Raw genomic sequence first — 461,373 nt, forward strand, 5'->3', positions numbered from 1 at the left:
AGCCTGTCATTTTAAAGAACCTAATCCTGTTTATTGGGGGCTGCCAATGACAGATTACATGATACGTTGAAACCAATCCTGCTTTAGTTATGTCGAACTTGTTTCGGCATCTATGGATAGTATTGCTCAACAGACGCTGAAACAAAAACAGATCCCGGAACAAGTCCGGGGTGAGATCTTCAGAGTAACCCCTAGGAAGGATTGTCATCGCCTTATTGATTTTGTTTTTGCAAATGGAAAGCTTTGGATGACAGTGTTGTTTTAATCTAAATGGTATTATACTTCTTCGCAGCTATATTCCGGCCGATTTTTTGAAATACAGTCCGTATGATCTTTTAACCGATAATGTAAACTGCGTCATTCCGGCTGCATGTAAAAAAGAAAGGGCCCTCAGGCCCCTCCGGTATTGCGTTACCATTTTCTTCTGGCAGAACGGTCTTCCCGCTCCTTGGCAGCAGAGACGTTAATTCTCCTTCCGTCCACATCCTTGCCATCCAGCTCTCTTATAGCTAAAGAGGCATCCCCGGCGGAGGACATTTCCACAAAACCGAAACCACGGCTTTTACCGGTAAATCTGTCTGTAATCACCTTGGCAGAGGATACCTGCCCGAACGGTCTGAAAAGTTCGCGTAAATCTGCATCAGAGGCATGAAAGCCCAGATTAGAAACATACATGTTCATTGTAATAAATTTTTTTATTAAAAATAGAGGCCAAATGCAAGCAGCAAAAAAAGAAGAAGGAGAAAAATAAATGCTAATGTTGTGTAGTAGATATTGTAACTGGTCCTGCCTTGAAGTGATGGAGTATTTATGCCTGTCTGTATAAAGATAGGGCTTTTTATGCAAAAGGGAGGAAGTTTTTTCCTGACGCAGGCTTTATTCCTGCATTTTTCTGAAAAGGATCTTTCGGATGTCTGCAAATAATAGATTCAGGGAAACCCGCATTAAACGGGTAGGCTCATTTCTTTAATATTGGTAACAATATAACAAACGGCCCCGCTTCTCAGTTCCTTATACCAGTCCCAATCATCTAAATGTAAGCTCTTTCCGGTCGTTGCATAATTGTTCAGCAATGCAATGGCATCTCCGGTAAAACAGATATTGTTGGATATGATTTCTTTATCTGCCCCGAGGATTTTCAACATATGAAATGGATTTTTAGACATAAAAATTGTTTTAATTATACGCAAAGCGACCCGGAAAAAAGCGGAACCGGCTATTCTTATGGAATAGTTATCGAAAGAGAAACCATTATTTTGAGTAAGGAGAAAAGGAAGGATGAGCCTGACTCAGAAAATGTTTAGCTATATCCGTATAGCATTTAAAGATACACTTTATCAGCGGAACAAACAAATAATACTTTATGTGAAAATTATGTCTTGAATGCGCAGGCATCGGGGCGCAATAAATGATTGCTATGCCTGAACAGCTTTTTTTCAAAGCAACTGTTTTTTATGCGGCTCTTTCTCCATGATCCTTTGTGTACGTTGCTTCATCAGGAGAATGGCCTGTTCCCTGGTTTCAAACATATTATTGATATTAACCAGGTTACCGGCAAGCTTGTTATATTGCTTGGTCATTAAATAATAAAAAATATGCAGGTAGTGAATACCATCAAATACAATAGCCTTTTGACGGGCAAATTCATGCTGCCGTTTTAAAAATTCCTGTGGCATTTCTGTATAGTGCATACCCGGTCTTAAATGATGGATGATATGATAGCCGTCATTCCAGCAAATATGATTATAGGGAGTGTTAATACAGTTAATAGAATTGGTGTAAATATTTTCAGGGTCACTGCTATCTATGAATGAATGCTGTGTCCAGTTTCCCAGCATCATCACAAATCGTGCAAAAAGTAAGGGAAATACACATACTACTAACGTAGCTTTCAGGTTGACAAAACAAAGCAGCACACAAAATGCAATGTACGTCCACTCTCCGACCGTTAGGCGGGTATACAGTTTTTTCCGTTTTCGTGCATACAAATACTGGAAGGTTTGTACGACTCCTAAAAAGAGGAAATTAAAGAAATAAGATAAGAAGCTTTTAAAACTGTCCCGTTGGTAATGCATGGTGCTGCTGGAATCGTGCTCATTATTATTTTCAACATGATGCATGCCCATATGGTGGCTAAAGTAGCTTTCCGGCGTATGGCCAAAAAAGGGACAAATGATCCAACTGATGTATCCGTGGATCTTTTGCTGGTAAGCAGGTTTAAACGTTTTCCGGTGGCACAGGCAGTGAAACATCAGTCCAAACCGGCCCTTAAAATAAAACTGGGAAAAATAGAAATAAACAATCGCTACGGCCCACCATACCCATCCGTGTAAAAGCGGTGTAAATAATAACAGGGCAACGGGAATGATAAAAATATGGATCCGGGAAAGCAGGTATATAAAAGGCAGGTCTCTTTTGTCGTTCATAAAGCGCAGCCAGAATTTTTCATAGCCATTAAAACGGGTCTTGTGCGTATAGACAGGATCTGTCAACGCAGATAAAATTTTCATTCGTATATTTTTTGTTGGCCACTATTTATCCGAAAGATCCGGATGCATGTAAAGCGGACAGTTGTGATGGTCAAACGGAACTAAGTATGTATATAGTTTTTTGTGGAAGCTATTTATCATGTTTCGCTTCATGCAGACCTTAAAGTGCAATTATAATATTTTTGTAAGATACTCTTTTAAACGGATATGCCCGGAAGTTTGCCAGCCGGCAGTTGTTAAATATTAGCCATTGTTTATAATTAATGCCCGTAGCGGCCTTCATCTGGGTGGCAATGATCCTTGCAGACCCAATGCCGGAACACAGACCGGGCGTATATTTCCGGATTGCTTATATTCTGTGTCCTGCCTGTATAAACTATTTAACAGGAGCACTTCCGGGGTTGGGCGGGTAACGGTTTTATAAAAGCCATTCATTAAACAAGCCCTTATTGCTGGCCTGGGTGTCTCAGATTTAAACGACAGGATGATTTCCCGGCACCGGATTATTTTAATCAAATGATTAAAATATTTGGTTAAATCAGCGAATAACTCCTATATTTGCTTTAAAAACAGATAGAGGAACATGCCTAAGGCCAAGCATACACAAAAGCTGGATGTGACCACGGAGGAAAAAATAAAGGCTGCCGCCCGTGCCGTGTTTCATAAGAAAGGGTTTGCTGCTACACGTACAAGAGATATTGCCGAGGAAGCCGGGATCAACCTGGCCTTGCTCAACTATTACTTTAGAAGTAAGGAAAAACTGTTTAATATCATAATGACAGAAACTTTATCGGGGTTTGTGCTGAGTATGACCGGTGTGCTTAATGACGAAACAACTGAGTTGGATAAGAAAGTGGAACTGATCGCTTCCAGCTATATTGATCTTATTTCCAAAGAACCTGAAATTCCGGTCTTCATCGTAAGTGAGATTCGTAATAACCCCAACAGTTTACTGGAAAAATTGCCTGTACAGCCATTAGTGCATCACTCAGTTTTTGTGAAACAGCATCAGACAGCAGTGGCAGCAGGAAAGATCACAGAACCCAATCCTCTGCATTTTTTAATGAATTTAATGGGGCTGATCGTTTTTCCGTTTGTAGGTAAACCATTAATACAGGGCATTTTCGGATTAAAGAATGCGCAATTCAATCAATTGATGCAGGAACGAAAAAAGCGGATCCCGATCTGGATAAAAGCAATGATGAAAGCGAAATAATTTTTTTGACCGGCAACTAATCAATTGATTAAATCAATGTTTCAAATAATCAGCAGAAGAATGTATATAAAGACAACATTTGAAAAACCATTTAATTTATCAGGTTATGGTTATTAAAAGATCCAGGCATTTCATTGCATTTTTAGTGGTATGCTGTCTGGCGCACAGAAGCAGCGCACAGACAGATAAACTTACACTGGACGAATGTTACCGGCTGGCAAGAGCCAATTATCCGGCTATTAAGAAAATGAACTTAATTACCAGGGCCAGCGCGTATGACATTCAGAATGCCAATAAAAGGTTTCTTCCACAGGTAAATTTTTCAGGACAGGCGACCTACCAGTCGCAAACAGTGAATTTTTCGGATGCTGTGGGTACGTTGCCGGGCGTATCCTTTCCTTCTGTCAGCAAGGACCAGTATAGGGTCCAGGGAGAGGTCAGCCAGCTATTGTATGATGGTAACAACACCCGTTATCAGAAAGAACTTATAACCGCTGATAAAGATCTGCAGGAGCAAAACCTGGAAACCGGTCTGTATGCAATAAAAAACAGGATCAACAACATCTATTTCTCCGTGTTGCTGATGGAGGCACAGTTAAAACAAAATGAACTGAACAAGGCCAATCTGCAGACACAGGTGCAGAAAACAGAAGCCGCTCTTGAAAATGGCACTGCCTTCCGTAGCAGCCTGGATGAACTGAAAGCAGAGATCGTTAATATAGAAATGGCAGGCACAGAGTATCGGGCCAACAGAATTGCCTGTCTGAAAATGCTTTCCCTGTTTATTGGTAAAGAGCTTCAGGATTCCATACAATTAGAAATTCCTGAAACAACCAATATTCAAACATCTATCAACAGGCCGGAGCTAAAGCTGTATGACCTGCAGCGGTCTGTGTATGATGTGCAGAGAAAACAATTAAGATCCGGTTATCTTCCACAGGTGAGCGCCTTTTTGCAGGGGGCATATGGAAGGCCCACGCTGAATATTATTGACAATAAATTTGGCCCGTGGTATGTTGCCGGCTTAAAGTTCAACTGGTCGTTGGGCAGCCTGTACAGTTTGGCCAATAAGAAAAATATGCTGATCCTCAATCAAAGATCAGTAGATACGGACCGGGAAACCTTTCTGCTGAACACCCGGCTGGATCTGACCCAGCAAGACGAACAGGTAAAGAAGTTTACGGAGCTGATACAGCAGGATGAGGAGGCCATCGCCTTGCGGGCAGCCGTAACCCGGTCAGCAGAAGCCCAGCTAAACAACGGGGTCATTACGATACATGAGTATATACAAAAAGTAAATGCAGAACATCTTGCAAGGCAAAATGAGCTACTGCATAAAATACAATTATTACAGGCCAGGTACAATCAAAAATTTATTTCCGGCAATTAATTATAAAACGACCACAATGAAAAAGTTTATTGTTTTTATCTTCATGGCATTGGCACTGAACGCCTGCAAACGGGAAAAGGAGTATGATGCTTCCGGAAACTTTGAGGCAGATGAAGTAATTGTGTCTGCGCAGCAAAACGGTGCACTGCTTTCATACAAAGTTAATGAAGGGGACCAGCTGAATGCAGGCGCTATTGTCGGGCAGATTGATGTGAAACTGGCTGAGTTGCAGAAACAGCAAACGGAAGCGACCATTGCATCTCTAAATCAGAAAACAAGCAACCCCGGCAATCAGGCAGAACTGGTGCGTCGCCAGCTTGCCGTACAGAAGGCGCAATTAGCGCAACAATTGCGTGAACGCAACCGTACTGAAAACCTGGTAAAGGCAGATGCGGCTACCCGTAAACAACTGGATGATATTAATGCTTTGATTGACCAGCTAAGCAAACAAATCGCCGTAACACAGCAGCAGCTAAAGCTGAACACATATAATACCAACACGCAAAACAGGAGCATCCTCAGTGAGCAGGCTCCCCTGGAAAAAACAGCCGCGCAATACCAGGAACAGATCAATAAAGGCCGGATCATTAATCCGGCGAACGGAACGGTGCTGGTAAATTATGCGCTTCAGGGGGAAATGCAGGTTGTTGGCAAACCGCTGTATAAAATTGCCAATACTGATACATTGGATCTGAGGGCATATATAACCGGAACACAGCTGCCACAGATCAGGATCGGGCAGCAGGTAAAGGTAAGGATCGACCAGGGAAAAGATAACTATAAGGAGTACAACGGAACCATTGTCTGGATTTCCGACAAATCTGAATTTTCACCCAAAACCATCCAGACCCGGGATGAAAGAGCCAATCTTGTTTATGCCATTAAAGTAAGGGTGAAGAATGACGGGTATTTAAAAATAGGCATGTACGGTGAAGTACTTTGGTCAAAAGAATAAGATGATGTATTCAGTAAGCGTAAAAAATATTGTCAAGAACTATGGCAGCGTAAAGGCGGTTGATGCAGTTTCATTTGATGTGAACAAAGGGGAGCTGTTTGGTCTTATTGGTCCGGATGGCGCAGGCAAAACATCTGTCTTTCGTATTCTGACAACTTTATTGCTTGCTGATAGCGGAACGGCAACAGTAGAAGGTTTTGACGTGGTAAAAGATTACCGGGCTATTCGCAATAAGGTGGGTTATATGCCTGGCCGCTTTTCATTATACCAGGATCTGACAGTAGAGGAGAACCTGAATTTCTTTGCAACGGTGTTCGGTACGACCTTACAGGAGAATTATGTGCTCATTAAAGATATATATGAACAGATAAAACCGTTTAGCAGCCGCAGGGCCGGAAAACTTTCAGGCGGTATGAAACAGAAGCTGGCTTTATGCTGCGCGTTGATTCATAAACCGGATGTATTGTTCCTGGATGAACCAACCACTGGTGTGGACGTGGTTTCAAGAAAAGAGTTTTGGGACATGCTGGCAAGGCTGAAACAGCAGCAGATTACTATTGTAGTTTCCACACCCTATATGGATGAAGCCAACCTTTGTGACCGCATCGCGCTTATTCAGGCAGGCCGTATCATGTCCATTGACCAGCCGGGGCATATTGTACAAAGTTTCCCCAAACAATTGTTTGCCGCCAAAGCTGATAATATCTATAAGTTATTGCAGGATCTGCGTTCAGATACGGATATAGAGAGCTGTTATACTTTTGGCGAATATTTACATTTTACGCTTCATGCAGCTGATAGCAGCGAACAAGGGGTAGCAGAAATTGCCGGCAAATACCACCCGGAGGGCTTTGAAGTAAAAAAAGTGACCCCCAATATTGAAGACTGCTTTATCCGCCTGATGCAGGCGCAGCAGAACAAAGGCACATTAAAAATGACAGCCGATGAATAATAAAGTAATTATCTGTAAAGAGCTGACCAAGCAGTTTGGCGACTTTAAAGCTGTGAACGGGATTTCGTTTGATGTGGAACAGGGAGAAATATTCGGGTTTCTTGGAGCGAACGGGGCCGGGAAAACCACGGCAATGCGCATCCTTTGCGGGCTTTCTTACCCCACATCCGGCGAGGCGATGGTTGCCGGCTTTAATGTTTATAAACAACAGGAACAGATTAAACAGAATATTGGCTATATGAGTCAGAAATTCTCTTTATATGACAACCTGACCATACTGGAGAATATAACATTTTATGGTGGAGTATATGGTGTTCCCCGCCCTGAAATCAGGAGGCGCAGTAATGAACTGGTTGCTACATTAGGATTGGAGCAGGAGGCCAAAAAGCTGGTGGGGGCATTGCCGTTGGGCTGGAAGCAGAAGCTGGCTTTTTCGGTAGCCATTTTTCATCGTCCGCAAATTGTTTTTTTGGATGAACCAACGGGAGGCGTTGACCCCCTGACCCGGCGGCAGTTCTGGGATATGATTTATGAAGCGGCAAAAAACGGGATCACGGTTTTTGTAACCACGCACTATATGGATGAAGCAGAGTATTGCAACCGGATCAGCGTAATGGTGGACGGACGTGTGGAAGCGATGGACACCCCGGCCAATTTGAAAAAACAGTTTCAGGCGCACTCAATGGATGATGTTTTCTATAAACTGGCAAGAGGGGCAAAACGTAAGGGGGATTAATAAAGCGTGAAGCATAAAACGACCGGCTGCCGATAAAAAACAGGGAACGAAGTCTGTCCTTTTTTCCTGCATAAGAAGCGCATACAGCTCTAAGGGCCAAAATAAAATCCGTTTCGTATAAGAATATAACAGATGAAACAATTACTCGCCTTCATACAAAAAGAGTTTTACCACGTATTCAGGGATCGCAGAACGCTGCTCATTCTTTTTGGACTGCCTGTTGTGCAGATCGTTCTCTTTGGCTTTGCCCTGAGCAGCGAAGTAAAAAACATCAGCATAGCCATTCTGGATAATGCGCATGATGTGCGGTCAGAACAGATCATTTCAAAAATAAGTGCAAGTGCTTATTTTCACATAAAACGTCCCGCGCTTAATTACAGGGAAATTGAACAGCGTTTTAAGGAAGGTGATATCAAATGTGCCTTATTATTCCCGCCGGGTTTCGGCTCAGATGTTTACCATCCCGGTGGTGCTGAAGTACAGATTATTGCGGATGCATCTGATCCCAATACTGCCACCACTTTAACGAACTACCTTACATCTGTTATTAACGATTATCAGCAGCAACTGAACCCGGCGTCAAAACCGGTTTACCAGATCATTCCGGAAGTGAGGTTGTTGTATAATGAGGAGCAAAACGGTTCGCTCAATTTTATTCCGGGTGTGATCGCATTGATCTTTATGATTGTCAGTACAGCACTTACATCCGTTTCGGTAGTACGGGAAAAGGAAATGGGAACAATGGAAATTCTGCTGGTATCGCCCTTTAAGCCAATAATGGTGCTGATAGCAAAAGCAATTCCTTATCTCGTGCTGTCGCTTGTCAATTTTATCATTATCTTATTATTATCGGTATTCCTGCTCAATGTTGAAATAAAAGGCAGTATCGCGCTTATCTTTGCTGAAAGCATATTGTTTATCATTACCTGCCTTTCGTTAGGATTGCTTATTTCAAACATAACTGCTTCACAGCAAACAGCTATGCTGATATCTATGATGGGGATGATGTTGCCTACGATGCTGCTTACGGGGTTTATGTTCCCGCTGGAAAATATGCCCTGGATATTCCGTGCCCTTTCACATATCCTTCCCTCAAGATATTATTACAATATCATTAAAGCGGTTATGCTGAAGGGGCTTGGCTTTAGTTTCGTATGGAAGGAAACGCTCATTTTACTGGGAATGGCAACCGTGCTGTTAACCCTTGCGTTGAAAAACTTTAAAATAAGGCTGTCATGAAGGTTTTACGTTTTATATTACAGAAAGAGTTTCGCCAGATATTCAGGGATAAAACTATACTGGCGATGATGTTTGCAGCGCCCACTATCCAGCTTATCATATTGCCGTTAGCAGCCAATTTTGAAGTTAAGAATGTAAGTGTGGCATACGTTGATCATGATCATAGCACTTATTCTAAAAAACTGATCCATAAAATCGGCTCATCCGGCTACTTTCACATTACGGGAGACCCGCATTCTTATAAGGACGGTTTAAAACTGATTGAAGAGGGGGCCGCAGATCTGGTATTGGAAATTCCCCCGGGCTTTGAGCGTAACCTGGTGCGTGAAGGCAGTCAGAAGGTCAACCTTTCGGTTGATGCCATCAATGGTACCAAAGCCTCTATTGGCGGAGCTTACCTGGTTGCAGTGCTGTCGGATTTCAACAGCGGCCTTGATGTAAATATAAAAGCAGCCAATAGCACGGTGATGATGCCTTCTGCTAAAATTACAATTGCGAGCACTAACTGGTATAATCCACGGGCCGAATACAAGTACTATATGGTACCGGGCATTTTGGTTTTATTGCTTACGCTGATCGGCGGCTTTATTACAGCGCTCAATATTGTGCGGGAAAAAGAGATAGGCACTATTGAACAGATCAATGTAACGCCAATCAAAAAATGGCAGTTCATTTTGGGCAAGCTCATTCCGTTCTGGATAGTGGGAATGATTGTTTTTACCATCGGGCTGATGGTGATGTATGTTGTCTATGGTATTTTTACTGCAGGAAGTCTATTGGTCCTGTATCTTTTTGCCGGGGTCTACCTGGTGGCTTTATTGGGTTTGGGGTTACTGATTTCCACGTTTGCAGATACACAATTACAGGCCATGTTCATTGCATTTTTCTTTATGATGGTTTTTATGCTGATGAGCGGGTTCTTTACCAGCACTGATAGTATGCCTGACTGGGCAAAGACCATTTCAGATCTTACGCCGGTAACGCACTTTATTAAAGTGGTGCGCCTTATTGTTTTGAAAGGGAGCGGATTGCCTGAAATAAAAAATGAGTTGGGCTGTTTAGCCGTTTTTGCGGTTGTACTGAACGGGCTGGCAATTTTTAATTACCGGAAAACAAGTTAGATAATACTGCTGCCTCAGCTTACAAACCTGTATAATATGCACTGTGCCAATACGGTTGAGCCTGACGTTGGTCGACCTTACATGTTGTATGTACGGATTACCCTTCTTTTGTCGACAGGCTTTTGTGTTCCCCATTGTTTAAGATAGTTTAGCCCCGGGCATGACCATAAAGACAGACGCTTTTCACATCCGAAAACGATGAAAAGCGTTATCCGGAAAGTTTAAATTACAACATATATGGAAAAAACAATTATAAACCCGGTCATTAAAGACCAGGTAACATTTACGCAAACAGCCAGGGCAACAAATGGAAGAATTACCACATTACAGGTTACATTAATGCCGGGCGGTGGCACTCCGCTTCATTATCACAAAAACTTTTCAGAAACATTTATAGTAGTAACCGGTGAGCTGACAATTACTTTAAAAAACAAGGCGCTGCCTCTTTATGCAGGCCAGAAACTTACAGTTGAACCGGGACAATTGCACCGGTTTTCCAATACATCTTCCGGTCCGGTTGTTTTTACTACGGTCATCCTCCCGGGCTCTGAAGGATTTGAAAATGCTTTACGGATATTATACGGATTGGCAGGCGACCAGAAAACCGACAGGAAGGGAATTCCTAAAAGCCTGCTGGCATTGGCGGTTGTTTCAAAAATAAGCGATATGCGACCCGCCGGCACCGGAGCGCTGATGATCCCGTTTTTTGGATTGCTAAACTTTATTGCCGGAATCTCCGGATTCCATAAAAAACTGGTGAACCGGTATTGCAAAATGCCTGAAGTGCAAAAATGCTAAAGCGGCTCACGTTGGCCCCATAAAAACAACCCCGGGTTAACCCGGGGTTGTTAAAAGATAATAATGAAAGTGCTTATGAAGCGGAAGGTTTGAAATAAAGCTTCAGGGTGATGTCCACATCCGGCAGGATATACAGGTCAGCTTCGGGGTCGTTAAAGCTGCTCATGCCCCATTGCAGCCGGTTCAGCTTAAAGCTGCCTTCCACGGTGATTTTATTTTTTTCCGTTTTTATTACCGCCGGTATCTGGATGCTGTGCGTTTGCCCGATCATTGTAAAATCGCCGGTGATCATCGTATTGGCAGAGGAAGCCGGGTTATTGTAGGGCGCTGCCTTTGTAATATGGAAACGGGCTTCCGGATGCACTGCCATATTGAAAAAGTCCGGGCTTTTCAGGTGGTTCAGCAGTTGTTCCCGTTCTGCTGTATTGGTAAGATCGAAATTGCTGATGCTGGCAACCGGGATGGAGAAATCACCGCCGGTTATTTTACCCTTCCCGTCTGTTTGCAGGTTGCCGGATACTTTAAAAGCGCCTCTGTGAAAATGAGTGGGCGCACTGCCTTTCCATTCTACGGCGGAGCTGTCTTCATCTGCATTAAAATCAGTTAGGGATATGGTTCCTTTGTTGGAGCATGCGGTCAGCACAGATAGCGCCATAAATGCACAATAGATTTTTTGTTTCATTTTTGTTTGTCTGTTATGGAGTTATAAAAATTTTACATGGTATATATTGGTGATCACGTCCTGCATTGCTTTCCGTTTTTCTGCTGGAAGCATAGCAGGCGTTGCCACTGTAGCAGGTGGTTCCGGAAGTGGTTCGCTGAATTCAATAAAATAATTCCAGAGCACTCCGGGCGTGATCAGGTTCATGAGCGTTGCTTTTTCTGTAAGTATTTTAAAGAAATGCGGAATGTTCCGGGGTGCAAACAGGGCGTCTCCCCGTTTCAGTATCGTTGCCTTATCAGCAACAGTTACGCTTATTTCACCGTCCAGTACATAAAAGGCTTCATCTTCCTGTGTATGGATATGCGGTGGTGGTTCAGACCCTTTGGGCAGGGTCAGTTCCAGCAATGCCAGGGCGTTGCCGGTTTGTTCCGGTGCAATCAACGTCTGAAAATAGCCACCCTGGTAACTCCTGTACCGGGTTGTTGTTAATGGGTTCATTTGCGGTATTTATTTAATTTTTACAAAGCACGGTTCGGTGATGGTTTTAAAGGAAGAAATCTGGCAGGTTTTAATGCGCGGCAGCGCCGCAATACTGGCTGCGTCGCCTGCATGAACGGTATTGCCAGGATATTTAATCTTTTTACTATAGCTGGCTTTTGGGTTTTTAACCGGTAACCGGTCATTGCAATTTCAGGGAACTGTTTATCCTCTTTAGTATACAAGCGGATGACAGTATAGGGATTAGAACGCGGACCGGTTTCGGTTACCCGGTAGTTATTATGGTTTTCCGGTGCAACAGGCGTGGCGCTTAAGCCGGCTGTGAACAATAAAAGGGCGCAGGCGATAATGATCATTCTTTTCATATGCATATTTTTTGTTTTAAGAAGTGCATTTCATTTTTGCCGGGAAAATGCAAGATTGAAGCTATTTCGGTATCCCGGCAAATAACAGCGATGTACGTCCGCTTTCATCGTTATAAGACCGATTTTAATGACGAATGTTGTTGCCGAAAAAACATCCCCGGGGTGGGCCGGGAAAAAATGATTCTGATCCGGTTCCTTTTTTAAGCAATGCCTGTTCCCTGGTTTTTTAACGCGGTCACCATCGTGCCGTTCTTCGCCTGTTATGGCGTTAACCGGGCTTTCTGTCGTTGTAAACCTTTCCCTGTCGATAGCATTTGCAGGAGCCTTCTGTGATGTTTAGCATTGCATTTTTTAACTTAAAAAGACAAAATGAAACCGTTAAAAGAATGTTTTACAAACATCCCGATTTTATTATTACTGCTTGTTTTAAGCGTTACAGGCAAAGCCGAATCTCCTTTTATAACCCGCTGGAACCTTACTGCACCTGCTTTCGTATATCCCGGTATCGGGCAGCAATATACCATTGAGTGGGAGCTGGTAAATGACCCGCAGGTAAAGGGCGTTATTGAAGATGCCGGTTCGCAGCAGGAAATTCCAATCCCCGCAAATGGCGAATACCGCATCAAAGCGTATAACGGGAATGGCGTGTTATCGGGTTTTTTAATAGCCAGTAATAACTATACCCGGTTACTGGCTATTGAGCAATGGGGTACGATACAATGGACGAAGCTGGATCGTGCCTTCACTACCTCCATTAATATGGATGTAACCGCTACAGATGTTCCTGATCTTTCACAGGTTACCAGCCTTTCCGGCATATTTATGAATTGCCCTAAACTGGTAGGGAACGCCTCCTTTGCGCGATGGAATACAGCATCGGTAAGGGATATGTCATGGATGTTTTCCGGTGCGGTTCTTTTTGACCAGGATATCAGCAGCTGGAATACGGAAAATGTTACTACCATGAGGGGGATGTTCCAGGATGCAAAATCATTTAATCAACCCATTGGCGCCTGGAAAACGCAGAACGTAAATTCAATGGAAAATATGTTTTACAACGCAGAGCAGTTTAATAAGCCAATTGGTGATTGGAATACAGGAAGAGTGGTGTACATGAGCGCCATGTTTTGCAACGCTTTTTCATTTAACCAACCCATTGGTAGCTGGAATGTGGAAAGTGTCAGAACAATTGACAATATATTTTTAAATGCAAAAAAGTTTAACCAGAACATTAATGCCTGGCATACCATCAGCCTGCAAACAATGGCAAGCGCCTTCAAAGGCGACTCTGCATTTAATCAGCCCATAGGAAACTGGGTGCTTCAAAACCTGTACGATAAGCGCATTCTGAGCGTCTTTAACGGCACATCTATGGATTGTGAGAATTATGCGGCCACACTTGCCGGTTGGGCAGATAATCCATTAACCCCGGATGGGATAACCCTTGATGCATCAGGATTAAGTTATAATGCGGCGGCCATTCCCATCCGGGAAAAACTGGTCAGCGAAAAGGGCTGGACGATCAATAACGACCAGTATACCGAGGTATGCGGTGTGCTGCCGGTAACTTTTGGCCCTGTTACTGCCGTCCAAACCAACAACAGCATAATCGTTTCCTGGAAAACGTTTAGCGAGGCAGGCTGTGACCGGTTTATTATCCAGGCTTCTGTGGATGGCAAGAAATTTACCGATATGGGTACGGTAAAATCCAAAAGCAGGGATGGGAACAGCAGCGAAACGCTTTCATACGATTATGAGCTGCCGCTTTTGCCCATGACAGCCGCATTTAATATCGCCCTGCTGACGGGTTGCTTCTTTGTGCGCAAAAGAAGGCTATTGCTGGTTTTCTGTTCGCTCATAGCGCTTATATGGCTAAGCTGTGCGCGGAACAAAACAGAAATAGCGGCAAATTCAAAGCAGCACAAATTTATACGCATTGCGCAGATAGATAAAGATCGTTCTTACAGGTATTCTAAAGTTGTGAAGGTAACAGAGAAATAATTGCCTGGCATTGCGATACAGCGTATGCGGGGCGGACAGGCTTCGCATGCGCTATTTAATACCGGTTAGACTTTTAAATAGCACCAGGTGAAGGTATATCAGGTTCACCATGACATTTGCTTTTGGTAAAGTCCCGGCTTATTTGTCATTTCATAGAGCATAAATGCAACGCTTTTATAAGCAAGTGTTGTAAATAATTGAAAATGAGCGTAATATGAATGTCATTTCGTAAGCGAAGCGGAGGGGAGAACCATTTCACCGAAGCGCCATTCAGGGTGACGCTAAAAAAGTTGATCATTTTAAAGAACTTAATTTCTCTATTATTTGTGCCTCTGGGTAACAGTGTTCTTTTAATGTCGGAACAGTATAATATAGAAGTATGCTCCAGTTTCTGCAAGCAAGTATTGCCATTCTACCCTGGGGGGCAGGTTATACTGCAAAAATTAATACAATAAGGACGACGGCCTAAATTGAGGAGAGGCCGGAATGATGAAGATAAAGAAACGGATCTGCAATAAAGACTTCGGTAAGCCGGTATAAAATAGCTATCAGCAGTACAAGGAGAAATGTTTCCATGTATTTTCCCCTGAAATAATAACGGGCAATGCCCAGTAGCACATATGAACCGGCAGCTGGATCAGGATCACCCGTACTCCTACAATTATAGCTCCCGTATGCCGTACTGTAAATAAATACGAGTAAACTAAAGGCGATCAGCCAATAAAACAACTGTTTTAGTATCGGGTATTTTGCTGTCAATCAGCTCGTTTTTAGTAATTTAAGGATACGCCTGAAGACCGGAATTCGGGTTATTGGTAGATAAATGAATTGTTTTTTGTTGATGAACAGCAGGGTAAAACGCTTTTGGGCCTGTCTTTATTTTTTGAATTTAACAATTAAGGGCGCCCTGTATGAAAGGCCTACCGGTATGCTCGGGTTTCAGGCAGCAGCACAGTATCCAGCATTTTTAGGGTTGCCCGTTGAAGGAAGTTCCTGTCTGTAAGATGAATTTTCATATAATCGCCCGGCGCCTCGATATATAGTATTGTACTGTATTAATCTTTGCTCAGGGCAAACCGATTTATCACAGTCAGGGCTGTATATAACAAACACGAAGTGCATAAATATAAAAACCCGGAACATTTGTTGCTGCTCCGGGTCTTTGTGGTGTGGGCCGGCCCCGAAACTTCGGGGGAACCGGCGCACTACCTGATTTTAATGGAAAACTTTTCTTCAACAATTTCTTTGAACCGAGATAAAAAGTCCTCGTGAGAAACGAGCTTTTGTAAAAAAATCTTTGATTTCATTGATTTTATAAATTGTTCAACCTTTATAGCTTCTATACGATTGTTCAATTCTAAAATGAGTTCGATACTCCAGTCTGAGGTAAAGGCAGTGCTTGCAGCGGCATAAAATCCGGTGTTGTGCTGGATCAATCTTTGCTCAGGGCATAAGGTTTCCCCGATATAAAATTTATCGTAAGCGGTGCTGTATATAATATACACAAAGTGCATAAATATAAAAACCCGGAACATTTGTTGCTGCTCCGGGTCTTTGTGGTGTGGGCCGGGATCGAACCGGCGACACAAGGATTTTCAGTCCTTTGCTCTACCGACTGAGCTACCGCACCTTAACATCCGCCAAAGCGGGCTGCAAATATAGCGTATTTGTGAATATTTAAAGCAATTTACAGAAAAGATATTTTCAGTATCCCCTACATACCATATTCACTTAAAAACCGTATTCTCATTATTTTCAGTTGCTCCCAGTTAAAATCATATTCGGCCAGCTCTTCCTGGGCCAGTTGCAAAGAAGAGGTTTCGCAGCTTTTAAAGTATTCAATGATCTCATCCTGGTCTTCTTCGTCCAGCATTTCGTCAATGGCATACCCTAAGTTCAGTTTGGTGCCGCTTGCTGCAATAGTTTCCATTTCTTCCAGCAGCTCATCAATTTTCCAGCCTTTATTTTTTGCAATGGTTTCCAGGGGGATTTTTTTGTCGGTTTGCTGGATGATGTAGACCTTATTCCCGCTTTTGTTCACCACGCTCTTCATTACAAAATCATCCGGCTTCTGAATGTTATTGTCTTCGACATAACGCGCAATCAGGTCAACAAACGGCTTTCCATAGCGGATGGCCTTTCCCTTGCTCACTCCCTGGCATTTTTCCAGCTCTGCAATGGTTGTAGGATAAAGCGTGGCCATATCCATCAGCGAATTTTCCAGAAAAATTACAAAAGGAGGCAGGCTTTTTCTCCGGGCTTCCTTTTGCCGCAGTTCCTTCAGCATTTCAAATAGCTGCTGGTCCGTTGCTGCTCCACCCCCATCCTCAGCGGCTGGTGCTTCATCATCGTCCCAGGCTTCCTCAAATTTATTGTTCAGCACAATCGTGAAGGCTTTGGGTTTTTTCAAAAACGCGGTTCCTTCCGGCGTCAGCTTCAGTACGCCATATTCTTCAATATCTTTTTTCAGCAGGTTCTCCAGCAGCATCTGGCGGATCAAAGAATTCCAGAACAGGGAATCGTGATCTTTGCCTGCCCCAAAGCTGGAAAGGCCTTCATGCCGGAACATTTTTACCTGCGGAGTAAGTTTCCCTATCAGTATATTAACAGTATAGTCTGTTGCAAAACGCTCATCCAGTTCTTTAATGGTTTTTAAGACCAGCACCGCCTGTTCTTTTGCCTCCAGGCGTTCTTTGGGGTGCTTGCAGTTATCGCATTGTCCGCAGTTCTCCACATCATATTGTTCCCCAAAATAGCTGAGGATCACTTTACGCCGGCAAACGCCGCTTTCAGCATAGGCAACGGTTTCATTGATCAGCTGTGCCCCTACCTCCCGCTCGCTTAACGGCTTATCGCGCATCAGGTGCTCCAGCTTGCTCACATCCTTATGGGAATAATATAATAAGCATTTTCCTTCCAGCCCATCGCGCCCGGCGCGCCCGGTTTCCTGATAATAATTTTCTATTGATTTGGAGATATTGTAATGGATAACAAAACGGATATCCGGCTTATCAATACCCATTCCAAACGCAATGGTAGCCACAATTACCTGTACATCCTCATTCAAAAACTGGTCCTGGCGCTCTGCACGGAGCTTGCTGTCGAGGCCGGCATGGTAAGCAACCGCTTTAATGCCGTTGGCCATCAATATATCAGCCAGCTCCTCAGTGGTTTTCCTGTTTAAGGTGTATATAATGCCGCTTTTGTTTTTCATGCTTTTGATAAAGCGGACAATACTTTCATTGGTCTGCTTCTTACTGATCTTTGGCACGATCTCATAGTAAAGATTGTCCCGGTTAAAGGAAGATATGAAAATATTGGCATCCTTTAATCCCAGGTTCTTAATTATATCGCTCTGCACTTTGGGGGTAGCGGTGGCGGTTAAGGCAATAACGGCCGCGTTCGGGTTGATCTGATTCATCATTTCGCGCAGGCGACGGTATTCCGGCCGGAAATCATGCCCCCATTCTGAAATACAGTGTGCCTCATCCACGGCAAAGAAAGAAATATTCAGATCACTGAAAAAAGTCAGGTTTTCCTGTTTGGTCAGTGTTTCCGGTGCAACATATAATAATTTTGTTTTACCTGACAGCAGGTCATCATGCACTTCCTTTATTTCTTTTTTTGTTAATGTGGAATTTAAAAAGTGCGCTACCTCATCATTGCTGTTATAGCCCCTTACAAGGTCTACCTGGTTCTTCATCAACGCAATAAGGGGAGAAACGATGATGGCAACTCCTTCCATAATCACTGCCGGAAGTTGGTAGCAAAGGCTTTTACCACCTCCCGTAGGCATAATAACAAAAGTGTCTTTTCCTGATAAAAGTGATTCAATAATGGCTTCCTGTTTTCCTTTAAATTTCTGAAACCCAAAGTTTTTAAGCAGCTCTCCATGTAAATCGATCCCTCCTTTTGTTTTTTTCGTACTCTTTACTGCCGGTTGTTTTGTTTTGGTAGCTTTCTTTTCACTTTTCACTGCCATTTTAAAATATATAATTATGATGGAACATCGGTTTAAAAATATCTTTAAAAGTTACGCCGGATATTTTTAATAAAAAAATTAAAAAAAAATTCGGGGACGCGAATTTAATCAAGCTTTTTGGCGTTTTAAAATAATAATGGTTAAAGTTTTTATGAGGAATATGCAATATTTTTGCGCTTTATTCATGCAGGCGGATATATATAAATGAATGACAATATTTTACAACGCGCCAGGAAAACCTTTCAGTTAGAGGCCGATGCGCTTAATAATGTCCGGCAATTATTAAACAACGACTTTCAGCAGGCAGTTCTGCTGATTAAGGATTGTGCGGGCCGGGTTGTTTTCAGTGGCATCGGAAAAAGCGCGCTGGTAGCTCAAAAGATCGTGGCAACGTTTAACTCAACAGGAACGCCTTCGATTTTTATGCATGCGGCAGACGCATTGCATGGAGATCTGGGTATGGTGCAGGAATCGGATATTGTGGTCGTTCTCAGCAAAAGCGGTTTCAGCCCCGAAATAAAAGCGCTGCTGCCGCTGGTGAAGAATTTTGGCAATAAGATCATTGCTATTGTTGGCAATACTGATTCTTACCTGGCGCAGCAGGCAGATCTTGTTTTAAATACGACGGTTGACCAGGAAGCCTGTCCCAACAACCTGGCTCCTACATCCAGCACTACTGCACAAATGGTAATGGGTGATGCACTGGCTTCCTGCCTGATGGATCTGAAAGGGTTTAAAGATAATGACTTTGCAAAATTTCATCCGGGGGGAACACTCGGAAAAAAATTGTACCTCAGCGTAAGCGATGTGTTCCTGCAGAATGAAAAACCAAAAGTTTTGGAGCACCAGTCATTGAAAGAGGTTATTGTTGAGATCACCAAAAAAAGATTGGGAGTTACTGCTGTTGTAAATGAACAAAATGAACTGTTAGGCATTATAACAGATGGAGACCTCCGGCGTATGCTGGAAAAGAATACCGATATTGAACACACGGTTGCCGGAGATATTATGACAAAAAGACCAAAAACAATTGAACCGCGCGAACTGGCTGTTTCGGCATTAGACATGATGCGGAAAAACTCCATTACGCAGCTGGCTGTGACAGAAGGAAATGTATACCTTGGAATCATTCATATACACGATTTATTAAAAGAAGGGCTGATTTAAATAAAAAGACATGAATAGTAATTATGTTGTAATAATGGCCGGGGGTATTGGTAGCCGTTTCTGGCCAAAAAGCAGGACCAACTATCCAAAGCAGTTCTTAGATATTCTCAATACCGGCAGAACGCTGATCCAGTCTACGTTCTCAAGATATAACAAAATTGTACCGGTAGAAAACATATTTGTTGTTACATCAGAAGAATACGAAGAAATTGTAGCGCATCAGCTGCCCGACCTGCCTCCGGAAAATATCGTTACAGAGCCTTTCCGGAAAAATACGGCACCCTGCATCGCATACGTTGCCTTTAAGATTTTTAAAAAGAATCCTGATGCGGTGATGATCGCAGCTCCTTCTGACAATCTTATTTTAGAGGATGACGCGTTTGGAGAAACCGTACAGAACGCATCGCAGTTCGTTGAGTCTGTGAATGCCCTGGTTACCCTTGGTATTAAACCCCGAAACCCGAATACCGGTTATGGGTATATTCAGCGCGATGATGTGGAAGCGGCTCCGGGAATTTATAAGGTTAGAACATTTACGGAAAAACCGAACCTTGAACTGGCAAAAGTATTTGTAAAAAGCGGCGACTTTCTATGGAATGCGGGCATCTTTATATGGAAGGTAAAAAATATTATTGCCGCATTTGAGAAATTCCTTCCTGAAATACATGAAGTGTTTGCTGCAGAAATTGATAAATTCAATACCCCTTTAGAAAAGAAGATCATTGGTGAAATATATGCCCAGTGCCCCAGCATTTCCATAGATTTCGGCATTATGGAAAAGGCGCCCAATGTATATGTAATTCCGGCGTCTTTTACCTGGAGCGACCTTGGGACCTGGAACAGCGCCTATGAAAACATGGCAAAGGATTATTTTGAAAATGCCGTCGTGGGCGAAGACGTAATGGTATATGATACGCACAATTGCGTGGTGCATGTGCCGGATAATAAGCTGGTACTGTTACAGGGGCTCGAAGATTTTATTATAGTAGACACCCGGGATGTTTTGCTGATCTGTAAAAAAGATAAAGAACAGGAGATAAAAGATTATGTGGCAGATGTAAAAAGAAACAAAGATGAAAAATACCTTTAGTTATGCTGGAACAATACCCCGTTAGCTCCATACTCTTTTTAGACATAGAAACTGTTCCGCAATACGCATCCTTCAGTGAAGTTCCGGAATCATGGAAGCATTTGTGGGAAATAAAAGCCGGCGCCCTGTTAAAGAACCGGGAAGAAGAAACGGTTGAAAGCATTTATGAAAGAGCCGGTATTTACGCGGAATTCGGAAAGATCATCTGCATCAGTTGCGGTGTGGTACAGGGTGCGCCGGACCAGAGAAAGATTATTTTAAAATCGTTTTATGGCGATGATGAAAAAAAACTGCTACAGTCTTTTTCCGAAATGCTGCAGAAGTTTACCGCCAATGAACAACGGTATCTTTGCGCGCATAACGGAAAGGAGTTTGATTTTCCCTATATATGCCGCCGCCTGCTCATTAACCGGCTTCCGATACCTGTTATTTTAAACACGGCCGGCAGGAAACCGTGGGAAGTGAGCCACCTGGATACCATGGAGTTCTGGAAATTCGGCGATTTTAAAAGCTATACCACGCTGAACCTTCTGGCTCATTCCCTGGATGTGCCTACACCAAAAGATGATATTGACGGCAGTATGGTAGCGGGGGTCTTTTATAAAGAAAAGAATATTGAACGGATTGTTACCTATTGCCAGAAAGATGTGGTAACCGTTGCGCAGGTTTTTTTACGTATGAACGGCGAAGAGTTGATAACAGAAAGTAATATAGAATACAGGTAGGCAGTAGTAATTTATTTTTTTATATTAAAGGAATGTTTGAGATGCGGCAGCTTTTTTCATCAGGCGCGGTTTGGGAGCAGGAAGTGGGTTACAGCCGTGCTGTAAAAATAGGCAATACGATTGAAGTAAGCGGAACCGTGGCAGTGGATGCGCAAAATAATATTGTAGGAGAGGGCGATGCATATGCACAAACCATCTATATCCTGCAAAAGATACAAAAAGTGCTGGAAGAAGCCGGTGCCGCATTGAATGACGTGGTGCGTACAAGAATGTTTGTTACAGATATAAACCGGTGGCAGGAATACGGAAGAGCTCACGGCACATTCTTTGGAAATATAAAGCCCTGTGCTTCTATGGTGGAAGTAAGCCGTCTTATTCACCCGGGGTATCTTATAGAAATAGAAGCAACAGCAATTTTACAACCATGAACATTGAAGATATAAGGAACTATTGCCTGCAGCACAGCGCGGTTGAAGAGGGATTTCCTTTTGGGCCGGATACGCTTGTTTTTAAAGTAAAGGGGAAGATTTTTTTGCTGATGGGACTGGAAAATGACCCGCTGCAGTTTAATGTAAAATGTGATCCCGGAAAAGCCATCGAGCTGAGAGAGCAATATAATGCCGTGCAGCCGGGTTACCACATGAATAAAAAGCACTGGAACACGATCCTGGTAGATGGGTCTGTTTCCAGCAAGCTGTTAAAAGAATGGATCACGGATTCCTATAACCTGGTGGCAAAGGTCAGGAAATAACGCCTTGTTGCTTCTGGTTGTAAAGCAGCAGCAGGTCTTCAAGTATTTTTCTGTCATTGCTCAGCCGCGGCACCTTGTGCTGCCCGCCCAGTTTGCCTTTATGATGCAGCCACTCAACAAAAAAACCTTTGGGCAATGCATGTACAACAGGCATGCGCAATGCAATATCCTTATGGCGCTTTGCTTCGTAATCGCTATTAATGGATTTCAGGGACGCATCTAAAATGGTTGTAAAAGCTTCCAGGTTATAAGGCGGCTTTTCAAATTCAATCAGCCACTCGTGGCCGCCGTTCCCTTCATCAGAAAAGTAGATCGGCGCAGCGGTATAATCGTTTACGATCGCGCCGGTATCCATACAGGCCATACTGATGGCCTTGTCGGTATTATCAATGATCACTTCTTCACCAAAGGCATTGATAAAATGCCGGATCCTTCCGGAAACAATGATTTTAAACGGATCTTTGGAGATGAACTGGATAGTATCACCCAGTAAATAGCGCCACAATCCCCCGTTGGTGCTGATAACAGGGGCATAATTTGCATACAGCTCTACGTCTTTTAGCCCGATAGTTCTGGGATCAGCTTTGCCATATTCACTTACCGGCATAAACTCCATAAAAATGCCGTGGTCTGTAAATAAAAGCATTCCCTCATCGCCTGGTATTTGCTGTGCACCGAAAAAGCCTTCGCTGGCATTATAGGTTTCAAGATAATTGATGTGCTTTCCGATAATTTGCTGGAACTGCTCTTTATAAGGAGTAAAGGAAACCCCGCCATGCATATACAACTCCAGGCCCGGCCATACTTCCGCAATTGTTTTCCTGCCTGTCAGCTCCAGGATGCGTTTTAGTAAAACAAGTGTCCAGGTAGGCACCCCGCTGATCGAAGTAACATTTTCACTGATCGTTTGTGCCGCAATCTTTTCAAGTTTGGTCTCCCAATCGTCCATTAAAGCAATGCTTAGCTCCGGTGTTCTTAACCAGTGGCCCCAAAACGGGCTGTTCTGTAACAGCACTGCGCTTAAATCGCCAAACTGCGCCTCTTCGTTCACCGCATGGATATTATGGCTTCCTCCGAGCACCAGCCCTTTGCCTGTGAGCATCGTACTGTCCGGGTTGAACAGGTAATACATGGTCAGCACATCCTTTGCGGCTTTATAATGGCAATCTTCCAGGCTTTCTTCGCTGATGGGGATGAATTTACTCTTGTCGCCGCTGGTACCGCTGCTTTTGGCAAACCAGGCAATGGGCGAATTCCAAAGCAGGTTTTGCTCGCCATTCATACAACGTTCAATATAGGACTTCAGATCGTTATATTCATGAATGGGAACAGCCTTTTTAAAGTCCCGGATATTATAAAGCCTGTTAAAGCCGTATTTTCTTCCAAACTCTGTGTACTGGGCGGAGGAAACAAGATTCTGCAACACCTCACGCTGTGTGTCTAAGGGATGGCTGCGCCAGCCATCAATGCGCCATTGACGCATGCGGGCCAGGGACGATATTGCGGGGCTTAACAGTGGCATATGCAATCTGCAATATACTCACAATGTGGGAAAAAAGAACAGCGGGGTTACCGGATTTAAAAGAAAAGAAGCGTGCTGCTTTCAAAAGCCCTTCGTTCCGGCGAAAACGCAGTTTCAATGACGCGAAGCGCGGTACAGGCTGCGTGGTGTGCCCCTTCATACAGATATGCCACGCGTATATTTTATTCCTGCTGTAAATAAAATGCGGCTAAATTTACAGTCATGAAAAAGATATGTGTACTACTCCTTGTTTTTGTCATAATCCTTATTAAAAGTGGTGCTGCACAGGAAAACTTCCTGCAATATGTAAATCCGCTGATCGGCACAAAAAAAATGGGGCATACTTTTCCGGGAGCAACGGTCCCGTTTGGTGCTGTGCAATTAAGCCCCGATACAGATACGCTTCCGTATGAAATGGGTGGAAAATACAACCCGGATGTTTACAAATATTGCGCCGGCTACCAGTATGATGATCCAACCATTGTTGGCTTCAGCCATACCCATTTCAGCGGAACGGGCCATTCTGATCTGGGCGATTTTCTGATCATGCCAACAACAGGCAGGCTACAATTAAACCCCGGCACGGCCGATAAGCCTGAAACCGGATACAGGAGCCGCTTCCGCCATGCCAGTGAACGGGCAGAACCTGATTATTACAGCGTGCTGCTGGATGATGATCATATTCTGGCAGAGCTGACCACCACCACCCGTGTAGGCGTGCATCAGTACACATTTCCAAAATCAGAGGATGCGCATATTATCCTGGACCTGATGCATGGCATTTATAATTATAAAGATAAAAACGTCTGGACCTTTGTACGGGTAGAAAATGATACCCTGGTTACGGGTTACCGGCAAACCAATGGCTGGGCGCGCACCCGCACGGTTTATTTTGCCATGACCTTTTCAAAGCCTGTTACGTCTTACGGATTTGCCAGTTTTAAATCGTATCCCTATAAAGGTTTCTGGAGGCGGTTCGACCAGTCAGATAATTTCCCCGAAATGGCCGGGGAGCAGCTCCGGGCACATTTCGATTTTAAAACCGGCGATCAGGAAAAGATCCTCATCAAGTTTGCTTTATCTCCCGTAAGTACAAAGAACGCGCTGGAAAACCTGCAAACAGAAACTCCCGGCAATGATTTTGAGGCCATTAAAAAGCAGGGGCAGCAAAAATGGAACAAAGAGCTGGCAAAGATTAAAATAGAGGCGTTGAATAAAGAGGATATGACCAGTTTTTATACAGCTATGTACCATGCCTTTTTAAGCCCAACAGTATATATGGATCAGAATGGGGAATATAAAGGCCTTGATCAGAATGTGCATAAAGCAGAGGGTTTTACCAATTATACAACGTTTTCCCTGTGGGATACCTATCGCGCGCTGCACCCGTTCTTTAACCTGATTCAGCCCAAACGGAATAATGATATGATCAGAAGCATGCTGGCGCACCAGCAGCAGAGCGTGCATAAAATGTTACCTGTATGGAGCCACTATGCCAATGAAAACTGGTGTATGAGCGGGTATCACAGCGTAGCGGTCATTGCTGATGCCATTGTAAAAGGGAATGTTTCGTTTGATGCAAACCAGGCGCTGAATGCCTGTATACAAACGGCCAATGTACGTTATTACGATGGCCTGGGAACCTACATCCGGCGCGGTTATGTGCCGGAGGATGAGCGCCCTAACTCCGTTTCCACGACCCTGGAATATGCTTTTGACGACTGGAGCATTGCCCAGGCGGCCAGAAGGCTGAACCGCATGGATGTGTATGATACATTTATGAAACGTTCACAGAACTGGAAAAATGTTTATGACCCTTCTACTGGTTTTATGCGCCCGAGGTTAAGTAATGGCAGCTTCCGGAAAGATTTTGATGTGCTTTCTACAAACGGCCAGGGCTTTATTGAAGGCAATTCCTGGAACTACAGCCTTTTTGTGCCCCAGGACCCAAAGGGAATGATTGCGCTGATGGGGGGAGAGAAAAAATTTCTTCCGCACCTGGACTCTTTGTTCACCATGCACTTGCCGGATCATTTTTTTGAAGAGACTGAAGATATTACGCGTGATGGAATTATTGGCAATTATGTGCATGGGAACGAGCCCTCGCACCATGTGGCGTATTTATACAACTTTACTGCCCAACCCTGGAAAACACAGGAGCGCATCCGCATGATCCTGAAAATGCAGTACAAACCGTCTGTTGACGGGCTGGGAGGTAATGATGACTGCGGCCAGATGAGCGCCTGGTATATTTTCAGCACACTGGGCTTCTATCCTTTTGCACCGGGCTCAGAGGAATACCAGCTGGGAAGCCCCGCCATAAAAAAAGCAGTATTGCAACTGGAAAATGGCAAAACGTTTACCATTGATGTACAGAACCAGAGTGATAAAAATGTGTATGTTTCAAAAGTTTTGCTGAACGGGCAACCGGTTAAAGGAACAACGATCAGGCATAGTGATATTCTGAAGGGGGGCGTGCTGCAGTTTGTAATGGCTGCCAGGCACCGGTAACCGGCGTGAGCTGAAAGATCCGTATTATAAACTAAAAACATATGAAAGGATTTTTACTGTTTTTTACAGCTTTCCTTTTTCTGCATTGTTCTGCCCAGCAGTTGCAGAAAGTGCCTGAAAAATTTTGGGTGGTTTGCGGCGATGATAAAGCCATGATCATTGACCCATCTAAAACAGTAAATGGGGCGCCCGGCATCGTATGGCAATGGGAAAACAGCGAAGCAAAAATATTGCCGCCCATATATCAGAAGCTGTTAAGACCGCTGGATGACTGTAAGCCGGTGGATGATGGTAAAATGCTGTTGCTGACCTCATCCGGAGGCGCAACCCTGCTGGTGGACGTAGCAACAAAAGCGGTGCGTTTCTATGCCCGTACGCCGATGGCTCACTCGGCAGCATTGTTACCGGGGGGGTATATTGCAGTAGCCAATTCCACGCATCCAGGAGGAAACAGTATAGAAATATACCATAGGGATCATCCGGAAAAAGTGATCTGTAAAGATTCCCTGTATTCAGGGCATGGTGTTTTGTGGAACAAAAAGAGAAAGCTGCTTTATGTGCTGGGTTTTGATGAGCTGCGGGCATACAACTTACATATCAGGGGTGAGGATGCCCGTTTGGTAAAAGTAAAGACCTGGAAGCTTCCGGCTCCGGGCGGGCATGATCTTTCCGGGGTTGATGAAGACCAGCTGCTTGTTTCAGCCCATGGCCATGTATGGGATTTTAGGATCAACGAGGGACGGTTTACGCCGTTTCAGCTGCTTGCGGAAATACCTGATGTGAAGTCGGTAAATTATAACAGCACCACAAAACAACTCGTTTATACGAAGGCCGAGGAAAGCTGGTGGACTTTTAATATCTATTCCAGGAATCCGGATAAAAAACTGCATATTCCGGGCACGAAGCTCTATAAGGTACGGGTAGCGGGCTGGGGCAGGTGATCCGGATCTGGTATTTTGACGTTAGGGAGAAGTAATGCCTTTCAGATATTAAACCCCCGTTCAATAAGTAATGTCATAGTGAAGCAGCTATTAAAGCGTTTGCATTTAAGTTCATTTAAATAACAGATTCTTTCAACCCGTCATTCCGGGTTTTCCATTTACAAAAACAAAATCATCCGAAAGTTCGGATGAGGCGATGACAATCCTTCTTAGGGGTTACCCTGAAGATGTCATCCTGTACCTGTTCCGGAATCTGTTTTTGTTTCAGGGCCTGTTGAGCGATACTATAGATGCTGAAATACCCGTCCGACGGAGGGCATCCGGGCGGGCATGATTCATTTAAAAAATATTCCAATAGTTATCGGGACCGCCGGGACAGGGCGACAATACGTTTTTAAAGTCTAACCTGGTATAAAATAAACACGTTTACATGCAACAGTTAACAGAGAAGATTGGAATTAAGCAATTCTTAAAAAAAAGAATAACCGGTTTGTTGGCTGGAACAATTACAGGCCTGATGTGGTTTTTGTATGGCCTGTCGTTTCTTTCGGCACCTCTTAATTTCATGTTGCTTATTCCTGGCATAGGCATTGGGATCTTTTATTTTTCCAGGATATTGGTCGTCCGGAAAATGAGCAGAGCACTTCCTGATCCGGATAATTCACAAAAAGCATCTGCCCGAAAGAATAGATTGTTATTTCTGCTAAACCTGATTGTAGAAATTCTTCTCTTAAATCTTGTATATTTTTATCTGATTCAGTTATACGATAGTGAAATTCATTACAGGCCAATAAAAAAGGGTTGCATTTTTGCGGGAAACTTTTTGGTCTGATTAAAATGTCATTTCCGTATTACAGCATAAAGGGCTCCTGCAATCAGCACTGTTGGCTCTTTTTATGCGTGTTAAGCAGTTTTATATGTGTGCCGTCATAATGATTCTGTCCGGGATCGTGTTTTTGCTGGTTAAAGAAAATGCGGAAAGATCAGCCGTGTTCCAATCGGTTATAAACGCCTGTGCACTGTGGCTGACAGTTGGTTGGTTCATTAAAGAGCTTTTTGAAAATAAGTTTTTTATTCACCCATAAGAGGCAGGTTTGTTTTGTACTACATATAATTTTTTACCTTCCAGGGAGCTTACACTGACAGCACCGTTACTTCAAGTCCCTTTGCTTCTAATTCTGTAACAATATGCGGTGATACGCCGCTATCTGTAATGATCTGTTCTATGCCATCCAGGTCACAGATTTTTCCGAAAGCTCTTTTCCCAAATTTGCTGGAGTCTGCCAGGATGATGGTTTTACGGGCCGCTGCAATCATCTTGCGGTTAAGCTGCGCCTCCTGGATATTGGAAGTGGTCAGCCCAAATTCAAGATCAATGCCATCCACGCCCAAAAACAATTTGCTACAGGAGAAATCTTCCAGTATTTTTTCCGCATAAACCCCTGTTACAGAAGAAGAAGTCTTCCTCATGATACCACCTAACTGGATCACTTCAATACCCGGGTGATGGGCTATTTCAATGGCAACGTTTAGCGCGCTCGTTAGTACGGTTACGTTTCCTTTCGGTTGTATATTTTTCGCAAGGTAAAAGACGGTTGTTCCAGAAGCGATCAGAATACTATCGTTTGGCTCTATTAAACTGGCACCATATTGGCCGATCTTTTCTTTTTCTGCCGATTTTATTCCTACTTTTTCAATAACAGAGCGGTCTCCTATATAGGGGTTTGTTAAGGTTGCGCCTCCGTGTGTCCTGAACAGTTGATTTTTATCTTCCAGAAACTGCAGGTCCTTACGAATGGTTACGGATGAAACGTTTAATTCCTGGCAAAGGTCTACAACCTGTACACTTCCCTTTTTTTTAAGGGCTCCCAGTATATGTTGGTGACGTTCAACAAGCGTGCTCATGGGATCAAAAATAATCATTATCTGCCCAAAATAAGGAAACAAAAAAAAACTACGATTTCTTATGAAATAATTGTTAATCCTTACGTTTTTAAATATTTTTTATTATTATTGCTTTCAGATTGTTTTGCTTTTGATTGAAATCAATAATAAAAGACCTCATACCCAAACAAAAAACAAGGCAGAATCCAAAAAGAAAAGGGATGGAAGTCGGAAATAAGCGCAGGAACCAATGAGCAACGGAATATTTAACAGGGAGCAGTTATTACAGGCCGCAACGAAGCCGGGAAAATTATGGGATGTAGTTGTGATCGGTGGTGGTGCTTCGGGTTTGGGTATTGCCCTGGAGGCAGTAACCCGTGGCTACCAGACCTTGCTGGTAGAGCAGGACGACTTTGCAAAAGGAACCTCCAGCCGCAGCACCAAGCTGGTGCATGGAGGCGTGCGTTACCTGGCCCAGGGAAATATTGCTCTGGTGCGTGAAGCGAGCATTGAACGGGGGCTTTTGCAAAAGAATGCACCGCACCTGGTAAAAAACCAGACCTTTATTATCCCCGTTTATTCATTCTGGGACCGGATCAAATATACTATTGGTCTGAAGCTTTATGACTGGATCGCAGGAAGGCTCTCTTTAGGCCCTTCGGTGTTTATATCCAAAAAGAAAACGATGGAAGCGCTGCCGGATATAAAGCAGGAAGGTCTGGTAGGAGGCGTACAATATCATGACGGGCAGTTCGATGATTCAAGGCTGGCATTAAACCTTGCACAAACGATCATTGAGCAGGGTGGTGTAGCGCTGAATTATGTAAAGGTGACCGGTCTGATCAAAAATGAACGGGGACAGCCATCCGGGATCATTGCAGAAGACCAGGAAACGGCTGCTGTTTACAGGATACATGCAAAGGCGGTTGTAAATGCCACGGGTGTTTTTGTAGATGATATTTTGAAAATGGACAATCCTTCCGCACCCAAAAGCGTGGTGGCCAGCCAGGGCGTTCACCTGGTATTGGATAAAGAGTTCTTTTCTTCCCCCCACGCATTAATGATTCCCGAAACCAGTGATGGCCGTGTATTGTTTGCCGTGCCCTGGCATAGTGAAGTAGTAGTAGGTACCACGGATACCCCGGTTGGCGCACCTTCTGCAGAACCCAGGCCCCTGGAGAAGGAAATCGAATTTATATTAAACACCTCCGGCCAGTATCTTGTAAAGCAACCCACCCGCAAAGATGTGCTGAGCGTATTTGCAGGGCTGCGGCCGCTGGCAGCACCTAAAGAAGGAACAGAAAAAACAAAAGAAATTTCGCGCAGCCATAAGATCATTATTTCCCCTACCCGCCTGTTTACTATTATTGGTGGCAAATGGACCACTTACCGGAAAATGGGACAGGACATGGTGGATGCTGTTGAAAAGCGGATGGGATGGGCTGCCACCCAAACACAAACCCGGCATTTGCAGGTTCATGGCTTTGCTAAAGGAATGGACTGGAATGATCCCTTTTATTTTTATGGAAGTGATGCGGAAAAGATAAAAGCCGCAAGTAACGGGCACTGGCTCAGTGAAAAGCTAAAACTGAACAAAGCGCAATTGCAATGGGCCGTGCAACAGGAAATGGCACGCACTGTGGAAGATTTCCTGGCGCGCAGAACAAGAGCGTTATTTCTGGATGCAAAGGAAAGCATACGCATTGCAGGGGAAACGGCAACGCTTATGGCCGAAGAGCTGCATAAGGACAAAGCCTGGGCAGATGCGGAAACAGAACGATTTACAACACTTGCAAAACAATACATTTTATAATAAAAACAAAAGGAGGCGCCATATGAAACAGTTTCCTGAAAAAAAAGAACACGCGTTAGATTATGTTTTGGTTAACAATCAGGCCGCGTATTATTTACCTTCTGACGCATGGATATATTTGCGGCCTCATTGCGATCAATCTGTTCGCGATCAATCTGAAAAATTAATTAAGTAAAGAACCTGTTAGCCAGATTTTAATCGATAAAGCTATAGGCTATCTTTTTATTAATTCATTAAATCTGAAAAGAATTAAAATGCAGCAAATGAGAAAAAAGAAATCATTAATAAACGGCTGTCTGCTGTTTTATTTACTGCTACTGATTCCCGTCCTTGCTCAGGCACAACGTAAAACAGTCAGTGGCATGGTAACCTCCAAAGAAACAACGGAGCCGGTTGCCAATGTGACCATATTGGTCAAAGGCACTTCCCGGGGAACCACAACCGGTGCAGACGGACATTATGCAATACCCGTAGCAACTGGTGAAACGCTTGTTTTTTCTTCTATTGGCTATAAAGAGCAGGAACGGAAAGTAGAACAACAAACAACAATTAATATATTGCTTGAGAGCGAAGGAAAACAGGAAAACGAGGTGGTGGTAACGGCATTGGGAATTAAAAAGCAAGATAAAGCCCTGGGGTATGCCCTTACAAAAATTGACAGCACCCAGCTAACGGACGCAGTGTCCTCTAACTGGACAGATGCACTTTCCGGAAAGGTTGCCGGGTTGAATTTAATACGCTCCGGCTCCGGGCCGGCGGGTTCTAACAAGATCATCCTTCGTGGTGAGAACAACCTTACCGGCGACAATGAAGCCCTGATTGTTGTAGACGGTGTTGTTATTAATAACAGTAGCGGCAAGCGTTCTGCAAACGCTTCCGATAATGTATATGCAACGGGCAGTGATAACCTGCCTGCTGATTATGGAAGCTCAATGAATGATATTAATCCGCAGGATATTGAAAGTGTATCGGTGCTGAAAGGCCCTGCTGCTGCTGCGTTGTACGGGCAAAGAGGGGCTAATGGCGCCATTATTATTACAACAAAATCCGCTTCTGCAAAAAGGAAAGGCCGGATTAATGTCCGGTATTCGATAAACGGGTCTTTGGAATCAATAAACAGGTCGCCTGATTTGCAGTATGAATACGGGCTTGGGCTGGATGGTCAGAGCGACTATGAGTACGGCAAATCAGCAAATAGTTCATCCAGCTCGGCATACGGGCCAAAGTTTGACGGGCAGCTGTTTTATCAGTACGATCCGGTTACTCAAACAAGAGCTACTGTAGCAACGCCCTGGGTGCCATATGATAATATTAATGATTTCTGGGATGTGGGCAAAAACCTCACTAATAATTTAAGTTTGGATGGAAAAATAGGAACTACTTCGTTTCGTGTTTCAGGCGGTATCCAAAGTAATAAATGGATTGTTCCCAATACCGGTTTTCATCGTAACTCTGCAAGTTTGTCGACAAATACAGATATTACCAAAAAGCTGAAGTTCTCAACCAAAATTAATTATGGTTACAGAACAAGCGATAATCTTCCTGCAGCCGGTTATGGAAACCAGTCGCTGATGTACTGGTACATTTTCTGGCAGCCTAATGCAGATTTTAACTGGCTCAGAAACTACTGGAGCGTTACTGACCCCTATAAAAAGATCAGGTATCCTTATAGCAGTTATCCGGAAAACCCCTTTGCTATTGTAAACGAATTTTTAAATAAAACAAGAAGAAATAATGTAACCGGTTCCGCACAGTTCAACTACCAGCTTACAAAAGAGCTTAGCTTTATGCTGCGTGGCAACCTCGACTGGTCGAATGATAAACGGGAACAGGACCGCCCGTATGATGCCGGCGCAAGGCTTCCGTTCGGGTCTGTAAGAAAACAAAATATCTATGCACGGGAGCTCAGCTATGATTTTCTTGCCAGGTACAATAAGAATCTGTCAAATGATGTAAAGCTGGGGGTTTCTGTAGGGGGCAGCCAGCTGAAAAATATGTACGACAAATCGGATATCAGAGCAGACGGCTTAAAATTTCCGGACTCATTGACAGGCTCGCCTTACCCCGGAATATATAGTCTGGATAACAGCCTGTATGGATTGATTTATATACCCGATACCAGCCGGTACCAGATAAACAGTATTTACGGAATTATTAATGTTAGTTATAAAGATTATTTATTTGCCGAGCTGACCGGAAGACAGGACTGGAACAGCGTTCTGGCTACCGCAGACAGAACAGATAACGTTGGTTTTTTCTATCCGTCCTTAAACACCAGCTTTGTTTTGTCTGATTTTACGAAGCTTCCTTCTTTTATCAACTACGCCAAATTAAGGGCTTCAATAGCTCAGGTGGGAAGCGGAAGCACCACACCTTACAGAACCGCGTATACGTATATGCTTGCTAATAACGGTATATTCCCGGACAGTGCTTTAATGAACCCCAAGATTTTGCCCAATGAGAACTTAAAACCCCTGAAGACCACAACCTTTGAGCTGGGAACCGAGGTTCAATTATTTAAAAACCGCCTGGGGTTTGATGTGGCTGTTTATTGGGGAAACACAAAAAACCAGATCCTGACAAGAACACTGGACCGTTCTTCCGGCTATGATGCGGCAGTGATCAATGCAGGACGGGTGAATAACACCGGTGTTGAAGTATCGCTTAACGGAAAACCCGTCGTAAACAAAAATGGTTTTAACTGGGAGGTATTTGCAACATTTGCTGCTAATAAAAATAAAATTGTTTCTATGCCCGACAGCACTGTTTTGCTAAGGTCTGGTCAGATTGCAAGCGGCCAGATTGTAGCCACTATAGGCGGTAGTATGGGTGATCTATATGGCCTGGGTTATCAGCGCAGCCCTGACGGGCAGGTGATCTTTGACCCGGCAACCGGCTTTCCGAAGATTACAAGCAATATTATTTATTTAGGGAATACAACGCCTAAATATAAAGTAAGCCTGGGGAATACATTCAGGTATAAGCAACTGAGTTTAAAAGTTTTGTTTGATGCCCAGGCCGGTGCAGTAGCCTATTCCTTAACCCATTATAAAATGGTGGAGCAGGGAAAGCTTAAGGTAACCCTGCCGGGAAGGTATAACGGAATTATTGGGAACGGCGTTCTGGAAGTACTGAATGATAAAGGCGAAGTAACCGGGTACCGGAAAAATGATGTGGTAGCCTATGATGTAGATCAATACTATCAGAATAGTATGGGGTCTCTCAATGCAGAAGGAAGCACTTTCAGTACCGACTTTATCAAGTTCCGTGAAGCGTCATTAAATTATGCCTTTAAACCGAGGCTTTTGAAAAAAATAGGATTGAGCTCCGCGATGATTGGGATTTACGGGCGTGATCTTTTTATATGGTCGCCCTGGCCGATATTCGACCCGGAATTTGGTACCTTAAGCGGAACAGATATTGTTACCGGCTTTGAAGTAGGGCAGTTCCCTTCCACACGCACTGTAGGGTTTAATTTATCAATCGGATTTTAATTTCTTTAAAATGAAAAAGCAACTACTTATTGCAGGCATTGTTTTGTTGGTGGTACCAACACTATACTCATGTAAAAAAGGATTCGAGAAGTTGAATGTGGATCCTATTAACATACTGCACACCACTTCCGATAAACTACTGGCGCCGGCACTGGTAAACTCGCTTTGGCCCGGCATGAGCCGGAACAGAAGCTTTAACAATGAGCTGATGCAGGTTACAGTTAATATAAGTGACGGGGAAAACACGGTATTCCGGTATGCTTTCAGAGCTACCCAATCGGATTATTTATGGAACTCCTGGTTTGTTCAGCTGACGAATTTCAAGGATGTAGACAGCCTGGCAAGTATCGGCGATAGTATTAACACCTCCTACCAGGGAATTGCAAGGATTTGTAAGGCCTGGCTGTTTGCGAACCTGACCGACACATATGGGGATATTCCTTACACAGAGGCGCTTAAAGGCTGGACGGGCGGCTCACAGGGAAACGTACAGCCCGTATTTGACCGGCAAAAGGATATTTACCTGGATTTATTTAAAAAACTGGAAGAGGCAAATGATTTGTTAACCAATAATACGCCGGTTGTTGTATCCAGCGATCCGGTGTACAGGGGAGATATTTCCAAATGGAGAAAATTTGGAAATTCATTGTATCTGCGCTTATTATTGCGCATTTCCGGAAAAGCTGAAGTACAGGATCAGTGTATTCAGAAAATAAAAGAAATAGTTGAAAATCCGGATAAATACCCCATAATGCAAAACAACAGCGATTGTGCCAGGGTGCTCTGGACCGGGGAAACCAGCAGTACAGACCCATATACATCGCCTTACGTAAACGGTATACGTGTGCAGGATTTCAGAGCTCCCGCCATTTGCAGTTATTTTCTGGACAGTTTGGTTACGTGGACGGACCCGCGGCTTGTTTCAGCAAAGCCCTACGGGTCCGGCAGTATCGGCCGCCTGGGCATTGCCCAGGCCAGTGGAGGCGGATGGCGTGGAGTGGCAAGCGGGTACCTGCCTGGCAAGGCTGAGCCCAAAGGATGCTATTTTCAAAGCTATGACAACAAAACAACGGGAGGTGTCTGGTCGCTTCAGCAAAACCCGTGGACAGGCATCATCATGCAATATGCCGAAGTACAGTTTATCCTGGCAGAAGCAGCCGTAAAAGGCTGGATCAGCGGTGATGCAAAGACCTATTTTTACCAGGGTATTGCATCTGCCATCAATTATTGGGTGCCGAATTTTCCCGAAAGCATTACTTCTAAAGAATTTGCGGATCATCTTGGAAATTTGAGCGCCGGCAGTGTAATTTGGGATGATGCGCTCCCTGCACGCAGAAAAATGGAAATGATACACCTGCAGAAATACTACGCACTGTTTATGACTGATCTGCAGCAATGGTTTGAGTACAGGCGTACCGGATATCCTAATTTACATTTGGATAAACTACCAGGTTTGCAAAACGGGGGCGTAATGCCCGCCCGCCTGGTGTACCCTGTATATGTGCAGTCGGCCAATCCAACCAATTATAAGGCCGCGGTAGCTGCACAGGGCCCCGATCAGATAAATACCAACGTGTGGTGGCAAAAGCCTTAATCAGAAAAAATGATAAAGATGAAACGCTCCTGTAAAATTTTGGCAGACAAGGGAATGTTTATCAGGCATTCCATCCGACTATTGAAAACAACAAAAAATATACGGATGAAATATATAGCAAATCTTTTTGTAATCATAAGCATAGCGGCCGCCATAAACAGCTGCACTAAAGATACATACAAGTATTATCCGGGAGGAGTGCCCTATGATGTGATTTCTGTTTTGGATGTGCGCCCTCTTTATAAAGGGCAGGATGTAACCCTTACCAAAGAGAACCTGTATGGTGCAACCAAACTGGCTGCGGTAGTTGTATCTGATCATACAGAAGGGAACCTTCCTGAGGGCTTGCTGGTGGTACAGGATAGCCGCCGCCTCAATACCTTAAGAGGTATTTCTGTAGATCTTGGTGCCGCCGCCGCCAAATACCATCCCGGAGACTCGGTAATGATCGATATTGCGGGCAGTATGCTAACCCGTAAGAACGGTATCTTAACCATTACCGGAGTAACGGAATCTAAAGTTAGCACTATGGGCAAAGGAATCCTTTCTGTAAATGCCATAAATGTATCAGAGCTGCTGGCTAATCCTGACAATTATGAAAGCACGCTTTGCATCATTAATAAATCCAGTTTCCACCCTTCCCTTGGGCCGGGAGAAGGAATCGGGGGCGCTAAAACGATCAATGATGGTTTTGGTGACCTTACATTATACACAGATCCGGGGGTAAGTTACGCCGATAATGCACCTTATGCCCTGGCTGCCTATGTGGGAATTCCCTTTACTACTACTGACGGCTCTGTGCAGCTCAGAACCAGGGATGGAGATGATATAGTGGATATGGGATCATCGGCACAGGACCTTATTATCAGCGGGTTTATGGGTGACCCGAAAGGAGGAGATGGCGGCAATGAATACGTACAGATGATAGCTACCAAAGACATCGATTTTGCCGAAACGCCCTACAGCATTGTATTTTGTAATAACGCCGGCGCTTCCACCCCTGAGCTTGATGCCGGATGGGCTACCGGCGGAATGCGTACCATTAAATGGAATATTACATCAGGCAAAGCACTCAAAGGAGAATTCTTTTACTTTGGCTTCCAGAACAGAAAAATCAACGGCAATGCAGGTACCGTTTCTTTCCCTGCTGAAACCAACTGGTATCAAAAAACATACAATACCAAAGATGGTACTACAAACCCCGGCGATGGGGGGCTTGTCCATGCAAGTGTGTTTGGTACTTCCGGCCCCTGGGCCAACAGCGGGAACGCCTGCGGGGTAGCCCTGTTTAAAGATACGATCGTTACTGAAACATCTGTACCGGAAGATGTATTGTTTGTAGCTGCAGGCGGTACCATTTATGACCCGGGCAGAACGCCTGTATTGGGCTACCGGATCTGTAATAACGACTGGTATTCCATGTATTCGGTTGCTATAGATCCTGCTACTTATAAGCCTGTTGTAGTGCCTTATTTGTATTATCGTTCTACCGGTAATACGACCAATATGCCGTATGCTGTAAATGAGGCGCACCCTACTGCCTCCACAGATGCCGGCTTGTTCAATATGATGGGGGGGGTATATAATATTACCCTGGGCCGGTGGACCACTGCAAGGAAGCAGGTGGTGGTAGAACTATTTCAGAAAACGGAAGATGGACATACTGCTGCTACCATTGCAGATATAGAAAGTGGCCGTGGCGGCCCTAATGACGCATCTGTTACAAAGATTGAGGAGTAGTGACTACGCGAGGTTTATTAATTGTGTAATTCATCTTTAAACCTGAAAAAATGAAAAAGGAAAAATCTTCGGTAACTATAGTTTCACTGATGCTATTGCAGAAAACGGCGGCTGGGGCCTGATCGAGGCCTCTGGTTTTGATATGTAAAGGATGAAAAATATTTATAAGATGCAATTAAAGACAATTGGGGCTGCCTTGCTGATCGTTTCAGCAATGGTAACCCGGGCACAGGGAAAAATCCGGCTTCCTGAAAAGTACAAAAAACTGGATATGGAGGCCCACCGTGGCGGCAGGGGGCTGATGCCGGAGAATACTATACCGGCAATGCTGCATGCTATTGATATGGGTGTAACCACGCTTGAAATGGATATGCAGGTAACCAAAGACGGACAGATTGTAGTGTCGCATGATGCCAATTTCAATGCAGGCTTTACCACAACTCCGGAAGGTGATACGCTTACAAAAGCGGAGGCAAAGAAGCGGCTCCTGTACACCATGCCCTATGATTCCATAAAAAAATATGATGTAGGTAAAAAGTTCTATGCCGACTTTCCCAAACAGGAAAAGATAGCTGTAGTAAAACCATTGTTAAAAGACCTGCTCACAGCAACAGAGGCTTATGCAAAAAAGAAAGGCGTAGCTGTTCAATACAATATCGAAATCAAATCGAACCCTAAAGGAGAAGGTGTTTCCTGTCCGCCGGTAGAAACGTTCACTGATCTGGCCATGCAAACGATTTTACCCTTTCATATGGGTAAGCGTCTGATCATTCAGTGCTTTGATGAGCGGGCATTAAAAATAATGCATCAGAAATACCCGCAGGTGCAAACCTCTCTTTTAATTGGAGATAAGGAAAAGCGGAGCCTGGATGAGCAGCTGAAAAGCCTGGGTTATACGCCGGAATATTATAGCCCGCATTATGCGCTGGTAACACCGGAGCTGGTTAAAGACTGCCACCGGCGGAATATGAAAATAGTGCCGTGGACACCGGATGATTTTACCACGATAAAGCGCCTGGCGGATATGGGTGTAGACGGGATCATTACCGATTATCCAGATTTGTTTTCCCAGTTAAAATAATTTTTTATTTTCGACACAGGGGCAGATACTATATCTGGCCGGGAGTAGAATATTAAATGCCGCTAATACACGAATAAAAATGAAATTTTCTTTCAAAATAACACCAATAATGCGCTTTTGGCGCCTGTTCGCGTATCATTTTGAAGTAATTGCTGCTAATGCTGTTGATGGGTGTTGCAAGAGTTATCAGAATGGCAGATTTATGCGTTCGCCCTGCGGTAGGCAGGTAACGCAAGACCGGTATTATAATTATTAACGACCTTTCAGAAAACCGCTGTAAGAGGTTTTGAAAGGAAAAAATTTTTTGCATGCCAAAATATGTTTTATCCCTTGACCAGGGAACTACCAGTTCCCGCGCTATTGTGTTTGACAAAGCGGGAAACATTGTTGCTACAGCACAAAAAGAATTTACACAGATCTTTCCCAGGCCAGGCTGGGTAGAGCATGACGCCAATGAAATATGGTCGACCCAACTGGGCGTGGCCGCAGAAGCCGTTGTAAAAGCGGGCCTGAACACGGCCGATCTTGCGTCCATTGGTATTACCAACCAGCGGGAAACCACGGTGGTGTGGGATCGCAACACATCACAGCCCATATATAATGCTATTGTATGGCAGGACCGCCGTACCTCAGATTACTGCGATTCATTGAAGCGGGAAGGCCACTCAGAGAAGATAAAAGAAAAAACAGGGCTGGTAACAGATGCCTATTTTTCCGCAACAAAGATCCGCTGGATCCTTGAAAACGTAGACGGGGCAAAAGCCCGTTCGGAAAAAGGCGAGCTTTGTTTTGGAACAATAGATTCCTGGCTGCTTTGGAAGCTGACCAACGGGGCAGTGCATGCCACCGATGCAAGCAATGCTTCCCGTACCATGGCGTACAATATTCATACACTGGAATGGGACCAGGAATTACTCGATCTCTTTGGTATACCCATAAGCATGATGCCGGAAGTGCGCTCCAGCAGCGAAGTGTACGGTCATACCAACCAGGTGCTTACCAGCGCTAAAATTCCTGTAAGTGGCATAGCGGGTGATCAGCAATCTGCTTTGTTCGGGCAAATGTGCACCCAATCCGGTATGGTAAAAAACACTTACGGAACAGGGTGTTTTATGCTGATGAATACAGGTACAAGCCCTGTGCCCTCAAAAAATAATTTGCTCACTACCATTGCCTGGAAAATAAACGGGGAAGTGAACTATGCATTGGAAGGCAGTGTGTTTATTGCCGGTGCCGTAGTACAGTGGCTGCGCGATGGCTTAAAGCTGATCCAGAGATCCGGCGATATTGAAGCCCTGACCCAAACCGAAACAGACAATGGCGGCGTTTACATGGTACCCGCGTTTACGGGGTTGGGAGCTCCATACTGGAACCAGCACGCACGGGGCATTATCACCGGGCTTACAAGAGGAAGCTCTGATGGCCATATTGCACGGGCTGCAGTGGAAAGCATCGCCTACCAGACCATGGATGTATTAAAAGCGATGGAGGCAGATGCCGGGTTAACCATTACGGAAGTGCGGGTAGACGGCGGCGCTACCGTAAATAATTACTTAATGCAGTTCCAGTCCAACCTTTTAAATACAACCGTTATCCGACCGAAGATCACAGAAACCACCGCTTTAGGAGCTGCCTACCTCAGCGGGCTGGCGGTGGGCTTCTGGAAAGACATTAACGAGGTAAAACAGTACTGGCAGGTGGACCAGACTTTTGAACCCTATATGAAGGAAGAGGTGCGTGCCGGATTGCAAAAGGGTTGGAAGCGTGCGGTAAAAGCTGCACAGGCATGGGCAGAGGAAGATTAAGGGCCGGGCAACAGCAACCCGGCTTTCATAGGGGCAGCGTTATCTTAAAAACGAAGACAGGAGACCAATCAATTAAAGAAAAATCATGAATGATAGGAATATTAAAAAAGAGTATTCCTTACTTAAAATATGAAAACCTTTTTTTTACTGTTAGCATGTATACATTTATGTACCAGTGCCTATTCACAGAAGAGGAAACTAAGTACAAAACGTCTTATAGGAATATGGAAATATATAGAGATGCGTGATGACAAAGGCAAGAAAATAAAATCATATAGCAACGGTTACATGATGGTGAACGCAGGAGGGCCAACAATTATTTTTAACAGCGATGGAACATATAAAAAAATATTTACACCCCAAAATGCAGATACTGGTTTTTGGCGATTTGATAGTCTGAAAATGTATATTCATTATGATTTGTATATTGATTCTACAGATTGGGTGGGTAAAGACCTGATTAAAACGGGCGAAGCGGTAAAATATCCTAATGGCAACTATTATGAAAAGATTCAGGATAAAATCCTGCGATATGACGATCCGGAGTTAATTTTAGACGAACGGGGAAGTCAAATGGTTTTTAAAAAACAATAAATGCCTGGCTAGCCCTTTACTCTGAAACAAAAAATCTAAAACGATAAACAAGCACTATATGAATATTTTTACCGGTGAATTGGTAGGCACTTTTTTGTTGATCCTTTTGGGCAATGGCGTTGTGGCCAATGTATTGCTTAAAAAAACAAACGGAAACAACAGTGGATGGATTGTGATCACCTTTGGTTGGGGAATGGCCGTTTTTGTGGGGGTATTTGCGGCTTCAAAGGCAAGCGGAGCGCACCTGAACCCTGCCGTAACCATTGCCCTGGCCTGGTTGAAAAAAATACCGGCAGCTGCCATACCGCAATATATTGGCGGCCAGGTAGCGGGTGCGGCACTAGGCCAGTTGTTTGTATGGCTGGCGTACCGGCAACATTATCTGGCAACGGATGAAACGGATTTGAAAAGAGCCACTTTTTGCACGGCGCCTGCTATCCGCAGCGGGCTTAATAATGTAATTACAGAAGCCATTGGCACCTTTGTGCTCATTTTTGCCGTATTGTTCATCATTGCGCCTTCTAATAGTCTGGGTGCGCTGGATGCACTGCCGGTAGCCTTTATTGTGCTGGCCATTGGCCTGAGCCTGGGCGGGCCAACAGGCTACGCCATTAACCCCGTGCGCGATTTTGTGCCCCGGGTTATGCACGCCATCCTGCCCATTGGGAAAAAGGGCTCTAATGATTGGGCCTATGCCTGGGTACCCATTATCGGGCCGGTTATAGGGGCTTTGCTGGCTGCTATTATTTATCAGCAATTGAATTAACAAAACAGAAGTGAAGGAACCTGCAAAGCAGGTGGATGCTTAATATAACCCCCCTATGCAAATTGAGCTCCGCCCGTTTATTCACTGTTAAACTCCTTAAGCGTACCATTTATGTGCGCGGTTAATAAATGTGCGGTTTCCAATAGGTTTACCAGGTAATACTGTTTTGACATTAAAAGAACACTGTCCCCCGGAGGCACTCATAAAAACGTTGATTTTAAGCTTATTGGGCTGACAATTTTTTCAATCGTCATCCCGGGGCACAGCCCTCGATAGCGGGAGAAGCCGGGGATCTCTGTATTATCAGGGAGACGCCTCCGCTCATTCCGCTCCATTCGGAATGACGTTCCAACAGGAAGAGCGGATCTTATTGTTTTCTAATAGCCTCTTTTTCTAAAACTCAATATCATCCGCAATATTTCCTCCCTGCTCTGCGGCAAATTTTTGCTGGTGTTCCTTTTGTTTGCTGCTGATAGTCCATTATTGCTGAAGCTGCTGATCAGGGTTACGGTTTTTATGTAATACACACAAAGCTATTTTTAATAAGAAATGTGTTTTATTTTTGTAAAGGCTCAGAAGCTGCATTAATCCATAAATCGTTTTAAAACCTGCCTGCCATGTATTCAAGAAGAAAATTTATTACCAAGACTTCTTTAGCCGCCTTTGGGGGGCTGGCATTACAATCTTTCAACACAAAGAACTTTTCGAGGATGCAAAAGAGCGCTGCGGATCAGATCAATATCGGCGCCATCGGTATTAACGGGATGGGATGGAGCGATACGCTTTCTATGCTGAAAAATCCCGGGGTAAGCCTGGTAGCGCTTTGTGATGTGGACAGAAATGTGCTGGACAAACGCATGGCTGAGCTTTCAAAAATGAATATTGATACAGCTAAAATAAAAACGTACAATGATTACCGTGCTTTGCTGGACAGGAAGGATATCGATGCGGTGATCATTGGCACCCCCGATCACTGGCACGCCTTAATTATGATCCACGCAGTGCAGGCCGGCAAAGATGTATATGTTGAAAAACCCGTAGGCAATTCCATTGCCGAGTGCAGGGCCATGGTTGCCGCGCAGGAAAAATACAACAAAGTAGTACAAGCCGGGCAGTGGCAGCGCAGCCAGCAGCATTTTCGGGACGCGATCGATTTTGTGCATTCCGGCCAGCTGGGCAATATCAGGACCGTAAAGGTTTGCTGCTACCAGGGCTGGATGAAGCCCGGTCCCAAAGTGCCGGACAGCGCTCCTCCCGCAGGTGTGGATTATAAGCAATGGCTGGGCCCGGCAAAAACAAGGCCCTTTAACAGCAGCCGGTTTCATTTTAATTTCCGCTGGTTCTGGGATTATGCCGGCGGGCTGATGACCGATTGGGGTGTGCATCTGATTGATTATGCCATTTTTGGAATGAACGCGCCCGTTCCTGAAACCGTTGCTGCATTAGGCGGCGATTTTGCCTACCCTGATCTTTACCAGGAAACGCCGGATACCCTTACAGCTCTTTATGAATTTGACCACTTTAACCTGATCTGGGATCATGCCATGGGCATTGATAATGGCAATTTCGGAAGAGATCACAGCATCGCATTCATTGGCAACAACGGAACACTGGAATTAGACCGTGGCGGATGGGAAGTGACCGAAGAAAAGAAGAGTGATAAAAAGGTAAGCGTGGTGCGCAAAAGCCCTACCGATAATGGTTTGGACAGGCATACCGAAAACTTTATCCATGTAGTGCGCTCCCGGAAACCGGAGGACCTGAACTGTCCGATACAAACAGGCGCGCATATAGCCACGGTTTGCCAGATGGGCAATATTGCTTTCCGCAGCGGACAAAAAGTGGTATGGGATAAAATCAATAAACGATTTACGGATAGCGGCCTGAATGCAAAATATATGATGGCTGCTTATAATAACGGGTATCAATTGCCAAAGATTTGAGGCTGTATAAGTCTTTATACGATAACGAAATTTTGACCAGACTAAAAGTTAATGTCATGCTGAGGCACTCATAAAAGCGTTGCATTTATGCTTATTGGGCTGACAATTTCTTCAATCGTCATCCCGGGCGCAGCCCGCGATAGCGGGAAAAGCCGGTGGATCTCTGTATTACCAGAGAGATGCCTCCGCTCCATCCGGTCAGAATGACGTTCTTTATGTAGAGTCATTTCCAACAACCTGCAACACTTGTTAGTAACGGCTTGACGAACCATGATTCATTTTTAAAAAACATCCTTCGGCAATACCGATCCGGCAGCTACCGGTCAATACTACTACAGACAATATAATCACAGGATGCTTAATGTAATAAAATACATAAGCAGGCGGATTTTATTTTTTAGCATGTTCTTGGCCGTTCTGAAAAATAGGCGTTTCTTTATAGTGTATAATGCCGGCTGATGAATAAACCGATCTGTAGAATACTGATTTTTTTCCCGCTGCTTTTTTCTTTATCCCATGCTTCAGCAAGAGGCATCCGTGTGCGCATCGGCACCTATGAAGCAGTAACGCTGGCGGCAGATCTGCCAAATAAGGACGCATACCTGATCCCAAAGGAACCCGGCTGGACGGAGAACCATTATCTGGACCTTGCTACATTAACCGTTAACTATGGCCTTTGGCAAACGCTTCCGCTCTGGATTGAAGAAGAACCCCGGCTGGTAGGCTATGATCAGCAAACAGATCTGTATTATGATCTTCCTGCTGAAGCACTGAAAAGCATCATCAGCCAAAACAACCTTAACGAGAAAAAATTATTACACATCTCTTTTTTTAAGCGTTATGGCGGCAAAATTATTTTGCTGCTGCTTGCTGCATTGATCATTTACGGACTGATCCCCCGCAAAAAATGCAAAAAGCCTGTTACTCCACAACATGTGTAGTTCATCATTAATCCCTTCAATAAACTAAACCACTATGCCACAGTACATCTACATTATCGCTGGTTTTATTATTATTTATGCTGTTATTTTTATCCTTTACAAGAACCGTACAAGGAAAATGCAGGATACTTTTAATAACCTTGACCTGCTTGGTGAAGCGCGCAATGCCAGAACCTACCAGCTCAATTATCTCGACGGTGCCTATGCCTTTATTAAAGACCAGATGAAATCCGGGCCCATCGATGCTTTTACGGTTGCCAGGGCTCCCCATACAGCCGGAGACGAAGCTAAAGATGTTGTCAAAAACCTGCTGAAAGGTGCGGCAACCCTGGGTACTGTCCGGTTCAGAACAGTACATACCCCCAAGTACCTTGTATTAAGCGGGGATAACCTGCACCTGCTGGATACCGATAAAGAAGGAGCCATATCTGCTCATTTGATCTTTGACCGGCAACGCTTATTAAATTCTTCATTAACAGAAGTTGAGAAACCCGGCGCTGTAGTAAGATATCAGAAGTTTGGGAGGTATCCTTTACGTGCCTACAAACTGTCATTGAGCACGGATGAAAGGCCCATTGTTCTTGATCTGTATAATGCCTTTATGAATGTTGGAGAGCAGAATACGGCTACAGTTGCCTATAAAGTGCAGGATATGGTGGCTCAGTTTGTTGTGGGCAGCGATTTTTTAAACAAACTTGGCGACCGGTATCCCAATTTGAAAGTACCCACCGACCTGCCCAAAGTTTAAGGGGTTAAAAACCGATCCTGATAGAGCCCTGTTTCTGCCGGCCCTTACAGTGCGGTCACCGTACCTGAACCGGGGTCCCGGCTGCTTTATACAGATGTACAGCATTTTCAGCAGAATAGTATCTTTGCGGCTCATAAAAATAAGAAGCAGTTCATGAGCACACAAGCCTTTTCCGAACAGGAAAAAATAAGAAGAGAGAAGTTACAGAAATTAAGAGATGCAGGTATTGACCCTTATCCGGCCGCATTATTCCCGGTAAGCCATTACTCCGCCGACATAAAAAATAACTTTACTGAAGAAAAAAAGGACGATTTTGCCCATGTGTCCGTTGCCGGGCGTGTTATGAGCATTAATGACAAAGGCAAGGTCTTTTTTATAAAGATACAGGACAAACAGGGCCTGATCCAGCTATACATAAAACGCGATGAGCTTTGCCCTGGTGAAGACAAATCTTTTTGGGACAACGTGGTAAAGCACGGGCTGGACTTAGGCGATTTTATCGGCGTTACCGGTTATGTATTCATCACCAAAACCGGGGAAACCTCCATCCATACCCAAACGCTTACCCTGCTGGCAAAATCGCTGAAGCCGCTTCCAGTAGTAAAACGGGATGAGGAAGGGAATGTATTTGATGAAGTGACCGACCCGGAATTCAAATACCGCCAGCGTTATGTAGACCTGGTGATCAACCCGTCGGTAAAAGAAACGTTTATCAAGCGCACCAAACTGATCAATTCCATCCGTGAGTTTTTAAATGCACAGGGAGCATTAGAGGTAGATACCCCCGTTTTACAGGCTATTCCCGGTGGCGCGGCGGCCCGCCCTTTTGTTACCCACCATAACGCGCTGGATGTGCCTTTTTACCTGCGTATTGCCAATGAGCTGTATTTAAAACGCCTGATCGTGGGCGGTTTTGACTGGGTGTATGAGTTCAGCCGTAATTTCCGTAATGAAGGTATGGACCGCACTCATAACCCGGAATTTACCGTACTGGAATTTTACGTAGCCTACAAGGATTATTTCTGGATGATGGAAACCACGGAACAATTACTGGAAAAAGCCGCCCTGGATGTAAACGGAACTACAGATGCACAAATAGGTGATCAGACCATTTCCTTTAAAGCGCCCTATCCCCGCGTTTCCATTTATGATGCCATTAAAGAGCATACGGGTTTTGATGTAAGCGGTTTAACAGAAGAAGGCCTGCGCGATGTATGCGCCAAACTGGGCATTCATACGGATAAAACCATGGGTAAGGGAAAACTGATTGACGAGATCTTCAGCGAAAAATGTGAGCATCATTATATACAGCCTACATTCATTACTGACTACCCGGTAGAGATGAGCCCGTTGACCAAAAAGCACCGCGAAAAAGAAGGGCTGGTGGAGCGTTTTGAATTAATGGTAAACGGCAAAGAAATTGCCAACGCTTATTCAGAGCTGAATGATCCTGTTGAGCAACGTGTCCGCTTTGAAGAGCAGGCCAGGTTGCTGGAGCGCGGCGATGAGGAAGCCATGTATATCGACTATGATTTTCTGCGTGCGCTGGAGTATGGTATGCCACCTGCTTCCGGTATTGGCTTTGGTATTGACCGTTTGGTCATGTTACTGACCGGTCAGCCCTCCATACAGGATGTATTGTTCTTCCCACAAATGCGGCCGGAGAAGCAGGATTAAACAAACAAGACCTGTAAGGTTTTTAAACCTATAGCCTTTCGTCTTTTTTAAGCGCCGTTGCAGGCGCTTTTTTATACCATTCAGACTTTAAAAAGTGTTGCCATCCTGATTTTTTTATTTGCTGGCCAAACAAAAGAGCCGGTAAACCCCGGTTTAGAGAAATGCCTGTTGCTCCTCCCGGAAGCCGCCCTCTTCTTCCCAGGTATTATACGATAGTGAAATTTATTACAGGCAATAAAAAAGGGTAGCATTTTTGCGGGAAACTTTTTGGTCTGATTAAAATGTCATTTCCGTATTACAACCTAATTGGATACATCATTATTGCTGATACCGCGCTTATTTTTCTTTATGTCCCGCTTTAATTTTCCAAACCGGTAATTAATGCTGAATCCGGCTTTTCTGAAATATTCCTGGTTAAGGGTGGTTTCAGCAAAATCATAGGATGTAATTTCGGTACGGCTGTTTCTGAATTTCGTAAACGGGTTATTGATATATGCAGACAGGGACAATTTGTTTTCTATTAAATTTTTGCTCACACTAAAACCGGTTGCTGCATATCCGCTTACAGTTCCCTGTATCTGCGCCGGGGCCAGGTTTTTGCCATACAGATACACTGAAGCATTAACAATCCAGCCTTTGGTAAATGTATATTTGTTGGAAATGGTGGCCGTATATAACAGTTGCTGTGTTTTTACAATACGGAGATCAACAGCACTTTGGATCCAGAAATTGGCAATATTGCCGTTAATAACAGTTCGCAGGGCCTTTGTAATGGCCAGATTTAAATTATAATTGAGCATTAGGGCGGCAATTTTCCCGGAATTATCATAAGTGGTAAAAGTAACTTTTGAGGCTGTGTCGTAACGGGAGGTTTTCAGATCCAGATTGTTTGAAAACGCATAGCTGAGCCCGATGTTTATAGATTGTTTTTTATTGCTGCCATAGCCCAGGTCAAAATTGTGGATCAGTGAGGGTTTAAGGTCAGGATTTCCATAAGTGATAAAATTGGGGTCCGATAAGTTTACAAATGGATTCAGGCGGTTGATGCCCGGCCGTTTGAGGCGTTGGTTATACCCCAGACTGATATAGGTTCCGTTAGTATAGCTTTTGTTGATCACAACAGATGGAACCAGGCTAAAATAATTATTATTGACGGTTGTTTGAGTAGATGCGAAATCGATGTCATTGATGGTTTCCTCCAGCCGTGCGCCTGCTTTAAAGCCCCAGCTTTTTAAGGAAAAGGAGTAGGTATTATAAGCAGAAAGGATTGCCTGGTGGTTGGTAAACGCGTCCTGCTGCGCGGGATCATCCAGAAAGCGGTCGGTGGCAGAATCATATTCCATCGTATTAAATTGGCTTTTGTTGTCCCGGAAAATTGTTTTTATTCCCGCTTCCATTTTTACTTTTTTTATGTTCTGGATGTAATCTACCTGGCCGGTATGTTCCATTGTTGAAGTGTTATTGTATTGGTTAAAGTCGGTAACCGGGTAATTGATAGCCTTCAGAAAATCGTTATAGTCCGTGCTGCTGGTTTTGTACTGCATATACCGGTAAGAAACAGTTAACAGCCTGGATTTGTCATTCCGGAAACCCAGCTGGTAATTGAGGCCGCCATCAAACCCGTTATTACCGGCTATTGTCTTGCCTGCCATCGTAAACTGTTGCAGGGTTGTTGCTTCCTGTTGCAACACTGAAGAACGGTTGCGATTGTCTTTGCTGTTGAATTCATTCAGGTTGAGTTGTACCGTGAATAGTTGAAGCGAGTCCAGGTCATAGCTGAACTGTGTGCCTATATAGCGCCCGTTGTTACGGCTCTTATGATTTCCGGAAACGTTCAGGTGGGTAGGTTCGTCCCCGCTTGTTGTTCTGTTCGTAGTATTCGCTACCCGGGGGTTTGAGGAAAAACTGCCACCGCCATATAATTCAACGCCCAGCTTTTTATGTGTGGCTGTAAAAGAAAAGCCGCCGGAAGGGCCGCCGGAAGGAAAGCCTTCGCTGATGTTAGTGCTTCCTTTGTATCCTTCCCCAACTCTTTTTGTCGTTATGATATTAATAACCCCGCCCAATCCTTCAGCATCATACTTTGCCGGGGGTATGGTGTATACCTCAATACTTTGGATGGTGGATGCCGGTAATGTCTTTAAAAAATTCTTGGGATCATTATCCACTGCACCGGAGGGTTTTCCGTTGATCAGGATCCGGTAGCTGCTGTTGCCTTTTAACGTAAGGTTTTCCTGCCCGTCAACAGACAGGTAGGGTACTTTTTTCATAATATCCAGAACACTCCTGAATTTGCTTTCAGGGTCAGCCTCTGTATTGTATACCAGCTTGTCTGTTTCTTTTTTTATCAGCGGCCTTGCAGCTGTAACCGTTACATTTTGCAAATTCTTTCCGCTTTGCTGCAATGTTAACCTGCCGAGATCAAGCTTTCCGGATACCACCTGCCCCCAATGAATGGGTGTTGTAAAGGGCAGGTAAGCGGCACTGGTAATAGTTAATGACCCGCCCATTCCTCTTTTTATGGCAAATGAAAAGGCTCCGTGTTCATTAGTGGGGGTGGTAAAGATCACAGAATCGCCTTTTGCAAGTGTTATGGTAGCCCAGGCAACCGGTTGTTGTAATGAATCAGCGATCTGTCCTTTGATCAAAACCGAGTCTTTTGTTTGGGCAAAAAGAGGTGCTATACAGTGCCCTTGGATATAAAAAATAAAAGCAGTTTGCAGCAGATTTTTAAGGCTCATGATAAAAAAATTGCATGTAAACGTATTGCCGTATTATGGCTATACTGTGTAAAAAGTGATGAACAAAAAGTATTGTGATGTAGCCTCATTATTTTAAGGGATGAAATTTTTTTTAAAAGATATTTTTGTATACCTGCCTGCGATGTGTTGCGCCACAATTTTGGGCAATAAGCACCTTTTACAGGGTTTGCTGTATTTTTACAGAACCCTGTAAAAGGAATAGTGCAATAAATAAGTGCTGTTGTGCAGGCCGTATTGTTACTGCTCAGCTTTTTTCTTCAGCTCCTCCAGTTCTCTTTGTTTTTGTTCGATCTGCTTTCTGATAGCTTCTTTTGACGGGGATGCTGATTTTGTTGGTTCATTGTTGTAGTGGTAAATAACGCCGGGCGCGGCTGTTGCGGTATCTTTTGTGCTGTTATATCGGTAACTATTATTGCTGCTACCCGTAGTGTCGGCTGTTTTATTACTGCCCCCCCACCTGTAAGTGCTGTCGCCCTGGTTGGTACTACTTTCATTTACTACCGTTCCTGCGGCGCTTTCCAGGTCTCCGTTGCTGTTCATGGTATATTCTATATCCGCCTCGTAGTAGTTGTGGCTCCGTTGCCCGCGTATACGGCGGATGCCTTTCCCGTTTGTGTCAAAATCAATATCCAGCGGGTTTAATTTTTCCTGCACACTTTCATCCAGTTGTATTTTTTTTCCTGCCGGAACATAAACGGTTACCGTTATATGTTGAAAACGGTACTTGGCGCTTTTGTCAATAGCGTACCCGCTGGGCAGATCCAGTACGCTGTCTTTTGATGAAACGGTATACCGGATCTTATTCATTCTTGCCGCAGCATCTGCGTCAGTGCTGCCAAAGCTTCTTTTGGTAATGGAAACATGATAAAGCGAATCATCACTTTTCTCAAACTGCAATGCCACATCAGAGATCTTTAAAGTATCTTTCGTTAAGCTAAACCCGTCAATACGGTCGCTCCGGCTTTGCAGCCAGCTGAAATCTCCAACATATTCCAGCTCCGGTTCGGAAACGGTCAGGATCATCTTGCCGTTTTGGGGCTGGGTAATAGCCACCGGGGTTTCCGCCGCTTGTGTTCTTTTAAAATCTTTTGAAATGCTTGTTACAAATACCATCAGGAATACCCAGCCAAAAGCCCACAATCCGCCAAACAGGTAGTTCAGGTATTTGCCCGGTGTGGTTACGTTTAAGATGGTTCTTACCAGCCATACCACGCCCCCTACAATGGGAGCGCCAACAAAAAGCAACAGTGTGGCCCAGGCCAGGAACTGCTGGTTATCGCTGGTCCATAAGAAATTATTAAAGGGGGCAAAAGCATACCCGCTGAACAATAAAGCCATCAGGGCTACGAACAGGGAAATAATAATGGTGCCGAAAATGATCATGAAGATGATCTTTATGACCATTGCAATACCATACCCCAGGCCCCGCGCCCCCCTGCCAGCGGCACTTCCGAACTCACGTCCAAAGTTGCGCCCGTAAACCTTTCCTGTTTGCCCCAGGCGTGTGGCAGTGTCTGCCACTTCTTTACTCCAGTCCTTTACCCGGTCTTTTACATCATGCATAGAGTTCTGAACATTGTTCCGGATGCTGTTCAGGTCTACCGGCTGGCCATGCATTTCCATTTTTTCATAAGGGCTGATGGCCTCCGGCAGCACTATCCAAAGGACAATATAAATGGTAATAAAGGTTCCGGTTAATGAGCCGAACATCACGTTCGGGAAAAACCAGTCTCCGTCCTGTTTTAAGATCCCGTTCAGGATGCTTAGGAGGATCGGTGCGGCAAAGATCAGGCGGATCATGCGGGGCTCCTTGCCAAAATAGGCAGCAATACCGCTGCACACTCCCCCGATCTGTTTTTCATCAGGGTTACGGAATAACCGTTTTCCTTTGTAGCCTTCCATGTTCCGGGAAGGAAGGAAGATCCACAGTAATATATAAATAAATACCCCCGTGCCAAAGCCTCCCAAAGCAATAATGGCAAACAGCACCCGTACAATGGAGGGGTCTATATTCAGCCAGTGCGCAATACCGCTGCACACCCCTCCCAGCTTCTTATTGTTCTCATCCCTGTACAGCTTGCGGCTGCCATAAGAGGTGTTTGCATAATCATCTCCGGGGTACTGCTGCTGGTTTTCTGCTGTGGCAGCGCCTTCTTCCAGGTCTTCAGGGCGGCCCATGGTGGCGATCATCTCCTCCACATCAGCTTCGGTTATATGCGGGGCGCCCTTGCGCAGCTTGTCAGACATCAGCTCGGAAAACCGGCTTTCAATATCAGACAGGATCTCATCCTTTCCCGGCTCCTTTGCAAAATGGGCGCGCAGGCTGTCTAAGTACTGTTGTACTTTAGCTGCGGCCGTATCTTCAATGGTAATGCTGCGGCCTCCTAATTGTATATTGATGATCTGTTTCATTGTTTCTGTTTTGTAGTGGTTTTATTGCTTAAGGTATTTACTGCGTTTGAAAGTTCGTTCCAGGTTTGTTCCAGCTCCCTGTAAAAGCCTTCCCCTTTCTGAGTAAGGGAAAAATATTTCCTGGGCGGCCCGCTGCTGCTTTCTTCCCAGCGGTAGGTGAGCATTTCTGCGTTTTTTAGCCGGGTGAGCAAAGGGTAAAGCGTGCCTTCCAGGATCTGGAGCCCGGCGCTCCGCATTTCTTCAATAATGTCACTGGGGTACACTTCTCCTCTTTTTATAATCGATAAAATACAAAACTCAAGGATCCCTTTTCGCATCTGGCTCTGTGTATTCTCAATATTCATTGCTCATGGATTGTTTCCCAAAGATATTCAATGGATATAGTATTTGGCAATACATAGTACCTTGTTTGGTGCTTTTTATCGGTAAAGAAAAATAAAATGTCGGCGAATAGCGGTAGTTTCGTTGCTGATTTTTATTGGGCCGGCGGCAGTGCTGCTATCAGCATCCTTGTGTCACTCACTGGTGCATCGGTGCAGCGCCGGACAGGTTTGGTTCATGGCTCATGGTTGACCATCAGCGATGGACCATGGACTATCGACCCTACTTCACCTTTCAAAAACGACAAAGCATGAACGTATTTGTTACCAAACAGATCCCGGAAATCGGAATAAAGCTGTTAAAAGAGGCTGGCATAGCTGTAACTGTGGCGGATCAGTCATTAAACCAGGAGGCGCTAATCAGGGAAGTGCAGGGATATGACGCCTTATTAAGCGCGGGTTTTGTAAAGGCGGATGCGCATTTTTTAGAGGGTTGCAGGCATTTAAAAGTGCTTTCACTTTTTTCGGTAGGCTATGACAATGTGGATATTGATGCCGCAACGCGCCTGGGCATTCCCGTGGGCAATACACCCGGAGTGCTCAGCCGGGCCACTTCTGATATTGCTTTTTTATTAATGCTGGCGGTTGCCCGCAAGGCTTTTTATAATTACCGGAAAATTTTAGACAGTAAATGGAAAGAATTTGAGCCCATAGCAGACCTGGGGATAGAACTTTATGGAAAAACCCTGGGTGTTTTCGGTTTGGGGAAAATAGGACTGGAAATGGCAAAGAAATGCAGGGCGGCCTTTGATATGAAGGTCATTTACCACAACCGCAGGCCGCAGGAGGAGGCAGAAAAAGAGCTGGGCGCTCAATATGTTTCCTTTGATGAGCTGCTGACCCGGAGCGATGTGCTTTCTGTGCATGCCAACCTTTCACCGGAAACAAAAAATATTTTTAATAAGACAGCCTTCAGCAAAATGAAACCTAATGCTGTTTTTATAAATACGGCAAGGGGCGGTCTGCATAATGAAGCAGACCTGAAGGAAGCGCTGGACCATAAAATCATCTGGGGCGCAGGGCTGGATGTAACCAACCCGGAGCCGATGGCACCGGATAACCCGCTGTTAAAAATGCCTTCCGTTTGTGTGCTGCCGCACATTGGCTCTGCTACTGCAGAAACGCGGGACCAAATGGCCGTACTTGCCGCAAAAAATGTGATCGCCGGTTTAAATGGGGATCGGTTGCCTACTATTGTAAACCCGGAAGTGTATCAGCGGTAGAAGGACAATAATAACAGGATGCAACCCTGTCCCGATAGTCCCAATAAAAAAGCTGAATCTTTCGGGACCGGGATTATTTCAGCATCTATGTATATGATCGCCCAACAGACCCTGAAACAGGAATAGATCCCGGGACAAGCCCGGGATGACATCTTCAGGGTAACCCGTAAGAATAATTGTCATCCCCTCCTCCAAACGTTCGGATGTTTTTGCAGCGCAAATAAAAACTTGGCATGACCAGCTTTTTTGTCATCCGAATGATCGGATGCAAAGAACTTTGTGCCTTTATTGATACCTCACCACGCCATTTGTGAAAAAAAATTTTCACAGGGCTTTTTGTTCCGGGTTATATAAGCAGAAGCCTGGTTTCTGAAAATATAACTAACAAAACCGCAATGCTGTTAATGAACATCAAATCCATACAGCATTTATAGCAGACGCTTCTTTCTCAAAAAAAACTTGCGAACATTTGTTGTATGTTTGGGCGCTTGTTTAAAAACGGTAGTTCGTACTATTTTAAATTAAAAACACAAAGATCAAATGAAGAAAAGTTTTCTGTTGTTGCTGGTGATGATCACAGCAATGTTTCGCTCTTATGCTGATGAAGGCATGTGGCTCCCCCAGTTACTGGGCCGGCAGGTGTATAATGATATGGTGAAAAAAGGGCTAAAGCTGACCAAAGAACAATTGTATAGTGTGAACAAGAACTCGCTGAAAGATGCCATCATTATTTTTGGTGGCGGCTGCACCGGGGAAATCGTAAGCCCCGAAGGCCTCATCTTTACCAACCACCATTGCGGGTATGATGCTGTTGCTTCTGCCAGTACGGTGGATCATAACTACTTAAGAGATGGTTTTTATGCACGCAATAAAGGTGAAGAAATAAAAACCAACCTGAGTGTGCAGTTCCTGCTGCGCATTGAAGATGTGACCAAAGAGGTAATGGATGCCCTGGGTAATCTTAGCGGAACGGAGCGCGCCGATAAGCAATCTGAAGTATTAGCGGCGATCAATAAACGCATGAGCAATCCGGCTAATGCCATTGAAACCCGCGTGAGCCCTTTATTTAAAGGAAACCAGTACCTGGCATTTGTATACCAGCGCTATACAGACATCCGTTTAGTAGGCGTTCCGCCGGAAAGCGTTGGTAAGTTTGGAGGAGATACGGATAACTGGGAATGGCCGCGGCATACCGGCGATTATTCCATCTTTCGTGTATACACCAATAAACAGAACCAGCCGGCAGATTATGACCCCGCTAATGTTCCGTTGAAACCCAAATGGTTCCTGCCGGTTTCCCTGAAAGGAGTAAAGGAGGGCGACTTTACCATGATCTGGGGCTACCCGGGCGGCACCAACCGTTATGAATCTTCCTATGGGGTAAAGATGGCTACAGACATTAATAACCCAACATTGGTAGCATTGCGGGATGTGCGCCTGAAATACATGTTTGAGGATATGAAAAAAGATCCGGCTGTAAAATTAAAGCTGGCATCCAGTTACGCGGGCATCGCCAATTACTGGAAGTTTTTTGACGGAGAAACAAAACAGCTGCTGAAATATGACATTTACGGGCAGAAGAAAGCCGCAGAAGAAAAATTCAATGCATGGGCAAAAGGCAAACCGGAATATGAAAATATCTTTGCCGACTGGTCAAAGGCCTATGATGCCTGGAGGCCTTATGCAAAAAGCAGGGTTTACCTGTTAGAAGGCATCCTGGGGTCGCCTTTAGTAGCTTATGCTTCATCCCTGCTGCAACTGAACAATGCATTACAGAAAGGGGTATCCGGTGAGGAATTGACAAAACTGGTAAAAGCGGCCAGTGCAAAGCGCGATGAATTTCTGAAGGAGGAAGACAAACCTTCTGATCAAAAGATACTGGCAGCCGTGGCAAAACTATTTTATGAGCAGATCGATCCTGCACAGCATCCCCGGGAATTTTATGAAAAGGTGCAGCAAAGATACGGAGCGCTAAATGAAGAAGCTACTTACAAAAAATTTGCAGCAGCTGTATTTGACAGTACCCTGATCTTTGACGATGCAAAATGGAATGCATTTACTGCAAACCCGCAGGCCGCTGTATTGAGCGCAGACCCGGCCTTTGAGGTGGCCCAATCTTTTATTTCCAATTACCAGAAAAATATCGGTCCTAAATATGCAGAATTTATGGCAAAAAATAACGATTATGGCCGGTTATACATTAAAGGAGTGATGGCGATGGATCCTGTAAAAGCAAAAATGATGTACCCGGATGCTACGTTTACCATGCGTGTAAGCTATGGACAGGTAAAACCGTATCATCCCCGCGATGCGGTGTTTTATGATTATGTAACTACAGCAAAAGGCATTCTGGAAAAATACAAACCGGGCGATTATGAGTTTGATCTGCCAACAAAGCAGATTGAACTGTTAAAGAAAAAGGATTTCGGACAGTATGCGGATCCTGTTAGCAAGGACCTGGTGGTTGGGTTCATCTCCACCAATGATATTACAGGGGGTAACTCGGGCTCACCCGTCATTAACGGGAACGGGGAACTGGTTGGGCTGGCTTTTGACGGTAACTATGAAGCCATCAGCCATAAAATGGCTTACGATAAGGACCTGAACCGGACCATCAATGTGGATATCCGTTATGTGTTGTGGTGTATTGATAAATTAGGCGGAGCTACCCATATTATTAATGAGCTGAAGCTGGTTCGGTAAAAGAAGCGGCCCGGAATGCTTTGATGAATGAAGGGGTTGCCGGAACAGGGCAGCCCCTTTTTTATGATGAGTTGCAGAAAAAGATGCCGGTCTGTATAAAATTTCCTGATATCGAAAGTCGATTTCCGGATCTCGTAAATAAGGTTATCACTGTCGGTTTAGTTTCGCGCAAATTTTTATGGTGGAGCTAAGAATCAGATACGCAGCTGTGCTTATATTGTTTATTGTGCTATCCCAGCTCTCTTTTTCACAGGACGCAAGGCTGAAAGGCCGTATTATTACAGAAGATAAATCGGCACTCCCCTTTGCTACGATAGTACTGGACAGCACTGATTACGGCGCTACAGCAGATGAGAACGGCAATTATGCCATTACGAATATAAAACCGGGACATTACAGAGTCATTGTTACCGCTGTCAACTATCTGATATCAGAAAAAGAGGTGGATCTTACAAATGGTACACCCGCAACGATTGATTTTATTCTTGCTAAAAAAGGAACAGACCTGGAAGAAGTAAGAGTAACTTCCTACCATACGGCCCGGCAGGAAATAAAACAACAAACGATCAACACGCTGGCTTTCAAAGAGCAGCCTGCAACATTGGTAGAGTTAATGAACCGGAGCTCCGGTATAAGAATAAGACAGACAGGAGGATTAGGAAGCCAGAGCAACTTAATGCTGAATGGATTTCAGAACCGCTCTATAAAATTCTTTAAAGATGGAATTCCCCTGGACTACCTGGGTAGCGGATTTGATATTTCGCTGGTACCGGTCAATATGCTGGAAAGGGTGGAAGTTTTTAAAGGAGTGCTGCCTTTTTATTTGGGGGCCGATGCCCTGGGAGGGGCTGTAAATATGGTGAGCCGGAATAATATGCAGGATTTTTTAAATGCTTCCTATGAAATTGGCTCTTTTAATACGCACCGGGTTTCCTTAAACGCATTTCATATAAACAAAGCGGGTAAGCTGTTTGTAGGCGCAAATGCCTTTTACAATTATTCTGATAATGATTATAAGGCTGATGTGCAGACCCTGGATTCCGTTACAGGAACAAAGGAGGATTACAGGGCTAAGTTATTTCATAACAGGTTCTCCAATGTGTATGCAGAAGCCTATGCCGGCCTGAGAAATTTATCCTGGGCAGATGAGCTGAAACTGTCGGTAACCGCGTTTTTGATTAACAAACAACTGCAGTTTGGCAGTACCATGGATCAGCCGTTTGGTGCGGCAAAGGCGCGGCAAAAGGCCATAATTCCTACTTTAAATTATAAAAAGAATTTGTGGAACGACCGGTTTTCGGTCAATCAGTTCCTGGCATACAGTTCCCTTAATGCTGAAACTGTTGATACGGCCCATGGCAGCTATGACTGGACAGGTGCTTACACGTACAATCCATCCAGTGTTGGAGAAATTACATCCAGGGGAACATTGTCCGATATTGATTTCCAAAATTACATTTCAAGAACCAACCTGTCGTACAAATTCAATACAAAGCACCAGCTCCATTTTAATGCCGTTTATAATAAATACAGGAGGGTTGGGGAAGACCCCTATGGCAATAAATTTAAAAACGGGGTGGATGCGCTTGCGCGCCCGGCAAATTATGATAAACTGATTGTTGCCCTGGGCCTTTCTTCCGGGTTTTTAGACAACAGGCTGCAAAACAGCCTGGCTATAAAATGGTTTACCTATCAGACCCGGGCAACAGATGCCGATTTCCAGGGCAATGAAGTAACCACAAAAAATAATAAAGCAGCCTGGGGCATAGCAGAGGGCATCCGTTATACCCTGAGCAGGTATGCGTCACTTTACTTATCAGGAGAATCAGCTCTGAGGTTGCCGGAACTGGACGAATTGTTTGGAGATGGCAATTTAAAGCTCTCTAATTTTAACCTGAAACCGGAGCGGAGCCTGAACCTCAGCCTGAGCTATAAGGTTTCAGTGCCTGAAAAATATACAGCAGAGGTCAATACTTTTTACCGCCATACAAAGGATATGATCCTTTTAATGCCGTATAACGTTCTGTTCTCCCAGAGCCAGAACGTGCAAAACGTTCGTGGATACGGGTTAGATGCAGATGGGAGGTATTTCATCACGCACTGGTTAGATGTAAATGCCAATTTCACTTATCAGAACTTAAGAGCAGTGAACACCGGCTATGCGCTAACAGAAGGTGCACGCCTGCGGAATACACCTTATTTTTTTGCAAATGCCGGCGTCAATTCAAAATTTCAGGCGGTTGCATTAAAGGAAGATAAGCTGAATGTGTACTGTTATTATTCATTTGTGCGCGAATACTACCTGGATTATATACCCAAAGATTTTGAGCCGAAAGGCTTCCTGGGGCTGTTTGGCAGGGCCAGGTTAGATGCGCACAATATCATTCCCAATCAGCATCTGGTAACAGCAGGCGTTACTTATTTCCCTGAAAAAAACCGCTACTCTATTGGGTTCCAGGTAAAGAACCTGCTTGATGCCCGCATTTACGACAACTTTAAAATACAAAATCCCGGAAGAAGCTTTTCTGTTAAACTCAATTATTCATTATAAATTTTAATCAGTTCTTTTTATGAAAAAAATTATACATTACGGTTTTATTGCATTACTCCTAAGCTGGGTATTTATTTCCTGTAGTAAAAGTGATAACTCAGGTACTGATAATCCTGAGGACAAAGGAACATACAATTATGTATTGTTTACCAATACGCAGGATTTAGGGTCTCCAGGTTATATGACCGCCTATAATAAAATGCCGGAAGGAGATTTTAAAAGTACAGTCACTAATTCGCTTCATTTTCAAGTAGCCTTTGGGTTTACAAAATTCGGAAAATGGATCTTCAATCGCAGCAACACAGATGGTGAAGCCGGCATTCAAAAACTTACAGTAGATGATAAAGGAATAATAACGGATGCCGGGTTTCTTGCCAACGGCCAGATGTTTCATATAGTAGATGAAACGCACGGATATTACCTGGATCCTAAGAGAAGTAATATGAAGATCCAGATCTTTAACCCCACCTCTATGCAACGCACCGGTGAAATTGATCTGTCTTCCCTGGCGGTTGACCAGTCAGTTGCACCCTATCAGTCTGTCGGGCAGCACACCATTGCTTCTAAAGAAGGTAAATTGTATGTAGGCGTATCTTATACAACTGCACAGGGGGCCGGTTATAGCGGGCCTGTATTTAACTATGTTACATTAGCGGTAATAGATCTTGCCACTAATAAGCTGGAAAAAACAATCAAATACGATGGACTAAAATCATTGGGCTGGGGATCCAGCGCCAATAAGATGTGGACCCTGGGCGATGACGGGGCGCTTTATTTTTATGCATCGGGCCTGGCAGAAGGCGCTACCAATTCTGCCATTATAAGGATTAAAAAAGGGGAGACCGATTTTGATAAGAACTGGATATTCCGGGCTTCAACTATACAGGCAAAGAACTCCCTGGTTATGGCGCTGATAAAAAATGGCAAAATGTACATTCAGTCTCCTTCTGAGCCGATAACAGAGAACCTCAGCAACCTGGCTACCCCCATATGGGATTATTATGCAGTGGATATCAATACGCTGAAAGCAACCAGAATAACCGGTATGCCCAAAACAAGATATATTCATTCCAATGAACAGGGAATTGTAGAAATAGATGGGAAAATATACCTGTGGATGGCGAATGCCAATACCAAAGAAAACGGGTACTATGTGCTGGATGCAGCAACGAATACCGCTACCAGAGCATTTAATGTTACAGATGCGGGGCTGGTATCAGGCTTTTTAAAGCTGGACGATTAATCCATAAATAACAATGAAAGTAACCACAGCAAAAAAATGGTTTGGCTGGCATAAGTGGACCAGCCTTATCTGCACCCTGTTCTTATTGATCTGGTGCCTTACAGGGCTGCCGCTTATATTCCATCATGAAATAGACGAATGGCTGGAGCCGGAGCAGCATTCCTCCATCACTTCCGGAACCCCCCAAAGCCTGGACGCATTATTGCAGAAAGCGCAAAAAGACAATCCGGACAGGATACCGAGGTATGTTTTCTGGGATGAGGAGGCTCCGGAAAAACTGATGTTTGATTTTGCACCCAGCATGGATGCAGAATATACAAAAAGTAAATACGTCGCCTTTAATATATACACAGGTGAGTCCATGCCCTCCGTTAACCCGAACAGTATCATGACAAAGATACTGCGTATTCATGCCGACCTGTTCCTGGGAATCGGGGGTAAGCTGTTTTTGGGCCTGATAGGCCTTGTATTCATCATTGCCATTATAAGCGGCGTGGTGCTGTATGGCCGCATCATGAAAAAATTTGATTTTGGAATGGTGCGCAAATACAGATCAAAACGGTTGCGGTGGCTGGACACGCATAACCTTATTGGCATTATAACCCTTTGCTGGGCTTCGGTTGTGGGCTTTACGGGTATCATCAATTGTTTGTCTGACGTAATGCTGGCTTTATGGCAGCAGGGACAGCTAAAGGAAATGACAGCGCCTTACGCCCATCAAAAGCCCGTTGAAGGTAAACTGGCATCGCTTGATAGTGCCGTAGCGGTAGCACAGCGCGCCGCGCCTGATATGGAAACGCGGATCATTGCTTACCCGGGCAGCATCTTCTCAAGCAAACATCATTATGCCGTGTTTATGAAAGGAAAAACGCCTCTTACCTCCCGTTTGCTGAAACCGGCACTGATTGATGCCAAAACCGGAAAGCTAACCGATATAAGGGAAATGCCCTGGTATGTGAATACACTATTCATTTCAGAGCCGTTACATTTTGGTGATTATGGGGGAATGCCCCTCAAAGTGATCTGGGGTTTATTTGATATCGCCACCATTGTAGTGCTGGTAACGGGGCTGTATTTATGGATCAACAGGCGTAAAGCCGCCAGACAGCAGTGGACACTTATTGAAGAACGGGAAAGGATAACAGAAGAAGATGAAACAATATAAAAAAAATGTTTTTGTCAGATTGTGGGGAATGCCCGTAGTATTGTTTATACTCACACTTGCCGGGCTGATCCTTTGTTTGGTAAAGGAGGGCGTTTGGGACGTGCTTGCCTGGATAGCACTGGCCCTTCCAATGGTTCTTATCCTGAAATACCTGTACTGGCAAAAAAATAAGGAAAAATAAAGGTTACCGGTGTCGGAAAAGCTATGTGAGGTGTCTTTGCCGCACATGATTATAGTATCGCCTCCGGCGATTTTATGGGTACTCCGCTATCTTTTTCTGTTTGAGAAAACTATAGTAAACTAGCAGTACAGCCCGCGTAGGAAAATGCCGATTGAAAAACAAAAAATTGCCAAAGACGGTTGCTATGGATTTTCAAGATTTGCCTTGCTGTTAACTCAATTAATTTTTTATAAGATGAAAACACTTATAATCAGCGATGAAAGTGTAATGAATAAAATTTATACGTTAAGAGGGCAAAAGTTATGCTGGACAGGAATTTGGCGGAAATGTATGGAGTGGAAACCAGAAGACTAAATGAGCAGGTAAAACGTAATGCCGGCCGGTTTCCGGAAAGTTTTATGTTTAAACTTACAGACGCAGAGGTAGATTGAGGGGCGGCCAAAAAGTCTGTTTATAGTGGATTGTCGTTCTGAACTTGTTTCAGAATCTATTGACAATCAGACGCTACTTTAGATGCTGAAATAAATTCAGCATGACAAAAGGGACTTTTTGGTCACCCCTCCGGCTGGTTCTGGGGGGTTCATTACCCGGTGTGTTTACTGAACATGGAGTATTGATGCTGGCCAATGTTTTAAAAAGCAGTAAAGCTATAGAAGTAAGTATAAAAATTATAGACATTTTTGTCCGGCTGCGCGAAGCATTGCTTGGCAACAAAAAGGTATTACTAAAATTAGAGCAATTGGACAAAAAGCTTATTAGTATGGAGCATGATGTAAAAATGCATGATGGAGCAATTAAAACTATTTTTGAGTTGATCAAGGAAATTATGGATGAAAAGCTGCGTCCCCGGTCCCGTAACTCCATCGGGTTTAAAACAAAAGCCGCAGGCCAATAAGTTTTTCCAACAGCCTGTTTTGTCTTCCAGGTCGCCCTTGTGCCACCCCGGGTATTTATACGCCGCTACTCACCGTTTTTTTATAAACCTGAACAATTGTACTTTTAGTGCATGCAGGAGTTGACTATTACAAAAATTAATTGTTACAAATTATTTATTCCCTTAAAGGAACCCTTTGTTATTTCCCTGGGCCCGTTATACAATGCAGAAAGCGTTATTGTAAAAATTGAAACCGATGCGGACATAACAGGTTGGGGGGAGTGCAGCCCTTTTATGAGCATTAACGGGGAATCTGCCGGTACCGGCCTGGTAGTGGCAAAATATTTGGAAAAAGCACTGCTGGGAAAAAACCCGCTGAACATTGCGGCACGTATTGCAGATATGGATGCGGTCATTTACGCTAACAGGAGCATCAAAAGCGCTTTGGATATGGCTTTATATGACATTGCCGCCAAACATGCAGGGTTGCCATTGTACAAATTCCTGGGAGGAGAAAAGAATAAGGTCATTGCCACAGATTATACCGTTAGTGTGGGCGCGCCTGCTAAAATGGCGGCAGATGCCGTAAAGATAAAAGAACAGGGGTTCCCGGTCATAAAAGTAAAAATAGGAAAAAGCGGCCCGCAGGATGTGGAACGTATAAAAGCCATCCGTGATGCTGTAGGGTATGCTATTCCCCTGCGGGTAGATGCCAACCAGGGCTGGGCGGTGGATGAAGCCATTGAAACGTTAAAGGCATTGGAACCGTTCAATATTCAGCATTGTGAAGAGCCCGTTGCCCGCTGGAATTTTATGGAGCTGCCTAAAATAAAAGCTCAAAGCCCTATTCCCCTGATGTCTGATGAAAGCTGCTGCGATCAGCATGATGCAAAACGGCTGATTGATTTAAAAGCCTGTGACCGCATCAATATTAAGCTGGGTAAAAGCGGGGGTATTTATAATGCCCTGCAAATGATACAGCTTGCGGAAGCAGCGGGTATGGGAATACAGATCGGCGCGTTCCTCGAATCAAGACTGGCCATGACGGCCTTTGCTCACCTGGCGCTTTGCAGCCCTAATATCGTATATTTTGACTTTGATACAGCGCTGATGTTCAGCGAAGACCCGGTAGAGGGCGGAATGATCTATAAGGAGCATGGGATTATTGAGGTGCCGGACGCACCCGGGATTGGCGCAGTGGTGAAAGCGGCATTTTTGAAACAGGAATGATTTTACGGTTGCCAAAAGTAACAAAAGGATAAAGCAAAGCAACAGGCTTCGCTTAGCCGGGTAAACCGGCCGGCGATCCTTATAAAAACGCAGTGGTTGATGCAGGATACCTACTCCAGTAACAGGATCATTCTTCAAAAGCTTACGGTTGCAGATGCCCTCCCGTTCTATACTCTTTATACCTATAGAAAAGAGCGCACTGACTTTACGGAAAACCCTTTCCGTAAAGATGAGCGCCCGGCCGCGTTCACGGAAAGGATCATTGCGCTTTGCGAATGTATTTTTACGGTACGGATAAAGGAAAAACCGGAACAGATAATAGGCGATTGTGCCCTGCACGATTGGGATCCGGCAACCGGTGAAATTGAGATCGGAGGTTCCCTGTTTCCTGAGTTTTGGGGACTGGGACTGATGCATGCCGCTTTTGAATTGCTGATCGGAATTGCAAAAAATGAATTTTTGGCAAAGGCCATAATCGGCAAAACAAATGTGGACAACAGAAATGCGATCCGGCTGGTACAAAAAATGGGCTTTCAAAAAGACCGTGTTTCCGGGAACGGGATCATCATGCGCAAGCAGTTATGATAAATAACTCTCAATGGATTTATCCGGGATAAATGTATTTCAAAAAAAAGTATTTTTAATCAACAAACAGTTGTGCCATGAAAAAATTTATACTGCTTCCGGTTTTTATCACTTTTTTATGTTTGTCTGCTTTTTCTCAGGATATAAAGAATCAACTTACAGATAAACCCCGCCCCATTGATTCGATAGAAGTGGTATATAAAAAAACGATTCTGTTTTAGCAAAACCGTCGCCCGCATTTTATGTTAATGGCGTTCATATAATCAGCTTAAGCATATTAAATCCGAAGCGTATAGCATCAATGAGGGTAGAAAAAGGAATTTTTGAGGAAGAGGGTATAAAACACAATGGCAAAGTTTATATACAAACAAAAGATAGTTGCCTGCCACAGGTTCTTTCACTTTCTGCTCTGGCAAAAAAATATACAAATGTAGCAGACGCACCGGTGCTGTTCACCATAAAATGGGAACCAGGTTAATGAAAATTACGATAAGGCAATGATCATAGAGCAGGATGTGCTGAAAATAGTGGTTGATGATTTTATTGTAGAAAAACAAAAAGGGGTTAAGCTGATCAAGAAAATAGCCGGAAATCAAGGCAAATAATGATCCGGGGCAGCGAATCGGCCTTTTTGAATAATACCAAAAAGTAATGTCATGCTGAGTTCATTGAAATGACAAATTCTCTTCTCTTCAATCGTCATCCCGAGTAAACTATTGGTGGCCTAAATCAATGAGGCGATGACAAAAAAGTGCCGTCACCTTGGGCGCAGCCTGCCCGAATGGTACAGGCAGGCGTAGCGATCCCGAACGTTCGGGACGAAAGGTCTCAGAGTTGAAGAGATGCTTCGGCTACGCTCAGCATAACGAAAGTATAATTGGTTTTCAATGCATAATGCCCTCTGTCATTGGCAGCGCATCCCGCGTTAGCAGGAGAAGTCGAGAGATCTCTGTAATATCAGAGATTTACCTTCGGTGAATCCGATGACTATCAGATGGCGGAACTATTGTTGATCTCAAAACAATACAGTATTTGTCATTAACAGGCGCAAATAAAGGGCATTAAGTTCATTCGTATGACAAGTTTTTTTTAATCGTCATCCCGACCAAACCCGCTTTCAGCGGGTGCGCAGAGGGATCTCATCTGTTACAGAGATCTCTCCGCTCGTTCTCCGAACTCGGTCAAGACGACGATCTTGTATATTGTTGGCTTTCAATACAATAAGATACTTGTCATTAACAGCCCGCCCGGATGACCCAGTCGGACGGGCTTGACGAAAATGAACCCGTCTGTATTTCGTCAGGCCGGCTCAACGATCAGTGTGCCTTTCTGGTCAATAATAAAATAAAGGGGCGAAGCAGCGAGTCCGCCCATACAGCCTCATTATTGCTGGCTTTCCTTTGCCAGTTGCTGCTCCCATTTCCAGGCGGTATCCATCATGGCATCCAGTCCGTATTTTATTTCCCAGCCCAGCGTTTTTACGGCGTGGTCGTTATTGGCGTAGATGGCAATAACATCACCGGGGCGGCGGGGACCTATTTCATAATTCAGCTTTACGCCGCTCACTTTTTCAAAGGACCTGATGGCCTCTAAAACCGTAACACCGTTTCCCGTTCCCAGGTTAAAGATCTCGTAGTTGGATTTGTTTTTTACTTCCTCCAGGTATCTGATTGCTAATGTATGCGCGTGCGCAATATCGCTTACATGGATAAAATCGCGCACGCAGGATCCGTCGCGCGTATCATAATCATCACCAAAAACCGTCATCCTGGGCAGTTTGCCTATGGCGGTTTGGGTAATAGCCGGTATCAGGTTTTGCGGCCTGCCAATAGGCACTTCTCCTATTTCAATAGAAGGATGTGCGCCTACCGGGTTAAAATACCGGAGGGCGATCACATTGGTATCAAACACTTTTGCAAAATCAGTAAGGATCTGCTCGCCCATTTGCTTGGTAGCGCCATAGGGCGATTCTGCCGGCTTGGTGGGCGTGGTTTCTACAACCGGTATCTTATCCGGGTTGCCGTAAACGGTACAGGAAGATGAAAAAACAAAATAAGGCGTATGAAAATCGCGTGCGCACTTTAAAACATTCAGCAAAGAGTTCAGGTTGTTTTCATAGTACATCAGCGGCTTTTCAACCGACTCGCCTACGGCTTTATAGGCTGCAAAATGAATAATACCGGTAATATCCGGATTTTCCGTAAATATGGCATGGGTATCATCAAAATCGCACAGGTCTACCTTATAATTTTTTACTTTTTTGCCCGTAATCTTTTCCACCCGTTCTAAAATAAAAGGCTGGGAACGGCTGTTATTATCAACAGAGATCACCTCGTAACCATTTTCTATTAAATCAACAATGGTATGCGATCCTATATATCCGCTACCACCCGTCACTAAAATCTTACTCATATTTAAATTAATTGAGGAGCGAAGTTCCGAAAAAATCTTACTTTAAACACAATTAATATTGACTGTTGACCATACGTTTTGTTTTTGGGTCATTCTCTGCATAAATTTTTGAGCAACAGTAAGATTCCTGTGCACCCTGTCTGACTAAATATTGCCATTCAGTTGGTTGCATGCCGAACTCGCCTTATGTTTAAGGGCTTCCCAAAGGGTGAGGAGCGTCAAAAAACTGCCGGGGAAAAATAACGATTGCCTGTAGACAAGAGGATTGTAGACATTTTAAAAGTCTACAGGTACTTTGTCTACAACCGGTACTGTTATTATTGAGGTTTTCAGCAATGGATAAAGAGCTTAAAGGCAGGCACAGCAGATTATCGGCTGGCCTTTTCCTGTTGCCGGGTGCTGATAACAGATGCATTGAGCATTGCAAAATATTCCGCGTTTCGGTGCCGGGCGCCGGAAAAAAGAAAATATTCTGTAAAAAGTTCCTTTCAACAGGAACGGGTGCTAACGAAAAGAAGGGTAAAACGCCGGCTTTGGGCTTTTTAGACAAACAGCGTTACTATATAATAAATAATGGCTGCAACAACCGCGCTAACAGGTATGGTCAGGATCCAGGCAATGAGCAGGTTAATAGTAACGCCCCATCTTACAGCAGAGAGCCGCTTGGTGGCCCCAACGCCAATGATGGCGCCGGTTACCGTATGGGTGGTACTTACCGGTATGCCCATACCTTCAGTAAGGATCAGCGTGGAGGCGGCGGCTGTTTCAGCAGCCACTCCTTCCAGCGGGGTAACTTTGGTGATCCTGGTGCCCATTGTCTTTACAATTTTCCAGCCACCGCTCATGGTTCCCAACGCTATGGCGCTGTAACAGGCAATGGGGATCCAGTTATGGGAAAGCAGAATATCCTTGGGGTCCACATCAGGGCTCATAGTGCCTGCCTGCACCCCATGGTAAAGGATCACTACAGAAATCAGTCCCATTACTTTCTGGGCATCATTACCTCCATGCCCCAGGCTAAAGGCGGCCGATGATAACAATTGTAACCGCTTAAACCATTTTTCTGTTACATAAGGGTTCTTTTTCCGGCAGATCCAGTAAATGGCCAGTGTAATCATAAAAGCCAGCAGCATACCAATTAATGGGGAAAGAAAGATAAACACCACGGTTTTTATAAAATTGGCCATTACTATTACATCTATAGTATGTGCTTTTGCAATTGCAGCGCCTATTAAACCGCCTATTAAGGTATGTGAAGAGCTTGAAGGGATACCAAACCACCAGGTAAACAGGTTCCATACAATAGCGGCCATTATAGCCGCCAGTATCACTATCAGGTCAAAATCCAGGAATTCCGGCTTTACCGTTTTGGCAATCGTATCGGCCACTTTATGATCTTTAAAAACAAAATAGGCAACAAAATTCCAGAAGGCGGCCCACAGCACCGCCTGAAACGGCGTTAATACTTTTGTGGAAACGATGGTGGCGATTGAATTGGCCGCATCATGAAACCCATTGATATAATCAAAAATCAAAGCCAGCCCAACAATTACTATAAGAAGTGTTAACATATATCTGTAATGAGTTTGGAGAAAGAAGCGATTATAAAATCCATTATTATGCGTACTTGATAATAATGGATTCAATTACATTTCCGGCATCTTCGCATTTATCAGTTACGGTTTCCATTACCTGGTAAATGTCCCGCTTCTTAATGACTTCTTTGGCGTCCGGTTCCGTATCAAACAGCTTTTCAATGCTCAGGTCAAACACGTCATCTGCCTGGTTCTCTATACTGTTTATTTTAATTAAACCTTCGGTAATGTCCCTGATCTTCTTCATATCACGCAGTTCCATTACAACCACTTTTATCTGTTCAGTAGCTGCTTCAATCAATTCCACCATTTTCAGCAGCCCTGTTTCATTGGGATTGACGCGGTAGAGCTTGATCTTTTTCACTGCCGAATAAATATAATCAGCAATATCATCCAGCGATGTTGCCAGGGAATGAATGTCTTCCCGGTCAAAAGGCGTTATAAAATTTCGTCCCAGCTCAGTAAAAACATTATGGGTCAGCTCATCATTGTCATGTTCCAGGTCAATGATCTGCTGTACATAGGCGTTTCTTTTGTCCAGGTCAGGCTCGGATGCAAATTTTTTTAATATGGCACCCATCAGGGATACATTGTCGGAGATTTTTTCAAACAGCTCAAAAAAAATGGTATTCTTCGGAGTAAACAGTTTAATAAATGAATTTAATCCCATGGTCGAAATTTAATTGGTGGCAAAAATATTCTGTTCGGGCCTGTTATACCATAAAATTAAAGGAATTAATAATTCCTTAATATGCAAAAGAAAGCTTTCGTTTCTTTTTTCTTTAAGGATGCACATTTTTCCCTGCGTCATTCACCGGTTATAAACAAAAGGAACCAGCTGCTGAAAGGGCCTTAACATTATAGTAATCTTGCGGTGATGATTTGGTAACAGTGGCGTAACAATGAGGTAATACAGCGGTTTGACTTTTGCAGCAAACAAGAAACATGTACTTAAGGCTGCTTACAGCATTTATTCTTACTATCTGTTCCCAGATAGTTTATTCCCAGGTCCGGTTATCCGGAAAAGTGACCGATAATCAAACAGGCTTGCCGATTGCAGGAGCTTCCGTAACACTGTCTGGAGAACAGAAAGGGGTTGTTACAGATGTAGATGGAGGGTTTTATATACCCGTAAACAAAAATGCAAAATATAGCATAACGGTTTCCAGTGTAGGCTACCAGGCAAAAGAAGTAACGGATATTGAGGTTACTGATAAAGAGGTGCCTACTGTGAACGTGACATTGGAAAAAGCCAACCAGCAATTGCAGGAGGTGGTGGTAAAGAGCAGTGCAAAACGGGAATCGGTAGCTTCTTTATATAATACACAAAAACTAAGCGCGTCCATTTCTGATGGGATCTCCGCGGATGTAATTAAAAAATCGCCGGACAGGAATACCGGGGATGTATTAAAGCGGGTAAGCGGGGCGTCTATTCAGGACGATAAATTTGTGATTATACGGGGGCTTAATGAACGCTACAATACGGCGTTATTAAATAATTCAATTTTACCAAGCACAGAGCCTGATAAAAGGGCCTTTGCCTTTAATATTATCCCGGCGGCAGTAATTGATAATGTAGTTATTTTCAAATCTGCAACACCTGATTTGCCAGGTGATTTTGCCGGAGGGGCCATAAAAATCACGACCAAGCAATATCCGACAACCCGGTTAAGTGAACTATCGCTTTCTATAGGGTATAATTCTATAACAACATTTAAAGGATTTAAAACATCTGAACCCAATGGCAAATATGATTTTTTGGGGTTTTTTGATGATTCAAGGGATTTGCCACGTTCCTATTATAATTATAGAAGTAATTTTACATCATTACCTGCTGATTACAAGACTGCTGTAACAAAACTTTTACCCAATAATTATGGCTATAGTAATGGTTCAAATGCATTGCCAAATCTGAATTTAAATTATATTGGAGGCAATTCAAAACTAATAACCGGAGATAAAAAGTTTGGGTATATATATTCAATAGGATATGGAATATCTCAACAATATAAACCCTCAATGCTAACAGAATATGATAACTCTAAAAACGAGCTATACAATTATAATACAGATGCCTATATTCAAAAATATAATTTAAACGCCATACTGAACCTCAATTATTCTTATAATAGTAATAATACTATTTCGTGGAAAACCCTTTTTAATAATGATTTGTCAAAAACCACAGGTATTCGGGATGGTAAAAATATTTCAAACGGGAATGATGTACTATACTATAAAAGTATTTTAAATGAAGCCAGGCAGGACGGCTTATTTAATTCAGTATTTGATGGTAAACATAAAATAGGCGCGGGCGCTTTGGATTGGAATGCCTCTTATTCCTATACGTACAGGAACGAGCCCGATCAAAGAATCTTAAACTTTCAGTCAACAGATAATCAAAACTATTTTAGAACAATTAATAATGAATACTCTCCGGTTATTCAGGACGCCGGCAGAATTTGGTCAAAAACAAATGAAAATATTATTGGAGCCAATCTAAATTATCAATATCCATTTGACTGGCTGAGTTTTGAGCAAAAACTGAAAATAGGATATTCCGGATATTACAGATTAAAAAATGTAGACGTGAATGCATTGGGCTATGCATCACTAAATGCCGGAGGCGCAGTGCTCAGTGCCGCTCAGGGAGAGAATATGTTTGCTGTTTTTTCACAGGAAAATATTGACAGGTATGGTTTGGTAATCGCCAATATAGGGAATAATTCTACCAATTATCAGGGGAAAGGATTTTTGAATGGCGGATATATTATGTTGAATAACCGATTTACCAACAAACTGAAATTTGATTGGGGTGTTCGGGTTGAAAACTATAACCAACGTCTTATTCCTGTATCTGGCAGCCTCAAAGTTCAACGGCAAAACCTTGATTTTTTGCCTTCTGGTAATTTAACATACGAATTAACACCTAAAACCAATTTAAGATTAGCAGCTTCGCAATCTGTTAACCGGCCAGAATTTAGAGAAATTGCTTCTTACAGTTTATATGATTACAACACAGACTTTATTTATAAGGGAGATCCTGATTTAATAAGAAGTAAAAATATAAATACCGATTTAAGGTATGAATTTTTCCCGGCCGCGGGTGAAATTATATCAGCAACTGTTTTTTATAAAAACTTTAAAAACCCGATCGAACAAATAAATGCAGGGAATAACATATTATCTTATCAGAACGCTATTAAATCTGAAGTATACGGTGGTGAGTTAGAAATAAGAAAGAAGCTGGATTTTTTGAGCAGCGATTTTTTTAATAACCTGACCTTCTATACGAACCTTTCTTATATCCATGGGTCTATTCAACTTCAAAACTCAAATAGCAACAGTGGATTAATGCAGGGCCTGTCTCCATATATTATTAATGGCGGTCTGACATATGATAACAGAGATTTTGCAGTAAACGTTTTATTCAACAGGATCGGCCCACGATTGGCTTTTCGGGGACAGAATGACCAGGCACAGGATATTTATGAAAAACCAAGGAGCGTCTTAGACGCACAGGTTAGCAAGAAATTGATAAAAAATAAGCTGGAAGTCAAATTAACTGTTGGAGATATTTTAGCGCAACCATTTAAAATGTACTACCGTTTTGATAAGACATTAAAAAGTCCTGAATATGATGCATCTTCTGATAAGATTACAAGGCAATATAAAATGGGATCAACCGGAATACTTTCTTTAAAATATAATTTTTAATTCAGTAAAAAAACAAGTATGAAACATTTAAAAACAATGACCACAATCATGTTGGCTGCAATTGTGTTCGCCTCCTGCAGCAACAAAGATAGTGAATTACCACCGCCGGTAACGCCACCCGGAGAAAATGGCACCGTTGACATAAGGGGAAGCATCAGTGCTAACCAAACCTGGACAAAAGATAAAAAGTATCGTCTAAGGGGATATGTTTATGTAGAAAACGGAACTACATTAACGATAGAACCTGGCACGCAAATAATTTCAAATGCAGATTCTGCAGGAGTACTTGTTATTTATAAAGGGGCAAAAATTAATGCTGTCGGAACGGCAACAGATCCTATTGTTTTTACATCGGCTGAAGCCAATCCTGCTCCAGGTCAATTAGGTGGTGTTATACTGGTCGGAAATGCTACAGGAAATGGAAACCATTCTGTTTTAGAAGGAGGTGTTGATGCTGCGCATCAAAAATTTGGAGGTACAAACGATGCTGACAATAGCGGAACAATGCAATATGTGCGCATTGAATACGCTGGTAAAGCTGTAAATCCGAATGATGAAATTAATGGTCTGTCTTTGTATGCTGTAGGTTCCGGAACAACGATTGATCACATTCAGGTGGTTAATGGTTTGGATGATGCATTTGAATTTTTCGGAGGAGCCGTAAATTGCAAATATTTAATTGCATATAACTGTGCGGATGATGATTATGATATGGATGACGGATATCATGGAAAAATTCAATTTGCCGTTTCTGTAAAAGCTCCGGGCTGGACTGACAACAAAACCGGAGGAGACCTTTCCAACAATTTTGAAGTAGATAATACAAACGGAACTCTTCCATATACTACAACACCGGTTACGCATCCTATTTTGTCCAACTTCACAGCAATAGGACCTAATAATGCGGCAGGAACTTCTGCAGATTATGGGTATGGCATGCGGTTTAGAAGAGGAAGCAAGCCAGTACTTGCCAATTCGGTTATATTAGGTGGACAAAAGGCCGGCCTGGTTGCTGAGAATACGGAAACACAGGCCGCTTTTCAGGCAGGAGATGCTATGTTCTATAATAGCCTGCTAAGTGCTGTTACAACTCCGTTCCTTACCTTACCTACTGGTTCTGCATTAACCAATCAGCAATTACAGGATCTTATTACCGGTACTACTTATGGAACCAAATTACTGGCTAGTGCAGCTGACGCAGGATTAACAGATGCTATTAATCCGGCGAATCCAAACCTGCAACCAAAATCAGGTTCTCTTGCGCTTACTACTGCCGGTAAATTTGATAAATCCACATTATCGGATGCATTTTTTGTTAAAACCAATTATATTGGTGCATTTGATGGCACAAATGACTGGACAAAAGGATGGACTGTGTGGGGATCAAAGTACGTTTTGGTAAAACAACAATAATCAATAAGCAGTTATTTATAAAAAGCGCTTCCCGGAAGCGCTTTTTTATTTCCTTTTCATGTAAAAAGAATCAACAAAGAAGTTGAAAGATTAGAGATGGCAGGTGTCTGAAGGCTGAGCAAAAACATGCGGTCTACAACCAATTGTAAAATGGTTTTGATTGATGTTGTTTTTAAGGTTTGTAAACATACGCCACCTCATAAGACTCCTTTTTTAACTGTGGCAATAATTGCCCGATGCGGATATCTTCCTTTTGTGGCGTGGGCTCACAAACGGAATAGGCTTCACCGTTATAAATAACCGGAACGCCGATGGGTTTATGAAATTTTACGGCAATGGTCACATGCTGTGGATACACCATTACGATCATAGGCAGATTATAGATCTCTTTTACAAGATAATAAAAGAACAGGACGCGGTCTTCACAATCGCTGCCATCGTATAAAAGGGTTTGTTCCGGCGTTAATCGCTTTTCCTGGCCAAACTGGTAAGTGTCTTCTTCAAAAGGAAAAGCATAGCGGGTGAACCGCATTAAATAATCAACACCATTTCTTACAGATAGTCCTTTGAGCTCCTTTTTGAGCATTGTTATCAGAGAGGCCCTGGTTTCATTGCTCAGCGGTATAGAAAAATAGGTGTTATAATCAACTGTAGGATAATTGGCAAATAAGGTTTTTATTTTTGGGTTTACTTTTATTTTATAATCATAGGTCTGGTTATACATAGAAAATTTCAGCTCTTTGGTTACATAATCCGTTGCCGGGAAAACAGGCAGCCGGGTAACTTTATAGGAAAAGGAACGGTGGTGCTGTGGTGTGGCTAAAGCAATTTCAGCAAAAGGAAAACGGTCAAAATCAATATTACTGCCATAATCATGATAATTAAGGCAAACGTATTGCCTCCCATCTTTCATCCTGTAAGGAATGTTGTAAATATTTTCATCGCACTGAATATAGAACAGCAGCCTGTTTCCGTTAATGCTCAGCAACGGGTCATAACCGGATTGCAGCATAAAATACCATTTGTAAAGGGTATACCGCAGGTAATTTTTTTCTTTGGGACTTATTTGCTGGGCTATGGCCCGCACCAGCTGGTAATACAGCCAGTCATCAGGTTGTTTCTCTGTTTTATAATCGTTAAGCGCATTAAAAACCGCTGTATAATCCTTTTGCTTTATGGCTGCATAAAAGCGGTTTACAGATGCATCCGAAAGCGCCGCCTCATTAAAGTCTATAGACTGGCTTTTATCATACCGGAACCGGATGCTGTCCCCGTAAAAAGAGAACCGGACGATCCTCTGATCCTCATTTGCCCATAATACTGCTGCCGGCAGGATCAGGGCAAGGAATAATATGACCAGTCCTTTATTCATGAAGCTATCTAAGTTACAAAACTTAATAATTATTTAATATTAAGTTTTTGACCCTTATAGCTGGCTAATAATGAGCTTGTTTAGACTTTTTGAGTTAATAACAAACAGGCCGCTCCTGTGGAAGCTCTTATTTAAAGAGTTTTGTTTTTACCAGGATTTTGTCCCTGAACGGCGTTCGGCTGGCCGGGCTCCTATAAAATTAATTTGGTGTTGTCATAGAAATCAGGGCGATATTTATTTTCAATTATTTAAGCCGCTTGTCATTAACAGATAATGCCCTATGAATGACAAATAAGCCTGACATACCTTCACTCCTGGTGCAATTTAAAAGTTTGAAGTCTAACGGTATTAACAGGCTGCTAACCTAATAAACCGCCGGTTCGGATCTTGCATTAAACATTGACCCGTCATTGAACCGGATCCGGTATAACGCCCGTCTATAGTGCATTGAAAGCATAAAAAAACCGCTCTTTTTGAGCGGTTGTGTGCCCGGGACTCGAACCCGCGTTAATACAAAACCGGAGCTTCCCTGGCTGTGGAAGGCTCCGGCGATTTGATAACAGCTGGTTACCGGGTCAGCTCTTTGTATAGCCCGGGTTTTGCTCCAGTTTTGAGTTTTTATTCAGTTCATCCCGGCTAAACGGACGGTAGTACATCTTATTATCCCAGGTCCTGTTCTCGTGTGCATTATCCACAAAAGGCGTATAGGTATAGTTATAGATCGTCTCATCATGATGATAGGGTGCTGACATTGTTTTTCCTGACTTGAATTTTCCTGATATGGAAATAAAAGTAAGTTTTCTGCCAAGCGTTTGTGGCGCAATCAGCCATCTGCGGGCATCATGATACCGGTGCTCTTCATATGCCAGTTCAATCCTCCGTTCGTTTCTGTATTCTGCCAGCAACGCTGCTCCTGAAGATGTAATTGCAGGCATGCCCGCCCTGAAACGTATTTTGTTCAGCCAGGTTTTAGCGGTGGCCTCATCCCCGGTTTCTATACAGGCTTCTGCGTAATTGAGAACGGCTTCTGTATAACGAAAGAACGGCCAGGGAATAAACTGTTTGTCGCTGGCATCTTTGATCTTTGGGTTCGGATCAATAAACTTTCGCATATAATAACCGGTGCGGCTGCCATTCCAGTCCTCAATGGAACTGCTTCTGGTATCAAGCCCGGCAACGGTTATGGTTTTTCCGCCGGAAGCCAGGTCGTAAAACCCGGTTTGGATCTGGTTGGCGGGGTCTACATCTCCGGATACAAGGTTACGGGGTTTCCAGCCGGCACCGTCATACATGATGGTGGCATAGAACCGGGGATCGCGATTGGTATAAGGGTGGGCCTTTTGATCCGGATTGCTCCAGGAGAAAGGCGTTCCATCCTTCATCCGGTAATCGTCCACCAGTAAGCCAACCGGGGTATTCCCGGACCAGTTATGATAACCGTTGGGCCCATTGTATTTACCAATATATTCCCCGCTTTCATCTTTGTCCGCAATAAAATACCGTGCGAATAATAAGTCCGAAGCGGCTGATGCATCTACTCCCGGCGCGGTGCTTCCTCCACCCATGCTTATAGAAATATAATTTAGCGTTCCTATGGAGTCTGCAACCGGCGCTGTCAGGTCCAGCTTATAACCGCCGCCGCCTTCCTGGATCACCGCCAGGGCTGCCTGTTTGGCCAGTTCCCAACGATCCTTTTGTGACCCGCCGGAATAGACCAGCTGATCTGTTGCCCCCGCTGCCCATACTGCTGAAATTTTTGCCTTATCATGCAGATCGCTGGCCGCATACAGCAGGGTCCTCGACTTTAAGGCCAAAGCGGCAACGCGGGTGGCTCTTCCGTTGTCCATTGTCTGGCCTTTTAATAGCAGCGCCGCACTATCGCAATCGTTTACAATAAAATTAATACATTCCTCAAAGCTGTTCCGGGCTGCAGAATAGTCCTCGTCCAGGTCATACACTTTTGTGATCAGCGGCACACCGCCATAATAGCGCACCAGTTGATGATAAAAGTAGGCCCGTAAAAAATAAGCCTGCCCCATTAAAAGCGCCTTTGTATTGTTGTCAAGCATATTTTCTGGGTTAGACAATTCCTGCAGTGTAATATTACAGGCCCTGATGCGGTTATACATGGTGCCATATTTATAGGTGTCAGATTCCCAACCTACATTGGTGGCATTTAAGCTGCCCTCATTAATCGTATTGATATTACGGCCGGTATGCGTAAATACCGCTTCGTCTGATACTGAAGCCAGCATCTGTTCTTCAAATCCGCCCTGGCCCAGGCCATTATATATTTCGTTTACAAATGCGGTGGCCAGTGCGGGGTCTTTCCATACCTGGTCTTTAGGTACCCGGTCAACAGGAGTCTGATCCAGGAAACCCTTATTACAGGCAACCAGCAGGCTGCCGAAAAAAAGCGCAGAGAATAATGTTTTATAAAAATGTGTCATAGTACTAATTTTTTGATGGTGCATAAATGCGATAATTGTTTAAAAATTAACGCTGATGCCGGTATTGATTACCTTGGCTTGCGGATAATACTGGCCACTGCTGTTGGTGGATTCCGGATCCCATATTTTTATTTTATCCCATGTAACCAGGTTTAGCCCGTTTACAAACAACCGGACTGATTGAATACCTGCTCTCTTTAAGAATTCCGGCTGTGCCGTGTAGCCGATCTCAACATTTTTGAGACGCAGGTAATTATTATTTCTCAGCCAGTAGGTATTCCAGCCGGCTTTTGCCACATCGGTGTAGTAGGTGTTATTCCTGTTGGCCAGACGGGGATCCACGCTGTTCTGGTTGTCAACAGTCCACCGGTTGTCGTAGGCATATTTTGTAAAGTTGCCGATATCGCCGGATTCTGTAAGGCCAATCAGCTGCAATCCTCCTGTTGCGCCCTGGAACAGTATCGCAGCATCAAAACCCTTATAGGAAAACGCAATATTGACTCCGCCGGTAAAAGTAGGATCCTGCACCTTATCCAGCCGCACTTCATCATCACCGTTAATTTTACCATCGTTATTTACATCTTTAAATTTCATATCTCCCGGCCGTAAAGATCCGGTTAAGGCGCTATAATCAATTTTATTGGCATCAATTTCTGCCTGTGTGGCAAAAACACCATCATACTGGTAGGCAAGGGGTGCATTAATTGGCATACCTGTTGAACGCTGATAGGCAGGAGCGCCCGGAGTTTCGTCCCAGAAGTTCACTTTATTTTTTGCATAGCCGCCATTTACGCTGATGCTGTAATTGAAATCATGAACGGCTCCGTTATAGCCTACCTTGAACTCCCAGCCTTTGTTGGTAACCACACCCAGGTTTACCGGCGGCAGTTTATCCACGATGCCGGAGCTTGTTGGAATGGAGCCCCCGCGGTTGATTAGAATTTTTGTGCGCTTATTATAAAAATAATCAAAGTCAAAGCTGATATGATTGCTTAACAGGCTTCCTTCCAGGCCAATGTTGGAGTTATTAGCTACCTCCCAGGAAAAATCGGGGTTGGGCAGGTTGTTCTCAATTAAAGACTTGGCAACATCGCCACCCAGTATATAGCTTCCAAACCCAAGTGTGGCCAGGTATTGGAACTCTGCCAGGTTTCCGGCCGGATCATAGGCTTCTGCTCCCATTCGCCCCCAGGAACCACGTATTTTCAGGTTATTGAAAAAGGAAACATGGTTCTTGAAGAAAGGCTCTTCGGAAATACGCCATCCGGCGCTCACCCCGGGGAAAAAGCCAAACCGCATGGTGGGCGGAAAGATATAGGAACCGTCTGCCCGCCACAGGAATTCAGCCATATACTTTTCCTTGTAATTATAACCCAGCCGCCCGAAATAGCTTAAACGGGCCCTCAGGAACTGGCCGTAAGGGTTTCCGGTAGCTCCGTCATTGCCAATATTCTGTTCTTTGGTGCCCCCTACAGAAAGCTGGTCAATATAGGAGGAAATAAAATACCTCCTGTAAGCCCAGAAATCTTCATTGTTTACTTTTTCCCGGGTTACTCCGGCCAAAAAAGTTAAGGAGTGCACACCGTTAAATTTGCGGTCATAATTGATTAACCCTGTAAGGTTCACGGCCAGCTGGGAAGCGGCCGCCTGGGTTAAACGGGGATCCGTAAAGGGAGAGCGTACACTGCCGGTTAATACAGGCGTAACGCCGTCTGCTTCGTACGATTTTTTATCCCAGAAATATAAGGTCCACGGTGTTTCCCATTTTTTACGGCGGGCAGACATTTTATCAATGGATGCTGTTCCGGTAAGCTTTAAGCCCTCTATCCCGGGAATATCTATTTCTACTTTACCGTTTGACTGAAAATAATCTCTGATATCCTTGTCATACCCTGTAAGGCTGGTAGTAATTACGTATGGGTTTTGCCCGTATTCAATATCCGGTCCTGGCAGGCCATTGGGCCAAACTTCAATTTCGGTAGGTTTTCCGCGCATGATCATCCGGAAGATGTCTCCTGCGCCCAGTGTTGGGAAATGGCGGTCTTCTTCCCGCGCTACCACATTAACACTTGTCCGTATATGTTTGCTCACTTTTACATCCAGGTTCACCCTTAAATCATATTGGCTGTAGCCCGTTGCAGATTTCCTGTAGTAACCATCCTGGTCCAGATAGCCCAGGGAGGCCATATATCTTGCGTTTTCTGATCCGCCGGAGATCTGCAGGTTGTGCTTTTGCTGGGGCGACCAGGTTTTAAGGGTGGTTTTATACCAGTCGGTATTAGGATGCCCCAAGGGGTCGGACCCGTCCCGGTATTTCTGGATATCGTCAGCTGTAAAATCAGCAGCTACCGTTTTGCTGTTATCCTTTAAGGTATAGCTTCCGGTAGATGCAAACGCGGCTGCAGCCGCGGCCCATTCATCAGTGGGCACATTGTCATATATTTTCAACTCATTCCGGATGGTTGCATATTCTGCCGCATCGGACATCTGGGGCGTACGGGTAGGTCGTTGCCACCCGTAACTAAAATCATAGTTAACACGGGGCTTCCCGCTTTTTCCCTGCTTGGTGGTAATCAATATAACCCCGTTTCCTGCCCGAGATCCGTATATGGCAGCGGATGCATCCTTTAATACGGAAATGGATTCAATGTCTGCGGGGTTTAAACGCTCCAGCCCCCCGGCACGGTTCGGAACCCCGTCAATTACGATCAATGCATCACTGTTTCCTAAAGAGTTGGTGCCGCGTATCCGTATTTTAGAACCGTCATAACCCGGTTCCCCTGTAGTCTGCACCGCAGTAACACCGGGCAATCTCCCCGCCAGGGAATTGGATAGATTGGTGGCCGGCGACTTTTGCAGATCAGCCCCTCTTACTGAAGTTACGGCACCGGAAACCACAGCTTTCTTTTGCGTGCCATATCCTACAACAACCACATCTGCAAGCTGATCTGTAGCACTGGCAATAAGAGTAACGGTAATTTCCTGTTTTTCCCCAACTGCAACCTCCTGTTCCGCAAAACCTATATGGGAAAAAACAAGCGTTCCTCCCGTATCCGGAACCCGGATGGTAAAAACACCGGCATTGTTTGTAGTTACGCCTGTGCTGGTACCTTTTAACAGAACAGAAACCCCTGAAAGAGGCTGGCCGGCCTGATCAGTAACCGTTCCGGTAATGACTTTGTCATACAACGGGTGCGTTTTTGCAAGTACGCTGCTGCTGGTAACTGTAAACAGCAGGATCGCAATCAGTAGCAATGATTTTTGATAAAAGAGGGCATAGTAAGCACGCAGTGCGCACAATCGGCTGGGTTTAGACATAGCATTTCTGGTTTAGATATTAAACAAAGGATTGTTGATGGCAAAGCAAAGGGCAAATCAACCTTATCACGCCAAATGTAAAAAAAATTTATTTTTAAAAACGTATAAAAGAGAAAATAATTGTTATGATGACAAAAGTTTTTAAAATAAAAAAACGACAGCAATAGGGGTTGCTGCCTAACAAAAAATCTGCAGTTTTATACTGCAGATTTTTTAAAATTAAAACTATATTTGACGGACGCTATTTCTTCTTTTCAAACATTAAAGACTTTACTTTTTCCTTGTCTTCTTTTTCTTTTTTCAGATCAAACATGGTGCCGAACACATGATCCCAGATAGTGCTGCTTACACCGAATCCCTTATGCTCATCCTTATAATGATGCAGATGGTGGTTGCGCCACAAACCTTTCATCCATTTAAAAGGCGGGTTCCAGGCATGTATGGCATAGTGCATGGTTCCATACATCAGGTACCCCAGCATAAAGCCCGGAAAGAACATAAATGCCCTGGAGCCCATCAGCAGGTAGAAAATTCCCAGCAATACAGATGCAATGATAATGCTGGGCACCGGGGGCATAAATAACCGCTGCCGGTCCCTTGGGTAATGATGGTGGTTGCCATGCATTACATAAGCGATCTTCTGTGCGGTGGGGTTATCACTTACCCAGTGAAATACAAAACGATGGGCAATGTATTCAAAAAAACTCCACGAAAAGATGCCGATAAAAAACAGCAAAAGCACATAACTCCATGTATAACCATTAGAGGCATGGCTGTAATACAACATATATACAATTACAGGAATATACATGCCCCAGATAACCAAAGGGTGTGTTTTGGTAAGCATTTCCAGGTAATCATTTTTAAAAAGCCTGGCCTGCCCTTTATTGTGAATTTTATCAAACTGCATAACGGAACAAAATTACACCAAAATAAATTGATAAAAGATCGGTTTCATTCAATTGACAAAAAAGGGCGCTGATTTGTTGTATTCTGTTGCTGAAATGTTGTGCCGGATCAACAGGAATGACCATTTTTTTACTTTATTGCTACAAAAACAAAACAATTGTTTGTGTGCTTACCGGTATGTTTTTTTCCAGTTGCTGAGATCGGGAATGATGCTTCTTTTTTTGTTGAGCTCATAATTATAAATAATAGTGCCTATTTCCTTGAAGAAAGGGAACCCGATGGTTTCATAATCGTATTTATCATCATTCAGTATGCCATCGCTGTTTACATAAATGGTAGCGCTCAGCATAAATTCCACGTTATTTTTAAAATCCACCACATAACAATAATCCGTTAAATAACCATAGCTCCATCCTGCTTTATTAAATACCCGTATATAGCCGGGAATTTTTTCTTTGCCCGCCCTGAAAAAGAAAAACTTGGTATAGCTGTCAAAGAATTCTGTGGTATCATACCGGGGATAACGGCTTTCATACGGCAGCTCCGACAGATAGGTGTACAGCAGGTTGTATTGCTCTTTGGTGAGATGGAACCGGCTTTTTTCCGGCACGGATTGCGGGAACAGTACAGACCGGAGCAAAAGATTCCCATCTTCCAGTGGCAGGTTGTTATGCGTGGTAAAGTCCATGGGTTCATGAATCAAACTGTCGTTTTTATCCCAGTGGCCGGTGCCTACCAGTATTTTGTTTTTGGGAAAATGGAAAAGTACCCTGCTGTAGGCCGGGGGTTGTGTATATACCAGCTTTCCGTTGTTAAAAAAGCGGAGCTGGTTGGTATGCCGGTTTTCTTCTTCATTCATAGGTACAAAGCGCCGTGTAATACGGATATCCTTATACCCTTTTTCCCATAAGGATTCATTTAAATATTGCTGCCCTGTAAATTCGTACAACCGGTTATAGGCATCATTATCGCTTACGATAAAGATCTTTTTGATGTAATGCTCAATAGAAGGCAGCCCGTTAGCCGCTGTGCTATCGCTGGTTACAGCGCTTTGACCGCTGTAAGAGCTGTCTGTGATCATGGCCATTTGTGCATTGATCCGGCCTTTAAGCCCGTTCAGCTTTTCAAGAGCCGTAAATGCCACGGGCATCTTTACCGTGGAGGCAGGATTAAAATACCGGTTACGGTCTACATTCAGATAATGATTAATAAAGGAAGGCCGCTGGTGCGCGTCCCGTTTGATCTCTGTATAAATAACCTGGTATTGAAAACTATCCTTTTTATCCAGGACGTTCTTTAAGAATGATGATGCGTTTTTCCGGATCAGGGCTTCAAAAGAGCGATCTGTTTTTTCCTGAGCCTGTATGGAAGCGGCGGTAAACAGCAGCATTAAAAAAGAAAATCGATTCATGCGGAAAAGATACAAAATCCGTCAGCCAAACCGGTTATTTTTTGCGGGGAAGGAATGCCGCTGATTGCATGAATCCGCTTACTTTTGCCAACAATACATTTTTATATGAAGCAGACTCCTTTTACGCAAAAGCACATTGCCCTGGGTGCCAAAATGGCTGAATTTGCGGGGTACAATATGCCCATCAGCTATACCGGCATCAATGAAGAACATCAGACAGTAAGAAAAAATGCAGGTGTTTTTGATGTAAGCCATATGGGAGAGTTTATCTTAAAAGGGCCCGGGGCGCTGGATTTGATTCAGCGGGTAACAACCAATGATGCTTCCAAGCTGAAAAGCAACCATGCCCAGTACAGTTGTTTTACCAATGAGCAGGGCGGCATCATTGATGACCTGATCATTTATTGTATTGAGGAAAAGAACCTGCCTGCCGGACAGGCGGGTGTATACATGATTGTTGTGAACGCCGCAAATATTGATAAGGACTGGGAATGGCTGGTGGCGCACAATACAGAAGGTGTAGAAATGCATAATATTTCAGACAAGACCTGTTTGCTGGCCATACAGGGCCCTAATGCAACCGCTATTTTACAACCGCTGACCGATGTGGATATCCTGAACCTGAAATATTACACTTTTGAAAAAGGCACATTTGCCGGGGTAAAAAATGTGTTGATCAGCGCTACTGGTTATACCGGGGCAGGTGGGGTGGAGATCTATTTTGAAGATAAAGAAGGCGCTGCTGATAAAATATGGGATGCCATTTTTAAGGAAGGCGCGCCAAAAGGGCTGAAACCGATCGGCCTTGCTGCAAGAGATACGCTGCGGCTGGAAATGGGCTACTGCCTATATGGCAATGACCTCAATGATACCACCACTCCGCTGGAAGCAGGACTGGGATGGATTACAAAGTTTACCAAAACGTTTACGGCAAGCGATCTGCTGAAACAGCAGAAAGAAACAGGTGTGGAACGCAAACTGGTAGGCTTTGAGCTGAAAGATAAAGGCATTCCGCGTAACGGATATGAGATTTGTGATGAAGCCGGCAATACTATTGGTCACGTCACTTCCGGTACGCAGGCCCCCTCATTAGGCAAGGCCATTGGCATGGGGTATGTAAAAAAACAGTTTGCGGCATTTGATACGCCTGTATTCATTAAAGTGCGCGATAAATTATTAAAAGCAAAAGTGGTAAAGCTGCCCTTTGCATAAATCCGGTTGAGTTGTATATAACAGCATGAGTCAAAAACCCACTCTTTTTACCTCTTTGTCTCCGGCGTTACTGCATTTGTATGATCTGCAGAACGCAGTGGTTGTGATTATTGATGTTTTCAGGGCTACATCTACCATTGCATCAGCATTGTATAACGGGGCCCGGTATATAATACCTGTTGATGCGGTCTCAAAAGCAATTGAGATCAGCAAAAAAACCGGCGGCATCGCAGCCGGTGAACGGGATGGAAAACTGGCAGATGGCCTGAGCCACGGCAATTCGCCCCTGGAATATAAAAGAGCATTTATTGAAAATAAAGTGCTGGTGTTAACCACCACCAATGGTACCCGTTTACTGCAGATGGCGCTGGATCAGGGTGCAGACACTATTATTACCGGTTCTTTCCCGAACCTTTCATCGGTTTGCAGCTATTTATTGCAGCAAAATAAAAATGTGGTGCTGGCATGCGCGGGGTGGAAAGATAAATTTAACCTGGAAGATACTTTATTTGCTGGGGCTGTTATCAGCAGGGTACAGGAGCATTTCTCTATCCACTGCGATAGTTCCCTGATGGCTGCATATACCTACAACTGTAATAAAGCAGATCTGCTGGGTTTTGCAAAGAATTTCACGCATTATCACCGTTTGGTAGACCGCTTTGGTTATATTGATGATATTGCCTTTTGCTTACAGGAGGACCGTGCAGATGTGCTGCCCCTGTATAGAGAAGGGCGCCTTGTAAACGGAAAAAACACATAAAGATAAAACTTTTTTTTGGTAAAGCTGCCTAATAAATTTTCCCAAAATGTTCATTAAATAATAGGAAAAGCGGATCAAATTCTTTTATTTTTGCCGATTGTCCTTTTTGTAGCCCTGTCAGGATAAACAGGTGTTTGATGAATAATTTTTAAAATGGATTTGTTAATGCTAAAACAATATTGTTTTGAGCAAATGCCCGGCTTCCCGGAAAGGTGCAGGAAGGATAAGACTATTTTTAACTAAGCATAATTCATAATAGTTTGGCATTACCACATTTATTAAAGCACGTTTATACTTTTGGAACAGACGAGGTCATTCGCAGGGGAAAAAAAACATTTGCGCTGGGCTTTGTAGAGCTGATTGAGTATGATAAGCTGACCGGCAGTGTTTTTTTCCGGGTTAAAGACGATACCTATAGCACTTTTTACAAGGTACAGGTTCAAAAGTTTAACGATCCCAAAAACCTTACTTTAAAATGTAACTGCCCCTATAACCTTGGCGAGATCTGCAAGCATGAGGTGGCGGCTCTTTTTCAGCTACAGGAATTAATAGATAAAGGCCAGCTCGAAGATGAAGAAGTATATTATGACCAGCGGCATACAGTTGTAAAGATCCGTAACCTGGATGTGCGTTCCATCCGGCTGCTTTGCGCCCCCGAAACATTTAACGAGGCGGAGAAGTTCCTGCAGAAGAAAAAGGCAAAAATTGTATATGCACAGGATGAAACCGTAAAAGCCATTGTACCGCTCAACGGAACGGATTATAAAGTAGCCGTCAAAAAGAATGAAGAGCGCAATTTTGACACCAGCTGCGATTATGAGGATACGGACCACCCGCTTTGTTTACCCAAGGTGATCGTTTTTCTGCAATTGATCAAACAGCACGGATCGGATTATTTCGACACCATCAGGAACCGCGACGTGGAGAAAAACAAGCTCCTGGAAGCCTATGGCTATTCTTTAAATGACGATCTGAAAGGCAAATTTGAATTCGTATTTAAAGACGGAAAGCCATTCCTCCGGGTGCTGGATCCAAAGATCAAACGGATCAATACCCTGCCGGCTACCGGCCGGCCGGCTGCGGTTGTTACCAAACAACCTCAGCAGCTCATTGAAAAGGAAACAGCGGTGGCTGAAGAAGAACCACTGGCAAGGAAGCTGGCGATTGTGTTTGATTTTAATAAAAGCCTGTACCCTTATTTTAAGGTGCACCTGGTTACCGGGGAGATCAATGAAGCCGGCAATGGTTTTAACGGGAAAGCCACAGCGCTGGATGTTACGCATTTTATTGATACCAGCGATTATAATGAAGAAGATATTAATCTGCTGAATTCTGTAAGAAAATTACAGGATGTTGAAATAAATAAATATGTAGCAAGAAATACGCCTTTTAATACATCCTGGGACGAAGAGTTGCCCGCTGTTGAAGCAGGGAGTGAAACCCGGCAGCTGATCAATGAATACGTACTGCCCCGCTTGCGCAAGCTGCTTACAGATGCAGGAGACGATGCACTGGCATTTATTGTGCCCAGGGGAAAGGAATTTATTACCGCAAATATTGAACAGATTGATATTTTTACAGAGCCGGCCGTAACAGAATTCTATGTAGATCGTGAAGGAGCAGAGAACTTCAGTTGTGACTGCCTGGTTCGTTTAAGGGGTATGGTACATGGCGTAGAGCAGAATGAAAGCCCCAGCCCTTTATTGTTTTTATACAACCACCAGCTTTTTTTATTTACCAATTCGGAAAGCATCAGCCTTATTGAAAAATTCCTGCCGGATGGTAAAATGGTCATTCCTGCAGCGGAGTGGCCCCGGACATTGCATACCTTTATCCTGCCTCTGGCAAAGGAATATAAAGTGGATTTTGATGCATCCATGCTGCATGTAATGAAAAATATTGTTCCGGATGCCAGGCTGCTGCTGATTGAAAAAGGAGAATACCTCGTCTTTAAGCCGCAGTTTTCGTATAAAGGCTATGAAACAGACCTGTTAGGAAAAGAAGTGTTCCTGGTACCGGAGGGCGATAAGATCCTGGCCATACACCGCAATAAAGAAAAGGAAAAAGCATTTGTTGACCGGTTGAAAAACCTTCATTCCAACCTGATAATGAATGAAGAGAACGGAACACTGGCATTAAAGGGATCGGAGATCCTTAAAGACAACTGGTTCTTTTTATTTGTAGATGCCATGAAGGAAATGCAGGTGCCTGTATTTGGTTATGACGCGCTGCGCAATTTCCGTTTCAATACAGCAAAACCCCAGACCAAAATCTTCATCTCCAGCAATACAGATTGGTTCGATGCCAAAGTAGATATTGTATTTGGCGATCAGCAGGTATCTATAGCTGATGTAAAACGCGCGCTGGCCAATAAGCAGCTATACGTGCAGCTGGGCGATGGCACACTGGGAGTGCTTCCGGAAGAATGGCTGAAAAAATATGCCTTGCTGTTCCGTGTAGGAGAAGGAGCCAACCAGAACCTGAAACTTTCCAAATACCACAAAAGCGTGGTGGATGAATTGTTTGAATTAAAAAATGAGGAAGAACTGGTTTTTGAGCTGGAAGAAAAATATAACCGGCTGAGAGATTTTGAAAAGATCCATGACATAGAGCCTCCCGCTCATTTACAGCAGGTGCTGCGCCCTTACCAGATGGCCGGTTTTCAATGGATCAATTACCTCCGGAACGTAAACTGGGGCGGCATCCTGGCAGATGATATGGGGTTGGGTAAAACAGTGCAGGCTCTTTCCTACCTGGAACATTACAAGTCGGAGAATCCCGATGCGAGGATCCTGGTCATCTGCCCTACCACGCTGATCTATAACTGGGAGAATGAAATAAAAAAATTTACTCCTTCCCTCACGTATCGCATTCACCATGGCCCGTCCCGCACAAGGGCGGCAGATGATATTTTAAGACAGGATGTAACCATTACTACTTATGGCACTTTAAGAAGCGACATTAAGCTGTTTGTGGGCATACAGTTTGACTATGCGGTGCTGGATGAAAGCCAGGCCATCAAAAACCCTGCAAGCAAGGTTACAAAAGCGGCGTATCTGATCAATGCCAGGCACCGCCTTTGTATGAGCGGTACGCCGTTGCAGAACAATACCTTTGACGTTTATGCCCAGATGAATTTCCTGAACCCGGGTATGCTGGGCAGCATAGAATTCTTCCGCCAGGAGTTTGCCATTCCTATTGATAAGTTAGGCGAGGCAGACCGGAAGGAGCATTTACGGAAGCTGCTCTATCCCTTTATTTTGCGCAGAACCAAGGAGCAGGTGGCAAAAGACCTTCCGGAAAAACAGGAAATGATCCTGTGGTGCGAAATGGACGGCCCCCAGCGTTCTATTTATGATGCCTACCGCAATGATTACCGGGATAAGATCCTTGGAAATATTGAAACACAGGGCATCGGCCGCTCACAAATGACCATTTTACAGGGTTTGATGAAACTGCGCCAGATCTGCGATTCTCCCGCTATCCTGAATGAAGAAGAGACGTTTGAGAACCATTCCATTAAAATAGAGGAGCTGGTAAGAGAGATTTCTGAAAACATGGGCGATCATAAAGCGCTGATCTTTTCCCAGTTTCTCGGAATGCTGGGCCTGATCCGCCAGAAGCTGGAAGAATTGGGCATTAAATATGAATATTTTGATGGGAGCACTTCTGCGCCCGACAGGGAAAAAGCGATCCAAAGTTTTCAGAATAACGACGAGGTACGGGTATTCCTGATTTCATTAAAAGCCGGTGGTGTGGGTTTAAACCTTACAGCAGCAGATTATGTATACATTGTAGATCCGTGGTGGAATCCGGCAGTAGAGCAGCAGGCTATAGACCGTACACATCGTATCGGACAAACAAAAAACATTTTTGCCTATCGCATGATCTGTAAGGACACTATCGAAGACAAGATCCTGAAGCTGCAGGAAAAGAAAAAAGCACTGGCAAAAGATCTGATTTCAGATGAAACAGGTTTTGTGAAATCACTGACACGGGAAGATGTGGAATACTTGTTCAGTTAACGGAGGTTTGGCTGGGCCAGGCACCAGGCAAAAGCCGCTCAATAGCACTGTTTGAACCACAGCCGGCTTCATGGCAGAAATATATAAAGCTGTTAACAAACAGCAGGAGCAGCAATAAAACAGTTTCCGCAACGGTGTATAAATTGAGTATATGAAATTCAGAAGAGGCATTATTTTATTTATTATCGGTATCATCCTGGTGGCGTTCTTCACCAAGCCCGGCAAGGATGATTTTATAAGGCGGATACCACCAACGGTGAACCCCACACAGCTGCCCCCGGTGGTAGAGTATCAGGATCGCGTGATCTATGCCACCGTTACCGCTACTTATGTTGATGCTGCAAACCCGGTAAAAGAAGGCGACCATATGGTTGCCCCGGCCAGAAAGGAAGAATATATCGGGTTGTTCGGCCGTTACTGGAAGCTGGCCGGTGGCAGCCACTAAACCTCCTGCCCTGTTACAAACAATCTCCGGTCACTTTCAATCATCATCTGCAGGGTTTCGGATTGAAATACTTTGTTTCATTATAGCTATATTGCCGGCTAAAAAAACGTACGGAATAACGGGTTGCCTGTTGCAGCCGGATAAGATCGATTTTGAATAAACAATGCTGATCACAGGCTGTTTGTAGCAGGATCGGACACCTGCCTGTGATCCGTATTTTTTTATGTGATCAAAAAATGTAAATAATGCATTAAACAGGGAGAGCGCCCGACCGCTTATTTGCTGTATTGAATTAATGAAAACCAATTAAACAGGCTATATCATGATTTCTAACACAATGCTTAAAGGCCCGCTTCTGATGCGGCCGTTATTGCTGCTGTTGCTGCTGTGCTTTTCTGTGCTTTCATTTGCACAGAATAACCTGCAGACCATCAGGGGCACTATAACCTTAAGCCGGTCCTCCGATGAACCTGCCGGTACTTCTGTAAATATTAAGGGAAAGCTGGAGGCTACCGTCACTAATAACGAAGGCGCATTCTCTTTGTCCGCCAGGCTTCCCGTTACGCTGGTTATTTCAAGGGTGGGATATGGATCCCTTGAAGTAAGGGTGACCGATACAACCCTGGTAAAAGTGTTGCTTACAGAAGGGAACAATAACATGAACGAAGTAGTGGTGGTAAGTTATGGCACCCGGCTGGCCAAAGATATTACCAGTGCCGTGTCTACTTTTAACGCATCCCGGGCAAAAGAGATCCCCGCAGCAGAATTCGGACAAAAGCTGCAGGGACGCGTTGCCGGTGTGCAAATCAGCATGGCCAATGGCCGGCCGGGGCAGGGTATTGATATGCGCATACGCGGGGCAGCCACCCTGGGTGGAGGGTACCAGCCACTGATTGTGGTAGACGGGCAGATCTTATCGGGTGCCGATACCCGGAACGGCGATATGAACCTGATAAACCCGGATGATATTGAAACCTTCACGGTTTTAAAAGATGCGGCGGCGGCAGCGCTTTACGGATCAAGGGCCGGCAACGGGGTAATACTGATAACCACCAAGCAGGCAAAAGTAGGGCGCACAAACATCACTTTTGATACCTATTATGGCTGGCAGAAAGTACCTCAGAAGGGAAGACCGGATATAATGAATGCCCATGAGTTTGCCGCCTTTATGAAAGGGTATTATGAAGATAAAATAAAATATGAAGGATATACCAAAGGCATACCGGAGGATTATGCGACTCCGGATCAATATGGTGAAGGCACCAATTGGTATAACGCCCTGCTCCGGACGGCACCGATGCAGAATTATTCGCTGAACCTTTCTTCCGGTACTGAAAAACTTTCCTCCTCTTCTACCTTATCTTATTTTAACCAGGACGGCGTGCTGCTGAATACCAATCTGCAGCGTTTTTCCTTCAGATCTAATAATGAATACCGCCCGGGCGACCGGTTTAAGATAGGGCTGAACCTGGCACCTACCTACCAGGCAGAAAAAAATACAAGAAACTATACAGACGGAAACCGCCAGATCATTGCAAACGCAACAGCTGCATCGCCGTTAAAGCCTGTATACAATGCCGACGGAACGTTTAACACCAATGCAAGCTCCTATGGTATGCTGAACCTGAATAACCCGGTGCAGCAATTATTACTGGCAGATTCAAGGTATAAGACCCTGCGGTTATTAGGCAATGCCTATGCAGATATTGCCATTTTAAAAAACCTGCATTTTAAAACAACCATAAACGGAGACCTTGCTTCTGTTCAGCAGGATAGTTACCAGGGCACTATGTACGGCATCGGACTGGGCGCTTCTCCTTTGCCCCGGCCGCCTTCCAACTCTACCGCAGTACATGTTTCTTATGATTATGTGTCCTGGCTGAATGAAAATACATTGAATTATAACCTGAGCTTAAATGATCACCATCTGGATGTTATGGCCGGCTACAGTGCCCAGAAATGGAGCCGGGAATACCGCAATATTAACGGGTCCAACTTTGCCAATGATGAAATTTACTGGATCTCCGGAGCCGCCGTTACCAACGGTTCCACTAATAAAGAGGCGTGGACGATGGCTTCCTCCTTCGGGCGCCTGAATTATGACTACAAAGGCAAATATTTGTTAACCGCTACTTTCCGCAGGGACGGCTCCTCCCGTTTTGGCCCTACGGTTAAATATGCGGATTTTCCTTCTGTATCTGCCGGCTGGGTGATAAGCGATGAAGGTTTTTTTAAGAAAAATAATGTGGTTTCCTTTCTGAAGATCCGGGGCAGCTATGGGAAAACAGGAAATTTTAATATAGGCTATTATACGATGGTTACCAATATAAATGCATCCAACTATGTGTTTGGAGGAAACCTGACGCCGGGTTTTGTGCCAGGCCCTACATTGGGCAACCCACAGGTTACCTGGGAACCCTCTGCACAAACAGATATAGGAGCCGATATCAATTTTCTGAAAAACAGGATCATCTTCTCTTATGATTACTACAGCAAAACTACTACAGATATGCTTTACCCGGTAAACCTGCCGTATGAGTCGGGTTTCAGCAATATTCAGATGAATGTGGCAAAACTGCGCATGTGGGGGCATGATTTTTCCGTCAGCTCCAGAAACCTGACAGGCGCCTTTGAATGGACCACGGATGTAAATGTTTCGCTGATGCGGAATAAGCTGCTTTCGCTGCCCCCCAACACGGAGTTCATAGGTAATAATACTACTTATGCAGGCTATAACCGCTCTGTAGTGGGAAAATCCATCGGCCAGTTCTACGGATATGTATTTGACGGTATTTATATGAACCAGGCTGAGTTGGACAGCGCGCCTAAGCATACAACTTCTACAGTAGGCTCTGTGCGCATGAAAGATATTAATGAAGATGGTGTTATTAACGCTGATGACCGTACTCTGATAGGCGACCCCAACCCAAAATATAATTACGGTATTACCAATACCTTCCGGTACAGGAATTTTGATCTGGCCATTGTGTGTTACGGACAGGGAGGCAACAAGATCCTGAATACCAACCGGGCAGACTGGACCAACCTGGATGGGGTAATGAATGTTGCCTCAGATATGATGTATCGCTGGAGGTCTGAAGCTGACCCCGGCAATGGAAAAGTGCCCGGCACGCGCAGTGGTACAACAGAATTATACCGGCTGGCCAACTCAAGCTGGGTAGAAAACGGCAATTTCTTTACCATTAAGAACATTGCATTGGGATATACTTTCCGGGAAAACCTGGTAAAATATGTAAAGGCTGCAAGGATATATGCAAGCGTACAGCAGGTGGCTGTTTTTACACATTACTCAGGGATGAACCCGGAAGCCAATGCAACAAAAGACAACCTTACCGGAATTTACGGGCAGGACCTGAGTACCTTTCCCATACCCCGTACGTTTACGATTGGTGCCAATTTTAGTTTTTAATTTTTAAAACCTTTAATCAAAAAGATCATGCAAAAGCATACATATATATCCGCTGTTTGCCTGGCAGCTGTCATTTTTTCATCCTGCAAAAAAGAATTCCTGACGCTTTATCCTGAGGGGAACCTGAATGAAGGCGTTTTTTATAAATCTGATGCAGATTTTCAGCAGGCAATAGTAGGCGCTTACACCCCGCTGAGGGATATTGCCAACGATGCCTTCTGGATGGATGAAATGCGTTCAGATAACGCTACCTATGATTATTATGAAAAGGACCGGGGAAGCGCTGCCCGTGAAAATATTTCTACTTTCCTGGATGATGCAACAAATGGCGAAACACTGCTTCGGTACCGGTCCTGTTATACAGGTATTAACAGAGTGAACGCCATCCTGGATCATTTGTCTGTGAATACAACCATGTCAGATTCTTTAAAGAATTTAATTACAGGAGAGGCAAAAGCATTAAGAGGGCATTTTTATTTTGACCTGGTGCGCAATTTCGGAGGCGTGCCGCTTCATTTGCACGAAACCACTAATTATGACGAGGGCTTCCTTGCAAGGTCAACCGCAGAAGAAGTATATAACCAGATGATCAGCGATCTTAAAGATGCCAGAAACCTGCTGCCACCCCCCTCCTTTGCGGATGTACAAACAGGGCGCATCAACAAAGGGGTGGTAACAACCGAACTGGCCGCTGTTTATATGCAACGTAAAGATTATGCTGGCGCGGTACCGTTGCTTCAGGAAGTAACCAAAATGGGATATGCTCTTTTACCCGTCTTCAGGAATATTTTTGACCCCTCCAACAAAGGAGCCGGCAAAAACAGGGAACTGATCTTTGACGTGCAATACCAGTCCGGCACCACCGGTCAGTCCAGCGCATTTATATACCGGTTTATACCTAACATGCCTTCAACAAAACTCCTGCTGGGTGTGGATTTTAATGTGAGCGGCTATGGCGGCTGGGATGTGCCTACCGATGATTTAATGAGTGTTTTTGAAGCGGGTGACAGCCGTTTGGATGCATCAATAGGCGTTGTGGAAGGGCATATGGGCGATAACCAGGATTTTGTGGCAGATACCCTGGTAAGCATCGTTAATTATAAACCCAAAGCCGGGGTTATTGTAAAATATTTCAACAAAAAATATTATTACCCGCCTTATCCGGACCTGAATCAGAATACAGATCAGAACTGGCCTTTGTATCGTTATGGCGATGTATTGCTGATGCTGGCAGACTGCCTGAATGAAACCGGCGCCTCCGGGCAGGCCTTAACTTACCTCAACCAGATCCGCCAGCGTGCTTTTGGAAACGCCGGCCATGCAGTTACTACAACCGACCAGACACAATTGCGCGCCGCCATAGCACTGGAACGCAGGAGGGAGCTCGCATTTGAAAACAAAAGATGGCAGGACCTGATCCGCACAGGCCAGGCGATTCCTGTAATGACGGCCTATGGCGCCAAAGCAAAACAGAAATATCCCTATATGCTGCCCCAGTCCTTTACAGTAACACAAAACAGGCTCCTGTATCCTATTCCCCAGAATGAGATGAATTTAAACAAAAAACTGGTTCAGAACCCGGGGTACTAAGTGTCACGAACAAATAATGAATGTTCAGTTTAGTTCTTTGTATATTATTTGATGCTTTGCAAAAGATGAGAGTTGGGGTCTCTCGTAACCAACATGCAGGTGTTGGTTACAAACTACTTCTAAGCTGCTGCGGTTAAGTACGTGGAGAGAAGCGTTAGAAGAAAAGGCGCTGTTAAAAGTGTCAGGTAGGTTGTAGGAAGGCGAAGGCCGGTTCTTCCGGAATTCTGTTGAAAAAAGGGCTGGAAATAAAAAAGGTCCTTCTGTGGAAACAGACTGACCTCTAACGATTGCTTGCCATATGAAAAAAGTTAATAAATAACTTCTGTTATAAATATAGTCATATTTCGTGCCATTTTAAAATGCTGTTACTGTTATAGTTAAATTTCCGGATAACAACTTCTAAAATCCCGCAACACTGATAGGAATAATCAAATTTGCTTAACAATCAGCATTGAAAAAAAACTAACAAAACAATAGTTTTTTTTATTTTTAAAAAAAAATCATTGCTGGCTTAACATTTTAATAATAGAAATCCTATTTTAGTGTTAAAATAACCTTAGGAAAACAATTACTGATGACCTCTGCGAATTGACCTTGCCAAAAATGAACAGCGAATTTCCTAAGGAGTTCGCTTTTTTTATTCCTTTTTGTGCCAAATAAAAAAGGTCCTTCTGTAGAAACAGACTGACCTCTAACGATTGCTTGCCATATGAAAAAACTTAAAAAACTCTGCTCTTTTGCTGTTACCACTCTGCACTCTTTCTATCTCCTCAATTGCTACACAAAAATAATAAGCGTTCTTACGCACACAAACACAATATAGACGGCATTCTATTACTTTCAATGAGTAAAAAAACAGGTAAAATGCAGTCATAGCCTGGGTTTTAGGGCAAAAGATTAATTATATCCAACTGTATCTGAAGAAACAGATATTTTATTGAAAAATGTATAAATAAATCAGAAATCGATGGAGAATATCAAAAACTTTAAAAAAACTTTACAGAAAGTAAGATACTGTTAAAAAATACCGCTAATTTAGTTGCCTGAAATCAATTAACTTTTTATTAACCATATAAGTTATTGACTAAGAAAGTAACATTTGTTATTTGATGACCTCTAAGTTTGGTTTGCCTCTGACGGTTGCTTTTTTCCTCCCCCTAATCTAATGATAAGGCTAAAATCCGGAAACGAAATTTCCCCGGTTTAAACAGGACCGGCAGGGATTAAAATAAAAAAGGTCTTTCTGTAGAAACAGACTGACCTCTAACGATTGCTTGCCATATGAAAAACTTCAAAAATATCTTATCACAAACCCTGATTGCCTGTTGCACTTAATTCCTTATAGATCCTCACAATCAGGTTATTTTATGTTTAGTATGACGCTAAATTGGTAAAACATCTTCACCGAAAATGTTAAAAGATTACTAAAACAAAAAAAGGTCCTTCCGTAGAAACGGACTGACCTCTAACGATTGCTTGCCATATGAAAAAACTTAAAAATCTTGTTTGTGCTGCCTACGGCTTTTGTCTCACTTTATCATTCCCTTCAATCACAACACAAAGATACGGGCTTAATATATCCTGTTCCTAACCAACAATTGGGCTGCAGTAGCATGGCTAAGGTGTTATAAAAACAATAAAACCCGCTACAGCACTGTGTTTTGGGCTGTTTTATGTCAGATGCCCAAGGCTATTTTTAAGGATTCTGCTGTTTGTGTAGAGATAGCCGTTAAATTTGTGTATTATGCCAAGCAAGCCCGGAGATATACTTTTTCAGTTGATAAAATCCTTGGAGAAATCTGAAAAAAGGCATTTTAAGCTCTATATTACCCGTAGTTCCGGGAATGAGGATCTTAAAGTGATCAAATTGTTTGATGCGCTGGATAAAATGCCCCAGTATGATGAAAAAATGCTGCTGAAGAAGCTTAAGGATGTTACCAAGCCCCAGTTGTCTAATTTAAAATCACATTTATACCGGGAAATTCTGGCCGGACTGAGATTGCTGAAAAGTAGCGAAAGTCTTGATCTTCAACTAAATGAATTGTTTGATACGGCACATATCCTTTACAAAAAAGGTTTGTTTTACCAAAGCCTGCGGGTAATTGATAAGGCAAAGGAAATGGCCAGCCTGAACCAGAAATTCTTTTTCCTGCCCCAGATCCTTTCGCTTGAAAAGCGTATTGAAGCATTAAATGTTACAGACAGTTTTGTAAGCCGCATGGATGAGCTGGCGGATGAATCCAATGAGGCGAACACGAAGCTGAATATGATCACACGCCTTTCCAACCTTTCTTTGCAGATGTATGGTTTTTTTATTGCCAACGGCCATGCCCGTAATGAGGCAGAAGAGGAAAAGGTAAAAAAGTTTTTCAAACAGAACCTCCCCTCAGGTTCTGCCCAGCAGGAAGGGTTTTATGAACGGCTGTATTATTACCAGAGTTATACCTGGTACGCTTTTATACGGCAGGATTTTTTGCTCTACTACCGGTTTGTGCGGAAGTGGGTAGATCTTTTTTATGAAAAGCCCAATATGCAGCGTGCAGAAACGGGCCATTTTATAAAAGGGTATCACAACCTGCTGAATGCGCACTTTGACCTTAGGAACTACCAGCAGTTCAGTATTGACCTGCATAAGTTTGAGGAATTCAGTCATACCAAGCGGGTGCAGAGCAATGAAAATTTCAGGGTACAGTCTTTCGTTTATATTGCCAGTGCCAAGATCAATTATTTTACAATAACCGGGCAAACAGCGGCGGGGTTAAAAGAAGTGCCCTATATAGAGGATAAGCTGTCAGAATACGCTATATTCCTGGACCGTCACCGGGTGATGGTGATCAATTATAAGATAGCGATGCTGTATTTCCTGTCGGGGGACTATAGCACCAGTATTGATTATCTGCAAAAGATCATCAATGACTCATCGGAGTTAAGGACTGATCTTCAATGCTATGCGCGCCTGGTGCACCTGCTGGCCCATTATGAAATGGGTAATCTGGAGCTGATGGACTCGCTGACCCGTTCCGTTTTCCGCTATATGTCCAAAATGAAGAACCTTACTGTTATAGAGCAGGAGATCTTCCGGTTTTTCAGGGGCTCTTTCCGGTTTACAAAAAATGAGCTGAAACCGGAATTTGCTAAGTTCCTGAATAAGGTAAAGCACCTGGAAGGAAATCGCTTTGAAACCCGTTCCTTTGCTTACCTGGACATTATTTCCTGGCTGGAAAGCAAGGTAGAAGGCAAATCCATGCGCAAAATAATAGAGGAAAAATTCCGTAAAAGCAAGCGGAGCAAAAATGTGGTGCCCGTAGAGGCAGATCAGTAGCCCTATCTGACTTATAGCGGCACCACTCTTCTCTCCCTGCTGCTTAAAAGGGCAGCATCAATGACCTTCATTGTCAAAACGGCATCAGAAGCAGGCACCGGATTGGGCATATTATTGCGCAGGGCACGATAAACATCCTCATAATAGTCCATATAATTCCCCATTTCCGACCGGGTCTGCTTTTTTACATCCTGGCCATTAATAGTAGTGTGTAATACTCCGTCAAAACCTTCCGGGGCCGGTATCCATGTTTCTATTGTTGGTGTAACCCCCTCTAAGAGCTTTGTTTCCTGCAGATCGGACCGCTGCTGTAAAAAAGTGCCGTTTTCTCCCTGTAAAATAAACGGATAAGGAGATTCTTTTGCAAATACGGTTCCCTTTATACGAACCCTGAATGCATGAGGATAATAAAGCAGTACCTCAAAATAGTCGTTAGCAATAAGGTCTTTCCGCATGGTGAGCACATCTGCAAAAACTGCTTCAGGATACCCGAACAGTTGCAGGGCCTGGTCTATAAGATGCGCGCCCAGGTCATGCAGGTTTCCTGCGCCCGGCAGGTCTCCTTCTTTATGCTCTTTGCCGCTGTGCCCCGGCCGGTAACGGTCATAACGCAGCTCCACTTCTTTCAGCTCGCCCAGCATATTTTCAGCAACCACGTCTTTAATAGCTTTGTAATCGCCATCATACCTGCGGTTCTGGTAAACGCTCAGGAATAAATTTTTTTCTTTTGCCAGCTGGTTAATTTCCTCAGCTTCTGCCGCGTTTACCATAAAAGGCTTTTCCACTACAATATTTTTACCGGCCTCCAATGCTTTTTTTGCATATTCAAAATGTGTTTGAACAGGCGTGTTCACAATAACCAGCTCTATTTCAGGATCAGCAAGCAGCTCTTCAAAAGAGCGGTATAATTTTGAATTGGGGTAGCGTTCGCGCGAATCTTCTTTATGGCGCTCTACAATTGCTCTTAATTCATAATGCGGGTTAGCCTCAATAAAAGGCGCGTGAAACAGTTTTCCGCTCATGCCAAATGAGGCAATACCGGCAACAATAGGTTTACTCATATTTTTTAATTTGGACTGTTGTAAAAATACCTAATAAATACCAATGCTTGCTGCTATCGCTGCTGCTCCCGGAACCATCTTTCGGGGATCTCTCCTTTTGCAGCCATCTGATAGTCCTTATAACTGCAGGGAATAAATTGTTTATTAGGCAGCTGCATCCACCAGCGGCCGGTCCGTTTACTTTGCAGGAAGCTGGTTTCTATCTCTGAAAAGATCATCAGGTATTCATTGAATGCTTCTTTTTCAAGAAGATCCGCTTCCCTTTTTTTACGGTGCACACCATCAATGGCATACCACAGCATGTGGCTGATCTGCCTGGCGGTTAGCTCGTCCCGGTCCTTTCGCACATCATACCCGTAAATACCAATTGTATTAACAGAAGCGCTCATACCGGCATACTGCATAAGAATGCAGGCTTCTTCCCCGTTAAAACCATTTGGTGTCAGCTGGTTGGCGGGCGCATAAGCATTGGCAACAGCATTAATATCAAAAGAAAATAAATGGCTGCCCCTTATTGCCGGCTCTATCTGCTCAATATCTTCTTTTACATGCCCTACCCGGTAAAAATCAAACTTTAATTTATCCAGTGTTTGCAGCATGCCCGGGTGCACCAGATAGCTTTGAAAACCAATATGGTTATAATGGCGGATGAAATTAGGTTCGGCAGTGAGCATCTCCATAAGGAAATTGTCGTTAGCAAAAGGAGATTCCATATCCAGATCTATAATGGCATCCACAACAGATGCATCGATTACTTTTTTTAAAGCGGCATATGCGCCATACTGGGCCAGGGTAAGATCATGTGATCCTCCCAATACAATAACCGTTTTCCCCTCTTCCAGCAAGGCTGTGAGCACGGTTTTTAAAGCAGCTATTGTATCTGAATAGGACGCGCCCTGCTTTACATCTCCGATGTCTGCTATTTTTATACCTTCATGCCAGAAAAAGAGGGAATAAAAGTGCCTGCGCACGGCATCAGGTGCAGAAGCAGGAATGCCCAGGATCCCATTGCCTCTTTGCTCCCCGCAACCTACAATCACCAGTTCGGTCTGCTCCAGATCGGGAAAATATTCATCATAAAGATCAATGCTGCGGCCTATTTGATTGGGCTGGTAAGTATTGTCGCCTGTTATTTCAACGAGATGAACAGGAGATAGGAATGCTGAAATATTCATGTGATCTGACATGGGCGCAAGATAGCATAATCAGTGAAAGATTCAGGAGCAACACCGTATAAAGTTTTGCATATCAGGCAAAGAAGATCTGATTATTGCTCGCCCTTTAAAAATAGAGGCTTATTTTTGTCGCTGAACAAAAATAAACAGGATGAAAAAGTATCTTTTTGCGTGCTTATTGCTAACAACAGTTATAATGGTACATGCCCAGGATGAAACTGTAAAGCAGCTTCAAACGGATGCCAACCGCACCATTACCAAGGATCCGAATGACACAACCGTGAAAACCTGGAAAACCGGGGGCGTGTTTAACTTTAATATAGCACAGGGGTCATTGAGTAACTGGGCTGCAGGAGGGGACAAGTTTTCACTGGCATTAAATTCTTTATTAAGCACCTATGCTTTTTACACAAAAGGAAAGCATCATTGGGACAACACGCTGGATCTGAACCTGGCCTATTTGAATACAACCTCGCAGGGCACACGTAAAAACGATGACCGTATTGACCTGGTATCAAAATACGCGTATGATCTGGCTAAAAAATGGGATGTTGGTCTTTTATTCAACTTCCGCTCTCAAATGCTGAAGGGGTTTGACTATGCAGACGATAACTCAAAAACCCTGACATCTAAGTTTCTTTCACCGGCCTATGTATTATTGAGCCCTGGTGTTACGTATAAGCCCGTACCGGAATTTTCGATCTTTCTTTCTCCGGTAACCACCCGTTGGACGGTTGTAATGGACGACTCTCTTTCTGCAAGAGGCGCTTATGGTGTAGATTCCAGCAAGCATATAAAAACAGAATTCGGCGCTTTTGCCACGGTGAACTTTTTTAAGGAGTTTAGCAAAACTATTTCTTTTAAAAGCCGGGCAGATCTTTATTCCAATTACTTGCACAACCCGCAGAATATAGATGTATACTGGACCAACCTGCTGACTATGAAACTGGGCCGGGTGTTTGCAATTACATACGCGCTGGATCTGATTTATGATGATGATGTGCGTCTTTTCGGTCCCAATGGTGACGCGGCACGACCACAGATCCGCTCTATGCTGGGCATTGGTTTGTCCTATCGCTTTAGTAATATTAAAAAGTAATGGCCCAAAAAAAACTCGTTCGCTTTACAGAGCTGAACACGTTTGAAAATGTGTTGCAGTTCCCGCAAAATATAAAAGGAAAATGGGATGATCATTTTAAGAATGATCATCCCATTGTGCTGGAACTGGCATGTGGCAAAGGCGAGTATGCACTGGGTTTAGCACGTTTGTACCCCGATAAAAATTTTATAGGCGTAGATATTAAAGGCAACCGCCTTTGGGCCGGCGCTAAAAAAGCATTAAAGGAAGAACTGCACAACGTGGCCTTTTTAAGGGTACAGATTGAGCAGTTGCAACAATATTTTGCCCAGGGAGAGGTGCGTGAGATCTGGATCACCTTCCCCGATCCGCAGTTGCGGTTCTCCAAAGCAAAAAAAAGGTTAACGCATCCGCGTTTCCTGAGGATCTATCATCAGCTACTGAAAACAGGAGGTCTGATCCATTTAAAAACGGACAGCCCCAATTTATACCGCTTTACAAAAGAAGTGCTGTACCTGTATAACTGTACCATTGTAAAAGACGCGGATGATCTTTATAAAGAGGATGCACTTTCCGAGGAATTGAAGATTAAGACCTATTATGAAAGTCTGGACATTGCGGAAAGTAACCGTATTCACTATCTTGCGTTTCAGCTGCCCCCTGTGTTGGCAGATGCGCAAAAAGATCTGGAATTAAAAGAAGCGATCCGTTATGAGCTTGATAGCCGGTGAGGATTACTCTATAAATGCAGACGGCAGGGTGGTGTTTACAGAAAAATACCACCTCAAACGGGGGTATTGTTGCAGCAACGGGTGTTTGCATTGCCCCTATAATTATGAAAATGTTCCGGAGCCAAGAAAAACACAGTTATTAAATGAGCGTAAAAAAAAGCAACAGCAATAACACTAAACTCAGGGCTCTGCGGCCGTCGGGGAAGAAAGAGGACAATATCTTTGACCTGGTCTATGAAGTTGCGCGGCAAATACCAAAGGGCAGGGTAACCTCGTATGGAGCAATTGCCAAGGCCATTGGCTCCGGGAAATCTGCAAGGATTGTAGGCTGGGCCATGAGCAATGCCGGCACGGCACGGCCAAAGGTTCCGGCGCACCGGGTTGTAAACAGTGTGGGACTGCTCTCCGGCAAGCACGCTTTTAAAACACCTACACAAATGCAGGAGCTTCTGGAAAAAGAAGGCATAACAATTAAAAATGATAAAGTGGTGGATTTTAAAGTAAAGTTCTGGGACCCGCTGGAGGAATTATTTTAAATTGTTTTTCAGAAAACCAACACAGTAATTACTCTTACCAAATTTGTATATTTGTAAAAAGCCCTTTTTAAGGGAGTAATACATGCAGAGATAGAACTGATAAATGCCGGAGATCTTGAGATGGCTCGCCGTCATATCATTGGGGAAGAAGAAGTAAAGCGCATGCCGGTTCATATGCTGGTTGATACAGGAAGTGAATATATGTGCATTAACGAAACTGTGCAGGAACAATTGGATTTGCCTTTTCGCGAAAAGGACAATTAACGAACGGTGATGTAGTGGAATATGATGTTGTTGGACCCATTGAAATACGATTTAAAAATAGAATGTGCGTTACTACTGCAATGGTTATCCCTGGTGAAAATGAATTATTATTAGGGGCTATTCCTATGGAAGATATGGATGTGCTTATTCATCCGCAACGACGGGAACTGGTAGTCAATCCGGAACATCCTTATTATGCTCAAATGAAATTAAAGGGTATACGCCGTTAGTCTATTCGAAATTCAACTACAACGATTTCGGTATCTCTTGGACTGTTAAAAAGGAATTTATATAAATTCGCTGATACGCTGCGGAGTTACTCGCAATCATGTGTCCCGCCATGCGCCATAGATTTTAACGATTTTCAAATTATGACAACAAGAAGAGCTTTTATCCGCCATTCGGTACTGGCTACAGGTGGCGTTGCCCTGAACGGCTTATTTACAAAAGTAAATGCCTCCAGTTATAACCGCATTATCGGGTCCAATAGTAAAGTCAATTTAGCGCATATAGGCATTGGAAACAGGGGTGGGGAAATTATAGCAGAGTTTGCAAAAACCAACTTGGCCAACGTGGTGGCTTTATGTGATGTGGATATGGGCGCCAAGCATACACAGGCAACGATAGCGCAGTTTCCGAACGCCCCCCGGTTCCAGGATTTCAGGAAGATGTACGATAAAATGGCGAAGGATATTGAAGCAGTGACCATAGCTGTTCCTGATTTTGCGCATTTTCCCATTACGGTGCATTCAATGGCTTTAGGTAAGCATGTATATTGTGAAAAGCCGATGGCACGGACGTTCCATGAGGTGGATCTGATGATCAAAGCGGCAAAGAAATATCCCGGAGTGGTTACGCAAATGGGCAACCAGGGGCATTCTGAGGCCAATTATTTCCAGTTTAAGGCATGGACAGAAGCAGGGATCATTAAAGACGTTACAGCTATAACCGCGCATATGAACAGTCCGAGGCGCTGGCATGGCTGGGATCCGAACATTAAGAAATTTCCCGCCGCGGAACCGATCCCCGAAACATTAGATTGGGATACCTGGCTTTCTTCACAAATGTATCATGACTATAATAAAGACTTTCATTACGGGCAATGGCGTTGCTGGTACGACTTTGGTATGGGCGCCCTGGGCGATTGGGGTGCGCATATTTTAGATACCGCCCATCAGTTCCTGGACCTTGGATTGCCGGAAGAAATCAATCCTACAAGGTTAGACGGGCATAACGATTATTTTTATCCGATGTCCAGCACCATTGAATTTAAGTTCCCGGCCCGTAAAAAAATGCCGCCGGTAGTCATTACCTGGTATGACGGACTGGATAATATTCCTCCGCTTCCCAAAGGGTTTGGAGAATCCAAATTAGATGCCAGCATTCCTACTGTAGGCGGAAAGCAGATCCAGGCAGTGAAATTGAACCCCGGGAAAGAAATTTACAGCAAAACGCTTACGTTTAAAGGCGGTTCACATGCCAGTACGCTTTCCATTATTCCGGAAGAAAAAGCAAAGGAAATGGAAAAGAAATTACCGGAAGTGCCCAAAAGCCCCTCCAATCACTTCGCTAATTTCCTGCTGTCCTGCCAGGGGAAGGAAAAAACGCGTTCTCCGTTTGAAATAGCAGGTCCGCTGAGCCAGGTCTTTTGCCTGGGCGTAATGGCACAACGGCTGGGGCGTAAAATTGTTTTTGACCGGGCAACCCGGCGTGTTACCAATGACGCTTTTGCAGATGCTTTTTTAACGGGTATACCTCCCCGCAAAGGCTGGGAAGATTATTATAAGGTATAGAAGGGGCGCGGTTTGAAAGAATTTGTCATCCGGGTGATCGGATTCAATGAACCTGCTACCGGACGGGCAGGCCTGAATGCAAACGCTTTTATGGTTGTTTCAATATGACAAATAAGAAGCCTTTTTCGTCAACGCGGAGATCAAAATAAGAAATTGTATTTTTGAAAGATGCAATTACTGAACAGGCCGGTGCTGTGCTTTCTTTTATCTGTTTTTAGCTGCTGCTGTCTGCAGTTAAAGGCGCAGCGTGTCAGCAGTGTTGTTTACCCTTCAAAAAAGGACAGTGCCCACGTATTTGCCCCGGCAAAACCAACTGCGGCCTTTTATGGGGTACACCCGGTAAACTTTCCTGTTTTATATTACCACCGGTTGGGATTTATGTGCCGCCAGGAGTGGAAGCTGGAAAAGGCAACCGGAACCTCTTTTCGTGTACGGTTGGGAACTGTGGAGAATACAGATCGGATGGAAGGCAAAATAAAACCCGGGGAGCTGCGCTAAACAGGTTGACAGATGCGCCGGTGTTATTAATGTTCCCGCATCTGTTCAACAGCCTGTTGCAGTTTGTCCAAAACAAGCGCTGCTTCAGGAGCTGTAAAGTTCCCAAATCCCAGGCGCATAGCGCTGAGCTGGGTGTTCTGGTAAAGTAATAACCGGGGTAATTGTAAACCCATTGCTGCACAGGCCCGGCTTACCCGCAGCAGGCTGATCTCCTGCTTCCACTGCGTCCATACAGCCAGCCCGCCGGGGGGCAGCACCAATTCAAGTTCTGTTCCCAGTTTTTTTTCCAGTAATCCGCAAAAATGATCCCGCCTTGTATGATAGATCTTCAGAGTCTTCTTTAGGTGGCGGTGTATTTCTCCTTCGGCAATCAGTTCTCCCAGCACCTGCTCCATAATCGTATCTCCCTGCCGGTCTATGATCGCCTGTACTTTTTGCATTTCAGTGATCAGGTTGTCCGGTGCAACCAGGAAACCTGCACGGAAACCCGGCGCCAGGGTTTTGCCAAAAGCGCCCAGGTATACTACCATGCCTTCTGTATCCGCGCTGGCCAGGGGAAGGATCGGGCTGCCTTGATAATGGAGATCATATTCATAATCGTCTTCCAGTATAATAAAGCCATAGGCTGCAGATAGCTTCAGCAGTTGCACCCTGCGCTCTGCACTTAGCACCACAGTAGTGGGATAATGATGGTGAGGCGTAAGGTACAACAGCCGCACCGGCTGCTTTTTACAGATGCGTTCTACTGTTTCCACAAGAATTCCTTCATCATCAACCGGCAGGGTCTTTAACCGTGCTCCTGATTGCTGAAAGATCATATTAGCTGTATAATAGCCCGGCGTGCCTACTAATATGATATCCCCGGTATTAATAAGGGTTTGGGCAGCTATATACATGCTCATTTCTGTTCCCCGTGTTACCAGTATGTTTTTGGGAGCAATATGCAGTCCCCGGGTACTGTTTAGAAAATTGGAAAGCTGCGCTTTAAAAAAAGAAGTTCCCGGCATGTGATAGCCCAGGTGCTTACGGTTTACTTTTCTGCGCAGGGCAGCGGTATAATAGCGCGCCAGCTGATCAGTGGGCGACAGGCGGTAATCCGGTTGCCCGTCTGTGAAAGTGGGTGCCGGACCCGGTTCTTCCGCTATGTCCAGGATGGTATTTCTTTTAAAATAGAAGCCGGCTTTTGCCGGGTAGCCGGTCAGCCGGAGCACATCCAGCTTTTTTTTTCCTGAGGGGCCGGAGGCTGGTTTTATAAAACTGCCTTTATTAGGTACGGTGATAATCCAGCCCTGGGCGTCCAGTTCTTCATAGGCTGCAACCACGGTTTTACGGTGGATGCCCAGTAAAAGGCTCATGGCGCGTGTTCCGGGCAGTTGCTGCCCTCCTGAAAGAAACCCCCGCTGGATGGCATTGATTACCTGGTGCACTACCTGCAGGTAAACAGGCGTGCTGCTTTGCCTGCTGAGCGCTATAATCGTTGGATATGGTAACTGAACCGGACTACTCATTATCTGTAAACCGGACTATTCCGGTCATCCGGCAAGATAATAGTTTTGGCGAAAAATAACCCGGCAATAGGATCAGAAAAAAAGGATCTGTCTGGAAATTTCCGGGAAGCTGCTGATCTGCCGGGGAAGTAAAAATTACAGAGATGAAGAAATTATTTTTGGGATTTGTTTTACTTGCAGGATGGTTGTCCGGGATAAAAGCACAGGAAAACCTGGATCCGGTAACCGTTACCTCTTCTTTAATAGAGGCCAGGAGTTCGGAAACCGGAAGAAATATTACGATCATCAGCGGAGAAACCCTGGCAAAACTGCCGGTGCATTCTGTTGATGAACTGCTGAAATACATTCCCGGGGTGGAAGCACAAATGCGCGGACCCCAGGGTGCACAAACCGATATTTCCATACGCGGAGGCACCTTTCAGCAGGTATTGGTCATATTGGACGGATTACGCCTGAATGATCCTAATACCGGCCATTTTACCGGGTATATCCCCATCAGCCCTGCAGAAATTGAACAGGTGGAAGTGCTTAAAGGAGCTTCATCAGCTATTTATGGTTCGGATGCCGTTGGAGGAGTAATCAATATTATTACAAAAGCATTTGATAAAAATAAACAGACAAATCAAACACAGGTGGCGGGCCAGGTTGCGGCAGGTGAGTACGGGCTGCTGGATGCAGCAATTGGCGGGTTTTATCAGAATGATAAAATAAATATCGGAGCTGGTTTGCAAACCAATAATTCGAACGGGGTTGCACAAAGGGGTATACGGGGTTATTTCCATAATACAGCCGCTTCTGCCGGGGCAATGATCAAACTGAACCCCTGCTGGAATATTGCTTTAAGAACCGCCTATGATAAAAGAGATTTTGCTGCACAAAATTTTTATACCACATCTGTTTACGATACTGCTTCGGAAAAAGTAACTTCCTGGTGGAACCAGGCAAGGATACAGTATCAGAAAAACCGCACACAATTGAGCCTGAATGCTGGCTATAAAAGCCTGGAGGATGCTTATTATTTCAGCCCTACATCGGCCCCTAATAATAACAGATCCCATTTGTTCCAGGCGCTGGCCACCCTGCAACAGCAATTTTCCGGGCAAACAGACCTGATAGCAGGATTGAACTATCAGTATAAAGATATCCGGTCCAATGACCGGGGTAACCATAACCTGAATACAGCCGCCCCTTTTGTTTCATTGATCCAGAAAGCAGGTGCTCATTTTATGTTGAATCCCTCTTTGCGGATGGAGTTTTATGGAAACTTACCGGCTGAATGGGTTCCTCAGCTTACTGCTTCTTATAAACTGGAGCATCTTCAGTTGCGTGCAAGCGGAGGCAAGACCATACGCAATGCTGATTTTACAGAATTGTATAACAACTATAATAAGTCAGAGGTAACCAGAGGCAGCATTGGCAACCCGGATCTGGCTGCTGAAAAATCCTGGGGCTATGAAGCCGGTTTCGACTGGTTTTATCAATCGAAACTGAAAATTTCTTCCAGCTTCTTCCAGCGGTTTCACGCAGAATTGATCGATTGGGTAAACACTCCTTATGAAGAGATGCCCAGAAAAACCAACTTGGTGCCCAACGGAAGCTATGCGCTGGCAAAGAATGTGGCCAAAGTGAACACCACCGGCTGGGAAACGGACATTGCCTATACACAACGATTTGCGGCAGATCAGTCTTTATTGATCAATAGCGGGTTTATATGGATGTACAGCAGCAGCAGTGAGCAGGACCCTTCTTTTTATATTTTATCCCATGCGCGGTTCCTGGCAAATGGCGTAATCACTTACCAGGCTGGTTCCTTTTCAGTAAGCCTTACGGGCATTTATAAAACACGAACCCCGCAAACCAACACCGACATCAATGCAATAATTACAAAAGATTATTTCTTAATGAATGGAAGGGCTTCCTATGCTTTTTTAAAAAGGAGATGGGCGGTTTTTGTTCAGGTGGATAATATCCTGGATCGCCGGTATAGTGATTTGTTGGGTGCACCAATGCCGGGAAGGTGGACGCAGGCCGGAATCAGCTTCAGCCTTGCGAAGTAGGGATCAGGGAGTGAACAGTATTGGATGCATTGGTTGCAGTAATTTATACAAACCGTGACTATATCAGAAGCCGTTTTACAGCGGAATTTTGTTCTGTCTGCCGGTTGGCGGATCAGTATCTATTGATAATCATATACGATTTTTAAGGGGTGACCAAAAAGTCCCTTTTGCCATGCTGAATTTATTTCAGCATCTAAAATGGCGTCTGATTGTCAATAGATTCTGAAACAAGTTCAGAATGACAATCCACTATAAACAAACTTTTTGGCCACCCCTGACAATTGTGACTTTTGATACAGCCTGATTATGGCGGTCAGTAACATCCGGTCTTCCACTTTATAAAAGCTGAAGAAGTTTAATTTACCCTTTTTTGCTCGCTCGTTCAGAACTTTCGGGCTTTTTGCTGTGGCAGTTTCTTTTCCCTTTCTGAACCGGTACATCAATGACCCCTCCTGTCCGGCGGTTATCCCAATGGCTGTATACATCTAAAAATACACTTCCATACTGGCTTGCAGCACGTGATTGTTGCAGGTTGAATGGATCCGTAAGGCTGAGCGTTATGGTTGCATTATTTTTAAGAGGTTCCTTTGCCAGGGCAAACGACACAATGCCCCTGGGAGCTATATTAAAGATTGCATGCCCTGCATACACGGACTGATAGGTCCCCGAAAGTTCAGCAGTCCAGGTTCCGGCAACACTCAACGGGGTTCTGTATACCTGCGGCAGGCATTTAAGATCGTTTCCTCCAGCGGCCGGTATTGGAACCCGGGCAATGTGTTTGCCAGCTTTGATCCGTCAAACAGGGTAGCGCTGTTCGCTACCTTTGCACTTTCTTTGGTAATCAGGGGTTTGCTGCTGCTCAACAGGGATTTCAGCCATTCTATCCGCCAGGCAATGGAAGACAGAAAGGGCGTGGCTTCTTTTGACGGACGTTTTTTGCCGAAACCATCGGCAATGGTGTTGAGCAGTTTACGAAACGACCAGTTGTCATTGCATACAATAAAGCGCTCTTCCGTAATAGCAGACTGCGCCAGCATTACTGCTGCCCGGGCAACATCTTCCACGTCTGCAAACCCGTTAACGCCATTGGTATACCAGTCAAATTCTTTGTAAACGTTTTTGAAAATAGCGCAACTGCCTTCTTCCCAGTTCCCGTAGCCCAGAATGGTGGCCGGGTTCAGCACGGCTCCTTCCAGCCCTTCGGCAAAGCCCCGCCAGGCCTCCAGCTCCGCGTTAAATTTGCTGATGGCATAATGGGTATTATTACTGCCTTCTTCCCATCTGGCTGTTTCATTTACCGTCCGGCTGTCTTTCCTGCGCCCCAGGGCAGCAACAGAGCTTATATAGACAAGTCGCCTTACATCCGTCTGCAGGGCCATATTCACCACGTTGGCTGTACCCTCAACATTTACCTTATACATACGGCGGCGATCCTTTTTTGAAAACGACACCACTGCGGCACTGTGAATAATGGTATCAATGCCCTGCATTGCTTCCTCAAGGGCTGTTACATCCAAAATATCACCTTCAACCCATTCCACTTTATTGAGGATCTGCGGATCAATAAAACGCGGAAGGATGGAATGGCTTCTTTTTATTGCCCTTACAGAAAGACCCTGCTGCACCAGCTCTTTGAGGATATAGGCTCCCAAAAGGCCGGTACCACCGGTAACTAATATATTTGGCGTTTGTTGTTTGATACTGGACAATTTTGACGAAAGTAGTTATTTATTTTGCAAGAATCCAATTAGATGCGGCTTCAATGTCCGCGTCTTTACCAGCATTCGGCTCAACCAAAATATCAGGAATCAGTTTTCCATAATATACTTTTTCTGTTCTGTCTGCAACCGTAGTAGTTGCTAAGGCGATCATGGCCCCGTCTGGCAGGTAAAAAATACTATTTGCCGTGGTATAACCGGCTGAGGGTTGCCCAAAGGTTTTAACATTTGGTTTCCCGATAAAAGCAACGGCGGTCATTTCTCCACTACTTGCTGTGGATGGGCCCAATAAGACAGCAATCTTATGGATCTTGTTTTTTAAGCGCATTGAGGGACCTCCAATTCGCCAGGCTGTTTTATACTTTCCTTTAATAAAATAGCCAGGGGTACCTTTTCCTACAAAGGTCTTTAATCCTGAAAGCATGGGCCACATATTACCACCACCGTTTTTGCGTAGATCAATGATCCAGCCTTCTATTTTGTGGTGATTATCGATCGTTTTTATAAGCGTTCTTATTGTATCTGAAAAATTCTGACCAACCTTATTGTTGACAGTTCCAAATGTGGGTACATAAATATAGCCGATCCGATCATCAATTAGGGCACTTTTAGGAACATCGGCCACAAAATTACCTTTCTTATAGTCATTGGCTACTTTTTTATTAGTAAAGAACGAGTGATTATCGCCGGCCGCTCTAAGTTCGCTTAACAAATAGTTCGTAGCGTCCCTGGTGTCTTCAATTGTAACTGCACCAGCCAGCAGCTTTTGCATAGAAGGTTTTATACCGCTCCAGTTTAAGGAGTCGGTAAATAGAGAATTTTGTTCAACAATCTCTGTAAATTTTTTGGAATAAAGTGCTGCCTCTGCCGAAGGAGGAGTGTTTGACAGCGTATTTTTTTCAGTTGTAAAATCATCAAACCAAACCGCTCCGGATCCCATTAGATAAGCTCCAAAAAATAAAGTCTTCACCTGGCTGCTTACTGTCATTTTCAGCTTCAATGCCTGCCAGTCATTGGTTCCGTTTAAAACAGCATTTTGATTACTGTTGTAAAAACCGATCTGTTTTCCGGCACTATCCCAGAGCTGACACCACAGCGCAACATTGTTTTTTACATCTTTTAATTTTACAAATACATTCAACGATATTTTATCGATGGTGTCTATAGAGACGGCAATTTTTTGTGAAAAGGATTGAAATGTCTTTACATCGTTATTTGTTGTGTTTGAAATGTATAACGAATGGTTCCCATTGTGTTTTTCTGCCGATGTAACTTTAATGGTATATCCGTCAACTTTTTTAATATTCCAGTTCTGTGGATGGCCATCAGATACCGTTTCAAAACCGGGGTTCTCAATCTGCGAAAAAGCGGTAGCAATGCTTAGAGCACCAATTAGTGTGGCAATTATATGTTTCATGATGTTATTATTTGGATGCTATGTCAATAATATCTCCTGGTTTACAGTCAAGTGCCTTGCAGATGGCCTCTAAGGTATCAAAACGAACACCTTTTGCTTTACCGGTTTTTAATATGGAAAGATTTACAATAGTAATGCCCACTTTTTCCGATAGTTCGGTTAAAGACATTTTGCGCTTGGCCAGCATCACATCCAGGTTAATAATAATGGGCATGGTTAAATAAAGAATTCGTTTTCTTTTTTGATGGAATACACATATTCAAGAAATAAGGATACAAAAAACAGACAGCCGATCAAAGGTCCCTGGATAAAAAGGGCTTTCCCCAATGCATACCCATTGGCGTATGATGAAAATAAAATATTTATGAATGGAGGACATACCGCTATTTTGTTAACGAGGTAGGTATTTCCGGTATATGCAGCTAATGAAGAGCAATAGGTTCCAACTACTAATAAAAAAGCAATCCACCGAATGGATTTTGAGGAATTCCGGGACCATTTAGCAGATTGGATGATAGCGTTCAATACGCTGAAAAGCCGCATACTTGCCAACCCGTTTATGAGTGATGAAACTAATGCGGTTATCAATACAGCCCTCCGTAAATCCGTACATGGTGTGGTTGTATAAAAGATGGGCGTTTTTAAAACCACCAGGTCGCAGATAATAAAGGCGAACTTTATTAGCAGCACGATCCCGATGAAGACAATAAGATAGAGCGCGTATTTGCTTTTTTTTAATATGGATTCCATGACTGATCAGTTTGACTTGAAAAATTTAAATAATGGAATCGTTTTCCATTTTTATAGTACTGGTATATTGTAGTACATCTGCAATCAGGAAAATGCAGAGAATGAGGAACCAGGATAAAGGAGCATTGAAAAGCGCGGTCAGCAGTGCATTCTGATACAGGTTATGATCAGCCAGGTGGTTTGTTATGGCTTCCTGTTTTGAAAACAGGGATTCTTTCCAGGTTGTGATAGCAGCGTCAATCAATAATACCAGTACATTCAGCCAGCCGATCAGCTTGATTTTTTTGTAATAACTCCTGTTCCATTTTACCCGGCTCATTACATTTCTGATAATGCGAAACAACAGGTACCCCATGACCAGCAAAAGGGCAGATTTTACAAACTCCAATATATTAACAGGTAATACCTGGTTACGGTACTCCTGTATCGACACAATATTAGAAGAAAGCGAGTTCGTAATCAGGATCACCAGGTTAACAATAAAAGCTGCACAAAGAAAACCCATTGCGATAAGGGTGCTGCCGGTAATTTTAAATTTGGGGAGCATATTTAATGAACTTTTTGGTGCCTCAAATATATATCAGTCTTAAAATAAAACAAAAAATATTTATCGTTTTATTTTAAATAAATAATGCTCAACATTAAAGATAAGATAGGCCCTTAATGTGTTCTGGTTTTGAAAGAGGATTTGCAATTTCAGGGGCAATCAGCAAAAAGGGTTAATGATCGATTTATTTGCTTAAGCTCAGATCAACCCTTTCTTTTTCATACCCAGCCAGGCAGCTAATTGCAAAAGGATGATAATGATAAGAATGGGCACCAGGCTTTGAAAAATGTCTCTTAGCCCGCCGCCTTCAAGAAACAGTCCATAGAAGGCTTCCAGGCACCAGTAAAGTGGTGAAATACGCATTATCCCCTGGAAAGAGGCCGGCATGGCAAATGCCGGAACCAGCAGTCCGCCAATGGCGGCAAACAAAACAATGCTGATGGCGCCAATGCCGTTACTTTGTTCCTGTGTATTGGCAAAGGTGCCGATGCAAATGGCAAAACTGGTGGCGCACCAGCCACAAAGGAATGTTACCAGCAGTAGCCCCAACTTGTCTGAAGGAATATTTAATGCCGGTAACCCGATGACGGGAAACAGCCACCGGCCCAGGTTAAAGATAACTGCCGCCTGTAGCATGGTAATAAGCACATAGGTAACCTGTTTAGAGAGGATGGAGATGGACAGGGAGGTGGGCATTGTTTTTAAGCGCAGGAAGCTGCCGCTGGTTTTTTCACGCACCAGGCTGCTTCCAAGCGAAATAACAATAAAGAACATGGCAAAAAGGGTCCATGCAGGAATATTGTGCTGCGTGGCATTGGGAACCGGGAGGGTATGATCTTTTGAAACAGGGATCTGGTTTACCGGGGTTTCATTGGTAAGGATCTGCTGTTCCAGCGATTGCGGTATCTCCGGTTCATTATTAATACTGCTGTACAGGGCCCTGACAATATATTTGCTTTGCACCACCTGTAATACGCTGTTGAGGGCACCATCAATCCCCTGCCGGAAAGACTTTTGCAGCACCGGATGGTAGTATAAGGTAATAGCGCTGGCTTTAATTTTTGCAGCATCGCTACTGCTATCCGCAATGGCGATGGTTTTCAGTGCTTCGCCCGAAACGTGTTCCGCCTTTGCCAGTACATCCTGTGTATAGTTGGAAGGAATGACCATTCCCAGCAGGGCTTCTTTATCTTCCATCCGCTTTTTTATAATATCCACTGAGGCATTGGCAGGCACTTTTTTCAATGCAAATACTCCTCCTTTTTCCATGGATGTAATCAACTCCCTGGAAGCTTCGCCGGTGTCCCGGTTTAAAAGCAGTAAAGGTACTTTTTTGTCATTGACCAGCTCATAAGTGCTGTTTTGCACGGAGGCGATGATGATAGCAAGGACAATGGGCATCAGGAACATAAGGGCCAGTCCCACTTTATCCCTTATCAGAATAAGGCCATCCTTTTTTATGCTTGCCCAAAGTTTGTACATGATTTTTGCCAGGTATACCTTATTGGTTTTGCTTTTTTATTGCCTCTATATAATCAGAAAGATCCCCGCTTTCCACTCTTACATCATATTTAAATCCTTTGGCGTTATCTGTAAGACTATCAAAAGCGGATTTATATATGGGTGTCCAGTCTATTTTATCGCGATTAACAGAATGTATTTTCATGGTATCCAACGCAGCCTTCAAATATTGCTTTGAACGAACCTGAGCATTTGCAGCGTAACTGCTCAACAAAAAAAGAAAAAATATAAACACTTCATATAATATTTTAGAACCTCAGAATCAATCTAAATTTTATTCCTGCTCAATACTTCAGTTCGTATTCCCCTTTTTACTGATAACGACTAATTGGCGGCAAAACTAACCCTTTTTTTTGCGCTGATCATGTATAAAAAATGGGTAAATTTAAAAATAAAAGAAGGATGGGCGTAATCTATGCAGAAATAGAGCTGATTAATGGAGATGACCTGGCATTAGCACGGCGGCATATTATTGGTGAAGAAGAAATCAAACGCATTACGGTAAATATGTTGGTAGATACCGGAAGTGTGTATATGTGCATCAATGAAAATATACAGGAACAACTGAAATTAAACATTGTTGAAAAAAGAAAAAGGCAATTAGCCGATGGTAGTATTGTAGAATACGATATAGCCGGACCTATTGAAGTCCGGTTTAAAAACAGGCGTTGCGTGGTGGATGCTATGGTTCTGCCTGGCGATAGCGAATTATTGCTTGGCGCTATTCCTTTAGAAGATATGGATGTATTGATACATCCTTACCGGAGGGAATTGATCGTAAACCCCGAGCATCCTTATTTTGCTCAAATGAAGCTAAAGTAATTGTGTAGGCCTATAAGTTTTTCAAAACCTTATAGGTCTTTACTCAACGCTCCAGCTTGCGGCTCCGTCCTTTTCATCTTTTAAAAGGATACCGATATTTGCCAGCTGGTTGCGGATTTTATCAGAAGTAACAAAATCTTTCCGGCTGCGCGCTTCTTTCCGTATTTCAATCAGCAACTGCATTACATCGTTCAGCTTTTTATTATCGGCTTCAGATACGGACGTGAGGCCCATAATGGTTTCCAGATAGGTATGAAATTGTTTTTGCAGGAGATCGAATGTTGCTTTTGAAAGATGATTCAACGGAATGGTCTTATCTTTTATGCTGTTGATAACGGGTACCAGTTCAAACATATTGGCCAGTACCTTGGCGGTGTTAAAATCATCATTCATAAACTCGTCAAATGCCTCTACTCCTTTTTTTACACGCGCATCCAGTTCTGCATCTGCGGCTGTTGCAGAAAGCTCGCTGTCTCTTTCCTTTAACCGGATCAGGTTTTCATAAGCTTCCCAAAGACGTTTTAGCCCTTTTTCCGATGCCTGCAGCGCTTCATTGCTAAAATCAAGGGTACTGCGGTAATGGCTTTGTAAAATAAAGAAGCGTACCACCATGGGGTGATAGGCCTGGCTCAGCAAGGGATGATCACCGCTGAACAACTCCGTTAATTTAATAACGTTGTTGTAGCTTTTGCCCATTTTACGGCCGTTGATGGTGATCATGTTGTTGTGCATCCAGTATTTTACCGGGGCCGTATGATTGCAGATCGTACTTTGGGCTATTTCACTTTCATGGTGCGGGAACTGCAGATCCATCCCGCCCCCGTGGATATCAAAACGAGCGCCTAAATATTTTGTAGCCATGGCAGAGCACTCAATATGCCAGCCCGGAAAGCCCTCGCCCCAGGGGCTTTGCCAGCGCATAATGTGCTTGGGCGGCGCTGCTTTCCACAACGCAAAATCCGCTGCATCCTTTTTTTCTTCCTGTCCTTCCAGCTCTCTTGTTGTTTCTAAAAGGTCTTCTATTTTCCTGCCGCTCAGCTTACCATAATCGTGCCCTGCTGCATATTTTTTTACGTCAAAATAAACGGAACCATTGGTTTCATAAGCATACCCGTCTGCAATGATCTTTTTGATCATCTCAATCTGTTCTACAATATGCCCCGTGGCCGTTGGTTCAATAGAAGGCGAAAGTGTGTTGAACTGGTTCATGGCCCAGTGAAACAGGTTGGTGTATTTCTGCACCAGTTCCATCGGTTCCAGCTTTTCCAGGACCGCTTTGTTTGAGATCTTGTCCTCCGCTTCGCGGCCCTCTTCTTCAAAATGCCCTGCATCCGTAATATTCCTTACATAGCGCACCTTATATCCCAGGTATTGCAGGTAGCGGTACACCACGTCAAAGGTAATATAGGGGCGGGCATGCCCCAGGTGACTTTCTCCGCTTACTGTAGGGCCGCATACATACATTCCTACATAGCCAGGCGTTATGGGTTCAAATACTTCTTTCTGTCGGGAATAAGAATTATAAAGCTTTAGCTCACTCATACCATTTTTGTAAGAATACAAATATAATAGATAAATAAGTGGAGACAGGCATTAAGACGGCCTGAGCAGCAGAAAAAGAAAACGAACACATCCTAATAAAGCCAACTGTTTATAAGGGGTATATATTGAAAGCGTGCCGGACACGGTTATTGCACCGGTACCAGCTCAAGATCGCAAACCATCATATAATGATCAGAATAATTGGTGGTAATTCGTTTGATCTGATCTATTTTAAAATGGTCATCCGTAAAAATATAATCGATGCGTAATGTAGGCGAAAGCGAATTATAGGTCCTTCCGATGCCAAATCCTTTTTTCAGGTAAGCATCCTGCATGTTGCCCCGGATGGTATGATACGTGTAGGAGTTGGGTACATCATTCAGATCTCCGCAGAACAGGGTCGGGCTGGGGCTGTTCTTGAGAATATCGCTGATCATATCTGCTTCAATGCTTCTGTGCCGTATGGCAGTACGTAGTTTCGTGAAAATATAAAAAGCATTACTGAATATATCCCCCTTGGCTTTTTTCAGTTCTTCGATCTTTGAAATATCCTCTTTGCGGAACTGGTTAGATTGAAGATGCGTGGTATACACCCTGAAAAGCCGGTTATCTTTTTTTATATCTACAAATAACAGCGCTTCCGGCAATGTAGGCCGCGGGTAGCGGACAATGCCGGTATCTACAATGGGAAAACGGCTGAAGATGATGCTGCCGTTAAAAAGACGGTCTCCATCCCAGTCGTGTGAATAGTAGAAATAAGGGTATCCCAGCCCTTTGCTGATGGCAACAATATTATTATACCAGTCCGGGTTAATAGAGGAGCTGAATTCCTGGAAGCACAGCAGGTCTGCATTGGCTGCATTGATCTGCTGCAGCATCTTATACCGTGTTTGGCTGCCTTTATTATTATTAATAACCATTTCCACAAAGCGCGCCACATTCCAGGTTACCACCCGTATATGCCCCGCTTTTTTTTCCTGCCGGAAGGGTCTTTTGGGGTTGAATGCAAAAAAATTGGTTATCGCTCCCCCGCCTACTAAAATGGCTATGCCCGATACCAGTGCCCATTTACGATTAACAAACAGCCACCATACCAGGAAAAGCAATACAAACAACAGCAAAAACGGGAACATGAGACTAAAAATATAAAGGATGGGCCAGTCAGCGGGGTTTACGTAAGCAGCAATACAGGCCAACAGGAAAAAGAAAACCACCAGTATATTGGTGATCAGTAAAACCTTATTGCTGATTTTTGTAAAAACACTCATGACCAAGATCTTTCAGCATGAAAGATAGCTAAGTATAAATAAAGTAATGTAAAGACGTGCCGGAAAATGACTTAGTTGCCTTTAAAATCCTCCTGGCTGGCGCGGTTCAGCAGGTCCTTTTCCTCCTGCGTAAGTGTTTCATAACCACCACCCTGATTCATTTTGTCCAGGATCGCGTCCAGGCGTTGCTGGGTTAATTTGGCTCTTTTGGCAAAGGGGCTTCCGCTTGCCTTATAGAAATAAGTGTCTTTTATCCTTTTTCGTGCCAGGTGCTTTTCGGGATTAAACAGGTTGATAAACCAATCATACAGGTTGTTCATCCACTCACTTCCGTCATATCCCTTTCTCAACAGGAAGATAAAGAGAAACCCTGTGAGCGCTGCCGTGATCTGCGAAAAATAAAGCGCCGGTACCCCGGCAGGGGTAGTTGCAAAATCAATTACGGCATAAATAAGGGTGATGATCCAAAGGGACACGCCACCATTTAGGAAGGGAAACAGTTTATAATTGGGCGCTATGGTTGTAGCAGCCACCGCAATGGCCAATATACAGGCGCCTGAACCGCAGAAATAAGGCAGTGCATGGGTTTCCGGGTGCATTGTTTTGGAAACCAGTACATATACAAGGCCGGAAAGAACGGTTGCATATAAGAATAACGGAACCAGCTTTCTGTTGCCGGTAATATCAATAAAGATGTACCCAAAGCACCAGAGCCAAAGCATGTTGGCGATCAGTTCCCAAACGTTTATCTGTACAAAAGAGTAGGTCAGAAAGGTCCAGATTTTTGAAAGGGCAGTTCCCAGTTTGGGCGATAAGGCTATGGTACTGAGAATATGATCATCAAAATAGCCCATTACCGCCCCGCCTTCCGGGAACCGCAGGTAGGTGAGTGCCTTAAAAAAAGCAAGCACTACAAAAGTGATCATACTCATTGCTATCAGTATCACCAGCGGGTTCACACGGGTTCCAAAAGACAACCTGCTATCATAATTTCTGTCAGAAATACCCATAACTAACTACCAACAAAATTAAAAGGTCAAAAGTTGAATTGTTTCTGCAATATAAACTCTAATATAAAGTTTTCCTGTTTGTTTTATTCCAGATTTTCAGAAGGATAAAACCGGTTATGGCACCGCCCAGATGCGCATAATGCGCGATACCGTCTCCCGAGGCCTGGTAAAGGCCAAAGAAAAGGTCTAATGCAATCAGCCCGGTAATGGCCCATTTAGCCTTTATAGGAATGGGAATGAACATAATATAAAGCTCTGTATTGGGAAAGGTCATTGCAAAAGCCACCAAAACACCAAATACGGCCCCGGAAGCACCAAGCGCAATACCGCCAGGTAAAAAATACTCGGATACCAAGTGCAAAGCCGCTGCCCCGAGCCCGCAGATCATATAAAAAATAAGAAACCGCCTGCTGCCCCAAACATTTTCAAGAATACGGCCAAACATCCACAAAGTAAACATATTAAAGAGAATATGAAAATACATCTGCGGCCCTTCTGCGGCATGCGCAAACATATGCGTAATCAGCTGATATGGCTGAAAACCTTCTCCAATGGGGTAAAGGGCCAGCTTTGCGGTAAGAAAACCTGCTGTTTCATCTCCTACAGGAACGCGGGGAAGCCGCCGGTCATAGATCAGCTGCGCCAGCCATACCACCACATTGGTTGCAATTAAAGCCCGTATTGCGGGAGGAAACTTTTCAGGGGGTCTTGTATAATATTGATTCATGAATGTTTTTAAGTTTATATAATTCTTTACCTGGTATTGGCTCAGGTACGGAGTTTTAGTTGCACTACATTTTCGATGTGCAGGGTATGGGGAAACATATCCACCGGCTGTACTTTTGTTACTTCGTATTTCCCGTTGAGCAGTGCCAGGTCCCGGGCCTGTGTAGCCGGGTTGCAGCTTACATAAACAACAGTAGGTGCAGCCATTTCATTAATTTTGTTTACCAGCTTTTCATGCATTCCGGCCCTTGGGGGATCAGTGACTATAACGTCAGGCCGCCCATGTTGTTCAAAAAAACTATCTGTACAAATATCAATTACATCGCCTGCATAAAAACGGGTCTTCTCCAATCCGTTCAGTGCCGCATTTTCTTTTGCATCTTCAATTGCTGCGTCAATCAGCTCCACTCCAATCACCTTTGCGGCTTTTTTACTGCAAAAAATTCCGATGCTTCCGGTTCCGCAATACAGATCATACAGGGTTTCATTGCCGGTCAGTTCTGCAAAGTCCCTTGCAATGCGGTATAGCTCCACAGCCTGCAGGGTATTGGTCTGGAAGAACGATTGGGGCCCGATCTTGAACTGGTATTCTTCCAGTTTTTCTATCACGTATCCTTTTCCTTTATAGACAACAGGCTCCAGATCATGCAGGCTGTCATTCCTTTTGGTATTAATGGTATATAAGAGGGTGGTGATCTGCGGAAATTTTTCAGCAAGTTCATTGAGGAGGGGTGTTCTTTTTTCTTCGTCATCCTCCCCCATTACCAGGTTTACCATCAGTTCACCGGTTTCACAAAGGCGGATCTGCATTGTACGCAAAAAACCACTGTGCCGGCGGAGATCATAGAAGCTGTAATTATGGGCTTTTGCAAAGTCCTTTACGGCCAGGCGAATGGCATTGGTCGGCGCTGCCTGCAGGTAGCAGGTTTGCAGGTCTACAATCTTATCCCAGAAACCCCTGGCGTGAAAGCCGGCAACGCCCTGCTTTCCGTATTCATGCGGATTGGTGCCTGCTTCTTTAAGGGCATTGAACTGCTCTTTGGGCAGGAACAGCTCTGTTCCAAAAGTGTACTCGATCTTATTGCGGTACCATTTTGTTTGGGATGCGCCCAATATGGGCCGGATCTCCGGCAGCGGAATCTTTCCTATCCGCTGCAACTGGTCTTTCACCTGCTGTTGCTTGTAGTGTAATTGCTGTTCATAGGGCAGCATCTGCCACTGGCAGCCACCGCACACGCCAAAATGTGCGCAAAACGGATCTACCCGTTCTTTGGAATAGGATTTAAAAATAACAGGAGCACCCTCTGCCCAGTCTTTTTTGTTTTTGCCCAGCCGGATATCAACCACATCTCCGGGCACAGCCTGCTCTACAAAAATCACCTTGCCGTTTGCATGGGCAATGGATCTCCCTTCAGCGGCATAGTCCTCTATAAGGATGTTTTCAAGAACGATATTTTTTCTCTTTTTACGAGCCATTTTATAATTGTTTTCCCTGAAGGAGAACAGACGACCGGATAGATTGTTCCTTTAAATATAAAAATTGTTTCCGTTCCTCATCATTCAGGAATTGCCGGAAATCCCCTTCGGTTTCGAAAGAAACCAGGTGGATCTCATAAGGCGGTTCCGTATTGATCTCAATATAAGCAGCTCTTTCGGGGCGTAAGCGGAATAAAAGCCGGCCCCGGTATTTTTTTATCAGTGGAAGCGCCAGTTGTTCAAATGAGTTAAATACGGCTTCGCTTCCTTCTTTGATGTAAATGAGTTGTGTAATGAATATCATTTGGGCGATTCAATAAATGCGTATTTGCTGTTTCCTGAAAACCAGGATAGAGCACTACAACTGCTTTACTACGTTGCTTACAATCTGTGGCTTTCCCAGCGTATAATAGTGCAAAACCTGCACGCCGTTCTTCTTTAAGTCCTTTGATTGCATTAATAACCATTCCTCTCCTACTTTTTCAACGGCTTCGTTGGTTTTGCATTGCATTATTTCTTTTGAAAGCTCTGTTGGCAGGTCAATATGAAAGGTCTTGGGCAGCACATTCATCTGTTTCAGGGAGTAGATCGGTTTTAATCCGGGTATAATGGGCACATTGATGCCTGCTTTGCGGCAGGCAGCTACAAATGCATAATATTTGGCATTGTCAAAAAACATCTGTGTTACGATATAATCGGCCCCGCCATCCACTTTTTGTTTCAGATAGGCCAGGTCGGTATCCATATTAGGCGCTTCAAAATGCTTTTCGGGATAACCCGCAACACCTATGCAGAAATTGGTTTTTTGCGTATTCTTCAGGTCTTCTTCCTGGTAAATGCCATTATTTAAGTTTACAACCTGCTTTAAAAGTTCGGAAGCATATTTATGCCCGTCCGGCTGGGGAATAAAAGCAGTTTCACTTTTAGCCGCGTCGCCACGCAGTACCAGCACATTGTCAATGCCCAGGTAGTTCAGGTTAATAAGGGCATCTTCCGTTTCATTAACACTGAAGCCACCGCAGATAAGGTGGGGCACCGTGTCTACATTATACTTGTTCATAATAGCAGCGCAGATGCTTTCTGTGCCTGGCCTTTTGCGGATTTCTACTTTTTTAAAGCTGCCATCCGGATTTTTCTTAAAAATGTGCTCGCTTCTGTGATAAGTAACATTGATAAAAGCAGGCTTGAACTCCATTAAGGGATCCAGATGATCATACAACGCCTGTATGCCTTTTCCTTTTAATGGCGGAAGAATTTCAAAAGAGATCAGTGTCTCTTTTGCATTATTAATATGGTCGATCACCTTCATAGGCTGCAAAACTAATGGAAAGAGGGGAGTTTTTGCAGTTGTGGGTTATCAGATACCGGCTATCAGTTTTTGAGTTAAAAAAAGCAAAAATCCTGTGCGTTGAAGACGGAAGACTGAAAACGGATCCCTAATGTATGGAAGCTTTCTTATTTTTGCTGTAATGCTGATGAAAATATATACCCGGGACCTGGTAAAGCGCTATGGCGAGCGTACAGTGGTAAACCATGTTTCTTTTGAAGTGAACCAGGGAGAGATTGTAGGCTTGCTGGGCCCCAATGGTGCTGGTAAGACCACCTCCTTCTACCAGGTGGTGGGGCTTATAAAGCCGGATGAAGGGCATGTATTTCTGAATGATGAGGATATTACCAGGCTGCCTATGTATAAACGGGCGCAGATGGGCATTGGTTATTTGCCACAGGAAGCGTCGGTTTTCAGGAAATTAAGCGTGGAAGACAATATTGCTGCTGTGCTGGAAATGACCCGGTTACCAAAAGAACAGCAAAAGGAAAAACTGGAATCCCTGCTGGCTGAATTTCGCCTGGGGCATGTACGCAAAAGTAACGGGGATGTATTGAGCGGCGGGGAGCGGCGCAGAACGGAAATTGCCCGGGCGCTGGCCGTGGACCCCAAATTTATTTTGCTGGATGAGCCTTTTGCGGGTATTGACCCGATTGCAGTGGAAGATATTCAGAGCATTGTAGCCCGGTTAAAGTATAAAAATATAGGAATCCTTATTACAGACCATAACGTAAATGAAACCCTGTCTATCTGCGACCGTGCTTACCTGCTGATTGACGGAAAGATTTTTGAGAAAGGCACTGCTGAAGAGCTGGCTGCCAATGAGCAGGTACGCCGGTTATATCTGGGCCGTAACTTTGAGCTGAAGCGAAAAGATTACCTGCACGAAGAAGCCCAGCAGAATATTGCCGAGCTGGGACTGCAATCTGAAAATTAAAAAGCCGCAGCAATTGCTTGCTGCAGCTTTGATGTCAGATCAACTCTGCGAACTTTAAAAAACTATACTTTAGGCGCTTCTTCGGACTCTTCCAGCTTATTGTCTTTTGAGAATTTGTTACGATGTTCTGTAAACTTGCTGATGATCTGGTCGATTTCTTCAATAGCCTTGTCTACATTTTCATGAACATCCGGGAGCGTTTTATCCAACAGCCCTACACCCAGGTTAATATTTTCTGTTTCAATCTGTGCAATTTTCTTTAACACGGATGTTTCGCTGTTTTTAAGATCGTCCAGCTCCCTTAAAATCTTGTCCATTACCGCTAATTTTTCTCTTTTATCCATAATGAGTTTTTTTAAGTGTGATCTTATCCTTAAAATGATAGCTATGCACCTGTTGGTACAAACACTGTGCAGGAATGAAATTCCGGGTACGGTTTTACGGTTTCTTTTGCAGAAACCGGGGTGGAATCTTAAAAAAACGCAAAAGCGGCTATTGATCCAGGAAAAGGTCGGTATACAGTTCCTGACCGGGCATTATGGCATACTGACTGAAATCTGTAATTCCTTCTGCCAGGAGCACTTCTTCATCTGTAAAACAGTTTCCGGTACAGGCACGCGGATCTTTCTGTAAAATATAAAAGGCAGCATCTGCAACAATTTGTGGTGAACGGCTTCTGTTGGCCAATGCCTGCCCGCCTAAAAGATTGCGGACCGCGGCTGTATCAATAGTGGTTCTGGGCCATAAGGAATTGGCTGCTATAGGAACCTCTTTAAATTCTGCAGCCCATCCCAGAGTAAGCAGGCTCATATTGTATTTTGAAATAGTATAGGCCACATGCGGCCCCAGCCATTTTGCATTTAAGTTTATGGGAGGGGATAGCGTTAAAATATGTGCAGTTGCTGATTTTTTTAAATACGGCAGTGCCGCTTGCACCATCAAAAAGCTGCCCCGTACATTTACCTCCTGCATCAGGTTATACCGCTTTAGGGGTGTGGAGGCCGTATCTGTTAAAGAAATGGCGGATGCATTATTAACAATGATATCAATTCCACCGAATGCTTCTGCTGTTGCTGCGATAACATTTTTCACCTGCTCTTCATCCCGCACATCACAGGCCACGGGGAGCGCCTTTCCCCCCGCGGCTTCTATTTCCTTGGCAGCGGAGTAAATAGTGCCGCCCAGCTTTTCGGTTTCTACAGTTGATTTTGCGGCAATAGCAATATTGGCGCCCTCCCGGGCCAGCTTCAGGGCGATTGCTTTTCCAATGCCCCTGGTGGCACCGGAGATAACGGCGGTTTTGTTGTTGAAGATCATAAGGGGAAGTTACAAAATCGGCAACATTTATTTTGCAGGACGCTGAGCCGGTGCGGCTGGGGTGCTATCCTTAACAGGTGGTGTCATTGGAGTGGCTGGTCCTTTATGACCGGAACTGTCTGCCTGGCCGGTACCTTCTCCCTGCCCGGGCAGGTCATTTTGGCCGGGCTGTACCTGCCCGTGCCCGCTTTTGAATTTTACATTCTTAAGATCCTGAGTTGCTTCCAGGCCCTGATCGCCCTGTAAATGCTGGGCCTGTGAATTGTATTTTGCCGGCTTATCGGTATAAAAAAGTTGTTTGTTCTGGTCCCACCAGAGATCCTGGCAATACAGGGTATCTCCTTTTATGGAAATGACCCGCACACTGTCGCGCAGGTAGATCATATTTAAAGATTCCATGTATTTCCCATATTTGCTGTCCAGCTTGCTGTCCACCTTTGCACTGTCATTATAGAAGTCTACGTGAAGGGTTTTGGGAAATTCTGTATACAGGGTATCTGCCTGAACTCTGAGCATTACGGGCGCTGTTAGCCGGGCCTTTATTTTACCGCCCTGGGAAAGATAGCCTTCCACTTTAACGGCCCTGTCTGTCATGGATACTTTTTTATTCAATGCATTGATCTCTTCCTGTGAGTTTTCGCAGGAAGAAAGAATAAGCGCAGCGCTTACTGCAAAAAAATATGTGCAACCGGCTTTGAGCACCTTCAGTTCTTCGTTTCGCGAAGATAATGGTAAAGAATCAGAAAGAATTTATAAGGTGTTACATGCTTCTTCTTTTCCCAAACCAGAGATCTGTTAAGGAGAAACCAACCGTAACCCGATAGGCATTTTCCTGCAACGGGTTTTTATTATTGCCGCGTTTAAAATACTCAAATGCCAGGTTAATGATAGAGAGCTGGCCTGCTGCCATTTGGTTATGATTGGCAAGCGGAAGCCCTAACCCTGCTGTAATGCCATAAGTGGGCAACTGGTTACCATTAAATTTAATATAATCCGGTCCGGTATAAAAGCCAAGACGGTAAGAAACATTACTGAAATAGCTCTTTTTTCCAACAGGAGTAAACTCTGCGCCCACTTTTAACTTCCAGTTATTGGTAACTGCTGAATCCGGGATCCCGTTAACGGTAAATTCCCGCCAGTTGGTTGAGGTAAAATCTGCTCCGAACAGCCAGCCGGCTTCCGTTGCTGTCTGGTATTTTTGCAGCACAAACCCTGCAGTAACATTAGTGGGGTACACAATATTACCTTTTTGATTTGTTTTGGAATAGGAACTATCGGGTGTGGCGGAAGTATAATTAACGCTGCTGGTTGTAATATCAGCCGAGGTATTGATGGTCTGTTTCCAGTTTCCGTAGGCTCCCAGGCCCAGGTATAACCGGTTGCTTAGCTTGCCATAGTACTGGATACCGGCATCTGCATATAACTTGCCCAGCCCGGTTTTGCTTTCCCAGGTGCCCGTTGCATAATACGTAGAGTCATTATAAAGGGATCGCGTTGTAGTAAAGTCCTGAGAGCCAAACATATATCCTCCGTTTACCCCCAGCGCAATGTACTGCTCCTTTCCTACTTTAAATTTAAAGCCTGTTCCTAGCGATGCAAGGTATAAACCTCCATATCCCTGGAAATTAGTTGTTGCGGAATCTATAAAGTTCCCGGTATTTTCATCGTAAAGTTTACCGGACTGCTGAATATTATAGCTGATCCTGTTCAGGGGCCTTAAGCCAAAAGCAAGCCCCCAGTTACGCCGGAGGGGCAGCCCAACGGAAACACGGTTGAACAGCAGGTTGGCAGATGTAAATCTTGACTGCTGTGTATTGTCAATAATGGTGCGGCCCTGCCCTTCTATACCGATATCCAAAACCACACGGCCCTGTATCTGCTTTTTGGTACCCATTTCTGTTATGGATTGAAAGAAAGAATAAGAGGCCGGATTGGCATAGTTAACTGTGCCGGGGCTGCTGTAGGCAGCAGAAACACCTCCCATGCCTCTGCCGGCAGCGCTGGAGGAGGATATTTCATCCCCAAGCGCATACCTGGAATAGGGAGAATTATCCTGGGAATAGGATAAAAAGTTTATACCTGTAAAACAAATTGCCAGGGCAATATATTTCACGGGGCCAACGTTCAATTTTCTAAGCATTGTTAACTTCACTAATAGCATATAGGCCTTTAAAGATTAATTCAGGGTCGGCAAATATCCTGCTTTTCAGGTGTGATGCCAAATGTTGCAAATCGCCACCGGTTAATACCACGTTAAAGTTGTCAAATTTTTCCTCATAAGCGGCTATAAAGCCGTCAAGCTCATAAGCCATTCCCAGAATCACACCGGATAAAATATTGGTTTCCGTGTCATAACCCATTAAGGGAACATCCGGTTGGGGAGTTATAAGGGGCAATTGAGCCGTATAATATTGTAACGATCGTAATCTCATTTCCAGCCCTGGTGAAATAGACCCGCCTATCAGTTCTTTGTATTTATTAACGAAATTGGTAGTGATGCAGGTTCCTAACCCTATGAGCAGCAGGTTTTTATCTGGATAAAAGTGTACCCCGCCGGCGGCTATTGCCAGACGATCGGCCCCAATTGTTTCCGGTTTTCCGACAGGAGTGGTTATGGGCAATTTTGAGCGGTAGCTAAGCAGATGGAACCGGGTTCGGTCCTGTAAGATTGTTTCTATTTCCGGATTGTGATGAATAACAGAAGAAAGAATGGATTTTTTGGGCTTATAAGTGTCAATCAATGACCGGATGGTGCCGCTTGTGTCATCCTGTAACACCAGCGTTTTTACAATTTCATTTCCTTCAAAGATGGCGACTTTTTTCCGGGTATTGCCAAAATCAAAACAAAGTGTGGATGACATGATGTGAAAGTAAGTTAATTTTTAAAACGAGTAGATGAAGTGTACCAAAGTTTCCGGTCTTGGGTCAGTGCCGGATTGTTTTTCAAATACTATAGAATTATTTTATATTAAACCCGTTCAGGTTCTTAAAATGGCCATTCATATTAATTCTGGCCTTTAACTGGTTCATTTTTTCAAAAACCGGCAGCGTCCTTTCAAAGTGGCGTTTCAGGTACTCCTGGCGCTGGCGCTCATGCGTTAATTGCAGCAGTTCATACTCCTCATAAAGGGTCAGCCCGGAATGATGTGCGATATCGTATGCATTCAGCGCTTCATCTTCTTTTTTAAAATCTTTTTTGACCTGTAAATAGCTATGTAACTGCCGCATTTGTTGTATCAGTTGTTTCATTACCCTGGGATTGCCCTGGAAGTTGTTTTCCGGATAATTAACAATAGCACCGGAATATAATTTTTCCGGAATATCTTTTATTACCTCGAGTATCTTAAAAAGATCAGTACCCCTTGTTATAATATCCATTTCCCCGTTTTCGTAGGTTTTGGCAACTGCTTCCACATACACCAGCAATCCGAAATCCTGTAGCCTGTTATCCATGACCACCGGAATGCCGAATGGTTTTTTCAGCGCCACAGATTCTGTAATTAATTGTTGATACCGGGGTTCAAAAATGTGAAGATTGACCTGCTCATCAGGGAAAACAACAATTGATAACGGGAATATAGGTATAAAATTGGTCATACTTAAAAAACGATGTGAAATTTTCAACTCAAACCTACAATTAAAAATTTTACACACCAAGGGAAATACCTGCCGCCGTATATTGCCATGCCGGCAAAAATTTATGTATTTTACACTATTTGTTGTTTATTTATAATCAAATAGGTGACAATTATTTAACAAAGATACTTGTTGTATATTTTAATAATTTTGTGCCTTCAGTGATGCAGGGTATGGCATCTTACTATTATGAGGTATTCTGAAATAGTTATCAGTAATTTTTAATCTGCAAAAAAATCATTTGAATTTTTTACAAACTTTATTTGCATGACGGAGGGGCTGAATGTAAAATATCATCAATGCGAAAATAAAAAAAACGAATGCTTTTCCATATTAATCCCTTCATGGAATAATTTAGAATTTTTAAAATTGTGTATTGAAAGTATTCGAAAAAATTCGACCTATGCGCATCAGATCATTGTTCATGTAAATGAAGGGAGCGATGGCACGCTCCAATGGCTTCAGGAACAAAGCAGTATCTGCTATAGCCATACCTCTCAGAATATAGGCATCTGTTATGCGCTTAACATAATGGCTGAGATGTCTACCACCAATTATATACTTTACATGAATGATGACATGTATGTGTGCCCGGAATGGGATAAACATTTACTGGAAGAAATCAATAGTATTGGTCATCATTTCTTTTTTATCTCAGCTACAGCAATAGAGCCTGTACCCCAAAGCAGATGCAGCATTAAAGGAGATTTTGGAAAGGATATCAAAAGCTTTAACGAAGAAAAACTGTTAAAATCATATGCCGGCCTACCCAAGGAAGACTGGCAGGGCGCTACCTGGCCGCCCAATGTGGTTCATAAGAGCCTTTGGGCTCTTGTTGGAGGATATAGCATAGAATTTTCTCCGGGTATGTACAGCGATCCTGACTTTTCAATGAAATTATGGAAAGCGGGCGTTCGCTATTTTAAAGGAGTTGCCCGGAGCCGGGTGTATCATTTTGGCTCCGTTTCTGTTAAGAGAGTTAATAAGAACGGAGGGTATTATACGTTTATTTCAAAATGGGGCCTTACTGCAGGTACTTTTTCAAAATACTATTTAAGGCGGGGTCAGAAATTTGATGGTGAATTAGCTGTTCCCGAAAAAAAATTGTACCGATCTGTCAAGTCTTTATATAAAGGGGTTGTTGCTATTTTTCATAGGAAGTAGCCTATAGTTCATAGCAGATGGTTCATGGAATTTCACAGGATGCTGTTTTAAATCCGTAAATTTTAGCGGCTTCTTTTTTCTAACTGCTGTAAGGTGGCCTTCAGATCTTTATGCAATGGGGCGGTCAGCTCTATTGTATTGCCCTGTAGGTCATTGATCTTTAGCCGGGATGCATGCAGTGCCAGGCGGTTAAGAAGCGGCCGTTCCTCCGGTTCGTTTTTTGACAGGTTGAATTTGCTTTTAAAGGACGATAAAAAAACGGGCCTGCCATCGCCATAGATGGCGTCGCAAACCAGCGGGTGCCCTATTGCTTTTGCGTGTACGCGGATCTGGTGCGTACGCCCTGTGTGGATCCGGAATTGCATCCAGCTGTAGATCTTAAAGTTTTTCAGCACTTTAAAATCCGTTAAGGCCTGTTTGCCTCTTTTGTGGATCAGCATAGTGCCGCGTTTAACTGTATTTTCCGCAATAGGCGCATCAATGCTTCCTTCCTGTTCCACGGGAGCACCCATTACAAGCCCGTTATAAAGCTTAACTGTTTTTCTTGCTTCAAATTGCAGGCTGAAATGTTTATGCGCTTCTGCATTTTTTGCAAAGATGATCAGACCGCTTGTTTCCCGGTCCAGACGGTGCACCGTAAAAATTTCATTGAATTTTTCCAGCAGCAGGTATTTTAGGGATGGTTCTTTCCCTTCCCTGTCCGGTATTGAAAGCAGGCCGGAAGGTTTGTTCAGGGCAATAAGATCATCGTTTTCAAAAAGGATCAACTCCTGCAGCTTCATTTTATCTTATAATTGTATGATAATTGGTACAGCAATAATGACCGGGCGCGTTTTTATTTTTTTCCCTTTCCAAAAAACTTAAGATTGCGGATTTCTTTTTCCTTAAGAAAACGATACTTTCCCCTTTCAATATTCTTTTTGGTAAGCCCTCCGAACATAACACGATCCAGGTGCTTTACTTCATACCCAAGAGATTCAAAGATGCGCCGGACAATGCGGTTGCGGCCACTATGGATCTCAATGCCGACTTGTGTCTTATCTTTTGAATCAGCGTAAGCCAGTACATCAACCGGGGCCGGCCCGTCTTCCAGCACAACACCCTGTACTATTTTATCAAAGTCTTTTTTTTCAAGCGGCTTATTTAATGTAACTGCATACACTTTTTTTATTTCATTGCTGGGGTGTGTTAATTGCTGTGCCAGTTCTCCGTCGTTTGTGATCAATAAAACGCCGGAGGTATTGCGGTCCAGCCGGCCGACAGGGTAAACTCTTTCTTTTGTAGCATTTTTTATGAGATCCAGTACAGTCTTCCGTTTTTGAGGATCATCGGTGGTAGTAATATAGTCTTTGGGTTTATTGAGTAAGATATAGACCAGGTTCTTTTCCGGGGTTACTTTTTTACCATTTGCCGTAACTACATCATTGGGCTGCACCTTATAGCCCGGGTCCCACACCACAACCGCATTTACTTTTACTTTTCCTTCTTTAACCAGTTCCGCGGCATCTCTTCTGGAACAGAGACCGCTGTGCGCCAGGTATTTGTTCAACGGCATCTGAGCTGTCTGGGTTGCTGCCCTGCGCTCTATCTTTGGGGCTTCGGCAGCAATTCTCGCTGCTGCTTTTTTTTGCTCAAAATATGCAGCGCGTTCCTTTTTGTATTGGCGCTTTTCCTGTTTAAAGGCTTCCTTTATTGCTGCATTGCTTTTTTTATGCGCAAACTTTTCAAAACGGGGATCAACTTTTTTCATGATTTCTATTTTTCAACAGTAATGCGCAAATATCGCCTAAAATCAAAAGCCATCCTAATAAAGATGGCTTTTGATCTATCTGGTAAACTAACTAATAAGAAAAAGGTATTTAAGAACCGGAATTACCTCCTCTTCTACCACGCATTTCTTTCATTTTGGCATCCAGCTTTTCAGATTGCTCCTTGGTCAGTATTTTGTCGCGTGCTTCTTTTTGTGCCATACGGATCTCTTTCATTTTATCCTTTTTCTGGTCTTCAGAAAGGGAATTGTCTTCATGAACTGCCTTCATTTGCTTAAAACCGTCTGCATCCAGCGCTTTCAGTTTGTCTTTTTGATCCTGTGTAAGGTTCAGGTCGTTATAGAGTGCTTCGCGACGATTTCCCATTTTTCCATGCCCGTTGCCCGCGGAAGCGCTGTCCTGGGCGTAAGTGGCGGAAACACTAAAAAGGGTTACAATTGCTGCAATTAAAAACGTTTTTTTCATTTTTTTACTTTTAAGTTAAAGGATTATTTAATTAATAAGGGGTTGTGTTTGCCGGCTGTCCGGGTTCCTCCGTTGCTGCCTTTGTTCGGGTGTTAAAAGCGCTTTGCGTTGCTGATGCAGCTCTTTTTTCAAAGCGGCTAATTGCTCTTTTTTTTCATCTTCAGAGAGCGCAGGGTTCTTTTTTACAGAGGATGCTTTTTCTTTAAAACGGGCGTTCAGGGCCTCCATTTTTTGCTGTTGCTCCTGTGTAAGTGACAATGTGCTTTTGGAAAAAGATGGGGTCTTATCAGGCAAGCCGTTCACATCACGGCTGCTATCGGCATGTGGATCTCTCTGATGAACCGTTACCACATCCCGGTTTTTACCGGCCGCTTTTCCCAGGACCTGCTCTTTCCATATTTTTTGTTGCTCCGGTGTCAGAAGCGCATTTCTTTTTGCTGCCTGTTCTTTAAAAACCTGTTTCAGCGCTGCTTCTTTTTCAGCAGAAGTCAATTGCTGATTGTTGCGTATGTCTGTTATACGCAGCCGCTGCTGTTTTTGTAAACTGACCAATTTTTGCTTTTGTTCGGAACTAAGATGCAATTGCTGGTAAATCTTTAACCGGTCCGGATCTGGCTTATTACGCTGAATACCATCATTGGGCCTTGAGGGGATCTCCTGTGCGATGCCCTGGCTGACGGCTATAAGAAACCCCGCAACAAAAAGCGATCTTATTTGAATAAATAAATGCATCTGCTATTCTTTTAGATGGGTTTTTGCTGAAAACCCTTTGCCTGTTCTGTTAAAATATTCATGAAACAGGTAGTTTGACACCTGCCGGGGCGAAAAGTTTAATATTCCGTTTGCAATTGTTGTTATAATGGCGACTAATTTTGCGCCACATGAACCGAAGGAAATTTTTAAAAAGCGCCGGTATCTTAGGTGGTGCAGGTGTGCTAACCGGTTTGTATACCTGGCAGATAGAACCCTTTTGGCTGGAGTTTACGCATGTTCCCATGAAAATAAAAAACCTGCCGGATACTCTGGCAGGCAAAACATTAATGCAGATCAGTGATATTCATATCGGTGAAACGTCACGGGATACTTACCTTAAGGAATCTTTCATAAAAGCTATGGAATATAAGCCCGATTTTGTGGCTTATACAGGTGATTTTATTACTTATACTGATGAAAGACAATTGGCGCAGCTGAACGAACTGATCCGGTACGCTCCAAAGGGAAGCCTGGGAACAACAGCCATTCTGGGCAATCATGATTATGGGAAACACTGGAAGAACAGCACCCTGGCCAATCAGATTGTGGCTGTTTTAAGAACGGTAAACATCCCGGTTTTGCGAAACGGGCAGCAAATGATCTCCGGCCTGAATTTTATAGGCATCGATGATAAATGGGGCACTAATTTTCATCCTAAGAAGGTGATGCAGCAATGGGATGCGTCTTTGGCAAATGTAGTCTTATGTCATAATCCGGATGTAATGGATCTGGATGTATGGAATGGTTACGATGGCTGGGTCCTATGCGGGCATACGCATGGCGGTCAGTGCAAGCCCCCTTTTTTGCCGCCACCGTTGCTGCCCGTGAAGAACAAACGCTATACATCCGGGAAGTTTAATTTTGATGACGGCCGCACCATGTATATTAACCGCGCCCTGGGATTCACCTGGCAGGTGCGTTTTAATGTACGGCCGGAGATCACCATCTATCAGTTACAGCAGGCCTGACCAAGGCTACCCTGCAGGCGGCCTATGGCTTTCCGGATCAGAAAATATGTTCCAGCTCCTTTAAAGAATATACCGTGTAGGTAGCCTTAAACTCCGGTGCTTTATTTACATGGTTAATATAAACCTGGTCCAGGCCGGCGTTTGCAGCACCAATAATATCCGCCTCCAGGTCATCGCCCAGCATAATACTTTCTTCTTTTTTAGCGCCGGTTGCATTCAATGCAAAATCAAAAATTGCCTTGTGCGGCTTCAGGCTGTTGGAGCCCTCGGAAGTGATCACCTTATTAAAATAGTGATTGATTTTTGAGTGGCTGATCTTATGATGCTGTACTTCCTCAAACCCGTTGGTGATCAGGTGCAGTTGGTAATTTTTTGCGGTAAGGTAATCCAGTATTTCCTTAGCATAAGGAAACAGGGTGTTACGTGTGGGAAGCATTTCCAGAAAGAGCCTGCTCATCTCCTGTGCCAGTTGTTCATCGCCGATTTTAAAGTCCAGCAGAGATAATTGCATTCTTTTAACGCGCAGCTCCGCCTGTTTTATAAAGCCATTGCGGTAGCGCTCCCATAGTTTCATATTATGCTGCAGGTATTGACGGTAAAAACGTTCAAAATCATCTATTCCCCGTTCTTCCAAGTCAAGTGTTTTGTAAAGCGTCTGTAAAGTCAGCTTCGCATTCGTATCAAAATCCCACAGGGTATGATCCAGGTCAAAAAAAAGATGCTTGTATTTCATGAGCTGCAAAATACGAAAAGCAGGTATGATTTCACGGAAAGGTGAACAGTAAGCAGAGAATAGCGAGTAGCGAGTAGGTAGCAGGGCACTCAATGCTGAATGCTAAAAGCTGTTCTCTATTGCCCATTCACAGATCAACACTTCCTCATTCCTTATTTTAAATTTATTATTTTTTATTCCTCCATGAGGCCATCGGTAATATAATTATAACATTCCGGTAATACGGGCGCAACATTCATTTAGGAATTTTGATAAACACATTTTAAATGTCTCAGCGCCGTGTTGAAATAGCTGTTGTATCAGATCTTCACCTGGGCACTTATGCCAGCCGCGCCAGGGAGTTTACTGCTTACCTCAAAAGCATTGACCCACGCATATTAATCTTAAACGGGGATATTATAGATGGGTGGCAGTTTAATAAGCGTTATTTTCCGCCGGATCATATTGCCGCTATTAAGGAGATTTTCAGCAAGCTTACCTGGGGCACAAGGGTTATTTATATAACCGGTAATCATGATGACTGTATGCGCCGGTATTCAGACCTGGAGGTGGGGGGCTTTCTGCTCACGGATAAAATTGTTATTGAGATCAATGGCAGGAAAGTATGGATCTTCCATGGAGATGTATTTGATCATACCACAACCCGGCAGGCAAAATTCTGGGGAAAGCTGGGTAGCAATGGCTACGCCATTCTGTTGGGGTTTAATAAATGGGTCAATGCCGTTTCTCATTTCTTTGGAAAGGAAAAGCTATCGCTTTCAAAAAAGGTCATGGAGCAGTTTAACAAACGAATCGTAAACATTGATGCTTTTGAAAATAAAATAGCAGCACTGGCCATTGAAAAAAAGTTTGACACGGTGATCTGTGGGCATATTCACCAACCTCAGAAAAAGGAAGTGGTTACGGAAAAGGGAAAGGTTGATTACCTGAATTCCGGTGACTGGATGGAACACCTGACTGCGCTGGAATATTATGATAACGACTGGCATTTATACGCCTATAATGAAAAAGAAATGAAAACAGAACGCGCAGTTAAAGAGCGGCCCAATGCCTCTGTAATGACCAGCGAAATCGCTTTTTATCTGCACGCACTTTCAAATACCAGTAATGAAGATTTTTTACGCCATTCAGGCCACCGGTAACGGTCATATCAGCCGCGCTATGGAGCTGCTGCCTTATTTAAAGGAGTATGGAGAGGTAGATATTTTTTTAAGTGGCAATAACAGCAACCTGAAGCTGGATGCACCTGTAAAATACAGGAGCAGAGGGTTAAGCCTGTATTATACCTGCAATGGCGGACTGAATTACTGGCAGATCGCAAAACAGGTAAACCCTATTTCATTGAGAAAGGAAATAAGGGAATTGCCGTTAGAGAACTATGATTTTATTATTAATGATTATGAATACCTTACTTCGGCTGCCTGCGGACAAAGGAATCTGAGCTCTGTAAACTTTGGCCACCAGGCAAGTTTTCAGAGCAATAAAGTGCCGAGGCCTGCTGTCATTAGCAGATCCGGGGAGTGGCTGCTAAAGCATTATTCCAGGAGCAAGCGCTACCTGGGATTGCATTTCCGGCAATATGATGATTTTATCCTTACCCCTGTTATAAAAAAAGAGATTCTTGAAGCAGACCCGAAGGATAAAGGATACATTACTGTTTATCTGCCTTCTTACTGCGATAAGGAGCTGACTGATGTTTTTTCTAAATTTAAAGAGCACCGTTTTGAAATTTTCAGCAGGCAGGCTGCGGGGATCAGGGAAGCGGGTAATATCCGCTTTCTTCCGGTTAATAAACAATTGTTCAATAAAAGCCTGATCCATTGCACGGAGATCATTACCGGTGCCGGGTTTGAGACACCTGCTGAAGCATTGCATCTTGGTAAAAAAATTATGGCCATTCCCATACGCGGGCAATATGAGCAATGTTGCAATGCCGCAGCCTTAGAGGAAATGGGTGTAATGACGCTTTCCCGGATTGATGACAATTTTGAACAGCAGTTTGAAAAATGGCAGCAGGAATACAAGCCTATAAAAATGGATTACAGCCAAACCATTCCGCAAAGTATGGAGCGGTTGTTCGCATCCGTCTAAAAGCCCACGGAAGCTACTGATAAAAGATCAGTAATTTATTTTACCTTACGGTATACGGTTGTTGTTTTATCCCCTGATTTTTTTAGCAGTCCATTGTCCGCGGCAGCTTACTGATCCCTGCTGGCTGAGGCGGTTGACAGGTCTTTGAAATGTTGTAAATAATCTTTACGGGAAAACGGGCTTTTTACCTGTTCCAGGAAAAGCTGTATGCGCTGTACCTGGGTTAACCGCTTAGAAGTCGCTTGCAGCAAATCATCAAGGACTTTATCAATGATGCTTAGCATGTATTCAATAAATCGTGTAGACTTTCCTTCTTTATCAGAGGCGGTTAGCCAGTACCAGGCAATGTGCATTTGCAGCCCCTGTCTTTTCTGATATAGCGGCAACAAGTGCTAATATACGGGGAGTTATTTCGTAAGGAGGTTTCAATTTGATACTATCAAAATTAAAATGTTTACAGCATACACAGATAGGCAGAAGCGCTGTTGATGAATATGGCGCTCCGGCCTGTTAACTTTTATTCCTGTAATAGCAGTAATGATCATTTTTGCTCAATAAAGCAGTTCCTGCCCCTGCTTCTGCAAATTCCTTTAGTATACGGTTCCGTTCCATTAAAAACCGGGTAAGATAGCGCCTCATTACGGATGCATCAACCAGCTTTCCCAAAATACCGAATGGTGATTGAAAACGGAACACATCTTTCATCAGCGTTCCCTCAGCTACAGTGCTGAAAAAATGATCGTGTTTTATGAATTTAAACGCTCCTTTTACCTGCTCATCCCTGAAATGGAACGGCCTTTCATAAGCTGTAATTGCCGAAGTTAATTTTTGCCGCACTCCAAAATGAGTAGCCTGCCAGGTTACTGTTTCCCCTGCTCCGATGAGGCCTTCGGTCCTGCCCGCAACGGCTTTTTCTTTTGTTCCGGCAGTGGACAGGGTGTGCAGGTCAATGCTCCGCGACAGATCAAAGCAGGTGAATATATCTGCTTTGATAACTATTTCCAGCTCAATAACAGGCATACGGTTTTAAAAATAGATAATATTTATAATATATTAAAGATGCCAATAGGGCATGACACTTTTATAGCCTGTAAGCGCCCGGTTTATGCGCCATGAGTCGAAAAAATGTTATACATCCGGTACAAACTTAATGATCCGTCCAGCTTTCACGAAAAATATCATAAAAACCTGTAACATTCTTTTAGTTTTTGCGTGTAACAGGTATGCAAACCATAAATAGACCCTTGCTAAAGTGCTTAAGGCTGATTGTTATAGTGATGATTTGTACTGTGGGTGGTGTACATGCACAGGGTGTTGTAACCGGCAAACTGATTGATTCTGCTACACAAAAGCCATTGTATATGGCTACTATTACTGTTTTTAAGGCAGCTGATACCACAGTGGTTACTTATCGTTTGAGTGGTCAAGACGGTGCGTTCCGCATTCCGGGGCTTTCTGAAGGAGTACGCTACCGGGCCATTGTTTCCTTTACGGGTTATGGGGTGTACCGCCAGGAATTTCAGCTGGCAAATGGCCAGGCCACTCATGATATGGGCACCATCCTGATGCAGCCGGATGCCAAAGACCTGGATGAGGTGCTGGTGGTGGCGGAACGCCCGCCAATGGTTATCCGCAAAGATACCGTAGAGTTTAATGCTAATGCCTTTAAAACGTTGCCGAATGCGCTGGTGGAAGACCTGCTGAAAAAATTGCCGGGTGTACAGGTAGATAAGGACGGGAATATTACAGTAAACGGCAAGCGGGTGAACCGCATACTGGTAGACGGAAAAAACTTTTTTGGAAGCGACCCCAAGATGGCATCAAGGAATTTACCTTCAAACGTCATTGATAAGGTTCAGGTTACGGATGATAAGGACGAGCTGCTGCAAAACGGGGATGATAACCTGAACAATGTAGGCAAGGTGATCAATCTTACCTTTAAAAAAGGGGTAAAGAAAGGGCTTTTCGGAAAAGCCTATGCCGGCGGGGGCGGCGGTGAAAATGGCGGGCGCTTTGAGGCAGGTGCTATTGCCAATATGTTCCGGGACACCTTACAGGTAAGCCTTTTGGGCTATAGTAATAACCTGAACCGGCCGGGCTTTGGCTGGACAGACCTGATGCAGACAGGTGGTTTGCAGCGCAACCGGGATGTAAGCGGAGGTGGCAATAACAGCAGTAATAACAGCAATTTTGGCTCCAACATTATGATCAACGGCATCAATTTTGGTGGTATGTCGCGTCTGGGAGGTGTTACCACCAGTAACGGGCTGGGCTTTAACCTGAATCATTCGCCCAATACCAAAAAATCCTTTTTTGTACAATATTATTATGGCCGTGTGCACACCGATGTGGAAACAGATAACAGCACAAAAATAATAACGGGAGATACGCTTGTTACCAACACATCCCGCTACAATACCCTGCTAAAAGGAAATACACATACAATTGGTGCCGGTATGAACCTGAAACCGGATTCTGTAACGGCTATAACGGCTACGGTTACCTATATTACGGCAGGCGAAGATAACAACAGTACCAATGCCCAAACAGGAGTCAATAATTTCCTGGGCGACCTGAATAGCGGTAATGTACTTACAAACGGGTTTACTGATAATCATATATTGCGGGAGAATTTTTCGCTGACAAAGCAATCACGAACAAAAAAAGGGCGCCGTATTTCTGTTGCGCAGGGTATTAACTGGAACAAAAAGACCACGGATACCTATACAGACGGATTGATCCGTTATTTCCAGCCGTATCAACGCGACAGCCTTACCAATCAGCTAAGGCAGGAACCCGTTCCTGCCTGGTTTGCTTATGCAGGTGCCAATTACCGGGAACCGCTGGGTAATATTTTCTTTCTGCGGGCGGGGGTTCGTTATGAGTACGAGAACCTTAAAAATAACGTCGGTACCTTTGACAGGGAAAAGGCAGATCAGAAAGTAGACACCCTTAGCGGTGCCTTTTCCCGCACTGCTAACCGTTACATAGCCAATGCTGGTATTGAGTTTAAAAAGGGGAATCTGAGCATTACTCCCGGAATCAGGTACCAGTATCAGCAATTTGAAAACACGGTGTCCTATGTACCGGACCCCTCAGTGCAGAAATTAAGCAACTTTTTACCGCAACTGGAAATTGTGTATAAAAAACTGAACGTGACCTTACAGCGGAATGTACTATTGCCGGACTATAGTTACCTGATCCCTGTAAGGAATAATACCAGCATATATATAACCAATCTGGGCAATATTAATTTACTGCCGGCTACGCAAAACAGCATCAATGTGAACCTGAACACCTTTAACCCTAAAAACAACCTGAACGTTTGGAGCTGGGCAGAAGCTTCTGCTACAGATAATGATGTGGTGCAAAGCATTACCATGGACAATGGCATTCAGACCATTTTACCTGTTAACGCCAATGGAAGCCGCCGTATTGCCGCAAACTTCGGGCTGAACCAGGACTTTAAAAACAAAAAAAGCTTTACTTTTTCCTGGAACTTCGGAACCTGGACGCAATACCTGGTCAATAAATTCTTTTACAATCAACAGCTCAGTACACAAAAGCGGCTGAACAGCAATATATGGAGCAATCTGGGCTTTAACTGGAACGATAAGCTGGAGATCAATCCCGCTTATTCCTTCTCCTATATGAATGTAAAAAACACCAACCCCCTGTTTACCCCGCAAAGCAGTTTTGACCAGACAATCGGTACAGAGCTCATTTTCCGGTATATTAAGCATATTATTTTTGAAACAGAGGGGCGCTATCTGAATAACAATGCTTTTGCCAACCCGGAATACCGCAGCATGTTCATGTGGAACGCCGGCATCAACTTTACATTTTTTGCTGATGAGCGTGCCGTACTGCGCTTATATGCCAATGATATCCTGAACCAGACACGCAATACGGACATTGTGCCTTATCAGAATATGGTGCGCACCACATACAGTAATATCATCGGGCAATATTTTCTGGCAACTTTTACGTATAACCTGCGTCCGGCAGGTGCCAAGAAAAAAGTAGGTGGCGGCTGGTCTTTATGGTAGCTGGGTTTATTACTAATAAACAGTAAGCTTTTATTTTTTACCGGTTGGCCTGTAAACGCATTTATCATGTTATGGTGCGCCTTCCAACAATAACCGGCACCGGCCGTTGTTATCAGGAGTAGTTGAACAGGGAGGGCTTACATTTCTTAAGCAATGCCCGTTCTTGTCTTCCCTTATACCGGGGAGCCGTTCAAGTAACCGATCTCCACTGCAAAGGCCGGGAAAGAGAAGGGATTTCAGCCAGCTTCCCTTTATTTTTGCAGGATGGAATCCAAAATGGTTTTAGACAGTGATAATGAATTGAGGGAAACAATAGACCGGCAGCCAAAGGCCCAAAAGGTTATTGCAACCTTGCTGTCTTATATTTTTCACCCGGTTTTTATACCTGTTTATATTATCTGTTTCCTGCTTTTTACTGAGCCTTTTCTTTTTGTGGCGCTCCCGGTGAGCACAGAGGAAGTGGTGATCCGTGCTAAAATGCGCATCCTGCTGCAGGGATTGATCAATTATACCTTCTTTCCGTTAGTGACCGTTCTGCTGCTCAAGGGGGTTGGTTTCATCAGTTCTATAAAACTAAAGGAACGGAAGGACCGCATTATTCCCTTTATTGCCTGCAATATCTGGTATTTCTGGATCTGGTATGTGTGGCGCGGCCTGGATGACATACCCCGGGAGTTGGTTGTTCTGGCTATGGCTGTCTTTATGGCTTCCTCTATAGGGCTGCTTTTCAATATTTATATGAAAATAAGCATGCACGGTATAGCGTTGGGCACAGCAGTTGCGTTTTTGTGTTACCTCGGCTTTGAATATGGCCAGGGTATGGGCTTTTATATTATTATAGCTTTGCTGATCTCCGGGCTGGTTTGCACTGCCCGCCTTTTATTATCGGATCATACCGCCAGGGAAGTGTACTGGGGCTTAGCCGTGGGAGTAATGGGCTTACTGATTGCGAATTTTGTGGTGTAATCTTTTATCTTTTCTCAGTTGTCCGCAGGAAGTTTATATATTGCCGGTTTTGCTTTAAAAAATACCGGTATTTTCCAGTACCTCCCTGCCAGCATAAAAAAATCCAATATTTTTAGTTTTATATTGCTAAATTTATTAGCTTTGCGTGTTAATAAGTTAATCGGGTTGGATTTAATGAAATTGTAATTTTGGTTATGGCTAAGACAGAAAAAACTACAGAAATGGACACAAACAATGAAAAGTTAAAGGCGCTTCGCCTTACAATGGATAAAATTGACAAGGATTACGGTAAGGGCAGTGTGATGATGATGAATGAGAAGACCGAAGTAAACCAGGAGGTGATCTCTACCGGGTCTATCGGGCTGGATACAGCTCTTGGTATTGGCGGCCTGCCCCGTGGCCGTGTTATTGAAATCTATGGCCCTGAATCCTCTGGTAAAACAACCATTGCCACTCATGTGATTGCGGAGGCACAGAAAAAGGGCGGTATGTGCGCCATTATTGACGCGGAGCATGCTTTTGACAGCAATTATGCAAAAAAATTAGGTGTAAATGTTGATAACCTGCTGATCTCCCAGCCGGATTATGGAGAACAGGCATTAGAAATCGCAGACCGCCTGATTCTTTCCGGTGCCCTGGACGTGGTAGTGATAGACTCCGTGGCGGCGCTGGTTCCTAAAAGTGAGCTGGAGGGTGAAATGGGCGACAGTAAAATGGGCTTGCATGCCCGGCTGATGAGCCAGGCTTTAAGAAAGCTTACAGCAACTATTTCCAAAACCAACACGGTTTGTATTTTTATTAACCAGTTACGAGAGAAAATAGGTATCATGTTTGGCAATCCGGAAACCACAACCGGAGGTAATGCATTGAAATTCTATGCATCGGTACGTTTGGATATTCGCCGGTCTGCACAGATTAAGGATGGCGACAGCGCAATTGGTAACCGTGTAAAGGTAAAAGTGGTAAAAAATAAAGTGGCCCCTCCTTTCCGCTCAGCCGAGTTCGATATCATTTTTGGAGAAGGTATTTCCAAAACCGGGGAGATCATTGATATGGGCGTGGAACTGGCAATTCTTCAAAAAAGCGGTTCCTGGTACAGTTATAATAATGATAAATTAGGCCAGGGACGCGATGCCGTAAAATCATTGCTCTTAGATAATCCTGAATTAGCGGCTGATATTGAAGCCCAGATCCGGGAAAAAATCCGGGAAATACAGGGATAAGTTTTTAAGATGGGTTAGTAAGTAAAGCGCTGTACATACAAGTACGGCGCTTTTATTTTCCGCATTGCGCAAATTATTTTCCCTTTTTTGAAAATAGTTGCTGACCATCCGGGGATATTTTTGAAAAAAAGCCCATGTGTACTTTTAAAACACTCTATTACGAAGAAGACGGCTACCTGATCTTTTGCAGCGAGTGCATGCATTTTCAACTGGCCTTTCAGACATCACTGCTTACATTAGCTGCAAGAGACCTGCATATATTGCACGCCCTGGTGAAAGAAAACTATGAATACCACTGCTTCGAACCGGTCCCTTACCGGAAAAACATTTATATTCCTACTCCGTTGGAGGGGTATGGAATGATCCTGGATCAGGCAGAGCTTGCACAATTGTTCCATTTATTGGAAACAGCAGAGGTCAATTATAAAGCAGAAAGCCTGCTGGAACTGTTTAAAACGGCATAACCGCACCATAGCATCCGCTTCCGTTTTTTGTTATTCGTTACCTTTAGCAAAAGTTGATCGATAATGAGTAACCATACCCCGCAATATTTTGAAGATTTTTGTTCTGCTGCCATACACAGCATCCATGATGAAGGAAGCCTGCACAGTCACTCCATCCCGGTTTACGCAACATCCACTTTTGTGTTTGACAGCGCAGAGCAGGGCATGAACCGCTTTGCCGGAAAAGAGCCGGGTTATATTTATTCGCGTTTTGCAAACCCTACCACTGCTGCAGCAGAAAAACTGATTGCTTCGCTGGAGGCCTTTGGTTTAAAGAACCAGGATGGACAGCCGCTTCAGCTAAAGGCCCTGCTGCATGCCAGCGGGCAGGGGGCGCTTGCTACCTTATGCTTCTCCTTACTGAAGGCAGGAGATGCGGTGCTAACCAATACAGCGCTTTATGGCGGTACGCATGAATTCTTTTCCTACCTTTTAGCAAAAGCCGGCATACAGACTTTATTTATAGACCTTACAGATAATGACGCGGTTGCTCTTGCTTTAAAACAGCACAATACGATAAAGCTGATCCATATTGAGTCTCCTGCCAACCCTACCATGGAGTGTACCGATATTGAAGCTATTTGTAAGCTGGCTGCTCCATATGGGATAAAAGTAAGCATTGACAATACTTTTGCCACACCTTATTTACAACAGCCCTTTGCTTTTGGGGTGGACTTTGTGTACCATTCTGCTACCAAATTTTTGAACGGGCATGGCACCGCCATTGGTGGCGCTTTGGTAGGCAGGGATATTGATCTTATGCAGTCCACCGCCCTGAAAACGTTTAAACTGCTTGGCGCCAACAGCAATCCCTTTGATGCATTCCTGCTTATTAATGGTATCAAAACACTGCCCCTGAGAATGCGGCAGCACAGTGAAAATGCCCGCAAGGTGGCTGAATGGCTGAGCAAACACCCCGCTGTAAAAAAAGTAAACTATAACGGGCTGGCTACCCACCCCCATTACGCCTTAAGCAAAAAACAAATGCGTTATCCCGGCGCAGTAATGAGCTTTGAACTGAAAAACGGGCTGGAAGCCGGTAAACGATTCATCAACCGGCTGCAAATGTGTACCCGTGCCGTTTCCCTGGGAACGGTTGATACGCTTATTTCTCACCCGGCGTCCATGTCGCACGCAATTATGCAGCCGGAGGAGCGCCTCAAAGCCGGTGTTACAGACGGGCTCATCAGGATGAGCGTGGGCATTGAAGCGGTTGAGGATATTTTAAAAGATCTGGAACAGGCGCTGGCACTGTAATGACATGGCATGTTTGTTGCGTTTGTAAATATCTGTATTTCAACAGACCATGAATGTAACGCTCAGATTTCACAAGGAGATCAGGGCATACGCACATTCTCCGTTTTTTAGGGGATAGTGGTTAACTTTATAGCTGTTTGGCTATTGACCTTTATTTACAAGAATATGAAGATTTCTAAACCCGTTGATGATATAGTAGTACGCATGCGTGAGTTTTTTACGGGCGATTCCACTCCGGAGTTTTTAAAAGAAGAGCCGTTCCGCTTAGAATTATACAGCTATGATCAAATGAAACAGCACGGGGCAGCTGTTGCAAAATCGCATGTTGTGGTTCAGGATCACCCGTCTGATAAGGTATTGGCCAGGCTTGCGGATAATGAAGAGGTCATAGGAAAAGTGCATGAGCTGCTGGCAGATGCGGTAAGCGCCAAGTTGCCGATTGTTCCGGCCAGTGAATGGTTCCTGGACAATTATTACCTTATAAAAGAGCAGATTGCGCTGGGCAGAACGCATCTTCCCAAAGGATACAGCGAAACATTGCCCATACTGGCAAAAGGAAAATCAGCAGGCTTTCCACGGGTGTATGATATTGCCCTGGAACTGATCGCGCATAGCGACGGCCATATCAGCCTTCCAAGCCTTTCTGCATTTATAGAATCCTACCAGACTGTTACTAAATTAACACTGGGCGAGCTGTGGGCCATACCCATTATGCTGCGCCTGGCAATCATTGAAAATATCCGGCGGATAGGATCACGCCTGGCACTGGACCGGCTGGATAAGAACGTAGCTATTTACTGGGCAGACCAACTGCTGGAAACGGCGCAAAAAAACCCAAGGACATCATAATTGTCATTGCGGAAATGGCAAAGTCCCATCTGAACCTGGATAGTGCCTTTGTTGCGGAATTTATACGTCGCCTGCAGGGAAAAGGGCAGGGGCTGGGAATGCCTTTAACATGGCTGGAAGACCGGTTGGTGGAAGCCGGAACTTCTTCTATTGAACTGGTCAGTATTGAAAACCAGAAACAAGCTTCTGACCAGGTTTCCATAAGGAACTCCGTTGAAAGCATCCGTCTTATAAAAAGTACCGACTGGCGGAAATTTGTTGAAAGTGTCAGCGCCGTGGAAAAAATCCTCCGTACAGATATTGACGGAATATATGAACAAATGGATTTTACCACAAGAGACCGCTACCGGCATGTTGTTGAGTGGATCGGTAAGTACAGCCGCTATGAGGAATACCAGGTAGCGCAGATGGCCATTGACCTTGCAAAAGAAAGCGCTGAAAAGAACGAAGCGCCCCGGAAACATCATGTAGGCTATTACCTTGTTCATGAGAGCGGGCAGAAAGTGCTGATAAAAAAATCGGAGATGCGCATAACTGCCAGTCACCGGTTTAAGAAGATCTTAAAATATAACCGCCTGTTATCTTATGTGGGCTCGGCCATTATCATTACCCTTTTGCTGAACAGTTGGGTTGGCATACACGCCTGGCAGCATGGGGCACATTCCTGGTGGGCTGCTGCTTTGGGAGCGGCCGGTTTTATTGCTTTAAGCCAGGCTATCATTATCCTGGTCAACTGGATCTCTACCATAATTGTACACCCCAGGCCATTGCCTAAAATGGATTTTTCTGAAGGCATCCCGGAGTCGTACAGTACATTGATAGCGGTACCCAGCATGCTTACCAATATACATGGCATTGATGAACTGGTGGAAGAGCTGGAGGTCCGTTACCTGGCAAATCTTGAAGACAACCTGTATTTTGCCCTTGTAACCGATTTTTCAGATGCGCCGCAGGAACATATGCCACAGGACGAGCAGTTGGTAACCCATGCAAAAAAACTGATAGAAGACCTGAATGCGCGTTATGTAAGGGAAGCCGGTACAGGCAGTAAATTTTTTCTGTTTCACCGCCCAAGAAAATGGAACGCAGGTGAAAATGTATGGATGGGACTGGAAAGGAAACGGGGCAAGCTGGCAGAGCTCAATAGCTTTTTAAGGAAAACAGGCCACGATGATTTTTCAGAAATTGTTGGCGACACTTCTTCTTTGAATAATATCAAATATATTATTACACTGGATGCTGACACCCAGCTTCCGAGGGAAGCTGCCTGGAAACTGATCGCCGCCATGGCGCATCCTTTAAACCAGCCGGTAATCAGCAAACACGGCACAAGGGTTATTGACGGGTACGGAATTTTACAACCCCGGGCTTCGGTAACCATTCCCAAAACCAACAGCAGCTACTATGCTAAAATGCATAGCAATGATTCAGGGCTGGACCCTTATACCCAACTGGTTTCAGATGTTTACCAGGATCTTTTTTCCGAAGGCTCTTTTGTAGGAAAAGGCATTTATGATATCGATGTTTTTGAACAGGTGCTGGGCAATGCATTTCCGCCCAACCGCATCTTAAGCCACGACCTGCTGGAAGGTTCTTATGTGCGCTCCGGTCTCCTGACAGATGTGGAGTTGTTTGAAGATTACCCCGAAACCTACTGGGCAGACATCAGCCGGCGCCACCGCTGGATAAGAGGCGACTGGCAGATCGCCAGTTGGGGCACGCCGATAGTGCCGGGAAGAGAGAATAAGCTTAAACGGAACTTTATTTCCAGCCTTTCGCGCTGGAAGATATGGGACAACCTGCGCAGGAGCCTGGTACAGCCCGCAACAGTGCTGTTCCTGATCATCGGGTGGGCATTTGTGCCACAACCTCAGCTATGGACACTTTTACTGGTTGCCGCATGGCTACTTCCTCTGGCAGCAACAACCTTATGGCAACTATTGCACCGCCCGGAAAGCATGAGTTACAGAGCTCACCTCGGTGAAGTAAAAGATCATATAACATCGGGGTTAATACATCTTATTTTTAGTGTTGCCTGTCTCCCGTTTGAGGCAGTGAAAAACCTGGATGCCATCCTGCGTTCCAACTGGCGCATGCTTTTATCACACCGGAAATTACTGCAGTGGACCCCTTCAAAAGTATCCGGTAAAAAGAAAAAGAACCTGGCCGAAGCCTATCTTTATATGTGGCCCTCTGTACTTATTCCGGGGGGAATCATCGTTCTGCTGTTCTTTTTTAAGGTACATGCACTTGCGGTTGCCGCGCCGATCCTGGTTTTATGGCTGTTTGGCCCTGCTATTGCGTGGTGGGTAAGCAAGCCTGCTGAACGGAAAATAACAGAGCTTTCTTTAAAGAATCGCACCACCCTGCGCTTTTATGCCCGTAAAACCTGGGCTTATTTTGAAGACTTTGTTATAGCCGCAGATAACTGGCTGCCGCCGGACAACTATCAGGAGCAGCCAATAACATCTCTGGCCCACAGGACCTCACCAACAAATATAGGACTGGCGTTATTGTCCAATTTATCTGCATACGATTTTGGCTATTTATCACCGCAGAAATTAATAGAAAGAACCGGGAACACATTTAAGACCCTTGCGTTAATGGAGCGTTACAGAGGGCATTTTTATAACTGGTACGATACGATGTCATTGGTGCCCCTGTATCCCAAATACATTTCTATGGTAGACAGTGGCAATTTTGTAGCCGGCCTGATAGTATTAAAGCAGGGATTGGACGAATTACAAAATGAAAAAATCCTTACGGTACAACATATGGCAGGCTTACAGGATACGCTGTCCGTTATCAAAAGCACGGTCGATAAAAAGAATGTGCCTTCCATAGAGGAAATGGAGTCCATCATCTATCCTTTGCAGGAACAGGCAGCCTTTTCGATTCCAAAAGTTTTTACGGCGTTCAGGCAACTTGCCGAGAAGACCAGGGCGCTCCAAACAGCAAAAGACATCAGCGAAAGCACAGAAGCCACAGAATGGGTCAATCGTTTTGAGAACCAGCTGCAGGACCTTCGGGATTGTATGGAACAATTTTGCGGGTGGGCGCACCAGTTGCCGCTTCCGGATAAATTCAGCATGCTAAGGGTGCTTGAAACCTTTCCGTCATTTAAGGAACTGCTGAACTATGAAAGAACAATCCCGCAGCTGATCAGTGAATACACGGGACTGACGAATGAAGAACAGGAGCTCCTGAACCCCTTGTTGGAGGCGGTACAAACAGCTGCAGCCAATGCAAAAGCATTCTTGTCTGTAGTTGTGCAGCAGCAGAATGACTGTCAGGAATTTGCTGCTATTGATTATAGTTTCCTTTACAATAAAACGCAAAACCTGTTTCATATTGGCTATAATGTTAGCGAAGATGTAGCAGATAAGAGCTTTTACGATATGCTGGCTTCAGAAGCAAGACTGGGCATTTATGCTGCCATTGCGCAGGGAAAGATCCCTCAGGCTGCATGGTTTTCTCTGGGCCGGCTGGTAACCAACCTGGGCAGTGATCCTGTATTGCTTTCCTGGAGCGGCTCCATGTTTGAATACCTGATGCCGCAGATGCTGATGCCGGTATATGAAAACACCCTGCTGGAACGCACCAGTAAAGGTGCTGTACGCAACCAGATCAGTTACGGCAATAAGAATAATGTGCCCTGGGGCATTTCAGAGTCGGGTTATAACCTGGTAGATACCAGCCTGCATTACCAGTATCAATCCTTTGGTGTACCAGGGTTGGGATTGAAAAGAGGCCTGGCCAATGACCTGGTCATTGCGCCGTATGCAACGGCAATGGCCTTAATGGTAGATCCGTCTGTTGCATTCGACAACCTGAGAACGCTTTCCCAGAAAGGGTTTGAAGGAAAGTACGGCTTTTATGAAGCCATTGACTATACGCCTTCAAGAATGCCCCGCGGCCAGTCGCATGCTATAATAAAATCATTTATGGTGCATCACCTGGGCATGAGCTTCCTTTCCTTTGCCTATGTGCTGCTCGATAAAAAAATGCAGGAGCGTTTTCAGCGGGATCCGCAGTTCCAGTCGGCGCTCCTCCTGCTACAGGAAAAAGCGCCGCGCACCACTAATTTCTATTCCCATACAGAAGAAGAGGGCGACCGTCAAACGATCTCTCATGAATCGCATATGAGAGTATTGACAACGCCAAACACCCCGGTGCCTGAGGTACAACTATTATCCAACGGCAGGTACTGTCTGGTGATATCCAATAGCGGCGGTGGATACAGCCGGTGGAAGAATATTGCCTTATACCGGTGGAGAGAGGATAGCACGCTGGACAACTGGGGCGTTTTTTGCTATATTAAAGATCTGCAGACCGGTGAGTTCTGGTCAAATACCTATCAGCCCACGCTGAAAAAGAGTAAAACATATGAGACCATTTTCTCACAGGGGCATGTGGAATTCCGCCGCACTGATGGGCCTATTGAAACAAAAACAGACGTGGTGGTATCTCCGGAAGATGACGTGGAGATCCGGCGCATAACCATTGCCAACCGCTCCTCTTCTGTAAAAACAATTGAAGTCACCAGCTATTGTGAGGTAGTGATCACGGATCAGGCAGCCGATGAAGCCCACCCGGCATTCAGCAACCTGTTTGTACAAACCGCTATAGAGGAAAATCAGAACGCCATCCTTTGTTCACGCAGGCCAAGAGCAAAGAACGAAACGCCTCCATGGATGTTCCATACTTTGATCTTACAGGGCACAAAATCCGAGGAGATCTCTTATGAAACCGACCGGATGCGGTTTATCGGCCGCGGCCAATCGATAGCTAATCCTGCAGCACTGCAGCAAAACGGCGTTTTATCCGGCACACAGGGCTCCGTTCTGGACCCTATTGCATCCGTACGCTATAAGATCACTTTAAAGCCCAGGCAATACGTTACGGTTGACCTGATGCTGGGCATTGCAGAATCAAAAGAGCAATGTGCCGGCCTGCTGATGAAATACCAGGATCGTTATATCCGTAACCGCGTATTTGAACTGGCATGGACGCATAGCCAGGTTTTGCTGCATCAGATCAATGCCACAGAGGTAGAGGCGCAATTGTACAACTCCATTGCAGGCTCTATTATTTATGCCAATAGTAATTTCCGTGCAGCTCCTTCTGTAATAGAAAGCAACCTGAAAGGGCAATCCGGGTTATGGAGTTATGCTATATCAGGAGACCTGCCCATTGTATTAGTGCGCGTAAAGGATAGTGATAATATTGATTTGGTAAAACAATTGATAAAAGCGCATTCCTATTGGGCTTTAAAAGGTTTAAAGGTGGATCTTGTTATCTGGAACGACGATTTTGGCTCTTATCGCCAGGTCTTCCACGATCAGATCATTGGTTTTATTACTGCCACAAGCGGCGGTGTGTTAGACCAGCCCGGCGGTATCTTTGTCCGTGCCGGAGACCAGATCTCCAATGAAGACCGCATCCTGTTCCAAACCGTGGCCCGCTTAATCTTTGACGATGAGAAAGGTACATTGGCAGAACAGGTGCTGAAGAAGAAATCGCCCAAAGGACTGCCGGCAGCATTTACAGCCCAGCCACAGGATTTTGAAACTGATCCTTCAAAAACCGTCACCCTTCCGGATGGCTTATTGTTCAATAATGGTACCGGCGGGTTTACACAGGATGGAAAAGAATATATTTTAATAACAGACCAGCAAAGAAAATCTCCGGCCCCGTGGTGCAATATCATCGCAAACAGGGAGGTAGGCTCCATGCTCTCAGAAAGCGGATCTGCCTATACCTGGGTAGAGAATGCCCAGTCCTTTCGGTTAACGCCCTGGCAAAACGATCCGGTATCTGATAAATGTGGCGAGGCCTGGTATATCCGCGACGAAGAATCGGGCACATTCTGGTCTCCCACACCATTGCCCAAACCGGGAAGAAATGCTTATATAACAAGGCATGGCTTTGGGTATTCTGTTTATGAGCATATCAACAACGACATATTTTCCCAGCTGTGGGTCTATGCAGATGTGGAGCTGCCCGTAAAATATGTGGTATTAAAACTCCGTAACCTTGGCAGTCATCACAGGAAGCTATCTGCCACAGGCTATGTAGAATGGGTTTTGGGAGACGCGGTTCAAAAGAATAAGCTATTTGTAGTGGCAGACAAAGATCCGGTTACCAGTGTGCTTTTTGTCAGGAACCGCTATAATACTGCTTTTGCCGACAGGGTTGTTTTTTTTGATGTAGATGGTAATGAAAAAAGCCTGACTTGTGATCGTGTGGAATTTATCGGCAGGAACGGTTCCCTTGCCAATCCGGATGCAATGCTGCGCAAGCAGTTGTCCGGCAGAACCGGTGCGGGCCTTGATCCCTGCACTGCCTTACAGGTAATTGTAAACCTTCCTCCGGAGGAAGAACGGGAAGTGATCTTCAGGATCGGTGCCGGGAAGAATGAAGAAGAAACCAGAGCATTGGTTGAAAAAATAAAAGGTAGTGTTTTTGCTCATGAGGCACAATCAAAAGTACACAATCAATGGAATCATATTTTAAGTGCCGTTACTGTTAAAACCCCGGATGATGCCATGAATGTGATCACCAATGGCTGGCTGGTATACCAGGCCCTTGCCTGCCGTGTTTGGGGAAGAAGCGGTTTTTACCAATCTGGTGGAGCCTTTGGTTTCCGCGATCAGTTACAGGATGTATTAGCATTGATGCATACAACGCCCCAGGTTACAAGGGAACAGATCGTACTGGCTGCTTCAAGACAGTTCCGGGAAGGTGATGTGCAGCACTGGTGGCACCCGCCTACAGGCCGCGGTGTGCGCACCCGGTGTTCTGATGACTACCTGTGGCTGCCTTATGTAACCGCCCGGTACATTACAGCAACGGGAGATACGGAAGTGCTGAACCAATATATTTCCTTTATTGACGGCCGTCCTCTGCGCCCGGATGAAGAATCCTATTATGATTTACCTGTGTTCCTGAATCACTGGGAAACACTGTACAACCACTGCAAATATTCTATCCGTAACGGGCTCAGGTTCGGTGCAAACGGGTTGCCGCTGATTGGTTCCGGCGACTGGAATGATGGTATGGACAAAGTAGGTGCGGAGGGCAAGGGGGAAAGCGTTTGGCTGGCTTTTTTCCTGTATGATGTGCTCATCCATTTTGAAACGATTGCCAGGAACTATGGAGACAATGATTTCAGTGAACAATGCCGGACAGAAGCTGAAAAACTCAAAGAAAATATTCATAAAAATGCATGGGATGGTGACTGGTACCGCCGGGCTTATTTTGATGACGGCACCCCGTTGGGCTCAAAGATCAACGAGGAATGCAAGATCGACGCCATTTCCCAAAGCTGGTCAGTATTGTCCGGCGGCGGCGAAGCGGAGAGAAGCGGGCAGGGTATGCGTTCCTTAAATGAATACCTGATTGACCGTAAGAACGGGGTCATCAAACTGCTCACGCCTCCCTTTGATCAATCAGATCTGTATCCCGGCTATATAAAAGGCTATGTGCCAGGAGTGCGTGAAAACGGAGGGCAATATACTCACGCGGCTATCTGGACCATTATGGCCTTTGCTGCTATGAAAGACAAAGCGCGTGTTTGGGAATTGTTCTCAATGGTGAACCCGGTGAATCATGCTTTGAATCCGGAACAGGTACAGCAATATAAAGTGGAACCTTATGTAATGGCTGCAGATGTGTATGGGGCTCCGCCCCACGAAGGCCGGGGAGGGTGGACCTGGTATACGGGTTCTGCGGGATGGACCTACCAGTTGGCTATTGGCTCCATTTTAGGCATTCAGCGTGTTAACGATCAACTGTACCTCAATCCCTGTATCCCTGATGAATGGGCCGGCTATGAGCTCCGGTACCGTTTTGGCAATACGTTTTATCATCTGCACATAAAAAATATAAAAAAAGACGGAACTGTTCACTTTATTCAAAACGGAAATGCAGTGGCAGAAGCATTTATTAAACTGATAGATGACGGGCAGGAGCATCATGTAGAGGTAGAGATCTGATGGTAGTGTGTAAAGCAGTGCCGGCTCCGGCAGACAATATCCTTTCCTGTGGGGTATTATGATGTTTGCCCTGCAATTTGTCTGTTAGCGATTTTATACCGGCTTGCTAAAGAGGCTGAATAGTCAGGATAATTTAAGAGGGATAAGTATTTTCGTATAATAAGGCTTTTAAAAAATAAGAGTATGTACTACCTAGGAACAATAATGACGGTTGCCCTGCTTTTTTTCTTTGCTATAACGCGCACCAATGCCCAGAAAACCACGATCCCTGTAGAAACAGAACATGTGGCAGTTGTATTGCAAACTGATAAAGACCATCATCTGAAAATCATTCATACCGGCAAAACGCTGGCTGCAAAAACAGAGTATGAGCTGGCTGCTTCGGCCTATCATTTATCCGGGCCGGGGATCGGCTCCAATAATAATGCCTTTACAGCCGCCGGAACGGATAATAATTTTGTAGAACCGGCTATTGCTGTGGTACACGCAGACGGAAATAACTCCCTGGATCTCCGTTATGAAAAAAATACGGTAACCACTACCCCCGATGGTGCCACACTGACCACCGTTACGTTAAAAGATGCTGTTTATCCTTTTTATGTAGACCTGTTCTTTAAAGCCTGGAAAAAAGAAGACGTTATTGAACAATGGAGTGGCATCCGTCATACAGAAAAAGGCAATGTGCTGTTAAATAAATATGCATCCGCCAATCTGTACTTTTTTGGGAAGGATTATTACCTCACCAGCTATAACGGGGAGTGGGCAAAAGAAATGCAGCCGGAACTGACACAGCTAAAACAGGGCATGCATACCATTGAATCAAGACTGGGAACCAGAGAAAACCTCATAGGCTCTCCCAATTTTATGCTGGCGATGGACCATCCGGCTACCGAAACAACCGGAACCGTCTTATTGGGGCAATTAGCCTGGAATGGTAATTATTCCATCCAGCTGGAAACGGATGCGCATAAAAAGATGCACCTGGTAGCCGGCATCAATCCTTACCAGTCTGCTTACCAGTTAAAGCCCGGCACTCCTTTTGAAACACCCCGTTTTGTTTATACCCTTTCCTTCAACGGTACCGGCACCGGTAGCCGCAACCTGCAAAGCTGGTTAAGAGATCATCAGTTGCTGGATGGTAAAGGAGAGCGCTTTACTTTATTAAATAACTGGGAAGCCACTTATTTTGATTTTGACCAGGAAAAACTGGCAGGCCTATTTAAAGGAGCCAAAGACCTGGGCGTGGATCTGTTCCTTTTAGATGATGGCTGGTTTGGCAATAAGTATCCGAGAAATAATGATAAGGCCGGATTGGGTGACTGGCAGGAGAATAAAAAGAAACTGCCGGATGGGATTCCCTACCTGGTAGAAGAAGCTGGTAAGCAAGGCGTGAAATTTGGTATCTGGATCGAGCCGGAGATGGTGAACCCCAAAAGCGAGTTATATGAAAAGCACCTGGATTGGGTATTGCGTGAGGAACAGCGGCCGGAGATCTATTTCCGTAACCAACTGGTGCTGGATCTGACCAACCCGGAAGTACAGGATTTTGTTTTCGGCATTGTTGACAATTTGTTTAAGAAGAACCCGAAGCTCGCTTTTATAAAATGGGATTGTAATTCGCCCGTTTTTAACGGACATTCCAGATACCTGGAGAAAAACAAAATACCCCAATCGCATTTATGGGTAGAGTATACCCGCGGACTGGAAAAAGTACTACAGCGCATCCGTGCCAAATATCCGAAAGTGCCCATGATGCTTTGCTCCGGCGGTGGTGGCAGAACCGATTATGGCCTGCTGAAATATTTTACGGAATTCTGGCTAAGCGATGACACCGATCCGCTGGAACGCGTATTTATCCAATGGAATTATTCCTATTATTATCCTGCCATTACCATGTGCAATCACGTAACCGAATGGGGCAAGCAACCGCTGAAATACAGGGTAGACGTAGCTTCTATGGGGAAACTGGGTTTTGATATCAAAGCCAATGAGCTAAAACCGGAAGATATGGCTTTCTGCAAAGAAGCCATTAAAAACTACAACGGGTTTAAGGATATTGTATGGCATGGAGACCTGTACCGGTTAAAAGATCCCTATGAAACAGACATTGCTTCCCTGCTGTTTTTGAACAGGGAGCAGACAAAAGGCATCGTTTTTAATTATTTAACCAACTGGCGGTATGTTGGTGATCCTGCTCTGGATCCGGTAAAATTCCAGGGACTGGATCCCAATAAGCAATACCGCATAAAAGAACTGAATCTTTACGGCGGTCAGAAATCCACTATTGATACCAAAAAAACCTACAGTGGCGACTATTTAATGAACATAGGCTTTAACCCGAATGTATCGCTGCGCCGGTCCAGTGTAGTGTTAAGCATTGAAGCGATTTAGCGGGAAGCTATAAGTAAAAACTAAAAGTTGAGCACAAGAAATTTATTTCAATAAGCAATGCCGTGCTGAGCTTGCCAAAGCATGGGTCCATTGTAAAATCACTCTTCGTCATGCTGCCAATGACAGATGTGTTATTGTATTGAAAATCAATGCTTCTTATTGTTATACCGTTCCGATAGTTCGGAATTGTTTTGGCATCTATCTATCACTCCCTGGACCCTGAACAGGAGTAGACCCTGAAATACCCCGAACATTCGGGGCAGGGTGACCATAAGCGTATTTGTCATCACCTCATCCGAACTTTCGGATGATTAGGCCCCTATAGAAAACTCAGAGTGACATTATTTTTGGACCGTTCCGTGCTTTCACTGACGTGGTTTGTGTTCGTACAAACCCAATCAACGCTGTATTATATATTATAGTTACCGTAAAACAGGCAAAAAATACCGTACTCTTACGGTACTTTTCAGCCGGAGCATTGCTGTACTTTGTACAGGAAATAAAAAAGGCCCCGGCCTCCCTGAACAATCATAATCATCAATGGTACCGGGGCAATACCTGTAAAATAGATAAATCAGCCATCATGTCTGTTAAGAACGAATTACAGCTTAAGCATAGAAAGAACGGATACCTGCAATTCCTGGGAATCTTTTTCATCTGCGGCGTTGGGATCACCGTATTGCTTTTTATTTATATGCTGTTGCAGCTGGTATAAATAAGATCGGGTCAGGTATTTTTAAACTGCCCGTAATTCACGGCGGTTACACGCCCATCCGGGGTCCTTACAAAGGTTTCCATACCATCCAATACCTCTGTATTTTGCGCCGCATGGCACATCCAGCGGTCGCCCTCTTTTTTTACCACAAACAGGAAAAGCGTCTTCCTTGTTTGTGGTTGCAGACCGCTATTCAGAGGTGTTTGATCCGTCAGCCGCATACGGGCATGCACAAAAGCAATCGATTCACTAAGGTAATGTACCTTTGTGCTTGTCAGCTCCAGGTGCGATCGGTTAAAGATCACTTTCAGCCCATAATCATGCGCCTTAAAAATCGCCTCCCTGCTATGCCACCAAAGACCGGTCACGTTTATAAATTCAGCATCTTTAACAAACAGTTCCGCCAGCTTTCCTGCATCATACCGGTTCCAGGCTGCTGCAAACAATTGCGGTACGCTTCCGGGTTGGCTTAAATCAATTGCATCCATGATACGTGCTTTTTTATAATGACTTTCCCCGGAAATTTACTACATTCGGCACAGTCATACCAAAATCTCCCAAAAATGAACAAAAGCTTATTCTTCTTTTTCTTTTCCTTTTGCATTTTTACCAAAATAACCGCCCAGGACAATATCCCCTACCAGAAGCCCCCCGCTGTTATTGAAAAATTATTACTCGCCACCTTCAATCCCGGTGTCAGTTTTAACGACGATGGTTCCTGGATGGTCCTCATGCAGCGCAGCGCCGGTCCCACTGTGGAAGACCTCGCGCAGCCGGAGCTCCGGATCGCCGGGCTGCGTATTAATCCCGCCAATTTCAGTCCCAGCAGGGGCAGCTATTATACCGGCCTCACGTTAAAAAATGTGGGCACCGGAAAAGAAGTTGCCATTAGCGGACTACCGGAGCCATTAAGAGCCTCCTCTGTTTCCTGGAACCGCGCGGGTGATAAACTGGCCTTCCTGCAGGAAACGCGAACCGCCATCGACCTTTACGTGGTAGACGTAAAAACTGCGAAGGCGGTTAAAATAAACCGCACGCCGCTCAACACGGCCACCGGCAATGATTTCAGCTGGTGGGACAATGACCGGCTGCTCTATCAGGCAACCACGGCCGCTCCCTCGGCCATGCCCCAAAAGCCCGCTGCACCGGACGGACCGGTGATCCAGCAGAACCTGGGTAAAGTGGCCGCCTCCCGCACCTACCAGGATCTCATCAAAAACAAATATGATGAAGCCCTGTTCCGCTTTTTCGCCACATCACAACTCTTGCTCAACAACGGCGGTATGGAAACGCCCATCGGAAAGCCGGACCTGTATGCTTCTATCCAGCTTTCGCCTGATAAAAATTATTTACTGGTAGAGCGCCTCACCGGTGATCTTTCTTATCTGGTGCCTTATTATGGCTTTGCCTCCACCATTGAAGTGTGGGACGCCCAAGGCACACTGGTAAAAACCATCGCAAAAATTCCTTCCTCGGAGCTTGCACCCAGTGGCTTTGATAATGTACTGAACGCACCGCGCGCTCATAACTGGATCGCTACAAAACCCGCCACGCTGGGCTGGATAGAGCCGCTGGACAGTGGCTTTATCAAACACAATGTGCCCAATCACGATCAGTATGTAACCCTCGATGCGCCTTTTACCGCCACGCCGCAAACCGTCGTGGCCACGCCCATGCGCCTGTACAATGTCAGCTTTGTTAATAAGGATATGGCACTGGTAACCCAGGGCTCTTTTGCACAGCAAAAACGCATCTGGCAGCGGCTGGATCTGCAAACCAGAACGCTCACCATTCTTGACGATCGCAGCACCAATGATGCCTATAATAACCCTGGCACACCATTCACCGTAAGGAACGAATACGGGCGCCTGGTACCGCTCATCTACCAGAAAACAAAATTCATCATGAACGCGCAGGGCGCTTCGCCCAAAGGCGATTATCCCTTCGTAGGCACTTTTGATTTTACATCTTTAAAAAAGGAAAAACTGTGGCAGGCAAAAGACCCGTATTATGAAGTGCCGGTAAAACTGCTGCCACAACACAAAGGACTGGCCTTTGTGACCAGCCGCCAGAGCAATACCCAGCCGCCCAATTATTTTATTATAACCGGTAAAAAAGAAACGCCCCTTACCAGCTTCCCGGATCCGCAACCGGAGCTGCGCGATCTTAAAAAAGAAAAAGTCACCTATACCCGCAGGGATGGCATTCAGCTTACGGCCAATGTATATGTGTCAAAAAACTACGATCCGGCAAAGGATGGCAAGCTGCCGGTGATTATTGTGGCCTACCCGCGTGAGTATAAACAGGCTTCCGATGCGGCCCAGGTGCGCGGCAGCAAAAACACGTTCACACAAATCAACTACGGCAGCTTTGTGTTCTTTGCACTGGAAGGGTATGCCATTATGGACAATGCCGAGTTTCCCATTGTGGGCGAGGGTAGCAAGTACCCCAACGATAATTTTGTAGAGCAACTGGCGTGGAACGCCAAAGCCGCCATCGACAAAATTGCTTCCATGGGCATTGGAGATAGTACGCGCGTGGCCGTTGCAGGCCATAGTTATGGTGCGTTTATGACGGCCAATTTACTGGCACATACCCACCTGTTTAAAGCAGGCATTGCGCGCAGCGGGGCCTACAACCGCACCCTTACCCCGTTTGGGTTTCAGAACGAGGAGCGTACCTACTGGCAGGCGCCACAGGTGTACAACCGTATGAGCCCCTTTAGCTATGCAGATAAAATAAAAACGCCGCTGTTGCTCATCCACGGCGAAGCGGATAACAATCCCGGCACCTTCCCCATCCAGAGCGAGCGGCTCTTTAACGCCATTAAGGGGCACGGCGGCACCGTACGTTTTGTGCAATTGCCCTTTGAAGCGCACGGCTATGCCGCCAAAGAAAATCTCCTGCACCTGCTTTGGGAGGAATACCAGTGGCTGGAAAAATATGTAAAAAAAGAAAAATAATTTTTTGGGGCTGTCGGCTGTAGTGCCCGTGGCATCAGCAGTTCCGGCTGCCCATCGGCTACGGGCCATAAAACCTTCGCTACAGACAGCTTTTGTTTCATTCGCAAGCGTTTATAAATGCCTGTATCTTTTTTTAATTTCCCACTATAATCTCACGCCAAAAACCAAACTCAGCCGTTCCGTCAAGAAACTGCTCCGCCGTCTTTAGAAACGTTTGCATGTGCGGTGTCTGCATGTGCGGACCCGTAAAAATAGCTGCGCTATCCCAGTACTCAATAATTAACAATCGTTGCGGGTTCTTTGGATCGTCATGCACACGTATGCCGTGGCAGGCAGGTTCTTTATACATTACCATTTTGATGTTCTCTTCAAGCGCCTGCCTGGCCATATCAACTTTACCGGGTTGAATGGAGCATGTAATTACAACAGTAACCGGGTTGTTATTCATACTATTGCTAAAATTAAATTGTTAAGTGGCATCAATAAGATGAATTTGCTTCGTATAAAAACCAGTTACGATGGCCTTACTATTTCGTAATGCAGCTGAACAGTATGATCGTTTAGTTTTTTTACCTCCAGCAGTTTGAGTTTTACCTCAGCTTCAACCCCTTTTAACAAAGGCAGGCCACTGCCAAAAAGCACAGGCTCCATTACAAAGTAAATATCATCTACTACGCCTGCCTTTACAAACGCGCTTATAGTAGCAGTACCGCCAATAATAACGGCATGGGTGTGGCCCCTTTCTGTAAGCAACTGAACAATCTCAGCAGGATCGGCTTTTGTAAAAACCACCGTTGAATTGTCGGACCTTGCCGCTTCGTTGTTCGTTAACACAACCGTCGTACCTTCATGGGTAAGCGGCAGGTAATCGGGCGCCAGTATATCATAAGTAACCCGGCCCATGATCACGGCTTTGTAGTTTTGACAAATAGCCATCATACCCGCACCATATTCGGGCGACAGCCAATCAGGCACATTTCTTGTATTAGAGATCAACCCGTTTGCAGCCGCGGCTATGTAGATACTAATTTTCATATTTTGTATTTTTGACCGAAGTTCTTTATTCATCCTTTTATAAACAATGACTAACAAAATTGTTAGCCTTCATTTTCCAGTTATGAGAAAAAAGCAATCTTCCAATTATATCAACGAGCAATTTTTGTTTGAGACCTGTGAGCGCAACTCTGCTATCAGCATCGTAAGTGGCCGGTGGAAGTCACAAATTATCTATTATATTTCCCAGGGCAACAACCGCTTTCATCTTTTAAAGCAAAAGCTGCCGGCTATTTCTGAAACAGTACTGGCAAGACAATTAAAAGAGCTGGAATCACACGCCATTTTGGTAAAACGGGAAATGGCGGATACCGTTCCAACCGGCGTAAAATATTTGCTAACCAATAAGGGACTGGATCTGGTCCCGATTTTGGACAGCTTATGTAACTGGGGAAAGACTTATGCAGAAGGAAAGGAAATTTTTGTTCCTGCTGATTCAAACTTGACTTAAAGGAATGGGATGTAGATGCTGACTATCGCCCCATTGTCTTTGTTGCGCAAAAAAAAATTCAGGATGACGATATTTTATGGGTCGTCATCAGCCCAGTTTATAAATAAACTCTTCTATTTCCGCCTGCCGCGCATTGGCAAAACCTTTGTCCTTACCGATCTTTATAAAACCGCATTTCTCCAGAACCCTTTGGGAACCGAAATTGTCAAATGCCACCCGCCCGAGGATAGGCCGCGCCTTTTCAAGCCCCAGGAACTGTTTCAACGCAGTGGTACCGATCCCTTTGCCCCAGAAATTGCGGTCGATCCAGTAGGTGATCTCTGCATCACCTTCCAGTTCAAATTTTGAAATACTGCCGGCGATAATATTGTTCACCAGTATGGTGCGCATATGTACGGTAGGCTCCCTCAGTAATTTTGTATACTTATTTAAGTAGGCTGCTTTATCTGTTGGATCTTTAGGGGTAAAGGCCGCCAGGTGGATCGCTTCTTTATCCAGCTGGAAAATAAAGAACCGTTCCAGGTCAGCAATCACCGTTGGCTGCAATCCTATTTTAGTATCGTTTATCATTTATTAGGTTTTTTGCGGTTTATGTCCCAACCGTACTTGTTGTAACTTTTCCGGCACGTTTGTAATTGGCGAAGATAACATCAACTTATTGCACAATATGTTATTTCCAACCCGATAAACTGGAAGGAAGACCGGTTTCATCAATGATCGACTACAAATCTCCGGTTTCCCGCGTTTTGCATTACTTTGCAGCCGTTTTAAAAGAACAGCAGTATGCAGTATTTTGAGGGATCGGCTATTACCCACATTGCCGTGCATAAAGTGGGCAACCAATCGGAAGACGAGTACCTGACGCTTTCCAAAAAGGAACTGGCGGTGGACCCGGAGGTAAAGGATCTGATGACCCGCTATTTCCTGAACCCCTTTAAGTCAGAAGAATATTTCCAGTTTTACGCCGAGGGGCATATCAGCACCAACGAGGCCTGGAACTATGTTTCCGCCATTTTTGAAAAACCGGAACAAACCCTGGCCCAATCCAAAAACCTGGCCCAGCACCTGTACAACCAGGGAACACATCCTGGCATCAAAGGGGGTGAATTTTATGTAGTGTATTTTAAAGAAGGGTTACTGAACGGAGAAACGGTGGATGCCATCGGGCTGTTCAAATCGGAAAACAAAGAGCCCTTTTTGAAAGTATTTCCCGTGGAAGATGCTTTTGAGGTGGAAAGCGAGGAGGGCATCAACATCAACAAACTGGATAAGGGCTGCATGATCTTTAATACCGACAAAGAGAACGGTTATATTATTTCCATCGTAGATACGAAGAATAAATCGCCGGAAGCCCGCTACTGGACGGATAGTTTCCTGCGGATCCGGCAGCGGCAGGACCAGTATTTTAATACCGAAAGCACCATGGCCCTGTACAAATCCTATGTAGTAGACCATTTACCAGAACAGTACAACGTGACCAAGGCCGACCAGGCCGACCTGCTGAACCGGAGCCTCCAGTTTTTTAAGGAGAAACAGCATTTTGACCAGGAAACCTTTAACAACGAGGTGCTGCACCATAAAGAATACGTGGAAAGCTTTGACCGCTATAAGCAACACTATTCCGCCGAACGGGATATTGAAATAGCAGATAATTTCTCCATCTCCCCTGCAGCCGTAAAGCGGCAGAACCGGGCCTACAAAAGCGTAATTAAACTGGATAAGAATTTCCATATCTATATCCATGGCGACCGGAACATGATCGAGCATGGCGAGGACGATAAAGGCCGGTTTTACAAGTTGTATTTCCACAATGAAGAATAGCTTTAAAAAATTGCTTAAAAGCTAAAACGGCAAGAGCGGTTTGCAAGCGAAAAGAAAACCCAAACGGAACAAAGCCTGTACAGGAACGTGAGTAACAGGCAGGTTTGTTTGTATGTTTTAAAAGCGATCGCCCCGGTGATTGCTTTTTTTAATATATATTATTGGTTATTATCTGATAATTACAGGAATAAAGACGCCTGAAAGGGCTTTATCTCTTTTTTTGCTGGCTCCGTCTTAAAATTCAGGCAGTTCATCGAATAAATCTTAATATGATTTTTAAGGGCGCTAATTTTACAGCGGTTTAGAGGGCTTAAGAGTGGGCTACCGGATCTTTCTAGGTCATAGTATGCCCCTCTTATTTTTTTATACATAACTGATATTGAAATGATTACTTGCATAGAATAAAAAATCCTGCTGTAAAAACCAGCAGGATCACTTTCTTCAGACTCCCAGGAATTATTCTTCTATTTTTTCATCTTCCAGTCTGGAAACAACATCCGGCGCTACCTTTCTCATAGGATTCTGGCGCTGCTCACTATATTCTTTCCGTTGGCTGATAATGTCTGCACAAGAGTAAACGGCCTGTAAAAAAGAACCGGCATCTGCCTGATCTTTTCCTGCAATGTCAAATGCCACGCCATGATCCGGGGAAGTACGAACAATGTCCAGCCCTGCTGTATAGTTCACTCCCTCACCCTGGGCCAGTGATTTAAAGGGAATCAGCCCCTGGTCGTGATACATTGCCAGCACCGCATCAAATTTTGAATACTGGCCACGTGCAAAAAAGGCATCTGCGCTATAAGGTCCAAAAGCAAGGATTCCATTGTTTTTAGCCTGCCTGATTGCCGGCCCGATGATCGTTTGCTCTTCATTGCCTACAAGCCCTTCATCCCCCGCATGCGGGTTCAGCCCCAATACGGCTATGCGGGGTTTGCTGATGCCAAAATCCTTTTGCAGGCTGCTGTTTATGATCGCCAGCTTGCTTAAAATGGCTTCGCTGGTGATGTGCCGGGCAACTTCGCTTATGGGCACATGCTCGGTAACCAATGCAACGCGCATGTTATCCGCACAGAGCATCATTACAACATCCCTGGCCTGAAAGCTATCCCTTAAAAAAGGTGTATGGCCGGTGTAGGAAAAGCGCTCGCATTGAACATTTGCTTTATGAATGGGAGCCGTAACCAGCCCTTCTATCTTTTTTTCCTTTAAGGCCCCCACTGCTGCCTGAAGGGAGGACACTGCATACCGGCCTCCGGTTTCATTTAAGGTTCCGGGGGTAATATTTACTTCTTCGTCCCAGCAATTAAAGATAGTTACCTGTTTGGGGTTGATCTTATCCAGCTCTTTGGTATGGTAAAAGCTGAAATTACTTTCGTGAACGGTTTTACGGTAAAAGTTTACTACTTTATTGCTGGCAAAGACCACAGGTGTGCAAATATCCAGTAATCGCTGATCAGAAAAAGCCTTGATGATCAGTTCAATACCAATGCCATTAATATCCCCGCTGCTAATGCCAATAACGGGTTTTTGTTTATGTGTCATAGAATTTATGCTGATAAATTAAGGTGTGAAATTACGATAAAATTACGGGACAAAGGCACCGGCAGCCAAAGGACGGGTAAAAGCGGTTTTATAAAGACCAACAACGACAGATTTCCATAAGGGCCGGTATAAAAACAAAAAGAACCACAGCATTGGATTGCGAGCATTTTTGAATTATCCAGGAAAATGGCTGTTTTAGATGGATCCAAGATTATCCAGATCATCAAGGTCTTATACCTGCCTGCTTTTCTTTTTGCCTCAATAAGGTTGTTTTATGAATAGCCCCGTTTTAGATGCTGAAATAAATTCAGCACGATAAAAAGGGCTTTTAGGCCACCCCCACAAATGGCATATGTTGATACTACTTACTCAGGAACATGCTTCTGTCTTTATACAACTGGCGGAAGTAAGGATCCTTCAGGTCCCTGACAAAGCGAATGGCCTCGCCGGTGCTTTTCATTTCAGGTCCCAGTTCCTTATTCACTCCCGGGAACTTGTTGAAGCTGAACACCGGTTCTTTTATGGCATAACCATTCAGTTTTTTCTCTATTTTGAAATCGGTTAACTTATTGGCACCGATCATTACCTTAGTGGCAATGTTCAGGTAAGGGATCTGGTAGGCTTTTGCAATGAAAGGGGTGGTACGTGATGCACGAGGATTGGCCTCAATTACATAAACCGTTCCGTCCTTAATCGCAAACTGGATGTTGATCAGCCCGCGGATATTTAAAGCCTTTGCAATTTTTTCAGCATAATGCTCCATGGTAGTTACTTCCAGAGGTGAAAGGTTGAAAGCGGGCAATACCGCGTTACTGTCCCCACTGTGAATACCGGCCGGCTCAATATGCTCCATTACGCCCATTACGTGAAAGTTTTCCCCGTCATAAATGGCATCTACTTCTGCTTCCTGGCAACGGTCCAGGAAATGGTCAATCAGTATCTTATTACCGGGAATATGCTTTAATAAACTTACCACTGCCCTTTCTACCTCATCATCATTCAGCACAATACGCATACGCTGGCCACCCAGAACATAGGAAGGGCGCACCAGTACCGGGTAACCCACCCGGTTGGCGATCTGAACGGCTTCATCAACCGTCCATGCAGAGCCATATTCAGGATAAGGAATTTTCAGCTCTTTCAGCATATCGCTGAAACGGCCGCGATCTTCCGCAATATCCATATTATCAAAGCTGGTGCCCATGATTCTTACGCCCATGTCTGCGATCTTTTCTGCCAGCTTCAACGCTGTTTGTCCGCCCAGTTGTACAATAACGCCCTCCGGCTTTTCATATTCGATCAGTTCCCGCACGTGCTCCCAGAATACCGGTTCAAAGTAGAGCTTATCCGCCATATCAAAGTCGGTGCTGACGGTTTCGGGGTTACAGTTCATCATAATGGCTTCATAACCTGCCTCTTTAATGGCCAGTAAGCCGTGCACGCAGCAGTAGTCAAATTCAATGCCCTGGCCGATCCGGTTGGGACCGCTGCCCAGCACAATGATTTTCTTTTTGTCAGTAACCTTTGATTCATTATGCACCAGGTTCCCGTTATCATATTGTATGGTAGCAGGCGCATCAAAGGTGGAATAGAAATAAGGTGTTTTTGCCTCAAACTCTGCGCTGCAGGTGTCCACCATTTTATAGACACGGTGAATGCCCAGTTCCTTTCTTTTTGCATATACGGCATCTTCCGTATTACCGTGGCCCATGATCTCGGCGATCTGGGCATCGCTGAAGCCATTGACTTTTGCGTCCCGCAGTAATTCCGCCGGAAGTGTATCTAAATTGTACTCGGCAATTTGTTTTTCCAGCACACAAAGCTTTTGTATTTCTGACAGGAACCAGCGATCGATTCCGTTGGTGGCTTTTGAAATAGTACCTACGGAAATGCCCGCCATCAATGCATCTTTAATGCGGAAGATCCGATCCCATTTGGGTGTTTTTATATATTCCAGCAGCTCTTCTGCGCGCATCAGGCTTTTTCCGTAATATCCCAGCCCGATTGCATTGTTCTCAAGGCTCTGGCAGGCTTTCTGAATGGCTTCATTAAAGCTGCGGCCAATGGCCATTACCTCACCAACACTTTTCATCTGTAAGCCCAATGTGTCGTTAGCACCTTTAAATTTGTCAAAGTTCCAGCGGGGGATCTTTACGATCACATAATCCAGTGCAGGCTCAAAATAGGCGGAAGTAGTTTGGGTGATCTGGTTTTCCAGCTCATCCAGGTTGTAGCCAATGGCCAGTTTAGCGGCTATTTTTGCAATAGGATAACCCGTAGCCTTTGAAGCCAGGGCTGAAGAACGGCTCACACGGGGATTGATCTCAATGGCGATGATCTCCTCGGTTTCGGGGTTCATGGCAAACTGTACGTTACAACCGCCTGCAAAATTTCCCAGGTCGCGCATCATACGGATAGCCGTGTTGCGCATCAGTTGCATTCCGGTATCGCTGAGCGTCATGGAAGGTGCTACAGTAATAGAATCACCTGTGTGAACCCCCATCGGGTCAAAGTTTTCAACTGTACAGATGATACAAACATTATTGGCAGAATCTCTCAGTAGCTCCAGCTCAAATTCCTTCCAGCCCAGTACTGCTTTTTCTACCAGCACTTCATGTATTGGGGAGGCCTGCAAACCTCGGTTCAGTGCTTCATCCAGTTCATCTTTGTCATGCACAAAGCCGCCACCGGTTCCTCCCAGGGTAAAAGAAGGACGGATCACCAGCGGAAACCCGATCTCCTGCGCAAATTCTTTTCCTTCAAGGAAAGAGTTGGCTGTTTTGGCGGTGGCTACCTGCACACCCAACGCTATCATCCATTGCCGGAACAGTTCCCGGTCTTCTGCTTTATCAATGGCCTTGATATCCACACCAATCAGCCGTACATTGTATTGTTTCCAGATGCCCAGTTCCTCCGCTTCCTTACAAAGATTAAGCGCTGTTTGCCCGCCCATGGTAGGCAATACGGCATCAATCTCGTTTTCCTGCAAGATCTGCTCAATACTTTCTGTGGTCAGCGGCAATAAATACACGCGGTCGGCCATCATGGGGTCGGTCATAATAGTGGCCGGGTTACTGTTGATCAGGATCACTTTTATTCCTTCTTCACGCAGGCTTCGGGCCGCCTGGGTACCGGAATAATCAAATTCACAAGCCTGGCCGATTACAATGGGACCAGAACCAATAATTAACACAGATTTGATGGAAGGATCTTTAGGCATTCTATTGTTTTCTTTAAAAAAAATAAATTGCGCAAAGGTAGCTTTTTATAGCAGAAAATTCCTGATTAATTTCAGTGAATTTTGAACACCCGGAAAAGTTTTTATAACGAACGGTAGTAAAAAAATACGGGTCATTTGGATAACTCCATTGCCATCTTTACAGCCCCGGCCGCATTTACGATCTTTCCGGAATTGCACAGTTCCGGGAGCATTACTTTTTCATTAGTTCCGGGTTTTATAACGGGCACATCAATCGCTGTTCCCGATTTTTTAAGTATGGATACAATTTCAGGTGCCTTCAATGATGGGAAATAGGAGCGTAACAGGGCCGCAATGCCTGCTACCATGGGGCTTGCCAGGCTGGTGCCGCTGGCCCTTTGTGTGTGGGTGCCTGTAATAGCACAGTTAATCTCCACCCCGGGGGCAAATACATCTACAGTTCTTTTACCATAATTGCTGAAAGAGGCAATAATGCCACCTACACTGGTATCCCCGCTGGCCCCTACCTGTATAAGATTGGGCAATGGCGTGCCATCAATGGCTGATGAGCTTGGGTAATTGTCAGCTGCATCATTGTCGGAGGCATCATTTCCTGCTGCATGCACCAGCACCACATCTTTTGACAGGGCATATTGAATGGCATCATCCACCCATTGTTTATCCGGCGATATATATTTCCCAAAGCTCATATTGATCACTTTGGCGCCATGATCTACTGCGTATCTTATAGATAGCGCTACATCCTTATCAAATTCATCTTTTCCCAGGATGCCCCGGATCATCATGATCTTTACATTATCAGCAATGCCATCGATGCCGATGCCGTTATTGCGCAAAGCGCCAATAATGCTGCTTACACTGGTGCCATGATAACCGCTTACACCTGTAAGATTGCTATTACCGTATTTTGTTTTGGTAATATCATAATCATCATCTTTCAGCAGCTCACCGCGCTCATCTTTGGGAGCCGTGGTCAGCTTGATCAGATTATCTTCCTGCTCTTTTTTAAAATCGCTGAATTCTTTTAAGAAGCTGGTGTTATTGATCTCCCTGCCTGCAAAGATCCCTTTCCACATATTGATCAGTTGTTGATTAGCAGTGGTTACAGGAAGGCTGTCCAGGTCTTTTGCGGTAAACTCCTCTTTCTTTAGCATTTCTTTCAGGATATTGTTCGACCGGTTGGCGATGTCCCAGTTTGTCCTGAGGTTGTCAATGATTTTAGAGGCGCTATCATAGGAATCGATCAGCTTTTGATGCGCACGCTTCCATTCCCGGTAGTGCCATTGCTGGTCTTTGGGAATCTGCGCACTGTTCTTTCCTTCAAATTGTGTTTTAAAGCGATGATAGGTTCTCCAGTCATCACTGATACTCACAGAAAGATTGCTGCCATCCGGCGCGCCCAGGTAGTTCCAGCCATAATAGTCATCTTTTAAGCCATTGCCATCATCGTCCTTCCCGTTGCCGGGAATTTCTCCGGGATTGTGCCATAAAGGAATGTCCGGGTGCAGGGTATCAATACCGCTATCGATCACCGCAACAATAACAGGCTCACTTTTTCTGCCTTTCAAAAGTGCATAGGCCTGGTTCAGGCTGATGCCATAATAACCATCTTCCTTATAATCCAGATAATGCCAGTTTTTCCTTGGTTTCAGGGATTGGGCCTGTACCAGGTTCATTACCAGAATGCATATACCTATCCCCGCCAGATATTTTTTCATGATCTTGTGAAATAAGACCATGAAAATAGTTCTTATTTGTGATTTACTATATTTGGCCCGATGGCAAAGTATTTATTTTTATCCGTATTCCTGCTCCTGGGTGGGGTTGTAGATGGCCAGTTGTATAAAAAACCAGATTATGAGCAGGACTATTTCCGGTGGCCGACTTTATTAAAACCGGACATTGTGGCCAATATGGGAGAGCTCAGGCCCAATCACTGGCATATGGGTTTGGATGTGCGTACCAACCAGGTGGTGAACCAGCGGGTGGTTGCAACTGCAGACGGTTATATTGCTTTTGTGGGAATTGAACCGCTGAGCTGGGGCCGGTGGATCATCATTGATCACCCGAATGGCTGGTCCACCTTGTACGGGCATTTAAATGATTTCCGGCCGGATCTTGAAAAATATGTAAAAGAGCACCAGTACAGGAATGAATCCTGGGAAACGCATTTGACCATCCCTCCTGGAAAGTTTCCTGTTAAAAAAGGAGATTTTATTGCTTTTAGCGGAACCACTGGCGGATCTCAGGGCCCGCATGTGCACTGGGAGATTATTGATACCCGGTCCGGCAAGCGCCTGAACCCGGACCTGTTTGGGACGCCGCTTACGGATCATACTGCACCTACCATTACAAAACTGGTCCTGTACAACCGGACCAACAGCACGTATGATCAGTATCCGTCAATTTATTCGGTAAACGGATCCGGTACTGCCTGTACCGTTCATGGCGGCAGCATCAGTACTGCTTTGAACAACCTGAGTTTTGCCATCCAGGCCTATGATACCTGGGGCCGGCCCGGCAGCAGGATCGGCATCTACAGCGCCCGTGTATTTTTTGATGATAAGGAGATCAGCAGCTTTTATATTGATAGCATCAGCTACAACGATACCCGGTATATGAACGCCCAGGTAGATTATAAAATGAAAGCGACCGGTGGCGCCTGGGTGCAGCATACCTCCAAATTACCCGGCGACAGGGGGGGCGTGTATTATGACCTGGGCTGGAACAACAATACCATCCGTTTAAAAGATACGGCAGCACATGCTATACGCATTCTGGTAAGCGATACGCGGGGCAATACCGCTACCCTTTCATTCCGTTTAAAAAATAATGGCGCCGCACCTCCTGCTGCAAAACAGTATGACTGGTTGCCGAACCGGCTGAACCGAATTTTTAAAGAAGATTTTGAAGCATATATACCGATGTTTGCCTTATATGATAAAATGAATCCCGGCTATTCAAAATACCCGTCTTCCGGAGGAAGCAGCATTTCGGCAAAACATAGGCTGGGAGCATCCTATATACCTGTTCAGAGTGATTTTGAAATTCGCATAAAACCGGAAACAACAATTGCACCCGAAGACCGCGACAGGATTATTATAAAAAGAACGGCCGGAAGTGCCACTACTATAAAAAAAGCTGTATGGTATGGGAACTGGATCACCGCACCCTTCAGGGATTTCGGAACCTATGAGGCATTTATTGATAAAACGCCACCAACAATAAATGATCCCGCTAACTTAAACCGTGCCTCCGGAATCGCATTCACTCCGCATGACAATTCCGGCATAGCCGGTTTCCGTGCAGAAGTAGACGGTAAATGGATCCGGTTTACAAATGACAAGGGAAAGACTTATCTTTACTCCTTTGATGAAAAAGTGCCGGCTGGCGAACATACGCTTAAGGTAACCGTTACAGATGTTGCGGGTAATAAAACGATAAAGAGCTGGAGCTTCAGGAGAGGAGCACCCTTTACGGAAAAAGAACCGGTGCAGCAGAAAAGTGGCGGAGCAAAGCGTAGTTTAAAGACAACCGGTAAACAAAGCAACCATAAAACAAGTACTTCTAAATCAAAAAACGGATCCAGGCATTCTGCCGGCAAAAAAGCTCCTGCAAAATCAGCCCACACAGGCAGCAAAAAGAAAAAGTAGGATGGATGAAACTCTTTAAACTATGGCAACTCATTTGAAAGAAGGAGATAAAGCTCCTGTATTTAGCGGTGTTGATCAGGATGGCAATAAAATAGCGCTGAAAGACTTTAAAGGTCAAAAAGTAGTACTCTATTTTTACCCGGAAGACGGAACGCCTACCTGCACCATCCAGGCCTGTAACCTGCGTGACCATTATGCCTTATTAAAAAAAGAAGGTCTGGTGGTCATTGGCGTCAGCCCGGATGAAGTGGCAAAACATAAAAAATTCGAACAAAAATTTTCACTACCCTTTCCGTTGATCGCAGATCCCAAACACACCATCATTGACAAATACGGAGTATGGGGGGAGAAGAAGCTGTTTGGCCATAAATACATGGGGCTGCACCGCACCACCTTTGTTATTGATGAAAATGGCGTGATCAAAAAGATTTTCCTGAAGCCCAAAAGCGCCAAACATGCAGAGGAAATTATAAAAAGCCTGAATGAGGTATGATAAAAGGTATTCAGCTAAAGAGCTTTGTACCTTCATAAATTTCTTTTAACGGGATGGCTTCATTGATTGCGTTAATCAACAGGAGCGCTTCCGGTGTTTTATACTCCTCCAGTTCCCAATGCCCGGTAGCATTAATGCTAAAGGCTTCAATGTTTACGCTTTCCGAGTCTATGAGCAAATATTCCTTCAATGAAGGAATATCCCGGTAAAGCTTGAACTTGCCGCCGCGGTCATAGTTCCTGGTAGAAGGTGATAAAATTTCAATGAGTATTGCCGGTTCAATAATGGTATCCTCATCTTCAGGAGAAGGGATAAGGTCGTTACAGATAATGGAAATATCGGGATAAGTGAACAATGTGTTTTGAGGAATATGGATGCGCATATCACTGCCAAAAGGCTGACAGGGTTTGCCCCGAAGCCGCATAAATAAATGCCCCATCATATTTTTGAAAATAATGTTATGCCGGGTACCCGCTCCGGACATTGCAAAAATTTCCCCACGGTAATATTCATGCTTTTGCAAAGAAGCTTTTTCCATTTCCAGGTACTCTGCTACTGAATAGAATGCCTTTTGATAAAGCGGCGCGGGTTCGTTTACAATGTCTTCCATTTTTGCAATTTACAACTTTTCTTAAAGATGGCTTTTTATGTATTTTTGAGATGTGTGCCCTGCGTATGAACTATTTCCGCATAAAAGAGAACTCATTCCTTGCCCGGCTGGCCGCGGGTAAACTGAAATCAAAAACGGTAGCGATGGTCATTGGCCGTACGGTTCATTTATACGGAGCTACGAAAGCAGAATTCCTGGCCAATAAAAGCTGGATGCGGCATGAGCTGAAGCATGTGGAGCAATACCAGCAGTACGGAGTACTGAAGTTTTTATACAAATACCTGGTACAGACTGCAAAATACGGCTATTATAACTGCCCGATAGAAAAAGAGGCCCGGGCGGCAGAAAATGATCCATTTATTCTGGCCAGGTTTCAATTGCAAGACCGCCGGAAACGTTTGAAAAGCACTGATCTGTAAAAGATCATTCTTTAATTTTTGACTATTTTTCAATTGATACAGACCGGCATTATGGAACCAGCCAGCTCAGCGCCCCGTGCTCATAAAACGGTGCAGGCGCTCCTTCGAGCTGCAGTTTCCCATCCCGGGTCACACCAAGCACTTTTGCCTCAAAGACCATATCACCGTCAGCAAATTTGACTACCTCGCCTTTGCGAAACAGGAACCGGTTGTATTGTTCCAGGTTGTCAGCAGCATACTGGTCACAACCGGCATCTGGTTTTGCCAGCCCATGCAGGATGCTTTCAGCCAGCCCGGCAGCTAACTCTACGCAGTTATAAGACAAATCAGTAATCTGGTGCAATGAAACAGCCTTGTTCAGGTCGCCGGAAAAATGCGCCTGGTTAATATTCAGCCCTATTCCAATCACCGCCCATTTCCAGTTTTGTCCGCTCAGGATGTTTTCAATGAGGATTCCTCCTGCCTTTCTGTCTTGAAAATACAGATCGTTCGGCCATTTGATCCACCAGTTTCCCGGAGCTTTTTCATGCAGAAATTCCCGGGTTTTTACCGCTACCAATGCGCTTAGAGCAAACAAATCGGACAAAACCAGCGGTTTAGGTTCAATGATAAGGCTTAAATGAATGTTCTGCCCCGGTTCTGTTACCCATTTTTTGCCTCTTTGCCCCTTACCTGCCAGCTGTTCATGGGCAAAAATAGCCAGCCCGTGATATGCCAAACCTTCACGTATCTGCCCAAGGGCATAGTTATTGGTGCTATCAACCTGTGAAAGTTCAATTATAGCAGGAATTTGGCGATTATCTCCCTTATTTTGAATCAATATTCGCTATTTTTGAGCAAAGTAAAATAAGTTTACGGATTCGGCGTTTTTTAAAAACGCTATTCCTTTTAAATTAAAATATAAATTACTCTATTTGGAACCATTAGCATCGCTAACAAAACGTAAAATTTCAGGTGCAGCCCGGCTTACAAGAAATTCAAAGATCTTTAAGACCATTATTTCCGCCATTCATGAAAAAAAAGGTGAAAATATCATTTCCTTAGATCTCCGGCAGATACCAGAAGCCGTATCCGATTTTTTCATTATATGTGAAGCCTCTAACTCCCCGCAGATAAAATCAATTGCAGATAATGTTGAGTACCGGGTAAAACAGGAAACCGGCGAAAATGTATACCAGCGGGAAGGAATGCAAACCCTTCAATGGGTGCTGATGGATTTTGTGAATGTTGTAGTCCATATCCTATTACCAGAACAACGCAAATTCTATAATCTTGAAGAAATGTGGAGCGATGCTACCGCAAAAGAGCACAAAGAATAATATTTACAATTATATATAGATTAACAATAAACCTTTAAGCAGATTTTGCTTTATAGTATCATAATCAGAAAATATGCCTCAAAATAATTATAACAAGCAGGAAAAGCCGCGGAACAACCCGTTCTCTCCAAGAACAGGCAACGGAGGCGGCAATGAACCCAAAAAAGTGAAGTTTGGAAGCTATTGGGCATTTATCATCATACTGGCCATTATGCTGGGGCTGCAGTTCCTGAACCCTTTTGGTTCCAGCACTGCATCAACTACTTTTACTGACTTTAAGAGAATGGTGGAAAATGGTGATGTTCAGAAATATGTAGTCATTAATAACCGGAACATTGTTCGCGTATGGCTGAACAGGGACAGTATTCAGAAATACCCTGACCTGGCCAAGAACCTGCCTCCAAAATCGACCCTGGTAACCTCCAATGAACCACAATTGTATTTTAAAGTGACCAGCGGAGATAATTTCCAGGAGCAAATGTCGGACTTTTTCAAAGCGCACCCCGGTTTAAAACAGCCTTCCGCTGATGTGGATGAGGACAGTGATTTCCTGGGAAGATCCTTAAGCATTGTGCTGCCCATTCTGTTGTTCTTTGGTGCATGGCTGTTGCTGATGCGTAAAATGAGCGGCGGTGCCGGTGGTGGTGCAGGGCCCGGTGGTATCTTTAATATTGGTAAGTCAAAAGCAACTTTATTTGATAAAGGAACCCGCGTAAACATCACATTTGCAGATGTAGCAGGGCTTGATGAAGCAAAGGTGGAGGTAATGGAGATCGTTGATTTTCTTAGAAACCCTAAAAAATACACCAGCCTCGGCGGTAAAATTCCGAAAGGGGCATTGCTGGTTGGCCCTCCGGGAACCGGTAAAACCCTTTTGGCAAAGGCTATGGCAGGTGAAGCGCAGGTACCCTTTTTTAGCCTGAGCGGCTCTGATTTTGTGGAGATGTTTGTAGGTGTGGGAGCCAGCCGTGTAAGGGATTTGTTTAAACAGGCCCGTGAAAAAGCACCCTGTATCATCTTTATTGATGAAATTGATGCTATTGGCCGTGCCCGTGGTAAAAATGCCATGATGAGCAATGATGAGCGTGAAAGCACCCTGAACCAGATGCTGGTGGAAATGGACGGTTTTGGAACGGATACCGGAATTATTGTACTGGCAGCTACCAACCGTCCGGATGTGCTGGATTCAGCACTGTTGCGCCCGGGCCGGTTCGACCGGCAGATCTCTATAGATAAACCGGATCTGTCTGGCCGTGAAGCTATCTTTAAAGTTCATTTAAAAGATATTAAGACTTCAGAGTCGCTGGATATTCATAAACTGGCGGAGCAAACACCCGGTTTTGCCGGTGCTGATATTGCCAATGTTTGTAATGAGGCTGCATTGATAGCAGCCCGCAAAAATAAGAACGGGGTGGATATGCAGGATTTCCAGGATGCCGTTGACCGTGTGATAGGTGGGCTGGAAAAGAAAAACAAGATCATTTCCCCGGAAGAAAAGAAAATCATTGCTTACCACGAAGCCGGCCACGCTATTTGCGGGTGGTTTCTGGAGCATGCGTATCCGTTGCTGAAGGTAACAATTGTTCCAAGAGGTACCGCCGCATTGGGTTATGCACAGTACACTCCCAAAGAGCAGTACCTGTATAATACCGATCAGTTGTCGGATCAGATATGCATGACGCTGGGAGGCCGTGCCAGTGAAGAGATCTTCTTTGGAAAAATATCAACCGGTGCCCAAAATGACTTGCAACAGGTAACACGTACCGCTTACTCTATGGTAACTATTTATGGTATGAATGATAAAGTAGGGAACGTAAGCTTCTATGATCCGCACCAGGAAAATTCCTTTACCAAACCTTATAGCGAGGAAACATCCAAGCTCATTGACGAGGAAGTGCGGAGTCTTATTGAAAATTCCTATAAGCGTACACTGGAACTGTTAACAGAAAAAAAAGAGCAGGTGGCAAAGCTGGCAGAAGCGCTGCTGCAACGTGAGGTGCTGTTCCAGGCCGATGTGGAGGCCCTGATAGGGAAACGGCCTTACGAGGAAAAGAAACTGTTACAACCGGATCCTGCAACACCCACCGGAGAGATCTCTGCAGGAGTGCCGCCTTACGACAGTGATGTTACCAACCAATCTTTACCGGCATCACAACAGGAAACGGAAAGTCTTTAAAAAAGAAGTAAATTTTTTTATAAAGAGATACGTATTTTACGTATCTCTTTTTTTATCCGGTAAAATAGTAAATACCAAACTTTCGTAAACGTTCCCTAATATCTTAATTTCGCAGGGTGATCCCGTCTTCAAAAGATAATATACTCAAAAAGATCAGAGAGGCTTTGATCCAGCCAACACAGATCCCCTTTCCCAAAAGCGAGGGGCAGTCGCTGGTGTATCAGCCATTACAGCAGGAACTGGAAGTAGAGTTTGCGGAGCGGTTAACCGCATTGCAGGGCAGGTTTGCCTATTGCCTGAGCAAAAAAGAATTTACCGGCCAGATCAATGCATTGCTTTTTAAAAGCGGATGGGAAAAAATATATTGCCAGGAACCGGAATTAAAGGAGATGATGGGGCAGCACCTCAACATTAGCAGTAATCAGGGAGATTTGGCTGGCTGCGATGTGGCCGTGACCGGCTGTGAATACCTTGTGGCACGTACCGGCAGTATTGTTATGAGTGCGGCACAGCTGAGTGGCCGCAAAACCAGCGTATACGCTCCTGTTCATATATGCGTTGCTTATACCAGCCAGCTGGTTTTTGATATAAAAGACGCGTTGGAAGGGATCAAAGAACGGTACCAGAACAAGCTCCCCTCGCTTATTACTTTTGCTACGGGCCCCAGCCGTACCGCAGATATTGAAAAAACACTGGTTGTAGGGGTCCATGGCCCTAAAGAAGTGTATGTATTTTTAATTGATGATACTGAATAGCTAACATGATGCAAAGCAATTATCTTTTTGTGTACGGTTCCCTTTTAAGTGGTTTTAGGAACCCGGCCTATGAATACATTACCCGGTATTTTGAGTTTATCGGACCGGCTACGGCCAATGGCACCCTGTACGACCTGGGCGATTATCCCGCTGCAATGCCTGATGAGAGTGGCCGTAAGATTATTGGTGAGCTTTATAAAATCCGCAATGATCACCAGCTTTCTTATGCCATTGCCCAACTGGATGGTTATGAGGGCTTAAGCCCCGAAGCTGGTGAAATGTCCGATTACAAAAGAGCACTTTCCAGCATCAGTTGCAATAATGAACAGTTTAAGGCGTGGGTTTACTGGTTCAGTCATGATATAGCCCACTATCCGGTGATAGCGTCCGGAGATGTACTGGAGTACCTCCGGTCAAAAGGGCATTTCTGAACAAGGCCCTGGTTATCCTGTTTTTTGTAATCTGTCCTGTATTCAGCTATGCTGGGAAAGCAGCTTTTTTACCCAGGCATGTAAACATAACAAAAAAGGCCGCTCCCAAACCGGAGCAGCCTGTATTTAGGGTTCAAATAGCGAATTATTTTTCGGTAATACGGAGATCCACCCTTCTGTTTTGTGCTTTACACTCAGGTGTATCGTTGGCGGCACAAATGGGATGGTCAGGGCCATATCCCTCAGATGCAATATTAGCAGCAGGAATCCCCAGTTTTACAATTTCATTGGCTGCTGCCTTTGCCCGTTCTCCGGAGAGTTTTTTATTTACGTCTGCTGAGCCGGTGTTATCTGTATAGCCTCCAAACTTTACATGGGCACTCGGGAAGTTTTTGAGGATCGTTGCAATATTTTTCAATTGTTTTTGAGACTCGGCAGTCAATACCGCCTTGCCTGTTTCAAAATATACACGGTCCAGGGTAATCCAGCCCTTTGTTTTATCTGCTGTGTCCACTGTTTCGTTGGTCAGAAAATCGTATAATTTGGCTTCTGTACTGTTGGCTCCTACCGTAAGTGTGGTACCATCGGCCAGTTTGATTTCTTTATCGGCGCCTACATCATAAATATAGTTTCCGCTAACGGAGTCGTATTTGCCGGTTACAGTAGTGGTAGGAGCCGGAACAGGAGGGGCTGTGGCTGTGGTATCAATAGTAGTTGTAGTTGTAGAATCTGAGGTTGCTGTTGCCGTGTGGTTACAACCTTTACCAAGGAAGTACCAGAGGGCAAGCGCTATAACTGCCAGCAATAAAAGCGGAAGCAGCCATTTAGCACCGCCGCCGGCTTTTTGAGCAGCGTTTTCCGCATAGTTATAAGTAGATGTTGCAGTATCCTGAACATTGGAAACCGTCTGGCGTAAACCGTCTGAGATAGTGTTTAAACCCAAAAGTCCGCTGAGAGAGCTTAGTCCCGAAGGGAGCGCACTTGTAATGTTATTTTTCTGTTCACCCAGGAAATTAGCCAGGCCGGAGGCACCCAGGTTGTTATCTGCTGCATGCTTACCCAGTAATCCGAGGATCAGTGGGGTGATCATGCTGATCAAAGAACCAGATGAGGATGATTTAATGCCTGCAAAGCCGGCTATAGTATCAATAACAGCGTTGGCCTTATCCCCAAGGATACCTTTAAAAAAGCTGGTTCCTTTTGCCAGAAGATCAGCATTGCCAAAAAGGGAACTGGAATTGTTTAAAACACCGCTGTTATAAATGCCTTTGGCGGTGTCCAGAACCTCTGCAGCGCCCTGTTCGCTGCCGGTAGCCTTAGAAGCTACAGTACCCAGCAGGGCAGGGATGATACCGGAAACTGCGTTGGAAACATTTCCTTCGCTTTCATTCAAAAATGAGCCGGCCTTTGCAATTAAGTCCGGCGAAACATAGTTTTTTATAAGCTCTACAATGTTGACTGACATAATTTGAGTTTTAAGTTTGTTTATTAGGAAAATGAAGTACCTCTTTAGAGAGGTACTCTTAAAATATATCTAAAAATATGCCATTTTCCTTAATTCTTTTAAAATGAACCGTCTAAGGAACAAATAACAGGCATACACTTCCTTTTGCCTGTCTGTATAATCTGCTCTTTCCTGAATGTACAGGGAAATTAAAGATTGCCTGCCATTCATATAATTGCTTACAGCCTCATTTTTATAGGTTTATATTTTTTAAAAAGGTCCTTTTTGTAAAAGAAGCTCCGTACCCTGACCGTTGAAATAATAGGCTGCAAAAAATTGTAAAGAATCGCTTACCTTCCCGTTTAAAATCTTTTACAGAATGAAAAAAATAGTTTTGCTTGCAATGGCCTTTTCTGTTTACCACGCTGGCTTTTCCCAAAAACCGGAAGATACAGAAGTATATAAACCGGTACCGCCCAAGGTAACACCGGGAGCAGAATGCGGAGCGGCTCCTTCTGATGCTGTTATTTTGTTTGACGGGAAAAACCTGGATCAGTGGGTGCTTACCGGCGATACTACTAAGGCTGCTGATTGGATTGTTGCAGACAATGTGCTGACGGTTAACAAAAAATCGGGCAATATCCAAACCCGGCAGCGGTTCAATAATTTTCAGCTGCACATTGAATGGAAAGAGCCTGTAGATATAGATGGAACCGGGCAGGGACGGGGAAACAGCGGCGTTTTCCTTGCTTCCATAGGAAAAGGCGATGCCGGATACGAGCTTCAGGTGCTGGATTCTTATGAAAATACCACCTATACCAATGGCCAGGCAGGAGCCATTTACAAACAGGGCATTCCGTTGGTAAACCCGGCACGCAAACCCGGAGAATGGCAATCTTATGATGTTATCTGGACGGCGCCGGTCTTTGACGCCTCCGGTAAGCTGCAAAAGCCGGCATACGTTACTGTTTTGTTTAACGGCGTTCTGGTACAGGATCATTTTGAATTAAAAGGGCCTACCCAATATATTGGTCAGCCATCTTATAACATACCGCATGGTGCTTCACCCATCAAATTGCAGGCGCATGGGGATAAAAGCAAACCCATCAGCTACCGTAATATCTGGGCAAGAGAAATTGTGCAACCGCAATAAAGGCGGCCAAAGGAGATATGGAAATTTCTGAAACAGTACTCTTAATGGTGCTGTTTTATTTTTTGATACAGAAATTGTTTAGACTTTAGCGTTAATAACAAACAGGCCGCTCCTATGGAGCTCTTATTTTAAGAGTTTTGTTTTTTTACCAGGATTTTTGTCCCTGTCCGAACGACATTCAGCCGGGCGGGCCTACGGGGCAGTCCGCCCAGGGCGGAGCGACCTGTAAAAAAGTTTAAACAACGCTACATTTATAACCCGCAAAATACCCATGAGCAACAAACGCAACATCCTCCTCTTTTTGTTAGGTGCATTTTTATTGATCATCTGTTCTTTTGCTCCAAAGCCGGAGAACCGGTTAACCGGTATCTGGGAGCTGCAAATGGAGGGCGCTTCCACCGGACTTTTAAAAATCTTTAATAAAGACGGGTCTTTTACCAATATTGGCCTGGGCGATAATGGCTTTGGTATTTCAGCAGCAGGTACTTATGAGCTGCAATCAGCAAACAGCTACCTGGAAAAAATAACCGTTTCTTCCTATAAGGATCAGCAAGGTACACAAAAGGAGGTCCGGTTTCAGATAACCGGGGATAGTACGCTGCATATTGCCTATACTATTTCCGGTACCACTTACAACGAAGACTATAAACGGCTAACTTTAATTAAGGGGCAATAGCAATACAATGCTACCGGTAAGGATAACTATTGTTATTGCCCTTAAGCGCGCCATCAATATGCGTGGTTTCCCTTACATCAATTAAATGTGCGGCTTCTGTTAGTTTTGCCAGGTAACAATAAAGAGTCAGCACATCCGGTGTCAGGCGCGTGGGTTTTGCGGAAAGGGCTGCCTTTACTATCCTGTGCCAACTTCTCAGCCATTGTTTTAAGGGCTGGTATTTAAAAAAAGCAGCAAAGGCCCGGTAGGGGGTGCGGTATTCTTTTCTGGAAAGAAACCTTGGCAAATCTGTCCATACACTGGCGCTCTTATAACCGCTGCAATAGAATTTTTTGTTCAGCAGGTTGTCTTCCTCCGCCACTATGGGGTTACGCTCTATTGCGGATAACGCATAGGCCGCAATAATGGTGGAGCGGATCATCCGTGCATACAGCCACACATCGTCAGGTGGTTTTCCTTTATAGGTTTTTGCGGAGCCGGCATGTTGCAGCAGCTTTTTTATAAAATGGCGGTAGCTGCACAGCCCTGCAAATAGGAACAGTTCTGCAAATACCTGCCGCGGGTCTGTAACAGCCCCGCCCTGCCAGCGGGTGGTTTTAAACGGGTCTTTGAGGATTTTGTATTTCATATGCTTTTTATTTTGGAGTTTATCATTTTTACGTCATGCTGAGTAAACTATTGGTGGCCCAAATCAATGAGGCGATGACATGTAATAACTTTGAAGAAGCAGGCTACAGCAGTGTAGCAGTAATAAACTTAGTGTCTTAGTACCTGACCCTGAGCATTGCTTCAAAGAATGGTCCATCAATGTTTGGTGATACTGTATCAGGCAGTATTCCCGTTTGGCAGCTTGCCTTTTTAAGAACCTCTTTGGGCTGTAGCCTGCTTTTTATTAACTCTTAAAAAGTTGTTATGTCAAAGGTAATTGAGTTTGAGCAACAAAATCCAGATGCAGCAGCCATAGATATCGGCTCCAAAAAGATTTTCGTTTCCACTGACGGGGTTACGGTAAAAAGCTATGATACATTTACGACTGGCTATCGGCAATGCATTGAAGCGCTCCTGCAACAGAAAATAAAACGGGTTTGTATGGAAGCAACGGGTATTTACTGGATAGCCTTACACCAGATGCTGGAGGAAGCAGGCATGGAAGTCTGCCTTGTAAATCCTAAAGAAGTAAAACAGGTAAAGGGTAGAAAAACCGATGTAAAAGATGCGTGCTGGATGCAAAAAATGTTTAGTGCAGGCCTGGTACGGCAAAGCTATATACCCTCAGGAAAGTTAAAGGAGTTGCGCATGATGATCCGGGAGCGGGAAGATCTTATTAGTATGGGAAGTACCTATGTAAATAAGATGCAAAAAGCATTGGAGTTAATGAATATAAAACTCACAGAAGTGATTTGTCAGATAAATGGGACAAGCGGGATCCGGATGATCGAAGCCATCTTAAACGGAGAACGCAATAAAGAAAAGCTGCTGTCTCTGTGTCACGTAAGCATCCGTGAAAAGAAAGCACAGCAGGTAATCAATGCGCTGGAAGGCCATTATAATGAAAGCTGGTTGTTTCTATTAGAACAAAGCTTAAATCTTTGGAAGGTTCATCAGCAACAACTGTTGCTTATTGATAAACATATCGAAGGCTTGTTGTGTAATCTTGAGCATGGCAAACAGTTCATTACAAGTGAACACAAAGCCAAGCCAATACGGCATCACAAGCCCATGATAACCGGCCTGCATCAGAAATTACTAAATATTTATGGTGCAGATGCCAATTGTATTCCTGGTATCACCGATTATACACTGCTGAAATTGTTGGGAGAAGTGGGAGCAGACATGAGCCGATTCCCAACGGCAAAACATTTTGTAAGTTGGTGTGGCCTTTGTCCGGGCCATAACCAAAGTGGTTTAAAAAGCAGAAAATCGAAAATGAACAATCATTCTAATGCCGGTCAGACCTTCCGGGAAATAGCCCAGGCATTACTCAATAGTAAGTATGTGGCAATAGGAGCTTTTATCAGAAAACTTAAGAGTAGAAAGAATGCACGAATAGCGATCAAAGCAGGTGCCAGAAAAATAGCGGAAGCCTTTTATAACCTGCTAACAAAGGGAACGCAATACGTGGAACAGGGTATTGCAAAATATGAACAGCAATTAAAACAGCGTGAACAAAACTATTTACAAAAACTGGCTTTAAAACACGGATTAAAGATCATTGAAATACAATGAATTAAATAATATGTCATTGGCAGCGGAGTGTAACGCAGCCGAAGCATCTCTTACAAATCAGGAGAGACCCTTCGGCTGCACTGTGTTGCGCTCAGGTGACAATTCCGATGGTGCCCTCATATTGAACCTGTATATGCCAGACATACCCTCTTTCACACAGTTGCATTAGTAAATTTTCTTTCTGATCCTTTTTGCTTGCCCAAAAAGGATCGCAAAAAGGGCAGCCGGAATCAATTACGGCCTGATTCCGGCGGGCACTACTATCAGCTTTAGAATATAGTGGTGTGTCCCGCCACAATTGACCAACCCGGGAGGGCGGGACGCTCGGCTTCAGAATTACTATGTTTAAGACAATGCATATTCTCTTTGCCAGATAGGCCCGCTACTGCAACTCAATCCCTTTTAGCACCGCTACGCGGTAAACGGCGTAAACCAGTTTTTTTATATAATGGCTAAAGGCCAGCGGCGTGGCACCGGACAGCTCATCCGCTACTGATTCATTACTTACCGCGTTTACCGTAAATGCGGCAATCATCGCTTTCCACTTACGCAGTGGGGCATACCCAAAAAACTGTTGCAGGTACAACTGTGGCTGCTGGTACTCTGCTGCGGTAAGTGGCATGGGCAATTCGTGTACCGTTGGCGGTGCGCGGTGTTGCGGCTTTTTATTGTCAGCACCCTTTTTATACAGCAGCCACGCCACTTCTACCAGCAGCTCCAGCTCCCGGCCACAGTCAATAGCATTAGCCGGGCTGCCCTCCTGCCAGGTATAGGAATTAGTAAGGGCGGCGGTGCAAAGCCGCTCCAGGCAAAACACCTGCTCCTGCGGGGGAGAAAAAGCAAACAGGTCCGCCAGCACGCTAAGCGGGTCTATGGCAATGGGGTGGCGCCGGTATTTCAGCGCCAGCACGTTTAAAAAACAATAGGTGTGGTGTTTGGGTGTTTTTGACATGGGTATTGTTTTTTTGGTGTAAGAAGATAGTAGACCTATGAGGTCTTTACCCGGCGTAGAACAGACCTCATAGGTCTTGCTCATGCTGCGGCTGCATAGTACCGGGGAAAGCCGTAATAATTTCCCCGCTGGTGCTGCTAATTACCGTAATGGTGGTTACAGTATTACCTGCGGGGTCATAACCCACGGGCATGCCCGCATCCCATACCCGTTGCAGGTGGCGGCTGCGCGGCACAGCAATAGGTTGCTGCGTTCCTGCTTCTTTTATGCAAGCTACTATTTGCGGTATAGGTATGGTAAACCTGCCGGCAAGCGGAACTTGTGTGTCTCCATCCTCCGGCGGAACTTGCCCGCCAGCCAGCGGGTGGGGTGGCACTGTACAGTAATGCCGCTCTAAAATATGTGCCAGCGCTTTGGCGCTCAGGTACCAGCCCTGGCGCAGCAGCTTTTTACGGCGCTTTACGGGCAGCTGCCATATAAGCGCCTCCTGCAAATGCTGCAGCCAGCCTTGCGCCTCTGCCAGCAAAAACAGGGCCTGCAGCCATTGGGTTTCATTAAAATGGGGGTTGGTGTTTTGTACAGGTGTAGTAACGGCGTTGTCCATAACAAAAAAGTTTTAGGCCGGGCACCCGCACAAAAAAGGCGTGGTGCTCAACTTACCGCATTAGAGGTACTGGTATACCCATGCAACGGATAAGAGAGCCCACGCCCAGGTCGTGAGCCATTCTGCTTATCATCTCGTTGCACTTAAAAGTTACCAGTTTTCTAATGCGAGATTCAAAGCGAATGCTTCAAATAATTTTATGAAGTAATCGCAAAAATATTATTCGATACAAATATAGGCAATTTTATCATTTTGCGGACAGGTGTCCGCTTTATTTTTTTCCACAAAGTTTTTATTTGTTAGATGCAGGATTTATATGCTACTATAAATGATTTTATTTCTCGGGAATGGATCGGCCCAAGCGAAGAATCTGCCCGTGCATTTGCAACCAATCACGATATTGATGAAAAAACTGTAAGACGAATAAAAGGTTGGAAAGATGCCTCTTACCAAATTACAATATATACTCTTGAAAAAATTTGCACTGCAAGGGATTTAACGCTAGAGGAGTTTTTTAAGTTGATAAAGCGGTGAGCTGCGCTCTTTCTTCATCATTGTGAGGACGGGTGGGACTTGTGGGACAGGGGTATCATAGCTATTCTTTTGAAAGTAGAACAATTATGTGTTGCCCTGGTCGACCAGGGCAATAAAAGCAACCATACCCTGGAAATTACTAAATGTCGCACCAGTCGACCAGGTCTCCGAAAACAACCAGCTGCCCTATATTGAGCTGCTGAAGAGTGCGACGCAACACCGCTGCCACCTGCACCACAGCCGGGACAATAAAAACTACTCACATTGTCCACAATGCTTCACCTTCCCAATTAGGTTTAAATCCTAAAGCATTAGGATCTACCGATGGGTACTTTTTTAATAACTCCTGTAGTTTTTTTGAAAATGAGTTTTCAGGAGCTATTATATTTAACAAATAGCGCATAATGCAAAAATGGAGATACAGTTTTTGTGTATCTTTTGGAACATCATTAACCCATAAATGTGGTGGTTTTGACAGAAGCTTTGGAGTGCCTGGTAAATTTTTATTCCACAGGCGGCTATGATGTGCACAGTAATTACGTATTTGCGCAATAGATTGCAGCCAACTGGGTAAATACGTATGATTGACAGCGCCTAATTCTACGGCAATAATATCTTTGGATTTTACCGTATTGTTTAAATTTCCGTACAATTTGGATAAAGAGCCGAAACTGGTTAGCTCCAATGTTTTCCATGCCGGGGGAAAACGCAGATCTTCTTTGTATTTTCTTTTATGCTCTTTTATAAAGATGTCTTTAGAGCGGTTTACTTCTTCCTGAATTGACGCCAACGTTTCAACTAATGCAGAGGTGTCATTAAAAATTGCGGTATTTTGAAACCACCAGGGATCAAATTCATGCGATAAATGATAAATCAGTTTAGTTCGCAGACTGATTTCAATTTTTTCAATAACATCAAATAATAAAACCCTTAGCTCTCTGTCAAAATTGTAGAGGTGTATAACGTCTTCAAACCGACTGTTGGGTTTGAATAAGTGCGCTTCCTTATCGGCCTGCATAGGCCACCAATAACCTGCAAGCCGGTAGTAGCTAACCTGTGAAAGATAATGTGTGGCCAGTGCATCATCGTCAATTTGTAAGCCACGCTGTTGCAGTTGTTTTATTTGATCACTTATAGTATATGGTTGTTTATTATATAACATTGGATAGCATTCATAAAAAAACCGCACAGATAATTACGATGTAATACCTATACGGAACTGTAATATTTTATTCTTAAAAGCAAAAGACTCGCCCTGGTACGCTGTTCTGTGGGTAGCGTGGCGAGTACTGTTAATACGAAGATACTTATTTTTTACACAGTGAGTAGTATTTTTCTTGGAATAGTTGGGCTGGTTGCCGGATTTAAGGCGTTCATCATCCAGCGTAAATCCTTTTATTAAATATTCCTTCACAATTTAAAACAACCGTTATGACAAATGCAACCTTTAACCGTGTGGATGCCACACTAACGCCCGAAGCTGTAAAAACTGTAAAAGACCACATTACCGCCATTGAGCAAACCCTGCCCTTTTTAGTGGGCCTTACCGGTACGGAGCGCGTGGCCCTGCCAAAAGTAAATGTAAACAACAAAGTGTTTACGGAAGATGCTATACAGGTGGCGGTAAATAATGCTACCCTGCTGCCTGCTTTTGTAAACGTGGAGGGTATGAAAAAAGACCTGGCCCTTTATCATGCGCTGGATGAGCTGGTGCTGCTGGTGCAGCAACTGGCAGAAAAACTGTCGAACACGCAATTGCTGGCGGGCAGTGAGGCCTATACCAGCGCCCTGGCCATTTACAAAATTTTTGGCGCCGCCAGTGAAGCGGGTGTACAGGGCACTAAAACCCTGCATGAGCAGCTAAGGCAACGGTTTGGTGGCCAGGGTAAAAGCACGGCACCCCTACCGGAAGGCACGGGTACCGTACCAAATACCTAAACTATTGCGGAAAAAACCTAAACCGGTTCAGCAAAAAGCTAAACCAGCCCACCTGAAAGCCCGCCTGACCGGACGGGCAGGCTTCGCGTGCGAAGCTTTTTTTATACCCCGGGGTACCCTTTATCCTTCGGTGGCGAAGGTTAAAGGGTGGCCACCCCCACCTGTGCAGGTAGGCTGCCGGGGAAAGAAGCTTCAACAATTTAGGTTTTTGCTGCGCGCGCGCAGGTAAAAGCTTCGCGCGCCTGGTTTTTGGGTACCGGGGGCTACCTTAGAGGTGGGGGCTGGTACTTTTTTTCTCGTTATTCCGGAGTGGAGGAATGTCTTACTCGTAAAGAGACGGCTCCGCCCTCCCGTTTGTGGTGGGAGCAAGATGACGGAGCACCGTACTTATACCACAATATTCACCATCTTATTTTTTACATAGATGATCTTCTTAGGCGTTTTACCATCTACCCATTTTTGAACAACCTCGTTGGCCAGCACCAGTTGCTCTACCTCCTGTTGAGAGGCTTCCAAAGAAAGGATCATTGTAGTACGCATTTTTCCGTTAATGGAAATGGGGTATTCTTTGTCTGACTCCTTAATGTATTTTTCTTCAAACTTTGGAAATGCTGCGTCCAGTACGCTGGAAGTATTGCCCAGGGCATGCCACAGCTCTTCCGCAATATGCGGCGCATAGGAAGAAAGCATGATCAGCACCGGCTCCAGTATTTGTTTTTTGTGCGATTTAAGATCGGTTAACTCGTTAACCAGGATCATAAAGGCGCTTACACCGGTATTAAAGCTGAAGCGTTCTGTATCGTCTTCAATTTTTTTAATGCTCTTATGCAGCACTTTCAGCTCGGCAGCGGTGGGCGCCTCATCTGTCCATAAGGCGGTGCTTTGCTGCGCCGTTCCGGGAACAGCATCTTTATAGAACAGGCGCCACAGTTTTTTAAGAAAGCGATGCACCCCTTCAATGCCCTTGGTATCCCAGGGCTTGCTCATTTCCACAGGGCCCAGGAACATTTCATACATACGGAAGGTATCCGCTCCGTATTTACTCACCAGATCGTCCGGGTTTACAGTGTTGAATTTTGTTTTGGACATTTTTTCTGTTTCTGTTCCGCACAAATATTTGCCGTTCTCCAATACAAAGGTGGCATTGGCAAATTCATTGTTCTTCCATTTCTTAAAGGCTTCAATATCCAGTTCTGTACCATCTACAAAGTTTACATCCACATGAATTTTGTCCAGCATTTTTCCCTGGTACGTGCCATCACCGGCAATGAGCCCGTGAGAAACGAATTCATTGGTGCCGTTAATACGATATACGAACCGGCTGCTTCCCTGTATCATTCCCTGGTTTACCAGCCGTTTAAAAGGCTCATCAAAGCTCAGGTATCCTAAATCATGCAGCACTTTTGTCCACATACGGCTATATAACAAATGCCCGACGGCATGCTCCGTACCGCCAATATACAGGTCTACCTGGTTCCAGTAATCGGTGGCCTGCCTGCCAGCGAATTCTTTGTCGTTCTTAGGATCCATATACCGCAGAAAATACCAGCTGGAGCCCGCATAACCGGGCATGGTGTTGGTTTCCAGCTCCTGTGCCACCCACTCCGGTATATTGGCCAGGGGGCCTTCTCCTTCCGGCCCCGGTTTATAGCTGTCTACCTTTGGTAGTTCAAGGGGTAATGCATCCGCGCTTAGCGGGTAGGCGGTTCCATTCTTCCATTTTACAGGAAAAGGTTCGCCCCAGTAACGCTGACGGCTGAAGGCCGCATCACGCATTTTATAATTCACCTTGCGTTTACCAATACCTTTTTCTTCAATAGCTTTGATCACGGTTTCCATTGCTTCCCGCATCGGAGTTCCGTTTAAGAAGCCCGAATTTTCTAAAACGGCGTCTTTGGTGGCGTTGGCTTCTTCCCCGTTAAAATGATTGCCGATAATATTGGTAATGGGAATATTAAAGTGTTTTGCAAATTTAAAATCGCGCTCATCCCCACAGGGCACGGCCATAATAGCCCCGGTTCCGTAACCGGCCAGCACATATTCGCTGATCCAGATGGGAATTTCGCGGCCATCAAACGGATTAATGGCATAAGCCCCGGTAAATACACCGCTGATCTTTTTTTCTGCCATCCGCTCCCGCTCGCTCCTGCTTTTTACATAAGCAATATAATCATCTACCGCTTTTGCCTGGTCCTGACTTTTTATGCGGTCTACCAGGTCCAGCTCCGGGGCAATGACCATAAAGTCTACTCCCATAATAGTATCGGGCCGGGTTGTATATACCCTCAGGTTTTCATCAGCTTCTTTAATCTTAAAATCAATTTCGGCACCGCTGCTTTTCCCGATCCAGTTGGTCTGCATTTCTTTCATAGCTTCGCTGAAATCCACACGCTGTAAGCCTTCCAGCAAACGGTCGGCATATTCTGTAATGCGCAGGTACCACTGGCGCAGCTTCTTTTTTACAACCGGGTAGCCGCCCCGCTCGCTCACACCATTTACCACCTCGTCATTCGCCAGCACGGTTCCCAGCGCCTCGCACCAGTTCACTTCTCCATAGCCACAATAGGCCAGGCGGTATTCCATCAGTATCGCCTGCTGAGTGGTTTCATCAAACGAATTCCATTCTTCTGCTGTGAAGATTTGAGTCCCGTTAGCTGTCGGGATGAGATCTGAGATCTGAGATTTTTCATTTGGAACAGGGTGGTTGCTGTTGCCCTCCTGTTGAAACAGCGCTACCAGCTGCTGAATATTTTCTGCTTTTTGTGTTTTGCGGTTGAACCAGCTTTCAAACAATTGCAGGAAGATCCACTGCGTCCATTTATAATAATGCGGGTCGCTGGTACGCACTTCCCGGCTCCAGTCAAAACAAAAACCAATATTATCCAGCTGTTTTCTAAAGGTCGCAATGTTCTTTTCTGTTGAAACAGCAGGATGAATGCCGTTTTCAATCGCATATTGTTCCGCAGGCAATCCAAATGCATCATACCCCATAGGGTGCAATACATTAAAGCCCTTCAGCCTTTTATAGCGCGCATAAATATCGCTGGCAATATAGCCGAGCGGGTGCCCTACATGCAGTCCTGCCCCACTTGGGTAAGGGAACATGTCCAGCACATAATATTTTGGCTTGCTGCTGTTGTTAGAAACGGTGTAGGTCTGGTTCTCTGTCCACGCCTTTTGCCACTTTTTCTCTATTTCATTAAAGTTATATTCCATGATCCTGATATTCTGCGGGTTACCCTTAACAATATGCCCAATACAGGCATTTCTGGTTAATGATCAATAAAAGGAAAAGGAAACCCATTGTGGGCGGCAAATTTAAGCAATGTGCCCCTGAAACAGTGCTTTTATAAGGAGGAAAACAGTGTTTCAGTTCAAAAACTCCTAAAAAAGCATTAAATGCGCTGTATTTATAGAAATCAAAAAGCCGTTAAGATCAATTTATAGTATATTGCGCTTTCAAAATTTTAAAAATGGCGACAACTGTTAAAAGTGCAACCACAGCAGTAAAGGATGCACCTTCAATGTTTGGCAAACAGAACTATCTGTTTATGCTGGTGGGCGCAATTGTAATAGCAGCCGGCATGTTTTTAATGGCTGGTGGTAAAAGTGATAACCCCGCCGTATTTAACAAAGACGAAGTGTACAGTGCGCGCCGTATTACCGTGGCACCTATCATTATTATACTAGGGCTGGCTATTGAAGGCATTGCCATCTTCAGAAAATCTCCGCAGGAAAAAAAATAACCAATAACAGATAAAGGAATTTATAAGGCGGCTACTTTTGTGTCGCCTTATTTTTTAAAATCAATTTATGAGCATCATTCAGGCTATTATTATTGCAATTATAGAAGGGATTACCGAGTACCTGCCTATTTCTTCCACGGGACATATGATTATTGCCAGTTCCTTTATGGGCATCGAAAAACAGGAATTTACAAAATTGTTTGAAGTGGCTATTCAACTGGGCGCTATCCTTGCCGTGGTGGTATTATACTGGCGTAAATTCTTTCCTACCCGGGCGGAAGGTGGCATTAACTGGAAGTTTTATCTGAAGCTGATTATTGGGGTAATCCCCGCCCTGGTGCTGGGCTACCTGTTCTCTGATAAGATTGATGCCTTGCTGGAAAGCCCTACAACAGTAGCGGTTTCCTTATTTGCAGGCGGTTTTGTGTTGTTGTTTATAGACCGGCTGTTTAACCACCCTACGGTAAAGACGGTGGACCAGATCTCTTATCCAAAAGCTTTTATAACCGGTATCTGGCAGGTAATCGCCATGATTCCCGGGGTAAGCCGGAGTGCGGCTTCTATTATTGGCGGTATGCAGCAGAAAATGACGCGTGAAATAGCTGCTGAGTTTTCATTTTTCCTGGCAGTGCCTACTATGGCTGCAGCCACCTTATATTCATTATTCCTGAAAAAATGGACACAGAGCGGTATTGAACAAAAGGGTTACCAGATCATACTGGCGTCCAAAGAAAATACCATCGCTTTTGCAATCGGTAATATAGTGGCGTTTGTAGTGGCCATCATTGCTATCAAATTCTTTATTGATTATTTGAAGAAATACGGATTCAAAGCTTTTGGCTGGTACCGGATTATTGTTGGAGGGGTATTGTTATTGCTGGTTTATAAAGGGGTGATTTCGTAGGAATAGATACCGGGTGATTGTTAAGGACATATCTAAAGAAATCCTTTATTTAATTATAATTCAACCTGTTTTGGAATGCAATAGTTGTGCCCTGATCAAAAGTATTAACTTTGCATAATGCAGTCGGATTCTAAAATATTTTTTCAAATAATACGAGCCGTTCAACAACTGATTCCTGATGCAGAAGTGCATTTGTTTGGCAGCCGGCTTAATCATACTGCTACTGATGAAAGTGACTGGGATATTTTGATACTATTAAATGAAAAACCATCAAAGCAATTAAAACAAAAAATTCATGATGCGGTATTCCCGATCAGTATAGCGGCAAATGCATTTATTAATACCCTTATTGCCAGCAAAAATGACTGGAACAACAATCCATCTTATTATTCGATCCATCAGTCTATCCGGAATAATGATTTGTCAGTTGCAAAATGAGCAGTGTTAAACATTTATCCGTTCAACAAAAATTACGTAAAGCACATGCGTTGTTTAATGAAGTTGAAACCCTCATTCAGTTCGGGTATTATACAACTGCCGTTAACCGTCTGTATTATGCGTGTTTTCACGCGGTAAAAGCATTATTGCTTACAAAGGATCTTATTCCTAAAACGCATAGCGGTACGGTTGCCTTGTTGCATAAACACTTTGTACAGGCGCAATTGTTTGATATACAACAAGCTTCTTTTTACAGCAGGATCATGCAAGAGCGTATTGACGATGATTATAATGATTTTATACTAACTGATAAAGATGAAGTGAACAGCTTTGTTTCGCCGGCTAAAGAACTAATTGCATATATTGAACGCTTAATAGATATAACCAGTAATGAGTATTGATAAAAATACAACTCTTTTTTCCCGCGCCCAGCAAAGCATTCCCGGCGGGGTAAACTCCCCCGTACGAGCCTTTAAAAGTGTAGGCGGAACTCCTGTTTTTTTTGAAAAAGCCAAAGGCGCTTATTTGTATGATGTGCAGGGGCAGCAATATATTGACTATATCGCTTCCTGGGGGCCAATGATCCTGGGGCATGGATATGAGCCGGTTGTAAAAGCCATACAGCAGCAGGTAGAAAAAGCCACTTCCTTTGGAGCACCTACTGAACTGGAGATTGAAATGGCCGAGCTCATTAAGTCTATGGTACCGAACGTAGACCTGATCCGTATGGTCAATAGCGGAACCGAAGCCTGTATGAGCGCTTTGCGGGTAGCGCGCGGTTATACAGGGAGAAATAAATTCATCAAATTTGAAGGTTGCTATCATGGCCATGCCGACCCGTTCCTGGTAAAGGCGGGCAGCGGGGTGGCTACTTTTAATATCCAGACCGTACCCGGAGTTACGGCCGGCGCGGCTAGTGATACATTAACCTGCGCTTATAATGATCTGGACGCGGTTGAAAAACTGGCAACAGATAATAAAGGAGAAATAGCCGCAATCATTGTAGAACCGGTGGCCGGTAATATGGGCTGCATCCTTCCAAAACCAGGCTTTCTGGAAGGCCTGCGCAGGATCTGTGATGAAGAGGGGATGGTGCTGATCTTTGATGAAGTGATGAACGGGTTTCGGCTGGCTTTGGGCGGGGCGCAGGAGCGGCTGGGTATTGATGCGGACCTGGTAACCTACGGTAAAGTAATAGGAGCCGGCATGCCGGTTGGTGCTTTTGGTGGCAAAAAGCAGATTATGGAAGTAGTGGCCCCGTTGGGGAACGTGTACCAGGCAGGTACGCTAAGCGGTAACCCGGTAGCCATGATCGCGGGGTTAACCTTATTAAAAGCGCTGAAAGCAACCCCCGAGTTATTAATGGAGTTAGATGATAAAACACAATATTTAAAAGACGGACTGGAAGAGGTATTAAAAGCCTGGGGGCAACCCTATGTTATCAATCATTTTGGCAGCATGCTCAGTATTCACTTCAGCAATCAGCCGGTAATTGATTTTGCAACAGCTGCTGCTTCAGATACAGTACTGTTTAAAAAATTCTTCCATGCCTTATTAAAACGTGGCATCTACCTGCCGCCTTCGGCTTTTGAAAGCTGGTTTTTGAACAATGCATTAACGGTAGATGATCTGGATAAAACGATACGGGCAGTAAAAGAGAGCCTGGAAGAGATCAGCAAACGGGATTAAAGTTCTAATAGTTACCTGTATTGATCTTATATCCTATAGTTGATGACCTGTTATGTCAAAAAAGTTTTTATTTTTTATCCTTTTCCCGGCACTGCTGCATCCGTTTGCAGGCAGTGCTCAACGTGTACAGCCTGGCATCTGGCAGGGCGTGTTGCAGCGGCCGGATGGACAGCGCATCATTTTTAATTTTGAATCGGCCATACTGAAAGGAAAACCGGTGCTTTATGTGATTAACGCCGGGGAGCGCCTGCTGGTAGACGACCTGAAGCAAAAGGGCGATTCGCTCTGGATCCGGATGCCATTTTTTTCCTCCGGCTTTACATTGCGGATAGAACGAAATGGCAACCTGAAAGGAGTGTATGTAAAGGATTATGGTGCCCGGAAAGAAGAAATGCCCTTTTATGCGGTACAGGGAGTAGCCGGGCGGTATCCTATTGGCAAACCGGCCGCAGTGAACATTAGCGGGCGCTGGGCAGTGACTTTTGGCAGAAATGGAAAAATCGAACAGGCCATTGGTGAATTTGCACAGGAAGCCGGCGGCCGGATCACAGGTACCTTTTTGACCGCTACGGGCGATTACCGCTATCTTGAAGGAGCTGTAAACGGAGATTCCCTGCATCTTTCCGGTTTTGACGGCGGACATGCATTTGTGTTTACTGCATTATTGAACAATAAAGACAGTATCCGTGAAGCTGCAGTATACTCCGGTCTGCGGCCTCCACTGCAATGGACGGCGGTGCGCAACGATACAGCACAACTGCCGGATGAGTATACCTATACCAAATTAAGAGACGGGGAAAGCCGGCTGAATTTCCGGTTCCGGTCCACCTCCGGTGAATGGATTTCTATTAATGATGCCCGGTATAAAAATAAAGTGGTCATTATACAGATCCTGGGCTCGTGGTGCCCTAATTGTATGGACGAAACTGCCTTTTTGAGCGATTATTATACCCGCAATAAAGCGCGCGGTGTGGAGATCATCGGGCTGGCTTATGAGCGTACCGGCGATTTTGAAGCCTCGCGCAAAGCCCTGATCCCTTTTCAGAAACGGTACCATGTAACCTATCCGTTCCTGGTAACCGGTGTTTCCGTTTCCGATGAGCAGCGCACAGAAAAAACACTGCCCCAGCTGGAAAGCATTAAGGCTTTTCCAACATCGATTGTGATTGATAAAAAAGGGAATGTACGGAAAATTCATTCTGGGTTTAATGGTCCCGGTACGGGGAAGCATTACGAAGAGTTCAAAACAGCATTTGAATCCTTAATAGACGAGCTGCTGAAAGAGCCTTCCTAAAAATGTACCATTGCCTTGATCACTCCTGTAGCAGGGTTGAGCCAGGAGGCAAATTGCCCGGGTACTTCATCAAAACCAACCGTATGTGTAATATAGGTCTGTGGCCGGATACTGCCTTGCTTCATACTTCGGATTACCTGCTCAAAATCTTCTTTTACGGCATTGCGGCTGCTCATTAAGGTACTTTCCCTTTTATGAAATTCAGGATGACTGAAGGAAAAGGCTTCTTTCTGCAAACCGATCAATACATAGCGGCCGCCGTGTGCCAGGTATTGAATGCCATTGTTGATCGCTCCAAGGTTACCAGTGGCATCGATAACCACGGTCGGAAAATCACCATTGGTGATGGCTTTTACCTGTTCAACGGCATCTTTATCGGTTCCGTTCACTACAGCATGTACCCCGAGGTGCTCTTTGCAAAAACGCAGCCGGTCGGCATTAATATCCAGGGCAATTACCCGGGCGCCGGCAATACGCGCCAGTTCCATGGTGCCCAAACCAATGGGGCCGGCACCGGTCACCAGTACATACTCGCCGGGTTGCACACCCGCCCTGCGCACTCCGTGGGCGCCGATCGCCAATGGTTCTACCAATGCCAGTTCATCAGCGTTGAGACCCTGGCCATGCAGCAGGCTGCCGGCTGGCACAATGATCTCTTCCCGCATACCACCGTCTACATGCACACCAAATACTTGTATGCTCACACAACAATTGGGTTTACCTGCCCGGCATGCAATGCAGGTACCACAACTGAAATAGGGTATGATGGTTACGCTTTCGCCCGCTTCAAAGCCTCCGGCTCCGCCGGTATCGGTCAGCTCGCCGGATAGCTCATGCCCCAGGATACGGGGATAGCTGAAGAAAGGCTGGGTCCCCTCAAAAGCATGGAGGTCTGTACCGCAGATGCCTACCCGCTTCAGGCGGATTCGGGCCATACCGATACCGGCTTCCGGAAGCGCATCTTCGCGGAAGGCAAAATGCCCAGGGGCTGTGCAAACAAGAGTTTTCATAATGCGAAATTAATTGTTATTTTGACAATTGATAACTCTTTTATAGGCTGCTATGGCCCTTTAACGGGACAGGCATACTAATCTCCCAGGTCATTAAAGCCTGAACTATTGACTGTTATATTGTATACGCTTAAAAACACGGCTCACAGATACGGATAGTCTTCCGCGATCAGCTCTTCTTCTTTCAATCGATTCCAGAAATCAACGGGGATTTTAATATGCCCCATTTCCACATTCTTACGCATACGGGCGGGGTTGCTGCTGTTCAGGGCAATGCTTTCCACCCCCGGTACATGAAGCCCAAAGTAAATAGCTGCCGCCGCGGGTTCGATCTTAAACTCGCGGCAGATCTCATAATACCGGTCGCGCCAGTGGTAATAATGCGCATGCTCCGGATTGTTGCGGTTCAGCAGGATATAATTAAAATAATCACTGCCTGTCAGAAAGCCGCCGTGAAATACCGCGGAATTGATGATGGCAATACCCTGCCGGTACAAACTGTCCATAAAAGCGATCAGATCTTTGGGATGGTGGTATATGGTAAAGCTGTTGGCGATCATCACCCAGTCCAGCTTTATATCGGTTGCAATTTTCTCAATAGCCCTCCAGTCCTTTGCCCCTATGCCTATACCGGCTACTTCTCCCTTTTCTTTTAGTTCGGTAAGCGCCCCGTAGGCGCCCAGTATATCGTCGTACCGTTTCTGGTAACCGGTTTCATCTTTGGCAGCAGCCAGGTATTCATCCGGATCATGCACAGAAACCAATTGTGGTATATAACCGCCCAATAATTCATTTCCCTGCCGGAAACATTCCAGGATTCCTTCGTAGCTGATCTTTTGTTCGGCATCATTTTTCAGACCATGCCAGATCCCCTTTTCAAAAGTCGGTTCGGGCGTTGTAAGGGGTTTTTGTACCCAGGCAAGTTTATTGCTGATCAGAACTTCGTTTTTGGCAATGCCAAGGTCCTGCAGACATTTGCCCAATTCCTCCAGGGCCAGCCCGGCGCCGTATTTCCCCGCGGAGTCAAACAGGGGGGTATCCCCGGCCGGCGTGGCGGCAATATATTCTTTTACAATGGCAAGCTTTTCATTATATGGCAATTCCCGGTACAGGTTGCCCAAAAGGCTGGTGCCGGAACACACAACAGGTAACTTTATTTGCATAGGTCAAAATTATCTGAAATGACGAATAATAAACATTCAATATTTGCTGATTGCTACATTTTATTAACCGGTTTTAACGTGAAGGATCGCATATCGGGTTTATTGTTACTTTGGGCCGATGGGGTATAAAATGACAAAGGAGGATAGACAGTCACGTCTGTAATTACCCGCTTCGGTTGTATTTTGATCCGGAAAGGTGTCGGCAATGCTATCCCCGGAATAAGTGGCCTGCTTCCCTTATCGCGTTTTTCAGCCGCTCATCTCCCACGCCTTTTATTTCTGCCCAGGGCGTTCCCTGGTCAATAAGCAGTGATCTGTACATATGGAACAACTGCTCCCTTGTTTCAAGATCGGGATACTCTCTTAACTCATCCTTTACCCATGGCAGGTCCGTATTGCAAAGCAGGTACAGGTCATATTTTCTTGATACAATCTCATTCAGGATAAATGTGTGGCATTTTCCAAATACAAATTCGCACCATACCTTCATTACATACATATCCGTATCAATAAAAAGGCCGGGAAGCCCTTTCTCCTGGGCCATACGGATATATTGATCTTCCAGCGCAACCTGTCCCTTTGCAATGGTTAAAAGCTGTTCATAATTATAGTCCTTACCGTTTTTTAATAAATATTCCCTGGCATATTCCGGGCACCATATTGTTTTATAATGTTCGGCCAGGGCCTCGCACAAACTGCTTTTACCGGTACTTTCCGGTCCCAGTATCACTATTTTTTTCAGCATTCCAATGTTTTCATTTTTGATCCGGTATTCCGGTAACAATAGAAAAATAGCAACGAATGTAACCCATAAATCGGTCCAACAATCATTTACGGGTTGGTATACCTGCGGATGGCCCTTAAATACCTGGGGCCGTTCTTTGTTCTGAAACGCGTAGGCACCTGCCTGAAGCGGCCGTTTTTATCAAAAGCCCATACAATAAAATGCAGATGCGGAAAATAGGTATACCCGGTATTTCCGCTGTAGGCGATCATCTGGCCCTTTTTAACCCTGTCGCCAACATGCACCAGTACTCCGTTCCTTTGTAAATGCCAGTAGCCGGCCTGAGTGCTGTCTGCGTGACGGATAATTATATAATTGGCATACGGCCGGTCTGCACTCTTTATGCCACCTCTGTTGCCATTACTTTTGGTTTTTATTACTATTCCATCACGCGCAGCGCAAACGGCGCTGCCTATGGGCATTTTAAAGTCGAGCGCTGCACGGCGCTTATGGGTAAAATGGGTAAAGTATCCCTGTACCAGTGTATGCATAACCCCTTTTGGATAGGGCAGATCATATATATAGGAAGTAGTATCAATTATTTTGCCCTTTTGCAGCAAATGCGTTTCCTTACGCAGCGGGTTCTTCATATAAGCACAACTGCATAACAAAAGGATAACGGTATGTAAGATCAGCAGAAAACGCATTAAAAAGCGTTATCAGTATCTGATAACGCTCACAAATTTATTAATTCTGTTCCTGATAATCACTCTGCTTCTGCTACCACTTCTTTTACTTCGGGAATCATCCGTTTCATCATTCCTTCAATACCCGCTTTTAAGGTGATCATGGAAGAGGGGCAGCCGCTGCAGCTCCCCTGCATCATCAGGTTCACCACTCCATCATTATAGCTGCGGAACTGGATCGCACCGCCATCCATTTCCACTGCGGGCTTCACATAATTTTCAAGCAGTTCCTTTATCCGCTTTACCACATCGTCGTCATCTGCCGCCACTTCATTACTGCTTTCTTTTTTAACTGTTACGACTTCATCCTCATTGATCACTACCTTTCCTTCTTCCAGGTAATCTTTTAAGAACTGACGGATGGAAGGGGTTACATCCTGCCATTCTGCATCGCTTGTTTTTGTAAGGGTCACAAAATTACTGGCAATAAAAACGGCTTTTATAAAAGGGAAACCGAACAGTTCCGTTGCCAATGGCGATGGCTTTGCAGATTCCACATCAGGAAAATCGATACTTTTACCGGGATACAATAATTTGTTGGCCACAAATTTCATTGTTTCCGGGTTGGGTGTCATTTCTGTATAAATACTAATCACTGGATTTCCTGTTTTTATCATGATCTGTTACTATTAAATTACAAAATTAACAATAATTGACCGTATTGGTTGAAAAGAGACTGGAATATGTTTCTGCTGGCTGGTGCGGGAAATGCGTTTTACAGATCTGTAAAAAAGGAATCTGTACAGGAAAAATTCCTGCATCGTGCAGATTGGTTTGTAATTAATTGATTTAAAATTAATTAAGATCCCTGTTCGTCTTTTCTTTCATCCAGGAAAAAGGGAACAGGATAAATTGTTTTAAGATGAGCAGGTGTTAATTTAGCAGGCATGAAAAAAATATATTATCTCGGAACCTGCGATACCTGCAGGAAAATAATGCAGGAAGCGGGCATCAGCTCCACTGCTGGTTTTGAAATGCAGGACATTAAAACACAGCCTGTAACCAGCGCTCAACTGGAGGCAATGAAAAAACTGGCAGGATCTTATGAAGCATTGTTCAGCAGAAGGGCTCTTCTTTATAAGGAATTGGGTTTAAAAGACCAGCAGCTTAAAGAAGCAGACTATAAAAAATATATTCTGAAAGAGTATACTTTTTTAAAAAGACCGGTAGTGATTATTAATGACAAAATTTTTATCGGCAGCGAAAAAAAAACAATAGCAGCCTTAAAGGAAATTACAGATGCCAGTAAATAAAAAAAGGGGAGCAGATAAGAATACCCACTCCGTATTATACATGAGAAATGTTTTGTTTGAAAGAGCCGTAGTTTAGATATCGCCTCTTTTAAATTTTTTGGACAGTGTTATGGTACCATCACCGGCAACCGCTACATTGTATATATTTTTGCTGTCGCGCAAAACTACGTTATAGTTAATGCCATCTTTATTGGTAACTTCTGTCACACCATAGATCTCCCTGCCCTCATATTTTTTCTTAAGCTTATAAACAATGTTGGAAGGTAAATGGTTTTCGTTATAATAACGAATAGTACGGATTAACTTTCCGTTATTGTCAAACATAGCACGGGAAGAAACGGAACCGGCACTAAAGCTGGCCTCGCTGTATTCAGCTGTAGTGCTCCATTGTACGTTCCGGGCATTGGTAAAAACCTCGTTAAAAGTTTTCAATATTTTTTCATTTACTGTTGGATTTACTGTAGTAGCCATAGCGTTTAATCCAAACAAAAGAGCGGCGGTAAGAATAAAGAGTTTCATTTTTTAAAGTTTTTATTTTAATGACATTGTTGTTTTGTTGATTCAAAAATAGCATGGGTTTACAGCTTGTGCCAAGTGGTTTGTGGCGGGTAACCGGAGAAAATGGGGCGAATGGCGGATTTCCCCGGGTAAAAAACAATACGCCCTGTACTATCTGTTCTTTTTTCAATATTTATTCCGGCCGGAATCATGAAACATGTTTGTATTTATAAGTCGCGGTATTTTATTTTTTGTTACAACTGTTCCGGAAAAAAACTGTTAATCCTTTCTTAATAAGAGAAATGTGGAACAAGGCCCCCGGTGTTCCACGTTTGTGCTTTATTTTCCAGTACCCGGAATCTGTACCTTTGTGCCGCTTTAAAAAGAAGATTATGAAGTTGAATACAAAAATCATTCATGCAGGGGTAGCACCGGATCCGGGCACCGGCGCTATTATGACCCCCATTTTTCAAACCTCAACTTTTGTACAAACGGGCCCTAACCAGCATAAGGGATACGATTATTCAAGAGCGGGTAATCCAACCCGGACGGCATTGGAGAAATCACTGGCGGCTTTGGAAAATGCACAGCATGGCCTGGCGTTCAGCAGTGGGGTAGCAGCAACTGAAACAGTTATTAAGTTATTAAAACCGGGTGACGAAGTTATTGCCGCAAATGATATGTATGGCGGCACTTACCGCCTGTTTTCAAAAATATGGGAAGATTATGGTATCCGTTTTATTTATACCAACACCAGCCATACTGAAAATGTTGCAAAGGCTGTGACGGATAAAACAAAGCTGATCTGGATCGAAACGCCCACTAACCCTTTAATGAATATTACAGATATCGCTGCAGTTGCAGCAATAGCAAAAAAAGCGGGGGCTCTGCTTTGTGTAGACAATACTTTTGCTTCTCCTTATCTGCAAAATCCTATTGACCAGGGAGCAGATATTGTAATGCATTCTGCCACCAAATACCTCGGTGGTCACAGCGATGTGGTGATGGGCGCCCTGATGTTTAATGGCGATGCATTGCGGGAACGCCTGTTCTTTATACAAAAAAGCAGTGGCGCTGTGCCGGGGCCAATGGATTGTTTTCTGGTGCTAAGAGGTATTAAAACACTACATGTAAGAATGCAGCGTCATTGTGAAAACGGGGAAAAGATAGCCCGGTTCCTGGCAGCGCATGATAAAATAAAAAAAGTATACTGGTGCGGGTTTCAGGACAACCCGGGCTATGCGGTTGCCCAAAAGCAAATGCGCGGTTTTGGTGGTATGATGAGCTTTGAGTTGAAAGATGATTCCGTAGCAGCAGCAACAAAAGTGCTGACCTCTACAAAGGTGATTGCTTTGGCGGAAAGCCTGGGCGGTGTGGAGTCATTGATCAACCACCCGGCAACGATGACACATGCCTCTATTCCCCGCGAAGAACGTATTAAATATGGGCTGAGCGACTCTCTCATCCGCTTAAGCATCGGTATTGAAGATGCTGCGGATCTGATAGCCGACCTGGAACAGGCATTGGCCTAAGGCTCTCCTTTAGAAAAATGTTTTGCATACTCCATCGCCTGTTCAATAACAGGCGACGGATATTTTTCCAGTGCTGCCAGCTTTATTGCATTGCGCGAATGCACTGCCCCTTCCCTGATCCTGTAATCAAATATCAGCCTGTTGCCCTGTATCTGTTCTGAAAAATGATACATTTTATAAATCCCTTTCAGGTAAGCTACCAGCTCAAGATCATGAGAGGATGCTATTACAAGATTTGTTTCGTTATTCAGATACCGGAGTACAGACAGGGACAAAGCCAGCCGTTCCACCGTATTGGTGCCTTTGTAAATTTCATCAATCAGGAACAGGTGGTTCAATGGCGTTTCCTGCTGCAGTATCATTTCCTGGATCACCTCCATTTCTTTATAAAAATAGCTTTCATGCTCAAAAAGGTTATCGGCTATTTTAATAGCGGAATACTGTTTGAATACAGGAGTAACAAATCTTTTGGCAAAGCAGATATAAATGGTTTGTGCTAAAACAGAATTGATCAAAACCGTTCTCAGAAAAGTAGATTTACCAGACATGTTGGAACCCGTAATAAAAATATTTTCCCCTTCTGTGTGAAACGAACATGGTACAGGATCTTCAATCAACGGGTGATAAGCCCCGCTAAACAGCAGCTCTTTTTTATGGTCAACAAATTCCGGTATACAGGTTGTATAACGGGTATCGTTGAGAAGAGATGCACAGCTTATTGCCACATCAATCGCTCCTATAAATTTATAAATCACTTCAAAGGCTTCCTGGTTGTGCATGGCCATTCTATAACTTTTATTCAATGCCAGCGGCTCAATCAAAAAGAAGCCTTTGACCAGTTCAAACAACAACAGTAATACCATTGAAAGGTCGTCCGATGCCGTGGGAGCGCCTAAGAACCGGTAAAATCCGCGAATAGCCTTTACGCTGTCAATGCTGTTTTTTATTTCAGCTCTGTTCCTGAGAGGCAACTCCGTTTCCAGCAGTTGCCGGGCGCAACCAATGGTGGCAAATGCCTCAGACACGGTTTGTATACGCCCCTGGCTCCGGTTCCGGTGTATAAAATGGACAAGCATATTTATAAAAAACAGGAAAATCAGAACGGGGAAAAGGGCCGGAAGAAAAAAAGTAAGAACCGTTAGCGTAACTGCTGCAAGGGACAGGGTCTTATAAACCGGGCGTTCTTTCTCCGGTATACGTCCGGGATCAAACAGATCAACAATAAAACAGGTGCCGTTTTGTTCCAGCTGATACAGCTGATATTGAACTGCTTCTCTTGAACGTTGGTCTTAAGAAAAGTATCCGGTAAGAACATGGGCTTCTTTTAAGGCATCAACAGTATTGGTAGGGTGTATCATTTTATGAAACAGGTATTGCTGCCCCATACCGGTTATCGTCCGGTCTGTACAGGCAAACAAATCTTCAATATCAATATCAGAAAGGGTCTGGCTGGTAAGCCGGTGAAAACAGGTATCGTTGTTAATGGCTGCATAACGACTGATGCGATCAAAGTTCCGTCGTTTTTCTATCGGCCCCCCCCAGGAAGCTTTTATTTTATCGGTAATTTTCCTGCGCCTGCCTGTAAATAGACCCATAATTGCAATTTAAACCACAATAAATAGATAAATGAATGAATTTTTCATTTTCATTTTTAAAAAATAAAAATCTATGGGTTAAACCAGCTATATTGCGCCTGATTGGCCAATTAAAGATCGTTTTATGAACAGGGAATTACCGGCAGCAGAACAACTGGAACTATTTCAAAGTATTCTTCAGATCAATAACAGTTATCTTGATTGGGAAAAAGTTCAGCATATGACCCTGAAGCCCGGCACCCTTTCCAATAAAGCAATATGGCAGGCGGCAACAGCGGCCAGGGAGCAGGGACCTACCAGAAAACTAATGATAGCAGACCGGCTTTTTTCCTGGTCTGTTCCCAATGATATGGAACAGGTATTACACGACCTGGATGTGCATATTGTGGGGGGCAGGGATATTGCAGCGGTAATGGAACACAAAAATAACCACCGGTACCTTATAAATGCGTTGATGGATGAAACCATGACCTCTGCACAGCTGGCGGGGTTTGCCGTTACAAAAAAAATTGCCAGGGAACTGTTGCTGAAAAAGAAAACAACAGCCAATGCAACAGAGCAGGTGCTGGTAAACCTTTATAAAAGCCTGCAAAAAGTAAAGGAATGGGAACAACAGCCCTTTACTGAGGCGCGGTTGCTGGAACTGCACCAGTTGCTTACAAAAGATACGATCCAGCTAAAGGGCATCGGGCGCTATCGTACCAACAATAAATTTGACAGTTCCGGTATTGAGGAAGGGGCCGCTTACAAAGCCATTGATGCAAAAGAAATAAGGAAATGGATGCAGTGGCTGGAGATGTTTATGAATGACAACAAAACTCCCTTTTATATTCATCCCCTCATAAAAGCCTGTATCATTGAATATCTGATAACCTATATCCGCCCTTTTAAAGACGCTAACGGCCGTATGGCGCGCCTTTTAGGTTATTGGTACCTGTTGCAGCAAGGGTATTGGGTCACAGCTTATATGTCTGTATCCAATGTTATTATTAAATTAAAAGCACAATATCATAAGGCATTTGTACAGGCAAAGCACAATGAAGACATTGGCTATTTCATTCATTTTATGTTGCAATCCATCCGGATGGCATACCGTTCTTTAAAAGACAGCCTGCAGCGTACCAATAAAGAAAAAGACAATAATCCTTTTGTAAAAATTAACGGATTGAACATAAGACAGGCAGCAGCATTACAGTGGATAAAGGATGATCCTGAAAAAATTGTTACCATCCGGGAACTACGGTCGGGGTTTGGCGTATCAAAGGAAACCGCACGTACTGACCTGACCGCTTTAATGGAAAAAGGATGGCTGCAATTTTATCATCTTAACAAAAAGACCTATGCCTTTGTAAAGGGTGCGTTATTTGATCAGTTACTGCATGAAAAAATCAGCTGATACCCTCAAAGCCTTTCTGGATGCCAGGGCCCTTTATTATGAACAGCCAGGCTTTATTGCGGATGACCCTATTTCTGTTCCGCACTCGTTTTCAAAACAGCAGGACATTGAAATCGCCGGCTTCTTTGCTGCCATACTGGCCTGGGGTAACCGCAAGAGCATCATTAACTCCTGCAAACGGTTGCTGGAGTTAATGGATAACGCTCCTTATGATTTTATAATGCATTTTACAGAGGCAGATCTGAAGCCCTTTCTGAAGTTTGTGCACCGCACTTTTAACGCTATTGATCTTTTTCATTTTTTAGACGTTTTACAACATCATTACAAAATAAAAAAGCTGCCTTCGCTTGAAACAGCCTTCAGTAATTATCTGACTCCCGGCGATACAACCATTGAAAAGGCATTGATTGGTTTCCGCCGTCATTTTTTTGATGATAAGATCTTTCCTCATTATCCCGTGCGGACCCAAAAGCATATAGCCACACCAGAACGAAAATCTGCCTGTAAACGCTTAAACATGTATTTGCGCTGGATGGTAAGAAGCAGCAGCAAAGGCGTTGATTTTGGCTTATGGAAAAACATTCAGCCTTTACAGTTGATCTGCCCGCTGGACCTGCACGTGGCAAGGGTCGCCCGTCATTTTAAATTACTGGATCGCCCTAATAACGACTGGCAGGCTGCTTTAGAGCTTACAACACACTTAAAACAACTGGATGCAGCTGATCCGGTTAAATATGATTTTGCCCTGTTCGGACTGGGCGTCATTGAAAAATTTTAATTGACCCTGCTCAATTCAGTTGCGAAAGGAACGTTAAAGCCGTTATAACCTTATGTAACCGGCACTGATGTTTCATCATTAGGGCAATTAACAAACCTTATTCATTGAACCATTCATTAAAATTTAAACACATGAAACAATTATTTGCAGCGGCACTCTTATCATTGGTAACATTGGGAACTATAAAAGCGCAGACCCCGGACCTACGCAGGAAGATCAGTGTAAGCGGTACCGCAGAAACCGAAGTGACCCCGGATATTATTTATGTAAGTATTTCTTTAAAAGAATATTTTGAGAACGGAAATAACAAAAAAAGGGTTGACATCTCCACGCTGGAAAATCAATTGTATGCAGCTGCACAAAAAGCAGGTATTGCCAAAGAAAACTTAACCATCAGCAATTTAAACAGCTGGACCAACACAAGCGGCAAAAAAAAGAACCCTGACTTCCTGGCCAGCAGGCAATATCTTTTAAAGGTAAGCGACCTGAACAAGCTGGATCAGATCATCAGCAGTATTGATTCCAGGGGCATTCAAAGCACCGGTATCCAGAGCTATGATTATTCAAAAATGGAGCAGTTAAAAAAAGAGCTGAAAATAAAGGCGCTGCAGGCTGCAAAGGAAAAGGCCTCCTATATGGTAGCAGCATTGGACGGGAAGCTGGGCGATGTTCTGGAAATACAGGACAGCGGCGACAGCCCTGTTCAGCCGGTGCTGTACAGGAATTATGCCATGAAGGCTGAAGCTGCTGATACCGCCGGTGGTGATGCTGATCTTGATTTTAAAAAGATCAAATTAAGCTTTACGGTTAATACTGTTTTTGAAATTAAATGATAACAGGAATTCAAACAACAAAGCGACCTTCCAACGGGTCGCTTTTTTATTTTAAAGGGAATCATCTTACTTTCGCTCAATGATCCAGTTTGACAGATTCACTTTAGAGAACGGTTTGCGTGTAATTGTACATCCCGATGCTTCCACCCCCACGGCGGTAATGAATATTTTGTATGATGTGGGCGCCCGGGATGAAAACCCGGAGCAGACGGGCTTTGCGCATTTGTTTGAGCACCTCATGTTTGGCGGCTCCGTAAATGTTCCGGAATATGATGAGCCTTTGCAGCTGGCCGGTGGGGAAAATAATGCTTATACCACCAATGATCTTACCAACTATTACATACAGATACCCAAAGAAAACCTGGAAACCGCTTTCTGGCTGGAGAGCGACCGGATGCTTTCTCTGGCCTTTAATGAAAAGAGCCTGGAAGTACAGCGTAAAGTAGTATCGGAGGAATTTAAAGAGCATTACCTGGAAAAGCCTTATGGTGATGCCCACTTTAAATTAAGAGCGCTGGCTTATAAAAAGCACCCTTACCGCTGGATGACCATCGGCAAAGAGCTGTCGCATATTGAAAACGCGCAGCTTGCTGATGTAAAGGGTTTCTTTTTTAAGCACTACCGCCCTAACAATGCCATTATGGTGGTGGCCGGAAATATTACTACTGAAGCTGTAAAAGCACTTGCCCGGAAATGGTTTGGCGACATTCCTGCCGGGTCCGGAAATAAACGGCAATTACCTGCCGAAGCCCCGCAAACCGAAGCGCGGAGCATGGAAGTGCATGCACCTGTTCCGCTGGATGCATTTTACAAATGCTGGCATATGGCAGGAAGGCTGAGCAGGGAATATTATACCACAGATCTGATAACGGATATCCTTGGAGGAGGTGAGTCGTCCCGGTTGTATGAAAAGCTGGTAAAGGAACTGCAGCTTTTTGTAAACATTCAATGCTATCATATGGGCAGTATAGACCCCGGTATTATCTGTATTGAAGGCAAGCTGGTAAAGGGAGCGGATATGAAGGCCGCCGAAGCTGCCGTGGAAAAGGTTTTGACGGATCTGAAGGAAGAACCGGTGCTGGAAGCCGAACTGCAAAAGGTAAAGAATAAAACAGAAAGCATGATGGCTTTTGAAGATATGAGCCTGCTAAACCGGGCCAACAGCCTTGCCTTTTATGAACTGCTGGGTGATGCGGCCATGATGAATACAGAACTGGATCAGTACGATGCCGTAACCACAAAGGACATTAAAGAAACAGCACAAAAGATTTTCAGGGAGGAGAACAGCAGTACTTTATATTATTACGCAAAGAATTAAAGGGCTTTTTTCCCAAACGTTAGCTTCGTCAACGCATTTTTGTTATACCGGGCAAGATATACTTTAATGGCCCTTTCCAGATCAGCGCTTTTTATGGATGTGTTCTGGATTGGCTTTTGTATGGAGCGAGCCACGTTTCCGTCCCGATAGTCGACTATAAGAAATTCCTGTTTTCCGTTTCTGCTATCAAATGCATGCCCATCCTTCAGGTAGATCTGCTTTACCTGGCTCCATATACATATAATGATACCCTTTTTTTTGTCCTGGTATCCGGTTTCTGTGATCGTAAAGAGCACTGCAGGCCGAAATATACGGTATAGCTGGTATAAAGCAATGCCGGCCAATACTATCGCAACGATCAAAAATGAAACAGAGGGCTCTGTAATCCCTTTTTTTCTTTGAAGATACCAGCCTGCCGGAGCGGCCAAAGCAAAAACAATAAACTGGATCATGTAGTTGATTTTTGACCCGGATACTGTTATCTCCACCGGAATACTCAGATCATCGCCGGATTCCACTACAAAGTTCCGGCTGTTCTTCCTGTTTTCCAGGATATTCTTTAGCTGCTCCCGGTCCTGGCCGACATCCAGGCCCATTTCCCCGGCAGTTCACTTTTTTTGAATATTTGTTTCTTCCGTTCTCTTCGTAATAATTCTTCCAGGTCGTCCACCTCCTGGTAGGCCCATAATCGCCACTTATTAAGTTTATACGATCCCACCATTACCGCAGCAGCCAGTAAGCTCAGGAAGCAGACAACGCCCCATGAAGCCGGTAATTGATACTTTTCTGCCAGAAAGATCAGGAGCGCGCTCCCTCCGAAAAAAATAATAAATGGCCAGATTAAAATACGGTCGGCTTTTTTCAATACATAAGCAACAGGCTGGTAATTCATAATAATTGTTTTGTAACAAAAAACAAATAGTGTTTATATACCGGCAAAATTACCATTTCAGTCTCAGGATGCAAAAACATAGCTGCTTCCAATAGGAAATTCCAGCAGGTCAATAAATACTGCCTGTTTATTGAACCTGGTTACTTTGTTTTTAGCCACTATATAGCTGCGGTGAATACGGGTGAACTGATCCTGGGGCAGCAAATTCATCATATCATTGATGGTAATGCGCGTCATGATCTTTTTATTTTTCAGCACCACGTTCAGGTAATTGCCGGCAGCCTCTATATATAAAATATCATCCAGCAGCACCCGTACCTGTTCATATCCGTCTTTCAGGAACAGGTAATCCATATCGCCCGGTTTATTATTTTTCAGGGCAAATAATTCCTGCGCCCGGGTGCAGGCTTTTATAAAACGAGGCAGGGAAAAGGGTTTCAGCAAATAATCTACTGCATTGACTTCAAAGCCCTCTACAGCATGCTCTGTATAGGCCGTGGTAAAAATAATCATGGGTGGGTTTGCCAGGCTTTTGGAAAGCTCAATACCGCTGATGTCCGGCATTTTAATATCCAGGAAGACCAGGTCAATTTTATTTTTCTGTAAATGATCAATGGCTTCAAAAGCATTGGTGAAAACGGCTTCCAGCCTTATAAAAGGCACTTTTGAAGAAAGCTTTTTGATCACTTCCAGCGCAATGGGCTCGTCGTCTATGGCTATTGCGTTCACGAGGAATTTTAAGATTGAATGATTAAAATTACTTAAATATTATTTATTTAACGTGAGCTCAATTTGCTCATAAATTGATTGTCAGATGCACAAAAAAGTCCTTGGCCGTCTGGCGGATCACCAGCTCATGCCGCTCAGGGTATTCTAATTGCAGCCGCTCTTTTACATTGGGCAGGCCGATGCCGCTTTTAAACTTTTCAGGATCTCCGTCCGGTTTTACATGAATGCTGTTCTGTACATCAAAATACAGTGTATTGTTCTGGGTATGCAGGGCAATGCTGATGTAAGAAGGCTCCCGCAGGCTGATGCCGTGTTTAAAAGCATTTTCTATAAATGGTATCAGCAGCATGGGTGTTATAAGCAGGGCAGCAGCAGGCTCCTCTATTCTTACGAGGATTTGTATATCTGGTGCGTTTGCAACACGCAATAGTTGCAGATCAATATAATTGCGCAGGTATTCTACCTCGCGTACCAGCAGGATCTTATCCTGCATATTTTCATGCAGCATGAACCGCATCATGTCGCCCAGTTTTTGTATTCCTTCCCCCGTGCGCTCCGCATTTTCCTGCAATGCCGTTCCATAAAGCGTGTTGAGCGCGTTAAACAAAAAATGCGGATTGATTTGTGAGCGCAGAAAACCCAGGTTGGCCTGTGAAGATCCTAATGCGGTTTTTAATCCCAGCTTCTCTTTCTGGTTTTTATAGATCCACCAGCATAAAGGGATAACTGCTACGCCCGTCCATAATAATAACAATGTGTAGGCACCTATAAATGATACAGGATGGCTGATTGCCACACAAAAAACGGTTGCAATAAAATTGATCAGCAAAACTATAGGTACGATCCGTGACAGATAATAACTGCTCCATGGTTTTTTTTCCGGTAACGCGGGTATTAAAACCAGCGTATTCAGATAAAACATTAATAGGGCATAAGGGAGGATTACGGCCCAGACAATAATAGCGAACGCTGCGGCATTATTGGCCGAAAGCATGACCAGGATGATCAGCCAGGCTAAAATGCTCAAAACAATAAATACCAGGCGAGACCCATTGCTTTCTTTTAGTTTCTGTTTTAATAAGGGGCTAAAAATGAGCTCTTTCAACCCATAATAAACAAGGTATATAACAAAACTGACCGCAGCTACAGCAAATCCTTCTACAAAAAAGCTGGCATTTACATCCCGTTGCGTTGCATAGGCCTCATTTCCGTAACGCCAGGCAAAAATATAGGTAAAGCAAACAGACAGGATGAACGCTAATAACAGGTAGCTGCACAGGAACAGGATAATTTTAAAAAAACCTCTGGTCTTTGTTTCCACATACTGTGTAAGAAATACAAAAAGAAGATAACTGACGATAATGATGGCAACAAGCGGCCGCAGGTAGTTGGTGTTAAAATCATAGCCAATATGATTCTCTGAAAACTGATGCCTCTCAGAATAATAGTTGGTACTTGTTGCTGCAATAAATATAAAAAAGCCTGCTGCAAGCGTGGCAATCAGCAGCTCTATTTTCTGATAAGTATTTCTTGCTTTCATCCTGTGTTTTTTTGATCGTTATGGTACAAGATTAGTACAGGTTTTTGATTATTGTGCTGCAATTGGGACAGAATTGCCGTTTTATGTGATGAATCTTCCGCTACCTGCCTGTTCCTTTTATTGCTGTACTGAAAAAGCCCGTTTTACCAAAACAGCGGCACTGCATGAATAGCAGCCAAAAATACGGGGTCTTATTCCGTTTAAACTTTCTGAAACTGCATGTTGTATGTAATTTTGCATGCAATGGATTATGTAAAGGAATACCGGCAGTTTATAAGCAGCTATTATTTAAATGAAGCGCTGCGCATTACTATTGGTATTACTCTGCCTTCCATTGTATTATATTATTTTGGCCAGCTGGAAACAGGGATGATCGTTTCCCTGGGCGCGCTTTGTGTGAGCACGGCTGATATTCCGGGGGCCATCAGCGAGCGCCGTAAAGGCATGTTTGCTGCCCTGGGCCTTATCCTGTGCGTTGATCTTATTATGGGTTTTTCTCATGTGAACCCTTATGTTACCGGTATTGTTATCCTGGGGCTGTCTTTTCCGCTCAGTATGCTGGGTGTATATAATGCGCGCACCAATGCCATTGGTTTTGCAGGCTTACTGGTAATGGTATTGACTCTTTACCATAAAGCCTCCGGGTGGATGGTGCTGGTGGAGGGCGTCTATCTGGTATGTGGCGGGCTTTGGTATATTGGCCTCAGCTTTCTGCTGCATGGTGTACGGCCCTACAGGGTTATACAACAGGCCCTGGGTGACTGCATCATTGCTGTTGGCGACTATCTGAAAACAAGATCTTATTTCTATAACGAAGGGGTGAACTACGACAGAACCTATAAGAGCCTGATGCAACAACAGCAAAAAGTACAGGATAAGCAGATACTGGTCCGGGAAATGCTGTTCAGAAGCCGCAATATTGTGAAATCAACTACTGCTACCGGGCGTGGCCTGCTGGTATTGTTCATTGAATCGGTTGATCTTTTTGAAAAGGCCAATGCCACTTTTTTTAATTATGAATCCATGCACCGGCAGTTTGACGGCTCTGATATCCTGCCCCATTTCCGGAAGGTGATCCTGAGCATGGTTGATGAATTGTACGAGATCGGCGTTTCTGTTCAGGAAGGGCGCAGGTCACGGGTGTCCAAAAACCTGAATGACGAAATAAGAGGGTTGAAATCCCATTTTGAAGCCTTTGTAAACAAGCACCGCAATGCAGACAATCTTGAAGCGCTGATCAATATGCGCAAGATCCTGCAATCGATGGAAGATATGACCCTCCGGCTTTATACCCTGCATCATTATACCCGCTATGACCGTGTACAGCCCAAAGATGTAAAATTGTCGGATAACTATAACTCTTTCCTTGAAAAAAACGACCTTGACCGTGATCTGATCCGGGAAAACCTTTCATTTCAGTCAAACACCTTCCGTCATGCTTTAAGACTGAGCATTGCAATGACCACCGGCTATGGCATGGCCCATTTATTACAGCTGGAATACAGCTACTGGATCCTTTTAACCATACTGGTGATCCTTAAGCCTACTTACAGCGTTACCAAACAACGCAATTATCAGCGTGTGTTAGGAACGATTATAGGAGCCCTTGGCGGCATAGGCCTGCTTTTTCTTATAGAAAGCTCCACTGCAAGATTTGTGGTCATGCTTCTTTTAATGGTAGCCACTTACAGCTTTATGCGTACCCGTTACCTCATCAGCGTAACTTTTATGACGGCTTATATTATGATTATGTTTTTTCTGCTAAACAGTAAAAACTTCCATGTGGTAATCGAAAGCAGGGTGTTAGACACCATTATCGGCTCCATTATAGCCTTCGCCACCACCTTTATCATACCCTCCTGGGAAAAGAAACAGATAAGAAGCTATATGGCCACGGCGCTTGAAAAAACCAGGACCTATTTTGAAACCGTTTCAAGCGTTTACATAAAAAATGACCCGGATTTTGATTATAAACTCAGCCGTAAAGAGGCTTTTGTAGCACAGGCCAACCTTTCCGGCACTTTTCAGCGCATGCTCAGTGAGCCCAAAAGCAAACAGAAAAACATAAAAAAGCTGCACCAGTTTGTAGTTATGATCCTTACTATTAACTCCCAGATTGCAACGCTGGCTCATTATTCCAAACAACTGGCGGCAAAATACCGCTCTCAGAATTTTGAACCGATCATTCAAAGCACCCTGCTGGAACTGGGCAACACTATTGCGCTCCTTTCTGATGAAAAGGTAGCGCTTAGCCCCCTTGCCGAAAACACGCAGCAACTGCGGTCAGAAATCAAACAGCTTCTTGAAAAACGAAAGCTGGAGCTGGAACAGGGATTACTGGATACGGAAACCCGGATAAAGCTTTCAGAATTAAAACCTATTATTGACCAGTTCCTGCTTATTAGCCGTGCCGCCGGGGATCTGAACAGGATTGCTACAGAGATCGCCGGCTTACCGCGAACCAGCGAAGACGACAATGTACCAAAGGCCTCGCTTTCCGTAGCCTGAAAACCCCGCATTTTTTTAATGCACCCGGTTTCAGTAATAAAAAGATTCTCCCGAATTCGTAACTCCGGAAACCGGCAGGGTCGTAACTTTGCGGTTCTCAATTTTGGAAAGAAAGCAGTTACATATAGCATTAGTAGGAAATCCTAATAGCGGTAAAAGCTCCCTTTTTAACTCACTCACCGGCCTTAATCAAAAAGTTGGCAATTTTCCTGGTGTTACTGTTGATAAAAAGACAGGATTTACAAAAATTGGCCATTTTTCAGCAAATATCATAGATCTTCCGGGTACTTATAGTTTATACCCCCGCAGGCTGGATGAAGAAGTAGCCTATAAGGTGATCCTGAACCAGGACAGGGATATAAAGGCCGACGTAATTGTAGTGGTGGCGGATGCCAGCAACCTGAAACGGAACCTGCTGTTCTGCAGCCAGATCATTGACCTGAAGCGCCCCGTGGTAATGGCGCTGACCATGATGGACCTGGCCCGTAAAAAAGGCATCCATATCAACATCAATGAAATGGAACGGGAACTGGGCATACCTATTGTTGCGGTAAACCCCAGAAAAAATAAAGGCATTGATAACCTGAAAAAGGCGATCGAAATGGTTTCCGGAAATTTATATAAACCGCCTGTGCATGATTTTATTGATGTAGAGGCACTGGCACCGGAAGCCATCCACACGGTTAAGCACCTGGTGCCCGGCATCAGTTCTTATGAAGGAGTGCATTACCTCATCAACCATGAAACCTTTGCACTTGCAGATGAGTTGCAGGACCAGATAGAAGAAACCGAAAAAAGCAACCGTTTTAATCCGACAAAGACCCAGGCAGAAGAGATCCTGCAGCGGTACCAGCGCATTGGCAATGTAATGAGCCTGTCTGTATCCCTGCCGGACCCGAACCGGAAAAATATACTTACAGACCGGCTGGACAATATCTTCCTGCATCGCGTATGGGGCTATATCATCCTGCTTTTAGTATTGTTCCTGATGTTCCAGTGCGTGTTCCTGATAGCCTCCTACCCGATGGACTGGATCGATTCGGGCACTGCGGCCTTCAGCGGCTGGCTGGGCAATGTGCTGCCGGAGAACAATTTTACGGATCTTCTGATCAATGGCATTATAGCCGGGCTGGGCGGTATCATCATTTTTGTTCCCCAGATCATGATCCTGTTTGGACTGATCGCATTGCTGGAAGATACAGGGTATATGGCAAGGATCAGTTTTCTTACAGACCGTGTAATGCGCAGTGTGGGCCTGAACGGGAAAAGTGTAATGCCCATGATCAGCGGTTTTGCCTGCGCTGTTCCGGCCATCATGAGCGCCCGCAGCATTGAAAACCGTAAAGAGCGGCTGCTTACGATACTCATTACCCCATTAATGAGCTGCTCTGCAAGACTACCGGTCTACGTAATGCTGGTAGGCATGGTTATTCCCCAAAAGTATTTTTTAGGCTTTATCAGCCTGCAGGGACTGGTAATGACGGGGCTTTACCTGCTGGGAGTCGTTTTTGCATTACTCGTATCCTATATTGCCAAATTCTTTATACGGAGCAAGGAAAAAAGTTATTTTATACTGGAACTGCCTACTTACCGGTCTCCACGGTGGAAAAATGCACTGGAAACAATGATCGAAAAGGCAAAGATCTTTGTATTGCAGGCAGGAAGGATTATTATGATCATCAGCATCATTCTCTGGTGCCTCAGTTCCTTTGGCCCCAAACAGCGGATGCATGCCGTACAGCAGCAGTATGAGGCGGCTATTGCCCGCCCGGGTGCAGATACCACAGCAGTGGAAGAGACCAGGGCTGCGGCAAAGCTTGAAAATTCCTATGCTGGGATCATGGGTAAAACCATAGAGCCGGTCATCCGTCCGCTGGGCTACGACTGGAAGATCGGCATTGCATTGGTAACCTCTTTTGCCGCAAGGGAAGTGTTTGTGGGCACAATGGCCACTTTATACAGTGTGCAGGATGACCAGGGAGAGAACATTGCCCTGCGGGAAAAAATGGAACGAGCTACTTTTGCAGATGGCACCAAAGTGTTTACAACTGCCACGGGTGTATCACTGCTTGTTTTTTATGTATTTGCCATGCTTTGTATGAGCACCCTGGCCATTGTAAAACGGGAAACCGGTTCCTGGAAATGGCCATTGATTCAGCTGGCCTATATGACCGGGCTGGCGTATATACTCAGTTTTATAGTATATCAATTGCTGAAATAATCCGCCTGAAATCCCCGGCAACGCCTCTTACAGGTTGTATTTTTTACCATAACAACTTTAGTGCTCCTCTTTATAATCTGTAACCACATTGTCTTTTTCAAGAGAAGCGGTATGTTCTTTTACGCTCCAGGTAGTTTTTCCGTTTGTATAAGTAACAGCCCCGTCTTTTTTAGCACCTTTCATCAGCTTAACAATAGCACCATTTATATTTAATTCTGCAACACCCATATCTCCGGAATCATGGTATACTGCTGTAATGATTTCTCCCTTACTGTTGATATATTTTTTTTCATCCTTGTTTACGCTTCCTGTACTGTCGGGCGACGGAGCATTTTTCTTAGTGCTATCTACCTGCCCGGTTACGGGCCAGTTAGCAGGAAATTCCTGGACCGTATTGGCACTTCCGGTATCCTGCAAAGCCGGACCGGATTGAGAGCTGTCATTACAGGCAGCTATTGCAAAAAGAGCATACATGCTTAAAACAATTCCATTTATCTTTTTCATACCAGATCTTTTTAAAAAGCTATAAACTAACAGCCTGCAAGAATCATTCCTTTATTAAATACAGGCAGCGTCAGCAACTTATTGTACCTTTAACCTCAAAATCTTTTTTAAATGAAAGTGGTATTTTTTCCCCTGTTTCTTTTGCTTTTAATTGCCTGCGGTGAAAATAAAAACGGTGCCGGAGACGGCCCTAAAACACAGGCGGACAGTCTTTTACAGGAAGTTCTGGATGGGCATGATGTGGTAATGCCTAAAATGAAAAAGCTGGAACGGCTGATGAAAGCGTCCAATGCGGCAGTAGATTCTTTAAATCAGTTACCTGCCGGTAAACAAAATGCAGCGTTAAAAGTAAAAATGCAGGCACTGTACACAGATCTCAGCAATGCAGATAAGGCAATGAACGACTGGATGAACGGGTTTAAATATGACTCTTTTAAGAATAATGAGGCTGCCCGTATAAAATACCTGCAGGATCAGAAAGCAAGGGTCAATGAAGTAAAGGCCCAGGTGCTGAGCAGTATTGACAAAGCAGATAGTGTCCTGGAAAAATAGCCAAGAAAAGCGGTCCCTTAACAGGGGTGCTTTTCTTAATCCAAAGCCTCTTCTTCTTCCCGCTGCCGCGCCAGCACTTTATCAATCTGCGCGCTGAGGGCGTTTGAAATGTCATCAATAGAACCTTCGCCAGGAACGGTTTTGAACTTATGCTGCGCTTTGTAATGATCCGCTACCGGGGCAGTTTCCTCTTTATAAACCGCAAAGCGTTTACGGATCACCTCTTCGCTGGTATCATCGGAGCGGCCGGAGGTTTTGCCCCTTTCCAAAAGCCGCTTCACCAGTTCCTCTTCAGAAACATCCAGTGCCAGTACGCTATGTATTGCAGTCTTTTTCAGTTGCAGTAATTTATCCAGTGCCTTTGCCTGGTTGGCTGTGCGCGGAAACCCGTCAAACAGAAAACCTTTTGCATCTTTATGCTGGTCCAGGCAATTATCGATCATTCCGATCACCACTTCATCCGGTACCAACTGCCCCTTATCCATAAAATTCTTTGCTTCAATACCCAGCGGGGTCTTTTCAGCAATTTCTGAACGCAGCAGATTTCCGGTTGACAAATGCACCAGTCCATACTTTTCTACCAACCGGTCAGATTGTGTTCCTTTTCCGCTACCGGGCGGGCCAAATAATATTAAATTAAACATTTAAGCTTTTCTTTTAAAGTGTTGACAACAAATATAACAAAGCCCGGTTAAAAACGGGTTATTTACAGCTGTTTATTAAAATTTATTTAAATAGGGAAATATACCAAACCGCAACTTTATGTATCGTATCTTTGTTAGCAGAGTGGTATTTTATGAAATATTTAGTTGTCATATTGTTCGCTATCAGCTGTTTATTCCAGCAATGCGGGTATGCACAATCTGACAGTCACCACAAAACAGGCGCATCAAAAATGGAAAAGAATAATAACCCGGTCTATTCCCGCACAGATAGTTCCAAAGTAAACCTGCCGGAAGAGGAATGGAAAAAAGTGCTCTCTCCGGAAGTGTATTATATTGCCCGTCAAAAAGGAACAGAGCGGCCCTGGACGAGTAAATATGAAAACTCAAAGGAAGTAGGCACCTATTATTGCGCTGCCTGCGGAAACCCTTTGTTCAAAAGCGATACTAAATTTGAAAGCGGCTGTGGCTGGCCAAGTTTTTACGAGCCGATAAGCAAAACCAGCGTTATTTACCTGGAAGACAGGAGTCATGGGATGGTACGTACAGAAGTGGAATGTGGTCGTTGTCATGCACACCTGGGCCATGTGTTCAATGACGGGCCACCCCCAACCGGTTTACGTTATTGCATAAACGGTGTCATTCTTGATTTTGAAAAAGCGCAGAAAGCCGAAGAGCAATATAACAAAAAATAGCTTCCGGAACAGCGTTAACACAGCCAAAGGTCGTTGGTAAGTACTTGCAGCAACTAACAATATAACATTTTGTTAGTGTATTTTTTATTTCCCGAAGCAGGAAATCGGAAATACTGGCGTCAATTATAGAACAGATTCTTATATTGATTATAAACCAACCTTTTCAAGGGTAAGGAAAAGAAAAAACGACCAGTATGGCCCAAAAGATAGTAAGAGCGCTGCTTTTTTGTTGCTATTGTTTGCCATTTAGCGGAAATGCTCAAACAGATACAACATTGGCAGGCTTACCTCAAACCTGGACCCTGCAACAATGTATTGACTACGCAAAACAGCATAATATTGAGGTAAACACCCTCCGGCTGGCTGAAAAAACGGATCAGCAGAACATCCTTCTGGCCAGGGCAGCAAAATATCCCAATCTTACGGGTGCCACCACCCAGTCATTTACCAATAGCCAGAATGCCAACCCTGTTATCGGCGGTTTCCAGACCCAATCCAGCTTTGCAAGCAATTACTCCCTCAATTCATCGGTTACCATTTACAATGGCGGTTATATCAACAATAACATTAAGCAAAGCGAAGCCCAGTGGAAAGCTGATCAGTTCAATACGGCTGCTATGGAAAACAGCATTATATTGCAGATCACACAGGCGTACCTGTCTATCCTGCTGGCTAAGGAGAACATCATCTACCTGCAGGACCTGCTTAGCACATCCCAGGCGCAGCTGAAACAGGGTGCAATTCAATACAAGGCGGGAAGCATTTCCCGGTTAAATTTTGTTGGCCTGGAATCGCAGGTGGCAACAGACCAGTACAATGTTACTACGGCCCGGAATACTGTGCGACAGAACACTCTTGTGCTGAAACAACTGCTGCAGTTGCCTTCCGGCTATGAACTGCAGATCATTCAGCCGGACACCGTTGCCACAGCCCCTAAAGTAGTGGAAACGCTTGACGCGGTACAGCAGCAGGCGCATGATACCCGGCCCGAAATAAAAAACAGCCAGCTCGGTATTGATATTGCCAACTATAGCCTGGAAAAAGCAAGGGCAGGTTTGCGGCCCACGCTTACCGGCAGCGGCGCTCTTTCAACCGGTTATTCAGACAACCAGTCATCCGCATACATACAACAGCTGGACAATAACTTTTACCAGCGAATCGGCATCACCTTATCCATTCCCATCTTTAATAACCGTATCGGGCGTACCAATGTAGAAAATGCTAAAATAGCCATTGACCAGGCAAAGCTGAATCTTAAAAATACGGAAACCACATTATCACAGCAGGTAGAGCAGGCCTATATTAATGTGCTGAATGCACAGGCGCAATATGATGCAGCCGTAACACAGTTAAATACCAACCGGGAAACCTACCAGATCTCCGGCGAGCAACTGCGTTTAGGGGCTATTACTTCTGTTGATTACCTGCTTCAGAAAAACCTTTACATACAGGCGTTGCAGCAATACATACAGGCAAAGTATAATGCGCTGATCGGCGTAAAAGTATATGACTTTTATAAAGGAACGCCCGTAACAATTGATTAACCAAACATTTATCAAACGCATAAAAGCCACAGCGGATGAAACGGAATAAACGAATGATCATTATACTTCTGGTGCTGGTACTGATTGCTGCCGCAATATGGTATTTCCGCTTCAGGAAAGAGGAAAATACGCTTACCCTTACTATTGAAAAGCCGCACTATGGGTATATTGGCACCAGCGTAATGGCTACGGGAACGGTACAGCCGGTAGATACCGTTGTGATCGGCTCCCAGGTATCCGGGACCATTAAAAAGATATTTGCAGACTTTAACTCTGTGGTAAAGAAGGGGCAGTTATTAGCCCAGATAGACCCTTCCCTTTTCATCGCCCAGGTACAGCAGCAGAATGCCACCCTGCAACAGGCCAAAAACAACCTGGTTTATGAACAGGCAAATTATAACCGGCAGAATGAATTATATAAGGCCGGTGCCATCAGCAAAGCAGAGCTGGAAACAGCACAGAACGCCTATAAGGTGGCGCAGGACCAGGTGAACGGGGCAGCAGCGCAGCTGACCTCGGCCCAGAAAAACCTGTCCTTTACCAATATTTATTCCCCGATAGACGGAACCGTAATGTCAAGAGCAGTGAGCGAAGGGCAAACGGTTGCGTCCAGCTTTAATACACCCACCCTGTTCAGCATTGCCAAGGATCTTACCAAAATGCAGGTGCGTGCCGCAGTTGATGAGGCAGATATCGGAAATGTAAAAGTTGGCGAGCGCGTTACCTTTACTGTAGACGCCTTTCCGAACGATGTATTCAATGGAACAGTACAGGAGATCCGTTTACAGCCAACCGTATCATCCAATGTGGTCACCTATACTACTATTATCAATGCGCCTAATGATAACCTGAAGCTAAAGCCTGGTATGACGGCTAATATCAATATCTATACCGAAGAGCTGGATAAGGCCCTGCTGATACCGGCAGCTGCCTTAAAATATACTCCTGATGCAGCTACTGCAAAACAATTTAAAGTAGCGCCCTATACTCCTATGGGCAAGGGCAATACGGCGGGCAATAAACCGGCAGGCAGTTCCGGGGATTCAACAAGAAGGAAAACAGATTCAACCGGGAACCCTGTTAAACACGGAGTCGTATGGCTGAAACGGGGTGATTCACTGGTGCATAAATGGATTGAAACAGGGCTCACTGATGATATTAATGTTCAGGTAGTAAAAGGGCTCACAGAAAACGATGAAGTAGTAACGGCACAACAGGTTGAAAGCAAAGGTACCTCCGCAAGCGCTTCTTCAGGCGACAGAAGTCCTTTTATGCCGCAAAGAAGAGGGGGCAGCAGAAGTGGCGGCAGCAGCAACAGGTCCGGCGGCGGGCCTCCGCCACGATAAGCGGCTTCTGCTCATTCACCTCCCGTTTTCTTAAATTCAATATGAAAAATGGATAAAAAAATATTGGACATCAGCGAGCTGAAACGTGAATTCCGGATGGGCGTGGAAGTAGTGCATGCGCTTAAAGGCATTTCCTTTGACGTGAAGGAGGGCGAATTCCTGACCATTATGGGAAGCAGTGGTTCCGGCAAAACGACCCTTTTAAACATCCTGGGTTGCCTGGACAAGCCTACGGACGGAACTTATTTACTGGATGGCGTTGATGTAAAAAGCCTTTCCAGGGATGAGCTGGCAAAACTCCGTAATCACAAAATAGGTTTTGTTTTTCAGGCGTACAACCTGCTGCCCCGGACCTCCGCATTGGAAAATGTGGAGTTGCCCCTGATGTATAATTCCGGCATCTCGGCAAAAGAAAGAAGAGAACGTGCCATTCAGGCACTGGAAGCCGTACGGCTGGAAGAGCGGCTGGATCATATGCCCAACCAGCTTTCAGGGGGCCAGCAGCAGCGCGTGGCCATAGCACGTGCGCTTGTTAACCAGCCGGTAATGATCCTTGCAGACGAGGCTACAGGCAACCTGGATTCAAAAACTTCCTATGAAATTATGGCGCTGATGCAGGATCTGAACACACAGGGTAAAACCATTGTATTTGTTACGCACGAGCCGGATATTGCGGCATTTAGCAGCAGAACCATTATGCTGCGCGATGGCAGGATTATGAAGGATTACTTCAATGAAAACAAAAAATCGGCAAAAGAGATGCTGGCAGCAATGCCTGCAACAGACGATTATTAAAAGACGGTGGTATGAGTTTGATCAATCTTTTCAGGATTGCTTTAAGGGCATTGCAGCGTAACAAATTACGGGCATTTCTTACTATGCTGGGCATTATTATAGGCGTTGCCTCCGTAATAGCCATGGTTGCAATAGGGCAGGGCTCTAAAAAAAGCATCCAGGATCAGTTGTCAAGCATGGGGTCCAATATGATCACCATCCGCCCCAACAGCAATGTTGCAGCAGGCGCGCGCCTCGATTTTTCAAGCGTGCAAACGCTTACAGAACAGGATATCACTGCCATAAAAAAGCAGGCACAATATGTAAGTGGTGTATCCCCCGCCGTTACGCAGAGAGGGCAGGTCATCAACGGCAATATGAACTGGAATACTTCCCTGCAGGGAGTCAGCCCGGATTTTCTCAGCATCCGCAACTGGCAGCTGAGCAGCGGTATCTCCTTTACGGATGCCGATGTAAAAACCGCGGATAAAGTCTGCCTGCTTGGCCAGACCGTTGTAACCAACCTGTTTCCTGATGGAGAGAGTCCTGTAGGAAAGATCATCCGTTTCAATACCATTCCGTTTAAAGTGATCGGTGTACTGGCACAGAAAGGTGAAAATGCTTTCGGCCAGGATCAGGACGATATTGTGCTAACACCTTATTCAACGGTTCAGAAAAGGATTACAGCGTCTATCTATTTTCAGAATATCTATTGCTCTGCAGCTGACCAGGCCAGCACAGACAAAGCAGTAGATGAGCTTACCACTATTTTGCGCGCATCGCACCGGTTAAGAAGCAGTGATGAGGATGATTTTACCATAAGAACACAGGCAGAGCTTATAAATACCTTTAGCTCTACCAGTGAACTGTTAACGGTTTTGTTAGGAGCTATTGCCGGTATTTCCCTGGTGGTAGGCGGTATTGGCATTATGAACATCATGTATGTTTCCGTTACGGAACGCACCAAGGAGATAGGGCTGCGTATGTCTTTAGGGGCAAGGGGAAAAGATATTTTGATGCAGTTCCTGGTGGAAGCGATCCTGATCAGCATCACCGGCGGGCTGATCGGCATTGCATTGGGCATTACCTCCAGCAAGCTCATTTCTGTTTTCTTAAAATGGCCTACGCTGGTATCAGAATCGTCTGTTACGCTTTCCTTCCTGGTCTGCGCCATCACCGGCATCTTCTTTGGCTATTATCCTGCGCAAAAAGCATCAGGGCTCGATCCTATTGAAGCATTACGTTATGAATAACGGGCGCTCCGGGTGCCGACAGGGCTTCGTGCTTTGTCCGGCTTCATCTGTTCGCTAAAAAATACCGGCTTATTCATGCCAGGTGCTTATTCCTTTCTATTTTCGCATAAAAGAATTGTATGAGGTTTTTCAGGTGGATTTTCCTGTTCCTTATTTGCGTTGCTATTGTGTTGCTGGGCCTGTCCTTTCTTGCACCTGTGCAGCAGCAGGTAGTAAGGTCCGTTGTCATTAATGCGCCTGCCAAAAAGGTATATGAGCAGATGCTGCTTTTGCAAAACTTCAATAACTGGTCTATCTGGGGGAAGGCCGATTCTTCGATCCAGTATACGTCTAACCGGATCCCGGACGGGCAGGTGGGCACCACCATTACCTGGAACGGAAATGCTCTGCTGTCCGGCAAAGGGAAGATTCAGTTGACCGGCCTGCTGGAGAACAGGCAGATCACGCATCATATAACCTTACTGGAGCCACAGCATCTTGAAGCAGACTCAAAATTCGATCTCACGGAGCAAAACAACGCCACTTCTGTAACCTGGACGTTTACTGTTCCTTCAGAACGGCCCTGGAACGTTTATAACCTGTTCTACAGTCTGGATAAAGAAAAGGGAGCAGAGTTTGAAAAGGGACTGCAGGCTTTAAAAATGATGATTGAGAAAGCACCTATTGTGCCCCCAAACACGCCCCGGATCGTAAATACCAATTTTTCGCTAACCAATTATGTCTCCATCCGGCAGCAGGTGCGCCGGGCGGATCTGCCTGCTTTCTTTACCACGCACTTTCACCACCTGGAACATTACACCTTAAAAGACAGCGCTGCTACCGATGTGAGGACAGGGCTTTTCTACAAAAAGGATGAAAAAGCATTGCAGGACGATGTGGCGGCAGCAATCCAGATACCGGCAGGTTTTAATCCGGCGTTACGCTCTCCGGAAGAACTGATAAGCATCCCGGCTTCAAAAGCAATAGAAGTACGTATTACAGGTAATAATCCGGCCACTAAGGACCTGGCATACAAAACGCTTAATGATTACATTGCGGACCGGCAATTAAAAACCCAGGCACCGGTAATTGAGGAATACACTGCAAAAGACAGCACAACACGCATTATTTACCTGGTTGAATAGCTATGGGATGCCTGGGCAAAAAGGAACCCGTTAACAGCTCACTGACCCGTCAGACAGGCCGGTTGATAATTAAATACGGATTTTTAGCAGGTAGTTATTGTTGACCCCGGAAGCAGTAAATGCATATCCCTTTACAGAAAAGTTGCTTAAAGTAATCCCGGCATCAGTGATCACCGAAGAATAAGCGATCTCGATTTCAATACTTTTCTTTATACGCAGAATAACTTTATTCCGTTCTGTTACCGGAAACACAACAACATCAGAAAGGTCTTCATTGGGAGAGGTGATAGATACATTGTAGTTAATAAGCCGGTCGGATGCATTCCGGAGCTCAATATCAGAAGCGGCTAAATGATTGGCAGTAATATAATTTTCTCCGGTATTTTTACTGATCAGCTGTATATAAAAATTAGGGCCGACACAGTTCCCGTTTGTACAGGAGGCTGCCATATTCAGCCTACTGCTACCCGTATCCTGCGCCGATTTACTGCATTGGGCGCATAATAAAATAAAAAGCAGGCCGCTAAAAAATAATTTCATACACTGCTGTTTTTTATTATTAACGTGCAAAATATAAAAAACGAAACAACCGGGCGATATTTTTTAACAAGCCCGCAACCACCGTTGAATTGTAATATCTTTGAAAAAGAATGAACAACCCCAATCTAAATAAAGAAAAGCAGGGATTAAGCACCCAGGACAGTGATTTTGAAAATACTATCCGTCCGGGGCAGATCAGGGATTTTGCGGGGCAGCCCCAGCTGATCGAAAACCTGGTCATTTTTATTCGCGCAGCAAAAATGCGGGGAGAAGCGCTGGATCATATTTTGTTTCACGGCCCTCCCGGCCTTGGAAAAACAACCCTTTCCCGCATCGTAGCAAATGAACTGGGTGTAAATATAAAGGAAACCAGCGGTCCGGTCATTGAAAAACCGGGAGATCTTGCAGGACTGCTCACTTCGCTGGAGCCTAATGATGTGCTGTTCATTGATGAAATTCACAGGCTGAGCACGGTGGTAGAGGAATACCTGTATGCTGCAATGGAAGATTACCGGCTGGATATATTACTGGATAGCGGGCCCAACGCGCGCAGCATACAGCTTTCATTAAACCCCTTTACGCTGGTAGGCGCCACAACAAGAAGCGGTTTACTGACCGCCCCTTTATTATCAAGATTTGCTATAAAGGCCCGGCTGGAATATTACAGCTCACAAACATTACAAAAGATCATATTGCGCGCAGCACAGATACTGGACGTGAAAATTTCAAAAGATGCTGCTGCTGAAATAGCGGCCAGAAGCCGGGCTACCCCACGCATTGCCAACGGGCTGCTGAGAAGAGTGCGCGATTTTGCACAGGTGCTGAATGATGGCATTATTGATATTGGCATTACGCAACATGCGCTGAAAGCCTTAAATGTAGACGAATATGGACTGGACGATATGGATAACCGCATTTTGCTGGCCATCATTGAAAAGTTCAAAGGAGGCCCTGTGGGCATTACCACTATTGCCACTGCCGTTGGTGAGGAAGCCGGCACCATCGAGGAAGTATATGAGCCTTTTTTGATACAGGAAGGGTTTATGCAACGCACTCCCCGCGGAAGGGAGGTAACACATAAAGCCTATGAGCATCTGGGCAAGAAGCCGGGTAATACCGGTGTAAACCTGCAACTGGATCTTTGATAAAACTATTAAGGAGTTAAGAACAGGTAAGTTGTAATGCTCCTTAATTAAGGATAAAAGTATAACCTATCTATAAAAATCACCGCCATGACTAAAAAACAGATTACACAACTATCTTACAATATAACCGGCTATGCAATAAAAGTGCATAAAGCATTAGGGCCCGGGTTGCTGGAAAGCGTATATGAGAAATGCCTGAAATATGAACTGCTACAAAATGGATATTATGTACAGCAACAGGTAATTGTACCGGTAACTTATGCAAATATTCTTATAGATACTGAACTGCGTCTGGATCTGTTGGTGAATGATTGTGTGATTGTGGAGTTAAAGCAATAGAGCATATTTTACCTGTACATGAGGCTCAGCTCCTTACTTATATGAAACTATTGCAAAAACCACAGGGATTGCTCATTAATTTTTTCACAGATAATGTTAGCAGGTCATTGAAACCATTTGTAAGTGAGTTTTTTGCCTTGTTACCGGAAGAGTAAGACATAAACCATTAAGGCGTTAAGAATAGTTAAGCCTTAATGCCTCTTAATTTCTTAATGGTTATTTACACGGATGCTACCCAGCCAGCTTTAATAGCTTTTTTTAAGTGCTGAAGCGGGAGATCAAAACTGCCCGCAATAAAAAAGCGTTTAAGCCGGACAACTTAAACGCTTTTTATAATAAGATGCATGGTAATTATTCCTGCACTACCAGGCGGAATCCATTACCGTGAATATTCACTATTTCAATCTTTTCATCATCTTTCAGGTACTTCCGCAGCTTGGCAATATATACATCCATACTTCTTCCGTTAAAATAGGTATCGCTGCCCCATATCTTTTTCAGGGCCTGTTCCCTGGGTAGTAGGTCATTTAAATGCTCTGCCAGCATTTTCAGCAATTCGTTTTCCTTGGGGGAAAGTGTTTGCGTATTGCCGTTATGGATCAACTGGCGCAGCTTCGGGTTAAAGTGATAGCTGGCCAGGTTGTATTCTTTATTCTCGGTTTCTTTATTCAGCTCTTCGTTTCTCTTAAGGATTGCCTTGATCTTTAAAAGCAGCACTTCGCTGTCAAAAGGTTTTGTAATATAATCATCAGCGCCCAGCTTGTATCCCTGGATAATATCTTCCTTCATGGTTTTTGCGCTCAGGAAGAATAAAGGCACATCCGGGTCTACATTACGCACTTCCTCCGCCAGCGTAAATCCATCCATGTGGGGCATCATCACATCCAGAAGGCACAGGTCAAACTTTTCACGCTGAAAAGCAGCCAGGCCCAGGCGGCCGTCCCTTTCAAGCGTAACGTCATAGTCGTTCAGCTCCAGGTAGTTCTTTAAAACATTTCCAAGGTTGGGATCATCCTCGCACAATAATATTCTTGGTTTTTTTGCTTCCATGTTGCTGTGTTTAAATTATTAGTTGGCAAATAAAGTTAATGCTTTTTAATACACTGACAAATGGAAACGAATTTTTTGTTAAAAGTGCGCTTTTTAATTGATATACAGCTACCTGTTGCTATTTTTTAAAGATCCGGAAACTTCCGCCGTTTGTAGTATTGGTGCCGGCGCCCCAGGTTCCGTCCATTGCTGTGATCCCTGCATCCAAGGTAGCTGCAACAGAATAGGATTCGCTGGGCGGGTAGGTATACGTTGCTTTAACAGTAGCACCCGTAACAAAATAGGTTCCATCTGCTATGTTTGCGGTCGCTGTGTCTGTATTGTTGGCATACACCCGTACTGTGCCATTGGAACGGAACAGGAAAATATACGGTGTGGCCGGAACCTCATTGCCATTACCATAATTTCCTTCCCAATAACCGATTACAGTGGGCTGAATGGCATCTTTACCCTTTTTGCAGGCAACTAAAACCAGTACAGTAAACAGCGCATATAAGGTCTTTTTCATCTTTCTGAATTTTTCAGTTCTGATAAAATAATTTACCCTTCAAAAGTAGGAGGATGCAGCACCGGTTACAATACCTGAATTGCATGATGGTATTTTTACGATGTCTTAATTCCGTATTTGTACAACTTTCTTGTCTATCGCTTAACTTAGATGAAAATTTGATCCATGCAGAATACAAATGACTTCCTTAAAACCATACAGGACGGATACTCTTTTAAAGGAGAAAACTACAAGATCGGCAGGGCGATGCTGAATGGGCAGATAGTGGCAGATGCTGATGTCTTTATTCCCTTTAAAACCTTAAACCGCCATGGGCTGATAGCCGGGGCTACCGGTACCGGTAAAACAAAAACGCTGCAATTGCTGGCAGAAGGAATGAGCGATGCCGGCATACCGGTGGTGCTGATGGATATAAAAGGAGACCTGAGCGGCATTGGTGCCGCAGGTACTGCAAATGATAAGATTACCGAACGCTGCCAGTTGCTGGGCATCGATTTTAAACCGGAGGCCTATCCTATAGAGTTCCTTACCTTAAGTAATGAAAAAGGAACACGGTTGCGGGCAACTGTAAGTGAGTTCGGGCCTGTGCTGCTTTCTAAAATATTAGAACTGAATGATACGCAGGGCGGGTTTGTTGCTATGATCTTTAAGTACTGCGATGATAATAAACTGCCATTGCTGGATCTGAAAGATTTTATAAAGGTGCTGCAATACGTAAGCGATGAAGGCAAGGCGGAACTTGAAAAAACCTATGGCAAGGTGTCCACAACCTCCACAGGAACTATTTTAAGAAAAGTGATCGAATTACAGCAACAGGGCGCGGACCTGTTCTTTGGTGAAAGAAGCTTTGATGTGGAAGACCTGATGCGTGTGAACGATGACGGGAGGGGTATGGTATCCATCATTCGTGTTACCGATCTGCAGGACCGGCCGAAGCTCTTTTCTACATTCATGCTCCAGATGCTGGCAGAGTTATATGCGTCTTTGCCGGAAGTGGGCGATCCGGATAAACCGAAGCTGGTACTGTTTATTGATGAAGCGCACCTGATCTTTAATGAAGCCAGCAGCGCTTTGCTGAACCAGCTGGAAACCATTGTAAAGCTGATCCGTTCAAAGGGGGTGGGCGTATTTTTATGTACCCAGAATCCAATGGATGTTCCGGCCTCTATACTGGCACAACTAGGGTTAAAAGTACAGCACGCTCTGCGGGCATTTACAGCAGCTGATCGTAAAGTGATCAAACAAACAGCGGAAAATTATCCCATAAGCGCATTCTATAAAACGGAGGATCTGCTGACACAGGTAGGTATCGGTGAAGCATTGATCACCCTGCTGAATGAAAAGGGAATCCCTACCCCGTTGGCTCATTGTATGCTGCGTGCGCCTCAAAGCCGTATGGATATACTGACCGATGCGGAAATTGATGCCATCGTTGCCCGGTCAAAAATAGCAGCGCATTACAACGAGGTGATCGATAATGAAAGCGCCTATGAGCTTCTCTCCCGGAAACTGGATGATGCCGCAGAAAGAAACCAGCAACCTACACAATCAACTACTTCCCGGACTGCAAAGGAGGAGGGCTTTTTTGACAATCCCATTGTAAAAAGTATGGCACGCACAGCAGGCAACACGATAGTACGTTCCCTGTTAGGAGCCATTGGGCTGGGCGGTACCAGAAAAAAAAGTAAAAGCTGGTTTTAGATTACAGTTGCACAATATCAATCCAGGGAAATTGCTTTATTGTTTATTTACCGTAAAGCTGCTCTCTGAGTAAACGGGCTTCCCGTCTTCTGTAATTCCCTGCAGCACTATTTTGTACGTACCCGTAAAGTCGGAGGTAAAGCAATTTATTTTCCGGGCATTGCCCTCTTCAAGCCTTATGGCCGGATTCCAAAGAAGCGTAGTACGGTAATCCGGCATTCTGAGGTCTCCTTTATTTTCAGCAGTGTAAACCGGGCTGAAAAATTCTCTTTTTAATTCCAACCCTTCATAATCAACCGGAACGGCTGTCGGATCAAGCTCGAACCCGTCAAATTTTGCATCATAGGTCTGAAAGCTTGCAATACCGGAGTATACAGCAGGGCCAATAACAAATCTTCTGGGCACTACATCCAGCCGCTTTACTTTAAAAGGGTCATAATTAAAAATGCTGTTATAATCATGCAGCGGAACACCATCTAATAATACCAATACTGCAAACCTGTAAACGCTTTCGCTTTTTTCATTATAGATGGTCATCTTCAGCTTGCGGTCTCTTACGGTAACATTGATCGGCGTAACATACTCCCGCAGCACTTCTTCCATTGTTGAAAAACGCTTATAATCATCCAGCATATAAGTTACCTCAGCCTTGTCATAAAAAGGAAGTGAGTCTTTATAAACAGGTACATGGAACGTATTTAACGGGTCTTTATAATAGATATTGTTTGCCTGCATGGCAATACTCCTTTTTAAAAGATCCGTACTATCCACGGGATTCAGCAAAAATGGTGGCTGATAAAAAGTTTTGCTGGTACTATCTGCAAAAGGGGATAGCACTTCTATCCGGTATGTATTGGATGTATTATCAGAAGGAAAAGGCTTTACAAAAATGTCGCCCGGCCCGTAATACCGGTTTACATTGAAGCGTACAATACCGTCAGCATCAGTTGTTCCGTTAAAAAGACCAAAGGGCACGGAAGGAACGGTAAGAAAACAGGCTACCCCGGTTGCCGGTTTATTCGTCCAGGTATCAACGACCCTTGCCGTAATAATATGCCCGTTATATTCAGGAACCGCTGGTACGGCTGTCCTGCCTGTATTGTTTGTAGGGCTAAAACGCCGCCAGCCGTTAACAAGCATCAGGTTTTCAATATAGCTTCCCTGCATTGCTTCCGGTGTAAAATAAAATTCAGGCGCTTCTATCTTACCAGACAGGTGGACGGTAAGGTATAAATAATCCCTGATGTTCAAAACAGGCTGATTATTCCTGTCCGCTGAGAAAACCGACAACGACCCGTTAATGATCTGCTTATTACCGGAAATCCGTTCCGGCGTTAGCTCAATTGTCAGTTGCTGCCTTGCAGCAGCAGTGTTTTCATGGTTGATCTTAACCTCCGCTTTTGCCAGATCCGGTGGTGTAAAGACCAGGCGCTCGCTAACGGGTTGCCAGTTCTGGTCAAATAATGTAAAATACACAACTCCTGTTCCCAGCCTGGATTTACTAACCCTGCAGGCAATGCTGTTGTCTGCTTCCATTTCCAGTTCCAGTGCTACCTTGCTGGTCTGCCCTGTGTGCGCTACCAGGAACATTTTTTGAGGTAGTGCCCTTTGTGCAGAAACGATTATTTTATAGCTGTCATTGTTTTCTTCACTTACGCTTATTGTATGCCCGCTGATCTTTTGTGCAGGGAGTGCCACTTTTACAGGCTCTTTGCCGGGGATAGAGACAATGGCGGTATACCGGTTGCCGGAACGCGGGGTATATATAAATTGCCCCAGCCCGAATTTTTGCGTCTCAAATTTTGCAACGGTATCTGTTTCATTTGCAACAATGCTGCCGCGGGCTTGTACCCCGTTTGTTGTTTTAGGATCCAGCACCTGAACGCCCACTTTTGTAATAAGCCCTTCAATTGCATCACCTCCTTCGGGGAAAAAATGGATCAGGGCAGTTGTTTCTTTCGCAGCCGGTGCAGCCTCTCCTGCGGTTAAAGAGTTGGTAACCAGTACCCGCTTTCTGAAAAACAGTTTCGGATCTCCTGTTTTCATGCGGCTTGTGTAGCCAATAAGCGTATAGGCACCCGTACTTATGTTTACAGGAAGATAAAGGCTCCCATCGCCTGATCCCTTTTTTACTTCTATTTTCGATTGCAGCACCGGGCTGCCTTTGTCGTTAAGGAGTTCCAGGTAGCTGATCGTGTTATACGTATTTCCCGTAAATCCATCTGCATTCAACAGGTATACCTTGTACCAGATGATCTCGCCTGCCAGGTAAGATTCTTTGTCTGTATGAATAAAAAGGACCTCTTCATTGCCGGTTATTTTATGCTGCACTGCTGCTGCCGGCAATTCGGTCTGTCCTTTGCCGGCAATGGTCAGAAAAGCGCCTGCAATGAATAAAAGCAGCCGTATGTGAAAAAAAGTATAATGACGATTATCCATTTTCCTTTTTAAATTATTAAGGCCAGTAAGATGGTTTTTGATTTTGTCCTCCTCTGGTCGTACAATCCACACAGAAGGGAGTAGACGCGTCATACCCCTGAGCAGGAGGTGTTTCCCTGCTATTATTATTTATAGGAATGTAAGCGCCCTTAAAATAGAACGCTGTACTGTCCCTGTTTTCCGGTATAAAAATGGTATTGCAATACATATTAAAGCGCCAGCCGGGAGGGCTTGTAACAAAGGCTCTCTTTTGTGTAACAGTACTGGCGGCAATAAATCCTATTACAATATCGTTCGGGTTCGTGGTGTTATGAATATTTCCTCGCAGTTCTGAAGGCATCGGGTCAAAGATTGTACCCAGCGATTCCGTATTTTTTTTCATAAGATCATAGAATTCATAGGCTGCCTTATCCAGGGCATATTGCCTTACCAGAACACTGTATAATACGGAAAGCTGCTCATCTCCGGCCGGTATACTTTTTATAGTACTCTGATAAATAACATCGGAGGTCAGCTTGGCAGAGCTGGCAATCAAAATATTGGTGGAATGCCCGTATTTCCAGCATCTGTAAACGTCTTCCTGTGGAAAGATTCTTGGCCGCACGCCGTAAGGATCAGCTTCGGATGAAGCCGGATCATAGATCAGGGAAGACTGGTAGGCGCTGTGGATTTCCCAGGTTTCATCAAAATCCCATTTGTAATAGATGGTATTATTAGCAGGGTCATGTGTATTTACATAAACCTGAACGTCGCCGTCATTGGTTTGTTTCCATCCGATGTCGTCGATCGGCGGAGTTGTTTTTACCTTTACAAAATCAGAAAGGTATTCTTTCCCGTCTGTTGTTTGAATGCGCACGCGGTACTGGACATCCGGAGAAAGCCCAAGTTCGTCATTATAATAGACACCGGGGCTGGTCATTATTAGTGCTTTTGTGGAATTGTCGCTGCCTTCAACGGATACGGTTGCGCCGGATTCATAAACGGGCTGGCTGCTTTTATTAAGCGGCATTGTTCTTGACAGGGTGATTGTTGTAGGGCCTTCTCCTGCATTTAATACTCCTTCTACTACCAGATAGCCGGTACCGGTTGAGGCAATGTCCGGATAGTACCGGTCCTTGCAGGACAGGAGAACGATCAGCCATAAATAGTATCGCAACTTCATTTTAAAAACGAATGTTATAATTAATAAAAGGTATCGCGCTGCCGAATATGGATAGCTTATAACCATTCACCATTCCGCCTTCTGAAATAAAATAAACGGAATAAGGGTTTCTTCTTCCCAGCAGGTTGTAAACACCTATTGTCCAGGAATTATGCGTTTTCTGATGCACCTTATGATTCCCATCGATATTCATTGAAAAATCTGTCCGGTAATAGTCCGGTATGCGATACTGGTTCCTGTCTGAATACAGCATACGTGGCGAACCGGCATAAATATATTCGCCGATAGGATAGGTAATGGGCCTGCCGGTGCTGTATGTTGAGTTTAACGAGAGGCTGAACCGGTGATTGATCTGGAAATTGCCTACAACAATAACGTCGTGCGGTTTGTCATAGTTTGCAGGATAAAACTGCCCGTTATTGATCATGGAGCCCAGACTAAGATCTGTCGACTTCAGCAGGATCCGTGAATAAGTATACCCGATCCACCCATTGAGCTTTCCAACCGGTTTTTTGATCAGTACTTCCACACCGTATGCCTTCCCTTTTGTATTGATCACGTCTGTTTCAATAGTATGGTTCATGACCAGCGTGGCGCCCGGCTTATAATCCAGGTAGTTCTTGATGTTCTTATAATATACTTCCACCGACGTTTCTATGGTATTTGACCGCAGATTCTTATAAAATCCGAGGGAGAACTGGTCTCCTATCTGGGGCTGAATGTTCGGGTCACTCAGCTTCCAGATATCCGTTGGTGAAATAGCAGTTGTATTGGACAATAAATGAATATACTGCCTCAGGGAATTATAGGATGCTTTTATAGAAAAATCGTTTGTAAATGCATACCGCATGGAAAACCGGACCTCAGGCCCCTGGTAATTTTTGATGAACTTTCCTTTTCCGTAACTGACCGTTTCTGTACGGGTATCATCTGTTCTGGGTTGCCCGTCTGCATAATAATTAACTGTTTGCGGGCCCAGGTAAGAATAAAAGGAATACCGGATACCTGTACTGAAGGACAGTTTATCCGTTGCATTAAAACGGTGTGTAACGTAAGCTGCATTTTCAAGTGCACGTTCTGTGCGCACTGTATCCGGCCTTACCAGGGATTCAGAATTAAGCGGCTCAAATATCCCCGGCCGCAGCTTGTACGATAAAGAGCTGAGCCCAAAATCAAAGGCGTGCTTTTGATTTACAAAGTATGCAAAGTTGAGTTTACCATACAGTTGCTGTATATCATAAAACAGGTTAAAAGCATTGATCTCGTTTGCGCCGCTGTTGATGTTGTATTTATAATAATCATAACCGCCTATCAGCTCCCCCTGAAGGCGCTTTGAAAAATTCCGTTTCCATTTAACAGAAATATTCCTGTTGCTGTAGCTGTATACGGTGTCGCTGTTCAGCTTAAATTTATCGTTGCTGTAGTAACCGTTTACATAGATGTTATTATTAGAATCAATCCTGTGGCTCAATCCAAGATTAACATCCTGGAAGGAAGCGCTGCTTTTATCATATTCCTCCGGCAGGAGGTTAATAAGCCAGTTGGCATAAGTGGTACGCCCTCCCAGTATAAAAGAAGTTTTGTCTTTTACTATGGGGCCTTCCAGTTCCAGACGGCTTGTAACCAGCCCGATCCCCGCAGAACCTGTCAGCTGCTTTTTATTACCCTCCCGGCTGTTAATATCCAGCACAGAAGACAGCCTGCCTCCGTATTTTGCAGGTACCGAGCTTTTATAAAGCTCTACATCCTTAACGATCTCCGGGTTAAAGGCGGAGAACATTCCAAAGAAATGCGAAGGGTTATAGATGGTGGCGTCATTAAAAAGTATGAGGTTCTGGTCTGCTGATCCTCCTCTTACATTAAAGCCGGTGCTCGCTTCACCTACTGTTTTAACACCCGGCAGCGTTGTAATGGCGCGTAAAATATCTGCCTCGCCAAAAACAGTGGGAATTTTCTTTATTTCTGCAATCGTAAGGCGGGAAATGCCCATCTGAACATTCCGGATATTTCTTGTTTTTGTAGCAGAAACCACGATTTCCTTTAACGTTGGTATCTGGTCCTGTACGCTCACGTCCATCCTTCCGTCATTATAAACCATAAGGTTTAAATTTGTTTCCCTGATGCCGAACCCGGTTATGTTCAGCGTATGTTTTCCTGGCGGAATGCTTAGCGAATAGCTGCCATAAGCATCTGTATTAGCCGCATATTCATTATCAACCAGTACGGCTACATTGGGGAAAGGCTCCCCGGTTCTTGAGCTTCTAATAGTTCCGACAAGAACTGCCTGCTGCGGGCGTGCCGTATTTCTGTTGCCTATTTCATAAAGCTTTTCCTGGGAAGTGGGAGCCCTTCTTTTTTTATTATCGATCCCATACTCATTTGCTTTCGGAGCATTCTTTTGGGCTACCGGCCCGGCCGGGCCCGGATTGTAAAGGTCCTGTGGCAAAGAAAGCCGGATCTTTAATCCCCTGGTTACATAAACCACCTTGTTGTTATCATCAATAGCATACGTCAGTTCGGTTCTTTCCAGTGCCTGGTCAAGTATGTTTTCAAGGGTTGCCTGCGCTGCTGAGGGCTGCTTTATTAAAAGAGAATCGCTTTGCCGGGCATCATAATAAAAATGATACCCCGTAGTTTTTTCGAGTTTCAAAAAAAGATCAGCAGCAAAAACACTATCTGTTCCTGTTTGTGCCCTCATGCCTGTTGAAGCACCCATACAAAGCAGTATGATCAGTATCCGTTTCTTATTAAGCATTATTGCTGGTTGTATAGCTGTACTGTGGTTAAAATAGCAGCCTCCATATTGGTTTTGAACCGGATGTGTGCTTTCCTGAGCGCTTTTTTAACAGCAGCCTTCCTTAGTTTTAAAATGGTGGTCAGGTCTTTTTGCGATTGTACCTGGTAACAGGCTCCGTTCCTGTAAATATAGAATTTGCTGTTCCAGGTAAACTCACGGTTTACTTTTGATTGCGTCTGGTCGATCCACTCTTTTATATATTTTTTCCTCAATATTAAAACAGGCAGTGTTGCTTCATTCAGTATTTCGTAAAATGCCCTGGTCAGCGATTTATCAAAATCAGGGCCCAATTGAAGGAACTTACGGTTTCCCAGGTAAAAGGCCGACAGTTTTTCATTGGACAGGATTACCGGTACCTTTAGCCGGTTTTCAATGATCAGCGTACCGGCATAGACATCATACCTGAGGTTTAGATCTTTATACCATACGCCATCATAACAGGCCGCCCCCAGGTCCCATTTCGGTTCACCCAGATAGGGGCTGCCCGTTATTAACGGGGAATAGGCTTCAAACAGCCGGCCATTATAAATAGGTTCATTTCCTTTAAACGTAGTATAGTATACCTGCGGTAAGGAGGTGGTGTCCGGAAAAAAAACAGAACTGTTGTTCTGCCCGTCTGCATTTCCCCATAGGTGCAGCAGCATCCCAAATGCAAATAGTCTTATTCTCATATGCTTTTACAGAGGCATTCTAATTGTAAGTAAATAAAACTAAACTAAAAATTCAATGTGGACAAATTTTGTCTGATTATTCTTTTTCCGTGGTCAACCGATTGAACACAAAAAAGACAAGCCGTATTTTATATCGCTTTTTTCAACACCTTTGCAGGGTTGTCATCATGATAATTGCAATTATAAATCTTCTTATATGAACGAGCATTTTACAACCCGCATAGGGCAGGAAGTGGAAGCAATCAAAGCCGCTGGTCTTTATAAAACCGAACGGGTCATTGAAAGCCCGCAAGGCGCCGAAATTATCGTTAACCTGCCTGCCGGACAGGCAGGTAGAAAAAAGGTGATCAATTTTTGCGCGAATAATTACCTGGGGCTTTCGGCGCACCCGGACGTTATTAAAGCGGCACATGAAACCATTGATTCCCGTGGATATGGAATGAGCAGCGTGCGTTTTATCTGTGGTACGCAGGATATTCATAAGGAACTGGAAAAAAAGCTATCCGACTTTCTGGGTACTGAGGATACTATTTTATATGCTGCCGCTTTTGACGCCAATGGGGGTGTTTTTGAGCCGCTTTTTAATGAGCGGGATGCCATTATCTCTGATGCGCTGAATCATGCCAGTATTATTGACGGGGTTCGTTTATGCAAAGCCCAGCGTTACCGTTACGAACATAATAACATGGGGGATCTTGAGGCAAAGCTGAAAGAAGCCTCCGGTGCGCGCAGCCGCATCATTGTTACTGATGGTTCCTTTAGCATGGACGGCACCATCGCCCAGCTTGATAAGATCGTGGAACTGGCAGAAAAATACGATGCCGCTATTATGATCGATGAATGCCATTCTTCCGGGTTCCTGGGTAAAACAGGTCGTGGTACGCATGAATACCGTGGTGTAATGGGAAAGATTGATATCATTACCGGAACCCTGGGAAAAGCCCTGGGTGGTGCCTCCGGTGGATTTACATCCGGCAGAAAAGAGATCATCGAAATGCTGCGCCAGAAATCCCGGCCCTATTTGTTCAGCAATACGCTGGCGCCTTCTATCGTTGGTGGCTCTATTGCCGTGCTGGATATACTTTCGGCCTCTACACACCTGCGGGACAAGCTGGAATACAATACAAAATATTTCCGTGAAAAAATGACCGCAGCAGGTTTTGATATTAAGCCCGGCGATCACCCGATTGTGCCGATCATGCTGTATGACGCGGTACTGGCAGCCGGCTTTGCAGAAAAATTACTGGATGAAGGAATTTACGTAATCGGGTTCTTCTTTCCTGTTGTGCCCAAAGGCCAGGCGCGCATCCGTGTGCAGTTGAGCGCAGCTCATGAGCAGGAGCACCTGGATAAAGCCATTGCCGCTTTTACAAAAGTGGGCAGGGAGCTGGGCGTGCTGAAATGATCTCCGGGAGCCGGAAACTCATAGGCACTCCTGACCTGGCAAAAATGATCTGTAAGTTTTTTAATAAAGCCGGTTTTATGTATACCCGGTTGCTTTTATTGATAGCAGGCCTTATAGCGGTCATTGACAGCAATGCCCAGACAACCCCGCTGCTGTCTCAATATCCTTCACCCATGGAGGAATCAGTGCGCAGGCATGAACGTGTTGTTTTTGATACGGCTAAAGGAATAAGTTTTACACTAAACAACCTGTTGCCCAAACCGGTGCAGGTATATCTGCCACAGCATCTGAAGCATTCCGGCAGTGCCGGCCTGCTGATCCATTTTCATGGCAATGCCGGTATTGTTGCTTATGCAGCTGAAAAATATAAAGGCGATCTTATTGCAGTCACCGTTAATCTGGGAACAGGATCGGGGGTATATGCAGTGGCGTTTAAAAACGATTCGTTATTACAGAAACTGGAAAAGGCTGTTTGGGATGCTGTGGCCCGGAAGCTGGGAAAGCCTCTTCAAAAGGGTCGCCTGATCCTGAGCGGTTTCAGCGCCGGATATGGTGCAGTAAGAAGCATTCTTTCATCACCTGTATATTTTAACAGGGTTGCTGCCGTGCTGCTGCTGGACGGGCTGCACACAAGCTATATCCCTGAAAGAAAAGTGCTGGCCGAAGGAGGAGCCTTAGACACTGCAGGTCTTGAACCGTTTCTGAACTTTGCCCGTGAAGCCATGAACCCGTCAACCGGAAAGAAATTTTTATTTACCCATTCAGAGATCTTTCCGGGCACATTTGCCAGCACAACGGAAACAGCAGCATATTTATTAAACAGGTTGCAGGTAAAGGCTACGCCTGTTCTTAAATGGGGACCTGGGGGCATGCAACAGATCAGCGAGGCCGGAAAGGGAAATTTTAAAGTATTCGGATTTGCCGGCAATTCCGCTCCTGATCATATAGATCACTTTAGCGGATTGTATTATTTTCTGAACCGGCTGCAAAAATAAGCAGTAGCCGCTGATGGAAATCCTTTGCTGGCTTTCTTAAAAATTGTTAGGTTTGGAACATCTCTTCATTTGTAAAAAATCGTCATGACCAAAATTGTAATCTGTTGCTGTACGGCTTTCTTACTGATCGCAGGCGTTCATGCACAGCCATCCCAACCCAAAACAGAACCGGTAAAACAGGAAAAACCCGCTGAAGAACAGAAGAGCGGTTCGGCAGACCTTAAGTTTAACCCGGATGCTGCCGTAACTACCAATCATAGTGTTACCATAGAAGGTAAAAAAGTGACCTACAAGGCTATTGCAGGAACCATGCCTGTTTGGGATGAAGACGGGAAAACGATTGCGGGGTTATTTTATACCTATTATGAACGGACAGACGTTCCCAAAGCCGGAAGGCCCCTGGTCATCTCGTTTAACGGTGGCCCCGGGTCCGCATCTGTATGGATGCATATCGGCTATACAGGGCCGGTGCTGCTGAATATTGATGAGGAAGGGTACCCTGTTCAGCCCTACGGATACACGGAAAACCCTCACTCGATCCTGGATGTGGCAGATATTGTTTATGTAGATCCTGTTAATACCGGTTATTCAAGAAGCGTGGGTAAAGATGTGCCCAAAAGCAAATTCTTTGGCGTAAATGCAGACATCAAATACCTGGCAGACTGGATCAATACCTTTGTAACCCGCTACGACCGCTGGGGCTCACCCAAATACCTGATCGGTGAGAGCTATGGAACCACAAGGGTTTCGGGGCTGGCACTGGAACTGCAGCAGGCACACTGGATGTATTTAAACGGGGTAGTGCTGGTTTCGCCTACTGACCTGGGCATTGAACGTGGAACTGCCACAGGAGCTGCCTTACGGTTACCTTATTTTGCAGCAACGGCCTGGTACCATAAAAAATTATCCGGTGAATATTTACAGAAAGACCTGGAAGCCTTTCTGCCGGAGGTGGAGCAGTTTACTATGAACCAGTTGTTACCGGCCATCAACAAGGGAAGCCAGCTGGATGAAACAGCCAGGAAGTCCATTGCCCGGCAGATGGCGGCTTACTCCGGCTTGCCGGAACAGCTCATTCTGCAAAACAATTTGGATATATCGCCCAACTTATTCTGGAAAGAATTATTGCGTAGCGAAGGGTTTACCATTGGCCGGCTGGACTCCCGTTACAAGGGCATTGACAGGCGCGATGGTGGGGAGCGGCCGGATTTTAATGCAGAGCTGACCGCCTGGCTGCACGCATTTACGCCTCCTGTTAATATGTACCTGAGAAATGAGCTGAACTATAAAACAGACTACCCGTATAATGTATTCGGGTCTGTATGGCCCTGGGATAATAATAATGACCATACCGGTGAAAACCTCAGAAGCGCTATGGCCATTAATCCCTACCTGCATTTGCTGGTACAGTCCGGTTACTATGATGGAGCCTGCGATTATTTTAATGCCAAATACAGCCTTTGGCAGATGGACCCGTCAGGAAAACTAAAGGGCCGTATACAATGGAGAGGGTTCAGAAGCGGGCACATGATGTATCTGAGAAAAGAAGATCTGAAAACCAGTACAGGGCAGTTAAGGGATTTTATTAAAAGTTCCCTGCCAAAAAATGCAGCCCGGTATTAAAATGTAAAATAACCAATAAAAAATGTAGAATGCGAAAGAGAACCTCTTTTACATTCTACATTTAAAATTTCTTATGCTGCATTCCCCGCAGGGGCTTATGCTTCTTTTACCAGTTCTGCACTAATGTTCAGCTTTACTTCATCGCTTACCACCACACCTCCGGTTTCTGTAACCGCGTGCCAGGTTAATCCAAAATCTTTACGATTGATCTTGCCGGTCAGCTCAAACCCCGCAATGGTCTGCCCGTAATTATTGGGGCCCACGCCGCCTAATTCTACCTGCAGGGTAACCGGTTTTGTTACTCCATGCAAAGTAAGATCACCGGTCAACTCAAATTCGCTATCGCCTTTTGACGTAATGGCTGTTGATTCAAAAGTCAGTTTGGGATAATTAGCGGTATCAAAAAAATCGGGCCCTTTCAGATGCTCATCCCGCTGCTCCGCACCTGTAGAAATACTGTTAACATCAGCACTGAATGAAACTTTTGCATCGCTGAAATCCTCCTTATCTGCAACGACTGTTCCTTCAAATTTTGTAAACTTTCCTGATACGTTGGATATTACGAGGTGTCTTACCTTAAAACCTATTTCCGAGTGCATCGGATCAAGCGTCCATTTTGCCATAGTTTTATAATTTTTTGTAATAGAATAGAGTACAAAATTAATGCCCCAAAGCAGGCAATAAAATAATCTATGTTAAGATTGCAGGTTAATATTTTGTAAACAGATCTTTATTGCGTCTTTTCAAGGACATTTCATTAATAAGGATATGCATTTAACCACTCCTGATAATTATCGCGGTGGATCACTTTTGTTTCCCTGGGTTGGTACGTTGCTGTAAACGAATTGGGAAACTTTACTTTGGCCCCGGGGCTCCATTTAAACTCATAGGCATATAATGTACCATCGATCTCTTCAATATAGTCAATCTCGGAACGTTTATCGCGCCAGAAATAGGTATGCCCATAAAAGCCATGGTAGGCTAATAATTTTTTACGTTCGGTAATGAGAAAGTTTTCCCATAGCGCCCCCAGGTCATTGCGCAAACCAGGAAATTTATAATCGCCTATAACGGCGTTCCGGATGCCATTGTCATAAAAATAGATCTTTTTTTTGCGGTTGATCTCATTGCGGAGATTACGGGAGAAAGCGTTGAGACGATATACCACAAACACCTGCTCTAACAGGTAAATATATTGATCCACGGTTTTTACATCGGCGCCCACCAGCCCGGCCAGCTCATTCAGGGATACTTCGCTTCCTATTTGCAGGGATAGGGCCTGCAGGATCCTGTCCAGTAATTGTGGTTTCCTGAGGCCGGTGAGGGCCAGCACATCTTTATACAGGTAACTGCTGGTGAGGTTGTTGAGCAGCTCCACTGCATTGGGCAGATGGCTGGCTACCTCCGGGTAGGTTCCGTAAACCAGGTACGATTCAAGATTGCGGTTGGTTTCCAGGAAACCCTGGTGCCTGTATAACTCAGCGTAACTGATAGGGTAAAGATAATATTCCCATTTCCTGCCGGTTAAGGGCTCCTGGGTGGAATGAGCAATATCTAACATGGAAGAACCTGTTATAATGAACTGTTTATGCAGATCCGCATCAATGAGTTGCTTACAGATGATGCCTACGTCCTCAATCATCTGTGCTTCATCAAGGATCACTACAGGGTGCTTCTCGATGGTTTGTTTTAACAGGGGCACCTGCTGCAATTGCCACAAACTGCGGGTTTGTATTTCATCGCCGTTAAAATAGATATAATCGGATGACAGTTTGTTGCCTAAAAGCTTTGCCAGGGTGGTTTTTCCCACCTGGCGGGGTCCCAGCAGCAGGATCGCTTTTTTATAATCTGCCCGGTTATATAGAACATTTTCTAAATCCCTAACAATATCTTTAGTCATATTTATGGAATGTAATCCACAAAACTAAAATATTTTTAGTAACTAATTCCATAAAAATGATATTTTTTATGGAATATAATCCATAAAAATCAAAATTTGGATAACAACTTCTTGTAAATAATAGTAACTTATTGAATAGCAACATACTATGGGAAAAGAGTGGCCAGCTTGTTTTGCAGGTCAGGGCCCCGCAGGCCTTCTGCGATCACCTTCCCCTGCGGGTCAACCAGAATATTAAAGGGTATAGCGCTGATGCCATAGAGGGGCACCACAGCAGATTCCCATTGCTTCAGGTCACTCACCTGGGACCAGGTCAACCGGTCATTCCGGATGGCATTTTTCCACTCGTAATCATCTTTATCCAGCGAAACGCCCAGCACTGTAAAGCCTTTGTTTTTATATTTATTATAGGCAGCAACAATATTGGGGTTCTCTGCGCGGCAGGGACGGCACCAGCTTGCCCAGAAATCCACCAGCACATATTTTCCGCGAAATGAGCTCAAAGCAATCGAATTGCCGGTTGCATCCGGCAGTGTAAACTCCGGCGCCTGCTTGCCGACCAGGGATCTGTTTTTTTCCGCTTCCCGTGCCTGCTGCAGGTTTAATTTTAAACCGTTTACAGCCACATGGTCCGGGTACTTTTTTGTAATACCATCTATTAAAGAAAACACAAGATCGTCCTCCAGGGGTTTCAGGCCCAGTTCAGGGTTATTGGCAGAAGACTGGTAAAAGCCGAGCTGGAAGATGGACAGAGCCGGGTTGGCTGCTTTTTTTATTTCTCCAAGCGCATATTCCCTCAGCTCAGCGCCCTTTTGATCCCGGTCCTGCCTGACCTTTGCAATAGTGCTGTCTGCCATTTTGGGAATGTGTTGCAAGCTGTCTATTTTATGAGTGTCATTAATAACAGGAATCAGCTTGTTTTGAAAACTGAACAGGTACTCCTTCATCACCTGACTGGCCGGAGAGTTCTTTACTTCGTAGCCTTCCGGAAAGGCCGGATTTAATTTACTCATGGTAATGCTCACTTCTACAGCGGGCACATCATTGATTACAGAAGCAACCGGATACTCCAGCTGTCCCAGCCGGAGATTGTAGATCACGTCTTCAGCAGCTTCTGTTTTCAGTGTAAAATTTCCATTTTCAATTTCAGCAGAATCTACAATAACAGGCTGCATAGATCCGACCGGAACCTCTTCCAGGTACATCCTTTTCTCCTGCGTGTTTGCAACAGTACCGTTAACGGTAAAGGTTTTCTTATGTTCATTCTTGCATCCTGCAAACAGGATCGCCAAAAACACTATATAGATTAAATGCTTCATTTTATAAAATTAAAATCTATACGGTTTATAAAACCGTATAGGTCTTTACAGGTCTTATTTTAACTTTTCCAGTAGCAGCTCATTGGTTTTTTTAGGATCTGCTTTCCCTTTTGTCTGTTTCATCACTTCACCTACAAAAAGGGCCAGTAAGCCTTTTTTGCCTTTTTTATAGGCAATTACTTTATCCGCAAGGCGTTCCAGAACAGCGTTCACCACCGGTTCCAGGTCCGCTGTAGCTGATTGCTGGATCAGATTATTTTTTTCCGCTAAAGCCAGGGGCGTTTCATCCGGGTGCTGTAACAGCAATTGGAAGAGCTTTGTAGAAGCAATGGAAAAGCTTACTTTGCCAGAACCTACCACATCAACCAGGCCGGCAATTTGATCCGGCTTTATGGGAAAGCAACTGATAGGGGTATTGTGCTCATTGAGCCAGTTCTTTACAGGCCCCAGCATCCAGTTGGCGGCTGCTTTGTAGTTGCTGCACTGCTGAATGATAGCTTCAAAATAATCGGCCACTTCCCGCTCTTCTGTTATTACCTGTGCATCATATTCCGGCAACTGGTATTCCAAAGTATACCGCTGTATGCGTTCGGCAGGTAAAGCAGGGATCCTGCTGCGGATAGCCGCAATGTACGCATCCTTTAAATCAAAGGGGGGCAGGTCAGGATCGGGAAAGTAGCGGTAATCTTCTGCATCTTCTTTGTCACGTATGGCAAAAGTAGTTCCGCTGCCCGCATCAAAACTGCGGGTCTGCTGGCGGATGGTGGCCCCTTTTTCCAACAGGTTCATTAGCCGTTCTGCCTCAAAATCAATCGCTTTTTTTACGTTCCGGATGGAGTTCAGGTTTTTCACTTCTACTTTGGTTCCGAGCTTTTCTGCTCCCTTCAGGCGCACAGAAATATTCGCATCACAACGCAGGCTGCCTTCTTCCATATTCCCGTCACATACTTCTAAATAACGGACCAGTTTGCGCAGTTCGGTAATATAGGCAAAAGCCTCTTCGCTGCTGCGGATATCCGGTTCAGTAACAATTTCTACCAGGGGAGTGCCAGCCCGGTTATAATCAACAGCTGTATTATACGCATCTACATCATGCAGGCTTTTTCCGGCATCTTCTTCCATATGAATACGGTTCAGGCGTATGTTCTTTGTGCCACTGCTGGTCTTTACGGTAATAAATCCATTCTTGCAAATGGGCGTTGTGTGCTGGGAGATCTGGTACCCTTTGGGCAGATCAGGATAAAAATAATTCTTGCGGGCGAAATAATTTTTTTGCTCTATATCACAATGACAGGCCAGGCCCAGCTTTACGGCATACTCTATGGCTTTTTCATTCATTTTGGGCAAACTGCCGGGATGAGCCAGCGTAATGGGGCTGACATGTGTATTAGGGGGAGCTCCAAAAGCAATACTGTCCCCGCAAAATAGTTTACTACTGGTAAGTAACTGGGCGTGTACCTCAAGGCCAATTACCACTTCATATTTTTCGCTCAAATCCATAAATGCCTTAAAAAATGATGATTCCGGTCCGCGAAGATACGCAAGCAGGCATAATAAAACCGCCCTGATACAAACCGGGGCGGTTTTAAACCCTAAATCACGAAAACTTAAAAACTATCAGTACTTATCTGTACTATGCTATTAGCAATAACATTTTACGTTCAAAAAGGTTTAAAGAATTTTACAGATCTGCCGTTTTTATACGGGAAGGCTGGGTTACGGTTATTGTTTGGTTATGCCCGTTACGGTTTATCTTAAATTCCAGGGAAGACTTCCTGTTATCTCTGATCACCCGGCCTGCATTATCTGTTGAATTTATAGTCCGGCCATTGATCTCTTTAATGATGTCCCCGCTTTTTAAACCGGCCTTGTCCGCATCCGAGCCTTTTTCCACTTCCAGGATCTTTACCCCATCGCCTTTATCCAGCTCCTGGATGCGGATACCGATTTTAGGGCTGTCGGAATCCATATCCGGATAGCTGTAAAACCGGTAATTCCTGTTTCTTCCCTGGTTAGGCATCTGACGGAAGAGCTCATTAAGATCCATGGGCGGCATGGAAAAAGTATTACCATTACCCTGGTTAAAGTATCCGTTACCTTCCGGCGCTTTCCATTTTGTAAGCGTTGCGCTTGTTGTAAATGTTTTACCGTCCCTTTTATAGGTAATGGATACTTTGTCGCCCGGATCCTTATCTTTTATTGCCGAAGAGAGGCCGTCGGGAGTTGTAATGGTTGTTCCGTCTACCTGGGTAATAATATCCCCTTCTTTCAGGCCCGCCTTATCTGCAGCGCTTTCCCCGGTCACATTTATTACTGTAACTCCATCATCTGTTTTTTGTGTAACTACACCCAGCATGGCTTTGTTTGGTGCCGGCATCTGCTGCCAGGTTCCATTAAAATTGTTAAAGGAACGGCCACGGCCAAACTGCCCGTCATCATCATTGTATACATCCAGGTCCTTGATTTTTTTTCTTTGTACAGAAATATCGGCATCCTTATCCGTGTCTACCGGTTTACCGTTTACTGTAACTTTATCGCCGTCAACCACAATATTCATCCTGCCATCGGCCGTTCCTTTTTTTGTTATAATGATCTGCTCGGCTTCTTTGTTTTGATTGTCTGATTGCGCCCATCCAAAACCCGGCAGCAGTAATGCAAACAGAAAATAATAAGACCTCATTAGTAAAAACTATTTTTTATTTATCTAATTAGTTATACGTTCACTTTCGTACTTCAAAGATACCTTTTTCATGAAATACGAAAAACTTCGGAAATGTTAAAATAACGGGTTATTGTTCGCTCAGCTTACTGCCGCAGTTTTTACAGTAAATAGCCTCTTTATCATGCCCGGCCACCTGGCATTGGGGGCAGCGTCTTCCCTGGTTCCTTTTTTCCTCCTGGATTACTGATGCAGACAGGATGCCGGTAGGCACGGCAATAATAGCATAACCCAGGATCATAATAAAGGAGGCAATAACCTTTCCGGTGGCTGTTACCGGTGCTACGTCTCCATAGCCAACCGTGGTAATCGTAACAATGGCCCAGTAAATGCTTTGCGGGATGGTATTGAAACCCGAATTTTTCTGAAACTCCACAACATACATTAAGGAGCCCAGGAAAATGGCCAATAACAGCACAAAGAACAGGAACACCAGTATCTTCCGGAACCCCCTGATAAGGGCCAGCATCAGTATCCTGCTTTCATCCAGGAATCTGACCATCCGGAAGATGCGGAAAATGCGCAGCAGCCGGAAACAGCGCACAATCATAAACACATGCCATTGCGGGTAAAGGAATTCCATATAGGAAGGCAAAATGGCCATCAGATCAATAACGCCATAAAAACTGGCGGCATATTTTTTTGCGGAACGGACGCAATACAGGCGCAGGAGATATTCCCCGGAAAAGATAACCAGGAAAAAAACATCGAATTTCTGAAAAGCAGGTTCATATTTTGCTGAAATCGAGGGAACGCTTTCCAGCATCAGCAGGATAATATTGGAAAGGATCAGAACCGATAATCCGATATCAAAGATCTTTCCTGCAACTGTGCTGGACTGAAAAACGGTAATATACAGCCATTCACGGAACGTTCCTTTTTCATCAGGCCTGTTCTGATCCTGTACCACATCAGACCGGTCGGGTATAAAACGGAATAAGGACATGCAAAATATGACATTGAAGTTAATAAACACGCTCTCTTCCTGTCAACTATAAGTCTCAACTCATCAATTTCTTAACCGCATCGATCACCTGCTGCAGGTTCCCGGCTTCCTGTCCGCCGGCAGTTGCCAGCGTTTTCTGACCACCACCGCCTCCCCTGATCAAAGGCGCTACCTGCTGCTTAATAACCTGACCTGCATCCAGCCCTTTAGCAGCAACTACCGTATCCGCAACAGCAACGGCTACGGCGGCCTTGCCTCCTATATTGGCGCAAAGCACGATCACAAAATCCCGTAAATGATTTTTCAGATCGCTGCAGAGCTTTTTTAATGCATCCGGGGTGCTTACTTCCACAATGGCGCCGATAAAATTTACCTGGTTGATGATCTCATCTTTTTGCAGCAACTCATTACGGATGCCCACCAGCTCTTTTGCTTCCAGTCGCTCCACTTTCTTTTCCAGCGCTGTTTTGTCCGTGATCAGTTTCTCAATCGCCTTTAAGGGATCTGCGGTCTTTAACAATTCACCCACCTGTTTGTAGCCGGCGATCTTTTCGCTGATATAGCGGAAAGCGGCCGGCCCCGTAAGGGCTTCGATCCGCCTTACCCCGGCAGCTACAGCAGATTCTGAGATGATCACAAACAGGCCGATCATACCAGTTTGGGGCACATGCGTTCCCCCGCATAATTCCACGGAAAAATGCGGATCAATGGTCACCACCCGCACCACAGCACCATATTTTTCACCAAAAAGCGCCATAGCTCCCAACTGCAACGCTTCCTCTTTGGGCATTTCTTTAATGACCACGGGGATGTTTGCACGGATCTTTTCATTAACGATCATTTCCACCCGGCGCAGTTCCTCATCAGTGATCTTGGCAAAATGCGATACATCAAAGCGCAGAACATCAGGAGCTACCAAAGAACCTTTTTGGTTTACGTGTGCCCCCAGTACCTCTTTCAGTGCGGCATGCAATAAATGTGTTGCCGTATGATTATAGGTAGTATTCAATCGTTTTTCTAAGTCTACAACAGCGGTTACCGGACCGTCAATATCTGCCGGGAGCTTATCCACCAGATGAATGATCAGCTCATTTTCTTTTTTGGTATCATTCACACGGATGCGCTCGTTTCCAAAAGTGAGCGTACCGGTATCGCCTATCTGGCCGCCACTCTCGGCATAGAAGGGCGTGGTTTCCAGTACCAACTGATACTGTTCCTTTCCTTTGGTTTTTACCTTACGGTATTTGATAACGCGCGTGGACACATTCAGGTCGTTATACCCCACAAAAGTGACCGGTGCTTCCGCGTGCACCTGCTGCCAGTCTTCTGTATCAACAGTCGTTGCAGAACGGCTGCGGTTTTTCTGTTCCTGCATGGCAGCCTCAAAACCGGGCTCATCAATAGTCATATTGTTTTCTGAAGCGATCAGCCGGGTAAGGTCAATAGGGAATCCGTAAGTGTCATAAAGCTCAAAAGCATCTTTTCCCGCAAGAGTTCCGGCCGTTTTCCCGGATATCAGTTCGTCCATCCGCTTCAGCCCTTTTTCCAGGGTGCGCAGAAAAGATTCCTCTTCTTCTTTGATGACTTTACGCACAAAAGCCTGCTGTTGTTCCAGTTCAGGGAAAACATCTTTAAACTGTTCCGCAATCACCGGCACCAATTGATTCAGCAAAGGTTGCTGGTAGTTAAGATAGGAATAATAATACCGAACGGCACGGCGCAATATACGGCGGATTACATACCCCGCCCCGTTGCTGGAAGGCAATTGTCCATCCGCAATAGTAAAGGCAACAGCCCGGATATGGTCTGCAAGTACTCTGAATGCAATCGCCTGTTTACTGTCGCTGCCATCATATTTTTTATGCGTGATCTTTTCAACCGCGGCAATCGTTCCGGTAAAAACATCTGTATCATAGTTGGATGTTTTGTTCTGCAGTACCCGCACCAGCCGCTCAAAGCCCATACCGGTATCTACATGTTTGGCCGGTAAGGGTTGCAGGCTGCCGTCTTTCAGGCGGTTGAACTGCATAAACACATTGTTCCATATTTCGATCACCTGCGGGTGGTCTGCATTCACCAGGGTTTTTCCGTCTGCCTGCCGGCGCTCTTCGTCCGGCCGGCAATCTACGTGAATTTCCGTGCAGGGACCGCAGGGGCCGGTATCGCCCATTTCCCAGAAATTGTCTTTTTTATTGCCTTTCAGGATGCGGTCTTCCGCAATCCATTTTTTCCATTCATCCGCCGCTTCTTCATCAAAAGGGAGCCCATCCTTTTCGTCTCCTTCAAAAACCGAAACATATAAGCGGTCCTTGGGGATCTTTAGTACCTCCGTGAGCAGTTCCCAGCTCCAGGCGATCGCCTCTTTCTTAAAATATCCTGCCGTTGGCAGGGCAGGATCGCCAAAGCTCCAGTTGCCCAGCATTTCAAACATGGTATGGTGGTAGGTATCTACCCCCACTTCCTCCAGGTCGTTATGCTTACCGCTTACCCGCAGGCATTTTTGGGTATCTGCCACACGCGGATAAGGGCTTTGCCTGTTGCCCAGGAAATAATCCTTAAACTGGTTCATGCCCGCATTGGTAAACATCAGTGTCGGGTCGTTCTTTACTACAATGGGCGCAGAAGGCACAATTTCATGTCCTTTACTCTTAAAAAAGTCTAAAAAAGCCTGCCGGATCTCGGTACTGGTCATCATATTAATATAGGCCGTAATAAAGTTTACGGGATGCAAATTTAACTGATTGACACGGTTTTTATGTCTTTTGTGACCAGCAGTTGTACTACTATTGATCTTTACTTGCTACGCTCAGTTCAACACCTGTAATTCTTATTGTAAAAGTTAGGTGTACTACTCAAAAATAGCATCTCATTCAGTCTTTATCTGCAACTACGACAGATAACCAACCATATAAAAACAATCTTCGCTTCATTTTGATGTCGGCAAAGCAGCATATTTGTAGCTAATTCAACGTAATTAAAAATCTTATTTTTTCTTGTTCTTAGTTGAAAGGGCCATAAATTCATTTATTGAAAGAAGTGATACTTTAGGAAAGCTTATTGTTTTCAACAGTTTAAAATGTTTGTCTTCTGAAATAAGATAATAAGCCCTGCCAGCAATAGCGCAATCTGCATATTTATTATCATCTTCATCAATTAACAGCCATTTATAAAAAGCGGTATAAAAATGTACATTAGGCAACTCTTTCAGCAGTGAAATAAATGCATTAGCTGTAGATACACTAAACTTTTGTTCTATTATTTCCTGGTATTCAAATAGTATCTCAGAAAAAACAGCGAGATCAAAGTTTCCTTTCGCCAAAGACTGGTAAATGACGTGATAGGGGGCAGTGAAGTAAGGCTCATCACCAATATATTACAGTCAAGAGCAACTGTCATATCTTATCATGCTGATTTTCTAAAATGCTCTTCTTTCCAGCGCTCAAATATATCCCGGGTATAGTTGTGGATTTCGGCTGCTTTATCTGCTTCACGTACCACTTTATCGCTTAAATAAGTAATGAGCAAAGACTTAAGCTTCTTTAAATCTTCCTCACTTTGATCAGTGGAAAAAAGTTTCAGGATCTCTAATTGTATATTGTTTAATGCTGCTTCCATTTTCTATATTGGCATCAGATTTTTTCTTACCTAAACAACGTGGTGCACACGTTATACATTTTTCGCTTTAGTTGGATTGCGCAAAAATTAAAGGGGGCTTGGATTTAAAGTAAAATAGTTTTAAATCCAAAGATATTTCCTCTTATCGCATTCGCTTTCCTTCAAAAGGATAAAAGGACAACCCCAGCGAAAGCAAAAACCTTCTGGAACGCACTTCCCTGTTCTCATATACCGCCGGCGGACTGTCTTCATGAGTGCTGGCGGCTAACGGATTGGTGGCAAAATGTGCGCCTACATCCAGCTTCATCCAGGAAATGCCGGGAAACCCTGCCTGAAAAAGCAGACTGGGCTCAAAAAATACGCGGCCTTTATTTTTCATACTGGTATATCCCAGCATGGATTGCTCTTCCTCAGAATAACTGGTACGGATATTATTGGAGGTCAGCAGGGAAAACTGTGGTGCAACGGATAAACGGGCGTTTTCCGTAAAAAAGAAATTAAATGACGGGGTAAGGTGGTATTTTATAAAATCAAAGTCAAAATAATGCCTGCGCTCCGTTGGTGTGCCTGTATCCGTGGATTTTGAGGACCCGAACCCGGCGCCCAGCACTCCGTTAAAATATACTTTACCGGAGCCTCCCATCTCCGTGTAAAAACCTGCGCCCACCTCTATCATGGAACGGGTGTAGCTGATCTTGCTGCCTTTATTCCCGTCCATAAGGTCATCATTGTTATAAAGATCTTTTTCAAACCGGCGCATGCCCGCTGCCTGAATAAGGAAATGATCGGTAACCGCATACGCCGCCTGCACATCAAAGCCGAGGTTCCGGTCGATTGTATGCCGCTGATTACTATCAAGATCAGGATTGTTAAAAAGATCATCGGGATTGGCAGCAAAGGCTCCCGTCAGCTTCAGATCTCCTTTCTCACGGAAAAAAACGGCATTGTACACCGCCGGGCTGTTTATATACCGCGGGTTGGTAGAGCTGCAGGATGCAAGAAAAAAAACAAGTGCACTTATAACCAACACATAAACAGTTTTCTTCATAACAAATTATTTTTGAATTTTTTATATAAAACGACAGCAAAACAGAAAATGCAACAGTAAAACAGATTGATTTATCTTTAACCTCCTAAATGCAAATTATGGACCGGATCCTGGAAGCCCGTAAAAGAATAGCGCTGGTAGCGCATGATCATAAGAAGGAAGAACTGCTGGCCTGGGCGTTTTCCTGTAAAGAGCAATTGTCTGCCCATGAGCTGTTTGCTACAGGCACCACGGGTAATATGCTGGAAAAAGCATTGCATCTGCCCGTACACAAACTATTAAGTGGTCCCCTGGGTGGGGATCAGCAGATCGGCGTTATGATTGCAGAAGCAAGGCTGGATGTACTGATCTTTTTCTGGGACCCGATGGAAGCGCAGCCGCATGACCCGGATGTAAAAGCCTTACTCCGGCTAGCAGCCACCTACAACCTGCCGGTGGCCTGTAATGCCGCCACGGCCGACTTTATGTTTTCCTCACCCTTTATGACAGAGGCATACAGGGCTCTTCAAACGGACTATTCACAGTACCTGAAAAGGCAATTACCGAACCAATCCATATGACAAAGTGTTTTATTGAGTCCTGGGCTATGGGCCAGGTCAAAAATTTAAAGCCCTGATAACAATAGACAACAAACGCATTCAATGCCTTTTAAATTACATACCCCATTTCCTCCCGCAGGAGACCAGCCGGAAGCGATCCGGCAGTTGACAGAAGGCATTCTGGAAGGAGAAAAATACCAGACCCTGTTAGGGGTTACCGGTAGTGGTAAGACCTTTACAATGGCCAACGTAATCCAGAATGTACAGCGGCCTACGCTCATTATTACCCATAACAAAACCCTTGTAGCCCAGCTATACGGCGAGTTCCGGCAGTTTTTTCCTGAAAATGCAGTAGAATATTTTGTATCTTATTACGATTACTACCAGCCGGAAGCCTATATGCCGGTAAGCGATACCTATATCGAAAAAGATCTTGCCATCAACGAGGAACTGGACAAGCTGCGCCTGCGGGCCACCACCAGCCTGCTGAGCGGCAGGAGGGATATTATTGTGGTGGCATCAGTAAGCTGCATTTATGGTATGGGTAACCCCACCGATTATGAAAATGGCATCATCCGTATTGACCGGGGTCAAACCATCTCCCGCCAGGGGTTCTTACATGCGCTGGTCAATTCTCTTTATACGCGCACCACGCTGGAATTTACAAGAGGCACATTCCGTGTAAAGGGCGATACGGTGGATATTAATATTCCCTACCTGGATTTCGGATACCGGGTCACTTTTTTCGGGGATGAGATCGAGCAAATTGAAAGTATTGATGTGGTTACCGGCAAAAGGATCGGAAAAATGGAAAATGCAGCCATTTTTCCCGCTAACCTGTATGTAGCGCCCAAAGATGTGATCAACCAGGTGCTGTTTGAGATACAGGATGAAATGCAGGCCCAGGTGGATTATTTTACACAGCAGGGCCGGCTGATAGAAGCACAGCGGATAAAAGAACGGGTGGAGTACGACCTGGAAATGATCAAAGAGCTGGGCTATTGTAATGGGATCGAGAACTATTCGCGCTTTTTTGACCGCCGCAATCCCGGAACAAGGCCCTTCTGTTTGCTGGATTATTTTCCCAGAGACTATATCACCATTATTGATGAAAGTCACCAGACCATGCCGCAGATCAGCGGGATGTACGGGGGTGACAGGAGCCGGAAACTGATCCTGGTGGATTATGGTTTTCGCCTGCCTTCCGCGCTGGATAACCGGCCATTAAACTTTCACGAGTTTGAGAACCTGCAGAACCAGCTGATCTTTGTTTCGGCTACACCGGACAAATATGAACTGGAGAAGACAGGAGGTGTGATCGTAGAACAGGTAGTACGTCCTACAGGTCTTTTAGATCCGCCTATTGAGATCCGCCCCAGCATCAATCAGATCGACGACCTTTTGGATGAGATCGATAAAACGGTAAAAAAAGGGGATCGGGTACTGGTGACCACTTTAACCAAACGCATGGCGGAGGAAATGGACAAGTACCTGCACCGGATCAATATCAAATCAAAATACATCCACAGCGAAGTGGATACTTTGGACCGGGTGGAGATCTTGCGCCAGCTGCGCCTGGGTGAAATTGATGTGCTGGTAGGCGTGAATTTGCTGCGGGAAGGGCTGGATCTTCCGGAAGTAAGCCTGGTGGCCATCCTGGATGCCGATAAAGAAGGTTTTTTACGGAATGAGAAATCGCTGACCCAGACAGCGGGCCGTGCCGCCCGGAATGTGGATGGGAAGGTGATCTTTTATGCCGATACTATAACAGGAAGCATGCAGCGTACCATTGACGAGACCAACCGCCGCCGCGAAAAACAGATCGCCTATAATATGGAGCATAATATTACACCGCGTACCGTTAAAAAATCAAAGGAACAGGTATTCCAGCAAACTTCTGTGCTGGATATTAAAGGTTTTGATGAAAAAGACCGGAACGCCATTGGGTTTGATGAAGACATGATTACCGTAGCGGCAGAGGACCCGGCTGTTTACAAAACCATTCCCCAGATGGAAAAAGCCATTGCCAGAACCAAAAAAGAAATGGAAAAGGCCGCCAAAGACCTGGATTTTATGGAGGCTGCACGGCTGAGGGATGAGATGTTCCGTATGCAAAAAGAGCTGGAAGATATGAAGAAATAGGATGCATTTCCCGGCTTTCCACGGCATAAGAAACCGGGTTGGACCGGGCCGGCCTCAGATCTGAACAAGCAGTTCGCAATAGAAAAATTTATAACCATTAATGATCCTTTTTTTAAGTGGGGTGGAAGTTCGTCTGGAGCCGCACGCCGTTCATATTACAAATGATGCCGCATTGCAGAGATTACTGAACAGGCAGGCGGAGCCTGCTACGGAAAAGCTGGTACAGGAAATAATCAGTGCATATCAGCAACATTACCGGCAGCCGTTTGCTATTAACCCCGATTCTCTTGCTGTCGAAATATGGGGACATGTATATGTTGAACAGTTTGCGGAATACATGGAACGACTGATACAATCGAAATTGATTGAAAAAATTTTATCACCGGTGAAAGGAATCTGCAGCGTCATAGATTGCGGCGAAAGCGGGCATGATCAAAACCGCTGGTTCTGGGATCTGCTGGCTCCTTTTAAATCCACCATTGCCGGCTGGCTGCCGGTTAAACAGTATCCTTTATAAAAGCCCTCTTTTTCAAAGGGATAACCGGGAACGTCGGGTTTTGACTTCTATATATTACCTTAGCAACATGGATAAAAGACTCTTTTTGTTAGATGCCTATGCATTGGTTTTCCGGGCTTACTATGCCCTGATCCGCAGCCCGAGGATTACCACTAAAAATAAAAATACCAATGCCCAGTTTGGGTTTACCAATACCCTGGTGGAGCTGATTACCAAACAAAAGCCAACGCATATGGCGGTTTGTTTTGATACGCATGAATTAACAGAACGGCATACGGATTTTGTTGATTATAAAGCCAACCGCCAGGAAACACCGGAGGATATTCTGATTGCTGTACCGGACATCAAACGCATCATTAAGGGATTTAACATTCCGGTTATTGAAGCACCCGGCTATGAGGCGGATGATATTATCGGCACCCTTAGTAAAAAAGCGGCTGACGAAGGTTACGAGGTTTTTATGGTTACTTCTGATAAGGATTATGGCCAGCTGGTATCTGAAAAAATAAAGATCTATAAACCCGGTTACCAGGGCAGTGACGTGGAAATAATGGGCCCGGAGCAGGTGTGCGCTAAATGGAATATCAGAAACGTATCACAGGTAATTGATGTTTTAGGGCTGATGGGCGATTCAGTGGACAATATTCCCGGTATTGCAGGTGTAGGAGAAAAAACAGCAGCCAAATTGCTGGCGGAATACGAAACACTGGAAAATGTTGTAGCCAATGCAGAAAACATTAAAGGGGCATTAGGAAAGAAAGTACAGGAAGGAAAGGAGATGGCCATTCTTTCCAAAAAGCTCGCAACTATTATTACAGATGTTCCGGTTGAGTTCCATGAAGAGAATTTTCAGTTAAAAGACTGGAACAGGGAAGAGCTGAAATCCATTTTTGCCGAGCTGGAATTCAGAACATTGGCCAGGCGTTTATTGGGAGAAGAAGTGGCAGCAACTGTAACCACAACCGGGTCCGCCGCCTCCAAAACTTCCTCCGGAAAAGGGGTTCAGATTGATCTTTTTGGCAATGTTATCGGGGGGGATGTGATCGCAGCGCCCTTGCAGCCTGAGGCCGAAGAAGAAGATGCGCCTTCCTTTCCTGGTTTAAAAACAATAAACGACGCACAACCGAATTATAAGGCGGTTACTGATGAAAAAGACATCAAAGCCCTTGTAGAAGAATTATTACCTGTTAAGGAGATCAGTTTTGACACCGAAACGACCAACATTGACGCAAACCTTGCAGAACTGGTAGGTCTGAGTTTTTCAATAAAGGCCGGCCAGGGCTATTATATTCCCTGCCCCGCAGATCAGGAAGCTACAAGGAAAACCCTTCAATGGTTGCGGCCCTTATTTGACGATGAAGACAAACTATGGATCGGCCAGAATTTAAAATACGACCTGCTGGTGCTGAAGTGGTATGGTGTGGGGCTGAACGGTGCCATTTTTGATACCATGCTGGCACATTACGTGATTGAACCGGATGGCAAACGGAACATGGATTTCCTGAGCGAAAAGTTTCTGGGATATAAGCCCATTCCTATCGGTGACCTCATTGGTAAAAAAGGAAAGACCCAGGGAAATATGCGGGATGTGGAAATTGAAAAAGCTAAAGATTACGCTGTGGAAGATGCTGACATTACGCTTCAGCTGAAAGCTGTTTTTGAGCCATTGCTAAAAAAGCGCCAGGTGCAAAAGGTCTTTGACGAAGTAGAGAACCCGCTGGTGCAGGTATTAACGGATATGGAGTTTGAGGGCGTACGGATTGATGAAGAGTTTTTGAAAAACTATTCCCAGGAACTGGAAAAGGAAGCCGCCGCTGCAGAAAAGAATGTTTTTGAAATAGCGGGCGTACGGTTCAACCTGGCCTCACCCAAGCAACTGGGAGAGGTCTTATTTGATAAATTAAAACTGGACCCTTCCGCACGGAAGACCAAAACGGGGCAATATCAGACCGGGGAAGATGTGCTGCTAAAACTGGCAGCAAGAGGGCATGTAATAGCCGATGAGATTATTGCGTTCAGGGAGCTTACCAAATTACGATCCACTTATGTAGATGCTTTGCCGCAACTGATCAACCCTAAAACAGGCAGGGTGCATACCACTTACGGACAGGCAGTAGCGGTTACCGGGCGCCTGGCAAGCAATAATCCCAACCTGCAGAATATTCCGGTACGCACGGAAAGAGGAAAAGAGATCCGCAAAGCATTTATTCCGCGCGATGAAAAGCATGTGCTGTTATCTGCTGACTACTCCCAGATCGAATTACGGATTGTTGCTGCAATAAGCGGCGATACCAATATGGTGAACGCGTTTAAAAACGGTACAGACATTCATACGGCCACTGCGTCAAAAGTGTTTAATGTAGCCATGGAGGAGGTGACCAAAGAAATGCGGTACAAATCCAAAAGCGTCAATTTCGGGATCATTTACGGGCAGGGCGCTTTTGGACTGGCAGACAACCTGGGTATTTCCCGTACAGAAGCAAAGGGAATCATTGAGAGCTATAAAAAAGAATTTTCAGGTATTCAGAAGTATATGGATGACATGATCAATTTTGCAAGGGAGCATGGATATGTGCAAACACTTATGGGGCGTAAGCGCTGGTTAAAGGACATTAATTCCAGCAATTTTACCGTGCGGGGGTTCGCTGAGCGGAATGCCATCAACTCACCCATACAGGGAACGGCTGCGGATATGATCAAACTGGCGATGCAGAAAGTATACACCGCCATGAAAAAAGAAAAGATGAAAAGCCGGATGATCCTGCAGGTGCATGATGAGCTGATCTTTGATGCGGTCCGTGATGAGGTGCAGGAACTGAGGCCATTGATTCTGGAAAATATGGAAAGCGCATTACCACTGCCCTTTGGCGTACCCGTTGTGGCAGAATGCGGGGAGGGTAACAACTGGCTGGAGGCGCATTAGAGAGAGTTATCAGTGGTCAGTCTTCAGTTATCAGTTTTCAGAATTGAGATTGGAGACGCCCTTTCTTATTTGTTATTCCTTATTTATTATTTTACATTTTATATTTCTCAGATCCAGCCCTTTTTCATGGCTGTTAAAACAAGGCCCACGCGGTTCCTTACTTCCAGTTTTTCCATAATGCTGGTGGCATAGCTTTCCACGGTGCGTGCACTTAAAAAAACAGAGGCCGCAATCTCTTTGTAAGTAGCATCAGAGCACAGCCAGGGGATCAGTTCCCGTTCTTTGGCACTGAGCGCCTGTTGGGTCACTTCTTTCTTCAAATAATCATTTGCCAGAGCCTTGCTTACTTTTGCATCATAAAAGATGCCTTCCTTTACAATGGTGTTCAGTGCATGTGCCAGCTCTTTTTGCTGAATGCTCTTTAATAAATACCCTTTTGCACCGGAGCGGATCATTTTTATTATTTTTTCATCATCATCCTGCATGCTCAGGGCCAGTATGATTACTTCCGGCTTATTTTCGGTAAGCCATTTTGCAACCGTATAACCGTCCATTACCGGCATCTGCACATCCAGGATCACTACATCCGGAATATTTTTAGGCTGCCTGAACCGCTCTATCATCTCTGTGCCGCTGCTGCAAACATATAATATGTCAAAATTCGGAATAGAGCTGATCATTGTTGCAAGCGCCTGGGCAATCAGGATATGATCATCCACAATAACGATGCTATGTCTCATCTGCTGCAATTTTATTTAAAGGTAAATCAATGTGCAACTGCGTTCCGTTTTTATTTTCCCACCGGAAGCCGGCGCCGATACTATTGATCCTCCGTTCAATGGACTTCAAGCCGCTTCCGGATCCGATGCGGTATTCAGAAGCCTTTTCCCAGTCAATACCACGGCCATTGTCAATACAGACGATCCTTAAATTTTCATCCGTCAGGGTAATATGGATCTCCAGTTGCGCGCAGCCGCTGTGTTTTAAGCTGTTTTGAATAAACTCCTGGCAAATGCGCACAAGGGAAAGGTTTACCTTTTCATTCAGAAAATCAAAATGCTCATCAGGATAAGTAAAAACGGTCTTACAAAGACCACTTTCATTAATTCTTGCCATTTCTTTGAGAAGATAATGGACAAAATTAAAGTTGGAAAAATCCTGTGTGGTCAGCATTTTACTAATGCTCCGCAGTTCATTCAATGATTCCTGTATCAATGCGTTCTGCGCGCTGATCCTGGTTTTAATGTCATCAATATTGTCCGATTGCAGGGTATTTTCCATTTGCAGGTAGGTCAGTGTTAGTTTTTGCCCGATCGTATCATGCAGCTCGCTGCCAATGTTCTGCATCAGTTTCTGCTGCACTTCCTGGCGCGTTTCCAGCAGTTCCTGTTTATGCAGGATGGCGTTTGCCTCCCGCTCTCTTTTATAAAGGATATTACGGCGGCGGATACTGATAATGACAAAATAGACCGCCATTACCAAAAGCAGCACCGTTAAGATCACCGACAGGAAAAAAACGTTTATTTCTTTTTCGTACATATTATTCCAACGGTTATAATTCCATAGAGAAAATAATTAAAGCCGAAGAAGAGGTAGTAATAAATATAGAAAATTTTGCGGTGTGCCTCCCATAAATAGGTTCTCATGGAACTAAAAGGAAGCGTGCCCAGGTAAAACAACAAAAGCCCGATGGAAAGATACATAAAAGGGTCTCCGGTTACTTCTCCTATTTCTTCGCTGTTCATCAGCTCAAACAGATAATGAAGGCTGCAGGCAGATATAAAAACGGCACTCAATGTATAATTAAAAGTATTTGACTGGGTTATTTTGCTAACAAAAAACTGAAGAAAGGTTATAAACAGAATAACACCAATAAAGCCCTGTATACACCGTTTCCAGTAATTATAACGGGTCTTCCTGTAAAAAAACAGCAACAGGCTTATACATTGCACAGGAAGCATAATGTTCGTCCAAACGTAAATAATCTTTACAAACGTTCCGGGGCCGGAATACATACGAAGCAAAATGCTTGTTGTTTCTGTTAAAACAACTGCAGCCAGAAAATAAATTACGAACCGGCCGGCGTTACCTAATTTTCTCCTGTTGAAAACAGCAGCTATAAAACTCATCCATTCAAGCAGTAATAAAAGGAACATGAGCGTCATAGCCGCAAGTTACAAAGATCCTTAGTTAGAACTTTCCGTGTTTGGAGGCGGGCAACCGCTCCCGTTGTTTAACCCCACAGAAGGATTTGGTGGGGGAGGAGGAGGTAAAAAGCTCATGGCTTTTACTTCTGCAACGCCTCTTTGCGGCCGGTCAAATAAATTATTTGGGTGTTGTCCTTTGTCCGGAACTTCTCCATTGAGATAAAAATCGTGGTAAAGCGCTGTACCGGCTTCTTTATAAGCAGGAACCAGAATAAGCGTATGACGCCCGTCGTGGCTATTGTATTTCGGGGGTGTTTTAAGCCCCGGATAAGCAGCGTAATACATTTTTATTCCCAGCTCAGAAGTGGTCACTTTTTTACCATTTGGTTTTACTACCTTTCCTTCCTTTACCAGCTCATCCATAGCATATACCAGTTGCTTAATGCTATCCAGCGAAAAAACGGTTAGTCTTGCATCATAAAAAGTACTGTCCCCTTTAAGCTTTAAAAAATTGTTGATCCCATCTGTTATATACTGGTATTGGTATTCCCTGAAGGTCTTTGTCATTTTTAAGGCCGTGTCTAAGGATACATAGTTCAGCTTAATATCCCTGGGATTAAGGCTCCCATCAGATACATAAAAGCGGGTATCATTATCGCCTGATTCGCGCAGTTTCCTGTTTTCCAGAAATAAATAGATAAGGCCCGCGAGCATGATGAGGAACAGCAGGATAGAAGGAACTTGTTTCATAAAGAATGTTTTAGTTTTGTCTATATCTCTGTGTAAAGCTAAACCGCTGTGCTAAAGTTAGGAAAAATAATTATATATAGGCGTATATTATATTCGTAACTGTCTGCAAATCAAAAATAATCGTTCCTTTTTATAAGAAGCTGCCTGCAATTGCCTTACCGTAAAAATACGGTAGACCCTATCGTAAAAAACTCCCCAATATTAGGTATTACTGCTATTGATCCCCAACGGGCGTACAGGCATCTTTGTAAAGCGGTTGGCTAAGTAAATGTTGCCGGGCCTGTTCTGCCAGGTCCATAACAGCCGCTAAAAAAGGTATCAAACAATTGTAATGAGAAGAATTATAAAAAGATGGAATTTTCTGAAAAGACCAGCAGTGAAAGAGGAAGTGCAATTTTTTAAGCTGTTTAAATACAGTCGCATACTTGCAGGAGAAACCCGCTCGGAGCTGTATACAACACCCGGCAGGGAGGCCAACACGCCCGATGAAATAAGAAAAAGAGAATTGCCTTTTTTCTATTGCTGGTACAAATACAATACCTCAGCTCCCGCAAAAATACTGATCAGCAAAACAGCGCCTATACATAACTGACAGAATCGTTCACTGCTAAACGTTGCAAAGAGAAATGCAGCATTTGATCAATGCCATCCTGCAAACCGCAAACACCTTTAGGATCGTCCGCCCGGAGGGCGGATGATTTTTTTTATCCTTATTTTCCAATCACAGGCCGAAACTCTTGGATTTGGCCTTATTAAAAGTTATATTGCACAAAAGGCGTTTTCTTTTTTTGATGATGCCTTAACATTTCATTGGTTATTTTTATTTTTTGTTAATTACCTATTTATACCACTCATGTCAAAAACAGCACAACCCCAGGGCGCTTTTTCATTTCTGGATGAAGTGGAAAAGGTGGAGCCATTGCCCAAACCCAAAAAAAATACGCTGAAACCACCGGCCCAGATTGAGATAAGTGAAGAGGTAACCGGTATGGCTGAGGAAATAGCGGAAAAAGCAGCCACAGCAATAGCGGAGAACACAGAACCGGACATCGTTGAGCAGGAAACAGTTGCGCCCGGTACTGATAACAGAGCGGTGGCAGAAACGTTTGAACGCCGTCCGGCTGGTACGAGGGGTCGCCGTTCGGTAAAAGAGAACGCCATTGCGGCAGATGCGGTGGAGATGCCGGACGAGGAAGAACTGTTTAAAAAGCATTATTACAGTATGGGGGAGGTAACCAGCATGTTTAAAGAAAGCCATTCACTCATCCGGTACTGGGAATCTGAATTTGATATATTAAAACCCAAGAAGAACGGTAAAGGCGACCGCTTTTTCCGCCCGCAGGATGTAAAAAACCTGTTCCTGATCTATGACCTGCTGCGCCGCAGGAAGTTTACCATTGAAGGTGCCAAGGAATACCTGAAAAATAATAAAAAGGCCGATGAAAAATTTGCAGCAGTGCAATCCCTGCAACGGATAAAAGGTTTTTTGCTGGAATTAAAAGCCGGCATATAATTGAAAAAAGGTTCGTACAGCGAGCCTTTTTTAGTGTACAACATAAAGGCATCTTCTTTTGTTACTGATACCGGTTAATTTTTGAAAACAAGACAATGAAGCAACTACTATTGATCAGTGCGTTAATGACTTTATCCCTGACAAACTATGCCCAGGACTATGAAACAATGGTGGATGAGCATAACGGCAAAACCCATAAAATGCTCACCGGCCATATTACAGATAACCTGCTAAAAACAGATACGGCCTTTGATTGGTTTGCCGGAGCACAACGGATCTATGAACCCAAGAAAGAGGTGGTAAAAACGCTCAGCGGTAAAAAGGATAAGGTTTCCTATACTGTTTTTATGGGTACCTGGTGCCCGGACTCCCAGTTTGTGATTCCCCGCTTTTTTAAGATACTGGATGCGGCAGGCATTGATGACAGTAAGGTAAGCATGACTGCTGTTGACCGCTCTAAGATTGACAAAAATAAAGAAGCAGAGCGTTTAAAGATCACTAATGTGCCCACCATTATTGTTTATAATAATGATACAGAACTGGGAAGGGTTGTGGAATATGGCACTACCGGCCGGTTTGATGAAGAGCTGGCTGCTATTGTAAAAAAAGCGAAATAGCTGTATTAGAATAACGTTTTCTTACGCAGTTGTGCTGGTATGAACCAGTTGGACAGGCGCCGCGGTTTTTGAAACCATTTTTGGAACCAGGAGCGATGGTGTTTCTCCCGCTACAACACATAGGCACTGATCTGCTTTGCCGGTTAGCGCTTTCGCAGCCCAGGTTGAGGTCATAAAATCCAGCAATACAGTTTCCGGGGTTACTTCCATTAGCCGGCTAACAGTAAAAACGGGTAGGGAAGTATACAATCAAAATGCGCATACCGTGTGTAATACGGAAGTGACATTTTAATCAGACTAAAAAGTTTTCCGCAAAAACGCAACCCTTTTATTGGGCTGTAATGAATCTTAGTCTCATGTTATGCCCCGCTGTTCCGAACCTTCGGAACGCAGCCTTCCGCCCAATAGCAGAAGCACAGATGTGCAATTATCAGCGTTATTCAGTGGTTTCTGTAGGAGCATTCGCCGCTTAGGAGACCGGTTTTTGATAGAAATGCCCTATTGCAATACTACTGATTGTTTCCAGGTATTTCTTAATGAATTTGCCTGCCACCACAGCTCTGAATACAAAATTATCGTATTGGATAATGGGGCTTTTCACAAAGCAGCAAAACTCATAGTGCAGCCAAACATAGCATTGTTTTTTCTACCGCCTTACAGCCTCGGGTTAAATCCAGCTGAAAAAGCAGGGCAGTTCCTGAAAAGAAAATTACTGCCTGCTCATTCAGCTATCTTTTCCAATCTAAATTGGTCTAATTAAATGTTAGCCCCGTATTATTAATTACTTCAATTGCTTTATCCAATACTTCGTCTTGCTTTAACCTTATTCCTTTTATTGTTGCTTTAACTTCAATGTCCGGCACAATCCCAATCCTTTGTGTTTCCCTGCCATCAGGATAAAATACGCCTATGCCCGTCATATAAGTTTTGTAATTGCCTGGAAGAGTAATTAAAGAAACATTTCCATCTGCACCTGCAGTCTGGCTGCCAATACCAATAACATTTGGTGCGGTTTGTAACGCCATTAAGGTAAATTCGGCGTGGCTTTGAGACGTTTCATTAAAAAGCAGAATTACTTTTCCCGAATAAGGCGTTTTATTCTTTTTGCCACAAAAATAGGGTGCGGTGTAATGAAACAACCCCGGATATGATATGTCTGGTTGTGTAAATTTTACAAACGCTTTTCTGCCAATGTTCAAAAACTCAGCTATTTTATATAGCGTTCCTTTAGGGTAATTTCTTACATCAAAAATAATTGCTTTTGTGTCTTTGAGTTTAGCCAATATTTTATCAGTCTCTTTAAGTTCAAGTTCGCCCATATTTACATAGCCGATATTCCCATCCAAAATTTTATAAACATCTTCTTTTTCTTCTTTCCGTTTATTTCCAAATTTATCAAAATCATACCGGTGAATAATTTTCTCTGCAACAACACCATTTCTTTCAAAAATTACATTAACAGAATCTGTTTGTCCATTAAGAATGACATAGCTCATATTGCGGAGTTTAGTTGGATAATTTGATGCTCCGATATATGCTGATTTTTCCTTGATTATATCCTCAATGGTGCGGCCGTTGACTTTTAAGAAAACATCTCCGTATTGGATATCATCCCTCCCACAAAGAGAATCGTTATAAAACCCTGTAACTATAGCTTTGTTGTCAATAATTTTAAACCGGAAGGGTGCCCATTTTAAACCAAAATATTGATTTGTATATTTAGTTACAAAACCAGCGTGGCTGTCATTTATTTTAGTTATTAATTCGAGCATTGCTAAATGATAGGCAATGGTATCTTTAGAATCCCTGAATTTTGGAATCATCTCAATAAGAACACTGTCCCAGTTCTGCCCGATTCTATATTTATAAGGGTAGAAATAATTGATAATATTCCAGTAACGGGAAAGACTTAACAAACGTAGTTCCTTTGAAGGGAATGCAGAATCAGTATAGGTTTTTTCATTTTCAAACGCTGTGTTACCAATATACGGTTTCTGCTCAACGTAATAATTCTTTCCCTGATTTCGGTTTTGCTGAACATATAATAATTGATTAATCAGGCTGTTAGTAAAGATACTGGTGTCTGTCAGCCAGCTTAAGTTAAGGTTGTATTTTATGCTATCTGTGATTGTGAAGGAGCACTCTTTGCATTTCTTTACTTCTCCTAAGTCTTTAATCCAGGCTGAATAGTAATTGCTGATTTCCTTTTTTGAATGTAATAACCGAACGATTTTAATTCTTGTTGTAAATTCATTGTCCCAGTCAAATTTCCCGGTAGCAACTACAGGGTGGTAGTATTTAAGGAATCCCCATAACTTACAAAAGGTTGCAATTTTCTCTGAGTCATGTGCAGTTGACTGAGAATAGGTTGAACAAGTAAATAAAAGAAAGATAAAAATTGAGATTGTTTTTTTCATATTGTTTTGAGTCGTCTTTACAATAGCCTACAACTCGCCGCTTACCGTAATTACTAAACTTTTATAGTCGTTTGTAAACGCTTAAAGGTAGCTTTATAAAGTTCTTACTGGTTAAAAATCTATTCTTTCTGCAACCGTTCCGGTATTCGTTTTTCAACAGTTTCAATTTCTCCAAAAGGTTGTATTGCTAATATACTTCTTTTTTGTAATTGTAAAAATAATATGCGGGTGGCATAACATAAATGTGTGGGGCAAGACGACTTTGGGAGCAGGCAGACCTCCATACTATAAAACCGGCCATGCCTGCCCGAAAGGGTCAGCAACAGGTCGCCTGTCAGACGGGCTTCGTACTTATTAGGAGATCTTCCAATTGCCTGCTTGTAGCGTGCCCGGCTGAGGATGACGGAGATTAATATTCAGCTACTAAATAGCTGCCTGTGGTGGTGGCGCGCTTCCCTGTACAATTTTTATATCACTCACGCTTTGTGCTGTAGTGATGTTTAATTGTGCCATTAACGAAAGTATGGCCAGGGTACTGCGCTCCCGCACCTTGTTAAATGTTGTAATATCCGGCCCGGTAAAATAATCACAGGCAATAACAATGGCATTGGCGGTAATATTATTTACAAACGCTGTATAGGCAATAATGTCTTCCTTTGTAAGGATCTCGCGGATACCGGTCAATAATTTTTCAACAACATCCGCAGGGGTTGATGATGAAATTTCCAGCTTCAGCGATGCTTTACGCTGCGTATAATCCGATTGATTGTCCAGCACACTATCTACCATTTGCTTATTGGGAACAGTGATATACGATTTGGCATCTGAACGGATACGGGTGCTGCGCAACCCTATTTTTTCAACCGTGCCGGACACATCATTTAATTTTACGGCATCGCCGGTGGCAAAAGGCCTGTCAAAAAAGATAATAAAGGAGGCGATCAGATTTTCCAGGCTTTCTTTTAATGCCAGTGCTACCGCAGCGCCCACAATGCTCAGTCCTGTCACCAGCCCTTTAATATCATATTTAAAAGTATATTTCAGAATAAATAATCCGCCAATGATGCCTATAATAACCTTTATAAGATCTTTAAAAAAGAACACCAGCTGATGGTTGCCCGGTTCATGTGTCTGCAGGTAATGCCCCTGGATCATCAGCATGATAAAATCAATGCTTTTGATGATCAGCCTGAAAAACGTAAAAATGACGAGGAAAGAACCAATCATTCCCAGTAGCTCCTGAAAGGAGACCCGGTAGATATTAAAATCCAGCTCATCCGGCAGTTTCAGCTTGTCCAGCGCACCAACCGTAACCAGCACTGCCAGGAACAAACCCAGTGGTTTTGCCACCAGCGCCAGGAACGTAGGCAGGTTGATGTTCTTATAGCGCAGCCGAACCAGCTTAAAGATCCCCTTTGCCACATACAACGCTATGTACTTCTTAAAAAGAAAAACCACAAGGATCGTGATACCAACGATCAGGTATGCCCTTACGGAATTATTAAAATAGACCTGGTTTAAAAACTCGCTCATAGGATTCAAAAGTAAAAAATTTATGGTCATACAGGCGGCCCTGTGTTTTATTCCGGGCTAATGCTTATAGGAATACAGGGTGAGCCCTGCTGCATCAAGCACATAAAGCCGGCCATCCTCAAAAATATACCGGTTCTTGGTTTTGAGCATATCCGGTATGGGCCACTCATCATATTTCATGGAACTGAAGGTATACCTGTAAAACCGGCTGTCATCATTACCAAAAATATATTTATCAGTAATACGGAGGTGCTGCCAGTTGGTAATAGCCAGCTTTCCTTTATAGGTGCCATAGTAATCAAATGTATAAATGCCCTGCGCCGGGTCATAAAGATAAACCAGCTGGTTACGGTCAATTATCTGCTTCGGGCTGATGGTTTCGCTAAAGAGTTGCCTGAAGTCGGGTGTTTTCAGCAGCACGCTTCCGTCATCATTGATCTTTTTAAGCATACTTTCCATATTGTCATACAGCCATATTTTACCATCATAAGAAAGGCCGATTGCCTGTACATTAAAAATGTTCTGCTTCCTGAGGTCGATCGTGTTTACCGGGCTTAGCAGGCGGTCCAGCATTACCACCGTGGCAAAGCTCTGATAGTAAATAAGCACCCGTAAGGGGTTTGAAACATCCAGCAAGGTAGCTTCGCCCAGCTTTTTTACATTGTTGTACACGGCTACGGAATCGCCGGTTTCACTTAATTTTTTCAGTTGGTTGGTAGCGCTGACCAGGTAGATATTTTCCAGGTTATCCACCGCAACCGTTGTGTAATTGCCCGGAATGGTTTTCTGTTGCTGCACCACCAGCTGTGCCTGGGCTGCGGTTACCAGCAACAATTTTAAAGCAAGTAATATAAAAATACGCCGCTTCATCCCCGTACTATTTTTTCGTTTCTGTTTAAGTAGGAAAGCAGCTGCACATCATTGCCATCAAAAACAGCATAGGTAAAGAAGGTGATCCAGTCCCCCAGGTTGATATAACGGCTGGTATCCGTAAGCCGGAAGTCGATGGGCAGATGCCGGTGCCCGAAAATAAAAAAATCATAATGCCTCTTTTGCAGCTGCTCCCGGCAATAAGTGATCAGCCATTCCCTGTCTGCCCCCAGGAAGGTTTCCTCGGATGTGCCGGTTTTTGCGCGGCTTTTACGGCTCATGTAATTGGCCGTGCCCATACCCACCACAGGAGGCAATATGCCAAACAGCCACTGGCAAACCGGATTTCGGAATATTTTTTTCAATCGTTTATAGCCATGATCGCCCGGGCCAAGCCCGTCTCCATGACCTATAAGAAACTGTTTGCCGTTCCATTCAAATTCCTTTGGTTCGAAATAAACCGGCATGTTCAGCTCCTGCTGAAAATAATCCTTCATCCACATGTCATGATTGCCTACAAAAAAATGCAGTTGTATACCGCTATCTGACAGTTCGGCCAGCTTACCTAAAATGCGCACGAACCCCCTGGGCACTACATGGCGGTACTCATACCAGAAATCAAACAGATCGCCTACAATAAAGATTTCCTGTGCCTTATCTTTTATTTCATCCAGGAATTTTACCAGTAATTTTTCCCGCTGAAGGCTTGCCTCATAAGTGGGAACACCCAAATGAAAATCAGAAAGAAAATAAATATTTTTACCTGCCTGCAAAATGAAGTTCAAATTTGAGCAAAGGTAGAAGAAATCAGGTATTTTATTAACTGGCGTATGCACCATGTGTATTTCAAAATGCTGTATGTGCTTTAAAATCCACCAGGGTTTTGTTATTTGCGTTGCAAAGCAGTAAGACAATCCGGTTTGTGTTTTGTTCCCGTGCCGCAGCTATTAATAGGGCAACATGGGGTTTGCTGTTTCTGAAAATTCCCCGGTTATGGAAGTTATTTTCCGGGTTTCGTAAATCAATTTTTAGATGCCGGGAGTAATTTCGCGCAAAAATTGAATGGTAAAATATCTTTTAGCCGCGTTTTTGATCAGTTTAAGTAATTTTTTACAGGCACAGGATGCTACATTAAGAGGAACGATAACTACTGCAGATGGCAAGCCTGCTGAAGCCGTAACCGTTGTTTTGGAAGGAACATCGAAAGCCACTGCCGCCGGCAAAAAGGGAAATTATGAAATTAAAAATATTAAGCCCGGTTCTTATATTGTCCGGGTTTCTTTTGTAGGTGTAAATGAGCAGTCTCAACTTGTAGATTTTAAGGCGGGCGCTGTTGAGACCCTTGATTTTGTTTTAAAGGAAAACGAGCAACAGCTTCAGGAAGTAGTGATTGCCGCCAATAAAATGGGTACTAAAGGAGATGAGTTTGTAGCAAAAATGCCGCTGAAAAACCTGGAAAACCCACAGGTGTATAGTGCTGTTTCAGCCGAAATAATGAAACAGCAGGTCATTAGTAATTATGATGACGCATTAAGGAACGTTCCGGGTATTACAAGAGCCTGGGAATCGACAGGCAGGGGCGGTGATGGAGGGGCATATTTTTCGCTGAGAGGATTTGAGGCGCAACCGGCCCTGGTAAACGGTTTGCCTGCCCTGGTGAGCGGCAATTTAGACCCTGCAGATGTGGAAGAGATACAGGTAATAAAGGGGCCTTCCGGCACCTTATTCGGGGCCAGTTTTTACGGGTATGGAGGCATCATTAATACAATTACCAAAAAGCCGTTTTATCAGTTTGGCGGCGAGGCCAGTTACACTGTGGGCAGTTTTGGCCTGAACAGGCTGGCGGTTGATGTCAATACCCCCCTGAGCAAAACTAAAAAAATAGCGTTTCGTTTAAACGCCGCAGCACAGACCGAAAATAGTTTCCAGGATGCGGGCTTTAAAAAATCCTTTTTTATTGCCCCCGGTTTTGTTTACGAAGTCAATGATAAACTATCTTTTCATGTGCTGGCAGAACTACTGGAAGAAAAGAGGGCTGTGCCTCCCGTATTTTTTAATACCGACCGGGAAAGCCCAATGGATTTTAAAAATATTAAAGAGCTGAATTTAAACCCGGACCTGTCTTTTACCAACAATGATCTGACGATAAGGAATCCCCGGAAGAACCTGCAGGCCCGGATGCTGTATAAATTTAATAGCCAATGGACCTCGCAAACCGTATTTTCCGCCGGGAATATTAAATCAGATGGTATTTATACATATATATGGGGCGTGGATCCTGACAAGCCGGATGAAAGAAACTATTTTTATCAGTATTTCAACAACCAGGATTATAATACCAACACCGTCGATATCCAGCAAAATTTTAATGGCGATTTTAAAATAGGGCAACTCAGGAACCGGGTATTAATAGGACTGGATTATTTTAACAGGACGGAAAAAAATAACAGCTCCGGCTGGATCACCACCCGGCGGGTGAGCCCGCAGGGTGGCATATCAGACACTGACCCGTCCAACCCGGATGGTTTGAATAAGGATGCCATAAAAGCAGCGCTTGCTGCAACGGAATACACCGATAGCAAATTAACCAAACGATCCTACAGTGCATATGCATCCGATGTGATCAATTTTACGCCGGCATTTTCAGCGATGTTGAGCTTACGGGCAGATTATTTTGATAATAAGGCGGGTGCTGCAACTGAAAGTTTTAATCAAATGACGTATTCCCCGAAATTCGGACTGGTTTACCAGCCGGTTTTGGATAAGGTATCCATTTTTGCCAACTATATGAATGCCTTTTTTAATGTCGGACCCGTTGATGTTTATGACAGTAGTAATAATTATATCGGTTCAAAAGCGCTTAAACCGGAAAGGGCCAATCAAATAGAATTTGGGGTAAAAACCAATCTGTTTGAAGAGAAGCTGCAGGCAACGCTCTCCTTTTATAACACAAGGGTTGGAAACCGGGTTTATTCTACGGCTAACAATAACTCTGAGCAGGGTGGCAAAACCCAAAGCAGGGGTGTTGAGTTAGATGTTACCACTAACCCCGTACCGGGGTTAAACTTCATTGCTGGATTCAGCCATGGAAAAATCAAAGTGATCGAAGGAAATACCGCTACACCAACTGATTTTTATAATGAGGTAGGCAGAAGCCCGGGCGGCCAGGGCCCGCAGACCCTTGCCAATTTGTGGGCTACCTATAAAATCATGGACGGAAAATTAAAGGATTTCGGGGTAAGTTTTGGAGGTAACTATGCCGGCGTTAACAAAGTCATTGACAACAGTGTAACCGGTGTTTTTGAGTTACCCGCCTATACTTTATTAAATGGGGGATTATTTTATAATGGTAAAAAAATAAGAGTTACAGCTAATATAAACAATATAACCAATAAACAATATTATATCGGCTACTGGTCTGTAAATCCTCAAAAACGTAGAAACTTTGCTGCAAGTGTTGCATTTAAGTTTTAGTGAACAATGGCTCTTTTAGTAAGCGCAGATCAGGGAAATACTGTTATATACCTGTGTAATAGCCCTTTGCAAGCAAACGGTTTGGCGGCCTGCCAGCATACCAGCTCTTTAAACTCCTATAATTTCCAACGGCTTTGCCGGAAGCCTGCTATATTTGTAGCATAAATTTTGATTATTACTTAATAAGGAATTCAGTTATTATGCAGTTAACAGCAACATTGGTTCAGATACTGCCCTTACAAAAGGGAACGGGAAGAAACGGAGAATGGAGAAAACAGGATATTATCGTAGAAACGCAGGCGCAATATCCTAAAAAAGTATGTATCTCTATATGGGGCGATAAAATAAACGAGAGTGTATTAAAAATAGGAAATCAGCTGAATATTTCCTTTGATGTTGAAAGCAGGGAATATAATGGTAGGTGGTATACGGATGTTAAGGCCTGGAAGGTAGAGTTGGCATCCGCCACAAACAACGGGGGCGCCAGCTATACAGATACCCCCCCACCCGATAATTATTCGGATCTGAATGAGGGTGGGGCAGATGATCTCCCTTTTTAAGGAATCTTTTGGTTCTTTCAATTATATGAAGTAACACAAAATGGAGGCGGTGAATCATTCTATAAACAATAAAAGTGTTTGCGTAATTTCCTGCCTGTGGCAGGTACCGGATAGATAAAGCCAATAAAAATATGCAGATGAAAAAACAGTTGACAGGCATTATAGGAATGGGAATTATTTTGGGAGGAATTATTGCAGGATGTAACGGCTGTAAGGGCAAAAATACATCCGGCAAAGGAGGTGAGGACGACACAACAGGAATTGACAGGAGCGAAAGGCATGATACATTAGTAACCCAGCCACCTGCTGATTCCTTAAATACTTTTGTGATTACCCCGGCTAATAAGGATAGTGTATTGTCTGCCACAACAAAAGAAGTGCTGACCCTCTTTAAAAACAAGGAATATGAAAAGCTGGACTCCTTTATCCATCCCGAAGAAGGCATCCGGTTTTCTCCTTACGGTACCGTGGATCCGAAAGACGATAAAAAATTCAGCAGGGAAGAATTTAAAGGCCTGATTACAACAGACAGGAACAAGAAAATAGAATGGGGGTCTTATGATGGAAGCGGCAACCCGATTTTATTAACCCCTGCAGAATACTTTGGCAGGTTTGTATACGATGGCAACTTTTTAAAACCACAGAAAGCCGGGGTGAATATACGGTTTGGGAAAGGCAACTCAATCAACAACCTGAAAACCGTTTATCCCGGTTCAGAATTTACAGAGAACTATTTAGACGGAACAAAAAAGAACGGTGGCATCGACTGGAGATCTGTACGGCTGGTGTACAAGCTCAAAAACGGCCGGTACTACCTGGTAGGCATCATCCACGACCAGTGGACCATCTGATAAGCGGATTTAAAAGAAACAATGCAAAGGTAGAAGCATTCAGTAAACCACTCTTTATAACAGAAACCGGATTTGTAAAAGAAGCAGTAAAACAGACCTTAAGATACTAAGTTACAGAGCGGTTAGCTTATAATTATAATATTGTACCTTTAAGTATTATGAACTGGTAAAATGATTATTAAAAACACAAAGATTCCGGTTGAACTGGTCCTTGAAAAATTAGGTCACGGGTATTCTTTGGAAACACTTTTGGAAGCCTACCCCAATCTTACTACAGAGCAGATCCAGGCTTGTTTGCTTTTTGCTTCGGATAATGTAAAATAGGAGAAAATAGTTGCTGTTGCCTGATGAAAGCACTATTCGTTGCAGATGAGCGTGTAGATTTCAGAATTGTAAAAGCGCTTCGTCTATATGGGGCTGAAGTTTTTGCTATTTGCGAAGAACAACCATCTATAAATGATCAGGAAGTTTTACATATTGCAGTTTCTAAGAATGCGGTATTGATTACAGAAGATAAGGATTTTGGGGAATTGGTTTTTCGCCTGCGATTACCGCACAAAGGGGTTATACTTGGGCGGATGAAAGATGTAAATTTCAAAATCGAAAACGTTGCAGCAGCAATTTATCAGAACTTTGAGCTATTACATAACAGGTTTTCGGTAATTAATGAACGAAGGCTTCGTATAAAAGAATGAACTATAAACTGACGATGTAAGTTCTGTTTTTGCTTTAGCCTGTTTTATTTTGTATCCTTAAGCAAAAAGAATTTCAAGATATGTCTGTTATTAAGCTACCCTTACTGTTTGTAGGCTCAAAAGGAGAGAAACACCTGAATACGTTATTTGATAGTGGGGCAAATCTTTCTTGCATTGGGAAAGAGCGGTTACAGAAATTAGAAGATCCCATTAATCCGGGCCAGGTAAGACGATTATCAACAGCAAGTGAAGGGCATTATATTGAAGTTAATGAAAGAGTTACGCTCGATTTTTATATAAACGACATATTGCTCTCTGATGAATTCCTGGTGGTGCCGGGCCTGAGTGAAGAAGCCATTATTGGCGCCGCTACATTACAGAAATGGAGGATCAGACTGAACTTTGAGCACGATATAGTAGGAGAGGTAGACCCCAAAGTGGCTAAGCTACAATTGATTTAAACCTGCTACCTACACCAATTCTTTTCTCAACCTTGCCACCGGAATATTCAGCTGCTCCCGGTATTTGGCAACAGTACGGCGGGCAATATTATAGCCTTTTTCCTGCAGCAGCTCTGTAAGCTTTTCATCGCTGTAAGGATGTTTTTTACTTTCCGATTCGATCAGGTCCGTCAGGATCTTTTTCACTTCGCGGGTGGACACTTCTTCGCCGCTATCGGTGCTTAATGATTCGCTGAAGAAAAATTTCAGCCGGTAAGTGCCAAATTCGGTCTGTACAAATTTGCTGTTGGCCACACGGCTTACGGTAGATATATCCAGGTTGGTTTTTTCGGCAATGTCTTTTAAGATCATTGGCTTCAGGGTGGTCTCATCCCCTGTAAGGAAAAATTCTTCCTGGTGCTCCATAATCGCAGACATCGTATCCAGCAAGGTATGCTGCCGTTGTCTGATGGCATCAATGAACCATTTGGCGGCGTCAATTTTTTGTTTTATGAATAATACCGCTTCCTTCTGCTGTTTGTCTTTTTTGGATCCGCGGTCATATTCCTTCATCATATCCTTATAGCCTTCACTGATGCGGAGCTCCGGCGCGTTGCGGCTGTTTAATGTCAGTTCCAGCTTCCCATTGTGGTTCATAATAAAGAAATCCGGAACTACATAGCTTTCGGCTTTGTTTACAGCGCCTACATTGCCGCCCGGTTTGGGGTTCAGCCGTACGATCTGCTGCATTACGTCTTTCAGCTCTTCTTCTGTTAAACCCAGGCCGCGCTGAATTTTTTCGTAATGCTTCTTGGTAAATTCATCAAAGTATTTTTCAATTGCCAGGATGGCTTTATCAACTTCTTTTCCTTCCTGTTTTTGTCTTTTTAACTGCAGCAGCAAACATTCCGGCAGGTTCCGGGCGCCCACACCGGGAGGGTCAAACTGCTGGATCTTTTGAATGATCTTTTCCACTTCCTCTGTTGTGGTCTCAATATTCTGGCGAAACGCAAGGTCATCTACCAGGGCCGGCGTGTCTCTCCTCAGGTATCCATCCTCGTCAATGCTTCCGATGATATGCTGCGCAATACGGTGCTCTTTTTCAGACAGGGAAAGGAGGCCCAGCTGGTTCTCCAAGGTATCATAAAAACTGGTTTCCGTTTTTATCGGCAGCTGCCGGTTTTCTTCTTCACCATAATGATCTTCACGGGTCTTATAATCCGCAATATCATCATCACCATCGTGCACATAATCGCTTACATCAATCGTATCATACTCATCGTGTCCTGAATCTGAATCATCCAGAGAGTTTTCGCTATCTGCAAATTCATCTTTCAGATCGCCTTCATCGCTGTGTTTTGCATCATCCAGCTCCAGTGCCGGGTTTTCTTCCATCTCTTCCTTGATCCTTTCTTCCAGGTTAGCAGTGGGCACCTGCAGCAATTTCATCAGCTGAATTTGCTGGGGCGATAGCTTTTGTAAAAGTTTCTGTTGTAATGATTGTCCTAAAGCCATTTTTTTAAAAAGTCCGTTTCATCTCAAAAACCGAGCCGCAAATTACAAATATAAAGTTTTGCAACACAAAATACTATTTTAAATACCGGCAACCTGTACCAGGTGGTCCTATAAATATTTGATTTATAAATAAGTGTAATAAAACCTGTGAAAAGAGAAGCAATGGGCAATCTGCATATTATAATGATTAAAAAATCAGCTGTTTTGTTAGAAATTTTATAAAAGTGTTTCTAACACATGTTAGCGCTTTTGCTATATTTGTAACAGCAGATTTTCAGAATTGCTGATCGGATTGAACCCTATGGAAGAAGAATTACATACCATAAAAGCCGGAATTGCAGCCAATGACCAAAAAGCCTTTGGACAGTTATTTGCCTTATTTTATAAGCGGTTGTACCGGTTTTCTTTATCCATATTGCGGATTCCGGAGCTGGCCAATGAGGTGGTTGAGGATGTATTTCTAAAGCTATGGTCTAACCGGTCGGGTCTTTCCGCTATTAACAACCTTTCGGTTTACCTCTATGTAGCTGTAAAGAACCAATCACTGAATAAGCTTTCCCTGAAAGCCAATGAATGGATTTCATCCGGATTAGATGAAATGATGATGAATGTGGTAGCGGTTGACAATGATCCTTATACACAGATGATTACGGGGGAAATGTTGAACAAGGTAAACCGAGCAATAGAGGAACTGCCTCCCCGTTGTAAGATGATCTTTAAGCTGGTGAGGGAAGATGGCCTTAAATACAAAGAAGTGGCAGCAATACTGAATATATCCGTAAACACCATCGATGTCCAGATGGCTACTGCTGTTAAGCGCATCAGTGAGTCATTAGGTATTGCCAAAAATATTCCTGTGCATCCGTTTTCAAAAAAAATAAAAAAAAGCTGAAAAACAGATAGTAGATAACTGCTGATTCCCTGTCCTTTTATATATAGGCGACAGATTGCTTGTATTTGATCAGTAATGATGCTATATGGAAATTAATGGCCCGTAACATCTACGGGGAGGCCTCACCAGAAGAACAGGAGGCGTTGCATCAGTTCCTGAGCGAACATCCGCAGTTGCAGCAGCGATATGAATTAATGAAGTCATTAATTCATCATATAAATGATACTACGCATTCTAAGGGTGCTGCCGGTCTTTCTGAAAGAGCAGCTGCGCTGATTGCGGGCAGGCAGGCATCCGTCCGGACAGCGGTTCCCAAAAGTAAAACAGTTGTCAGGAACTACCTGGTGTATGGTACGGCAATAGCGGCCCTGTTCCTTGTGTACCTGGGCATGCGCGGAGAGAGACATCAATCCCCGGCGTCAGCCGGTAGTAATCAGCTACGGCCGGCATTGATCGTTCAAAATGGGAACCGAAGGCAACTGTTGTTGCCGGATGGCAGCAAGGTATGGCTCAATGGCGGATCAAAATTATATTATGTTACCAATTTTAAAGGAGCAACCAGGGAGGTACGCCTTGAGGGGGAAGGTTTTTTTGATGTAAACAAGATCAGCAATAAACCTTTTATTGTACATGCGGGAGCTATTGATATAAAAGTGCTGGGAACCGCGTTCAATGTAAAAGCGTATCCTGATGAAAATGCGGTTACCACTGCCTTATACAGGGGGCTGATCAGCATTACCAAACATGACGGAGCAAAAGGCTTTCAGCCTATTTTGCTTTATCCCAACCAAAAACTGGTTATTCCGGGCAATATTATTTCGGGAGACAGTGTGACAGCGCCTTCGCCCCTGAATGCTGTTAAAATTGAAGCGCTGGACAGTACAAAACCCGAAACAGAGCGTTTAGAAACCGCCTGGGTATATAACCGGCTTGAATTCCGTGGAGAGGATTTTATTACGCTTGCCCGAAAAATGGAGCACTGGTATAATGTAAGCATTCATTTCCGGGATGAAAAAGTAAAGCACCTCAGCTTTTACGGTTCCTTTGAAAAAGAAACTATTGAGCAGGCAATGCATGCGTTGCAAACGGCCAATGCATTTAATTATACAATCGAAAAAAATGATATATCGATCAGTTCAATCAATTAAAAATTGCAGGAATGATTAAAAAAAGACGATACGTAAACCCATTTTGATCTGTTAACTTTACATGAAGCCGATCGCTTGCTTCATGTGCTATCATTAAAAAATAATATTGATCACATGAAATGCTTAAAAAAGGGACATATTCCCCCCAAAACAAAAAAAGTTTTTCTTGCTATGAAATTGACGATGCTGTTCCTGCTGTTTTTTATAGTCAATGTCCATGCGAACGGATTCGGCCAGCAGCGCATCAATTTGAAAATGAAGAAAACAGCGCTTGCAGAAGTCCTTCATTCTATTGAACAGACAACATCCTACCGGTTCCTGTATAACAATGACCTGGAACAGCTGACATCAAAAGTGTCTGTAAGCGCAAAAGACGCCACAATTGATGAAGTGCTGCCGGTATTGCTGTTTTATACCAACCTTACTTTCCAGAAAATGGAGAACAACCTTATTGTACTGAAGGAAGATCCGCTGGGCAGGAAAGACATTACCGTAACCGGCAAGGTTACGGATAGCTCGGGAGCACCTTTATCAGGCGTTTCCGTACAGGTAAAAGGTACTACCATAGGCACCACTACCAATGCCGAAGGCGCCTTTACGCTTTCCGTTCCGGACCCCAACAGCATCCTGGTCTTTTCAATTGTAGGATATGATGCGCAGGAATATCCTTTAAACGGGAGTACGAGTATTACAGTTTCCATGAAAGGATCGCAACAGGTAATGGACCAGGTGGTGGTGATCGGGTATGGAACAGCCCGGAAGAGGGATTTAACAGGATCTGTAGCATCCGTTAAGGGTTCTGACTTAGCCAAACAGCCTGTTCAAACTCCTACACAGGCGCTCCAGGGTAAAGTATCCGGGGTTCAGGTTATAAGCTCTGGTCAGCCAAATGCAACTCCTTTAATAAGGATTAGAGGCGCTGGTTCTACATTAGCAGGAATTGAGCCTTTATATGTTGTTGATGGTGTAATTACTACAGATATAAGAAATATTAATTCAAATGACATCGTGACTTTGGATATTTTAAAAGATGCGAGTGCGACAGCCATATATGGTATGCGGGCAGCTAATGGGGTAGTTCTTATTACAACAAAAAAAGGCCGTTCCGGAAAAATGAAGTTTGCTTATGATGCAAATGTTGGTTTAAGAGAAGCGACAAAACTGGTGAATATGGCCGGTGAAAAACAGTATGCAGGGTATCTTAATGAAGGAAATATTTATTATGGGAGCGGGGATAGTCTTGTGAAAGCCTCGGCTCTTCAGGGATATAATACAGATTGGTATGATGCTATTCTAAGGAAAGGCTTCCAGCAAAATCATAATCTATCAATATCTGGCGGCAATGAAAGTGTCACGTATTTTTTAAGTGCAGGATACCTGACCGATGAGGGTATTCAGGTAGGCAATAATTTCAGCAGGTTTACTCTGCGTTCAAACAATGAATATAATCTTTCAAAGAAGCTAAAACTGGGAACTTTAATTTCATACGCATTTTCCGATGATAAGGGCGTAAACGCAGGAGCATTTAGCAGCGCTTATAGAGCAGCGCCAATTATACCTGCAAAAATCGGAGATAAATATGGAAATACATCACTTGTTGGAAATGTTTCAAACCCGCTTGTAAGTATTGACAAAACAGATGCCCGGTTTTTGACTAACAGGTTACAGGGAACGGGTTATCTCGAGTACAAACCAGTTACATGGCTGACGTTAAAATCAAGTATAGGGATTGACATGAGTTATCTAAAAAATACCACGTATGATTATGCATTTCTCAGTGATGAAAGCACTTTTATTACCCCCGGAGGCAATCAGCAAAGGGCAAGAAGCCAGCTTACCCTTGTTAAAAACGATATAACACGCTATGTTTGGGATAATACAGCAACCTTCTCTAAACAATTTGATAAGCATCATTTTACATTTCTTGTAGGAACAACGGCGGAACAATATAAAGCCAATAACTCTAATGGAACAGCCTTGGATGTTCCGGTGAATAAAGATCAATGGTATTTAAATGCCGGAGCGTCCGGAACACAAACGATTGATAATACAGGAGATAAATGGACCAGAAATTCTTATTTGTCAAGGCTAAATTACAACTATGATAATCGCTACCTCCTGACTGCTTCTTTCAGGGCAGATGGAACATCAAGGTTTAGTTCCAGTAACAGATGGGGCTACTTTCCTTCTGTTGGAGCAGCATGGAATATCGGCAATGAGAATTTTATGAAAAATCAGGATATTTTTAAAGACATCAAACTCAGAGCCAGCTGGGGTAAAGTAGGCAATGATAATATACCTACAGGACTTTATTACTCTATTGCAAATATAACTAGACCGTATTATTTTGACGGCTCAAGATACAGTGTAATAACTTTTGATAACATAACTGATAAAAATATTCGATGGGAAATTACTGAAGAAACAGATCTTGGCATAGAATTTACAACTCTGAAACGCAGGTTAAATGTAGAGATTGACTACTATAATAAACGTACAAAAGACGCTTTAACTTATGTAAATCTGCCGGGAATTTTAGGAGATGCGGACAATAGGTATATAACAAATGCAGCTACTTTTGAGAATAAAGGCTTTGAGCTGAACTTAAACTGGAATGATCATTTTAGCGATGAATGGACTTATTCTATAGGTGGTAATATAGCAGCAAATAAGAATCAGATTTTAAATTTAAACGGAGGCCAGGCGCTATTTGATGGAAATGTAAATGGTTTTACTACATTATCCGATAACGGGCATGCGATTGGCAGCTTTTATCTTTTACAGATGGATGGAATTTTTCAAACAGAAGCTGAAATTGCTGCTTCAGCACAACCGAATGCTGTTCCCGGAGATATAAAGTATAAGGATATAAATGGCGATAAAAAAATTGATAATAATGACAGGGTTTTTAGCGGTGCCTACTTGCCTAAATTAACTTATGGAGTTAACGGCAGCATAGGGTATAAAAATTGGGATTTTAGCTTTACCAGTTACGGAACATCCGGCAGTAAAATATACAATGGGAAAAAGGCCCTTAGAGGAACTGATTCCAGGGATAATATAGAAGCTGCTGTAGCTGTTGGACGATGGACTCCCAATAATCCAAGTAATACCATTCCCAGAGCTACACTTGGTCTTATGACTCCATCAACTTATTTTCTGGAGAATGGAAATTTCTTTAGAATCAATAATCTTACAATAGGATATAAATTGCCCGAAAAGCTCTTATCCCGCTATAAAATAAATACGCTGAGAGTATATTTTACAGGACAAAATCTCTTCACTTTTACCCATTATAGTGGGTTTACTCCTGAAATTATTGGTACAGCACCATATGATACTCCTTTAAATGCGGGAATTGAGATTAATACTTACCCAACTACAAGAACCTTTGCATTCGGTTTAAATCTTGGATTTTAAATCATAGCTAAAAAAATATTATATGAAAAAAAGATATAATTATATTCTGCCAGGGTTTATTACAATTCTTTTTATTAGCCTGAGTTGTAACAGGGACTTTCTGAATGTTCCGCCTCAAGGCCAGTTAACAGAAGAACAGGCACTTATAGATCCTGATGCTGCTGACAAACTTGTTGGAGGCATTTACAATTCTTTATATTCTCAAAGCACATTGGGAGTAAACTGGATTGTGCTTGGCAGTATTGCATCTGATGATGCGGACAAAGGGAGCACTCCCAGTGATAATGGATTCAATGTCAGCGATGTTGATAATTTTACCTTTGATGCAAATACCACAATTTTCAACAATATCTGGACCGGATATTATGGAGCCATCAGCCGTGCTAATAAAGCGCTTGCTATTTTGGATGCATCAAGCATTGATGAATCCATAAAGAAGCGTTTAACAGGAGAAGCTAAATTTTTAAGAGGACTGTTTTATTTTAACCTGGTCAGGGCATTTGGTGGAGTTCCTAAACTGATTGTTGTTCCAAAACCTGAAGAAGCGAATAATGATGAATATCAGACACGGGCGAGCAAAGAAGAGATTTATGATTTAATTACTGCTGATCTGCAAGAAGCAGTTACTGACCTTCCTGAAAAAGGAGAAACTGGAACTCAGGTAGGCCGGGCTAACAAAGGTGCTGCACAGGCGTTATTGGCAAAAGTGTATTTGTATTTGAAAGACTGGCAAAAAACGTATGATTTGTCATTGGCTGTAATGACATCAGGTAAGTATGATCTTGCAACGGATTATACAAATATGTTTAGAGAAGTGGGTGCTAATAATATAGAATCTATATTTGAAGTACAAACCGGCCCCAGCAAATCCACTACCGGTTCCTGTGATGGGATTAGTCCGAACTTCAGTAATTTCCAGGGCCCTAGAGCCAAATCAGGCTGGCCTAATAATATTATTGATGGGAAAGTATACAGCGGCGATTTAGGATTTGGGATGAACACTCCTTCTGAAGATTTAGCGAACGCTTATGAAGACGGTGATAAACGAAGAGCAGGTACAATTATTTTTATAAGCCCTACCAGTACTACAACTTTGTGGGATGGCTTTCAGATCCCTTCGCAACCGTCGGTAGAAAATTCACGATATAACTACAAAGGTTACCATAGCCCTTTTAAGGAAACACTGCCCTGTAGCGGTAGTGTGAACGATAAAGATAATAAGCCTAAAAATATACGGGTGATCAGATTTGCAGAAGTTTTGCTGATGAATGCAGAAGCCGCCATTCATTTGGGTAAAGATGCCCAAACTCCATTGGACAGAGTGAGAAGCAGGGCGGGATTAACCGTTGTTCCAGCCACTGAAGCAAATATCTGGAAGGAAAGAAGGATAGAGTTGGCCATGGAATCTGATCGTTTTTTTGATATAGTCAGAGAGGGTATAGCCGGAAGTGTGCTTAGAGCCCAGGGTAAAAATTTTGTTGATGGGAAAAATGAGGTTTTCCCAATACCCCAGGCCCAGATTGACCTTAGCGGAAAACGGCTTACACAGAATCCCAATTATTAACACTAAAATGTCTGAGATGAAAACAAAAACTATCTTGTATATATACAGTGCTTTGTTACTTACTGGAACAACGCTCGCTTCATGCACTAAAGTCAACTATGACGATAATTTCCCTGAAGGAGATCCCCCTCCGGTTCCCGGAGGATATACAAACTCCAGCCAAATTGCCAAAGAGAATCTGGTGGCATACTGGGCCTTTAATGGAAGCCTTATTGATAGTATTTCGGGCAAAAGCGCCACAAATTTCGGCGCTACATTTACGGATGGCAAAAAAGGCGAGGCATTTCAAGGAAGCACAACTGCATATGCCACTTTTGATCCGGATAATTCAATACAACAATTAAAAAGCTTTACTATCTCTTTCTGGATTAATTCACCTTTAAATACAGGGGCTATAGGGATCTTTACTCTGGCAAAAACAGATGATTTTTGGGGAAATCTTGATATATATCAGGATAATGGCGGAACGGGAAGTAATGCAGTGTTTAAAGTACACCTCTTCAATAATGCTGTTCCATGGTCCGGGCAATTTACGGATACCCGTACCGGATTTGGTTCATGGCGTCAGATTACTATTACTTACGATGCTGCTACATCAATATTTAATATTTTCCAGAATGGGGCTGCATTAGGTGTAAATTCAGCAGGAAACCCGGCAAATACTCTTGGCCCAAAACTTAATGGAAGCGATCCCAGTGTTCAACCGGTAAAACCTTACGGGGAGCTCAATTTTATTAATGCAACAAAGATTGCGTTTGGTGCATTTCAGTTCCAGACAAATCCCAGTCTTACAACTGGCGCAGGGCCTCAAAGCTGGGCCAATAATTTTACCGGACAAATTGACGAATTCAGAATATATAATAAAGCACTTTCTGGTTTAGAAGTTTCTGCTTTATATAAATTAGAGCAGCAGGGTAGATAGGCTGGTTCTAATAGTTATAGTTGCCTAAAACAGCTATTCCTCTTAATTGAATTAATAAGTAACAAAAGAGTGTCTCTTCAATTCTTTAAAAAATCATTTTTTCTTTGGTTATTTTTTGTGATAATCCAGTTTGGGAGTTGTAAGAAAAATGATCAGAATGGTGATAAGCCTCAGCCAGCTAAATCCCTGGCAATTGAAAATATAGTAATGAATGGGAAAGTTTTGGCATCAGGGTATTATGACGTAAATATCAGGTCTTACATCATACTGAAGTTTTCGGGGGCAATAAGCAGAACCTCTGTGAATGGAAATATAACGATAAAGGATCAGCAAGGGAAGCTGGTCCCGGTTTCTTTTAACTTTGAGAACGGCGACAGCATTATTTCCATAAAGACAAATCCGTTAACATTTTTAAATCGCTATACTGTTTCAATCAGTAGCAGTGTGCAATCTACAGAGCAGGTTAATTTTGATAGTGAAAAAGACTTTATTTTTGCTACTTCCATTGACTCTTCCCGCAAGTTCCCGCTCATTACAGACAGTGCGCTGCTGGATACGGTTCAAAAAAGAACCTTCAAGTATTTCTGGGATTACGCCCACCCCGTTTCCGGCCTTGCAAGGGAACGAAGTAATGCTACACCGGAAATCGTAACAACCGGCGGTTCTGGTTTTGGCATCATGGCCTTAATTGTTGGCATTGAAAGAGGATTTATTACAAAGGCACAGGGACTGGCACGCCTGCAAACAATCGTTGCTTTCTTAAAAAATAAAGCGTCTGAATTTCACGGGGCTTTTCCGCACTGGATGAACGGAAGTACCGGTGCCGTGATCCCTTTCAGCACCGACGACAATGGGGCAGACCTGGTAGAAACCTCTTATTTAATGATGGGACTGCTGACGGCACGCCAGTACTTTACAGGAACCGGTGCTTCAGAAACTGCATTAAGGAATGATATTAACAGTTTATGGAACGGTGTTGAATGGAACTGGTTCCGTCAAAATAATCAGGATGTCCTGTACTGGCACTGGAGTCCCACGGCTAACTGGGCCATCAATCAGAAGATCCGGGGATGGAATGAGTGCCTGATCACCTATGTGCTTGCAGCTTCTTCTTCAACGCATGCCATCACCAAAGACGTGTATGATAAAGGCTGGGCCGGTGACGGTGCTATTAAGAACGGGAACGATTATTTTGGATACCGGTTGCCATTAGGGACGGATTTTGGCGGCCCCCTGTTTTTTGAGCAGTATTCGTTTATGGGCATCAACCCTGTGAAGCTAAGCGATAGGTATGCCGATTATCAATTGCAGACAAAAAACCATACGCTCATTAATTATACCTATTGCCGTACCAACCCCAAAAATTATTTTGGTTACAGCGATTCCGTATGGGGGCTTACGGCAAGTGATATAAAAGGCGGTTATACGGCCAGCTCGCCCACCAATGACCAGGGATTTATTGCGCCAACCGCAGCCATCTCCTCCATTGCATACGCCCCTGCGCAATCCATGGCGGCGCTGAAATTCTATTATTATGTATTAGGAGACCGGCTCTTTAAAGAATATGGCTTTACGGATGCGTTCTCACTGGATGTGATAAAAAATAATGGTGCCTGGTTTGCTGATTCGTATCTTGCCATTGACCAGGGGCCCATTATTGTTATGATTGAAAATTACAGGACAAAGCTGTTATGGAATTTATTTATGAGTTGTCCGGAAGTGCAAAATGGGCTGGGTAAACTGGGCTTTTCGGGTTTTTGAAAGCCTCGTGGGGAAAGGGAGACGCAGGAGTTCTTTGGAAAGAATTTATTAATAATGAAAATGGCAGGAGTGAACAATAATATGACCATCGTTTACTTTATAAATTAAACGGTGCTCTTCTGTGATACGTCTGCTCCAATACCCCTTAAAATCGCCTTTTAATGGTTCAGGTTTGCCGATGCCGGTAAAATGATGTCTTTTAATGTCTTCAATGATATCTAAGATCCGGACGGCTATTTTCCGGTTTTCAGAAATCCAGTAGCGCAGGTGTTCAATCGCGGTTAAAGAAAAACTAATCATTAATCATTTTTTTTACATCTTTTATGGGCATCGAAACAGTTTCACTATTCTCAATTTCTGCCTTCGCCTTATACATCATAGCTTTATTGGCTTCAGTGCTGGTAAGATATTCTGTTTCATCATAGCTGTTAAAATCATCCAGCGATATCATTACTACCGTTTTGCCATTACCCGTTATAATCAATATGTCATTATTATCATGTACGCTGTCAATATATGATTTCAGATTTTTCCTAAATTGAGAAACGTTTGCTACTAACATGGTACAATATTTTGTACAAAAATAAGTACAATTTTTTACTCTAAAAAACGTAAAAATGAATGCCCGCAGTTTAATCATTGTCAGCCTTTTATTGGCCACTTATACCAGTACAGCCCAGAAAGTAATAAAAAAGAGTTATGGTATCCCTGTTAGTTCAAAGATCGATAAAAACATCTCCGACTCTGCCCTGGTCAACCTGGTACAGCAACAGACCCTCCGTTATTTCTGGGATTTTGCACACCCGGTAAGTGGTATGGCTCGGGAAAGAAGCAACCGGTCGTTCGACTATGGGCAGGAAGTGGTTACCACGGGTGGTACAGGTTTTGGAGCAATGGCCATCCTTGTTGGTGTAAACCGCGGATGGATCGGGCGGGATACTGCCGCACGGTTTTTACTGAAAATGGTAAAATGGCTGGCAAAGGCAGATGCCTATCATGGTGTATTTTCGCATTGGTACAATGGTGAAACAGGAAAGACCATTCCTTTCAGCCGGAAAGATGACGGGGCCGACCTAGTGGAGTCGTCTTTTTTGCTGCAAGGCTTGCTTTGCGTGCGCCAGTATTTTGACAGGGATGTACCGGTAGAGCAGGAACTGCGTAACCGTATTAACTGGCTCTGGAACGATGTGGAGTGGGATTGGTTTACGCGGGATGGAAGAGAGGTATTGTACTGGCACTGGAGCCCTAATAATGGCTGGGCAATGAACTTTCCCTTGCGTGGGTTTAACGAATGCCTGATCACCTATGTGCTGGCGGCTTCCGGACAGCGCTATCCTGTTCCCCGTACCGTGTATGATCGCGGCTGGGCGCAAAGCAGTTTTTTTAAGAACGGTAAAAAATTTTATAACTATTTGTTGCCTTTGGGATTTGATTACGGCGGCCCGCTCTTCTTTTCGCATTATTCTTTCCTGGGTTTAAGCCCAAAAGGGCTAAAAGATCAGTATGCAGATTACTGGCAACAAAATCAGAATCATACCCTGATCAATTATGCTTATTGTGTGGATAATCCAAAAGCATTTAAGGGATATGGTGAAAATTGCTGGGGCTTAACGGCCAGTGATGATCCTAACGGGTATGATGCGCATCAGCCCGCCAACGACAATGGTACTATTTCACCAACAGCGGCATTATCTTCCTTTCCTTATACGCCGGATCAATCCATGAAGGCGCTGCGGCATTTCTATAAAGACCTGGGCAGCAAAATATGGGGTGAATATGGCTTTACAGATGCTTTTAATGAAACAAAAGGCTGGTATGCAAAAAATTACCTGGCCATTGACCAGGGGCCTGTTGTAGTGATGATTGAAAATTACCGTACCGGGTTGCTTTGGAATTTGTTTATGAGTTGCCCGGAAGTGCAGTATGGATTAAAGAAATTAGGGTTTGAAAGCGCTTATTTCAAATAATACAATTGTAAGCAGGTGAGGGGAGCTGGAAAAGAAAAAGCAGGAAGGTTATCCGATGCCGCATTGCTGGAACTGGTGCAGCGGCAGACCTTTGCCTATTTCTGGGATTTTGCGCATCCGGAATGCGGCATGCCAAAGGAACGGAATCATGAACATTATACCAATGTTATTACCACCGGCGGTACGGGTTTTGGAGTAATGGCCATAATTGTAGCCGTTGAACGGGGCTGGATCACAAGAGGGCAGGCCATAAAACGCTTATTAAAGATCCTCACCTTTTTAAAAACAGCGGAAAAACATCATGGCGCTTTTTCTCATTGGTTAGACGGCAACACAGGAAGAACGATCCCGTTTGGAAAAAAGGATAACGGGGCCGACCTGGTGGAAACGGCCTTTTTATTTCAGGGGCTGCTTACGGTGCGGCAGTATTTTAAGCGGGAAACCCCCGGGGAACAAAAAATAAGAACAATGATCACCACACTGTGGGAAAATGTAGAATGGAGTTGGTTTACCCGGGAACGGGAAGTGCTGTACTGGCACTGGAGCCCTGATCATAAATGGGCCATGAACCTGAAAATAGAAGGCTATAATGAAGCGCTGATCACGTATATACTGGCCGCAGCTGCCCCAAGGTATTCCATTCACAAAAACGTATATGAGAAGGGCTGGACAAGAAATGGCGCGCTTAAAAACGGCAAACGGTTTTATAACACACTGCTGCCATTGGGCCCGGATTTTGGCGGCCCGTTGTTCTTTGCGCAGTATAGTTTTGTAGGGCTAAACCCTAATGGGCTGAAAGACCGGTTTGCCGATTACGGAAAGCAGAACCGGGCACAGACAAAGATCAATTACCGCTATTGCGTAGCCAATCCCTTAAAATTTAAGAATTATGGGAAGCGGTCATGGGGATTGTCTGCCTGCGATTATAAAAGGAGATACAGGGAACATTCACCCACAAAAGATAACGGAACGATCTGCTGCTCAGCAGCTATTTCCAGCATTCCTTATCTGCCAAAGGAATCTATGGCTGCGCTCCGCTATTTTTATGAAGTGCTGGGTGATAAAATTTTTGGAAAATATGGCTTTACTGAAAGTTTTAACGAAACCCGTAACTGGTATGCAGCCTCGTATCTTGCCATTAACCAGGGGCCGGTCATTTTAATGATCGAAAACTACCGTACGGGCTTGCTCTGGAAATTATTCATGCAGGATAAAGATGTGCAGAAGGGGCTTCAAAAATTAGGCTTTGCTGTGTCCAAAAAGAGTACAACAAAAAGAGCGCAACAATAACAATTAAAAAATAAAAATGAAAATAGCGATTCTTGGCTCGGGGTTTATTGCCCGTTTTTATGCAGAATCCCTTGCCGCCCAAAGAAGGAGGGATGTGATCACAATGATCTGTGCACGGGATGCTCAGAAAGTAAAGGCTTTTGCCGCTCAATATAGAGTACCTTATACGGCTACAGATCTTAACGAGGCTGTTGCGCATCCGGAAGTAGATGTTGTGGTGGTAGCCCTGCCCAATGATCTGCACCTGGAGGCAGTGCTAGCTTGTGCAAAAGCCGGCAAGCCTGTTTTGTGCACAAAACCTTTAGGGCGTAATGCTGCAGAGGCATTACAGATGCTGCAGGCGGTAGAAAAAGCCGGTATTGTTGGCGGCTACCTGGAAGATCTTTGTTATACGCCCAAATTTTTAAAATCGCTGGCCAGTGTAAAAAGAGGCGCTATCGGGGAAGTGCTTTGGGCAAAGAGCAGGGAAACGCACCCGGGCCCGCACAGCGCCTGGTTTTGGAGCAAAGAAAAAGCCGGCGGAGGCTGCATGATCGACCTGGGTTGCCATTGCGTGGAGATCAGCCGGAACTTTATCGGAAAAGAGGTGCTGCCTGTTGAGGTGATGTGCTGGGCAGACACCCGCGTGCACCCTATTGATGCGGAGGATAATGCCATCGGGCTGGTAAAATATGCAAACGGTGCCATAGGCCAGTTTGAAGTGAGCTGGAGCTTCAGGGGCGGAATGGACCTGCGCGATGAAGTAATGGGAACAGAAGGAACGATCTGGTTGAATAATTTTTTGAGAACAGGCTTTGAACTGTTCACAACCGGAAAAGGCGGTGATTATATTGCAGAAAAAGCCGAAAGTAATCGCGGCTGGCTCTTTCCGGTTGGAGACGAAGTGCATGAACTGGGATACAGCCATATGTTTACGGATATGTTTGAAGCGATTGACCAGGGAAAACAGCCTGCAGAAACCTTTTATGATGGGTATATTGTGAATGCCATCCTGGATGCGGCCTATGCGTCGGCTGCATCAAAACAATGGGAGCCCGTAAAAATTGAGGGATGGCGCGGTGCTAAAAACGATATACAAAAAAGAACCTATCCGAGTTATGATGAAAATTATTACCTTATAAAAGAAGAAATGTTACCCTCAGGAGAAAAGAAGCTGATCGTTAAGCACAAACAAACCGGCTCCATTGAAAAAAGAGAGCCGGCTGCTTCCGGAACACAGGGAGAGTAAAATGAAACTAAAGCAGGAATATGGAACTACGGGTTTTTAAAGATTACGGCCGGGCATCCGCAGTAGTGGCTGATATCATGAGCACTGTTCTGGCTGAAAAACCGGATGCGGTGCTTTGCATGGCTTCCGGCGACTCGCCCAGATTAGCCTGTGCCCTTTTCTGTGAACAGGTAAAAAAGGAAGCAACAGATTGCTCCCGGCTGTTTTTGGTGGGGTTAGATGAATGGGTGGGCGTACCGCCTGCAACACCCGGAGCCTGTAGCAATGACTTCCGGGAACGCCTGATTGAACCGCTTGGTTTAAAGAAAGAGCAATACCATTTTTTTAATGGTTTGGCCAGTGATCTCCGGGAGGAGTGTATAAAAATGGATACGGTCATTGCCCAAAAAGGAGGTATTGATCTGATGGTGGTGGGCGTTGGCATGAACGGGCATATCGGTTTTAATGAACCAGGCGTGGATGCAGGGCTAAAGTCGCATGTGATCGGCCTGGATGCGGTGACAAAAGAGGTAGGTCAGAAATATTTCCAGGTTGGCCGGGTGCTAAATAAAGGAATCACGTTGGGTCTTTCTTATTTAATGGAAGCAAAAAAAGTGGTGCTGATTGCCAGTGGAGCGCACAAGTCCGGTGTTATAAAAAAGGTGCTTACGGACGAAGTATCTTCCGCATTTCCCGCAACGCTGCTGCGCCGGCATGGAAATAGCGTTATCATAACAGATGAGGATGCAACTGCTGAGATCCGGAACATAACCCATCTTTAAAGAACCCGGAAGTTAAACAATACTTCAAATTCCAGAATTATGTCAGATACTTTACAGATCAATTCAGAAGGCAAAGAAACCCATACCTACGATGCCATTGTAATAGGCAGCGGCATCAGCGGCGGATGGGCAGCCAAAGAACTTTGTGAAAAAGGGTTAAAAACACTGGTGCTGGAGCGGGGCCGCAATGTGGAGCATTTAAAGGATTATCCTACTATGAACCTCAACCGCTGGGAACTGCCGCATCGCGGACAGATAACGGAAGCCCGGAAAAAACAAAATCCATTGATCTCAAAAGCTGCCGGTTATGATGAAGCTACGCAGCATTTTTTTATACAGGATAAAGAGCATCCCTATATACAGGAAAAACCGTTCGACTGGATACGGGGCTACCAGGTAGGCGGAAAATCATTGACCTGGGGCAGGAGCTGCCAGCGCTGGAGCGACTGGGATTTTTCCGCACCCTTGCGATACGGGTATGCGGTAGACTGGCCGATCCGCTATAACGATATCGCGCCCTGGTACAGCCATGCCGAAAAATTTATCGGTGTTTGCGGCTCAGCCGAAAATATAGAATCCATGCCCGATGGCGAGTTTTTACCACCGATGGAATTCAATGCAGTGGAAAAGCATTTTAAGAAAATCATCTGGGATAGATACCGGCGCTACTATATTCCCGGCAGATGGGCGCATATAACAGAAGAGAAGGATATTTATAAACAGCAGGGCCGTACACAATGCCAGAACCGTGACCGTTGCATGCGCGGATGTCCCTTTGGGGGATACTTCAGCTCGGTAAGCTCCACGCTTCCCTGGGCAAAAAGAACAGGCAACCTCACTATCCGCCCGTTTTCAGTAGTGCATTCAGTGATCTATGATGAACAAAAACAAAAAGCCGTAGGCGTACGGGTGATCGATGCCCGAACCAAACAGGCCACTGAATTCTTTGCAGAGATCATCTTCGTAAATGCCTCTGCGCTGAACAGCAATCTTATCCTGCTGAATTCAACGTCCAACCGCTTTCCCGATGGATTGGGCAATGATAACGGTCTTATGGGAAAATACATTTGTTTTCATAATTACAGGGGCAGCATGAATGCCGATTTCCCGGGTATGGAAGATCAGTATTACAAAGTGCGCCGCATAACAGAATGCGTGATCCCCAATTACCGGAACCTGAAAACCCTGGAGACGGATTTTAAAGGCGGGTATGTTATTTTCAGCGGCGGCTATCGCAAAACAAAATATTATGAAGCATCGGAAGGGGTCGGTGCCGCCTATAAGCAAAGCCTGGAAGAGCCGGGTGGCTGGGGTATGTATATGTATATGCAGGGAGAAACCATTCCAAAGGAAACCAATCATGTGCGGCTGAGCGATACTGAAAAAGACGCTTACGGCATGCCATTGCTGGTTACATCTGTTGACTATGATGAGAATGACGAGAAGATGGTCCATGATTTTTTAGAGCAGGGAAAAGAAATGTTTGAAGCCGCGGGGGCCGTCAATATCCAGACAAACGACAGCAAACAGCCGCCGGGGCTGGACATCCATGAAATGGGGGGTATACGAATGGGCAGGGATCCCCAAACTTCATTGCTGAACGAATGGAACCAATTGCATCATTGTAAGAATGTTTTTGTAACAGACGGCGCCTGTATGACCAGCACCGGCAATCAAAGCCCCTCTGTTTTATATATGGCCTTTACGGCGCGCGCAGTTGATCATGCAGTACAGGAATTAAAAAAAGGAAATCTGTAAATGAGCAGGCTTAGTTTAAATTTTTGGAGACCAGCTGTAAGATATCTATTAAGTCTCCGTTTAACAGCATTATTATGCCTTTTGATGCTTACTATTGTTGCTACGGCTCAATACCCCTCTCCGGCCGAAGAGGCGCAAGGGGTGAGGCACACCTATTGCAATCCCATCAATATAGATTATGGCTACACACCCATTCCCAATTTCAGCAAATGGGGAAGGCACCGCGCAACGGCAGATCCGGTGATCGTAAATTATAAGGGAGATTATTATTTGTTCAGCACCAACCAGTGGGGATATTGGTGGAGCAGTGACCTGCTGAACTGGAAGTTTATTTCAAAAAAATTCCTGCGGCCCTGGAACACCAATACCTATGATGAGCTCTGCGCCCCGGCAGTAGGGGTTGTGGGTGATACGATGCTGGTATTTGGTTCTACCTATACCCGGAATTTTACGCTCTGGATGAGCACCAATCCCAAAGCCAATGAGTGGAAACCATTAGTGGATTCCTTTGAAATTGGCGGCTGGGACCCGGCATTTTTTACGGATGAAGATGCCCGCCCGGATGCTTCGGCTGGACGGGGACGGGTTTATATGTACAACGGCAGCAGTAATGTGTATCCCATTTATGGAATTGAGCTGAACCGGAAAACCTTTCAGCCCATTGGCACACGCAAGGAACTCTATTTTCTGCAAAGCTGGCGCTACGGCTGGCAGCGGTTTGGAGAATATTCAGATAATACCTTTTTAGACCCTTTTATTGAAGGTGCGTGGATGACCCGGCATAATGGAAAGTATTATTTACAATATGGCGCGCCAGGCACTGAGTTCAGCGGTTATGCCGATGGTGTGGTGGTGGGTGATACACCGTTGGGGCCCTTTACGCCACAATCGGATCCTTATAGCATGAAGGTGGGCGGCTTTATAAGAGGCGCGGGGCATGGCGCTACCTTCCAGGACAATTTTAAAAATTACTGGCATGTTTCTACGGGCATCATTTCCGTAAAAAATACTTTTGAGCGCCGTATCGGTATCTGGCCGGCAGGGTTTGATAAAGACGGGCTGATGTACTGCAATACATCGTTCGGAGATTACCCTACTTACCTGCCTTCCTCGCTGGATGGTGAAACGGGAGATACCATGCGCTCCCTTTTTACCGGATGGATGCTGCTGAACTATAACAAACCGGTACAGGTTTCTTCTACCCTGGGCGATTATACGCCCAACAATGCGGTGGATGAGCTGATAAAGACCTACTGGAGCGCAAAAACCGGCAAGAAAGGAGAGTGGATCCAGTCGGATCTGGGTACTGTGTCAACAATAAACGCGGTACAGATCAATTATGCAGACCAGGATGTGGCTCCCTATCACTTAGGAAAGATCAACAACCAGTATCATCAGTATATGCTGTACTATTCAAAGGATGGCAGAAAGTGGACCGTGCTGGTTAATAAAAGCGCCAACAAAACAGATGTGCCCCATGATTATGTAGAACTTGAAAAACCGGTACAGGCGCGTTTTATAAAGCTGGAGAACATCCATATGCCCACCGGTAAGTTTGCCATCAGCGGCCTGCGCGTTTTTGGCAATGGGAACGGGGAAAAGCCCGGAGCCATAAAGGATTTTATCGTATTGCGTACAGAAAAGGATAAGCGCAGCGCCTATATAAAATGGCGGCCGGTTGATGATGCTTATGCGTACAATATTTATTATGGTATTGCCCCGGATAAGCTGTACAACTGCATTATGGTGCATTCCAGTAATGAATACTGGATGAAAGCAATGGATGCGCAAAAAACCTATTATTATTGCATAGAAGCAATAAATGAGAACGGGGTAAGTGAAAGGAGTAAAGTCATTAAAGTAGAGTAAATTCGCTATAACAGCACACAGATTGCATGGGTTGTCACAGCATATTTTAGATCTGTGCAGGTCTGCGAAACCTGTGAGCAAAAATCATGGAGACTTAGTCAATTAATTTGAAAATTAAAATCGGATATGAAGAAAATCTACCTGTTTGTTTTATTGTTTTTTATTCCTGTAACCATACTATTGGCACAGGAAGCGCCTTTTTATAAAGATATCCAGCATTTTAAAGAACTGGACCGGCAAAATCCTCCTCCTAAAAATGCAATACTGTTCATAGGCAGCTCCTCCTTTACCAAGTGGACGGATGTAAGCGATTATTTTCCCGGTTATACCATTATTAACCGTGGTTTCGGAGGGTCTACATTAAAAGACCTGCTGTATTATTTTAATGACCTGGTGCCTGTTTATAAGCCCCGGCAAATTGTAATTTACTGCGGCGAAAATGACCTGGCCAATGATCAGACACCGGCGGATACTGTTGTCAGCCGTTTTAAACAATTATATGATCTTATCCGTAATTACAGCAAAAATGTGCCGGTGGCATATATTTCCATGAAGCCAAGCCCCAGCCGCGCACGGTTTTTACCAAAGTTTATAGCTGCCAATGCTGCTATAAAAGCATGTATTCAGAAAGAAAAAAAGATCCGCTATATTGACGTATATGATCATATGCTGGGCCCCGATGGCGCTCCCGTACCGGGTATTTTTGTTAACGACAGCCTGCATATGAACGCGGGGGGATACCATATCTGGCAGCAGGTTATTCAGCCCTATCTGAAAAAGTAGGCAAATGTGCAAAACGGTATTCTAATGAACGATCCCCTGTAAAATAAAAAATCAAAATCATGCGATACAAAAGATTGCTGCTTGTTCCTTTGGTGATAGCCATAGCGGTTGTAAGTGTTTATGCACAGCCCGGCGATGCAAAGATGAAGGGTTTCGTTAGCTCTTTAATGAGCAGGATGACCCTGGAGGAAAAAATAGGGCAATTAAATTTGCCAAGTGCAGGCGAGTTTACAACAGGAACCGCTACCAATTCAGATATCGGTAAAAATGTGAAAGAAGGAAAAGTGGGCGGCCTTTTTAATATAAAAGGGGTCGCAAAAATAAAAGCCATCCAGAAAGTGGCGGTAGAAGAAAGCCGTATGAAAATTCCGCTGCTGTTTGGTATGGATGTAATCCATGGTTATGAAACTACTTTCCCGATCCCTTTAGGTCTTTCCTGTACCTGGAATATGCAATCTATAGAACAATCGGCACGCATTGCCGCTACGGAAGCCAGTGCCGATGGTATTTGCTGGACCTTCAGCCCGATGGTGGATCTTACCCGTGATCCGCGCTGGGGAAGGGTTTCAGAAGGCAACGGGGAAGATCCCTACCTGGGAGCACAGATCGCCAAAGCTATGGTAACGGGTTACCAGGGAAATTATGCGTCTAATACCAATATCATGGCCTGTGTAAAGCATTTTGCGTTATACGGAGCTGCGGAAGCCGGCAGGGATTATAACACGGTAGACATGAGCCACCTGCGGATGTATAACGATTATTTTCCTCCTTACAAGGCAGCGGTGGATGCCGGCGCAGGAAGTGTTATGGCTTCCTTCAATGTGGTGGATGGCATACCCGCAACCGGCAACCGCTGGTTGCTGACAGATGTGCTGCGGAAGCAATGGGGCTTTAAAGGTTTTGTAGTAAGCGATTATACGGGTATCAATGAAATGATCGATCATGGAATGGGCGATCTGCAGGCGGTTTCTGCACTGGCATTAAAGGCAGGTGTGGATATGGATATGGTGGGGGAAGGATTCCTGAAAACATTGAAAAAATCCCTTGACGAAAAAAAGATCACACTGGCTGAAATAGAAGCTGCCTGCAGAAGCGTGCTGGAGGCAAAATATAAATTAGGTTTATTTGCGGATCCTTATAAATATTGTAATGAAGAGCGCGCCAAAACAGAAATTTTTACCCCGGAGCACCGGAAAATAGCCCGGCAGGTTGCAGCAGAAAGTTTCGTGCTGTTAAAAAATACTCCTGCCCCTGAAGGGGATGGGATATTACCTTTAAAGAAAGCAGGCAGGATAGCGCTCATTGGTCCCCTGGCCGATGCAGCCAACAATATGGCCGGAACCTGGAGCGTGGCAACGGTACAGGACCGGTCGGTTTCCGTTTTGGCCGGGTTAAAAGAAGTGCTGGGGAGTAAGGGCGAGATCTTATATGCAAAAGGATGCAATCTGGATGCTGATCCGGCAATGGAAGAAAGGGCTACACTGTTTGGCAAGACGCTGAACCGCGACAGCCGCTCACCGGAAGCAATGAAGGCCGAAGCGCTGCAAATTGCAGGCAATGCCGATGTGATCATAGCAGCCATGGGAGAATCTGCAGAGATGAGCGGGGAAAGCAGCAGCCGGTCCGATCTGAATATCCCGGAAATTCAGCAGGATCTTTTGGCCGCGCTGGTAAAAACAGGAAAACCGGTAGTGTTGGTTTTATTTACAGGGCGCCCGCTGACACTGGGCTGGGAAGATAAAAATGTGCCGGCTATTTTGAATGTATGGTTCGGCGGCTCTGAAGCGGGAACAGCCATTGCGGATGTTTTGTTTGGGGATGTAACCCCTTCAGGAAAACTGACCATGACCTTCCCGCAGAATGTTGGGCAGGTTCCGTTGTACTACGCGCATCTGAATACAGGGCGTCCGCTGGGAGAGGGCAAATGGTTCCAGAAATTCCGCTCCAATTACCTGGATGTATCCAATGACCCGCTATATCCTTTTGGGTACGGATTAAGCTATACCTCCTTCAATTATAGCGATCTTCAGTTAAGCAGCACTTCACTCAAAGGCAACCAAACTCTGCAGGCAAGCGTTACACTGACCAATAAAGGTAAATACGATGGTGCAGAAGTGGTGCAATTGTATATTCGCGATAAAGTGGGAAGTATTTCAAGACCCGTAAAGGAATTAAAAGGATTTCAGAAGGTGCTGCTCAAAGCAGGAGAAGCAAAAACAATTACGTTCAGGATTACACCAGAGGACCTGAAATTTTACAACAGCCGGCTGAAATATGATTGGGAAACCGGGGATTTTGAAATAATGATCGGCGGCAACTCAAGGGATGTAAAAACGGCAACGGTGCATTGGGAACGGTAAATACAACGTGTTGACTATTTTTATCAGCAGCATTTTTATAATATTACCTGACCTGTTTTAATGCTTGGTTATTCTTATATTTATTAAATTATTTTTTTATATGGCCTTTCAATAAATTTTCTGGATATATTATCATAAAATAACTGCCAGTAAGAGATAATAAGGCTGAATTCATTTTCTTAAAGTAACCCGGGTTGCTGTAATTACAGGGTAGGTTTTAACCGGTCAATAAGCTCTCTGGTAACGGGCCTGGAATAGCGGACTTCTTTAAAACCGCCGTTATCATCTCTGGCCAGGGATGTGGTGTTATAGGTGTGTTTGTATATATATTCTAAATTTTTCCTGAAAATGTCATGCAATTGATTATAGCTGTAATGGACATTGTTATTGATTTCATAAACGGCGGTGGTCAATCCGGTATAGGCTGCATTTAACCGCTGGCCGGGAGTACCGTGATGATTGGGGGAGGAAAAAGCATAATCACCGGAACTGTAAATAGCCGTATAATAGGTCTGAATCTGTTTCCAATACCATTGTTTTTCCAGTCCCATGTAATACCCGGAGAAGAAATCAGCTTCCAGTTCCCGTTCCGTATTGTTGGCGTAATTTGCCCAGCCCAGCCTGAACTGAACTTCATGCCCCCATTCATGAGCCAGCACACCGTCAACAGGTAAAGGAGATACTTCATTGGGAGAAATGACGCTGAACCGGTTAACCATATAGTAGAATAAATAATATCCAAAATAAATATTGCCATTGGCAAGCGCATAAGCATTACGGTAAGCGTCTGAAGGCTCAAAAAGCAGCGAAACAGTAGCCGGAACCTGGTTCCAGAAATTCCGTTGTATGGATACCTCCTGGGCAAGAAATTTATTATTCTGCGCTTCCTTAAAGGTGAACGTGCCCGGGGAGCCAACAGTACCTGAATTTTTGTAGCCGGCCGCATAACCCAGGCAACCATTAAAGTCTTTCTCGTTGTCTGATGCCGGGTGCTCTTTGGAACAATTTAAACAAGCAAAAGTAATTAAGAACAGCAACCAATAGGTAGTGGAACTTTTCTTCATAAAACTATTTTAATTGTAAAGAATAAATGGTGTCCGGAAACCAGCCTGCCCTTTTGCAGGATACTTCAGGTACCAAAAATAACGGGGAACTTGTCAAAACAGTCTGTTGTATGCGTTACAAATAGTAACAGGAATGGAGTACAAAAGGTATACAATGCCCATTCGGTCTACTTTTATAGGAGCATGCTAACCGGGCCGGTAAAAATGTCAGGCCCGGGCTGTCAATATAGTAATCGAAATAAAGCTTGTATTGCTGTGTATTTATCCAGCTTGCGGACCCGGGAAAATTGCACCTGTTCCGGCTAAAGGATATTACCTGTATCGGAGCACTCGCTTTCTACTTCCCCTTTTACTATATATATTTGTGTGCGATTGTATGTTTGAGCAAAAACAACTGGACGGATCGGCCATTGAAAAATGGAAACTGCTGATTGCAAAGGATGACCAGCGGGCCTTCAGGGACCTGTTCAATCTGTTTGCGGAACGCCTCACTGCATTTTCCTATTCTATTACAAGAAACAGGGATGCTGCATCAGAAGTGCTGGATACGGTATTTATCAAACTTTGGAAAAACAGAAGATCGCTTGCGGATGTTCAAAACCTTACGATTTATCTTTATGCCGCGGTAAAGAACGCCTCATTGAATTATCTGGCACGTAAGGCAAATGAAAACCAGACCCAACCTTTCGATTTTATCAATATACAGCTAACCCATGACGAGCTGCCCGATCAAAAGCTTATTTCTGCGGAAATATTTGAGAAAATAAAAAAAGCGGTGGACGAATTACCCACCCGGTGTAAAATGATCTTTAAGCTGGTAAGAGAAGATGGATTGAAATATAAGGAGGTAGCCCGGGTGCTGAATATTTCTGAAAATACCGTAGATGCACAAATGGTTATTGCTGTTAAAAGGATCGGAGCAAGCGTAAGGCATTATTTCGATTATTTTCCGGGGCGGTTTCAAAAAAAACAATAATTCTTTTAGGGTGTAATTTCATTCTGACTGTCTTTATGGTTAGCAAAGCCATAGAGTGAGGGACCGGTTGGCCATATTATTATCAAGAAAATTATCTGGGGAAGCCAGTAATGAAGAACTAAAGGAGCTCGAGGACTGGATCAGGGAGCACCCGGAAGATCATTACTGGATCGATACAATGGAGCTGTTCTGGTACAATCCTACCAGTTCCGATTTTTCAGATCTGAACCTGGAAGCGCATATCCGGTATATTTTCAACCAGGCAGAAAAAGAAAGCGCTGAATTGCCGGAACAGGAAGGGGTGGTCTCAAAAAAGAAAAGATCCTATTCGGCAACGTGGATAAAATGGTCTGCTGTGGCAGCAACCCTTATCATCCTTGCAACAGGCGGGCTCTACCTGGCAGGAAAGCAAGGCTTCCTGTTTAACCGTACTAAAAATACAGAAAGTGAAATAGCAACTACTGGCGGTACCCGGTCACAAATAGTATTACCGGATGGCTCAAAAGTATGGTTAAATGCTTCCAGTAAGCTGCTGTATAATAAAAAATTCAATGACACTTTAAGAGAAGTTTTTCTGGATGGCGAGGCCTTTTTTGATGTCCGTAAAGACCCGGCAAGACCGTTCATTGTACATACGGCAGATATAGACATCAGGGTGCTGGGCACGGCATTTAATGTAAAATCGTATAAAGAGGATGCCACAGTGGAAACGACCCTGATCCATGGGTTGGTAAGGGTCATTAACAAAACAGAGCAGAATGCTTCAGAGGTCATCCTGCATCCCAAAGAAAAGCTGGTATTCCGCAAACCCGGCACAAAAGATCCTGTACCGGAAAGCAGTGCATCCACTGCACCGGTCACCCGTCCTTTACCGGATTATACGGTTTCCAGGATCTTACCGGTAAATTCGGATTCTGTTTTTGCAGAAACTGCCTGGGTCAACAACCAGCTTTTGTTTGACGGGGACCGGTTTAAAGATCTTGCCGTGAAAATGGAGCGCTGGTTTGATGTAACCATCTCTTTTGAAGACAGCAGCGTTGCCAGCTATCGCCTGAGCGGGGCCTTTGAAGATGAAACCATTAACCAGGCGCTTGGCGCGTTACAGCAGATCGCATCCTTTCATTATAAAATAAAAGACAAACATGTAATAATAAGTAAATAAAAGCCGGAAAATGCTGCAACATTAACCGGCTGTAAGATAAACGGAACGCCGTTAGAGAACGGGTTCCTATTTGTTTAACTCTAAAAGTAAATGTATGAAAAAAAACGTACCTGAGGAGCTTTTGCCTTCTTACAGGGTGCTTGTTAAAACATTGCTTATCATGAAGCTGGCAATTGCACTTATTTTCTTTACCGCAATACAGGTAAAAGCCGGTACAGCAGCAGGCCAGAACATTTCTGTAAATGTAAAAAATGCCGAAGTGAAGAGCGTATTGAAAGCAATTGAAAAAAGCTCAAAATACCGGTTCCTGTATAACTATGAGTTAAAAGGGCTGAAGAACAGGGTTGATTTCAGGGCGGAGGAGGCCTCTTTGGAAAACACGCTTAATAAATTGCTGGATGCCAACGGGCTTACCTATAAAATGGTCAGTAAAAATCTTATTGCGGTGGTTTCAAAAGACCCGGAGGAGAATGCTGAGATCAGGATAACCGGTAAGGTTACATCCCAGGCCGGCGATCCTGTTTCCGGGGCATCTGTACAGGAAAAAGGTACCAGCAACGGAACAATAACCAATAATAACGGGGAATATACGCTTACGGTTGGCAATAATGCGGTGCTGCAGATCAGCGCCATTGGGTATCAGTCCCAGGAAGTTCCTGTTGCCGGCAAAAATATAGTAGATGTACAGCTTGTTGCAGCCGTAACACAGATGGACCAGGTGGTGGTCATTGGTTATGGTACACAAACAAAAAAAGACCTGACAGGCGCAGTATCCGTCATTTCTGAAAAAGATATTAAAGACAGGCCTTTGGTAAATGCCGCAGAGGCCTTACAGGGTAAGGCTTCGGGGGTCAGCGTTGTTTCCAACTCGGGTAAGCCCGGTGCCGGTTTATCAATCCGGGTGCGGGGCTCCTCATCCATAAGCGCCGGGAACGATCCGTTATATGTTGTAGACGGAGTTCCGATGACAGATATTTCTTCGTTTTCAGCAACCGATATAGCCTCTATTTCTATTTTAAAAGATGCAGCATCCACTGCTATTTATGGTACACGTGCCGCCAATGGCGTGGTAATTATTACCACAAAAAAAGGGTCAGGAAAGGGAAAATTAGATGCAAATGTATATTACGGAATCAGCCGGCCAACAAAAATGCTCTCTGTTTTAAATGCCCGGCAATACCAGGCATATGCCAATCAGCTGACACCGGGGCTTATTACAGACTCCGCTGTAAATGCTACTAATATTAACTGGCCCAAAGAGGTGATCGGGAACGGGCATCAGGAAAATTACCAGCTAACCTATTCTAAAGGTGGCAAAGTGTTACAAAGCTTCGTCTCTTTAAATTATTTAAATCAAACGGGTATTATTGAGCCTGCCAAGTTCAACAGGTTCACTGCAAGAGGCAACTTTAATATCATTGCAACGAAATGGCTCACTATAAACTGGAATAATATTTATACCTATGATTATACAAATGATGTAACCGATAATCAAAGCGTGGCAAGAGGCGGTGTTGTATTGTCAGCACTTGAAACCCCGCCTATTATTCCCAAGTTTAATCCGGATGGAACGATCGGCTTTAACCCATATGGCAATAACTGGGAAAATCCCTTAGGCGCTATTTTAGGGCAATACAATAGAACCTATGCAAACAGGCTGGTATCAAATCTCGGTATTAATATCAAAATTGGCAAAAACCTCACTTTTGATTCAAAGTTTGCCATTGATTACCTCGATCAGAAGTATAACCATTTTCTTGATCCCTTCCTTACTACATATGGCCGGCAAACAAGAGGCCAGACGAATCAGACCAAAACAAAAAATCCCGTTTGGTTAAATGAAGAAACGCTGAACTTTACAAAAACCTGGAACAGCAAGCATCATTTCAGCGCACTGGGCGGGTGGACAGTACAGAAATCGTACAAGCGGGACTCTGTTCGCAGCGGCTCGGTTCTGGATCCTTCGCTCAATTATAATGATTATACCTGGGAAGCCATATACCAGATGGATTCTATTAAAAATCCTTCTGTCCGTAATATAGATGAGTGGGGGTTGATATCCATGCTGGGCAGGGTCATGTACGATTATGAAGGGAAATACCTGTTTCAGGCAAATATCAGATCAGATCAATCCTCAAAATTTGCAAAAGGCTACAGAACGGCAACCTTTCCTTCATTTTCAGCAGGATGGCGGATCTCAGAGGAGCCGTTTATGAAAGATTCAAAAATATTCAGCGATTTGAAGTTGCGGGTTAGCTGGGGTAAAAATGGTAACCAGGAAGGAATTGGGAGTTACAGCTATTTAAATACTTCCACTGTTGACCCGGTAACGGGAGGCCTGACCATCAATAATATTGCTCCTCAAAATCTGACATGGGAAACCACAACCCAATCCAATATAGGATTAGATGCAGGCTTCTTTAATAACCGGTTGAGTTTTACCGGAGATTTTTATGTTAAAAAGACCAAAAACATTCTGGTAAATATTCCGGTTTCTTCACAGGTAGTAGCTGTGGTACCTGTGAACGCCGGTGCCATGCAAAATACAGGAGCCGAGTTTTTATTATCCAGTAAAAACATAGCTGGAAAAGATTTTACATGGAATACAGATTTTAATATATCTTTTAACAGGAACAAAGTAACCGAAATAGGCCTGGGAATAAATACGTTAAATGTATTCGGCGGTATTTATGAAAGAGACAATGCCATTACATTAAGGACAGGGTATGGTTTGGGTGAGTTTTATATGTACAGGGCTGCGGGAGTAGATCCTCAAACCGGTTTACAGCTCTACTATACCAAAGATGGGCAAACAACATCAAACCCCGCTCCAAGCGACAGGGCATTGGTAGGAAGCGCCCAGCCTGATTTTCTGTATGGTTTGAATAATACGTTTTCTTATAAAAACTTTGACCTGGTCATCTTCCTGCAAGGTTCCCAGGGAAATAAAATATTTAATGCCGGCCGGTTAGAGTTAGAGTCTATGCGTAATGCGATCAATCAGAGCTCGGCAATTTTAAACCGGTGGATGAACCCGGGAGACGTAACAGACATTCCGGCCGTAAGCATCAATCAAAGTACCGCTAATACGCTTACCTCTACCCGGTTTTTAGAGAACGGGTCTTATTTACGCTTTAAGACCATTACACTTTCGTACAGGGTAGGGCCTAAAGTGCTTTCATCATTAGGGTTGAGGGCTGCCAGCATATATGTCTCCTGCAATAATTTAATAACATTTACAAAATATAAAGGGTTCGATCCTGAAGTGAGTTCTTATGGTAGCCCCACCAATACTACAGACAACAGGAATATCTCTATTGGTATCGATAACGGAGCGTACCCGCAAACAAAAATGGTACTGCTTGGAGTTAATATAGGCATACTATAAATGATTATTAAAGAAGCCGATTCTTTTAAAATAATTTTTATGAAACAAACTATTCAATTTAGATATATATCCATTGTTCTGGGAGCCTTTATCATAATGGCCGGGTGCAATAAGATTCTGGATCTTGAACCGAAACCTCCGTTGGTAAAAACGCCGGTAGAAAATGTTAATGTAACTGCCACTGATGCCGAAAATTTATTACAGGGCATATATGATGCAGAAACAGGGTATGACAATGGATTGGAGTTTAACGTGCTGGACCGGATCACCAACGGAGATGTATGGGCAGATAATTGTTACGCCGGTGGAGATAATGCAGCTAATATTACGATTGATTTGTTCACCGCAAATGCGTTGAATGATAATATCAGGAGAGACTGGGTGGATGCCTATGCGATCATCGGTAAGGCAAATAATGCACTGGCACAGATAAGCAACAGTACCGATGCGTCTCTTGTCAGCCCTCGAAAAGAACAGATATTAGGTGAAATAAGGTTTATGCGGGCATTCACTTATTTTGATATGTTGCGTTTATATGGAAATATTCCGCTTTTACTGCAGCCAGCAGATAACAGCAGCTCTGAGGCATTGATTCAATCCACGATAGTGCCGCCAGCTGCACCCGATACGGTATACAATGCTATTCTTAATGATTTATGGTATGCAAGGGCAAATGTTAGAAATGACAATACGCAAAAAACAAAAATGATCGTGACCAAAGGAGCAGCCAATGCCATGCTTGCAAAAGTGCATGCTACTATGCCTGAACCCAACTGGGATTCGGTGGCTTATTATTGCGATCAGGTAATTCCTAATTACAGCCTGTTGCCCGATTATACTTTTTTATGGGATAATGCACACAAAAATAATAGTGAAGCCATCTGGGAATTTTATTATCAGGGGTACTCTGTTGTTGGCAATTGGATACCCAGCCAGTTTATCGGGGAAGGGTGGAAGAAATTTTCAACACCTACCAATGACCTGGTAAATACCTTTAGAGCAGAAGGCGATTCCATCCGCTTGCATGCATCTGTAACATTTGTGACTTACGGATGGAGCGACAACTACTGGAAAAATCCATTCAACTATCCTGTTTTGTCGAAGTATAATGATCCAACTAACGGCACCAATGACTTTTACCCGATCAGGCTGGCCGATATCTTATTGCTAAGGGCGGAAGCCTATAATGCCAAAAATAATACAGGCCAGGCCGCCGCGTTATTAAACCGGGTCAGGAACAGGGTGCACCTTCCAAACACCACAGCCAATACACAGCAGGATATGGCAAATGCAATAGCAAAAGAAAGGCGGCTTGAACTGGCGTTTGAGGGACATAGAAGATTTGATTTATTAAGAACAGGGACGGCAATTACGGTTATGAATGCGCAACAGGATGGCAGCGGTAAAAGCCTTAACTATAATGTGCAGTCTACCCAGCTTATATACCCTATACCCCAGCAGCAACTGGATCTCAACCCTAAACTGGTACAAAACCCCGGGTATTAAATGTATGTTATGATGAAAAAACGCTTATGGAGCTTACCGGCCATCGGATTGGCGCTTTTATTTATCCAATGTAATAAAAAAGCCAGCCCCGGCAAGACCAATGGGCCGGCAGAATATGATATACTCCATCCGGACGCATGGATCACCAAAGCAGACCAGTCTGCTTTGTTACAAAAAACAGATCTGAGCACTGCGGAGGTAGCAGGCAATAGCCCGGTGATCACTATAGATACGTCCCGGCAATATCAAACGGTAGACGGGTTTGGTTATACGCTTACGGGCGGCAGCGCAGTGCTGATCAACCAATTGCCTGCGGAAAAAAAACAGGCATTGCTGGAAGAATTGTTTGGTAATAATGCCAATGCTATTGGCGTCAGTTATCTGCGGTTAAGCGTCGGCGCTTCTGACCTGGATTCTGTTACTTTTTCCTATAATGATCTTCCCGCGGGGGAAACAGATGTTGATCAGTCAAAATTCAGCCTGGCGCCGGATCAATCCAATCTGATCCCCGTTTTAAAGAGGATCCTGGCCATTAATCCCGCTATAAAGATCATTGCAGCGCCCTGGAGCGCCCCTGCCTGGATGAAAGATAATAACAGTACCAAAGGCGGATCACTCAAGCCGGATTATTATGATGCGTATGCCACCTATTTTGTAAAATACATTCAGGCAATGCAGGCAGAAGGAATTACTATTAATGCCATTACCCCGCAGAATGAGCCGTACCATCCCGGTAATAATCCAAGCCTTTATATGACGGCTACGATGCAACGGGACTTTATAAAGAACCACCTCGGACCTGCCTTTGCAAAAAATAATATCCGGACAAAGATTGTGGTATATGATCATAACCTGGATAAACCTCTGTATGCGGATACGATATACCAGGACCCGGGTGCATCAAAATATGTAGACGGCGCGGCCTTTCATTTATATGCCGGGGAGGTAAGCGCCATGGGGCAGCTGCATGACCGGCATCCGGATAAGCAGCTGTATTTTACGGAACAATGGACCGGCAGCCGGGAACCATTTAACACCACTTTGCTGTGGCATATAAAAAATGTGATCATCGGCACCCTGCATAACTGGAGCAAAATAGCATTGGAATGGAACCTGGCAAATGACCCTTCCTTCCGGCCTCATACGCCCGGGGGCTGTACAGAATGCAAAGGCGCTGTTACCATAAACGGGAACTCCTTTACACGCAATGTTTCCTATTATATCATAGCCCATGCGTCAAAATTTATTCCGCCGGGGGCCAGAAGAATTGAAAGCGCACAGGTGAACGGCCTCTCCAATGTGGCGTTTATAACCCCGGCCGGTAAAAAAGTATTGCTGGTGCTGAACGAAAATGTAACCCCTGTTTCCTTTAAGTTGCAGGATGGAAAGGCCGGTGCTCCTATCAGCCTTCCGGCGGGTTCCGTAGCCACGCTTGTCTGGTAGGGTATCTGGCAAACAGGATGAAAAGTTCATTACAATGACGGCCTTTTGTGCTGCTGTCCTGTATATGTCGTTTGGTGCAGGACCATTGCCGGGGCAACAAAGCCCAAATAGTGTATTTTTACGATGTGCAGCCTTCTGAAAGGATCAATTTAAAAAAGCGGAACCTGTTTAGTAATTGCCGGTTGCACAAAACATACAATGATTGCTTAAAATGAACAACATGGATCAGAGCAGAAGAAATTTCTTAAAATCATCATCCGCAGCAGTGGCAGGTTTGCTGACCCCGTTTACAGCAGTTACAGCAAACCCGGATCTCCTGAAGATGCCTGCCGGCGCAGGGTTTCAATTACTGGTAATGGCAACCAACTGGGGCTTTAACGGAACGGCCACAGCGTTTTGTGAAAAAGCAAAACAGGATGGATATGATGGGGTAGAAGTGCTGTGGCCCGCAGACCGGCAACAGCAGGAGGCGATCTTAACAGCCGCAAAAAAGCAGGGGCTGAAAATTGCTTTTCTTTGCCGGGGCGATGAGCCGGATTGGAAGCAGCAACTGGAAACCTTCAGAACGGTTACCGCAGGGGCGGCTGCTAATACAATACTACAACCCCTCTATATCAACTGCCATTCCGGGCGTGATTTTTTTGAAGAAGAGCAGAACCAGTCGTTTATTGATGTTGCCGCAGGTCTTGAAAAACAAACGGGCGTAAAGATGTACCATGAAACGCATCGCTCACGCATGCTATTTGCAGCCCATATCACAAAAAAATTTATTAATAAAAATCCGTCATTAAAATTAACATTGGATATTTCTCACTGGTGCAATGTGCATGAGAGCATGCTGGAAGACCAGGCCGGAGCAGTAGCTGCCGCCTTAGAGCATACAGCACATTTTCATGCCCGCATCGGGCACCCGGAAGGGCCGCAGATCAATGACCCCCGCGCCCCGGAATGGGAAGCAACAATAAAACAGCATTTTGCATGGTGGGATAAAATTGCTGAACGAAAACGCCGGAACGGGGAGGTAATGACCGTGCTTACAGAGTTTGGCCCGCCTACCTATATGCCTGCACAGCCCTATACACAGCAACCGGTGGTAGACCAGTGGGCTGTAAACCTGTATATGATGAAAATGCTGCGGCAGCGGTATCAGTAACAGGTACCAGAAAAGCGCTGCATGTAAGCCTGCCTGCGGTAGCAGGTTCATGGAATCCGATCATTCGGATGACGATCTCTATGATGTTCATCGGGCGCATTAATTTTTGAAATTTGTGACAGTTATTTCCGGGTCAGAACCAGGAACACGATAAACCGGCACAGCCTGTAAAAAGGGAATGTAATAAATAGTACCGGAAAACATTATTCACTGGCACGAAATAATAACAGCAATTGTACAATGCATTCCGTATATTGGTTTCCCCAATGGAATGAATGCAGTGAACAGCATTATAGAAACTTTGATGAGCTGCGCATTAAAAAAGGAGCATAAAGAATAAAATAATAAATTTTAAAACAGATATACAATGGAAACATTTTCAGCAAAAGCATATGGCACGCAGGCAGCAACAGTACCGCTGGCTGCATTAAATATTCAGCGCAGAACCGTTACACCGCATGATGTGGAGATCGAGATCCTCTATTGCGGTGTATGCCATTCCGACCTGCATACGGTAAGGAACGAATGGCACAATACCGTTTACCCTGTTGTTCCGGGTCATGAGATCGTAGGAAAGATAGTAGCCGTGGGCGATCATGTAAAGAAATTTAAGGTGGGCGACCTGGCCGCGATCGGCTGTATGGTAGACTCCTGCCGGGAGTGTGCTCATTGCCAGGAAGGATTGGAACAATACTGCGAAAATGGGAATACCTTAACCTATAACGACCCGGATAAATTCCTGGGCGGCCAGACCTATGGCGGCTATTCAGAACGTATTGTGGCCGATGAGCACTTTGTGCTGCGGGTTCCGGAAAATCTTGAGCTGGCTGCAACGGCGCCCCTGCTTTGTGCCGGAATCACAACCTGGTCTCCTTTAAGGCACTGGCAGGCAGGGCCGGGGAAAAAGGTAGGTATTGTTGGCATTGGTGGGCTGGGGCATATGGGCATTAAGCTGGCAAAGGCCCTGGGGGCTGAGGTAGTGGTATTTACAACTTCTGAATCAAAGTTTGAAGATGCCAGGCGCCTGGGCGCGGATGAAGTGGTGCTATCCAAAGACCCGGAACAAATGAAAGCCTATAACGGATCGCTGCATTTTATCCTGGATTGTGTTTCCGCAGCGCATGATATTAATGCATACCTGGCCTTGCTTAGGATAGATGGCACATTAGCATTAGTGGGCGCACCGGAAAATCCCCTGCCGGTCCAGGCCTTCAGCCTGATACCGGGCAGGAAAAGTTTTTCCGGCTCCACCATTGGAGGCATTGCCGAAACCCAGGAAATGCTAGATTTCTGTGGAGAGCACAACATTGTAGCCGACATTGAGCGCATCAATATCCAGCAGATCAATGAGGCATATGAACGCCTGCTCAAAGGCGATGTGAAATACCGCTTTGTTATTGATATGGCGTCCTTAAAAAAATAGAGCAAGGTTTCCGCAGCACATTTCGCAGAAAAGTCAATGGAAAACCCTGCATAAGTCTGCGCATTCAGCGGGAGACAAGTCTTTGGAAAGGCCCGATGAATACGCGCCTGCCGGCGAGGCAGGAGTTTCACAGAAAAGTAAATCAGGAATCCCGCGTAAGTCAGGGCAATCTGAGGAGAACAAGAATTAATTGGTGTACTGAAGAGCGCGCAGCATTATCATCAGTGTTATTCTGGGGATGCTGCACAACCCTGAGCCAATGATTTTTACCAGGCGCAATACTGCTGATTTATTTGTAGCTTAGAAGCCAAATTGCTGAAATGAAAAAATGGGGCTTGCTAAGTGTTGGAATGGTGCTGCAGTTGACCATAGCTGCACAATCCAAAGTATTAATGCCAGGGCCTGCAGCATCCAACGGATTTTCTGACGAACGCCTGCAGCGCATTGATGCGGTCATTAAAGAATATATCCGGCATGGCTGGATCAAAGGCGCCACCGCCTTTATTGCACATGATGGCGTTATTGTTTATAACAAAGCGTTTGGCACCGGCAATGCGCAAACCAATGCTTCTTTAAAAACGGATGACATTTTCCGCATTGCTTCCCAAACAAAGGCCATTACCAGTGTGGCGGTGATGATGCTGTTTGAGGAAGGAAAATTCCTGCTGGATGATCCCATTTCAAAGTACATTCCGTCCTTCGCTCATCCCGGAGTGCTGGATCAGTTTAATGAAAAGGACAGCAGTTATACAACCGTTCCTGCAAAACGGGAAATAACGATCCGGGATCTGCTTACCCATACTTCCGGGCTGGATTATGCGCAGATCGGCTCGCCGAAAATGAAGGCGATTTATGCAAAGGCGGGTATACCTGCAGGTTTTTTGCCACATCCTCAGAAACTGGCAGATGCCATTGATAAGCTGGGCACCCTGCCATTAGTGCACCAGCCGGGTGATGGCTTTACTTATAGTTTAAGCGTGGATGTTTTGGGCAGGCTGGTAGAAGTGGTCTCCGGCATGAGCCTGAATGATTTCTTCCGTAAACGGATCTTTGAGCCGCTGGGAATGAAAGATACCTATTTTCATTTGCCTGATGCAAAACGCTCCCGGCTGGTAAGCGTTTATACAGAAGATAAAATAACAAAAGCACTCATTCCATGGGCAGATACCACATTCCGTGGCATATCCGTTGATTACCCGGTAAACAATAACGGGTATTTTTCCGGAGGAGCAGGCTTGGTATCCACCACTGCAGACTATGCCGCCTTTCTGCAAATGATGGTGAACAAGGGAGAATATAACGGCAAACGCCTGCTGTCAAGACATACTGTGGAAATGATGACGCAAAACCAGATCGGGGAGTTGCCCTTTGGCGCCAATAAATTCGGATTGGGGTTTGAAATAACCACGGATAAAGGGTTCCTCAAGCTGGGCCAGTCTGCCGGAAGCTTTGCCTGGGGCGGTTTCTTTGGCACAACCTATTGGGGAGACCCCCGGGAACATATAGTGGCGCTGCTGTTTGTGCAGCAATGGCCGTTCAGCCATGGTGAACTGGGCGATAAATTTAAAGCCCTGGTCTACCAGGCATTACAGTAATAGGCAGGAAAACAGGCCTTTTCTTCCGGTAAAGGATTTCCGGACCCGCCGGCATAAAAAAATATACAGATGAAAAAAGTTTTTAATCTTGCTTTTGCAATAGCCCTGTTGGGCTGTAATAATCCGCAAACGACGATGAACGCATTAACAAAAGAAGAAAGCAACGCTCCGTCTTTTTCTCTTGAGGGGAGAACTGCATCCATTTATACCTCCGCAGATACAGCCGGTTACCGGCTTTTGGAAACAGACAGTGGGAAAGGGTTTACTGATATGGGGCAGCCCAAAGAAACCCAGGTCTGCGTTTTTGCAGATCCGTCAAAAGCATTTCAGACCATTGTGGGCATTGGCGGAGCCATTACAGATGCTGCAGCTGAAACATTGGCAAAACTGCCGGCTGCTACCCAGGACTCTTTATTAAATGCCTATTATGACCCGGCAGCAGGAATCGGGTATACATTAGCCAGAACCAACATCAATAGCTGCGACTTTTCCAGCGATACTTATAATTACGTGGCCGATAATGATTCACTCTTAAATTCATTCAATATTGCGCACGATGAAAAATATAAGCTCCCGTTCATTAAACGGGCTATGGCAATTGCCAAAGGAAAGCTGAAGTTGTTTGTAAGCCCCTGGAGCCCTCCTGCATGGATGAAGGATAATAATGATATGCTGCACGGAGGCAGCCTGAAAAAAGATTTTTATCATTCCTGGGCGGAGTATTATATAAAATACATCAACGCACTTGAAAAACAGGCAATACCTGTTTGGGGGCTTTCTGTACAAAATGAGCCTATGGCAACCCAAAAATGGGAATCCTGTATTTATACAGCAGAACAGGAGGCGGATTTTATAAAAACAGCCCTTGGGCCGGCCCTGGAAAAAGCGGGCATACAGGATAAAAAACTGATCATATGGGACCATAACCGCGATCTGATCTATCAGCGTGCAAGCACCACATTAGCAGATCCTGATGTTGCAAAGTATGTTTGGGGAATTGGTTATCATTGGTATGAAACCTGGACCGGCAGCGATATGATGTTTGAAAATCTTAGAAGGACCGCTGAAGCGTTCCCCGGTAAACAGTTGCTGTTTACGGAAGGCTGCAGGGAAAAGTTTTCAATGGACAGCATTCATAACTGGAATCTCGGAGAAAAGTATGGCATGTCTATGATCAACGACTTTAATGCCGGTGCCGCAGGCTGGACAGACTGGAATGTGTTGCTTGATGAAACCGGTGGCCCCAATCATGTTGGTAATTTCTGTTTTGCGCCGGTGCATGCCGATACCAGGACCGGCCGGCTCATTTATACCAGCGCCTATTACTACCTGGGGCATTTTTCAAAATTTGTCCGCCCGGGCGCAAGGCGCATTGCAGTAGCTACCAATCGTACCGATCTGCTGGGAACAGGGTTTCTCAATACTGATGGCAGAATAGCCGTTATAGTAATGAATAAAGGCGGTCATGACCTGCAATACAATCTTTGGATAAAAGGCAAAGCAGTTGCAATAAATGCCTTAAAACATTCAATACAAACAATTCTGATATAGCGATTATAAAACTGGAGAATCATGTTGAAATTAATTACAGGCACAGGAATTTTATGTTTATTGGCCGCACTGGCATTTGCGAACCCGGTTACTGATAAAGACAAACCTTCCGGCAATGGTATAGTGGCCCATCGCGGGGCATTTAAAAAGAACGGACTGCCGGAAAATTCGATAGCCTCTTTAAAACAGGCCATTGCATTACAATGCGCCGGTTCAGAGTTTGATGTGCAAATGACATCCGACGATTCACTGGTTATCAATCATGATCCGCATTATAATAAACAGACCATTGAAAAAACCACGTATGCAGTGTTAGAACAGACCCCTTTGTCAAATGGAGAAAGACTGCCAACATTGCGCGAATATCTTTTGGCCGGTTTACAGGATAACCGGTCTACAAAGCTGGTGCTGGAAATAAAACCATCTGTGGTCAGTAAGGAGCGGGGGCAGCAGGTTGCAGAGCGCGTGGTAAAGATGGTACACCAGCTGTACGCTGCGCCTAAAACCATTTACATCAGTTTTGATTATGAGATCTGTAAAAAAGTAAAACAACTGGATCCCCAAGCGCACGTACAATATCTGAATGGAGATAAATCCCCAGCAGCGCTGAAACAGGATAACATTGACGGGGCCGATTACCATTTCTCTGTATTTCAAAAGAATCCGGAATGGATTGCACAGGCAAAGAAGAACCATATTGCCTTAAATGCCTGGACGGTGAATGATGCCGCGGAAATGGACTGGCTCCTGGCCAATGGCTTTGATTTTATTACTACTAATGAACCGGAGCTGTTAGCAGAGCGTATGAAGACCGCGCCTGTTTCAAAAGGATGGAAGCTGGTATGGAGCGATGAGTTTAATAAAGATGGATTGCCGGATGCTGCCAGATGGGGCTATGATGTAGGAGGAAATGGCTGGGGTAATAACGAGCTGGAATACTATACAAAGGCAGACTCTAATAATGCGGTCATAAAAAACGGGAAGCTGTTGATTATTGCAAAAAAGGAGAAGAGGGGGAAAAATACGTATACATCAGCGAGGCTGGTTACCAAAGGCAAGGGCGATTGGCTGTATGGCCGGGTGGAAGTCAGCGCTAAACTGCCTGCCGGTAAAGGTACCTGGCCTGCAATATGGATGCTGCCAACAAACTGGAAATACGGAGGCTGGCCAGCAAGCGGTGAAATTGATATAATGGAAAATGTAGGATTTAATTCTGATACTGTTTATAGCAGTGTGCATACAAAAACATTTAACCACGTTATTGGTACGCAAAAAACAAAAGGCTTTTATCTGAACGATGCAGATAAAACATTCCATGTGTACGCTATGGAATGGAATAAGGACCGGATTGATTTTTTTGTAGATGATCAACGCTTTTTTTCGTTCAGCAATACCCGTAAAGGCTTTGCCGAATGGCCGTTTGATCAGCAATTTCACCTGATCTTAAATGTTGCAATGGGCGGTAACTGGGGAGGCGCACATGGTATGGATGAAAACCTCAGCAAGGCTGTTATGGAGGTAGACTATGTACGGGTATTTCAGAGATAAAACGGGAGAAATGAAAAAGCAGGGTGGTTAATAAACATTTGCCATAAAGAAAACTTAATTTTAACAGGGTCCCCAACAATTGAAATTCATCTGTGTTAAGTTATTATGAATTAGCAATAGCTTATATAGTTATTGGCAGGTTCATAAATAGATTTGTGTACAGATAGAGGTAATGGCGGCTAACGTTCATTTGTTTTAAAACAAGGAAAAAACTGCATAAATTTTGCCATTTATTTCATATCTTACACTTATGAAAGAGTAAATTTTGAGTGATGAAGAAATCGTATCGTTTAATAGGTTTTGTGCTATTAGGAGTTGCAGCATCGGCTGTAACAGGTGCTATTTGTGAGGTGCGCAGGAGGAACGCTATGAGGCGTTTACTGGAAACGTCTAACGAGGGATACGAAACTGCTCATGATATTATTTATCCTGAAAAGGGTTCCTATCGTCGCACCAAAAAACTCCGTTATGGTCCCATTTATCCCGGTATGTAATTTTTACCGGTAGGTATTCTTAAGCTCCTTCAATACACATTTAAGTTGCAAAAATCATTGCAATGTTTTTTCTGGGCAGTCCTACAGGAATGGACTGTACGCCTGGTTGGTTCGCTTTGGCAGAAAAACCGGGTAAAATTGAAAAAGTGTTGTTTCGCCGGGCGGCTGCAGAACCTTTGTCAAACGGATCGTGCCTGCCTGACCCGGGATTGGTTTGCACCATTCTGAAAATAGAGAAGCCGTCAGCGGAATTTTAGGATTTCTGAATCTCAAATGCAGTATTTTTGAAACCATGCGTCGCTTTCTCCGGTTCCTGCTGCTAAAACCCGTTCTATGGGCCGCCAAAAAATTTGATTCAGATCCTGATAAAATAAAAGTATTTGATGCACTCACCAAATTGTTCAACCGCATATCAGACCATCAGAGTAAGCTGGGCCTGCTGATTGATTTTGATTTACAGAAAGATAAATACATCATTTTCTCAGATCAGCACAAAGGCGCGCGTAATGGTGCCGACGATTTCCGGCTGGCCGCACCTGCCTATGTGGCTGCATTGAACTATTATAATACCAGCCTTTTTTCTTTTATAAACCTGGGCGATTGTGAAGAGCTGTGGGAAAACCCGCTGTTCAGGGTAAAAAAATTTAATGGTGAGCCATTTGAGGCGGAGAAAGCATTTGTGCAAAGAGATGCTTTTATAAAAGTTATTGGCAATCATGATCTGTATTGGGGCAATGATCCCCTGGCCGGGCTGGAGCTGGAAGCCGTGTTCGGGAAAAAAATAAAGGCTTATGAAGGCGTGATCCTGCAAACCATCATTAACGGAAGGCCGCTCCGTATATTCTGTACCCATGGCCATCAGGGCGACGCAAACAGCGATGGTAACTGGTTCTCTAAATTCTTTATATCAAAGATCTGGGGACCGCTGCAGGCCTGCCTGCAGATCAACCCCAATGAACCTTCCAACAATGATTATAAAAAAACATTGCATAATGAAATTATGTATGAATGGTCTTCAGAGCAGGATGCTATTCTTTTAATTACGGGGCATACCCACCAGCCGGTCTTTGAATCGCTCACCCATATTGAACGTCTGTACCGGCAGATGGAAATTGCAAAATTAAAGAGTGATGCAGTCACTATTGAAAGGATAAAAGAGGAAACCATTGCTTTCCGGAAACGGTTCGATACATTGTTACTTGATTATAACAGGATTTTGCCCACTTATTTTAATTCAGGCTGCTGCTGCTTCTCAGACGGGGACATCACCGGTATTGAAATTGAGGGAGGCTTTATCAGGCTCATAAAATGGGAAACAAAAGGAGGCCGGCCGGAAAGAATCGTTCTGGAAGAAACTTCATTAGGTGTAATAATGGAAGCCGTTAAAAAATAAAGTGTCGCGGGATTCAGGTATAGGAAATCGTTTTTTACAAAACTACCTTCATGGCCTGAGCAAGAACAATGCACCGCCGCCGTTTTATTTATCAGGGTATGCTGTCTGCAGGAGCGTTGGCTCTGCCCGGTGTGATCCCCGCCCGCCCGTATCCTTCTAAAAAACCGGGAGTCATTATTATTGGCGCTGGCCTTGCAGGGCTGGCGGCCGCTTACCGGTTAAAAAAGAAAGACACACCCATTACTATTATCGAAAGCAGGTCAATTATTACTGGGGTAACGATGCTTATTCTTACGGTGCGTATGCAGTCTATAAGCCAGGGCAATGGTTTGGGGTGCAGCCGGAATTAAAAAAGTCCTTTCGGGATGTATATTTTGCAGGAGAGCACCTTGCAGACTAGCAGGAGTTTATGGAAGGCGCCATAGAAACAGGAGAAGCAGCAGCCGGCGCAATAGCTGGCTGATTCTGTTGCCCTGTTAACCATAAGTGGTTATTTATTTTTACCGCAGTTCCAAAGCTTTGGAACGCAGATTGCTGTAGATGATCAATGCGGATCCGCGTCCGAAAACCTGCGGGAATCATACGATGATCTTTTCTGGGGCTGACCAAAAAGTAATGTCAGCCTGATTTTTCATTTGCGGCGCAAAAACATCCGAACGTTCGGATGAGGCTATGACACGTTTTTACCGTCACCTCGACCGAAGCGGAGAGGTCTCTTCATGGGTTAGAGATGCCTCGGCTGTGCTCGGCATGACGATAAGTGTGATTGATCTCTGATATATAAAGTAACATATCATTGGCTGCTTGACGATGTCTATATTTCGTCAAGCTCTTCCAAAGTTTCGGGGTGACAATCAAGACGCCGTTTAGTCACCACCAGTATAACCCTGTTCTCCCAAAAGGTTACCAGATGTATTTTGCCAGGAATTTTCCTGCCTTGGCATATGCTTCCGAGATCCGCCAGCTTCTACCATAATCAACGCCCATAACATCTCTGTTCGGCGCATTATCTACATTCAGAACAGCGATAATATGATTCCTGTTGGCGGTTGCTACGATGGTAACGGTAGCGTCAATATAAGCGTTCCTTCTCCATGCGCCTGCGTTAAAGCCCGGCTCAATAAAGGTAGTGTGGAAGATGAGCATGTATGGGCCCTCTTTTTCATTTTTAAGGTTGCTGGTCTTTAAAAAGAGCTCAAGGAACTTGGGTTCATAGGCATGGGAACGGTCATCTTTCCAGGAAGCAGCCCATTTATCCCCGCAACCCGGTTCTTTTTGTTGTATTCCTCGGTTTTCTTGGCTACATGATCCTCTTCATTTTTAAATTTACCTACGGAAAGATAATCATAGATGAGCTCAACGTTTGTAGCGGATATTGATTTTAACGGAGCCGGATTACCCCGGAAGGTTTTGATCTTTTGAGAATAAGCAAGTGTGATCAGGAAAGGTAAACTTATTTTTCAGAAATAATGATAAAACTATGCTGCTGACCGTGGTACTGATTATAGAGAATGACCCGGTCCGCTTTCTGCAGGGAAGCTCCTTTTTTAAACAGGTGATCCGGTAACTGCAGATCCTGGAAAGCCTGTGCGGCAAGCCATACCGCAAAGGACGCGGCTGTTGGGTATTCCCCCGTCAGGTGCTTAAAGCGGATAACGGGCGCAGTACCGGCGTACTTTTCAAACGCATCATAAAAGAATTGGTAACGGCGGTCTCCGTTTTCCCCCGAAATTAATAGGGTAGTGGCAGTTACAGGATATGCCTCCAACAAGGCTTCTAAGTGCCGGGCAATTGCTGACACTTCTGTTGTATGCAGGGTGCTCACAGATTCAATTTTTGCAATAGCGCCGGTTGCGGTTCCGCTTAATAAGAACATTGCAGCTCCTTCACCGGCAATGGTTGCGCTATGACCGGCGGTATAAAGGTCTGTGTTGGTCAGCAGGGGATCGTACCACCCCGCCAGGCGGTCAATATTATAATTGTAGGTAGATATTTCATCTACTGCACCTGTAAGGTAGCTGTTTCCCGGGTGCTCACTAAGAAACATTTTTGCATCAGTAAGGGCATTCTCAAAAGCCAGCCCCAGGTGTACATGCGTGGCATTGTAATTCCGGTTCTTTTTTATAAGGCTTAACTGGCCGGCAATGGCATTAGGAGTACTTTGTACAAAATTGCCGGGGGTCAGCATGCCTTCATTATAATCAATGATCTGGTTGAGGAATTTAATGCAATCTTCCATTCCCCCGTTGGCGGTTCCTATAATGATTCCATCCGGAACCACCTCTTTCAGTAAGGGAAGGCCGGCTCCAATGCCCATACGCACCGCTTTGCTCATTCTGCGCAGCATGCCCGGAGGCACGCCTTCCAGTGCGGGCTCAATGGCAACCAGCTTACCTTCGGAGGATGTGATGACTTTTTCAAGATCAGGGCTACCGGCGGTGCGCTGCGGAGAAATACAAAACTGCTGATGGATATACACGGATCAATTTTGAGGCTAAGATAATAAAAACAATGCAGGCAATTAAGGGAAGCTGGCTGATCACTAACAGTTATGGATACCTTCAAAAAAACAGTGCGCCCCGCGCTTTAACGAAACCATAAAAAAAATTATGCTTACTTCGCAGAAGTAAACAAAGCAGTATATGCATATTTTAATTACCGGCGCATCGCAGGGGATAGGACTGGCTATTGCAGAAGTGTTTGCAAAACAAGGAAACACACTCCTGCTTTCATCAAGAAACGATCTGAAGTTGTATAAAACAATGGAAACCCTGCAAACTCATTACCCGGATGCGGTGTTTTATGCAAAAGCATTTGATCTTTCTGTAAAAGAAGAAGCCATTGCCCTGGGTAAATGGGCGTTGGAGAAGGGCACCCCGGATATACTGGTTAATAATGCCGGTTTATTTGAGCCTGGTAACATCAGCGATGAGGCAGAAGGCGTACTGGAAAGCCAGATGGCGGTAAACCTGTACAGCGCCTACCATCTTACAAGAACAGTGTTGCCGGCCATGAAAAAGAACGCAAGGGGGTTTATTTTTAATATCTGTTCGGTTGCCGGCCTGCAGGCCTATCCAAACGGGGGTTCTTACAGTATCAGTAAATTTGCAATGAATGGCTTTAGCCAGAACCTGCGGCAGGAGCTAAAGCCATATGGTATTAAGGTAAGTGCCTTTTTTCCCGGGGCGGTGATGACAGCGTCCTGGGGCGACTTTGACAACAGCGAAAAACGGATCATGGAAGCGGGTGATATTGCTAAGCTGATTGAAGCGACTACACAACTTTCTGCTGCAGCCTGTGTTGAAGATATTATTATACGGCCGCAATTGGGCGATTTATAAAAAATGATGAAGATTTTTCAGAAAGGTATAAAACAGTTGGTCTTATGGGCGCTGGCATTAATGGCATCCCCAATTGTTTTTGCGCAGAACAGCACGCTGGACGCACGCATAAAAAACAATCTTTACCTGAACGTTTATGTGAATAAAACCAATTGCTATGTAGGAGAGCCCATCGTGGTTACCTATAAACTGTATTCATCCCTGGAATCTGTTTCAGAGGTAATTAAAGACCCGGATTTTGCCGGTTTTGAATTGCGTGACCTGATCGCTTCGGGTGATGATATTGTAAACCGACAGACCATTGACGGCAAAAGTTTTGATGTGCATACCCTGCGAAAGATTCAGCTAACTCCCCTGGAGGCCGGCAGGTTGGTGCTGGATCCTATGATATTGAGTAACCGGATCAGGCTGATAGATGCCTCCGGGAACCGCAGCTCTTTACTGGACGGTATTGATGACAGCTTCCTGAAAAATGGAGAATACCGCGTTTCTATAGCATCCGTTCCTATTACGGTCAATGTGCAGGAGGCGCCGGCCAACGCAAAGCCCGCAGTTTATAATGGCGCAGTTGGTGATTTTAAAATGAATGTGCGGCTTTCTAAGGTAAACCTTAATCCGGGGGAACAGGGCAGCTTGCTGATAACGATTTCCGGTACGGGCGACTTTTCTCGGGTAACACAACCCGTTGTGCAATGGCCCTCAGGCGTAACTGCAGCAACAGCAACCGTACAGGAACAATATGACCGTAATGATAAAAACGCACCGGGTGTAAAGATCTTTACTTTTCCTTTTTCCTCGTCAAAAGTAGGTGCTTACACCATTATGCCGGTACAGTTCTCTTATTTTGATGCTGTCCGGAACAGGTATAATACCGTCAGTAATCCTCCGGTAACTTTTTATGTACGGGAAGGGGCTGTAAATGCACCTGCAGGCGCAGTGAACACACAGGCAGAGCGCAACGATCACTACGGCGCCTTGCTGCTGGGTATTGGCATTGTTGCATTATTGCTGCTGATCCTCCTGTTAAGGAAAATGTTCCGCAATAAAGGGCAGCAGCAACCGATGCGCCAGGTAATGTTAAAGCAGCAGGTACAACCTGTTCAGACGGATCAGCCTGGTTCCGGTGTGGAAGAGCTGTTGCAGCCGGCGGAAGATGCGGTAACAAAACCCGGAAGTCTTTTTTACACCACATTAAGACAGGGAATGATCCGTTTCTTTGAGCAGAAATACCAGGTTCCGGCCAAGCTTTTTTATAAATCTACGTTGAAAGAAACTATGACGCAAAGAAAAGTCCCGGTACCGCTGCAGGATGAGGTCTTTCACATGCTTACAGAAATTGAAATGAATATTTATTCTGCCGGCGGAATGGAAGGAGACCGCGTCCGGCTGCTTGAAAAAACAAAGGCAATACTGAAAAAGTTGTGATCAGCATTGCCTTATATCAGGAAGGGAAATCGCCTTTAATCCCTGCGTCCGGTCAATATGGAAATGTATTGCAACAGCATTACAACCGCTGCCAGGGCAGCAACTACATAAGTGGTAGCGGCCCATTTTAATGCATCTTTAGCCATCGGATATTCCCGGTTGTTAGTAATATTGGTATGGTTCAGCCAGGCTAAGGCTCTTTTGCTGGCATCAAATTCCACCGGCAGCGTTATCAGTGAAAACAATACAGTAATGGCCATCAGAACGATCCCGATAAGAAGCAATGTATAGCTTCCGGATGCTGCCATAATTAAGCCCGCCAGCAATACCCAGTTTACAATTGCCGAGCTGAACTGTACAGCCGGCACCAGCCTGCTACGCAGTTGTAAGGGGGCATATTGGGCAGCATGCTGTACGGCGTGCCCGCATTCATGGGCTGCAACGGCAGCTGCGGCTACGGTACTACCTTCGTAAACATCCGGGCTCAGGTTCACGGTTTTTTTAGCCGGGTCATAGTGATCGCTTAAAAATCCTGGTACGGAAGTTACCTGTACATCATAAATACCGTTTTCCCGCAACATCCTTTCAGCCACCTCCTTTCCGCTTAGGCCGGAGGAAAGGGGCACTTTGCTGTAACGCGTAAACTTACCTTTTAAAATCATCGATACAATCATGCTGATGCCCATAAACAGTATCGAAACCATCATAATTCCTGGTGTCATGCTTTCTTTCTTTTTTCTTTTTTATGCAAATCTGTTTCCAACCCTATATTTAACAATCGAACAGACTTTTTGTCATGTAGATAAGTTTTTTTAAGGATATTTTAAGAGATGTTTTTTCGTTATATATTTGATTTGTAATGTGTTATGAATTTTTTGACAACTGCTATTTCATCAGTTTATTATTTCTTAACCAAAGGTTTACGGAATTTGATTTTTTATTTCTGCTCCGGATTTGTACCTTAGTATCAGAATTTAATGGGTTAGTAAGTATTAAGGTCAGTCGGAAGACTGGCCTTTTTACTTTTTGGCAGTAATGTTTTCTTACTGCTTTTTTTGTAGCAATCGTTAATATTTAAAATGCATTTTTACAGTCATTATTTGGCGCTATGCAGCATAAACTGAATGTTTTATTCAGCAATAAATCATCAAAAATTACAAATTGTATATGGCTAAAGTTAAAAAATCTTTTTTCTGTCAGAATTGTGGATATGAAAGTGTGAAATGGCTGGGGCAGTGCCCGTCATGCGGGCAGTGGAATACTTTTGTAGAAGAAGTGATTGAGAAAGGAACGGATAAAGCCAACTGGGATCAGTATACATCAGCAATCAAAAGAGCAAACAAAGTCATTGCCCTGCATGAAATAGAAAGTGGTGAAGAAAAAAGGATCATAACCCAGGATGCAGAGCTGAACAGGGTTTTGGGAGGAGGTATTGTTAGCGGCAGCCTTATTTTGATAGCCGGAGAGCCGGGTATTGGCAAAAGCACTCTGTTCCTGCAATGTGGCCTGCATTTTAAAAACAGGAGCGTATTGTACGTGAGCGGAGAGGAAAGTGAACAGCAGATAAAGATGCGCGCAGACCGGTTGATGGTCAATGAAAAAACAAAGGTGAATGACCAGTTTTTTCTTTTAACAGAAACAGCAACCCAAACGATCTTCCAGGAGATAAAAAAATTAAAGCCGCAGGTAGTGATTGTAGATTCGATCCAGACCTTACAGTCGCCTGTTATTGATGCATCCCCCGGCAGCATATCACAAATAAAAGAATGCGCTGCTGAATTTCTGCGTTATGCAAAAGAGACCGGGACCCCCGTTTTTTTAATTGGTCATATCACAAAGGAGGGGGGTATTGCGGGGCCCAAGATCCTGGAGCATATGGTAGACGTGGTATTGCAGTTTGAGGGCGACCGGCATTATGCATACCGCATTTTGCGCACGCTGAAAAACCGTTTCGGGAGCACTTCAGAACTGGGGATCTATGAAATGACCGATTCCGGAATGCGGGGGGTAATGAACCCGTCTGAAATACTGATCACCCAAAAAGAGGAGCAGCTAAGCGGCATCGCTATTGCAGCCACTATTGAAGGGGTTCGTCCATTACTTATTGAAATACAGTCTCTTGTAACGCAGTCGGTTTATGGAACGCCACAGCGTACGGTTTCGGGTTTTGACCTGAGGCGGCTGCAGTTGCTGCTGGCTGTTTTGGAAAAACGGGGTGGTTTCCATTTTGGCATAAAAGATGTGTTCCTGAATATTGCGGGGGGCATTAAAGTAGAAGATCCTTCTATTGACCTGGCCGTATTATGTGCTTTATTGTCATCCTATGAAGATATTCCGTTGCCTCAAACCATGTGTTTTGCCGGGGAAGTTGGCCTTAGCGGGGAGATCCGCGCTGTAAACAGGATTGATCAGCGGATTGCCGAGGCTGAAAAGCTGGGTTTTGAAAAGATCATTGTATCCAGGTACAATCAATCCCTTAAAAACACCAGCCGCTTTAACATTGAGGTGATCCGCATGAGCCGGGTAGAAGAAATATACCGGTACCTGTTCTGAAACCGGGTGCTGTGGAATAATCCCGGGCGGTCGCATCAATCTGTAATTCCCCAAAATGGGTTATCTTAGAAAATAAACAGCTCCTATGTCTGCTGCCAACGCAATAAAAAATGCCCTTATTCATCTCTTTTATCCGCACATTTGTGCCGGTTGTGCAAGCGATGCACTGCCACTGAACAGTCAGCTTTGCCTGCAATGCCTGCATGAGCTGCCTGCAACCGGTTTTGAGGGGCATGCCAATAACCCGGTTGAAAAAATATTTGCCGGCCGCATCCGGTTTGAAGCCGCAACGGCCCGTTACTATTTTTCAAAAGGATCGCCTTTGCAGCATATGATGCACCAGCTGAAGTATGGAGGCAACAAAGCGCTGGGCCACCAGTTGGGCATTGAGTTTGGTAATGCATTAAAGGCCTCCGGCCGGTTCCGGGCAATTGATGCCATTGTGCCTATGCCGCTTTATAGTGCCCGGGAACGTAAAAGAGGCTATAACCAGGCGGCTGTTCTTGCAAAGGGAATTGCTGAGGTATTGAATAAACCTGTATGGGAAACTATTGTTTGCCGGGCAGAGCCTACTGAAACCCAAACAAAAAAGAACCGGACAGAGCGTTGGAAGAACATGCAGGGTAAGTTTTTTATTATTGATAATCAAAAAGCTATTGATCAGCACTTGCTTCTGGTGGATGATGTTGTTACAACCGGTGCAACCTTTGAGGCATGCGGCAGCGTCATACTGGAAATTACTGGCGCGCGGTTAAGTATTGCAGCTTTGTGTTATGCCAACGATTGAATGAAGCGCGGAGAATGGTACAGCAGAATCGGGAAAATCCTTTTAACTTTAGTAGATAAAATAAATAAAACATGAAAATTTTATTAATGGCATTGGTTGTATCTATGGGTATGGCGGCCGGTTCTATCTACGATTTTAAGGTTGATGGTTTGACAGGGGGTACCATCAATTTCAGCGATTTTAAAGGAAAAAAGATATTGGTAGTGAACACTGCCAGCAAATGCGGCTTTACGCATCAGTATGAAGGGTTAGAGCAACTGTATGAAAAATACAAGGATAAGCTGGTGATAGTGGGTTTCCCGGCCAATAATTTTATGTCGCAAGAGCCCGGTTCTAATGACCAGATCGCCGAGTTCTGCAAAAAGAATTATGGCGTTTCTTTTCCAATGGCAAAAAAGATCTCCGTTAAAGGAAGCGATACCGCACCTATCTATAAGTATTTAATTGCCGAAGCAGCGAAAAAAGGCATAAAGGATCCGATCAAGTGGAATTTTACAAAGTTCTTAATAGACGAGAATGGAAACCTGGTTACAGTATTCCCTTCTAAAGTAGAACCCATGAGTGAAGAACTTTTGAAATACCTGAACTAAGTTTTATATATATTTTTCCTGCAACAGGCAATTAATGGTCCCGGCACTGTCGGGACTATTTTTTATATTCGCTGTAAACTATTTTATGCGTGCCTGGCTGTTTATTTTTCTTATAAGTTTAAGTTGTATGATGATATCCTGTAGCTCAAAGAAAGCGGCAGACCTCTTTGTGTATAACGCCACGATTTATACGGTTGACAGCGCTTTCCGCAATGCAGAAGCCATGGTAATTAAAGAGGACAGGATCATTGCCGTTGGTAAAAAAAGTGATCTTGAAAAGGAATACCAGTGCAAAAACAGCCTGAATGCGGAAGGAAAATTCATTTATCCCGGTTTTATTGACGCGCATGCCCACTTACTGATGTATGCAGCAGGGTTGGGAGAGCTGGACCTGACAAACACAACGAGTTGGGATGATGTGCTGCACCGGTTCAGCGATTTTAAAATGCCCCGCGATAGTGCTGCCTGGCTGATCGGCCGGGGCTGGGATCAGAATGACTGGCCAATAAAGGAATTTCCTACAAATGACGCGTTAAATGAACGTTACCCGGATCAGCCGGTCTACCTGACGCGCATTGACGGGCATGCTGCCATTGCCAACAATAAAGCGCTGGAGCTGGCCGGCATAAAAGCCGGGGATACTATTACAGGCGGTACTTACCAGACAAAGAACGGAAAGCTTACAGGTATTTTGATTGATAATGCGATGGACAAAGTGGCGGCAAAGATCCCCGATCCGTCAGCAGCAGCTATGAAAGGGTTATTGTTACAGGCACAGCAAAATTGTTTTGAGGTGGGGCTTACAGGTATCCATGATTGCGGGCTGAACTATGACGTGGTAGAGAAAATAGAAGCCTTGCAGAAAAGCGGCGAGTTGAAAATGCGCCTGTACATCATGCTGAGTGATGCCAAAAAGAATTATGATTACCTGTTAAAACGGGGGGCGATTAAAACGGATCATTTAAATGTGCGGGGCTTTAAGCTGTTTGCCGATGGCGCTTTGGGCTCCAGGGGCGCCTGCCTGCTACAGGATTATGCGGATAAGTCCGGCTGGAAGGGCTTCCTGTTAAGTAACCCGGAGCACTTTGATTCGATGGCTGCGCTGATCGTAAAAAACAAATGGCAGATGTGTACGCACGCCATTGGAGATAGCGGCAACCGTACGTTATTGAAAATTTATGCCAAATACCTTGGCGGGAAAAATGACCTGCGCTGGCGGATTGAACATGCACAGGTATTGAATGAAAACGATTTTCATTTTTTCGGCGATTATAACATCATTCCGTCTGTGCAGCCCACGCATGCCACATCCGATATGTATTGGGCAGGCGACCGCCTGGGCAAAGACCGGCTGAAAGGAGCCTATGCATATCAGCAGTTGCTGCAACAAAATAACTGGATACCGCTGGGAACGGATTTTCCCGTAGAATCCATTTCGCCTTTTAAAACGTTTTATGCCGCTGTGGCAAGAAAGGATGCCAGTGGTTTTCCCGCAGGAGGTTTCCAGATGGATAACGCATTGACACGGGAGCAGGCGCTGCGCGGAATGACCATCTGGGCAGCAAGGGCAGCCTTTGAAGAATATGAAAAAGGAAGCCTGGAGCCGGGAAAATTTGCCGATTTTATCATCCTGGATAAGGATCTCCTCAAAGCCCCGGAAAAAGAGTTGCCGGGCACCAAAGTGCTGATGACTTATTTGGGAGGTGAAAGGGTATATGAGCAACGTTGATGCGCTGATGGGACAAGCCCTGCTAATAAAAAATGAATATGGAAAGAGATGTTTTTCAAACGGTCTATAGCAGTCCTTACATCACTAAAACAGATTATGAGGAAATTGCCAGTGCGCATAGCCAAATGGGCGTTGAGCAGGGAACGATACTTTTAGAAGCCGGGAAAATTGCTAATGAATATTACATTATTGAAAAAGGGTTGTTCAGGTCATTTGTTTATGATTATAACGGCAATGAAATAACTACGGAATTTTATTGCCCGGAAGAATTATTAATAGAATCGTTTTCTTTATTTTACAGAAGCCCGTCAATGGAAAACTTTCAGGCACTCACCAGCGGAACCGTTTGGAAAATCAATTATCAAACCTTTCAGCAATTACTGGATCAAACAGAAGGTTTACGGGAATGGGGAAGAGCCTGGGCTACCCACCATTTATTTACGATGAAAAAACGGTCTGTCAATATGCTGACAATGAACGCTACCGACAGGTATTTAACCTTGCTGAACGAAAGACCGCAGATAATACAGCAGGCACCCTTAAAACACGTTGCATCTTATTTAGGCATTACCGATACTTCGCTGAGCCGTATACGAAAAGAAATTGTAATAGCTTAGCATTTCTTGCCATTTGGAAAGACCATTGTCTTTGCGGAAAATTAATTTTGCTGCATCAATAATTTTTAAAAAGAAAACAGGATGAAAAATGCAGTTAACTGGTTTGAGATTTATACTTCAGATTTTAAAAGGGCGAAAAATTTTTATACAGAGGTATTTAGGTGCGAGCTAACCGATATTTCAACAAACAGCGAAAGGCATAATCAAATGCAATATGCAGTTTTCCCGGATGCTGAAAATAACGTGGGTGCAAGCGGTGCATTGGTTTGGATGGAGGAGGCAAAACCGGGCATTGGCGGTACGTTGGTGTATTTTGCTACCGAAGAAATGAATGAGGCATTAAGCCGTGTAGAAGCCAACGGAGGTAAAATTATCCGCCCAAAGACGCCGGTAGGCGATTTTGGCTTTATTGCTTTAATAGAAGATACAGAGGGGAATATGATCGGCTTGCGTTCAATGAAATAACACCGATCGCGCATCTGTATAGACCTTCCGGGAAACCGGAATCATTAGCTGAACAGCTGTAACGCCGGCATTATAGGTCTAAAATAAAAATTCGTTTCGTATAATAACAGAGCAATTATTTTGGAATGTTCGTGTGAGTTTATCGCGCAAGTCAATGAGTTGATCGCCGTCTGTTTAAGCCGTGTAAATAGGGCCTGCTGTTTAACTGCCGCATCACTTCAATCTTTTGTCGCTACAAAAGGATGCTCCATTTTTCATCCCTGCCCGCCGGGTATTGTTGTCAACTTATGCCCTGAATCTACGGCTCTCCTCTTTGATTATTGTCGCTTTTGGGGTGACCAAAAAGCCCCTTTGTCATGCTGAATTTATTTCAGCATCTAAATAGCGATTGCTTGCCGACAGATTCTGAAACAAGTTCAGAACGGCAATCTACTATAAACAGGATTTTTGATCACCCTCAACACATCCGGTCAAGGCTACGCCTCTTCATCATTACAGCAATTTCCAAACAATACGCTGCCACATTTTCCAGGTCCCAAGGCCATCGGCCTGATTCCATAAAACAACTCCGGTATTCATTCCGGAGTTAATGTATCCCTATAGAACTTTGAGTGCTATGGGCACGATGCATTTCTTTGCCTCCGGGAAGTGCTCCTGATAGCGATACTCAAAAAAACAGTGTTTCCGGTCTTCAATTGAAAGGACTGGGAAAATGGGGAAAAAAATAGTCGATGGGCTGCAAGGATTTTTAACCCTCCTGCGCTAAATCCTTACAGTAAAAAAAGACCTAATGGATGTTTCAGGCAATAAATATCTAGATTTTTTGTCTAAGCAATTGGCTTTAGCTACAACAGACAGGGAAAAGAAACAAATACAATGGGCAATCAATTCGTTGCCTGCTCAACAGAATGAAGCAACCATGGATTCAGCGCAGCTTGCCGCATACAACGGAACCTTTGAAGGAGGACTTCATTTTTATGTAAAAGGTAATAATTTGTATTGCCAGAATGCACAGAAAGGTAATGTAATTGTAAAACTTCAGCATGTTAGCAATAATCTGTTTATTTTGAATGAGAATAATCAATTAGAGTTTAAAAAAGATCAATCAGGGCAATTTTCCGGTATCCGTTGGTACCGATCAGACGGAACTGAATCTTTCAGAAAAAGGAAAAACGTACGGTAAGAATATAAACAGGAACAGGGGCGCTTGCTGTTCTGCCATCACATTCCCGTCTTTATTTGATTGCAGCAGGAAAGTAAAAGTTATACGCCGGCCTCCCGGCCAGCGCAAGAATCTAACAAAAAACCCTTCCGTTAAGAAGGGTTTTTTTATATCAGAAAATTATACGTCATAAGTCGTAGAAGCTGTGTCTCCACCTCTGCCCGTCCAGTTGGTATGAAAGAATTTTCCGCGGGGCTGATCGATCCGCTCATAAGTGTGTGCCCCAAAATAATCGCGTTGCGCCTGCAGCAGGTTGGCCGGCAGTCTTTCACAACGGTACCCGTCATAATAGCTGATGCCTGCGCTCAGACAGGGAACAGGAACACCATTCAACACAGCGGTTGCGGTCACCTTCCGCAGCCCTTCCTGGCAAGCCTGGATCTTTTTGGCAAAATACGGATCCAGTAACAGGTTGGACAGGTCCGGGTTTTTGTCAAACGCTTCTTTGATATTGCCCAGGAACTTGGAACGAATGATACATCCGCCTCTCCACATCAGGGCAATGTTTCCATAACTTAATTCCCATCCGTACTCTTTGGCAGCAGCCCGCATCATCTGGTAGCCCTGCGCATAGGAAATAACCTTGGCAGCGTATAAAGCGTCCCGGAGCTGATCTATAAATTGTTTTTTATCGCCATCAAAAGCAGGCTGCGGGCCGGCAGTCAATACTTTGGAAGCGGCCACGCGTTCTTCTTTTAAGGCCGATAAACATCTTGCAAAAACGGATTCGGTGATCAGGGTTAATGGAATGCCTAATTCCAGGGCCACAGTTCCGGTCCATTTGCCGGTACCTTTCTGACCGGCAGTATCCAGGATCTTATCAATAATAGGAGTGCCGGCTTCTTTGTAAGCTAAAATATCGCGGGTGATCTCGATCAGGTAACTGTCCAATTCCCCTTCATTCCATTCTTTAAATACTTCGTGCATTTCATCGGCAGACAGGCCCAATACCTCTTTCATGATCTGGTACACTTCGCAGATCAGCTGCATATCGCCATATTCAATGCCATTGTGCACCATTTTTACAAAATGGCCGGCGCCGCCATTCCCCACCCAGTCGCAGCAGGGTGCCCCGTCATCTACTTTTGCGGCAATACCCTGGAAGATAGGCTTTACCTCGGGCCAGGCATCATTAGAACCTCCGGGCATTATAGAAGGGCCTAACAGGGCGCCTTCTTCTCCGCCGGAAACACCGGTGCCAATATAACGGAGCCCTTTGCTCTCCACGTATTTTACCCGGCGCTCTGTGTCCGGAAAATGAGAATTACCGCCGTCAATAATAATATCGCCTTTATCTAAATGAGGCAGCAGCAGCTCAATAAAATCATCCACGGGCTTGCCGGCTTTCACCATTAACATTATTTTACGGGGGCTTTTTAATGACGCCACCAGGTCTTCAATGGAATGAGCACCATAAATATTTTTTCCTTTTGCCCTTCCATTAATAAAATGATCCACTTTATCAACAGTACGGTTATAAGCGGTTACATGAAAGCCTTTGCTTTCCATGTTCAGAATCAGGTTTTCACCCATTACTGCCAGCCCTATAACGCCAATATCTGATACTTCTTTCATAATTACGCAAGGTTAAATTGTATAGTTAAAATTTAGTAGTTTAAAAAAATAAAGGATGCCAAATTTAATCTGCCGGAACGGTAAAACCAATTATTGCTACAAATAGTCGCTATTATTGGAAATTTTATAATTTAAAGGATGGTTTTATAATACTTTTTTAAGTAAAATGATATATACAGGAAAATGATCGCTGTATCCCCCGCGGTAAACATCCCCGCCGTAAAAACGCATCGGATACCCTTTATAGGGCCCTGTATTTTCTACCATAAAGTCCTTTTTAAAAATAGCGTTCCTGTAAAAGAAGAAACCTGATTGCTGTTTATCCAGAAAGCCCTCTGAAAGCAGTATCTGGTCAAACAGGCTCCAGGCATTCTGATAAGCCAGGGAACCCTGCCCCTTCTTATACAGGCCCACCCAGGGATTATAGAGCATTCCCATGCTGATGTTGGTGCTGTCGGCGGTAGCTTTTATTCCTTTTACAACACTGTTGTTGACGGGGTCGTCATTCAGGTCGCCCATTACAATAATTTTGGCCATCGGATCATGGCTGATCAGTGTATCAATAAATTTCCGGACTGTTGCTGCAGCGGCCATGCGCCCCGGCTCCGACTTTTTTGCACCACCATAGCGGCTGGGCCAGTGGTTGATGAACAGGTGTACCCGCTCGCCATCCAGCAGACCGGTTACCCACAGGATATCCCGTGTATAAAGGGATTCCTTGGCGCCTTCCGGCAGCTTTACATAAAGCGGCCTGCTTTTTAGCACTTTAAAATATTTCGGGTTATAGATCAGGGCCACGTCAATGCCCCGGGCATCCCATGAGTCATAGTGCACATATTGATAATGCCGGCCGGCAATGAGCGGATGCCGGATCAATGTGTCCAATACTGCGTCGTTCTCCACTTCTGCGACGCCTAACAGGGCGGCCCCGTCAGGATTCAGCTCCGTTCCTATTTGTGCCATTACCGTTGCCTGGTGCAACACCTTATCATTAAAAACAGCGCCGGTATAGGCTTTGGTGCCATTGGGCGTAAAGGTTTCATCATCATTTTTCCCATAGAAAATAGTATCGTAAAAATTTTCAAGGTTATAAAACGCAATAATAGCTGATTGATAGCGGCCCTGCTGGGTAATTGCATGCTTGCTGCAGAAACAGAAAAGCAGGGTGATAAAATAAACCGGTATTTTTTTCATGGTGTATTCATTAAGGTTCCCGTAAAGCTACGGATTATTTTATATGCTGGTTACACGCCGGCATACACATGGCAGGGCGCACTTAGCCCGACAGCTGTTTTTGTTCTTTTAATGAACACAATTGCAACGCTTTTATAACTGTCTGTTAATGACAAGTGGTGTAAAATGGTCATTGAATCAATAATAAAGGAGTGCCACCCAGAGTTTTTTATAGGGGCCTAATCAATGAGGAGATGACGAACACGCTTATGGTCACCCCTGAAGAGGTCATCCCGGACCTGTTCCGGGATCTGTTTTTATTTCAGGGTCCAAATTAGCGATCAAATAGATGCCGAAACAAGTGCCAATGACAGATGGAGTTATGCATTGAGGATCAATGATACTTTCGTCATCCGAATGTGCCAATGACAGATGGAGTTATGCATTGAGGATCAATGATACTTTCGTCATCCGAATGTTCGGATCCGAGCGAAGCCAGGGAGTTTCTGAAATATTGAAGTGTTCGCTGATTGAGAAATCCTTCAACTTCTTCCGCTATCGCAGAATGCGCTGCCAATGACATATTATTTAATTCATTGTATTTCAATGATCTTTAATCCTGTTTTAAAGCCAGTTTTTGTAAATAGTTTTGTTCACGCTGTTTTAATTGCTGTTCATATTTTGCAATACCCTGTTCCACGTATTGCGTTCCCTTTGTCAGCAGGTTATAAAAGGCTTCCGCTATTTTTCTGGCACCTGCTTTGATCGCTATTCGTGCATTCTTTCTGCTCTTAAGTTTTCTGATAAAAGCTCCTGTTGCCACATACTTACTATTGAGTAATGCCTGGGCTATTTCCCGGAAGGTCTGACCGGCATTAGAATGATTGTTCATTTTCGATTTTCTGTTTTTTAAACCACTTTGGTTATGGCCCGGACAAAGGCCACACCAACTTACAAAATGTTTTGCCGTTGGGAATCGGCTCATGTCTGCTCCCACTTCTCCCAACAATTTCAGCAGTGTATAATCGGTGATACCAGGAATACAACTGGCATCTGCACCATAAATATTTAGTAATTTCTGATGCAGGCCGGTTATCATGGGCTTGTGATGCCGTATTGGCTTGGCTTTGTGTTCACTTGTAATGAACTGTTTGCCATGCTCAAGATTACACAACAAGCCTTCGATACGTTTATCAATAAGCAACAGTTGCTGCTGATGAACCTTCCAAAGATTTAAGCTTTGTTCTAATAGAAACAAAAGCAAAAACTTCGGCATGACAAAAAGAAAGATTGATTTTCAAAACAATAACACATCTGTCATTGGCAGCCTGACGAAGGGCAATCCTTCACAATTGAATCATACTTGGACAAGTTCAGTACGATAGCCATTTTGGTCTCCTTAATGAGCATAAATAATGCTTTATGGCTGCCTGAAGATGATAATGATTCTATCAATTTATACATGATACATAGACTTCCGAGAAAAAAATCACAAAAAAACAAACAAATGTTTGTGATTGTTTGTATATTTATAACGCTAAACTAAACCACCACGCTACATGAAAACCGCCCTAACCTTGATAGGCTCGTTTGTTTGCTTTATCGGATACGCGCAAACCCTTCATTTATTTCCGGCAGACACAATTCCTCAACAGGATTCTTCAATACAGGAACTTAAAAATGATGTCCAGGAAAGCCTGCCCGTCATCACGCTTGATGCGGATGAACCGGACAATGAAGGCGGCAGCACCAGTGTTTCATCGGTGCTTTCCTCCGGCCGCGACCCATTCCTTTCTGCTGCTGCATTTAGTTTTTCACCCATGCGTTTTCGCCTCAGGGGTTATAATGGCGCGGATGCTATTTACCTGAACGGCGCTGATTTTACCGGGCCGGACAACGGGCTCATCCCTTTCAGCCTGTGGTCCGGCCTTACCAATGTGCTGCGTGCCCGGGAAAATGCTTACGGATTAGAGGCGGCAGGATTCAGCCTGGGAAGCATCGGGCTGAACACCAATATTGACCTGCGGGCCGGTGCGCAATGGGCACAAACCCAGGTGGGGTACGCGGCTGCCAACAGGAACTACCGGCATCGCCTTTTTATTACCCACGGTTCCGGTTTTAATAAAAGGGGCTGGGCCTATAGTTTTATGCTGAATGCCCGCTACGCAAATGAAGGCTATGTGCCCGGCACTTATTACCGTGGGTTCAGCTATTATGCTGCGGCTGATAAAAAGCTCAACCCCAAAAACACGGTTTCACTGATCGCTTTTGGAGCACCCACTGAAAACGGCCGGCAGGCTGCAAGCGTGCAGGAAGCCATGGATCTGGCAGGGACTGATTTTTATAATCCTTCCTGGGGATACCAAGATGGTAAAAAACGGAACGCGAATGTAGCAACCGTTTTCCAGCCGGTTTTTATGGCGGTGCATGAATATCAGCCCAACAGCAGGTCCAGCTGGATGACCACGCTGGCTTATGCTTCCGGCAAAAGAAAAACATCTGCTTTTGACTGGTACAATGCGCCGGATCCTCGACCTGATTATTACCGCTATCTGCCCAGTTACTATGCTGCTGCACAACCCAATACCGCTGCCACTATCCGGCAAATGATGCTGGATGATCCGGATCTGTTGCAGGTAAACTGGGGGCAGTTGTATAATGTGAACAGGGGCAACACAGCCACCGTACATAATGTGGAAGGCATTCGGGGTAACGATGTTACCGGTCATCGCTCCCTGTATATTTTATCCGACCGGGTAAACGCGCTGCAGCGGTTTATAGTAAATACCGTTTATGACACAAAGCTGAATAAGCGGATGGCGCTTTCTGCAGGAGCACATTTTCAAAACCAGGAGAATCATTATTACGAAGAAATAAAGGATCTGCTGGGCGGCGATTTTTGGGTGAACGTGAACCAGTTTGCCGAAAGGGATTATCCTAATGATCCCAACTCGCTTCAGTTTGATGTGGACCATCCCAACCAGATCAAAAAAACGGGGGATCCATATGGGTATAATTATAAAATGGTCGTGACCCGTATGGGTGCATGGGCACAGGTATTAGTTACGCTTGATCATATGGATCTGTTTGCCGGGGGCGCCCTGGACTATACCCGGTTTTACAGGAACGGGCTGAACCGTAACGGGCTTTTCCCGGATGCTTCACTGGGTAAATCAGCCCCCCAGCAATTCCTGAACCCGGGTATAAAAGCCGGGATCACTTATAAATTGAACGGGCGTAATTATTTCTTTATAAACGGAGGTTATTTTGCCAGGCCGCCCTTATTTGATAATGTTTTCATCTCCCCGCGCATGCGCAATACATTACAAAATAATGATCTGAAAAGCGAAACAGTGCAATCGGTGGAAGGAGGATATAAACTGAACAGCCCGCGTGTGCACATAGGTATAACAGGTTATTACACTCAAATAAAGAATGTATATGATGTAATGACCTTTTATCACGATCAGTACCAGAATTTTGTAAACTATGCGCTGAGCGGTATCAACTCGGTTTATTTTGGTGGTGAGCTGGGCGCTTCGGTCCAGCTTACTGCAACCTTAAGTTTTAACGGTGCAGCTGCTGCGGGCCGGTATTATTATAAAGGTCGCCCCAATGCGGTGGTTACAGTTGACAACAGCGCACAGGTCATTACGGAACAAACCGTTTACCTGAATCATTTCAGGATACCATCTACTCCGCAAAATGCGTATAGTGCCGGATTGTTCTACCGGTCGCCGAAATACTGGTTCATCAGCCTTACAGGAAATTATTTTGATAATTCCTGGTTGAGTGTAAACCCTTTGCGCAGAACGGTTGCAGGAATTGGGGATGTGGATCCCACAAACCCGGATATACAAAGCACCATAAGTACCATGATCAAACAGGAAAAATTTCCGGCGCGGTTTTCAATGGATCTTTTTGGAGGCTGGTCCAGGCGGTTGCCCCGCTCTTTTAATATTCATAAAAAACCCAGCTATCTGGTTTTTACTGTGGGCATCAATAACCTTTTAAATAATCAAAACATCCGCTCCGGTGGGTTTGAACAACTGCGTTTTGATACGGAGAACAGAGATGTAAATAAATTTCCTCCGAAATATTATTATGCGTATGGCCTGAATTATTATGCCAGTGTATTGTTTCGGTTTCATTAAATCGCCTTCACCAAATAAAAAACCCGCCTGCGTCGGGCAGGCATAAAATATATACGGATGAAAAACTACCCTTCAACATGGAACAACCGCATCAGTCAACTGCTGATAGTTCTGTTGCTTATTACAGCCTGTAACAAAAAATTTGACGCGCCTCCAATAAATACAGACCCGGATGTTGCGGTAGATATGACCATAGCGGAATTAAAATCGCGTTATCAGGGAGTAGGCATTTTCCAGACCATTACGGAAGATAAAACCATCACCGGCATTGTAACGGCCGATGATCGCTCGGGTAATTTTTTTAAGCAGATTGTGATACAGGATGAAACGGGCGCTATTCCGGTTTTACTGGATGGCAATAGTGTATATACCTCTTATCCCATAGGGCGAAGAGTTTTTGTAAAACTAAAAGGGATGATGCTGGGCGATTATGGAGGCACCATTCAGCTGGGACTGGACTCTACCCGCTCTGATGCGGGCTATTTAAACGTAGGCAGAATCCCCATGGCACAATTTGACCAGTTTATTATTAAAGGGTCCTATGGAAATACGGTAACACCGATGATCATTACACCGGCAGACCTTTCTACAAATATTACCAACAGACTGCAAAGCATGCTGGTACAATTCGATCACTTCCAGTTTGCCGATGGTGATACTTCTAAAACCTATGCCGATCCTGAAAAAAAGATCAGCGCTGTCAATTTCACTATAAGGAACTGCGAGAAGAAAACGATGGTGCTGCGCAACAGCAGCTATGCCAGCTTTGCCGCCTTGAAACTTCCCAAAGGAAACGGATCTATTGTGGGCATTAACAGTATTTTTAACGGAACGCAGCAATTACTGATCAGGGATACCGGCGATGTTCATTTTAATGAGCCCCGTTGCGGTACTGGTCCGCTGGTGCCAAAAACAATAGCCGCATTACGGCAGCTTTACCAGGGAGCGGCTGTGGAGATGGACCGGTATGCGGTGGGCGGAACGGTTATATCCGATCCCGCTTCAAAAAATACTGCATCCGGTACCATACTCCTGCAGAGTGGCAACAGGGGCATTGCTGTTTACTTTGGAGGATCGGTTACTTATCATATTGGTGATTCTGTTGTATTGAATTTAAGCGATGCAGATTCACTGATCAGTTACCGAGGATCGCTGGAACTGAAATTAAATAAAGATTTTGTAAAACTAACGCCTGTAGCAACCGGCAGAAAGGTAACACCCGTTGTTAAAACAATCAATGCTGTTAATTCAATGCTTGACCTGCCGCCGGGTGATCCCGGTAATTTTGAATCAACACTGATCACTATTGAACAGGCAAGCGCTGCACCCGGTACATTCTCCGGCAGTCATGCGCTTACAGATGCTACCGGCTCTATAGAGTTGTATACACAAACAGGCGCCACCTTTGCCCTGCAAACGATCCCCACAGGTGCGCAATCATGGACGGGTTATGCCGGTAATTTTAATACCACAAAACAATTCTCTATACGCAATACAAATGATGTAACAGGTTTTGAGCCTTCCACATTCTTTAGTGCCCTGTTTGATTTTAAAGAAGTAACTGATTCCACAGGTACAACAGATCCAACAGCATTACCCGTAGTAAGCAATCTGGTTTTTACACCTTTTAAAGCGGTAGGGGTCGGCACAAAGCCAACTGCTTCCGGCCGCTTTTCTTTCAGCAGCTGGCCAACAGGCGCTACAGATGCTTCGGAGATATTCAGCGGCAAGCCGGATGAAGGGAAATATTATGAAGTGACCATAACTCCATCGGCAGGTTCCGGGATGGATCTGTTCAGCATTGCATTTACATTGAGACGCTCTGGTACAGGCATAAGGCAGGCAGTTGTGCGCTCCAGTATTGACAATTTTAAAGAAAACCTTCCGGTATCTGTTGATCCGGGGAATAAGAACATGCGTATTGTTCCTGAAAATATTTTTCAGGTAAATGATGCATCCACATCTGCAAATGAGGGATGTGTTGTAAAGCCGGGCGCAGCGTTTATGAATTTAAAGGTTCCTGTAACTTTCCGGTTCTATGGCTTTAATGCAGAGTCTGCAGCGGGTACGTTTAGTATTGACGATGTAAGGATCGGGGGTAGTATACGATAGATGGCGGGGCTATGTTGGCTGTAAGACTTGGGGACTGTGATAAAGTACTAATTCAGCCCCCTGAGCAATGCTGATACGCTGACGGTAATTTAAAGGGCACTCACTTAAAAAACGTTGACAACAACGCAGCTGCAACTCCACTTCTTTCAAAGCTAAATTGGATGGCAGCTACTTCGCATCAGACCTGCGCATATCTTTCGCCTTATTAAAATTTGCCAGACAACTATCCAACGGTTGCCCTTGCCGATAAATGCAGTCGCAGAAAATTTCGCAGGCCGCAGGGTTTTTACTGGAAGTACATTGATTGCTGCACTCAGCTTCAGAGTTGCAGGGCCCGATCTCATATAAATAGAACGTACCAATAATGATAACGGCCAAGATTGCAACGAAACCTCCAAAAAACAGGATCCGAAGTCGCTTCCTCAGGGGCTTTTTTAACACATAAGGAGCTGTTTTGGGCTGCTTGAATGGCAAAATATGTTTTAAACGGTTATAATCCCAGATTAGTAAAAACAAACTGGCCAATACCATCATCGTAACAAGCCGGGTACCGTTAAAACGGGTAGCATAGGTCAGCACACAAATATTAACGATGATGGGAAAATAGATCAGTGCACCAAGAAGAGAAGTTCTCGGAATCAGTAATAACACAGCTGTTATAATTTGAGCAACTCCAATAAAGGTATAGTAATATCCTGTAAGATATAAGGCATCGAAATAATGCCCTAAAGGGTTATTGGACGGCAGACCGGTAAAACGTTCACCCATGATTTTAACATAGCCTGCCGGAAGAAAGCTTGCAGCCAGTGCGATACGGCAAAAAACAGCAAAGTTTTGAAGCCACTTATCAGACTTTGCTTCATGGTATATTTCTTCAATTCTGTTCATGCCTGTATCTTAATGCTGTAACGTCCAATCTTTTTTAACGCGTCTGCTTCGGATTCCGGAATTAATAGCGGAATACACTAAACCGGCTAAAATTTATATTTTTTTACGAACCTTTATTTTACGAATAAGACTGATAAGATAATAGAGCACCCATGCTATGACAGTCCAGTATATAGCACAGGCAAGCATCCGAATCGGAGGTGGCGGGTCCGGATCGTTGAATATGGGTGCAAGGGGCCCTACCAAAACAATTTTGATAGGATATATACTATTAGCTAAAGTACGCTTCCAGCCTATTGGTGAATCCATACCCGGGAACCACTCACCATTTACGGGAACCAAAAGTAAATTAGTGATAAACACAAACGCAAAGGCCGATACAAGAAAGATAATAACAAATCTGGTTCTTGAAATTTTCATGCCACTATTTTTATGATTAAAAGTGCTTTGCATTTCAAAGTTAATATAAGTTACTTTGAAATGCAAAGTAATTTAAGAAAAATTATTAACGGTTGACGCAGCAGTAACAGCGGCTACTGTTCAATGTGCCGGATGACCCTGGCGGGGTTGCCAACCGCAAGGGAGTTGGCCGGAATATCTTTTGTTACCACGCTGCCGGCACCAATAACGCAGTTATTGCCAATGGTAACGCCGGGTAAAATGGTGGCGTTGCCGCCCACCCAAACATTATTGCCAATGGTTACAGGCCGGGCATACTCAATAGCCGTATTCCTTTCTGCTGCCTGCATCGGGTGAAGGGGAGTATAGATCTGTACCGATGGGCCAAACAGGCAGTTGTGTCCAATGGTAACAGTTGCCGAATCCAGGATAACGCAGTTATAATTAAAATAAACATCGTTACCTGCATAAATATTTTCGCCATAGTCGCAAAAAAAGGGTGGCTCTATATACAGCCCGGAACCTTGTTTGGGAAGGAACTGTTGCAGAAGGGCTTCTTTGTCGTCATCAGTAACAGCATTATTATAAGCCCGACAGAGCCGGTGCGTTTTTTCACGTAAATTCTTTATTTCCGGGTCTGCGGGGTTATAAAGTGCTCCTGCAAGCATTTTTTCTTTTTCCGTGGGCATAGCGATGCTTTTACTGGAAGATACAGGATTTTGCCGGTATAGTATGTTTCCGGATGCATGAAAAATAGACTGATAATAATCGGCATCAGGTTTTCAGCTCCGGCGGCAGCATTCCCCCGGTCATTGGTCGCACCATCTTAACCACATTTTTAATATTGCGGCGCTACGCGCCTTTGAGGGCTGTGGTTATTCGCTGCCATGAATATCTGGCTGCTCAGCAACTATGCATTCCACATAGCGCATGGTAATAATAAGCAGCGATCAATTTTATTACATCCACTCATAAGTGGTTTGTGCGGACCTGCTTTCGGCAGGCAAACCGGACAGGCAGCCGGCACTGACCCAAAAGAGCAACAATTTTTGATACCGGTTTATTATAAAGGTGCAGCGCACCGGTACCATTTACAGATCTATCGAAAACAATACAGAGCCGCAGCGCGGCGTGCTATCAATTTCCGTTTCAGGTTATCCGCGGGCATGTTGCTGCCTGGAACATCTTTTGAAGAAAATATCTGTTTTCACACAACAACCTTTGTACAGGAGGCCAACAAATTTGATGAGCGCTTCCTCTAAAAGTCTTAAATTGACAGGTATTGTGTCAGCATGCATCATTTCAATCACCAAAATGTTCTACACCCATATTTCCTGTTACGATTAACAGGCACCCATGTTAGCAAACAAAGAATTTTTTCCGTTCAAAAAGCAGCGGGGGATTGTTAATTTTGCGCCCATGCCGGCAAAAAAGTATCAGTGGTTAGTAGCGGGGTTGGTTTTTGCGATCCTTTGGTCCTCTGCGTCAACAGCAACCAAAATTGCTTTAAAGGCAGCCCAGCCGCTGATCATTGCGGTAGCGCGTTTTGGAGTGGCAGCGCTGATCATGCTGGTGATTGCGCATGGTATTTTAAGAAAGCCCCTGCCCAAAGGAAAGGAGTGGAGCCAACTGATTATATACGGGTTGTTGAATATTACGGTTTACCTGGGGCTGTATGTAATAGCCATGCAACAGGTAACAGCAAGTATAGGGGCGCTTACCGTTGCTGTAAGCCCGGTATTCATCAGCTTTATGTCTGTTTTCTTTTTAAAAAAGCCATTATCCGGCCAAATCATTCTGGCCATTTGCATCTGCCTCCTGGGCATTATAGTAGTGGCATGGCCTTTACTGGACGGGGCTTCCGTTACCCCTCTTGGGCTGACACTGCTGGTGGCAAGTATGTTGTCTTATTCTGTAGGCACTATCTATTTTTCCTCAAGAAACTGGCATGGGATGCACCTTTTTGTCATTAACGGATGGCAAACCCTTTTTGGCGGATTACTGCTGTTACCCGTTGCCCTGTTTACATATAAGCCGCTGCTTAATCATTTTACCTGGAATTTCTGGGGAGGTACCCTGTGGCTGGCTATTCCTGTTTCCATAGGTGCTGTGGCATTATGGCTGGCATTGCTGAAACAGGATGCTGTAAAAGCAGGTATGTGGTTATTTATAAGCCCGGTGTTCGGGATCATTATTGCTGCTTTGTGGATGCAGGATCCTGTAAGCATTTATACAATAGCGGGCTTGCTGCTGGTGTTGGGCGGACTGGCATTAAGTCATTTTCAGGCCCGGAAGGTCATTACTAATACCTAATTAACCGTTCATCATATAATTTTTTTTTCATAAAAAAATCTTTGTTTATATTAGCGCACCTTTACCAAAGCCTTTTGACAGCTTGTACTCAAAAGGACATCAAAATTTTTGAGGAGCTATTATTTTGTTAATGAATTTTAATAGTTATTAATTATTTATTAATGTTATGTTAGCACAACACAAACAACCTTCGCTACAGGGTAGCGAACGCGTGTCGTTTTTGCACGCACTGCTCTTATTATTAGTAGGGTTCATTCCTTTTTGCTCTTTTTCGCAACAGGAACACCAGAGCACCAGTTTTACGGCACGGTTGATGAACCTGGAGGCGGCCGTCAATGAAACATTCAGGTATAATGCTTCCCTGCATAATGGTACCAGCCATAGCGGTGTGTATGCCTTAACGGCAGATGCGCCTATTGGGTGGAATGTGGCTTTTAAGGTAGACGGGAGCCAGGTGGCTTCTTTGCGCCTGGATTCCAATAAAACACAGGACATTTCTATTGAAATAAACCCCACACCTGTAGCCAGGCCTGGTAAATATACCATACCGGTAAAAGCCGTTTCCGGGTCCGATACTGCAACGTTAAGCCTGGAAGCCGTAGTAAAAGGCTCCTACAGCGTAGAGCTTACAACGCCTACAGGCAGGCTGAGCGATGAGGTAACAGAAGGAAGCAGTAGCCTCATACACCTTGTAGTGCACAATACAGGTACCATTGCGCTGGACAACCTGGAGCTTTCTGCACAGGCCCCCTCCCAATGGGATGCTTCTTTTTCACCATCAAAAATCAACCGCCTGGAGCCGGGCCAGTCGCAGGATGTAACTACAACAGTAAAGGTGCCGGATAAAACAATTGCGGGAGATTATGTAACCACCTTTAATGTAAAAAGCCCAAATGCCAATGCAAACGCTGCCTTTCGCATAACGGTCAAAACATCCTGGCTATCCGGCTGGATCGGCATCCTGATCATACTGATTGCTATAGGGATTATTTATTATCTGATTCGTAAATATGGAAGACGATAGGCAGCTATGGAAAATCCTGTGATTGAACTGAGCGGGTTAACGAAATTTTATGGCTCCCTGAAGGCGGTGGATGATCTTTCTCTGGAGATCAGTAAAGGAGAGATCTTCGGGCTGCTGGGCCCCAATGGGGCAGGGAAGTCTACCACCATTTTAATGATGCTGGGGCTTACAGAACCGTCTGCCGGGCAGGCGCATATTTGCGGTTTTAATGCTACCCGCAACCCGATAGCAGTAAAGCGAAAAGTGGGCTATATGCCGGACAGCGTAGGTTTTTACGGCAATATGAGCGCCCTGGAAAACCTGGTATATATCGGGCGCTTAAATGGCATCCCGGAGGCGGAGGTACGGGAGCGGTCGCAGGAAATGCTGGAAGACGTGGGGCTGGGCGCTGCCATGCATAAAAAAACATCGGCATTTTCACGCGGTATGAAACAGCGTTTAGGGCTTGCCGATGTGCTGATCCGCCAGCCGGAAATTATTATACTGGATGAGCCCACCCTGGGTATTGACCCCAGCGGGGTAAAGGATTTCCTGGCGCTCATCCGCCAGCTGAGCCGCCAGCAGGGCTTAACGGTATTGCTCTCCTCGCACCACCTGCACCAGGTGCAGCAGGTTTGCGACCGCGTAGGCATTTTTGTAGGTGGTAAATTACTGGCAGAAGGAAATATTGATACATTAGCCCGCAATTTGTTTGCCAGCGAACCCTTTGTGGTAACCATTACCGTTAACAATCCGCTGTCTCCGGAGCTGGAAGCGGCATTGCTGCAACTGGAGGCTGTTAAAAAAGTGACTGTGCAAAACAGCTCAGTGGAACTTTCCTGTACGGAGCATATTACACCGGACCTGGTGCGGTTTTTTGTGCAGAAGGGATTGGACATAACCGGCGTGCAGCAGCGTGCTTATGGTTTGGATGAAATATATCAGCGCTATTTTGAAAATAATTTAAACTTGGATACTCCCGATGAAAAGTCCAGTGGTTTCTTTCAGAGGTCTTTTTTCAGAAAACGTAAAAAGCAATAGCCGGCAAATAGAAAATGCCAGTCCCTTTTCTGTTATGGTGCGGAAAGAGGTGGCAGATCATATACGCAGCTGGCGGTTTATTGTACTGCTGCTGCTGGTGGTGCTGACCTTTTTCGGGTCAATGTACATTTCACTCAGCAATATTTCCCGTGCGGTAGGCAATACCAATGACCCTGATCATTTGTTCCTGTACCTGAAGCTGCTGACAATCACCGACGGAACCCTGCCCCCATTTCATGTATTTATCGGGTTCCTGGGCCCGCTGTTAGGCATCGGGCTGGGGTTTGATGCCATCAATGCGGAGCAGAACAACGGTACGTTAACACGGTTACTGGCCCAGCCGGTATACCGGGATAACCTGTTGCTGGCAAAGTTTACCGGGGCATTGATCGTGATCAGCGTGCTCTTTTTATCATTAGGCTTATTAATGATAGGCGGTGGGCTGCTGTTTACCGGTGTAAAGATCGAGCCGCAGGAATTTTTACGCATTATTTGTTTTATAGTATTGAGTATTATTTATATAGGTTTCTGGCTGAGCCTGTCTATACTGCTTTCTGTCATTTTTAAACAGGCGGCAACCTCTGCTTTAACGGCTATCGGTATCTGGCTGTTTTTCACTATCTTTTATCAGATCCTCCTGAATCTTATTGTAAAAGCATTCCTACCGGATCCCGCATTGCTTTCCCAGGAAGAAGTAGCAAAATACAATAATGTGATCCTGACCTTTTTAAGGTTTGTGCCCAGCCAATTGTATACAGACGGAACTACAACCCTGTTGATGCCTTCTGTAAGAAGCCTGGGGCCGCTTTCAATGGAGCAGATGGCCAACGCAATCCCTGCACCTTTATCCCTGCGCGACAGCCTATTGATTGTTTGGCCCCAGCTGTGTGGCCTTACAGCCGCTACAATGGTCTGTTTTGCACTGGCTTACTACTTTTTTATGAGAAGGGAGATCCGCACCTGAGAGTATATAATAGTTTCTCGTCTGCACACATCCCGTGGAAAAACAGCATCCCGCAGCATCCGCAGACCTGCGCTGAAAAAGACAATAGTTTGAGGTGATCTGTGTTCCGAAGTCGCAAACTTTTGTAAGCATATTTAATTTTATTACTATGAAGCTGTTTCAATATAGCAGCAAACAGGCCGCTCCTAACAGAGCTCCATTATAAGGTGTTGTTATTCTTTACCAGGATTTTGTTCCTAAGGTACAGCCCTGTAAGGCGGTATTTGGGTAAAAACTTACTTTCTCAACGAATTTAGCCCCGACAGGAGTGACCTATAAAAAAGGATATTTGTGGAGTATAAATTGGAATTCAGCTTTAATGAAATGACTAAAATAAATACTCCCAATAAAAAAGCTGAAGCTTCAAAACAGCAGGAAAAAAACGCATATTGCAGGTTTCGATTATAAGATCCACGCAGCACCCATATCCCCGTTCAAATAATTACTCTTCCCGTTTGTGATTACAGTATTAATTTCGTGCTCGCCGCAATATGGCGAACATTTTATTTTGAATAAAGTAAAATGCTTTTCGGTTCGTCTCTGATAAAGAAAAGCGGGTTCCGGTATATGGAGTACCCGGAGCATAAATAATAAATATGGCAAAAAACGATCCCGCAAAACCCAGTATCATATCCCTGCTAAAACCCTACAAAGGTCTTATAGCGGCATTGCTGGTTTTTGCTTTCCTGAGCAACGGGCTGAACCTGATCATACCAAAGATCTTTCAGTCGGCTATTGACGATTTTTCGCACAACCGGTTCCGGATGCAGCAGGTAGTACTTTATTTTTTTGGTGCGGCTGTCCTTATTCTCATCCTTACCTATTTGCAAAGCATTGTGCAGACCTATGCTTCTGAAAAAGTAGCAAGAGATCTGCGGGAGCAGCTGGCTAACAAAATTTCCCGTCAGACCAATGCGTTTATACAGGAAACAAGCCCCGGCAAATTGCTGACGAATATTACCTCTGATGTAAACGCGGTAAAGACCTTTGTTTCGCAGGCTATTGTAAATATCATTTCCTCTATTGTACTGATCATTGGTACAGCCATCCTGCTTTTAAGCATCAACTGGCGGCTGGGGCTGATCGTTTTAGGGGTGATCCCCATTATTGCGCTCACCTTTATGTTTGTGTTTAAAAAAATAAAACACCTCTTCAAACGGTCGCAGGAGGTAATTGATCAGCTGAATAAGGTTATTAATGAGTCCATCCTGGGCGCTGCGCTGATCCGTGTTTTAAATGCGCAGTTCCAGGAATACAATAAATTTATGGGCGCCAGCGAGGAAGCAAAGAATTTGGGTCTTTCTATTTTGCGGTTATTTGCAACGCTCATTCCCATCATCGTATTTACCGCCAATCTTGCCGTATTGGCCGTAGTGGCTGTTGGCGGACACTATGTTATTTCCGGGTCCATGACAATGGGGGAGTTTGCTGCGTTTAACAGTTATATTGCCATACTGATCTTCCCGATCCTGCTGATCGGCTTTATGAGCAACCTTATTGCCCGCGCTTCTGCATCCTATGCCCGTATTCACCAGGTATTGCATGCACCGGATACAGCAGAAGGCGGCGATTTTGAAAAACAGCTGGAGGGCGCTATAACCGTAAAAGAAGTAACAGTTGCGTTTGGTGAAAAAGAGGCGCTGAAAGACGTTTCCTTTATGGTTGCTGCCGGGTCGCGCACCGCTGTTATTGGCCCAACAGCAGCGGGTAAAACGCAATTGTTTTATGCATTGACCACGCTTATAAAACCGCAGCAGGGTGCTATTTTGTATGACGATGTTCCTATAGAGGCGTATAACCAGGAGGTATTGCTGCGGCAGATTGGCCTGGTGTTCCAGGATGCGATCATTTTTAACATGAGCCTGCGGGAGAATATTGCTTTCAACGCCACAGTTACGGAAGAAGCCCTGCAAAAGGCGATCCGGACGGCCGAGTTATCTGATTTTATCGCGTCTCTTCCACAGGGCCTGGATACGGTGGTTTCAGAAAGAGGATCCAGCCTGTCCGGCGGGCAAAAGCAACGCGTCATGCTGGCAAGAGCGCTGGCAGGCAACCCGAAGATCTTATTGCTGGATGAATTTACCGCAAGAGTAGACCGCAATACGGAACAGCGCATCTGGAAGAATGTAGCCCGCAACTACCCCGGCATTACTATTATATCCATTACGCAGAACCTGGAGCCGGTAAAGGATTATGACCAGATCGTTTTATTGATGGAAGGAGAGCTGGTGGCAAAAGGCACACACGAAGCATTATTAAAATCAAGCCCGGAGTATAACCAGATCCTTCAAAGCCAGCAGAGCCTGAATAATTACCAGGCAGTGGAAGCATAAATACTAAATGATGCAAGCAGAAACAAACAATATTGATTATAATCTGAACAGGGAACAGAAAAGCTCCGCAGGAGCCGCATTGCGCAAAATGTTCCGGTTCATGAAAGGGGAGCAGGCCAGCCTGCTGGTGGCTTTTTTTGTAATGATGCTGAACGCCGCTATTACCATGCTGGCCCCTTACCTCATTGGTTATATTGTGGATCACTTTATCCTCAAAAAACAATATGGCCCGCTGATGCAGTATTCTGCATTATTGCTGGGCTTATATGTTGTATGGGCCGGTACGGAATATTTCCAGGCCAAGCTGATGGGGGGCGTGGGTCAGCGCATGCTGTATATTTTAAGGAATGAGGTGTTTAATAAATTACAGCAGTTACCGGTGGCCTTCTTTAACCGCAACCGGTCGGGCGATCTGATTTCCCGCATTAATAATGATACGGATACCGTAAATCAGTTTTTCTCCCAGTCGCTGATGCGGTTTATGGATAGTATTTTTTCTATGGTAGGTGTGGCGGTTTTTGTTTTGTCCATCCATTGGGAATTGGGAGCTGCTTCATTGGTGCCGGCTGTTTTTATCCTGCTGTTTGTGCTGCTGGTTTCCCCGTGGGTAAAGAAAAAAAATGCGGTCAGCTTGAAAGCCAATGGCAGCCTGAGCGCCGATATACAGGAAGGGTTGCATAATTTTAAAACCATTATTGCCTTTAACCGGCGGGATTATTTCCGCAAGCGTTTTGCAAAAGTTAATGAAGAAAATTATAAAACATCGGTTACGGCGGGCATTGCCAATAACCTCTTTACCCCGGTGTTTGGCTTTTTCTCCAATATTGCCCAGCTGATTGTACTGGCGTTTGGCATTTACCTCATCATTGAAGGACAGTTTACGCTGGGGCTGCTCATCAGCTTTATGAGCTATGTGCAGTTGTTCTACCGGCCGCTGCGGGAGCTGGCGGCTTTGTGGGCCAGCTTTCAAACCGCCCTGGCTGCATGGGATCGTATTTCCGTCATCCTTTCCCTGGAATCGGATCTTAAGGTCGTTGATCAGAACCAAACAACAATAACGGCATCCGGTAGCGTTGTGGCTTTTAAAGATGTTTCCTTTCGGTATCCGGATGGTAAAGAAGTATTGCACCACATCAGCTTTGATATGAAGCCCGGCAAAACCTATGCATTGGTAGGCCCCACCGGGGGTGGCAAAAGCACCACGGCTGCGCTCATAGCCCGGCTGTATGATCCAACAGAAGGGGTTGTTTTATTGAATGGCAGGGACATCCGCTCCTACACCAATGAGGAACGGACAAAGGAGATCGGCTTTATTTTGCAGGAGCCATTCTTATTTACAGGCACTTTAAGGGAAAATATTTTATATGGCAACCCGGAACTGGGCCGGATGGATAATGACCAGCTGTTAAAAGCCATTGCCGATGCCGGCTTGGACGATCTGCTTGCGCGGTTTGAGAAGGGCCTGGATACGCCGTTAAATGCATCGGCGGATACGGTAAGCCTGGGGCAGAAACAACTGATCGCCTTTATACGCGCGGTGCTCCGCAACCCAAAGGTGATGATCCTGGATGAGGCAACGGCTAATATTGATACGGTTACAGAAAAGCTGCTGGAAGCTATTTTAAAGCGGCTGCCAAAAGAAACCACGCTGATCATCATCGCTCACCGTTTAAATACCATTGAAAATGCAGACGAGATCTTTTTTGTAAACGCCGGTGAAGTAATACCTGCGGGCACGCTGGATCATGCCATGGACATGCTGCTGAACCAGAAAATGGCAAGCTAGAAGTACGGCCTGTAGGGTACTATACCTAAGGCGACAAATGGGACCGGGTTAACATGCCACTGTCTATTCGGGAATGGCGAAGCTCGGCTTATAGCATCATAGTTGTGCCTGTTTGTCCTCCATGTCGCCTTTGTCACCAAAAAGCGCATTATCTTACGTCAAACCCTTATTTCCCCGTCAGTTAAACGATCTCCTGAACTCCAATGGAGAAAGATTTGTTTTTGATTTAAAGAGCTTGCTGAACGATTGCGGGTGTTCAAACCCCAGTGTATAAGCCACTTCACTTACCGATAAACGGGTGGTGGACAATATCTCCTTTGCTTTTTCAATAAGCCTGCTATGGATATATTGCTGGGCGTTTTGCCCTATGAGGGAGCGCAGCATATCGCTTAAATAATTAGGTGAGAGGTTTAAGCGCGCTGCAAGAAACTGTACAGTGGGCAGCCCGTCATTTAAGGAGGTTTCCTTATTGAAATAATTGTCCAGCAGGTCTTCCAGCTTTTGCAGCAAATCGTTGTTCACAGCCTTACGGGTAATGAACTGGCGTTTATAAAAACGGTTAGCGAAGTTGAGCAAAAGCTCTATCTGTGCAATGATCACATCCTGGCTGAAATCATCGATCCGGCTGTTCAGCTCTTGTTCCATCATTTTAAAGATAGAAATAACCGTTGCTTCTTCAGTTTCTGAAAGATGCAATGCTTCATTGGCCGAATAAGAAAAGAAGCCATACTGCCTGATCTTTTTTGCCAACGGATAATTCCACAAAAAATCAGGGTGTATCAGCAGGGTATATAACGGGCGTTCTTCCGAAATATTAATAGTATCATCATTATTGCCGCCGATTACCTGGTTCGGAGAAGCAAATAACAGTCCGCCACCGTCAAAATCATAATAATGTTGTCCGTATCTTAACTTACCGCTGAACTTGGACTTGTAGGATATTTTATAAAAATGAAGCACATGCGCACCCGGCGGCCCGCATACCGCCTGGTCGCTGATCAGGCTTATCAGCGGGTGCCCCGGCTTAGGTAAGCCAAAAAACCGGTGTGCTGCCGGTATAGAATCAAACTGGTGATGGTTCACTTCCTCTTTTTTCATTTTTAAAGAATTTAAAAATGATAACTGATAATAGTACAAATATCGGTTATCATGGTTGGGCTATCCGGAATTTTTATTTCAGTTTGCCCTGTGCTGCGTTTGAAACGGTTTCCCATTGCTCCCAGGTTGCCAGCCGTTCATTATAGGCAGCGCGCACTGCCGGCAGATTATGGCTGCCCAGAAAAAAACGCAGTGGCGGGTGCTCTGCGTCCACCACTTTAAAAAGCGCTTCCGGCGTAGCATCGGGATTCCCTCTTTCCATATTTTTTAACCCCTCAACAAACTGCGTTTTAAAATGGGTATAGATGTCCAGGTTGGCTGCAAATTTCAGGGACTCCTGGCTGCCAAATTCGGTGGCATAAGCGCCGGGTTCTATAATCGTTACTTTTATGCCAAATGGTTCCACTTCCCTGGCCAGGCTTTCGTGTATTGCCTCAAATGCCCATTTGGAAGAGCAATAATAACCGATCACCGGCAACGTTACATGACCCAGGTTGCTGGATGTGCCCAGTATATGGCCGCCGCCTTGTTTCCGCAGCAACGGCAATGCCGCCTGTATAACAGCAACCGGGCCCAGGATATTTGTTTCATAAAGCGCGCGGATCTCATCCGGGCTGGCTTCCTCTATGGTGCCTACCAGTGAGTATCCGGCGTTATTAAGCACAACATCCAGCCTGCCAAAATGCGTGTGTGCCTGCTCCACGGCGGTTTTTACCTGTGCGGCATTAGTTACATCCAGTTCCAGTGTAAGCACGTTATCGCCATATTGTTCTTTAAGGGCAGCAATACTTTCCAGTTTGCGGGCGGTAGCCACAACCTTATCGCCGCGTTTCAGCGCTGCTTCTGTCCATACGCGTCCAAAACCACGGGAGGAGCCGGTGATGAACCAGGTTTTTGCCGTAGTAGTAGCCGGAATTTCATTTTGATTTGCCATAATTTTTTTAGGTTTAAATTTTATTCATCAAAATTCAGCAACTGCCGGTAGCTGATTGTAGCCGAATGCAGGGTAGTTGTAGCCAAAGCCGGGAATGCCGCTTCGCTAAGAAATACTCCTCATTCGTCCCGAACGCAGCGGAGGAATCTCTGATATTATAGAGATTTCTCCCCACTTACCAGCCGGCCTGCGCTCCGTGTCATCCCCGGTCGTATCCGATTATTTGGATGACGGCAGGAATGGGGGTACCATCCCCCACCTCCGGGGTAGCCCCCGGTACCCAAAACCCAATCGCGCGCAGGTAAAAGCTGCGCGCGCGAAGCAAAAACCTAAACTATTTAAGCTTCTTTCCCCGGCAACCTACCTGCACAGGTGGGGGTGGCCACCCTTTTACCTTTGCCGCCGAAGGCTAAAGGGTACCCCGGGGTATAAAAAAAGCTTCGCACGCGAAGCTTTTAGGTGGGCTGGTTTAGCTTTTTGCTGAACCGGTTTAGGTTTTTTCCGCAATAGTTTAGGTATTTGGTACGGTACCCGTGCCTTCCGGTAGGGGTGCCGTGCTTTTACCCTGGCCACCAAACCGTTGCCTTAGCTGCTCATGCAGGGTTTTAGTGCCCTGTACACCCGCTTCGCTGGCAGCGCCAAAAATTTTGTAAATGGCCAGGGCGCTGGTATAGGCCTCACTGCCCGCCAGCAATTGAGTGTCCGACAGTTTTTCTGCCAGTTGCTGCACCAGCAGCACCAGCTCATCCAGCGCATGGTAAAGGGCCAGGTCTTTTTTCATACCCTCCACGTTTACAAAAGCAGGCAGCAGGGCAGCATTGTTTACAGCCGCCTGTATAGCATCTTCTGTAAACACTTTGTTGTTTACATTTACTTTTGGCAGGGCTACGCGCTCCGTACCGGTAAGGCCCACTAAAAAGGGCAGGGTTTGCTCAATGGCGGTAATGTGGTCTTTTACGGTTTTTACTGCTTCGGGCGTTAGTGTGGCATCCACACGGTTAAAGGTTGCATTTGTCATAAAGGTTGTTTTAAATTGTTAGGAAAAAGAATTGTGTTGGTTGCTTGGTGCGTACTGGTTTTAAAGGCTTTTTTATAAGGTTAAAAAGAGTGCTGTATTAAAGATAACACATATAAATTATAGGCATTATATTCCAATTTATAAGATGCTGTTAAAGGTGAGGAAGCGGGGTTGGCTAACCCGGGGCAACAATTGGGGCGGGTGGAACAAGCCTCTGCCCATAAGAGGTAGAGCAGGTTGCTCCGGCCTTGTGATGTGGAATGTCTGTTTACCCAAAAGCGCAGGGCATTTATGCCGCGTCAATCTCTGGGGCAAACGCATCCATTTTTCCGGTGGCCAATAGGTCGCCGCTATGCGGCTTGTCACAACCTGGTGTTTATGTATCTATCCATATTAGGCCCCCCATAGGGGCCATATATAGGTAGCCTATATGTAAAACAAAGTATAAAGCCCGCTTGGCGGGCGACCTATTTTTAATTCTTTCATACAGGCAAGGCCAGGGCTCTGTTTATTACCTGCGCATAGGACAATATACATTTTAATAAAACCGGTCGTCCTTCCATTTAGCCGGGTTATTTAAAATATAATTTGCAATGCGGTGGTATGCCGCATCATTGCGTATGATATGTTCGTAATAATTTCGTTGCCATATTTGTGCGTTTTGCGCAAATCCGTTTTCATACCGGAACCATTTTGTAACACCAATTTTAAATCCGCGAACAATAGAACCAATGGATTGGGGAATAATATGTTGAAATTTATTTTCCGTCCCCATCTGTTGGGGTTCAAAATTTTGAACCCCAACAGATGGGGATTGTAATTCAATAATCCCATGAATATGATTGGGCATTACCACGTATTCATGCAATGCGGCGGTGGGGAAATGGGCAGGTATATCCTGCCAGCATTTTGCCGCCACCCTGCCGCCGGCGTTTAAAACCATTTCCCCATTAATTATTTGGCCAAACAGGTGTACCCTGTTATGCGTGCAGAGGGTTATAAAATATAAACCGGCCTGTGCATAATTATATCCTTTCAGGCGGATGGATTTACGGTTGTGTTTCATACGGCGATGGTGTTTGTTATGAATATATAAAAAATAGGGTATATTAGCAAAGCAATCTGTATTAGGAATGCAACCCCTTTTATTTATGAAACAATTATCGAGAAAACACCATTATATCCCCGAATTTTATTTGAATAATTTTACAAATGAAGATGGCAAATTCTACATCTATTTACCAAAAGAAAACCGGTTTAAGAAAAACGGAGAACTATTTACACCTCAAACCCACTTTTTTGAATTAGATGGGAACAACTTAATTGGCGCTGATTACGTGGATGATCATTTAGAAAAATCGTATAGCGATTGGGATAATAAAGCGGCTATTTTATTTGATAAAATAAAAACTTCGAAAGAAGAACGATTTGGTTTATCAGAAAAAGATATGCCTATTCTACAATTTTTTATTGCCCACTTGTATTGGAGAAGCCCAATGGCAAATGAATTTGCAAAAGATCTTTTAAAAAGAGAAGGGTTAAACGCTACAGGCATGATAGTAAGAAATTCCATTACAGGCGAAATTATACAGAATCATAAATTTGAAAATTATATTTCAAGCAATGAAAGCTCTTATAAATTTGTAAAACACTGGTTACCCTATCGTCTGATAACTAATTTGTTGAAAAATGATACTCCTTTAGAAATTATTACTTTCAACAATGGCATAAAGCCAAACCTGATTGGTGATAATCCGATAATATTTAGAAACCAAAGTAATGTAAATGTTTATGAAGATGATTTCATTTTACCTATTACGTCGAATAAATTTTTAATTCGAATGAAAAGAGAAGGGAGGCCGGAAAAATCAGTAATCATGATGATTGATGCGTTGTTAATCCAACAGGCGCAACAATTTGTTGCTACAACCAATGTAGAATATATTTCAATACTTAAGAATTGCCATGAATTTCAAACTGCTGACCTAAGAGAGAAATTATTTTCACAATTTTTGATTTGTGAATAATATCTTGAGATTTAATCATTTCCCCTTAAAAACAGGGTCATTAAAAAAATCAAACACTGAGATTCCGATTTCTTTACAAAATTTATTTACAGTAAGAATTGAAGCACCTTTAGTCTCCCATCTGTATTGACTTTGCTTGTCTTTATCTGTTTCGGATGCAAAAGCTGACATATGCTTACCAGTCTTTCCCCGTAAGGCTTTCATGCGAACAGCAATCTTATTTTTAATGTCAATATCGTCTTTGTCCAGCTTACGCATAATGGCAAATTTCAAAGAACAGGCATTTCAAAAGAATGAAAGTATTATTTCTGTCTTTTTATTTTTTTCATCGCCTCTTCAACTTTTGTCATAAATTTTGAAAGAGAAATGTTGTAGTATTCGCATAGTAGGCTTAGGTTACTCACAGAAATATTTCCAACAGCTGTTTCTATCCGGCCTATATGAATGGAGATATCCGTTTTGATTTTTATATCATTGACAACTTCTTCCTGGCTAAGTCCGAGCTTCTCCCGAAGCTGCTTTGCTACGATGGCAATGCCTGTTAATAGTATGTCATTCCGATACTGACTCATGTATTGCAAAGAGAAGATGAAAAAAAGTTTTGCACAATGACATATTTGTCATTTTTTCTTTTTATATTTGGGTTGTTATATTTTTGAATTACTTCTTAAAAAGAAAAAGAAGCAATTCACTTTAAATCTCGAATAGAAAACTGGTAATTTTCAAAGGGACGGGATGATAAGTGAAATGCCCATGTTATGGCGTGGGCTCTCTTATCCGTTCCGGGTATACCAGTACCTCTATTCGGTAAGTTGAGCACCACGCCTTTTTTTGTGCGGGTGCCTGGCCTAAAACTTTTTTGTTATGGACAACGCCGTTACTACACCTGTACAAAACACCAACCCCCATTTTAATGAAACCCAATGGCTGCAGGCCCTGTTTTTGCTGGCAGAGGCGCAAGGCTGGCTGCAGCAATTGCAGGAAGGGCTTATTTGGCAGCTGCCGGTAAAGCGCCGTAAAAAGCTGCTGCGCCAAAGCTGGTACCTGAGCGCTAAGGCGCTGGCGCATATTGTGGAACGTCATTACTGCAAAGCGCCACACAGCGCGCAAACGCCGCTAACCGGCAGGTTTATTATACCCCTGCCACAAATTGTGGACTGTATAAAGGCTGCCGGCCGGCAACCGCCCCGGCCGGTACCTCGCAGCCGCCACCTGCAACGGGTATGGGATGCAGGTATGGCTATAGGTTATGACCCCGCTGGCAATGCCGTAACCACTATTACGGTAATTGCCAGCACCAGCGGGGAAATTATTACGGCTTTCCCCGGCACTATGCCGCCGTAAGACCTATGAGGTTTTCAAAAACCTTATAGGTCCTCCTATACCTCACCTAAAAACGAAACACATGAAAGACCCAACAACAACCGATCCTTTTCATACAGAAAGCTGGAGCCAGGAGTGCACCACCAATCCCTACCGGGTATTTACCCTTTGTTTTGAACATGCCGGGGATATTGACCTGCTCCGCAAACTATTGCTGCACCTGCCGCTTTTTATTGATCAGTTTAAGCCCGCAAACAAAATACCGCCTTACCGGATCTGCTGTGCCTTTATGGCCATTAACTCCGTTATTGATGCGGCCTATTCTATTTATACAAAAAAAGACCAGATACCTGTAAAAGAACCGGCAGCTTTTAAATACTTTTTTCAAAATGACGCCCCGCCCGGCCAGCGCAGCTTTGCTTCTTATTTTATTACGGAAGAGGAATACGTACAGCTTTACAAAGTGTTGCGGAAATTTTTTAACTATCAGCCCCGGGAGGGCTGGAAAGCTGATCTGCACGCACTACTGTATCACAGCTTAACAAACAGGGCAATTGGCGTTGAAATGAATGTGTTTGCCGTATGGTTTTATATTACCAAACTGCTGGAAGCGGCGTGGCTTGTTGCTGAACGCTGATGCGGGTTGCGTGGCTGGTGCGTGCGGACAAGCACCAGGGCAATAGTATGACGAACAAAAGTAGAGCCGTTCCCCTGACTGCAACGCCCGCCTGACCGGGCGGGCAATGGAGCCGAAGCCCGCCCGGCTGAACGCTATTCGGACGGGGGCTCTCATCAGTTGGTATTGCTGCATTACAGAGATGCTTTGGCTACGTTACACTTTGCTCTGCATGGTCTGTAGCCCTCACTATTACATTCTAAAAGTCGCAAACTACGTTCCTATTGTCGGAAATGCCCCTGCTGCAAGCGTTTCGTTCGTTTTAATTTTGCTTAGTCACTAACCTGAAACAAATAAAGTATGAACAGTATTAACAATACTCTTGCCGGGCTTGAGCTGGCCCAGATCGGCTGGGTGGTGCCGGACATTGATGCCGCCGTAAAATTCCTTGCAAACGCCCTGGGCATAAAGGGTTTTCCCCAACCGGAGCAGGTGCGCGCACAGGACCTGGATATGACCTATTATGACAAGGTTGTGCCGGGAGAGTGGCTCACCACACAAACCTATAATGGAGGCACCTTTATTGAATTGGTTCAGCCCCTTTCTGGTCAAAGCATGTTTCATGATTACCTGGCCCGGTATCCCGCAGGCGGTACGCAGCACCTGGCCTTCCGTTTGCCGGTAAGTAATTTTGAGCGGGTGACTACTGATCTGCACCGGCAGGGTTATGCCCTCCTTAGCCAGGTAAACCATCCCATTGCACGTATGGCTTTCTTTGATACGTACCAAACATTGGGCGTTGCCACCGAAATCATGGGCATAACGCCGGAAGGGTGGAAAGCCATTGAACAAATGCAGAAAGCCCGGTGAGGATTGGATTATTCATCCGGTGCTGCCTGTAATGCTTAATTATGATAAGTAGACTGAATAAATTTTGCTACATTATCATGCAGCTCTTTAAGCGATTCCTTATGCAGGTACACCATATGGCCGGATTTGTACTGCGCGTACTGGATGTTTTTTTGTAGCTCCGCAGGCATCGGCAAATGCTGCATTTCATAAATGCCCTCAAAATAAGGGGTGCCCAGGTCAAAATAACCGGCATTCAGCATTACTTTCAGATCCGGATCATAGATCATTGCGCGCGCCAGGTCGTTCATTACATTGGGGAAGCCTACAAAACCTCTTCTTTTAAAATCCCAGGGGTGCACGTTCCCAAAGGTTTTGTAATCCAGCTCTTTTCCAAAATTTAAGGTGGTGCGCATATAATTGTTGAAGGTAGCGGTAAAGGGCGCATCAATATAAGCGTCCATAGGATCATACTCTGCATATTCGCTCAACGGATCAATAGCCTTTCCGGAAAAGCGGGAGTCCAGCCGGCCGGTAATGCTGGAGCTATCGCCCAGCAGGGTTTGCTCAAACTGCGGGCCAATGATGCGGAGGTTGGCTTTTTTAATATAATCTACCGGCAGGCCCGTGTAATTATGCAATTTTTCTGCTATCTTATTAAAGGAAGCAGCATCCAGTGTTGCTCCTTTATTTAATGCAACCGCATAGTCATTCAGCGCAAATTGTTCCACTTCCCTTAAAAAAGGCTCCAGTTCCGCGGGTTGGTTAGGTATTTTATGATGGTACCATGCAGTGGCTGCAAAGGAAGGTAAAACCAGCTGAAAGGGAAGCCCGTCTCCGGGGTTCTGGGAGGTAGTCTCTGTCATTAACCCGTATGTGAGCAACTGAGAAAGGAGGATCACGCCATTGAGCCCAATGCCTCTTTGCAGTAAAAGGTTGGATACTACAGCGGAACGGAAAGTACCGTAACTCTCGCCAAACAGGTACTTCGGCGAATTCCAGCGATTATTTTCGGTAATAAATTTCTGAATAAAATCAGTAAAAGCAGTACCGTCCTGATCGATCCCGAAGAAATCTTTTGGTGTGCCGGCACCGCCCATTTCTTTTGTGATGATCTTTCCAAAGCCGGTTCCGGGCGCATCTATAAACACAAGATCACTTACATCCAGCAGGCTGAAGTCATTGTTCACCGTGCGGAAGGGTGCTTTGGTACGACCCTGCTCATTCAAATATACTTTTTGCGGTCCCCAGGCGCCCATATGTAACCATAATGTGGCACTTCCCGGGCCTCCATTATAAATAAACGTAATGGGACGTTGAGATTTATCTTTTTCATCTGCCTTGTAATAATAGGTGTAGGACATGCTGATGGTAGGCTGATCGTCAGCGTTTTTTAAAACCAGCAAACCCGCTACGGCTTTATAGCTGATGGCTTTTCCTTCCACGGTCACGGTGCCGGATGTTTCCGATTTGTGTGGCTTTTTGTAGTCAAAAGAAGCAGCTTTTTCCGCTGTATCAGGCCTATGGGCCGTTGTATCTTTTTTATTCTGGGCTTGCAGGTTGGTGAATAGACCCAAAACGAGTAAGCCTGCCAGGAATTTTTTCATGCAATAGGTTTAGATGAATGAAATTATTTTATTAAAACAAATATAACAGAACATAATGATATGTTAAGCAATATTGGTATGAACGGTGAAAAATGAAGGTTTTCATTTTTAGCTGGCCGGTTCGGTATAAGTTTAAAGGGCTTCTGTAAAAAATATCTGTTAATGCATCAATGTTTTCAGGTAAAGGGTGAACAAAAGCGATAAGAGAATTGCAGAGGCCGGCAGGATGTTTTTAACTGTTGCATTATGAACAGCAGGGTGCGGGATAGCAGGCAATGATTTAAAAAAGAATTGCTTTAATCTTTTGTAGTCGGTCAGCAGAAGATAGGTAATACCTGTTGTCTGCAAAACAGATTGTGTAAGGGCGCCTGCATTCATATGATAACAGATATTTATGAGGGTGAGATTCAGCATTAATGGGAATAGTACAAAAGCTGCAGCCAGCATAGTTCTGCGAAATAACAGGCAATAGGAGCCAAGGATCTGGATAGTTGCTACAATGATCCCAAAACTGTGTGAATAACCAAAGTAAATACCAGGTCAGCCATTCGCCGGATTGCAGGAAAGGCTTTTCCTGGCCAGCGAATTCTCTTTCATATTGCAATTTGTTATTAAGAAGCAATACCCGGAAAATTCCATAAAATAAAAAAAGGAACAGTTAGCCGTTGCTGCTAATGTCAATCTTCTTTTATCCGGCAGGTGAATTTTCACCGGCAACAGCATGCTTTACAGGCTTATCTGATAAGTAGTGCAATAGTTACCAGTATAAACAGGAGTGAAAGACCTGCCTTTACTTTTGCCTTATTATTATGGTTTTTAAATAGTATGAAAATACTAATTACCGGCAGAACAAACAAAGCAAACAACATTGGAATAGACAAAAGTTCAAACAAGGCGCCGATAACAACATAATGATACACATCTGCCATAATTACTTGGGTACTAAAATAGAAAACAAATGTGATGAGGCTGCCGGTAAGAGTTGCGTTATGCATAGCCGGGTTCGTGAACATAGTTGCGTGTTGTATGTTTTTCTCAAATAACAGCTGTTACAGAAAAGAATTATGTCTGTTTATAAAGCCATTGACTGTACAATGTTCCGATAAGATGTTTAAATAGTTTTTGACTTATGTCAAAAAATGATCTGTTATTTTCTGAACCTGGCTGATTTAAAATACCTTTAAACAGAATCCATATTTGCTTTCTTCAGGATAAAATTGGTGATCGTTTTTTAAATCTTTATTATAAAAAAGGACTTTCTTCATATAACGCCATTTTTCAGATATCTGCATGATCCCATTTTCAATATTATTGATAAATTTTCTCTATACTAAAACAGGCGCATTTGCTCCGGCTTTGACTGTTTGTTTTGTATCGTTTCTGTTAAAGAAGCAGGTATTTCTTTTACAAATCCCGACAGGGACTTTGCTTCCTCTTCTCTGAAGCCTTTGCGTTGCCGGGCATTGGTGATAAACAGGCGGTCCTTTGCACGGGTAAGGGCCACATAAAAAAGCCTTCTTTCTTCTTCAATGTTTACGTCTTTTCGTTGCAGCGGCGTAATGCCTTCTTCAGCACCGGCGATGAATACCACGGGAAATTCCAGCCCTTTGGATGCATGGAACGTAAGCAGGTGCACAGCATCGGTTTTCAGCCGGCCCGCATCCGTATAGGCATCCAGCAGGAGCTGCTGCAGGAACTGTTCTAAAGCTGCTCCATATTCCTTAGCCATATTGAACAGGGTTTCTTTGCGGATCAGCCCCATATCATCCAGTGTTTCATCAGGAATGAATTTCTGGAAAATAAATTTTACGGTATTTTCTGCTCCCAGTTTTGTAAGATCCTGCCCGCCAAAAAGCGCAGCAAAACGTTTTTTTTCTGCATGGGATGCCAGAAATACCTGCTTTTCATTTTTGCTCATTTTAAAGCCGTTGGTCAGCACACTATCCAGCGCTATCAGATCCCCGGCATCCAGATACCATTTGATCACATCTGTAACAAGGTGAAACGGGTAGTCGGCAAGAAAAGAAGCGGCATCACCAAAACGTACCGGTATGCCCGATTTTTTGAAGGACGAAAGCAATACGCTTCCCACAGCACGGGTACGGAACAGCACAGCAATATCTGAAAAACCATAATGACTGTCAGTATGTTTGTTACCCACGGTCAGGTTATGAAATCCGCCTACCAGCTGCTCCACTTCATTGATGATAAAAGCTGCTTCTTTATGCTCATCCTCTGCTGTATATAGTTTTATTTTATTGCTCATGTCTGTGTTTTTAACCATTAAGGAATTAAGGCTGTTAAGGTTGAATCCTTGTTGTTCTTAATGCCTTAATGGTCAATGTTGTCATTCATTCCCTCATCGCTACTAATTTTGTCGGCCTGCGTTGTGTATTATTGCTGATCACAGCGGACGCGGCTGCTACAATAACAGCAGCAGAACGGTAATTATGCTGCAATACAATTTCTTTGGCGCCGAAATCTTCACTGAAACGGAAAAACAATTGCACATCCGATCCGCGGAACCCGTAAATGCTCTGATCAGGATCTCCTATGGCAAATACATTTTTACCGTTCCCATCTGCCAGGCAGTCAGGTGCCAGGAGCTTTAAAAATTCATATTGCAGCGGGTTAATGTCCTGTAATTCATCAACAGCAATATACCGGTAACGTTCGCGGCAGGCTTGCATCCATTTAGGTTCATCATTCCATAAGCGCACCACCGTGCCAATGATATCCGCAAGATCAATTCCCCCGTTTTGCAGGGCAAAATTGCGGTAAGCGGCTGCAATACCGGCTACTTCATTCTCCGATGCTGTTTTATTATTCTCAAAATAGTGCTCCAATCCGGCAGCCAGCTTTTTGATTTCTTTTGCTTCCTTACCGGGGTATAATATTCCCAAAATGATCTCCCGGCTCTTTTCGTCATATACTTTATCCAGCTGTATATATCGTTCCTGTAAGATAGCAAAACAAATGGAGTGGAAGGTGCCTGATGTAATACCCTCTGATCCGTCTTCAAGCACAGCTGCCAGGCGTTCTTTTAGTTCATCAGCCGCTTTGTTGGTAAAGGTAACCGCCAGCACTTCCTGCGGTTTTGCATTTCTTTGCCGGATACAATGCGCTATCCAACTGATGAGCGTTTTGGTTTTTCCCGTACCGGGGCCTGCTGTTACCAATACCGCACCTGTTGTCTCACACGCTGCCTGCTGCGCCTCATTAAGTGCAGAGTGCCTGTTTTCTGTTGCGGCGTCTGCCGGTGTTCTTTCTTTTGACGAGGCTGTTTCTTTGTTTTTGCCCCTGGTGGTTGTAGGCCCTGCATCCATACCAAAGAAGTTCATTTGCCCCTTAAGTTGTGCCAGTTCCCCTTCCTTAAAAATTTTAATGATGCCATATTCACCATCATAACCGCCCTGCGGGCTCACCTGTTGCGTGCGCATTCGTTTAATGGCCTCTGCCACTATTATACCTGCCTTTTTCTCAATATCCTCAATAGGTGTTTGTTTCAATAAGGTAAACTCATTGCCGAAGGAAGAGATGGTTTGCTGAAAGGCTTGTTGCACCGCTTTGCTGGAAGGCGAAACATTTTTGATCTCAGAAAGTATTTCCGGCAATGGAATAATATAATCAAAATTTGCCGCGCCTTCGGGCCTTTGCGGCTGTTTACGGTCAGAAAGTTCGGTAACGCGGTGCAGCACACCAATAGTAAGCGGCTGCCCGCATTTGGGACAGATATTTTTATGACGGATGCTTTCTTCCGGTTCAAAGCAAACGGCACATTTGCGATGACCATCCATGTGGTACTTTCCTTCTTCCGGGAAAAACTCATAGGTGCCCAGGAATCCCTTTCCTGCCTGCCGGTCGGCAGGTTTGCTTTTCAGCGCATCAAACAAGGCATAATAGCTTCTTTCGGTATCAAACAGGTTGGCTTCCCTTCCTAATTTTTGCGGGGAATGCGCATCTGAATTAGATACCAGGGTATATTGATCCAGCATGCTTAGCCGCCAGTTCATTTCAGGGTCGGAAGATAAGCCGGTTTCCAGGGCAAAAATATGGCCCGCCAGATCGCGGAAGCATTCTTTTACGCTATCGTAACCGGATTTAGAGCCGAACATGGAAAACCAGGGCGTCCATATATGCGCAGGGATCAGATGGGCATGTTCGGATGTTTCCAGGACGATCTCCAGCAGATCGCGTGCCGGTAATCCCAGTATAGGCCGGCCGTCTGCCTCCAGGTTGCCGATCTGCGCCAGCTTTGCATTGATGCGGGCCACGGTCTCAAAATCGGGGGCATATACACAGTTGTGATTTTTGCGCACTTTATCGCCATGCTTGTATATGGAGCTGATCTCGGAAGTAAGACAGAAACGTACATCAATATCTTTACACTTAAAACCGGGTACTGACTCTTTCGGAGGGTTTTTCAGCCGGAACAACCCTGTGCCATCCGGCTCCAACTTTTCTTTCAGCTCTTTGAACCAGAGCGGATGGGTAAAGTCGCCCGTGCCAACTACATGAATGCCTTTGATACGTGCCCATTGATAAAGTGTTTCCAGGTTCAGATCTTTGCTGGTGGCACGTGAATAATGGGAATGCAAATGAAGGTCGGCAATATAGAACATGATACTAAAATGAGCGTTTAAAAAATGACTGCGGTCAAACCCACCTCAATCTTTTATTCAAAGTTAATTTACCGGATCCGGATGAAAATGTTCTGTTAAGTTTCATCTGGCAGTAGTCAAAAAAAGGCGTTTGTATGATGTTCTGTTTTTAAAAGCTAATGTGATCCATGATAAAAAAACTATGCTTTTGTTGAAGGGCACACGAAACCAGTTATTGAAAATTTGCCGGAATTTTTAATAGCCCTGAACCCGCCCTGCACATCTGTAATATGATCAAACCCTCTTGATTTTAAAATGGAGGCAAAGATCATAGAGCGGTAGCCACCGGCACAATGCAGGTAAACAGGGTTGTTTTTATTAATGGTGGCAATATGATGATTGATTTGCTCCAGGGGGCTATTAACGGCACCTTCAACATGTTCCGCTTCATACTCGCTTTCTTTACGTACATCTATTATATACGGATTTTTAACAGCGGCCAGTTCAGCTACAGAAATGCTTTCAATATGGTCTGTTTCCTTTCCGGCACTGATCCAGGCATCTATTCCGCCATCCAGGTAGCCAATAGCAAAATCGTAGCCCACACGTGCCAGCCGGGTAGCTACTTCTTCTTCCCGTCCGGGATCAGCAATAATTAAGAGTTCCTGCTTCAGATCCGGGATCAGCGTTCCTACCCATACGGCAAAGCTGCCGTCAATACCAATATTAATGGAGTTGGGTATAAAGGCTTTTGCAAAATCTTCCGGTGCGCGGGTATCCAGCATAATGGCACCGGTATGATTGGCCGCTTCTTCAAACGCATCCGGGCTAAGAGCATGATTAGCGCGTTTCAGTACTTCGTTAATGCTTTCATAGCCTTCTATGTTCATCTGCACATTCTTGGGAAAATACTGGGGTGGCTCTGTTAAGCCGTCCGTTACTTCTTTTATAAATTGTTCTTTGGTCAGTGCGGGATTTAAAGCATAGTTCACCTTTTTCTGGTGGCCCAGGGTGTCGGTTGTTTCCCGGCTCATATTTTTACCACAGGCGCTGCCTGCCCCGTGGGCGGGGTAAACGATCAGCTCATCCGGCAGCGGCATAATCTTGTTCCGGAGCGAATCGAACAGGTAGCCGGCCAGCTTTTCCTTTGTAAGCTCACCGGAAATTTTCTGTGCCAGGTCCGGGCGGCCCACATCACCAATGAATAAGGTATCACCGGTAAAAATGGCCTTCGGGGTGCCGGTTTCATCCGATAGCAAATACACAGTACTTTCCAGCGTGTGCCCCGGTGTATGCAGCGCTTTAATGGTAACGGCGCCTATTTTAAAGGTTTCGCCATCTTTTGCCCTGTAAGCGTCATACCCCAGCTGGGCATCCGTTGGCCCTAAAACGATTTTGGCCCCGGTTTTGGCGGCCAGGTCAATATGCCCGCTTACAAAATCGGCATGAAAATGCGTTTCAAATATGTATTTAATAGTAACACCGTCTTTTTTTGCACGGTCAATATAGGGTTGCACTTCTCTTAAGGGGTCAATAATAGCCGCATCTCCTTCTGACGAAATATAATAAGCTCCCTGGGCCAGGCATCCGGTATATATTTGCTCTACTTTCATTTACAATAATTTCCTTTAAGGGGTATGTTATTAAAACAATATTTTGGCCTTTCTGTTTTAACAGGGTTTAATATTTTGGAATACATACCAGTTTGTACTAATATCCTTCTTCCTTACACGTTTTTCCCCGGTACAAAGTTGTCGGAAATAATTGAAATTAAACATCTGTTTTCTTAGTGTTTGTTTAGTTAAATTTTTCATGCAGGCAACAAATAACAGGAGTGAAAAAAGAAAAGGAGTAAAAATGTTATTTTTTTATAAAAACACTGCGGGTATCGTCAGAAGGGTCTGTAAAGGCGTACATTCAGTTGCCTTAATTAAATCTTAACAGAAGTGGTATACACAGATCATAGAGAAGAACCGCATTATCAGGAATTTAATCCTGACAACAATCTAAAGCAATTTGTTGAATGCATCTGGTATATAAATGGGCAAAATAGCGGCATTGATCCCTGTGTTGAACCTTTAGTGCCCGGTGGCCGAGCTGAATTCATCTTTACGAGGTCAGCCATACTATGGTATGGCAATAATTTAAAAAATAAACCGGAAAGAATAGCATCGCCATTTTTATTAGGTCAAAGGGACTGTGTTAACTACATTACCTGCCTTGATCATTATGATAGTATTAATGTGCGCCTGAAATATGGTTGTTTGCCGGTTTTTAATAATACATCAGCCCACACATTTACCAATAAAATTGTACCGTTGAGTAAATTGTTTGGCGAAACAGTTTCCAGGTTCGCTGCAATAATTTTTGAAATTCGATCTTTTAATGACAGGGCACAGTTAATAGAATTATGGTTAGAAAAAAATATTGCTGATTTACGTAAAGACTGGTTTGAATTACAGGAGTTTTTAAATGAAATTACGGCGATTGAGGAGGTAAATAATTCTATAATCAGGAAAATATCAGATAGTTATGGTTGGAGTGAAAAGAAGTTGGAAAGAATATTCCTGAAATACATTGGTTTTACGCCGTACCAGTTTATAAAACTGGTACGGTTCAGAAAGTTTATGGAAATGATTTTTGGAGGGTACAAAAACCTCACGGATTTAGCCCATAGTAATGGTTTTTATGACCAATCTCATCTGATTAGGGAGTGTTACAGATATGCAGGAGATAAACCCACAACCTTCCTTAAAAACCCGAATAATATTGTCCGTTTTATATATAGCAGGAGGTAGCCTCTTTGCTTTGTCTGTTTTATACAATTTCCTTTAACCAGGATATCTGTTTTTTGCAGGAATAAAAAAATTAAAAATGCAAAGAATCAGAATTGCCAAATCAGCCTGCATGATTTGTTTATTATTTATTTTAACTAATTGTTCTAAAAATGATATCCAAACACCAAAACGTCCGGACGGTTTTGAAACCGGCTCATTCAAAGAAGCCGGTATTGATGAAGCGCCAATAATAAAACTGGCGAATGAAATTCAGTCAGGAAAATATAATATTCACAGTGTTTTGATCCTGAAGGATAATAAATTAATTTATGAAAACTATTTTACTGGTGACGATGCAGTTTTCCCAGACCCGGTTGGCGTAATGAACCACAACAGAGATAGTCTGCATGACTGCAGAAGCTTAACCAAGAGCCTTGTATCGGCATGCGTTGGTATTGCAATTGAACAAGGCAGGATTCATGGCCTGGATGATAAAATTTTTAACTACTTTCCTGCATATACAAAATATGCCACCAGTAAAAGAGCCAATATTACGATCAGGGACTTGTTAACCATGAGCGCCGGTTTTAAATGGAATGAAAACACTCCATACACAGATACCTTAAACGATGAAATAAATATGTCCACAAAGCCGGATGTGGTTGACTATGTTTTAAGCAAGCCAATGGTGCACACACCGGGTACCGTATGGAATTACAGTGGCGGATGTACCCAGTTACTTGCCGAATTAATAAAGAACGCAACCGGATTACGGATAGATAGCTTTGCAAAAACGTATTTATTTAAACCGCTTGGCATTACAAATTATAACTGGTATGTAAGGCCTTCATTAACTCCAAAGGAAGGGGAAGTGGTCTGGGCGCCTTCGGGTTTGAGAATGCGGCCCATTGATCTGGCAAAAATAGGTACACTGTATCTTAATAAGGGCAGCTGCAATGGAAACGCAATTCTGTCTGAAAAATGGGTAGAACAATCACTTCACTGGCAAATAAACACAGATGGATTAAGTGAAGGTTATGGGTTTCAATTTTGGTGTACGCAGCCTTTTATTGCCAAGGAGTACACCAATGTTACCATGGCTGATGGCAACGGAGGACAAAGAATATGCATGATACCGTCTAAATCTATTGTAATTGTGCTTACGGCCGGAAATTATGATGAAGCCGGTTCAATTTCAGACGACCTGTTAACGAACGTCTTTTTTCCGGCAATTCATTAATAAATAGTAAGCATGCCGCTTTTTCTGCGCCCCTGCACCCGCCAAGGCTTGAAATTTACAAGAATTATAAAAGAAATAGAAGGTAGACTTAAAAGAATATCCGCCTTTCACTTGTAAGTAAAAGAAATCGTACGTTTGCGCATGCAGTTTAAGGATGTTATTGGCCAGGCAACATTAAAAAGCGAATTGCCGGAGCTGATGCAGGAAAACCGGTTGGCACATGCCATTTTATTTCTGGGAAAAGAAGGGAGCGGTGCGCTGCCGCTGGCATTGGCTTTTGCACAATATATTGTATGCGAGCGCATTAATCAACCATCTGCCTCTTCCAAGGAGCCATCACTTTTTGGAGATGCGGAGCCGGAACCTGCGGGGGATCTTTTCTACGATTCCTGTGGTACCTGCCCTGCCTGCCTGAAGGCGGCCGCCTTTGCGCACCCTGATGTTCACTTCAGCTATCCTGTGGTGACCAAAAAATCCGGAACTCCGCCCATCAGCACCGATTATATTACTGAATGGCGGGAGTTTTTAAAAAGTCACCCTTACGGAAATGCTTATGACTGGCTTCAATTTATTGGCGCAGAGAATAAACAGGGAAACATTACTGCGCAGGAATGCAACGATATTATAAAAAAATTGAATTTAAAAAGCTTTGAAAGCGGATATAAAGTGCTCATTATGTGGTTGCCCGAATACCTGGGCAATGAGGGGAACAAGCTGCTGAAGCTGATTGAGGAGCCGCCTCCCAATACGGTTTTTCTGTTTGTGGCTGAAAATGAAGGACAGATCCTGGGCACGATCCTTAGCCGGGTGCAATTAATAAAGGTACCCTTACTGGAGGATAGGGATATTGAAACCGCCCTGGTAGAAAGAAATAATATACTGCCCGAAACAGCTGCCCGTATTGCTGCTGTAAGCCAGGGAAATTATCATACTGCCCTGCAATTGTCGCGGAGTGCCGACGAGGACTGGCAGGAATTGCTGCGCGATTGGCTGAACGCGATCATGAAAACCGGGCCCGTAGCCCAGTCAAGATGGGTGGATGAGGTCAGCAAACTGGGCCGGGAGCAGCAGAAACAGTTCCTGCAATATTTCAATCACCTGCTGCAACTGGCAGTTAAAATGCAGATTTTTGAAGAAGCGGGTAAGGGTCATCCGGAAAAAGAGCAGGATTTTGCCCTCCGCTTGAATAAGATCAGCGGACTGGAACAGCAGCAGGCCATTATTGAAGAACTGGATAATGCAGCGTATTATATTGAGCGGAATGCAAACAGTAAGATGTTGTTTATGGCATTAACCATTAAAATTTATCATATCATTAAGGACAAAATCGTATTTTTGAACGAATGAGGAGAAGGATAAGAGGAGGAACTGATTTTTTTAATACAGGTAGGGTGATGAGTTTTTTGTGCGTTGGGTAACCTTGTTTTTTGCCGTTTATTAACCAGATATATTATAATCGGTCAATTATAATCGGTTATTACACTTTATAAGACCAATCATTTTGTTTGGCCTGGTATAATAATATTCAATAAACAGCCGCTTTTTCGCATCACCTTCCATATAAATAACAGCATTAGAATGGGTTGTTCAAGTTGTGGTACAGCCACCGGTGGAAAGCCGAATGGATGTAAGAGTAACGGCGGTTGCAGTACGGGTGGTTGTAACAGAATGAATACATATGATTGGTTACGTAATTTGCCAATTGCCAGTCTGGATGATTACTGCAATGTGGTTGAAGTAAGCTTTAATAAAGGAACGCGCAAGGATTTTTACCGGAATACCACTTTACAATTATTTGAAAAGGGAGACCTGGTTACCGTAGAAGGGATAAGCGGGTTTGATGTAGGCGAAATTTCGCTGACGGGTGAAATTGTGCGCCTGCAGATGAAAAAATACGGAGTTAAGGAAGATAACCCCGAAATGAAAAAAATATTACGCCCGTCAACCGAAAGAGATCTTGATCTGCGAAAAGTAAATAAAGACCGGGAACCGGAGGCGGTTATCCGCAGCCGTGCCATTGCCAAGCAATTAAACCTGAATATGAAAATAAGCCAGGTGGAAATGCAGGCCGACGGGCGGAAGGCGACCTTTTTTTATATAGCCGACGGCCGGGTAGATTTCAGGGAGCTGATTAAAGTGTATGCACAGGAATTTAAGGTAAAGGTAGAAATGCGGCAGATCGGTGCCCGGCAGGAAGCCGGAAAAGTGGGCGGCATCGGAAGCTGCGGAAGAGAATTATGCTGCTCCACCTGGTTAACGGATTTCAAATCGGTGAACACAACCGTGGCCCGTTACCAGAACCTTTCCATTAACCAGACCAAGCTGAGCGGACAATGCGGCCGTTTAAAATGTTGCCTGAATTATGAGCTGGATACCTACCTGGACGCTTTACAGGGTTTCCCTAATGATTGCGACCAGATACAGGTAGCCAAAGGAACCGCTTCTCTTATTAAAAAAGATATTTTCAAGAACCTGATGTGGTATTCGCTGCCGGATAGTACCAAGCAATACCCCCTTACGATTGAGCGGGTCCGTAAAATAAAATCCCTTAATCGCCAGCATATTATCCCGGAAGAACTGGAGCCGGTAGAAGTAACCAGCCATAAGCCGGTGGAAGTAGAGCATGAGTTTGTGGATGTAGTGGGACAGATCAGTTTACGAAGCCTGGAACGTGCTGATAAAAAGAAACGCCAGCAAAAGAAAAAACAGGGACAAAAAGAACAGCCTCAGGGACAAAAGCAGGTGCAAACGCAGCAATCAATTGCCAGGCACACAGCACAGCCCCCCAAAAAAGGATCGGCCGGCCGTCCGCCCCATCATAAGAATAAACCGGGACGTAACAAACAGCAGGAAGGAAAAAAGCAGGAAAAGAATTAGGCTCTGGTGTTCTTAAAGACGGGTGACCTGTAGCGTTTACCCTGGCTCCATCGTGGTGCGCCGGTCCTTATGTACATCAACCTTTATATTTGCCGTTTAAAATTTAAAAATCAGATGTTGGACAGAAGTGTAGCGCCTCCCATTGTAGATGCGGTGAATTTTAATTTACAGTTGCAACCCTATCAAAAATACACCCTTAAAAATGGTGTGGAAGTATATGCCGTAAACGCCGGAACGGAAGATGTGCTGCAGATGGAATGGGTGTTTGACGCCGGCAACTGGCAGGAAGAGAAGAACCTGCAGGCAGCAGTCACCAATTTTCTCTTAAAGAACGGTACCACTACCAAAAGCGCTTATGACCTGAATGAATATTTTGATTATTATGGTGCCTACCTGAACCGGCATTGTTATGCGGAAACCGCAGTGATCTCCCTGCATTGTTTGACCAAACACGTGCAGGAATTATTGCCTGCGGTAAAAGATATTATTGCCAACAGCACCCTGCCTCAAAAGGAAATGGAAATAGCGGTGCAGAATATGAAGCAAAAGCTGGATGTAAACCTGAAAAAAAGCAGCTTTGTTGCCGGCCGGCTCATTGATGTATACCTGTTTGGGGAAGAGCATCCTTACGGACGTTTCAGCCGGCATGAAGACTTTGACCGGCTTACCCGTGAAGACCTGGTTGCATTTTATGAAAAATATTACCGGAACGGGGCGTTTAAGATATTCATCGCCGGAAAGCTGCCACAACATATTGACCGGTTGCTGGATGCGCATTTTGGTGATTTGCCCAACCAAAAAAGTACTGATCGGCAATTTACCATACATCCCGCGGAGCAGAAAAAATACCAGGTGATCAATGACGATAAAAATAACCAGGGATCCATAAGGATTGCACGTCCGTTCTTCAATCGCCATCATCCCGATTTTTTAAAATGCCAGGTATTAAATGTTGTATTCGGCGGGTATTTCGGAAGCCGGTTAATGGCCAATGTCCGCGAAGAAAAAGGGTATACCTATGGTATTCACAGCTACCTGCTCAATAACCGTTATGCCAACGGCTGGATGATTGCTACAGAAGCCGGCCGGGATGTAAGCGATGCCGCCATTGAGGAAGTGTATAAAGAGATGGCGTTATTGCGTGAAGAGCCTGTTGATGCGGATGAACTGTTGCTGGTCAAAAATTTTATGATGGGTTCCATACTGGGAGACCTGGATGGCCCTTTTCATATTATTGCCCGCTGGAAGAATAATATCTTAAATGGCCTGGAAGATGATTTTTTTGACCGTTCCATTCAGAATATAAAAAATATTACCGCCGCAGAATTGCAGGAGATGGCCGATAAATACCTGCATCCGGAAGCGTTTTATGAACTGACGGTGATTTAGGTTTGTTCATTAATAGGCTGATTTGATAATGTACTGATGTGCTAATAGACGCTATCTGATAATGAACCGGGATCAGGACACAATTTCACTTCTGGTCAGTGTCTGAACTGACCAGGGTATAGCCGTGGTTATAGGAAGCGCTCATCAATTTGTTGGCCTCCTGTTCAAAGGTTGTTGTGTGGAAACAACTGTTTTCTTCAAAAGATGTTCCAGGCAGCAATATGCCCGCGGATAACCTGAAACGGAAATTGATAGCACGCCACGCTGCGGCTCTGTAATTGTTTTCGATAGATCTGTAAATGGTGCCGGTGCGCTGCACCTTTATTATGAACCGGTATCAAAATTGTTGCTCTTTTGGGTCAGTGCCGGCTGCCTGTCCGGTTTGCCTGCCGAAAGCAGGTCCGCACAAACCACTTATGAGTGGATGTAATAAAATTGATCGCTGCTTATTACCATGCGCTATGTGGAATGCATAGCTGCTGAGCAGCCGATATTCATAGCAGCGAATAACCACATCCCTCAAAGGCGCGTAGCGCCGCATATTAAAAATGTGATTAAGATGGTGCGACCAATGACCGGGGGAATGCTGCCGCCGGAGCTGAAAACCTGGTGCCGATTATTATCAGGACTATTTTTCAAGATGTGCCCGCACCATAGCTGTCAATTTAAGAGCAAAAGCAAGATTTTTGAGTATTGCGATCCGGAGCACTCCATGTTTCTAAAGAAATGACCTGGCTAAGCCAGGGCTGAAGCTTTGGCCCTGAAAATAGCGGTAGTGCATTGTTTAGGAATTGCTATAGTGATGAATACAGAGGCGTAGCCTCGGCCGGTTGTGTTCCCGGTTGAGGTCTGATCCCAGGCCTCAATGCTCAGATCCTGTTTCTCTAATCAATCAAAAAACCGAATCCCAGGGTTTCAATAATTTTCCGTCCCCAGTTCACAGCAGCCGGAATGGCTTTGCCCGCATTAATCCGGCGGATGTAAGCCAGCCGGAACTGGTCGCTGTAATTTTGATAATGGATGTCCTTTTCATTAGCGCCGATAAAGAAGCGGTTAGAGATGGCGGAAGCCACCAGTTCCCAGTCACGGGCATTGTATCCAATGGCGCCCCGCATGCTTATGTTCGGGGTAAAATACCAGCGGGTTTTCTGATCGCCACTGGTATTTTGCTCAAAGGTTTGCGCAGCATCCCCGTTAACAGAAGCTACAGCGGTAACAAAAAAGTGGTTGCTGATCACAAAGCTGTGCGCGTAGGCAAGGGTGGGCCCAAACATGATGTAATGCATATGGTTCACAGCAGCATCAGGGAAGTGTTGGGCAAGGCCGGCCGGCACCAGCGCACTGTCGCCCCTGGCGCTTCCATAAACAAATTCACCGCCAAGCATAAAGCTTCCGGCAGATCTTTTTTGCCAGGTATCAAATACAAACGGGGGCTTTATGGAAAACTGGCGGCTGTTCAATATTTTCCGTACGGTGACTCCAAAAATCTGTGTCCGGATGTCGGGCCGTACATAATACGGTTCACTGCTGAAGGATGGGTCCTGTTCCCCTCTCAGATAAAGGCCTTTATTTACCTGGAAATGCAGATCGGCCAGTACTGATTGCCCCGTAACCGACCACTGGAAGTTGATGGATTTTGTTTTGCCTTTGTCTTTTTTATAATCGGGATCAAGGGTGCCCAACCCAACGGAAGCGCTTACTGAAAGCCAGTCGTAACCAACGGATACGCCCACACGGGTAGGGGTATTGGTAGAATACCTGAGCGGGCCACCCTGCTCTTTTGAGCCGATGGCAAATGTGGTATTCTTTTTTGACAGTATAGGGCCTATTGCCAGTTTATGCGGATAGCGTTCATAATAAGTGGAATCATATTTTTCCGGCACAGGTGTATCCTGTGAAAAGACGGCAAGGCAGCTCCCGGAAAATAAAAAATAAAATACAAGTCGCTTCATGGGTCGTTGGGTTTCAGCTAAGTTTTCCGGCAATTGCCGGATATGTGTTTACTACAGGGACAATAAAAATTAAAAATAGGATTTTATTAGGCTACGAAAAATTCTTTATTAGCTTTATGGCATGGGAACAGATAGAAAGGGCCTTGACAATGATCAGCTGAAAAATCTGTATCAGCAATTATTATATCCCCGGCTGATAGAAGAAAAAATGCTCATTCTGCTCAGGCAGGGAAAGATCAGTAAATGGTTCAGCGGTATCGGTCAGGAAGCTATTGCTGTAGGCGCCACGCTGGCCATGCAGGAGGATGAGTGGATCCTGCCGTTGCATCGCAACCTTGGTGTGTTTACAGCGCGGAATATGCCTTTGAGTAAATTGTTTATGCAATGGCAGGGCATGCAGCAGGGCTATTCAAAAGGGCGGGAGCGCAGTTTCCATTTTGGCACAAAGGAGCACCATATCTGTGGAATGATCTCTCACCTGGGCCCTCAACTGGCGGTAGCCGATGGTGCAGCGTTGGCGTATAAATTAAAGAAGGAGCCAAAAGCCGCCCTGGCATTCAGCGGGGAGGGAGGCACCAGCGAAGGCGATTTTCATGAAGCGCTGAACGTAGCCGCGGTGTGGGATCTGCCCGTTATTTTTCTGGTGGAGAACAACGGCTATGCGTTAAGTACGCCAACCCATGAGCAATACCGGTGCATTGCCATTGCTGATAAGGCAAAAGGATATGGAATGGAGGGGATAACAATTGACGGTAACGACCTGCTGACGGTTTACGATACCCTTAAGGGCGTCCGGGAATATTGTATCCGCAACCAGAAGCCCTACCTGGTGGAATGCATTACCTTCCGTATGCGCGGACATGAGGAAGCAAGCGGTGTAAAATATGTGCCCGCAGCATTATTTGAACTGTGGAAGCAAAAAGACCCTGTGCTGCTGTATGAGCAGTTCCTGTTAAAGGAACAGGTACTGGATGAAAATGAAATACAAACAATCCGTGAAGGATTAAAGCACCGTATTGAGGAAGAGCTGGCGCAGACTGATAAAGGAAGCATGCTGGTTATCAGTACTGCTGATGAGCTGGACGCTGTTTATGCCCAACCTGTAACATCTGGTTTGCCTGTACAGGCTGATGGGCTGCCCGCAACGGAAAAACGTTTTGTTGAGGCCATAAAGGAAGGCCTTTCCCAGGCACTGGAAAGGGATGAAACCCTGGTGATTATGGGACAGGATATTGCAGAATACGGCGGCGCTTTTAAAGTAACCGAGGGGCTGGCAGAACATTTTGGAAAAGAACGCATCCGCAATACACCTATCTGCGAAAGCGCTATTGTTGGAGCTGCCCTGGGCCTGAGCCTGGAGGGCAGAAAGGCGGTAGTGGAAATGCAGTTTGCTGATTTTGTTTCCGTAGGTTTTAACCAGATCGTAAACAATCTTGCCAAGATCCACTATCGCTGGGAGCAGCAGGCAAACGTGGTCATACGCATGCCAACCGGTGGCGGTGTGGGCGCCGGGCCGTTCCATAGCCAGAGCAATGAGGCATGGTTTGTGCATACTCCCGGGCTGAAAGTGGTGTATCCGTCTACTCCTGCAGATGCAAAAGGACTGCTGATAGCAGCTATCAATGATCCCAACCCTGTTTTATTCTTTGAGCATAAAGGATTGTACAGGAGTATCAGCGGCCCGGTTCCTGATGAACTATATGAAACGGCCATCGGGGAAGCAAGGATCGTTTCCACGGGAAATGATCTTTCCGTGGTCACATACGGTATGGGAGTGATCTGGGCTGAGGAGTACGCTGCGGCACATCCTGAAATTGCTTTTGATATACTGGACCTGCGCACACTGTTGCCATTGGATTACGAGGCCATAAAGGCCTCTGTAAAAAGAACAGGAAAAGTGCTGGTCCTGCATGAAGACACATTAACCGGTGGTATGGGTGCAGAAATCAGCGCCTGGATCGGTGAGCACTGCTTTCAGTACCTGGACGCGCCGGTATTGCGCTGTGCTTCACTGGATACTCCCGTGCCTTTTAATAAGGAGCTGGAGCAGAACTTCCTTGCAGAAAAAAGACTGGATGACTGTGTAAAGGAGCTGATGGACTACTGATAACCTGTTTGCTCAGTGCATTTATAATTCCTGACAGCTACGGTGCCCTTATTGGCCGCCGTTGTTCCCGCTTTGGAATACACCCCTTGTTTTCAGGCATTTACCTAACTTTGGAAGAATCTTACAATCAGCAAAAATGAACGAACCCCAACTCCTCAATCATATCGAACAATATGTTCAGCAGTTTATGGATGAGCATTACAGGCCGGAGCTCCTGTATCATAATAAAGAGCATACCATCCGCGTGGTGCGCGCCGCTAAACAGATTGGTGAGCATTACCGGTTAAATGAACAGGATTTTCTGATCGTGGTTGCCGCGGCCTGGTTTCATGACCTGGGGTACTATACTGCCGGCCGTACAGATCATGAAAAGGAGGGCGCCCGGCTGGCGGCAGATTACCTGCAACGGCAACATGTAGACACAGATACAATTACCAAAATACAGCATTGTATACTGGCAACAAAAATGCCCCAGAATGCCCGGACGCTTCTAGAGCAGATCGTTTGTGATTCGGATCTGTTCCACCTGGGAACTACTGATTTTGCCGACTGCAATAAACTGATGCGTAAGGAGGCTGAAGCAGTAAAAGGATCGGAAATTTCAAAAGCTGATTGGAGAAGCAAAACCATTCAGCTGTTGCAGGGGCATCAGTATTATACGGATTATTGCCGGATACTGCTGAATGACCAGCAACAGCAGAACCTGGATAAACTGCTGCAAAAGGAGGAAAGAAAGAAAGAAGAACTGCCGGAAACAAAGCAGCCTGAACAGGTCATTGAAGATAAAAAAAACAGGAACAAGGAAACCAGCAGGGGTGTTGAAACCCTGTTCAGGACCACCTCTGCCAACAACCAGCGGTTAAGTGATATGGCAGATAATAAAGCCCATATCCTGATTACCGTAAACTCCATTATTCTTTCGGTGATCCTGAGTGTGCTGATCCGGAAGCTGGACAATAATACCCATCTTATTTACCCTACGATCCTGATCCTTGCTACATCAGTATCTACAATGGTCATCAGCATCCTGGCAACACGGCCTTCTATTCCTGCCGGTATTTTTACACAAAGTGATGTGGATACCCAAAAGGTGAACCTGTTATTCTTTGGCAATTTTTACAAAATGCATCTGGAAGACTATGCCAGGGGCATGTGGAAGGTAATGGGCGACCGGGATTTTTTATACGGAACCCTTATAAAAGATGTTTATTCACAGGGAGTGGTATTGGGCCGGAAATATAAGCTGCTCCGGCTGGCATACAATATTTTTATGTTCGGGATTGTGGTGTCTGTACTGGCATTTATTATAGCGATCTATACTGTGCAATAATTGTGTGATTCATGAGCGAAGCTCCGAAATTTTTTTCCCGCGATCTCAGCTGGTTAAGTTTTAACGGAACGGTGCTGGCCGAAGCGGCTAAACCGGAAGTGCCATTGCTGGAACGGATTCTTTTTCTGGCTATTTTTTCATCCAACCTGGATGAGTTTTACCGGGTGCGTGTTCCGGTAGCCATTGCGCTGAGCACCATCAAAGAAGACCTTTCAACAGATGAAACACTGGTAAAGGAGATACAGCAAACGGTGAACCGGCAGCAGGAATTTTTTGGTAAGGTGCTGGTCAGTGAAATTATTCCGGCCCTTAAAGAGCAGCATATCTGCCTGGTATATAATGAACCGTTGCCGGAGGCATTATACAGGCAAACAACAGCTTATTTTTACAGCACGCTTGCTGCTTATTTGCAGGTAACCTACCTGGGCACAGAAGCATTGTTTCTTGAGAACAACCACCTGTATTTTGCTGTGACCCTGCAAGAAGGAACCGCAGCAAAGCTGGCTATTGTAGCCATACCTTCGCACCTGGTGCCCCGTTTTTTCACAGCTGCGGCTAACAACCGGCAGTATGTTGTTTTTATTGATGATATCATCCGGAAGCACCTTCCGGTAATTTTCAAAGGATACCAGGTACAGGGCGCATACAGCATAAAAGTAACACGGGATGCGGACCTGAACCTGCAGGATGAGTATGTGGAGGATCTTGCCGGGAAAATTGAAACACAGATATCCAAAAGAGATGCCGGCCTGGCCACACGCCTGCTTTATGCACCGGATCTGCCGGCGGATGCATTGCGCAGGCTGATCATTGCCTGCAGGATGGAAGGGTCCGTAATTACGGCAGGCGGGCGCTATCATAATTTAAAAGACTTTTTTTCTTTTCCGGTAAACCGGCCTGATTTAAAGTATTTGCCGCAGTTGCCCGTTAACCTGTATATGGGCGCAGAAGGAATTTTTGAATTTATGGAGCAGCAGGACAGGCTGGTGCATACGCCCTATATGTCCTATGACGCTGTATTGCGCTTTTTTAATGAAGCTGCGATAGACCAGGATACGGAAGAGATCTATACCACCCTGTACCGGGTAGCCAGCGACTCAAAGATCGCGCATGCGCTCATGACCGCGGCAAAGAACGGTAAAAAGGTAACCGCTTTTATTGAGCTGAAAGCCCGGTTTGACGAGGCCAACAATATCAAATGGGCCAAAGTGATGAAAGGCGCCGGGGTAAACATTATTTACAGCATTCCGGGGTTAAAAGTGCATGCCAAAGTAACCCTGGTAAAAAGAAGGCAGAACGGACGTTTGCGGTATTATGGGTTGTTGGCTACGGGTAATTTTAATGAAAATACCGCCAGAGTATATGCAGATCATATCTTACTGACCACCAGCCACTCCTTATTAAGAGAATTAGAGCTCCTGTTCATTTTTCTGGCAAAACGGAGAAAACCCCGTGTGGAGGAAACGGGGCTGTTCCAACAGCTTCTGGTAGCACAATTTAATCTGCTTGACCGTTTTATGCAGATGATTGAGAACGAAATTGCCAATAAAAGAAAAGGATTACCAGCAGGCATCCGCATAAAATTGAACAACATTCAAGAGGAAACGTTAATCAATAAACTGTATGATGCAAGCAATGCCGGTGTTCCCGTGGAGCTGATCGTCAGGAGTATTTGCCGGGTGGTACCGGGCGTAAAGGGCATGAGCGAAAATATCACTGTAAAACGGATCGTTGACCGTTATCTGGAGCATGGCCGCGTTTTTATTTTTCATAATAATGGAGATCCGTTGGTATTTATGGGCTCCGCTGACTGGATGAACCGGAACATTTACAGCCGGATTGAGGTATGTTTACCGATAAATGATGCGCAATTGAAAAGTGAGCTTATCTCAATAGTAAATTTGCAGTGGGAAGATAATGCGGCTGCGGTTGAGATCAATAGCCGGCTGGAGACTATTGCTCCTTCTGTTCAAAAGCCCGTTATCCGCTCACAACAGGAAATTTATTCATATATAAAATGTGTGCTGAATGATGGTGGTTAGATACTTGCTGATATTCGTAATCCTTTTTGTTCAGGTGTCCTGTTTGAATAGTCAGCAAAAGCACTATACAAGCCCCGATGGTTATGACCTGCAGCATCCGCAGGTTTTTCAGATGCCAAAAGAGCTGGAGGAAATTTCCGGTAATGCCTTTTATGCAGGTAATAAGGATATGCTGTATGCCATACAGGATGAGGACGGGTATATCTATTCTTTTCAATTAGGCAGTGATAAGGTACAGGCTACCAGGTTTGGGAAGAAAGGGGATTATGAAGACGTTACCATCTATAAGGGCACAGCCATTGTTTTAAAAAGCAATGGAACATTGTTCAGTGTTCCTGTGAGCGAAATAGGAAAACCAAAGGCTGAAGGCGTGCAGGAATGGAAAGGTCTTTTGCCGGATGGCGAATATGAATCCCTGTTTGCAGATGAAAAAAATAAGGAGCTGTATGTAATGTGCAAATCCTGTCATGCCGATCGTAAAAATTCGGTGGTTACAGTGTATGTTTTTGATCTTTCGGCCGATTCTGTACAACCCAAAAATAATTTTACATTTGATGCTGCACAATTAGGAAATTATATCCCCTCAAAAAAGTATATCCTGTTTAAGCCCAGCGCCATTGCGCTAAACCCTCTTACGGATGAGTGGTATCTTCTTTCTTCGGTCAACAAGCTGCTGGTAGTTACAGACAGGAGCTGGAAGGTAAAGCAGGTACATGAATTAAAGAATGCTGTTTTTGAGCAACCGGAAGGAATCTCCTTTGATGCAAATGGTAACCTGTACATCAGCTCCGAGGCAGGAGAGAATGAGCAAGGTGTGGTTATGAAATTTGCCTATAAACCAACAAAATAGAATGTTCAAAAATATTGGGATATTACTGAGTGCATTGCTGCTGGCTGTTGCGTTGCAGGCACAGGACTCTGTTTTGCAAAGGATCCTGCTGATCGGTGACGCCGGTGCAATCAATGAGCACCAGAAAGAGGTATTAACGGCCGCAGCCGGTAATATTCTTCCCTCGAAGACCCGTGTACTTTTTCTGGGTGATAATATATACCCGAGAGGAATGGGGCTTCCCGGTGCCCCTGACCGTGTTGCAACAGAAAAGATCATAGCGGCTCAGTATGCGCCAATGATTGCAAAAGGAGCAACCGTTTATTTTATACCTGGTAATCATGACTGGGACCGGATGGGAAAGAACGGTCTTGCAAAAATACAGGAGCAGGCAGCATTTATCAATAATCAGCACAATCCGTTGCTGCAGGCGGTACCCTCAGGCGGATGCCCGGGCCCGGTAGAAATACCGGTGAATGATCACCTGGTCATCATTGCTTTTGACAGCGAGTGGTGGCTCTTCCGGCATAATAAAGATAATGATACCTGTGGCTGCACAACAAAAGAGGAGTTTATTGAAGCGCTCTCCTACCTGGCCAATAAGGACCGGAATAAAACCGTATTGCTGGCGGCGCATCACCCGTTCCGGAGCTATGGGGTGCATGGCGGCTATTTTCAATTTAAAGATCATCTATTTCCTTTAACCAATCTCAATAAAAACCTGTACATACCCTTACCTGTTATCGGGTCTTTATACCCGTTTTTACGCACAGCGTTGCCAAATGCAGAGGACCAGATGCACCCGGATTATAAAGAAATGGTTGCAGATGTGGATAGTGCCTTTGCGCGTAACCTGAATGTGGTGCATGTAGCGGGTCATGAACACGGGCTGCAGTTCATTCAAAACGGGCAGATACAGATAGTAAGCGGTGCCGGTGCAAAAAATGCTTATGTAAAAAAAGGAAAAGGCAGTCGGTTTGCATCAGATCGCAGCGGGTTTGTAATTGCTGATCAATTGACGGATTACAGTTTAAGGATCACTTATTATTTCCTGAAGGGAAATCAGATGAAGATGGCATTTACGGATAAAATTCCTTTTACAGCGCATACAGAGCTGGAAGAAGCCATCAGCACTTCTCCGCTGGTACAGGAAGACAGCGTAGTAGTAAAAGCGGATCCTGAACTGGACCAGGTAGGAAAAGCCCACCGTAAATGGTTTGGTGAAAACTACAGGAAAGAATGGGCCGCCCCAACAAGGCTGCCTGTGTTAAAGCTATCGCAGTTGCACGGCGGATTAAAGCCTACACAGCAGGGCGGCGGGTTGCAGACAAAATCACTGCGCTTGGAGGATGCCACAGGGAAAGAATGGGTACTGAGGAATGTAGTAAAGAACATGGAGTTTCTCCTGCCGGAAACCATGCGGCAAACTTTTGCAAAAGATGTGATCATGGATGCATTAAGCGCCCAGCATCCTTATTCTGCGCTGATAGTGCCGCCACTGGCAGCAGCGGCAGGTGTGCCGCATACCAACCCTGTTATTGGGGTGGTAGCGCCGGATAAAAACCTTGGAATGTATAGCAGTGACTTTATCAATCGTATTTGTTTACTGGAAGAACGGGAACCATTGGGCAAGTCAGACAATACACCCAAGATGTATAAGACCCTTAAAAAGGACAATGATAATACGGTGGATACAGCAGTTTACTTTAAGGCGCGGCTGTTGGATCTGCTGATAGGAGACTGGGACCGGCATGAAGACCAGTGGCGGTGGGCCTACAAAAAAAATAAAAAGGATAATAAACGCTATACGCCTGTGCCCAGGGACCGGGACCAGGTGCTACATGTGGTAGACGGCGTATTCCCGGCTATTGCCTCCAGTAAATCACTTATGCCCAGGCTGCATGATTTTGACGGTAAGATCAAAAAGGTGAATTATTACTTTATGGCAGGCAGTAAGATCAACGCCAACTTTTTTAATCAGTATGATGAGAACCGGTGGACACAACTGGTCAGTGAATTTACAGGGAATATTACAGACTCCGTGCTGGAAGCGGCACTTAGGCGTTTGCCCGGATCATCTTATCAGCTGCGGCATGATCAGTTGCTGAAGCAGTTTAAAGAACGCAGGAATAATATCCCTGCCGCCATGGCTACCTATTACCGTTTCTTCAATCGTATTGTTGACATACAGACGTCTGATAAGAACGAGCTGGTGCAGATTACGGATGCAGATAACGGAGGCTTGCTGGTTGCTATTTATAAAATAAGCCAGTCAGGCAAAACAGAACAGCAGCTGTTCCGCCGGGTGTTTGACCCCTCCGTTACCAGGGAACTGCGGTTATTTATCCATGACGGCAATGACAGTGTAGTGATCCATAACACCACGTCGGTAAAGCTACGCATCATCGGACAGAAAGGTTCAAAAAGCTACCTGGTTGAAGAAAGTAAAAGGCATATCCGTATTTATGGAAAAGATACAGCGGTAGCCATAAACGGGGCAACCGGAAAAGTTTGGGCACGTTTGCGAAAGGATAGCGCCAATACGTCTTATATGCCTACCAACCTGTACAACCGGGTACAGTACCTGCCAGATGCGGCCATTAACCGCGATGACGGGTTTATGCTGGGGCTGAGCGTTCGTTTTATCAACCAGAGCTTCAGAAAAGCTCCTTATGGCAACATGCAGGAGCTCTCCTTCAGGCATTCCTTTACTACCGGTGCTTTTCATTTTGGGTTAAAGAGCGAATGGCTGCATGCGCTGGGCAATGCAGATATTGTGGTAGATGCCGATCTTTATGCGCCGGATAATACGCAGAACTTTTTTGGCCTGGGCAATAATACGGAATATGATAAAGACAATCACATTACCTATTACCGCAGCCGGTTTACATTGCTGAATGTAACACCGAAGCTACGCTGGAGAAAAGGAGAAAAAACAACGTTCAGCCTAGCGCCGCTTTTCCAGATGTATTCATTTGATACAAAAGACAACACCGGCCGTTTAATAATGAGCCCGTCTTTGGTTCATTCTTATGACAGCAGCACCGTTGTTAATACAAAATACTTTACAGGCATTTCTGCGGCATACACAAGGGATGGACGTAACAGCCGTTTACTGCCCAGTTCCGGCGGCTATTTTAATATAACTGTTCTTGGCTTTAAAGGGCTGAACCATTATTCCGGCAACTTTGCGCAGGCGCTTACAGAAGCATCTGTCTACAAAAAATTAGATCCCCGGGGTGTTTTTGTTATTTCAGACCGTATTGGAGGTGGAGCTACTTTTGGCAATGCGCCTTTTTACCAGTCACTGTTCCTGGGTGGTCAGGACAATTTATTAGGTTTTCGCCAGTATCGTTTTGCCGGTGAGCAAATGCTTTATAACAACTTCAGGGTAAGAATAAAATTAATGGACGTTGCCAGTTATATATTGCCCGGGCAATTGGGTGTGACCGGTTTTTTTGATGCGGGCAAGGTTTGGGCAAAAGGATACAATAGTGATGAGATTCATACCGGTGTGGGTGGTGGTATCTATTTTTCACCGGCGCAGTTGTTTGTGGTACAGGCTCTGGCCGGCTATTCAAAAGAGGGGTGGCTCCCTTATGTTACTTTAGGATTTAGATTTTAATAAAATGTATTACGAATTATTTGACCTTGCGGAAAAGAGTGGTAAGAGAATAGGCAACCTGGATATACGGCTTTCCTTTAACCGTTTTCTGAGTTACCTGGAGCAGAGGATTGCTGCAACCGGGTCAGTAAAAAAAGGGTTCTTTGAGTATGTGTTGAATAAATTTTTATCCAACAAACATCTAAAGGATGAGATTCCTGTTGAGGAAATAAAATATTTCCGGGAAGAGCTGGAATTAATGTATAACCTCTTACAACCTCCGCTTGATGACGAAAAAACCAACCTTTGGGGGCTTTGCATACCTATAGATCCGGTTATCTTTTTTGGTACAAAAGCGTTTTATGACCTGGTAAAGAAAAGCGCAGCAAAAGCAGACCATTGTGAAGAAGGAATGATCCCTACGGATGAAATGATGCAGCGGCGGCTGCAGTTCATTTATACGATCATTTTTTCCAAGGTATATAATCAGCCTTTTTCAGCAAATCTTGAGCTGACGCATTCTGTGGACTTTCAGGAAGAAGGGCTTGCAAAATATTTCCGGATCAATATTGACACCCGCTTTGTAGACGTGCAGGTGAAGGGCACACTGCCCGAATTTAAAATGTCTGTATGGGCCAATGAGATCCGTAATGAAGATTTTGACTGGAAAAAGGGCTTGCGTGAGCTGCCGTTGGACCTGTTTTCATTCAGGGGCTTTGGAATTATCACTGTAGAGGATGTAACCGAGGAGCAATCCGTTGAAAATATTAAAAGCCTTACCTTAAACAGGAACGGACATACGGATTCAGGCTATAATGATCAGGTGATTGCCTCATTAAAATCCCTCCTGGGCTCCTCAAAAATTGAGTTTGGGCTGCTGCCTAATTTACGGGTAAACGACCGCCTTGTTTTTTCAGGGGAAGAAGGCGCTACTACAGTAATGTGGGATGTGAAAAACGGGAAAGCCCAGGAACAAACATTGCTCACTTTTGCTGAAAGCTATCTGAACCATCCCAAAACAGTGATCTTTGGCGAAAATGAGTTTTCCGGAAAATATAAATTTATAGAAGGCTACCTGCAAAAGGCGGGTATACAGTCGTATGCCTTGTTACCGGTCTATCACAGCAATAAAGTAGCGGGCGCACTGGAAGTGTACAGCATGGAAAAAGATCAGCTGACGCACAGCCGGCTGCTGAAGCTGCGGCCGATACTGCCGATCATTTCACAATTGCTTCAGAACACCGTTGACGAGTTCAATACTTCTATTGACGGCGTCATTATGGATAAGTTTACCGCTTTACAGCCCGCGGTACAATGGAAGTTCAAGGAAGTGGCCTGGCATTATTTAAGAGATACCCACCATGTATCCGGGAAACCTGTCATTGAAAAGATCCGGTTTACGCACGTATACCCTTTGTATGGGGCTATAGATATCCGCAATTCAACGGTTGAGCGGAATAAGGCATTGGTGCTGGACCTGGATTATCAGCTGGAACTGATACTGGATCTGCTGACCAGGGCAAAAAATAAAACCGGCATCCTGCTGATTGACGAAATGATCTTTAAGTGCAAAAAATGGCTGAGCGCTATTGACGGTCATTTCAATGATTACGATGCAGTGCTGTTAAGTGAATTTCTGGAGCAGGAAGCAGAACCGCTGCTGAAGCATGTTGCGATCAGCCATCCGGATCTGAAGGAGGCGATCGATTACTATTTTTCTACAATCAATGAAGCAGACGGGGCGGCATTCAGGAACCGCCGTGCCCTGGAAAATTCAATGAAAGCGATCAACACGGTCATCAGCCAGCAACTGGAAGATTTTAATACAGAGCTGCAGAAGCTATACCCCGCGTATTTTGAGAAGTTCCGTACAGATGGTCTGGAATATGATATCTATATCGGGCAATCGATAGCACCCCACCTCCCTTTCAACCCGTTGTATTTAAAAAATATCCGGCTTTGGCAGTTACGTACCATGGCGGAGATCGCGCGTCTTACAGGTTCTCTTTGCCCGGCGATGGAGCATGAACTGGAAACCACCCAGCTGATTTTTATACGGTCTGTACCCATTGACATCGCCTTCAGACCGGATGAAAGAAAATTTGATGTGGAGGGAAGCTATAACATCCGTTACCAGATTGTAAAGAAACGCATTGACAAAGTGCATTTAAAAAATTCAACCGAGCGGTTAACTCAGCCTGGTAAGATTGCATTGGTGTATTTTAACCGGGTTGAGGCCGATGAATACAAAGGGTATATCAGCTATCTGCAAAATGAAGGCCTTCTAAACGATGACCTTGAGTTTTTAGAGTTGGAGGATCTGCAGGGCATTTCCGGTTTGCGGGCAATGCGCGTAGGAGTAGCAGCGGACGCCAGGGCAAACGCATAGATCTGATGTGTAATACAGCTATGAGTGCGTTTTTGGTGCAGGTTCGTGTTTATGTGACAGGCCGGATCCTCTCTTTCCTGTATCTTTATAGCTATGAGCAACGCATTGATACAGAATATTGAAAAACTGGTTGCACTGGATGCGGATGCGGCCGCCAGGATCCTTGCTGTTTGTAAATACAGGACCCTGAAGAAGAAGGACTTTCTGTTGCAGGAGGGAGACATACTGAAGCACTATATTTTTGTAGAGCAGGGGTGCCTGCGGAGCTATTCTGTTGATGATAACGGCTTTGAGCACATCCTGCAGTTTGCCCCGCCCGGATGGTGGATCAGTGACATGCGTAGCCTTCTGGAACTGGTACCGGCCTCCCTGAACATAGATGCTGTTGATGATAGTGAGGTGGTGCTGATTGCTGCTACAGATATGCAAAAATTATATAATACAGTTCCGGTTCTGGACCGTTTTTTCCGCATCCTTTCAGAGCGCGCCCTGGCAACACAGCAGCACCGCGTTATTGATTCACTAAGCCTTAGCGCCAGGGAGCGCTATAACAATTTCTGCCGCCAGTATCCTTCATTAATAACCTGTCTTCCTCAAAAATATGTGGCATCCTATATTGGCATTACTCCTGAATTTCTGAGCAAGATGCTGAAGCAGCCGGTTAAGGGATAAGAGCGTATTAAACTTTAATACCTTATCTCCTCTTCCCTGTACAACCCTTCGCGCCACATGGGAGAAGGCGGCAGCCCCCGCTGAAACCGTTCATAAGATCTTTTAATGTACTCCTGGAATGTATAATCATTGGTTCTTTGTGCAAAAAGATAACTGGGCGCATACAATGCAATGAACTCATTGATCAGGCTGTCATTGGTCATACCGGTAATACGGCGGATGAGCGCTTTATTAAAACGGTAACGCACATACCCTTCCTGCTCGTCACCCACAAGTTTATCCCTGAAACGGGTCAGCTTCCGGGTCCTTTTAAAACGAAATACATTGATCAGTTCATCCAGGTCTACCCCTGCATTGCCATCTGCGCTGCTAAAGGCCAGTCCGGGCTTTTCAAAATCAAAATATTTCCGGTAATCTTCCCGGTTCTGGAGCGAGTCCTGATGATAATCCCGGTTTCTGATCTTTACCTCAGGCAGATCAGGAATATTTACACGCAGCGAAATGTCAAAAGCATAAGGTGTGCTGATCTTATCAACCGGGAATTTGCGGGTGGGTTTGTTCAGATAGCTGAACCAGATAGAATCCTGCTTATCCGTAATAATGCTGTAGCTGCCATCTGCTGCAGTGGTAGTGCCCCGCCCGGAACTGGTGAGCACAGATACTGAAGGAACCGGTGTCCTGCCCAGGCTATCATATACATTACCCTTGACCTGGATCTGTGCCCGTGTGCCCCCGCAAATCACAAGCAGGCCAACAGCGAATATGATTTTAAGTACCCTCAATTTTCTATGATGCTCAATAAAATACGACTTTACAGGCATGTTGGACGGCAAAGCAATGAAACAATTTGCAAAAACTATGATAAAGTAGCAACAGCCTAATCGCGCTTATAAAAATAATACGGTGTATATTCTACAAAATCAGCTACATATAATTTCAGATAACTTACTTTCCCGTTCTGGACAGTAAACTCCAGTACCTGCTTGCCATAGAGCGGATCATTATAATTGCAGTAAAACCGATTGCCTCCCAGCGGATAAAGATCCGCCTTCAGGCGGCTGTGATGCTCAAAGGTCATTGACAGGTGCCGGCCATTGATCTGAATGTTTGCCCGTCCGTAATTACTGTCTGCATAACTTCCTGCATATGCTTTCAGCTCCAGCGCCGGCTGCAGGTTCCCTGCAACCGAATCGGCCATTTTTTTATCAAAAACAGCCTGCTTCGCTTCCTGTTCCTTATTTTTTGAAAAATACAGGTCGCTGTAGCCCCGGTAAGGCAGCCCCAGTTCCGCATCCAGGAGTTCCCATTTTAAGGCTTCATAAAAAGCATTGGCATCTGTATTGGTCAGCACAATAATGCCCAGGTGCTCTTCAGGAACAAGGGTAATACCGGTAACAAAACCGTTTACCCCACCTGTATGTGCTACAATTTCCCGGTTTTCATACTCGCTAAGCATCCAGCCAAGGCCATACAATAAAAAATGGCCACGGTTAAACAAGGTGCCCCCGTTGCCAATGATTGATTGGGGCATTCTTGTTTTTTTAATGGCAGATGAGGGTATTACCTGTTTGCCCTCGTATTTCCCGTTGTTTAACAGCATCAGTACCCAATGCGACAGATCGTTGACAGAAGAGGAAATACTGCCGGCAGGCGCAAGATTGTCTATTTTTCCGTAAGGGATTTTTATTAACCTGCCTTCTGCTATTGTATGGGCTGACGCCTTATCAGCTGCCCCGGCAATAGCTGCCGACAGTGCCAGTGAATGGTTCATACCTAATGGCTTAAAAATAGAATCGGTAATAAAACGGTTCCAACTGACGCCGGTAGCCTTGGGGATCACCTCGCCGGCAGTTAAGAAGGCGGAGTTGGTATAGCCCCATTTACTGCGGAAGCTGTACACTGGTTTCAATTTGCCCAGCTTTTCCCGCACTTCTGCTACAGTTAAATCAGAAGCAAAGAACATAAAATCTCCCTGGAAGGTCTCAAATCCCAAACGATGGCACAGCAGATCGGTAATAGTAGCTTCTTTTGTCACCCAGGGATCATATAGTGTAAAATCGGGCAGCCATTTCTGCACAGGATCATCCAGGCTCAGTAAGCCCTCTGCATCCAGCTTAGCCAGGGCCGTTGCGGTAAATGCTTTGGTATTACTGCCAATCATAAACAGGGTGTTTACGTCAACAGACTCTTTTGTGCCGGTTTCTTTTATACCATAACCCTTCATCAGCACTATGCTGCCATCTTTTACCACGCAAACGGCTGCGCCCGGTATCTGCCAGTCTTTCAATGCCTTATTTACATATGCATCAAGGCTGTCTTTCAGAAAATGGCTTCTGGAAGCCTGCTGTGCTTTCAGAAAAGCAGCATTAAGACAAAGCAACAGCAATAAAAGGGCCCTCTTCATAAAATATATTAACAGGTATTGTAAAAGCGGATGAATAATTCAGGTGGCAGAACTCCCGGGAAAAATAGTGCAATGGTTCGTCTGGTTTTCAGGAAACTTCTTTTAATACCAGCCGCTCCACTACCGGGGCAAAATGCTGATGTTCCAGAAACTGCACCTTACGGGCCAGTGATTCCGGCGTGTCGGAGGCGGAAACAGGACAGGTGGTCTGAAAGATCGTAGCACCGTGGTCATATTGCTCATCTACATAATGAATGGTAATACCGCTTTCTTTCTCCCGGGCGTTGATCACCGCTTCGTGCACATAATGGCCATACATTCCTTTCCCTCCGTATTTGGGCAGGAGGGCAGGATGGATATTAATAATATGCCTGGGAAATGCTTCAATAAGCGTTGCCGGTATTTTTAATAAAAAACCGGCAAGAATAATGAAGTCTGTTCCTTTTTCAAGCAGTATTTTGGCAAAATCAGGCGACTGCAACCGGTGCTTATCAATCAGCATCAGCTCAATGCCTTCTCTTTCAGCAATTTTTGTAACACCGGCGCCCGGTTTGTTGCAAACAATCAGTGAAACAGTAACAGAAGCATGATCTTTAAAATAATGGATCAGTTGGCGGGCATTGGAGCCGGCACCGCTGGCAAATAAGACTATTTTCTTTTTTTTCATAAAACCCTGCAGCAAAGGTTTTATAAAATACCCAGCCGGCCAAAAAACCTCGGTGATTTTTCAGATAAATACAAAATAGCGCAAGCCCATCCAAAAGTGTTGGAAACTAATAATTGACGCTGATCAAGAATACAGATAAAAAGTAAGATGTTAACAACTATTCGTAATTTGAAAATGAATGACTTTTTAATGACAAATATTTTCAGAAATGCTTTTTTTAGCGTTCAAAATCGGCTGAAACGCAGTCTGGTAGCGGGTTTAAAAAATTTTTAAAATGTTGCTGTTTTGTTAAGCCCGAACCTTATTTTTGCATCTGATCAGAGACATTTATCCACACTTTTAGATTTAATGTGTTTATGACTATTTCTAAGTATATAATTAACAGGCTCTTATTAATTATACTAACGCTTTTCTCTCTTTCCAAGTTTAACATTACGGTAGCCCAGGATGATGCAGAAGGTAAACAATTGTTTATCAGCAAGTGCCAGAGTTGTCACGCACCGGATATGAAGACGATGGCTACAGGGCCTGGTCTTTTTGGAGTACAGGGGCAATGGCCTGATCAGGGAAAACTGCATGAGTGGATCCGCAACAACCAAAAACTGATTGCATCCGGTTATCCGCAGGCGGTGGAAACGTCAAAACTGACGCCCAATGTAATGTCTACCTTTCCCGATCTTACTGATGATCAGATAAATGCAATCTTAAAATATATTGATGATAAAGGAAGTGGCAAGCTGGATACCGGCAAGGGCGGCGCTCCGGCTGCAGGCGAGGGCGCCGAGGAAGACAGCACCAGGCAGCACCCTTTATTATATGGTATCATTACCCTCATCCTTGCCCTGGGTGCAGTGATCCTGATCTATGTAAACAGCAACCTGAAAAAGATCGCCAATGAGGCAGACGGTAAAAAAACACCGGAAGGGGTTCCGTTTCTGAGAAATAAAGTATACCTGGCTACTATTGCTATTATATTATTTATTGTAAGTGGCTATTTCAATACAAAGGCGATGATCAATATGAACCGCCAGAAAGATTACGAGCCGAGACAACCTATTTTCTATTCGCACAAAGTGCATGCGGGCATCAACCAGATCAATTGCCTGTACTGTCATGGTAATGCCTGGGAAAGTAAAACCGCGGCAATTCCTTCCGTAAACGTATGTATGAACTGTCATAAAACCATCCAGAAATATAATGGCCCTGAGCTGAAGGATAAATATGGTAATGTGATTGACGGTTCGGCGGAAATTGCGAAACTCTATCAATATGCAGGCTTTAACCCGCAGGCACCGGATTCCTGGGATCCCAACAAGGCCAAGCCCATAGAGTGGGTTAAGATCCATAACCTTCCGGATCATGTTTACTTTAATCACAGCCAGCACGTAAGAGTGGGTAATGTACAATGCCAGACCTGTCATGGTGAAATTACAGCAATGGATGAAGTGCACCAGTTTGCTGAACTGAGCATGGGATGGTGCGTAAACTGCCACAGGAATACCAAAGTAAACTTTAATGTAGATTCAACAACCGGTAATAAATTTTACAGCATATACGAAAAATTCCATGAGGATATCAAATCCGGCAAAATGGATAGCGTAACTGTAAAAGACATTGGAGGTATTGAGTGTCAGAAATGCCACTATTAAAAAAATTAGGAAGTATGTAAATGTGCAAGTATGAAAATGTAAAAAATTATTGGCGTCATTCACATTTCCCGGATTTTTCACATTTTCATATTTCCAGGTTTTTCACATTCTCACATTAGTATATTAACAAATTATGAATAATAAGTACTGGCAGGGTTTCGGAGAATTTAATAAATCCGAACAATTTCAAAAGAGAGTTCAGGATGAGTTTCGAGACGAACTTCCCTTTGAAGATTTTGACAGTAAAGGTTTACTGGATGCAAAAGCTCCAAGAAGAGATTTCTTAAAATATTTAGGGTTCAGTACAGCCGCCGCCACACTGGCAGCAAGCTGTAAGACAAAGATCCGCGAAGCGATCCCCTATGGCAGCAAGCCGGATAATATCATTCCGGGCGAAGCCAAATATTATGCAACAACTTTTGTTCAGGGCGGGGAAGCTGTTCCTGTTGTTGCCAAAGTAAGGGACGGACGGCCTATAAAGATTGAGGGGAACGATTATCTTTCCACAACCAACGGAGGTACTTCTGCAAGGGTACAGGCTTCTGTGCTGGATCTGTATGATATGCACCGCCTTCGCTTTCCTCAGAGACAGGTTGGCGGCAAATTTGAAGAAAGCACTTTTGATTTTATAGATAAAGCAATTGCCGCGGAACTGGCGGCGGCAGGCACTGTGGTACTGTTAACAAGTTCCATCAATTCTCCCACCACTCTGGACATTATTGCTAAAAACCCGAAGATCCGCCACGTACAATATGACGCCATTAGTTATAATGGTATTCTTTTGGCAAACGAAGCGTCTGGTTTTGGAAAAAAGATCCCTACCTACCGGTTTGATCAGGCATCTGTAATTGTTGGCCTGGGCGCCGACTTCCTGGGCACCTGGCTGAATAGTGAAGAAAATGCAGCAGGATATGCTGTAGGGCGGCGGATCAATGAGGCCAACCCGGTAATGAGCAAACATTACCAGTTTGAATCATTCCTGAGCGTAACCGGTTCCAATGCAGATGAGCGTTTTACGCACCGCCCGTCAGAGACCGGTGCTGTAGCACTGGCGCTGCTGGCTGCTTTAGGTGGGGCCGTTGCCGCGCCGGCATTAAAAGATGCCAAACTGAGTGCCGGTATTGCCAAAGTAGCTGCTGAGCTAAAGGCTGCTTCAGGTAAGGCCCTGGTAGTTTGCGGCAGCAATGATATAAATACCCAGGTAATTGTAAATGCCATCAACAACGCTATTGGCGCTTACGGTACCACAATAGACTGGTCAAGGGCGGATAACTCCCGCAAAGGAACGGATAAAGAATTTGCAGACCTGCTTGCCCAGATGGAAGGCGGACAGGTGGACGCATTATTGATTTATGATGCCAACCCTGCTTATGATTATTTTGATGCGGCACGTTTTGCAAATGCCTTAAAAAAGATAAAAACCACGGTTTCCTTCGGCTACCGCATGGACGAAACCACGCAATTGTGTAAATACATTATTCCCTCGCATCATTACCTGGAAAGCTGGGGCGATGCAGAGCCAAAAACAGGCGTTTACAGCTTTATTCAGCCTACTATTTTCCCCTTGTTCAAGACCCGCAATTTCCAGACCTCTTTATTGAAATGGTTTGGGAACGCGCAGGACTATGAAGCATATACAAGAAACTTCTGGATACAGAAAACCGGCAGCGAGGTAGCGTATCATAAAGCGCTTGAGAACGGGATACTGGAAGAGGCTGCATCCGGCTCCGGTGCCTATAATGCTGGCGCGGTAGCTGCAGCAGCAACGTCCATTGCCGGAGCGCCGGTTGGTGCTAAAGATGAACTGGTATTATATGAAACCGTAGCTATTGGCCCTGGTTATGGGGCGGTAAACCCCTGGTTGCAGGAATTACCGGACCCGATATCCAAAGCCTGCTGGGGTAACTATGCCCTGATTTCTATTCCCAAGGCAAAGGAACTGGGAATAGATACCGGTGTGGATTATGAGTATTACCCGGACAAGCCGGTTATTAAGATCAGCAACGGTAAAACAACCGTGGAGCTTCCCATATTGGTGATTCCCGGTATGAATGCCAATACAATAGCAGTACAGGTAGGGTACGGCCGTAGTGAAAAATTAGGAAGAACGGCAGCAGGCGTTGGAAAAAATATGTTCCCGTTTGCATCCCTCTTTCCAAGTGGCAGCATCAGCTATTTTGTTCCCAATATCACCGTTGAAAGTGCCGGAAAAAAGGAAAAGATTGCACAAATGCAGATCCACAACTCTTACGAGGGCCGTGTTGAGGTATTGCGCGAAACCACTTTGGCCACTTACCGCAAAACCCCCAACGAGGTGCTGGATTTCAGAAAAAAACTGGCTGAAACGTATGCAAAAACTACCGGTGACTTCAGGACAGAGGCTACGTTGTACGGTGATCATGAGAAACCTGGTATTAAATGGGGGATGAATATTGATATGAACGCATGTACGGGTTGCAGCGCCTGTGTGGTAGCCTGTCATGCTGAAAATAACGTTCCCGTTGTAGGAAAAAGCGAGGTATTGCGCTTCCATGATATGCACTGGCTGCGCATTGACCGTTACTTTGTGAGCGATGAGGCCAACCCCGATAATTTAAAAGGAGTGGTATTCCAGCCCATGCTCTGCCAGCATTGCGATAATGCGCCTTGTGAGAACGTTTGTCCGGTAGCAGCAACCAACCATAGCACAGAGGGACTGAACCAGATGGCTTATAACCGTTGTATCGGTACAAGATATTGTGCCAATAACTGTCCCTTTAAAGTACGCCGTTTTAACTGGGCTGATTATACAGGCGCAGATTCCTTCCCGAACAATCAGGATCAGAAACTGGTAGGGGTACTGGATCCGGTGGTGCATCAGATGAATGATGCGGTAAGCCGGATGGTACTGAACCCGGATGTTACAGTGCGTTCAAGAGGTGTTATGGAAAAATGCTCCTTCTGTGTTCAGCGTTTGCAGCATGCCAAGCTGGATGCAAAGAAAGCCGGCCGTCCGTTAAAGGATGGTGAAGCAAAAACAGCCTGCCAGCAGGCCTGCTCCACCAATGCCATTGTTTTTGGGGATGCAAGAGATAAAGAAAGTGCTATCAGCCAGGTTCGGTTAAACAACCCGCAGCGTTTGTTCTATTCATTAGAACAACTGCATGTGCTGCCCAACGTAAGCTATTTTTCCAAGATCAGGAACACAGATGAAATTGTTCTTGCCGGGGAGCATGAAGTTAGAGACCCGGAAGATGAAAAAAGAGGGATTGTGGAAGAGCCGGTAAAAGAGGGCGCGCATCATTAAGGTCCCGGATGCGGATCAGGGAACCATTAATGAGGAGCACTATATAAGAAGAACTGAAAAGTTAAAAAAGTTAATAGGTTGAAGCGTTTAAGGGTTGTTTATTAATGACAATTCATAAACATCAGGCCATAAACTATAAACAGATATGTCATTAAACAGATACGAATCGCAAGTACGGGGGCCGTTGGTTGTAGGAGATAAAGACTATCACCAGATCACAGAAGATATATGCCGCCCTGTAGAAGCCAGGCCAAGTAAATTATGGTGGGTAGGGTTTATTATTTCTTTAGGGCTCTTGCTGTTTGGTGTGGTATCCATTTATATGGACGTTACGTATGGTATCGGCCAGTGGAACCTGAACAAAACGATCGGCTGGGGATGGGATATCACCAACTTCGTATGGTGGGTAGGTATTGGTCACGCCGGAACGCTGATCTCTGCTATCCTGCTGTTGTTCCGCCAGGGTTGGAGAACCGGGGTGAACCGTGCGGCTGAAGCGATGACCATCTTTGCGGTAATGTGCGCCGGCCAGTTTCCTATCTGGCACATGGGCCGGGTATGGAATGCATTTTTTGTGGCACCTTACCCCAATACCCGCGGTCCGTTATGGGTAAACTTTAACTCCCCGTTGTTGTGGGACGTGTTTGCGATCTCTACTTATTTTACTGTGTCTTTATTGTTCTGGTATTCCGGTTTATTACCGGATCTGGCTACTCTGCGCGATCGGGCCAAGCTGAAATGGCGGAAACTGTTTTACGGGGTTGCTTCTTTTGGCTGGACGGGCAGTACCAAGCACTGGCAGCGGCATGAAGCGTTATCGCTGGTATTGGCCGGTTTGGCAACACCGCTGGTACTTTCGGTGCATACCATCGTATCTTTCGACTTTGCTACTTCGGTAATTCCCGGTTGGCATACCACTATCTTCCCTCCTTACTTCGTTGCGGGTGCGGTATTTTCCGGTTTTGCTATGGTGCAAACGCTGTTGCTGGTAACAAGGAAGGTATTGAATCTGGAAGAATACATCACTATAGAGCACATTGATGTAATGAATAAGATCATTGTACTAACCGGCTCTATTGTGGGTATTGCATATTTAACGGAATTATTTATTGCCTGGTACAGCCACGTGGAATATGAATGGTTCGCGTTTAAGGAAAACAGGGTGAACCTTACCAGTCCTTATGGGTGGGCCTATTATTTAATGATGGGGTGTAACGTACTGTCTCCCCAGATATTCTGGTTCCGCAAAATGCGCAGGAACCTGCTGGTTACCTTCTTTATGAGCATTCTGGTGAACATCGGTATGTGGTTTGAGCGTTTTGTAATTATCGTTACCTCTATTTACCGCGATTACTTACCGAGCTCCTGGAGCACCTATTATTCTCCTTCTATCTGGGAGATCGGATTCTATATGGGCACTTTTGGTTTGTTCTTTACCTGTTATTTCCTGTTCTCAAAATTCTTCCCGGTAATTGCTATGGCGGAAATCAAACATATCCTCAAGCGGAGCGGGGATAACTTTAAGGAAGGAATGACGAAGGATGAGAACGAAACACTGGAGGAATTTGAGCATGAAAATGCGCATCATTAAAAAATAATTTAAAGTTTAACGTTTAAGGTTTGAAAAACAATATCAAGCTATAAACATCAAACATCAAACAAGATATAAATGGCAATCAAGAAGTTTATAACCGGCAATTTTTACGATGAAGCAGTGCTTTTCCCGGCGGTGAAAAAAGTGCGTCGTGCCGGTTACAAGATACATGATGTATATACGCCGTTCCCTATTCACGGATTAGATAAGGAGCTGGGCATGAAAGATACGGATCTGCACATTGCCGGGTTCATATACGGGATTACCGGAACAACAGTGGCCATAAGCTTTATTGGCTGGGCGCTGGCGCTTGACTGGCAGATCAACTTCGGAGGCAAGCCCTTCTTTTCATTGCCTGCATGGATCCCTATTATGTTTGAGCTTACGGTATTGTTTTCTGCTGTAGGAATGGTGCTTACTTTTTGCTGGTTATGCCAGCTGGCTCCTTTTGTAAAAAAGGATCACTTTAATCCCCGCAGTACAGATGACACTTTTGTAATGGCCATTGAATGTACCGACAAGACAAACGAAGCGGAAGCAATAGCTTTTCTGGAAAGTGCCGGCGCTAAGGATGTACAGGTTCAGAACAGGGAAACCGGCTGGTGGTTTGGCCGTTATGACAGGGATTCTGTTGTGTTTGGTAAAAAAGTAGCGGCGGTTTAAAAATAAGTTTTGTATTTATTATTAATAAGTAATATGAAGAAATATTTGATCATAGGTGTTGTAGCGGCAGGAATGCTGGCCGGCTGCGGTGCAGGCGATAAACCGGGTTACTCCTATATGCCGGATATGACCTACAGCCAGGCTGTTGAAACCTACGCTTCTACAGGTGATCTTGCTAAGGAAGGTGTTTTTTACAATCGTAAACCCGTGCCGGGTACTGTTGCAAGGGGGGAAGATGCTGAGTTTATGTTTACTTTAGCACATGATTCTGCCGGATATGCACAGGCTGCACAGCTTAAAAATCCTTTAGACACAGCAGGGGCTGCTATTGATATGAAAGAGGCTGAACGGTTATATCTCATCAATTGTGGTATCTGTCATGGCGATAAGCTGGATGGTAACGGCCCGTTGTTCAAAGGAGGCGAGGGACCATTTACAGCTGCGCCTAAAAACTTTATGGATGCGGAAATGAAGGCAATGGCAGAAGGCACCATGTTTTATTCAGTTACTTATGGCAAAGGGCAAATGGGTAGCTATGCTTCTCAGCTAAGTCCCAAACAGCGCTGGGAAATTATCGCCTTCATAAAATCCAAGCAGGGGGGCAGCGCACCGGCAGGTGCCGCAAAGACGGATAGTACGGCAGCAAAGCCGGAAACAAAGGTTGATGAAAAGGCGACTGCAAAAAAATAAGGAATAACTAATTCACAGAACTATTAATAAAAGATTCGAATGTCAACTACGGAAAAATTCATACCTACCAAAAAGTATAACACAATAGCGTTTGCGTTAATGATTGTGGGTGTTATTGCTGCTATTTCGTTATATGCAGTAACAGGGGGTGAAGGTAATCATGATAACCGTGCCCGTTTTTGGGCCAGCCTGCTGCAAAACAGCGTTTATTTTTTATTAGTAGTGAACGCAGCCATGTTTTTTATGTGCGCTACTACGTTGGCATGGGGTGGTTGGCAAATTGCTTTTACCCGCGTTACCGAGGCCATTGCTTCCTGCGTTCCGGTAATAGGTATTATTGCAGTGGTAATCCTGTTAGCGCTTTGTTTCGGAGACCATCATACCATTTATCACTGGACAGATGCAGAGCATGTGGCACATGACCCTGCGCTCCAGCATAAAAGTGGTTTTCTAAGTAAAGGTTTTTTTGCAACAGTAACCATATTAACCTATATATTATGGTCGTTCCTGGGCTGGAAAATGAGGCAGATGTCGTTAAAAACAGATGATGGCGAAGTTGTAAGCACCCTTGAAAAAAGAAAGAAGTTTGTATGGAACAATACGGTAATGGCTGCATTATATATTGTAGTATTTGCCTTAACCGTTATGTCTTCCATACCCTGGCTGTGGATCATGAGCATTGATGCCCATTGGTACAGCACCATGTTCAGCTGGTACAACTTTGCAAGCACTTTTGTTGCAGGCCTGTCCCTGATAGCACTTTATGTAGTGTTTCTGAAAAATAACGGGGCATTGCCCATAGTGAATAAGGAACACCTGCACGATCTGGGTAAGTTCATCTTTGCGTTTTCCATTTTCTGGACCTATTTATGGTTTGCCCAGTTTATGCTCATCTGGTATAGTAACCAGCCGGAGGAGACCATTTATTTTATTAACAGGATCGGCAACAATTATCATCCGAGCCCATACGCAGGAGTGTTCTGGATCATGCTGGTCATCAACTTTGTGGCGCCGATATTGATTTTCATGAGCCGTGATTCAAAGAGAAACTATACTATTGTGACCGTTGTATCTATTATTGTTTTGTTTGGTCACTGGCTGGATTATTTCCAGATGGTTTTCCCCGGCGTTTCCCCGGATAAGATGCCGATGATCCTGTTTGATATGGGTATCGGTCTGGGATTTGTGGGTATCATCATGTTTGTAACAGGGAAAACATTGAGCAAATATCCGTTAACGGCAAAAAATCACCCTTTTGTAAAAGAGGCCGTTATTCATCATACGTAATAATCAGGAGGGGAAGTAAGATATTCATAATATAAGTAGTTGAAATAAATATTAGAACAACATCGTATGCAAAACTTTTTAATATTCGCCATTTTGATTTTGGGTTTTATCATCACCTTTCAGATTGCACGGGCAAGTGAATTTGTGTCAGTAATCAGGGGAGAAGAAAAAACCAGGAAGCAGTCTAATAAAATCAATGGGTTTTTACTGCTGGTTTTTTTGGTTGTAGGGCTGTTTGGTGTCTATTGGACACATCATACATTGGGCGACAAAATTTTGAAATTCGGGTCTTCTGCTTCAGATCATGGCCGCCTGGTTGACAATATGATGTTGTATACGTTGATAGCAACCGGTATCGTGTTTTTTGCAACGCAGATATTGTTGTTCTGGTATTCTTTTAAATACCAGGAGTCTGATAAAAGAACGGCCTATTATTTTCCGCATAATAATAAACTGGAGCTGCTTTGGACCGTGGTACCTGCAATTGTGTTAACTATTCTCATAGGATTTGGTTTGGTTTACTGGTACAGGATTACCGGTGCGGCGCCGCAGAATGCCATGCAGGTTGAAATTACTGCCAGCCAGTTTAAGTGGGAATTCCGTTACCCGGGCAAGGATGGGGTTTTTGGTAAGAAATATTATAAATATATTGATGAGGCACATGATAACCCGCTGGGCCAGATCTGGGATGATGAGGCCAACCATGATGATGTTTTCCTGCCCGCAGGGCAGGCATTGCACCTGGTGGTGGGCAAGCCTGTAAAACTGGTCATTGGTTCTAAAGACGTTATACATAGTGTGGGTTTGCCTCATTTCCGTTTAAAGATGGATGCGGTACCGGGCACACCCACCACTTTGTGGTTCACGCCAATAAAAACCACAAAACAGATGCAGGAAGAAACAGGAAATAGTAAATTTGTATATGAAATAGCCTGTGATCAGATGTGTGGGCAGGGGCATACAGGAATGAGGGGTGAGATCGTTGTGGAAACACAGGAAGAATTTGATCAATGGATGGCTTCCCAAAAGCCCAAGTACGCGCAAATGAAGGAAGATCTGGAAGGCGCTGCACCTACTGCCGCGCCGGCAACCGGTGCAGCGGCAAAGGATTCAGCCGCTTCCGGTACAGCAGGAAAAGATTCTGCAAAGGTTACTATTGATGCTGCTGCCGGAAAGAAGGATTCTACAGGTAAATAGTTTTTGATTAAGGGGCAGTTTAAAAAAAATTTATTATGAGCGATACTTTACATATTCAGCATGAGGTTGCAAGCCATGGCCACTCCGGTGAGCCACATGTGCATCATCACAAAGAAACATTTATTTCCAAGTACATTTTCAGCATGGATCATAAAATGATAGCCAAGCAGTTCCTGGTAACAGGGATCATCTGGGCAATTATTGGTGGTTTATTTTCGGTGCTGTTTCGCTTACAATTAGGATTCCCTGACCAGAGCTTTCCCATCCTGGAAACATTTTTCGGGCATTGGGCCGAAGGGGGCAAGATAAAACCGGAATTCTATTACGCCTTAACTACCATGCACGGAACGGTGCTCATCTTCTTTGTGTTAACAGCAGGCCTTAGCGGAACCTTTGCCAACCTCCTCATTCCTTTGCAGGTGGGCGCCAGGGATATGGCCTCTCCGTTTATGAACATGCTTTCCTACTGGATGTTCTTTGCTGCAAGTATCGTAATGATCTCTTCCCTGTTCACTCAAACAGGCCCTGCAGCAGGCGGGTGGACGGTTTATCCTCCGCTTAGCGCATTAGGTCAGGCTTCCCAGGGCTCCAAAAGCGGTATGGATCTGTGGATCATTGCCATGACACTTTTTGTGGCTTCTCAGCTCTTAGGCGGTCTGAATTATATTTCCACTATCTTAAATATGCGCACCAAGGGTATGGCTATGACACGGATGCCGCTCACCATCTGGGCGCTGCTGTTCACAGCTATATTAGGTGTATTGTCATTCCCCGTTTTATTATCCGGTCTGGTATTACTGATGTTCGACCGTCACCTGGGTACCAGCTTTTACCTGAGCGATATTTATATTGCCGGCCAGGCACTGCCTAATGAAGGGGGAAGCGCCATCCTTTATCAGCACCTGTTCTGGTTCCTGGGCCACCCCGAAGTGTATATCATCATTATGCCAACCATGGGGCTGGCATCAGAGATACTGGCCATCAATGCACGCAAACCGATCTTTGGTTATATGGCCATGATTGCATCATTAATGGCGATCTGTGTGCTGGCCTTCCTTGTATGGGCGCACCATATGTTTGTTACAGGTATGAACCCCTTCCTGGGATCGGTGTTTGTATTACTGACCCTGTTAATTGCCATTCCTTCTGCAATAAAGGTATTTAACTGGATCACCACCATCTGGCGGGGAAACCTGCGTTTTACACCGGCGATGCTCTTTGCAATAGGGTTTGTAAGCATCTTTATTTCCGGCGGTTTAACCGGTATCTGGTTAGGAAACTCTACTATCGATATTCACCTGCATGATACTATGTTCGTGATCGCGCACTTCCATATTGTAATGGGGGTATCTGCCTTCTTTGGCATGTTTGCAGGTATTTATCACTGGTACCCCAAATTGTTTGGCCGTTATATGAACAGTACATTAGGGTACATCCATTTTTGGGTAACACTGGTATGTGCCTACCTTATTTTCTGGCCAATGCACTACCAGGGGCTGGCAGGTATGCCAAGGCGTTATCTTGACAAGAGCAGTTGGGCAAGTTTCAGCCAGTTTCATGGTTTGGATGCCATGATCACCGTGGTTACCATCATCGCTTTTTCTGTACAGTTAATGTTTGTATTCAACTATTTCTATTCCATGTACAAAGGAAAAAGAGTGCGGTCTCAGAATCCATGGGGCGCAACTACACTGGAGTGGACCACTCCTATTCATCCCGGCCATGGTAACTGGGAAGGAGAAATTCCTGAAGTGCACCGCTGGGCTTATGATTACGGTAAGGATGGAAGAGATTTTATTCCCCAGACAGAACCGGTGGGTGAAAATGAATCAGAACATTAGTTAATGGTGAATAGTCAAGAGTAAATGTCCATTGGCTATTGACTAAATATAAAAAATTGAAAAGATCAGGAGAGGGTGGAGTAAGGGATTTTCTCCAGTTAATGAAGCCCTCATTAAGTATAATGGTGGTTTTCAGCAGTGTGATCAGTTACCTGCTGGTGCCCGATGTGATGTATGACTGGTGGAGGATTGTTTTGCTCTTTGCAGGTGGAATGCTGGTAACCGGCAGCGCTAATACCATCAACCAGGTTGTGGAAAAGGATACAGATGCTCAAATGAAAAGAACTGCAAAACGGCCTGTTGCTTCAGGAAGATTAAGCCCTGAACAGGGTTGGGGATTTGCAATTTTTACAGGAGCATTGGGCATTTTTGTCCTGGGCTATTATTTTAACTGGACGGCAGCTACTCTTGCAGCCTTTAGCCTGTTTTTATATGCCTTTGTTTATACACCGCTGAAAAAAGTTAATTCAGTAGCTGTTTTAGTAGGTGCTTTTCCCGGCGCGCTGCCCTGTTTAATTGGCTGGGTAGCCGGGTATGTTCCGGGACAGCCCATCAACTGGTTAGGCGGTATTATTATGTTCGGCATCCAGTTCCTTTGGCAGTTTCCCCATTTCTGGGCTATTGCATGGGTAGCGCATAAGGACTACAGCAACGTGGGGTTTAAATTACTGCCCAGTGAAAAAGGGCCTACAAAATTTACGGCCCTGCAAACAGTAGTATATGCGCTTTTGATGTTGCCCATTACCGTTGCGCCTTTTTTTGTGGGAATTTGCAGCTACAACAATGTAAAAGGAATGACAGGGCTTGGGTTGATCATACTTGCGAATATTTTTTTAATAGCAAGGGCGGTAGCGCTTTATTCCCGGATGGATGTGCCTGCTGCACGCAGGGTAATGTTTGGCAGCTATATTCATTTACCCGTGGTATTGCTGGCCTTGTTGCTGGCAAAATCCTGATTTTTGAAAGATTTTGATTGGTTTATATGAGTACGATTATAGTGAGTGAACAACAAAATAAAAGACTGCACCCGCATAAATTTGCCTTGTGGGTGGCTATGGCCAGTATTATAATGATGTTTGTAGGGTTTACAAGCGCATTCATTGTTAAAAGTAATCAGACCGGCTGGAGAACTTTTGTATTACCTAAAATATTCTGGGTATCTACCATTATCATTATGGTAAGCAGCATAACCATACAGATGGCTGTAAAAACATTCAGAAACCGGAATATGCAGCAATACCGGCTGTTGCTGGGTATTACTCTTATTTTGGGTATTGGCTTTGTCATTTCCCAGATACTGGGTTTTACAGAGCTCTGGAACAACAATGTACGTTTTAGAGGAGCATCCGGTGCAGGTCAGTTCTTCTATCCTATTGCAGGGTTGCATGCGGTGCATGTAATAGGAGGAATAATCGCATTGCTGATCATATTCTTTAGATCAATAGCAGGAAGCACAAAGATCTATAATGCAGTGCCTGTAGAAGTAATGAGCACGTACTGGCATTTTGTAGACGGGCTTTGGATTTATTTGATGATCTTTTTCTTAATTCTGGGATAAACAACTTATAAAAAATTGATTCAATCAATATGGAACAAACAGTAACACATAAAACCAAATGGTGGAGCGGCGGAAAAAGCCCGTTTAATATAGAGTATGGGAAGATAATGATGTGGTACTTCTTATTGAGTGACTCCTTTACTTTTGGAGCATTCCTTATTTCTTTAGGTACCGTTCGTTTTGGTTTGAACTATTGGCCGGAGCCCAGCATTGTGTTTAACACATTCCCTTTTGCAGGGCATGCCAACCTCCCGCTTGCTTTTGTGAGCGTGATGACCTTTGTGTTAATCATCAGTTCCGTTACCATGGTGCTGGCCGTGCACGCCGGCCATAACCGCGATAAAAAAGGTGTAGAAAAATACCTGATATTTACTATTATAGGCGGTTTGATCTTTTTGAGCTGCCAGGCCTGGGAATGGCACCACCTGCTTACAGAAGGTCATCCTGCACTGGTGGGTGATCATATTGAACTATTAACACAAAGAAATGGTTCCAATCCCTGGGGTGAGATCGTGCTTCCACAGGAAGTAACTCCTGCTCTTTTAAAGTCCTCTCCCGAAACCCTGGCCAGGCTGGTGCAGGAAGAGCATGCTTCTCATCTTTCATTTGCGCAATTGGTTCAAACACCAAAAGAGCAACTGGTGCAAATGCTGTCCAGCAGCGAAATGGTGGTACGTAAAGCAGGGCCCACTGCATTTGGTGGTTTCTTCTACGGCATTACCGGCTTCCACGGTTTTCACGTATCTGTAGGAGTTATTTTGCTGATCATTATGCTGATCCAGACAAAAACAGGTGTTTTTGAACGCAGGGGCCATTACCTGATGATTGAGAAGATAGGATTATACTGGCACTTTGTAGATCTTGTATGGGTATTTGTATTCCTTGCTTTTTACCTCATCTGATTTTAAAACGTTTAACTGACTTCTAAAGAAATAATAATGAGCCACGATACACACGCACCCGCTTCATCCGAGGTTACTTTTGAACATCATATGGATGACACTACTTTTAAACAACGCGTAAAAAGAACAACGCTGATCCTTTCCGTTTTTACGATCATAGAATTGGCGCTGGGATTTACCATCTATAGTTTGCATAAAGGCGAGCCCAGCCATGGATTGCTGCTTTTAATAAAAGGCGTTATCTGTATTTTAACCCTGGGAAAGGCTTTTTATATTGTTTCTGTATTTATGCACCTGGGCGATGAGATACGTAATTTTACGATGACTATCCTGTTGCCCTTATTGTTATTTATCTGGTTCATTATCGCTTTCCTTGCAGATGGAAATTCCTACAAGAACCTGCGGAATAAATACGACCCTTATTTTAAGGAATCAACCACTCCTTCTGGTCATCCGGTCATTCCTACGGAAACGCACCGGTATAATTCCAATCAGAAAGGGCAAAGACAATAAATCATTACTGGATTTTTATAGAGAATGGGGCGCCTTAAAGTGCCCCGTTTTGTTGTGGTAATAAAACGGAATTCAATTTTATTAAAAAGATTCAAAAAAAGAACTGATTTGCCATTTCTTAAAAGGCGCATGAGTTCTGCCCTACACAGGTATTACTGTAAGAAACCGGGTCTGGTAAAAGTTTCATTAGATATAAATAAATTGTGCAATGAAAATAGTTTGCTTTCTCCTTTTCTTCCTGGCACCATCATGTATCATCGCGCAAAAACTAACCATTATTCAATCACCCGCATTGATCCCGGAGCAGGATAAAAGGGTGAAAATATTTCTGGCGGGGAGCATTGATATGGGCAGATCTGAGAACTGGCAGAAAAAAGTAATACAACAACTGGCCGGTGTAGAAGGAATTATTCTGAATCCCCGCAGGGACGACTGGGATAAGAGCTGGAAACCGGTAAGCACCGATACCAATTTCCGGAGACAGGTAGAATGGGAGCTGGATGCTCTTGAAAAAGCAGATATGATCCTGATGTATTTTGAACCTGCTTCCCAAAGCCCCATAACGCTGCTGGAACTGGGGCTGTATGCAAGATCAAAAAAAATAATGGTGGTCTGCCCTGAAGGGTTCTGGCGGAAAGGAAATGTGGATATTGTTTGTGAGCGATATGGGATTAAACAATATAAAACAGTGGACGAAATGCTGGGGCAGCTAAAAAAGCAATTGCAATAGTTAGTTATCCAGGCTTACCGGCTCTGTAAAAAAGGAACCTTCTTATTTGCCTTTTGTGCGGATCCTTTTATAAATGCGGATGGCCAGCATCAGAATAAAGATCAGCAGCAGCATCCCTACCAGGCCCCAGACAACGCTCATCTCCCTTTTTACCACAACAAGCAGTACAATGGCTATCAGAAAAACGGTGGCTACCTCATTCCACATCCGGAGCTGGTCGGAGGTATATTTATAAATACCATTCATTTGTTGTTTGAAAATGCGGTGTAAGGAATAATGATACCCGTAAAGGAGCAGTACCAGCATCAGCTTCAGCAATAGCCAGAAACCTTCGGGTTTAAAAAGGATTGCATAAAAACCACTGCTGATCAAAACGGAGAGCCCCAGGATCAGCGTAAGAATGGCCGAAGGCCAGGTAATGCCATACCAAAGGGGCCGCATCATTTTTTTGAACTGCGCATGCAGGAGATCCTGCTCCGGTTGCGGTTTTTCATTGGCCTCCACATTATAAATAAATAACCGGGGCATATAAAATAAACCTGCGAACCAGGTTACTACAAAAATGATGTGAACAGCTTTTAAATATAAATACGCCAAAACTTAAAATTTATTAAAATGAGCTGGTACAGGTAAGGAAGATCCTGCCCGGTTTTTTATCAAAAGTATAGAATTTCAGATTAGAACCGGAAAGATGAGTAATACAGGCAACCGCCTTAAGTACCTGTTCCCTGTTACTCAATGGGTTATAGCCATAAAACGGAACAGACCGCGATAGACGGAGAACGGTTGCCTGCAGTACTTCTTTTGAAACAATAAAAAATGATTTTTCTGACTGAACAGCAAAAGACGAAGTAGTGTATAAACTATATAAAGGCTGACAGAAAATTCTGTTTTTAAATACAATAAGAATGTCTAATTTTGGCCCGCCTGAGCCGGTAATCATTGTTACCGGCTATTATTTTTATTTAAAGGTGTTATGCTTCGGAAAGAAAGTCGAAACCTGGTTGATCACTTAAATTCAAAACAGCAGTATGCAAAAGGGATATAGTTATTTTCTGCTTATCTTTTTCGCTTTCATACTGGTTGTAAGCATTGTATTTACGCAGAACCTTACAGGAAGAGCTACCAGCGCATTGCAGAACGGGAATGTGGAGGCTGTGGAAACGTTCAAAAATAATAACGGTATGCAGCAACTGGTGAACCTTTCTTTTTCACTGCAGTCGCGTTTACAGCAGGCAGGCAGTCTGAATAAAGAAGCAATAGGCATTTTGGAAGATTCCCTTACCTTGTTGGGTTATAACGCAAACGTGCTGAGCGATGCCATTGCACGGAAAGGGGCTGTTCCCGATCTGCGCAGCCTGATAGACGCGGTTAATACCCAGCTCAATCTTTCCTATGCTATTTTAGATGCCCGTCAGAAGAATAATATTCCCTTGCTGGGAACGCTTATTGATTCGCTCAGCAGGTCAAAGCCGGGAGAAGATGTATACCATTATGGTGTGCTGGTTGAAAAATCCCTGGAAAACCAGCTGCAGCAAACACTGGTAACCAATTCTGCGCATTCCAACAGGCTTTCTGTTTATAACCGCATTTTGGCAATAGCAGCTATTATTGCCGTACTTGTTTTTACAACAATTATTATAATGCGGCAGTGGCAGCAGTTGATATTGATCAGGGAATTAAAGGTAGCCCGGGAGGCTGCGGTTAAAAGCAAGAATGCAAAGGATGAATTCCTGGCCAATATGAGCCATGAACTACGCACTCCTTTAAACTCGCTGATCGGTTTTGGAAACCTGTTATCAGATACACCGCTCACAAACAAGCAAAAAGAATATATCAATACAATTATTTCCAATGGTTACAATTTGCTGCATATTGTAAATGACATACTGGACTTTTCCTCTATTGAAGCCGGTAAGCTGCGCATTAAGCGAATCCCGTTTGACCTGCAGGAGCTTTTTAAAGACCTGAAGTGTATGTTTGCCGCCATTGTAGGGGAAAAAAAGCTTACCTACCAATGGGAAATTGATCCGGAAATCCCGCAAATGGTAAAAGGAGACCCGCAACGGCTAAAACAGGTATTGGTAAACCTTATCAATAACGCCATTAAATTTACGGCTCACGGTGGCGTATCTGTTCATGTGGGTACACAGCCTTCTGAAAAGGAGCATACATATCAGCTGATATTCAGTGTAAAAGATACCGGGGAAGGGATCCCTGAAGAAAAAATAGGTCTTATTTTTGAACGGTTTGAACAACTGGAGCATTCCACTACCCGGCAGCATGGAGGCACCGGGCTTGGGTTAAGCATTGTAAAAAGTATTGTTGAGCGAATGGGCGGATCCGTTTCTGTAAACAGTGAAATAGGAGTAGGCTCCGAATTTACCTTCACAGGTATTTTTGAAAAAGTAGCGGTTCCTGCAAAAACAGTTAGCAAAGAGGCTCAGGTCTTTACCGCCGATTTTTCAGGGTATACGGCATTGGTGGTAGAAGATAATGCCGCAAACCGCCTGCTGATAAAGCACCTGTTAAAAAAACACCGGCTGAACATTGAAGTGGCTGAAAATGGACGGCAGGCCCTGGAAAAAGCCCGGCAAAAGACCTATGATCTCATTCTGATGGATATTCAGATGCCGCAAATGAATGGATATGATGCCATATCTGTGATGCGGGAAGAACTACAAATTTATACACCTGCTATTGCAATGACCGCCTATGTAATGGAAAATGAAATTAAGCGTTGTTTTGCTGCGGGGTTTAATGATTATATCGGAAAACCGATCGAAGAAAAAGAGATCATTGCAAAAATTGCCAGGTATCTTTCAGATGCCCACACTGGCAGCCAGCCGGCTGATGCCGGTGCAGCCGGTAAAGACCTGGATTTTTTCCGGGAGCTTACAGGAGGGGATGAAGCGGTAATGCAGGAAGTGCTTGCTGAAATAAAAAAACAATGGGCGCAGGATAAGACAGCGCTGAAAGCTGCTGCCAAAGCCGGTAATGCAGGTGAAGTAGCCCGCATCCTGCATCGTGCCAGGTCCACTTTTTCCGCCCTGGGGCCAAACCATATGATCTTTAAGCTGTTAGGTGATAATACGATTACAGATGGTACGTTGGAAAATATAGTTAAAGATTGTGACCATATCATTCACCAGATTGATAAAGAGGGGCGTTTCGTATTTCAATCCTGACAGTATGCACCGGCAGCTCATAAAAAATACGTTAAAACAGGGACGGCCGTATAAGACAATATTGCTGGCATTGGTGCTTTTATGGCTGGTATCCGTTGTATTGATGGTGTGGATGCTTTTTTGCGCACAACCGGAAGGGAAATATGACAAAAAACTGTCAATGAAACATCTTTCTTTGGATGACATGCTATTATCTTTTAATGAACTAAAACTGGACAGTAATGCTACGCTCATTAATTTACAGCTAAAGGAAATTTCCCGGAAAAACAGTACCTCGGATGAGGGGAAACGCCTGATCGCAGATAGCAGGAAAAAGATTTATAACAATATACTGGCACAAAAAATAAAACAACCTGCTAAACCAACCGGCTTTACCATTAAACCGGTTCCTCAATAGTGAAGTATGAAATTGTATCTGTTTATTTTTAGTCTGCTTCTTCTGGCATCCTGCGGTTTCCAAAAACAACTGGCTACTGCAAAAGCAACCAGTGAAAAAACAAAAAGAATGATCCAGGAGGAAGCTGCCCGGCTGGATTCTGTAAAAGTGATCCTGAATGCCAGGGCAGAAGACCGCACGATTGACAGTGTTTTAAATAAAGGAGTACAGGATATATTAGACAAACTGAACAGCAGGCTGAACAGTGTGGAGCAACTGGCGCTAATTATAGACGCAGCTGCCCGGAACAGGGCCTCATTCCGAAAAGGGATCGCTACAAAAGATATCTTAGCCAAACTCATCCTGCTGGACTCTTTTAATAATACGCAACAGCGGCGGGAGGAGGTCTATAGCATGCTAAATGAGTCGGTACGCCTTTCAAAATATAAGATGTTTCACCTGGCTGCCTTCTTTGACCGGGGTGTTTATCGTATTCCGCAATCGGCTATGGGTACTATTATTTCCAATTTTACACCTATTGTTGACTCTTTATCAGTAATCGCCAATAAATATGCGGCTATTGAGCGTGAGGCCCGCATTGTGTTTGTGGGGTATTCAGATAACACCCGCGTAGCGGAAACAGGGCCTCTTTATAAAGAGCTGACGCAGATACTCCATAAGGAGCTCCCTTCCCAGTCCGAGCTGAACCAGCTCCTTTCCGATCTGCGGGCAAAGGAAATGGCACAGAAGGTAAAGATCGTATTAGATACCAATGCTTCCAGGTTTAAGAATTTCAATTCGCTCAAAATAGGGTACATTGCCTATGGTAAAGGAGAGGAATATCCCTCTCCCAGGATCAAAGATTACAAGCCTACTGATGAGCGAAGACGGATCGTTGTATGCTACTGGACGGTATTACCAAAGATTTCGGACCTGTAATTCAGGAAAGACTCCCGGTCTTTAACCACTCCAGTATTATCCGGCGCTTGTTGCCGTCTCTTCAATTAATTGTAACAACGCGTCTATCCAGGGTTCGCAAGTATTCATACAGGGAATATAAGTATATTTTTCACCGCCATGCTTTAGAAAATCTTCCTTGCCACGCATTTCTATTTCTTCCAGCGTTTCAAGGCAATCACTTACAAACGAAGGACAAGCAACCACCAGTTTTTTTATATGTTCCCCGGGCAGTTCCGGTAGTCGTACCTGTGTATTGGGCAATAGCCAGGGATCGCGCCCCAGGCGGCTTTGGTAGCTGATTTGCCACTGCTTTTTGCTTAGCCCCAGTGCTTTTGCAACCAGCCTGCTAGTAGTCATTACCTGGTAACGGTAACAGGTGGCCTGTGCCGCTTCATGGGTGCAGCATTCTTCAGGAGAATTCAGATTATGGAAACTATTGGTTGTATCAGTTTTGTAAATATGAGAAACAGGAATGCCATGATAGCTAAAGAGCAACTGGTCAAAGTCTTCCTGCAGGTAAGGGCGCATACTTTCAGACAGTGCATTGATGTAGGCAGGATGCTTGTAATACGGGGGAACTACTTTGAGTGCAAAGGAATAATTATTCTTTTTATGTGCTTTCTTCATGTGCTCCACAGCCGTTTCAAAGCTGCTCATAGCATAGTGCGGATATAGAGGAACCAGAATGACTTCTTCTACATCCGGCATACGTTTTAGCAGGGCATTATACGATGCTTCCGGAGTTGGATTGCCATAGCGCATAGAAAGTTCCACAGGAAGATCTGTTTTTTTCTGAATGGCCTCCCGCAGCCGTTCGGATAAAACAATCAGCGGGGAGCCCTCTTTCCACCAGATGGTACTGTAAGCTTCTGCGGATTTAGGCGCCCGGAAAGGGGTAATGATCCCTTTCACTAATAAGAAACGCAGCCAAAAGGGTTTGTCAATAACCCGTTTGTCCATCAGGAACTCGTTAAGATATTTTCTTACGTCTCTGACTTCAGTAGAATCCGGAGAGCCCAGATTCATTAAAATTACTCCGGTTTTACGCATTACAGAACTAATATTCGTTTATTTTTTCGGGATGATGACCGCTTTGAGGTCAGTTTTTTATAATGAACCATAGAAATAACAACCGGCAAAGATATAAGTTATACAAAAGTGATCCTGTTTTATACAGCCTTCTTTCTGTAAAAGATGAGCAGGGTCATGCGATTGCAGGCAGCGGAAAGAATGCCTGGCTGCAAGCATCTGGAACTCATGATAAAAATCATATTTTTTTTGGCTGCCAGTGACAAAAATATGACGATACTCCAACTTATCCTTTATACATTTGCGCAGTTATCATGGCAATAGAGGAGTTCCATATTTCAAAACAGGTGTTAGATCGTTTTTGTATTGCTGGTATTAACTATCACAAAGCTGATGCTGCAACAAGAGGCCTTTTTTCTTTAAGCAATGACGCTTTTGCCGCATTGGGCAAAAATGCTAAAATTGATGGACTAAAAAGCGTCTTTGTTCTTTCAACTTGTAACCGTACTGAAATTTATGGTTTTGCTGAATCCGTAATGCAGCTGGTAGAGTTGCTGGTGTCACATACAAATGGCGATAAGACCGGTTTTTATGAATGTGGTTATTTTAAGAACGGAGATGAAGCGCTGCAGCACCTGTTTAAGGTTTCCGCAGGGCTGGACTCCCAGATATTGGGCGATTATGAAATTCTTGGCCAGCTGAAAAGAGCTGTGGATACAGCACGGGGACAACAGTTAATTGGCCCGGTGATGGATCGGTTGCTCAATTTTGCCTTTCAGGCCTCAAAAAAAATAAAAACAGAGACCAATCTGAGCGACGGAACGGTTTCTGTATCATTTGCAGCAATTGAATTATTGCAGAATATAAAGGATATTGCCCAAAAGAAGATCCTGATCATAGGGGCTGGTAAGTTTGGTGTAAATGTTTGTAAGAACCTGAACACATATCTGCCGGGCACTGCTGTTACCATTATAAACCGTACGGATGAAGTAGCTAAAGCAATAGCGGAGGAAAACCGCGTTCATTTTGCCGCTTATAAGGATAAAGCGGCAGCTATTGAGGCAGCAGACATCATTATTGTTTGCACCAATTCCAAGGAGCCAACAGTGCTGCCGGAACACATCCGGCCCGGCAAACAGCAATTGTTACTGGACCTTTCTGTTCCTGTAAATGTGCATCCGCTGGTAAAAAAAATGGAGGATATTACAGTGATTGATGTGGATGAGATCTCCAGCTCTATTCTTGACAAAACCCTTACCCGGCGCAAGGCTGAAGTGCCTAAGGCGAATGTGATCATCGATCACTTTAAAAAAGAATTCCTGAACTGGTTAAGGGAGCATCATTATGCGCACCACCTGAAAACATGGAAAAATAAGCTCTGCGAAATTGATTTAACGCAAACATCCGTTTGTGAATTTTATAAAGATAAAGAATTGATCAGCGAAACTGAGCGTGTGCTGCGTGCACAGAAAGCAGTAAAACAGCTGGCAGTAAACCTGAAGATAAAGCATGATAAAGGTTGCCAGTTCATCAGCAGCATTAATGATTATCTGCAAATACCCTAAGTGGGTGTAGAATATGATCCGTATTGGTACCAGAGACAGTCAGCTGGCCGTATGGCAGGCCACCCAGGTAAAAAATCTATTAGAAAATTTTGGAGTTCCCGCGCAGTTAGAGCCCATCAAAAGTGAAGGGGATCTTGACCTGACAACGCCCCTGTATGCAATGGGGGTACAGGGAGTATTTACAAGGGCGCTGGATGCTGCTTTGCTGAGTAATAAAATTGATGTAGCGGTGCACAGCATGAAGGACGTGCCGGTACAATTACCGGAAGGAATTGTGGAAGCGGCTGTTCTGGAACGTGCTTCTTATAAAGACATCCTGGTTTTGAACGAAAACTGGAAGCCTCCTTTCCCCGGCCGGGACCTTAATAGGATCAAAGAGGCTGTTTCCGGCAGGACCCCGGATCTCATATCTCAGACCCCGGATCTCATATCTCAGATCCCGGATCTGGCAATTGCTACCAGCAGTGTACGTCGTAAGGCCCAATGGTTGCACCGTTTTCCGGGGTGCACTATTGAAAATATCCGGGGAAATGTAAATACCCGTTTACGCAGGCTTGCAGAAAGTAACTGGCTGGGGGCCATCTTTGCTGCGGCCGGTCTGGAGCGCATTGGTTTAAGACCAGCCAACAGTATAGATCTTAACTGGATGCTCCCGGCTCCGGCACAGGGAGCCATTATGGTTACGGCAAGAGGCAGCGATATAAGAACATTAAGAGCCTGTAACCGCATCAATCATGTGCAGACTGCATTTTGTGTAAAAGCGGAGCGCGATTTTTTAAGTGAGCTGATGGGCGGATGCGCTACTCCTATAAGCGCACTGGCAATACTGGAAAAAGACCATCTTCATTTTAGAGGAAGCGTGGTAAGCCCGGACGGTACAGAAAAAGCAGAGGTTGATGAAATCTATTCTCTTAATGATATAAAAACACCGGGTAAACAGGCTGCGGCGGTTATTTTAAATAAGGGAGCAAAAGCCATTATTGCAAAGATGAATAATGAAAAATGAACGGTTTCATATTTTAAGCACCAAAATCCTTGATGAAGCACTGGTAGATTTGGTTAGTGACCGGGTACAGTTGGATAGTATCCCTTTTATTGAAACCTATGCTGTTCCTCCTGCTGAAATTGCCCAGCAACTGGCAGCTGTTCCAATCAAAAACGGACTGGCGATCTTTACCAGCGTCAATGCAGTAAATGCAGTAGCAGCGGCTGGTATGCTTCAGCCTGGTTGGAGTATAGCCTGCATAGAACCCACTACAAAAAAGAGGATGCAGGAAGCATTTCCTCAATCAGCAATAGTGGCAACCGCGCCCACTGCTGCAGCATTGGCAGAGCAAATCGTTAGAATCGCACCGGAAAATTGCATCTTTTTTTGTGGTAATAAACGGCTGGGCATCATCCCGTCTGCATTAAAAAAGAAAGGAATTCCTTATAGGGAAATCATGGTATACAATACCATCAAAACGCCGCAGGTCATCAATAAAGAATATGATGGCATTATTTTTTACAGCCCAAGCGGGGTGGAAAGCTTTTTTGAATTGAACAAAATTCCGGCTACAGTAAAAGCTTACTCCATAGGGCCATCCACCACAAAAGCATTGCAGCAATACACAGAAAATATTGTGCAGAGCAAGGTGCCGGACACAAAACAAATGATCGCGTGGATCAGCAATAGTATTTAAGAACAGATCAACGATCACAGGGAAAAGACATTATGCAACAGGAACTAAAGAATGATTTGATCTTAAGAACGCTCCGCGGGGAAACTACAGAACGCACACCGGTCTGGATGATGCGTCAGGCAGGAAGGTACCTGCCGGAATATATAGAGCTGCGGGAAAAATATTCTTTCTTTGAAAGGTGCCGGACCCCGGAGCTTGCCTGTGAAATTACGTTGCAGCCGGTGGATCTTATAGGTGTAGATGCCGCTATTTTATTTTCAGACATCCTGGTAGTGCCACAGGCTATGGGGCTTGAGGTACAGCTGGTAGAGAAGCTTGGCCCTTATTTACCGCAACCGGTAAAAACAGGTAAAGACCTGCAAAGGGTTCATGTTCCGGATGTAAATGAAACTTTAGGGTATGTGTTTGATGCCATCAGGCTCATTAAAAAAGAGCTGAATGGCCGGGTACCGCTGATCGGCTTTGCCGGTGCACCATGGACCCTTCTTTGTTACATGGTGCAGGGGAAAGGAAGTAAAACTTTTGATGAAGCCAAAGCCTTTTGTTATCAGCAGCCCAATACAGCCCGTGCCTTGTTGCAAATGATCACCGATGCCACCATTGAATATTTAAAGGGGCAGATAGCAGCCGGCGCTGATCTTGTACAGGTATTTGATAGTTGGGGCGGTTTGTTAAGTAAACGGGATTTTGAAACGTATTCCCTGAATTATATCCGGCAGATTGTAACAGCGCTGAAAGACCAGGTACCGGTTATTGTTTTTGCAAAAGGAGCCTGGGGCTCTTTAACAGAAATGGCAGCCACAGGTGCCACGGGCCTGGGAATAGACTGGTGCATTGAACCGGAAACCGCCCGTGAACTGGCCGGTAATCATGTAACTTTGCAGGGGAATTTTGATCCCGCGAAATTACTGGCGCCGGTTCCGCAGATAATAAAAGAAACAAAGGAAATGCTGAAGGCTTTTGGAAAAGGAAGACATATTGCAAACCTGGGGCACGGCATTTTGCCCAATGTTCCGGTAGACCATGCAAAAGCGTTTGTTAATACGGTCAAAGAATACTCATTTTCTAACATTTAAAACAGAATACCTTGAAGAAACTGCCATTTTTAACTGCCCTCCTTATTCTTCTATGCGGCGCTGTTGCCGCCCAGGAACTGTATATGCCCCGCAATATTCAAAAAGCGATTGCCAAAGGCACCCGTGCCACTACCGGGCTTCCCGGGGCAAAGTACTGGCAGAACAGGGGCAGCTATGAGATCAGCGCCACAGTAAATACGGCCCAAAAAACGGTTTCAGGAAAAGAGCGGATCGTATATGCCAATAACAGCCCCGATACATTGCATACCGTTTTTATCCGCTTTGTAAATAATATCCATAAACCGGAAGCACCAAGAGCCGGTCCCGTATCAAAAGACTTTCTAACAACCGGCCTGCACATCCTTTCCTTTGCAGTGGATGGAGCTGCTTATACGGTCAATAGTGATGATTGGAGTACTATAAACTCCGTAAAGCTGCAAACCCCCATTGCGCCGGGCACCCGGGCAACGTTTGATATTGAATGGGATTATCCTTTGTCAAAGCTGAGCGGAAGAGAAGGGCAAATTGATCCCAATACCTTTTTCTGTGCGTATTTTTATCCGCGTATTTCCGTATATGACGATTACAACGGGTGGGATCGCCTGCCCCATACCGACGGAGGTGAATTTTACAACGATTTTAATGACTATACCGTTTCCGTAAAAGTGCCCACTAATTATATTGTTTGGGCCACCGGTACCTTAGAGAACGCGAAAGAGGTATTACAGCCCGGCGCATTTAAGCGCTTCCGGGAATCCTTAAACAGCAACCGGATTGTTCATGTGGCAACCGCCAAAGACATAGAGCAGGGGGCAGTGACCAGCTCCAGCGAATGGAATGAATGGAAATTTACTGCAAAAAATATTACTGACTTTACATTTGCAGCCAGCAATCATTTTATATGGGATGCCGGCAGCGTTGCGCTGGCTGATAAAAGGGTAAGTGTGCAGGCGGCATATAAAGACACCGCGGCGGATTTCAGGAATGCAGTTGAATGGGCCAAGTCTGCGATCAGCTGGTTTTCCAATAATTTACCGGGAGTTAACTATCCCTATCCCACAATGACCGCGGTACAGGGATTTGCAGATATGGAATATCCCATGATGGTGAATGATGCCACCACTCCGGATCCTGATTTTTCAAGGCTGGTACTGGATCATGAAATTGCGCATACCTATTTCCCGTTCTATATGGGCATTAACGAAACCCGCTATGCTTATATGGATGAAGGCTGGGCTACAACGTTCGAATATCTGATAGGCACGGCAGAGCGTGGCAAAGCGGCAGCTGATGAAGCCTATAAGAACTTCAGGGTGAAAGGCTGGATTTATAGCCCTGCTGCGGAAAACGATCAGCCTTTAATAACCATGTCTTCACAACTAAGCGGCGCAGGCTACGGCAACAACTCGTATGTAAAAGCGTCACTCTCCTATCTTGCTTTAAAAGATTTGCTGGGTGATGCGGCCTTTAAAAAAGCACTGATCGCCTACATGAATACCTGGAGCGGCAAACATCCCACTCCCTGGGATTATTTCTATGCCTTCAATGCAGCTATCAAACAGGATCTTACATGGTTTTGGAAGAACTGGTTCTTTAGCAATAATTATATTGACCTGAAAGTGACCGACGTACAGTATGGTAATAACAACACGACCATAACCCTTGAAAATGTTGGCGGGTTTGCCGTGCCCTTTGATGTGATTGTACGGCCTGAAAATGGAAAAGAAAAAAAATACCACTACACACCCGATATCTGGAAGAAAGGCACGGCAAAAGTAACCTTCACTGTTCCCAGTAGCGGTAAGATAGAAAGCGTAACTATTGATGGGGGCATTTTTATGGATGCTGCTCCGGATGATAATGTGTTCAAATTATGAAAGCTGAACTAACAAAAGAATTTCGCCAGGAATGGATTGAGTATGTTTACGGACTGCAGGATACCATTTGTAAGGCGCTTGAAGCTGAAGACGGCAGGGCCTTGTTTAAGGAAGACGTATGGCAGCGTGGCGAAAACGGAAAAGGAGGCGGTGGCCGCTCCCGTGTTATGGAAAATGGAAACGTATTTGAAAAAGCAGGAGTGAACGTATCCGCTGTTTACGGCCATATAACAGAAGAAATGCGCAGGGTATTGAACCTTGCGGCTCCTGAGGCGGCAGCAGCAACCGGTGGTACCTGGTTTGCATGTGGCATCAGCCTGGTATTACACCCTTATAATCCCTTTGTACCAACCACACATGCTAACTGGCGTTATTTTGAAGCCCATGATAATGAAGGGAATGTGTCCCGCCGCTGGTTTGGTGGCGGTGCGGATCTGACGCCCTGTTATTTATTTGAGGAAGATGTAGTGCATTTTCATTCTACCCTCAAAAAAGCAATAGATCCTTTTGGTGCACATCTTTATCCGTTGTACAAAAAGCAGTGTGATGCTTATTTTACCAATACCCACCGCAGTAATGAAATGCGCGGGGTAGGCGGGGTTTTCTATGATCATCTTTATCTGAACGATGAAGAGGAAGTAAAAAGATTAACTGCTTTTCAAAAAGCAAACGGGGATGCCTTCCTGGAAGCCTATCTTCCGATTGTAAAAAAAAGAAAGAACACTTCCTTTGACCGGGAAAATAAAATATGGCAGGAGATCAGGCGGGGCCGGTATGTGGAGTTCAACCTGATCCATGATCGCGGAACGCTCTTTGGCTTAAAGACTAATGGCCGCACAGAAAGCATTTTAATGAGCCTGCCTCCAACAGTACGTTTTGTTTATAATTACGAACCGGAGCCCGGTAGCCTGGAAGACCAGTTATTGCAGGTCTGTAAACACCCGAGAGAGTGGATTGATTTATGATGTCTGATATAATTTGCTCGCCTCATAGTTCATAACCTAAATGATAATATATGGTTCGAAATGAATTACAACAAAGAACAAAAAGATTTCATGTGGATATTATTAGACTCTGCGGGGATTTTCCTAAGAATGCGGCAGGCTTTGAGACTGCAAAACAGTTGATTCGTTCAGCTGGGAGCGTTGGTGCAAATTACAGAGCAACGGTAAGGGCCAAATCTGACGCAGATTTTATTTATAAAGTTGAGATCGTTTTAGAAGAGGCAGATGAGAGCCATTATTGGTTGGAGGCGGTTAAAGAAGCAGGATGAATGCAGGGAAAAGACTTGATCGTTTAATAGATGAAGCGAATCAGTTGACTGCAATATTCGCGGCAACAGATAAAACGGCAAAATGGAACCGCAACAAATCATAAATCAGAGATCAACAAATCAGAAATAATAAAACTATGATCTTACAAAGACGAAACAGAATAATACGAAGATCCGCAGCTATAAGAGCGATGGTAGCTGAAACCCGGTTGCACCCGGATGATTTTATTTTGCCTGTTTTTATTACAGAGGGCAAAGATGTAGTGGAAGCCATCAGCTCTATGCCCGGGTATTTCCGCCGGTCAGTGAATAAAACCATCGAAGAGGTAAAAGAGCTGTGGAGCATGGGCATTAAAAGTGTTCTGCTGTTTATCAAATGCAATGATTCATTAAAGGATAATACCGGCAGGGAAAGCTGGAACCCCGCTGGCCTGATGCAGCAATCCATAAAAGCCATTAAGGATGCTGTCCCTGAGATGATTGTAATGACAGATGTGGCGCTCGATCCCTATTCAGAATATGGCCATGACGGGATTGTAGATGTGCAAAGCGGTTATATTTTAAACGATGAAACGGTAGAGGCGCTCACAAAAATGAGCCTTTCACATGCCGCTGCCGGTGCCGATTTTATTGCACCGAGTGATATGATGGACGGCCGTATTGGTGTATTCAGAAAGGCTTTGGAAGAAAATAATTACCCGAATGTGGGAATTATGAGCTATTCCGCAAAATATGCCAGCTGTTTCTATGGCCCTTTCCGCGATGCATTGGACAGTGCCCCCGGTTTTGGCGATAAGAAGACCTACCAGATGAATTATGCCAACCGGCTTGAAGCAATAAATGAAACATTGCAGGATGTGGAGGAAGGTGCAGATATCGTAATGGTAAAGCCTGCCATGGCTTACCTTGATATCATCCGGGAAGTAAGGAATGCCGTAACGGTACCGGTAAGTGCCTATCATGTAAGCGGGGAATATGCAATGATAAAAGCCGCAGCAGAGCGGGGCTGGTTGGATGAGGATAAAGCCATTATAGAAAGCCTTACTGCTATTAAGCGGGCAGGTGCCGACCTGATAGCGACCTATTTTGCAAAGGATGCTGTACGGTTATTACAGGCATCATGAAAAACCTGGTTCAGAAATATAACACCCCCGGTCCAAGGTATACGAGCTATCCAACAGTACCTTACCTGGGAGCAGGGCTCTTTTCCTGTTCAGCTATGGAAAGATACATTGATAAAGCATTTCAGCGAAAGTAATGCCACCCAGGGTATTAGTGTGTACATTCATTTACCGTTTTGTGAAAGCCTTTGTACATTTTGTGCCTGCCATAAGCGCATTACCAAACGGCATGATGTGGAGCTGCCTTATATTCAGGCGGTATTAAAGGAATGGGAACTGTACAGGCGGCTGCTTGCGGAATTGCCGGTAATCAGGGAATTACATTTAGGTGGGGGAACGCCCACTTTTTTTAGTCCGCAGCATTTACAACTGCTGTTAGAGGACATTTTCGCAACTGCCCGCGTTGTCCCCGATGCTGAATCTAGTTTTGAAGGGCATCCCAATAGTACCACACAGGAGCACCTGGAGGTATTGTACAACCTGGGTTTTCGCAGGGTAAGTTTTGGTTTGCAGGACTATGATCCCAAAGTGCAAAAGGCCATTCATCGGCTTCAGCCGTTTGAGCGGGTAGCCGCGGCAACAGATCAGGCGCGTAGCGCAGGATATAAGAGCGTAAGTCATGACCTGGTATTTGGTCTTCCTTTTCAGACCTGGGAGTCGATGCAGCAGACCATTGCTCAAACCATTCAGCTCAAACCGGATCGCATTGCTTTTTATTCTTATGCCCATGTGCCCTGGATAAAGGGCGTGGGGCAGCGGGGGGTTAAAGATGAAGATCTGCCGGCGCCGGCGCTGAAACGGCAACTTTATGAAGAAGGAAAAAAATGCTGGAGCTGCCGGGTTATGTGGAAATAGGCATGGATCATCCTCCTTTGCCGGAGGACAGCCTCAATAGGGCATTACAGAACGGAACACTGCACCGGAACTTTATGGGATACTCATCTTCGTTCACACAGGTAATGATTGGCCTGGGGGTTTCTTCAATCAGCGACGCATGGTACGCATTTGCACAGAACGAAAAATCTGTAGAGATCTATACGCAAAAAGTTATGCAGGAGCAGGAGCTTCCTGTGGTAAAAGGCCATTTACTGAACACTGAAGACCTGGCAGTCCGGCAGCATATTTTAAATATTATGTGTCGTATGAATAGCACCTGGAGCAACAACGGAATGCAGCTGCCGGAAATAAAGGCGATCCGCAGGCGGCTGCAGGAAATGCAGCGGGACGGATTATTGATATTGCATGAAGACGGGTTGACAGTAACTGAAAAGGGGCGGCCTTTTGTACGCAATATTGCAATGGCTTTTGATTTAAGGCTTTTACGGAACCAGCCGGATACCCGTATTTTTTCGATGACAGTGTGAGCGGGAGGAAGAACAAACAGCAGCCCTTTGCTGCTTTCATAATTTCTTAGATCCCCTGCCGTTGCTGCGCGAAGCTCTTTTTGTACCTTCGGGCAAATGATTTATTAATGCAGCCGGTCTTCATTCCTGTCAGCAAAAGAAAATCCCTGCGCAACCTGGCAGGCGCCATCCTGCTTGTTGTGCTGGGGGTGCTTTTTATCATAAAGCCTTACCTTTTTATAAAAAGCGACGACCCTGCCGTAATCAGGATCATTGGATATATATGTGTTGCCTTCTTTGGTATCTGCGCTATAGCCATAGGAAGAATGCTGGCCAATAAAAAAGACGGAATATGGATCAGCCATGAGGGGGTCAATGATCAGTCCAGCGGTATAGCCGCAGGTAAGATTCTCTGGAAAGATGTTAAAAGCATCCGTGTTGAATCAGTGCCGGGTCAGCGATTTATTCTGTTAGAGGTTTACAATCCTGAAGAATATATCCGGCAGCAGCACAACCCGCTGAAAAAACAGGCGATGGGCATGAACTATCAGCTTTATAAGACGCCTGTATGCATCACTGCAAACTTTATCACTATAGAGTTTGAAAAGTTGCTGGAGCTGTTGCAGGCAGGCTTCCATCAGGCTGAAAGGGAATAGAAGCTGCATAATATTTTGCGGATTGACCGGCGTGTAAACAGCCTCTTTATTTCACAAACCGGAAAATGTTCATACCGGAAAGCCTGTTTTTAATAAGTTTCTCTATTTTTATAAAAACAAATACTGCATGCAAACGGCATCTAAAAAAGTAGTGAACGGATGGGCAATGTATGACTGGGCCAATTCTGTTTACAACCTGGTCATCACTACCACCTTTTTCCCTATCTACTTTTTAGCCGTTACAGGCGGTGGCGCAGATGATGGCCACCGGATTGCCTTTTTGGGAAGGCAATTTGTCAATTCTTCCTTATATGATTACGTATTATCTGTTGCCTATCTTTTTATAGCATTGTTATACCCCATCCTCACATCCATTGCAGACACACGCGGAAATAAGAAAAGTTTTATGCAGTTCTTTTGTTATATGGGCGCACTGGGCTCAGGTCTGTTGTTCTTTTTTACAAAAGATACATTGGGGTTGGGGGTAGTGGCTTTTATGCTGGCAGCAATGGGTTATGTAGGTAGCCTTGTTTTTTATAATGCGTACCTTCCGGAAATAGCAGCACCGGAAGACCGGGACCGGATCAGCGCTAAAGGATTTTCTTATGGTTATATCGGCAGTGTTATTATGCAGGTGGTTGGCTTTGTTTTAGTAACAGTAATGGAAGACAGGGGGCTTGCTACCCGGTTAACCTTCCTGCTGGTAGGGATCTGGTGGCTGGGGTTTGCTCAAATTACGTTTGCCCGTTTGCCAAAAACGGCTTATGCGGCGCCTGCAAAAGGCAATGTGATCCGGGACGGCTTTACTGAGATCAAAAAAGTATACCTGCAGGTAAAACGAATGCCTGTTTTAAAAAGATACCTGCGTGGTTTCTTTTTTACAGCATGGGGGTGCAGACCGTTATGCTGGCCGCCACTTTGTTTGGCAGTAAATTATTAAAGTTACCGGATGAACGACTGATCATTTCTGTAGTAATGATCCAGTTGGTGGCCATACTGGGCGCCTGGTATATGTCAAAATTATCCGCCCGGTACGGAAACATAAAAGTGCTGATGGGGGTAATTATTTTCTGGATCCTGATCTGTATTGCAGCCTATGGTACCGCCATCGTAGCCGAACAGGGTGGAGATGCGGAATACCTGTTTTATGGACTGGCCGTTGCTGTGGGTCTTGTAATGGGGGGCATCCAATCGCTCAGCAGGTCTACTTATGCCAAGCTGATGCCCAGCACAAAAGATACAGCCTCTTTTTTCAGCTACTACGATTTTACGGAAAAGCTGGCCATTGTAATCGGTATCTTTGTGTTTGGTTTTATAGAAGAACAAACCGGCAGCATGAAAAATTCGGTGTTGTCCCTGGTTCTTTTTTTTGCTGTTGGTTTTTTTTGGCTCTATTCAGCACTGGTTAAACAAAGAGGATCCGGTATCAGTGATCAGGCATCGGCCATTGGTTGAAAGCTGATCACGGACTGATTACTGAAATCTGATCTCTCAATTCTCAACACTCAAATCTTAATTCTTACCATGAACCTGTATACGATTCATTGCGGGCATTTTAAGTTAGATGGCGGTGCTATGTTTGGTGTAGTGCCTAAAAGTATCTGGATGGAATTAAACCCTGCAGATGAAAACAACATGTGCAGCTGGGCCACCCGGAGTCTCCTGATTGAAACAGAAGGAAGACTGATACTGGTAGATTGCGGTATGGGCGATAAACAAAGCGAAAAATTTTTCGGATATTATTACCTGCATGGCGAAGATAACCTGGATCGATCCCTGGCTGCATATGGTTTTCACCGGGATGATATTACCGATGTGTTCTTAACGCACCTGCACTTTGATCACTGCGGCGGCGCTATAAAAAAAGACGGGGATAAGCTGGTTCCGGCATTTAAAAATGCGCTTTACTGGAGCAATGAAGACCATTGGAACTGGGCAGTGCATCCCAATCCCAGGGAGAAAGCTTCTTTTTTGAAGGAGAATATTTTTCCGATACAGGAAAGCGGAAAGCTGCATTTCATAACCAATAAAAGCAGCCGGGAACCTGACCTGGCAACAGCTCCTTTTCTTAACGGGTTTACCATCCGTTTTGCCAATGGCCATACAGATGCAATGATGCTGCCGCAACTGCAGTATAAAGGCAAGACCCTAGTATTTATGGCCGACCTGCTGCCCTCTCCCGGGCATATTCCCCTGCCCTATGTAATGGCTTACGATACCCGCCCGTTAATAACCATGACGGAGAAAGAAGCCTTCCTGAAGGAAGCCCTGGAAAACGATTACATCCTATTTTTTGAACATGACCCGTATATAGAATGCTGTACGCTTAAGGAAACACCAAGAGGTATACGGGCCGACCGCTTTTTTAAGCTGAGCGAGCTGTAAGGAGTTATCAGCGGTCAGAGATCAGTTTTCAGTAAGCAGCGCCTGATAACTAGGAACTGAACACCTGTCTGACGTTGCTTCAGCATCCGGGCCTGATGTCTGACGTCTCATATCTCATTCCTGATATCTCAATTCTTCCTGATCAACGCAGTCATAGGATTTTTCAGGTTGTCAAAGCTGGTCATTTCTATTTTTACCTTTCCTACTATGATCGGGCTTTCCACGCGTACCGGCACTTTATTAGCATCATCTGTAACCCATACCGTCATTTTTTCACCACCTTCAAAGATGGTGCCCTTAATGGTGAGGGGCTTAATTTTTATAGTTTTGAACTTTCCGTATTTGGTGGTAATGGTTTCTTTACCCATATACCGTATATACATATCATAAATTTCATTATCCAGGAACAGGCTAAAAGCAATACGGTCGCCCGGTTTCAGGGCATTGTAATCAATATTGCGGGCATAAAAAACAGCGCTCACCACATCCTGCATACAGGCCGGTGTTTTAAACACCCCTTCGCTGCTGATGGCTGTATTGGCCGATTTATTAAAGCTTACATTCTGGTATTTCTTATAGCCACCTTCACTGATGTTCCGTATGAACTTAAGCGGTTGCATGGTTTCTATATCAACATACGTTTCATAGGTATCATTTACCTTGTAGGCCCATTCATAGGAAGATAAGGTGCGTCCTGTGCCTTTGATATGATAAACCGTGCGGCCATTCAGTTTCTCAAGCGTGGTGGCGAAAGAGCCGGTACCGGCAGGTACAAAAACACCTCCCACACTATAGCCCACAGTAAAGCCTACTTTTTCACCAGGCTGAAAGGCAGAATTGGGAATGGCGCATCCTGACTGTAGAGTTGCAACAGAAGGTTTTTCAGCCGGGGTCTTTTCTCCGGCAGCAAACAGCATAAAAAATGGAACCAGAAATAAACTAAGCGTTTTCATTTTTGCTTTTAAATATTTTTTTAATTCCCAAAACCATCACACTTCCTATCAGCGCTGGTAGAATCATGTTGATCAGCCAAATACCTACCGAAGTTAAGCTAATCCCCAATTGATTATTGCTAAATAATCCTAATATTGTTAAACTTACCGTACCTCTTACGCTCAGATCTGTAAAAATGGCAATTGTAGGAATGATGGCCAGGATCAGAAACAGCACACTCACACCCATCCATGTTTGCCAGAAGCTTATATCCACTTCAAATAACTCAAACAGCAAATAATATTGTATAATAAATATAAAAAACCTTATTACTGATAAAGACAATAATCGTACAAGTATCGTTGCATTAAAGTGCTCCAGTGCCTCAATTGACCAGGAAAATTTCCTGCTGGCAGGGATCCGGTCAATCCATTGTACCATCCAGGAAACGCGGAAATAAAAGAACAATAATAATGCCGTTCCCAGCCCCGTACCATAAAATACCGTTTCGAACCATATAGGCGAAACCATATGGGAATCAATAATAGCATCCTTCAGAAAATAAAGCGCAGTTAACCCCATTACCAGGGATACAAGCAGTTGACTAAGGTTATTGATCACTGTAATAGTGGCGGCTTTAATGCGTTTTCCTTCGTCAATATACAGGACCCTGCCTACATAATCTCCAATGCTGTTAGGGGTAGACACGGAAAAAGATACCCCGGATAACACAGCTTTAAAAGAACGTATAATAGAAATTTTCTGCACATCCTTTATAGCCAGCCGCCATTTATAGGCCTCTGCCAGCCAGTTTGCCAGCATCAGCAGCACTACAACAATAAAATATACAATTTTGGAGCTGCCAAAAGAATCTTTGATCTGTAACCAGGATGCGGCCAGATCATCCTGGTTACGTACCTGGTTATATATGGACCAGCAAAGCCATAGAAACAACAGCGGTCCTAAAAAATAATTGAAGAATATTTTGATATTTTTGTTGATCTTCATGGATTCGCAGGTAAAATTAATATCCAGTTTGCAAACAACCGCTAAAATAATATTGGGCATTGACCCCGGTACTCTTATTATGGGATACAGCATTATTGAATGTAACCGTAATAAAGTGCATTTGCACGAGATGCATGCTATAAAGTTTTCCACCCGGCTGGATCATTATGAACGGTTGAGCCAGATACATGAAAAAGTAATGATGTTGATCCATCAGTATCGTCCACATGAATTTGCTATTGAAGCCCCTTTCTTTGGCAAGAATGTGCAGAGTATGTTAAAGTTGGGCCGGGCGCAGGGAGTGGCCATTGCTGCGGCTATACAATCCGGTATACCGGTTACTGAATATTCTCCGCGCAAGGTAAAACAGTCTGTTACAGGAAACGGGAATGCTGCTAAGCAACAGGTATGGAAGATGCTGCAGCAGATCCTGTCGCTGAAAGAAGAACCACAGTATTTTGATGCTACCGATGCGCTGGCGGTAGCGCTTTGCCATCATTACCAGATCAGTGCCCCTGTAAGAAAAGGTACAGGATTTAAAGACTGGGATGATTTTTTAAAAAAGAACCCGGGAAAAATAAAAAAATAGTTTCTGATGCCCTGCCTGGGCGCTGGTTGCTGATGGAGCGCATGGGTAAGCAGTTGAAAAAAACGCTGATGGCTGATTCCGGTAGCCATCGGAGCTGATTGCATATAGCTAAAAAAGAATGCATTTGCTACTGACATACACCTGTCACTATGCCTGTTTAGTTTTGTACAAACAAAAATAATCAGCAATGAACAAAGTTGAAGTTTTCCAACGTGATTTTGAAAAAGAAATAGTAATTACCCGTAAATTCCTGGCCATTGTACCAGAGGATAAGTTTGACTGGAAGCCGCATCCTAAAAGCATGACCCTCCGCCAGCTGGCAACACATATTGCAGAGTTGCCCTCCTGGATCAGCATGGCTTTAAATACGGATGGGCTTGATTTTGCCACGATGGATTATAAACCTACACCGATCAATGATACAAAATCATTGATGGAGCTTTTTGAAAAAAGTGTTGTGGACGGCCGGAAAAACCTGGCGAAGGCAACAGATGAAGCGCTGGATGAACCCTGGACGCTCCGTGAGGGAGAGAAGATTTACAGCACTGATCCTAAAGCAGACGTGATCCGCATGTCCCTATCGCAGATCATTCATCACCGGGCGCAGCTGGGCGTATTTCTCCGTTTACTGGATATACCGATTCCCGGAAGCTATGGGCCAAGCGCAGATGAGCAATTTTAATATACAAGACCTGTAAGGTTTGCTGACTTTACAGGTCTTTTTTACTGGCGTATGGCAGCGTTCAGTTTTTTAACGATGCCGGTTGCTTCAGCAACACTGAATGCGCCTGCAATCTGTAACCGGCCGCCGGCAATTTCACCATTAATGACCGGTGCCATTATAATTTTTTTGTCTACTAAAACTGCAAGTTGTTTACCTGTATTATTATGTGTAAGCAGTTGAAAAGCTTTTGCTCCATCAGTAGTCAGTTCCAGCCTGATTACGGGCTGGGCGGTATGATCGTCAAAATATAAGATGGCCTTTTCCAAGGCTTTAAAGGTTAATACAGGTCTTTTTCCAGGCATTTTTAGAGCGGTATTGTTCGCCGGTTCTGTCAGCAAATAAAATCCGTCTGCCCGGTTCACTGCTCCGGCCGGATAGTTGGCATATCCGGTTGTTTGGGATGAAGCACTATCAGGGGTTACAACATCCGGAGCCTTGTTTGCGGAAGAGCCGTTCCGGGTATGTTGAATCTTTCCGGTCAAATCAACAAACTGTTCTTCAATCTTTGCGTCCAGCATGTGTTGTTGCTGAAAGAATTTTTTTCCTGCAGGCGTTTTCAGAAACCGGTAAATACTGTCCGTTTCCGGTTCTGTAAAAACAGCCAGAAAAGCCCTGGACATTTTAGCAGAAACTGCTGTATCTGACAGTTCCCTTTCCAGCGCTTCAATTTTGCGGATATCAGCTGTATCAGCATGCTGCTTTACCTGATCCAGCTTCAGCAATACGGCACTGCTGTTGTATCTTTGGTTATACCCCACTACGTGAATAATGGAATCTATTTTTACAGCCGTGGTCTGAGACCATCCGGCTGCTGTCATAAAAAGACCGCTGAAAAAAAGTAATCGTTTCATGGTGTATGGTTAAAAAACAGGTTGCAACATTTTAGCAGTATATTACAGGTTGCCTACGATCAATTCCTGTATTTCCTTCATTTCGGAATCTGTTAATTGCAGCTTGGGCTGAAGGAAATTAACGTCATTGGCACTGTTTAAAGGGATCAGGTGCACATGGGCGTGCGGCACTTCAATGCCTACCACACTTACGCCGCAACGGTTACAATCGAAGCTTTTTTCAATGGCCTTGGCAACAGGTTTTGCAAATACCAGTAATCCGGAAAGGTACTCGTCCGGAACATCAAACAGCTTGTCTACTTCAATTTTTGGAATGACCAGCGTATGGCCTTTGCGCAGGGGCATAATATCTAAAAAGGCAATGAAGTGATCATTTTCTGCGATCTTATAGGAAGGAATTTCCCCTGATATGATTTTTGAAAAGATGGTCATGAAATCTTCTTTTAAGTGGAAGATACGAAAAAAGAAACTACATGTTATTTCCTTTTCCTTCGTCCGGGTTCGCCGGCCATCAGATGACTTAACAGCTCCATCATGTTGGAGAGATCTGCTTCATCTCTATGAACTGCTTTGTATTCTTTAATAATTGCTTGTATTACTGGTAGCACTTTTTTTTCATCGGCAAGATCTGTTAACGTATGCTCTATGCTTTCTTTTACTTCCTTTAGTTGCCGTAATTCCTTTTCCAGTCGCAGTTGTTTTAGCTGCCAGGGTGCCTGAACAAATTTTTGAAGGGCAAGGTATGGGGGTGCTCATATATTCCTGCTATTTCATCTTCCAGGCCATCCACCTGCTCTTTCAGGATCTGATTATATATGGACAGTTGTTCATTGGAAGCGGTATTGCCCGCATTTTCTTCTTTTTGTACCCATTGCAGCTCAAGCCGTAAGAGCGTAGGCAGGTCGTTATTTTCGTATGCAATTGTAAGCTGCTTCATTAGTTCTTCTTTTTGCATTTTCAGATCCGGATCCTGTTCCAGATCCGGGTGAAAAATTTTTGCCAGCTGCTTATAAATACTACTGACGTTTTTGGCTTTAGCTGCTTCTACCTGCTTTTCTTTTTCTTCCCGCTCCAGTTGTTTCTTGGTTTTTTTACGCAGTGCTTTTTCTTTCTCCCCGGTTTGCCTGTAAAACTCTTCTTCCATCTTTTTAGCCCTCTCGATAATTTCTTCGGGCGTCATGCCGTTATGCAGGTCATCAAAGTTCATTGAGAAACCGGCCTCTTCAAACATCGTTTCCATATTGCTTTTTATGTCTTCCAGATAGTCGTCCATTTCTTCTTTTAAAGCGGCATCATAGCTTTTGTTAAACAGCTCTTTGAAAATGGATTTTATTTCATCGTCCGGTTGCTGCTCTTCTTCCAGATAGGTTTCCATCTGGGATTTTATGAGCTCCTTTAAGAATTTTCGCTGATCAAACAAGCGTATTGCTTTATTTTTATATATGGCATAAAGCTTTTTTAACAATTGCTTCCGTGCCCCGGCCAGTTCAATGTTAAGCGGGTAAATGTGTTTGGCATAAAAGATCAGTTTACCGTCAAGCTCACTGGTCGTTGTTCTTAGTTCCGTTTGCAGTTTTTCTATTTTTTTAATCAGGCGGTTAAAGGTTTGCTGCGGTTTACTAAGCACCTGTTGATTGTTCTTTTTTGTGATGATCAGCGCTTTTTTGTCCGCTGCATTTTTATCATTGTTAAATAAGAATTGCTGCATATTATAGGAATTACGGACCGGCACAATTTAAAACAATGAAAGATAAGGTAGAGGGTACGTTATGCACATTCAGTTCATACACCATTGCCAGGATTAAAAAAGCCGTTCTGGTTTGACCGGAACGGCTTGGAAACGGATAGCAGTGCTGAAGTAAAGTAAATGACACCCGTTTCCTGTGCACCCCAGCCGGCTGCCCGAAATTATATACTGATCTCTTCAATTTTAAACTGGATAACCCCGGCCGGCGCCTGCACATCTGCCACCTCTCCGGGCTCTTTGCCCAGGATGCCTTTGCCGATAGGCGAGGTAATGGATATTTTTCCGGCTTTAAGATCTGCCTCCTGCTCGCTGACCAATTGGTAGGTTACCTGTTTCTTTGTTTTAAGATTGGTGAGCTTGACCTTGGTCAGTATGGAAACCTTGCTGGTATCGATAGTGGATTCATCCACTACCCGTGCGTTAGCCAGTGCGCCTTCCAGCGCGGCTATCTTTGCTTCCAGTATGCCCTGGGCCTCTTTTGCGGCATCATATTCTGCGTTTTCTTTTAAGTCGCCTTTTTCACGTGCTTCGGCAATAGCCTTGCTTGCAGCAGGGCGCTCCACACTTTTCATATGCTGCAGCTCTTCCTTCATTTGCTCCAGCGTTTCCTTTGTTACATATTGGATACTCATATATGTTTTCTTTAGAATAAACAGAAAAAAATAACAACGCCTCAGAAGATAACTGAAGCGTTGCTCATTTTAATAACTCTTGTTACAAATATAACTAAAAAGGATTAAATTTCCTTTATGCCTAATTTTTTTAACAGAACTGTTGCCATTCTTAAAAAAGCTTCATGACTATAGCCGGCAATATGGGGTGTAATAATTACATTTGGTTGATTTAGAAGCCATTGTAATTGCTCTTTTTCTTCAGCTGTATAGGTGTTCAGTTTTTCATTTTCTAAAACATCTAAACAGGCACCGGAAATAAGCCCTTGTTTAAGTCCCTCGGTCAAAACAGGCAGATGAATGACTTTGCCACGGCTGGCATTGATGATGATGGGCTTTTGCTGCATGGTTTGCATAAGCTCCAGTGTAAGCATGCCCTTTGTGTCTGCCGTAAGAGGAACATTAAAGCTGATCACATCAGCATATTTACAAACCTGCTCCAGAGATGCTTCTTTGATATAGCCCCGCGCAAAATCCATTTTAAACTTATCATAGGCCAGCACAGTAACGCCAAAGGCTTCCAGCAGCTTTGCAAAGGCACCACCGGTATTGCCAAAGCCGATGATGCCCACTGTTTTCCCGGAAAGCTCTGTGCCCCGGTTCTCCTCCCTTTTCCAGATCAACTCCCGGACTTCTGTTGTGGCGATGTTCATCTTATTAAGCAGCATCAGCAGCAGCCCGAGGCTATGCTCTGCCACCGCATTCCGGTTACCTTCCGGGCTGCTTACGCAAACGATACCTTTGCTTTGCGCATAAGGAACGTCTACCAGCTCCATACCGCTGCCCAGGCGGCCGATCCATTTAAGAGCAGGAGCAGCGTCTATCAGGTTTTTGTCTACTGTAATGCGCGTGGTCAGCACCAGGCCGGTTACGTCATTGACCCGGCTGTAAAGCTCTTCATAAGAGATCTGTGGCTGATAAGAAACCTCAAACCCTTTTTCGGTAAGCGTTTTTTGTAAGATGGGATGCGCATTACCTGTAATAATCACTTTCTCTTTCATCTGTATATTTTTATAGTTTCTATAGTCTCATGAACAATTTTTCTAAGATAGATGGAAATTTTTGAATTGGGATCAATGAGAGCTGATTATGGAATGTTATAAGAGGAACCTCTGCTCAGGATTGCATTTTAAAGCTGAGCGCTGCAAAGTCGGCTACCGATAACTGTTCTGCACGCCTGCCAAAGATTTCGTTTTTTAAAATGGCTTCCGGGAAAAGCGGCTTAACGGCATTCCGCAGGGTTTTTCTGCGCTGGTTAAAAGCCGTCTTTACCAGGACCGTAAAGGTTTTTACTGATTTCATTGCAATAACCGTTTCTTTTCTTTTTAGCCGGATGACGCCACTTTTTACCTTTGGTGGCGGGGTAAAGGATTGTTCGCTTACATCAAATAGATACGCTACTTCATAAAAAGCCTGGATGAGCACACTGGTTACACCATAGATCTTTGACCCGGGAGGAGCCGCTACGCGTTGCGCCACCTCTTTTTGGAACATCCCTGTTATCACCGGCACCTGCTCCTTCCATTCCAGTATTTTAAAAAGGATCTGGGTTGAAATGTTATAAGGGAAATTGCCTACAATGTGAAAAGGGCCTTCAAAAGGAACAGTACTGTCCAGAATGCTTTGGTGAATGATCTTGTCTTTCAAAGCCGGGTAGGTATTTAAAAGATACTGTACCTTTTCATCATCCAGCTCTATGGCCTTAAATGAAACACCGGGCAGGTCCATCAAATAACGGGTAATAGCACCGCCGCCGGGACCTATCTCCAGCAATTGTTGTGGTTTTTCCGATCTTACGGCAGCAACAATTTTCCGGCAGATGTTATCATCTTTTAAAAAATGTTGCCCTAATGATTTTTTCAGCGTATACATTAAACGGTTTTCTTGGGAGGTAGCGCAAAGGCAATGGCCTCGTGCTCAAAATGGCCTTTATGGCTTCCGTCGCAAAAAGGCTTGTTGGCCGATTTTCCGCAACGGCAAAGGGACACGACGGTTCTGCCACCCAGGTCATACGGGTTGCCTTCCTTATCTACTATTTCAAAATCACCTTCGACTCTTAAAGAGCCATTGTTATTGACCGTAATTTTTGTAGCTGCCATAGTTTAACAACGAAGGTACTACTTAAGGCCGGCATTTGGAGCAGGTGAAAGTTAGGAACAGAGGGGCTATCTTTGTTGCTATGATACAAAATGTGATTTTCGATTTTGGTGGAGTGTTTTTGAACCTGGATTTTAACCGCTCATTTTCGGCGTTTGAAGAATTAGGGTTTAAAAATATCAGGGAGCTGTTTACCCAGTACAGCGCCGCGCCTATTATACGGGAAATAGAAATAGGTGTTATTACTCCTGATGAATTCTATGAAGGCATGCGGAAAATAGCAGGACGCCCGGTTACAGATGAGCAGTTAAGAACCGCATGGAACGCCATGTTACTGGATTACCGCAAACCCAGTCTTGACTTTCTGATTCCGCTGGCGGATCAGTACAACCTGTTTTTATTAAGCAATACCAACAGGATTCATCATGAACATTTTTCAAAGACACTGCAGGATGAAACGGGCTATGCATCGCTGGAAAGCTTCTTTACAAAAGCCTGGTTTTCGCACGAAATCCACCGGCGCAAGCCCGATTTAACAACCTACGAATTTGTACTGGACAATGCCGGGCTCATAGCGGCCGAAACCCTGTTTATTGACGACAGTTATACCAACCTGCCGCATGCAAAAGAGCTGGGCATGCAAACACATTTACTGCTGCAGGAAGAGCGGATTGAAAACCTGGAGATCCTTCAATAGTCATTCCCGGATCTTTATTTTCGTCTCTTTTTCCGTTTATCCAGATTGTTTTTTCCAAAGAAGCGGCCTTTTATAATAATCAAAGTTGTAAAAGCTCTTTATTAAGAATAAACAAAAGCCCCTGCTCTTTTTGAACAGAGGCTTTGCTTTATAAAATAATTTTTACCGTACCTTATAGATGAAGTCGTTGTTCTTAAACTGCTTGGCGATCGCCTTCAGATCGTAGCTGATGCTGGCATCCACCATTTTGTCGCCCATTTCTAAAACGAAACCACCAATAATATCCGGATCAACGGTTGACTCCAGCTCAATATTCTGTTCCCCGGTTACTGTTTTTACCTGGTTCATGATATTGTTCTTTACTTCATCACTTACCGGCACTGCGGTGGTCAGCTTAACGGTATGGATGTTATTGAGCACTTTATATTGCTCAATGAATGCAGGAAGGATCTCTGGCAGAACCGATTCCCTGTTCTTGGCAATTAACAGGTTGGTAAATCCTTTTGTAATGGCACCTATATGGTTGCCGGTAATGGCATTTACAATGCTTTTCTTTTTATCAGCTTTAATAACGGGGCTGCGCAGCAGGTTCACGAAATCTCTGCTTTCTTTGCATACGGCCTGCAACCACTGAATGTCGGCAAATACCTCCTGGACCTGGTTACGTTCTTTTGCCAGGTCTAACAAGGCTTTTGCATATCTGGAGGCTAAACGGGGATTCGGCATATTGTGAATTAAAATTGAGATTTCAGACAGGAATAGCGGTTCCCGATCGGAAATGAGTTGAAGGAATTAGTTCAGCTTAATAGATTGCACCAGGCTGTTGATGTATTCTTCCTGTTTTGCCTGGCCGGCCAATTGTTGCTTCAGCACTTTTTCGCTTACCTCAATAACCATTTTGCCTACTTCGTTCTTTACATCAGTAAGAGCTGCCATTTTTTGTGCATTGATGGCCTGTTGTGCATCTGCAATAATTTTACCTGCTTCCTGCTTGGCCTGTTCCTTGGCTTCGTTAATGATCTTATCCTTTGTTTCACGCGCTTCTTTTAAAAGCTGTGCCCGTTCTTCGCGTGCCTGTGCTAAAAGATTTTCATTTTCACTTTGCAACTGTGCCATTTCTGCTTTTACCTTTTCGGCAGAAGCAATAGCGTCTGCAATATTTTGTTCCCGGTCGTTCAGGGATTTAATGATCGGCTTCCATGCAAATTTTTTCAATACCAGAAAAACAACAACAAAGGCAACAAAGCCCCATACAAAGTAGCCAAGATCCGGAATGAGTAAATTCATTTTCTTTTTATTTAAGGTCTGTCTGACAGATAGATTTAAGGTTGTATAACTGGTGATAGCCTAAGGCTCAGCAGCTTTACTCCCTTGAACTGATTTGATTTAAATACTGTACCCATTGCCCTTTGCGCCGGGTACAGTAGTGCTTTTGTTCGTGCAGCAGCTGAGATCTTATTTCAATACCGCCAATAAACCGGCGATCACCGCAAACAGGGCAACCCCCTCAATGAACGCTGCGGTTAAGATCATAGCGCCACGAATGTCGTTAGCAGCTTCCGGCTGACGGGCAATACCTTCAGTAGCGCCTTTACCGATCTGGCCGATACCGATACCGGCACCAATAGCAGCAAGGCCTGCACCTACTGCACCGCCAAAATGCGACCAGCTTCCGCTTACCTCCAACAAAGTGTTCATTAAACTCATGACTCTGATTTTATATTTGATTTTTAAATAAAAACGAATTAATGATGGCTTACCACATCTTCTTCAAAATGATGATCACCTATCGCTTCACCAATAAACACTGCGGTAAGATTGGCAAAGATGTATGCCTGTATAAACGCTACCAGAATTTCAATAAGATAAATAAATACAGCAAATGCAATAGAAACAGGTGTAAATGCCACACCTGCAGTTTTTGACATTTCAGTAAAAATAAAAATAAGACTAATAAAGCTTAATATTACAATATGCCCTGCCGTCATATTAGCAAACAAACGAATAATCAATGCAAAAGGCTTGGTAAAGATACCCATGATCTCAACAGGGATCATTAATAGTTTTACCGGAAGCGGTACCCCAGGAAACCAGAAAATATGCTGCCAGTAGTGCCCGTTGGTATTAAACATGATCACTAAAAAGGCAATAATTCCTAAAATGGCTGTAAAGGCTATATTTCCTGTAACATTTGCAGCCCCGGGAAGCATACTAAAAAGCGCATTAATCAGAATAAAAAAGAAAATGGTTAATAAATAAGGCAGGTATTTTTGATATTTAGGGCCAAGATTAGGTTTGGCAACATCATCCCGTATAAAGGTAATGATCGGCTCAATGGCGTTTTGCAGGCCTTTTGGCGCTGATGTAACTCCCTGGCCCGTTTTATATTTTCCGGCCATAGTAATCATTAACCAAACCAGAACGATCAGCGCAATGATCATCTGGAGAATATTTTTTGTAATAGAAAAATCATACACCTTAACAGATTCATCCGCGTTGCCATTGGCATCTACGGCTACAACCTTATCATGCTCAAGCTTATAACCGTTATACACCTCAGTGCCATGATGAAAGACAGACGACATAAAAGCGCTGAAACCCCGCTGCGGGGAATAAAGGAGCACAGGAAGCGGAATGGTGCCATGAAACTCGGTACCGTCCTCTTTTTTAAAGCTGAAAAAGTGCCATTCATGGGCATCGGCAATATGGTGCAGGATGGCTTCACCGGGGTTAAACTTTTCCTCTGTGGCAGCCCCTTCCGCATGCTCCTCGTGCTGCGCAAAAACAGATTGTGCCGAAGATACCAAAAACAGGCTTAAAGCCGCTACCATAAAGGATTTGAACCATTTAAAACCCATATCGCTCTGAAATTTGCGGCAAAGATAAGGCTGAAATGAATAAAAAAAGGAATTTACAGGCGGGTATTTAAAGTTTTTAGCGGTCGATGGATTACTTTCCCGGGATTTTTTTGATCCGTCCCGGTTCAATGACATCGATCTGGTCTTTGGCACGGTTTACGGCTTTTTTATCAGCGATGAGATGGTTAATGTGCAGAAAGAGCACTTTGATGCCATTTTGATCAGTTATTGCAGCCAGTTTAAAGCTAAGGTCTTCCAGCCCTTTCATTTCCGGCTCCCGTAAAACAGGGAGTTTGTCTTTTTCCTCCGGAAAATAGTTCTTTTTACCTGCCATTATGCGCAGGGTTTTAAAAAGCCAGGAATCTTTATTCGGAAAATGGGAGTGTAGCTGTTTATCAGATTATTTGATTGTTAATCAACGTGATAGGTTTTTAGTCAAAAGGAATTGAGCTTTTCCCCTGATGCTGGAACTGCATCCTGTGCAGGCAGGCATAGAAGCCGTTTTTCTCCAGCAGTTCATCATGTGTGCCCATTTCTACCAGAATACCTTTATCCAGTACAATGATCTTATCTGCCTTACGGATGGTGCTGAGGCGGTGGGCAATAACGATGGAAGTGCGGTCTTTTACCAGTGTTTCAGTAGCTTTCTGTATCAGCAGCTCGCTTTCCGTATCGATGGAGGAGGTGGCTTCGTCCAGAATAAGGATGGACGGATTATATAACAAAGCGCGGATAAAAGATAATAACTGCCGTTGGCCCAACGACAGTGTTGCGCCACGCTCTTTCACATTGTAGTCATACCCGCCCGGCAGCCGCATAATAAAATCATGCATATCGATCATTCCTGCGGCAGCAATCACCTGCTCTTTTGAGATATCCGGGTTACGCAATGTAATATTATCCAGCACAGAGCCGGAGAATAAAAACACATCCTGCAGCACCACACCAATATTTTTTCTTAAATAGGCCGGTGAAAGCCGGCGTATATCTGTGGCATCTACCATGATTGCTCCTTTCTGAATGGAGTAAAAACGGTTGAGCAGACTGGTGATGGTTGTTTTTCCGCTACCGGTGTGCCCCACTATTGCCACGGTTTCCCCCGGCCGGATCTGAAAGCTGACATCCTTCAATACCCATTTTTCATCAATGTACGCGAACCAGACATTGCTGAATTCAATGGTACCGGTTACCCTGTGCTCCGGATCCCTGTACCCTTCAGGAGGAGCCGTTTCCACATCCGGGTTATCCATTACCGTAAAGACGCGCTCGGCGGCAATGACCCCCATCTGCACAGTATTGAATTTGTCGGCCAGCATTCGCAGGGGCCTGAAGAGTAAATTAAGACAGAGGATAAAGGATACAATAATACCCTGCTGTCCCTGTTTTAAATCCAGTGCTTCGCGGGCGGTGTACCAGATCACCAGCCCGATGGAAAGCGCCAGCACAATTTCAATAACCGGAAAAAAAACAGAATAGGCAAAAATGGATTTAATATTTGCATTGCGGTGCTCTTTGTTAATGGCATTGAATTTCTGAAATTCCCTTTTTTCTGCATGAAAAGCCTGCACGATGCTCATCCCGGATAAATGCTCCTGTACAAATGCATTCAACGCTGCCACAGCATTGCGTACCTTGAAAAACGATTTATTGATGCTTTCTTTAAAATAATAAGTGGCAATGATCATTATAGGAAAGGGGATCAGCGCAATGAACGTCAGCCGCCAGTCGATCCAGAACATATAGATCAGTACGCAAAGAATAGAAAGCAGATCCGCAATAATAGGGATCAGGCCATCTGAAAAAATATCATTGATCGATTCAATATCATTAATAGTTCTTGTTGTAAGCGTTCCTATCGGCGTACGGTCAAACTGCCGTAAATTAAGATGCAGGATCTTTTTGTAAACGGCATCGCGCATATCTTTCACAACCGCCTGTCCCAGCCAGGCAGTAGTAAAGGAAAAGGAAAAGCGCATGGCTGTTTCAATAAGAATAATGACCAGCTGAATAATGGTTACAAGAATGACCATTTGCGGAATGGAGTGGGTAATATATCGGTCTACCGTAAGCTGAATAAGCATTGGCCGCACAGGTGTGATAACTGCTAAGAGAATAGCAAGGACGACGGATAGATAGAATTTTCTCTTGTACGGAGCTGCATAATGAAAAACCCGTCTTAACTTGGAAACATCAAAAAGTGATTTTTTTGCATCGGCCATCGGCCTGCAAGATAGGTATTCTGCAAACAAAATTTTTTTAAAAAAGACTCATATTCTTACGTAACTTTCACGAATTGAAAAAATAATATGCATGGCTTTGATAACATTGGCAATTGATATAGGGGGTTCCAAAGTAAAAGCGAGTACCCTAAATGAAAAGGGAGCAATTGTTCAGGATTATATCAAACTTCCGACTCCTGACCCTGCTACACCGGGAAATCTTATAAAGACCATAAAGGAACTGGTTAAAGGGTTTCAATACGACAGGATATCTGCCGGATTCCCGGGTTATGTAAGAGATAATATTGTGCATACGGCGCCCAACCTGGGTTCAGGATACTGGAACAGGATCAACCTTGCAGATTTGCTTACAAAGGCCCTGGGCAAACCGGCCAGGGTGGTAAATGACGCCGATATGCTGGGCCTTGGCTGTATGCAGGGAAAGGGATTTGAGATGATGATTACTTTGGGAACAGGCTTTGGCACTTCGTTTTTTCTGAACGGGAAGCTGCTGCCTCATCTGGAAATTGGCCAGCATCCCTGTCTGGATAATAAAACCTATGATCAGTGCATCGGGCAAAAGGCCTTTGATCACCTGGGTAAAAAAGACTGGAACAGACGCCTGGAAAAGATCCTAAAGATATTGAAGACCACATTTAACTATGACCACCTGTTTATTGGTGGCGGCAATGCTAAAAAGATAACATTTGAACTGGGCAATGATATGAGCATTGTTTCCAATGAGGACGGTATTGATGGCGGTGTGCTTTTATGGCGGCAGTAGCAGCTCTGATTAATTATTAAGAAGTGGCGGTCTCAAAATAAAGAAAGTCGGCATCCGATAGTTCATCAGATGACGACTGTTATCGCCCGCTCTTTTACAGGATTTAACCCCTACATATTTTCTTCACCGGTTTCCTTTTTATAGGCTTTGATGAACAGGGCGCCCAGGTTCTTGTAAGGAGGGATATAATCTTCCAGACCGGTTACATGCGCCTTTTCCCTGAATTCTTTCCAGAACGGCATCCAGTCTATATCCTTATGGTTTCTCAGTGTTTCCAGGAATATGCGGATGAAGGGCAGGTTAATATCCCTGTAGCCCGTTTGTTTGGAAGAGATGATGTGCGCATCGCTTGATTTCTTTAGTATGGAATCGATAAGATTGAAGCCACCACAGGAGCCCATGAACACCACACGGGAAGTAGGCGTTATGTAGCTGACGCTGGTAGGGGCGTGATAGCTGTGCCCCCGGTGAAAGGTAACGGTAGGCGATAAGTTATTATCTTCCAGGTATTGCTCCATTACCGACTGTGCCGGATAATCCATATCGTCTTCATTAGGCAACGGCATGTTGGCATATACATATACCGGAACGCCTTTTGTTGATTTAGCTACCACAAATTTGCTGTTGCTTTGATCCACTTTCCAGTTGGGATCATTGCTGAAGGTGCGCACGAAAATATCAAAGTCCATTTTACCATCATCATCCCCGTAAAAGAACATTTGCGTGATCACTTCTCCTTTTTCGTTACAGAGGTTCTTAAAGGGGACTGTATAAACCGGCGGAATGCCTAATTCTTTTGTCAGGTTGATATGGCTGTTGGAATCTGCTGAAAGAAATAATTTATACAGGATATTATAAATAGCTATCCCCCTTGTATTATGCTCTCTTCTGTTTGCTTCCAGGTTCTTTCTGATGTTGGAAAGCATCTGTACGGCCAGATCCGGAAGGGTTTCGTATACGCTGGCATAAGAATCGGCAACGTCTACGCCATCTTCCAGGCCCTTTGATTTCTCCAGCCCTCTTACAAAGGCCGACATCAGCCCGTTTACATCACTTTTGTCTTTGAAGGTGGTGAAAAAGTTTTGCAGGGTATTGTAAGCTGCTGCCTGGCTGATGAATTTACGGTAATGATCAAAATGCACAGAAAGTAACAGGGAATCGCCCCGGTTATTGATCTTTTTCATCATGAGGGGGTACACACCGTGCGTATAGCTGCTGGTATATATTAATCCGTCAGTAAGCACGGCCAGGTAATACAGCTCCTGTGCATTTAAAGGCTGGATGCATTTAAAACGCACGGCATCCGGCGATTCATGCAACCCGTTTATTTCAGAAATGAAATCATCTGCGGCTTTTCTTTCCAGCCAGTTTGTAAGCTCCACAGCGCCTATGGCTGTATCCCCTCTCAAAGCACGGTTTACATAATCCAGTTGCGTTTTTACCAGCAGGCTGTAGTATTTGTAACGGTCGTCTTTGGCGGCGTCCAGTTGTGGGATAGTAATTTTACCTTTTACGAGGTTATCCAGGAAAGGGAAATACATCTGCCCGCTTTTTTGCTGGGAAAGATCAACCACTGTTTTTACAAATTCATCGTCCTTTATGCTGCGTATTTTATTGCCCAGCTTATCATAGGCCTGTGAATAGGAATACAACTGCTGAGGATATTGGCGGCCCAGGGCCTTGATCAGGCTGTCTGCGGCGGGGGCATCAGCGTATTTACGCAGGGCCTCAAAAGTCTTTTCAGGATATTGCCGGGCATATTTAAGCAGCAGAATATCTTTAATTTCCTTATAGCTGGGATTTTCTCCTAGGATCCTGGGAATTGTTGCTGAATACACAATATCATAAGGAAAATAGGAAACATAAGGCACCAGGGAACCTTTTTCCTGGTTTACCTGTATCAGCTTTTTATAAAGGGCAATGATCTGGTCAAAATGAGTGGGATTCACTTCTTTTTTAAGCCAGCCTGTGCGCAGATAAGATAAAATATCTGCAAGGCCGGAAAGGTATCCCAGCTTCAGACGGGTATCAATTTTAGAATCGGTTTCAATTTCGTATTGCAGCCAGTCTACTTTTGAAGTAATGGCATTGGTAGCAATACGGCTGGCGCTTTCGTTGTTATCAATAACAAAAGCATCATCCGCTTTCCCATCACTCCCCAGCAATAATTTTTGCTGTTTATCAATATTATCATGTTGCAACTGCCGGGTAATGGGTACGGTATATTCCGGCACAGATCCATTTTCTGTCTGTGCAAAAGCCTGGGTTACGGATGCAATTACCAATCCAAAGGCCAAAGCCGATCTTTTCATATACTACTTTTCTTAAATGCTTCGAATGCGCAAAACTACCGCCTTTTTAGGCAAAAAGCGGCATGACGGTATCTTTTAACAAAACCAAGACGCAAAAGATCAGACGTTGGTTTGCCCGGTTTCTCTTTTATAGGCTTTAATGAAAATAGCGCCCAGGTTTTTGTAGGGGGGGATATAATCTTCAAAACCGGGCACATTGGCGGCTCTCTTAAATTCTTTCCAGAAAGGGATCCATTCAATGTCCTTACCAGTTCTTAATTTTTCGGTCAATAGCAGGAAGAAGGGTTTGTTGATGGCGGTTTTCCCGATCTGCTTGGAGGCAATAATATGGGCATCTTCAGATTTTCTCAAAATGGAATCAATAAGATTAAACCCCCCGCAGGAACCCATAAAGACCAGTTTGGAAGTGGGCGACATATAGTCGATGGTTGAAGGGGCCCAATAGCTATGCCCCCTGTGTATGGTTACCGTAGGATAGAGATTGTTCTCTTCCAGATAGGCATTCAATGCCCGCTGGGCAGCATCATCTTCGCCCTTTGTTTCATCCAGGGGCCGGTTGGCGTATATGGACACCGGGTTGCCTTTTGTTGATCGAATAACCACCCACTGCTTATTGCTCCGGTCGATCTTCCAGTTGGAATTAAACATGCCCAGGAAGCCGTTAAAAATGTTCCGCCCGTCCTGGTCGCCGTAAAAGAATACCTGGCAGATCACTTCGCCCTTCTCATTTGCCAGGCTTTTAAAAGGAACATCGTATACAGGGGGAACGTGCAGCTTTTCAGTAAGATCTATATGATTGGAAGAATCAGCTGAGAGAAACAGGTTGTACAGAATGCTGTAAATGGCAACCCCTTTCCTGTTGCCGCTTTGCTGATTCCTGTCGAGGTTTTGGCTCACATCGCTTAACATCTGTTTGGCAAGGTCGGGCAGTATCTCATAAACACTGGCATAAGAATCGGCCACATCCACACCATCTTCCAGTCCTTCTGATTTTTCAAGGTTGCTTACAAAAGTGGTCATCAGGCTTTTGGCATCGTCCTGGTTCTGAAACGTTCCTAAAAAGTTCTTCAGGGTATTATAGGCGGCAGCCTGCGCAATGAATTTTCGGTAATGGTCAAAGTTCAGTTTCTTCAATAATTCATCTCCTTTATTACCGGCTTTCTTCATCATCAGCGGGTAAACCCCGTCTGTATAGCTGCTGGTATAAATAAGCCCGTCTGTAAGCACGGCCACATAGTAAAGGTCTTCAGGCCTCAGCTGCTGTATGGTCCTGAAGCGTATTGCTGCCGGGCTTTCATGGAGCCCGTTAATAGGAGCCACAAAATCATCTTTTGCCTTTTGCTCCATCTTTGCCAGGAGGCTCCTGTAGCCCATGGCCGTATCTCCATTTGCCATTCTTGTAGTGTATTCTATTTGTGTGTTGACCAGTAAACGGAAGTATTTTACCGGGTCGTTCTTGGCATCGTCAATGTCCTTGGTGGTAATTTTACCGTTTACAATATTATCCAGGAACGGAAAATAATACTGTCCGCTTTTATTATCACTGCGTGCCATAGCTACAATGCTGGTGATGAGCGGATCATCTTCTATATTCTGGATCCTGTAGCTCAGCTTATTATTTGCCTGGGCATAATCATACAATTGCTGGGGGTATTTATGCGCCATAACACGGATCAGGCTGTCTGCATGGGGCGACTGGGGGTATACCTTTAATGCGGCAAATGTCCTTTCCGGGTATTTCTCGCTTAATTTGACCAGTAAAAGATCCTTTGTGTCCTCATATCCCGGGTTTTCTTTAAAAACCCTGGGCAAAATAGCCGTATAGGCCACATCGTAGTTTAAGGGCTGAATAATCGGCGCCACCGATCTTTTATTTCTGTCTGCTTCAATGCACTGCTTATAGGTTGCAATGATCTGGGGCAGATAGGCAATATCTACCAGATTGCGCTTCCATCCTGTTTTTACGTATTTCAGGATTTCTGAAATACCGGACAGGTAATTGGCTTTAAGCCGGTTATCGAGGTTTGGATCGGTTTCTATCTGGTATTGCAACCAGTCCACCCGCTTTGTTGCGGCGTCTGTAACCGCTTCATTTACCTTTTTATCTTCAGAAACCTTCAGTATTCCATCAGCATTGCCGTCGCTGCCCATCAGGGCTTTCTGGTCTGCGTCAATCGTTTCATGCATTTTTAAACGGGTGATCACAGGTTTATAAGCCGGAATGGTGTCTACTACAACGGTAGTTTCCTCCTGATGCTTTTTTTTACGTTTGGATCTTTTTTGGGCGGTTGCCTGTACAGATAGTAATATCAGTAAAAGGAAAGGGATATATTTCTTCATATTTCAGTTTTCAAATTACACGGCGGGTTATAAATAATGTGTTAAAAATGATGCAAAATTTATACCATCCTGCTTAAATTGTATTTAATCAACCAATTATAAGGCTACTTGCCTTTTTTACCTTGACGAAGGATTTGTAAATGCAAATGAAGGCTCTGAACCGGTAAATTAAGAGCAGCTGTAAAGAAGACGCCTTCCCAAAGCCCCGGTAAAATTAATTTATTATTAAGTCTGTATGATCAAATTACTAAAATGGCAGCAGAATAAAAAAATACGGTTAGGTTTGCTTTAAATTTCTGTTAAATGGAGGGCTACAAGATTTTAATTGCAGATGATGAACCGGATATCCTGGATATTCTATCCTATAACCTTATTAAGGAAGGATATCATGTTATTACAGCAAAGGATGGAGACGAGGCTATTGAAAAAGCAAACCAGGAACGCCCGCATCTGATCATCCTGGACATGATGATGCCTAAAAAGACCGGTGTGCAGGTTTGCCAGGTCTTAAGAGCGCAAACTGCTTTTAAAGACACGCTTATTATGTTTCTGACTGCCCTGAATGATGAGTCCACACAGATAAGAGGGCTTGAAACGGGCGCAGATGACTATGTAAGCAAACCCGTAAGCCCCAAAGTATTATCAAGCCGGGTGGCGGCACTTTTGCGGCGCATACATAAGGAAGATTCTAAATCCATTAAAGCGGGTACCATTACTATTGACCCGGAAAAATTTGTGGTTCAGAACGGAGAAAAGGAAATCATTCTGGCAAAAAAGGAATTTGAGTTATTGTACCTGCTGGCATTAAAGCCGGGGCGTGTGTTCCTGAGGAATGAGATCTTAAATGCCATCTGGGGAAATGACGTTATTGTAGGCGACCGGACCATTGACGTGCACATCAGGAAAATACGGCAAAAGCTGGAAATGGATTGTATCACCACTGTAAAGGGGGTAGGTTATAAGTTTGAGGTGTAAATCTCCGGCTGATTAATGAAGCAAATATGTTTGACCCTAAAAATCTCTCGCCCCGCAAGGTATCTTTCTATACGGCCCTGGGTCTTGCAGTTCCGATCAGCCTGATCGATTTTATCATTGAACAGAACTGGAAGCCGGCAATAACCTCTTTTGGCATTATTCTGATAGGAGGGTACCTGCTGTTCAGTTTTGTGCTGGAACGGTTTATTTACCGTAAGATCAAGGTGATCTACAAATTTATTTACCAGACAAAGGCCACACGCCGCCAGGAAACCTATTATAAGTATATCCTGCCAAAGAAAAGCCTGGATGAAGTGGCTGTTGATGTAGAGAGCTGGGCCCAGGAAAACCAGCAAAAGGTAGCTACGCTGCAGGCAAATGAAGAATTCCGCCGTGAATTTCTGCAAAATCTTTCGCATGAATTTAAAACTCCGGTTTTTGCAATCCAGAGCTATGTGGAGACCCTCCTGAACGGGGATAGCGTTGATCCGGTGATCGGCAGGAAGTTTCTGGAAAAAACAGCGGCGAATGTAGAGCGCCTGACCACATTGCTGCAGGATTTGGACGAGATCTCCAGCCTGGAGCGCGGCGAGATCACTATTGTAAAGCGCAACTTTGTGATCCAGGAACTGCTGAAGGATACTTTTGAAAGTATTTCCATTAAAGCCGAGCAAAAGCAGATCCATTTCAGCATAAAAAAAGGCTGTGAAGCGCCTATTGTTGTAAATGCAGATAAAGAAAAGATCCGCCAGGTATTATTAAACCTGCTGGAGAATGCGATTAAATATGGAAAAACAAGAGGGTCCATTAAGGCGGGTATCTATAAAACAGACGATAAACGGATCCTTGTTGAAATAAGTGATGACGGAGTGGGGATTGAGGAAAAAAGCCTGCCAAGGATTTTTGAACGTTTTTTCAGAACGCCAACCGGCAGGAGCATGGATGTTACAGGCAGTGGCCTGGGGCTGGCCATTTGCAAGCACATCATAGAAGCGCACAAGCAAACCATTCATATACGCAGCACCGAAAATGTGGGCACTACAATCGGCTTTACATTAGATGCCAAAAAGGATTAAGGAAACGGCAAGGATCAGTTGTGCACGCTAAAGATCAGCGATGTGCAGTTGCCCCCAAATCCAAAAGAGTTGGACATTACATGACGGAGTTGTTTAGGCTGATATTCCGGCACAGGTACCAGCCCGGTATTTTCAATAGGCGTTTCAAAATTCAGGGAGGGATAAACCTCCTGGTGGTAAAGGCTCAGGATGCTGAAAATGGCTTCTGCGGCACCTGCCGCGCCTAATGTATGGCCGGTATAGGATTTTGTGCTGGCAAATGCGGGAACTGTTTCAAATAACCGTAACATAGCCACGCTTTCCGTTGCATCATTATTTTCTGTAGCGGTTCCGTGCGCGTTAATAAAATCGATATCGGATGCCTCTAATCCAGCTACCTCTATGGCCGTTTTCATGCACAAATAAGGGCCGTCTGCATTTTCAGAGGTGGAAGAAGGATGAAAGGCATCATTGCTGTTGCCAAACCCTTTTATTTCCGCATATACTTTTTTATCAGGGGGAACATCTTCTGCTCTTTCCAGTATGATGAAACCGCCGGCTTCACCAAGGTTCAACCCTTTGCGTGCATTGTCAAACGGACGGCAGGCTTCGGCAGAAAGGATCATTAATGAATTAAACCCGTTTACTGTAAATTTTGCCAGGCTGTCTGTGCCGCCAACGATTGCTTTTTTTGCCAGGCCGTTCTTCAGTAACCTTGCCCCGTACATAATAGCGTTGGCAGATGAGGAGCATGCTGTATTGAATGTATTTACAATTCCTCCTATATTGAAATAGGATTGTAAAAACAAAGTGCTGGCGCTGTTGGAATAGGCGCTCAGATACGGACTGTCGGATGTTGCTGCTGTCGTATTGGCATCCCTGTACATTTCATCGGTCAGGCACATGCCCCCTACTGTACTGGCACTGATAAAAGCGGTGGAGCTGTTATGGAGCACTTCCGGAGAAAGCTGTGCATCTGCAATGGCTTCCCCCATCGCTTTCAGCGCAATGAGGTCTGTACGGGTTACCTGTGGATATTGCCGGGGCGCTGCCAGGAGTTGCTGTAATTGTTCCGTACTTGTTTTTACTTCGGCAAAGGGCATTGTTTCAGCATATCTTGACCGGAAATAACGGGCTTTTCCAATTCCTGAACGACCATTGATCAGTGATTGGCGGTTTTGAGCTACCGAATCGCCGATTGCAGAAATAAGCCCCAACCCGGTAATTAAAATATTGCTCAAAGCAAAAACCTATTTTGTACGGTGTTGTTCAATATATTCTACCATTGTGTTTACGGTAGTTAATATTTTTCTGCCTTCTTTAGGGTCCTGGATATTGATGCCGTATTCCCTGGAAAGCATTACAATCAGCTCAATGGAATCAATTGAATCCAGTCCAAGGCCCTCACCAAACAGGGGTTCGTCGTCCTTAATATCTTCAGGCTTCACATTATTCAGGTTCAGAAATTTAATGATCTGTTCCTTTACCTGTTGTTTTAACTGTTCTTTTTCCATCTATGTATTTTAATAAAAATAGTTTAAATAGGGATAGCCGGAATAATTAATAATGCTCCGGCCGTACAAATAGGACGATGCTCTTAGGGGTCTGGTTCTAGGTAGCACTTGTAAATTGTTTTAAAAACCGTATATCATTTTCGCTGAATAAACGGATATCATTGATACCATATTTCAGCATAGCAGGCCGCTCTACACCCATACCAAAAGCAAAACCGGTATATTTTTCAGGGTCAATACCACAGTTCTGTAATACGTTAGGGTGCACCATACCACATCCCAGGATCTCAACCCAACCTGTCTTTTTACAGATATTGCATCCTTTACCGCCACATATAAAACAGCTTACATCCATTTCCGCACTTGGTTCTGTAAAGGGAAAATAAGAGGGGCGGAACCGTACCCGCACGTCTTTGCCATACATTTCCTTTACAAAGAAATAAAGTGTCTGCTTCAGATCTGCAAAGGATACGTTCTCATCAATATATAACCCTTCCACCTGGTGAAAAAAGCAATGACTCCTGGCACTGATGGTTTCATTACGATATACACGGCCGGGACAAATAACCCTGATGGGCAGCTGACCCTTTTCCATTACGCGGATCTGGGTATTGCTGGTATGGGTACGCAACAACCAGTCAACTGCGGAATTTTCGCCTGCGTCTACATAAAAGGTGTCCTGCATATCGCGGGCGGGATGATGTTCCGGCATATTCAATGCGGTAAAATTATGCCAGTCGTCTTCAATTTCCGGTCCTTCTGCAACGGCAAAGCCCAGGCGCTGAAATATGGAAATGATTTTATTGCGCATCAGTGTAATGGGATGCCGGCTGCCCAGGGGCACCGTGTCTCCGGGAAGCGACAGGTCCAGTGTTGTTTTTTCTGCCCCGTTTACGGAGGCGGAAACCGCTTCCTTCAGCTCACTGAACTTTGCTTCAGTAAACAGTTTAAATTCATTTAAAAGCTGGCCGGCTTCCTTTTTCTGCTCTGCCGGCACATTTTTCATTTCGCCCATTACACTCTTTACCAGGCCTTTGGTGCCCAGCCATTTGATACGAAATGCCTCTACAGATGATTCATCCGTAACAGCAAATTCAGCGATCTCTTTTTTGTAGGCGTCGAGCTTTTGAATCAAATCCTGCATAGCCGGCAAAGATAATAAATACCGAGGGGTAATGCATCGGTAATTTCAGGTAGCAAGAGGGTGCGTGCTATTTTTGTTTTTTTAAAAAAATGGTGTAGTTTAGAGATAATAATTTGCTAACCAATAACATAAAATGGAGACACCATGCAATTAAAGATTATTCAGCAAAGAATTTACGAAATAAAAGGACAACGTGTTATGCTTGATTTTGATCTGGCCAGGCTGTACCAGGTTGAGACCAAAAGACTGAAAGAAGCTGTAAGAAGAAATATAAAACGTTTTCCGGAGGACTTTATGTTTGAGCTTACTAAAACAGAATTCGAGCAATTAAAGGTGCATTTTTCGGATTTCAACCGCGAAAAGGATCTGAAACCCGCTGCTGGTGCGGATTCTTTAAGGACGCAAATTGCGACCATAAAGAACCCTTCCAAGGCTGATGGGCAGCAGGCGGCTTCAAAAAGAGGCCGGCACTCAAAATACCTGCCTTTTGCTTTTACTGAGCATGGCGTTACCATGCTGGCATCTGTATTAAACAGCGATAAGGCAATAGAAATGAATATTGTTATTGTACGGGCTTTTATTGCCTTAAAACAGTTAGCCGTGGAGCATAAGGATTTTATGCAACAGCTGAAAAATCTGAGAACCGAATTACATGAACGTATTGATGCGCATGACAGCCAGTTAAGCCAGATATATGAAGCATTGGAAAACATGCTGGACGCTGAAGCTGAAAAGAAGGCCAGGGAGGAGGAATGGAAAGCCCGGAGGCGTATTGGATTTTGAATATGTAACCCACCAGCCGACGGACAGTTAGCCTGTCAGCAAAAGTTTAATGCGGAGCTGCGTACAGTCTGCAGTATCTTATTTCAACAAAAAAGCGCTTACACACAGGGGTGTAAGCGCCTTAAAAGCTGTAGGGGGAGGGCTCGAACCTCCACGAGGCAGTTAGCCGTAGCACAAAGTTTAGTGGTCAATCCTGGTCGTCCTGACGGTCGGCTCTATGCTATGTTTGTCCTGTAATCCTCACCCCCGAGACAAGAGGGCATGTCTGCCAAAAATTTCATCACCCCACAGTGTAAAGATCTTTGCTTTTTCAGCGTTTGATAGAACAAAAATAGGAATTATCGGGTAGTTATTCCAAATATTTCAAGAAAAATTTTGAAAATATAGAGAATGTTCAAATATTTGCAATAGTTGTTGAATTATTTAAAATCAATACTGGCTAAATGAACAATAAATTGAATCTCGACAAACTGGATCTCCAGATCATCCAGCACATGATGGAGGATGCTGAGATTTCCTATGCAGATCTTGGTAAGAAACTATTTGTATCCGGCGGCACCATCCATGTGCGTATCAAAAAGCTGCAAAAGGATGGTATTGTGAAAGGTACAAAATTGAATGCAGATCTAAAGCTGTTGGGTTATGATGTCATTGCTTTTATAGGAATTTACCTGAAGGAAAGCTCCTTGTATGATTCTGTTGCAAAGGAATTATACAAGCTGAAAGAAGTAGTGCGCCTTAATTACACAACAGGGAATTACAGCATGTTTGCCGAAATTATTTGTAAGGATATCAGCGAGTTAAGAACTGTTTTGCATGAAAAGCTGCAAAAAATCAAGGGAATCGAGCGTACAGAAACACTGATTTCTCTCGATGAAAGCTTTTCAAGGAATGTAAGAGTGCTGGAATAGTTCATAGCTCAGAGTTGATAGTGCCCTTCCTTGGACTATGAACTATAGACCATGAACAGCGCTATAGCCTGCCCCTTACATTTAATGCATCTCTTAACCCGTTGCCAAAGAGATTGAATGCCAATACCAAGATCATGATGGCAAAGCCCGGAGCTAATGCCAGCATTGGATTTTGTGTAATAATGAAGTTGTAATTTTCCTTGATCATTAATCCCCAACTGGGCTGTGGAGGCTGTACGCCTACTCCTAAAAAACTTAAGCCTGCTTCTATTACGATTGCTGAAGCAAAATTGGCGGCAGCAATAACCAGCACCGGTCCCATGATATTGGGCCAGATATGCCGCATAATGATGCGCATATCCTTAAACCCCAGGGCCTTTGTAGCCTCAATATATTCCAGTTCCCGTACTGCCAGTACCTGGCCTCTTACCAGGCGCGCCACATTTACCCACATGGTCAGCCCCACGGCAATGAATACCTGCCAGAAACCTTTGCCCAGCGCCAATGTGATAGCAAATACCAGGAGCAGTGTAGGAATGCTCCAGATCACGTTAATGAACCACATAATCACATCATCTGTTCTGCCTCTGTAAAAACCGGCAAGGGAACCTAATACCAGGCCAATGCTGATGGAAATTAAAACAGTGATCATGCCTACGCTTAAACTTACGCGCGTGCCCACGATCAGCCTGCTTAAAATATCGCGGCCGTAACTATCCGTCCCCAGCCAGAATTTTTTTGTAACGATAGCATCAGACGCTACCTGTGCCTTTGAAAAACTCATGCGCTCACTAACGCCTTCATCAATGAATTTATCTACTATAAAGCTGTCCGCAGTTTGCCGCCAGGAATTAATAGGAATATAGTCTGACTGGTCAGGCCGGCCGCTGATCAACTGCTGTAAAAACCCTGCAGTTGCAGGCGGGTTTTCCTTTTTTATTTTTAAGAAAGTTTGTTGAAATCCTGGTTTTGAACCGCCAATTTCAAGAATGATACGATTGGAATTGGGAGAAGCGTCCTCTGCAAGAAAATAACAAAAGACCGCAACAAGAATAGAAAAGAGAATGACTACCAGGCCAATTACCGCTCCCTTGTTCTTTTTGAGCCGTTGCCAGCCGGGTTGACGGAATATTGAGCGTGATTGCATGGGGATCAAATGTAAGAAAAACTTGTATGCTATTTCACCACCCTCCCTTTCCATTCGTATTTGCCAAAGCTGCCCAGGAAGCCTGCCAGTATGGTATAACCAATATGCAGCGGCTGAAAGATAAAAAAATAACGCAGCAGTTGCCTTTTATCAAAAAAAGAAGCCACGCTGGTTATAAAAGGAAGCTCTGTAAAGGTTTTGGCAATCCAGAACCAAAAGAAAGCGTAAAAGTAGCACACATTAAAAAAGCTCATAACCAGCAATAACAGAAAGGAGCAGTTAAAAAGGTATACCAAAAGCAGCACACCGAAAATACGTTTGTCCTCATAACGGGTAGCCTTGCTGGCCCAGCGGATACGCTGGTTAATAAACGCTCTCCACGTAGCAGCGGCAGCTGTTTCTACAATTGCTTCTTTTGATTTAAGGTATTGGATTTTTTGGGGATGGCGCTTCCAGATCTTGTGCATCAGCAGCATATCATCGCCGGAAGCGATGGTGTCGATGCCTTTAAATCCATTCACTTCATAAAATGTATCTCTTTTATAAGCAAGATTGGCACCGTTGCACATGGTATGTACATTCTTATATACAGAGGCGCCTGTAATGCCCTGCAGGGTAAGGAAATCCAATGTCTGGAAAATATAAAGTAACCTGTGCTTCTTTACGGAGGTAGGGGTTGGAATAAGGCTTACCGGTGCTGCAATAAATACGGGGCCTGCCTTTCTGATGCGTTCCGCATAGCTTTGCAACCATTGGACAGGTACGGTACAGTCGGCATCTGTACATACGATCCACTCCTTTTTTGCAGCGGCAATGCCCGTTTCGATCGCTTTTTTCTTATAAGAATTAAGAGCATCCTCTTTTAAAGAGATCAGTCTTACGGTAAGTCGCCCCTGGTTTTCTGCCCTGAACTTTTGAACCAGTGCTGCCGTATGATCTTCCGAATGATCATCAATAACGATTATTTCAACGTATTCCAAAAGATAGGATTGCTTTTTTATTGATTCCAGCAAAGGGAGGATCGTTGTGGCTTCATTACGGGCCGGGATGATCACGGAAAAGGTGGGTGCGTCATCCATAGCTTCTTTTCCGGTAATCTGTTCGGGCATCTGCTTCCAGCTTTTTGTATAAAACCGAATGAGGATACCGTACGCTATCAATAAAATGAATATAATCCCGATCAGCCACATAGGCAGCAAAACTAATGGTTCTGGATGGTAGTTGTAAACCGGCCTGAATAAGAACAAAAAGTAATTAAAAGCCTTCCTTTAGAATAGCCTGCACTTCTTTGTTCTGTAACAATCGGTGCCCTGCTTCTACTGTATGGGTTTGCGCATATGCCCCGGCCCCTTTTACAAAATCAGTACCCCTTTCGGGGGGAATGACCGTGTCATATTTCCCGAAATAGAGGCGTGCGGGTGTTTGATGCAGAAGGATGCTCTTTTTTATTTGCGCAATACCAGGTTTAAAATAACGAAAGGCGGTCCATACGTTATAAAGCCTTTCCCGTATTCTTTCATCATCCAGGTAATGAGCGACAAATTTTTTAATGCCCGTGTTTATAAAACCCAACCGGTTCAACAGTCCTGCCAGTTGTATGAACCACCGGGGGTGCTTCATGGTAAAGGCAAATAATTTATTGCCGATAAATGTATGAGCGGCGCACCAGTACCAGCAGTTAAATTTTAAACCATCCGGCGCCAGTAACAGCAGTTGTTTGACTGCTACCGGGTATTTTTCGTAATAAGCCAGAGCCAGTCTTCCGCCCAGGCTGAATCCCACCAGGCTGAAAGGTGTTTTTGCAGTAAATCCTTCTGTTTCTAAAATGGCATGTATGATTTCATGGAGATTGACAGGCGTAAAACGGAGACCCTGCTTCCATTGTGTATTGCCGTGAAAAGGGGCGTCCATAGCAATCAGGGTATAACAATTGGCCGGGTTTTGCAAAACGGCAAACGAATGCGCCGATTCATTAAATCCATGCAGGCAAATGACCGGATGCTTGCCGCTACCGCTGGTACAATAGCTGATCAGAGATTGCTGGTATAACAGGCTTTTTTGTTCCAGATATTTTTTGATTATGATCAACGTTAAAATAAAGGATTGTTTTGAAAAATAAACTAACTTTGGTTAGTTGTCAAAACAACTATATGCCAAACAACCAATTTAAAAAGAGTGAGCTGTACAGCTTTATTACCGGTGTAGCCAGTACAGCCATAGCGCGCAGGCTGCAGAAGAAGTTCAATCAGGCCGATCTGAACCTGACCATTGAACAGTGGAGTGTGCTGTACCATCTATGGAAGGAAGATGGCATCAGCCAGCAGGATCTTTGCAAGGCCACTTACAGGGATAAGCCAAGCATGACGCGGCTGGTGGATAACCTTGAACGGGCAGGCATGGTAAAAAGGATTCATTCAAAAACGGACAGGCGTAAGAACCTGATCTATCTTACGGATAAAGCCAAGGAAATGCAGGACACCTGTTATGGTTTTGCCGAGGAAACGGTTGAAGAAGCGCTGGAAGGTGTAAGTGAGGAAAAGATCGAGACCTGTAAAGAAGTATTGAAGATCGTATATGAGAACCTGCGGTAGGCCGGACAGATAATAACAGAAGTATAGGCATATAAACGGCTTTATACTGAAGCTGCAAAAAAATTAAAAACTTTTAAAACAATAACAAAATGAATGCTGCTGTAAACAACGAAGCCATTACAAAAGGCGCAGAGTGGCTGGTGAAAGAGCAAACCCCGGCTCAGACTTTTATTGCCAATGAGTTTGATGAAGAGCAGTTGATGATCCGGGACCTTTGTACCCAGTTCCTGGCGGCGGATGTATGGCCGATACTGGATCGCATTGACAGCATGGAGCCGGGATTAATGAAAGCGCTGGTACAAAAAGCCGGAGCGCAGGGGCTTCTAGCCACATCGTTCCCGGAAACGTATGGCGGGTTGGGAAAAGACTTTGTTACTGCTACCATTATAAACGAATACCTGGGGGCTGGTCACTCGTTCTCGGTAGCTATTGCCGCGCATACCGGAATAGGAACCCTGCCCATTTTATATTTTGGTAATGATGCACAGAAGCAGAAATATATTCCCAAGCTGATCACCGGCGAGTGGACAGGCGCCTATGGCCTTACAGAGCCTAACAGCGGCAGCGATGCGCTGAGCGCAAAAACAACTGCCCGGCTGAGCGAGGACGGGAAGTTTTATTTGCTGAACGGGCAAAAATGCTGGATCACCAATGGTGGTTTTGCCGATGTGTATACCATTTTTGCAAAAATAGACGGAGATCAGTTTACCGGTTTTATTGTAGAGCGGGGCACCGAAGGGTTTACACAGGGACCTGAAGAGCAAAAAATGGGCATTAAAGGATCGTCTACAGTTCAGCTGTATTTCCAGGATGCCAAAGTGCCGGCAGAGAATATATTGGGAGCAATAGGGAAGGGACACAAAATCGCTTTTAATATTCTGAACATTGGTCGCCTGAAGCTTTGCGCGGCTGCATTGGGAGCTGCCCGTAAGGCATTTGATACAGCTCTGGAATATGCAAAGACCCGTGAGCAGTTTAAACAGCCGATCAGCAATTTTGGGGCCATCAAGCACAAACTGGCAGATATGGCCATCGGAATGTTTGCAGCAGAATCTGCCTTATACCGTACCGCAAAATGGATCGATCAGTTTGAAGAAAAACTACTGGCAGATGGAAAACCTTTTAACGAAGCGCTGCTGGGCGCCGCGGAAGAATATGCCATAGAATGTGCCATGTTGAAGGTGTTTGGAAGTGAACTGCTGGATTTTGTAGTGGATGAAGGGATACAGATCCATGGCGGTAACGGCTTCAGTGCTGAATATAATATTTCAAGGGCTTACCGCGACAGCCGCATAAACCGGATTTACGAAGGCACTAATGAGATCAACCGTTTGCTGATCCTGGACATGACTCTGAAACGTGCCCTGCAGGGGCGTTTGAACCTGATGGGCCCGGCAATGGAAGTGCAGAAGGAATTAATGAGCATTCCTGACTTTGGTAATGAAAAAGAGGCGCCTTTTTCGGAAGAGCGCAGGCTGATCGCCAACCTGAAGAAAGCGATCCTGATGGTGGCGGGCGCTGCGGCCCAGAAATTAATGACGAAGATCGAAAATGAGCAGGAGATCCTGATGAACATTGCCGATATGGCTATTACTGTATTTCACGCGGAAAGTATGCTGCTGCGCACGATAAAAGTCAGCGAAACCAAAGGAGCCGCCGCAGCTGCTGACTATACAGCTATGACCGGCGTTTTCCTGTATGATGCAGCTGATCAGGTAAATAAGGCCGGAAAAGATGCTATAAACGGTTTTGCGGAAGGCGACGAGCAACGCATGATCCTGATGGGGCTGAAGCGTTTTACAAAAGCACAACCCTTTAACAGCAAGGAGGCGCGCCGGCAGATTGCCGATAAGCTGATCAGTGCAGGGCATTATTGTTTTTAATGATTTTGCAGGATCTTCTGAATAGTGGGTGCAAGACAGGGGGTGGACTTCTGTTTAAAATCATCCGTTTTACGCTATTTGCGGCTTTTAAATGGCACCAGATGAAGGTAGTCACCCAGCCTGACGAAGGGCAAGATTACAATCAGGTCATGCCCGCCTGAACGGAACGGCTACGCTGTACCTACAACTATTTTCTCATATTATCAGGGAGCGTGTAGTAACTGTAATTGTAATTAGCCTTTAGGAGACGGGCAAAATATCCGAATTTCGGATAGCTGTAAAGTTGCCTGGGCCTAATCATAGAAATTCTAAAGTCGAGCGTCCCGCCCTCCCGGGTTGGTCAATTGTGGCGGGACACACCACTATATTCTAAAGCTGATAGTAGTGCCCTGCCGGAATTGTGCTGTAACCTTCCGAAATTTCGGAACCGGCTGCCCTTTTTGCGATCCTTTTTGGGCAAACAAAAAGGATCAGGAATCTCTCTGGTAATACAGAGATCCCCGGCTTCTCCCGCTATCATAGGCTGCGCCCGGGATGACGATTGAAAAAATTGTCATCCCCTATCAGCTTAAAGGCAACGCTTTTATGAGTGCCTCTGGCTGACAGTGTTCTTTTAATGTTGAAATAGTATAAATGAAAATTTACGTTTGCCAAAACGCAGGGGATAAATTTTCCTGCTGATGCTCTATCCCGTAACAGTTATTAAAACAGGTCGCGGAGTCATATATTCCTCCTATAATTTATAAACTGTTTGAGCGGGCTTTTGCCTTTCAAATTTTTTTTTTTCATATTTCCCGGCTGATTTTATCTTTGTACCGTTTAATTAACTATTATGAGAATAACTTTGCTTGTTGCGGTGTTATGGACCGCAGCCCTATTCACCGGAACGCTCAATGCCCAGGAAGGCACTAAATTCGGAAAAGTAAGCGCTGCCGATTTTGATGTAAAAGCACCTGTGATTGACTCTAACACTAATGCTGTTATACTTTCAGACGTAGGTACTTCCAGGATTGAAGGAAATAATAAAGGATGGTTTTCCCTGATCCATAAACGCACCACGCGCATTAAAGTGCTGAACAAAAAAGGTTTTGAAGCCGGTAATATCACCATTGGTCTTTATACCTCCGGCAGCACGGAGGATAAACTGAATGATTTAAAAGCCATTACCTATAACCTGGAGAACGGCGCAGTGCTGCAGACCCGGCTGGAATCTTCCAACGTGTTTAAGGAAAAGATCAACCGTAACTGGATCGCCCGGAAATTTACCTTTCCCAATTTAAAAGAAGGATCCATCATTGAATATACGTATACGATCGAATCGGAATACCTGTTCAACCTGCGCCCCTGGGAGTTTCAGGGAGAATACCCCCGTTTGTTTACGCAATATGCAGTAAGTATTCCGGAATTTTTTCAATATGTATTCTTATCCCAGGGCTATTTTCCGTTAAAAAATACCAAGAAGGATTATTACAAATCCTATTCGGTTTCAGAATCCAATGGTACACAGGCTACAGAACGCTACTCACTTTCTGGATATGAAACACAGCATACCTGGTCTGCTGTAAATGTACCGGCCATAAAGGAAGAGCCATTTACTTCCACGGTAGACAATCATATCGCAAAAATTGACTTTCAGCTTTCCCGGATCCAGTTCGGTAATAATCCCGCCAAGGATGTTATGGGCAACTGGGCTACCACAAGTGAGCAACTGCTGAAGGAAGAAGATTTTGGAGCACCCATTACCAGGCCCAATAACTGGCTGAGTGATGATGTAAAAAAAATGACTATGGGAGCGGGTAACAACCTTGAAGCGGCTAAGGCCGTTTATGCTTTTGTAAGAGATAACTTTACCCGGACACAAAACAGCGGCTGTTATATATCTGATAATACTACCTTAAAGGACGTATTCAGAAAAAAAAGCGGTAATGTAGCTGAAATTAATTTTATGCTGATCGCTATGTTGCGGCAACTGGGCATTGGCGCCGACCCTGTTTTGCTGAGTACCCGGGATCATGGTTATGCGCATCCGTTTTATCCTTTGCTAAGCAAATACAATTATTTGATCTGTAGTGCGCAGATCGATGGGCAGACCTATTATCTGGATGCCTCGCAGCCCAGGATGGGCTTTGGTAAACTTCCGTTACAATGCTATAACGGTTCAGCCTTTATTGTGGCACCCACGCCAAAAAATATTCAGTTTGAGGCAGATTCTTTAAGAGAGGCGAAATCAACCCTGATATTTATTGTTAACGACGCTGAAGGCAAGGGGCTCACCGGCTCCTACAGCACCACCCCCGGCTATTATGAATCAACACAGATAAGGAATACGCTGGCTTCAAAAGATGAAGATGATTATTTTAAGGATGCCGAAAAGGGGTATTCCTTTTCAATGAAATTTTCGAACAAGCATATTGATTCTTTAAAGCAATACGATTACCCTGTTTCTGTGAAATACAAAATGGATATGAACCTGGGCGATGAAGATATTATCTATCTTAACCCCATGTTCAGCGAAGCAACAAAAAACAACCCGTTTGCATCCGCAGAAAGAAAATACCCGGTGGAAATGCCTTATAAAATATACGAAGTCTATGTGCTGAATATGGAAGTGCCGAAAGGTTATAAGGTAGATGAATTGCCGAAGTCAACACGGGTAATGCTGAATGGCAATGAAGGCGTATTTGAATACATCGTTTCTGCTACTCCTGAAAGAATTATGCTGCAAAGTAAAATTGATATCCGTAAAACGGATTTTACCCCGGAAGATTATCAGACGCTTCGCGAATTTTTTGGTCATGTTGCAAAAAAGCACAGCGAGCAGATTGTTTTGAAAAAAATCAAACAGGAATGAAAACGATAGTTGTAAAAAAGTTCTGGATACTGTTAACGGCTGTTCTGGCGGCAACTGTAACGAAAGCAGAATATCCGGTCAGCAGCATTCCGGAAGGGCTGTTGAAAAAGGCTGATGTTATAAAACGGCTGGACGAAATATATATTACTGTTAGAAACAGCGGCAGGGCCTTTTGCCGCCTGCATTATGTGTATACTATTTTAAATGAAGCCGGTAACAGGCATGCAGGCCTGGTGATGGGGTACGATAAGTTTAACGTGATCAATGAAATTTCCGGAGTGCTTTATAATGCGGAAGGAAAAAAGATCAAAACCGTGAAGAAAAAGGATATCCAGGATGTAAGCGGAACGGATGGCGCTTCCCTGATCACAGATGCCCGTTATAAGGTATATGATTTCTATTGCAGGGAATACCCGTATACGGTAGAATACGACGTGACTTTTGAAATGAATGGGATCTTTTCATTTCCCGAATGGATGCCCCAAAGCAGGCCCAGGGTTTCTGTGGAAAGCAGCCGGCTGGTTTTTGATGTTCCTAAAAACTATAAGCTGCGGTACAAAATGTTTCTTTATAACGGGCAACCGGAAATAAAGGATAATAAAAACTCCCAGACCTATACCTGGCAGCTTACCAATGTTGCTGCCAGGGCAGAGGAATTGTATGCGCCGGAATGGAACCAGCTGGTAACACGGGTTTTAACAGCCCCTTCTGATTTTGAGATCGGGGGATATAAAGGAAATATGGATACCTGGCAGAATTTCGGTAAGTTCACCTCCATGCTATATGTCGGCAGGGACGTTCTTCCTGAAACTGTTAAGGCAAAAGTGCAGGAGCTGATAAAAGATATAAAAACAGACCGGGAAAAAGTGGGGGTGTTGTACCGTTACATGCAGCAAAATTCCCGGTATATCAGCATTCAACTGGGTATAGGTGGCTGGCAGCCCCTGGATGCAGCCTATGTTGCGGAAAAAAAATACGGAGACTGCAAAGCCTTATCCAATTATATGGTGGCACTCTTAAAAGAAGCCGGTATAAAAGCATACGTGGCGTTAATTATCGGCGGGTCTGATGATAAAGATGTGGTCAGCGATTTTTCCTCCAACCAGTTCAATCACGCGGTGGTTTGTGTTCCGGCAGATAAAGATTCTATATGGCTGGAGTGCACCAGCCAAACGGTAGAGCCGGGTTATATGGGCAGCTTTACAGGCAACCGGGAAGCTTTGCTGATTAGTGATATGAACAGCCGGCTGGTCAGAACACCGGTTTATTCCCAATCAAAGAATATTCAGCATCGTGTAATAGATGCCTCGCTGGATGCCAACGGTAATTTAACCGCATCCGTGGTTACCAACAGTACAGGACTGCTGCAGGACGACCTGCACAGCGTTATTCATGATCTTACCAATGAAGAGAAGCAAAAGCGGTTGCGCAACGAATTTTCATTGCCCAACTATGAGATCGGCTCCTTTGTATACAAGGAGGCCGGCAGTAATAATCTGCCTGCTGTTATTGAGAAAGTGCAGCTGGTTTCAAAGGATTATGCCTCTGTAACGGGGAAGCGCCTGTTTATTAACCCGAATATTCTGTCGAGGCATGGTGTAAAATTAACGGAAGATGAGCAGCGGCAGAATGAAATTGTATACGAGTATGGTTTCAGAACAGCTGATACCGTTACCATCAAAATTCCTCCCGGTTATTCTGTTGAAGCAATGCCCAAACCGGTGCAGATGGATAATGCGTTTGGCACTTATTCCATCCAGTATAGCTATAAGGACGGCATCATTACAATGATCCGCCGCTATGACCGGAATAGCGGAAGGTTCCCACCAGGTGATTATCAAAAAATGGTAACATTTTACAATGCTGTTTATAAGGCAGACAGGGCAAGGATGGTACTGGTAAAGGGTGAGGAATGATCTTGATGCGGTTCACCTGCCCCCCGGCCATTTAAAGACGGCAGGGCTGTTTTTATACCATGTTCTTTCTCCTGCTAAATCAGGATTACAGGAGGCGAAAATGACATCCGGGGTATATTGTCCTGCTTCAGCAACAGTGATCTTTTTTGCCCAGGAAGCGCGGTTTACCGGGTTGGCGCCTGCTCCGTAACTTTTATATTCCCCATAACAGGCGGTTTTTTCATTTTCCGGATTGTTCCAGTTATTCCAGCCTTCCGGAGCAATTGCGGCGGGCATTTCACAACTAAGATACACTGTTTTGGCATAGGCTCTCCAGGGTCTTCCCAAAAAGAGCCTGGAAACTTCTGGGCCTGTAATGATCCTGCATTTAATGAATACGAGCCCGTATTTTTTTCCCCGGCTAGTGCTTGCTGCTGTAATATAAGAATTGGCTTTTGCTTTGATGATACAGTTGTTATAAACAGCGGTGGCGGGACCAAAAATGAAATCGGTAGTTCCTTCTATATAACAATTTACAAAATACTGGCGGGCTGTTTCACCGCCATTAAAAATGGTATCCTGGTTGCCAAGGAACCTGCAGTTCCTGAACAGCGTCTTATCCGCATCCACATATAATGCCAGTGCCTGACCCACCGGTCCGGCTGAATTTTCAAAAGTAATGTTCTCTGCAACAAACCGGTTTCCGGATATTTTTGCAGTGTAAGATGTGAATGTGCGGATGGTTCCTTTGCCGGCATAATCGTCGAAAGTAATAATGGTGCGGTCAACATCCTGCCCTATAAAGGTTACATCGGTATTGTTTGCAGGCAGCTCAATCTTTTCTTTATAAATGCCGTTTTTTATATAAAGTGTGATCGGTGCCAGGGGATAGCCCCGCATGGCATTGATTGCATCCTGTATGCGGGTATAATCCCCGCTGCCATCCTGTGCAACGGTAAACGTATATTTATATTGCTCCGGGTTAGCTGTTTGGGCATTGCCCCTCCCCATGCAATAAAGCGCTAACAGTATCAGTGTAAATTGCCTCATTTTATTTTTTTTCGGATTGATTACTGATATAGGAAGCCAGCTCCGGTATCAGAATTCTTATCTGGCTTAAAACGATTGCTGCTATTTTTCTTGCACCTAATTCATTAAAATGGGTATCATCTTTCTTACCGTCAGGATAATTAGGATGCTCCCCGGGCTGCAGATAATTGAACAGCAATTTTGATGATTCTACTCCTAATTGCTGATATAATTGCTGGGACTGCTGATCCAGGTCTATGAGGGGCACATTTTGTTCTGCAGCTACAGCACGTACAATAGCGGCATATACTTTATGTGTTTCCTCAATTTTCCCTGATGCATCAAATTTCCTTCTTGCTACCGGTGTCAGCAAAACCGGGTGTGCGCCTTTGTTTATGGTTTCTTTTATATATTGTACCAGGTTATTGCTGAAT

Annotated in this window: 392 protein-coding genes, 1 tRNA gene and 2 pseudogenes (1 of these 395 only partly in view); 232 read left to right on the forward strand and 163 right to left on the reverse strand. The window is 44.4% G+C overall.

Annotated elements, in window-relative coordinates:
* Positions 1–411: 411 nt before the first annotated feature.
* The 3 genes from A8C56_RS21420 to A8C56_RS21430 form a co-directional block, all read right to left on the reverse strand.
* Positions 412–681 (reverse strand): RNA recognition motif domain-containing protein, encoded by a 270-nt coding sequence (locus A8C56_RS21420; RefSeq protein ID WP_067762403.1) that lies wholly within the window; start codon positions 679–681, stop codon positions 412–414.
* A gap of 263 nt (positions 682–944) precedes the next feature.
* A complete protein-coding gene (locus A8C56_RS21425; protein ID WP_245645631.1) occupies positions 945–1,145 on the reverse strand; it encodes a hypothetical protein in 201 nt (66 codons plus the stop codon).
* Between the two features lie 291 nt (positions 1,146–1,436).
* Positions 1,437–2,510 (reverse strand): fatty acid desaturase family protein, encoded by a 1,074-nt coding sequence (locus A8C56_RS21430; protein WP_067760554.1) that lies wholly within the window; start codon positions 2,508–2,510, stop codon positions 1,437–1,439.
* 562 nt (positions 2,511–3,072) lie between these two features.
* Here A8C56_RS21430 and A8C56_RS21435 point away from each other — a divergent pair.
* The 8 genes from A8C56_RS21435 to A8C56_RS21470 all read left to right on the forward strand — a co-directional run bounded on the left by A8C56_RS21435 (position 3,073) and on the right by A8C56_RS21470 (position 10,896).
* Positions 3,073–3,705, forward strand: a complete 633-nt coding sequence (locus tag A8C56_RS21435) for a TetR/AcrR family transcriptional regulator (protein WP_067760556.1) — start codon at positions 3,073–3,075, stop codon at positions 3,703–3,705.
* 106 nt (positions 3,706–3,811) lie between these two features.
* On the forward strand, positions 3,812–5,095 hold the full coding sequence (locus A8C56_RS21440; RefSeq protein WP_157098059.1) for a TolC family protein: 1,284 nt from the start codon (positions 3,812–3,814) through the stop codon (positions 5,093–5,095).
* A 16-nt stretch (positions 5,096–5,111) separates the two neighbouring features.
* Positions 5,112–6,050, forward strand: a complete 939-nt coding sequence (locus A8C56_RS21445) for an HlyD family secretion protein (RefSeq protein ID WP_067760558.1) — start codon at positions 5,112–5,114, stop codon at positions 6,048–6,050.
* Between the two features lies 1 nt (position 6,051).
* Complete coding sequence (locus A8C56_RS21450; RefSeq protein ID WP_449406601.1) at positions 6,052–7,002, forward strand: ABC transporter ATP-binding protein; 951 nt, start codon at positions 6,052–6,054, stop codon at positions 7,000–7,002.
* On the forward strand, positions 6,995–7,738 hold the full coding sequence (locus A8C56_RS21455) for an ABC transporter ATP-binding protein (RefSeq protein WP_084490335.1): 744 nt from the start codon (positions 6,995–6,997) through the stop codon (positions 7,736–7,738). Before A8C56_RS21450 ends, A8C56_RS21455 begins: the two co-directional genes overlap by 8 nt.
* Positions 7,739–7,870: 132 nt before the next feature.
* The gene (locus A8C56_RS21460; RefSeq protein ID WP_067760560.1) at positions 7,871–8,977 is read left to right on the forward strand and encodes an ABC transporter permease; all 1,107 of its coding nucleotides are present in this window, start codon (positions 7,871–7,873) and stop codon (positions 8,975–8,977) included.
* On the forward strand, positions 8,974–10,098 hold the full coding sequence (locus A8C56_RS21465; protein WP_067760561.1) for an ABC transporter permease: 1,125 nt from the start codon (positions 8,974–8,976) through the stop codon (positions 10,096–10,098). Before A8C56_RS21460 ends, A8C56_RS21465 begins: the two co-directional genes overlap by 4 nt.
* 237 nt (positions 10,099–10,335) lie before the next feature.
* On the forward strand, positions 10,336–10,896 hold the full coding sequence (locus A8C56_RS21470; RefSeq protein WP_067760563.1) for a cupin domain-containing protein: 561 nt from the start codon (positions 10,336–10,338) through the stop codon (positions 10,894–10,896).
* A 73-nt stretch (positions 10,897–10,969) separates the two neighbouring features.
* Here A8C56_RS21470 and A8C56_RS21475 read toward each other — a convergent pair whose 3' ends face one another.
* Genes A8C56_RS21475 through A8C56_RS21485 form a run of 3 tightly spaced genes read right to left on the reverse strand, consistent with a single transcriptional unit; the run spans position 10,970 to position 12,423 of the window.
* Positions 10,970–11,578, reverse strand: a complete 609-nt coding sequence (locus tag A8C56_RS21475; protein ID WP_067760565.1) for a YceI family protein — start codon at positions 11,576–11,578, stop codon at positions 10,970–10,972.
* Positions 11,579–11,599: 21 nt separating this feature from the next.
* Positions 11,600–12,058: a cupin domain-containing protein gene (locus tag A8C56_RS21480; protein ID WP_067760566.1), complete on the reverse strand. Its 459-nt coding sequence runs from the start codon at positions 12,056–12,058 to the stop codon at positions 11,600–11,602.
* A 20-nt stretch (positions 12,059–12,078) separates the two neighbouring features.
* Positions 12,079–12,423: a hypothetical protein gene (locus tag A8C56_RS21485; protein WP_169818820.1), complete on the reverse strand. Its 345-nt coding sequence runs from the start codon at positions 12,421–12,423 to the stop codon at positions 12,079–12,081.
* A gap of 369 nt (positions 12,424–12,792) precedes the next feature.
* Between A8C56_RS21485 and A8C56_RS21490 the strand changes: the two genes are divergently transcribed.
* Complete coding sequence (locus A8C56_RS21490) at positions 12,793–14,424, forward strand: BspA family leucine-rich repeat surface protein (protein ID WP_067760570.1); 1,632 nt, start codon at positions 12,793–12,795, stop codon at positions 14,422–14,424.
* Between the two features lie 465 nt (positions 14,425–14,889).
* On the opposite strand, the gene A8C56_RS21495 is transcribed toward A8C56_RS21490, so the two are convergent.
* The 4 genes from A8C56_RS21495 to recQ form a co-directional block, all read right to left on the reverse strand.
* The gene (locus A8C56_RS21495; RefSeq protein ID WP_067760572.1) at positions 14,890–15,183 is read right to left on the reverse strand and encodes a hypothetical protein; all 294 of its coding nucleotides are present in this window, start codon (positions 15,181–15,183) and stop codon (positions 14,890–14,892) included.
* A gap of 446 nt (positions 15,184–15,629) precedes the next feature.
* Complete coding sequence (locus tag A8C56_RS25570) at positions 15,630–15,959, reverse strand: GIY-YIG nuclease family protein (protein ID WP_394330807.1); 330 nt, start codon at positions 15,957–15,959, stop codon at positions 15,630–15,632.
* A 22-nt stretch (positions 15,960–15,981) separates the two neighbouring features.
* Positions 15,982–16,054: transfer RNA gene (locus tag A8C56_RS21510), tRNA-Phe, on the reverse strand.
* An 84-nt stretch (positions 16,055–16,138) separates the two neighbouring features.
* Positions 16,139–18,406, reverse strand: a complete 2,268-nt coding sequence (gene recQ, locus A8C56_RS21515; protein WP_179946953.1) for a DNA helicase RecQ — start codon at positions 18,404–18,406, stop codon at positions 16,139–16,141.
* Positions 18,407–18,610: 204 nt separating this feature from the next.
* Here recQ and A8C56_RS21520 point away from each other — a divergent pair, with 204 nt between their 5' ends.
* The 5 genes from A8C56_RS21520 to A8C56_RS21540 are packed head-to-tail and all read left to right on the forward strand — an operon-like array spanning position 18,611 to position 22,139.
* Complete coding sequence (locus tag A8C56_RS21520) at positions 18,611–19,573, forward strand: KpsF/GutQ family sugar-phosphate isomerase (RefSeq protein WP_067760576.1); 963 nt, start codon at positions 18,611–18,613, stop codon at positions 19,571–19,573.
* 10 nt (positions 19,574–19,583) lie between these two features.
* Positions 19,584–20,663 (forward strand): mannose-1-phosphate guanylyltransferase, encoded by a 1,080-nt coding sequence (locus A8C56_RS21525; protein ID WP_067760578.1) that lies wholly within the window; start codon positions 19,584–19,586, stop codon positions 20,661–20,663.
* Positions 20,664–20,665: 2 nt separating this feature from the next.
* The gene (locus A8C56_RS21530; protein ID WP_067760580.1) at positions 20,666–21,388 is read left to right on the forward strand and encodes a 3'-5' exonuclease; all 723 of its coding nucleotides are present in this window, start codon (positions 20,666–20,668) and stop codon (positions 21,386–21,388) included.
* A gap of 41 nt (positions 21,389–21,429) precedes the next feature.
* Entirely contained in the window at positions 21,430–21,816 is a 387-nt protein-coding gene (locus A8C56_RS21535; RefSeq protein ID WP_067762413.1) for a RidA family protein, read from the forward strand.
* Positions 21,813–22,139: an MmcQ/YjbR family DNA-binding protein gene (locus tag A8C56_RS21540; RefSeq protein WP_067760582.1), complete on the forward strand. Its 327-nt coding sequence runs from the start codon at positions 21,813–21,815 to the stop codon at positions 22,137–22,139. Before A8C56_RS21535 ends, A8C56_RS21540 begins: the two co-directional genes overlap by 4 nt.
* On the opposite strand, the gene A8C56_RS21545 is transcribed toward A8C56_RS21540, so the two are convergent.
* Positions 22,129–23,661 (reverse strand): GH3 auxin-responsive promoter family protein, encoded by a 1,533-nt coding sequence (locus A8C56_RS21545; RefSeq protein WP_067760584.1) that lies wholly within the window; start codon positions 23,659–23,661, stop codon positions 22,129–22,131. The two genes, A8C56_RS21540 and A8C56_RS21545, sit on opposite strands and share 11 nt — an antisense overlap.
* A 222-nt stretch (positions 23,662–23,883) precedes the next feature.
* Here A8C56_RS21545 and A8C56_RS21550 point away from each other — a divergent pair, with 222 nt between their 5' ends.
* From A8C56_RS21550 to A8C56_RS21560, 3 genes are all read left to right on the forward strand, one after another.
* Positions 23,884–26,172: a GH92 family glycosyl hydrolase gene (locus tag A8C56_RS21550; protein WP_067760585.1), complete on the forward strand. Its 2,289-nt coding sequence runs from the start codon at positions 23,884–23,886 to the stop codon at positions 26,170–26,172.
* A 41-nt stretch (positions 26,173–26,213) separates the two neighbouring features.
* Complete coding sequence (locus tag A8C56_RS21555) at positions 26,214–27,113, forward strand: DUF6528 family protein (RefSeq protein ID WP_067760587.1); 900 nt, start codon at positions 26,214–26,216, stop codon at positions 27,111–27,113.
* A gap of 430 nt (positions 27,114–27,543) precedes the next feature.
* Positions 27,544–27,945 carry a hypothetical protein gene (locus tag A8C56_RS21560; RefSeq protein ID WP_067760589.1) on the forward strand — a complete coding sequence of 134 codons (402 nt, stop codon included), beginning with the start codon at positions 27,544–27,546 and terminating at the stop codon, positions 27,943–27,945.
* 302 nt (positions 27,946–28,247) lie between these two features.
* Here A8C56_RS21560 and A8C56_RS21565 read toward each other — a convergent pair whose 3' ends face one another.
* On the reverse strand, positions 28,248–29,018 hold the full coding sequence (locus A8C56_RS21565) for a DeoR/GlpR family DNA-binding transcription regulator (RefSeq protein WP_084490471.1): 771 nt from the start codon (positions 29,016–29,018) through the stop codon (positions 28,248–28,250).
* Positions 29,019–29,247: 229 nt separating this feature from the next.
* Here A8C56_RS21565 and A8C56_RS21570 point away from each other — a divergent pair, with 229 nt between their 5' ends.
* The 12 genes from A8C56_RS21570 to lysS all read left to right on the forward strand — a co-directional run bounded on the left by A8C56_RS21570 (position 29,248) and on the right by lysS (position 47,193).
* Positions 29,248–30,810, forward strand: a complete 1,563-nt coding sequence (locus tag A8C56_RS21570; RefSeq protein ID WP_067760593.1) for a glycerol-3-phosphate dehydrogenase/oxidase — start codon at positions 29,248–29,250, stop codon at positions 30,808–30,810.
* A 263-nt stretch (positions 30,811–31,073) separates the two neighbouring features.
* Positions 31,074–34,304, forward strand: a complete 3,231-nt coding sequence (locus tag A8C56_RS21575; RefSeq protein ID WP_245645633.1) for a SusC/RagA family TonB-linked outer membrane protein — start codon at positions 31,074–31,076, stop codon at positions 34,302–34,304.
* Positions 34,305–34,314: 10 nt separating this feature from the next.
* The gene (locus A8C56_RS21580) at positions 34,315–35,898 is read left to right on the forward strand and encodes a SusD/RagB family nutrient-binding outer membrane lipoprotein (RefSeq protein WP_067760597.1); all 1,584 of its coding nucleotides are present in this window, start codon (positions 34,315–34,317) and stop codon (positions 35,896–35,898) included.
* Between the two features lie 105 nt (positions 35,899–36,003).
* The gene (locus A8C56_RS21585) at positions 36,004–37,638 is read left to right on the forward strand and encodes a DUF5689 domain-containing protein (RefSeq protein WP_067762415.1); all 1,635 of its coding nucleotides are present in this window, start codon (positions 36,004–36,006) and stop codon (positions 37,636–37,638) included.
* Between the two features lie 169 nt (positions 37,639–37,807).
* Positions 37,808–38,719 carry a glycerophosphodiester phosphodiesterase family protein gene (locus tag A8C56_RS21590; protein WP_245645635.1) on the forward strand — a complete coding sequence of 304 codons (912 nt, stop codon included), beginning with the start codon at positions 37,808–37,810 and terminating at the stop codon, positions 38,717–38,719.
* Positions 38,720–39,027: 308 nt separating this feature from the next.
* Positions 39,028–40,524: a glycerol kinase GlpK gene (gene glpK, locus A8C56_RS21600; protein WP_067760603.1), complete on the forward strand. Its 1,497-nt coding sequence runs from the start codon at positions 39,028–39,030 to the stop codon at positions 40,522–40,524.
* A gap of 240 nt (positions 40,525–40,764) precedes the next feature.
* Positions 40,765–41,118: a hypothetical protein gene (locus A8C56_RS21605; protein WP_067760605.1), complete on the forward strand. Its 354-nt coding sequence runs from the start codon at positions 40,765–40,767 to the stop codon at positions 41,116–41,118.
* A gap of 58 nt (positions 41,119–41,176) precedes the next feature.
* Positions 41,177–41,884 carry an MIP/aquaporin family protein gene (locus tag A8C56_RS21610; protein WP_067760607.1) on the forward strand — a complete coding sequence of 236 codons (708 nt, stop codon included), beginning with the start codon at positions 41,177–41,179 and terminating at the stop codon, positions 41,882–41,884.
* A gap of 617 nt (positions 41,885–42,501) precedes the next feature.
* The gene (locus A8C56_RS21615; RefSeq protein WP_067760608.1) at positions 42,502–43,827 is read left to right on the forward strand and encodes a Gfo/Idh/MocA family protein; all 1,326 of its coding nucleotides are present in this window, start codon (positions 42,502–42,504) and stop codon (positions 43,825–43,827) included.
* Between the two features lie 458 nt (positions 43,828–44,285).
* The gene (locus A8C56_RS21620) at positions 44,286–44,768 is read left to right on the forward strand and encodes a hypothetical protein (RefSeq protein WP_067760610.1); all 483 of its coding nucleotides are present in this window, start codon (positions 44,286–44,288) and stop codon (positions 44,766–44,768) included.
* Positions 44,769–44,802: 34 nt separating this feature from the next.
* Positions 44,803–45,516 (forward strand): hypothetical protein, encoded by a 714-nt coding sequence (locus A8C56_RS21625; RefSeq protein WP_067760611.1) that lies wholly within the window; start codon positions 44,803–44,805, stop codon positions 45,514–45,516.
* Between the two features lie 153 nt (positions 45,517–45,669).
* A complete protein-coding gene (gene lysS, locus A8C56_RS21630; RefSeq protein WP_067760612.1) occupies positions 45,670–47,193 on the forward strand; it encodes a lysine--tRNA ligase in 1,524 nt (507 codons plus the stop codon).
* A gap of 302 nt (positions 47,194–47,495) precedes the next feature.
* Here lysS and A8C56_RS21635 read toward each other — a convergent pair whose 3' ends face one another.
* From A8C56_RS21635 to A8C56_RS21645, 3 genes are all read right to left on the reverse strand, one after another.
* A complete protein-coding gene (locus tag A8C56_RS21635) occupies positions 47,496–49,841 on the reverse strand; it encodes an outer membrane beta-barrel protein (protein ID WP_169818821.1) in 2,346 nt (781 codons plus the stop codon).
* A 351-nt stretch (positions 49,842–50,192) separates the two neighbouring features.
* Positions 50,193–52,367: a PspC domain-containing protein gene (locus A8C56_RS21640; RefSeq protein WP_067760615.1), complete on the reverse strand. Its 2,175-nt coding sequence runs from the start codon at positions 52,365–52,367 to the stop codon at positions 50,193–50,195.
* Positions 52,364–52,711 (reverse strand): PadR family transcriptional regulator, encoded by a 348-nt coding sequence (locus tag A8C56_RS21645; RefSeq protein WP_067760617.1) that lies wholly within the window; start codon positions 52,709–52,711, stop codon positions 52,364–52,366. Before A8C56_RS21645 ends, A8C56_RS21640 begins: the two co-directional genes overlap by 4 nt.
* A gap of 287 nt (positions 52,712–52,998) precedes the next feature.
* Here A8C56_RS21645 and A8C56_RS21650 point away from each other — a divergent pair, with 287 nt between their 5' ends.
* The 11 genes from A8C56_RS21650 (at position 52,999) to A8C56_RS24735 (ending at position 64,980) form a co-directional block, all read left to right on the forward strand.
* Positions 52,999–53,970 carry a 2-hydroxyacid dehydrogenase gene (locus A8C56_RS21650; RefSeq protein WP_067760619.1) on the forward strand — a complete coding sequence of 324 codons (972 nt, stop codon included), beginning with the start codon at positions 52,999–53,001 and terminating at the stop codon, positions 53,968–53,970.
* A 540-nt stretch (positions 53,971–54,510) separates the two neighbouring features.
* Positions 54,511–56,673: a S46 family peptidase gene (locus tag A8C56_RS21655; RefSeq protein WP_067760621.1), complete on the forward strand. Its 2,163-nt coding sequence runs from the start codon at positions 54,511–54,513 to the stop codon at positions 56,671–56,673.
* A gap of 208 nt (positions 56,674–56,881) precedes the next feature.
* The gene (locus A8C56_RS21660) at positions 56,882–59,224 is read left to right on the forward strand and encodes a TonB-dependent receptor (RefSeq protein ID WP_169818822.1); all 2,343 of its coding nucleotides are present in this window, start codon (positions 56,882–56,884) and stop codon (positions 59,222–59,224) included.
* 19 nt (positions 59,225–59,243) lie between these two features.
* Positions 59,244–60,467, forward strand: coding sequence for a DUF4374 domain-containing protein (locus A8C56_RS21665; RefSeq protein ID WP_067760625.1), 1,224 nt, complete (start codon positions 59,244–59,246; stop codon positions 60,465–60,467).
* Between the two features lie 13 nt (positions 60,468–60,480).
* Positions 60,481–61,632, forward strand: a complete 1,152-nt coding sequence (locus A8C56_RS21670) for a PepSY-associated TM helix domain-containing protein (protein ID WP_067760627.1) — start codon at positions 60,481–60,483, stop codon at positions 61,630–61,632.
* Positions 61,619–61,813: a hypothetical protein gene (locus A8C56_RS21675; RefSeq protein ID WP_067760629.1), complete on the forward strand. Its 195-nt coding sequence runs from the start codon at positions 61,619–61,621 to the stop codon at positions 61,811–61,813. The genes A8C56_RS21670 and A8C56_RS21675 overlap by 14 nt, the downstream gene beginning before the upstream one ends.
* Positions 61,814–62,139: 326 nt before the next feature.
* Positions 62,140–62,244 carry an ORF6N domain-containing protein gene (locus A8C56_RS25195; RefSeq protein ID WP_245645921.1) on the forward strand — a complete coding sequence of 35 codons (105 nt, stop codon included), beginning with the start codon at positions 62,140–62,142 and terminating at the stop codon, positions 62,242–62,244.
* Positions 62,245–62,345: 101 nt separating this feature from the next.
* Positions 62,346–62,708, forward strand: a complete 363-nt coding sequence (locus A8C56_RS21680; RefSeq protein ID WP_067760631.1) for a hypothetical protein — start codon at positions 62,346–62,348, stop codon at positions 62,706–62,708.
* Between the two features lie 111 nt (positions 62,709–62,819).
* A complete protein-coding gene (locus tag A8C56_RS21685; RefSeq protein WP_084490339.1) occupies positions 62,820–63,917 on the forward strand; it encodes a mandelate racemase/muconate lactonizing enzyme family protein in 1,098 nt (365 codons plus the stop codon).
* A gap of 99 nt (positions 63,918–64,016) precedes the next feature.
* On the forward strand, positions 64,017–64,502 hold the full coding sequence (locus A8C56_RS21690) for a GNAT family N-acetyltransferase (protein WP_067760633.1): 486 nt from the start codon (positions 64,017–64,019) through the stop codon (positions 64,500–64,502).
* A 301-nt stretch (positions 64,503–64,803) separates the two neighbouring features.
* Entirely contained in the window at positions 64,804–64,980 is a 177-nt protein-coding gene (locus A8C56_RS24735) for a hypothetical protein (RefSeq protein WP_169818823.1), read from the forward strand.
* Between the two features lie 905 nt (positions 64,981–65,885).
* Here A8C56_RS24735 and galE read toward each other — a convergent pair.
* The 3 genes from galE to A8C56_RS21705 all read right to left on the reverse strand — a co-directional run bounded on the left by galE (position 65,886) and on the right by A8C56_RS21705 (position 69,179).
* Positions 65,886–66,914, reverse strand: a complete 1,029-nt coding sequence (gene galE, locus A8C56_RS21695; RefSeq protein WP_067760635.1) for a UDP-glucose 4-epimerase GalE — start codon at positions 66,912–66,914, stop codon at positions 65,886–65,888.
* Between the two features lie 542 nt (positions 66,915–67,456).
* On the reverse strand, positions 67,457–68,485 hold the full coding sequence (locus tag A8C56_RS21700) for an inorganic phosphate transporter (RefSeq protein WP_067760637.1): 1,029 nt from the start codon (positions 68,483–68,485) through the stop codon (positions 67,457–67,459).
* Between the two features lie 46 nt (positions 68,486–68,531).
* Positions 68,532–69,179: a DUF47 domain-containing protein gene (locus A8C56_RS21705; RefSeq protein ID WP_067760638.1), complete on the reverse strand. Its 648-nt coding sequence runs from the start codon at positions 69,177–69,179 to the stop codon at positions 68,532–68,534.
* Positions 69,180–69,454: 275 nt separating this feature from the next.
* On the opposite strand from A8C56_RS21705, the gene A8C56_RS21710 reads away from it, so the two are divergent.
* Both A8C56_RS21710 and A8C56_RS21715 read left to right on the forward strand, forming a co-directional pair.
* Complete coding sequence (locus A8C56_RS21710; protein WP_067760640.1) at positions 69,455–72,226, forward strand: TonB-dependent receptor; 2,772 nt, start codon at positions 69,455–69,457, stop codon at positions 72,224–72,226.
* 18 nt (positions 72,227–72,244) lie between these two features.
* Positions 72,245–73,639, forward strand: coding sequence for a hypothetical protein (locus A8C56_RS21715; RefSeq protein WP_067760642.1), 1,395 nt, complete (start codon positions 72,245–72,247; stop codon positions 73,637–73,639).
* A 172-nt stretch (positions 73,640–73,811) separates the two neighbouring features.
* On the opposite strand, the gene A8C56_RS21720 is transcribed toward A8C56_RS21715, so the two are convergent.
* From A8C56_RS21720 to A8C56_RS21740, 5 genes are all read right to left on the reverse strand, one after another.
* Positions 73,812–75,011 carry a hypothetical protein gene (locus A8C56_RS21720; RefSeq protein WP_067760644.1) on the reverse strand — a complete coding sequence of 400 codons (1,200 nt, stop codon included), beginning with the start codon at positions 75,009–75,011 and terminating at the stop codon, positions 73,812–73,814.
* 575 nt (positions 75,012–75,586) lie between these two features.
* Complete coding sequence (locus tag A8C56_RS21725) at positions 75,587–77,461, reverse strand: RagB/SusD family nutrient uptake outer membrane protein (RefSeq protein WP_067760646.1); 1,875 nt, start codon at positions 77,459–77,461, stop codon at positions 75,587–75,589.
* Between the two features lie 39 nt (positions 77,462–77,500).
* The gene (locus A8C56_RS21730) at positions 77,501–80,779 is read right to left on the reverse strand and encodes a SusC/RagA family TonB-linked outer membrane protein (protein WP_067760647.1); all 3,279 of its coding nucleotides are present in this window, start codon (positions 80,777–80,779) and stop codon (positions 77,501–77,503) included.
* A 241-nt stretch (positions 80,780–81,020) separates the two neighbouring features.
* A complete protein-coding gene (locus A8C56_RS21735; RefSeq protein ID WP_067760649.1) occupies positions 81,021–81,689 on the reverse strand; it encodes a sterol desaturase family protein in 669 nt (222 codons plus the stop codon).
* A 168-nt stretch (positions 81,690–81,857) separates the two neighbouring features.
* Positions 81,858–83,099 carry a serine hydrolase gene (locus tag A8C56_RS21740; protein ID WP_067760651.1) on the reverse strand — a complete coding sequence of 414 codons (1,242 nt, stop codon included), beginning with the start codon at positions 83,097–83,099 and terminating at the stop codon, positions 81,858–81,860.
* Positions 83,100–83,204: 105 nt separating this feature from the next.
* Here A8C56_RS21740 and gcvT point away from each other — a divergent pair, with 105 nt between their 5' ends.
* From gcvT to A8C56_RS21780, 7 genes are all read left to right on the forward strand, one after another.
* Positions 83,205–84,311: a glycine cleavage system aminomethyltransferase GcvT gene (gene gcvT / locus A8C56_RS21745; protein ID WP_067760653.1), complete on the forward strand. Its 1,107-nt coding sequence runs from the start codon at positions 83,205–83,207 to the stop codon at positions 84,309–84,311.
* 25 nt (positions 84,312–84,336) lie between these two features.
* The gene (locus A8C56_RS21750) at positions 84,337–85,071 is read left to right on the forward strand and encodes a 2-phosphosulfolactate phosphatase (protein WP_067760655.1); all 735 of its coding nucleotides are present in this window, start codon (positions 84,337–84,339) and stop codon (positions 85,069–85,071) included.
* 260 nt (positions 85,072–85,331) lie between these two features.
* Positions 85,332–89,096, forward strand: coding sequence for a DEAD/DEAH box helicase (locus tag A8C56_RS21755; protein WP_067760657.1), 3,765 nt, complete (start codon positions 85,332–85,334; stop codon positions 89,094–89,096).
* 151 nt (positions 89,097–89,247) lie between these two features.
* On the forward strand, positions 89,248–89,541 hold the full coding sequence (locus A8C56_RS21760) for a hypothetical protein (protein WP_067760659.1): 294 nt from the start codon (positions 89,248–89,250) through the stop codon (positions 89,539–89,541).
* A 322-nt stretch (positions 89,542–89,863) separates the two neighbouring features.
* Positions 89,864–92,971, forward strand: coding sequence for a SusC/RagA family TonB-linked outer membrane protein (locus A8C56_RS21770; RefSeq protein WP_067760662.1), 3,108 nt, complete (start codon positions 89,864–89,866; stop codon positions 92,969–92,971).
* Positions 92,972–92,998: 27 nt separating this feature from the next.
* Positions 92,999–94,561 carry a RagB/SusD family nutrient uptake outer membrane protein gene (locus A8C56_RS21775; RefSeq protein ID WP_067760663.1) on the forward strand — a complete coding sequence of 521 codons (1,563 nt, stop codon included), beginning with the start codon at positions 92,999–93,001 and terminating at the stop codon, positions 94,559–94,561.
* Positions 94,562–96,305: 1,744 nt separating this feature from the next.
* Positions 96,306–97,883, forward strand: a complete 1,578-nt coding sequence (locus A8C56_RS21780; protein WP_067760665.1) for a hypothetical protein — start codon at positions 96,306–96,308, stop codon at positions 97,881–97,883.
* An 11-nt stretch (positions 97,884–97,894) separates the two neighbouring features.
* Here the strand turns inward: A8C56_RS21780 and A8C56_RS21785 are convergent, their stop codons facing one another.
* The gene (locus tag A8C56_RS21785) at positions 97,895–98,944 is read right to left on the reverse strand and encodes a Gfo/Idh/MocA family oxidoreductase (protein ID WP_067760667.1); all 1,050 of its coding nucleotides are present in this window, start codon (positions 98,942–98,944) and stop codon (positions 97,895–97,897) included.
* 53 nt (positions 98,945–98,997) lie between these two features.
* On the reverse strand, positions 98,998–100,119 hold the full coding sequence (locus A8C56_RS21790) for a formimidoylglutamase (RefSeq protein ID WP_245645637.1): 1,122 nt from the start codon (positions 100,117–100,119) through the stop codon (positions 98,998–99,000).
* Positions 100,120–100,270: 151 nt separating this feature from the next.
* Here A8C56_RS21790 and A8C56_RS21795 point away from each other — a divergent pair, with 151 nt between their 5' ends.
* The 8 genes from A8C56_RS21795 to A8C56_RS21820 all read left to right on the forward strand — a co-directional run bounded on the left by A8C56_RS21795 (position 100,271) and on the right by A8C56_RS21820 (position 105,019).
* A complete protein-coding gene (locus A8C56_RS21795; protein ID WP_067760671.1) occupies positions 100,271–101,218 on the forward strand; it encodes a DUF3078 domain-containing protein in 948 nt (315 codons plus the stop codon).
* A complete protein-coding gene (gene trmB / locus A8C56_RS21800) occupies positions 101,218–101,928 on the forward strand; it encodes a tRNA (guanosine(46)-N7)-methyltransferase TrmB (RefSeq protein ID WP_067760673.1) in 711 nt (236 codons plus the stop codon). Before A8C56_RS21795 ends, trmB begins: the two co-directional genes overlap by 1 nt.
* Positions 101,909–102,100 carry a DUF5522 domain-containing protein gene (locus A8C56_RS24010; protein ID WP_071609355.1) on the forward strand — a complete coding sequence of 64 codons (192 nt, stop codon included), beginning with the start codon at positions 101,909–101,911 and terminating at the stop codon, positions 102,098–102,100. Before trmB ends, A8C56_RS24010 begins: the two co-directional genes overlap by 20 nt.
* Positions 102,072–102,464, forward strand: a complete 393-nt coding sequence (locus A8C56_RS21805) for an MGMT family protein (protein WP_084490341.1) — start codon at positions 102,072–102,074, stop codon at positions 102,462–102,464. Before A8C56_RS24010 ends, A8C56_RS21805 begins: the two co-directional genes overlap by 29 nt.
* A gap of 120 nt (positions 102,465–102,584) precedes the next feature.
* A complete protein-coding gene (locus tag A8C56_RS24580) occupies positions 102,585–102,728 on the forward strand; it encodes an aspartyl protease family protein (protein WP_157098061.1) in 144 nt (47 codons plus the stop codon).
* A 62-nt stretch (positions 102,729–102,790) separates the two neighbouring features.
* Complete coding sequence (locus tag A8C56_RS24220; protein ID WP_157098062.1) at positions 102,791–102,958, forward strand: hypothetical protein; 168 nt, start codon at positions 102,791–102,793, stop codon at positions 102,956–102,958.
* 141 nt (positions 102,959–103,099) lie between these two features.
* Positions 103,100–104,521, forward strand: coding sequence for a Gfo/Idh/MocA family oxidoreductase (locus A8C56_RS21815; protein ID WP_067760674.1), 1,422 nt, complete (start codon positions 103,100–103,102; stop codon positions 104,519–104,521).
* Positions 104,522–104,689: 168 nt separating this feature from the next.
* Entirely contained in the window at positions 104,690–105,019 is a 330-nt protein-coding gene (locus A8C56_RS21820) for a hypothetical protein (RefSeq protein ID WP_067760675.1), read from the forward strand.
* 26 nt (positions 105,020–105,045) lie between these two features.
* Here the strand turns inward: A8C56_RS21820 and A8C56_RS21825 are convergent, their stop codons facing one another.
* Positions 105,046–106,527 carry an aminotransferase-like domain-containing protein gene (locus A8C56_RS21825; RefSeq protein WP_067760677.1) on the reverse strand — a complete coding sequence of 494 codons (1,482 nt, stop codon included), beginning with the start codon at positions 106,525–106,527 and terminating at the stop codon, positions 105,046–105,048.
* 143 nt (positions 106,528–106,670) lie between these two features.
* Here A8C56_RS21825 and A8C56_RS21830 point away from each other — a divergent pair, with 143 nt between their 5' ends.
* On the forward strand, positions 106,671–108,584 hold the full coding sequence (locus A8C56_RS21830) for a TonB-dependent receptor plug domain-containing protein (RefSeq protein WP_067760679.1): 1,914 nt from the start codon (positions 106,671–106,673) through the stop codon (positions 108,582–108,584).
* Between the two features lie 360 nt (positions 108,585–108,944).
* Here A8C56_RS21830 and A8C56_RS21835 read toward each other — a convergent pair whose 3' ends face one another.
* Genes A8C56_RS21835 through A8C56_RS21850 form a run of 4 tightly spaced genes read right to left on the reverse strand, consistent with a single transcriptional unit; the run spans position 108,945 to position 111,933 of the window.
* Positions 108,945–109,286 carry an outer membrane beta-barrel protein gene (locus A8C56_RS21835; protein WP_067760681.1) on the reverse strand — a complete coding sequence of 114 codons (342 nt, stop codon included), beginning with the start codon at positions 109,284–109,286 and terminating at the stop codon, positions 108,945–108,947.
* The gene (locus tag A8C56_RS21840; RefSeq protein WP_245645639.1) at positions 109,283–110,293 is read right to left on the reverse strand and encodes an SDR family NAD(P)-dependent oxidoreductase; all 1,011 of its coding nucleotides are present in this window, start codon (positions 110,291–110,293) and stop codon (positions 109,283–109,285) included. Before A8C56_RS21840 ends, A8C56_RS21835 begins: the two co-directional genes overlap by 4 nt.
* Positions 110,294–110,312: 19 nt before the next feature.
* Complete coding sequence (locus tag A8C56_RS21845; RefSeq protein WP_067760683.1) at positions 110,313–111,719, reverse strand: S41 family peptidase; 1,407 nt, start codon at positions 111,717–111,719, stop codon at positions 110,313–110,315.
* Between the two features lie 7 nt (positions 111,720–111,726).
* On the reverse strand, positions 111,727–111,933 hold the full coding sequence (locus tag A8C56_RS21850; protein WP_067760685.1) for a helix-turn-helix domain-containing protein: 207 nt from the start codon (positions 111,931–111,933) through the stop codon (positions 111,727–111,729).
* Between the two features lie 258 nt (positions 111,934–112,191).
* On the opposite strand from A8C56_RS21850, the gene A8C56_RS24585 reads away from it, so the two are divergent.
* Positions 112,192–112,347, forward strand: a complete 156-nt coding sequence (locus A8C56_RS24585) for a hypothetical protein (protein ID WP_157098063.1) — start codon at positions 112,192–112,194, stop codon at positions 112,345–112,347.
* 147 nt (positions 112,348–112,494) lie between these two features.
* Here the strand turns inward: A8C56_RS24585 and A8C56_RS21860 are convergent, their stop codons facing one another.
* The 3 genes from A8C56_RS21860 to A8C56_RS21870 all read right to left on the reverse strand — a co-directional run bounded on the left by A8C56_RS21860 (position 112,495) and on the right by A8C56_RS21870 (position 114,682).
* Complete coding sequence (locus A8C56_RS21860; protein ID WP_067760689.1) at positions 112,495–113,016, reverse strand: hypothetical protein; 522 nt, start codon at positions 113,014–113,016, stop codon at positions 112,495–112,497.
* A 198-nt stretch (positions 113,017–113,214) separates the two neighbouring features.
* The gene (locus tag A8C56_RS21865; protein ID WP_067760690.1) at positions 113,215–114,498 is read right to left on the reverse strand and encodes an ABC transporter permease; all 1,284 of its coding nucleotides are present in this window, start codon (positions 114,496–114,498) and stop codon (positions 113,215–113,217) included.
* A gap of 19 nt (positions 114,499–114,517) precedes the next feature.
* Entirely contained in the window at positions 114,518–114,682 is a 165-nt protein-coding gene (locus A8C56_RS21870) for a hypothetical protein (protein ID WP_157098064.1), read from the reverse strand.
* 230 nt (positions 114,683–114,912) lie between these two features.
* On the opposite strand from A8C56_RS21870, the gene A8C56_RS21875 reads away from it, so the two are divergent.
* The gene (locus A8C56_RS21875; protein WP_084490344.1) at positions 114,913–115,359 is read left to right on the forward strand and encodes a clan AA aspartic protease; all 447 of its coding nucleotides are present in this window, start codon (positions 114,913–114,915) and stop codon (positions 115,357–115,359) included.
* 39 nt (positions 115,360–115,398) lie between these two features.
* Here A8C56_RS21875 and cysS read toward each other — a convergent pair whose 3' ends face one another.
* From cysS to metF, 7 genes are all read right to left on the reverse strand, one after another.
* Positions 115,399–116,901, reverse strand: a complete 1,503-nt coding sequence (gene cysS / locus A8C56_RS21880) for a cysteine--tRNA ligase (RefSeq protein WP_067762424.1) — start codon at positions 116,899–116,901, stop codon at positions 115,399–115,401.
* Positions 116,902–117,047: 146 nt separating this feature from the next.
* On the reverse strand, positions 117,048–118,169 hold the full coding sequence (locus A8C56_RS21885) for an endonuclease/exonuclease/phosphatase family protein (protein ID WP_067760696.1): 1,122 nt from the start codon (positions 118,167–118,169) through the stop codon (positions 117,048–117,050).
* Positions 118,170–118,240: 71 nt separating this feature from the next.
* The gene (locus tag A8C56_RS21890) at positions 118,241–119,179 is read right to left on the reverse strand and encodes a rhomboid family intramembrane serine protease (protein ID WP_067760698.1); all 939 of its coding nucleotides are present in this window, start codon (positions 119,177–119,179) and stop codon (positions 118,241–118,243) included.
* 58 nt (positions 119,180–119,237) lie between these two features.
* Entirely contained in the window at positions 119,238–119,906 is a 669-nt protein-coding gene (locus tag A8C56_RS21895) for a rhomboid family intramembrane serine protease (protein WP_067760699.1), read from the reverse strand.
* 41 nt (positions 119,907–119,947) lie between these two features.
* Positions 119,948–121,381 carry a 23S rRNA (uracil(1939)-C(5))-methyltransferase RlmD gene (gene rlmD / locus A8C56_RS21900; RefSeq protein ID WP_067760700.1) on the reverse strand — a complete coding sequence of 478 codons (1,434 nt, stop codon included), beginning with the start codon at positions 121,379–121,381 and terminating at the stop codon, positions 119,948–119,950.
* 1 nt (position 121,382) lies between these two features.
* Positions 121,383–121,685: a DUF1330 domain-containing protein gene (locus tag A8C56_RS21905; RefSeq protein ID WP_067760701.1), complete on the reverse strand. Its 303-nt coding sequence runs from the start codon at positions 121,683–121,685 to the stop codon at positions 121,383–121,385.
* Positions 121,686–121,739: 54 nt separating this feature from the next.
* Positions 121,740–122,690, reverse strand: a complete 951-nt coding sequence (gene metF / locus A8C56_RS21910) for a methylenetetrahydrofolate reductase [NAD(P)H] (protein ID WP_067760703.1) — start codon at positions 122,688–122,690, stop codon at positions 121,740–121,742.
* A 130-nt stretch (positions 122,691–122,820) separates the two neighbouring features.
* On the opposite strand from metF, the gene lptB reads away from it, so the two are divergent.
* Positions 122,821–123,645, forward strand: a complete 825-nt coding sequence (lptB, locus tag A8C56_RS21915; protein ID WP_245645641.1) for an LPS export ABC transporter ATP-binding protein — start codon at positions 122,821–122,823, stop codon at positions 123,643–123,645.
* Positions 123,646–123,707: 62 nt separating this feature from the next.
* On the opposite strand, the gene A8C56_RS21920 is transcribed toward lptB, so the two are convergent.
* From A8C56_RS21920 to A8C56_RS21950, 6 genes are all read right to left on the reverse strand, one after another.
* The gene (locus A8C56_RS21920; RefSeq protein WP_067760705.1) at positions 123,708–123,989 is read right to left on the reverse strand and encodes a hypothetical protein; all 282 of its coding nucleotides are present in this window, start codon (positions 123,987–123,989) and stop codon (positions 123,708–123,710) included.
* Positions 123,990–124,137: 148 nt separating this feature from the next.
* Positions 124,138–124,962, reverse strand: a complete 825-nt coding sequence (locus A8C56_RS21925) for an SDR family oxidoreductase (protein WP_067760706.1) — start codon at positions 124,960–124,962, stop codon at positions 124,138–124,140.
* A gap of 27 nt (positions 124,963–124,989) precedes the next feature.
* Positions 124,990–125,664, reverse strand: a complete 675-nt coding sequence (gene lptC, locus A8C56_RS21930) for an LPS export ABC transporter periplasmic protein LptC (protein WP_071609356.1) — start codon at positions 125,662–125,664, stop codon at positions 124,990–124,992.
* Between the two features lie 58 nt (positions 125,665–125,722).
* Positions 125,723–127,102: a hypothetical protein gene (locus A8C56_RS21940; protein WP_245645643.1), complete on the reverse strand. Its 1,380-nt coding sequence runs from the start codon at positions 127,100–127,102 to the stop codon at positions 125,723–125,725.
* Entirely contained in the window at positions 127,095–127,823 is a 729-nt protein-coding gene (locus tag A8C56_RS21945) for a type III pantothenate kinase (RefSeq protein WP_067760710.1), read from the reverse strand. Before A8C56_RS21945 ends, A8C56_RS21940 begins: the two co-directional genes overlap by 8 nt.
* 97 nt (positions 127,824–127,920) lie before the next feature.
* Positions 127,921–128,586, reverse strand: coding sequence for an LON peptidase substrate-binding domain-containing protein (locus A8C56_RS21950; RefSeq protein ID WP_245645645.1), 666 nt, complete (start codon positions 128,584–128,586; stop codon positions 127,921–127,923).
* Positions 128,587–128,967: 381 nt separating this feature from the next.
* Between A8C56_RS21950 and A8C56_RS21955 the strand changes: the two genes are divergently transcribed.
* The gene (locus A8C56_RS21955) at positions 128,968–129,762 is read left to right on the forward strand and encodes a glycosyltransferase family 2 protein (protein WP_245645647.1); all 795 of its coding nucleotides are present in this window, start codon (positions 128,968–128,970) and stop codon (positions 129,760–129,762) included.
* 62 nt (positions 129,763–129,824) lie between these two features.
* Here A8C56_RS21955 and A8C56_RS21960 read toward each other — a convergent pair whose 3' ends face one another.
* The 4 genes from A8C56_RS21960 to A8C56_RS21975 form a co-directional block, all read right to left on the reverse strand.
* Positions 129,825–130,544, reverse strand: a complete 720-nt coding sequence (locus tag A8C56_RS21960; protein WP_067760715.1) for an RluA family pseudouridine synthase — start codon at positions 130,542–130,544, stop codon at positions 129,825–129,827.
* Between the two features lie 53 nt (positions 130,545–130,597).
* A complete protein-coding gene (locus tag A8C56_RS21965) occupies positions 130,598–131,512 on the reverse strand; it encodes a pseudouridine synthase (RefSeq protein ID WP_067760717.1) in 915 nt (304 codons plus the stop codon).
* A 109-nt stretch (positions 131,513–131,621) separates the two neighbouring features.
* A complete protein-coding gene (locus tag A8C56_RS21970) occupies positions 131,622–131,996 on the reverse strand; it encodes a Spy/CpxP family protein refolding chaperone (RefSeq protein WP_067760721.1) in 375 nt (124 codons plus the stop codon).
* Between the two features lie 27 nt (positions 131,997–132,023).
* Positions 132,024–132,728, reverse strand: a complete 705-nt coding sequence (locus A8C56_RS21975; RefSeq protein ID WP_067760723.1) for a hypothetical protein — start codon at positions 132,726–132,728, stop codon at positions 132,024–132,026.
* 149 nt (positions 132,729–132,877) lie between these two features.
* Here A8C56_RS21975 and A8C56_RS21980 point away from each other — a divergent pair, with 149 nt between their 5' ends.
* Positions 132,878–133,717 (forward strand): metallophosphoesterase, encoded by an 840-nt coding sequence (locus tag A8C56_RS21980; protein WP_067760725.1) that lies wholly within the window; start codon positions 132,878–132,880, stop codon positions 133,715–133,717.
* A gap of 37 nt (positions 133,718–133,754) precedes the next feature.
* On the opposite strand, the gene A8C56_RS21985 is transcribed toward A8C56_RS21980, so the two are convergent.
* Positions 133,755–134,450, reverse strand: a complete 696-nt coding sequence (locus A8C56_RS21985) for a YjjG family noncanonical pyrimidine nucleotidase (protein WP_067760727.1) — start codon at positions 134,448–134,450, stop codon at positions 133,755–133,757.
* Between the two features lie 266 nt (positions 134,451–134,716).
* Between A8C56_RS21985 and A8C56_RS21990 the strand changes: the two genes are divergently transcribed.
* Both A8C56_RS21990 and A8C56_RS21995 read left to right on the forward strand, forming a co-directional pair.
* Positions 134,717–135,592, forward strand: coding sequence for a UDP-2,3-diacylglucosamine diphosphatase (locus A8C56_RS21990; protein ID WP_067760729.1), 876 nt, complete (start codon positions 134,717–134,719; stop codon positions 135,590–135,592).
* A complete protein-coding gene (locus A8C56_RS21995) occupies positions 135,558–136,541 on the forward strand; it encodes a glycosyltransferase family protein (RefSeq protein WP_067760731.1) in 984 nt (327 codons plus the stop codon). The genes A8C56_RS21990 and A8C56_RS21995 overlap by 35 nt, the downstream gene beginning before the upstream one ends.
* Before the next feature lie 107 nt (positions 136,542–136,648).
* Here A8C56_RS21995 and A8C56_RS22000 read toward each other — a convergent pair whose 3' ends face one another.
* Positions 136,649–136,894: a Fic family protein gene (locus A8C56_RS22000; RefSeq protein WP_067760733.1), complete on the reverse strand. Its 246-nt coding sequence runs from the start codon at positions 136,892–136,894 to the stop codon at positions 136,649–136,651.
* Between the two features lie 157 nt (positions 136,895–137,051).
* Positions 137,052–137,561, reverse strand: a complete 510-nt coding sequence (locus A8C56_RS22005; RefSeq protein WP_067760735.1) for an SRPBCC family protein — start codon at positions 137,559–137,561, stop codon at positions 137,052–137,054.
* Between the two features lie 257 nt (positions 137,562–137,818).
* On the opposite strand from A8C56_RS22005, the gene A8C56_RS22010 reads away from it, so the two are divergent.
* The 9 genes from A8C56_RS22010 (at position 137,819) to A8C56_RS22045 (ending at position 156,491) form a co-directional block, all read left to right on the forward strand.
* Positions 137,819–140,590 (forward strand): outer membrane beta-barrel protein, encoded by a 2,772-nt coding sequence (locus A8C56_RS22010; RefSeq protein ID WP_245645923.1) that lies wholly within the window; start codon positions 137,819–137,821, stop codon positions 140,588–140,590.
* A 264-nt stretch (positions 140,591–140,854) separates the two neighbouring features.
* Positions 140,855–141,556 carry a hypothetical protein gene (locus A8C56_RS22015; RefSeq protein ID WP_067760739.1) on the forward strand — a complete coding sequence of 234 codons (702 nt, stop codon included), beginning with the start codon at positions 140,855–140,857 and terminating at the stop codon, positions 141,554–141,556.
* 221 nt (positions 141,557–141,777) lie between these two features.
* On the forward strand, positions 141,778–142,779 hold the full coding sequence (gene recA, locus A8C56_RS22020) for a recombinase RecA (protein WP_245645649.1): 1,002 nt from the start codon (positions 141,778–141,780) through the stop codon (positions 142,777–142,779).
* Between the two features lie 134 nt (positions 142,780–142,913).
* Positions 142,914–143,243: a DUF6686 family protein gene (locus tag A8C56_RS22025; protein ID WP_067760742.1), complete on the forward strand. Its 330-nt coding sequence runs from the start codon at positions 142,914–142,916 to the stop codon at positions 143,241–143,243.
* 63 nt (positions 143,244–143,306) lie between these two features.
* Entirely contained in the window at positions 143,307–144,539 is a 1,233-nt protein-coding gene (locus A8C56_RS22030) for a trans-sulfuration enzyme family protein (protein WP_067760743.1), read from the forward strand.
* 165 nt (positions 144,540–144,704) lie between these two features.
* Entirely contained in the window at positions 144,705–145,388 is a 684-nt protein-coding gene (locus tag A8C56_RS25200; protein WP_245645651.1) for a protein kinase family protein, read from the forward strand.
* 14 nt (positions 145,389–145,402) lie between these two features.
* On the forward strand, positions 145,403–153,385 hold the full coding sequence (locus A8C56_RS22035) for a GH36-type glycosyl hydrolase domain-containing protein (protein WP_245645653.1): 7,983 nt from the start codon (positions 145,403–145,405) through the stop codon (positions 153,383–153,385).
* Positions 153,386–153,568: 183 nt separating this feature from the next.
* On the forward strand, positions 153,569–155,776 hold the full coding sequence (locus A8C56_RS22040) for an alpha-galactosidase (RefSeq protein WP_084490346.1): 2,208 nt from the start codon (positions 153,569–153,571) through the stop codon (positions 155,774–155,776).
* Positions 155,777–156,254: 478 nt separating this feature from the next.
* Positions 156,255–156,491: a hypothetical protein gene (locus A8C56_RS22045; RefSeq protein WP_157098065.1), complete on the forward strand. Its 237-nt coding sequence runs from the start codon at positions 156,255–156,257 to the stop codon at positions 156,489–156,491.
* Positions 156,492–156,502: 11 nt separating this feature from the next.
* Here A8C56_RS22045 and A8C56_RS22050 read toward each other — a convergent pair whose 3' ends face one another.
* On the reverse strand, positions 156,503–156,979 hold the full coding sequence (locus A8C56_RS22050) for an SgcJ/EcaC family oxidoreductase (protein ID WP_157098066.1): 477 nt from the start codon (positions 156,977–156,979) through the stop codon (positions 156,503–156,505).
* A gap of 75 nt (positions 156,980–157,054) precedes the next feature.
* Between A8C56_RS22050 and A8C56_RS22055 the strand changes: the two genes are divergently transcribed.
* Positions 157,055–159,454: an alpha/beta hydrolase family protein gene (locus A8C56_RS22055; protein WP_067760747.1), complete on the forward strand. Its 2,400-nt coding sequence runs from the start codon at positions 157,055–157,057 to the stop codon at positions 159,452–159,454.
* Between the two features lie 133 nt (positions 159,455–159,587).
* Here A8C56_RS22055 and A8C56_RS22060 read toward each other — a convergent pair whose 3' ends face one another.
* The gene (locus A8C56_RS22060; protein ID WP_067760749.1) at positions 159,588–159,902 is read right to left on the reverse strand and encodes a putative quinol monooxygenase; all 315 of its coding nucleotides are present in this window, start codon (positions 159,900–159,902) and stop codon (positions 159,588–159,590) included.
* A 65-nt stretch (positions 159,903–159,967) separates the two neighbouring features.
* Positions 159,968–160,489, reverse strand: coding sequence for a dihydrofolate reductase family protein (locus A8C56_RS22065; protein WP_169818824.1), 522 nt, complete (start codon positions 160,487–160,489; stop codon positions 159,968–159,970).
* 82 nt (positions 160,490–160,571) lie between these two features.
* Between A8C56_RS22065 and A8C56_RS22070 the strand changes: the two genes are divergently transcribed.
* Complete coding sequence (locus A8C56_RS22070) at positions 160,572–160,958, forward strand: winged helix-turn-helix transcriptional regulator (protein ID WP_067760753.1); 387 nt, start codon at positions 160,572–160,574, stop codon at positions 160,956–160,958.
* An 87-nt stretch (positions 160,959–161,045) separates the two neighbouring features.
* Here A8C56_RS22070 and A8C56_RS22075 read toward each other — a convergent pair whose 3' ends face one another.
* Complete coding sequence (locus tag A8C56_RS22075) at positions 161,046–161,528, reverse strand: GNAT family N-acetyltransferase (protein WP_067760755.1); 483 nt, start codon at positions 161,526–161,528, stop codon at positions 161,046–161,048.
* A gap of 213 nt (positions 161,529–161,741) precedes the next feature.
* Here A8C56_RS22075 and A8C56_RS22080 point away from each other — a divergent pair, with 213 nt between their 5' ends.
* A complete protein-coding gene (locus tag A8C56_RS22080; protein ID WP_067760756.1) occupies positions 161,742–162,779 on the forward strand; it encodes a nucleoid-associated protein in 1,038 nt (345 codons plus the stop codon).
* Positions 162,780–163,235: 456 nt separating this feature from the next.
* On the opposite strand, the gene pdxA is transcribed toward A8C56_RS22080, so the two are convergent.
* The 3 genes from pdxA to A8C56_RS22105 all read right to left on the reverse strand — a co-directional run bounded on the left by pdxA (position 163,236) and on the right by A8C56_RS22105 (position 169,259).
* Positions 163,236–164,321 carry a 4-hydroxythreonine-4-phosphate dehydrogenase PdxA gene (gene pdxA / locus A8C56_RS22090; protein ID WP_067760759.1) on the reverse strand — a complete coding sequence of 362 codons (1,086 nt, stop codon included), beginning with the start codon at positions 164,319–164,321 and terminating at the stop codon, positions 163,236–163,238.
* A gap of 361 nt (positions 164,322–164,682) precedes the next feature.
* Entirely contained in the window at positions 164,683–167,541 is a 2,859-nt protein-coding gene (gene carB, locus A8C56_RS22100) for a carbamoyl-phosphate synthase large subunit (RefSeq protein ID WP_067760763.1), read from the reverse strand.
* Positions 167,542–167,672: 131 nt separating this feature from the next.
* Complete coding sequence (locus tag A8C56_RS22105) at positions 167,673–169,259, reverse strand: S8 family serine peptidase (RefSeq protein ID WP_084490347.1); 1,587 nt, start codon at positions 169,257–169,259, stop codon at positions 167,673–167,675.
* Between the two features lie 60 nt (positions 169,260–169,319).
* Here A8C56_RS22105 and A8C56_RS22110 point away from each other — a divergent pair, with 60 nt between their 5' ends.
* Together A8C56_RS22110 and bcp are read left to right on the forward strand one after the other, a co-directional pair.
* Positions 169,320–171,194, forward strand: coding sequence for a peptidoglycan DD-metalloendopeptidase family protein (locus tag A8C56_RS22110; protein WP_067760765.1), 1,875 nt, complete (start codon positions 169,320–169,322; stop codon positions 171,192–171,194).
* Positions 171,195–171,216: 22 nt separating this feature from the next.
* Positions 171,217–171,687 carry a thioredoxin-dependent thiol peroxidase gene (bcp, locus tag A8C56_RS22115; protein ID WP_067760767.1) on the forward strand — a complete coding sequence of 157 codons (471 nt, stop codon included), beginning with the start codon at positions 171,217–171,219 and terminating at the stop codon, positions 171,685–171,687.
* 10 nt (positions 171,688–171,697) lie between these two features.
* Here the strand turns inward: bcp and A8C56_RS22120 are convergent, their stop codons facing one another.
* Positions 171,698–172,297 (reverse strand): Uma2 family endonuclease, encoded by a 600-nt coding sequence (locus A8C56_RS22120; RefSeq protein WP_067760768.1) that lies wholly within the window; start codon positions 172,295–172,297, stop codon positions 171,698–171,700.
* A 65-nt stretch (positions 172,298–172,362) separates the two neighbouring features.
* Between A8C56_RS22120 and A8C56_RS22125 the strand changes: the two genes are divergently transcribed.
* Positions 172,363–172,716, forward strand: a complete 354-nt coding sequence (locus A8C56_RS22125; RefSeq protein WP_067762434.1) for an eCIS core domain-containing protein — start codon at positions 172,363–172,365, stop codon at positions 172,714–172,716.
* 49 nt (positions 172,717–172,765) lie between these two features.
* Here A8C56_RS22125 and A8C56_RS22130 read toward each other — a convergent pair whose 3' ends face one another.
* Positions 172,766–173,536, reverse strand: coding sequence for a biotin--[acetyl-CoA-carboxylase] ligase (locus A8C56_RS22130; RefSeq protein WP_067760770.1), 771 nt, complete (start codon positions 173,534–173,536; stop codon positions 172,766–172,768).
* 94 nt (positions 173,537–173,630) lie between these two features.
* Here A8C56_RS22130 and rsfS point away from each other — a divergent pair, with 94 nt between their 5' ends.
* The 4 genes from rsfS (at position 173,631) to A8C56_RS22150 (ending at position 177,397) form a co-directional block, all read left to right on the forward strand.
* Entirely contained in the window at positions 173,631–174,035 is a 405-nt protein-coding gene (rsfS, locus tag A8C56_RS22135; protein WP_067760772.1) for a ribosome silencing factor, read from the forward strand.
* A 73-nt stretch (positions 174,036–174,108) separates the two neighbouring features.
* The gene (ftsH, locus tag A8C56_RS22140) at positions 174,109–176,211 is read left to right on the forward strand and encodes an ATP-dependent zinc metalloprotease FtsH (protein WP_067760774.1); all 2,103 of its coding nucleotides are present in this window, start codon (positions 174,109–174,111) and stop codon (positions 176,209–176,211) included.
* Positions 176,212–176,327: 116 nt separating this feature from the next.
* Entirely contained in the window at positions 176,328–176,966 is a 639-nt protein-coding gene (locus A8C56_RS22145; RefSeq protein WP_067760776.1) for a LutC/YkgG family protein, read from the forward strand.
* A gap of 5 nt (positions 176,967–176,971) precedes the next feature.
* A complete protein-coding gene (locus tag A8C56_RS22150; protein ID WP_245645655.1) occupies positions 176,972–177,397 on the forward strand; it encodes a gamma-glutamylcyclotransferase family protein in 426 nt (141 codons plus the stop codon).
* Positions 177,398–177,542: 145 nt separating this feature from the next.
* Here A8C56_RS22150 and A8C56_RS22155 read toward each other — a convergent pair whose 3' ends face one another.
* Entirely contained in the window at positions 177,543–178,862 is a 1,320-nt protein-coding gene (locus A8C56_RS22155) for an OmpA family protein (protein WP_067760778.1), read from the reverse strand.
* 358 nt (positions 178,863–179,220) lie between these two features.
* On the opposite strand from A8C56_RS22155, the gene A8C56_RS22160 reads away from it, so the two are divergent.
* Together A8C56_RS22160 and A8C56_RS22165 are read left to right on the forward strand one after the other, a co-directional pair.
* Positions 179,221–179,994, forward strand: a complete 774-nt coding sequence (locus A8C56_RS22160) for a 3-keto-disaccharide hydrolase (protein ID WP_067760780.1) — start codon at positions 179,221–179,223, stop codon at positions 179,992–179,994.
* Positions 179,995–180,265: 271 nt separating this feature from the next.
* Complete coding sequence (locus A8C56_RS22165; protein WP_067760782.1) at positions 180,266–180,670, forward strand: DUF4488 domain-containing protein; 405 nt, start codon at positions 180,266–180,268, stop codon at positions 180,668–180,670.
* 10 nt (positions 180,671–180,680) lie between these two features.
* On the opposite strand, the gene A8C56_RS22170 is transcribed toward A8C56_RS22165, so the two are convergent.
* Positions 180,681–181,298, reverse strand: a complete 618-nt coding sequence (locus A8C56_RS22170) for a hypothetical protein (protein WP_067760784.1) — start codon at positions 181,296–181,298, stop codon at positions 180,681–180,683.
* A 284-nt stretch (positions 181,299–181,582) separates the two neighbouring features.
* Here A8C56_RS22170 and A8C56_RS22175 point away from each other — a divergent pair, with 284 nt between their 5' ends.
* Complete coding sequence (locus A8C56_RS22175; RefSeq protein WP_067754200.1) at positions 181,583–182,896, forward strand: IS110 family RNA-guided transposase; 1,314 nt, start codon at positions 181,583–181,585, stop codon at positions 182,894–182,896.
* A gap of 382 nt (positions 182,897–183,278) precedes the next feature.
* Here A8C56_RS22175 and A8C56_RS22180 read toward each other — a convergent pair whose 3' ends face one another.
* Positions 183,279–183,848: a hypothetical protein gene (locus A8C56_RS22180; protein ID WP_157098069.1), complete on the reverse strand. Its 570-nt coding sequence runs from the start codon at positions 183,846–183,848 to the stop codon at positions 183,279–183,281.
* A 67-nt stretch (positions 183,849–183,915) separates the two neighbouring features.
* Positions 183,916–184,452, reverse strand: coding sequence for a hypothetical protein (locus A8C56_RS22185; protein ID WP_067760788.1), 537 nt, complete (start codon positions 184,450–184,452; stop codon positions 183,916–183,918).
* Between the two features lie 303 nt (positions 184,453–184,755).
* Between A8C56_RS22185 and A8C56_RS22190 the strand changes: the two genes are divergently transcribed.
* Positions 184,756–184,986 (forward strand): hypothetical protein, encoded by a 231-nt coding sequence (locus tag A8C56_RS22190; protein ID WP_067760790.1) that lies wholly within the window; start codon positions 184,756–184,758, stop codon positions 184,984–184,986.
* Between the two features lie 259 nt (positions 184,987–185,245).
* Here A8C56_RS22190 and A8C56_RS22195 read toward each other — a convergent pair whose 3' ends face one another.
* Together A8C56_RS22195 and A8C56_RS24590 are read right to left on the reverse strand one after the other, a co-directional pair.
* Positions 185,246–186,148, reverse strand: a complete 903-nt coding sequence (locus tag A8C56_RS22195; protein WP_067760791.1) for an Abi family protein — start codon at positions 186,146–186,148, stop codon at positions 185,246–185,248.
* Positions 186,149–186,181: 33 nt separating this feature from the next.
* On the reverse strand, positions 186,182–186,400 hold the full coding sequence (locus A8C56_RS24590; RefSeq protein ID WP_157098070.1) for a hypothetical protein: 219 nt from the start codon (positions 186,398–186,400) through the stop codon (positions 186,182–186,184).
* A gap of 17 nt (positions 186,401–186,417) precedes the next feature.
* Between A8C56_RS24590 and A8C56_RS22200 the strand changes: the two genes are divergently transcribed.
* Positions 186,418–186,924: a hypothetical protein gene (locus A8C56_RS22200; protein ID WP_067760792.1), complete on the forward strand. Its 507-nt coding sequence runs from the start codon at positions 186,418–186,420 to the stop codon at positions 186,922–186,924.
* A 387-nt stretch (positions 186,925–187,311) separates the two neighbouring features.
* Here the strand turns inward: A8C56_RS22200 and leuS are convergent, their stop codons facing one another.
* The gene (gene leuS, locus A8C56_RS22210) at positions 187,312–190,140 is read right to left on the reverse strand and encodes a leucine--tRNA ligase (protein ID WP_067760794.1); all 2,829 of its coding nucleotides are present in this window, start codon (positions 190,138–190,140) and stop codon (positions 187,312–187,314) included.
* A gap of 257 nt (positions 190,141–190,397) precedes the next feature.
* On the opposite strand from leuS, the gene A8C56_RS22215 reads away from it, so the two are divergent.
* From A8C56_RS22215 to A8C56_RS22240, 6 genes are all read left to right on the forward strand, one after another.
* Positions 190,398–190,670 (forward strand): DUF3098 domain-containing protein, encoded by a 273-nt coding sequence (locus tag A8C56_RS22215; RefSeq protein ID WP_084490348.1) that lies wholly within the window; start codon positions 190,398–190,400, stop codon positions 190,668–190,670.
* Between the two features lie 67 nt (positions 190,671–190,737).
* Positions 190,738–191,574 carry an undecaprenyl-diphosphate phosphatase gene (locus A8C56_RS22220; protein WP_067760796.1) on the forward strand — a complete coding sequence of 279 codons (837 nt, stop codon included), beginning with the start codon at positions 190,738–190,740 and terminating at the stop codon, positions 191,572–191,574.
* 117 nt (positions 191,575–191,691) lie between these two features.
* On the forward strand, positions 191,692–192,012 hold the full coding sequence (locus tag A8C56_RS22225; RefSeq protein WP_067760798.1) for a nucleotidyltransferase domain-containing protein: 321 nt from the start codon (positions 191,692–191,694) through the stop codon (positions 192,010–192,012).
* Positions 192,009–192,413 carry a HEPN domain-containing protein gene (locus A8C56_RS22230; protein WP_067760800.1) on the forward strand — a complete coding sequence of 135 codons (405 nt, stop codon included), beginning with the start codon at positions 192,009–192,011 and terminating at the stop codon, positions 192,411–192,413. Before A8C56_RS22225 ends, A8C56_RS22230 begins: the two co-directional genes overlap by 4 nt.
* The gene (hemL, locus tag A8C56_RS22235; protein ID WP_067760802.1) at positions 192,403–193,701 is read left to right on the forward strand and encodes a glutamate-1-semialdehyde 2,1-aminomutase; all 1,299 of its coding nucleotides are present in this window, start codon (positions 192,403–192,405) and stop codon (positions 193,699–193,701) included. The genes A8C56_RS22230 and hemL overlap by 11 nt, the downstream gene beginning before the upstream one ends.
* 52 nt (positions 193,702–193,753) lie before the next feature.
* A complete protein-coding gene (locus tag A8C56_RS22240; RefSeq protein ID WP_067760804.1) occupies positions 193,754–194,995 on the forward strand; it encodes a peroxiredoxin family protein in 1,242 nt (413 codons plus the stop codon).
* On the opposite strand, the gene A8C56_RS22245 is transcribed toward A8C56_RS22240, so the two are convergent.
* The 5 genes from A8C56_RS22245 to A8C56_RS22265 all read right to left on the reverse strand — a co-directional run bounded on the left by A8C56_RS22245 (position 194,992) and on the right by A8C56_RS22265 (position 199,234).
* A complete protein-coding gene (locus A8C56_RS22245) occupies positions 194,992–196,005 on the reverse strand; it encodes a zinc-binding alcohol dehydrogenase family protein (protein WP_067760806.1) in 1,014 nt (337 codons plus the stop codon). The two genes, A8C56_RS22240 and A8C56_RS22245, sit on opposite strands and share 4 nt — an antisense overlap.
* Before the next feature lie 143 nt (positions 196,006–196,148).
* Complete coding sequence (locus tag A8C56_RS22250) at positions 196,149–197,168, reverse strand: aldo/keto reductase (RefSeq protein WP_067760808.1); 1,020 nt, start codon at positions 197,166–197,168, stop codon at positions 196,149–196,151.
* Positions 197,169–197,376: 208 nt separating this feature from the next.
* Complete coding sequence (locus A8C56_RS22255) at positions 197,377–197,913, reverse strand: AAA family ATPase (RefSeq protein ID WP_067762440.1); 537 nt, start codon at positions 197,911–197,913, stop codon at positions 197,377–197,379.
* An 86-nt stretch (positions 197,914–197,999) separates the two neighbouring features.
* Positions 198,000–198,542 (reverse strand): M23 family metallopeptidase, encoded by a 543-nt coding sequence (locus A8C56_RS22260; protein WP_067760810.1) that lies wholly within the window; start codon positions 198,540–198,542, stop codon positions 198,000–198,002.
* A gap of 116 nt (positions 198,543–198,658) precedes the next feature.
* Complete coding sequence (locus A8C56_RS22265; protein ID WP_245645656.1) at positions 198,659–199,234, reverse strand: NifU family protein; 576 nt, start codon at positions 199,232–199,234, stop codon at positions 198,659–198,661.
* Positions 199,235–199,525: 291 nt separating this feature from the next.
* Here A8C56_RS22265 and A8C56_RS22270 point away from each other — a divergent pair, with 291 nt between their 5' ends.
* Entirely contained in the window at positions 199,526–199,891 is a 366-nt protein-coding gene (locus A8C56_RS22270) for an arsenate reductase family protein (protein ID WP_067760814.1), read from the forward strand.
* Positions 199,892–199,963: 72 nt separating this feature from the next.
* Here A8C56_RS22270 and A8C56_RS22275 read toward each other — a convergent pair whose 3' ends face one another.
* Positions 199,964–200,410, reverse strand: coding sequence for a hypothetical protein (locus A8C56_RS22275; RefSeq protein WP_067760816.1), 447 nt, complete (start codon positions 200,408–200,410; stop codon positions 199,964–199,966).
* A gap of 371 nt (positions 200,411–200,781) precedes the next feature.
* On the opposite strand from A8C56_RS22275, the gene A8C56_RS22280 reads away from it, so the two are divergent.
* Positions 200,782–201,921, forward strand: coding sequence for a cystathionine gamma-synthase (locus tag A8C56_RS22280; RefSeq protein ID WP_067760819.1), 1,140 nt, complete (start codon positions 200,782–200,784; stop codon positions 201,919–201,921).
* Here A8C56_RS22280 and A8C56_RS22285 read toward each other — a convergent pair.
* Both A8C56_RS22285 and A8C56_RS22290 read right to left on the reverse strand, forming a co-directional pair.
* A complete protein-coding gene (locus tag A8C56_RS22285; protein WP_084490350.1) occupies positions 201,918–202,997 on the reverse strand; it encodes a MutS-related protein in 1,080 nt (359 codons plus the stop codon). The two genes, A8C56_RS22280 and A8C56_RS22285, sit on opposite strands and share 4 nt — an antisense overlap.
* Positions 202,998–203,210: 213 nt before the next feature.
* A complete protein-coding gene (locus A8C56_RS22290) occupies positions 203,211–203,516 on the reverse strand; it encodes a hypothetical protein (protein WP_067760823.1) in 306 nt (101 codons plus the stop codon).
* Positions 203,517–203,640: 124 nt separating this feature from the next.
* Here A8C56_RS22290 and A8C56_RS22295 point away from each other — a divergent pair, with 124 nt between their 5' ends.
* The 4 genes from A8C56_RS22295 to A8C56_RS22310 all read left to right on the forward strand — a co-directional run bounded on the left by A8C56_RS22295 (position 203,641) and on the right by A8C56_RS22310 (position 207,841).
* Positions 203,641–204,912 carry a Fic family protein gene (locus A8C56_RS22295; RefSeq protein WP_067760825.1) on the forward strand — a complete coding sequence of 424 codons (1,272 nt, stop codon included), beginning with the start codon at positions 203,641–203,643 and terminating at the stop codon, positions 204,910–204,912.
* Positions 204,896–205,690, forward strand: coding sequence for a TIGR02757 family protein (locus A8C56_RS22300; protein WP_067760827.1), 795 nt, complete (start codon positions 204,896–204,898; stop codon positions 205,688–205,690). The genes A8C56_RS22295 and A8C56_RS22300 overlap by 17 nt, the downstream gene beginning before the upstream one ends.
* 131 nt (positions 205,691–205,821) lie before the next feature.
* The gene (locus tag A8C56_RS22305; protein WP_067760829.1) at positions 205,822–206,523 is read left to right on the forward strand and encodes an SIMPL domain-containing protein; all 702 of its coding nucleotides are present in this window, start codon (positions 205,822–205,824) and stop codon (positions 206,521–206,523) included.
* 79 nt (positions 206,524–206,602) lie between these two features.
* Positions 206,603–207,841 (forward strand): M16 family metallopeptidase, encoded by a 1,239-nt coding sequence (locus A8C56_RS22310; RefSeq protein WP_067760831.1) that lies wholly within the window; start codon positions 206,603–206,605, stop codon positions 207,839–207,841.
* Here A8C56_RS22310 and A8C56_RS22315 read toward each other — a convergent pair.
* The 4 genes from A8C56_RS22315 to A8C56_RS22330 all read right to left on the reverse strand — a co-directional run bounded on the left by A8C56_RS22315 (position 207,838) and on the right by A8C56_RS22330 (position 211,002).
* The gene (locus tag A8C56_RS22315) at positions 207,838–208,437 is read right to left on the reverse strand and encodes a hypothetical protein (RefSeq protein WP_067760834.1); all 600 of its coding nucleotides are present in this window, start codon (positions 208,435–208,437) and stop codon (positions 207,838–207,840) included. The two genes, A8C56_RS22310 and A8C56_RS22315, sit on opposite strands and share 4 nt — an antisense overlap.
* The gene (locus A8C56_RS22320; protein WP_067760836.1) at positions 208,401–208,733 is read right to left on the reverse strand and encodes a hypothetical protein; all 333 of its coding nucleotides are present in this window, start codon (positions 208,731–208,733) and stop codon (positions 208,401–208,403) included. Before A8C56_RS22320 ends, A8C56_RS22315 begins: the two co-directional genes overlap by 37 nt.
* A 63-nt stretch (positions 208,734–208,796) precedes the next feature.
* Complete coding sequence (locus tag A8C56_RS22325) at positions 208,797–209,462, reverse strand: LytR/AlgR family response regulator transcription factor (RefSeq protein WP_067760838.1); 666 nt, start codon at positions 209,460–209,462, stop codon at positions 208,797–208,799.
* 67 nt (positions 209,463–209,529) lie between these two features.
* Positions 209,530–211,002 carry a sensor histidine kinase gene (locus A8C56_RS22330; protein ID WP_067760840.1) on the reverse strand — a complete coding sequence of 491 codons (1,473 nt, stop codon included), beginning with the start codon at positions 211,000–211,002 and terminating at the stop codon, positions 209,530–209,532.
* Positions 211,003–211,221: 219 nt separating this feature from the next.
* Here A8C56_RS22330 and A8C56_RS22335 point away from each other — a divergent pair, with 219 nt between their 5' ends.
* On the forward strand, positions 211,222–213,510 hold the full coding sequence (locus A8C56_RS22335) for an FUSC family membrane protein (RefSeq protein WP_245645657.1): 2,289 nt from the start codon (positions 211,222–211,224) through the stop codon (positions 213,508–213,510).
* Between the two features lie 103 nt (positions 213,511–213,613).
* A complete protein-coding gene (gene feoB / locus A8C56_RS22340; RefSeq protein WP_067760844.1) occupies positions 213,614–215,731 on the forward strand; it encodes a ferrous iron transport protein B in 2,118 nt (705 codons plus the stop codon).
* A gap of 57 nt (positions 215,732–215,788) precedes the next feature.
* Here feoB and A8C56_RS22345 read toward each other — a convergent pair whose 3' ends face one another.
* Entirely contained in the window at positions 215,789–216,235 is a 447-nt protein-coding gene (locus A8C56_RS22345) for a hypothetical protein (protein WP_067760846.1), read from the reverse strand.
* A 111-nt stretch (positions 216,236–216,346) separates the two neighbouring features.
* Here A8C56_RS22345 and A8C56_RS22350 point away from each other — a divergent pair, with 111 nt between their 5' ends.
* Positions 216,347–216,787: a viral A-type inclusion protein gene (locus A8C56_RS22350; protein ID WP_067760848.1), complete on the forward strand. Its 441-nt coding sequence runs from the start codon at positions 216,347–216,349 to the stop codon at positions 216,785–216,787.
* Positions 216,788–216,822: 35 nt separating this feature from the next.
* Here the strand turns inward: A8C56_RS22350 and A8C56_RS22355 are convergent, their stop codons facing one another.
* Positions 216,823–217,431, reverse strand: coding sequence for an adenylate kinase (locus A8C56_RS22355; protein WP_067760850.1), 609 nt, complete (start codon positions 217,429–217,431; stop codon positions 216,823–216,825).
* Positions 217,432–217,682: 251 nt separating this feature from the next.
* On the opposite strand from A8C56_RS22355, the gene msrB reads away from it, so the two are divergent.
* The 6 genes from msrB to A8C56_RS22385 all read left to right on the forward strand — a co-directional run bounded on the left by msrB (position 217,683) and on the right by A8C56_RS22385 (position 224,185).
* Positions 217,683–218,144, forward strand: a complete 462-nt coding sequence (gene msrB / locus A8C56_RS22360; RefSeq protein WP_449406602.1) for a peptide-methionine (R)-S-oxide reductase MsrB — start codon at positions 217,683–217,685, stop codon at positions 218,142–218,144.
* Positions 218,145–218,338: 194 nt separating this feature from the next.
* Complete coding sequence (locus A8C56_RS22365) at positions 218,339–219,688, forward strand: TolC family protein (RefSeq protein WP_067760852.1); 1,350 nt, start codon at positions 218,339–218,341, stop codon at positions 219,686–219,688.
* Between the two features lie 35 nt (positions 219,689–219,723).
* Positions 219,724–221,034: an efflux RND transporter periplasmic adaptor subunit gene (locus tag A8C56_RS22370; RefSeq protein WP_067760854.1), complete on the forward strand. Its 1,311-nt coding sequence runs from the start codon at positions 219,724–219,726 to the stop codon at positions 221,032–221,034.
* Positions 221,035–221,082: 48 nt separating this feature from the next.
* The gene (locus tag A8C56_RS22375; RefSeq protein WP_067760857.1) at positions 221,083–221,829 is read left to right on the forward strand and encodes an ABC transporter ATP-binding protein; all 747 of its coding nucleotides are present in this window, start codon (positions 221,083–221,085) and stop codon (positions 221,827–221,829) included.
* A gap of 11 nt (positions 221,830–221,840) precedes the next feature.
* The gene (locus A8C56_RS22380) at positions 221,841–223,061 is read left to right on the forward strand and encodes an ABC transporter permease (protein ID WP_067760859.1); all 1,221 of its coding nucleotides are present in this window, start codon (positions 221,841–221,843) and stop codon (positions 223,059–223,061) included.
* Between the two features lie 119 nt (positions 223,062–223,180).
* Positions 223,181–224,185 (forward strand): SRPBCC family protein, encoded by a 1,005-nt coding sequence (locus A8C56_RS22385; protein WP_067760861.1) that lies wholly within the window; start codon positions 223,181–223,183, stop codon positions 224,183–224,185.
* Between the two features lie 69 nt (positions 224,186–224,254).
* On the opposite strand, the gene A8C56_RS22390 is transcribed toward A8C56_RS22385, so the two are convergent.
* Positions 224,255–224,725, reverse strand: a complete 471-nt coding sequence (locus A8C56_RS22390) for a hypothetical protein (protein ID WP_067760863.1) — start codon at positions 224,723–224,725, stop codon at positions 224,255–224,257.
* A gap of 110 nt (positions 224,726–224,835) precedes the next feature.
* On the opposite strand from A8C56_RS22390, the gene ruvB reads away from it, so the two are divergent.
* Both ruvB and A8C56_RS25575 read left to right on the forward strand, forming a co-directional pair.
* Positions 224,836–225,870, forward strand: a complete 1,035-nt coding sequence (gene ruvB, locus A8C56_RS22395) for a Holliday junction branch migration DNA helicase RuvB (RefSeq protein WP_067760865.1) — start codon at positions 224,836–224,838, stop codon at positions 225,868–225,870.
* A gap of 87 nt (positions 225,871–225,957) precedes the next feature.
* Positions 225,958–226,364, forward strand: a pseudogene (locus tag A8C56_RS25575) (GxxExxY protein).
* A gap of 196 nt (positions 226,365–226,560) precedes the next feature.
* Here A8C56_RS25575 and A8C56_RS22405 read toward each other — a convergent pair.
* Together A8C56_RS22405 and A8C56_RS22410 are read right to left on the reverse strand one after the other, a co-directional pair.
* Complete coding sequence (locus A8C56_RS22405; protein ID WP_067760867.1) at positions 226,561–227,259, reverse strand: response regulator transcription factor; 699 nt, start codon at positions 227,257–227,259, stop codon at positions 226,561–226,563.
* A 118-nt stretch (positions 227,260–227,377) separates the two neighbouring features.
* Complete coding sequence (locus A8C56_RS22410) at positions 227,378–227,767, reverse strand: hypothetical protein (RefSeq protein ID WP_067760869.1); 390 nt, start codon at positions 227,765–227,767, stop codon at positions 227,378–227,380.
* A 165-nt stretch (positions 227,768–227,932) separates the two neighbouring features.
* On the opposite strand from A8C56_RS22410, the gene A8C56_RS22415 reads away from it, so the two are divergent.
* Positions 227,933–229,468, forward strand: coding sequence for a helicase HerA-like domain-containing protein (locus tag A8C56_RS22415; RefSeq protein ID WP_067760871.1), 1,536 nt, complete (start codon positions 227,933–227,935; stop codon positions 229,466–229,468).
* Positions 229,469–229,504: 36 nt separating this feature from the next.
* Here A8C56_RS22415 and A8C56_RS22420 read toward each other — a convergent pair whose 3' ends face one another.
* From A8C56_RS22420 to A8C56_RS22435, 4 genes are read right to left on the reverse strand one after another with little or no spacing between them, the layout of a single operon-like run.
* Positions 229,505–231,907: a hypothetical protein gene (locus tag A8C56_RS22420; protein WP_067760873.1), complete on the reverse strand. Its 2,403-nt coding sequence runs from the start codon at positions 231,905–231,907 to the stop codon at positions 229,505–229,507.
* 16 nt (positions 231,908–231,923) lie between these two features.
* Positions 231,924–233,069, reverse strand: a complete 1,146-nt coding sequence (locus A8C56_RS22425) for a DUF4249 domain-containing protein (RefSeq protein WP_067760875.1) — start codon at positions 233,067–233,069, stop codon at positions 231,924–231,926.
* 1 nt (position 233,070) lies between these two features.
* The gene (locus A8C56_RS22430; RefSeq protein ID WP_067760877.1) at positions 233,071–235,824 is read right to left on the reverse strand and encodes a TonB-dependent receptor; all 2,754 of its coding nucleotides are present in this window, start codon (positions 235,822–235,824) and stop codon (positions 233,071–233,073) included.
* Positions 235,824–236,537, reverse strand: coding sequence for a hypothetical protein (locus A8C56_RS22435; RefSeq protein WP_157098071.1), 714 nt, complete (start codon positions 236,535–236,537; stop codon positions 235,824–235,826). The genes A8C56_RS22430 and A8C56_RS22435 overlap by 1 nt, the downstream gene beginning before the upstream one ends.
* 196 nt (positions 236,538–236,733) lie before the next feature.
* Between A8C56_RS22435 and kbl the strand changes: the two genes are divergently transcribed.
* The 3 genes from kbl to A8C56_RS22450 all read left to right on the forward strand — a co-directional run bounded on the left by kbl (position 236,734) and on the right by A8C56_RS22450 (position 240,560).
* On the forward strand, positions 236,734–237,942 hold the full coding sequence (gene kbl, locus A8C56_RS22440; RefSeq protein ID WP_067760881.1) for a glycine C-acetyltransferase: 1,209 nt from the start codon (positions 236,734–236,736) through the stop codon (positions 237,940–237,942).
* 44 nt (positions 237,943–237,986) lie between these two features.
* Entirely contained in the window at positions 237,987–238,937 is a 951-nt protein-coding gene (locus A8C56_RS22445; protein ID WP_245645659.1) for a hypothetical protein, read from the forward strand.
* Between the two features lie 84 nt (positions 238,938–239,021).
* A complete protein-coding gene (locus tag A8C56_RS22450; RefSeq protein WP_067760883.1) occupies positions 239,022–240,560 on the forward strand; it encodes a S10 family peptidase in 1,539 nt (512 codons plus the stop codon).
* A 95-nt stretch (positions 240,561–240,655) separates the two neighbouring features.
* Here the strand turns inward: A8C56_RS22450 and A8C56_RS22455 are convergent, their stop codons facing one another.
* The 10 genes from A8C56_RS22455 to A8C56_RS22500 all read right to left on the reverse strand — a co-directional run bounded on the left by A8C56_RS22455 (position 240,656) and on the right by A8C56_RS22500 (position 252,107).
* Positions 240,656–241,183 (reverse strand): YceI family protein, encoded by a 528-nt coding sequence (locus tag A8C56_RS22455; protein ID WP_067760884.1) that lies wholly within the window; start codon positions 241,181–241,183, stop codon positions 240,656–240,658.
* Between the two features lie 134 nt (positions 241,184–241,317).
* The gene (locus tag A8C56_RS22460; protein WP_067760886.1) at positions 241,318–242,460 is read right to left on the reverse strand and encodes an ATP-binding protein; all 1,143 of its coding nucleotides are present in this window, start codon (positions 242,458–242,460) and stop codon (positions 241,318–241,320) included.
* Positions 242,461–242,606: 146 nt separating this feature from the next.
* Positions 242,607–243,779, reverse strand: a complete 1,173-nt coding sequence (locus tag A8C56_RS22465) for a TlpA disulfide reductase family protein (protein WP_067760888.1) — start codon at positions 243,777–243,779, stop codon at positions 242,607–242,609.
* A gap of 54 nt (positions 243,780–243,833) precedes the next feature.
* Positions 243,834–245,279 carry an Asp-tRNA(Asn)/Glu-tRNA(Gln) amidotransferase subunit GatB gene (gatB, locus tag A8C56_RS22470; RefSeq protein WP_067760890.1) on the reverse strand — a complete coding sequence of 482 codons (1,446 nt, stop codon included), beginning with the start codon at positions 245,277–245,279 and terminating at the stop codon, positions 243,834–243,836.
* Between the two features lie 181 nt (positions 245,280–245,460).
* The gene (locus A8C56_RS22475; protein WP_067760892.1) at positions 245,461–246,459 is read right to left on the reverse strand and encodes a PDZ domain-containing protein; all 999 of its coding nucleotides are present in this window, start codon (positions 246,457–246,459) and stop codon (positions 245,461–245,463) included.
* A 109-nt stretch (positions 246,460–246,568) separates the two neighbouring features.
* A complete protein-coding gene (locus tag A8C56_RS22480) occupies positions 246,569–247,444 on the reverse strand; it encodes an ion transporter (protein ID WP_084490351.1) in 876 nt (291 codons plus the stop codon).
* Between the two features lie 55 nt (positions 247,445–247,499).
* Positions 247,500–250,175 carry an alanine--tRNA ligase gene (gene alaS, locus A8C56_RS22485; RefSeq protein ID WP_245645660.1) on the reverse strand — a complete coding sequence of 892 codons (2,676 nt, stop codon included), beginning with the start codon at positions 250,173–250,175 and terminating at the stop codon, positions 247,500–247,502.
* Between the two features lie 252 nt (positions 250,176–250,427).
* Positions 250,428–250,763: a PIN domain-containing protein gene (locus tag A8C56_RS22490; protein WP_084490352.1), complete on the reverse strand. Its 336-nt coding sequence runs from the start codon at positions 250,761–250,763 to the stop codon at positions 250,428–250,430.
* 83 nt (positions 250,764–250,846) lie between these two features.
* A complete protein-coding gene (locus tag A8C56_RS22495; protein ID WP_067760894.1) occupies positions 250,847–251,059 on the reverse strand; it encodes a hypothetical protein in 213 nt (70 codons plus the stop codon).
* A 142-nt stretch (positions 251,060–251,201) separates the two neighbouring features.
* Positions 251,202–252,107 carry a hypothetical protein gene (locus tag A8C56_RS22500; RefSeq protein ID WP_067760896.1) on the reverse strand — a complete coding sequence of 302 codons (906 nt, stop codon included), beginning with the start codon at positions 252,105–252,107 and terminating at the stop codon, positions 251,202–251,204.
* Positions 252,108–252,205: 98 nt separating this feature from the next.
* On the opposite strand from A8C56_RS22500, the gene A8C56_RS22505 reads away from it, so the two are divergent.
* From A8C56_RS22505 to polA, 4 genes are all read left to right on the forward strand, one after another.
* On the forward strand, positions 252,206–252,667 hold the full coding sequence (locus tag A8C56_RS22505; protein ID WP_067762451.1) for a methylglyoxal synthase: 462 nt from the start codon (positions 252,206–252,208) through the stop codon (positions 252,665–252,667).
* Positions 252,668–252,748: 81 nt separating this feature from the next.
* Positions 252,749–254,788: an excinuclease ABC subunit UvrB gene (uvrB, locus tag A8C56_RS22510; RefSeq protein WP_067760898.1), complete on the forward strand. Its 2,040-nt coding sequence runs from the start codon at positions 252,749–252,751 to the stop codon at positions 254,786–254,788.
* 100 nt (positions 254,789–254,888) lie between these two features.
* Complete coding sequence (locus tag A8C56_RS22515) at positions 254,889–255,305, forward strand: hypothetical protein (RefSeq protein ID WP_067760900.1); 417 nt, start codon at positions 254,889–254,891, stop codon at positions 255,303–255,305.
* 67 nt (positions 255,306–255,372) lie between these two features.
* Entirely contained in the window at positions 255,373–258,228 is a 2,856-nt protein-coding gene (gene polA, locus A8C56_RS22520) for a DNA polymerase I (protein WP_067760902.1), read from the forward strand.
* A 107-nt stretch (positions 258,229–258,335) separates the two neighbouring features.
* Here polA and A8C56_RS22525 read toward each other — a convergent pair whose 3' ends face one another.
* Genes A8C56_RS22525 through A8C56_RS22540 form a run of 4 tightly spaced genes read right to left on the reverse strand, consistent with a single transcriptional unit; the run spans position 258,336 to position 261,125 of the window.
* Positions 258,336–258,968, reverse strand: coding sequence for a response regulator transcription factor (locus A8C56_RS22525; RefSeq protein ID WP_067760904.1), 633 nt, complete (start codon positions 258,966–258,968; stop codon positions 258,336–258,338).
* Complete coding sequence (locus A8C56_RS22530; RefSeq protein WP_067760906.1) at positions 258,958–259,767, reverse strand: sensor histidine kinase; 810 nt, start codon at positions 259,765–259,767, stop codon at positions 258,958–258,960. Before A8C56_RS22530 ends, A8C56_RS22525 begins: the two co-directional genes overlap by 11 nt.
* Positions 259,749–260,393, reverse strand: coding sequence for a hypothetical protein (locus A8C56_RS22535; protein ID WP_067760908.1), 645 nt, complete (start codon positions 260,391–260,393; stop codon positions 259,749–259,751). The genes A8C56_RS22530 and A8C56_RS22535 overlap by 19 nt, the downstream gene beginning before the upstream one ends.
* Positions 260,394–260,414: 21 nt before the next feature.
* Positions 260,415–261,125 (reverse strand): hypothetical protein, encoded by a 711-nt coding sequence (locus A8C56_RS22540; RefSeq protein WP_067760910.1) that lies wholly within the window; start codon positions 261,123–261,125, stop codon positions 260,415–260,417.
* A 331-nt stretch (positions 261,126–261,456) separates the two neighbouring features.
* Between A8C56_RS22540 and A8C56_RS22545 the strand changes: the two genes are divergently transcribed.
* From A8C56_RS22545 to A8C56_RS25580, 4 genes are all read left to right on the forward strand, one after another.
* The gene (locus A8C56_RS22545) at positions 261,457–261,717 is read left to right on the forward strand and encodes a hypothetical protein (protein ID WP_067760912.1); all 261 of its coding nucleotides are present in this window, start codon (positions 261,457–261,459) and stop codon (positions 261,715–261,717) included.
* Between the two features lie 261 nt (positions 261,718–261,978).
* Positions 261,979–262,638 carry a MerR family transcriptional regulator gene (locus tag A8C56_RS24225; protein ID WP_084490472.1) on the forward strand — a complete coding sequence of 220 codons (660 nt, stop codon included), beginning with the start codon at positions 261,979–261,981 and terminating at the stop codon, positions 262,636–262,638.
* Positions 262,639–262,733: 95 nt separating this feature from the next.
* On the forward strand, positions 262,734–263,255 hold the full coding sequence (locus tag A8C56_RS22555; protein WP_067760913.1) for a thioredoxin family protein: 522 nt from the start codon (positions 262,734–262,736) through the stop codon (positions 263,253–263,255).
* A 493-nt stretch (positions 263,256–263,748) separates the two neighbouring features.
* Positions 263,749–264,015, forward strand: coding sequence for a transposase (locus tag A8C56_RS25580; RefSeq protein WP_067760915.1), 267 nt, complete (start codon positions 263,749–263,751; stop codon positions 264,013–264,015).
* On the opposite strand, the gene A8C56_RS22570 is transcribed toward A8C56_RS25580, so the two are convergent.
* From A8C56_RS22570 to A8C56_RS22585, 4 genes are all read right to left on the reverse strand, one after another.
* The gene (locus tag A8C56_RS22570) at positions 264,008–265,672 is read right to left on the reverse strand and encodes a S41 family peptidase (RefSeq protein ID WP_067760916.1); all 1,665 of its coding nucleotides are present in this window, start codon (positions 265,670–265,672) and stop codon (positions 264,008–264,010) included. The two genes, A8C56_RS25580 and A8C56_RS22570, sit on opposite strands and share 8 nt — an antisense overlap.
* 423 nt (positions 265,673–266,095) lie before the next feature.
* Positions 266,096–267,235, reverse strand: coding sequence for a mechanosensitive ion channel family protein (locus A8C56_RS22575; protein WP_245645662.1), 1,140 nt, complete (start codon positions 267,233–267,235; stop codon positions 266,096–266,098).
* Between the two features lie 27 nt (positions 267,236–267,262).
* The gene (locus A8C56_RS22580; RefSeq protein WP_067760917.1) at positions 267,263–268,075 is read right to left on the reverse strand and encodes a hypothetical protein; all 813 of its coding nucleotides are present in this window, start codon (positions 268,073–268,075) and stop codon (positions 267,263–267,265) included.
* On the reverse strand, positions 268,072–268,860 hold the full coding sequence (locus A8C56_RS22585) for a UDP-2,3-diacylglucosamine diphosphatase (RefSeq protein ID WP_067762457.1): 789 nt from the start codon (positions 268,858–268,860) through the stop codon (positions 268,072–268,074). The genes A8C56_RS22580 and A8C56_RS22585 overlap by 4 nt, the downstream gene beginning before the upstream one ends.
* Positions 268,861–269,137: 277 nt before the next feature.
* On the opposite strand from A8C56_RS22585, the gene A8C56_RS22590 reads away from it, so the two are divergent.
* From A8C56_RS22590 to A8C56_RS22610, 6 genes are all read left to right on the forward strand, one after another.
* Positions 269,138–271,549, forward strand: a complete 2,412-nt coding sequence (locus A8C56_RS22590) for a TonB-dependent receptor (RefSeq protein ID WP_067760919.1) — start codon at positions 269,138–269,140, stop codon at positions 271,547–271,549.
* A 200-nt stretch (positions 271,550–271,749) separates the two neighbouring features.
* Complete coding sequence (locus A8C56_RS22595; RefSeq protein ID WP_067760921.1) at positions 271,750–272,109, forward strand: DUF3127 domain-containing protein; 360 nt, start codon at positions 271,750–271,752, stop codon at positions 272,107–272,109.
* 137 nt (positions 272,110–272,246) lie between these two features.
* On the forward strand, positions 272,247–272,960 hold the full coding sequence (locus tag A8C56_RS22600) for a hypothetical protein (protein WP_084490474.1): 714 nt from the start codon (positions 272,247–272,249) through the stop codon (positions 272,958–272,960).
* Between the two features lie 171 nt (positions 272,961–273,131).
* Positions 273,132–273,284 (forward strand): DUF433 domain-containing protein, encoded by a 153-nt coding sequence (locus A8C56_RS24015; protein ID WP_071609358.1) that lies wholly within the window; start codon positions 273,132–273,134, stop codon positions 273,282–273,284.
* 23 nt (positions 273,285–273,307) lie between these two features.
* Positions 273,308–273,655: a DUF5615 family PIN-like protein gene (locus A8C56_RS22605; RefSeq protein WP_067760923.1), complete on the forward strand. Its 348-nt coding sequence runs from the start codon at positions 273,308–273,310 to the stop codon at positions 273,653–273,655.
* 80 nt (positions 273,656–273,735) lie between these two features.
* Positions 273,736–274,116 carry a pepsin/retropepsin-like aspartic protease family protein gene (locus A8C56_RS22610; RefSeq protein WP_067760925.1) on the forward strand — a complete coding sequence of 127 codons (381 nt, stop codon included), beginning with the start codon at positions 273,736–273,738 and terminating at the stop codon, positions 274,114–274,116.
* A 9-nt stretch (positions 274,117–274,125) separates the two neighbouring features.
* Here the strand turns inward: A8C56_RS22610 and rpoN are convergent, their stop codons facing one another.
* Positions 274,126–275,610: an RNA polymerase factor sigma-54 gene (gene rpoN / locus A8C56_RS22615; RefSeq protein WP_067760927.1), complete on the reverse strand. Its 1,485-nt coding sequence runs from the start codon at positions 275,608–275,610 to the stop codon at positions 274,126–274,128.
* 301 nt (positions 275,611–275,911) lie between these two features.
* Between rpoN and A8C56_RS22620 the strand changes: the two genes are divergently transcribed.
* The 6 genes from A8C56_RS22620 to A8C56_RS22645 all read left to right on the forward strand — a co-directional run bounded on the left by A8C56_RS22620 (position 275,912) and on the right by A8C56_RS22645 (position 285,317).
* A complete protein-coding gene (locus tag A8C56_RS22620) occupies positions 275,912–276,502 on the forward strand; it encodes an RNA polymerase sigma-70 factor (protein WP_067760929.1) in 591 nt (196 codons plus the stop codon).
* Positions 276,503–276,597: 95 nt separating this feature from the next.
* The gene (locus A8C56_RS22625) at positions 276,598–277,650 is read left to right on the forward strand and encodes a FecR family protein (protein WP_245645664.1); all 1,053 of its coding nucleotides are present in this window, start codon (positions 276,598–276,600) and stop codon (positions 277,648–277,650) included.
* A 435-nt stretch (positions 277,651–278,085) separates the two neighbouring features.
* The gene (locus tag A8C56_RS22630; RefSeq protein ID WP_245645926.1) at positions 278,086–281,070 is read left to right on the forward strand and encodes a SusC/RagA family TonB-linked outer membrane protein; all 2,985 of its coding nucleotides are present in this window, start codon (positions 278,086–278,088) and stop codon (positions 281,068–281,070) included.
* A 22-nt stretch (positions 281,071–281,092) separates the two neighbouring features.
* On the forward strand, positions 281,093–282,634 hold the full coding sequence (locus A8C56_RS22635) for a RagB/SusD family nutrient uptake outer membrane protein (protein ID WP_067760933.1): 1,542 nt from the start codon (positions 281,093–281,095) through the stop codon (positions 282,632–282,634).
* Between the two features lie 16 nt (positions 282,635–282,650).
* The gene (locus A8C56_RS22640) at positions 282,651–283,556 is read left to right on the forward strand and encodes a LamG-like jellyroll fold domain-containing protein (RefSeq protein ID WP_169818826.1); all 906 of its coding nucleotides are present in this window, start codon (positions 282,651–282,653) and stop codon (positions 283,554–283,556) included.
* A gap of 207 nt (positions 283,557–283,763) precedes the next feature.
* On the forward strand, positions 283,764–285,317 hold the full coding sequence (locus tag A8C56_RS22645) for a glucoamylase family protein (RefSeq protein ID WP_084490476.1): 1,554 nt from the start codon (positions 283,764–283,766) through the stop codon (positions 285,315–285,317).
* 48 nt (positions 285,318–285,365) lie between these two features.
* Here the strand turns inward: A8C56_RS22645 and A8C56_RS22650 are convergent, their stop codons facing one another.
* A complete protein-coding gene (locus A8C56_RS22650) occupies positions 285,366–285,617 on the reverse strand; it encodes a Txe/YoeB family addiction module toxin (RefSeq protein WP_067760938.1) in 252 nt (83 codons plus the stop codon).
* On the reverse strand, positions 285,610–285,879 hold the full coding sequence (locus A8C56_RS22655) for a type II toxin-antitoxin system Phd/YefM family antitoxin (RefSeq protein ID WP_067762464.1): 270 nt from the start codon (positions 285,877–285,879) through the stop codon (positions 285,610–285,612). Before A8C56_RS22655 ends, A8C56_RS22650 begins: the two co-directional genes overlap by 8 nt.
* A gap of 55 nt (positions 285,880–285,934) precedes the next feature.
* Here A8C56_RS22655 and A8C56_RS22660 point away from each other — a divergent pair, with 55 nt between their 5' ends.
* From A8C56_RS22660 to bglX, 8 genes are all read left to right on the forward strand, one after another.
* Complete coding sequence (locus A8C56_RS22660) at positions 285,935–287,284, forward strand: glucoamylase family protein (RefSeq protein WP_067760940.1); 1,350 nt, start codon at positions 285,935–285,937, stop codon at positions 287,282–287,284.
* A 15-nt stretch (positions 287,285–287,299) separates the two neighbouring features.
* A complete protein-coding gene (locus A8C56_RS22665) occupies positions 287,300–288,574 on the forward strand; it encodes a glucoamylase family protein (protein ID WP_067760942.1) in 1,275 nt (424 codons plus the stop codon).
* A gap of 16 nt (positions 288,575–288,590) precedes the next feature.
* Positions 288,591–289,802, forward strand: coding sequence for a Gfo/Idh/MocA family protein (locus A8C56_RS22670; RefSeq protein WP_067760944.1), 1,212 nt, complete (start codon positions 288,591–288,593; stop codon positions 289,800–289,802).
* 20 nt (positions 289,803–289,822) lie between these two features.
* A complete protein-coding gene (locus A8C56_RS22675) occupies positions 289,823–290,563 on the forward strand; it encodes a 6-phosphogluconolactonase (protein ID WP_067760946.1) in 741 nt (246 codons plus the stop codon).
* Between the two features lie 39 nt (positions 290,564–290,602).
* Entirely contained in the window at positions 290,603–292,321 is a 1,719-nt protein-coding gene (locus tag A8C56_RS22680) for a GMC oxidoreductase (protein WP_067760948.1), read from the forward strand.
* Between the two features lie 84 nt (positions 292,322–292,405).
* Entirely contained in the window at positions 292,406–294,190 is a 1,785-nt protein-coding gene (locus A8C56_RS22685) for a discoidin domain-containing protein (RefSeq protein WP_067760950.1), read from the forward strand.
* A 126-nt stretch (positions 294,191–294,316) separates the two neighbouring features.
* A complete protein-coding gene (locus tag A8C56_RS22690) occupies positions 294,317–294,973 on the forward strand; it encodes a GDSL-type esterase/lipase family protein (RefSeq protein ID WP_067760952.1) in 657 nt (218 codons plus the stop codon).
* A gap of 59 nt (positions 294,974–295,032) precedes the next feature.
* A complete protein-coding gene (bglX, locus tag A8C56_RS22695; RefSeq protein WP_067760954.1) occupies positions 295,033–297,333 on the forward strand; it encodes a beta-glucosidase BglX in 2,301 nt (766 codons plus the stop codon).
* A 203-nt stretch (positions 297,334–297,536) separates the two neighbouring features.
* Here the strand turns inward: bglX and A8C56_RS22700 are convergent, their stop codons facing one another.
* Positions 297,537–298,397 carry a hypothetical protein gene (locus A8C56_RS22700; RefSeq protein WP_067760956.1) on the reverse strand — a complete coding sequence of 287 codons (861 nt, stop codon included), beginning with the start codon at positions 298,395–298,397 and terminating at the stop codon, positions 297,537–297,539.
* 376 nt (positions 298,398–298,773) lie between these two features.
* On the opposite strand from A8C56_RS22700, the gene A8C56_RS22705 reads away from it, so the two are divergent.
* The 13 genes from A8C56_RS22705 (at position 298,774) to A8C56_RS22765 (ending at position 316,379) form a co-directional block, all read left to right on the forward strand.
* Entirely contained in the window at positions 298,774–299,373 is a 600-nt protein-coding gene (locus A8C56_RS22705) for an RNA polymerase sigma-70 factor (protein ID WP_084490358.1), read from the forward strand.
* Positions 299,374–299,428: 55 nt separating this feature from the next.
* The gene (locus A8C56_RS22710; RefSeq protein ID WP_067760958.1) at positions 299,429–300,535 is read left to right on the forward strand and encodes a FecR family protein; all 1,107 of its coding nucleotides are present in this window, start codon (positions 299,429–299,431) and stop codon (positions 300,533–300,535) included.
* A gap of 94 nt (positions 300,536–300,629) precedes the next feature.
* Complete coding sequence (locus A8C56_RS22715; protein WP_084490359.1) at positions 300,630–303,923, forward strand: SusC/RagA family TonB-linked outer membrane protein; 3,294 nt, start codon at positions 300,630–300,632, stop codon at positions 303,921–303,923.
* Positions 303,924–303,962: 39 nt separating this feature from the next.
* A complete protein-coding gene (locus A8C56_RS22720) occupies positions 303,963–305,429 on the forward strand; it encodes a RagB/SusD family nutrient uptake outer membrane protein (protein WP_067762470.1) in 1,467 nt (488 codons plus the stop codon).
* A 9-nt stretch (positions 305,430–305,438) separates the two neighbouring features.
* Positions 305,439–306,872, forward strand: coding sequence for a glycoside hydrolase family 30 protein (locus tag A8C56_RS22725; RefSeq protein ID WP_084490477.1), 1,434 nt, complete (start codon positions 305,439–305,441; stop codon positions 306,870–306,872).
* 220 nt (positions 306,873–307,092) lie between these two features.
* On the forward strand, positions 307,093–308,025 hold the full coding sequence (locus A8C56_RS22730) for a sugar phosphate isomerase/epimerase family protein (protein WP_084490478.1): 933 nt from the start codon (positions 307,093–307,095) through the stop codon (positions 308,023–308,025).
* Positions 308,026–308,392: 367 nt separating this feature from the next.
* Positions 308,393–309,448: an NAD(P)-dependent alcohol dehydrogenase gene (locus A8C56_RS22735; protein ID WP_067760962.1), complete on the forward strand. Its 1,056-nt coding sequence runs from the start codon at positions 308,393–308,395 to the stop codon at positions 309,446–309,448.
* A gap of 320 nt (positions 309,449–309,768) precedes the next feature.
* Positions 309,769–311,043, forward strand: coding sequence for a serine hydrolase domain-containing protein (locus A8C56_RS22740; RefSeq protein WP_067760963.1), 1,275 nt, complete (start codon positions 309,769–309,771; stop codon positions 311,041–311,043).
* A gap of 69 nt (positions 311,044–311,112) precedes the next feature.
* Positions 311,113–312,594: a glycoside hydrolase family 30 protein gene (locus tag A8C56_RS22745; protein ID WP_067760965.1), complete on the forward strand. Its 1,482-nt coding sequence runs from the start codon at positions 311,113–311,115 to the stop codon at positions 312,592–312,594.
* 21 nt (positions 312,595–312,615) lie between these two features.
* Entirely contained in the window at positions 312,616–314,142 is a 1,527-nt protein-coding gene (locus A8C56_RS22750; protein WP_067760967.1) for a glycerophosphodiester phosphodiesterase family protein, read from the forward strand.
* A 272-nt stretch (positions 314,143–314,414) separates the two neighbouring features.
* A complete protein-coding gene (locus A8C56_RS24020; RefSeq protein WP_071609360.1) occupies positions 314,415–314,636 on the forward strand; it encodes a hypothetical protein in 222 nt (73 codons plus the stop codon).
* 292 nt (positions 314,637–314,928) lie between these two features.
* Entirely contained in the window at positions 314,929–316,029 is a 1,101-nt protein-coding gene (locus A8C56_RS22760) for a metallophosphoesterase (RefSeq protein WP_067760971.1), read from the forward strand.
* Positions 316,030–316,127: 98 nt separating this feature from the next.
* Positions 316,128–316,379, forward strand: coding sequence for an NAD(P)-binding protein (locus tag A8C56_RS22765; protein ID WP_169818827.1), 252 nt, complete (start codon positions 316,128–316,130; stop codon positions 316,377–316,379).
* A 553-nt stretch (positions 316,380–316,932) separates the two neighbouring features.
* Here A8C56_RS22765 and A8C56_RS24235 read toward each other — a convergent pair.
* A complete protein-coding gene (locus A8C56_RS24235) occupies positions 316,933–317,175 on the reverse strand; it encodes a hypothetical protein (protein ID WP_084490361.1) in 243 nt (80 codons plus the stop codon).
* Between the two features lie 307 nt (positions 317,176–317,482).
* On the reverse strand, positions 317,483–318,508 hold the full coding sequence (locus tag A8C56_RS22780) for a beta-ketoacyl synthase chain length factor (RefSeq protein WP_067760974.1): 1,026 nt from the start codon (positions 318,506–318,508) through the stop codon (positions 317,483–317,485).
* Positions 318,509–318,671: 163 nt separating this feature from the next.
* Here A8C56_RS22780 and A8C56_RS22785 point away from each other — a divergent pair, with 163 nt between their 5' ends.
* Together A8C56_RS22785 and A8C56_RS22790 are read left to right on the forward strand one after the other, a co-directional pair.
* Positions 318,672–319,370 (forward strand): SDR family oxidoreductase, encoded by a 699-nt coding sequence (locus A8C56_RS22785; protein ID WP_067760975.1) that lies wholly within the window; start codon positions 318,672–318,674, stop codon positions 319,368–319,370.
* A 3-nt stretch (positions 319,371–319,373) separates the two neighbouring features.
* Complete coding sequence (locus tag A8C56_RS22790; RefSeq protein ID WP_084490362.1) at positions 319,374–320,795, forward strand: BatD family protein; 1,422 nt, start codon at positions 319,374–319,376, stop codon at positions 320,793–320,795.
* Between the two features lie 35 nt (positions 320,796–320,830).
* Here A8C56_RS22790 and A8C56_RS22795 read toward each other — a convergent pair whose 3' ends face one another.
* Complete coding sequence (locus tag A8C56_RS22795) at positions 320,831–321,517, reverse strand: zinc metallopeptidase (protein ID WP_084490363.1); 687 nt, start codon at positions 321,515–321,517, stop codon at positions 320,831–320,833.
* Positions 321,518–321,962: 445 nt separating this feature from the next.
* Between A8C56_RS22795 and radA the strand changes: the two genes are divergently transcribed.
* The 7 genes from radA (at position 321,963) to A8C56_RS22830 (ending at position 328,719) form a co-directional block, all read left to right on the forward strand.
* Positions 321,963–323,348, forward strand: coding sequence for a DNA repair protein RadA (gene radA, locus A8C56_RS22800; RefSeq protein WP_067760977.1), 1,386 nt, complete (start codon positions 321,963–321,965; stop codon positions 323,346–323,348).
* Between the two features lie 85 nt (positions 323,349–323,433).
* Positions 323,434–324,135 (forward strand): ComF family protein, encoded by a 702-nt coding sequence (locus A8C56_RS22805; RefSeq protein WP_067760978.1) that lies wholly within the window; start codon positions 323,434–323,436, stop codon positions 324,133–324,135.
* Positions 324,136–324,206: 71 nt separating this feature from the next.
* Positions 324,207–324,725 (forward strand): glutathione peroxidase, encoded by a 519-nt coding sequence (locus tag A8C56_RS22810; RefSeq protein WP_067760980.1) that lies wholly within the window; start codon positions 324,207–324,209, stop codon positions 324,723–324,725.
* Between the two features lie 127 nt (positions 324,726–324,852).
* Entirely contained in the window at positions 324,853–326,454 is a 1,602-nt protein-coding gene (locus tag A8C56_RS22815; RefSeq protein WP_245645666.1) for an amidohydrolase, read from the forward strand.
* Between the two features lie 38 nt (positions 326,455–326,492).
* Positions 326,493–327,071 (forward strand): Crp/Fnr family transcriptional regulator, encoded by a 579-nt coding sequence (locus A8C56_RS22820; protein ID WP_067762480.1) that lies wholly within the window; start codon positions 326,493–326,495, stop codon positions 327,069–327,071.
* Positions 327,072–327,152: 81 nt separating this feature from the next.
* Positions 327,153–327,536 (forward strand): VOC family protein, encoded by a 384-nt coding sequence (locus A8C56_RS22825; protein ID WP_067760982.1) that lies wholly within the window; start codon positions 327,153–327,155, stop codon positions 327,534–327,536.
* A gap of 790 nt (positions 327,537–328,326) precedes the next feature.
* Positions 328,327–328,719, forward strand: coding sequence for a hypothetical protein (locus tag A8C56_RS22830; protein WP_067760984.1), 393 nt, complete (start codon positions 328,327–328,329; stop codon positions 328,717–328,719).
* 159 nt (positions 328,720–328,878) lie between these two features.
* On the opposite strand, the gene gnd is transcribed toward A8C56_RS22830, so the two are convergent.
* The 3 genes from gnd to A8C56_RS22845 form a co-directional block, all read right to left on the reverse strand.
* Complete coding sequence (gnd, locus tag A8C56_RS22835; protein WP_067760985.1) at positions 328,879–330,333, reverse strand: decarboxylating NADP(+)-dependent phosphogluconate dehydrogenase; 1,455 nt, start codon at positions 330,331–330,333, stop codon at positions 328,879–328,881.
* A 144-nt stretch (positions 330,334–330,477) separates the two neighbouring features.
* A complete protein-coding gene (locus A8C56_RS22840; RefSeq protein WP_067760987.1) occupies positions 330,478–331,527 on the reverse strand; it encodes an endonuclease/exonuclease/phosphatase family protein in 1,050 nt (349 codons plus the stop codon).
* 592 nt (positions 331,528–332,119) lie between these two features.
* A complete protein-coding gene (locus A8C56_RS22845) occupies positions 332,120–332,782 on the reverse strand; it encodes a transposase (RefSeq protein ID WP_084490364.1) in 663 nt (220 codons plus the stop codon).
* 283 nt (positions 332,783–333,065) lie between these two features.
* Between A8C56_RS22845 and A8C56_RS22850 the strand changes: the two genes are divergently transcribed.
* On the forward strand, positions 333,066–335,660 hold the full coding sequence (locus A8C56_RS22850) for a TonB-dependent receptor domain-containing protein (protein ID WP_067760991.1): 2,595 nt from the start codon (positions 333,066–333,068) through the stop codon (positions 335,658–335,660).
* A gap of 57 nt (positions 335,661–335,717) precedes the next feature.
* Entirely contained in the window at positions 335,718–337,772 is a 2,055-nt protein-coding gene (locus tag A8C56_RS22855; RefSeq protein ID WP_067760993.1) for a DUF5689 domain-containing protein, read from the forward strand.
* 168 nt (positions 337,773–337,940) lie between these two features.
* On the opposite strand, the gene A8C56_RS22860 is transcribed toward A8C56_RS22855, so the two are convergent.
* The gene (locus tag A8C56_RS22860) at positions 337,941–338,660 is read right to left on the reverse strand and encodes a hypothetical protein (protein ID WP_067760995.1); all 720 of its coding nucleotides are present in this window, start codon (positions 338,658–338,660) and stop codon (positions 337,941–337,943) included.
* 533 nt (positions 338,661–339,193) lie between these two features.
* Positions 339,194–339,748: a sugar O-acetyltransferase gene (locus A8C56_RS22870; RefSeq protein ID WP_067760999.1), complete on the reverse strand. Its 555-nt coding sequence runs from the start codon at positions 339,746–339,748 to the stop codon at positions 339,194–339,196.
* A gap of 198 nt (positions 339,749–339,946) precedes the next feature.
* Between A8C56_RS22870 and A8C56_RS22875 the strand changes: the two genes are divergently transcribed.
* From A8C56_RS22875 to A8C56_RS22905, 7 genes are all read left to right on the forward strand, one after another.
* A complete protein-coding gene (locus A8C56_RS22875; RefSeq protein WP_067761001.1) occupies positions 339,947–340,321 on the forward strand; it encodes a hypothetical protein in 375 nt (124 codons plus the stop codon).
* A gap of 94 nt (positions 340,322–340,415) precedes the next feature.
* Positions 340,416–341,372, forward strand: coding sequence for a DMT family transporter (locus A8C56_RS22880; protein WP_245645668.1), 957 nt, complete (start codon positions 340,416–340,418; stop codon positions 341,370–341,372).
* Between the two features lie 166 nt (positions 341,373–341,538).
* Complete coding sequence (locus A8C56_RS22885; protein WP_067761003.1) at positions 341,539–342,396, forward strand: COG1470 family protein; 858 nt, start codon at positions 341,539–341,541, stop codon at positions 342,394–342,396.
* Between the two features lie 6 nt (positions 342,397–342,402).
* Positions 342,403–343,416, forward strand: a complete 1,014-nt coding sequence (locus A8C56_RS22890; RefSeq protein WP_067761005.1) for an ABC transporter ATP-binding protein — start codon at positions 342,403–342,405, stop codon at positions 343,414–343,416.
* The gene (locus A8C56_RS22895; protein WP_084490365.1) at positions 343,358–344,380 is read left to right on the forward strand and encodes an ABC transporter permease; all 1,023 of its coding nucleotides are present in this window, start codon (positions 343,358–343,360) and stop codon (positions 344,378–344,380) included. The genes A8C56_RS22890 and A8C56_RS22895 overlap by 59 nt, the downstream gene beginning before the upstream one ends.
* Positions 344,381–345,015: 635 nt before the next feature.
* The gene (locus A8C56_RS22900) at positions 345,016–346,752 is read left to right on the forward strand and encodes an ABC transporter ATP-binding protein (RefSeq protein WP_067761009.1); all 1,737 of its coding nucleotides are present in this window, start codon (positions 345,016–345,018) and stop codon (positions 346,750–346,752) included.
* Between the two features lie 7 nt (positions 346,753–346,759).
* Positions 346,760–348,538 (forward strand): ABC transporter ATP-binding protein, encoded by a 1,779-nt coding sequence (locus A8C56_RS22905; RefSeq protein WP_245645670.1) that lies wholly within the window; start codon positions 346,760–346,762, stop codon positions 348,536–348,538.
* 177 nt (positions 348,539–348,715) lie between these two features.
* Here A8C56_RS22905 and A8C56_RS22910 read toward each other — a convergent pair whose 3' ends face one another.
* The 4 genes from A8C56_RS22910 to A8C56_RS22925 all read right to left on the reverse strand — a co-directional run bounded on the left by A8C56_RS22910 (position 348,716) and on the right by A8C56_RS22925 (position 352,654).
* A complete protein-coding gene (locus A8C56_RS22910; RefSeq protein ID WP_067762486.1) occupies positions 348,716–349,636 on the reverse strand; it encodes a helix-turn-helix domain-containing protein in 921 nt (306 codons plus the stop codon).
* A gap of 73 nt (positions 349,637–349,709) precedes the next feature.
* Entirely contained in the window at positions 349,710–350,570 is an 861-nt protein-coding gene (locus tag A8C56_RS22915) for an SDR family NAD(P)-dependent oxidoreductase (RefSeq protein ID WP_067761010.1), read from the reverse strand.
* A gap of 511 nt (positions 350,571–351,081) precedes the next feature.
* On the reverse strand, positions 351,082–351,588 hold the full coding sequence (locus A8C56_RS22920) for a hypothetical protein (RefSeq protein WP_084490366.1): 507 nt from the start codon (positions 351,586–351,588) through the stop codon (positions 351,082–351,084).
* Positions 351,589–352,126: 538 nt separating this feature from the next.
* Positions 352,127–352,654, reverse strand: a complete 528-nt coding sequence (locus tag A8C56_RS22925) for a transposase (RefSeq protein ID WP_067761011.1) — start codon at positions 352,652–352,654, stop codon at positions 352,127–352,129.
* A gap of 85 nt (positions 352,655–352,739) precedes the next feature.
* On the opposite strand from A8C56_RS22925, the gene A8C56_RS22930 reads away from it, so the two are divergent.
* Positions 352,740–353,615, forward strand: a complete 876-nt coding sequence (locus A8C56_RS22930; protein ID WP_067761012.1) for a DUF4238 domain-containing protein — start codon at positions 352,740–352,742, stop codon at positions 353,613–353,615.
* Positions 353,616–353,630: 15 nt separating this feature from the next.
* Here the strand turns inward: A8C56_RS22930 and A8C56_RS22935 are convergent, their stop codons facing one another.
* Positions 353,631–353,873, reverse strand: a complete 243-nt coding sequence (locus tag A8C56_RS22935) for a hypothetical protein (RefSeq protein WP_067761013.1) — start codon at positions 353,871–353,873, stop codon at positions 353,631–353,633.
* A gap of 44 nt (positions 353,874–353,917) precedes the next feature.
* Positions 353,918–354,187, reverse strand: a complete 270-nt coding sequence (locus A8C56_RS22940) for a helix-turn-helix domain-containing protein (protein ID WP_179946954.1) — start codon at positions 354,185–354,187, stop codon at positions 353,918–353,920.
* A 292-nt stretch (positions 354,188–354,479) separates the two neighbouring features.
* Here A8C56_RS22940 and A8C56_RS22945 point away from each other — a divergent pair, with 292 nt between their 5' ends.
* From A8C56_RS22945 to A8C56_RS22955, 3 genes are all read left to right on the forward strand, one after another.
* A complete protein-coding gene (locus tag A8C56_RS22945) occupies positions 354,480–354,959 on the forward strand; it encodes a hypothetical protein (RefSeq protein WP_067761014.1) in 480 nt (159 codons plus the stop codon).
* Positions 354,960–355,020: 61 nt separating this feature from the next.
* Positions 355,021–355,575, forward strand: coding sequence for a hypothetical protein (locus A8C56_RS22950; RefSeq protein WP_067761016.1), 555 nt, complete (start codon positions 355,021–355,023; stop codon positions 355,573–355,575).
* Positions 355,576–355,914: 339 nt separating this feature from the next.
* Positions 355,915–356,424 (forward strand): VOC family protein, encoded by a 510-nt coding sequence (locus tag A8C56_RS22955; RefSeq protein WP_067761018.1) that lies wholly within the window; start codon positions 355,915–355,917, stop codon positions 356,422–356,424.
* Between the two features lie 35 nt (positions 356,425–356,459).
* Here the strand turns inward: A8C56_RS22955 and A8C56_RS22960 are convergent, their stop codons facing one another.
* From A8C56_RS22960 to A8C56_RS22990, 5 genes are all read right to left on the reverse strand, one after another.
* Positions 356,460–358,010, reverse strand: coding sequence for a S10 family peptidase (locus A8C56_RS22960; protein WP_067761020.1), 1,551 nt, complete (start codon positions 358,008–358,010; stop codon positions 356,460–356,462).
* A gap of 159 nt (positions 358,011–358,169) precedes the next feature.
* Positions 358,170–358,388, reverse strand: coding sequence for a hypothetical protein (locus tag A8C56_RS22965; protein WP_157098073.1), 219 nt, complete (start codon positions 358,386–358,388; stop codon positions 358,170–358,172).
* A gap of 952 nt (positions 358,389–359,340) precedes the next feature.
* Positions 359,341–360,276, reverse strand: coding sequence for a 3'-5' exonuclease (locus tag A8C56_RS22980; RefSeq protein WP_218917217.1), 936 nt, complete (start codon positions 360,274–360,276; stop codon positions 359,341–359,343).
* An 85-nt stretch (positions 360,277–360,361) separates the two neighbouring features.
* Positions 360,362–362,632, reverse strand: coding sequence for a UvrD-helicase domain-containing protein (locus A8C56_RS22985; RefSeq protein ID WP_084490368.1), 2,271 nt, complete (start codon positions 362,630–362,632; stop codon positions 360,362–360,364).
* 179 nt (positions 362,633–362,811) lie between these two features.
* The gene (locus A8C56_RS22990; RefSeq protein ID WP_067761029.1) at positions 362,812–364,224 is read right to left on the reverse strand and encodes an MBL fold metallo-hydrolase; all 1,413 of its coding nucleotides are present in this window, start codon (positions 364,222–364,224) and stop codon (positions 362,812–362,814) included.
* A 333-nt stretch (positions 364,225–364,557) separates the two neighbouring features.
* Here A8C56_RS22990 and A8C56_RS22995 point away from each other — a divergent pair, with 333 nt between their 5' ends.
* The 5 genes from A8C56_RS22995 to A8C56_RS23015 all read left to right on the forward strand — a co-directional run bounded on the left by A8C56_RS22995 (position 364,558) and on the right by A8C56_RS23015 (position 370,894).
* Positions 364,558–365,409 (forward strand): helix-turn-helix domain-containing protein, encoded by an 852-nt coding sequence (locus A8C56_RS22995; RefSeq protein WP_067761030.1) that lies wholly within the window; start codon positions 364,558–364,560, stop codon positions 365,407–365,409.
* A 76-nt stretch (positions 365,410–365,485) separates the two neighbouring features.
* Complete coding sequence (locus tag A8C56_RS23000) at positions 365,486–366,628, forward strand: serine hydrolase domain-containing protein (RefSeq protein WP_067761035.1); 1,143 nt, start codon at positions 365,486–365,488, stop codon at positions 366,626–366,628.
* Positions 366,629–366,769: 141 nt separating this feature from the next.
* A complete protein-coding gene (locus tag A8C56_RS23005; RefSeq protein WP_067761037.1) occupies positions 366,770–367,975 on the forward strand; it encodes a DNA polymerase III subunit in 1,206 nt (401 codons plus the stop codon).
* A gap of 321 nt (positions 367,976–368,296) precedes the next feature.
* Positions 368,297–369,505 carry a PSP1 domain-containing protein gene (locus A8C56_RS23010; protein ID WP_067761039.1) on the forward strand — a complete coding sequence of 403 codons (1,209 nt, stop codon included), beginning with the start codon at positions 368,297–368,299 and terminating at the stop codon, positions 369,503–369,505.
* Between the two features lie 114 nt (positions 369,506–369,619).
* Positions 369,620–370,894, forward strand: a complete 1,275-nt coding sequence (locus A8C56_RS23015; protein WP_067762492.1) for a M16 family metallopeptidase — start codon at positions 369,620–369,622, stop codon at positions 370,892–370,894.
* A gap of 884 nt (positions 370,895–371,778) precedes the next feature.
* Here A8C56_RS23015 and A8C56_RS23025 read toward each other — a convergent pair.
* Entirely contained in the window at positions 371,779–372,846 is a 1,068-nt protein-coding gene (locus A8C56_RS23025) for a DUF4421 family protein (protein ID WP_067761041.1), read from the reverse strand.
* Positions 372,847–372,967: 121 nt separating this feature from the next.
* Here A8C56_RS23025 and A8C56_RS23030 point away from each other — a divergent pair, with 121 nt between their 5' ends.
* From A8C56_RS23030 to A8C56_RS23060, 7 genes are all read left to right on the forward strand, one after another.
* The gene (locus A8C56_RS23030) at positions 372,968–374,953 is read left to right on the forward strand and encodes an alpha-ketoacid dehydrogenase subunit alpha/beta (protein WP_067761043.1); all 1,986 of its coding nucleotides are present in this window, start codon (positions 372,968–372,970) and stop codon (positions 374,951–374,953) included.
* Positions 374,954–375,089: 136 nt separating this feature from the next.
* Positions 375,090–376,283 carry a Pycsar system effector family protein gene (locus A8C56_RS23035; RefSeq protein WP_067761045.1) on the forward strand — a complete coding sequence of 398 codons (1,194 nt, stop codon included), beginning with the start codon at positions 375,090–375,092 and terminating at the stop codon, positions 376,281–376,283.
* Between the two features lie 11 nt (positions 376,284–376,294).
* Positions 376,295–378,325 (forward strand): polyphosphate kinase 1, encoded by a 2,031-nt coding sequence (ppk1, locus tag A8C56_RS23040; RefSeq protein ID WP_067761047.1) that lies wholly within the window; start codon positions 376,295–376,297, stop codon positions 378,323–378,325.
* The gene (locus tag A8C56_RS23045) at positions 378,312–379,175 is read left to right on the forward strand and encodes an SdiA-regulated domain-containing protein (protein ID WP_084490370.1); all 864 of its coding nucleotides are present in this window, start codon (positions 378,312–378,314) and stop codon (positions 379,173–379,175) included. The genes ppk1 and A8C56_RS23045 overlap by 14 nt, the downstream gene beginning before the upstream one ends.
* Before the next feature lies 1 nt (position 379,176).
* On the forward strand, positions 379,177–382,779 hold the full coding sequence (locus tag A8C56_RS23050) for a metallophosphoesterase (RefSeq protein ID WP_067761050.1): 3,603 nt from the start codon (positions 379,177–379,179) through the stop codon (positions 382,777–382,779).
* Positions 382,780–382,783: 4 nt separating this feature from the next.
* Positions 382,784–385,147, forward strand: coding sequence for a GAF domain-containing protein (locus A8C56_RS23055; RefSeq protein ID WP_067761052.1), 2,364 nt, complete (start codon positions 382,784–382,786; stop codon positions 385,145–385,147).
* Between the two features lie 93 nt (positions 385,148–385,240).
* Positions 385,241–385,819 (forward strand): Crp/Fnr family transcriptional regulator, encoded by a 579-nt coding sequence (locus A8C56_RS23060; protein WP_067761054.1) that lies wholly within the window; start codon positions 385,241–385,243, stop codon positions 385,817–385,819.
* Positions 385,820–385,833: 14 nt separating this feature from the next.
* On the opposite strand, the gene A8C56_RS23065 is transcribed toward A8C56_RS23060, so the two are convergent.
* From A8C56_RS23065 to purN, 3 genes are all read right to left on the reverse strand, one after another.
* A complete protein-coding gene (locus A8C56_RS23065; RefSeq protein WP_245645672.1) occupies positions 385,834–386,601 on the reverse strand; it encodes a carboxypeptidase-like regulatory domain-containing protein in 768 nt (255 codons plus the stop codon).
* A 95-nt stretch (positions 386,602–386,696) separates the two neighbouring features.
* Positions 386,697–388,223: a serine hydrolase gene (locus tag A8C56_RS23070; protein ID WP_067761059.1), complete on the reverse strand. Its 1,527-nt coding sequence runs from the start codon at positions 388,221–388,223 to the stop codon at positions 386,697–386,699.
* Positions 388,224–388,311: 88 nt separating this feature from the next.
* Positions 388,312–388,890 (reverse strand): phosphoribosylglycinamide formyltransferase, encoded by a 579-nt coding sequence (purN, locus tag A8C56_RS23075; RefSeq protein WP_067762498.1) that lies wholly within the window; start codon positions 388,888–388,890, stop codon positions 388,312–388,314.
* 356 nt (positions 388,891–389,246) lie between these two features.
* On the opposite strand from purN, the gene A8C56_RS23080 reads away from it, so the two are divergent.
* The 13 genes from A8C56_RS23080 (at position 389,247) to A8C56_RS23140 (ending at position 404,800) form a co-directional block, all read left to right on the forward strand.
* Positions 389,247–390,539, forward strand: a complete 1,293-nt coding sequence (locus tag A8C56_RS23080) for a c-type cytochrome (RefSeq protein ID WP_067761061.1) — start codon at positions 389,247–389,249, stop codon at positions 390,537–390,539.
* Positions 390,540–390,672: 133 nt separating this feature from the next.
* Entirely contained in the window at positions 390,673–393,825 is a 3,153-nt protein-coding gene (locus A8C56_RS23085; RefSeq protein ID WP_067761063.1) for a TAT-variant-translocated molybdopterin oxidoreductase, read from the forward strand.
* Positions 393,826–393,970: 145 nt separating this feature from the next.
* The gene (gene nrfD / locus A8C56_RS23090; protein ID WP_067761064.1) at positions 393,971–395,416 is read left to right on the forward strand and encodes an NrfD/PsrC family molybdoenzyme membrane anchor subunit; all 1,446 of its coding nucleotides are present in this window, start codon (positions 393,971–393,973) and stop codon (positions 395,414–395,416) included.
* A 78-nt stretch (positions 395,417–395,494) separates the two neighbouring features.
* Entirely contained in the window at positions 395,495–396,082 is a 588-nt protein-coding gene (locus tag A8C56_RS23095) for a DUF3341 domain-containing protein (protein WP_067761065.1), read from the forward strand.
* Positions 396,083–396,115: 33 nt separating this feature from the next.
* On the forward strand, positions 396,116–396,772 hold the full coding sequence (locus tag A8C56_RS23100) for a c-type cytochrome (protein WP_067762500.1): 657 nt from the start codon (positions 396,116–396,118) through the stop codon (positions 396,770–396,772).
* 39 nt (positions 396,773–396,811) lie between these two features.
* Positions 396,812–398,059 carry a quinol:cytochrome C oxidoreductase gene (locus tag A8C56_RS23105; protein ID WP_067761067.1) on the forward strand — a complete coding sequence of 416 codons (1,248 nt, stop codon included), beginning with the start codon at positions 396,812–396,814 and terminating at the stop codon, positions 398,057–398,059.
* Between the two features lie 66 nt (positions 398,060–398,125).
* A complete protein-coding gene (locus A8C56_RS23110; protein ID WP_067761069.1) occupies positions 398,126–399,256 on the forward strand; it encodes a cytochrome c oxidase subunit II in 1,131 nt (376 codons plus the stop codon).
* 35 nt (positions 399,257–399,291) lie between these two features.
* Positions 399,292–401,097: a cytochrome c oxidase subunit I gene (locus tag A8C56_RS23115; protein ID WP_067761070.1), complete on the forward strand. Its 1,806-nt coding sequence runs from the start codon at positions 399,292–399,294 to the stop codon at positions 401,095–401,097.
* A gap of 56 nt (positions 401,098–401,153) precedes the next feature.
* On the forward strand, positions 401,154–402,053 hold the full coding sequence (gene cyoE, locus A8C56_RS23120; RefSeq protein ID WP_084490479.1) for a heme o synthase: 900 nt from the start codon (positions 401,154–401,156) through the stop codon (positions 402,051–402,053).
* 26 nt (positions 402,054–402,079) lie between these two features.
* Positions 402,080–402,655: a cytochrome c oxidase subunit 3 gene (locus A8C56_RS23125; RefSeq protein WP_067761074.1), complete on the forward strand. Its 576-nt coding sequence runs from the start codon at positions 402,080–402,082 to the stop codon at positions 402,653–402,655.
* A gap of 29 nt (positions 402,656–402,684) precedes the next feature.
* Complete coding sequence (locus tag A8C56_RS23130; RefSeq protein ID WP_067761076.1) at positions 402,685–403,557, forward strand: cytochrome c oxidase subunit 3; 873 nt, start codon at positions 402,685–402,687, stop codon at positions 403,555–403,557.
* A gap of 36 nt (positions 403,558–403,593) precedes the next feature.
* Positions 403,594–404,070, forward strand: coding sequence for a cytochrome C oxidase subunit IV family protein (locus A8C56_RS23135; RefSeq protein ID WP_067761078.1), 477 nt, complete (start codon positions 403,594–403,596; stop codon positions 404,068–404,070).
* Between the two features lie 208 nt (positions 404,071–404,278).
* Positions 404,279–404,800 carry a nucleoside 2-deoxyribosyltransferase domain-containing protein gene (locus A8C56_RS23140; protein ID WP_084490371.1) on the forward strand — a complete coding sequence of 174 codons (522 nt, stop codon included), beginning with the start codon at positions 404,279–404,281 and terminating at the stop codon, positions 404,798–404,800.
* A 42-nt stretch (positions 404,801–404,842) separates the two neighbouring features.
* Here A8C56_RS23140 and A8C56_RS23145 read toward each other — a convergent pair whose 3' ends face one another.
* Both A8C56_RS23145 and A8C56_RS23150 read right to left on the reverse strand, forming a co-directional pair.
* The gene (locus A8C56_RS23145) at positions 404,843–405,397 is read right to left on the reverse strand and encodes a CopD family protein (RefSeq protein ID WP_067761082.1); all 555 of its coding nucleotides are present in this window, start codon (positions 405,395–405,397) and stop codon (positions 404,843–404,845) included.
* 13 nt (positions 405,398–405,410) lie between these two features.
* Positions 405,411–405,743 carry a hypothetical protein gene (locus tag A8C56_RS23150; protein WP_067761083.1) on the reverse strand — a complete coding sequence of 111 codons (333 nt, stop codon included), beginning with the start codon at positions 405,741–405,743 and terminating at the stop codon, positions 405,411–405,413.
* A gap of 88 nt (positions 405,744–405,831) precedes the next feature.
* Here A8C56_RS23150 and A8C56_RS23155 point away from each other — a divergent pair, with 88 nt between their 5' ends.
* From A8C56_RS23155 to A8C56_RS23165, 3 genes are read left to right on the forward strand one after another with little or no spacing between them, the layout of a single operon-like run.
* On the forward strand, positions 405,832–407,988 hold the full coding sequence (locus tag A8C56_RS23155; RefSeq protein WP_067761085.1) for an ATP-binding protein: 2,157 nt from the start codon (positions 405,832–405,834) through the stop codon (positions 407,986–407,988).
* Positions 407,989–407,992: 4 nt separating this feature from the next.
* The gene (locus tag A8C56_RS23160) at positions 407,993–408,385 is read left to right on the forward strand and encodes a hypothetical protein (protein WP_067761086.1); all 393 of its coding nucleotides are present in this window, start codon (positions 407,993–407,995) and stop codon (positions 408,383–408,385) included.
* A 6-nt stretch (positions 408,386–408,391) separates the two neighbouring features.
* On the forward strand, positions 408,392–409,303 hold the full coding sequence (locus tag A8C56_RS23165) for a hypothetical protein (protein ID WP_067761088.1): 912 nt from the start codon (positions 408,392–408,394) through the stop codon (positions 409,301–409,303).
* 36 nt (positions 409,304–409,339) lie between these two features.
* Here A8C56_RS23165 and hemH read toward each other — a convergent pair whose 3' ends face one another.
* Positions 409,340–410,374 (reverse strand): ferrochelatase, encoded by a 1,035-nt coding sequence (gene hemH / locus A8C56_RS23170; RefSeq protein ID WP_067761090.1) that lies wholly within the window; start codon positions 410,372–410,374, stop codon positions 409,340–409,342.
* Between the two features lie 293 nt (positions 410,375–410,667).
* On the opposite strand from hemH, the gene hemA reads away from it, so the two are divergent.
* From hemA to A8C56_RS23235, 13 genes and pseudogenes are all read left to right on the forward strand, one after another.
* Positions 410,668–411,918 carry a glutamyl-tRNA reductase gene (gene hemA / locus A8C56_RS23180; protein ID WP_067761093.1) on the forward strand — a complete coding sequence of 417 codons (1,251 nt, stop codon included), beginning with the start codon at positions 410,668–410,670 and terminating at the stop codon, positions 411,916–411,918.
* Between the two features lie 13 nt (positions 411,919–411,931).
* Positions 411,932–412,924, forward strand: coding sequence for a hydroxymethylbilane synthase (locus A8C56_RS23185; protein WP_067761094.1), 993 nt, complete (start codon positions 411,932–411,934; stop codon positions 412,922–412,924).
* Positions 412,914–413,600, forward strand: a complete 687-nt coding sequence (locus A8C56_RS23190; protein WP_067761095.1) for a uroporphyrinogen-III synthase — start codon at positions 412,914–412,916, stop codon at positions 413,598–413,600. Before A8C56_RS23185 ends, A8C56_RS23190 begins: the two co-directional genes overlap by 11 nt.
* Positions 413,601–413,632: 32 nt before the next feature.
* Positions 413,633–414,676, forward strand: coding sequence for a uroporphyrinogen decarboxylase (hemE, locus tag A8C56_RS23195; RefSeq protein ID WP_067761097.1), 1,044 nt, complete (start codon positions 413,633–413,635; stop codon positions 414,674–414,676).
* Positions 414,677–414,687: 11 nt separating this feature from the next.
* A complete protein-coding gene (locus tag A8C56_RS23200; protein ID WP_067761099.1) occupies positions 414,688–416,553 on the forward strand; it encodes a M1 family metallopeptidase in 1,866 nt (621 codons plus the stop codon).
* A complete protein-coding gene (hemF, locus tag A8C56_RS23205; protein ID WP_067761101.1) occupies positions 416,550–417,518 on the forward strand; it encodes an oxygen-dependent coproporphyrinogen oxidase in 969 nt (322 codons plus the stop codon). The genes A8C56_RS23200 and hemF overlap by 4 nt, the downstream gene beginning before the upstream one ends.
* 50 nt (positions 417,519–417,568) lie before the next feature.
* A complete protein-coding gene (locus tag A8C56_RS23210; RefSeq protein WP_245645674.1) occupies positions 417,569–417,826 on the forward strand; it encodes a four helix bundle protein in 258 nt (85 codons plus the stop codon).
* Between the two features lie 137 nt (positions 417,827–417,963).
* Positions 417,964–418,950 (forward strand): porphobilinogen synthase, encoded by a 987-nt coding sequence (hemB, locus tag A8C56_RS23215; protein WP_067761103.1) that lies wholly within the window; start codon positions 417,964–417,966, stop codon positions 418,948–418,950.
* 108 nt (positions 418,951–419,058) lie between these two features.
* A complete protein-coding gene (locus A8C56_RS25210; RefSeq protein WP_245645676.1) occupies positions 419,059–419,802 on the forward strand; it encodes a coproporphyrinogen-III oxidase family protein in 744 nt (247 codons plus the stop codon).
* Entirely contained in the window at positions 419,772–420,311 is a 540-nt protein-coding gene (locus A8C56_RS25215; protein ID WP_245645678.1) for an oxygen-independent coproporphyrinogen III oxidase, read from the forward strand. Before A8C56_RS25210 ends, A8C56_RS25215 begins: the two co-directional genes overlap by 31 nt.
* Before the next feature lie 107 nt (positions 420,312–420,418).
* Positions 420,419–420,946 (forward strand): STM3941 family protein, encoded by a 528-nt coding sequence (locus A8C56_RS23225; protein ID WP_067762504.1) that lies wholly within the window; start codon positions 420,419–420,421, stop codon positions 420,944–420,946.
* Between the two features lie 166 nt (positions 420,947–421,112).
* Positions 421,113–422,401, forward strand: a pseudogene (locus tag A8C56_RS23230) (MFS transporter).
* Positions 422,402–422,470: 69 nt separating this feature from the next.
* On the forward strand, positions 422,471–423,331 hold the full coding sequence (locus tag A8C56_RS23235) for an MBL fold metallo-hydrolase (RefSeq protein WP_067761105.1): 861 nt from the start codon (positions 422,471–422,473) through the stop codon (positions 423,329–423,331).
* A gap of 128 nt (positions 423,332–423,459) precedes the next feature.
* Here A8C56_RS23235 and A8C56_RS23240 read toward each other — a convergent pair whose 3' ends face one another.
* On the reverse strand, positions 423,460–424,284 hold the full coding sequence (locus A8C56_RS23240; RefSeq protein ID WP_067761107.1) for a DUF3108 domain-containing protein: 825 nt from the start codon (positions 424,282–424,284) through the stop codon (positions 423,460–423,462).
* The gene (locus tag A8C56_RS23245) at positions 424,271–425,272 is read right to left on the reverse strand and encodes a lysylphosphatidylglycerol synthase domain-containing protein (protein ID WP_067761109.1); all 1,002 of its coding nucleotides are present in this window, start codon (positions 425,270–425,272) and stop codon (positions 424,271–424,273) included. The genes A8C56_RS23240 and A8C56_RS23245 overlap by 14 nt, the downstream gene beginning before the upstream one ends.
* Positions 425,273–425,300: 28 nt before the next feature.
* On the opposite strand from A8C56_RS23245, the gene ruvC reads away from it, so the two are divergent.
* Complete coding sequence (gene ruvC, locus A8C56_RS23250; protein WP_245645680.1) at positions 425,301–425,861, forward strand: crossover junction endodeoxyribonuclease RuvC; 561 nt, start codon at positions 425,301–425,303, stop codon at positions 425,859–425,861.
* A gap of 187 nt (positions 425,862–426,048) precedes the next feature.
* Entirely contained in the window at positions 426,049–426,543 is a 495-nt protein-coding gene (locus A8C56_RS23255) for a DinB family protein (protein WP_067761111.1), read from the forward strand.
* A 41-nt stretch (positions 426,544–426,584) separates the two neighbouring features.
* Here the strand turns inward: A8C56_RS23255 and A8C56_RS23260 are convergent, their stop codons facing one another.
* The 7 genes from A8C56_RS23260 to A8C56_RS23295 all read right to left on the reverse strand — a co-directional run bounded on the left by A8C56_RS23260 (position 426,585) and on the right by A8C56_RS23295 (position 431,953).
* The gene (locus tag A8C56_RS23260) at positions 426,585–427,436 is read right to left on the reverse strand and encodes a SecDF P1 head subdomain-containing protein (protein ID WP_067761112.1); all 852 of its coding nucleotides are present in this window, start codon (positions 427,434–427,436) and stop codon (positions 426,585–426,587) included.
* A gap of 42 nt (positions 427,437–427,478) precedes the next feature.
* Positions 427,479–427,868: an HIT family protein gene (locus A8C56_RS23265; RefSeq protein ID WP_067761113.1), complete on the reverse strand. Its 390-nt coding sequence runs from the start codon at positions 427,866–427,868 to the stop codon at positions 427,479–427,481.
* Positions 427,869–428,136: 268 nt separating this feature from the next.
* Positions 428,137–429,144, reverse strand: a complete 1,008-nt coding sequence (locus A8C56_RS23270; protein WP_067761116.1) for a hypothetical protein — start codon at positions 429,142–429,144, stop codon at positions 428,137–428,139.
* Positions 429,145–429,344: 200 nt separating this feature from the next.
* Entirely contained in the window at positions 429,345–429,815 is a 471-nt protein-coding gene (gene greA / locus A8C56_RS23280; protein ID WP_067761120.1) for a transcription elongation factor GreA, read from the reverse strand.
* 104 nt (positions 429,816–429,919) lie between these two features.
* The gene (locus A8C56_RS23285) at positions 429,920–430,855 is read right to left on the reverse strand and encodes an NAD(P)-dependent oxidoreductase (protein ID WP_067761122.1); all 936 of its coding nucleotides are present in this window, start codon (positions 430,853–430,855) and stop codon (positions 429,920–429,922) included.
* A gap of 115 nt (positions 430,856–430,970) precedes the next feature.
* Positions 430,971–431,726 (reverse strand): 16S rRNA (adenine(1518)-N(6)/adenine(1519)-N(6))-dimethyltransferase RsmA, encoded by a 756-nt coding sequence (gene rsmA / locus A8C56_RS23290; protein WP_067761123.1) that lies wholly within the window; start codon positions 431,724–431,726, stop codon positions 430,971–430,973.
* Positions 431,726–431,953 (reverse strand): CDGSH iron-sulfur domain-containing protein, encoded by a 228-nt coding sequence (locus tag A8C56_RS23295; protein WP_067761124.1) that lies wholly within the window; start codon positions 431,951–431,953, stop codon positions 431,726–431,728. The genes rsmA and A8C56_RS23295 overlap by 1 nt, the downstream gene beginning before the upstream one ends.
* An 80-nt stretch (positions 431,954–432,033) precedes the next feature.
* Here A8C56_RS23295 and A8C56_RS23300 point away from each other — a divergent pair, with 80 nt between their 5' ends.
* A complete protein-coding gene (locus tag A8C56_RS23300) occupies positions 432,034–432,648 on the forward strand; it encodes an HAD family hydrolase (RefSeq protein ID WP_067761126.1) in 615 nt (204 codons plus the stop codon).
* A 162-nt stretch (positions 432,649–432,810) separates the two neighbouring features.
* Here A8C56_RS23300 and atpH read toward each other — a convergent pair whose 3' ends face one another.
* The 6 genes from atpH to A8C56_RS23330 form a co-directional block, all read right to left on the reverse strand.
* Positions 432,811–433,374, reverse strand: coding sequence for an ATP synthase F1 subunit delta (atpH, locus tag A8C56_RS23305; protein ID WP_067761128.1), 564 nt, complete (start codon positions 433,372–433,374; stop codon positions 432,811–432,813).
* A gap of 66 nt (positions 433,375–433,440) precedes the next feature.
* On the reverse strand, positions 433,441–433,935 hold the full coding sequence (atpF, locus tag A8C56_RS23310) for a F0F1 ATP synthase subunit B (RefSeq protein ID WP_067761130.1): 495 nt from the start codon (positions 433,933–433,935) through the stop codon (positions 433,441–433,443).
* 168 nt (positions 433,936–434,103) lie between these two features.
* Positions 434,104–434,355, reverse strand: a complete 252-nt coding sequence (atpE, locus tag A8C56_RS23315) for an ATP synthase F0 subunit C (protein ID WP_067761131.1) — start codon at positions 434,353–434,355, stop codon at positions 434,104–434,106.
* Positions 434,356–434,393: 38 nt separating this feature from the next.
* A complete protein-coding gene (atpB, locus tag A8C56_RS23320) occupies positions 434,394–435,479 on the reverse strand; it encodes a F0F1 ATP synthase subunit A (RefSeq protein ID WP_245645682.1) in 1,086 nt (361 codons plus the stop codon).
* A gap of 118 nt (positions 435,480–435,597) precedes the next feature.
* Positions 435,598–435,840, reverse strand: a complete 243-nt coding sequence (locus A8C56_RS23325; protein WP_067761133.1) for a hypothetical protein — start codon at positions 435,838–435,840, stop codon at positions 435,598–435,600.
* A 97-nt stretch (positions 435,841–435,937) separates the two neighbouring features.
* Complete coding sequence (locus tag A8C56_RS23330; RefSeq protein WP_245645684.1) at positions 435,938–437,587, reverse strand: ABC transporter ATP-binding protein; 1,650 nt, start codon at positions 437,585–437,587, stop codon at positions 435,938–435,940.
* Positions 437,588–437,816: 229 nt separating this feature from the next.
* Here A8C56_RS23330 and A8C56_RS23335 point away from each other — a divergent pair, with 229 nt between their 5' ends.
* Positions 437,817–438,509 carry an ROK family protein gene (locus tag A8C56_RS23335; RefSeq protein ID WP_067761136.1) on the forward strand — a complete coding sequence of 231 codons (693 nt, stop codon included), beginning with the start codon at positions 437,817–437,819 and terminating at the stop codon, positions 438,507–438,509.
* 110 nt (positions 438,510–438,619) lie between these two features.
* Here the strand turns inward: A8C56_RS23335 and A8C56_RS23340 are convergent, their stop codons facing one another.
* A complete protein-coding gene (locus A8C56_RS23340) occupies positions 438,620–440,821 on the reverse strand; it encodes a hypothetical protein (RefSeq protein WP_067761138.1) in 2,202 nt (733 codons plus the stop codon).
* 99 nt (positions 440,822–440,920) lie between these two features.
* Entirely contained in the window at positions 440,921–443,161 is a 2,241-nt protein-coding gene (locus tag A8C56_RS23345) for a hypothetical protein (RefSeq protein WP_067761140.1), read from the reverse strand.
* 303 nt (positions 443,162–443,464) lie between these two features.
* Here A8C56_RS23345 and A8C56_RS23350 point away from each other — a divergent pair, with 303 nt between their 5' ends.
* Together A8C56_RS23350 and A8C56_RS23355 are read left to right on the forward strand one after the other, a co-directional pair.
* Positions 443,465–444,136, forward strand: a complete 672-nt coding sequence (locus A8C56_RS23350; RefSeq protein ID WP_067761142.1) for a response regulator — start codon at positions 443,465–443,467, stop codon at positions 444,134–444,136.
* A gap of 26 nt (positions 444,137–444,162) precedes the next feature.
* Positions 444,163–445,212, forward strand: a complete 1,050-nt coding sequence (locus A8C56_RS23355) for a sensor histidine kinase (protein WP_067761144.1) — start codon at positions 444,163–444,165, stop codon at positions 445,210–445,212.
* Between the two features lie 14 nt (positions 445,213–445,226).
* Here the strand turns inward: A8C56_RS23355 and A8C56_RS23360 are convergent, their stop codons facing one another.
* The 3 genes from A8C56_RS23360 to pheS form a co-directional block, all read right to left on the reverse strand.
* On the reverse strand, positions 445,227–446,432 hold the full coding sequence (locus A8C56_RS23360) for a beta-ketoacyl-[acyl-carrier-protein] synthase family protein (RefSeq protein WP_067761146.1): 1,206 nt from the start codon (positions 446,430–446,432) through the stop codon (positions 445,227–445,229).
* Between the two features lie 9 nt (positions 446,433–446,441).
* Entirely contained in the window at positions 446,442–446,705 is a 264-nt protein-coding gene (locus tag A8C56_RS23365) for a phosphopantetheine-binding protein (protein ID WP_067761148.1), read from the reverse strand.
* Positions 446,706–446,802: 97 nt separating this feature from the next.
* Positions 446,803–447,849, reverse strand: coding sequence for a phenylalanine--tRNA ligase subunit alpha (pheS, locus tag A8C56_RS23370; RefSeq protein ID WP_067761151.1), 1,047 nt, complete (start codon positions 447,847–447,849; stop codon positions 446,803–446,805).
* Between the two features lie 144 nt (positions 447,850–447,993).
* Here pheS and A8C56_RS23375 point away from each other — a divergent pair, with 144 nt between their 5' ends.
* Positions 447,994–448,632 carry an ORF6N domain-containing protein gene (locus tag A8C56_RS23375; RefSeq protein ID WP_067761154.1) on the forward strand — a complete coding sequence of 213 codons (639 nt, stop codon included), beginning with the start codon at positions 447,994–447,996 and terminating at the stop codon, positions 448,630–448,632.
* 443 nt (positions 448,633–449,075) lie between these two features.
* A complete protein-coding gene (locus tag A8C56_RS23380; RefSeq protein WP_067761156.1) occupies positions 449,076–449,543 on the forward strand; it encodes an Lrp/AsnC ligand binding domain-containing protein in 468 nt (155 codons plus the stop codon).
* A 61-nt stretch (positions 449,544–449,604) separates the two neighbouring features.
* On the opposite strand, the gene A8C56_RS23385 is transcribed toward A8C56_RS23380, so the two are convergent.
* From A8C56_RS23385 to A8C56_RS23395, 3 genes are all read right to left on the reverse strand, one after another.
* Complete coding sequence (locus tag A8C56_RS23385; protein ID WP_067762510.1) at positions 449,605–450,690, reverse strand: ABC transporter permease; 1,086 nt, start codon at positions 450,688–450,690, stop codon at positions 449,605–449,607.
* A 29-nt stretch (positions 450,691–450,719) separates the two neighbouring features.
* Complete coding sequence (locus A8C56_RS23390; protein WP_169818828.1) at positions 450,720–451,799, reverse strand: glycosyltransferase; 1,080 nt, start codon at positions 451,797–451,799, stop codon at positions 450,720–450,722.
* A 145-nt stretch (positions 451,800–451,944) separates the two neighbouring features.
* On the reverse strand, positions 451,945–452,778 hold the full coding sequence (locus tag A8C56_RS23395; protein WP_245645686.1) for an alpha/beta fold hydrolase: 834 nt from the start codon (positions 452,776–452,778) through the stop codon (positions 451,945–451,947).
* Positions 452,779–452,840: 62 nt separating this feature from the next.
* On the opposite strand from A8C56_RS23395, the gene A8C56_RS23400 reads away from it, so the two are divergent.
* The 4 genes from A8C56_RS23400 to A8C56_RS23415 all read left to right on the forward strand — a co-directional run bounded on the left by A8C56_RS23400 (position 452,841) and on the right by A8C56_RS23415 (position 459,931).
* The gene (locus tag A8C56_RS23400; RefSeq protein WP_067761158.1) at positions 452,841–453,281 is read left to right on the forward strand and encodes a MarR family winged helix-turn-helix transcriptional regulator; all 441 of its coding nucleotides are present in this window, start codon (positions 452,841–452,843) and stop codon (positions 453,279–453,281) included.
* An 89-nt stretch (positions 453,282–453,370) separates the two neighbouring features.
* Positions 453,371–455,164, forward strand: a complete 1,794-nt coding sequence (locus A8C56_RS23405) for an acyl-CoA dehydrogenase family protein (protein ID WP_067761160.1) — start codon at positions 453,371–453,373, stop codon at positions 455,162–455,164.
* An 832-nt stretch (positions 455,165–455,996) separates the two neighbouring features.
* Positions 455,997–458,015 carry a transglutaminase domain-containing protein gene (locus A8C56_RS23410; RefSeq protein ID WP_067761162.1) on the forward strand — a complete coding sequence of 673 codons (2,019 nt, stop codon included), beginning with the start codon at positions 455,997–455,999 and terminating at the stop codon, positions 458,013–458,015.
* Positions 458,012–459,931: a DUF3857 domain-containing transglutaminase family protein gene (locus A8C56_RS23415; protein WP_067761164.1), complete on the forward strand. Its 1,920-nt coding sequence runs from the start codon at positions 458,012–458,014 to the stop codon at positions 459,929–459,931. The genes A8C56_RS23410 and A8C56_RS23415 overlap by 4 nt, the downstream gene beginning before the upstream one ends.
* Positions 459,932–459,943: 12 nt before the next feature.
* Here A8C56_RS23415 and A8C56_RS23420 read toward each other — a convergent pair whose 3' ends face one another.
* On the reverse strand, positions 459,944–460,960 hold the full coding sequence (locus tag A8C56_RS23420; RefSeq protein ID WP_067761166.1) for a pectinesterase family protein: 1,017 nt from the start codon (positions 460,958–460,960) through the stop codon (positions 459,944–459,946).
* Position 460,961: 1 nt separating this feature from the next.
* Positions 460,962–461,373, reverse strand: partial view of a rhamnogalacturonan acetylesterase gene (locus A8C56_RS23425; RefSeq protein ID WP_067761169.1) — the 3' portion only. 344 nt of this gene lie beyond the right edge of the window; 412 of the gene's 756 nt are visible here — the last part of the coding sequence; its start codon lies beyond the right edge, outside the window; the stop codon is at positions 460,962–460,964.

Source organism: Niabella ginsenosidivorans (assembly GCF_001654455.1).
GTDB classification, from domain to species: Bacteria; Bacteroidota; Bacteroidia; order Chitinophagales; family Chitinophagaceae; genus Niabella; species Niabella ginsenosidivorans.

Bases quoted from the DNA above. Each gene is read 5' to 3' on its own strand.
- A8C56_RS21850 (WP_067760685.1), bottom strand. From the start codon at position 111,933: ATGCCCATTATTATTAACCTGGATGTGATGCTGGCCAAGCGCAAAATG.
- radA (WP_067760977.1), top strand. From the start codon at position 321,963: ATGGCTAAAGTTAAAAAATCTTTTTTCTGTCAGAATTGTGGATATGAA.
- A8C56_RS22570 (WP_067760916.1), bottom strand. From the start codon at position 265,672: ATGAAAAAAACAATCTCAATTTTTATCTTTCTTTTATTTACTTGTTCA.
- A8C56_RS22990 (WP_067761029.1), bottom strand. From the start codon at position 364,224: ATGAAAGTAGAGCAAATATATACCGGATGCCTGGCCCAGGGAGCTTAT.
- cysS (WP_067762424.1), bottom strand. From the start codon at position 116,901: ATGAGTGAGCTAAAGCTTTATAATTCTTATTCCCGACAGAAAGAAGTA.
- A8C56_RS22165 (WP_067760782.1), top strand. From the start codon at position 180,266: ATGAGCAACAAACGCAACATCCTCCTCTTTTTGTTAGGTGCATTTTTA.
- A8C56_RS22690 (WP_067760952.1), top strand. From the start codon at position 294,317: ATGAAGAAAATCTACCTGTTTGTTTTATTGTTTTTTATTCCTGTAACC.
- A8C56_RS21905 (WP_067760701.1), bottom strand. From the start codon at position 121,685: ATGATATTCATTACACAACTCATTTACATCAAAGAAGGAAGCGAAGCC.
- A8C56_RS22475 (WP_067760892.1), bottom strand. From the start codon at position 246,459: ATGAGGTCTTATTATTTTCTGTTTGCATTACTGCTGCCGGGTTTTGGA.
- A8C56_RS21465 (WP_067760561.1), top strand. From the start codon at position 8,974: ATGAAGGTTTTACGTTTTATATTACAGAAAGAGTTTCGCCAGATATTC.
- A8C56_RS21480 (WP_067760566.1), bottom strand. From the start codon at position 12,058: ATGAACCCATTAACAACAACCCGGTACAGGAGTTACCAGGGTGGCTAT.
- A8C56_RS22035 (WP_245645653.1), top strand. From the start codon at position 145,403: ATGGCAAAGTCCCATCTGAACCTGGATAGTGCCTTTGTTGCGGAATTT.
- trmB (WP_067760673.1), top strand. From the start codon at position 101,218: ATGGCCCAAAAAAAACTCGTTCGCTTTACAGAGCTGAACACGTTTGAA.
- A8C56_RS21445 (WP_067760558.1), top strand. From the start codon at position 5,112: ATGAAAAAGTTTATTGTTTTTATCTTCATGGCATTGGCACTGAACGCC.
- A8C56_RS23325 (WP_067761133.1), bottom strand. From the start codon at position 435,840: ATGGCAGGTAAAAAGAACTATTTTCCGGAGGAAAAAGACAAACTCCCT.
- A8C56_RS23165 (WP_067761088.1), top strand. From the start codon at position 408,392: ATGAAATTGTATCTGTTTATTTTTAGTCTGCTTCTTCTGGCATCCTGC.
- A8C56_RS25580 (WP_067760915.1), top strand. From the start codon at position 263,749: ATGCCCTATTGCAATACTACTGATTGTTTCCAGGTATTTCTTAATGAA.
- A8C56_RS22365 (WP_067760852.1), top strand. From the start codon at position 218,339: ATGGCCCAAAAGATAGTAAGAGCGCTGCTTTTTTGTTGCTATTGTTTG.
- pdxA (WP_067760759.1), bottom strand. From the start codon at position 164,321: ATGACACATAAACAAAAACCCGTTATTGGCATTAGCAGCGGGGATATT.
- A8C56_RS23415 (WP_067761164.1), top strand. From the start codon at position 458,012: ATGAAAACGATAGTTGTAAAAAAGTTCTGGATACTGTTAACGGCTGTT.
- A8C56_RS21925 (WP_067760706.1), bottom strand. From the start codon at position 124,962: ATGATCTTCAACAACAAAACCGCCGTTATCTCCGGTGCCACCAGGGGC.
- A8C56_RS22280 (WP_067760819.1), top strand. From the start codon at position 200,782: ATGAAGTTGAATACAAAAATCATTCATGCAGGGGTAGCACCGGATCCG.
- A8C56_RS22070 (WP_067760753.1), top strand. From the start codon at position 160,572: ATGAGAAAAAAGCAATCTTCCAATTATATCAACGAGCAATTTTTGTTT.
- A8C56_RS22215 (WP_084490348.1), top strand. From the start codon at position 190,398: ATGGCGACAACTGTTAAAAGTGCAACCACAGCAGTAAAGGATGCACCT.
- A8C56_RS22350 (WP_067760848.1), top strand. From the start codon at position 216,347: ATGAAAGTGGTATTTTTTCCCCTGTTTCTTTTGCTTTTAATTGCCTGC.
- A8C56_RS22180 (WP_157098069.1), bottom strand. From the start codon at position 183,848: ATGTCAAAAACACCCAAACACCACACCTATTGTTTTTTAAACGTGCTG.
- A8C56_RS22505 (WP_067762451.1), top strand. From the start codon at position 252,206: ATGGACCGGATCCTGGAAGCCCGTAAAAGAATAGCGCTGGTAGCGCAT.
- A8C56_RS23380 (WP_067761156.1), top strand. From the start codon at position 449,076: ATGAACAATAAATTGAATCTCGACAAACTGGATCTCCAGATCATCCAG.
- A8C56_RS23300 (WP_067761126.1), top strand. From the start codon at position 432,034: ATGATACAAAATGTGATTTTCGATTTTGGTGGAGTGTTTTTGAACCTG.
- A8C56_RS22460 (WP_067760886.1), bottom strand. From the start codon at position 242,460: ATGACTAAAGATATTGTTAGGGATTTAGAAAATGTTCTATATAACCGG.
- hemL (WP_067760802.1), top strand. From the start codon at position 192,403: ATGAGTATTGATAAAAATACAACTCTTTTTTCCCGCGCCCAGCAAAGC.
- A8C56_RS22890 (WP_067761005.1), top strand. From the start codon at position 342,403: ATGGAAAATCCTGTGATTGAACTGAGCGGGTTAACGAAATTTTATGGC.
- A8C56_RS22155 (WP_067760778.1), bottom strand. From the start codon at position 178,862: ATGTCAGTCAACATTGTAGAGCTTATAAAAAACTATGTTTCGCCGGAC.
- A8C56_RS23355 (WP_067761144.1), top strand. From the start codon at position 444,163: ATGTTTGACCCTAAAAATCTCTCGCCCCGCAAGGTATCTTTCTATACG.
- A8C56_RS23340 (WP_067761138.1), bottom strand. From the start codon at position 440,821: ATGAAAAGATCGGCTTTGGCCTTTGGATTGGTAATTGCATCCGTAACC.
- A8C56_RS22625 (WP_245645664.1), top strand. From the start codon at position 276,598: ATGGCCCGTAACATCTACGGGGAGGCCTCACCAGAAGAACAGGAGGCG.
- A8C56_RS22110 (WP_067760765.1), top strand. From the start codon at position 169,320: ATGGCAAAGTATTTATTTTTATCCGTATTCCTGCTCCTGGGTGGGGTT.
- hemA (WP_067761093.1), top strand. From the start codon at position 410,668: ATGGCAATAGAGGAGTTCCATATTTCAAAACAGGTGTTAGATCGTTTT.
- A8C56_RS23095 (WP_067761065.1), top strand. From the start codon at position 395,495: ATGGCAATCAAGAAGTTTATAACCGGCAATTTTTACGATGAAGCAGTG.
- lysS (WP_067760612.1), top strand. From the start codon at position 45,670: ATGAGCACACAAGCCTTTTCCGAACAGGAAAAAATAAGAAGAGAGAAG.
- A8C56_RS21770 (WP_067760662.1), top strand. From the start codon at position 89,864: ATGATTTCTAACACAATGCTTAAAGGCCCGCTTCTGATGCGGCCGTTA.
- A8C56_RS22845 (WP_084490364.1), bottom strand. From the start codon at position 332,782: ATGCCGAAGTTTTTGCTTTTGTTTCTATTAGAACAAAGCTTAAATCTT.
- A8C56_RS22305 (WP_067760829.1), top strand. From the start codon at position 205,822: ATGAAACAATTATTTGCAGCGGCACTCTTATCATTGGTAACATTGGGA.
- hemF (WP_067761101.1), top strand. From the start codon at position 416,550: ATGAAAGCTGAACTAACAAAAGAATTTCGCCAGGAATGGATTGAGTAT.
- A8C56_RS22760 (WP_067760971.1), top strand. From the start codon at position 314,929: ATGCGTCGCTTTCTCCGGTTCCTGCTGCTAAAACCCGTTCTATGGGCC.
- A8C56_RS23045 (WP_084490370.1), top strand. From the start codon at position 378,312: ATGATGGTGGTTAGATACTTGCTGATATTCGTAATCCTTTTTGTTCAG.
- A8C56_RS22645 (WP_084490476.1), top strand. From the start codon at position 283,764: ATGAATGGGAAAGTTTTGGCATCAGGGTATTATGACGTAAATATCAGG.
- A8C56_RS23295 (WP_067761124.1), bottom strand. From the start codon at position 431,953: ATGGCAGCTACAAAAATTACGGTCAATAACAATGGCTCTTTAAGAGTC.
- A8C56_RS22245 (WP_067760806.1), bottom strand. From the start codon at position 196,005: ATGAAAACTCTTGTTTGCACAGCCCCTGGGCATTTTGCCTTCCGCGAA.
- A8C56_RS21670 (WP_067760627.1), top strand. From the start codon at position 60,481: ATGAAAGTAACCACAGCAAAAAAATGGTTTGGCTGGCATAAGTGGACC.
- A8C56_RS23140 (WP_084490371.1), top strand. From the start codon at position 404,279: ATGAAAATAGTTTGCTTTCTCCTTTTCTTCCTGGCACCATCATGTATC.
- A8C56_RS21420 (WP_067762403.1), bottom strand. From the start codon at position 681: ATGAACATGTATGTTTCTAATCTGGGCTTTCATGCCTCTGATGCAGAT.
- A8C56_RS22355 (WP_067760850.1), bottom strand. From the start codon at position 217,431: ATGTTTAATTTAATATTATTTGGCCCGCCCGGTAGCGGAAAAGGAACA.
- A8C56_RS21585 (WP_067762415.1), top strand. From the start codon at position 36,004: ATGAAATATATAGCAAATCTTTTTGTAATCATAAGCATAGCGGCCGCC.
- A8C56_RS22930 (WP_067761012.1), top strand. From the start codon at position 352,740: ATGAAACAATTATCGAGAAAACACCATTATATCCCCGAATTTTATTTG.
- A8C56_RS22250 (WP_067760808.1), bottom strand. From the start codon at position 197,168: ATGCAAATAAAGTTACCTGTTGTGTGTTCCGGCACCAGCCTTTTGGGC.
- A8C56_RS21720 (WP_067760644.1), bottom strand. From the start codon at position 75,011: ATGAATAAAGGACTGGTCATATTATTCCTTGCCCTGATCCTGCCGGCA.
- ruvB (WP_067760865.1), top strand. From the start codon at position 224,836: ATGAACAACCCCAATCTAAATAAAGAAAAGCAGGGATTAAGCACCCAG.
- A8C56_RS22495 (WP_067760894.1), bottom strand. From the start codon at position 251,059: ATGGAAGCAGCATTAAACAATATACAATTAGAGATCCTGAAACTTTTT.
- greA (WP_067761120.1), bottom strand. From the start codon at position 429,815: ATGAGTATCCAATATGTAACAAAGGAAACGCTGGAGCAAATGAAGGAA.
- A8C56_RS22575 (WP_245645662.1), bottom strand. From the start codon at position 267,235: ATGACCATAAATTTTTTACTTTTGAATCCTATGAGCGAGTTTTTAAAC.
- A8C56_RS23160 (WP_067761086.1), top strand. From the start codon at position 407,993: ATGCACCGGCAGCTCATAAAAAATACGTTAAAACAGGGACGGCCGTAT.
- A8C56_RS22525 (WP_067760904.1), bottom strand. From the start codon at position 258,968: ATGAGACATAGCATCGTTATTGTGGATGATCATATCCTGATTGCCCAG.
- rsmA (WP_067761123.1), bottom strand. From the start codon at position 431,726: ATGTATACGCTGAAAAAATCATTAGGGCAACATTTTTTAAAAGATGAT.
- gcvT (WP_067760653.1), top strand. From the start codon at position 83,205: ATGAAGCAGACTCCTTTTACGCAAAAGCACATTGCCCTGGGTGCCAAA.
- A8C56_RS23235 (WP_067761105.1), top strand. From the start codon at position 422,471: ATGAACCTGTATACGATTCATTGCGGGCATTTTAAGTTAGATGGCGGT.
- A8C56_RS22955 (WP_067761018.1), top strand. From the start codon at position 355,915: ATGAACAGTATTAACAATACTCTTGCCGGGCTTGAGCTGGCCCAGATC.
- hemE (WP_067761097.1), top strand. From the start codon at position 413,633: ATGCAACAGGAACTAAAGAATGATTTGATCTTAAGAACGCTCCGCGGG.
- A8C56_RS22430 (WP_067760877.1), bottom strand. From the start codon at position 235,824: ATGCTTAATAAGAAACGGATACTGATCATACTGCTTTGTATGGGTGCT.
- recA (WP_245645649.1), top strand. From the start codon at position 141,778: ATGGACACAAACAATGAAAAGTTAAAGGCGCTTCGCCTTACAATGGAT.
- A8C56_RS22415 (WP_067760871.1), top strand. From the start codon at position 227,933: ATGCAGAATACAAATGACTTCCTTAAAACCATACAGGACGGATACTCT.
- A8C56_RS22445 (WP_245645659.1), top strand. From the start codon at position 237,987: ATGATCTGTAAGTTTTTTAATAAAGCCGGTTTTATGTATACCCGGTTG.
- A8C56_RS22740 (WP_067760963.1), top strand. From the start codon at position 309,769: ATGAAAAAATGGGGCTTGCTAAGTGTTGGAATGGTGCTGCAGTTGACC.
- A8C56_RS23405 (WP_067761160.1), top strand. From the start codon at position 453,371: ATGAATGCTGCTGTAAACAACGAAGCCATTACAAAAGGCGCAGAGTGG.
- A8C56_RS23015 (WP_067762492.1), top strand. From the start codon at position 369,620: ATGTTGGACAGAAGTGTAGCGCCTCCCATTGTAGATGCGGTGAATTTT.
- A8C56_RS21475 (WP_067760565.1), bottom strand. From the start codon at position 11,578: ATGAAACAAAAAATCTATTGTGCATTTATGGCGCTATCTGTGCTGACC.
- A8C56_RS22160 (WP_067760780.1), top strand. From the start codon at position 179,221: ATGAAAAAAATAGTTTTGCTTGCAATGGCCTTTTCTGTTTACCACGCT.
- A8C56_RS21565 (WP_084490471.1), bottom strand. From the start codon at position 29,018: ATGAGCACGCTTGTTGAACGTCACCAACATATACTGGGAGCCCTTAAA.
- A8C56_RS23400 (WP_067761158.1), top strand. From the start codon at position 452,841: ATGCCAAACAACCAATTTAAAAAGAGTGAGCTGTACAGCTTTATTACC.
- A8C56_RS22855 (WP_067760993.1), top strand. From the start codon at position 335,718: ATGAAAAACTACCCTTCAACATGGAACAACCGCATCAGTCAACTGCTG.
- bcp (WP_067760767.1), top strand. From the start codon at position 171,217: ATGGCAACTCATTTGAAAGAAGGAGATAAAGCTCCTGTATTTAGCGGT.
- lptB (WP_245645641.1), top strand. From the start codon at position 122,821: ATGTATGGAAGCTTTCTTATTTTTGCTGTAATGCTGATGAAAATATAT.
- A8C56_RS22380 (WP_067760859.1), top strand. From the start codon at position 221,841: ATGAGTTTGATCAATCTTTTCAGGATTGCTTTAAGGGCATTGCAGCGT.
- A8C56_RS22240 (WP_067760804.1), top strand. From the start codon at position 193,754: ATGTCAAAAAAGTTTTTATTTTTTATCCTTTTCCCGGCACTGCTGCAT.
- uvrB (WP_067760898.1), top strand. From the start codon at position 252,749: ATGCCTTTTAAATTACATACCCCATTTCCTCCCGCAGGAGACCAGCCG.
- A8C56_RS23225 (WP_067762504.1), top strand. From the start codon at position 420,419: ATGCAGCCGGTCTTCATTCCTGTCAGCAAAAGAAAATCCCTGCGCAAC.
- A8C56_RS22745 (WP_067760965.1), top strand. From the start codon at position 311,113: ATGAAAAAAGTTTTTAATCTTGCTTTTGCAATAGCCCTGTTGGGCTGT.
- A8C56_RS23005 (WP_067761037.1), top strand. From the start codon at position 366,770: ATGCAGTTTAAGGATGTTATTGGCCAGGCAACATTAAAAAGCGAATTG.
- A8C56_RS22675 (WP_067760946.1), top strand. From the start codon at position 289,823: ATGGAACTACGGGTTTTTAAAGATTACGGCCGGGCATCCGCAGTAGTG.
- A8C56_RS23100 (WP_067762500.1), top strand. From the start codon at position 396,116: ATGAAGAAATATTTGATCATAGGTGTTGTAGCGGCAGGAATGCTGGCC.
- A8C56_RS22320 (WP_067760836.1), bottom strand. From the start codon at position 208,733: ATGAATTACCAGCCTGTTGCTTATGTATTGAAAAAAGCCGACCGTATT.
- A8C56_RS23245 (WP_067761109.1), bottom strand. From the start codon at position 425,272: ATGAAGATCAACAAAAATATCAAAATATTCTTCAATTATTTTTTAGGA.
- A8C56_RS24010 (WP_071609355.1), top strand. From the start codon at position 101,909: ATGAGCTTGATAGCCGGTGAGGATTACTCTATAAATGCAGACGGCAGG.
- A8C56_RS22620 (WP_067760929.1), top strand. From the start codon at position 275,912: ATGGAAGAAGAATTACATACCATAAAAGCCGGAATTGCAGCCAATGAC.
- A8C56_RS21795 (WP_067760671.1), top strand. From the start codon at position 100,271: ATGAAAAAGTATCTTTTTGCGTGCTTATTGCTAACAACAGTTATAATG.
- A8C56_RS22940 (WP_179946954.1), bottom strand. From the start codon at position 354,187: ATGAGTCAGTATCGGAATGACATACTATTAACAGGCATTGCCATCGTA.
- A8C56_RS23420 (WP_067761166.1), bottom strand. From the start codon at position 460,960: ATGAGGCAATTTACACTGATACTGTTAGCGCTTTATTGCATGGGGAGG.
- A8C56_RS23255 (WP_067761111.1), top strand. From the start codon at position 426,049: ATGAACAAAGTTGAAGTTTTCCAACGTGATTTTGAAAAAGAAATAGTA.
- A8C56_RS21525 (WP_067760578.1), top strand. From the start codon at position 19,584: ATGAATAGTAATTATGTTGTAATAATGGCCGGGGGTATTGGTAGCCGT.
- A8C56_RS23210 (WP_245645674.1), top strand. From the start codon at position 417,569: ATGGTTCGAAATGAATTACAACAAAGAACAAAAAGATTTCATGTGGAT.
- A8C56_RS22025 (WP_067760742.1), top strand. From the start codon at position 142,914: ATGTGTACTTTTAAAACACTCTATTACGAAGAAGACGGCTACCTGATC.
- A8C56_RS23265 (WP_067761113.1), bottom strand. From the start codon at position 427,868: ATGACCATCTTTTCAAAAATCATATCAGGGGAAATTCCTTCCTATAAG.
- A8C56_RS22435 (WP_157098071.1), bottom strand. From the start codon at position 236,537: ATGAGAATAAGACTATTTGCATTTGGGATGCTGCTGCACCTATGGGGA.
- A8C56_RS21620 (WP_067760610.1), top strand. From the start codon at position 44,286: ATGAATAAACCGATCTGTAGAATACTGATTTTTTTCCCGCTGCTTTTT.
- A8C56_RS21865 (WP_067760690.1), bottom strand. From the start codon at position 114,498: ATGTACAAACTTTGGGCAAGCATAAAAAAGGATGGCCTTATTCTGATA.
- A8C56_RS22715 (WP_084490359.1), top strand. From the start codon at position 300,630: ATGAAAAAAAACGTACCTGAGGAGCTTTTGCCTTCTTACAGGGTGCTT.
- A8C56_RS21550 (WP_067760585.1), top strand. From the start codon at position 23,884: ATGAAAAAGATATGTGTACTACTCCTTGTTTTTGTCATAATCCTTATT.
- A8C56_RS22960 (WP_067761020.1), bottom strand. From the start codon at position 358,010: ATGAAAAAATTCCTGGCAGGCTTACTCGTTTTGGGTCTATTCACCAAC.
- A8C56_RS21980 (WP_067760725.1), top strand. From the start codon at position 132,878: ATGAACCGAAGGAAATTTTTAAAAAGCGCCGGTATCTTAGGTGGTGCA.
- A8C56_RS21440 (WP_157098059.1), top strand. From the start codon at position 3,812: ATGGTTATTAAAAGATCCAGGCATTTCATTGCATTTTTAGTGGTATGC.
- A8C56_RS22830 (WP_067760984.1), top strand. From the start codon at position 328,327: ATGGATGTTTCAGGCAATAAATATCTAGATTTTTTGTCTAAGCAATTG.
- A8C56_RS23110 (WP_067761069.1), top strand. From the start codon at position 398,126: ATGCAAAACTTTTTAATATTCGCCATTTTGATTTTGGGTTTTATCATC.
- A8C56_RS21780 (WP_067760665.1), top strand. From the start codon at position 96,306: ATGCCAAGCAAGCCCGGAGATATACTTTTTCAGTTGATAAAATCCTTG.
- A8C56_RS21890 (WP_067760698.1), bottom strand. From the start codon at position 119,179: ATGGGTATTTCTGACAGAAATTATGATAGCAGGTTGTCTTTTGGAACC.
- A8C56_RS22225 (WP_067760798.1), top strand. From the start codon at position 191,692: ATGCAGTCGGATTCTAAAATATTTTTTCAAATAATACGAGCCGTTCAA.
- A8C56_RS21990 (WP_067760729.1), top strand. From the start codon at position 134,717: ATGTCTCAGCGCCGTGTTGAAATAGCTGTTGTATCAGATCTTCACCTG.
- A8C56_RS22005 (WP_067760735.1), bottom strand. From the start codon at position 137,561: ATGCCTGTTATTGAGCTGGAAATAGTTATCAAAGCAGATATATTCACC.
- A8C56_RS21820 (WP_067760675.1), top strand. From the start codon at position 104,690: ATGCAATTACTGAACAGGCCGGTGCTGTGCTTTCTTTTATCTGTTTTT.
- A8C56_RS22725 (WP_084490477.1), top strand. From the start codon at position 305,439: ATGATGAAAAAACGCTTATGGAGCTTACCGGCCATCGGATTGGCGCTT.
- A8C56_RS21805 (WP_084490341.1), top strand. From the start codon at position 102,072: ATGAGCGTAAAAAAAAGCAACAGCAATAACACTAAACTCAGGGCTCTG.
- A8C56_RS22600 (WP_084490474.1), top strand. From the start codon at position 272,247: ATGAAAAAACAGTTGACAGGCATTATAGGAATGGGAATTATTTTGGGA.
- A8C56_RS22270 (WP_067760814.1), top strand. From the start codon at position 199,526: ATGAAAAAAATATATTATCTCGGAACCTGCGATACCTGCAGGAAAATA.
- A8C56_RS22285 (WP_084490350.1), bottom strand. From the start codon at position 202,997: ATGCTTGTCCATTTTATACACCGGAACCGGAGCCAGGGGCGTATACAA.
- A8C56_RS21575 (WP_245645633.1), top strand. From the start codon at position 31,074: ATGAGAAAAAAGAAATCATTAATAAACGGCTGTCTGCTGTTTTATTTA.
- atpE (WP_067761131.1), bottom strand. From the start codon at position 434,355: ATGAGTTTAATGAACACTTTGTTGGAGGTAAGCGGAAGCTGGTCGCAT.
- A8C56_RS24235 (WP_084490361.1), bottom strand. From the start codon at position 317,175: ATGCTCATCTTCCACACTACCTTTATTGAGCCGGGCTTTAACGCAGGC.
- A8C56_RS21675 (WP_067760629.1), top strand. From the start codon at position 61,619: ATGAAACAATATAAAAAAAATGTTTTTGTCAGATTGTGGGGAATGCCC.
- A8C56_RS23130 (WP_067761076.1), top strand. From the start codon at position 402,685: ATGGAACAAACAGTAACACATAAAACCAAATGGTGGAGCGGCGGAAAA.
- A8C56_RS21965 (WP_067760717.1), bottom strand. From the start codon at position 131,512: ATGAAAAAAGTTGATCCCCGTTTTGAAAAGTTTGCGCATAAAAAAAGC.
- A8C56_RS21655 (WP_067760621.1), top strand. From the start codon at position 54,511: ATGAAGAAAAGTTTTCTGTTGTTGCTGGTGATGATCACAGCAATGTTT.
- A8C56_RS22925 (WP_067761011.1), bottom strand. From the start codon at position 352,654: ATGAAACACAACCGTAAATCCATCCGCCTGAAAGGATATAATTATGCA.
- leuS (WP_067760794.1), bottom strand. From the start codon at position 190,140: ATGGAATATAACTTTAATGAAATAGAGAAAAAGTGGCAAAAGGCGTGG.
- A8C56_RS23375 (WP_067761154.1), top strand. From the start codon at position 447,994: ATGCAATTAAAGATTATTCAGCAAAGAATTTACGAAATAAAAGGACAA.
- rpoN (WP_067760927.1), bottom strand. From the start codon at position 275,610: ATGGCTTTAGGACAATCATTACAACAGAAACTTTTACAAAAGCTATCG.
- A8C56_RS21960 (WP_067760715.1), bottom strand. From the start codon at position 130,544: ATGAAGCTGCAGGAGTTGATCCTTTTTGAAAACGATGATCTTATTGCC.
- A8C56_RS21605 (WP_067760605.1), top strand. From the start codon at position 40,765: ATGCGTGATGACAAAGGCAAGAAAATAAAATCATATAGCAACGGTTAC.
- A8C56_RS22310 (WP_067760831.1), top strand. From the start codon at position 206,603: ATGATCCAGTTTGACAGATTCACTTTAGAGAACGGTTTGCGTGTAATT.
- A8C56_RS23010 (WP_067761039.1), top strand. From the start codon at position 368,297: ATGAATACATATGATTGGTTACGTAATTTGCCAATTGCCAGTCTGGAT.
- hemB (WP_067761103.1), top strand. From the start codon at position 417,964: ATGATCTTACAAAGACGAAACAGAATAATACGAAGATCCGCAGCTATA.
- A8C56_RS23155 (WP_067761085.1), top strand. From the start codon at position 405,832: ATGCAAAAGGGATATAGTTATTTTCTGCTTATCTTTTTCGCTTTCATA.
- A8C56_RS22060 (WP_067760749.1), bottom strand. From the start codon at position 159,902: ATGAATAACAACCCGGTTACTGTTGTAATTACATGCTCCATTCAACCC.
- A8C56_RS22910 (WP_067762486.1), bottom strand. From the start codon at position 349,636: ATGAAAAAAGAGGAAGTGAACCATCACCAGTTTGATTCTATACCGGCA.
- A8C56_RS21875 (WP_084490344.1), top strand. From the start codon at position 114,913: ATGGGTAAATTTAAAAATAAAAGAAGGATGGGCGTAATCTATGCAGAA.
- A8C56_RS22670 (WP_067760944.1), top strand. From the start codon at position 288,591: ATGAAAATAGCGATTCTTGGCTCGGGGTTTATTGCCCGTTTTTATGCA.
- A8C56_RS23115 (WP_067761070.1), top strand. From the start codon at position 399,292: ATGAGCGATACTTTACATATTCAGCATGAGGTTGCAAGCCATGGCCAC.
- A8C56_RS21560 (WP_067760589.1), top strand. From the start codon at position 27,544: ATGCAACAGTTAACAGAGAAGATTGGAATTAAGCAATTCTTAAAAAAA.
- A8C56_RS21825 (WP_067760677.1), bottom strand. From the start codon at position 106,527: ATGAGTAGTCCGGTTCAGTTACCATATCCAACGATTATAGCGCTCAGC.
- A8C56_RS22595 (WP_067760921.1), top strand. From the start codon at position 271,750: ATGCAGTTAACAGCAACATTGGTTCAGATACTGCCCTTACAAAAGGGA.
- A8C56_RS21845 (WP_067760683.1), bottom strand. From the start codon at position 111,719: ATGAAACATATAATTGCCACACTAATTGGTGCTCTAAGCATTGCTACC.
- A8C56_RS23190 (WP_067761095.1), top strand. From the start codon at position 412,914: ATGAAAAATGAACGGTTTCATATTTTAAGCACCAAAATCCTTGATGAA.
- A8C56_RS22820 (WP_067762480.1), top strand. From the start codon at position 326,493: ATGGAAAGAGATGTTTTTCAAACGGTCTATAGCAGTCCTTACATCACT.
- A8C56_RS23270 (WP_067761116.1), bottom strand. From the start codon at position 429,144: ATGCAGCAATTCTTATTTAACAATGATAAAAATGCAGCGGACAAAAAA.
- A8C56_RS24735 (WP_169818823.1), top strand. From the start codon at position 64,804: ATGAGGGTAGAAAAAGGAATTTTTGAGGAAGAGGGTATAAAACACAAT.
- A8C56_RS22810 (WP_067760980.1), top strand. From the start codon at position 324,207: ATGAAAATTTTATTAATGGCATTGGTTGTATCTATGGGTATGGCGGCC.
- A8C56_RS22860 (WP_067760995.1), bottom strand. From the start codon at position 338,660: ATGAACAGAATTGAAGAAATATACCATGAAGCAAAGTCTGATAAGTGG.
- A8C56_RS21830 (WP_067760679.1), top strand. From the start codon at position 106,671: ATGAAGAAATTATTTTTGGGATTTGTTTTACTTGCAGGATGGTTGTCC.
- A8C56_RS21920 (WP_067760705.1), bottom strand. From the start codon at position 123,989: ATGGATAAAAGAGAAAAATTAGCGGTAATGGACAAGATTTTAAGGGAG.
- A8C56_RS22295 (WP_067760825.1), top strand. From the start codon at position 203,641: ATGAACAGGGAATTACCGGCAGCAGAACAACTGGAACTATTTCAAAGT.
- A8C56_RS24585 (WP_157098063.1), top strand. From the start codon at position 112,192: ATGGATTTTGAGGAATTCCGGGACCATTTAGCAGATTGGATGATAGCG.
- A8C56_RS22125 (WP_067762434.1), top strand. From the start codon at position 172,363: ATGAACTATTTCCGCATAAAAGAGAACTCATTCCTTGCCCGGCTGGCC.
- A8C56_RS21775 (WP_067760663.1), top strand. From the start codon at position 92,999: ATGCAAAAGCATACATATATATCCGCTGTTTGCCTGGCAGCTGTCATT.
- A8C56_RS21455 (WP_084490335.1), top strand. From the start codon at position 6,995: ATGAATAATAAAGTAATTATCTGTAAAGAGCTGACCAAGCAGTTTGGC.
- A8C56_RS21665 (WP_067760625.1), top strand. From the start codon at position 59,244: ATGAAAAAAATTATACATTACGGTTTTATTGCATTACTCCTAAGCTGG.
- A8C56_RS22795 (WP_084490363.1), bottom strand. From the start codon at position 321,517: ATGACACCAGGAATTATGATGGTTTCGATACTGTTTATGGGCATCAGC.
- nrfD (WP_067761064.1), top strand. From the start codon at position 393,971: ATGTCATTAAACAGATACGAATCGCAAGTACGGGGGCCGTTGGTTGTA.
- A8C56_RS21650 (WP_067760619.1), top strand. From the start codon at position 52,999: ATGAACGTATTTGTTACCAAACAGATCCCGGAAATCGGAATAAAGCTG.
- A8C56_RS22375 (WP_067760857.1), top strand. From the start codon at position 221,083: ATGGATAAAAAAATATTGGACATCAGCGAGCTGAAACGTGAATTCCGG.
- A8C56_RS21725 (WP_067760646.1), bottom strand. From the start codon at position 77,461: ATGACACATTTTTATAAAACATTATTCTCTGCGCTTTTTTTCGGCAGC.
- kbl (WP_067760881.1), top strand. From the start codon at position 236,734: ATGAACGAGCATTTTACAACCCGCATAGGGCAGGAAGTGGAAGCAATC.
- A8C56_RS23105 (WP_067761067.1), top strand. From the start codon at position 396,812: ATGTCAACTACGGAAAAATTCATACCTACCAAAAAGTATAACACAATA.
- A8C56_RS21895 (WP_067760699.1), bottom strand. From the start codon at position 119,906: ATGAATCAATATTATACAAGACCCCCTGAAAAGTTTCCTCCCGCAATA.
- A8C56_RS21970 (WP_067760721.1), bottom strand. From the start codon at position 131,996: ATGAAAAAAACGTTTTTAATTGCAGCAATTGTAACCCTTTTTAGTGTT.
- A8C56_RS24225 (WP_084490472.1), top strand. From the start codon at position 261,979: ATGTCAAAAACAGCACAACCCCAGGGCGCTTTTTCATTTCTGGATGAA.
- A8C56_RS23025 (WP_067761041.1), bottom strand. From the start codon at position 372,846: ATGAAGCGACTTGTATTTTATTTTTTATTTTCCGGGAGCTGCCTTGCC.
- A8C56_RS23285 (WP_067761122.1), bottom strand. From the start codon at position 430,855: ATGAAAGAGAAAGTGATTATTACAGGTAATGCGCATCCCATCTTACAA.
- A8C56_RS21520 (WP_067760576.1), top strand. From the start codon at position 18,611: ATGAATGACAATATTTTACAACGCGCCAGGAAAACCTTTCAGTTAGAG.
- A8C56_RS21975 (WP_067760723.1), bottom strand. From the start codon at position 132,728: ATGCATTTATTTATTCAAATAAGATCGCTTTTTGTTGCGGGGTTTCTT.
- A8C56_RS22345 (WP_067760846.1), bottom strand. From the start codon at position 216,235: ATGAAAAAGATAAATGGAATTGTTTTAAGCATGTATGCTCTTTTTGCA.
- A8C56_RS24580 (WP_157098061.1), top strand. From the start codon at position 102,585: ATGGCTCGCCGTCATATCATTGGGGAAGAAGAAGTAAAGCGCATGCCG.
- purN (WP_067762498.1), bottom strand. From the start codon at position 388,890: ATGAAAAAAAAGAAAATAGTCTTATTTGCCAGCGGTGCCGGCTCCAAT.
- A8C56_RS24020 (WP_071609360.1), top strand. From the start codon at position 314,415: ATGAAGAAATCGTATCGTTTAATAGGTTTTGTGCTATTAGGAGTTGCA.
- A8C56_RS23050 (WP_067761050.1), top strand. From the start codon at position 379,177: ATGTTCAAAAATATTGGGATATTACTGAGTGCATTGCTGCTGGCTGTT.
- A8C56_RS21995 (WP_067760731.1), top strand. From the start codon at position 135,558: ATGAAGATTTTTTACGCCATTCAGGCCACCGGTAACGGTCATATCAGC.
- A8C56_RS21610 (WP_067760607.1), top strand. From the start codon at position 41,177: ATGAATATTTTTACCGGTGAATTGGTAGGCACTTTTTTGTTGATCCTT.
- A8C56_RS23135 (WP_067761078.1), top strand. From the start codon at position 403,594: ATGAGCCACGATACACACGCACCCGCTTCATCCGAGGTTACTTTTGAA.
- A8C56_RS22630 (WP_245645926.1), top strand. From the start codon at position 278,086: ATGGAGAACAACCTTATTGTACTGAAGGAAGATCCGCTGGGCAGGAAA.
- A8C56_RS25570 (WP_394330807.1), bottom strand. From the start codon at position 15,959: ATGTTCCGGGTTTTTATATTTATGCACTTTGTGTATATTATATACAGC.
- A8C56_RS22680 (WP_067760948.1), top strand. From the start codon at position 290,603: ATGTCAGATACTTTACAGATCAATTCAGAAGGCAAAGAAACCCATACC.
- A8C56_RS23060 (WP_067761054.1), top strand. From the start codon at position 385,241: ATGAGCAACGCATTGATACAGAATATTGAAAAACTGGTTGCACTGGAT.
- A8C56_RS21945 (WP_067760710.1), bottom strand. From the start codon at position 127,823: ATGTCATCCACACTTTGTTTTGATTTTGGCAATACCCGGAAAAAAGTC.
- A8C56_RS23335 (WP_067761136.1), top strand. From the start codon at position 437,817: ATGGCTTTGATAACATTGGCAATTGATATAGGGGGTTCCAAAGTAAAA.
- A8C56_RS22555 (WP_067760913.1), top strand. From the start codon at position 262,734: ATGAAGCAACTACTATTGATCAGTGCGTTAATGACTTTATCCCTGACA.
- A8C56_RS21750 (WP_067760655.1), top strand. From the start codon at position 84,337: ATGAGTCAAAAACCCACTCTTTTTACCTCTTTGTCTCCGGCGTTACTG.
- A8C56_RS23345 (WP_067761140.1), bottom strand. From the start codon at position 443,161: ATGAAGAAATATATCCCTTTCCTTTTACTGATATTACTATCTGTACAG.
- A8C56_RS21590 (WP_245645635.1), top strand. From the start codon at position 37,808: ATGCAATTAAAGACAATTGGGGCTGCCTTGCTGATCGTTTCAGCAATG.
- A8C56_RS22535 (WP_067760908.1), bottom strand. From the start codon at position 260,393: ATGACGCTCATGTTCCTTTTATTACTGCTTGAATGGATGAGTTTTATA.
- A8C56_RS21715 (WP_067760642.1), top strand. From the start codon at position 72,245: ATGAAACATTTAAAAACAATGACCACAATCATGTTGGCTGCAATTGTG.
- A8C56_RS22895 (WP_084490365.1), top strand. From the start codon at position 343,358: ATGAAAAGTCCAGTGGTTTCTTTCAGAGGTCTTTTTTCAGAAAACGTA.
- A8C56_RS21540 (WP_067760582.1), top strand. From the start codon at position 21,813: ATGAACATTGAAGATATAAGGAACTATTGCCTGCAGCACAGCGCGGTT.
- A8C56_RS21615 (WP_067760608.1), top strand. From the start codon at position 42,502: ATGTATTCAAGAAGAAAATTTATTACCAAGACTTCTTTAGCCGCCTTT.
- A8C56_RS25195 (WP_245645921.1), top strand. From the start codon at position 62,140: ATGTATGGAGTGGAAACCAGAAGACTAAATGAGCAGGTAAAACGTAAT.
- A8C56_RS22885 (WP_067761003.1), top strand. From the start codon at position 341,539: ATGTTAGCACAACACAAACAACCTTCGCTACAGGGTAGCGAACGCGTG.
- A8C56_RS23410 (WP_067761162.1), top strand. From the start codon at position 455,997: ATGAGAATAACTTTGCTTGTTGCGGTGTTATGGACCGCAGCCCTATTC.
- A8C56_RS22530 (WP_067760906.1), bottom strand. From the start codon at position 259,767: ATGTACGAAAAAGAAATAAACGTTTTTTTCCTGTCGGTGATCTTAACG.
- A8C56_RS22330 (WP_067760840.1), bottom strand. From the start codon at position 211,002: ATGAAAGCAAGAAATACTTATCAGAAAATAGAGCTGCTGATTGCCACG.
- atpH (WP_067761128.1), bottom strand. From the start codon at position 433,374: ATGCCGAATCCCCGTTTAGCCTCCAGATATGCAAAAGCCTTGTTAGAC.
- A8C56_RS22335 (WP_245645657.1), top strand. From the start codon at position 211,222: ATGTTGTATGTAATTTTGCATGCAATGGATTATGTAAAGGAATACCGG.
- A8C56_RS22220 (WP_067760796.1), top strand. From the start codon at position 190,738: ATGAGCATCATTCAGGCTATTATTATTGCAATTATAGAAGGGATTACC.
- A8C56_RS22640 (WP_169818826.1), top strand. From the start codon at position 282,651: ATGAAAACAAAAACTATCTTGTATATATACAGTGCTTTGTTACTTACT.
- A8C56_RS22370 (WP_067760854.1), top strand. From the start codon at position 219,724: ATGAAACGGAATAAACGAATGATCATTATACTTCTGGTGCTGGTACTG.
- A8C56_RS23030 (WP_067761043.1), top strand. From the start codon at position 372,968: ATGGGAACAGATAGAAAGGGCCTTGACAATGATCAGCTGAAAAATCTG.
- A8C56_RS22790 (WP_084490362.1), top strand. From the start codon at position 319,374: ATGATGAAGATTTTTCAGAAAGGTATAAAACAGTTGGTCTTATGGGCG.
- A8C56_RS21730 (WP_067760647.1), bottom strand. From the start codon at position 80,779: ATGTCTAAACCCAGCCGATTGTGCGCACTGCGTGCTTACTATGCCCTC.
- A8C56_RS21460 (WP_067760560.1), top strand. From the start codon at position 7,871: ATGAAACAATTACTCGCCTTCATACAAAAAGAGTTTTACCACGTATTC.
- A8C56_RS22080 (WP_067760756.1), top strand. From the start codon at position 161,742: ATGCAGTATTTTGAGGGATCGGCTATTACCCACATTGCCGTGCATAAA.
- A8C56_RS21740 (WP_067760651.1), bottom strand. From the start codon at position 83,099: ATGAATCGATTTTCTTTTTTAATGCTGCTGTTTACCGCCGCTTCCATA.
- A8C56_RS22185 (WP_067760788.1), bottom strand. From the start codon at position 184,452: ATGGACAACGCCGTTACTACACCTGTACAAAACACCAACCCCCATTTT.
- A8C56_RS21640 (WP_067760615.1), bottom strand. From the start codon at position 52,367: ATGAAACAGATCATCAATATACAATTAGGAGGCCGCAGCATTACCATT.
- A8C56_RS22915 (WP_067761010.1), bottom strand. From the start codon at position 350,570: ATGGCAAATCAAAATGAAATTCCGGCTACTACTACGGCAAAAACCTGG.
- A8C56_RS21645 (WP_067760617.1), bottom strand. From the start codon at position 52,711: ATGAATATTGAGAATACACAGAGCCAGATGCGAAAAGGGATCCTTGAG.
- A8C56_RS23365 (WP_067761148.1), bottom strand. From the start codon at position 446,705: ATGGAAAAAGAACAGTTAAAACAACAGGTAAAGGAACAGATCATTAAA.
- A8C56_RS21690 (WP_067760633.1), top strand. From the start codon at position 64,017: ATGCAGGATACCTACTCCAGTAACAGGATCATTCTTCAAAAGCTTACG.
- A8C56_RS22200 (WP_067760792.1), top strand. From the start codon at position 186,418: ATGACAAATGCAACCTTTAACCGTGTGGATGCCACACTAACGCCCGAA.
- A8C56_RS22065 (WP_169818824.1), bottom strand. From the start codon at position 160,489: ATGAAAATTAGTATCTACATAGCCGCGGCTGCAAACGGGTTGATCTCT.
- A8C56_RS22410 (WP_067760869.1), bottom strand. From the start codon at position 227,767: ATGAAAAAGACCTTATATGCGCTGTTTACTGTACTGGTTTTAGTTGCC.
- A8C56_RS22230 (WP_067760800.1), top strand. From the start codon at position 192,009: ATGAGCAGTGTTAAACATTTATCCGTTCAACAAAAATTACGTAAAGCA.
- A8C56_RS23240 (WP_067761107.1), bottom strand. From the start codon at position 424,284: ATGAAAACGCTTAGTTTATTTCTGGTTCCATTTTTTATGCTGTTTGCT.
- recQ (WP_179946953.1), bottom strand. From the start codon at position 18,406: ATGGCAGTGAAAAGTGAAAAGAAAGCTACCAAAACAAAACAACCGGCA.
- A8C56_RS22765 (WP_169818827.1), top strand. From the start codon at position 316,128: ATGCTGTCTGCAGGAGCGTTGGCTCTGCCCGGTGTGATCCCCGCCCGC.
- A8C56_RS22660 (WP_067760940.1), top strand. From the start codon at position 285,935: ATGAATGCCCGCAGTTTAATCATTGTCAGCCTTTTATTGGCCACTTAT.
- A8C56_RS21580 (WP_067760597.1), top strand. From the start codon at position 34,315: ATGAAAAAGCAACTACTTATTGCAGGCATTGTTTTGTTGGTGGTACCA.
- A8C56_RS22075 (WP_067760755.1), bottom strand. From the start codon at position 161,528: ATGATAAACGATACTAAAATAGGATTGCAGCCAACGGTGATTGCTGAC.
- carB (WP_067760763.1), bottom strand. From the start codon at position 167,541: ATGCCTAAAGATCCTTCCATCAAATCTGTGTTAATTATTGGTTCTGGT.
- A8C56_RS22120 (WP_067760768.1), bottom strand. From the start codon at position 172,297: ATGGAAGACATTGTAAACGAACCCGCGCCGCTTTATCAAAAGGCATTC.
- A8C56_RS22920 (WP_084490366.1), bottom strand. From the start codon at position 351,588: ATGACAAATGCAACCTTTAACCGTGTGGATGCCACACTAACGCCCGAA.
- A8C56_RS22900 (WP_067761009.1), top strand. From the start codon at position 345,016: ATGGCAAAAAACGATCCCGCAAAACCCAGTATCATATCCCTGCTAAAA.
- A8C56_RS22150 (WP_245645655.1), top strand. From the start codon at position 176,972: ATGATGCAAAGCAATTATCTTTTTGTGTACGGTTCCCTTTTAAGTGGT.
- A8C56_RS22405 (WP_067760867.1), bottom strand. From the start codon at position 227,259: ATGGAAGCAAAAAAACCAAGAATATTATTGTGCGAGGATGATCCCAAC.
- A8C56_RS22590 (WP_067760919.1), top strand. From the start codon at position 269,138: ATGGTAAAATATCTTTTAGCCGCGTTTTTGATCAGTTTAAGTAATTTT.
- A8C56_RS21685 (WP_084490339.1), top strand. From the start codon at position 62,820: ATGCAGGAGTTGACTATTACAAAAATTAATTGTTACAAATTATTTATT.
- A8C56_RS22785 (WP_067760975.1), top strand. From the start codon at position 318,672: ATGCATATTTTAATTACCGGCGCATCGCAGGGGATAGGACTGGCTATT.
- A8C56_RS21545 (WP_067760584.1), bottom strand. From the start codon at position 23,661: ATGCCACTGTTAAGCCCCGCAATATCGTCCCTGGCCCGCATGCGTCAA.
- ppk1 (WP_067761047.1), top strand. From the start codon at position 376,295: ATGAGCGAAGCTCCGAAATTTTTTTCCCGCGATCTCAGCTGGTTAAGT.
- A8C56_RS22300 (WP_067760827.1), top strand. From the start codon at position 204,896: ATGAAAAAATCAGCTGATACCCTCAAAGCCTTTCTGGATGCCAGGGCC.
- A8C56_RS22105 (WP_084490347.1), bottom strand. From the start codon at position 169,259: ATGAAAAAATATCTGGCGGGGATAGGTATATGCATTCTGGTAATGAAC.
- A8C56_RS22825 (WP_067760982.1), top strand. From the start codon at position 327,153: ATGAAAAATGCAGTTAACTGGTTTGAGATTTATACTTCAGATTTTAAA.
- A8C56_RS23125 (WP_067761074.1), top strand. From the start codon at position 402,080: ATGAGTACGATTATAGTGAGTGAACAACAAAATAAAAGACTGCACCCG.
- A8C56_RS21885 (WP_067760696.1), bottom strand. From the start codon at position 118,169: ATGAGTGTTTTTACAAAAATCAGCAATAAGGTTTTACTGATCACCAAT.
- A8C56_RS22040 (WP_084490346.1), top strand. From the start codon at position 153,569: ATGTACTACCTAGGAACAATAATGACGGTTGCCCTGCTTTTTTTCTTT.
- atpB (WP_245645682.1), bottom strand. From the start codon at position 435,479: ATGGTAGCGGCTTTAAGCCTGTTTTTGGTATCTTCGGCACAATCTGTT.
- A8C56_RS22750 (WP_067760967.1), top strand. From the start codon at position 312,616: ATGTTGAAATTAATTACAGGCACAGGAATTTTATGTTTATTGGCCGCA.
- A8C56_RS22465 (WP_067760888.1), bottom strand. From the start codon at position 243,779: ATGAAGCATTTAATCTATATAGTGTTTTTGGCGATCCTGTTTGCAGGA.
- A8C56_RS21815 (WP_067760674.1), top strand. From the start codon at position 103,100: ATGACAACAAGAAGAGCTTTTATCCGCCATTCGGTACTGGCTACAGGT.
- A8C56_RS22260 (WP_067760810.1), bottom strand. From the start codon at position 198,542: ATGAAGAACCCGCTGCGTAAGGAAACGCATTTGCTGCAAAAGGGCAAA.
- A8C56_RS24015 (WP_071609358.1), top strand. From the start codon at position 273,132: ATGATTATTAAAAACACAAAGATTCCGGTTGAACTGGTCCTTGAAAAA.
- A8C56_RS25200 (WP_245645651.1), top strand. From the start codon at position 144,705: ATGAAGATTTCTAAACCCGTTGATGATATAGTAGTACGCATGCGTGAG.
- A8C56_RS22290 (WP_067760823.1), bottom strand. From the start codon at position 203,516: ATGGGTCTATTTACAGGCAGGCGCAGGAAAATTACCGATAAAATAAAA.
- atpF (WP_067761130.1), bottom strand. From the start codon at position 433,935: ATGAATTTACTCATTCCGGATCTTGGCTACTTTGTATGGGGCTTTGTT.
- A8C56_RS21735 (WP_067760649.1), bottom strand. From the start codon at position 81,689: ATGCAGTTTGATAAAATTCACAATAAAGGGCAGGCCAGGCTTTTTAAA.
- A8C56_RS21870 (WP_157098064.1), bottom strand. From the start codon at position 114,682: ATGAAAATACATTCTGTTAATCGCGATAAAATAGACTGGACACCCATA.
- A8C56_RS23390 (WP_169818828.1), bottom strand. From the start codon at position 451,799: ATGCCCGAACAGATTACCGGAAAAGAAGCTATGGATGACGCACCCACC.
- A8C56_RS23055 (WP_067761052.1), top strand. From the start codon at position 382,784: ATGTATTACGAATTATTTGACCTTGCGGAAAAGAGTGGTAAGAGAATA.
- A8C56_RS22580 (WP_067760917.1), bottom strand. From the start codon at position 268,075: ATGAAGCGGCGTATTTTTATATTACTTGCTTTAAAATTGTTGCTGGTA.
- A8C56_RS23350 (WP_067761142.1), top strand. From the start codon at position 443,465: ATGGAGGGCTACAAGATTTTAATTGCAGATGATGAACCGGATATCCTG.
- A8C56_RS22515 (WP_067760900.1), top strand. From the start codon at position 254,889: ATGATCCTTTTTTTAAGTGGGGTGGAAGTTCGTCTGGAGCCGCACGCC.
- A8C56_RS22455 (WP_067760884.1), bottom strand. From the start codon at position 241,183: ATGGCAAAATGGACGCTTGATCCGATGCACTCGGAAATAGGTTTTAAG.
- A8C56_RS22985 (WP_084490368.1), bottom strand. From the start codon at position 362,632: ATGTTCTATATTGCCGACCTTCATTTGCATTCCCATTATTCACGTGCC.
- A8C56_RS22610 (WP_067760925.1), top strand. From the start codon at position 273,736: ATGTCTGTTATTAAGCTACCCTTACTGTTTGTAGGCTCAAAAGGAGAG.
- A8C56_RS22950 (WP_067761016.1), top strand. From the start codon at position 355,021: ATGAAAGACCCAACAACAACCGATCCTTTTCATACAGAAAGCTGGAGC.
- A8C56_RS21700 (WP_067760637.1), bottom strand. From the start codon at position 68,485: ATGTTAACACTTCTTATAGTAATTGTTGGGCTGGCTTTGATTTTTGAT.
- A8C56_RS22700 (WP_067760956.1), bottom strand. From the start codon at position 298,397: ATGAAGAAAAGTTCCACTACCTATTGGTTGCTGTTCTTAATTACTTTT.
- A8C56_RS21710 (WP_067760640.1), top strand. From the start codon at position 69,455: ATGTACTTAAGGCTGCTTACAGCATTTATTCTTACTATCTGTTCCCAG.
- pheS (WP_067761151.1), bottom strand. From the start codon at position 447,849: ATGCAGGATTTGATTCAAAAGCTCGACGCCTACAAAAAAGAGATCGCT.
- A8C56_RS22935 (WP_067761013.1), bottom strand. From the start codon at position 353,873: ATGCGTAAGCTGGACAAAGACGATATTGACATTAAAAATAAGATTGCT.
- A8C56_RS21490 (WP_067760570.1), top strand. From the start codon at position 12,793: ATGAAACCGTTAAAAGAATGTTTTACAAACATCCCGATTTTATTATTA.
- A8C56_RS22000 (WP_067760733.1), bottom strand. From the start codon at position 136,894: ATGCACATTGCCTGGTACTGGCTAACCGCCTCTGATAAAGAAGGAAAG.
- A8C56_RS21535 (WP_067762413.1), top strand. From the start codon at position 21,430: ATGCGGCAGCTTTTTTCATCAGGCGCGGTTTGGGAGCAGGAAGTGGGT.
- A8C56_RS21555 (WP_067760587.1), top strand. From the start codon at position 26,214: ATGAAAGGATTTTTACTGTTTTTTACAGCTTTCCTTTTTCTGCATTGT.
- A8C56_RS22720 (WP_067762470.1), top strand. From the start codon at position 303,963: ATGAAACAAACTATTCAATTTAGATATATATCCATTGTTCTGGGAGCC.
- A8C56_RS22190 (WP_067760790.1), top strand. From the start codon at position 184,756: ATGCAGGATTTATATGCTACTATAAATGATTTTATTTCTCGGGAATGG.
- A8C56_RS22425 (WP_067760875.1), bottom strand. From the start codon at position 233,069: ATGAAGTTGCGATACTATTTATGGCTGATCGTTCTCCTGTCCTGCAAG.
- gatB (WP_067760890.1), bottom strand. From the start codon at position 245,279: ATGGATTTGAGCGAAAAATATGAAGTGGTAATTGGCCTTGAGGTACAC.
- A8C56_RS22545 (WP_067760912.1), top strand. From the start codon at position 261,457: ATGAGAAGAATTATAAAAAGATGGAATTTTCTGAAAAGACCAGCAGTG.
- A8C56_RS22055 (WP_067760747.1), top strand. From the start codon at position 157,055: ATGAACAAAAGCTTATTCTTCTTTTTCTTTTCCTTTTGCATTTTTACC.
- A8C56_RS22730 (WP_084490478.1), top strand. From the start codon at position 307,093: ATGGATCAGAGCAGAAGAAATTTCTTAAAATCATCATCCGCAGCAGTG.
- A8C56_RS22850 (WP_067760991.1), top strand. From the start codon at position 333,066: ATGAAAACCGCCCTAACCTTGATAGGCTCGTTTGTTTGCTTTATCGGA.
- A8C56_RS22420 (WP_067760873.1), bottom strand. From the start codon at position 231,907: ATGGATAATCGTCATTATACTTTTTTTCACATACGGCTGCTTTTATTC.
- A8C56_RS23000 (WP_067761035.1), top strand. From the start codon at position 365,486: ATGCAAAGAATCAGAATTGCCAAATCAGCCTGCATGATTTGTTTATTA.
- A8C56_RS23085 (WP_067761063.1), top strand. From the start codon at position 390,673: ATGAATAATAAGTACTGGCAGGGTTTCGGAGAATTTAATAAATCCGAA.
- A8C56_RS23070 (WP_067761059.1), bottom strand. From the start codon at position 388,223: ATGAAGAGGGCCCTTTTATTGCTGTTGCTTTGTCTTAATGCTGCTTTT.
- A8C56_RS21530 (WP_067760580.1), top strand. From the start codon at position 20,666: ATGCTGGAACAATACCCCGTTAGCTCCATACTCTTTTTAGACATAGAA.
- A8C56_RS21450 (WP_449406601.1), top strand. From the start codon at position 6,052: ATGATGTATTCAGTAAGCGTAAAAAATATTGTCAAGAACTATGGCAGC.
- A8C56_RS22980 (WP_218917217.1), bottom strand. From the start codon at position 360,276: ATGAGCAATAAAATAAAACTATATACAGCAGAGGATGAGCATAAAGAA.
- A8C56_RS21940 (WP_245645643.1), bottom strand. From the start codon at position 127,102: ATGCTTAGAAAATTGAACGTTGGCCCCGTGAAATATATTGCCCTGGCA.
- A8C56_RS21785 (WP_067760667.1), bottom strand. From the start codon at position 98,944: ATGAGTAAACCTATTGTTGCCGGTATTGCCTCATTTGGCATGAGCGGA.
- A8C56_RS22275 (WP_067760816.1), bottom strand. From the start codon at position 200,410: ATGAAACTCTTTATTCTTACCGCCGCTCTTTTGTTTGGATTAAACGCT.
- A8C56_RS22450 (WP_067760883.1), top strand. From the start codon at position 239,022: ATGACCAAAATTGTAATCTGTTGCTGTACGGCTTTCTTACTGATCGCA.
- A8C56_RS22195 (WP_067760791.1), bottom strand. From the start codon at position 186,148: ATGTTATATAATAAACAACCATATACTATAAGTGATCAAATAAAACAA.
- A8C56_RS22965 (WP_157098073.1), bottom strand. From the start codon at position 358,388: ATGAATGCAGGCGCCCTTACACAATCTGTTTTGCAGACAACAGGTATT.
- A8C56_RS22945 (WP_067761014.1), top strand. From the start codon at position 354,480: ATGGACAACGCCGTTACTACACCTGTACAAAACACCAACCCCCATTTT.
- A8C56_RS22870 (WP_067760999.1), bottom strand. From the start codon at position 339,748: ATGCCCACGGAAAAAGAAAAAATGCTTGCAGGAGCACTTTATAACCCC.
- msrB (WP_449406602.1), top strand. From the start codon at position 217,683: ATGGAAAAGAATAATAACCCGGTCTATTCCCGCACAGATAGTTCCAAA.
- A8C56_RS22735 (WP_067760962.1), top strand. From the start codon at position 308,393: ATGGAAACATTTTCAGCAAAAGCATATGGCACGCAGGCAGCAACAGTA.
- A8C56_RS22685 (WP_067760950.1), top strand. From the start codon at position 292,406: ATGCTTACTATTGTTGCTACGGCTCAATACCCCTCTCCGGCCGAAGAG.
- polA (WP_067760902.1), top strand. From the start codon at position 255,373: ATGGATAAAAGACTCTTTTTGTTAGATGCCTATGCATTGGTTTTCCGG.
- A8C56_RS25215 (WP_245645678.1), top strand. From the start codon at position 419,772: ATGCTGGAGCTGCCGGGTTATGTGGAAATAGGCATGGATCATCCTCCT.
- A8C56_RS22500 (WP_067760896.1), bottom strand. From the start codon at position 252,107: ATGAAGAAAACTGTTTATGTGTTGGTTATAAGTGCACTTGTTTTTTTT.
- A8C56_RS22905 (WP_245645670.1), top strand. From the start codon at position 346,760: ATGATGCAAGCAGAAACAAACAATATTGATTATAATCTGAACAGGGAA.
- A8C56_RS22635 (WP_067760933.1), top strand. From the start codon at position 281,093: ATGAAAAAAAGATATAATTATATTCTGCCAGGGTTTATTACAATTCTT.
- A8C56_RS23260 (WP_067761112.1), bottom strand. From the start codon at position 427,436: ATGAAACGATTACTTTTTTTCAGCGGTCTTTTTATGACAGCAGCCGGA.
- A8C56_RS23185 (WP_067761094.1), top strand. From the start codon at position 411,932: ATGATCCGTATTGGTACCAGAGACAGTCAGCTGGCCGTATGGCAGGCC.
- A8C56_RS21985 (WP_067760727.1), bottom strand. From the start codon at position 134,450: ATGAAATACAAGCATCTTTTTTTTGACCTGGATCATACCCTGTGGGAT.
- A8C56_RS21705 (WP_067760638.1), bottom strand. From the start codon at position 69,179: ATGGGATTAAATTCATTTATTAAACTGTTTACTCCGAAGAATACCATT.
- glpK (WP_067760603.1), top strand. From the start codon at position 39,028: ATGCCAAAATATGTTTTATCCCTTGACCAGGGAACTACCAGTTCCCGC.
- A8C56_RS22540 (WP_067760910.1), bottom strand. From the start codon at position 261,125: ATGAAACAAGTTCCTTCTATCCTGCTGTTCCTCATCATGCTCGCGGGC.
- A8C56_RS22840 (WP_067760987.1), bottom strand. From the start codon at position 331,527: ATGAAAAAAATACCGGTTTATTTTATCACCCTGCTTTTCTGTTTCTGC.
- A8C56_RS22175 (WP_067754200.1), top strand. From the start codon at position 181,583: ATGTCAAAGGTAATTGAGTTTGAGCAACAAAATCCAGATGCAGCAGCC.
- metF (WP_067760703.1), bottom strand. From the start codon at position 122,690: ATGAAGGTGATCGACCATATTAATAATGCAAAAGAGACACTGATCTCT.
- A8C56_RS23330 (WP_245645684.1), bottom strand. From the start codon at position 437,587: ATGCTTATTCAGCTTACGGTAGACCGATATATTACCCACTCCATTCCG.
- A8C56_RS23035 (WP_067761045.1), top strand. From the start codon at position 375,090: ATGAACGAACCCCAACTCCTCAATCATATCGAACAATATGTTCAGCAG.
- A8C56_RS21470 (WP_067760563.1), top strand. From the start codon at position 10,336: ATGGAAAAAACAATTATAAACCCGGTCATTAAAGACCAGGTAACATTT.
- A8C56_RS22815 (WP_245645666.1), top strand. From the start codon at position 324,853: ATGATGATATCCTGTAGCTCAAAGAAAGCGGCAGACCTCTTTGTGTAT.
- A8C56_RS21430 (WP_067760554.1), bottom strand. From the start codon at position 2,510: ATGAAAATTTTATCTGCGTTGACAGATCCTGTCTATACGCACAAGACC.
- A8C56_RS22170 (WP_067760784.1), bottom strand. From the start codon at position 181,298: ATGAAATACAAAATCCTCAAAGACCCGTTTAAAACCACCCGCTGGCAG.
- galE (WP_067760635.1), bottom strand. From the start codon at position 66,914: ATGAGTAAGATTTTAGTGACGGGTGGTAGCGGATATATAGGATCGCAT.
- A8C56_RS22385 (WP_067760861.1), top strand. From the start codon at position 223,181: ATGAGGTTTTTCAGGTGGATTTTCCTGTTCCTTATTTGCGTTGCTATT.
- A8C56_RS22030 (WP_067760743.1), top strand. From the start codon at position 143,307: ATGAGTAACCATACCCCGCAATATTTTGAAGATTTTTGTTCTGCTGCC.
- A8C56_RS22705 (WP_084490358.1), top strand. From the start codon at position 298,774: ATGTTTGAGCAAAAACAACTGGACGGATCGGCCATTGAAAAATGGAAA.
- A8C56_RS21425 (WP_245645631.1), bottom strand. From the start codon at position 1,145: ATGTTGAAAATCCTCGGGGCAGATAAAGAAATCATATCCAACAATATC.
- A8C56_RS21485 (WP_169818820.1), bottom strand. From the start codon at position 12,423: ATGAAAAGAATGATCATTATCGCCTGCGCCCTTTTATTGTTCACAGCC.
- A8C56_RS21680 (WP_067760631.1), top strand. From the start codon at position 62,346: ATGACAAAAGGGACTTTTTGGTCACCCCTCCGGCTGGTTCTGGGGGGT.
- A8C56_RS22875 (WP_067761001.1), top strand. From the start codon at position 339,947: ATGAATATCTGGCTGCTCAGCAACTATGCATTCCACATAGCGCATGGT.
- A8C56_RS21860 (WP_067760689.1), bottom strand. From the start codon at position 113,016: ATGCTCCCCAAATTTAAAATTACCGGCAGCACCCTTATCGCAATGGGT.
- A8C56_RS22605 (WP_067760923.1), top strand. From the start codon at position 273,308: ATGAAAGCACTATTCGTTGCAGATGAGCGTGTAGATTTCAGAATTGTA.
- A8C56_RS22010 (WP_245645923.1), top strand. From the start codon at position 137,819: ATGATTTGTACTGTGGGTGGTGTACATGCACAGGGTGTTGTAACCGGC.
- A8C56_RS22655 (WP_067762464.1), bottom strand. From the start codon at position 285,879: ATGTTAGTAGCAAACGTTTCTCAATTTAGGAAAAATCTGAAATCATAT.
- A8C56_RS21570 (WP_067760593.1), top strand. From the start codon at position 29,248: ATGAGCAACGGAATATTTAACAGGGAGCAGTTATTACAGGCCGCAACG.
- A8C56_RS21760 (WP_067760659.1), top strand. From the start codon at position 89,248: ATGAAATTCAGAAGAGGCATTATTTTATTTATTATCGGTATCATCCTG.
- A8C56_RS22480 (WP_084490351.1), bottom strand. From the start codon at position 247,444: ATGTCCTTATTCCGTTTTATACCCGACCGGTCTGATGTGGTACAGGAT.
- A8C56_RS22650 (WP_067760938.1), bottom strand. From the start codon at position 285,617: ATGATTAGTTTTTCTTTAACCGCGATTGAACACCTGCGCTACTGGATT.
- A8C56_RS21435 (WP_067760556.1), top strand. From the start codon at position 3,073: ATGCCTAAGGCCAAGCATACACAAAAGCTGGATGTGACCACGGAGGAA.
- A8C56_RS23385 (WP_067762510.1), bottom strand. From the start codon at position 450,690: ATGCAATCACGCTCAATATTCCGTCAACCCGGCTGGCAACGGCTCAAA.
- A8C56_RS22315 (WP_067760834.1), bottom strand. From the start codon at position 208,437: ATGGGCCTGGATGTCGGCCAGGACCGGGAGCAGCTAAAGAATATCCTG.
- A8C56_RS22050 (WP_157098066.1), bottom strand. From the start codon at position 156,979: ATGGATGCAATTGATTTAAGCCAACCCGGAAGCGTACCGCAATTGTTT.
- A8C56_RS21790 (WP_245645637.1), bottom strand. From the start codon at position 100,119: ATGAATATTTCAGCATTCCTATCTCCTGTTCATCTCGTTGAAATAACA.
- A8C56_RS22880 (WP_245645668.1), top strand. From the start codon at position 340,416: ATGTTAGCAAACAAAGAATTTTTTCCGTTCAAAAAGCAGCGGGGGATT.
- bglX (WP_067760954.1), top strand. From the start codon at position 295,033: ATGCGATACAAAAGATTGCTGCTTGTTCCTTTGGTGATAGCCATAGCG.
- A8C56_RS22390 (WP_067760863.1), bottom strand. From the start codon at position 224,725: ATGAAATTATTTTTTAGCGGCCTGCTTTTTATTTTATTATGCGCCCAA.
- A8C56_RS22255 (WP_067762440.1), bottom strand. From the start codon at position 197,913: ATGCTGAAAAAAATAGTGATACTGGGACCGGAAAGTACCGGTAAAAGC.
- hemH (WP_067761090.1), bottom strand. From the start codon at position 410,374: ATGCGTAAAACCGGAGTAATTTTAATGAATCTGGGCTCTCCGGATTCT.
- gnd (WP_067760985.1), bottom strand. From the start codon at position 330,333: ATGAAAGAAGTATCAGATATTGGCGTTATAGGGCTGGCAGTAATGGGT.
- A8C56_RS24220 (WP_157098062.1), top strand. From the start codon at position 102,791: ATGTGCGTTACTACTGCAATGGTTATCCCTGGTGAAAATGAATTATTA.
- A8C56_RS23080 (WP_067761061.1), top strand. From the start codon at position 389,247: ATGACTATTTCTAAGTATATAATTAACAGGCTCTTATTAATTATACTA.
- A8C56_RS23150 (WP_067761083.1), bottom strand. From the start codon at position 405,743: ATGATTACCGGCTCAGGCGGGCCAAAATTAGACATTCTTATTGTATTT.
- A8C56_RS22015 (WP_067760739.1), top strand. From the start codon at position 140,855: ATGGAATCCAAAATGGTTTTAGACAGTGATAATGAATTGAGGGAAACA.
- rlmD (WP_067760700.1), bottom strand. From the start codon at position 121,381: ATGGCTCGTAAAAAGAGAAAAAATATCGTTCTTGAAAACATCCTTATA.
- A8C56_RS22805 (WP_067760978.1), top strand. From the start codon at position 323,434: ATGTCTGCTGCCAACGCAATAAAAAATGCCCTTATTCATCTCTTTTAT.
- ftsH (WP_067760774.1), top strand. From the start codon at position 174,109: ATGCCTCAAAATAATTATAACAAGCAGGAAAAGCCGCGGAACAACCCG.
- A8C56_RS21625 (WP_067760611.1), top strand. From the start codon at position 44,803: ATGCCACAGTACATCTACATTATCGCTGGTTTTATTATTATTTATGCT.